Annotated in this window: 412 protein-coding genes, 16 tRNA genes, 6 rRNA genes, 4 pseudogenes and 2 riboswitches (2 of these 440 running past the window's edge); of the genes and pseudogenes, 280 read left to right on the top strand and 158 right to left on the bottom strand. The window is 53.1% G+C overall.

Annotation, left to right across the window (positions count from 1 at the left end; translation table 11 throughout):
- From C5523_RS26250 to C5523_RS26235, 4 genes are all read left to right on the top strand, one after another.
- On the top strand, nucleotides 1–202 hold the 3' portion of the coding sequence (locus C5523_RS26250) for a branched-chain amino acid transaminase (protein WP_039076998.1). Its footprint begins 728 nt before the window's first position; only the last 202 of its 930 coding nucleotides appear in the window; its start codon lies off the left edge, out of view; its stop codon occupies nucleotides 200–202.
- Between the two features lie 61 nt (nucleotides 203–263).
- A complete protein-coding gene (gene ilvD / locus C5523_RS26245) occupies nucleotides 264–2,114 on the top strand; it encodes a dihydroxy-acid dehydratase (protein WP_071195542.1) in 1,851 nt (616 codons plus the stop codon).
- A gap of 2 nt (nucleotides 2,115–2,116) precedes the next feature.
- The gene (ilvA, locus tag C5523_RS26240; RefSeq protein ID WP_039077000.1) at nucleotides 2,117–3,661 is read left to right on the top strand and encodes a threonine ammonia-lyase, biosynthetic; all 1,545 of its coding nucleotides are present in this window, start codon (nucleotides 2,117–2,119) and stop codon (nucleotides 3,659–3,661) included.
- A gap of 104 nt (nucleotides 3,662–3,765) precedes the next feature.
- Complete coding sequence (locus C5523_RS26235) at nucleotides 3,766–4,470, top strand: DUF2461 domain-containing protein (RefSeq protein ID WP_108702225.1); 705 nt, start codon at nucleotides 3,766–3,768, stop codon at nucleotides 4,468–4,470.
- A 34-nt stretch (nucleotides 4,471–4,504) separates the two neighbouring features.
- On the opposite strand, the gene C5523_RS26230 is transcribed toward C5523_RS26235, so the two are convergent.
- The gene (locus tag C5523_RS26230; protein WP_107223986.1) at nucleotides 4,505–4,894 is read right to left on the bottom strand and encodes a hypothetical protein; all 390 of its coding nucleotides are present in this window, start codon (nucleotides 4,892–4,894) and stop codon (nucleotides 4,505–4,507) included.
- A 10-nt stretch (nucleotides 4,895–4,904) separates the two neighbouring features.
- Nucleotides 4,905–5,795: an HTH-type transcriptional activator IlvY gene (ilvY, locus tag C5523_RS26225; RefSeq protein ID WP_071195544.1), complete on the bottom strand. Its 891-nt coding sequence runs from the start codon at nucleotides 5,793–5,795 to the stop codon at nucleotides 4,905–4,907.
- Nucleotides 5,796–5,947: 152 nt separating this feature from the next.
- Here ilvY and ilvC point away from each other — a divergent pair, with 152 nt between their 5' ends.
- From ilvC to C5523_RS26210, 3 genes are all read left to right on the top strand, one after another.
- Complete coding sequence (ilvC, locus tag C5523_RS26220) at nucleotides 5,948–7,423, top strand: ketol-acid reductoisomerase (RefSeq protein ID WP_071195545.1); 1,476 nt, start codon at nucleotides 5,948–5,950, stop codon at nucleotides 7,421–7,423.
- Between the two features lie 186 nt (nucleotides 7,424–7,609).
- Nucleotides 7,610–8,068 (top strand): Rrf2 family transcriptional regulator, encoded by a 459-nt coding sequence (locus C5523_RS26215; protein ID WP_108702224.1) that lies wholly within the window; start codon nucleotides 7,610–7,612, stop codon nucleotides 8,066–8,068.
- Nucleotides 8,046–8,423, top strand: a complete 378-nt coding sequence (locus C5523_RS26210; protein WP_223878749.1) for a DUF1360 domain-containing protein — start codon at nucleotides 8,046–8,048, stop codon at nucleotides 8,421–8,423. Before C5523_RS26215 ends, C5523_RS26210 begins: the two co-directional genes overlap by 23 nt.
- Before the next feature lie 113 nt (nucleotides 8,424–8,536).
- Here the strand turns inward: C5523_RS26210 and ppiC (C5523_RS26205) are convergent, their stop codons facing one another.
- Both ppiC (C5523_RS26205) and ppiC (C5523_RS26200) read right to left on the bottom strand, forming a co-directional pair.
- A complete protein-coding gene (ppiC, locus tag C5523_RS26205; RefSeq protein ID WP_039077006.1) occupies nucleotides 8,537–8,818 on the bottom strand; it encodes a peptidylprolyl isomerase PpiC in 282 nt (93 codons plus the stop codon).
- A gap of 51 nt (nucleotides 8,819–8,869) precedes the next feature.
- A complete protein-coding gene (gene ppiC / locus C5523_RS26200) occupies nucleotides 8,870–9,151 on the bottom strand; it encodes a peptidylprolyl isomerase PpiC (protein ID WP_039077007.1) in 282 nt (93 codons plus the stop codon).
- Nucleotides 9,152–9,262: 111 nt separating this feature from the next.
- On the opposite strand from ppiC (C5523_RS26200), the gene rep reads away from it, so the two are divergent.
- Nucleotides 9,263–11,284, top strand: a complete 2,022-nt coding sequence (gene rep / locus C5523_RS26195) for a DNA helicase Rep (protein ID WP_039077008.1) — start codon at nucleotides 9,263–9,265, stop codon at nucleotides 11,282–11,284.
- Between the two features lie 38 nt (nucleotides 11,285–11,322).
- On the opposite strand, the gene gppA is transcribed toward rep, so the two are convergent.
- Nucleotides 11,323–12,807, bottom strand: a complete 1,485-nt coding sequence (gene gppA / locus C5523_RS26190; protein WP_039077009.1) for a guanosine-5'-triphosphate,3'-diphosphate diphosphatase — start codon at nucleotides 12,805–12,807, stop codon at nucleotides 11,323–11,325.
- Between the two features lie 5 nt (nucleotides 12,808–12,812).
- Entirely contained in the window at nucleotides 12,813–14,078 is a 1,266-nt protein-coding gene (gene rhlB / locus C5523_RS26185) for an ATP-dependent RNA helicase RhlB (RefSeq protein WP_039077010.1), read from the bottom strand.
- Between the two features lie 150 nt (nucleotides 14,079–14,228).
- Between rhlB and trxA the strand changes: the two genes are divergently transcribed.
- The 17 genes from trxA to C5523_RS26100 all read left to right on the top strand — a co-directional run bounded on the left by trxA (nucleotide 14,229) and on the right by C5523_RS26100 (nucleotide 29,425).
- Nucleotides 14,229–14,558, top strand: coding sequence for a thioredoxin TrxA (gene trxA, locus C5523_RS26180; protein WP_039077011.1), 330 nt, complete (start codon nucleotides 14,229–14,231; stop codon nucleotides 14,556–14,558).
- Between the two features lie 340 nt (nucleotides 14,559–14,898).
- Nucleotides 14,899–16,158, top strand: coding sequence for a transcription termination factor Rho (gene rho / locus C5523_RS26175; RefSeq protein WP_023479599.1), 1,260 nt, complete (start codon nucleotides 14,899–14,901; stop codon nucleotides 16,156–16,158).
- Between the two features lie 244 nt (nucleotides 16,159–16,402).
- Nucleotides 16,403–17,506 (top strand): UDP-N-acetylglucosamine--undecaprenyl-phosphate N-acetylglucosaminephosphotransferase, encoded by a 1,104-nt coding sequence (gene wecA / locus C5523_RS26170; RefSeq protein WP_039077012.1) that lies wholly within the window; start codon nucleotides 16,403–16,405, stop codon nucleotides 17,504–17,506.
- Nucleotides 17,507–17,519: 13 nt separating this feature from the next.
- Nucleotides 17,520–18,566: an ECA polysaccharide chain length modulation protein gene (gene wzzE, locus C5523_RS26165; protein WP_071195547.1), complete on the top strand. Its 1,047-nt coding sequence runs from the start codon at nucleotides 17,520–17,522 to the stop codon at nucleotides 18,564–18,566.
- 56 nt (nucleotides 18,567–18,622) lie between these two features.
- Nucleotides 18,623–19,753, top strand: a complete 1,131-nt coding sequence (gene wecB, locus C5523_RS26160) for a non-hydrolyzing UDP-N-acetylglucosamine 2-epimerase (protein ID WP_039077014.1) — start codon at nucleotides 18,623–18,625, stop codon at nucleotides 19,751–19,753.
- Entirely contained in the window at nucleotides 19,750–21,012 is a 1,263-nt protein-coding gene (gene wecC, locus C5523_RS26155; protein ID WP_039077015.1) for a UDP-N-acetyl-D-mannosamine dehydrogenase, read from the top strand. Before wecB ends, wecC begins: the two co-directional genes overlap by 4 nt.
- An 11-nt stretch (nucleotides 21,013–21,023) precedes the next feature.
- The gene (gene rffC / locus C5523_RS26150; protein WP_108702223.1) at nucleotides 21,024–21,701 is read left to right on the top strand and encodes a dTDP-4-amino-4,6-dideoxy-D-galactose acyltransferase; all 678 of its coding nucleotides are present in this window, start codon (nucleotides 21,024–21,026) and stop codon (nucleotides 21,699–21,701) included.
- A 4-nt stretch (nucleotides 21,702–21,705) separates the two neighbouring features.
- Nucleotides 21,706–22,836 carry a dTDP-4-amino-4,6-dideoxygalactose transaminase gene (rffA, locus tag C5523_RS26145; protein WP_039077017.1) on the top strand — a complete coding sequence of 377 codons (1,131 nt, stop codon included), beginning with the start codon at nucleotides 21,706–21,708 and terminating at the stop codon, nucleotides 22,834–22,836.
- A gap of 1 nt (nucleotide 22,837) precedes the next feature.
- Nucleotides 22,838–24,088 (top strand): lipid III flippase WzxE, encoded by a 1,251-nt coding sequence (gene wzxE, locus C5523_RS26140; RefSeq protein ID WP_071195548.1) that lies wholly within the window; start codon nucleotides 22,838–22,840, stop codon nucleotides 24,086–24,088.
- The gene (locus C5523_RS26135) at nucleotides 24,085–25,161 is read left to right on the top strand and encodes a TDP-N-acetylfucosamine:lipid II N-acetylfucosaminyltransferase (protein WP_039077019.1); all 1,077 of its coding nucleotides are present in this window, start codon (nucleotides 24,085–24,087) and stop codon (nucleotides 25,159–25,161) included. Before wzxE ends, C5523_RS26135 begins: the two co-directional genes overlap by 4 nt.
- On the top strand, nucleotides 25,161–26,501 hold the full coding sequence (gene wzyE / locus C5523_RS26130; protein ID WP_108702222.1) for an ECA oligosaccharide polymerase: 1,341 nt from the start codon (nucleotides 25,161–25,163) through the stop codon (nucleotides 26,499–26,501). Before C5523_RS26135 ends, wzyE begins: the two co-directional genes overlap by 1 nt.
- Before the next feature lie 12 nt (nucleotides 26,502–26,513).
- Nucleotides 26,514–27,254, top strand: a complete 741-nt coding sequence (wecG, locus tag C5523_RS26125; protein WP_039077021.1) for a lipopolysaccharide N-acetylmannosaminouronosyltransferase — start codon at nucleotides 26,514–26,516, stop codon at nucleotides 27,252–27,254.
- Between the two features lie 233 nt (nucleotides 27,255–27,487).
- Nucleotides 27,488–28,873 (top strand): amino acid permease, encoded by a 1,386-nt coding sequence (locus C5523_RS26120; protein WP_039077022.1) that lies wholly within the window; start codon nucleotides 27,488–27,490, stop codon nucleotides 28,871–28,873.
- Nucleotides 28,874–28,975: 102 nt separating this feature from the next.
- A tRNA-Arg gene (locus C5523_RS26115) sits at nucleotides 28,976–29,052 on the top strand.
- 69 nt (nucleotides 29,053–29,121) lie between these two features.
- A tRNA-His gene (locus tag C5523_RS26110) sits at nucleotides 29,122–29,197 on the top strand.
- Nucleotides 29,198–29,225: 28 nt separating this feature from the next.
- Nucleotides 29,226–29,311 (top strand) — tRNA-Leu (locus tag C5523_RS26105).
- Nucleotides 29,312–29,348: 37 nt separating this feature from the next.
- Nucleotides 29,349–29,425: transfer RNA gene (locus C5523_RS26100), tRNA-Pro, on the top strand.
- 523 nt (nucleotides 29,426–29,948) lie between these two features.
- Here C5523_RS26100 and C5523_RS26095 read toward each other — a convergent pair.
- From C5523_RS26095 to hemC, 5 genes are all read right to left on the bottom strand, one after another.
- Complete coding sequence (locus C5523_RS26095; RefSeq protein ID WP_108702221.1) at nucleotides 29,949–31,160, bottom strand: MFS transporter; 1,212 nt, start codon at nucleotides 31,158–31,160, stop codon at nucleotides 29,949–29,951.
- A 185-nt stretch (nucleotides 31,161–31,345) separates the two neighbouring features.
- Nucleotides 31,346–32,542, bottom strand: coding sequence for a protoheme IX biogenesis protein HemY (gene hemY, locus C5523_RS26090; protein ID WP_039077024.1), 1,197 nt, complete (start codon nucleotides 32,540–32,542; stop codon nucleotides 31,346–31,348).
- 2 nt (nucleotides 32,543–32,544) lie between these two features.
- Entirely contained in the window at nucleotides 32,545–33,702 is a 1,158-nt protein-coding gene (gene hemX / locus C5523_RS26085; RefSeq protein ID WP_039077025.1) for a uroporphyrinogen-III C-methyltransferase, read from the bottom strand.
- Between the two features lie 21 nt (nucleotides 33,703–33,723).
- A complete protein-coding gene (gene hemD, locus C5523_RS26080; protein WP_103245109.1) occupies nucleotides 33,724–34,464 on the bottom strand; it encodes a uroporphyrinogen-III synthase in 741 nt (246 codons plus the stop codon).
- On the bottom strand, nucleotides 34,461–35,402 hold the full coding sequence (hemC, locus tag C5523_RS26075) for a hydroxymethylbilane synthase (protein WP_108702383.1): 942 nt from the start codon (nucleotides 35,400–35,402) through the stop codon (nucleotides 34,461–34,463). Before hemC ends, hemD begins: the two co-directional genes overlap by 4 nt.
- 311 nt (nucleotides 35,403–35,713) lie before the next feature.
- On the opposite strand from hemC, the gene cyaA reads away from it, so the two are divergent.
- Nucleotides 35,714–38,257 (top strand): class I adenylate cyclase, encoded by a 2,544-nt coding sequence (gene cyaA, locus C5523_RS26070; protein ID WP_039077028.1) that lies wholly within the window; start codon nucleotides 35,714–35,716, stop codon nucleotides 38,255–38,257.
- 80 nt (nucleotides 38,258–38,337) lie between these two features.
- Here cyaA and cyaY read toward each other — a convergent pair whose 3' ends face one another.
- Together cyaY and C5523_RS26060 are read right to left on the bottom strand one after the other, a co-directional pair.
- On the bottom strand, nucleotides 38,338–38,661 hold the full coding sequence (cyaY, locus tag C5523_RS26065) for an iron donor protein CyaY (RefSeq protein WP_039077029.1): 324 nt from the start codon (nucleotides 38,659–38,661) through the stop codon (nucleotides 38,338–38,340).
- A 74-nt stretch (nucleotides 38,662–38,735) separates the two neighbouring features.
- Entirely contained in the window at nucleotides 38,736–40,517 is a 1,782-nt protein-coding gene (locus C5523_RS26060) for a hypothetical protein (RefSeq protein WP_108702220.1), read from the bottom strand.
- Nucleotides 40,518–40,696: 179 nt separating this feature from the next.
- On the opposite strand from C5523_RS26060, the gene C5523_RS26055 reads away from it, so the two are divergent.
- The 8 genes from C5523_RS26055 to corA all read left to right on the top strand — a co-directional run bounded on the left by C5523_RS26055 (nucleotide 40,697) and on the right by corA (nucleotide 47,739).
- Nucleotides 40,697–40,900 (top strand): lipoprotein, encoded by a 204-nt coding sequence (locus C5523_RS26055; protein ID WP_039077030.1) that lies wholly within the window; start codon nucleotides 40,697–40,699, stop codon nucleotides 40,898–40,900.
- Between the two features lie 36 nt (nucleotides 40,901–40,936).
- Nucleotides 40,937–41,761 (top strand): diaminopimelate epimerase, encoded by an 825-nt coding sequence (gene dapF / locus C5523_RS26050; protein ID WP_071195557.1) that lies wholly within the window; start codon nucleotides 40,937–40,939, stop codon nucleotides 41,759–41,761.
- On the top strand, nucleotides 41,758–42,465 hold the full coding sequence (locus C5523_RS26045) for a DUF484 domain-containing protein (RefSeq protein ID WP_039077032.1): 708 nt from the start codon (nucleotides 41,758–41,760) through the stop codon (nucleotides 42,463–42,465). The genes dapF and C5523_RS26045 overlap by 4 nt, the downstream gene beginning before the upstream one ends.
- Complete coding sequence (xerC, locus tag C5523_RS26040; protein ID WP_071195558.1) at nucleotides 42,462–43,364, top strand: tyrosine recombinase XerC; 903 nt, start codon at nucleotides 42,462–42,464, stop codon at nucleotides 43,362–43,364. Before C5523_RS26045 ends, xerC begins: the two co-directional genes overlap by 4 nt.
- Nucleotides 43,364–44,080: a 5-amino-6-(5-phospho-D-ribitylamino)uracil phosphatase YigB gene (gene yigB, locus C5523_RS26035; RefSeq protein ID WP_039077034.1), complete on the top strand. Its 717-nt coding sequence runs from the start codon at nucleotides 43,364–43,366 to the stop codon at nucleotides 44,078–44,080. The genes xerC and yigB overlap by 1 nt, the downstream gene beginning before the upstream one ends.
- 187 nt (nucleotides 44,081–44,267) lie before the next feature.
- Entirely contained in the window at nucleotides 44,268–46,430 is a 2,163-nt protein-coding gene (uvrD, locus tag C5523_RS26030; RefSeq protein WP_039077035.1) for a DNA helicase II, read from the top strand.
- A gap of 148 nt (nucleotides 46,431–46,578) precedes the next feature.
- Nucleotides 46,579–46,635 carry a YsgD/CorL family protein gene (gene ysgD / locus C5523_RS27855; RefSeq protein WP_212743980.1) on the top strand — a complete coding sequence of 19 codons (57 nt, stop codon included), beginning with the start codon at nucleotides 46,579–46,581 and terminating at the stop codon, nucleotides 46,633–46,635.
- A gap of 153 nt (nucleotides 46,636–46,788) precedes the next feature.
- The gene (gene corA, locus C5523_RS26025; RefSeq protein ID WP_039077036.1) at nucleotides 46,789–47,739 is read left to right on the top strand and encodes a magnesium/cobalt transporter CorA; all 951 of its coding nucleotides are present in this window, start codon (nucleotides 46,789–46,791) and stop codon (nucleotides 47,737–47,739) included.
- Between the two features lie 131 nt (nucleotides 47,740–47,870).
- On the opposite strand, the gene rarD is transcribed toward corA, so the two are convergent.
- Both rarD and yigI read right to left on the bottom strand, forming a co-directional pair.
- On the bottom strand, nucleotides 47,871–48,758 hold the full coding sequence (gene rarD, locus C5523_RS26020) for an EamA family transporter RarD (RefSeq protein WP_039077037.1): 888 nt from the start codon (nucleotides 48,756–48,758) through the stop codon (nucleotides 47,871–47,873).
- A gap of 51 nt (nucleotides 48,759–48,809) precedes the next feature.
- A complete protein-coding gene (gene yigI / locus C5523_RS26015; protein WP_039077038.1) occupies nucleotides 48,810–49,277 on the bottom strand; it encodes an acyl-CoA thioesterase YigI in 468 nt (155 codons plus the stop codon).
- Nucleotides 49,278–49,436: 159 nt separating this feature from the next.
- On the opposite strand from yigI, the gene pldA reads away from it, so the two are divergent.
- From pldA to rhtC, 3 genes are all read left to right on the top strand, one after another.
- Nucleotides 49,437–50,312 carry a phospholipase A gene (gene pldA, locus C5523_RS26010; protein WP_039077039.1) on the top strand — a complete coding sequence of 292 codons (876 nt, stop codon included), beginning with the start codon at nucleotides 49,437–49,439 and terminating at the stop codon, nucleotides 50,310–50,312.
- 65 nt (nucleotides 50,313–50,377) lie between these two features.
- A complete protein-coding gene (recQ, locus tag C5523_RS26005) occupies nucleotides 50,378–52,207 on the top strand; it encodes an ATP-dependent DNA helicase RecQ (protein ID WP_039077040.1) in 1,830 nt (609 codons plus the stop codon).
- A 61-nt stretch (nucleotides 52,208–52,268) separates the two neighbouring features.
- On the top strand, nucleotides 52,269–52,892 hold the full coding sequence (gene rhtC / locus C5523_RS26000) for a threonine export protein RhtC (protein WP_071195559.1): 624 nt from the start codon (nucleotides 52,269–52,271) through the stop codon (nucleotides 52,890–52,892).
- An 86-nt stretch (nucleotides 52,893–52,978) separates the two neighbouring features.
- Here rhtC and rhtB read toward each other — a convergent pair whose 3' ends face one another.
- A complete protein-coding gene (rhtB, locus tag C5523_RS25995) occupies nucleotides 52,979–53,599 on the bottom strand; it encodes a homoserine/homoserine lactone efflux protein (RefSeq protein WP_039077042.1) in 621 nt (206 codons plus the stop codon).
- Between the two features lie 105 nt (nucleotides 53,600–53,704).
- Between rhtB and pldB the strand changes: the two genes are divergently transcribed.
- From pldB to C5523_RS25980, 3 genes are all read left to right on the top strand, one after another.
- Nucleotides 53,705–54,700: a lysophospholipase L2 gene (pldB, locus tag C5523_RS25990; protein ID WP_039077043.1), complete on the top strand. Its 996-nt coding sequence runs from the start codon at nucleotides 53,705–53,707 to the stop codon at nucleotides 54,698–54,700.
- A gap of 25 nt (nucleotides 54,701–54,725) precedes the next feature.
- Nucleotides 54,726–55,526, top strand: a complete 801-nt coding sequence (yigL, locus tag C5523_RS25985; protein ID WP_039077044.1) for a sugar/pyridoxal phosphate phosphatase YigL — start codon at nucleotides 54,726–54,728, stop codon at nucleotides 55,524–55,526.
- 79 nt (nucleotides 55,527–55,605) lie between these two features.
- Entirely contained in the window at nucleotides 55,606–56,505 is a 900-nt protein-coding gene (locus C5523_RS25980; RefSeq protein ID WP_039077045.1) for a carboxylate/amino acid/amine transporter, read from the top strand.
- Here the strand turns inward: C5523_RS25980 and metR are convergent.
- The gene (gene metR, locus C5523_RS25975; protein ID WP_039077046.1) at nucleotides 56,393–57,346 is read right to left on the bottom strand and encodes an HTH-type transcriptional regulator MetR; all 954 of its coding nucleotides are present in this window, start codon (nucleotides 57,344–57,346) and stop codon (nucleotides 56,393–56,395) included. The genes C5523_RS25980 and metR overlap by 113 nt on opposite strands.
- Nucleotides 57,347–57,577: 231 nt before the next feature.
- Here metR and metE point away from each other — a divergent pair, with 231 nt between their 5' ends.
- Nucleotides 57,578–59,839 carry a 5-methyltetrahydropteroyltriglutamate--homocysteine S-methyltransferase gene (metE, locus tag C5523_RS25970; RefSeq protein ID WP_108702219.1) on the top strand — a complete coding sequence of 754 codons (2,262 nt, stop codon included), beginning with the start codon at nucleotides 57,578–57,580 and terminating at the stop codon, nucleotides 59,837–59,839.
- Between the two features lie 31 nt (nucleotides 59,840–59,870).
- Here the strand turns inward: metE and C5523_RS25965 are convergent, their stop codons facing one another.
- On the bottom strand, nucleotides 59,871–60,635 hold the full coding sequence (locus C5523_RS25965) for a DeoR/GlpR family DNA-binding transcription regulator (protein WP_107223999.1): 765 nt from the start codon (nucleotides 60,633–60,635) through the stop codon (nucleotides 59,871–59,873).
- A gap of 135 nt (nucleotides 60,636–60,770) precedes the next feature.
- Here C5523_RS25965 and C5523_RS25960 point away from each other — a divergent pair, with 135 nt between their 5' ends.
- The 5 genes from C5523_RS25960 to C5523_RS25940 are packed head-to-tail and all read left to right on the top strand — an operon-like array spanning nucleotide 60,771 to nucleotide 66,083.
- On the top strand, nucleotides 60,771–61,748 hold the full coding sequence (locus C5523_RS25960; RefSeq protein WP_071195578.1) for an ABC transporter substrate-binding protein: 978 nt from the start codon (nucleotides 60,771–60,773) through the stop codon (nucleotides 61,746–61,748).
- 12 nt (nucleotides 61,749–61,760) lie between these two features.
- Nucleotides 61,761–63,464, top strand: a complete 1,704-nt coding sequence (locus C5523_RS25955; RefSeq protein ID WP_108702218.1) for an iron ABC transporter permease — start codon at nucleotides 61,761–61,763, stop codon at nucleotides 63,462–63,464.
- Nucleotides 63,452–64,480, top strand: a complete 1,029-nt coding sequence (locus C5523_RS25950; protein WP_108702217.1) for an ABC transporter ATP-binding protein — start codon at nucleotides 63,452–63,454, stop codon at nucleotides 64,478–64,480. The genes C5523_RS25955 and C5523_RS25950 overlap by 13 nt, the downstream gene beginning before the upstream one ends.
- Nucleotides 64,477–65,541 (top strand): MBL fold metallo-hydrolase, encoded by a 1,065-nt coding sequence (locus C5523_RS25945; protein ID WP_172960917.1) that lies wholly within the window; start codon nucleotides 64,477–64,479, stop codon nucleotides 65,539–65,541. Before C5523_RS25950 ends, C5523_RS25945 begins: the two co-directional genes overlap by 4 nt.
- Nucleotides 65,532–66,083: a histidine phosphatase family protein gene (locus tag C5523_RS25940; protein ID WP_071195569.1), complete on the top strand. Its 552-nt coding sequence runs from the start codon at nucleotides 65,532–65,534 to the stop codon at nucleotides 66,081–66,083. The genes C5523_RS25945 and C5523_RS25940 overlap by 10 nt, the downstream gene beginning before the upstream one ends.
- A 73-nt stretch (nucleotides 66,084–66,156) precedes the next feature.
- On the opposite strand, the gene C5523_RS25935 is transcribed toward C5523_RS25940, so the two are convergent.
- Nucleotides 66,157–66,969, bottom strand: coding sequence for a dienelactone hydrolase family protein (locus C5523_RS25935; protein WP_039077055.1), 813 nt, complete (start codon nucleotides 66,967–66,969; stop codon nucleotides 66,157–66,159).
- A gap of 255 nt (nucleotides 66,970–67,224) precedes the next feature.
- Here C5523_RS25935 and udp point away from each other — a divergent pair, with 255 nt between their 5' ends.
- From udp to tatD, 8 genes are all read left to right on the top strand, one after another.
- The gene (udp, locus tag C5523_RS25930) at nucleotides 67,225–67,986 is read left to right on the top strand and encodes a uridine phosphorylase (RefSeq protein WP_039077056.1); all 762 of its coding nucleotides are present in this window, start codon (nucleotides 67,225–67,227) and stop codon (nucleotides 67,984–67,986) included.
- Nucleotides 67,987–68,230: 244 nt separating this feature from the next.
- The gene (gene ubiE, locus C5523_RS25925; protein ID WP_039077057.1) at nucleotides 68,231–68,986 is read left to right on the top strand and encodes a bifunctional demethylmenaquinone methyltransferase/2-methoxy-6-polyprenyl-1,4-benzoquinol methylase UbiE; all 756 of its coding nucleotides are present in this window, start codon (nucleotides 68,231–68,233) and stop codon (nucleotides 68,984–68,986) included.
- 11 nt (nucleotides 68,987–68,997) lie between these two features.
- On the top strand, nucleotides 68,998–69,603 hold the full coding sequence (locus C5523_RS25920; protein ID WP_039077058.1) for an SCP2 domain-containing protein: 606 nt from the start codon (nucleotides 68,998–69,000) through the stop codon (nucleotides 69,601–69,603).
- Complete coding sequence (gene ubiB / locus C5523_RS25915) at nucleotides 69,600–71,240, top strand: ubiquinone biosynthesis regulatory protein kinase UbiB (RefSeq protein ID WP_071195571.1); 1,641 nt, start codon at nucleotides 69,600–69,602, stop codon at nucleotides 71,238–71,240. The genes C5523_RS25920 and ubiB overlap by 4 nt, the downstream gene beginning before the upstream one ends.
- Nucleotides 71,241–71,315: 75 nt before the next feature.
- Entirely contained in the window at nucleotides 71,316–71,570 is a 255-nt protein-coding gene (tatA, locus tag C5523_RS25910; protein ID WP_039077060.1) for a Sec-independent protein translocase subunit TatA, read from the top strand.
- Between the two features lie 3 nt (nucleotides 71,571–71,573).
- Nucleotides 71,574–72,098 carry a Sec-independent protein translocase protein TatB gene (gene tatB, locus C5523_RS25905; RefSeq protein ID WP_039077061.1) on the top strand — a complete coding sequence of 175 codons (525 nt, stop codon included), beginning with the start codon at nucleotides 71,574–71,576 and terminating at the stop codon, nucleotides 72,096–72,098.
- 2 nt (nucleotides 72,099–72,100) lie between these two features.
- On the top strand, nucleotides 72,101–72,865 hold the full coding sequence (gene tatC, locus C5523_RS25900; RefSeq protein ID WP_039077062.1) for a Sec-independent protein translocase subunit TatC: 765 nt from the start codon (nucleotides 72,101–72,103) through the stop codon (nucleotides 72,863–72,865).
- Between the two features lie 41 nt (nucleotides 72,866–72,906).
- On the top strand, nucleotides 72,907–73,689 hold the full coding sequence (gene tatD, locus C5523_RS25895) for a 3'-5' ssDNA/RNA exonuclease TatD (RefSeq protein WP_108702215.1): 783 nt from the start codon (nucleotides 72,907–72,909) through the stop codon (nucleotides 73,687–73,689).
- A 7-nt stretch (nucleotides 73,690–73,696) separates the two neighbouring features.
- Here the strand turns inward: tatD and rfaH are convergent, their stop codons facing one another.
- Nucleotides 73,697–74,185, bottom strand: coding sequence for a transcription/translation regulatory transformer protein RfaH (gene rfaH / locus C5523_RS25890; protein WP_039077064.1), 489 nt, complete (start codon nucleotides 74,183–74,185; stop codon nucleotides 73,697–73,699).
- Nucleotides 74,186–74,364: 179 nt separating this feature from the next.
- On the opposite strand from rfaH, the gene ubiD reads away from it, so the two are divergent.
- Nucleotides 74,365–75,849: a 4-hydroxy-3-polyprenylbenzoate decarboxylase gene (gene ubiD, locus C5523_RS25885; protein ID WP_064572394.1), complete on the top strand. Its 1,485-nt coding sequence runs from the start codon at nucleotides 74,365–74,367 to the stop codon at nucleotides 75,847–75,849.
- Nucleotides 75,850–75,909: 60 nt separating this feature from the next.
- Entirely contained in the window at nucleotides 75,910–76,611 is a 702-nt protein-coding gene (gene fre / locus C5523_RS25880) for an NAD(P)H-flavin reductase (RefSeq protein ID WP_039077066.1), read from the top strand.
- A gap of 46 nt (nucleotides 76,612–76,657) precedes the next feature.
- On the opposite strand, the gene C5523_RS25875 is transcribed toward fre, so the two are convergent.
- From C5523_RS25875 to fadB, 3 genes are all read right to left on the bottom strand, one after another.
- Entirely contained in the window at nucleotides 76,658–77,023 is a 366-nt protein-coding gene (locus tag C5523_RS25875) for a hypothetical protein (RefSeq protein ID WP_082027053.1), read from the bottom strand.
- Between the two features lie 274 nt (nucleotides 77,024–77,297).
- Nucleotides 77,298–78,461 (bottom strand): acetyl-CoA C-acyltransferase FadA, encoded by a 1,164-nt coding sequence (gene fadA, locus C5523_RS25870; RefSeq protein WP_039077067.1) that lies wholly within the window; start codon nucleotides 78,459–78,461, stop codon nucleotides 77,298–77,300.
- A gap of 9 nt (nucleotides 78,462–78,470) precedes the next feature.
- Nucleotides 78,471–80,660: a fatty acid oxidation complex subunit alpha FadB gene (gene fadB / locus C5523_RS25865; protein ID WP_108702214.1), complete on the bottom strand. Its 2,190-nt coding sequence runs from the start codon at nucleotides 80,658–80,660 to the stop codon at nucleotides 78,471–78,473.
- A gap of 188 nt (nucleotides 80,661–80,848) precedes the next feature.
- Here fadB and pepQ point away from each other — a divergent pair, with 188 nt between their 5' ends.
- From pepQ to birA, 11 genes are all read left to right on the top strand, one after another.
- Nucleotides 80,849–82,180, top strand: coding sequence for a Xaa-Pro dipeptidase (pepQ, locus tag C5523_RS25860; protein ID WP_079498544.1), 1,332 nt, complete (start codon nucleotides 80,849–80,851; stop codon nucleotides 82,178–82,180).
- Entirely contained in the window at nucleotides 82,180–82,794 is a 615-nt protein-coding gene (locus C5523_RS25855; protein ID WP_108702213.1) for an IMPACT family protein, read from the top strand. The genes pepQ and C5523_RS25855 overlap by 1 nt, the downstream gene beginning before the upstream one ends.
- 39 nt (nucleotides 82,795–82,833) lie before the next feature.
- On the top strand, nucleotides 82,834–84,285 hold the full coding sequence (trkH, locus tag C5523_RS25850; RefSeq protein WP_039077071.1) for a Trk system potassium transporter TrkH: 1,452 nt from the start codon (nucleotides 82,834–82,836) through the stop codon (nucleotides 84,283–84,285).
- An 11-nt stretch (nucleotides 84,286–84,296) separates the two neighbouring features.
- Complete coding sequence (gene hemG, locus C5523_RS25845; RefSeq protein WP_039077072.1) at nucleotides 84,297–84,839, top strand: menaquinone-dependent protoporphyrinogen IX dehydrogenase; 543 nt, start codon at nucleotides 84,297–84,299, stop codon at nucleotides 84,837–84,839.
- Between the two features lie 394 nt (nucleotides 84,840–85,233).
- Nucleotides 85,234–86,775 (top strand): 16S ribosomal RNA (locus tag C5523_RS25835).
- A gap of 70 nt (nucleotides 86,776–86,845) precedes the next feature.
- Nucleotides 86,846–86,922, top strand: a tRNA-Ile gene (locus C5523_RS25830).
- Between the two features lie 108 nt (nucleotides 86,923–87,030).
- A tRNA-Ala gene (locus tag C5523_RS25825) sits at nucleotides 87,031–87,106 on the top strand.
- Between the two features lie 333 nt (nucleotides 87,107–87,439).
- Nucleotides 87,440–90,341 (top strand): 23S ribosomal RNA (locus C5523_RS25820).
- A gap of 197 nt (nucleotides 90,342–90,538) precedes the next feature.
- A 5S ribosomal RNA gene (rrf, locus tag C5523_RS25815) occupies nucleotides 90,539–90,654 on the top strand.
- The 16S, 23S and 5S rRNA genes sit together here with 2 tRNA genes alongside, the layout of an rRNA operon.
- Before the next feature lie 264 nt (nucleotides 90,655–90,918).
- Nucleotides 90,919–91,947, top strand: coding sequence for a UDP-N-acetylmuramate dehydrogenase (gene murB / locus C5523_RS25810; protein ID WP_107224803.1), 1,029 nt, complete (start codon nucleotides 90,919–90,921; stop codon nucleotides 91,945–91,947).
- Nucleotides 91,944–92,906: a bifunctional biotin--[acetyl-CoA-carboxylase] ligase/biotin operon repressor BirA gene (birA, locus tag C5523_RS25805; RefSeq protein ID WP_108702211.1), complete on the top strand. Its 963-nt coding sequence runs from the start codon at nucleotides 91,944–91,946 to the stop codon at nucleotides 92,904–92,906. The genes murB and birA overlap by 4 nt, the downstream gene beginning before the upstream one ends.
- Before the next feature lie 30 nt (nucleotides 92,907–92,936).
- Here the strand turns inward: birA and coaA are convergent, their stop codons facing one another.
- Nucleotides 92,937–93,887 (bottom strand): type I pantothenate kinase, encoded by a 951-nt coding sequence (coaA, locus tag C5523_RS25800; RefSeq protein ID WP_079498887.1) that lies wholly within the window; start codon nucleotides 93,885–93,887, stop codon nucleotides 92,937–92,939.
- Nucleotides 93,888–94,776: 889 nt separating this feature from the next.
- On the opposite strand from coaA, the gene C5523_RS25795 reads away from it, so the two are divergent.
- From C5523_RS25795 to C5523_RS25715, 16 genes are all read left to right on the top strand, one after another.
- Nucleotides 94,777–94,852: transfer RNA gene (locus C5523_RS25795), tRNA-Thr, on the top strand.
- 8 nt (nucleotides 94,853–94,860) lie between these two features.
- A tRNA-Tyr gene (locus C5523_RS25790) sits at nucleotides 94,861–94,945 on the top strand.
- Between the two features lie 109 nt (nucleotides 94,946–95,054).
- A tRNA-Gly gene (locus C5523_RS25785) sits at nucleotides 95,055–95,129 on the top strand.
- A 5-nt stretch (nucleotides 95,130–95,134) separates the two neighbouring features.
- A tRNA-Thr gene (locus C5523_RS25780) sits at nucleotides 95,135–95,210 on the top strand.
- A gap of 115 nt (nucleotides 95,211–95,325) precedes the next feature.
- Nucleotides 95,326–96,510 carry an elongation factor Tu gene (gene tuf / locus C5523_RS25775; protein WP_047372260.1) on the top strand — a complete coding sequence of 395 codons (1,185 nt, stop codon included), beginning with the start codon at nucleotides 95,326–95,328 and terminating at the stop codon, nucleotides 96,508–96,510.
- Between the two features lie 228 nt (nucleotides 96,511–96,738).
- Nucleotides 96,739–97,122: a preprotein translocase subunit SecE gene (gene secE, locus C5523_RS25770; RefSeq protein WP_003033128.1), complete on the top strand. Its 384-nt coding sequence runs from the start codon at nucleotides 96,739–96,741 to the stop codon at nucleotides 97,120–97,122.
- A gap of 1 nt (nucleotide 97,123) precedes the next feature.
- A complete protein-coding gene (nusG, locus tag C5523_RS25765) occupies nucleotides 97,124–97,669 on the top strand; it encodes a transcription termination/antitermination protein NusG (RefSeq protein ID WP_001287521.1) in 546 nt (181 codons plus the stop codon).
- A 141-nt stretch (nucleotides 97,670–97,810) separates the two neighbouring features.
- The gene (gene rplK, locus C5523_RS25760) at nucleotides 97,811–98,239 is read left to right on the top strand and encodes a 50S ribosomal protein L11 (protein WP_006688357.1); all 429 of its coding nucleotides are present in this window, start codon (nucleotides 97,811–97,813) and stop codon (nucleotides 98,237–98,239) included.
- Between the two features lie 3 nt (nucleotides 98,240–98,242).
- Entirely contained in the window at nucleotides 98,243–98,947 is a 705-nt protein-coding gene (gene rplA / locus C5523_RS25755) for a 50S ribosomal protein L1 (protein ID WP_039076861.1), read from the top strand.
- 414 nt (nucleotides 98,948–99,361) lie between these two features.
- On the top strand, nucleotides 99,362–99,859 hold the full coding sequence (gene rplJ, locus C5523_RS25745; RefSeq protein WP_007704673.1) for a 50S ribosomal protein L10: 498 nt from the start codon (nucleotides 99,362–99,364) through the stop codon (nucleotides 99,857–99,859).
- Between the two features lie 66 nt (nucleotides 99,860–99,925).
- Entirely contained in the window at nucleotides 99,926–100,291 is a 366-nt protein-coding gene (gene rplL, locus C5523_RS25740; RefSeq protein ID WP_002884142.1) for a 50S ribosomal protein L7/L12, read from the top strand.
- Nucleotides 100,292–100,611: 320 nt separating this feature from the next.
- Nucleotides 100,612–104,640 (top strand): DNA-directed RNA polymerase subunit beta, encoded by a 4,029-nt coding sequence (gene rpoB / locus C5523_RS25735; protein WP_039076860.1) that lies wholly within the window; start codon nucleotides 100,612–100,614, stop codon nucleotides 104,638–104,640.
- A gap of 76 nt (nucleotides 104,641–104,716) precedes the next feature.
- On the top strand, nucleotides 104,717–108,940 hold the full coding sequence (gene rpoC, locus C5523_RS25730; protein ID WP_039076859.1) for a DNA-directed RNA polymerase subunit beta': 4,224 nt from the start codon (nucleotides 104,717–104,719) through the stop codon (nucleotides 108,938–108,940).
- Between the two features lie 519 nt (nucleotides 108,941–109,459).
- Nucleotides 109,460–110,713: a PTS ascorbate transporter subunit IIC gene (locus tag C5523_RS25725; RefSeq protein ID WP_052249179.1), complete on the top strand. Its 1,254-nt coding sequence runs from the start codon at nucleotides 109,460–109,462 to the stop codon at nucleotides 110,711–110,713.
- 56 nt (nucleotides 110,714–110,769) lie between these two features.
- Nucleotides 110,770–111,093, top strand: coding sequence for a cupin domain-containing protein (locus C5523_RS25720; protein WP_039076858.1), 324 nt, complete (start codon nucleotides 110,770–110,772; stop codon nucleotides 111,091–111,093).
- 151 nt (nucleotides 111,094–111,244) lie between these two features.
- A complete protein-coding gene (locus C5523_RS25715; protein ID WP_108702210.1) occupies nucleotides 111,245–112,309 on the top strand; it encodes an alpha/beta fold hydrolase in 1,065 nt (354 codons plus the stop codon).
- Here C5523_RS25715 and C5523_RS25710 read toward each other — a convergent pair.
- From C5523_RS25710 to C5523_RS25660, 11 genes are all read right to left on the bottom strand, one after another.
- Nucleotides 112,227–113,270, bottom strand: coding sequence for an AraC family transcriptional regulator (locus tag C5523_RS25710; RefSeq protein WP_079498753.1), 1,044 nt, complete (start codon nucleotides 113,268–113,270; stop codon nucleotides 112,227–112,229). The two genes, C5523_RS25715 and C5523_RS25710, sit on opposite strands and share 83 nt — an antisense overlap.
- Before the next feature lie 148 nt (nucleotides 113,271–113,418).
- Nucleotides 113,419–113,739 carry a PTS lactose/cellobiose transporter subunit IIA gene (locus C5523_RS25705; RefSeq protein WP_039076855.1) on the bottom strand — a complete coding sequence of 107 codons (321 nt, stop codon included), beginning with the start codon at nucleotides 113,737–113,739 and terminating at the stop codon, nucleotides 113,419–113,421.
- Nucleotides 113,740–113,743: 4 nt separating this feature from the next.
- On the bottom strand, nucleotides 113,744–114,049 hold the full coding sequence (locus C5523_RS25700; protein ID WP_039076854.1) for a PTS sugar transporter subunit IIB: 306 nt from the start codon (nucleotides 114,047–114,049) through the stop codon (nucleotides 113,744–113,746).
- Between the two features lie 119 nt (nucleotides 114,050–114,168).
- Nucleotides 114,169–115,731: a sensor domain-containing diguanylate cyclase gene (locus tag C5523_RS25695; RefSeq protein WP_039076853.1), complete on the bottom strand. Its 1,563-nt coding sequence runs from the start codon at nucleotides 115,729–115,731 to the stop codon at nucleotides 114,169–114,171.
- Between the two features lie 263 nt (nucleotides 115,732–115,994).
- Nucleotides 115,995–117,149: a 2-iminoacetate synthase ThiH gene (thiH, locus tag C5523_RS25690; protein ID WP_071193731.1), complete on the bottom strand. Its 1,155-nt coding sequence runs from the start codon at nucleotides 117,147–117,149 to the stop codon at nucleotides 115,995–115,997.
- Nucleotides 117,146–117,916: a thiazole synthase gene (gene thiG, locus C5523_RS25685; RefSeq protein WP_039076851.1), complete on the bottom strand. Its 771-nt coding sequence runs from the start codon at nucleotides 117,914–117,916 to the stop codon at nucleotides 117,146–117,148. Before thiG ends, thiH begins: the two co-directional genes overlap by 4 nt.
- A gap of 1 nt (nucleotide 117,917) precedes the next feature.
- Nucleotides 117,918–118,118, bottom strand: a complete 201-nt coding sequence (thiS, locus tag C5523_RS25680; RefSeq protein ID WP_039076850.1) for a sulfur carrier protein ThiS — start codon at nucleotides 118,116–118,118, stop codon at nucleotides 117,918–117,920.
- Nucleotides 118,099–118,857 (bottom strand): HesA/MoeB/ThiF family protein, encoded by a 759-nt coding sequence (locus tag C5523_RS25675; protein ID WP_079498751.1) that lies wholly within the window; start codon nucleotides 118,855–118,857, stop codon nucleotides 118,099–118,101. The genes thiS and C5523_RS25675 overlap by 20 nt, the downstream gene beginning before the upstream one ends.
- Nucleotides 118,850–119,485: a thiamine phosphate synthase gene (gene thiE, locus C5523_RS25670; RefSeq protein ID WP_107224571.1), complete on the bottom strand. Its 636-nt coding sequence runs from the start codon at nucleotides 119,483–119,485 to the stop codon at nucleotides 118,850–118,852. Before thiE ends, C5523_RS25675 begins: the two co-directional genes overlap by 8 nt.
- Nucleotides 119,485–121,380: a phosphomethylpyrimidine synthase ThiC gene (gene thiC, locus C5523_RS25665; protein ID WP_108702209.1), complete on the bottom strand. Its 1,896-nt coding sequence runs from the start codon at nucleotides 121,378–121,380 to the stop codon at nucleotides 119,485–119,487. The genes thiE and thiC overlap by 1 nt, the downstream gene beginning before the upstream one ends.
- Before the next feature lie 83 nt (nucleotides 121,381–121,463).
- Nucleotides 121,464–121,619, bottom strand: a riboswitch (TPP riboswitch).
- A 53-nt stretch (nucleotides 121,620–121,672) separates the two neighbouring features.
- Entirely contained in the window at nucleotides 121,673–122,176 is a 504-nt protein-coding gene (locus tag C5523_RS25660; protein WP_039076846.1) for an Rsd/AlgQ family anti-sigma factor, read from the bottom strand.
- An 89-nt stretch (nucleotides 122,177–122,265) separates the two neighbouring features.
- On the opposite strand from C5523_RS25660, the gene nudC reads away from it, so the two are divergent.
- From nudC to C5523_RS25630, 6 genes are all read left to right on the top strand, one after another.
- Nucleotides 122,266–123,039 carry an NAD(+) diphosphatase gene (gene nudC, locus C5523_RS25655; RefSeq protein ID WP_108702208.1) on the top strand — a complete coding sequence of 258 codons (774 nt, stop codon included), beginning with the start codon at nucleotides 122,266–122,268 and terminating at the stop codon, nucleotides 123,037–123,039.
- A gap of 50 nt (nucleotides 123,040–123,089) precedes the next feature.
- Nucleotides 123,090–124,154: a uroporphyrinogen decarboxylase gene (gene hemE, locus C5523_RS25650; RefSeq protein ID WP_071193734.1), complete on the top strand. Its 1,065-nt coding sequence runs from the start codon at nucleotides 123,090–123,092 to the stop codon at nucleotides 124,152–124,154.
- A 9-nt stretch (nucleotides 124,155–124,163) separates the two neighbouring features.
- Complete coding sequence (gene nfi, locus C5523_RS25645) at nucleotides 124,164–124,835, top strand: deoxyribonuclease V (RefSeq protein WP_039076843.1); 672 nt, start codon at nucleotides 124,164–124,166, stop codon at nucleotides 124,833–124,835.
- A gap of 42 nt (nucleotides 124,836–124,877) precedes the next feature.
- Complete coding sequence (locus C5523_RS25640) at nucleotides 124,878–125,468, top strand: YjaG family protein (RefSeq protein ID WP_108702207.1); 591 nt, start codon at nucleotides 124,878–124,880, stop codon at nucleotides 125,466–125,468.
- A gap of 186 nt (nucleotides 125,469–125,654) precedes the next feature.
- Nucleotides 125,655–125,927, top strand: coding sequence for a nucleoid-associated protein HU-alpha (hupA, locus tag C5523_RS25635; RefSeq protein WP_035890328.1), 273 nt, complete (start codon nucleotides 125,655–125,657; stop codon nucleotides 125,925–125,927).
- Between the two features lie 13 nt (nucleotides 125,928–125,940).
- Nucleotides 125,941–126,633, top strand: coding sequence for a DUF1481 domain-containing protein (locus tag C5523_RS25630; protein WP_039076841.1), 693 nt, complete (start codon nucleotides 125,941–125,943; stop codon nucleotides 126,631–126,633).
- Nucleotides 126,634–126,636: 3 nt separating this feature from the next.
- Here C5523_RS25630 and zraP read toward each other — a convergent pair whose 3' ends face one another.
- Entirely contained in the window at nucleotides 126,637–127,071 is a 435-nt protein-coding gene (gene zraP, locus C5523_RS25625; RefSeq protein ID WP_108702206.1) for a zinc resistance sensor/chaperone ZraP, read from the bottom strand.
- Nucleotides 127,072–127,321: 250 nt separating this feature from the next.
- Here zraP and zraS point away from each other — a divergent pair, with 250 nt between their 5' ends.
- Nucleotides 127,322–128,710 carry a two-component system sensor histidine kinase ZraS gene (gene zraS, locus C5523_RS25620; protein ID WP_172960916.1) on the top strand — a complete coding sequence of 463 codons (1,389 nt, stop codon included), beginning with the start codon at nucleotides 127,322–127,324 and terminating at the stop codon, nucleotides 128,708–128,710.
- The gene (gene zraR / locus C5523_RS25615; protein WP_039076838.1) at nucleotides 128,707–130,038 is read left to right on the top strand and encodes a sigma-54-dependent response regulator transcription factor ZraR; all 1,332 of its coding nucleotides are present in this window, start codon (nucleotides 128,707–128,709) and stop codon (nucleotides 130,036–130,038) included. The genes zraS and zraR overlap by 4 nt, the downstream gene beginning before the upstream one ends.
- Here the strand turns inward: zraR and purD are convergent.
- Both purD and purH read right to left on the bottom strand, forming a co-directional pair.
- Nucleotides 130,035–131,327, bottom strand: coding sequence for a phosphoribosylamine--glycine ligase (gene purD, locus C5523_RS25610; RefSeq protein ID WP_071193739.1), 1,293 nt, complete (start codon nucleotides 131,325–131,327; stop codon nucleotides 130,035–130,037). The genes zraR and purD overlap by 4 nt on opposite strands.
- Nucleotides 131,328–131,342: 15 nt before the next feature.
- On the bottom strand, nucleotides 131,343–132,932 hold the full coding sequence (gene purH / locus C5523_RS25605) for a bifunctional phosphoribosylaminoimidazolecarboxamide formyltransferase/IMP cyclohydrolase (RefSeq protein WP_108702205.1): 1,590 nt from the start codon (nucleotides 132,930–132,932) through the stop codon (nucleotides 131,343–131,345).
- 564 nt (nucleotides 132,933–133,496) lie between these two features.
- On the opposite strand from purH, the gene C5523_RS25595 reads away from it, so the two are divergent.
- The 5 genes from C5523_RS25595 (at nucleotide 133,497) to C5523_RS25575 (ending at nucleotide 139,056) form a co-directional block, all read left to right on the top strand.
- Nucleotides 133,497–135,038 (top strand): 16S ribosomal RNA (locus tag C5523_RS25595).
- Nucleotides 135,039–135,123: 85 nt separating this feature from the next.
- Nucleotides 135,124–135,199, top strand: a tRNA-Glu gene (locus C5523_RS25590).
- Nucleotides 135,200–135,515: 316 nt separating this feature from the next.
- Nucleotides 135,516–138,417, top strand: a 23S ribosomal RNA gene (locus C5523_RS25585).
- A 66-nt stretch (nucleotides 138,418–138,483) separates the two neighbouring features.
- A 5S ribosomal RNA gene (gene rrf / locus C5523_RS25580) occupies nucleotides 138,484–138,599 on the top strand.
- A gap of 73 nt (nucleotides 138,600–138,672) precedes the next feature.
- Complete coding sequence (locus tag C5523_RS25575) at nucleotides 138,673–139,056, top strand: YjaA family stress response protein (RefSeq protein ID WP_071194382.1); 384 nt, start codon at nucleotides 138,673–138,675, stop codon at nucleotides 139,054–139,056.
- Between the two features lie 3 nt (nucleotides 139,057–139,059).
- Here C5523_RS25575 and C5523_RS25570 read toward each other — a convergent pair whose 3' ends face one another.
- The gene (locus C5523_RS25570; protein ID WP_108702204.1) at nucleotides 139,060–139,500 is read right to left on the bottom strand and encodes an acetyltransferase; all 441 of its coding nucleotides are present in this window, start codon (nucleotides 139,498–139,500) and stop codon (nucleotides 139,060–139,062) included.
- A gap of 155 nt (nucleotides 139,501–139,655) precedes the next feature.
- Between C5523_RS25570 and metA the strand changes: the two genes are divergently transcribed.
- The 6 genes from metA to C5523_RS25540 all read left to right on the top strand — a co-directional run bounded on the left by metA (nucleotide 139,656) and on the right by C5523_RS25540 (nucleotide 146,552).
- On the top strand, nucleotides 139,656–140,585 hold the full coding sequence (gene metA, locus C5523_RS25565) for a homoserine O-succinyltransferase (RefSeq protein ID WP_039076763.1): 930 nt from the start codon (nucleotides 139,656–139,658) through the stop codon (nucleotides 140,583–140,585).
- Between the two features lie 268 nt (nucleotides 140,586–140,853).
- Nucleotides 140,854–142,455, top strand: a complete 1,602-nt coding sequence (aceB, locus tag C5523_RS25560; protein ID WP_039076764.1) for a malate synthase A — start codon at nucleotides 140,854–140,856, stop codon at nucleotides 142,453–142,455.
- A 156-nt stretch (nucleotides 142,456–142,611) separates the two neighbouring features.
- Entirely contained in the window at nucleotides 142,612–143,916 is a 1,305-nt protein-coding gene (aceA, locus tag C5523_RS25555) for an isocitrate lyase (protein WP_103245891.1), read from the top strand.
- A gap of 126 nt (nucleotides 143,917–144,042) precedes the next feature.
- Entirely contained in the window at nucleotides 144,043–145,806 is a 1,764-nt protein-coding gene (gene aceK / locus C5523_RS25550; RefSeq protein WP_108702203.1) for a bifunctional isocitrate dehydrogenase kinase/phosphatase, read from the top strand.
- Nucleotides 145,807–145,976: 170 nt separating this feature from the next.
- Entirely contained in the window at nucleotides 145,977–146,243 is a 267-nt protein-coding gene (locus C5523_RS25545) for a type II toxin-antitoxin system Phd/YefM family antitoxin (protein ID WP_079498817.1), read from the top strand.
- A 15-nt stretch (nucleotides 146,244–146,258) separates the two neighbouring features.
- Nucleotides 146,259–146,552, top strand: coding sequence for a type II toxin-antitoxin system RelE/ParE family toxin (locus C5523_RS25540; protein WP_108702202.1), 294 nt, complete (start codon nucleotides 146,259–146,261; stop codon nucleotides 146,550–146,552).
- A 33-nt stretch (nucleotides 146,553–146,585) separates the two neighbouring features.
- On the opposite strand, the gene C5523_RS25535 is transcribed toward C5523_RS25540, so the two are convergent.
- On the bottom strand, nucleotides 146,586–147,002 hold the full coding sequence (locus tag C5523_RS25535) for an ASCH domain-containing protein (RefSeq protein WP_079498813.1): 417 nt from the start codon (nucleotides 147,000–147,002) through the stop codon (nucleotides 146,586–146,588).
- Nucleotides 146,995–147,828, bottom strand: coding sequence for a glyoxylate bypass operon transcriptional repressor IclR (gene iclR, locus C5523_RS25530; RefSeq protein WP_039076768.1), 834 nt, complete (start codon nucleotides 147,826–147,828; stop codon nucleotides 146,995–146,997). The genes C5523_RS25535 and iclR overlap by 8 nt, the downstream gene beginning before the upstream one ends.
- 193 nt (nucleotides 147,829–148,021) lie before the next feature.
- On the opposite strand from iclR, the gene metH reads away from it, so the two are divergent.
- The 3 genes from metH (at nucleotide 148,022) to C5523_RS25510 (ending at nucleotide 154,943) form a co-directional block, all read left to right on the top strand.
- Nucleotides 148,022–151,705, top strand: a complete 3,684-nt coding sequence (metH, locus tag C5523_RS25520; RefSeq protein WP_039076769.1) for a methionine synthase — start codon at nucleotides 148,022–148,024, stop codon at nucleotides 151,703–151,705.
- A gap of 523 nt (nucleotides 151,706–152,228) precedes the next feature.
- On the top strand, nucleotides 152,229–153,512 hold the full coding sequence (locus C5523_RS25515) for an HAAAP family serine/threonine permease (RefSeq protein WP_108702201.1): 1,284 nt from the start codon (nucleotides 152,229–152,231) through the stop codon (nucleotides 153,510–153,512).
- A 63-nt stretch (nucleotides 153,513–153,575) separates the two neighbouring features.
- The gene (locus C5523_RS25510; RefSeq protein ID WP_039076771.1) at nucleotides 153,576–154,943 is read left to right on the top strand and encodes an L-serine ammonia-lyase; all 1,368 of its coding nucleotides are present in this window, start codon (nucleotides 153,576–153,578) and stop codon (nucleotides 154,941–154,943) included.
- Nucleotides 154,944–155,020: 77 nt separating this feature from the next.
- On the opposite strand, the gene C5523_RS25505 is transcribed toward C5523_RS25510, so the two are convergent.
- Nucleotides 155,021–155,461: a helix-turn-helix domain-containing protein gene (locus C5523_RS25505; protein WP_071194377.1), complete on the bottom strand. Its 441-nt coding sequence runs from the start codon at nucleotides 155,459–155,461 to the stop codon at nucleotides 155,021–155,023.
- 337 nt (nucleotides 155,462–155,798) lie between these two features.
- Here C5523_RS25505 and C5523_RS25500 point away from each other — a divergent pair, with 337 nt between their 5' ends.
- The 3 genes from C5523_RS25500 to rluF all read left to right on the top strand — a co-directional run bounded on the left by C5523_RS25500 (nucleotide 155,799) and on the right by rluF (nucleotide 159,052).
- The gene (locus C5523_RS25500; protein ID WP_146158956.1) at nucleotides 155,799–156,206 is read left to right on the top strand and encodes a hypothetical protein; all 408 of its coding nucleotides are present in this window, start codon (nucleotides 155,799–155,801) and stop codon (nucleotides 156,204–156,206) included.
- A gap of 161 nt (nucleotides 156,207–156,367) precedes the next feature.
- The gene (locus tag C5523_RS25495; RefSeq protein WP_039076774.1) at nucleotides 156,368–157,999 is read left to right on the top strand and encodes a Na/Pi cotransporter family protein; all 1,632 of its coding nucleotides are present in this window, start codon (nucleotides 156,368–156,370) and stop codon (nucleotides 157,997–157,999) included.
- A 174-nt stretch (nucleotides 158,000–158,173) separates the two neighbouring features.
- Nucleotides 158,174–159,052, top strand: a complete 879-nt coding sequence (gene rluF, locus C5523_RS25490) for a 23S rRNA pseudouridine(2604) synthase RluF (protein ID WP_039076775.1) — start codon at nucleotides 158,174–158,176, stop codon at nucleotides 159,050–159,052.
- Here rluF and C5523_RS25485 read toward each other — a convergent pair.
- The 3 genes from C5523_RS25485 to rtcR all read right to left on the bottom strand — a co-directional run bounded on the left by C5523_RS25485 (nucleotide 159,049) and on the right by rtcR (nucleotide 162,132).
- Nucleotides 159,049–159,321, bottom strand: a complete 273-nt coding sequence (locus C5523_RS25485; protein ID WP_071194375.1) for a DUF3811 domain-containing protein — start codon at nucleotides 159,319–159,321, stop codon at nucleotides 159,049–159,051. The genes rluF and C5523_RS25485 overlap by 4 nt on opposite strands.
- Nucleotides 159,322–159,488: 167 nt before the next feature.
- Nucleotides 159,489–160,430 carry a ketopantoate/pantoate/pantothenate transporter PanS gene (panS, locus tag C5523_RS25480; RefSeq protein ID WP_108702200.1) on the bottom strand — a complete coding sequence of 314 codons (942 nt, stop codon included), beginning with the start codon at nucleotides 160,428–160,430 and terminating at the stop codon, nucleotides 159,489–159,491.
- Between the two features lie 121 nt (nucleotides 160,431–160,551).
- Complete coding sequence (gene rtcR / locus C5523_RS25475) at nucleotides 160,552–162,132, bottom strand: RNA repair transcriptional activator RtcR (protein WP_079498801.1); 1,581 nt, start codon at nucleotides 162,130–162,132, stop codon at nucleotides 160,552–160,554.
- 459 nt (nucleotides 162,133–162,591) lie between these two features.
- Between rtcR and C5523_RS25470 the strand changes: the two genes are divergently transcribed.
- The 3 genes from C5523_RS25470 to C5523_RS25460 are packed head-to-tail and all read left to right on the top strand — an operon-like array spanning nucleotide 162,592 to nucleotide 165,744.
- Entirely contained in the window at nucleotides 162,592–163,716 is a 1,125-nt protein-coding gene (locus C5523_RS25470; RefSeq protein WP_039076779.1) for a slipin family protein, read from the top strand.
- A 4-nt stretch (nucleotides 163,717–163,720) separates the two neighbouring features.
- Complete coding sequence (locus tag C5523_RS25465) at nucleotides 163,721–164,947, top strand: RtcB family protein (RefSeq protein ID WP_071194371.1); 1,227 nt, start codon at nucleotides 163,721–163,723, stop codon at nucleotides 164,945–164,947.
- Between the two features lie 5 nt (nucleotides 164,948–164,952).
- Nucleotides 164,953–165,744, top strand: coding sequence for a nucleotidyltransferase domain-containing protein (locus tag C5523_RS25460; protein WP_079498797.1), 792 nt, complete (start codon nucleotides 164,953–164,955; stop codon nucleotides 165,742–165,744).
- A gap of 91 nt (nucleotides 165,745–165,835) precedes the next feature.
- Here C5523_RS25460 and lysC read toward each other — a convergent pair whose 3' ends face one another.
- Nucleotides 165,836–167,197 (bottom strand): lysine-sensitive aspartokinase 3, encoded by a 1,362-nt coding sequence (gene lysC / locus C5523_RS25455; RefSeq protein WP_071194369.1) that lies wholly within the window; start codon nucleotides 167,195–167,197, stop codon nucleotides 165,836–165,838.
- 114 nt (nucleotides 167,198–167,311) lie between these two features.
- A riboswitch (Lysine riboswitch) is annotated at nucleotides 167,312–167,507 on the bottom strand.
- A 243-nt stretch (nucleotides 167,508–167,750) separates the two neighbouring features.
- Here lysC and pgi point away from each other — a divergent pair.
- The 5 genes from pgi to C5523_RS25430 all read left to right on the top strand — a co-directional run bounded on the left by pgi (nucleotide 167,751) and on the right by C5523_RS25430 (nucleotide 173,565).
- Nucleotides 167,751–169,397 (top strand): glucose-6-phosphate isomerase, encoded by a 1,647-nt coding sequence (pgi, locus tag C5523_RS25450; protein ID WP_039077930.1) that lies wholly within the window; start codon nucleotides 167,751–167,753, stop codon nucleotides 169,395–169,397.
- Nucleotides 169,398–169,785: 388 nt separating this feature from the next.
- Nucleotides 169,786–170,028, top strand: coding sequence for an exopolysaccharide production protein YjbE (gene yjbE / locus C5523_RS25445; protein ID WP_039077929.1), 243 nt, complete (start codon nucleotides 169,786–169,788; stop codon nucleotides 170,026–170,028).
- Nucleotides 170,029–170,093: 65 nt separating this feature from the next.
- Entirely contained in the window at nucleotides 170,094–170,732 is a 639-nt protein-coding gene (locus tag C5523_RS25440) for a YjbF family lipoprotein (RefSeq protein WP_039077928.1), read from the top strand.
- Nucleotides 170,729–171,469 carry a capsule biosynthesis GfcC D2 domain-containing protein gene (locus tag C5523_RS25435; RefSeq protein WP_071194368.1) on the top strand — a complete coding sequence of 247 codons (741 nt, stop codon included), beginning with the start codon at nucleotides 170,729–170,731 and terminating at the stop codon, nucleotides 171,467–171,469. The genes C5523_RS25440 and C5523_RS25435 overlap by 4 nt, the downstream gene beginning before the upstream one ends.
- Nucleotides 171,469–173,565: a YjbH domain-containing protein gene (locus C5523_RS25430; RefSeq protein ID WP_071194367.1), complete on the top strand. Its 2,097-nt coding sequence runs from the start codon at nucleotides 171,469–171,471 to the stop codon at nucleotides 173,563–173,565. Before C5523_RS25435 ends, C5523_RS25430 begins: the two co-directional genes overlap by 1 nt.
- A gap of 584 nt (nucleotides 173,566–174,149) precedes the next feature.
- On the opposite strand, the gene C5523_RS25425 is transcribed toward C5523_RS25430, so the two are convergent.
- Together C5523_RS25425 and C5523_RS25420 are read right to left on the bottom strand one after the other, a co-directional pair.
- Complete coding sequence (locus tag C5523_RS25425) at nucleotides 174,150–174,596, bottom strand: acyltransferase (RefSeq protein WP_172960936.1); 447 nt, start codon at nucleotides 174,594–174,596, stop codon at nucleotides 174,150–174,152.
- Between the two features lie 21 nt (nucleotides 174,597–174,617).
- Nucleotides 174,618–175,130 carry a GNAT family N-acetyltransferase gene (locus tag C5523_RS25420; RefSeq protein WP_108702198.1) on the bottom strand — a complete coding sequence of 171 codons (513 nt, stop codon included), beginning with the start codon at nucleotides 175,128–175,130 and terminating at the stop codon, nucleotides 174,618–174,620.
- Between the two features lie 145 nt (nucleotides 175,131–175,275).
- On the opposite strand from C5523_RS25420, the gene psiE reads away from it, so the two are divergent.
- Nucleotides 175,276–175,689 carry a phosphate-starvation-inducible protein PsiE gene (psiE, locus tag C5523_RS25415; protein WP_039077938.1) on the top strand — a complete coding sequence of 138 codons (414 nt, stop codon included), beginning with the start codon at nucleotides 175,276–175,278 and terminating at the stop codon, nucleotides 175,687–175,689.
- Between the two features lie 337 nt (nucleotides 175,690–176,026).
- Here the strand turns inward: psiE and malG are convergent, their stop codons facing one another.
- The 3 genes from malG to malE form a co-directional block, all read right to left on the bottom strand.
- On the bottom strand, nucleotides 176,027–176,917 hold the full coding sequence (gene malG, locus C5523_RS25410; protein ID WP_039077937.1) for a maltose ABC transporter permease MalG: 891 nt from the start codon (nucleotides 176,915–176,917) through the stop codon (nucleotides 176,027–176,029).
- Nucleotides 176,918–176,931: 14 nt separating this feature from the next.
- Complete coding sequence (gene malF / locus C5523_RS25405) at nucleotides 176,932–178,476, bottom strand: maltose ABC transporter permease MalF (RefSeq protein ID WP_108702197.1); 1,545 nt, start codon at nucleotides 178,474–178,476, stop codon at nucleotides 176,932–176,934.
- 189 nt (nucleotides 178,477–178,665) lie between these two features.
- Nucleotides 178,666–179,856 (bottom strand): maltose/maltodextrin ABC transporter substrate-binding protein MalE, encoded by a 1,191-nt coding sequence (malE, locus tag C5523_RS25395; RefSeq protein WP_039077922.1) that lies wholly within the window; start codon nucleotides 179,854–179,856, stop codon nucleotides 178,666–178,668.
- Between the two features lie 369 nt (nucleotides 179,857–180,225).
- On the opposite strand from malE, the gene malK reads away from it, so the two are divergent.
- From malK to ubiA, 5 genes are all read left to right on the top strand, one after another.
- Nucleotides 180,226–181,335, top strand: coding sequence for a maltose/maltodextrin ABC transporter ATP-binding protein MalK (malK, locus tag C5523_RS25390; protein WP_039077921.1), 1,110 nt, complete (start codon nucleotides 180,226–180,228; stop codon nucleotides 181,333–181,335).
- A 109-nt stretch (nucleotides 181,336–181,444) separates the two neighbouring features.
- On the top strand, nucleotides 181,445–182,755 hold the full coding sequence (locus C5523_RS25385) for a maltoporin (protein ID WP_108702196.1): 1,311 nt from the start codon (nucleotides 181,445–181,447) through the stop codon (nucleotides 182,753–182,755).
- A 108-nt stretch (nucleotides 182,756–182,863) separates the two neighbouring features.
- On the top strand, nucleotides 182,864–183,829 hold the full coding sequence (gene malM / locus C5523_RS25380) for a maltose operon protein MalM (RefSeq protein WP_039077919.1): 966 nt from the start codon (nucleotides 182,864–182,866) through the stop codon (nucleotides 183,827–183,829).
- A 179-nt stretch (nucleotides 183,830–184,008) separates the two neighbouring features.
- On the top strand, nucleotides 184,009–184,506 hold the full coding sequence (gene ubiC, locus C5523_RS25375) for a chorismate lyase (protein WP_039077918.1): 498 nt from the start codon (nucleotides 184,009–184,011) through the stop codon (nucleotides 184,504–184,506).
- Between the two features lie 11 nt (nucleotides 184,507–184,517).
- Entirely contained in the window at nucleotides 184,518–185,387 is an 870-nt protein-coding gene (ubiA, locus tag C5523_RS25370) for a 4-hydroxybenzoate octaprenyltransferase (RefSeq protein WP_071194361.1), read from the top strand.
- Between the two features lie 116 nt (nucleotides 185,388–185,503).
- Here the strand turns inward: ubiA and plsB are convergent, their stop codons facing one another.
- Nucleotides 185,504–187,924, bottom strand: a complete 2,421-nt coding sequence (gene plsB, locus C5523_RS25365) for a glycerol-3-phosphate 1-O-acyltransferase PlsB (protein WP_039077916.1) — start codon at nucleotides 187,922–187,924, stop codon at nucleotides 185,504–185,506.
- A gap of 130 nt (nucleotides 187,925–188,054) precedes the next feature.
- Between plsB and C5523_RS25360 the strand changes: the two genes are divergently transcribed.
- Together C5523_RS25360 and lexA are read left to right on the top strand one after the other, a co-directional pair.
- Nucleotides 188,055–188,423, top strand: coding sequence for a diacylglycerol kinase (locus C5523_RS25360; protein WP_039077915.1), 369 nt, complete (start codon nucleotides 188,055–188,057; stop codon nucleotides 188,421–188,423).
- Between the two features lie 108 nt (nucleotides 188,424–188,531).
- On the top strand, nucleotides 188,532–189,146 hold the full coding sequence (gene lexA / locus C5523_RS25355) for a transcriptional repressor LexA (protein WP_039077914.1): 615 nt from the start codon (nucleotides 188,532–188,534) through the stop codon (nucleotides 189,144–189,146).
- Here lexA and C5523_RS25350 read toward each other — a convergent pair.
- Nucleotides 189,121–189,309 (bottom strand): hypothetical protein, encoded by a 189-nt coding sequence (locus C5523_RS25350; protein ID WP_071194358.1) that lies wholly within the window; start codon nucleotides 189,307–189,309, stop codon nucleotides 189,121–189,123. The two genes, lexA and C5523_RS25350, sit on opposite strands and share 26 nt — an antisense overlap.
- 97 nt (nucleotides 189,310–189,406) lie before the next feature.
- Between C5523_RS25350 and C5523_RS25345 the strand changes: the two genes are divergently transcribed.
- Complete coding sequence (locus C5523_RS25345; protein ID WP_039077936.1) at nucleotides 189,407–189,616, top strand: CsbD family protein; 210 nt, start codon at nucleotides 189,407–189,409, stop codon at nucleotides 189,614–189,616.
- A gap of 107 nt (nucleotides 189,617–189,723) precedes the next feature.
- Here C5523_RS25345 and zur read toward each other — a convergent pair whose 3' ends face one another.
- Complete coding sequence (gene zur / locus C5523_RS25340) at nucleotides 189,724–190,239, bottom strand: zinc uptake transcriptional repressor Zur (protein WP_039077912.1); 516 nt, start codon at nucleotides 190,237–190,239, stop codon at nucleotides 189,724–189,726.
- 272 nt (nucleotides 190,240–190,511) lie between these two features.
- On the opposite strand from zur, the gene C5523_RS25335 reads away from it, so the two are divergent.
- Nucleotides 190,512–191,828, top strand: a complete 1,317-nt coding sequence (locus C5523_RS25335) for a conjugal transfer protein TraF (protein ID WP_039077910.1) — start codon at nucleotides 190,512–190,514, stop codon at nucleotides 191,826–191,828.
- A gap of 41 nt (nucleotides 191,829–191,869) precedes the next feature.
- On the opposite strand, the gene C5523_RS25330 is transcribed toward C5523_RS25335, so the two are convergent.
- Entirely contained in the window at nucleotides 191,870–192,187 is a 318-nt protein-coding gene (locus C5523_RS25330) for a helix-turn-helix domain-containing protein (RefSeq protein WP_071194355.1), read from the bottom strand.
- A gap of 1 nt (nucleotide 192,188) precedes the next feature.
- Nucleotides 192,189–192,532 (bottom strand): annotated as a pseudogene (locus C5523_RS25325) (type II toxin-antitoxin system RelE/ParE family toxin).
- A gap of 192 nt (nucleotides 192,533–192,724) precedes the next feature.
- Here C5523_RS25325 and dusA point away from each other — a divergent pair.
- Together dusA and pspG are read left to right on the top strand one after the other, a co-directional pair.
- On the top strand, nucleotides 192,725–193,723 hold the full coding sequence (dusA, locus tag C5523_RS25320; protein ID WP_079497730.1) for a tRNA dihydrouridine(20/20a) synthase DusA: 999 nt from the start codon (nucleotides 192,725–192,727) through the stop codon (nucleotides 193,721–193,723).
- A 152-nt stretch (nucleotides 193,724–193,875) separates the two neighbouring features.
- Nucleotides 193,876–194,118, top strand: a complete 243-nt coding sequence (gene pspG / locus C5523_RS25315; RefSeq protein ID WP_039077907.1) for an envelope stress response protein PspG — start codon at nucleotides 193,876–193,878, stop codon at nucleotides 194,116–194,118.
- A gap of 290 nt (nucleotides 194,119–194,408) precedes the next feature.
- Here the strand turns inward: pspG and C5523_RS25310 are convergent, their stop codons facing one another.
- Nucleotides 194,409–195,392 (bottom strand): quinone oxidoreductase, encoded by a 984-nt coding sequence (locus C5523_RS25310; protein ID WP_039077906.1) that lies wholly within the window; start codon nucleotides 195,390–195,392, stop codon nucleotides 194,409–194,411.
- 58 nt (nucleotides 195,393–195,450) lie between these two features.
- Between C5523_RS25310 and dnaB the strand changes: the two genes are divergently transcribed.
- The 6 genes from dnaB (at nucleotide 195,451) to C5523_RS25280 (ending at nucleotide 201,236) form a co-directional block, all read left to right on the top strand.
- Complete coding sequence (gene dnaB / locus C5523_RS25305; protein ID WP_108702195.1) at nucleotides 195,451–196,857, top strand: replicative DNA helicase; 1,407 nt, start codon at nucleotides 195,451–195,453, stop codon at nucleotides 196,855–196,857.
- 124 nt (nucleotides 196,858–196,981) lie between these two features.
- Nucleotides 196,982–198,061 carry an alanine racemase gene (gene alr, locus C5523_RS25300; RefSeq protein WP_108702194.1) on the top strand — a complete coding sequence of 360 codons (1,080 nt, stop codon included), beginning with the start codon at nucleotides 196,982–196,984 and terminating at the stop codon, nucleotides 198,059–198,061.
- 202 nt (nucleotides 198,062–198,263) lie between these two features.
- A complete protein-coding gene (gene tyrB / locus C5523_RS25295; RefSeq protein WP_108702193.1) occupies nucleotides 198,264–199,457 on the top strand; it encodes an aromatic amino acid transaminase in 1,194 nt (397 codons plus the stop codon).
- Between the two features lie 183 nt (nucleotides 199,458–199,640).
- Entirely contained in the window at nucleotides 199,641–200,345 is a 705-nt protein-coding gene (gene aphA, locus C5523_RS25290; protein ID WP_108702192.1) for an acid phosphatase AphA, read from the top strand.
- Between the two features lie 103 nt (nucleotides 200,346–200,448).
- Nucleotides 200,449–200,865 carry a secondary thiamine-phosphate synthase enzyme YjbQ gene (locus C5523_RS25285; RefSeq protein WP_039077901.1) on the top strand — a complete coding sequence of 139 codons (417 nt, stop codon included), beginning with the start codon at nucleotides 200,449–200,451 and terminating at the stop codon, nucleotides 200,863–200,865.
- Between the two features lie 2 nt (nucleotides 200,866–200,867).
- Nucleotides 200,868–201,236: an MmcQ/YjbR family DNA-binding protein gene (locus C5523_RS25280; RefSeq protein ID WP_107223961.1), complete on the top strand. Its 369-nt coding sequence runs from the start codon at nucleotides 200,868–200,870 to the stop codon at nucleotides 201,234–201,236.
- Between the two features lie 13 nt (nucleotides 201,237–201,249).
- Here C5523_RS25280 and uvrA read toward each other — a convergent pair whose 3' ends face one another.
- Nucleotides 201,250–204,075: an excinuclease ABC subunit UvrA gene (gene uvrA / locus C5523_RS25275; RefSeq protein ID WP_108702191.1), complete on the bottom strand. Its 2,826-nt coding sequence runs from the start codon at nucleotides 204,073–204,075 to the stop codon at nucleotides 201,250–201,252.
- A 251-nt stretch (nucleotides 204,076–204,326) separates the two neighbouring features.
- Between uvrA and ssb1 the strand changes: the two genes are divergently transcribed.
- The gene (gene ssb1, locus C5523_RS25265; protein WP_039077898.1) at nucleotides 204,327–204,863 is read left to right on the top strand and encodes a single-stranded DNA-binding protein SSB1; all 537 of its coding nucleotides are present in this window, start codon (nucleotides 204,327–204,329) and stop codon (nucleotides 204,861–204,863) included.
- A gap of 174 nt (nucleotides 204,864–205,037) precedes the next feature.
- Here ssb1 and C5523_RS25260 read toward each other — a convergent pair whose 3' ends face one another.
- The gene (locus C5523_RS25260; RefSeq protein ID WP_039077897.1) at nucleotides 205,038–205,319 is read right to left on the bottom strand and encodes a YjcB family protein; all 282 of its coding nucleotides are present in this window, start codon (nucleotides 205,317–205,319) and stop codon (nucleotides 205,038–205,040) included.
- A gap of 553 nt (nucleotides 205,320–205,872) precedes the next feature.
- On the opposite strand from C5523_RS25260, the gene C5523_RS25255 reads away from it, so the two are divergent.
- Together C5523_RS25255 and C5523_RS25250 are read left to right on the top strand one after the other, a co-directional pair.
- On the top strand, nucleotides 205,873–207,276 hold the full coding sequence (locus tag C5523_RS25255; protein ID WP_108702190.1) for a sensor domain-containing diguanylate cyclase: 1,404 nt from the start codon (nucleotides 205,873–205,875) through the stop codon (nucleotides 207,274–207,276).
- A gap of 340 nt (nucleotides 207,277–207,616) precedes the next feature.
- A complete protein-coding gene (locus C5523_RS25250) occupies nucleotides 207,617–209,188 on the top strand; it encodes an EAL domain-containing protein (protein WP_039077895.1) in 1,572 nt (523 codons plus the stop codon).
- Between the two features lie 15 nt (nucleotides 209,189–209,203).
- Here C5523_RS25250 and soxS read toward each other — a convergent pair whose 3' ends face one another.
- The gene (soxS, locus tag C5523_RS25245) at nucleotides 209,204–209,527 is read right to left on the bottom strand and encodes a superoxide response transcriptional regulator SoxS (protein WP_039077894.1); all 324 of its coding nucleotides are present in this window, start codon (nucleotides 209,525–209,527) and stop codon (nucleotides 209,204–209,206) included.
- Nucleotides 209,528–209,607: 80 nt separating this feature from the next.
- On the opposite strand from soxS, the gene soxR reads away from it, so the two are divergent.
- The 4 genes from soxR to C5523_RS25225 all read left to right on the top strand — a co-directional run bounded on the left by soxR (nucleotide 209,608) and on the right by C5523_RS25225 (nucleotide 214,490).
- Nucleotides 209,608–210,066, top strand: coding sequence for a redox-sensitive transcriptional activator SoxR (gene soxR / locus C5523_RS25240; RefSeq protein ID WP_108702189.1), 459 nt, complete (start codon nucleotides 209,608–209,610; stop codon nucleotides 210,064–210,066).
- 311 nt (nucleotides 210,067–210,377) lie between these two features.
- Nucleotides 210,378–211,046: a glutathione S-transferase family protein gene (locus tag C5523_RS25235; protein ID WP_108702188.1), complete on the top strand. Its 669-nt coding sequence runs from the start codon at nucleotides 210,378–210,380 to the stop codon at nucleotides 211,044–211,046.
- 306 nt (nucleotides 211,047–211,352) lie between these two features.
- On the top strand, nucleotides 211,353–212,702 hold the full coding sequence (ghxP, locus tag C5523_RS25230) for a guanine/hypoxanthine transporter GhxP (protein WP_039077891.1): 1,350 nt from the start codon (nucleotides 211,353–211,355) through the stop codon (nucleotides 212,700–212,702).
- Between the two features lie 141 nt (nucleotides 212,703–212,843).
- A complete protein-coding gene (locus C5523_RS25225) occupies nucleotides 212,844–214,490 on the top strand; it encodes a Na+/H+ antiporter (RefSeq protein WP_108702187.1) in 1,647 nt (548 codons plus the stop codon).
- Between the two features lie 200 nt (nucleotides 214,491–214,690).
- Here the strand turns inward: C5523_RS25225 and C5523_RS25220 are convergent, their stop codons facing one another.
- Nucleotides 214,691–215,611 (bottom strand): LysR family transcriptional regulator, encoded by a 921-nt coding sequence (locus C5523_RS25220; RefSeq protein ID WP_039077889.1) that lies wholly within the window; start codon nucleotides 215,609–215,611, stop codon nucleotides 214,691–214,693.
- 103 nt (nucleotides 215,612–215,714) lie between these two features.
- Here C5523_RS25220 and C5523_RS25215 point away from each other — a divergent pair, with 103 nt between their 5' ends.
- On the top strand, nucleotides 215,715–216,125 hold the full coding sequence (locus C5523_RS25215) for a CidA/LrgA family protein (RefSeq protein WP_103245048.1): 411 nt from the start codon (nucleotides 215,715–215,717) through the stop codon (nucleotides 216,123–216,125).
- Complete coding sequence (locus C5523_RS25210) at nucleotides 216,118–216,807, top strand: LrgB family protein (protein WP_039077887.1); 690 nt, start codon at nucleotides 216,118–216,120, stop codon at nucleotides 216,805–216,807. Before C5523_RS25215 ends, C5523_RS25210 begins: the two co-directional genes overlap by 8 nt.
- On the opposite strand, the gene C5523_RS25205 is transcribed toward C5523_RS25210, so the two are convergent.
- Nucleotides 216,804–218,102: a Gfo/Idh/MocA family protein gene (locus C5523_RS25205; RefSeq protein ID WP_107223964.1), complete on the bottom strand. Its 1,299-nt coding sequence runs from the start codon at nucleotides 218,100–218,102 to the stop codon at nucleotides 216,804–216,806. The two genes, C5523_RS25210 and C5523_RS25205, sit on opposite strands and share 4 nt — an antisense overlap.
- Before the next feature lie 47 nt (nucleotides 218,103–218,149).
- Here C5523_RS25205 and C5523_RS25200 point away from each other — a divergent pair, with 47 nt between their 5' ends.
- Nucleotides 218,150–219,715 carry a hypothetical protein gene (locus tag C5523_RS25200; protein WP_039077885.1) on the top strand — a complete coding sequence of 522 codons (1,566 nt, stop codon included), beginning with the start codon at nucleotides 218,150–218,152 and terminating at the stop codon, nucleotides 219,713–219,715.
- Nucleotides 219,716–219,787: 72 nt separating this feature from the next.
- A complete protein-coding gene (locus C5523_RS27535; protein WP_165159383.1) occupies nucleotides 219,788–219,937 on the top strand; it encodes a hypothetical protein in 150 nt (49 codons plus the stop codon).
- On the opposite strand, the gene actP is transcribed toward C5523_RS27535, so the two are convergent.
- The 3 genes from actP to acs all read right to left on the bottom strand — a co-directional run bounded on the left by actP (nucleotide 219,934) and on the right by acs (nucleotide 223,985).
- Nucleotides 219,934–221,583 (bottom strand): cation/acetate symporter ActP, encoded by a 1,650-nt coding sequence (actP, locus tag C5523_RS25195; protein WP_039077884.1) that lies wholly within the window; start codon nucleotides 221,581–221,583, stop codon nucleotides 219,934–219,936. The genes C5523_RS27535 and actP overlap by 4 nt on opposite strands.
- Nucleotides 221,580–221,894, bottom strand: a complete 315-nt coding sequence (locus C5523_RS25190) for a DUF485 domain-containing protein (protein ID WP_039077883.1) — start codon at nucleotides 221,892–221,894, stop codon at nucleotides 221,580–221,582. Before C5523_RS25190 ends, actP begins: the two co-directional genes overlap by 4 nt.
- Nucleotides 221,895–222,026: 132 nt before the next feature.
- Nucleotides 222,027–223,985, bottom strand: a complete 1,959-nt coding sequence (gene acs / locus C5523_RS25185) for an acetate--CoA ligase (RefSeq protein ID WP_039077882.1) — start codon at nucleotides 223,983–223,985, stop codon at nucleotides 222,027–222,029.
- Between the two features lie 413 nt (nucleotides 223,986–224,398).
- Between acs and gltP the strand changes: the two genes are divergently transcribed.
- Nucleotides 224,399–225,712 carry a glutamate/aspartate:proton symporter GltP gene (gene gltP, locus C5523_RS25175; protein ID WP_039077881.1) on the top strand — a complete coding sequence of 438 codons (1,314 nt, stop codon included), beginning with the start codon at nucleotides 224,399–224,401 and terminating at the stop codon, nucleotides 225,710–225,712.
- Between the two features lie 41 nt (nucleotides 225,713–225,753).
- Here gltP and C5523_RS25170 read toward each other — a convergent pair whose 3' ends face one another.
- Nucleotides 225,754–226,524, bottom strand: coding sequence for a DeoR/GlpR family DNA-binding transcription regulator (locus C5523_RS25170; protein ID WP_108702186.1), 771 nt, complete (start codon nucleotides 226,522–226,524; stop codon nucleotides 225,754–225,756).
- 105 nt (nucleotides 226,525–226,629) lie between these two features.
- Here C5523_RS25170 and C5523_RS25165 point away from each other — a divergent pair, with 105 nt between their 5' ends.
- From C5523_RS25165 to C5523_RS25155, 3 genes are all read left to right on the top strand, one after another.
- Nucleotides 226,630–227,016, top strand: a complete 387-nt coding sequence (locus tag C5523_RS25165; RefSeq protein WP_108702185.1) for a VOC family protein — start codon at nucleotides 226,630–226,632, stop codon at nucleotides 227,014–227,016.
- Nucleotides 227,017–227,175: 159 nt separating this feature from the next.
- Entirely contained in the window at nucleotides 227,176–227,652 is a 477-nt protein-coding gene (locus C5523_RS25160) for a hypothetical protein (protein ID WP_039077878.1), read from the top strand.
- Complete coding sequence (locus C5523_RS25155; RefSeq protein ID WP_108702184.1) at nucleotides 227,652–228,149, top strand: hypothetical protein; 498 nt, start codon at nucleotides 227,652–227,654, stop codon at nucleotides 228,147–228,149. The genes C5523_RS25160 and C5523_RS25155 overlap by 1 nt, the downstream gene beginning before the upstream one ends.
- 75 nt (nucleotides 228,150–228,224) lie before the next feature.
- Here the strand turns inward: C5523_RS25155 and fdhF are convergent, their stop codons facing one another.
- Entirely contained in the window at nucleotides 228,225–230,372 is a 2,148-nt protein-coding gene (fdhF, locus tag C5523_RS25150) for a formate dehydrogenase subunit alpha (RefSeq protein ID WP_108702183.1), read from the bottom strand.
- A gap of 269 nt (nucleotides 230,373–230,641) precedes the next feature.
- Here fdhF and C5523_RS25145 point away from each other — a divergent pair, with 269 nt between their 5' ends.
- Entirely contained in the window at nucleotides 230,642–231,373 is a 732-nt protein-coding gene (locus C5523_RS25145) for a response regulator transcription factor (protein ID WP_108702182.1), read from the top strand.
- Nucleotides 231,374–231,378: 5 nt separating this feature from the next.
- On the opposite strand, the gene C5523_RS25140 is transcribed toward C5523_RS25145, so the two are convergent.
- From C5523_RS25140 to C5523_RS25115, 6 genes are all read right to left on the bottom strand, one after another.
- On the bottom strand, nucleotides 231,379–232,386 hold the full coding sequence (locus tag C5523_RS25140) for a carbohydrate kinase family protein (protein ID WP_107223969.1): 1,008 nt from the start codon (nucleotides 232,384–232,386) through the stop codon (nucleotides 231,379–231,381).
- Nucleotides 232,383–233,243 (bottom strand): ketose 1,6-bisphosphate aldolase, encoded by an 861-nt coding sequence (locus tag C5523_RS25135; RefSeq protein ID WP_039077872.1) that lies wholly within the window; start codon nucleotides 233,241–233,243, stop codon nucleotides 232,383–232,385. The genes C5523_RS25140 and C5523_RS25135 overlap by 4 nt, the downstream gene beginning before the upstream one ends.
- 10 nt (nucleotides 233,244–233,253) lie before the next feature.
- Entirely contained in the window at nucleotides 233,254–233,940 is a 687-nt protein-coding gene (locus C5523_RS25130; protein WP_039077871.1) for a D-lyxose/D-mannose family sugar isomerase, read from the bottom strand.
- 262 nt (nucleotides 233,941–234,202) lie between these two features.
- Nucleotides 234,203–235,144, bottom strand: a complete 942-nt coding sequence (locus C5523_RS25125; RefSeq protein ID WP_039077870.1) for an ABC transporter substrate-binding protein — start codon at nucleotides 235,142–235,144, stop codon at nucleotides 234,203–234,205.
- 39 nt (nucleotides 235,145–235,183) lie between these two features.
- A complete protein-coding gene (locus C5523_RS25120) occupies nucleotides 235,184–236,194 on the bottom strand; it encodes a ribose ABC transporter permease (protein WP_039077869.1) in 1,011 nt (336 codons plus the stop codon).
- On the bottom strand, nucleotides 236,187–237,710 hold the full coding sequence (locus C5523_RS25115) for a sugar ABC transporter ATP-binding protein (protein ID WP_039077868.1): 1,524 nt from the start codon (nucleotides 237,708–237,710) through the stop codon (nucleotides 236,187–236,189). Before C5523_RS25115 ends, C5523_RS25120 begins: the two co-directional genes overlap by 8 nt.
- 222 nt (nucleotides 237,711–237,932) lie before the next feature.
- Between C5523_RS25115 and C5523_RS25110 the strand changes: the two genes are divergently transcribed.
- On the top strand, nucleotides 237,933–240,497 hold the full coding sequence (locus tag C5523_RS25110) for an ATP-binding protein (RefSeq protein WP_071194334.1): 2,565 nt from the start codon (nucleotides 237,933–237,935) through the stop codon (nucleotides 240,495–240,497).
- Between the two features lie 30 nt (nucleotides 240,498–240,527).
- On the opposite strand, the gene C5523_RS25105 is transcribed toward C5523_RS25110, so the two are convergent.
- Both C5523_RS25105 and C5523_RS25100 read right to left on the bottom strand, forming a co-directional pair.
- A complete protein-coding gene (locus C5523_RS25105; protein ID WP_039077866.1) occupies nucleotides 240,528–240,857 on the bottom strand; it encodes a low molecular weight protein tyrosine phosphatase family protein in 330 nt (109 codons plus the stop codon).
- The gene (locus C5523_RS25100; protein WP_071194333.1) at nucleotides 240,835–241,080 is read right to left on the bottom strand and encodes a hypothetical protein; all 246 of its coding nucleotides are present in this window, start codon (nucleotides 241,078–241,080) and stop codon (nucleotides 240,835–240,837) included. The genes C5523_RS25105 and C5523_RS25100 overlap by 23 nt, the downstream gene beginning before the upstream one ends.
- 318 nt (nucleotides 241,081–241,398) lie before the next feature.
- Here C5523_RS25100 and C5523_RS25095 point away from each other — a divergent pair, with 318 nt between their 5' ends.
- From C5523_RS25095 to yjdP, 3 genes are all read left to right on the top strand, one after another.
- A complete protein-coding gene (locus tag C5523_RS25095; RefSeq protein ID WP_039077864.1) occupies nucleotides 241,399–243,243 on the top strand; it encodes an ATP-binding protein in 1,845 nt (614 codons plus the stop codon).
- Between the two features lies 1 nt (nucleotide 243,244).
- Complete coding sequence (locus tag C5523_RS25090; protein ID WP_108702181.1) at nucleotides 243,245–245,560, top strand: hypothetical protein; 2,316 nt, start codon at nucleotides 243,245–243,247, stop codon at nucleotides 245,558–245,560.
- Between the two features lie 91 nt (nucleotides 245,561–245,651).
- A complete protein-coding gene (yjdP, locus tag C5523_RS25085) occupies nucleotides 245,652–245,972 on the top strand; it encodes a DDRRRQL repeat protein YjdP (protein WP_039077862.1) in 321 nt (106 codons plus the stop codon).
- Nucleotides 245,973–245,995: 23 nt separating this feature from the next.
- Here the strand turns inward: yjdP and C5523_RS25080 are convergent, their stop codons facing one another.
- The gene (locus C5523_RS25080; protein ID WP_108702180.1) at nucleotides 245,996–246,331 is read right to left on the bottom strand and encodes a zinc ribbon domain-containing protein YjdM; all 336 of its coding nucleotides are present in this window, start codon (nucleotides 246,329–246,331) and stop codon (nucleotides 245,996–245,998) included.
- 611 nt (nucleotides 246,332–246,942) lie between these two features.
- Between C5523_RS25080 and crfC the strand changes: the two genes are divergently transcribed.
- Both crfC and C5523_RS25070 read left to right on the top strand, forming a co-directional pair.
- Nucleotides 246,943–249,288: a clamp-binding protein CrfC gene (crfC, locus tag C5523_RS25075; RefSeq protein ID WP_039077860.1), complete on the top strand. Its 2,346-nt coding sequence runs from the start codon at nucleotides 246,943–246,945 to the stop codon at nucleotides 249,286–249,288.
- A gap of 2 nt (nucleotides 249,289–249,290) precedes the next feature.
- Nucleotides 249,291–250,169 carry a diguanylate cyclase regulator RdcB family protein gene (locus tag C5523_RS25070; RefSeq protein WP_039077859.1) on the top strand — a complete coding sequence of 293 codons (879 nt, stop codon included), beginning with the start codon at nucleotides 249,291–249,293 and terminating at the stop codon, nucleotides 250,167–250,169.
- 101 nt (nucleotides 250,170–250,270) lie between these two features.
- Here the strand turns inward: C5523_RS25070 and kdgT are convergent, their stop codons facing one another.
- Nucleotides 250,271–251,269, bottom strand: coding sequence for a 2-keto-3-deoxygluconate transporter (gene kdgT / locus C5523_RS25065; RefSeq protein ID WP_079497669.1), 999 nt, complete (start codon nucleotides 251,267–251,269; stop codon nucleotides 250,271–250,273).
- Between the two features lie 684 nt (nucleotides 251,270–251,953).
- Between kdgT and proP the strand changes: the two genes are divergently transcribed.
- On the top strand, nucleotides 251,954–253,456 hold the full coding sequence (gene proP, locus C5523_RS25060) for a glycine betaine/L-proline transporter ProP (protein WP_039077934.1): 1,503 nt from the start codon (nucleotides 251,954–251,956) through the stop codon (nucleotides 253,454–253,456).
- Nucleotides 253,457–253,491: 35 nt separating this feature from the next.
- On the opposite strand, the gene C5523_RS25055 is transcribed toward proP, so the two are convergent.
- Both C5523_RS25055 and C5523_RS25045 read right to left on the bottom strand, forming a co-directional pair.
- Nucleotides 253,492–254,454 carry a nickel/cobalt transporter gene (locus C5523_RS25055; RefSeq protein WP_079497670.1) on the bottom strand — a complete coding sequence of 321 codons (963 nt, stop codon included), beginning with the start codon at nucleotides 254,452–254,454 and terminating at the stop codon, nucleotides 253,492–253,494.
- Nucleotides 254,455–255,082: 628 nt separating this feature from the next.
- A tRNA-Phe gene (locus C5523_RS25045) sits at nucleotides 255,083–255,158 on the bottom strand.
- 182 nt (nucleotides 255,159–255,340) lie between these two features.
- Between C5523_RS25045 and C5523_RS25040 the strand changes: the two genes are divergently transcribed.
- Nucleotides 255,341–256,186: an AraC family transcriptional regulator gene (locus C5523_RS25040; protein WP_108702179.1), complete on the top strand. Its 846-nt coding sequence runs from the start codon at nucleotides 255,341–255,343 to the stop codon at nucleotides 256,184–256,186.
- A 44-nt stretch (nucleotides 256,187–256,230) separates the two neighbouring features.
- Nucleotides 256,231–256,827: a LysE family translocator gene (locus C5523_RS25035; RefSeq protein ID WP_172960935.1), complete on the top strand. Its 597-nt coding sequence runs from the start codon at nucleotides 256,231–256,233 to the stop codon at nucleotides 256,825–256,827.
- Here the strand turns inward: C5523_RS25035 and C5523_RS25030 are convergent, their stop codons facing one another.
- The 5 genes from C5523_RS25030 to aspA form a co-directional block, all read right to left on the bottom strand.
- On the bottom strand, nucleotides 256,828–257,403 hold the full coding sequence (locus C5523_RS25030) for a transcriptional regulator (RefSeq protein WP_039077853.1): 576 nt from the start codon (nucleotides 257,401–257,403) through the stop codon (nucleotides 256,828–256,830).
- Between the two features lie 48 nt (nucleotides 257,404–257,451).
- Nucleotides 257,452–259,167 (bottom strand): protein-disulfide reductase DsbD, encoded by a 1,716-nt coding sequence (locus tag C5523_RS25025; RefSeq protein ID WP_108702178.1) that lies wholly within the window; start codon nucleotides 259,165–259,167, stop codon nucleotides 257,452–257,454.
- A complete protein-coding gene (gene cutA / locus C5523_RS25020) occupies nucleotides 259,143–259,466 on the bottom strand; it encodes a divalent cation tolerance protein CutA (protein ID WP_039077851.1) in 324 nt (107 codons plus the stop codon). Before cutA ends, C5523_RS25025 begins: the two co-directional genes overlap by 25 nt.
- Nucleotides 259,467–259,547: 81 nt before the next feature.
- Nucleotides 259,548–260,849 carry an anaerobic C4-dicarboxylate transporter gene (locus C5523_RS25015; protein WP_039077850.1) on the bottom strand — a complete coding sequence of 434 codons (1,302 nt, stop codon included), beginning with the start codon at nucleotides 260,847–260,849 and terminating at the stop codon, nucleotides 259,548–259,550.
- 101 nt (nucleotides 260,850–260,950) lie between these two features.
- Nucleotides 260,951–262,387, bottom strand: coding sequence for an aspartate ammonia-lyase (gene aspA / locus C5523_RS25010; protein ID WP_039077849.1), 1,437 nt, complete (start codon nucleotides 262,385–262,387; stop codon nucleotides 260,951–260,953).
- Nucleotides 262,388–262,724: 337 nt separating this feature from the next.
- Between aspA and C5523_RS25005 the strand changes: the two genes are divergently transcribed.
- Nucleotides 262,725–263,189 carry an FxsA family protein gene (locus tag C5523_RS25005; RefSeq protein ID WP_039077848.1) on the top strand — a complete coding sequence of 155 codons (465 nt, stop codon included), beginning with the start codon at nucleotides 262,725–262,727 and terminating at the stop codon, nucleotides 263,187–263,189.
- A 38-nt stretch (nucleotides 263,190–263,227) separates the two neighbouring features.
- On the opposite strand, the gene yjeH is transcribed toward C5523_RS25005, so the two are convergent.
- Nucleotides 263,228–264,475, bottom strand: coding sequence for an L-methionine/branched-chain amino acid transporter (yjeH, locus tag C5523_RS25000; RefSeq protein WP_108702177.1), 1,248 nt, complete (start codon nucleotides 264,473–264,475; stop codon nucleotides 263,228–263,230).
- A 266-nt stretch (nucleotides 264,476–264,741) separates the two neighbouring features.
- Between yjeH and C5523_RS24995 the strand changes: the two genes are divergently transcribed.
- The 4 genes from C5523_RS24995 (at nucleotide 264,742) to C5523_RS24980 (ending at nucleotide 269,355) form a co-directional block, all read left to right on the top strand.
- Nucleotides 264,742–265,035: a co-chaperone GroES gene (locus C5523_RS24995; protein ID WP_007372708.1), complete on the top strand. Its 294-nt coding sequence runs from the start codon at nucleotides 264,742–264,744 to the stop codon at nucleotides 265,033–265,035.
- 44 nt (nucleotides 265,036–265,079) lie between these two features.
- The gene (gene groL / locus C5523_RS24990) at nucleotides 265,080–266,726 is read left to right on the top strand and encodes a chaperonin GroEL (protein ID WP_071194324.1); all 1,647 of its coding nucleotides are present in this window, start codon (nucleotides 265,080–265,082) and stop codon (nucleotides 266,724–266,726) included.
- A 254-nt stretch (nucleotides 266,727–266,980) separates the two neighbouring features.
- Nucleotides 266,981–267,334 (top strand): DUF4156 domain-containing protein, encoded by a 354-nt coding sequence (locus C5523_RS24985; RefSeq protein ID WP_039077845.1) that lies wholly within the window; start codon nucleotides 266,981–266,983, stop codon nucleotides 267,332–267,334.
- A gap of 374 nt (nucleotides 267,335–267,708) precedes the next feature.
- Complete coding sequence (locus tag C5523_RS24980; RefSeq protein WP_304596173.1) at nucleotides 267,709–269,355, top strand: methyl-accepting chemotaxis protein; 1,647 nt, start codon at nucleotides 267,709–267,711, stop codon at nucleotides 269,353–269,355.
- 93 nt (nucleotides 269,356–269,448) lie between these two features.
- Here the strand turns inward: C5523_RS24980 and yjeJ are convergent, their stop codons facing one another.
- Both yjeJ and epmB read right to left on the bottom strand, forming a co-directional pair.
- On the bottom strand, nucleotides 269,449–270,324 hold the full coding sequence (gene yjeJ / locus C5523_RS24975) for a YjeJ family protein (protein WP_039077844.1): 876 nt from the start codon (nucleotides 270,322–270,324) through the stop codon (nucleotides 269,449–269,451).
- A gap of 228 nt (nucleotides 270,325–270,552) precedes the next feature.
- Nucleotides 270,553–271,581 (bottom strand): EF-P beta-lysylation protein EpmB, encoded by a 1,029-nt coding sequence (gene epmB, locus C5523_RS24970; protein ID WP_079497678.1) that lies wholly within the window; start codon nucleotides 271,579–271,581, stop codon nucleotides 270,553–270,555.
- A gap of 41 nt (nucleotides 271,582–271,622) precedes the next feature.
- Here epmB and efp point away from each other — a divergent pair, with 41 nt between their 5' ends.
- The 3 genes from efp (at nucleotide 271,623) to ecnB (ending at nucleotide 272,754) form a co-directional block, all read left to right on the top strand.
- Nucleotides 271,623–272,189: an elongation factor P gene (efp, locus tag C5523_RS24965; protein WP_039077842.1), complete on the top strand. Its 567-nt coding sequence runs from the start codon at nucleotides 271,623–271,625 to the stop codon at nucleotides 272,187–272,189.
- A gap of 176 nt (nucleotides 272,190–272,365) precedes the next feature.
- Nucleotides 272,366–272,500, top strand: a complete 135-nt coding sequence (gene ecnA, locus C5523_RS24960; protein ID WP_039077841.1) for a lipoprotein antitoxin entericidin A — start codon at nucleotides 272,366–272,368, stop codon at nucleotides 272,498–272,500.
- 107 nt (nucleotides 272,501–272,607) lie between these two features.
- Nucleotides 272,608–272,754: a lipoprotein toxin entericidin B gene (gene ecnB, locus C5523_RS24955; RefSeq protein WP_039077840.1), complete on the top strand. Its 147-nt coding sequence runs from the start codon at nucleotides 272,608–272,610 to the stop codon at nucleotides 272,752–272,754.
- A 36-nt stretch (nucleotides 272,755–272,790) separates the two neighbouring features.
- Here the strand turns inward: ecnB and C5523_RS24950 are convergent, their stop codons facing one another.
- Complete coding sequence (locus tag C5523_RS24950; RefSeq protein WP_039077839.1) at nucleotides 272,791–273,414, bottom strand: LuxR C-terminal-related transcriptional regulator; 624 nt, start codon at nucleotides 273,412–273,414, stop codon at nucleotides 272,791–272,793.
- Nucleotides 273,415–273,677: 263 nt separating this feature from the next.
- Between C5523_RS24950 and sugE the strand changes: the two genes are divergently transcribed.
- Nucleotides 273,678–273,995, top strand: a complete 318-nt coding sequence (gene sugE / locus C5523_RS24945; protein WP_039077838.1) for a quaternary ammonium compound efflux SMR transporter SugE — start codon at nucleotides 273,678–273,680, stop codon at nucleotides 273,993–273,995.
- Here the strand turns inward: sugE and C5523_RS24940 are convergent.
- From C5523_RS24940 to frdA, 5 genes are all read right to left on the bottom strand, one after another.
- Nucleotides 273,992–274,522, bottom strand: coding sequence for a lipocalin family protein (locus C5523_RS24940; protein WP_039077837.1), 531 nt, complete (start codon nucleotides 274,520–274,522; stop codon nucleotides 273,992–273,994). The genes sugE and C5523_RS24940 overlap by 4 nt on opposite strands.
- Before the next feature lie 83 nt (nucleotides 274,523–274,605).
- Nucleotides 274,606–274,965 carry a fumarate reductase subunit FrdD gene (gene frdD / locus C5523_RS24935; protein ID WP_039077836.1) on the bottom strand — a complete coding sequence of 120 codons (360 nt, stop codon included), beginning with the start codon at nucleotides 274,963–274,965 and terminating at the stop codon, nucleotides 274,606–274,608.
- Nucleotides 274,966–274,976: 11 nt separating this feature from the next.
- On the bottom strand, nucleotides 274,977–275,372 hold the full coding sequence (gene frdC, locus C5523_RS24930; protein ID WP_039077835.1) for a fumarate reductase subunit FrdC: 396 nt from the start codon (nucleotides 275,370–275,372) through the stop codon (nucleotides 274,977–274,979).
- 10 nt (nucleotides 275,373–275,382) lie between these two features.
- Complete coding sequence (locus tag C5523_RS24925; protein WP_039077834.1) at nucleotides 275,383–276,117, bottom strand: succinate dehydrogenase/fumarate reductase iron-sulfur subunit; 735 nt, start codon at nucleotides 276,115–276,117, stop codon at nucleotides 275,383–275,385.
- Nucleotides 276,110–277,900, bottom strand: a complete 1,791-nt coding sequence (frdA, locus tag C5523_RS24920; RefSeq protein WP_039077833.1) for a fumarate reductase (quinol) flavoprotein subunit — start codon at nucleotides 277,898–277,900, stop codon at nucleotides 276,110–276,112. Before frdA ends, C5523_RS24925 begins: the two co-directional genes overlap by 8 nt.
- Nucleotides 277,901–278,209: 309 nt before the next feature.
- Between frdA and epmA the strand changes: the two genes are divergently transcribed.
- Nucleotides 278,210–279,187, top strand: a complete 978-nt coding sequence (gene epmA, locus C5523_RS24915; protein WP_108702176.1) for an elongation factor P--(R)-beta-lysine ligase — start codon at nucleotides 278,210–278,212, stop codon at nucleotides 279,185–279,187.
- Between the two features lie 128 nt (nucleotides 279,188–279,315).
- On the opposite strand, the gene mscM is transcribed toward epmA, so the two are convergent.
- The 3 genes from mscM to rsgA all read right to left on the bottom strand — a co-directional run bounded on the left by mscM (nucleotide 279,316) and on the right by rsgA (nucleotide 284,790).
- A complete protein-coding gene (gene mscM / locus C5523_RS24910) occupies nucleotides 279,316–282,648 on the bottom strand; it encodes a miniconductance mechanosensitive channel MscM (protein ID WP_039077831.1) in 3,333 nt (1,110 codons plus the stop codon).
- Nucleotides 282,649–282,666: 18 nt separating this feature from the next.
- A complete protein-coding gene (asd, locus tag C5523_RS24905) occupies nucleotides 282,667–283,635 on the bottom strand; it encodes an archaetidylserine decarboxylase (protein WP_108702175.1) in 969 nt (322 codons plus the stop codon).
- Between the two features lie 99 nt (nucleotides 283,636–283,734).
- Nucleotides 283,735–284,790 (bottom strand): small ribosomal subunit biogenesis GTPase RsgA, encoded by a 1,056-nt coding sequence (gene rsgA, locus C5523_RS24900; RefSeq protein WP_172600689.1) that lies wholly within the window; start codon nucleotides 284,788–284,790, stop codon nucleotides 283,735–283,737.
- Between the two features lie 106 nt (nucleotides 284,791–284,896).
- Between rsgA and orn the strand changes: the two genes are divergently transcribed.
- From orn to C5523_RS24880, 4 genes are all read left to right on the top strand, one after another.
- Entirely contained in the window at nucleotides 284,897–285,442 is a 546-nt protein-coding gene (gene orn, locus C5523_RS24895) for an oligoribonuclease (RefSeq protein WP_039077828.1), read from the top strand.
- A gap of 203 nt (nucleotides 285,443–285,645) precedes the next feature.
- Nucleotides 285,646–285,721 (top strand) — tRNA-Gly (locus tag C5523_RS24890).
- 72 nt (nucleotides 285,722–285,793) lie between these two features.
- Nucleotides 285,794–285,869 (top strand) — tRNA-Gly (locus C5523_RS24885).
- A gap of 36 nt (nucleotides 285,870–285,905) precedes the next feature.
- Nucleotides 285,906–285,981, top strand: a tRNA-Gly gene (locus tag C5523_RS24880).
- A 268-nt stretch (nucleotides 285,982–286,249) separates the two neighbouring features.
- Here C5523_RS24880 and queG read toward each other — a convergent pair.
- A complete protein-coding gene (gene queG, locus C5523_RS24875) occupies nucleotides 286,250–287,389 on the bottom strand; it encodes a tRNA epoxyqueuosine(34) reductase QueG (protein WP_155525426.1) in 1,140 nt (379 codons plus the stop codon).
- Between queG and nnr the strand changes: the two genes are divergently transcribed.
- From nnr to rlmB, 19 genes are all read left to right on the top strand, one after another.
- On the top strand, nucleotides 287,388–288,935 hold the full coding sequence (nnr, locus tag C5523_RS24870; RefSeq protein ID WP_108702174.1) for a bifunctional ADP-dependent NAD(P)H-hydrate dehydratase/NAD(P)H-hydrate epimerase: 1,548 nt from the start codon (nucleotides 287,388–287,390) through the stop codon (nucleotides 288,933–288,935). The two genes, queG and nnr, sit on opposite strands and share 2 nt — an antisense overlap.
- On the top strand, nucleotides 288,907–289,368 hold the full coding sequence (gene tsaE / locus C5523_RS24865) for a tRNA (adenosine(37)-N6)-threonylcarbamoyltransferase complex ATPase subunit type 1 TsaE (RefSeq protein WP_039077819.1): 462 nt from the start codon (nucleotides 288,907–288,909) through the stop codon (nucleotides 289,366–289,368). The genes nnr and tsaE overlap by 29 nt, the downstream gene beginning before the upstream one ends.
- A gap of 16 nt (nucleotides 289,369–289,384) precedes the next feature.
- Nucleotides 289,385–290,725, top strand: coding sequence for an N-acetylmuramoyl-L-alanine amidase AmiB (gene amiB / locus C5523_RS24860; protein ID WP_108702173.1), 1,341 nt, complete (start codon nucleotides 289,385–289,387; stop codon nucleotides 290,723–290,725).
- Nucleotides 290,726–290,734: 9 nt separating this feature from the next.
- Entirely contained in the window at nucleotides 290,735–292,585 is a 1,851-nt protein-coding gene (mutL, locus tag C5523_RS24855; protein WP_108702172.1) for a DNA mismatch repair endonuclease MutL, read from the top strand.
- A complete protein-coding gene (gene miaA, locus C5523_RS24850; protein WP_107223546.1) occupies nucleotides 292,578–293,528 on the top strand; it encodes a tRNA (adenosine(37)-N6)-dimethylallyltransferase MiaA in 951 nt (316 codons plus the stop codon). The genes mutL and miaA overlap by 8 nt, the downstream gene beginning before the upstream one ends.
- 96 nt (nucleotides 293,529–293,624) lie before the next feature.
- Complete coding sequence (gene hfq / locus C5523_RS24845; protein WP_039077815.1) at nucleotides 293,625–293,930, top strand: RNA chaperone Hfq; 306 nt, start codon at nucleotides 293,625–293,627, stop codon at nucleotides 293,928–293,930.
- A 74-nt stretch (nucleotides 293,931–294,004) separates the two neighbouring features.
- Complete coding sequence (gene hflX / locus C5523_RS24840) at nucleotides 294,005–295,285, top strand: ribosome rescue GTPase HflX (protein ID WP_039077814.1); 1,281 nt, start codon at nucleotides 294,005–294,007, stop codon at nucleotides 295,283–295,285.
- Nucleotides 295,286–295,425: 140 nt separating this feature from the next.
- Complete coding sequence (gene hflK / locus C5523_RS24835) at nucleotides 295,426–296,691, top strand: FtsH protease activity modulator HflK (protein ID WP_039077813.1); 1,266 nt, start codon at nucleotides 295,426–295,428, stop codon at nucleotides 296,689–296,691.
- A 2-nt stretch (nucleotides 296,692–296,693) separates the two neighbouring features.
- Nucleotides 296,694–297,698 carry a protease modulator HflC gene (gene hflC, locus C5523_RS24830; RefSeq protein WP_039077812.1) on the top strand — a complete coding sequence of 335 codons (1,005 nt, stop codon included), beginning with the start codon at nucleotides 296,694–296,696 and terminating at the stop codon, nucleotides 297,696–297,698.
- A 74-nt stretch (nucleotides 297,699–297,772) separates the two neighbouring features.
- A complete protein-coding gene (locus C5523_RS24825) occupies nucleotides 297,773–297,970 on the top strand; it encodes a DUF2065 domain-containing protein (RefSeq protein WP_039077811.1) in 198 nt (65 codons plus the stop codon).
- Between the two features lie 103 nt (nucleotides 297,971–298,073).
- On the top strand, nucleotides 298,074–299,372 hold the full coding sequence (purA, locus tag C5523_RS24820) for an adenylosuccinate synthase (RefSeq protein ID WP_039077810.1): 1,299 nt from the start codon (nucleotides 298,074–298,076) through the stop codon (nucleotides 299,370–299,372).
- 151 nt (nucleotides 299,373–299,523) lie between these two features.
- Complete coding sequence (gene nsrR, locus C5523_RS24815) at nucleotides 299,524–299,952, top strand: nitric oxide-sensing transcriptional repressor NsrR (protein ID WP_039077809.1); 429 nt, start codon at nucleotides 299,524–299,526, stop codon at nucleotides 299,950–299,952.
- A 154-nt stretch (nucleotides 299,953–300,106) separates the two neighbouring features.
- Nucleotides 300,107–302,539: a ribonuclease R gene (rnr, locus tag C5523_RS24810; protein WP_039077808.1), complete on the top strand. Its 2,433-nt coding sequence runs from the start codon at nucleotides 300,107–300,109 to the stop codon at nucleotides 302,537–302,539.
- Nucleotides 302,540–302,760: 221 nt separating this feature from the next.
- Nucleotides 302,761–303,777, top strand: coding sequence for a D-cysteine desulfhydrase (locus C5523_RS24805; RefSeq protein ID WP_039077807.1), 1,017 nt, complete (start codon nucleotides 302,761–302,763; stop codon nucleotides 303,775–303,777).
- Nucleotides 303,770–304,495 carry an aspartate/glutamate racemase family protein gene (locus tag C5523_RS24800; RefSeq protein ID WP_039077827.1) on the top strand — a complete coding sequence of 242 codons (726 nt, stop codon included), beginning with the start codon at nucleotides 303,770–303,772 and terminating at the stop codon, nucleotides 304,493–304,495. Before C5523_RS24805 ends, C5523_RS24800 begins: the two co-directional genes overlap by 8 nt.
- A gap of 75 nt (nucleotides 304,496–304,570) precedes the next feature.
- Nucleotides 304,571–305,572: a glycine betaine ABC transporter substrate-binding protein gene (locus tag C5523_RS24795; protein WP_108702171.1), complete on the top strand. Its 1,002-nt coding sequence runs from the start codon at nucleotides 304,571–304,573 to the stop codon at nucleotides 305,570–305,572.
- Nucleotides 305,569–306,339 carry an ABC transporter permease gene (locus C5523_RS24790; protein ID WP_079497688.1) on the top strand — a complete coding sequence of 257 codons (771 nt, stop codon included), beginning with the start codon at nucleotides 305,569–305,571 and terminating at the stop codon, nucleotides 306,337–306,339. Before C5523_RS24795 ends, C5523_RS24790 begins: the two co-directional genes overlap by 4 nt.
- Nucleotides 306,339–307,115, top strand: coding sequence for an ABC transporter ATP-binding protein (locus C5523_RS24785; protein ID WP_108702170.1), 777 nt, complete (start codon nucleotides 306,339–306,341; stop codon nucleotides 307,113–307,115). The genes C5523_RS24790 and C5523_RS24785 overlap by 1 nt, the downstream gene beginning before the upstream one ends.
- Before the next feature lie 93 nt (nucleotides 307,116–307,208).
- A complete protein-coding gene (rlmB, locus tag C5523_RS24780; protein WP_039077803.1) occupies nucleotides 307,209–307,943 on the top strand; it encodes a 23S rRNA (guanosine(2251)-2'-O)-methyltransferase RlmB in 735 nt (244 codons plus the stop codon).
- A gap of 151 nt (nucleotides 307,944–308,094) precedes the next feature.
- Here rlmB and C5523_RS24775 read toward each other — a convergent pair whose 3' ends face one another.
- Entirely contained in the window at nucleotides 308,095–309,375 is a 1,281-nt protein-coding gene (locus C5523_RS24775) for an MFS transporter (RefSeq protein ID WP_108702169.1), read from the bottom strand.
- Nucleotides 309,376–309,537: 162 nt separating this feature from the next.
- Between C5523_RS24775 and C5523_RS24770 the strand changes: the two genes are divergently transcribed.
- Complete coding sequence (locus C5523_RS24770; protein WP_039077800.1) at nucleotides 309,538–311,157, top strand: isovaleryl-CoA dehydrogenase; 1,620 nt, start codon at nucleotides 309,538–309,540, stop codon at nucleotides 311,155–311,157.
- Here the strand turns inward: C5523_RS24770 and C5523_RS24765 are convergent.
- The 3 genes from C5523_RS24765 to bsmA all read right to left on the bottom strand — a co-directional run bounded on the left by C5523_RS24765 (nucleotide 311,154) and on the right by bsmA (nucleotide 314,002).
- On the bottom strand, nucleotides 311,154–313,088 hold the full coding sequence (locus C5523_RS24765) for a methyl-accepting chemotaxis protein (protein ID WP_108702168.1): 1,935 nt from the start codon (nucleotides 313,086–313,088) through the stop codon (nucleotides 311,154–311,156). The two genes, C5523_RS24770 and C5523_RS24765, sit on opposite strands and share 4 nt — an antisense overlap.
- 173 nt (nucleotides 313,089–313,261) lie before the next feature.
- The gene (yjfN, locus tag C5523_RS24760) at nucleotides 313,262–313,537 is read right to left on the bottom strand and encodes a DUF1471 family protease activator YjfN (RefSeq protein ID WP_039077798.1); all 276 of its coding nucleotides are present in this window, start codon (nucleotides 313,535–313,537) and stop codon (nucleotides 313,262–313,264) included.
- A gap of 135 nt (nucleotides 313,538–313,672) precedes the next feature.
- Entirely contained in the window at nucleotides 313,673–314,002 is a 330-nt protein-coding gene (gene bsmA, locus C5523_RS24755) for a biofilm peroxide resistance protein BsmA (protein ID WP_039077797.1), read from the bottom strand.
- Nucleotides 314,003–314,189: 187 nt separating this feature from the next.
- Between bsmA and yjfP the strand changes: the two genes are divergently transcribed.
- On the top strand, nucleotides 314,190–314,939 hold the full coding sequence (gene yjfP / locus C5523_RS24750) for an esterase (RefSeq protein WP_039077796.1): 750 nt from the start codon (nucleotides 314,190–314,192) through the stop codon (nucleotides 314,937–314,939).
- Here the strand turns inward: yjfP and ulaR are convergent, their stop codons facing one another.
- Nucleotides 314,940–315,695 (bottom strand): HTH-type transcriptional regulator UlaR, encoded by a 756-nt coding sequence (gene ulaR / locus C5523_RS24745; RefSeq protein WP_039077795.1) that lies wholly within the window; start codon nucleotides 315,693–315,695, stop codon nucleotides 314,940–314,942.
- A gap of 118 nt (nucleotides 315,696–315,813) precedes the next feature.
- On the bottom strand, nucleotides 315,814–316,878 hold the full coding sequence (gene ulaG, locus C5523_RS24740) for an L-ascorbate 6-phosphate lactonase (protein ID WP_071193478.1): 1,065 nt from the start codon (nucleotides 316,876–316,878) through the stop codon (nucleotides 315,814–315,816).
- Between the two features lie 361 nt (nucleotides 316,879–317,239).
- Here ulaG and ulaA point away from each other — a divergent pair, with 361 nt between their 5' ends.
- From ulaA to C5523_RS24710, 6 genes are read left to right on the top strand one after another with little or no spacing between them, the layout of a single operon-like run.
- Nucleotides 317,240–318,637 (top strand): PTS ascorbate transporter subunit IIC, encoded by a 1,398-nt coding sequence (gene ulaA / locus C5523_RS24735; protein ID WP_039077793.1) that lies wholly within the window; start codon nucleotides 317,240–317,242, stop codon nucleotides 318,635–318,637.
- Between the two features lie 14 nt (nucleotides 318,638–318,651).
- Nucleotides 318,652–318,957 carry a PTS ascorbate transporter subunit IIB gene (gene ulaB, locus C5523_RS24730; protein WP_039077792.1) on the top strand — a complete coding sequence of 102 codons (306 nt, stop codon included), beginning with the start codon at nucleotides 318,652–318,654 and terminating at the stop codon, nucleotides 318,955–318,957.
- A 9-nt stretch (nucleotides 318,958–318,966) separates the two neighbouring features.
- Entirely contained in the window at nucleotides 318,967–319,434 is a 468-nt protein-coding gene (gene ulaC / locus C5523_RS24725) for a PTS ascorbate transporter subunit IIA (RefSeq protein WP_079497699.1), read from the top strand.
- 13 nt (nucleotides 319,435–319,447) lie between these two features.
- Nucleotides 319,448–320,101, top strand: coding sequence for a 3-keto-L-gulonate-6-phosphate decarboxylase UlaD (gene ulaD / locus C5523_RS24720; protein ID WP_107223536.1), 654 nt, complete (start codon nucleotides 319,448–319,450; stop codon nucleotides 320,099–320,101).
- Nucleotides 320,102–320,110: 9 nt separating this feature from the next.
- Complete coding sequence (locus C5523_RS24715) at nucleotides 320,111–320,965, top strand: L-ribulose-5-phosphate 3-epimerase (RefSeq protein WP_079497700.1); 855 nt, start codon at nucleotides 320,111–320,113, stop codon at nucleotides 320,963–320,965.
- Complete coding sequence (locus C5523_RS24710) at nucleotides 320,965–321,648, top strand: L-ribulose-5-phosphate 4-epimerase (protein WP_108702167.1); 684 nt, start codon at nucleotides 320,965–320,967, stop codon at nucleotides 321,646–321,648. The genes C5523_RS24715 and C5523_RS24710 overlap by 1 nt, the downstream gene beginning before the upstream one ends.
- A 132-nt stretch (nucleotides 321,649–321,780) precedes the next feature.
- On the opposite strand, the gene C5523_RS24705 is transcribed toward C5523_RS24710, so the two are convergent.
- Nucleotides 321,781–322,974, bottom strand: a complete 1,194-nt coding sequence (locus tag C5523_RS24705) for an MFS transporter (RefSeq protein ID WP_108702166.1) — start codon at nucleotides 322,972–322,974, stop codon at nucleotides 321,781–321,783.
- A gap of 161 nt (nucleotides 322,975–323,135) precedes the next feature.
- Nucleotides 323,136–323,408, bottom strand: a complete 273-nt coding sequence (gene yjfY / locus C5523_RS24700) for a DUF1471 family protein YjfY (RefSeq protein WP_039077825.1) — start codon at nucleotides 323,406–323,408, stop codon at nucleotides 323,136–323,138.
- A gap of 344 nt (nucleotides 323,409–323,752) precedes the next feature.
- Between yjfY and rpsF the strand changes: the two genes are divergently transcribed.
- The 5 genes from rpsF to C5523_RS24675 all read left to right on the top strand — a co-directional run bounded on the left by rpsF (nucleotide 323,753) and on the right by C5523_RS24675 (nucleotide 326,314).
- The gene (gene rpsF, locus C5523_RS24695) at nucleotides 323,753–324,148 is read left to right on the top strand and encodes a 30S ribosomal protein S6 (protein WP_006686337.1); all 396 of its coding nucleotides are present in this window, start codon (nucleotides 323,753–323,755) and stop codon (nucleotides 324,146–324,148) included.
- Between the two features lie 6 nt (nucleotides 324,149–324,154).
- Nucleotides 324,155–324,469, top strand: a complete 315-nt coding sequence (gene priB / locus C5523_RS24690; protein ID WP_039077787.1) for a primosomal replication protein N — start codon at nucleotides 324,155–324,157, stop codon at nucleotides 324,467–324,469.
- Between the two features lie 4 nt (nucleotides 324,470–324,473).
- Nucleotides 324,474–324,701: a 30S ribosomal protein S18 gene (gene rpsR / locus C5523_RS24685; RefSeq protein WP_000135199.1), complete on the top strand. Its 228-nt coding sequence runs from the start codon at nucleotides 324,474–324,476 to the stop codon at nucleotides 324,699–324,701.
- A 41-nt stretch (nucleotides 324,702–324,742) separates the two neighbouring features.
- Nucleotides 324,743–325,192 (top strand): 50S ribosomal protein L9, encoded by a 450-nt coding sequence (gene rplI, locus C5523_RS24680; RefSeq protein WP_039077786.1) that lies wholly within the window; start codon nucleotides 324,743–324,745, stop codon nucleotides 325,190–325,192.
- A 183-nt stretch (nucleotides 325,193–325,375) separates the two neighbouring features.
- Entirely contained in the window at nucleotides 325,376–326,314 is a 939-nt protein-coding gene (locus C5523_RS24675) for a DMT family transporter (RefSeq protein ID WP_108702165.1), read from the top strand.
- Nucleotides 326,315–326,355: 41 nt separating this feature from the next.
- Here C5523_RS24675 and C5523_RS24670 read toward each other — a convergent pair whose 3' ends face one another.
- A complete protein-coding gene (locus tag C5523_RS24670) occupies nucleotides 326,356–327,015 on the bottom strand; it encodes a LysM-like peptidoglycan-binding domain-containing protein (protein WP_108702164.1) in 660 nt (219 codons plus the stop codon).
- A gap of 233 nt (nucleotides 327,016–327,248) precedes the next feature.
- Here C5523_RS24670 and fklB point away from each other — a divergent pair, with 233 nt between their 5' ends.
- Together fklB and cycA are read left to right on the top strand one after the other, a co-directional pair.
- Complete coding sequence (fklB, locus tag C5523_RS24665) at nucleotides 327,249–327,869, top strand: FKBP-type peptidyl-prolyl cis-trans isomerase (RefSeq protein ID WP_039077783.1); 621 nt, start codon at nucleotides 327,249–327,251, stop codon at nucleotides 327,867–327,869.
- A 297-nt stretch (nucleotides 327,870–328,166) separates the two neighbouring features.
- Nucleotides 328,167–329,576 carry a D-serine/D-alanine/glycine transporter gene (gene cycA / locus C5523_RS24660; protein ID WP_079497704.1) on the top strand — a complete coding sequence of 470 codons (1,410 nt, stop codon included), beginning with the start codon at nucleotides 328,167–328,169 and terminating at the stop codon, nucleotides 329,574–329,576.
- A gap of 94 nt (nucleotides 329,577–329,670) precedes the next feature.
- Here cycA and ytfE read toward each other — a convergent pair whose 3' ends face one another.
- The 4 genes from ytfE to C5523_RS24640 all read right to left on the bottom strand — a co-directional run bounded on the left by ytfE (nucleotide 329,671) and on the right by C5523_RS24640 (nucleotide 333,226).
- A complete protein-coding gene (gene ytfE / locus C5523_RS24655) occupies nucleotides 329,671–330,333 on the bottom strand; it encodes an iron-sulfur cluster repair protein YtfE (protein ID WP_071193486.1) in 663 nt (220 codons plus the stop codon).
- Nucleotides 330,334–330,427: 94 nt separating this feature from the next.
- On the bottom strand, nucleotides 330,428–331,396 hold the full coding sequence (locus C5523_RS24650; protein ID WP_108702163.1) for a DMT family transporter: 969 nt from the start codon (nucleotides 331,394–331,396) through the stop codon (nucleotides 330,428–330,430).
- A 75-nt stretch (nucleotides 331,397–331,471) separates the two neighbouring features.
- Nucleotides 331,472–332,296: an AraC family transcriptional regulator gene (locus tag C5523_RS24645; RefSeq protein WP_071193488.1), complete on the bottom strand. Its 825-nt coding sequence runs from the start codon at nucleotides 332,294–332,296 to the stop codon at nucleotides 331,472–331,474.
- An 81-nt stretch (nucleotides 332,297–332,377) separates the two neighbouring features.
- A complete protein-coding gene (locus tag C5523_RS24640; protein ID WP_108702162.1) occupies nucleotides 332,378–333,226 on the bottom strand; it encodes an SDR family oxidoreductase in 849 nt (282 codons plus the stop codon).
- 84 nt (nucleotides 333,227–333,310) lie between these two features.
- Here C5523_RS24640 and C5523_RS24635 point away from each other — a divergent pair, with 84 nt between their 5' ends.
- Nucleotides 333,311–333,697 carry a helix-turn-helix domain-containing protein gene (locus C5523_RS24635; RefSeq protein WP_039077777.1) on the top strand — a complete coding sequence of 129 codons (387 nt, stop codon included), beginning with the start codon at nucleotides 333,311–333,313 and terminating at the stop codon, nucleotides 333,695–333,697.
- Nucleotides 333,698–333,756: 59 nt separating this feature from the next.
- Here the strand turns inward: C5523_RS24635 and C5523_RS24630 are convergent, their stop codons facing one another.
- The gene (locus tag C5523_RS24630; protein WP_071193490.1) at nucleotides 333,757–335,700 is read right to left on the bottom strand and encodes a bifunctional 2',3'-cyclic-nucleotide 2'-phosphodiesterase/3'-nucleotidase; all 1,944 of its coding nucleotides are present in this window, start codon (nucleotides 335,698–335,700) and stop codon (nucleotides 333,757–333,759) included.
- A 315-nt stretch (nucleotides 335,701–336,015) separates the two neighbouring features.
- On the opposite strand from C5523_RS24630, the gene cysQ reads away from it, so the two are divergent.
- Entirely contained in the window at nucleotides 336,016–336,756 is a 741-nt protein-coding gene (gene cysQ, locus C5523_RS24625) for a 3'(2'),5'-bisphosphate nucleotidase CysQ (protein WP_108702161.1), read from the top strand.
- Here cysQ and C5523_RS24620 read toward each other — a convergent pair.
- The gene (locus C5523_RS24620; protein WP_039077774.1) at nucleotides 336,750–337,310 is read right to left on the bottom strand and encodes a YtfJ family protein; all 561 of its coding nucleotides are present in this window, start codon (nucleotides 337,308–337,310) and stop codon (nucleotides 336,750–336,752) included. The two genes, cysQ and C5523_RS24620, sit on opposite strands and share 7 nt — an antisense overlap.
- 326 nt (nucleotides 337,311–337,636) lie before the next feature.
- Here C5523_RS24620 and C5523_RS24615 point away from each other — a divergent pair, with 326 nt between their 5' ends.
- A complete protein-coding gene (locus C5523_RS24615) occupies nucleotides 337,637–337,843 on the top strand; it encodes a DUF1107 domain-containing protein (protein WP_039077773.1) in 207 nt (68 codons plus the stop codon).
- A 153-nt stretch (nucleotides 337,844–337,996) separates the two neighbouring features.
- Here C5523_RS24615 and C5523_RS24610 read toward each other — a convergent pair whose 3' ends face one another.
- The 4 genes from C5523_RS24610 to msrA all read right to left on the bottom strand — a co-directional run bounded on the left by C5523_RS24610 (nucleotide 337,997) and on the right by msrA (nucleotide 342,198).
- On the bottom strand, nucleotides 337,997–339,331 hold the full coding sequence (locus C5523_RS24610) for a hemolysin family protein (RefSeq protein WP_039077772.1): 1,335 nt from the start codon (nucleotides 339,329–339,331) through the stop codon (nucleotides 337,997–337,999).
- Nucleotides 339,332–339,746: 415 nt separating this feature from the next.
- Complete coding sequence (locus C5523_RS24605; RefSeq protein WP_039077771.1) at nucleotides 339,747–340,220, bottom strand: hypothetical protein; 474 nt, start codon at nucleotides 340,218–340,220, stop codon at nucleotides 339,747–339,749.
- Nucleotides 340,221–340,576: 356 nt separating this feature from the next.
- A complete protein-coding gene (locus tag C5523_RS24600) occupies nucleotides 340,577–341,167 on the bottom strand; it encodes a hypothetical protein (protein WP_071193491.1) in 591 nt (196 codons plus the stop codon).
- A gap of 389 nt (nucleotides 341,168–341,556) precedes the next feature.
- The gene (gene msrA / locus C5523_RS24595; RefSeq protein ID WP_039077769.1) at nucleotides 341,557–342,198 is read right to left on the bottom strand and encodes a peptide-methionine (S)-S-oxide reductase MsrA; all 642 of its coding nucleotides are present in this window, start codon (nucleotides 342,196–342,198) and stop codon (nucleotides 341,557–341,559) included.
- Between the two features lie 213 nt (nucleotides 342,199–342,411).
- Between msrA and tamA the strand changes: the two genes are divergently transcribed.
- The 4 genes from tamA to C5523_RS24575 all read left to right on the top strand — a co-directional run bounded on the left by tamA (nucleotide 342,412) and on the right by C5523_RS24575 (nucleotide 350,184).
- Entirely contained in the window at nucleotides 342,412–344,145 is a 1,734-nt protein-coding gene (gene tamA, locus C5523_RS24590) for an autotransporter assembly complex protein TamA (protein WP_039077768.1), read from the top strand.
- Nucleotides 344,142–347,918: an autotransporter assembly complex protein TamB gene (tamB, locus tag C5523_RS24585; RefSeq protein ID WP_079497709.1), complete on the top strand. Its 3,777-nt coding sequence runs from the start codon at nucleotides 344,142–344,144 to the stop codon at nucleotides 347,916–347,918. The genes tamA and tamB overlap by 4 nt, the downstream gene beginning before the upstream one ends.
- A gap of 2 nt (nucleotides 347,919–347,920) precedes the next feature.
- On the top strand, nucleotides 347,921–348,265 hold the full coding sequence (locus C5523_RS24580) for a gamma-glutamylcyclotransferase (protein WP_039077766.1): 345 nt from the start codon (nucleotides 347,921–347,923) through the stop codon (nucleotides 348,263–348,265).
- Between the two features lie 137 nt (nucleotides 348,266–348,402).
- Nucleotides 348,403–350,184 carry a tetratricopeptide repeat protein gene (locus C5523_RS24575; protein WP_108702160.1) on the top strand — a complete coding sequence of 594 codons (1,782 nt, stop codon included), beginning with the start codon at nucleotides 348,403–348,405 and terminating at the stop codon, nucleotides 350,182–350,184.
- Between the two features lie 66 nt (nucleotides 350,185–350,250).
- Here the strand turns inward: C5523_RS24575 and bla are convergent, their stop codons facing one another.
- From bla to ppa, 3 genes are all read right to left on the bottom strand, one after another.
- The gene (gene bla, locus C5523_RS24570) at nucleotides 350,251–351,105 is read right to left on the bottom strand and encodes a class A beta-lactamase (RefSeq protein WP_108702159.1); all 855 of its coding nucleotides are present in this window, start codon (nucleotides 351,103–351,105) and stop codon (nucleotides 350,251–350,253) included.
- A gap of 177 nt (nucleotides 351,106–351,282) precedes the next feature.
- On the bottom strand, nucleotides 351,283–352,866 hold the full coding sequence (locus tag C5523_RS24565; RefSeq protein WP_108702158.1) for a methyl-accepting chemotaxis protein: 1,584 nt from the start codon (nucleotides 352,864–352,866) through the stop codon (nucleotides 351,283–351,285).
- 263 nt (nucleotides 352,867–353,129) lie between these two features.
- A complete protein-coding gene (gene ppa / locus C5523_RS24560) occupies nucleotides 353,130–353,660 on the bottom strand; it encodes an inorganic diphosphatase (RefSeq protein WP_039077764.1) in 531 nt (176 codons plus the stop codon).
- Between the two features lie 401 nt (nucleotides 353,661–354,061).
- Here ppa and ytfQ point away from each other — a divergent pair, with 401 nt between their 5' ends.
- From ytfQ to C5523_RS24530, 6 genes are all read left to right on the top strand, one after another.
- A complete protein-coding gene (gene ytfQ / locus C5523_RS24555; protein WP_039077763.1) occupies nucleotides 354,062–355,018 on the top strand; it encodes a galactofuranose ABC transporter substrate-binding protein YtfQ in 957 nt (318 codons plus the stop codon).
- A 122-nt stretch (nucleotides 355,019–355,140) separates the two neighbouring features.
- Entirely contained in the window at nucleotides 355,141–356,643 is a 1,503-nt protein-coding gene (gene ytfR, locus C5523_RS24550) for a galactofuranose ABC transporter, ATP-binding protein YtfR (RefSeq protein WP_039077762.1), read from the top strand.
- A 10-nt stretch (nucleotides 356,644–356,653) separates the two neighbouring features.
- Nucleotides 356,654–357,679, top strand: coding sequence for a galactofuranose ABC transporter, ATP-binding protein YtfT (gene ytfT, locus C5523_RS24545; protein ID WP_107223524.1), 1,026 nt, complete (start codon nucleotides 356,654–356,656; stop codon nucleotides 357,677–357,679).
- Nucleotides 357,666–358,667 (top strand): galactofuranose ABC transporter, permease protein YjfF, encoded by a 1,002-nt coding sequence (gene yjfF, locus C5523_RS24540; protein ID WP_039077760.1) that lies wholly within the window; start codon nucleotides 357,666–357,668, stop codon nucleotides 358,665–358,667. Before ytfT ends, yjfF begins: the two co-directional genes overlap by 14 nt.
- 108 nt (nucleotides 358,668–358,775) lie before the next feature.
- Entirely contained in the window at nucleotides 358,776–360,341 is a 1,566-nt protein-coding gene (locus tag C5523_RS24535) for a methyl-accepting chemotaxis protein (RefSeq protein ID WP_108702157.1), read from the top strand.
- Nucleotides 360,342–360,393: 52 nt separating this feature from the next.
- Nucleotides 360,394–360,915, top strand: coding sequence for a DUF2569 domain-containing protein (locus tag C5523_RS24530; RefSeq protein WP_039077758.1), 522 nt, complete (start codon nucleotides 360,394–360,396; stop codon nucleotides 360,913–360,915).
- Between the two features lie 82 nt (nucleotides 360,916–360,997).
- Here C5523_RS24530 and fbp read toward each other — a convergent pair whose 3' ends face one another.
- Nucleotides 360,998–361,996, bottom strand: a complete 999-nt coding sequence (fbp, locus tag C5523_RS24525) for a class 1 fructose-bisphosphatase (RefSeq protein WP_039077757.1) — start codon at nucleotides 361,994–361,996, stop codon at nucleotides 360,998–361,000.
- Nucleotides 361,997–362,170: 174 nt separating this feature from the next.
- Here fbp and mpl point away from each other — a divergent pair, with 174 nt between their 5' ends.
- On the top strand, nucleotides 362,171–363,547 hold the full coding sequence (gene mpl / locus C5523_RS24520; RefSeq protein ID WP_039077756.1) for a UDP-N-acetylmuramate:L-alanyl-gamma-D-glutamyl-meso-diaminopimelate ligase: 1,377 nt from the start codon (nucleotides 362,171–362,173) through the stop codon (nucleotides 363,545–363,547).
- Between the two features lie 104 nt (nucleotides 363,548–363,651).
- Here the strand turns inward: mpl and C5523_RS24515 are convergent, their stop codons facing one another.
- Together C5523_RS24515 and yjgA are read right to left on the bottom strand one after the other, a co-directional pair.
- A complete protein-coding gene (locus C5523_RS24515) occupies nucleotides 363,652–364,860 on the bottom strand; it encodes an aldose 1-epimerase family protein (RefSeq protein ID WP_107223520.1) in 1,209 nt (402 codons plus the stop codon).
- Between the two features lie 317 nt (nucleotides 364,861–365,177).
- Nucleotides 365,178–365,729 carry a ribosome biogenesis factor YjgA gene (gene yjgA, locus C5523_RS24510; protein WP_108702156.1) on the bottom strand — a complete coding sequence of 184 codons (552 nt, stop codon included), beginning with the start codon at nucleotides 365,727–365,729 and terminating at the stop codon, nucleotides 365,178–365,180.
- Nucleotides 365,730–365,823: 94 nt separating this feature from the next.
- Between yjgA and pmbA the strand changes: the two genes are divergently transcribed.
- Together pmbA and cybC are read left to right on the top strand one after the other, a co-directional pair.
- Entirely contained in the window at nucleotides 365,824–367,176 is a 1,353-nt protein-coding gene (gene pmbA, locus C5523_RS24505; RefSeq protein WP_039077751.1) for a metalloprotease PmbA, read from the top strand.
- 156 nt (nucleotides 367,177–367,332) lie between these two features.
- On the top strand, nucleotides 367,333–367,722 hold the full coding sequence (cybC, locus tag C5523_RS24500) for a cytochrome b562 (RefSeq protein ID WP_039077750.1): 390 nt from the start codon (nucleotides 367,333–367,335) through the stop codon (nucleotides 367,720–367,722).
- 39 nt (nucleotides 367,723–367,761) lie between these two features.
- On the opposite strand, the gene C5523_RS24495 is transcribed toward cybC, so the two are convergent.
- Nucleotides 367,762–368,706 (bottom strand): quinone oxidoreductase, encoded by a 945-nt coding sequence (locus tag C5523_RS24495; protein ID WP_172960915.1) that lies wholly within the window; start codon nucleotides 368,704–368,706, stop codon nucleotides 367,762–367,764.
- Nucleotides 368,707–368,820: 114 nt separating this feature from the next.
- On the opposite strand from C5523_RS24495, the gene C5523_RS24490 reads away from it, so the two are divergent.
- From C5523_RS24490 to C5523_RS24445, 10 genes are all read left to right on the top strand, one after another.
- Nucleotides 368,821–369,711, top strand: a complete 891-nt coding sequence (locus C5523_RS24490) for a LysR family transcriptional regulator (RefSeq protein ID WP_039077748.1) — start codon at nucleotides 368,821–368,823, stop codon at nucleotides 369,709–369,711.
- 261 nt (nucleotides 369,712–369,972) lie between these two features.
- Nucleotides 369,973–370,311, top strand: coding sequence for a PRD domain-containing protein (locus C5523_RS24485; RefSeq protein WP_075203554.1), 339 nt, complete (start codon nucleotides 369,973–369,975; stop codon nucleotides 370,309–370,311).
- Between the two features lie 10 nt (nucleotides 370,312–370,321).
- Nucleotides 370,322–370,684 (top strand): SFCGS family glycine-rich protein, encoded by a 363-nt coding sequence (locus tag C5523_RS24480; RefSeq protein WP_020456288.1) that lies wholly within the window; start codon nucleotides 370,322–370,324, stop codon nucleotides 370,682–370,684.
- 2 nt (nucleotides 370,685–370,686) lie between these two features.
- Nucleotides 370,687–370,986: a DUF4312 family protein gene (locus C5523_RS24475; RefSeq protein WP_039077746.1), complete on the top strand. Its 300-nt coding sequence runs from the start codon at nucleotides 370,687–370,689 to the stop codon at nucleotides 370,984–370,986.
- Nucleotides 370,987–371,008: 22 nt separating this feature from the next.
- On the top strand, nucleotides 371,009–371,785 hold the full coding sequence (locus C5523_RS24470; protein WP_039077745.1) for a DUF4311 domain-containing protein: 777 nt from the start codon (nucleotides 371,009–371,011) through the stop codon (nucleotides 371,783–371,785).
- Nucleotides 371,786–371,794: 9 nt separating this feature from the next.
- Nucleotides 371,795–372,436: a DUF4310 family protein gene (locus C5523_RS24465; protein ID WP_039077744.1), complete on the top strand. Its 642-nt coding sequence runs from the start codon at nucleotides 371,795–371,797 to the stop codon at nucleotides 372,434–372,436.
- Nucleotides 372,437–372,478: 42 nt separating this feature from the next.
- Complete coding sequence (locus C5523_RS24460) at nucleotides 372,479–373,612, top strand: amidohydrolase/deacetylase family metallohydrolase (RefSeq protein ID WP_079497714.1); 1,134 nt, start codon at nucleotides 372,479–372,481, stop codon at nucleotides 373,610–373,612.
- A complete protein-coding gene (locus C5523_RS24455; RefSeq protein ID WP_108702154.1) occupies nucleotides 373,596–374,714 on the top strand; it encodes a DgaE family pyridoxal phosphate-dependent ammonia lyase in 1,119 nt (372 codons plus the stop codon). The genes C5523_RS24460 and C5523_RS24455 overlap by 17 nt, the downstream gene beginning before the upstream one ends.
- A complete protein-coding gene (locus C5523_RS24450; RefSeq protein ID WP_039077741.1) occupies nucleotides 374,711–375,451 on the top strand; it encodes a KDGP aldolase family protein in 741 nt (246 codons plus the stop codon). The genes C5523_RS24455 and C5523_RS24450 overlap by 4 nt, the downstream gene beginning before the upstream one ends.
- Nucleotides 375,452–375,516: 65 nt before the next feature.
- A complete protein-coding gene (locus tag C5523_RS24445) occupies nucleotides 375,517–377,427 on the top strand; it encodes a transcription antiterminator (protein WP_108702153.1) in 1,911 nt (636 codons plus the stop codon).
- 200 nt (nucleotides 377,428–377,627) lie between these two features.
- Here the strand turns inward: C5523_RS24445 and C5523_RS24440 are convergent, their stop codons facing one another.
- Nucleotides 377,628–378,107: a hypothetical protein gene (locus C5523_RS24440; protein WP_079497717.1), complete on the bottom strand. Its 480-nt coding sequence runs from the start codon at nucleotides 378,105–378,107 to the stop codon at nucleotides 377,628–377,630.
- Nucleotides 378,108–378,492: 385 nt separating this feature from the next.
- Between C5523_RS24440 and C5523_RS24435 the strand changes: the two genes are divergently transcribed.
- A complete protein-coding gene (locus C5523_RS24435) occupies nucleotides 378,493–379,092 on the top strand; it encodes a nitroreductase family protein (protein ID WP_039077739.1) in 600 nt (199 codons plus the stop codon).
- Nucleotides 379,093–379,222: 130 nt separating this feature from the next.
- On the opposite strand, the gene nrdG is transcribed toward C5523_RS24435, so the two are convergent.
- The 5 genes from nrdG to treR form a co-directional block, all read right to left on the bottom strand.
- Nucleotides 379,223–379,687, bottom strand: coding sequence for an anaerobic ribonucleoside-triphosphate reductase-activating protein (gene nrdG, locus C5523_RS24430; RefSeq protein ID WP_079497718.1), 465 nt, complete (start codon nucleotides 379,685–379,687; stop codon nucleotides 379,223–379,225).
- Nucleotides 379,688–379,913: 226 nt separating this feature from the next.
- Complete coding sequence (gene nrdD / locus C5523_RS24425) at nucleotides 379,914–382,049, bottom strand: anaerobic ribonucleoside-triphosphate reductase (protein WP_071193505.1); 2,136 nt, start codon at nucleotides 382,047–382,049, stop codon at nucleotides 379,914–379,916.
- 494 nt (nucleotides 382,050–382,543) lie between these two features.
- On the bottom strand, nucleotides 382,544–384,205 hold the full coding sequence (gene treC, locus C5523_RS24420) for an alpha,alpha-phosphotrehalase (RefSeq protein ID WP_108702152.1): 1,662 nt from the start codon (nucleotides 384,203–384,205) through the stop codon (nucleotides 382,544–382,546).
- Between the two features lie 48 nt (nucleotides 384,206–384,253).
- Complete coding sequence (gene treB, locus C5523_RS24415; RefSeq protein WP_108702151.1) at nucleotides 384,254–385,672, bottom strand: PTS trehalose transporter subunit IIBC; 1,419 nt, start codon at nucleotides 385,670–385,672, stop codon at nucleotides 384,254–384,256.
- Nucleotides 385,673–385,802: 130 nt separating this feature from the next.
- A complete protein-coding gene (gene treR, locus C5523_RS24410; protein ID WP_108702150.1) occupies nucleotides 385,803–386,750 on the bottom strand; it encodes a trehalose operon repressor TreR in 948 nt (315 codons plus the stop codon).
- A 166-nt stretch (nucleotides 386,751–386,916) separates the two neighbouring features.
- Here treR and mgtL point away from each other — a divergent pair, with 166 nt between their 5' ends.
- Nucleotides 386,917–386,967 (top strand): mgtA regulatory leader peptide MgtL, encoded by a 51-nt coding sequence (mgtL, locus tag C5523_RS28045; RefSeq protein WP_222557130.1) that lies wholly within the window; start codon nucleotides 386,917–386,919, stop codon nucleotides 386,965–386,967.
- Between the two features lie 199 nt (nucleotides 386,968–387,166).
- A complete protein-coding gene (mgtA, locus tag C5523_RS24405; protein ID WP_108702149.1) occupies nucleotides 387,167–389,872 on the top strand; it encodes a magnesium-translocating P-type ATPase in 2,706 nt (901 codons plus the stop codon).
- A gap of 42 nt (nucleotides 389,873–389,914) precedes the next feature.
- Here mgtA and C5523_RS24400 read toward each other — a convergent pair whose 3' ends face one another.
- The 5 genes from C5523_RS24400 to pyrL all read right to left on the bottom strand — a co-directional run bounded on the left by C5523_RS24400 (nucleotide 389,915) and on the right by pyrL (nucleotide 392,630).
- Entirely contained in the window at nucleotides 389,915–390,373 is a 459-nt protein-coding gene (locus tag C5523_RS24400) for a transposase (RefSeq protein ID WP_108702148.1), read from the bottom strand.
- A 197-nt stretch (nucleotides 390,374–390,570) separates the two neighbouring features.
- Nucleotides 390,571–390,957: a 2-iminobutanoate/2-iminopropanoate deaminase gene (ridA, locus tag C5523_RS24390; protein WP_012134342.1), complete on the bottom strand. Its 387-nt coding sequence runs from the start codon at nucleotides 390,955–390,957 to the stop codon at nucleotides 390,571–390,573.
- A 124-nt stretch (nucleotides 390,958–391,081) separates the two neighbouring features.
- Nucleotides 391,082–391,543 carry an aspartate carbamoyltransferase regulatory subunit gene (pyrI, locus tag C5523_RS24385; protein ID WP_039077731.1) on the bottom strand — a complete coding sequence of 154 codons (462 nt, stop codon included), beginning with the start codon at nucleotides 391,541–391,543 and terminating at the stop codon, nucleotides 391,082–391,084.
- A 12-nt stretch (nucleotides 391,544–391,555) separates the two neighbouring features.
- The gene (gene pyrB / locus C5523_RS24380) at nucleotides 391,556–392,491 is read right to left on the bottom strand and encodes an aspartate carbamoyltransferase (RefSeq protein ID WP_039077730.1); all 936 of its coding nucleotides are present in this window, start codon (nucleotides 392,489–392,491) and stop codon (nucleotides 391,556–391,558) included.
- Complete coding sequence (gene pyrL, locus C5523_RS27530) at nucleotides 392,484–392,630, bottom strand: pyr operon leader peptide (RefSeq protein ID WP_072039708.1); 147 nt, start codon at nucleotides 392,628–392,630, stop codon at nucleotides 392,484–392,486. The genes pyrB and pyrL overlap by 8 nt, the downstream gene beginning before the upstream one ends.
- Before the next feature lie 275 nt (nucleotides 392,631–392,905).
- Between pyrL and C5523_RS24370 the strand changes: the two genes are divergently transcribed.
- The 6 genes from C5523_RS24370 (at nucleotide 392,906) to C5523_RS24345 (ending at nucleotide 399,409) form a co-directional block, all read left to right on the top strand.
- Complete coding sequence (locus C5523_RS24370; protein WP_039077728.1) at nucleotides 392,906–393,358, top strand: YhcH/YjgK/YiaL family protein; 453 nt, start codon at nucleotides 392,906–392,908, stop codon at nucleotides 393,356–393,358.
- 278 nt (nucleotides 393,359–393,636) lie between these two features.
- Complete coding sequence (locus C5523_RS24365; RefSeq protein WP_039077727.1) at nucleotides 393,637–394,611, top strand: SIS domain-containing protein; 975 nt, start codon at nucleotides 393,637–393,639, stop codon at nucleotides 394,609–394,611.
- 10 nt (nucleotides 394,612–394,621) lie between these two features.
- Nucleotides 394,622–395,452 (top strand): PfkB family carbohydrate kinase, encoded by an 831-nt coding sequence (locus C5523_RS24360; protein WP_108702146.1) that lies wholly within the window; start codon nucleotides 394,622–394,624, stop codon nucleotides 395,450–395,452.
- Between the two features lie 89 nt (nucleotides 395,453–395,541).
- Nucleotides 395,542–397,110, top strand: coding sequence for an amidohydrolase (locus C5523_RS24355; RefSeq protein WP_108702145.1), 1,569 nt, complete (start codon nucleotides 395,542–395,544; stop codon nucleotides 397,108–397,110).
- A 68-nt stretch (nucleotides 397,111–397,178) separates the two neighbouring features.
- Nucleotides 397,179–398,597, top strand: a complete 1,419-nt coding sequence (locus C5523_RS24350; RefSeq protein ID WP_108702144.1) for a YfcC family protein — start codon at nucleotides 397,179–397,181, stop codon at nucleotides 398,595–398,597.
- An 86-nt stretch (nucleotides 398,598–398,683) separates the two neighbouring features.
- Complete coding sequence (locus tag C5523_RS24345) at nucleotides 398,684–399,409, top strand: GntR family transcriptional regulator (RefSeq protein WP_039077723.1); 726 nt, start codon at nucleotides 398,684–398,686, stop codon at nucleotides 399,407–399,409.
- Between the two features lie 87 nt (nucleotides 399,410–399,496).
- Here the strand turns inward: C5523_RS24345 and argF are convergent, their stop codons facing one another.
- Entirely contained in the window at nucleotides 399,497–400,501 is a 1,005-nt protein-coding gene (gene argF, locus C5523_RS24340) for an ornithine carbamoyltransferase (protein ID WP_108702143.1), read from the bottom strand.
- Nucleotides 400,502–400,663: 162 nt separating this feature from the next.
- Here argF and rraB point away from each other — a divergent pair, with 162 nt between their 5' ends.
- The 3 genes from rraB to C5523_RS24325 all read left to right on the top strand — a co-directional run bounded on the left by rraB (nucleotide 400,664) and on the right by C5523_RS24325 (nucleotide 402,811).
- On the top strand, nucleotides 400,664–401,086 hold the full coding sequence (gene rraB / locus C5523_RS24335; RefSeq protein WP_039077721.1) for a ribonuclease E inhibitor RraB: 423 nt from the start codon (nucleotides 400,664–400,666) through the stop codon (nucleotides 401,084–401,086).
- 47 nt (nucleotides 401,087–401,133) lie between these two features.
- Nucleotides 401,134–401,892 carry a tRNA isopentenyl-2-thiomethyl-A-37 hydroxylase MiaE gene (miaE, locus tag C5523_RS24330; protein ID WP_039077720.1) on the top strand — a complete coding sequence of 253 codons (759 nt, stop codon included), beginning with the start codon at nucleotides 401,134–401,136 and terminating at the stop codon, nucleotides 401,890–401,892.
- A gap of 91 nt (nucleotides 401,893–401,983) precedes the next feature.
- Nucleotides 401,984–402,811: a hypothetical protein gene (locus C5523_RS24325; RefSeq protein WP_039077719.1), complete on the top strand. Its 828-nt coding sequence runs from the start codon at nucleotides 401,984–401,986 to the stop codon at nucleotides 402,809–402,811.
- A 49-nt stretch (nucleotides 402,812–402,860) separates the two neighbouring features.
- Here C5523_RS24325 and C5523_RS24320 read toward each other — a convergent pair whose 3' ends face one another.
- On the bottom strand, nucleotides 402,861–403,364 hold the full coding sequence (locus C5523_RS24320) for a GNAT family N-acetyltransferase (RefSeq protein ID WP_039077718.1): 504 nt from the start codon (nucleotides 403,362–403,364) through the stop codon (nucleotides 402,861–402,863).
- Nucleotides 403,365–403,542: 178 nt separating this feature from the next.
- Here C5523_RS24320 and C5523_RS24315 point away from each other — a divergent pair, with 178 nt between their 5' ends.
- Both C5523_RS24315 and C5523_RS24310 read left to right on the top strand, forming a co-directional pair.
- Nucleotides 403,543–404,733, top strand: a complete 1,191-nt coding sequence (locus C5523_RS24315; RefSeq protein ID WP_172960914.1) for a YjgN family protein — start codon at nucleotides 403,543–403,545, stop codon at nucleotides 404,731–404,733.
- A 208-nt stretch (nucleotides 404,734–404,941) separates the two neighbouring features.
- The gene (locus tag C5523_RS24310) at nucleotides 404,942–406,144 is read left to right on the top strand and encodes a YjgN family protein (RefSeq protein WP_107223507.1); all 1,203 of its coding nucleotides are present in this window, start codon (nucleotides 404,942–404,944) and stop codon (nucleotides 406,142–406,144) included.
- A gap of 142 nt (nucleotides 406,145–406,286) precedes the next feature.
- Here the strand turns inward: C5523_RS24310 and C5523_RS24305 are convergent, their stop codons facing one another.
- The 3 genes from C5523_RS24305 to pepA all read right to left on the bottom strand — a co-directional run bounded on the left by C5523_RS24305 (nucleotide 406,287) and on the right by pepA (nucleotide 411,221).
- On the bottom strand, nucleotides 406,287–409,142 hold the full coding sequence (locus tag C5523_RS24305; protein ID WP_108702141.1) for a valine--tRNA ligase: 2,856 nt from the start codon (nucleotides 409,140–409,142) through the stop codon (nucleotides 406,287–406,289).
- Nucleotides 409,142–409,585 (bottom strand): DNA polymerase III subunit chi, encoded by a 444-nt coding sequence (gene holC / locus C5523_RS24300; RefSeq protein ID WP_108702140.1) that lies wholly within the window; start codon nucleotides 409,583–409,585, stop codon nucleotides 409,142–409,144. The genes C5523_RS24305 and holC overlap by 1 nt, the downstream gene beginning before the upstream one ends.
- A gap of 124 nt (nucleotides 409,586–409,709) precedes the next feature.
- Nucleotides 409,710–411,221, bottom strand: coding sequence for a leucyl aminopeptidase (gene pepA / locus C5523_RS24295; RefSeq protein WP_039076902.1), 1,512 nt, complete (start codon nucleotides 411,219–411,221; stop codon nucleotides 409,710–409,712).
- A gap of 279 nt (nucleotides 411,222–411,500) precedes the next feature.
- On the opposite strand from pepA, the gene C5523_RS27845 reads away from it, so the two are divergent.
- The 4 genes from C5523_RS27845 to C5523_RS24280 all read left to right on the top strand — a co-directional run bounded on the left by C5523_RS27845 (nucleotide 411,501) and on the right by C5523_RS24280 (nucleotide 415,604).
- On the top strand, nucleotides 411,501–411,551 hold the full coding sequence (locus C5523_RS27845) for a hypothetical protein (protein WP_216637209.1): 51 nt from the start codon (nucleotides 411,501–411,503) through the stop codon (nucleotides 411,549–411,551).
- Between the two features lie 64 nt (nucleotides 411,552–411,615).
- The gene (gene lptF, locus C5523_RS24290; protein WP_039076901.1) at nucleotides 411,616–412,716 is read left to right on the top strand and encodes an LPS export ABC transporter permease LptF; all 1,101 of its coding nucleotides are present in this window, start codon (nucleotides 411,616–411,618) and stop codon (nucleotides 412,714–412,716) included.
- A complete protein-coding gene (lptG, locus tag C5523_RS24285) occupies nucleotides 412,716–413,798 on the top strand; it encodes an LPS export ABC transporter permease LptG (RefSeq protein ID WP_071193522.1) in 1,083 nt (360 codons plus the stop codon). Before lptF ends, lptG begins: the two co-directional genes overlap by 1 nt.
- Before the next feature lie 165 nt (nucleotides 413,799–413,963).
- Nucleotides 413,964–415,604, top strand: a complete 1,641-nt coding sequence (locus C5523_RS24280) for a dihydroxyacetone kinase subunit DhaK (protein WP_108702139.1) — start codon at nucleotides 413,964–413,966, stop codon at nucleotides 415,602–415,604.
- Between the two features lie 218 nt (nucleotides 415,605–415,822).
- On the opposite strand, the gene C5523_RS24275 is transcribed toward C5523_RS24280, so the two are convergent.
- The 3 genes from C5523_RS24275 to C5523_RS24265 are packed head-to-tail and all read right to left on the bottom strand — an operon-like array spanning nucleotide 415,823 to nucleotide 418,491.
- Nucleotides 415,823–416,842 carry an NAD(P)-dependent alcohol dehydrogenase gene (locus tag C5523_RS24275; RefSeq protein WP_039076898.1) on the bottom strand — a complete coding sequence of 340 codons (1,020 nt, stop codon included), beginning with the start codon at nucleotides 416,840–416,842 and terminating at the stop codon, nucleotides 415,823–415,825.
- Between the two features lie 57 nt (nucleotides 416,843–416,899).
- Complete coding sequence (locus tag C5523_RS24270; RefSeq protein WP_108702138.1) at nucleotides 416,900–417,478, bottom strand: bifunctional 2-polyprenyl-6-hydroxyphenol methylase/3-demethylubiquinol 3-O-methyltransferase UbiG; 579 nt, start codon at nucleotides 417,476–417,478, stop codon at nucleotides 416,900–416,902.
- Nucleotides 417,478–418,491: an HNH endonuclease domain-containing protein gene (locus C5523_RS24265; protein ID WP_108702137.1), complete on the bottom strand. Its 1,014-nt coding sequence runs from the start codon at nucleotides 418,489–418,491 to the stop codon at nucleotides 417,478–417,480. Before C5523_RS24265 ends, C5523_RS24270 begins: the two co-directional genes overlap by 1 nt.
- A gap of 245 nt (nucleotides 418,492–418,736) precedes the next feature.
- Between C5523_RS24265 and C5523_RS24260 the strand changes: the two genes are divergently transcribed.
- The 6 genes from C5523_RS24260 (at nucleotide 418,737) to C5523_RS24235 (ending at nucleotide 427,510) form a co-directional block, all read left to right on the top strand.
- A tRNA-Leu gene (locus C5523_RS24260) sits at nucleotides 418,737–418,821 on the top strand.
- Nucleotides 418,822–419,007: 186 nt separating this feature from the next.
- Nucleotides 419,008–420,273 (top strand): integrase arm-type DNA-binding domain-containing protein, encoded by a 1,266-nt coding sequence (locus tag C5523_RS24255; RefSeq protein ID WP_108702136.1) that lies wholly within the window; start codon nucleotides 419,008–419,010, stop codon nucleotides 420,271–420,273.
- Nucleotides 420,274–420,625: 352 nt separating this feature from the next.
- Nucleotides 420,626–423,022: an AAA family ATPase gene (locus tag C5523_RS24250; protein ID WP_108702135.1), complete on the top strand. Its 2,397-nt coding sequence runs from the start codon at nucleotides 420,626–420,628 to the stop codon at nucleotides 423,020–423,022.
- 2 nt (nucleotides 423,023–423,024) lie between these two features.
- Nucleotides 423,025–424,893, top strand: coding sequence for a UvrD-helicase domain-containing protein (locus C5523_RS24245; protein ID WP_108702134.1), 1,869 nt, complete (start codon nucleotides 423,025–423,027; stop codon nucleotides 424,891–424,893).
- A 242-nt stretch (nucleotides 424,894–425,135) separates the two neighbouring features.
- Nucleotides 425,136–426,611, top strand: coding sequence for an AAA family ATPase (locus C5523_RS24240; protein WP_108702133.1), 1,476 nt, complete (start codon nucleotides 425,136–425,138; stop codon nucleotides 426,609–426,611).
- Nucleotides 426,608–427,510 carry a hypothetical protein gene (locus tag C5523_RS24235; RefSeq protein WP_108702132.1) on the top strand — a complete coding sequence of 301 codons (903 nt, stop codon included), beginning with the start codon at nucleotides 426,608–426,610 and terminating at the stop codon, nucleotides 427,508–427,510. The genes C5523_RS24240 and C5523_RS24235 overlap by 4 nt, the downstream gene beginning before the upstream one ends.
- 982 nt (nucleotides 427,511–428,492) lie before the next feature.
- Here the strand turns inward: C5523_RS24235 and C5523_RS24230 are convergent.
- The 5 genes from C5523_RS24230 to C5523_RS24210 all read right to left on the bottom strand — a co-directional run bounded on the left by C5523_RS24230 (nucleotide 428,493) and on the right by C5523_RS24210 (nucleotide 435,300).
- Nucleotides 428,493–431,066 (bottom strand): DEAD/DEAH box helicase, encoded by a 2,574-nt coding sequence (locus tag C5523_RS24230; RefSeq protein ID WP_108702131.1) that lies wholly within the window; start codon nucleotides 431,064–431,066, stop codon nucleotides 428,493–428,495.
- Nucleotides 431,063–433,195, bottom strand: a complete 2,133-nt coding sequence (locus C5523_RS24225; RefSeq protein WP_108702130.1) for a site-specific DNA-methyltransferase — start codon at nucleotides 433,193–433,195, stop codon at nucleotides 431,063–431,065. Before C5523_RS24225 ends, C5523_RS24230 begins: the two co-directional genes overlap by 4 nt.
- Before the next feature lie 462 nt (nucleotides 433,196–433,657).
- Complete coding sequence (locus C5523_RS24220; RefSeq protein WP_172960913.1) at nucleotides 433,658–434,104, bottom strand: putative zinc ribbon protein; 447 nt, start codon at nucleotides 434,102–434,104, stop codon at nucleotides 433,658–433,660.
- A 252-nt stretch (nucleotides 434,105–434,356) separates the two neighbouring features.
- Nucleotides 434,357–434,575 carry an AlpA family transcriptional regulator gene (locus tag C5523_RS24215; protein WP_108702129.1) on the bottom strand — a complete coding sequence of 73 codons (219 nt, stop codon included), beginning with the start codon at nucleotides 434,573–434,575 and terminating at the stop codon, nucleotides 434,357–434,359.
- Between the two features lie 155 nt (nucleotides 434,576–434,730).
- Entirely contained in the window at nucleotides 434,731–435,300 is a 570-nt protein-coding gene (locus tag C5523_RS24210; RefSeq protein ID WP_044704249.1) for an inovirus Gp2 family protein, read from the bottom strand.
- A 1,124-nt stretch (nucleotides 435,301–436,424) separates the two neighbouring features.
- Between C5523_RS24210 and C5523_RS24205 the strand changes: the two genes are divergently transcribed.
- The 13 genes from C5523_RS24205 to C5523_RS24145 all read left to right on the top strand — a co-directional run bounded on the left by C5523_RS24205 (nucleotide 436,425) and on the right by C5523_RS24145 (nucleotide 443,514).
- A complete protein-coding gene (locus C5523_RS24205; RefSeq protein WP_155525425.1) occupies nucleotides 436,425–437,384 on the top strand; it encodes a hypothetical protein in 960 nt (319 codons plus the stop codon).
- A gap of 189 nt (nucleotides 437,385–437,573) precedes the next feature.
- Entirely contained in the window at nucleotides 437,574–438,302 is a 729-nt protein-coding gene (locus tag C5523_RS24200; RefSeq protein WP_108702127.1) for a DUF3944 domain-containing protein, read from the top strand.
- Between the two features lie 61 nt (nucleotides 438,303–438,363).
- A complete protein-coding gene (locus tag C5523_RS24195; protein ID WP_038418587.1) occupies nucleotides 438,364–439,041 on the top strand; it encodes a YafY family protein in 678 nt (225 codons plus the stop codon).
- A 107-nt stretch (nucleotides 439,042–439,148) separates the two neighbouring features.
- Nucleotides 439,149–439,559, top strand: coding sequence for a hypothetical protein (locus tag C5523_RS24190; protein WP_108702377.1), 411 nt, complete (start codon nucleotides 439,149–439,151; stop codon nucleotides 439,557–439,559).
- A 55-nt stretch (nucleotides 439,560–439,614) separates the two neighbouring features.
- On the top strand, nucleotides 439,615–439,974 hold the full coding sequence (locus C5523_RS24185) for a hypothetical protein (protein ID WP_108702126.1): 360 nt from the start codon (nucleotides 439,615–439,617) through the stop codon (nucleotides 439,972–439,974).
- Nucleotides 439,975–440,055: 81 nt separating this feature from the next.
- On the top strand, nucleotides 440,056–440,268 hold the full coding sequence (locus C5523_RS24180) for a hypothetical protein (RefSeq protein ID WP_108702125.1): 213 nt from the start codon (nucleotides 440,056–440,058) through the stop codon (nucleotides 440,266–440,268).
- Nucleotides 440,269–440,378: 110 nt separating this feature from the next.
- The gene (locus C5523_RS24175) at nucleotides 440,379–441,200 is read left to right on the top strand and encodes a DUF932 domain-containing protein (protein WP_108702124.1); all 822 of its coding nucleotides are present in this window, start codon (nucleotides 440,379–440,381) and stop codon (nucleotides 441,198–441,200) included.
- A 70-nt stretch (nucleotides 441,201–441,270) separates the two neighbouring features.
- Nucleotides 441,271–441,750, top strand: a complete 480-nt coding sequence (locus C5523_RS24170; protein WP_108702123.1) for an antirestriction protein — start codon at nucleotides 441,271–441,273, stop codon at nucleotides 441,748–441,750.
- Entirely contained in the window at nucleotides 441,725–441,994 is a 270-nt protein-coding gene (locus C5523_RS24165; RefSeq protein WP_223878748.1) for a hypothetical protein, read from the top strand. The genes C5523_RS24170 and C5523_RS24165 overlap by 26 nt, the downstream gene beginning before the upstream one ends.
- Nucleotides 441,991–442,473 carry a DNA repair protein RadC gene (radC, locus tag C5523_RS24160; RefSeq protein WP_108702122.1) on the top strand — a complete coding sequence of 161 codons (483 nt, stop codon included), beginning with the start codon at nucleotides 441,991–441,993 and terminating at the stop codon, nucleotides 442,471–442,473. Before C5523_RS24165 ends, radC begins: the two co-directional genes overlap by 4 nt.
- Before the next feature lie 13 nt (nucleotides 442,474–442,486).
- A complete protein-coding gene (locus C5523_RS24155) occupies nucleotides 442,487–442,708 on the top strand; it encodes a DUF987 domain-containing protein (RefSeq protein WP_108702121.1) in 222 nt (73 codons plus the stop codon).
- 22 nt (nucleotides 442,709–442,730) lie between these two features.
- A complete protein-coding gene (locus tag C5523_RS24150; protein WP_108702120.1) occupies nucleotides 442,731–443,090 on the top strand; it encodes a type IV toxin-antitoxin system YeeU family antitoxin in 360 nt (119 codons plus the stop codon).
- Nucleotides 443,091–443,139: 49 nt separating this feature from the next.
- Complete coding sequence (locus C5523_RS24145) at nucleotides 443,140–443,514, top strand: TA system toxin CbtA family protein (protein WP_108702119.1); 375 nt, start codon at nucleotides 443,140–443,142, stop codon at nucleotides 443,512–443,514.
- Nucleotides 443,515–443,593: 79 nt separating this feature from the next.
- On the opposite strand, the gene C5523_RS24140 is transcribed toward C5523_RS24145, so the two are convergent.
- Complete coding sequence (locus C5523_RS24140) at nucleotides 443,594–444,049, bottom strand: hypothetical protein (protein ID WP_223878747.1); 456 nt, start codon at nucleotides 444,047–444,049, stop codon at nucleotides 443,594–443,596.
- Nucleotides 444,050–444,052: 3 nt separating this feature from the next.
- Nucleotides 444,053–445,042, bottom strand: coding sequence for a glycosyltransferase (locus C5523_RS24135; protein ID WP_108702118.1), 990 nt, complete (start codon nucleotides 445,040–445,042; stop codon nucleotides 444,053–444,055).
- Nucleotides 445,043–445,647: 605 nt separating this feature from the next.
- On the opposite strand from C5523_RS24135, the gene C5523_RS24130 reads away from it, so the two are divergent.
- A complete protein-coding gene (locus C5523_RS24130; RefSeq protein WP_108702117.1) occupies nucleotides 445,648–446,436 on the top strand; it encodes a helix-turn-helix transcriptional regulator in 789 nt (262 codons plus the stop codon).
- 376 nt (nucleotides 446,437–446,812) lie between these two features.
- On the opposite strand, the gene C5523_RS24125 is transcribed toward C5523_RS24130, so the two are convergent.
- On the bottom strand, nucleotides 446,813–447,679 hold the full coding sequence (locus tag C5523_RS24125; RefSeq protein WP_108702116.1) for a hypothetical protein: 867 nt from the start codon (nucleotides 447,677–447,679) through the stop codon (nucleotides 446,813–446,815).
- Nucleotides 447,680–448,010: 331 nt separating this feature from the next.
- Between C5523_RS24125 and C5523_RS24120 the strand changes: the two genes are divergently transcribed.
- Nucleotides 448,011–448,199 carry a hypothetical protein gene (locus tag C5523_RS24120; protein ID WP_223878746.1) on the top strand — a complete coding sequence of 63 codons (189 nt, stop codon included), beginning with the start codon at nucleotides 448,011–448,013 and terminating at the stop codon, nucleotides 448,197–448,199.
- Nucleotides 448,200–448,452: 253 nt separating this feature from the next.
- On the opposite strand, the gene C5523_RS24115 is transcribed toward C5523_RS24120, so the two are convergent.
- Together C5523_RS24115 and C5523_RS24110 are read right to left on the bottom strand one after the other, a co-directional pair.
- On the bottom strand, nucleotides 448,453–449,232 hold the full coding sequence (locus C5523_RS24115) for a hypothetical protein (protein WP_108702114.1): 780 nt from the start codon (nucleotides 449,230–449,232) through the stop codon (nucleotides 448,453–448,455).
- A 387-nt stretch (nucleotides 449,233–449,619) separates the two neighbouring features.
- Nucleotides 449,620–450,648, bottom strand: coding sequence for a YaaC family protein (locus tag C5523_RS24110; RefSeq protein WP_172960912.1), 1,029 nt, complete (start codon nucleotides 450,646–450,648; stop codon nucleotides 449,620–449,622).
- Between the two features lie 952 nt (nucleotides 450,649–451,600).
- Here C5523_RS24110 and C5523_RS27320 point away from each other — a divergent pair.
- From C5523_RS27320 to C5523_RS27840, 3 genes are all read left to right on the top strand, one after another.
- A complete protein-coding gene (locus tag C5523_RS27320) occupies nucleotides 451,601–451,915 on the top strand; it encodes a hypothetical protein (RefSeq protein ID WP_155525423.1) in 315 nt (104 codons plus the stop codon).
- Nucleotides 451,916–452,152: 237 nt separating this feature from the next.
- Entirely contained in the window at nucleotides 452,153–452,587 is a 435-nt protein-coding gene (gene tnpA, locus C5523_RS24100) for an IS200/IS605 family transposase (protein WP_107224832.1), read from the top strand.
- A gap of 274 nt (nucleotides 452,588–452,861) precedes the next feature.
- On the top strand, nucleotides 452,862–453,275 hold the full coding sequence (locus tag C5523_RS27840; protein WP_223878745.1) for a hypothetical protein: 414 nt from the start codon (nucleotides 452,862–452,864) through the stop codon (nucleotides 453,273–453,275).
- A gap of 52 nt (nucleotides 453,276–453,327) precedes the next feature.
- Here C5523_RS27840 and C5523_RS24090 read toward each other — a convergent pair whose 3' ends face one another.
- Nucleotides 453,328–453,639 (bottom strand): hypothetical protein, encoded by a 312-nt coding sequence (locus C5523_RS24090; protein ID WP_108702110.1) that lies wholly within the window; start codon nucleotides 453,637–453,639, stop codon nucleotides 453,328–453,330.
- Between the two features lie 9 nt (nucleotides 453,640–453,648).
- Nucleotides 453,649–454,784 (bottom strand): IS3 family transposase gene (locus tag C5523_RS24085; protein WP_223878744.1). Its coding sequence is split into 2 segments (ribosomal slippage): nucleotides 453,649–454,538 and nucleotides 454,538–454,784, totalling 1,137 coding nucleotides; the frame shifts between segments, so codons are not numbered across the junction.
- A gap of 80 nt (nucleotides 454,785–454,864) precedes the next feature.
- On the opposite strand from C5523_RS24085, the pseudogene C5523_RS24075 reads away from it, so the two are divergent.
- Nucleotides 454,865–455,032: pseudogene (locus tag C5523_RS24075) on the top strand (TA system toxin CbtA family protein); the annotation flags it as partial.
- Nucleotides 455,033–455,310: 278 nt separating this feature from the next.
- Here C5523_RS24075 and C5523_RS24070 read toward each other — a convergent pair.
- Nucleotides 455,311–456,171 (bottom strand): hypothetical protein, encoded by an 861-nt coding sequence (locus tag C5523_RS24070; RefSeq protein ID WP_108702107.1) that lies wholly within the window; start codon nucleotides 456,169–456,171, stop codon nucleotides 455,311–455,313.
- 1,153 nt (nucleotides 456,172–457,324) lie between these two features.
- On the opposite strand from C5523_RS24070, the pseudogene C5523_RS24060 reads away from it, so the two are divergent.
- A pseudogene (locus C5523_RS24060) lies at nucleotides 457,325–457,435 on the top strand (XRE family transcriptional regulator); the annotation flags it as partial.
- A gap of 184 nt (nucleotides 457,436–457,619) precedes the next feature.
- On the opposite strand, the gene C5523_RS24055 reads toward C5523_RS24060, so the two are convergent.
- The 3 genes and pseudogenes from C5523_RS24055 to C5523_RS27830 form a co-directional block, all read right to left on the bottom strand.
- Nucleotides 457,620–457,892, bottom strand: coding sequence for a MarR family transcriptional regulator (locus C5523_RS24055; protein WP_108702105.1), 273 nt, complete (start codon nucleotides 457,890–457,892; stop codon nucleotides 457,620–457,622).
- A pseudogene (locus C5523_RS27835) lies at nucleotides 457,889–458,509 on the bottom strand (hypothetical protein); the annotation flags it as partial. The gene C5523_RS24055 and the pseudogene C5523_RS27835, both read right to left, overlap by 4 nt.
- A 161-nt stretch (nucleotides 458,510–458,670) precedes the next feature.
- Nucleotides 458,671–458,934: a hypothetical protein gene (locus C5523_RS27830; protein WP_223878743.1), complete on the bottom strand. Its 264-nt coding sequence runs from the start codon at nucleotides 458,932–458,934 to the stop codon at nucleotides 458,671–458,673.
- 248 nt (nucleotides 458,935–459,182) lie between these two features.
- On the opposite strand from C5523_RS27830, the gene C5523_RS24045 reads away from it, so the two are divergent.
- The 3 genes from C5523_RS24045 to C5523_RS24035 all read left to right on the top strand — a co-directional run.
- Nucleotides 459,183–459,572 (top strand): polymorphic toxin type 44 domain-containing protein, encoded by a 390-nt coding sequence (locus tag C5523_RS24045; RefSeq protein WP_107224695.1) that lies wholly within the window; start codon nucleotides 459,183–459,185, stop codon nucleotides 459,570–459,572.
- Nucleotides 459,550–459,975: a hypothetical protein gene (locus C5523_RS24040; RefSeq protein ID WP_108702104.1), complete on the top strand. Its 426-nt coding sequence runs from the start codon at nucleotides 459,550–459,552 to the stop codon at nucleotides 459,973–459,975. The genes C5523_RS24045 and C5523_RS24040 overlap by 23 nt, the downstream gene beginning before the upstream one ends.
- Before the next feature lie 367 nt (nucleotides 459,976–460,342).
- Nucleotides 460,343–461,373 carry the 5' portion of a YjhG/YagF family D-xylonate dehydratase gene (locus tag C5523_RS24035; RefSeq protein WP_108702103.1) on the top strand. Its footprint extends 937 nt past the window's final position, so 1,031 of the gene's 1,968 nt are visible here — the first part of the coding sequence; its start codon is at nucleotides 460,343–460,345; its stop codon lies off the right edge, out of view.

Raw genomic sequence — 461,373 nt, 5'->3', positions numbered from 1 at the left:
CCGCGAATCTCTGTACCTGGCCGATGAAGTGTTCATGTCTGGCACCGCGGCAGAAATCACGCCGGTTCGTAGCGTGGATGGCATCCAGGTGGGCGAAGGTCGCTGTGGCCCGGTCACCAAACGTATTCAGCAAGCATTCTTTGGCCTCTTCACCGGTGAAACCGAAGATAAATGGGGCTGGTTGGATCAAGTTAATCAATAAACAAAACGACAGGGCGGCACGCACCGCCCTGTTTTGTAGACAGACTGGGAGTAAATAAAGCATGCCTAAATACCGTTCCGCCACCACCACTCATGGCCGCAATATGGCGGGCGCCCGCGCGCTGTGGCGCGCAACCGGGATGACAGACGCCGATTTCGGTAAGCCGATCATTGCTGTCGTGAACTCGTTTACCCAGTTCGTGCCGGGGCACGTGCACCTGCGCGATCTCGGTAAGCTGGTTGCTGAGCAGATTGAAGCCTCCGGCGGTGTGGCAAAAGAGTTCAACACCATTGCCGTGGATGACGGTATCGCCATGGGTCACGGCGGCATGCTTTATTCACTGCCATCACGCGAACTGATCGCGGACTCCGTTGAGTACATGGTGAATGCCCACTGTGCGGATGCCATGGTGTGCATCTCCAACTGTGACAAAATCACCCCAGGGATGCTGATGGCGTCACTGCGCCTCAATATTCCGGTGATCTTCGTCTCCGGTGGCCCAATGGAGGCTGGTAAAACCAAGCTTTCCGACAAAATCATCAAGCTCGATCTGGTTGATGCGATGATTCAGGGCGCGGATCCGAAAGTATCCGACTCGCAAAGCGAGCAGGTTGAACGCTCTGCCTGTCCGACCTGCGGCTCCTGTTCCGGTATGTTTACCGCTAACTCAATGAACTGCCTGACCGAAGCGTTGGGTCTTTCTCAGCCGGGCAATGGCTCGCTGCTGGCGACCCATGCCGATCGTAAAGAGCTGTTCCTTACCGCAGGCCAGCGCATCGTTGAACTGACCAAACGCTACTACGAGCAGGATGATGCTTCCGCGCTGCCACGCAATATCGCCAGCAAAGCGGCGTTTGAGAACGCCATGACACTGGATATCGCGATGGGTGGCTCTACCAATACCGTTCTGCACCTGCTGGCGGCAGCGCAAGAAGCCGAAATCGATTTCACCATGAGTGATATCGACAAGCTCTCCCGCAAAGTGCCGCAGCTGTGTAAGGTGGCGCCGAGCACGCAGAAATACCATATGGAAGATGTGCATCGTGCCGGTGGCGTACTGGGGATCCTCGGTGAGCTGGATCGCGCAGGTCTGTTGAACCGCGACGTGAAAAACGTACTCGGTTTGACCCTGCCGCAGACGCTGGAGCAGTACGACATCACGGTAACGCAGGACGAGGCGGTGAAAAAAATGTTCCGTGCCGGTCCTGCTGGTATCCGTACGACTCAGGCTTTCTCGCAGGATTGCCGCTGGGACTCGCTGGATGATGATCGCGCTGAGGGTTGTATCCGTTCTCTGGAGCATGCCTACAGCAAAGACGGTGGTCTGGCCGTACTGTACGGTAACTTCGCTGAAAACGGCTGCATCGTAAAAACCGCAGGCGTGGATGACAGCATCCTGAAATTCACCGGCCCGGCAAAAGTCTATGAAAGCCAGGATGATGCGGTAGAAGCGATCCTCGGTGGTAAGGTTGTGGCGGGTGATGTTGTTGTTATCCGTTACGAGGGGCCAAAAGGTGGGCCGGGCATGCAGGAGATGCTGTACCCGACGACGTTCCTTAAGTCGATGGGCCTGGGTAAAGCCTGTGCGCTGGTCACTGACGGCCGTTTCTCCGGCGGTACATCTGGCCTCTCCATTGGCCACGTTTCTCCGGAAGCGGCGAGCGGTGGCAATATTGCCATTATTGAAGATGGCGACATGATCGCCATCGACATCCCGAACCGGGGTATCCAACTGCAACTGAGCGATGCCGAAATTGCGGCACGTCGTGAAGCGCAGGAAGCCCGTGGCGCTCAGGCCTGGACGCCGAAATCTCGCGAACGTCAGGTTTCCTTCGCGTTGCGTGCATATGCCAGCCTCGCCACCAGCGCAGATAAAGGCGCGGTGCGCGATAAATCAAAACTGGGTGGCTAATTATGGCTGATTCACAACCCCTATCCGGCTCCCCTGAGGGGGCCGAGTATCTCAGGGCGGTGCTGCGTGCACCGGTCTATGAGGCGGTGCAGGTTACCCCCCTGCAGAAAATGGAAAAACTCTCTTCGCGCCTCGACAACATTGTGCTGGTGAAGCGTGAAGACCGTCAGCCGGTGCACAGCTTTAAGCTCCGTGGCGCTTACGCCATGATGGCGGGTTTAACCGCCGAGCAGAAAGCCCGTGGCGTGATTACCGCATCGGCAGGCAACCATGCGCAGGGCGTGGCCTACTCTTCTGCCCGACTTGGTGTCAAAGCGTTGATCGTGATGCCGACTGCAACTGCGGAAATCAAAGTGGATGCGGTGCGCGGTTTTGGCGGGGAAGTGCTGTTGCATGGTTCGAACTTCGATGAGGCAAAAGCCAAAGCACTTGAACTCTCTCAGCAACAGGGTTTTACCTGGGTGCCGCCATTTGATCATCCGATGGTGATTGCCGGTCAGGGCACGCTGGCGCTGGAACTGCTGCAACAGGATGCCCACATTGACCGCGTTTTCGTACCCGTCGGCGGCGGCGGTCTGGCGTCTGGGGTAGCCGTACTGATTAAGCAACTGATGCCGCAAATCAAAGTCATCGCTGTGGAAGCTGAAGATTCCGCCTGCCTGAAAGCGGCGCTGGATGCAGGGCATCCGGTCGACCTGCCACGAGTAGGTCTCTTTGCCGAAGGGGTTGCCGTTAAACGTATTGGCGATGAGACGTTCCGTCTGTGCCGTGAATATCTTGACGACATCATTACCGTCGACAGCGACGCCATCTGCGCGGCCATGAAAGACCTGTTCGAGGACGTGCGTGCGGTGGCTGAACCCTCTGGCGCCCTGGCGCTGGCAGGGATGAAGAAGTATGTCGCTCAGCACAAGATCCGTGGCGAGCGTCTGGCGCATGTCCTGTCGGGTGCCAACGTGAATTTCCACGGTCTGCGTTACGTTTCTGAACGCTGTGAGCTGGGTGAACAGCGCGAAGCGCTGCTGGCCGTCACCATTCCGGAAGAGAAAGGTAGCTTCCTGAAATTCTGTCAGCTATTGGGCGGCCGTTCCGTCACGGAATTTAACTACCGTTTTGCCGATGCGAAAGATGCCTGTATTTTCGTGGGCGTGCGCTTAAGCCGCGGGCTGGAAGAGCGCAAAGAGATCCTGCAACTGTTGAACGAAGGCGGTTACAGCGTGGTGGACCTTTCCGATGACGAAATGGCGAAGCTGCATGTGCGCTATATGGTCGGAGGTCGTCCCTCGAAACCGCTTACCGAGCGACTTTTCAGCTTCGAGTTCCCGGAATCACCCGGTGCGCTTCTGAAATTCTTGCACACGCTTGGTACTCACTGGAATATCTCGCTGTTCCACTACCGTAGCCACGGTACTGACTACGGTCGCGTGCTGGCGGCGTTCGAACTGGGCGACCATGAGCCGGATTTTGAAACCCGCCTCAATGAGCTTGGCTACGATTGCCATGATGAGACCAACAACCCGGCATTTCGCTTCTTCCTTGCGGGCTAGCGTCAGGTTCTTACAAAACAAGGCACGATATTTCGTGCCTTGTTTGTCTGGCGAGCGCGGCGGCATAATGCAGCAGAACATTTCCGCTAAAACAGGTGAAGCACATGGCAGGACGCTTTCAGGGCTTTGCTCAGGAAGGGCTCGACTTCCTCCAGCAAGTCCGCATCGAAAACGACAAGACCTGGTTTGAAGAGCATCGTTTTATCTATGACCGCAGTATCCTTACCCCTTTTCGTGCGCTGGTGGACGACCTGGCTCCCACGATGCTGGAAATTGATCCGCTGCTGGAAACACGCTCCGCGATTGGTAAGACCTTGTCGCGCATTCATCGCGATACCCGTTTCTCTCACGATAAATCCCTTTATCGCAGCCGGATGTGGCTGACCTTCAAACGCCCGGCAAAGAACTGGACGGACGCGCCGGCTTACTTTTTTGAGATCAGCCCGGACACCCTGCGCTATGGCCTGGGGTATTACAGCGCCAGCAAATCAACGATGGACCTTTTTCGCCATACGTTGAAGCAGCGTCCGGCACAGTTTCTGGAGATTGCCGATGAATGCTGCCAGCCGCCGTTTGCGCTGGAGGCTGAGCGTTACAAGCGGCCGCTTGTGAAAGATCTCGATCCGGCGATTGCCAACTGGTATCAGTGCAAAACATTCGCGGTGATGGCGATCGATAACGACGTGGAAAAGCTGTTCCACGCCGGGTTGGTGAATCTGCTGGCCGAAGGGTTTCGTCAACTGGAACCGCTGTATCAGTGGCTGATAACTGTGGAAACGATGAAACAGATCGATCCCGATGATTTATAACTACAAGGATAAGTGAGAAGGGGCACCCCTTGTGTCACTTCATCACTGTCCCTCGTACATACTTATCCAGCTTGTCCGATTCATAAAATTTCATGCATTGCGCCAGCACGTTATTGGCGGTCTGAGCATGGTCGGGGTGTAACGACATCGTTAGCTGATCAAAATTTTTCGTCTCTTTAGCGACGAATTTCTGAAATTCGTCCCAGACACCAGCATTGCTTAATGCGTAGCTCTCGACAAGGAATGATGCATCCTTCGAGGAGGCTGATTGCGTGCCTTCTGGCGTTCGGGCCTGGTAATTCGTCACCAGGCACTGTTTCAGCGCCAGATGTTTTACATCCTGTACGGTAACGCCCTTTGGTTTAGCCTGGGCAGTGCAACATGCCGCAATGGCTACGGTTAACAACAGGACCTGGATACGCATCATTTTCTCCTTATTTAGCCTGAACAATTTCCCAGAATGCATTAATCAGAGGCTCATGTAGCCGCTTTTTCGGTGCGCAAACGCCCAGTTCGAAGGGGGTTTTTTCATCGCTGCGCTCCAGAATCATGACTCGGTTGCGTACGGGTTCGGGGCTATTTTCCAGCACCACCTCAGGGATGAGCGCCACGCCACAGCCGAGTGCCACCATGGAGACCATCGCTTCATGGCCGCCTACTGTCGCATAAATCGAAGGGTTACTGATTTTATGGCGACGAAACCAGAGTTCAATGCGGCGGCGGACAGGACCTTGATCCGCCATGATAAACGGCACCGTAGCCCAGTCAGGGTTATCCACAGAGACCTGGCTGCGAACAGGGCAAGGCAGCGCCGGGGCAATCAACACCACCGCCAGATTCTCCAGCATCGAAAATGCCACTGCGCCAGGCAGTGTTTCCGGTTTACCGGCAATCGCCAGATCGGCTTCCCCTGTCACCACTTTTTCCATCGCATCGGCAGCGTCACCGGTGGTGAGCTTAATTTCTACCGAAGGATGCGCGGCGCGGAAGCGATCGAGAATCGGTGGCAGATGGCTGTAGGCTGCCGTGACCGAGCAGAAGATATGTAACTCGCCTGACAGCGACGGTCCTTTCTGATCGATGGCGTGGCGCAGTTGCTGATACTGCAATAAAGTTTGATGAGCAAATGCCCGCAACTCTTCACCCGCTTCGGTGAGCGTAACGGTGCGGTTATCGCGAACAAATAGCGCCTGGCCAAGATCTTCTTCCAGACGCTGGATCTGCCTTGAAAGCGTGGAGGGACTGACGTGCATGGCGCGCGCACTGCGGCCAAAATGGCGGCTCTCCGCCAGATGCAGGAAGGTTTTCAGGTCACGTAAATCCATGAGACAGACTCCACATTTTTACGTTGCATAAATTGCAATGTCACATTGTTAATATATCAATTTAAGCAACACATTTCCTGTTGTAATGTGGGTACATTCTCGCAATACAGCGAACCGAATAACAAAAGCACGACACACGACGAGGAATCACCATGGCTAACTACTTCAATACACTGAATCTGCGCCAGCAGCTGGCGCAACTGGGTAAATGTCGCTTTATGGCGCGCGACGAATTCGCCGATGGCGCAAGCTACCTGCAGGGTAAAAAAGTGGTCATCGTCGGGTGTGGCGCGCAGGGCCTCAACCAGGGGCTGAATATGCGTGACTCCGGTCTGGACATCTCCTATGCATTGCGTGCAGAAGCGATTGCCGAAAAACGCGCTTCCTGGCGTAAAGCGACCGAGAACGGTTTCAAAGTTGGGACTTACGAAGAGCTGATCCCGCAGGCTGACCTGGTGGTTAACCTGACGCCGGACAAACAGCACTCTGATGTTGTACGTTCTGTTCAGCCGCTGATGAAAGACGGCGCGGCGCTGGGCTACTCCCATGGTTTTAACATCGTGGAAGTGGGCGAGCAGATCCGTAAAGACATTACCGTTGTGATGGTAGCCCCGAAATGTCCGGGTACCGAAGTCCGTGAAGAGTACAAACGTGGTTTTGGTGTTCCGACCCTGATCGCGGTTCACCCGGAGAACGATCCGAAAGGCGAAGGTATGGCCATCGCCAAAGCCTGGGCTGCGGCGACCGGTGGTCACCGTGCCGGCGTGCTGGAGTCTTCCTTCGTTGCGGAAGTGAAATCTGACCTGATGGGCGAGCAGACGATTCTGTGCGGTATGCTGCAGGCAGGTTCTCTGCTGTGCTTCGACAAGCTGGTGGAAGAAGGTACTGACCCGGCATATGCCGAGAAACTGATTCAGTTCGGCTGGGAAACCATCACCGAAGCGCTGAAACAGGGCGGCATCACGCTGATGATGGATCGTCTGTCCAACCCGGCAAAATTGCGTGCTTACGCGCTGTCCGAACAACTGAAAGAGATTATGGCGCCGCTGTTCCAGAAACATATGGACGACATTATCTCCGGCGAATTCTCTTCCGGCATGATGGCGGACTGGGCGAACGACGATAAGAAACTGCTGACCTGGCGTGAAGAGACCGGTAAAACCGCGTTCGAAACCGCTGCCCAGTTCGACGGTAAAATTGGCGAGCAGGAGTACTTCGATAAAGGCGTTCTGATGATTGCGATGGTGAAAGCGGGCGTTGAGCTGGCCTTCGAAACCATGGTGGCATCGGGCATCATCGAAGAGTCAGCATACTACGAATCACTGCACGAGCTGCCGCTGATCGCGAACACCATCGCCCGTAAGCGTCTGTACGAAATGAACGTGGTTATCTCTGATACCGCAGAATACGGTAACTACCTGTTCTCTTATGCTTGCGTACCGCTGCTGAAAGAGTTCATGACCACCCTGCAGACCGGTGACCTGGGCCAGGCTATTGCCGAAGGTTCCGTAGACAATGCGCAACTGCGCGATGTTAACGAAGCTATTCAGGCTCACCCGATTGAAGCAGTTGGTAAGAAACTGCGTGGCTATATGACCGATATGAAACGTATCGCTGTCGCGGGCTAACCAGGCGTCGGGTCGCTTTTTGCTGACCTGACCTGTCACTTCCTGTTTAAAAACCTGATGAGCGGAAACGCCTTCAGGTTTTTTTACATCTAAAAAACATTCCATATCAATAAGATAAGCGTCTCCTGCCATGAGTTTTCACTGGCATGATTGTTATTTAAATTATTATGTAATATCGTAAGTTACATGAAAATAAATAACTCATTCTCAGCAACGCTACACATCCTGCTTCACATGGAGCAGGCAGATAAACCGATGACATCGGAACAGATGGCTGCTTTTATCGACGGAAACCCGGCGTTTATACGTAAGCTTCTTGCCGGGCTGCGGGAAAGTCAGATTGTGTGTGCGACAAAAGGGCATCACGGTGGCTGGCGGCTTTGTCGCCCCGCCAGCGAAGTTACTCTCCACGATATCTATATCGCTTTAGGTTCCCCGGCGCTGTTTGCTTTGGGAAATCGTAGCGAGAATCCCCAGTGCCTGGTTGAACAAGGAGTTAACCGGGTGATGTCATCCACGCTTGCGGATGCGCAGTCCCTGATCCTGGAGCGCTTTAAAAACCTGACGTTGCAGGATGTGGGGGAAGAATTTATCAGTTACTTCAATGAAAAGGGCCATAACCATGTTTTCCACAATAATGACTGAGTTGACGACCTGCCTGATGATCGCCCTTGCTGCCAGCAGCATCTCTATGACGGTCACGCAAACAGAATTGTTTGCCGCATTTCGTGAGTGGACCACTAAAAAGAACGCAATGATGGGGCACCTTTTCCAGTGCTTTTATTGCCTGAGTCATTGGGTGGTATTTGGCGGGATGCTGGTTTATCACCCGGCGTTACTGCAAAGTGGTTTTGCGCTGATTGATTGGGTGATGACGGCGTTTATCACCATTACCCTGACGACCTTGATTAATGGCCTGATGTTTAAAGTTTTTCAGGCGGCTGTCAGCACACACGTCATGAAATTCGAAGCGCAAAAGACGCTACAATCGCAGAAATAAAAAACCTGCGTCGCTGGCTAATTACGGAGCACGCTGGTGCCCTCACCCCGGCCCTCTCCCACTGGGAGAGGGTGCAAACACTAAACGCCTTCTCCAGGAGAAAGCGTTGTTGTTTATTTCCGGTACAGCACTTTGATGATGTGGTAACCGAACTGGGTGTGCAGCGGACCGGTGGGCTCCAGCTCAGGGCAGGAGAAGACCACTTTATCAAAAGCCGGCACCATCTGACCCTGCTTAAACTCGCCTAAGTGGCCGCCTTTCTTGCCAGAAGGGCAAGTTGAGTGTTTTTTTGCCAGCTTCTCGAAATCGCCGCCATTTTTAAGCTGTTCAAGAAGATCGAGTGCCAGTTTCTCTTCTTTCACCAGAATATGCATTGCTGCCGCTGTTTTTGCCATGATTGCGCCTTGATGAGGTTGGGATAAATCCGGGCGCAATAGTAGCACGCGTTAGCGGCGATACAGCACCTTGATGATGTGATAACCAAACCTGGTTTTAACCGGACCGAAAGGTTGTAACAAGGGGCAACTGAATACGGCCTTATCGAAAGGCCCAACCATTACACCTTGTTTGAATTCACCCAGATCGCCGCCGTTACGTGCCGAAGGGCAGGAGGAATAACGCTTTGCCAGATGGTCGAAACTTGAGCCTTTCTCCAGCTTAGCCATAATTTCCTGCGCCAGTTTTTCGGTTTTCACCAGAATATGCAGCGCTGCCGCTGTCTTCGCCATGTTCGCGTTCCGTAGTTGAGAGAAGTCTCCACACTTTATCATTGGCGGGTAAATCTCTGGCAGGCTTTCTGCTACAATCCTCCCCCCGTTCGAAGATTGAGCAATACCCCCATGCGTTTAAATCCTGGCCAACAACAAGCTGTCGAATTTGTTACCGGTCCCTGCCTGGTGCTGGCGGGTGCTGGCTCGGGTAAAACCCGTGTGATCACTAATAAAATTGCCCACTTAATTCGGGAGTGCGGCTATCAGGCGCGGCATATCGCGGCGGTCACCTTTACTAACAAAGCTGCGCGCGAAATGAAAGAACGTGTGGCGCAGACGCTTGGACGTAAAGAAGCACGTGGTCTGATGATTTCAACATTCCACACGTTGGGCCTGGATATTATCAAGCGGGAGTTTGCCGCACTGGGAATGAAATCCAATTTCTCCCTCTTTGACGATACCGATCAAGTGGCGCTGCTCAAAGAGCTGACCGAAGGGTTGATCGACGATGACAAAGTGGTGCTGCAGCAGCTGATCTCGACGATCTCCAACTGGAAAAACGATCTGCTGACGCCTTCCCAGGCAGCGGCAAAAGCGATGGGCGAACGGGATCGTATTTTTGCCCACTGCTACGGTCTTTATGATGCACATCTGAAAGCGTGCAACGTCCTCGACTTCGATGATCTGATTCTGTTACCGACACTGTTGCTACAGCGTAATGAAGAGGTGCGCGAGCGCTGGCAGAACAAAATCCGCTATCTGCTGGTGGATGAGTATCAGGACACCAACACCAGCCAATATGAGCTGGTCAGGCTGCTGGTCGGGCAGCGAGCGCGCTTTACCGTTGTGGGCGATGATGACCAGTCCATTTATTCCTGGCGTGGCGCGCGTCCCCAAAACCTTGTGCTGCTGAACGAAGATTTTCCGGCATTGCAGGTGATAAAGCTAGAGCAAAACTACCGCTCATCGGGACGCATTCTGAAAGCCGCAAACATCCTGATTGCGAACAATCCTCATGTGTTTGAAAAACGTCTTTTCTCTGAGCTGGGCTATGGCGCTGAGCTTAAGGTTCTGACGGCGAATAATGAGGAACATGAAGCGGAGCGTGTGACCGGGGAATTGATAGCTCATCACTTTATCAACAAGACGGAATACAAAGATTACGCCATCCTCTATCGCGGCAACCATCAGTCGCGTGTGTTCGAAAAATTCCTGATGCAAAACCGCATCCCGTATCGTATTTCTGGGGGAACATCGTTTTTCTCGCGCCCCGAGATCAAGGATCTGTTGGCTTACTTACGCATACTCACTAATCAGGATGATGACAGCGCATTCCTGCGGGTAGTGAATACGCCGAAGCGTGAAATTGGCCCTGCAACGCTGCAAAAGCTGGGAGAGTGGGCCACAACACGCAATAAGAGCTTATTTGCCGCCAGCTTTGATATGGGGCTAACGCAGACCCTGACCGGGCGTGGCTATGAATCGCTGACCCGTTTTACCCACTGGCTTGGCGAGATCCAGCGTCTGGCCGAGCGGGAGCCGATCGCCGCCGTGCGCGATCTGATTCATGGTATTGATTATGAATCCTGGCTGTTTGAGACCTCACCCAGCCCGAAAGCCGCTGAAATGCGGATGAAAAACGTCAACACGCTCTTTTCCTGGATGACAGAGATGCTCGAAGGCGATGAGCTTAACGAGCCGATGACGCTTGACCAGGTTGTTACCCGCTTTACTCTGCGTGACATGATGGAGCGCGGTGAAAGCGATGAAGAGTCGGATCAGGTGCAACTGATGACGTTACATGCCTCAAAAGGGCTGGAGTTTCCGTATGTATTTATGGTGGGGATGGAGGAAGGTTTCCTGCCGCACCAAAGCAGTATTGATGAAGATAATATTGATGAAGAGCGCCGCCTTGCCTACGTGGGCATTACTCGCGCGCAGAAAGAACTGATCTTCACCTTATGCAAAGAGCGCCGTCAGTATGGTGAACTGGTGCGCCCTGAACCGAGTCGCTTCTTGTTGGAATTGCCGCAAGATGATGTGATTTGGGAGCAAGAGCGTAAGGTCATTACGGCAGAAGAAAGGATGCAAAAGGGGCAGGCCAGTATCGCCAATATACGGGCGATGATGGCGAAAGCGAAAGAGAAATGATTTTCCCGCCTCTCCCGGTTTGGAGAGGCAGAAACGGTTTATTTCAACTCAAGCGGCCAGTGAACGTAACTTTGCCACTGACTTTCCTGTTCAATGACTTCTGCCCCTAACGGATGACTTTCCAGCCAGCCGTGCGGTAATACCAGGGTCAGTGCTTCCCCTTTGGCAGAAATATCAATGTCAGGTAGAAGATCGTCGCGGCGACGGCTGGCAAAAATAATCGCCAGACGCAGTAAGCGGCAAAGGTGTTCCGCCACCCTCGGTGGGACGGCATTTTGCTGATGCAAAGAAGAGAGATCAACCGGGTTAGTCTGGTTTAATAACAGCGTTGCGAGCAGCTTTTTCTGTGCCGGCGTAAACCCAGGTAAATCCAGATTGCGTACCAGCCAGGCGGCGTGCAGCGGCGCCTGTTTGAATTCAATGCTCAGGCCAATTTCATGCAATTCGCTGGCAACTTGCAGAATTTCGATGCTATACGCATCTAAATCCCACTCATGAGCGACCGCGCTGGCAAATTGTGTCGCCAGGGTGGATACGCGTTTCGCCTGGTCGGTGTCGATGATAAAACGGCGCTGGATATTACGCAGCGTGCGACGGCGGATATCTTGATCAACGGTCAGATGCAGCATGCCATAGACCAGCCCTTCGCGCAGCGCGCCGCCAGCCAGCGTCATACTCTGGATATTCATTTCGGTGAAAATGGCGATGAGAATAGCCAGCCCGCTCGGAAAAACCAGCGCACGCTCCAGCGTGAGGCCCTCAATTTCCAGCTCTTCCAGACGCCCGCACTGGATGGCCCGCTGTTTTAACTGCTGGAGTTTGGGCAGGGTGATACGTTCATCCATCCCCTGTGCCATCATGATTTCCTGCAATGCCTGTACGGTACCGGAAGCACCAACACAGACCTGCCAGCCGTGATGGCGAAGCTCATCAGCAACCGGGCGTAAAACATCGCGCGCGGCTTTTTCCGCAGCGTCGAAATTTTCCTGCCCAAGATTACGGTCGGTGAAAAAACGCTCAAGCCAGGTTACGCAGCCCATGGACAGGCTGAACAGTGATGTCGCCTGGGCACCAGTTCCGGTAACAAGCTCTGTACTGGCGCCACCAATATCGACAACGAGCCGCTGATCGGAACCGCCTGTTGTATGCGCAACGCCCTGATAAATAAGACGGGCTTCTTCCTCGCCGCTGATGACCTGCACCGGACAGCCGAGGATCTCCTGCGCTCTGCTGATGAACTCACCGGCATTGACTGCCAGACGAAGCGTCGCCGTGGCGACGACACGAATTTGTGCCGGAGGGATATCCTGAAGCCTTTCCGAAAAAAGGCGCAGACACTGCCAGCCGCGCTCCATCGCTTCCTGTGAAAGCACGTTTTCCTGGCTCAAACCTGCTGCCAGGCGAACTTTACGTTTGATGCGGGTAAGCGTCTGGATGCTTCCAGCCACCTCGCGCACAACCAGCATATGAAAACTGTTTGAGCCTAAATCAATAGCCGCATAGAGCGAGGCGGAAGCGAGCATATTTTTTAACCTGAACGACGACGATTACGTGGTGCACCGCTGCGGCGCGGACCATTGCCAGAACGCGTACGCGTCAGGCGTTTCGCGGGTGGCAGATCAGTTAACAGGGCATCCGGATTGTACTTGCTGACCGGAATAGAGTGCCCAATGTATGTTTCAATCGCCGGTAGGTTCAGTGCGTATTCTTCACACGCCAGGCTGATAGAGTGACCACTGGCGCCAGCACGACCGGTACGGCCAATACGGTGGACGTAGTCTTCACAGTCATCCGGCAGATCGTAGTTGAATACGTGTGTCACAGCAGGAATATGCAGACCGCGTGCGGCAACGTCAGTTGCGACCAGAATATCCAGATCGCCGCGAGTGAATTCATCGAGAATACGCAGGCGTTTTTTCTGTGCGACATCGCCAGTCAGCAAACCAACACGATGACCGTCTGCGGCAAGGCTGCCCCAGATATCTTCACAACGGTGTTTGGTGTTGGCAAAGACGATAGCGCGATCCGGCCATTCTTCTTCGATTAAGGTTTGTAGCAGACGCATCTTCTCTTCATTAGAAGGGTAGAAGAGCTCTTCTTTAATACGGTGGCCTGTTTTCTGCTCCGGTTCGACTTCCACGTACTCAGCGTTGTTCATCTGCTCGAAAGCCAGTTCGCGAACACGGTAAGAGAGTGTGGCGGAGAAAAGCATGTTCAGACGCGCAGTTGCCGGAGGCATGCGGCGGAACAACCAGCGGATATCTTTGATAAAGCCCAGATCGTACATACGATCGGCTTCGTCGAGAACCACGACCTGAATCGCGCCCAGGTTAATATGGTTCTGTTTTGCGTAATCGATAAGGCGACCGGTGGTGCCGATAAGAATATCGACGCCGCTCTCAAGCACTTTTAACTGCTTGTCATAACCGTCGCCGCCATAAGCCAGGCCCAGCTTCATGCCGGTAGACTGCGCCAGCGGTTCAGCATCAGCGTGGATTTGCACAGCCAATTCACGGGTTGGCGCCATAATAAGCGCGCGCGGCTGATTCACCTTGCGATCATCGATCGCCGGATGAGAAAGAAGATAATGAAACGTTGACGTTAAAAACGCCATCGTTTTGCCAGTACCGGTTTGCGCCTGCCCTGCAACATCACGACCTTCCAGCGTCAGCGGAAGAGCCAGTGCCTGTATGGGCGTACAATTATGAAACCCTTTAGTTTCAAGGGCTTCGATCACCTTAGGGTGCAGGGCGAAGTCGGAAAACTTCTGTTCAGTTAAATGTGTTTTGCTCATAGTGTGGTAGAATATCAGCTTACTATTGCTTTACGAAAGCGTATCCGGTGAAATAAAGTCAACCTTTAGTTGGTTAATGTGGCATCAACACGATGCTGTTTTATGCTACACCAACACCAACACACCAGGCTTATTCCTGTGGAGTTATATATGAGCGATAAAATTATTCACCTGACTGACGATAGTTTTGACACGGATGTACTCAAAGCGGACGGGCTGGTTCTCGTCGATTTCTGGGCAGAGTGGTGCGGTCCGTGTAAAATGATCGCCCCGATCCTGGATGAAGTCGCTAGCGAATACGAAGGTAAACTGACCGTCGCGAAGCTGAATATCGACCAGAATCCAGGTACTGCGCCGAAGTACGGTATCCGTGGTATCCCGACCCTGCTGCTGTTTAAAAACGGCGAAGTGGCTGCGACCAAAGTGGGCGCGCTGTCCAAAGGTCAACTGAAAGAGTTCCTGGACGCTAATCTGGCGTAACTCCTCGAATCTCAGCCGGTGCGCCAGCCTTCTAAATTATGTGGATCGCTGGACGCCCGGCTTCAGTCGTGCTAATTTAGTTTTGACTTCGTTGTAAACATACCTTGTAGTTTGAATCTTGTGTTACCCGACGCTTCCCGCTGAGCTTTGCCTCGCGAGAGAAGTGGATAGATTCCGGGCTTATCATTTTTCCGTCTTGTCGTTTCAGTTCTGCGTATTTACCTTTGACCAGGCAGCGATTGGACATAAGTGATGGCCGTTAACAGGCATGGATGACCCTGCCATACCATTCACAACATTAAGTTCGAGTTTTACCCCGAGTTTAAGAACCCACACCACTATGAATCTTACCGAATTAAAGAATACGCCGGTTTCTGAGCTGATCACTCTCGGCGAAAATATGGGGCTGGAAAACCTGGCCCGTATGCGCAAGCAGGACATAATTTTTGCCATCCTGAAGCAGCACGCAAAGAGTGGCGAAGATATCTTTGGCGACGGTGTGCTGGAGATTCTGCAGGATGGATTTGGTTTCCTCCGCTCCGCAGACAGCTCCTACCTCGCCGGTCCTGATGACATCTACGTATCCCCCAGCCAAATCCGCCGTTTCAACCTCCGCACTGGTGACACCATTTCTGGTAAGATTCGTCCTCCAAAAGAGGGTGAACGTTACTTTGCGTTGTTGAAAGTTAACGAGGTTAACTACGACAAGCCGGAGAACGCGCGTAACAAGATTCTGTTCGAGAACTTAACGCCGCTGCACGCGAACTCTCGCCTGCGTATGGAACGGGGTAACGGTTCTACCGAAGATTTGACGGCACGTGTCCTGGACCTGGCTTCGCCAATTGGCCGCGGTCAGCGTGGTCTGATTGTTGCACCGCCGAAAGCCGGTAAAACCATGCTGCTGCAGAATATTGCGCAGAGCATTGCCTACAACCACCCGGATTGCGTACTGATGGTTTTGCTCATCGACGAACGCCCGGAAGAGGTGACTGAGATGCAGCGTCTGGTTAAAGGTGAAGTTGTCGCTTCCACCTTCGACGAACCGGCATCTCGTCACGTTCAGGTTGCGGAAATGGTGATTGAGAAGGCGAAACGCCTGGTTGAGCACAAGAAAGACGTTATCATTCTGCTCGACTCCATCACCCGTCTGGCGCGTGCGTATAACACCGTGGTTCCCGCTTCCGGTAAAGTCTTGACCGGTGGTGTGGATGCCAACGCCCTGCACCGTCCGAAGCGTTTCTTCGGTGCTGCACGTAACGTGGAAGAGGGTGGTAGCCTGACCATTATCGCTACTGCGCTTATCGACACCGGCTCCAAAATGGATGAAGTTATCTACGAAGAGTTTAAAGGCACCGGTAACATGGAGCTGCATCTCTCCCGTAAGATCGCTGAAAAACGCGTCTTCCCGGCTATCGACTACAACCGTTCCGGTACCCGTAAAGAAGAGCTGCTCACCACGCAAGAAGAGCTGCAGAAAATGTGGATCCTGCGCAAGATCATTCATCCGATGGGTGAAATCGACGCGATGGAGTTCCTCATTAATAAACTGGCGATGACGAAGACGAACGATGAATTCTTCGACATGATGAAACGCTCTTAATAGAAATAAAGCCAGGAAACGCCACGTTTTTACGTGGCGTTTTTCATTTGTGGACTATACGCTATATGCATTGGGACAGGCACCGTCCGCTACAGGCCAGCTCAACACAAATACCTAAGCAATCACACTATTCTGCTTGCTTAAGAAACATACTAAAACGCCTGTGAATGACCTGCTTTCTTCTTTTTGGAGCGAGGCATCGTCGTTATACTGCCAGGATTAACATTCGCTGAGAGCATGCATTGTGAATTTACTCACTGCGTTTACTGAATTATTCAGTATTTTCTTATTCACGACCGCGTTTTTATTTTTCGCCCGAAAAATGGCGAAGCGCGTCGGTCTGGTGGATAAGCCCAACTTTCGTAAACGGCATCAGGGTTTGATTCCGCTGGTTGGGGGCATCTCAGTGTTCGCCGGTATCTGCTTCACCTTCGGCATTGCTGATTACTACATTCCCCATGCGGTGCTGTATCTGTGCTGCGCCGGGATTCTGGTGTTCGTGGGGGCGCTCGATGACCGCTACGACATCAGTGTCAAAATTCGCGCAATGATTCAGGCAATTATTGCGATCGTAATGATGTCGGTTGGTAAACTTTACCTCAGCAGTCTGGGCTACATCTTTGGTACCTGGGAAATGGTGCTGGGGCCCTTTGGTTATCTGCTGACGCTCTTTGCCGTTTGGGCTGCGATTAACGCTTTCAACATGGTTGATGGTATTGACGGTTTGCTGGGGGGATTGTCCTGCGTCTCCTTTGCCGCCATCGGCATCATCTTGTGGTTTGATGGTCAAATCAGCCTCGCGATGTGGTGCTTTGCCATGATTGCCGCAATCCTGCCGTACATCATGTTGAACCTCGGCGTACTGGGGCGGCGCTATAAAGTCTTTATGGGCGATGCCGGCAGCACCTTTATCGGTTTCACACTTATCTGGATTTTACTTGAGACTACGCAGGGTAAGACCCACCCTATAAGCCCGGTTACCGCGTTGTGGATTATCGCGATCCCATTAATGGATATGGTGGCGATCATGTATCGTCGCTTGCGTAAAGGGATGAGCCCGTTCTCAGCGGACCGCCAGCATATTCACCATCTTATTATGCGCGCCGGGTTTACCTCACGGCAGGCCTTTGTGTTGATTACACTTGCCGCGGCGCTGCTGGCGTCGGTTGGTGTATTAACCGAATACCTTCACTTCATTCCTGAATGGGTGATGTTGGCATTATTTTTGCTATCCTTTTTCTTATATGGCTACTGCATCAAACGCGCATGGAAAGTGGCGCGGTTGATAAAGCGTGTGAAGCGCAGAATGCGCCGTAATAGCGGTCACAAACCAACCTTAACCAAGTAAATCTGGGAAAGCGATGACTCAACCATTGTCGGGAACACCTTCAGCGGGTACGGAAAACGAGCTGGATATTCGTGGTCTTTTTCGTACTTTATGGGCCGGAAAATTATGGATTTGCGGGATTGCGCTACTGTTTGCGTTAATCGCCTTAACGTGGACATTCTTTGCTCGTCAGGAGTGGGGGGCAACAGCCATCACCGATCGTCCGACGGTAAACATGCTGGGTGGCTATTATTCACAGCAACAGTTCCTGCGTAACCTGGACGTTAAAGCGAGTCTCGCACCTGTAGACCAGATTTCTGTCATGGATGAAGCGTATAAAGAGTTTGTGATGCAACTGGCGTCATGGGATACGCGGCGTGACTTCTGGATGCAGACGGACTATTTCAAGCAGCGGAAAGTCGGTAACAGCAAAGCGGACGCCGCAATGCTGGATGATTTAATCAATTACATCCAGTACACGCCGGGCGATGTGACGCGTAACCTTAATGACAATGTCAAACTGACGGCTGAAACTGCGCCTGATGCTAACAATTTGTTGCGTCAGTATGTGGCTTTTGCCAGCCAGCGCGCTGCACGCCATCTGAACGATGAGCTTAAAGGAGCATGGGCGGCTCGTACTATCCAGATGAAAGCGCAGGTGAAGCGTCAGGAAGAGGTTGCCAATACCCTTTTTAATCGCCGCGTGAGTAGCGTCGAGCAGGCGCTGAAAGTGGCAGAAGAACACAATATCTCCCGCAGCGAAACAGAAGTCCCGGTGGATGAACTGCCGGATTCTGAGATGTTTTTGTTAGGCCGCCCAATGTTGCAGGCGCGCCTGGAAAATTTGCGTGCGGTAGGGCCTGAGTACGATTTGGACTACTTCCAAAACCGAGCCATGCTTAATACGCTGAATGTGGGCCCTACGCTTGATCCCCGCTTTCAGACTTATCGATATTTGCGCACACCTGAAGAACCGGTAAAACGCGACAGCCCGCGTCGTGCCTTCCTGATGATCATGTGGGGTGTGGTAGGGGCACTCATCGGAGCTGGTGTTGCATTAACGCGTCGTCGATCATTTTGACACGCAATCTAAGATGAAGGCTTCGTGCCTTCATTACCTAATCGAAGAGAATCGTTGTGAAAGTACTGACCGTATTTGGCACACGACCGGAAGCCATTAAGATGGCGCCTCTGGTACACGCGCTGGCAAGGGACCCTGATTTCGACGCGAAGGTATGCGTCACTGCGCAGCATCGGGAAATGCTCGATCAGGTATTGAAACTTTTTTCTATCGTTCCGGATTACGACCTGAATATTATGCAGCCCGGGCAGGGACTGACAGAGATTACTTGTCGTATTCTGGAAGGGCTTAAACCTATCCTGGAATCTTTCCGTCCTGATGTCGTATTGGTTCACGGCGACACGACAACCACTATCGCTGCAAGTCTGGCTGCGTTTTATCAGCGCATTCCGGTCGGGCATGTGGAAGCAGGGTTGCGTACAGGGGATCTGTCATCACCGTGGCCGGAGGAGGCCAATCGCACGTTAACTGGCCATCTGGCGCTGTATCATTTTGCGCCGACGGAAAACTCCCGCCATAACTTGCTGCGGGAAAACGTTGCGGACAAACATATTTTTGTTACCGGCAATACCGTTATTGATGCGCTGTTTTGGGTGCGGGATAGCGTCCTGAACAACCCTTCGCTTGAGGAAGAACTGGCATCACGTTATCCCTTCCTCGACAGCAATAAAAAACTGATTCTGGTTACCGGGCACCGTCGTGAGAGTTTTGGTCTCGGCTTTGAGCATATTTGTCATGCGCTGGCGGAAATTGCTTCACAGCATGATGATGTGCAGATTGTTTATCCGGTACACCTTAATCCCAATGTCAGCGAACCCGTGAACCGCATCCTCGGTCATGTGGAAAATGTCACTCTGATAGAGCCGCAAGACTATTTACCCTTCCTGTGGTTAATGAATCGCGCCTGGCTGATTCTCACCGATTCTGGTGGTATTCAGGAAGAAGCCCCTTCGCTGGGTAAACCCGTTCTGGTGATGCGTGACACCACCGAACGTCCGGAAGCCATTGAAGCCGGGACCGTCAGGTTAATTGGCACCGACAGCCAGCGTATCGTTGAGGAAGTATCACGCCTGCTTTATGACAATGATGCCTGGCAGGCCATGAGCCATGCGCACAATCCGTACGGAGACGGGCAGGCCTGTGGTCGAATTTTGCATGCACTAAAAAACAATCGGGTAACACTATGAGTTTCAAAACGATTTCCGTCATTGGCCTTGGCTATATTGGACTGCCAACTGCGGCGGCTTTCGCCTCACGGCAAAAAGAGGTAGTAGGGATTGATGTTAATCCCCATGCCGTGGAGACCATTAATCGCGGGAAGATTCATATTGTTGAGCCTGAACTGGACATGGTCGTCAAAACCGCCGTTGAAGGCGGCTGGCTGCGCGCCAGCACGACGCCGGTGGCAGCGGATGCCTATTTAATTGCCGTTCCCACCCCTTTTAAAGGCCAACACGAGCCGGATATGACTTTTGTCGAAGCGGCGGCAAAATCCATTGCGCCTGTGCTGAAAAAAGGCTCACTGGTTATTCTTGAATCGACATCGCCGGTAGGTGCGACGGAGCAAATGGCAGAGTGGCTGGCCGCTGCTCGTCCGGACTTAACTTTCCCACAGCAGGTGGGAGAGCAGGCAGATATCAACATTGCCTATTGCCCGGAGCGCGTTCTGCCCGGCCAGGTCATGGTTGAGCTTATCAAGAATGACCGGGTCATTGGCGGTATGACGCCCGTATGCTCGGCACGCGCCAGCGAGCTGTATAACATTTTCCTCGAAGGCGAGTGTGTGGTGACAAACTCCCGCACCGCTGAAATGTGCAAATTGACGGAAAACAGCTTCCGCGACGTGAACATCGCGTTTGCTAATGAATTGTCGCTTATTTGCGCCGACCAGGGCATCAATGTCTGGGAACTGATTCGCCTGGCTAATCGCCACCCACGCGTGAATATTCTGCAGCCTGGCCCCGGCGTAGGCGGTCACTGTATTGCCGTCGATCCGTGGTTTATTGTGGCGCAGAACCCACAGCAGGCCCGCTTGATTCGTACCGCGCGTGAAGTGAACGATAGCAAACCACACTGGGTATTGAACCAGGTTAAAGCAACCGTCGCCGATTGCCTGGCCGCAAGTGATAAGCGTGCCAGCGACATTAAAATTGCCTGTTTCGGTCTGGCATTTAAACCCAATATTGACGACCTGCGTGAAAGCCCGGCGATGGAAATTGCCCACAGTATTGCAGGGTGGCATAGCGGTGAAACGCTGGTGGTAGAGCCGAACATTCATCAGTTGCCGCCGCGTCTGGCAGGCCAAAGTACGCTGGTCAGTCTTGAGGACGCAATGGCGCAGGCTGATGTGCTGGTTATGCTGGTCGATCACAAAGAGTTCAAAGCCATCGCGGGTGACAATGTGCGTCAGCAATACATTGTTGATACCAAAGGCGTATGGCGCTGAGGTCACCTCCCATGACACTACACGGCAACATTAACGAACTGGCATGGGAGAGTGAATTCTTTGGCCTGCGCAGCGCCATCGTGCGTTTGCAGGAGGATGCGCCAGCGCTCGATGCTTCTGCGTTCGACGGCTGGCCGCGCCTACAGGCGAAAATTTCCGCATCTAATGCACAACAGCTTGATGCTCTGCAACATTTTGGCTTTCGGCTGGTCGAAGGCGAAGCGGATTTCGCATTATCGGTTCCGCTACAGGCTGTTAATCCGCAGGCGCAGACGGCGGGAGCCGGTGATATCGCACCGTTACGCCAGATGGCGGAAAATATGTTCAGTCAGAGCCGCTTTCGCGCGCCCTGGTACCCTGAGGAGGCCAGTGGGCGTTTTTACGCGCAGTGGATTGAAAACGCGGTGAAAGGCGTATTTGACCATGAATGTCTGCTGTTTCGCGGAGCAAATGGCGATATCGAGGCTTTTGTCTCCCTGCGTCAACTCAATGAACAGGAAGCCAGGATCGGTTTACTGGGCGGGCGTGGCGCGGGGGAAAAATTGATGCAGGCGGCCTGTTATTGGGCGCAACAGCGGCAACTTAAGACAATCCGTGTGGCGACGCAGATGGGCAATCTTGCGGCTATCAGACGCTACACTCGCAGCGGTGCGATAATGGAAAGCACCGCCTACTGGTTATACAGGTGACTCTATGATCCCTTTTAATGCACCTCCTGTGGTGGGAACGGAACTCGACTACATGCAGTCGGCGATGGGCAGCGGCAAACTTTGCGGTGACGGTGGTTTTACCCGTCGCTGCCAGCAGTGGATGGAACAGCGTTTCCATAGCCCGAAAGTGCTACTGACCCCCTCCTGTACGGCATCGCTGGAGATGGCGGCGCTGCTGCTGGATATTCAGCCTGGCGATGAAGTGATCATGCCAAGCTACACCTTTGTTTCTACTGCTAACGCTTTTGTACTGCGTGGCGCGAAAATCGTCTTTGTGGATATCCGCCCGGATACGCTGAATATCGACGAAACTCGTATTGAAGAGGCCATCACGGAAAATACCCGCGCCATTGTGCCGGTTCACTATGCCGGTGTGGCCTGTGAAATGGACACCATTATGGCGATTGCCAAACGGCATGATCTGTTTGTGGTGGAAGATGCCGCGCAGGGTGTGATGTCCACCTATAAAGGTCGGGCGTTGGGCACTATCGGGCACATTGGCTGCTTTAGTTTCCATGAAACCAAAAACTACACCGCGGGCGGTGAAGGCGGCGCGACGCTGATTAACGATCGCGCGCTGGTTGAACGCGCGGAAGTCATCCGCGAAAAAGGGACCAACCGCAGTCAGTTCTTCCGTGGGCAGGTGGATAAATACACCTGGCGCGATATTGGCTCGAGCTATCTGATGGCGGATTTGCAGGCGGCCTATCTATGGGCGCAGCTCGAAGCAGCAGATCGTATCAATCAGCAGCGTTTGTCCCTGTGGCAAACCTATTTCGATGCCTTGTCGCCGCTGGCACGCGCCGGGCGTATTACGCTGCCGTCGATTCCCGAAGAGTGCGGGCATAACGCCCATATGTTTTATATCAAACTGCGTGACGAAGAAGATCGCAGCAAGCTCATCGCCTTCCTCAAAGAGGCCGAGATTCTCTCTGTGTTCCATTATATTCCGCTGCACGCATCACCTGCCGGGGCGAAATTTGGTGAGTTCCACGGTGAGGATCGCTATACGACGCAGGAAAGTGAGCGTTTGCTTCGTCTGCCTCTGTTCTACAATCTCGCCCCTGTTAACCAGCGTACCGTGATTAACACGTTACTGAGCTATTTCCGCTAACATGTCGCTGGCAAAAGCTTCTGTCTGGACGGCGGCAAGTACTCTCGTCAAGATTGGCGCCGGGCTACTGGTGGTTAAGCTGCTGGCGCTGGCCTATGGCCCCTCCGGGGTTGGGCAGGCGGGTAATTTTCGCCAGTTGATCATTGTGCTCGGCGTGCTTGCAGGCGCAGGTATCTTTAATGGCGTGACGAAATTTGTCTCCCAACACCATGATGACCCCACGCGACTACGTGAGGTCGTCGGCACGTCTTCTGCCATGGTGCTGGGCTTCTCAATGCTGCTGGCGCTGATCTTTTTACTGGCGGCGGCGCCGATCAGTCGCGGCTTGTTTGGTCATGCCGATTACCAGGGGCTGGTGCGGTTGGTGGCGCTGGTGCAAATGGGAATTGCCTGGGCGAACCTGCTGCTGGCGGTGATGAAAGGCTTTCGCGATGCGGCGGGTAACGCGCTGTCATTGATTATTGGTAGCGTGGTGGGGGTGGCCGCCTGGTATCTTTGCTACAAGCTGGGTGAGTATCAGGGAGCATTACTTGGTATGGCGTTGGTGCCTGCGCTGGTGGTTTTCCCGGCGATGCTGTTGCTGGTGCGCCGCAGCCACGTTCCATTAAGCTATTTTCGCCCACGCTGGGATAACGGGCTGGCCGGGCAACTCAGCAAATTCACTCTGATGGCGCTTATCACGTCTGTCACGATCCCGCTGGCCTATGTGATGATGCGAAATTTGCTGGCTGCCCATTATAGCTGGGACGACGTGGGGATCTGGCAAGGGGTAAGCAGTATCTCCGATGCTTATCTACAATTTATTACCGCCTCGTTTAGCGTGTATCTGCTTCCTACTCTCTCGAGGCTCGCCACAAAACAGGACATCACCCGCGAGATCGTGAAATCGCTGCGCTTTGTGTTGCCTGCAGTGGCGGCCGTGAGTTTCTGTGTCTGGTTGCTGCGCGACGTGGCTATCTGGCTACTGTTTTCTGACAAATTTACGGCGATGCGTGACCTGTTTGCCTGGCAACTGGTTGGGGACGTATTGAAAGTGGGCGCTTACGTTTTTGGTTATCTGGTTATCGCGAAAGCCTCGCTGCGCTTTTATATTCTGGCGGAAGTGAGCCAGTTTGCATTGCTGACGCTTTTTTCCCGTCTCCTGATCCCGACCCACGGCGCAGCAGGAGCGGCGCAGGCCTATATGGCAACCTACATAATTTATTTCGCCCTCTGTTGTGGCGTGTTTTTACTCTGGCGTAGACGGGCATGACGGCACTCATACACGTACTGGGATCGGATATCCCTCATCATAATCACACGGTGCTGCGTTTCTTTAATGAACATCTCGCGGCAACGGGCATCCATGCCCGTGAATTTATGCTCGCCGGAAAGGACGACGGCATGAGTGACGCTTACCCGAACCTGCATTTGCATTTTTATGGCAGTAAGCAGGCGCTGGCGAAGGCCGTTATTGCCAAAGCGCAGGCCGACAGGCAGCAACGTTTCTTTTTTCACGGTCAATTCAATACCGGTATCTGGCTGGCACTGCTACGCGGGGCGATTAAGCGCTCGCAATTTCACTGGCATGCCTGGGGGGCCGATCTGTATGAGGTCTCCCGTAGCCTGAAATTCCGCCTGTTTTATCCGTTGCGGCGTCTGGCGCAGGCAAGGGTCGGCACTATCTTCGCGACCCGTGGCGATCTGGCCTGGTTTGCAGACCGGCACCCGGATGTACGCGGTGAGTTGCTGTACTTCCCAACGCGTATGGACCCGGCACTCAACACGCTGGGCTATGAAATGCAGCGCGAGGGCAAGCTGACGCTATTGGTGGGGAATTCCGGCGATCCCAGCAATGAACATATCGCCGCCTTAAAAGCGATTCATCGGCAGTTTGGCGATACGGTAAATATCATTGTGCCCATGGGCTACCCGGCAAATAACGAAGTCTACATTGAGCAGGTTCGTCAGGCCGGGCTGGCACTGTTTAGCCCGGACAATTTGCGTATCCTGAACGAGAAGATGGCGTTTGATGATTACCTGACACTATTAAGCCAGTGCGACCTGGGTTATTTCATCTTCGCGCGCCAGCAAGGTATCGGCACGCTATGTCTGTTGATTCAGGCGGGTGTGCCTTGTGTGCTCAACCGCAAGAACCCGTTCTGGCGCGATATGGTGGAAGAGGGCGTTCCAGTGCTGTTTACCGATGATCTGCTTAATGAAGCGATCATTCGTGAAGCGCAACGTCAGTTGCTGGCGGTCGACAAAGATACCATCACCTTCTTTAGTCCGAACTTTATTGCACCCTGGCATCAGGCATTGTGCATTGCCGCAGGGGAGGCGTGATGAGTCCGCTTGAATTCAGTGGGTTGCTGATCATCTGGCTGCTGGCGACGCTGTTTATCGCCACATTGACGTGGTTTGAGTTCCGCCGCGTGCGCTTTAATTTCAATGTCTTTTTTTCATTGCTGTTTTTGCTAACGTTTTTCTTCGGTTTTCCATTGACCAGCATCCTGGTGTTTCGCTTCGATGTTGGCGTGGCACCGCTTGGCGTTATGCTACAGTCGTTGCTGGCTGCGGCCTGTTTTTACGGTGTGTACTATGTGACGTATAAAACACGGTTACGTGCGTCATCCCGTGTGGATGAACGCCGTCCTCTGTTTACCGTCAATCGGGTGGAGACGCATTTAACCTGCGTGATGTTGATGATTCTTGCGCTGGTGAGTGTGGGAATCTTTTTCATGCATAACGGCTTTTTGCTGTTCCGTCTGCATTCCTACAGCCAGATTTTTTCCAGTGAAGTTTCTGGTGTCGCGCTCAAGCGGTTCTTCTATTTCTTTATCCCCGCTATGCTGGTGGTCTATTTTCTGCGTCAGGATGGGCGGGCGTGGCTGTTCTTCCTGGTCAGTACCGTGGCGTTTGGCCTGCTGACCTACATGATTGTCGGCGGGACGCGCGCTAACATCATCATCGCTTTCGCTATCTTCTTGTTTATCGGGATCATCCGTGGCTGGATTTCGCTGTGGATGCTGGCAGCGGCAGGGGTGATGGGCATTGTCGGCATGTTCTGGCTGGCGCTTAAACGCTACGGGCTCAATGTCAGCGGTGATGAGGCGTTTTACACCTTCTTATATCTCACCCGCGATACCTTCTCGCCTTGGGAAAATCTGTCGTTGTTGCTGCAAAATTACGACAAGATCGATTTCCAGGGATTAGCTCCGATCGTTCGTGATTTCTATGTCTTTATTCCCACCTGGCTGTGGCCTTCACGTCCTGGCATTGTGTTGAATTCGGCGAACTATTTTACGTGGGAAGTGTTGAATAACCACTCGGGCCTGGCGATTTCCCCCACCCTGATTGGCTCACTGGTGGTAATGGGCGGTGTCTGGTTTATTCCGCTGGGTGCGGTAGTGGTTGGGCTGATTATCAAGTGGTTTGACTGGTTGTATACCCTTGGCAATCGGGAGACCAACCGCTACAAGGCCGCCATTTTGCACAGTTTCTGTTTTGGTGCCATCTTCAACATGATCGTGCTGGCGCGTGAAGGGCTGGACGCATTTGCTTCTCGAGTGGTCTTTTTCCTCGTCATCTTTGGCGCCTGCCTGCTGACGGCGAAACTGTTGTACTGGCTGTTTGATAGTGCCGGGTTGATTAACAAGCGCGGCACCTCTTTGTCGCGGGTCTGACTAAGGATACGAATGACTGACAACACAGTGGCTCCGGTGTATGAGCTACGTGGGCTGAAATTGATTGGCTGGCGTGATATGCAACATGCACTGGACTATTTATATGCCGGTGGCGCACTTAAGGAAGGAACCCTGGTCGCCATCAACGCTGAGAAAATGCTCACTATTGAGGACAACCCGCAGGTGAGGTCGCTGATTGAGGCGGCTGAATTCAAATATGCCGATGGTATTAGCGTGGTGCGATCGATCCGGAAGAAATTTCCGCAGGCACGCGTTGAGCGTGTTGCGGGGGCCGATCTCTGGGAAGCGCTGATGGAAAGAGCGGGGCGCGAAGGGACGCCGGTATTTTTGTTGGGCGGAAAGCCAGAAGTGCTGGAGCAAACGGAAGATAAGCTGCGTAAACAGTGGCAGGTCAATATCGTTGGCAGCCAGGACGGTTATTTCCGTGCCGAAGACAGGCAGGCGCTGTTTGAGCGGATTCGTGCGAGCGGGGCGAAAATCGTGACCGTCGCGATGGGCTCACCGCGCCAGGAGATACTGATGCGTGACTGCCGCGAAGTCTACGCTCACGCCCTCTATATGGGCGTCGGCGGCACCTACGACGTCTTTACCGGTTATGTAAAACGAGCGCCGGGCATCTGGCAACGACTGGGGCTTGAGTGGCTGTATCGCCTACTTTCACAGCCGAGCCGCGTCACCCGACAGCTACGTCTGCTGCGTTACTTGTCCTGGCATTACCGCGGCAATCTGTAATTTTCTCCTGCCATGCCCCGTTGATATGGGGCATTCGCTTTTTTATTGTGCGATACCCAGATTTTTTTTACACAGCATTTGCCATTTTCATCATTTTAAGAAACCATTCGCTCACTCAATGCATCATCCCAGTATATTTTGCGCGGTTTTCGCCTCCGGGATGGCTTTGACGCACGTTATTCTCATAAAAACAACCCGCACAGCGGGAAAGTTGCAAACACGACAGAGGTTATATGGCTGAAAACAAACCCGAGCTCCAGCGCGGCCTGGAGTCTCGTCACATTGAATTGATTGCCCTGGGCGGCACGATAGGGGTGGGGCTCTTTATGGGGGCCGCAAGCACCCTGAAATGGGCTGGTCCTTCCGTGCTACTGGCGTACATTATCGCCGGGCTTTTTGTCTTTTTCATCATGCGCTCAATGGGCGAAATGCTCTTCCTGGAACCCGTTACCGGTTCATTCGCCGTTTATGCGCACCGCTATATGAGTCCCTTCTTTGGATATCTTACCGCCTGGTCCTACTGGTTTATGTGGATGGCGGTTGGTATCTCGGAAATTACGGCCATCGGCGTCTATGTGCAGTTTTGGTTCCCGGACCTGGCACAGTGGATACCCGCGCTGATTGCCGTTGGGCTGGTTGCAGTCGCGAACCTGGCGGCGGTGCGTCTGTACGGTGAAATCGAATTCTGGTTCGCAATGATCAAGGTCACCACTATCATCGTGATGATTATCGTGGGACTGGGCGTTATCTTCTTTGGTTTTGGTAATGGCGGTCACGCGATTGGTTTTAGCAATCTGACTGAGCACGGCGGCTTCTTTGCGGGCGGCTGGAAGGGGTTCCTGACGGCGCTGTGTATCGTTGTGGCGTCTTACCAGGGCGTAGAGCTTATCGGTATCACCGCCGGTGAAGCGAAAAACCCGCAAGTGACGCTGCGAAGCGCGGTAAGCAAAGTGCTGTGGCGTATCCTGATTTTTTATGTGGGCGCGATTTTCGTTATCGTGACTATCTTCCCGTGGAATGAGATCGGCACTAACGGTAGCCCGTTTGTTCTGACTTTCGCCAAAATCGGCATTACCGCAGCGGCAGGTATCATTAACTTTGTTGTGCTGACGGCTGCACTGTCTGGCTGTAACAGCGGTATGTACAGCTGTGGGCGCATGCTCTATGCACTGGCGAAAAACCGTCAGCTACCGGCGGGTGTGGCGAAAGTGTCGAAAAACGGCGTTCCCGTTGCCGGCGTGACCATTTCTATCATCATTCTGCTGATTGGCTCCTGCCTGAACTACATCATTCCTAATCCGCAGCGCGTGTTTGTCTATGTTTACAGCGCCAGCGTATTACCGGGTATGGTGCCGTGGTTTGTGATTTTGATTAGCCAACTGCGCTTCCGCCATGCGCATCGTCAGGCGATTGCCAGCCATCCATTCCGCTCCGTGCTGTTCCCGTGGGCGAACTACGCGACCATGGCTTTCCTGGTGTGCGTGCTGATTGGTATGGCCTTCAATGACGACACCCGTATGTCACTGTTTGTGGGTATCATCTTCATGGCAGCAGTGAGCGTTATTTATAAGGTGCTGGGTTTAAACCGCCACGCTGTGACGCAGCGAGTGGGGGAATAATCAGCAAAATGCGCAAAGCATAACCAAACGCGCATTTTATTTAAAAAGGCACTAGACAGAGGGGGGGGAAGTCCGTATTATCCACCCCCGCAACGGCGCTAAGCGCCCGTAGCTCAGCTGGATAGAGCGCTGCCCTCCGGAGGCAGAGGTCTCAGGTTCGAATCCTGTCGGGCGCACCATTTAACCCGGTGCTTGATGAGCTGCGGTGGACTGTGAAATCACAGGGCCGCGTGAAAAGATTTGTAGTGGTGGCTATAGCTCAGTTGGTAGAGCCCTGGATTGTGATTCCAGTTGTCGTGGGTTCGAGTCCCATTAGCCACCCCATTATTTAGTAGTAAAAGTTTCGTGGAATGCGAAGGTGGCGGAATTGGTAGACGCGCTAGCTTCAGGTGTTAGTGTCCTTAGGATGTGGGGGTTCGAGTCCCCCCCCTCGCACCACAACTTAGATTGAACAAAAATTCAAAAAGCAGTACATCGGCGAGTAGCGCAGCTTGGTAGCGCAACTGGTTTGGGACCAGTGGGTCGGAGGTTCGAATCCTCTCTCGCCGACCACTTTTGAACCCCGCTTGAATAAAGCGGGGTTTTTTGTTTTTTGCATTCTAAAAACCTCTCATTTTACGGTGTTGCGTATCAGCGACAACCCAACCTACCTTTGTCGTCAATTGGTGACATCTAATTTATTGATTTATAAGGGGTAGGCTGTCTGGCATTGTGGCTGTCTCCTGTAGGCGACAATAAAGCGTCTGGCACCGTAGCTAAATTGGGGCGATTGCCGCCGCAGAGCGCGATTTTCCTGTTATCTGAAAAGAACTTAAGCGTGCTGTTTTGCTAATGCGAACCTGGCACACTATGTGCAATAATATACGTGTAGATGCTCATTCCACCTCTTATGTTCGCCTTCTGGCCTCATAAACTCCGGAATGATGCAGAGCCGTTTACGGTGCTTATCGTCCACTGACAGATGTCGCTTCGGCCTCATCAAACACCATGGACACTACGTTGAGTGAAGCACCCATTTATGTTGTCAAACAGACCTGTTTTAACGCCTGCTTTCGAGCAGGCGTTTTTTTATGCCTTATTCCCGGTAGCGTGCCATCACAACACTCATCAAAAGCAATGCGCTCAGTGATACGCTGTAGAGCGCCTGCGCGGCGCCCCATTCGCTGGCAAGCCAGGCCGCAATGGTGGTCATCAGCGTGGCGGTTAATGTTTGCCAGCGCCACGCTTTTGCGCTGGCTGCCGGGATCTCATCTCCGCTAAACCCGGCAAGCAGACTAAACGTACCGACAGCAAACACCACATTCGAGGCCAGATGGGCGATAAAAATAAGCCCCAGTGCCGCGCTCTTCTCTTCTGAGAGCAGCGGCAGCAGGCCGTATGCCCCAAGGAAAATGGCCAGACACAGCACTAACAGGCGATTGCGGCGGGCATAGTGCGGCAACTTTTCACCATTCAGCAGCAGCGGACCACAAAGCTGCCCCAGGCTACGGGCGAACAGTAGCGGCAATGCCAGCCCGCTAGCGTCGTCCGGGTGTATCTGTTGCGCCAGTGCGGGCAAGAGCGCCATGGCTGGTGAACCAACCGCGGCAAGGGCGGGCAGGATCAGCAGGCTGCGCTTTTGTGCGGCGGTAAGTGAAGGCCATGCAATAGTCGATAACGGTTTGCCGTTATTGCGATTGCTCATGTCATGGGCACGATAATGTGCCCGTGTCAGCATGAGCAGAGCCACCGACGCCAGAAAACTCAGTGCATCAATGCTCAGCAATATTAGCGGGGCAACATGGTCGAACAACAGCACGCCCACCCCCGTTCCCAGCAATACCTGAGAGGCAAAAATAACGCTCTCCATCCCTGTGGCCGCAGGCAATTCATCATGCGTAAGGCCGCGCTTGAATACCAACGCCAGCGCAGGCCAGGACATCCCGCCCAGCAACGCCTCTGCCGACTGAACCATCAGCAAAGCGGGGATACTGTGATACATGAGCCCGAACAGAGGAAGGGCGAGGGCGACCATACCCAACAGCTCTGTGATAATTAAAAGAGACAGGGGCGACAAGCGTCGACAGAGCTTTTCTCCCGCCAGGCTGCCCACAAAGCCCGGTAGCGTTGCCAACAGGTAGGCGAGGGTGAGCGTTGAAGGTGAGGCATGCCAGCGTAAGAGCTGACCGAAGACCAGTACCTGGGTCAGGCCATTACCCAGTGAAGATAAGACAAATGCGCAGAGCAGCAGCCGCAGCCAGCGGTGCGTGCGTAGCGCGCGCACGAGCGCGAACAATAGGGTGTTCATGGTAACGATTTCCCAAAACGAGTTATTTCCTGCAGCAAGCGCTGCATCGATTGAAAGGGGTTAACTCGGGAAGATCGTTACATTGGCAGAGACGTTCCGTTAACTGAGACGGGAAAACTGTAGCACAGGATATTCAGAAATGTCAGCCAGGCAAAAAATCGGGGCCTTGCGGCCCCGACAGAGGATCACGAAGGGGGGTTATTCTGCAACGTGAGCAGCAGACCATCACGACGCATCTCTGCGGCTTCTTCCGGCTGGTGCAACCGGTCGAGGCAGTCAGCAAGCCAGGCGTAATCGAATGCATCCGGGCGTTGTTTCAGCGCGGCACGAAACGCCAGGCAGGCCTCTTTCCACTCGCCGTGTTTCATTAGTGATTGCCCCAGCGTACTCCAGAGCATCGGGCGGTCGCCCTGCGTTTTGATTTGCTGGCGCAGGACTTTTTCTACCTGCTCAGGATTATTGGTTTTCAGGCGCGGGATCACCAGAACCAGGCGGTCGTCATACTGTCGTTTCAGACCATCCAGGAGGATCGCCTGGGCAGTATCGTGATCGTCACATTCGATAAGGTGTTCTGCCATTGCCACCTGCAAGGGGATTTGATGACGGGTTTTGCGACTCTGGTTTTTCCACCAGCTTCGTAGACCCTCGCTTCCCAGATCGGCACGCGCCTGATCCATTAGCCCAATCCAGGCTTGTTGCTGGAGTGCTTCGCGATGCGCCTCATCTCCGACGTTCGCTTTTGCCATCGACGGAATGATGTCCAGCAGTGAACTCCATGCGCCGGTGCGGATGTAAGCCTGTTCTGCCAGGCGCAATACTTCTGGATGACGTGGGGTAATTTCCAGCAGTCGGTCAACGCCATGGCGCGCGGCATGATTTTCATTGCGTGCCAGTTGCAGACGTACACGGGTAATCTCGACCGGGATCGGATCGTTTTCCGACAGCTCTGCTGCACGCTCAAGGTGCTGATTCGCACGCACTTCATCGCCACGTTGCTGTGCCGCTTCGGCCGCCAGTAAGTAGTTCACCACGGGTTGTTGCGCATGATCGGCGTTTTTCGCCATCAACTTCTCAACCTGCTGATAATCGCCTTCTGCCAGCTTGATGAGCGCCAGTTCCGTCTGTTTACGGGCGCGGCGACGTTTACGGCCAACGAACCAGCCACGCGTATGCGCGCCGGTGCGGAAAATACGGCGTAACAGCCATTCGAGGGCAAAAAGCACTACCAGAGCCAGTACCAGAATGATGACCAGGCCAGTGACGCTGGTTTCAATGTTGTAAGTGTCAGTCTGGATCAGCACATAGCCCTGATGGCCGGCGATCATCGGACCTAACACGATCCCGGCGATCAGCAGCGCAAAGAGTAATAATACTTTCAGCATGATTATTCTCCCTGCGGCGCTTGAGCAGGCGCATTCGGATCCGGGGCAACGCCAGGCTGCGCCAGAAGATTACGCACACGGGTCTGCATCAGTTTCTCCAGAATCGGCTGGCTTTTCAGCGACTCAGGGACCGCCATGGCGATGGACTGCTGCTCGAGCTTGTCAATTTCCTCAAGAAACGCTTTGGTGGCGGAATCATCCGTATCGTAGTAGGCGCGAATCCAGGTAGAGACATTATCCAGCGCCTGCTTGTAGGTCTCTTCCTGATGGCGAGGCACGGCCTGTGCCGCAACTAACAGCCTTGAGCGGATATTTTCGCGCAAATAGATGTCCTGGTTCGGGGCCAGCAATGGCACGGCGGTTTCATCGCGACGGCGAATCGTGATGAAACTGTCCATAAAGTTCTGCCAGCTTTTTTGCAGATTCACGCGCCATTCGCTAAGGGAACTCGACAACTCACTGCTGTCTGAATCCATCGGGGCATCGTCGTCGTTGTTATCCGCCAGACGCAGATTATCAATCTGGTTCGAGAGTTGGTTCACTTTCAGGATGATGCCGTCATAATCCACCTGAGAAATCGCAGAGAGGCTGGCGACATCATCAGTAATGGCGCGGCGCGCAGTGATAAGGCTGGGATCGTTCATGTCCGCCAGGCTGGCATCTGCGCTTTTCAGCAGCGCCGCGGCGGTGGTGACATCCTGATCGCTCCACAGCTTACGCCCGGCCAGTTTGACCAGGAAATCAGCCTGCGCCAGCAGCCAGGTTTTCGCATCGGTGCCGGAAATGGTGGCGACTTTTTGCTGAACCTCATTTAACTGCCTGGCGAGCGCGTCTTGCTGACGTTTGGCCTCTTCAAGCTGCGTGGCCTGCTGTTTAATAACGCCTTCCAGCCCGGCTTTTTGTTTGTCCTGCGCTTGCTGCATCGCAATGACCTGGTTGGCCAGCTCATCATTCGTTGCGCGCAGTACGGTAGTTTGCTGCTTTACCCAGCCATAAAGACCGACGCCTGCTGCCAGCGCAATTGCAATAGCAATCACGCTAAGTGCAAGACTTGTCTTGCCCGCGCGGTTGTTCTTCTCGGCGTTTTTCGGCGGCGGCGTGTAGCCATCAGCCTGCTTGGTTTCTTCAACCACGGCAGAGGAGTGTTGTTGTTCCGTCATTATGGCTTCCCATTATGAGTGTTATTGTAATGCGCGAAGCAGCGCATCGTTGTCTGCGTTTTCAGCGACCTGAATATCTTGCCAGCCCAGTTCCCGGGCGAGGTTCGCCAGACGCTCGCTGACGACCAACAGCCGACAGCGTAGTAACCAATTTTCGCGATACCAGAGCGGAATAAGCGTAAAAAGCTGTTGCAGCATCTCACCGCTGGTGACCACTATCGTATCGACGCCGCGTGTATGCCAGCGCATGGCCTCTTGTGCCCCGTCATACAACTTTCCACAGCGTTGATAACATTCGCAAAACTCAACCTGAGCGCCACGAGCCACCAGCGTTTCACCTAATAACTCACGTCCGCCGTTTCCCCGTAAGATTAGCGCACGTTTGCCCTGAATGTTTTGTAATTCAGGCAATTGTAGTAGGACTTCGCTGATTTCCTGGTCCAGTGGATAGCGAACCTCAATACCGCTGGCAGTATGTAACGCCAGCGCGGTCGAGCGACCAATGGCAAAGTAGCGTGGCTGTAAAGGCCAGTAAGCGTGGGTTTGCTGTAAATGCGCGTGGGCAAATGTCACGGCATGCTGTGATAAGGCAAAAACCATATCGTCTTCGCCCAGCGCCGACAGACGCTCGGGCAGCGTGTTGAGTTCCCTGCCTGGGGTGAACTCAATCAACGGAAAGCTCCATGCCACCTGTCCCAGTGCGCGCAGTCGGCTCACTAACATTTCCCCTGCCGGGGAGGGGCGGGTGACAAGGATATTCATGCGGGCGCATCTCCGTTGTAGACGTCAGCCAGAATTTCACGTGCGCCGTTATCCAGCAGTTCCTCGGCAAGTGAGATACCTAACTGGACGGCTTCGTCCGGATGACCCCGGCGCTCACCCTGGACCATTTTCGAACCGTCCGGCGCGCCAACCAGCGCACGCAGCCACAGTTCACCATCATGTAATTCAGCATAGCTGCCAATTGGTACCTGGCAGCCGCCTTCGAGACGGGTATTCATGGCACGCTCTGCGGAAACCCGCACAGCGGTTTCGTGATGGTTAAGCGGGGCGAGAAGCAAACGGGTGCGTTCGTCTGCAAGACGGCACTCAATGCCCACCGCACCCTGACCCACTGCCGGGAGCGAAAGCTCTGCTGGCAGCGCGACGCGAATTCGCGATTCGAGCCCCAGACGTTTCAGGCCTGCCACCGCCAGGATGATGGCGTCATAATCGCCGCTATCGAGTTTCGACAGACGGGTACCGACATTGCCACGCAAAGAGCGGATCACCAGATCGGGGCGGCGTGCCGCCAACTGACACTGCCGGCGTAAACTTGATGTGCCAACTACGCTCCCCGCAGGCAGCGCGTCGATGTCGCTGTAGTGATTAGAGACAAAGGCATCGCGCGGATCTTCACGCTCACAAATCGTCACCAGACCCAACCCTTCCGGGAACTCGACGGGGACATCTTTCATAGAGTGCACGGCGATATCGGCACGGTTTTCAAGCAATGCCAGCTCAAGTTCCTTCACAAACAGACCCTTACCGCCGACTTTCGCCAGAGGGGTGTCCAGAATGACATCGCCACGCGTAACCATAGGCACCAGTTCGACCGTCAGGCCCGGGTGGAGTGCCTCAAGACGCTGCTTAACATATTGTGCCTGCCAAAGTGCAAGGGGACTTTGCCGTGTGGCAATTCTCAGAACATTGTCTAACATGCTTGTTACCGTCATTATCATCCATCGACCATCCTAACATTCTTGTCTTAGGGTGTCAGTGTTCGTGGTGATTGCATAGGTGAGGCGAGCACGGTCTCGTCAAAACGAGACACACCCTCGGCCGTAATTGGGAATTTACACATTGTAAATGGTGCTAAACTGGTATGTAGCGCATCTTTCTTTACGGTCAATCAGCAAGGTGTTAAATTGATCACGTTTTAGACCATTTTTTCGTCTGTACCACCACAAAGACAAGGGCGAAAAAAGGTGACGGCGATTTTGGACTTTCTGTAAACATCAGGCGATACGTCTTGTACCTCTATATTGAGACTCTGAAACAGAGGCTGGATGCCATCAATCAACTGCGTGTGGATCGCGCGCTAGCGGCCATGGGCCCTGCTTTCCAGCAGGTCTACAGTCTGCTGCCCACGCTTTTGCACTACCATCATCCGTTGATGCCGGGCTACCTCGAAGGTAGCGTTCCAAAAGGCATTTGCCTCTACACGCCTGATGAAACCCAACGCCACTACCTCAACGAGCTTGAGCTCTACCGTGGAATGCCCCCGCAGGAATCGCCAAAAGGCGAGTTGCCGATAACCGGCGTCTACTCCATGGGCAGTACTTCATCGGTAGGACAAAGCTGCTCTTCTGACCTGGATATCTGGGTTTGCCACCAGTCGTGGCTCGATAACGAAGAGCGCCAATTGTTGCAGCGTAAATGCAGCCTGCTTGAGAGCTGGGCCGCATCGCTGGGTGTGGAAGTCAGCTTCTTCTTAATTGATGAAAATCGCTTCCGCCATAATGAAAGCGGCAGTCTGGGTGGTGAAGACTGTGGCTCGACGCAGCATATTTTGTTGCTCGATGAATTCTATCGTACCGCTGTGCGTCTGGCCGGTAAGCGTATTCTGTGGAATATGGTGCCGGGCGATGAAGAAGAGCACTATGACGATTACGTCATGACGCTCTATGCACAGGGCGTACTGACGCCAAATGAATGGCTGGACCTCGGCGGGCTGAGCTCCCTTTCCGCCGAAGAGTACTTCGGTGCCAGCCTGTGGCAGCTCTATAAAAGTATCGACTCCCCCTATAAAGCAGTGCTGAAAACTCTGCTACTGGAAGCCTATTCCTGGGAGTATCCGAACACCCGCCTGTTGGCGAAAGACATTAAACAGCGTCTGCACGACGGTGAAATCGTTTCGTTCGGTCTGGATCATTACTGCATGATGCTGGAGCGCGTCACCCATTATCTGACCGCGATTGAAGATTTCACGCGTCTCGATCTTGTGCGTCGATGTTTCTATTTAAAAGTGTGCGAGAAACTGAGCCGTGAGCGTGCCTGTGTAGGCTGGCGGCGTGAAGTGGTCAGTCAGCTAGTGAAAGAGTGGGGTTGGGACGAAGCGCGTCTCACCATGCTCGATAACCGGGCAAACTGGAAAATCGACCAGGTGCGTGAAGCGCATAACGAGCTGCTCGATGCCATGATGCAGAGCTACCGTAACCTGATTCGCTTTGCGCGCCGCAACAATCTGAGCGTCTCCGCCAGTCCGCAGGACATCGGCGTGCTGACCCGTAAGTTATATGCCGCTTTCGAAGCGTTGCCGGGTAAAGTCACCCTGGTGAATCCGCAGATTTCTCCGGATCTCTCCGAGCCTAATTTAACCTTTATCCATGTGCCGCCGGGCCGTGCGAATCGTACGGGTTGGTATCTGTACAACCGTGCCCCAAACATGGACTCTATCGTTAGCCACCAGCCGCTGGAATATAACCGTTACCTGAACAAACTGGTGGCGTGGGCGTGGTTCAATGGTTTGCTGACGTCGCGTACTCGCCTGTTTATTAAAGGTAATGGCATTGTCGATTTGGCAAAACTGCAGGAGATGGTGGCGAATGTGTCCCATCACTTCCCGCTGCGTCTGCCTGCGCCAACGCCAAAAGCGCTGTACAGCCCTTGCGAAATCCGCCATCTGGCGATTATCGTGAACCTGGAATATGACCCGACTGCGGCATTCCGTAACCAGGTCGTGCATTTCGATTTCCGTAAGCTTGATGTGTTCAGCTTCGGTGAGCAGCAAAACTGCCTGGTTGGCAGCGTAGACCTGCTTTATCGCAACTCCTGGAATGAAGTGCGTACACTGCATTTCAACGGCGAGCAGGCGATGATTGAAGCGCTGAAAACCATTCTAGGCAAAATGCATCAGGATGCCGCGCCGCCCGATAGCGTTGAAGTGTTCTGTTATAGCCAGCATCTGCGCGGCTTGATCCGTACCCGCGTGCAGCAACTGGTTTCTGAATGCATTGAGCTGCGCCTGTCCAGTACCCGCCAGGAAACGGGGCGCTTCAAAGCGTTACGCGTGGCCGGACAGACCTGGGGGCTTTTCTTCGAGCGCCTGAATGTATCGGTGCAGAAACTGGAAAACGCGATTGAGTTTTATGGCGCGATTTCTCATAACAAACTGCACGGGCTGTCGGTTCAGGTCGAAACGAACCACGTCAAACTGCCGCAGGTGGTGGATGGGTTTGCCAGCGAAGGGATTATTCAGTTCTTTTTCGAAGAGACCGGCGATGACGGTTTCAATATCTATATTCTGGATGAAAGCAACCGCGCGGAAGTGTATCACCACTGCGAAGGCAGCAAAGAGGAGCTGGTGCGCGACGTTAGCCGCTTCTATTCGTCGTCGCACGACCGCTTTACCTACGGCTCAAGCTTTATCAACTTCAACCTGCCGCAGTTCTACCAAATCGTGAATGTGGATGGCCGGGCGCAGGTGATTCCGTTCCGCAATCAGGCTATCACGCCTGTTGCGTCTGCCAATCAGGATAACGACGCGCCGCTGTTGCAGCAGTACTTCTCCTGATGTTTTAGCGGGTAGCCCGGGGAAGCGCAGCGTACCCGGGACTCCCGGATGCGGCGCAATGCCTTATCCGGGGTTAGATGTTAGCCGCGAAAACTTACCTCTTCGCCCGCCTGTTGCGTCGCCGCCTGTTCCAGCAGATCCCAGAAGGTTTCGCCTGAACGGTCGCAAACCCACTCGTCACCTTTCAGATCGAAATGGTAACCGCCTTGTTTGGCCGCCAGCCACACCTGATGCAAGGGTTCCTGGCGGTTGATGATGATTTTGCTGCCGTTTTCAAAGGTGATGGTCAATATGCCGCCGTTAATTTCGCAGTCGATATCGCTGTCGCCGTCCCAGTCGTCCAGACGCTCTTCAATGGTCATCCACAGGGTGTCAGCAAGGCGATGAAATTCACTGTCGTTCATTGTCGTTTCCCGTTTTACGTGATGGCGGCAGTATAGCCGCAGGAGCGAATCGCATCAAAGCCGCGCCTGTGCTTTCATTTCTCGTCCTCTGTTCTGTTATGCGTCCACTTACTGACAAAGGGCGCGGATGAACTCACTTCAAATATTGCTAAGCTGTCTTCGCCTAAAGGGGATAACGTAGCGATATACACGCGGTTTTGATAATGCGCGATACGCCTGGTGATGAGGTGAAATTGCCGTGGATCGAGGCCTGGTAGTCTTTCCCATTTGCCCCAATGCCCTTGAGAAGAGAGCACTTTGCGCCAGTGCACCCCGGTATCGTCTATTTTAAAAGAGGGGTCGTCACGCCAATCAGCAGACGCGCCTGCAGGCTGCGCGCTAGTGGAATATTTCACCCCCGTCGGAACAAACACACCGTCATCCATCAGCTTGCCATCCAGATATCCCGTACGGTAGTGGACGCCATAGCCATAGCCGGAATGCTGCTCGAACCATGTCACCCGTACCGCTTTGCTATCAGGCGTCGGGTACCGCCAGAGTTGCGTACCATCGAAAACATAAACGTAGCGGTCGTCACGGGCGAACCAATTTCGGAGATAGGGGTTATCGTTCAGGTGTGCTTCCTTTTCATCAGGAACGCGGTAATCCATCAGAATCAACGTTCCTGTTGATTCGAATACCTGCAATCCGCCTGGTTGATAGCCGTGTCGGGTAAGCAGATAGCCATGATTCCTTCCGGCGTTAAAACGTTTATCAATGGTCAGATTCGGGTTGTCGAGGGTGACGATTTCCAGCTTCTTTTCATCAGAGTCCGTTTTGGTAATGACATACAGTTTGTCCTGATACTGCGCCACGGTCTCGCTGAGCGGATGGAACTGCTCCGGGTCAAGGCCTGGGATCTCTGCTTGTTGGCAATCGGGGCCTTTACGCCACAGGACGCGCTTTTCCAGGAGGTTGAAGGCGTTACAATGTTTGTGCGTATCTTCGTCCCATTCCAGGTTGCCCTGGTTGAGGACGTAGCGATGCAGGCCGTTTTTATCGCGAAAGGTCAGCAGCGATCCTGGCATCCAGCGCACAATCGAAAAGGTATCGGGATCGGCTTTAAGCGGTTCGCCGTTAATGATAAGCCGCGTACGTGTTCGCGCCAGAGTATCCCAGGGACCGAAAGGCATCGTGACGCAGGGGTTAAACGCCGCAGAAAATTTGCCGCGCTGATCCCAGGATTTTTGCGCCAACACGGTAAAACTATCCGGCTCATCAAGGCGATGCCCATTGACGTAGAGATACCGATCGTCGCGCAAAATTAGCCCCAACCAGTCAGGACGCCATCTGCTGTCGAAGTCAATTTTGCGCAGCATTGCCACATTCACTGGCCTTTCCGTGCTGTTATCGCCGGTACGTTTGCCTTCGTAATAAAGGCTGTTTTTATCAGCGGCAAAGCTGTCGAAGGCTTGAAAAGAGGGAATGTCCACAGGCGGCGTGCCGGGCGGGTTATACATGACTTTGCCTGCGTACACGATGTAGCGGCCATCACTGTGATACGCATACTGGGAATAAGTCGACTGCGCGCCTTGATAGACATAATCGGTAGTCAGATCCGTTAACGGTGGTTCTTCTTTCCACCCTTTAGGATGCGCATAATCAATCGCCAGGTTCGGCAGGCGACGCAGGCGACGCAGGCGTTTGAAGTTAAGTTCTGGTAACGCAATGACATTTTCTTCGCCCGCTTGCATATAAACCGCGCCTTTGCCCCACGGCTGATAAGCATTATGCTCAGGCGGATCTAACCGGCATGCCAGGGCGGGCTGTAACAACAGTGAAAGTGAAAGAAGATAAAAGAGCTTGTTAATTTTCATCACGCCATCCTGGCCTTGAGAAGAGAAGGCTTAGCAAAGCATATTTGGCGTTGAGGATGTGTCGTGAACAGTTAAACGGGCGGCTTTTCCGATTTTATAAAGACGTGCTAAACGCTTGCTTTTGTGTCTTCTCCTGCGATGATAGAAAGCAGAAAGAATGAACCAACAGGCAACCTACAATGAAAGACGTGTGTCGAACCCTGGCTGTATTATTAACCTTATTTAGCCTGACGGGCTGTGGTCTGAAAGGGCCGCTCTATTTCCCGCCGGCTGACAAAAATGCGCCGCCGCCAACCAAAAAAACCGAAAGCGCCATTCAGACAACGACCCCGGATCGTAACGATCGTGGTGATAATGGTGGCCCAACGCAGGTGAATTACTAACGTTCCCGTGCTGTATCCGCGTATATGGAGTAGATGATGCAGTTCTCTAAAATGCATGGCCTTGGCAACGATTTTATGGTCGTCGACGCGGTAACGCAGAATGTCTTTTTTTCCCCTGATCTGATCCGTCGTATGGCTGACAGGCATCTCGGGGTGGGGTTCGATCAACTGCTGGTGGTCGAACCCCCCTACGATCCCGAACTCGATTTCCACTATCGCATCTTTAATGCTGACGGCAGCGAAGTCTCCCAGTGCGGAAACGGCGCACGTTGTTTTGCCCGTTTTGTGCGCTTAAAAGGGTTGACCAATAAACGTGACATTCGCGTCAGCACCGCGAACGGCCGCATGGTATTAACCGTAACGGATGACGAGCTGGTGCGCGTGAACATGGGCGAACCCAACTTCGAGCCATCGCAGGTTCCGTTCCGGGCGAACAAAGCGGAAAAGACCTATATTATGCGTGCGGCGGAACAAACAATATTGTGCGGCGTTGTCTCAATGGGCAATCCGCACTGTGTTATCCAGGTCGATGATGTCGATAGCGCTCCGGTTGAAACGCTGGGGCCGGTAATGGAGAGCCACGAACGCTTCCCTGAGCGCGCCAATATTGGTTTCATGCAAGTGGTCAAACGCGATCACATCCGACTGCGCGTGTATGAACGCGGCGCGGGGGAAACGCAGGCCTGCGGAAGCGGCGCTTGCGCGGCGGTCGCGGTCGGTATCCAGCAAGGTTTGCTGGCAGAAGAAGTACGTGTGGAACTCCCAGGCGGTCGGCTGGATATCGCATGGAAAGGACCGGGCCAACCGTTGTTTATGACTGGCCCGGCGGCACATGTCTACGACGGATTTATTCATCTATGAAGCAACCAGGGGAAGAACTGCAGGAAACGTTTATGGAACTGGATGACCACGCTGTCGTCGATTATCTGTTGCGTAATCCTGAGTTTTTTATCCGTAATGCACACGCTGTTGAAGCTATTCGTGTTCCTCATCCCGTACGCGGTTCGATTTCGTTAGTCGAGTGGCACATGGTGCGGGCACGTAACCATATCAACGTGCTGGAAGAGAACATGACGTTGCTGATGGAGCAGGCCAGCGCCAATGAAGGTCTGTTCTACCGCCTGCTGCGTCTGCAGGGCAAACTGGCATCGGCCAAAAGCCTTGAGGAAATGTTGAATCGCTTCCAGCGGTGGGCCAGAGATTTGGGGCTGGCAGGCGCTACCGTCCGCCTGTTCCCGGACCGCTGGCGTCTTGGCGCGCCGTCCGGTTTTACCCATCTTGCGCTCTCTCGCCAGGCTTTTGAGCCACTGCGTATTCAGCGTCTGGGTCAACAGCAGCACTATCTCGGTTCACTGAACGGACCGGAGTTACTCTTACTTTTGCCGGAAGCGAAAGCGATCGGTTCTGTGGCGGTAACAATGATGGGGCCAGACGCCGATCTGGGCGTTGTGCTGTTCAGTAGTCGCGACCCGCATCACTATCAGCATGGCCAGGGCACGCAACTGCTGGAAGAGATCGCCATAATGTTACCGGACCTGCTGGAGCGCTGGATCGAGCGCGTATGACCGATTCACCTCTGCATCTGGCCGTCACGCGTTTTCTGCGCTATCTGGGCGTGGAGCGTCAGTTAAGCCCCATCACGCTTCTCAATTATCAGCGTCAGCTTGATGCCATCATTGCGCTTGCCGGGGAAATCGGCCTGCAGCGCTGGCAACAATGTGATGCCGCCGCGGTACGGGCGTTTGCCGTACGCAGTCGCCGCAAGGGGCTGGGAGCCGCCAGTCTGGCGCTACGCCTTTCGGCTTTACGCAGCTTCTTTGACTGGCTGGTGAGTCAGGGCGAGCTTCCGGCCAACCCCGCGAAGGGTATTTCCGCTCCGAAAACGCCGCGTCACTTGCCAAAAAATATCGACGTGGACGACGTAAACCGTCTGCTGGATATCGATCTTAACGATCCGCTGGCGGTACGCGACAGGGCGATGCTGGAGGTAATGTACGGCGCCGGGCTGCGTTTATCCGAACTGGTGGGGCTGGATATCAAACACCTTGATTTGGAAAGTGGTGAAGTCTGGGTGATGGGGAAAGGCAGCAAAGAGCGCCGTTTACCTGTCGGGCGGAACGCGGTCATCTGGATTGAACACTGGCTGGATTTACGCGGGTTATTTGGCAGCGAAGAAGAGGCACTGTTTCTCTCGAAATTGGGGAAACGTATTTCCGCGCGCAATGTGCAAAAACGCTTTGCTGAGTGGGGAATCAAACAGGGGCTGAACAGTCACGTGCACCCGCATAAACTGCGTCACTCCTTTGCTACTCATATGCTGGAGTCCAGCGGCGATCTGCGCGGCGTGCAGGAACTGTTGGGGCATGCTAACCTTTCCACCACACAAATCTATACCCATCTTGATTTTCAACACCTTGCCTCGGTGTATGACGCAGCGCATCCACGCGCCAAACGGGGGAAATAATGCGATTTTACCGGCCTGTGGGCCTCATCTCGGCCATCACTTTTGATCTCGACGATACCCTTTACGATAACCGCCCGGTTATTCTGCGCACGGAACAGGAATCCCTGCTGTTTGTGCAACAATATCACCCCTCGCTGAATGCGCTGGAAAATACGGATTTGAAACGCATTCGCCAGTCGTTGTTGCTCGCGGAACCGGAGATCTACCACGATGTGACCGAATGGCGTCGTCGTGCGGTCGAACGCGCCATGCTGGATGCCGGGTTAACCGTTGATGAAGCGGCAGAAGGGGCGCAAGCGGCAATGCAGCATTTCGCGAAATGGCGCAGCCGTGTTGATGTGCCGCAAGAGACCCACGAAACCCTGGCAAAGCTCGCTGAAAAATGGCCGCTGGTGGCGATCACCAACGGCAATGCGCAGCCAGCGTTATTCGGCCTGGCCGATTACTTTGAATTTGTGCTGCGCGCTGGCCCTGACGGGCGTGCGAAGCCGTTTAATGATATGTACCACCTTGCGGCTGAACGCCTGAACATTCCGTTAGGTGAAATTCTGCACGTCGGGGATGACCTGACGACAGATGTCGCCGGTGCCATTCGCTGTGGTATGCAGGCCTGCTGGATCAAACCGGAAGGGGCAGACCTGCTGACGGCTTCTGATAGCCGATTGCTGCCACATCTGGAGATTTCGCGGTTGGCATCCCTCACCACGCTGATATAATCACCACAAGTTCTGTATAAATTCCCAGGGGTTGTTGCGCTTTATCCTTCGGTCTACAGGTGCGTTGACGGCACTCACTCACCCCAGTCACATAGTTAATCTATGCTCCTGGGGATTCATGAGCTTGTCGCCTTCCTGTAAACCAAATGATATAGCGCAACGGCTTCATACTAACCCGGCGGTGCCAATGGACGTTTCTTACCTGCTCGACAGCCTTAATGACAAACAGCGTGATGCGGTCGCCGCGTCGCGTAGCAATATGCTGGTGCTGGCCGGGGCAGGCAGTGGCAAGACGCGCGTGCTGGTGCATCGCATCGCCTGGCTGATGACCGTGGAAAACTGCTCGCCGTACTCCATTATGGCGGTGACCTTCACCAACAAAGCGGCGGCGGAGATGCGCCACCGTATCGGCCAGCTTATGGGGACCAGCCAGGGCGGTATGTGGGTGGGTACTTTTCACGGGCTGGCGCATCGCCTGTTGCGTGCGCACCATATGGACGCCAACCTGCCGCAGGATTTCCAGATCCTCGACAGCGAAGACCAGTTACGTTTGCTTAAGCGTCTGATCAAGGCGATGAACCTTGATGAGAAGCAGTGGCCGCCGCGCCAGGCCATGTGGTATATCAACGGCCAAAAAGATGAAGGCATTCGCCCGCACCATATTCAAAGCTACGGTAACCCGGTCGAGCAGACCTGGCAGAAGGTTTATCAGGCCTATCAGGAAGCCTGCGATCGCGCCGGGCTGGTGGATTTCGCCGAGCTGCTGCTGCGTGCCCATGAACTGTGGCTCAATAAGCCGCATATCCTACAGCACTATCGCGAACGTTTTACCAATATCCTGGTGGATGAGTTCCAGGATACCAACAACATTCAGTATGCCTGGATCCGCCTGCTGGCAGGCGACACCGGCAAAGTCATGATTGTCGGCGACGATGATCAGTCGATTTACGGCTGGCGTGGGGCGCAGGTGGAAAATATCCAGCGCTTCCTCAACGACTTCCCCGGCGCGCAGACGATCCGCCTTGAGCAGAACTACCGCTCAACCAGCAATATTCTCAGCGCGGCGAACGCCCTTATCGAAAACAACAACGGGCGTTTGGGGAAAAACCTGTGGACCGACGGTGCCGATGGCGAGCCGATTTCACTCTATTGCGCTTTCAACGAGCTGGATGAGGCTCGTTTTGTTGTTAACCGTATTAAAACCTGGCAGGAGAGCGGCGGTGCGCTGGAGCATTGCGCCATTCTCTATCGCAGTAACGCCCAGTCCCGTGTGCTGGAAGAGGCGTTATTACAGGCAAGCATGCCGTATCGTATTTACGGTGGGATGCGCTTCTTTGAACGTCAGGAAATCAAAGACGCACTCTCTTATTTGCGCCTGATTGCAAACCGAAATGATGATGCCGCCTTTGAACGTGTGGTGAATACGCCGACGCGTGGGATCGGTGACAGAACGCTGGACGTGGTCCGCCAGACTTCGCGCGATCGTCAACTGACGCTGTGGCAGGCGACACGCGAACTGTTGCAGGAAAAAGTGCTGGCCGGTCGCGCGGCAAGTGCATTACAGCGCTTTATGGAGCTGATTGACGCGCTGGCTCAGGAGACGGCTGACATGCCATTGCACGTACAAACGGACCGCGTGGTGAAAGATTCCGGCCTGTGGATGATGTACGAGCAGGAGAAAGGCGAGAAAGGCCAGACGCGTATCGAGAACTTAGAGGAACTGGTCACGGCAACGCGCCAGTTCAGCTACAACGAAGAAGATGAAGATCTGATGCCGTTACAGGCATTCCTCTCCCATGCCGCGCTGGAAGCGGGCGAAGGGCAGGCGGATACCTGGCAGGACGCAGTACAACTGATGACACTGCACTCCGCCAAGGGGCTTGAGTTCCCGCAGGTGTTTATTGTCGGGATGGAAGAGGGGATGTTCCCGAGCCAGATGTCGCTGGATGAAGGCGGCCGTCTGGAAGAGGAACGTCGCCTGGCCTATGTCGGCGTGACCCGTGCGATGCAGAAGCTAACGCTGACTTATGCCGAAACCCGCCGTCTGTATGGCAAAGAGGCCTATCACCGCCCATCGCGCTTTATCGGCGAGTTGCCAGAAAACTGTGTCGAAGAGGTGCGCTTGCGCGCTACTGTCAGCCGTCCGGTCAGCCATCAACGCCTTGGCGCGCCGATTTCAGAGAACGACACGGGCTATAAACTGGGACAGCGTGTGCGTCATCCGAAGTTCGGTGAAGGGACAATTGTTAATCTGGAAGGCAGCGGCGAGCACAGCCGTTTGCAGGTGGCATTCCAGGGGCAGGGCATTAAATGGCTGGTGGCTGCTTATGCACGTCTTGAAACAGTGTAACTTTCAGAAAAATATCATTATTTTGTAATATTCTGCTAGCCTTATACGCTAAGGGGGAAATATTACCCTTTAGCGTTTCGTTGCGTGTTGACGCCTCATTTTTGCTGGCGTAACATGCGCGCACGATCACGCTAAGAGGACATTCGCCTTGGACACACCCAGTAGATACTGGCTCAATTCCCTGTCATCCAGGAACAACTCCTAAGGCTATCTCCTTATGCTGATGGCCTTAGTGGTTGTCAGCGACCTGCTGTATTCCCGTCGCGCTGAGTCAGGCTGTTTAATGGTCTGAAACGCCAAATGTTTCTTGTGTGCCCAACCGAACTGTCCAGTCATTTTTGCATTGGGAGTCCCGGCTATGCTGAGCGCATTTCAACTGGAAAATAATCGTTTAACCCGTCTCGAAGCTGACGAAATAAAGCACCTCGCCAGTTCCGTCTGGGTTGACCTGGTCGAGCCGGACGATGACGAGCGAACCCGCGTGCAGTCTGAATTGGGTCAGAACCTGGCGACACGCCCGGAACTGGAAGACATCGAAGCATCTGCGCGCTTTTTTGAAGATGAAGACGGCTTGCACATCCACTCCTTCTTCTTCTTTGAAGATGCGGAAGACCATGCTGGCAACTCCACCGTGGCATTTACTATCCGCGAAGGCCGCCTCTTCACCCTGCGTGAGCGCGAATTACCCGCTTTTCGTCTCTACCGTATGCGCGCCCGTAGCCAGGCTATGGTCGATGGCAACGCCTATGAGTTACTGCTCGATCTCTTCGAGACCAAAATCGAACAGCTCGCAGACGAAATCGAAAACATCTATAGCGATCTGGAAAAACTCAGCCGTGTGATCATGGAAGGTCATCAGGGTGATGAATATGATGAAGCGCTTTCCACGCTGGCGGAACTGGAAGATATCGGCTGGAAGGTACGTCTGTGTCTGATGGATACCCAGCGCGCGCTGAACTTCCTGGTGCGTAAAGCGCGTTTGCCGGGCGGTCAGTTGGAGCAGGCCCGCGAAATCCTGCGAGATATCGAATCTCTGCTGCCGCACAACGAATCCCTGTTCCAGAAAGTGAACTTCCTGATGCAGGCGGCAATGGGCTTTATCAATATTGAGCAGAACCGGATCATCAAGATCTTCTCGGTCGTTTCCGTTGTCTTCCTGCCGCCGACGCTGGTGGCATCCAGTTACGGGATGAACTTCGAGTTTATGCCTGAGCTGCACTGGAGCTTTGGTTACCCTGGCGCGATTGTCTTTATGATCCTCGCCGGGCTGGCGCCGTATCTCTACTTCAAACGTCGTAACTGGCTGTAAATCTAAAATAAAAGGTTCAGCAATTCTGCTGAACCTTCCTTTATGGATCTTATCGCGCGTGGCTTCCTTCACCTGCTCCGGCTGATTAAAGACGCGGCGATATCAGCGGTACGGAATCCTGACGCCGGCAATTACCGACCCCTGCGTTGGGTGTACAGTGCATCCATCACGAATATGGCGAGCGCTACCCAAATAAACCCGAATGTCACCATTTTGTCCGCCCCCGGATGCTCGTCATAAAACGTCACCGCCAGCAGGAACATCAGCGTTGGGCCAATGTACTGGAAGAAACCCAGTGTCGACAGGCGCAGACGCGTCGCCGCGCCGGTAAAGCACAGCAGGGGAACGGTAGTGACCACCCCGGCAGCCATCAACAGCAGATTAAGCGACCAGCTATTCTGTGTCATATGGCTGGTCGCGCTATCGGCAATCCCAAACAGCCAGATAGCCGCCACGGGCAGCAGCCACAGTGTTTCTACCAGCATGCCGGTTTGCGCGTCGACGGCGATTTTTTTACGCAGCAGGCCGTAGAAGGCGAAACTAAAGGCCAGGCCCAGCGAGATAATCGGCAAGGAGCCGAAGGCCCACAACTGTACCAGTACGCCACTGGCGGCCAATATTACCGCCAGCCACTGCATGCGGCGGAAACGTTCACCAAGGAAAACCATCCCCAGCAGGATATTAACCAGTGGGTTAATAAAATACCCCAGGCTTGCTTCCAGCAGGTGGTGGTTATTTACTGACCAGATAAAGAGCAGCCAGTTACCTCCAACGAGAACGGCAGATACCGCTAACAGCAAGATTTTCTTTGGCGTACGTAAAAGCTGTTTCACCTGCGACCACTGACGGCTGACGCTTATCAGGGCGATCATGAAGAAGAAGGACCAGATAATTCGGTGAGTCAGGATTTCATCGGCAGGAACGAACCAGATAACTTTGAAATAGGCCGGTGCGACGCCCCAAATAAAATAAGCGGCCAGAGCAAATATCACTCCCAACCGCGTCTGTTTTGCATCCATCAGGAAAACTCTTTGCTGAAAAGTAACGACATTTTACCCGATTTTCGCGGCTTAACCCACCATATAGGTTGCTGTGGCGCTGGCGATATAGAGCTGCTCTTCGTTATGTAACTCGACACGCGCGACCGCAACCTTGTTCCCGGCACGCAGTAGCGTACTGGTGGCGGTGAAGCGATTACCCCGGCCCGGACGTAAATAATCGACGCGCAAATCAATGGTGCCCATTCGCGACAGACGAGCACGTAATTCATCTTCGGTGAGGGTGTCATGGCGCGTCAGCGTGCTGCCAACGCACACCAGGCCTGCGGCGACATCCAGCGCGGAGGCAATAACCCCGCCGTGTAAAATGCTCTGCGCCCAGTTTCCCACCATCATGGGCTGATTGTTGAAGCTGAGTTGGGCAAAATCCTTCTCGTAGCGAGTAAGCTCCAGACCCAGCGCACGATTGAAGGGCATGTGGTAGACGAAAATCTCACCCACGAGTTTTAATGCGGCTTCTGCTGTGAGGACGGCAGACATAGTGGCTCTTCCGTTAGGTTAATGAAATGTTGATTTTATGCCTCTAAATTGTTGAATTCCAGTTTAAGAGAGGATACCTGCGCAGCGTCTCAATAAATATGTAGAATAGATGTTGTAAAAATATTCAGTTCATCAACATTGTTCAGGGGAAGAAAACCGATGCGGACGTTTCTGGGTTGGTTTGTGGCATTGTGTGCGCTGCCTTTTGCGGCTTTTGCGCAGGAAGCGACAGTAAAAGAAGTTCATGATGCGCCTGCTGTGCGCGGTAGTATTATCGCGAATATGCTGCAGGAGCATGATAATCCGTTCACGCTCTATCCGTATGAGTCGAACTACCTGCTTTATACCTACACCAGCGACATGAACAAAGAAGCCATTCGTTCATATAGCTGGTCTGATGAAGCGCGTAAAGATGAAGTAAAATTCCAGCTCAGCCTGGCGTTCCCGCTGTGGCGCGGGATTGTCGGTCCGAATTCCGTGCTGGGCGCTTCCTATACGCAAAAATCGTGGTGGCAGCTTTCTAACACGAAGGAGCCTGCTTCTTCGCCGTTCCGTGAAACCAACTATGAACCGCAGTTGTTCCTCGGTTTCGCTACTGATTACAGCTTTGCGGGCTGGACGTTGCGCGATATGGAGTTTGGCTTCAACCATGACTCCAATGGCCGTTCTGATCCCACATCGCGTAGCTGGAACCGCCTTTATACGCGTTTAATGGCGCAAAATGGCAACTGGCTGGTGGAAGTAAAACCCTGGTATGTGGTGGGTAACACCGACGATAACCCGGATATCACCAAATATCTTGGTCACTATCAACTGCGGGTCGGCTACCAGTATGGCGAGGCCATTTTCAGCGTCAAAGGGCAGTACAACTGGAACACGGGCTACGGTGGCGCAGAAGTTGGCGTCAGCTATCCGATCACCAAACATGTCCGTTTCTACACCCAGGTGTACAGCGGTTATGGCGAGTCGTTAATTGACTACAATTTCAATCAGACGCGTGTTGGTGTCGGCGTAATGCTCAACGATCTGTTTTAAGCATTGCAGTTTCATGAGCAGGCGCTGAAAATAGCGCCTGTTTTCTTTTGTCGAGTGGAGTAAATGTGGCGCAGGCGGAAGTATTGAATCTGGAATCGACAGCCCTGGAAGTTTTACGGGAAACCTTCGGCTACCAGCAGTTCCGTCCGGGTCAGCAACATATCATCGATACCGTGCTCGGCGGCCGCGACTGTCTGGTTGTCATGCCGACCGGTGGCGGCAAATCTCTCTGTTATCAAATTCCGGCGCTGATTCTGCCTGGCCTGACGGTGGTGGTATCGCCGCTGATCTCCCTGATGAAAGATCAGGTTGATCAGTTACTGGCGAACGGCGTTGCTGCGGCCTGTCTGAACTCAACACAAAGTCGTGAACAACAGCTTGAGGTGATGGCTGGCTGCCGCACCGGACAAATCCGTCTGCTGTATATCGCTCCTGAGCGGCTGATGCTTGATAACTTTCTTGAGCAACTGACGCACTGGAACCCGGTACTTCTGGCGGTGGATGAAGCGCACTGTATCTCCCAGTGGGGTCATGATTTCCGCCCGGAATATGCCGCACTGGGCCAGCTTCGTCAGTATCTGCCGTCTGTGCCTTTTATGGCATTGACCGCCACGGCGGATGACACCACCCGTCGCGATATTGAACGTCTTCTGGGGCTGAACGACCCGCTGATTCAGATCAGCAGTTTTGACCGGCCCAATATCCGCTACATGCTGATGGAGAAATTCAAACCGCTCGATCAGCTTTTACGCTATGTACATGACCAGCGCGGCAAGTCCGGAATTATTTACTGCAATAGCCGGGCGAAGGTGGAAGACACCGCCGCTCGCCTGCAAAGCCGGGGTTTTAGCGCCGCGGCGTATCATGCCGGGCTGGAAAACGCGGTGCGCGCCAGCGTGCAGGAGAAATTCCAGCGCGATGATCTGCAAATCGTGGTCGCGACCGTCGCATTTGGCATGGGGATTAACAAACCCAACGTGCGATTTGTGGTTCACTTCGACATTCCGCGTAATATCGAGTCTTACTATCAGGAAACCGGCCGTGCCGGGCGTGATGGCCTGCCCGCCGAGGCGATGCTGTTCTACGCGCCGGAAGACATGGCCTGGCTGCGCCGTTGCCTTGAAGAAAAACCGGCCGGGCAATTGCAGGATATTGAGCGTCATAAGCTCAATGCGATGGGGGCCTTTGCGGAAGCGCAAACCTGCCGCCGTCTGGTCTTGCTCAATTACTTTGGCGAAGGGCGTCAGGAAGCCTGCGGTAACTGCGATATCTGCCTTGATCCGCCGAAACAGTATGATGGCCTGAAGGATGCGCAAATTGCGCTCTCGACCATTGGTCGCGTCAATCAGCGTTTCGGGATGGGCTATGTGGTTGAGGTGATCCGTGGGGCGAATAACCAACGTATCCGTGAACTCGGCCACGATAAGCTTAAAGTCTACGGCATGGGCCGGGAAAAAAGCCATGAGCATTGGGTAAGCGTGATTCGCCAGCTTATTCATTTGGGGCTGGTTACGCAGAACATCGCCCAGCATTCATCGTTACAGATGACGGATGCTGCGCGTCCGGTGCTGCGTGGTGAGGTTCCATTGCAACTCGCTGTGCCGCGTGTGGTCGCGCTGAAATCCCGGGTGATGCAGAAGGCAGCGGTCGGCAACTATGACCGCAAGCTGTTCGCTAAGCTGCGCAAATTACGTAAAGCGATTGCCGATGAAAACAACGTGCCGCCGTATGTGGTCTTCAACGACGCAACGCTGATTGAAATGGCCGAACAGATGCCCATTACGCCAGGTGAAATGCTCGGGGTTAACGGCGTAGGCGTACGTAAGCTTGAGCGCTTTGGTCAGGAGTTTATGGCGCTGATTCGTGCCCATGTGGATGGCGATGATGACGAGTAGCCAGCACAGAGAAAAAGTGTCAGGATAGTAACCCACTTTATTATTTTTCCGCGAGTTAACCATGTTAATGCTGTTTCTCACCGTTGCCCTGGTGCACATTGTGGCGTTAATGAGCCCCGGCCCGGACTTCTTCTTTGTGTCGCAAACCGCCGTCAGCCGCTCCCGCAAAGAGGCGATGATGGGCGTGCTCGGCATTACCACAGGCGTGATGGTGTGGGCAGGCGTTGCACTGCTCGGTCTTAACCTGATCCTTGAAAAAATGGCCTGGCTGCACAGTATCATTATGGTCGGCGGCGGCCTGTACCTGTGCTGGATGGGTTACCAGATGCTGCGTGGTGCGCTGAAAAAAGAAGAGAACAAAGCCGATGCGCCGCAGATTGAACTGGCAACCAGCAGTGGTCGAAGCTTTATGAAGGGGCTGTTAACGAACCTCGCCAATCCGAAAGCGATTATCTACTTCGGTTCGGTGTTCTCACTGTTTGTCGGCGACAGCGTGGGTGCAGGGGCGCGCTGGGGGATCTTTATGCTGATCACGCTGGAAACTTTCGCCTGGTTCACCGTCGTGGCAAGCCTATTCGCCTTACCGGCGATGCGCCGTGGTTATCAGCGTCTGGCGAAGTGGATTGACGGTTTTGCCGGTGCGCTGTTCGCCGGTTTCGGTATCCATTTGATCATTTCGCGTTAATTTTTATCCCGGAGGCGCTGCCGCTGTCCGGGGCTACGTGTTAGCCCGGATAAGGCGTTCACGCCGCATCCGGGGCGACACCGAACTCAGGCATGCCTTGCCGATGCCAGCAGCGCTCCCACCAACATAAACAACGAACCAAACACCCTGTTTAGCGCCTTCAACTGACGCGGGCCCTTAATCCAGGCGGCAATACGTTGCGCCAGCGTCGCATAGCCAATCATCACGATAATATCCACGACGATAGTGGTCACGCCGAGCACCACGTACTGCATCACCTGTGGCTCATTGGGCGCAATAAATTGCGGGAACAGCGCGGCGAGAAAGACGATGCTTTTGGGGTTCGTCAGGTTGACGAAAACCGCGCGTTTAAACAGCCGTGTACGCGATTGCGTATGCGCCAGAGTATTAAGGTCGATCGCGCCCGCGGCGCGCCATTGCTGAATACCAAGCCAAATCAGATAGGCGGCCCCGGCCCATTTCAGCACTTCAAACGCCAGTACCGAGCGCGAGAAGAGGGTGCCCAGACCTACGCCAACCAGCACAATATGGATGCCTAAGCCGGTTTGTAGCCCGGCAATGGACGCCGCAGCGCCGCGATAACCGTGGCTTATCGAGGTGGTCATGGTATTAATCGCGCCGGAGCCGGGCGACAGGCTGAGAATGATCGATGTCAGCAGATAAGCGAACCACCACTCGAAGGTCATGAGAAACTCCCTGATTGTCTGTTTTTATGCCACAATACGCTATTGTTAGCGGAATTAGCTACAGGTCACAAAAACGTTTTTGTCGCGCAAGTGAGGGCGTAGCCAATGTACCGGCAAAACAAGGAGTGGGAAACCAGAGAAAGCGCGTTTGCCGCCTTTGCCACAGGCCCGTTAACCGACTTCTGGCGTCAACGAGAAGAGGCAGAATTTACCGGTGTGGATAATGTCCCGGTGCGTTTTGTCCGTTTCCATGCCGCCAGGCATGACAGGGTTATCGTGGTTTGCCCTGGTCGAATTGAAAGCTATGTGAAGTATGCTGAACTGGCATATGACCTCTTCCATCTCGGCTTTGATGTGCTCATCATCGACCACCGCGGTCAGGGGCGTTCCGGTCGTTTGCTGGAAGATTCTCATCGCGGCCATGTGGTCAATTTCAGTGATTATGTCGATGATCTTACGGCGTTCTGGGAGCAAGAAGTCGCTCCGGGTCCGTGGCGCAAGCGTTACATTCTGGCGCACTCAATGGGGGGTGCGATCGCTACGCTCTTCGTGCAACGTTACCCACAAGCTAACTGTGATGCTATTGCGCTGTGCGCGCCGATGTTCGGCATTATTATCCACCTGCCGGACTGGATGGTGCGCCCGCTGCTGGACTGGGCGGAAGGCTACCCGCGTATTCGCGAGAATTACGCCATTGGCACCGGTCGCTGGCATGCGCTGCCCTTTGCCATTAACACACTGACCCACAGCCGCGAGCGTTACCGGCGCAATCTGCGTTTCTACGCCGACGATCCTGAACTGCGCGTGGGAGGCCCAACCTGGCACTGGGTGCGGGAAGGCATCCTGGCCGGTGAGCAGGTGCTGGCCGGGGCCGCATCAGACACATCGCCCATGTTAATTATTCAGGCAGAAGAAGAACGTGTTGTAGATAACCGCATGCACGATCGCTTTTGTGAAATGCGCGCCGCGGCGGGCCACCCCTGTGAAGGGGGGAAGCCGCTTGTCATCAAGGGCGCGTACCATGAGATCCTCTTTGAAGAGGACGCCATGCGCTCAGTCGCGCTCAACGCCATCGTCGATTTTTTCGATCGGTATAACTAATGAATTATTGAGGTTAACGTTTCCTATGTATCAGGTTGTTGCGTCTGATTTAGACGGCACATTGCTCTCCCCCGACCATACACTCTCCCCTTACGCGAAAGAAACGTTGAAGCTGCTCACCGAGCGCGGAGTGAACTTCGTTTTTGCGACGGGCCGCCACCACGTGGATGTCGGGCAAATCCGCGATAACCTCGGGATCAAGGCGTACATGATCACCTCGAACGGTGCGCGGGTTCACGATACCGATGGCAATCTGGTGTTCACTCATAACCTGGATCGGGATATTGCCAGCGATCTGTTTGGCGTGGTGCATAACAACCCGGACATCGTCACCAATGTGTATCGCGATGATGAATGGTTTATGAACCGCCACCGCCCGGATGAAATGCGTTTCTTCAAAGAGGCGATTTTCCAGTATTCCCTGTATGAGCCAGGCTTGCTGGAGCCTGAAGGCATCAGCAAAGTTTTCTTCACCTGCGAAAAGCATGAGCAGTTGCTGCCGCTTGAGCAGGCGATTAATGCCCGTTGGGGCGATCGCGTGAACGTCAGTTTCTCGACGCTGACCTGTCTGGAGGTTATGGCTGGCGGTGTGTCGAAAGGACACGCGCTGGAAGCCGTTTCGAAGGCACTTGGTTACAGTCTCAAAGAGTGCATCGCGTTTGGTGATGGCATGAACGATGCGGAAATGCTCTCCATGGCCGGTAAAGGGTGCATTATGGGCAACGCGCATCAGCGTCTGAAGGATTTGCATCCGGAGCTGGAAGTCATTGGCACCAACGCCGACAACGCCGTGCCGAATTACCTGCGTAAATTGTATTTGAGCTGATGAATAGGTCATTTATTGACCAGTTGTCAACCTGATACTCCGCTACAATGAGTGTTCCTTATTTTGAGAGACATTCATTGTGGCGTTACTCATCATCACCACGATCCTGTGGGCTTTTTCCTTTAGTCTGATTGGCGAGTACCTTGCCGGGCACGTCGACAGCTATTTTTCAGTGCTGATGCGCGTGGGGCTGGCGGCTCTGGTCTTCCTACCGTTCCTGCGCACCCGTGGACAAACGCTTAAAACGATCCTGCTCTACATGCTGGTGGGGGCGATGCAGCTTGGCATCATGTACCTGTTCAGCTTCCGTGCGTATGTCTATTTGAGCGTATCGGAATTCCTGTTATTCACTGTTTTGACGCCGCTTTACATCACGCTGATTTATGATCTTCTCAGCAAGCGTCGTTTACGGTGGGGCTACGCCCTGAGCGCGCTACTGGCGGTGGTTGGCGCAGCGATTATCCGTTACGACAAAGTCAGCGATCACTTCTGGACGGGCCTGATGTTTGTGCAACTCGCCAATATCAGTTTTGCGATTGGTATGGTGGGTTATAAACGCCTGATGGAAACGCGCCCGATGCCACAGCACAACGCGTTTGCCTGGTTCTATCTTGGCGCCGCTATCGTTGCTGTTATCGCCTGGTTCCTGTTGGGTAACCCGCAAAAACTGCCGACCACCAACCTGCAATGGGGCATCCTGGTGTGGCTGGGTGTCGTGGCGTCCGGGCTGGGTTACTTTATGTGGAACTACGGGGCGACGCAGGTGGACGCCGGTACGCTTGGCATCATGAACAATGTGCATGTCCCGGCCGGGCTGCTGGTGAACCTTGCCATCTGGCAGGAGCAGCCGCACTGGCCGAGTTTTATCATTGGTGGGACGGTGATACTGGCCTCACTATGGGTGCATCGGCGCTGGGTCGCTCCGCGCTCCGCACAAACGGCAGATGGTCGCAGGCGTGGTTCCGCGCTGAGCGAATAAATGCCTCGGTGACCGGCTGGCGCTGCTCGCCATCGCGCACGGCAGCGTACAACCGGCTCCATAATCCCTCACCCAGGGTTTTGGTCACCACCAGACCCTGGCGTTCAAAACTTTCCACCACCCAGTGGGGCAGGGCGGCAATGCCCATCCGCGCCGCGACCATCTGAATCAACAGCAACGTATTGTCCACGCTTTTAAGCTGCGGGCTGATGCCTGCCGGTTGCAGGAAATGGCGCCAGATATCCAGGCGGCTACGCTGCACCGGATAAATAAGCAGTGTCTCGGTGGCGATATCTTCCGGGGTGATCCGTGTGCGTGAGGCCAGCGGACTCTCCGGTGAAAGCACCAGCCGGACTTCAAAATCGAACATCGGCGAATAGTGCAAGCCACTGCGCGGCAGAATGTCCGAGGTCATCACCAGATCCAGTTCGCCCTGCTGGAGCGCGGGCTGTGGGTCGAAGGTAACGCCCGATTTGAAATCCATCTCGACATGCGGCCATTGGGTGCGAAAACTTTCCAGCGCCGGCGTCAGCCACTGAATACAGCTATGGCATTCAATCGCGATACGCAGGTGGGTCTGCTGTGGTTCATTGCAGGCCTGCAGTGCGCTACTGATTTGCGGCAGCACCTGATTGGCCAGTTGCAGCAGGATTTCCCCCTGCGGCGTAAAGCGTAAAGGCTGGCTTTTGCGCACAAAGAGTCGAAAGCCAAGGCGCTGTTCCAGATCGCTGAACTGGTGGGAAAGTGCGGATTGCGTCTGATGCAATGCCGCCGCTGCCGCAGCCAGCGACCCGCAGTTCCGTAACGCTTGTAGCGTTTTCAGATGTTTAATTTCGATCATGAAAGTCCTTCACTTCGGCATGACAAATTTGCGCTTGAGGAATATACAGTAACCGCCAAATATGGATGTGTAAACATCTGGATGGCTAAATCCTTTATCTTTCGAATTTATGGTGCGTTGGCCGCACTTTCTCAACCCAGTCACTTACCTCAGTAAGCTCCTGGGGATGAGCAAGCTTGCCGCCTTCCCGAAATCCGAAATCTTTCGGATTGAAATTATGAGGCTCAAAAAATGACAATTATTAACCACACCCTCGGTTTTCCTCGCGTTGGCCTGCGTCGCGAGCTGAAAAAAGCGCAAGAAAGTTACTGGGCGGGTAACTCATCCCGTGACGCATTGCTGGCGACAGGGCGCGAACTGCGTGCGCGTCACTGGGAGCAGCAAAAAGCGGCGGGCATCGACCTGCTGCCGGTGGGGGATTTCGCCTGGTACGACCATGTTCTGACCACCAGCCTGATGCTCGGCAACGTCCCGGCTCGTCATCAGAACAGCGACGGCTCCGTTGATATCGACACCCTGTTCCGTATTGGCCGTGGCCGCGCACCAACCGGCGAACCCGCGGCAGCGGCAGAAATGACCAAATGGTTTAACACCAATTATCACTATATGGTGCCGGAGTTCACCAAAGGCCAGCCGTTCAAACTGACCTGGACGCAGTTGCTGGATGAAGTGGACGAAGCACTGGCGCTGGGCCACAAGGTGAAACCTGTCCTGCTGGGGCCGGTGACGTACCTGTGGCTGGGCAAAGTGAAAGGTGAGCAGTTTGACCGCCTGAGCCTGCTTAATGACATTCTGCCGGTCTACAAACAGGTACTGGCTGAACTGGCGAAACGCGGCATCGAGTGGGTACAAATCGACGAACCTGCGCTGGTACTGGATCTGCCCCAGGTTTGGCTGGATGCCTTCAAACCGGCTTACGAGGCACTCGCAGGCCAGGTGAAACTGCTGCTGACCACCTATTTTGAAGGCGTAACACCGAACCTCGACACCCTCACCGCGCTACCGGTACAGGGGCTGCACGTTGACCTGGTCCACGGTAAAGATGACGTTGCCGAATTGCACAAGCGCTTGCCCGCTGACTGGCTGCTCTCGGCAGGGCTGGTGAATGGACGTAACGTCTGGCGTGCCGATCTGAGCGCAAAATATGCACAGATTAAAGGAGTGGCAGGGAAGCGCCCGCTGTGGGTGGCCTCTTCATGTTCCCTGCTGCACAGCCCGATTGATTTGAGCGTGGAGACGCGTCTGGATGCGGAAGTGAAGAGCTGGTTTGCCTTCGCCCTGCAAAAATGTGAAGAACTGGCGCTGCTGCGCGATGCGCTGAACAGCGGTGATACCGCTGCAATTGAGGCCTGGAGCGCCCCGATTCAGGCGCGCCGCCACTCCACCCGTGTGCACAATACCGCCGTTTCGCAGCGTCTGGCGGCCATCACCGCAGAAGACAGCCAGCGCACCAGCACTTATGAAGTCCGCGCCAAAGCACAGCGTGCCCGCTTTAACCTGCCCGCATGGCCGACGACGACCATCGGTTCATTCCCGCAGACCACCGAGATCCGTGGTCTACGACTGGACTTCAAAAAAGGCAATCTGGATGCCAACAACTACCGTACCGGTATCGCTGAACACATCAGGCAGGCGATTGTGGAGCAGGAGCGTTTAGGGCTGGACGTGCTGGTCCACGGTGAAGCCGAGCGTAATGACATGGTGGAATACTTTGGCGAGCATCTCGACGGCTTTGTCTTTACCCAGAACGGCTGGGTGCAGAGTTACGGCTCCCGCTGCGTGAAGCCACCGGTGGTCATTGGCGATGTCAGCCGCCCGGAGGCGATTACCGTGGAGTGGGCGAAGTATGCCCAGTCCCTGACCAGTAAGCCGGTAAAAGGGATGCTGACGGGGCCAGTGACTATCCTGTGCTGGTCCTTCCCGCGTGAAGATGTGAGCCGTGAAACTATCGCCAAACAAATTGCGCTGGCGCTGCGTGACGAAGTCGCAGATCTGGAAGCCGCCGGTATCGGCATCATCCAGATTGACGAGCCGGCCCTGCGTGAAGGTCTGCCGCTGCGTCGCCGCGACTGGGATGCGTATCTGGAGTGGGGCGTGGAAGCTTTTCGCATCAGTGCGGCCGTGGCGAGGGATGAAACCCAGATTCACACCCACATGTGTTATTGCGAGTTTAACGACATCATGGACTCCATTGCTGCCCTGGACGCAGACGTGATCACCATTGAGACCTCGCGCTCGGATATGGAATTGCTGGAGTCGTTCGAAGAGTTTGAATACCCGAACGAAATCGGACCGGGCGTGTATGACATTCACTCGCCGAACGTACCGAGCGTGGAGTGGATTGAAGCGCTGCTGGCGAAAGCCGCCCGGCGTATCCCGGCAGAGCGCCTGTGGGTGAACCCGGACTGTGGCCTGAAAACCCGCGGCTGGCCGGAAACCCGAAGCGCCCTGGCAAATATGGTGAAAGCCGCGCAGAACTTGCGTCAGGCGTAATGATAAGCGCACCGTCCGTTAGGGCGGTGCGCTATCCCTCTTCCCGACACAGCCACTGCGTGCGGCGCTGTGCCAGCAGATCGCGCTGGGGGCCGGTGGGGGCTCTGTCGCTCACCACATAATGGAAATCGCCGATATCACCGTTGCGGCACATCGCCCGGCGGCCAAACTTGGTGCTATCGACCACCAGAACATTGACTTCCGCACTGGCGACCAGCGCCTGACGTGCCACCACCTCTTCATCGTTGAAATCGTATAGCTCGCCCTCTTCGCCAATTCCGCCAACGGACACCACCCCAATATCGACACGATAGCGGCGAAAGAAGGTCAGGGCGTCACTGCCGATCACATCCAGATCGCGCTTACGCACGCGACCACCCGCGACGGTCAGTTCGCAGCCAGGAAGCAGACTTAGCGGCGTGGCGGCGTGCAGATTATTTGTACACACCGCCAGACGGATATCGTCCGGCAGGGCGCGCGCTACCATTTCCACGGTGGTGCCAGTGCCGAGAAAGCAGCTTTGCGCTCCGCTGAGCAACTGTGCGACCCGTTCACCAATCCAGCGCTTACCGTTAACGTTGACGATCTCGCGCTGTTGATAGCCAATATTTTCGCGCGCGAAAGGGGCGACCATGCCATGACGGCGCAATAACAGCCCTTGCGCGGTGAGTTCGCGCAAATCGCTGCGTACTGTTTGCAGCGAGACGCCGAAATAGTGCGCCAGTTGTTCAATGCTGCTCTCACCGTGCTCTGTCACGATAGCGACAATCGCGCTGCGACGTGCTTCTGGAGTCATATTTGCGTCCGGCAGAGGGGATTTGCGCTCATGCTAGCCCGCGAATATGAAATTATTACTACGAAAAAAACGGGTCATATTTCTGTCAGATTCCCCTGTTTTAATCGTCACAACGAAAACCAGGGGGACGAAAACATGGGTAAGAAAATTGCGCTGGCAGCGGCATTGCTGGCTTTCATGAGTGGCACCGCTTTCGCGAAATCCACTCTGACGCTCTACACCAGCCAGCCAACCGAAGATGCGCAAATGACGGTGAGCGCGTTTGAGCAGGCGCACCCGGATGTCGAAGTAAAATGGATTCGCGATGGAACCGCAAAGCTGATTGCCCGCCTGCAGGCTGAAATTTCAGCCGGTGGCGCCAGCCCGGATGTCTTACTCATCGCCGACAGTGTGTCGATGGAGTCCCTGAAACAGCAAAATCTGCTGGCGGCCTACAAATCACCGCAGGCCAGCCGCTACGATGCTCAACTCTATGATAAAGACGGCTACTACTACGGTACGAAACTTATCACTACCGGCATTGCGTACCACAGCAAAGCCCCGGTAAAGCCGGAATCCTGGCAGGATCTGCTCAAGCCTGAACTGAAAAATATGACCACCTTGCCAAGCCCGCTCTATTCCGGCGCCGCGCAGATTCATATGGCGACGTTAATGAATGACCCGCAGCTCGGCTGGCAGTATTACGAGAAACTGAAAGAGAACGGCGCGATGCCGCAGAGTGGTAATGGCGGCGTGATGAGCGCCATCACCTCTGGCAGCAAAGCCTACGGCGTACTGGTGGATTACATGGCGATCCGTGAAAAAGCCAAAGGCGCGCCGATTGAGTTCGTTTTCCCGAAAGAGGGCGTCAGCATCGTGACCGAACCGGTCGCCATGATGAAAGGGGCGAAAAACCCTGAGGACGCGAAAGCTTTCATCGATTTTGTCCTCTCCGCAGACGGGCAGAAGCTGGTTCTCAAACAGGGCTACCTGACGGCAGACGCCAGCTTACCAGTACCTCAGGGCTTCCCGGCGCGTGACACCATTAAACTGATGCCATACGACCCGGCAAAAGCGCTGGCTGATACCGAAGCAAACAAAAAGCGTTTTGCCGATCTGTTCGGAAACCGCTAAGTCATGACGGACATGACACTGCACCAATCTACCGCCAGCAGCCCGCCGAAAGGGCTGCTGTGGCTTTTACTCGCGCTAATCGCCTTGCTGAGTCTGCTGCCCAGCCTGCGACTGCTTATTTCCGCCCTCTTTGACTGGCAGCAAGGTAGCAACAGTAGCCTGTGGCGCGTGTTGAGCAATGAATCCACCTGGGTTGCGCTCTACAATAGCCTGTATACCAGCGGGTTAGGTACGGTGCTGTCGCTGCTGTTGGGCAGTTTTTTCGCCTTTTGCCTGGCCCTGACCAATATTCGTAGCAAGCAGATTTGGGTCTTCCTGTTTATGCTGCCAATGATGATCCCCCCGCAGGTCACCGCCCTGAGTTGGTTACAATTGTTTGGCCCCAGCAGCATTTTGCTCAACAGTATTGGGCTCGCGCCGGGGTTTGGCAGTACCAATCCCCTTTACTCGCCGGAAGGCATCGCGCTATTGCTGGGGATCCAGCATGCGCCGCTGGTCTTTCTGGCTCTGCGCACGCAGCTACAGTGTCTGCCAAAAGAGCAAATTGAAGCCGCGCGGCTGAATGGCGCCTCGTTGTGGCGGGTGTTTATCGATATCGTATTGCCGCTGTGCCGTACCGCGCTGTGGGCCGGTGCGGCGATTGCATTTGTCTCCGCGCTGGGTAACTTCGGCATTCCCGCCATGCTCGGGATACCCATTTCCTATTTTGTACTGCCGATTCAGATTTACCAGACGCTCTCCAGCTTTGGTCCGTCGATGTTAAACGACGTCGCGGCGCTGTCTGTGCTGATGGGCGTGCTCGCCATTGGTATCGTGACCTTGCAGGGATATATGCAGCGTCGTCACGCGCTGCCGCTTATCGGGATGGCCGGGCGGGCGCTCAGTTTTGAGTTAGGTAAATGGCGACTGGCAACTGAGGTGCTGCTGGGAATGGTGTTGTGCGCCATCCTGCTGGCACCGCTGCTGGCGCTGATTGCAACGTCGCTGGTACCCACACTGGGCGTGCCGCTGAATGCCGATACCCTGACCTTTGCCGCCTGGCGAGCGATGTTTGATAACCAGAGCGCTACCTGGCGAGCACTCACTAACAGTATCTCGCTCTCCGTGAGCGCCTCGCTGGTTCTGATGTTGCTGTGTCTGCCACTGGCGTGGCTACTGGTTCGCTATCCCAGCCGTCCGCTGCGGTGGTTATATAGCGTCATCGATATTCCCTACACCCTGCCGGGCGTGGTGCTGGCGATTGCCTTTATTTTGCTGTTTGCCCGTCCGCTGCCGCTGGTGGGTATCAGCCTGAGTGGGACGCTGACCATCATTTTCCTCGCTTATCTTGCCCGTTTTCTGACGGTCTGCCTAAAGCCGGTGCATAACAGCATGTTGCAGCTTGACCCGGCGATGGAAGAGGCGGCCAGTCTGGCCGGGGCGAATTTTTCGCAGCGTCTGCGCCATATTATGTTGCCGCTGCTGGCCCCTGCCGCATTTGCCGGGGCGCTGCTGGTCTTTCTGACCGCTGTCAACGAGCTGACCGTTTCCGCGCTGTTGTGGAGTGCCGGTAAAGAGACGCTCGGGGTGGTGATTTTTAATCTCGACGAAAGCGGCAACAAGGTGCTGGCCTCGGCGATCTCCGTATTAGTCGTGGGGCTGGTGGCCTGCGTCATGTTATTGCTGAGCAGTCTCGGCAAGTATTTACCCAAAGGAGTTATCCCGTGGCAGAGCTAATACTGGAACGGCTGAACAAGGTGTTTGGAGAGCAGGCCGTGGTGCGGGATCTGAGTCTGACCATTCCCGAAGGGGCCTTCACCGCATTGCTGGGGCCGAGTGGCTGTGGCAAAACCACCACGCTGCGTATTCTTGCCGGGCTTGAGCACCTCTCTTCCGGGCGCTTGCTGCTGGGGGATCGCCTGCTGGCGGACTCGCGGGTGCATATGCCGCCGGAAACCCGCGATATGGGGATGGTATTTCAGTCTTATGCACTCTGGCCGCATATGACAGTGGCGGAAAACGTGGGTTATCCGCTGAAATTGCGCAAAGTGAATGGCGCTGCGCGCCAGAAGCGGGTGATGGAAGCGCTGGATGTGGTGGAGCTGGGCGCTTATGCCGGGCGCTCGCCGCAGGAGCTTAGCGGCGGTCAACGTCAACGCGTGGCGCTGGCCCGTTGCCTGGTATCGGAACCGGAAGTGGTGTTGCTCGATGAACCGCTGGCGAACCTCGACCGTCATCTGCGCGCCACCATGGAGCAGACGTTTCGCGAGTTTCACCGCCGTACCGGGGCGACTTTTGTCTATGTTACCCACGATCAGGCCGAGGCGATGGCGCTGGCCAGCCACATTGCGGTGATGCATCAGGGAGAATTAATGCAGTGGGGGGCGCCGCAGACGCTCTATCAGCATCCACAAAATGCCTGGGTGGCGGGGTTTATCGGTAAAGGCAGCATTCTGTCGCTGGCAACCCAGTATCCGCAAGCACAACTGGATAGCGTGCAACTGCATGACGGTCTTGCCCCCGACAATACACAACCGCGTCAGCAGGTGTTGGTTCGCCCGGAGCATGTCATGGTGAGTGATAGCGGGTTGCAGGCAACGGTGGAAAGCTGCATTTTCCAGGGAGAACGCTACCTGCTGGAACTGCGTCTGCCGGATGGGCAGCGGTTAAGCGCCTTCCACCATTTGCCATTGCGTGAAAAGCAGAGCGCCGGTGTGCGCCTGTTACAAGGATGGTGCCTGGAGGCGGCGTGACGGTACAAATTGAGATTATCAGTGGGGCGGGACATAAAGCCCCCGCAGCGATTCTGGTTTCCACGCCCCGGCAACGTATTTTGCTGGATGCAGGCGGTGCGCTGGATCCGCATACGGAACTCTGGCCAGTGCCGGAAAAGATCGATGCGATCCTGCTTAGCCATGATCATGTCGATCATATTGGCGGTTTGTATCGTCTTGCGCCGCACATCCCGGTCTATTGTACGCAGACCACCGCACAATCATTACCCGCAGGGCACAACGTTCACCCCATTGCGGTACGCGGACAATTCCAGTTGGACGACATTACGGTGACGACGGGCAGTTGCGGACACGCCTGGGGCGGGGTGTGGTTTCATCTTAATGTGGCCGGCGGCCTGTTTTACAGCGGCGATATCAGCATGGAATCGGCGCTGTTTCGCTTTGATGCACCGCCGCCTGCGCAGATTGCGCTGGTGGATGCGTCGTACGGGCTCTATAACGTTTCACAACGCCAGCAGTGGGATAAATTGCGCGCTCGTCTGACGCATCCGGTGCTGTGTCCGGTGCCGCCGTCGGGCAGGGCGGTGGAACTGGCGCTGCTACTGGCGCGTGAGGGGCATACCGATATCGCGCTTGATGCGCCCTGTCAGGAGGTGCTCAGGCAAATGGCCGCGCATAATGACGGCAGTTTGCGCGAGGATGTAGAGGCAGATTTACAGCAGCTTTTGCGTACTCTTCCGGCGTTTTCCGCCCAGTCATCGCTGATTCTGGCCGCAGATCCTGATGGGCAAAGTGGGGTGGCGGGCGAACTGCGTCGACGCAAAGATTTCCACCATCGTACCCTGTTTACGGGTCATATGAATCGCCTTAACCATCAACAGTGGCTGGCCGGGGAAGTGGATTTTTGCCGCTGGAATGTGCATCCAACTCTCAATACCTTAATGTTGTTGGTGTCGATGCTAAAGTGCAGCAAGCTGGTGCCGATGTTTACTCATGTAGAGGACATCCAGGACTGGCAACTCGCACCTGAATGCCACATCGTTACACAGAATATGTTGGGGGTGGATCTATGCCACTGATTTGCAAACCCTTTGTTTTTGTTCGTCACGGCGAGACGCCGCTTAACCGCGATAAAGTGATTGGCGGGAGTACGGATGTGCCGCTGACCGACGAAGGGGAGCAGCAGGCACGTTCCGCTGCCCCCATTCTGGGCCGTTATGACTGGAATGGTGTGGCGGTGAGTTCGCTCAAGCGGGCCCAACGCACCCTCGAACTGGCGCTGCCTGGTGCGGCCCATGTGGTTATGCCGGATTTATGTGAGCGCGACTGGGGCGATCTGGAAAACCGTCCGCTGGCGGAGTTAACGCCGTATGAAAGTACGCCGCCTGGCGGTGAAAGTTGGGAGACGTTTTGCACCCGGGTCACGGATGCGCTTAACAGCCTGCTGGAACAATACGATACGCCGTTAATTGTGGCGCATTCTGGCGTTTACCGAGTGATCCGCTACCACGCCTTCGGCACGCCTTATGGCGATCGCGTGGGGAACGCGGTGCCAATGTGGATCTCGCCTGGCGAAACGCCACAAGAGTGGCAGATAGTCCCACTGGCGGAACGTGATTAAGCGGCACGAGAGCCAGGCACGTGTCACGAGCGACACAGATCATACCGTTCTGCGTCGCTCTGCATAGGCAGTATTAGCGTGCTACGCCACCGTACTGGGCGAACCAGTCCAGCATCCGGCGCCAGCCATCTTTGGCTGATTCTTCATGATAGCTGGGACGATAATCGGCGTTGAAGGCGTGCCCGGCGTCAGGATAAACCACGATCTCGGCGTGTGCGTTGGCGGCGCGTAACGCCTGACGCATGGTCTCGACCGTCTCCAGCGGGATCCCCGTATCCTGCGCGCCATACAGACCGAGGACCGGCGCATTGAGGTCGGTGGCGATATCCACCGGATGCTTTGGTGAATTCAGTGATTTTTGTCCCACCAGTTTCCCATACCAGGCGACCGCGGCTTTCAATTGCGGGTTATGGGCCGCGTACAGCCAGGTAATCCTTCCTCCCCAGCAAAAACCGGTCGCCAACAGTCGATGAGCATCACCGCCATTACGTGCCGCCCAGTTGGCAACATGATCGAGGTCGGCCAGCACCTGCGCATCGGGCACCTTCATGACCAGCCCATCAAAAAGGGTCTGAATATCCGCGAAATCATTCGGGTCACCCTGACGAAAATAGAGTTCAGGGGCGACGGCCAGATACCCTTCGAGCGCAAGGCGGCGACACAGGTCGCGAATATGCTCATGTACGCCGAAGATTTCCTGAATCACCAGCACCACGGGCAGGGGATCGGAGGCATTTTTAGGCCGCGCATGGTACGCAGGCATGCTATCGCCCTGGCTTGGGATGGTGGTTTCGCCAGCGATGATGGCGTCTTCCGGGGTGTGCAGTGTGGTTGAAGCGTGAGGTGATGCCGCCGGTGCGAAGCCCGGTAATGTTTTGGTTGTCATGGCGTTCTCCATACCCTTTATTTAGCGCTCCACTAACTATAGTCCGACAGAGCGCAAATCATCCTGCGCGAAAAAGGCTATCTTTGGAGCAGGGCGAGACGGCTGAATGTGTTAATGTGATTGATATCACTATTTTATGGAAATGTTATGCAAACAAATTACATCATGGAGATCTCAATCACGAAATTGCGTGCATACCTTCTGTAAAGTACCGTTTTGCTTCTTCTGACTAACCCTGATCACAGAGGAGTTTTTATGTCCAAGTCTGATGTTTTTCATCTCGGCCTCACCAAGAACGATTTACAAGGGGCTACGCTTGCCATCGTCCCTGGCGATCCAGAGCGTGTGGAAAAGATCGCCGCGCTGATGGATAAGCCGGTTAAGCTGGCATCTCACCGCGAGTTCACCTCCTGGCGCGCTGAACTGGATGGCAAAGCTGTCATCGTCTGCTCCACCGGTATCGGCGGCCCGTCAACCTCTATCGCTGTAGAAGAGCTGGCCCAACTGGGTATCCGCACTTTCCTGCGCGTCGGTACGACAGGCGCTATTCAGCCCAATATTAATGTTGGTGATGTACTGGTCACCACCGCGTCCGTTCGTCTGGACGGTGCAAGCCTGCATTTTGCGCCGATGGAATATCCGGCTGTGGCTGACTTCGAGTGCACCACCGCGCTGGTGGCTGCGGCGAAAGAAGTGGGGGCAACCACCCATATCGGCGTGACCGCCTCTTCCGACACCTTCTACCCAGGCCAGGAGCGTTATGACACCTTCTCCGGCCGCGTGGTGAGCCGTTTCAAAGGTTCTATGGAAGAGTGGCAGTCCATGGGCGTAATGAACTACGAAATGGAATCCGCAACCTTGCTGACCATGTGCTCAAGCCAGGGGCTGCGTGCCGGGATGGTGGCGGGTGTTATCGTCAACCGTACCCAGCAGGAAATTCCAAACGCTGAGACCATGAAGCAAACGGAAAGCCATGCGGTGAAAATCGTGGTAGAAGCCGCGCGCCGTCTGCTGTAATTATTTCCTTCCGTATGAAGGCCGGCATGCCCGGCCTTTTGCTTATCTGCTGTTTCCCAGGGCGGGATTAATCCGTATTTTGCCCACCTGCCACGCTTGCGGTTCACAATAAAAACAACCGATTCGTATCCGCTGCTTATAGAACACACCCTTAATGAACTGTTCAGCGGAGGGTTGAAACGTAGGGCAATCTCGCCCAATCTGTTACACTTCACGAACATTTTCTTCAATAGCAGGCACTAAGATGGCGGAAGATTCAAAAGAGACGACGCACTTTGGTTTTCAGACCGTCGCCAAAGATCAGAAAGCCGAGATGGTGGCACACGTGTTCCACTCGGTTGCCGCAAAATACGATGTCATGAACGACTTAATGTCGATGGGCATCCACCGTTTGTGGAAACGTTTTACGATCGACTGTAGCGGCGTGCGTCGCGGGCAAAAAGTTCTCGATTTGGCCGGGGGAACCGGCGACCTGACGGCTAAATTCTCTCGTCTGGTCGGCGAAACAGGTCAGGTAGTGTTGGCAGATATTAACGAGTCCATGCTCAAAATGGGCCGCGAAAAACTGCGCAATATCGGCATTATCGGCAACGTTGAATATGTCCAGGCGAATGCCGAAGCGCTGCCGTTCCCGGATAACACGTTTGACTGCATCACCATCTCTTTTGGTCTGCGTAATGTCACCGAAAAAGAGAGCGCCCTGCGTTCTATGTACCGCGTGCTTAAACCCGGTGGACGCCTGCTGGTGCTGGAGTTTTCCAAACCGATTATTGAACCGCTGAGCAAGGTGTATGACGCCTACTCTTTCCATGTGCTGCCGCGCATTGGGCAACTGGTAGCCAGCGATGCGGAAAGCTACCGCTATCTGGCGGAATCCATCCGTATGCATCCGGATCAGGAAACCCTGAAAGCGATGATGCAGAGCGCAGGATTTGAAAACGTCGATTACTACAACATGACCGCAGGCATTGTTGCGCTGCATCGTGGCTACAAGTTCTGACAGGAGTTCACATGCCTTTTAAGCCACTGGTGACTGCGGGTGTTGAGCGTGTGCTGAATACCTTTTTCTATCGCGAGCGGGCGCTTAAACCTGCCCGGCAGCGGTTGCAGGGAAAAGTGTTGCGCATTGCGCTAAAAGAGTTTGCTTCGCCACTGGTGCTGGCCTTTAGTGAACGCCAGGTCGATGTGCTGGGCGAGTGGGAAGGCGAGGCTGATTGTACGGTGATTACCCAGCTTCGCGTTTTGCCTAAGCTGCGTGACAGACAGCAGTTGACTGCGCTAATTCGCTCGGGCGAACTGGAAGTTCAGGGCGATATTCAGGTGGTGCAAAATCTTGTTGCGCTGATGGATCTGGCCGAATTCGATGTCGCGGAACTGCTGGCCCCTTATACCGGCGATGTGGCTGCTGAGGGGATTGGCAAAGCACTGCGTAACGGTGCGTTTCTGGTGCGCCACGGCTTTGAGCGCCAGCAGAACTATGTGGCAGAAGTGCTTACCGAAGAGTGGCGTCTGGCGCCTGGGGCACTGGAAGTGGCCTGGTTTGCGGAAGAAACCGCCGCAGTAGAACGCGCAGTGGACGCATTCAGCAAACGCCTGGATAAACTGGAGGGCAAATGACGCCAGGAGAAATTCGGCGCCTCTATTTCATCATCCAGACCTTTTTGAGTTACGGCCTTGATGAGCTTATCCCCGTCATGCGTATTACGTTGCCGCTGCGACTCTGGCGACGCACGCTATTCTGGATGCCCAATCGGCATAAAGAGAAAGCGCTTGGGGTACGCTTACGCCTGGCGTTACAGGAGTTAGGTCCGGTATGGATTAAATTCGGGCAAATGCTCTCTACCCGACGCGATCTCTTCCCGCCGCATATCGCCGATCAACTGGCTATGTTGCAGGACAGAGTAGCCCCTTTCGATGGCGTACTGGCCAAACAGCAGATTGAAAAAGCGATGGGCGGTCTGCCCGTTGAGGCGTGGTTTGATGATTTCGAGATTGAGCCGCTGGCCTCCGCTTCCATTGCCCAGGTTCATACCGCGCGGTTGAAAGAGAACGGCAAAGAGGTGGTCATTAAAGTTATCCGCCCGGACATTCTGCCGATCATCAAAGCAGACTTAAAACTCATTTACCGTCTGGCTGGCTGGGTGCCGCGCTTGCTGCCGGACGGGCGTCGTCTGCGTCCGCAAGAAGTGGTGCGCGAGTACGAAAAAACGTTGATCGACGAACTCGATTTACTCCGTGAGTCGGCGAACGCTATCCAACTGCGACGTAACTTTGAAAACAGCCCGATGCTCTATATTCCCGAAGTGTATCCGGACTACTGTAGCCAGAACATGATGGTGATGGAGCGCATCTACGGCATTCCGGTCTCCGATGTGGCGACACTGGAGAAAAACGGAACCAACATGAAATTGTTGGCTGAGCGCGGTGTTCAGGTGTTCTTCACCCAGGTTTTCCGCGACAGTTTCTTCCATGCCGATATGCATCCTGGCAATATTTTCGTCAGCTTTGAACACCCGGAAAACCCCCAGTATATCGGTATCGACTGCGGTATCGTCGGGTCGCTGAACAAAGAAGATAAGCGTTATCTTGCGGAAAACTTTATCGCCTTCTTCAACCGCGATTACCGTAAGGTGGCTGAGCTGCATGTCGATTCCGGCTGGGTGCCGCCGGATACGAACGTTGAAGATTTCGAATTTGCCATTCGTACCGTGTGCGAACCGATTTTTGAAAAGCCGCTGGCGGAAATATCGTTTGGCCATGTGCTGCTGAACCTGTTTAACACCGCACGCCGTTTCAATATGGAAGTCCAGCCGCAACTGGTGCTGCTGCAGAAAACCCTGCTTTATATTGAGGGTGTGGGTCGTCAGCTTTATCCACAACTGGATCTCTGGAAAACGGCGAAGCCATTCCTGGAGTCGTGGATTAAAGATCAGGTGGGTATACCGGCGCTGTTGAAAGCGGTGAAAGAGAAAGGGCCCTTCTGGATCGAGAAAATGCCAGAGCTTCCTGAACTGGTGTACAACAGCTTGCGACAGGGTAAGCAATTGCAGCATAGCGTTGATAGGATCGCCAGCGAGTTGCAGACCAACCATGTGCGTCAGGGGCAATCCCGTTATCTGTTTGGCATCGGCGCGACGCTGATGTTGAGTGGAACCCTGTTGCTGATTAATCGCCCGGAATGGGGTTTCGCCCCCGGATGGTTAATGGCTATCGGTTTATTAACCTGGATTGTCGGTTGGCGCAAAACTCGCTGATTTTAACATCGCCCCTGGGAGGCACGGTAACGTATACTGTGGCTTGTTTTCATCATCTCCTACAGAGGACTATGTATGGGTGGTATCAGTATTTGGCAGTTGTTGATTGTTGCGGTTATCGTCGTGCTGCTGTTTGGAACGAAAAAACTCGGTTCTATCGGTTCCGATTTGGGTGCATCGATCAAAGGCTTTAAAAAGGCCATGAGCGATGATGACAAGCAAGACAAAGACAAATCTGCAGAGGATGCGGATTTCACTGCTAAATCTCTTGCTGATAAGCAAGAGGACGTGAAGAAAGACGAAAAGCGTCACGACAAAGAACAGGTGTAATTCGTGTTTGATATTGGTTTTAGCGAACTGCTATTAGTCTTCGTCATCGGCCTTGTGGTACTGGGGCCGCAGCGTTTACCCGTTGCGGTGCGTACGATTGTGGGCTGGATCCGCGCGCTGCGCTCGCTGGCGACGACGGTGCAAAATGAGCTGACTCAGGAGCTTAAGCTGCAAGAGTTTCAGGACAGCCTCAAAAAAGTTGAGAAAGCCAGCCTGGACAACCTGACGCCGGAATTAAAGGCATCAATGGATGAGTTGCGCCAGGCAGCCGAGTCGATGAAACGTTCCTATACCGTCAACGATCCGGAAAAGGCCAGCGATGAAGCGCACACTATCCATAACCCGGTGGTGAAAGGTAACGAAGCGCAGCACGAAGGCGTCACTCCGGCAACGGCAGAAGCGCAGGCCAGCGCACCGGAGCAGGCTCCTGACATTCAGGATGCGCCGGAGGCGAAAAAAACCGTAACTCAGGCCGCAGAAGCGAAAACGGCTTCTGAGGCGACCCCTTCTTCAAGTGATAAATCCTGAACATGGCTGTCGATGATACTCAACCGCTCATCACGCATTTGATTGAGCTACGTAAGCGCCTGTTAAACTGCATTATTGCCGTTATCGTGATCTTTCTGGCGCTGGTTTATTTTGCCAATGACATCTATCAGATAGTTTCAGCGCCCTTGATTAAACAGATGCCGCTGGGTGCGACGATGATCGCAACCGATGTGGCGTCACCCTTTTTCACGCCGATCAAATTGACCTTCATGGTGTCGCTGATTCTCTCGGCACCGGTCATTCTTTATCAGGTGTGGGCGTTTGTGGCCCCGGCGCTCTACAAACATGAGCGCCGTCTGATCATCCCGCTGCTGGTTTCCAGTTCGCTGTTGTTCTATATCGGTATGGCATTCGCCTACTTTGTGGTGTTCCCGCTGGCGTTTGGCTTCCTGACGCATACGGCACCGGAAGGTGTGCTTGTCTCGACCGATATTGCCAGCTATTTGAATTTCGTCATGGGGCTGTTTATGGCCTTTGGCGTCGCGTTTGAAGTGCCTGTCGCCATCGTGCTGCTGTGCTGGATGGGTATAACAACGCCGCAATCGTTGCGCCAGAAGCGACCCTATGTGCTGGTAGGGGCATTTGTGGTGGGCATGTTGCTGACGCCGCCGGATGTTTTCTCCCAGACGTTGCTGGCCATACCTATGTACTGTCTGTTTGAGGTGGGCGTCTTTTTCGCGCGCTTCTACACTGGGAAACGCCGTCAGGTTGACGAAGACGAAGAAGAAACCACGACAGAAGAGTAAATCCAGCCGCCCGTCAGGGCGGTTGTTGTCTGGAGCGCTGTATGTTTGATATCGGTGTGAATCTCACCAGTTCCCAGTTTGCCAAAGATCGTGATGATGTGGTGGCGCGCGCGCAGGCGGCGGGTGTCAGCGGCATGCTGCTGACTGGCACTAATCTGCATGAAAGTCAGCAGGCGCAACAACTGGCAAAACACTACCCACGCTGCTGGTCCACCGCCGGCGTTCACCCGCACGATAGCAGTAGCTGGACGCAGGACACGGCAGATGCCCTCCGCCAGCTTGCCGCCCAGCCAGAAGTGGTGGCAATTGGCGAGTGTGGGCTCGATTTCAACCGTAATTTCTCGACCCCCGAAGAGCAGGAGCGGGCTTTTTCCGCGCAACTGGCGCTGGCGGCAGAACGTGGTATGCCCGTTTTTTTACACTGTCGCGATGCCCATGACCGTTTTCTGGCGCTCCTGGATCCCTGGCTTCCCCGGTTGCCCGGTGCGGTGCTGCACTGTTTCACCGGCACATTAGACGAAGCGCAGGCGTGTCTGGCGCGGGGTATCTACCTGGGTATTACCGGCTGGGTGTGTGATGAACGGCGTGGACTGGAGCTGCGCGACGTGTTGCCGCATATTCCCGCAGACCGTCTGTTTGTAGAAACCGATGCGCCGTATTTGCTGCCGCGTGATTTGTCGCCGAAACCGGCATCAAGACGTAACGAACCCGCGCATCTGGGGCATATTCTGGCCTGTGTCGCTCAGTTGCGCGGTGAAGATGCCCAATGGCTTAGCGACGTGACGAATCAAAACGTGCAGACGCTATTTGGCATCAGGCTTTAACGCAGGATCAGACTTTACGGAAGTCGGTGTTTTTGATGCTCTGTAGCACCTGTTTATTCAGCAGGTTAAGCAGCAGCATGGAACGGGCTTCGCCGTCCGGCTCTTTAAAGATAGCCTGTAACCCTTCCAGCGCCCCTTCGGTAATGATCACGCTATCGCCGGGGTACGGCGTTTCAGGATCGGTAACGCCCTCGGGTTTATACAGGGAAAGCTGATGGATAACCGTTGAAGGAACCTGTGCCGGGCTCGCGCCAAAACGGACAAAGTGGCTAACGCCGCGAGTCGCATTAATCGTGGTGGTGTGAATCACCTCGGGATCGAACTCAACAAACAGATAATTTGGGAAGAGCGGTTCGCTCACCGTGGTACGTTTACCACGGACCATTTTTTCCAGTGAGATCATTGGCGTCAGGCAGTTGACCGCCTGGCGTTGAAGATGTTCCTGGGCGCGCTGGAGCTGGCCTCGTTTGCAGTAAAGTAAATACCAGGATTGCATAATGTTCTTTTCCGAAAGTTCGGTGAGCAAGCATACCAAAAGCCTAAGGCGATGGCGAAGTTGATTATAACTGGCGACAATACTTACCGTCCTCTTTCACCTTGATTTAACAAAATTACAGCAACGTGAAGATGAACACCGTATAATAGAGCGCTTAGCAAGAGGCCATTATAAACCCCATGAAATACCATGACCTACGTGATTTTCTGACGCTGCTTGAACAGCAGGGTGAATTAAAACGCATTACATTACCGGTTGATCCCCATCTGGAGATGACTGAAATTGCTGACCGCACCCTGCGCGCGGGAGGACCGGCGTTACTGTTCGAAAACCCGAAAGGGTACACGATGCCGGTGCTGTGCAATTTGTTCGGTACGCCACGTCGGGTTGCATTAGGTATGGGGCAGGAAGAGGTGAGCGCCCTGCGAGAAGTGGGGAAATTACTGGCCTTTCTGAAAGAGCCGGAGCCGCCAAAAGGCTTTCGCGACCTCTTCGATAAGCTCCCCCAGTTTAAACAAGTGTTGAACATGCCGACCAAACGGCTGCGCGGTGCGCCTTGCCAGCAAAAAGTGGTGCAGGGTGACGATGTTGATCTCACCAAAATCCCTATCATGCAGTGCTGGCCCGATGATGTCGCGCCGCTGATTACCTGGGGGTTGACGGTAACGCGCGGACCACAAAAAGAGCGCCAGAATTTAGGCATTTATCGCCAGCAACTGATTGGTAAAAATAAGCTGATCATGCGTTGGTTGTCCCATCGCGGCGGTGCACTCGATTTTCAGGAATGGTGTGCGGCGCATCCGGGCGAACGTTTCCCGGTCTCTGTAGCTCTCGGTGCGGACCCGGCGACGATTCTGGGGGCGGTGACGCCCGTTCCGGACACCCTGTCGGAATATGCCTTTGCCGGGTTACTGCGCGGCACCAAAACCGAAGTCGTCAAATGTCTCTCCAATGATTTAGAAGTCCCGGCCAGTGCGGAAATGGTGCTGGAAGGCTATATTGAGGCTGGAGAGATGGCACCCGAAGGGCCGTATGGCGACCATACCGGCTACTATAACGAGGTTGATAACTTCCCGGTCTTTACCGTCACGCACATTACGCAGCGTGAAGACGCGATTTACCATTCGACCTACACCGGCCGTCCGCCGGATGAACCTGCCGTGCTCGGTGTGGCGCTCAATGAAGTGTTCGTCCCGATTTTGCAAAAGCAGTTCCCGGAAATCGTCGATTTTTATCTGCCGCCGGAGGGCTGTTCTTATCGCCTTGCCGTCGTCACCATGAAGAAACAGTACGCAGGTCATGCAAAACGCGTCATGATGGGCGTCTGGTCGTTCTTGCGCCAGTTTATGTACACCAAGTTCGTGATTGTGTGTGACGACGATGTCAATGCGCGTGACTGGAACGATGTGATTTGGGCGATCACCACCCGTATGGACCCAGCGCGGGACACGGTACTGGTGGAGAATACGCCAATTGATTACCTGGACTTTGCCTCGCCGGTTTCCGGTCTTGGCTCAAAAATGGGCCTGGATGCCACCAATAAATGGCCTGGCGAAACCGAACGAGAGTGGGGTCGCCCCATCAGGAAAGATCCTGACGTGACGGCGCGTATCGACGCCATCTGGGATGAACTGGCCATTTTTAGTGACGGTAAAGGTGCCTGACGCGCCGCCGTTTTTCGCCAGACATTACGACAACGAGTATGAACCCGACAGAGGGAGCGCATGACAACCTTAAGCTGTAAAGTGACCTCGGTAGACGCCATCACCGATACCGTATATCGCGTCCGTTTAGTGCCGGAAGCGGCTTTTTCTTTTCGCGCTGGCCAGTACTTAATGGTAGTGATGGATGAACGAGACAAACGCCCCTTCTCTCTGGCTTCCACGCCGAGCCAGCACGACTTTATCGAGCTGCACATTGGCGCATCAGAATTAAATCTCTACGCCATGGCGGTGATGGATCGTATCCTGAAAGACCGGGAAATTGTGGTGGATCTTCCGCACGGTGACGCCTGGCTACGTGACGATGAAGAGCGTCCGCTGGTGCTGATTGCCGGGGGAACCGGTTTCTCCTACGCGCGTTCCATTTTGCTGACGGCGCTTGAGCAAAACCCGAACCGTGATATCACCATTTACTGGGGTGGGCGCGAAGAGAAGCACCTGTACGATCTGTCCGAGCTGGAAGCATTGTCCGTTGATCATCCGAACCTGCGCGTGGTGCCGGTGGTTGAGCAGCCGGAAGAGAACTGGCGTGGCCGCAGCGGAACTGTTTTGACCGCCGTATTGCAGGATTTCGGTACGCTGGCGGAGCATGATATCTATATCGCCGGACGTTTTGAGATGGCGAAAATCGCCCGTGACCTGTTCTGCAATGAGCGTGGTGCACGTGAAGACCGCCTGTTTGGCGACGCATTCGCGTTTATTTAAGCCTTCCCGAAAACCACCCCTTCGTGAAGGTGGTGGTTTTCAGCAATCACTCATCCAGGTTGTAGAAGTAAACAAACAACGGCTCATCGTTTTCTAGCAGACACATCATCTCGCCTGTCGCGCCTTGCTTCGTTTCGAGGTTTGCCGTCACCTGGGTCGCAATATGCTGGCTACCGATATTTTCATCGAAGCGCTCAATAACCGCGGTGCTGGCGTTCGGCCTGGCGGTTTGCAGTTTCGCATGTAATCCCGGATTGTCGGCTCTGAGCTTATTGAGCCCAAATGTCAGGCAGCGTTGTGCCATGATCTGTTCCTGGCGGGTCTCTTCATTTGCCAGTGCTGTCCGTGCTGCCAGTGCGAATGTGGGTAACAGAATAAACAGACAGGATAAAGCCAGAGTAGCGTTCTTCATTTCATTCCCTTGTCGATGTGGTGTCGCTCCCATAAGGAGTGTAAGGGATGGAGAGAAGAATAAGAAATAAAAAGCCCGCCCCTGACAGGCGGGAAAACGGCAACTAAATCTTTCTTTGCCATTGACACCATAACTGCGTTGGCTGCACTCATTTACCCGAATCACTTACTTCTGTAAGCGTATCGGGATGTAGTCGCTTGCCGTCTTGTTCTGGCGCCAATGTCTTAGAGATCAATTTTTGTAAGCCGGGCACGCGAAGCGCCCCGGCATCGTGTTATACCCGCTCGAACACCGTTGCGATGCCCTGACCCAGCCCGATACACATGGTCGCCAGACCAAACTGGGCATCTTTGCGCTCCATCAGGTTGAGCAGGGTAGTGCTGATACGCGTACCTGAACAACCCAGCGGATGGCCGAGCGCGATCGCACCGCCGTTGAGGTTGATCTTCTCGTCAATCTGCTCCATCAACCCCAGATCTTTTATGCACGGTAGGATCTGTGCGGCAAAGGCCTCGTTCATTTCAAACAGGTCAATGTCGCTGGTGGTCAGGCCCGCTTTTTTCAGCGCCAGCTTTGATGCCGGCACCGGGCCATAACCCATAATGGATGGGTCGCACCCGACGACAGCCATCGAGCGTACGCGCGCCCGTGGTTTCAGGCCTAACTCGCGGGCACGGCTCTCACTCATGACCAGCATTGCCGATGCGCCGTCGGACAAGGCGGAAGAGGTCCCCGCAGTGACCGTGCCGCTCACCGGATCGAACGCCGGTCTTAAGGCCGAGAGCGCCTCAACGGTGGTTTCCGGGCGAATGACTTCGTCATAATTAAATTGCTTTAACACGCCATCGGCATCGTGACCGCCGGTGGGGATGATTTCATTTTTAAATGCCCCGGACTGTGTGGCGGCCCAGGCGCGGGCATGAGAACGCGCGCCAAACGCGTCCTGCATTTCGCGGCTGATGCCGTGCATCCGGGAAAGCATCTCTGCGGTAAGCCCCATCATTCCTGCGGCTTTCGCCACATTGCGGCTCATACCCGGATGGAAATCCACGCCGTGGCTCATCGGAACATGACCCATATGCTCCACGCCGCCAACCAGACAGACCTGCGCATCGCCGGTCATGATCATCCGGGCGGCATCGTGCAGCGCCTGCATTGATGAACCGCACAGACGGTTAACGGTTACTGCAGGTACGGAATGGGGGATTTCCGCCAGCAATGACGCGTTGCGGGCAATGTTGAAACCCTGCTCCAGAGTCTGCTGAACGCAGCCCCAGTAGATATCGTCAATCGCAGAAGCGTCCAGCGCCGGGTTACGCGCCAGCAGGCTGCGCATCAGGTGCGCGGAGAGATCTTCCGCGCGCACGTTGCGAAATGCGCCGCCTTTTGAACGGCCCATCGGGGTGCGAATTGCATCGACAATGACAACCTGTTCCATTGTGACTCCTTAAGCCGTTTTCAGTTCGCCTGCCGGACGGGCAGGTTCAACCGGGGGATAATACGCTTCGTTGTGGCGCGCTTTCTCGCGCAGCCCGGCCGGGGCTTCATAGAGCGGGCCAAGGTGCTGGAACTGATGCGCCATATCGAGATATTTTGCGCTGCCAAGCGTGTCGAGCCAGCGGAATGCCCCGCCGTGGAACGGAGGGAAACCGAGACCGTAGACCAGCGCCATATCGGCTTCTGCCGGGCTGGCGATAATGCCTTCTTCCAGGCAGCGCACCACTTCGTTGACCATCGGGATCATCATACGGGCGATAATCTCATCGTCGCTAAAGTCACGCTTCGGCTGGCTAACTTCTGCCAGCAGGGCATTTACCTCGGCATCTTCTTCTTTCTTCGGTTTGCCTTTGCTGTCTTCTTTATAGCGCCAGAAGCCAAGGCCATTTTTCTGCCCGAAACGGTTAGCGTCGAACAGCGCGTCGATAGCATCGCGATAATCTTTCTGCATCCGCTGTGGGAAGCCCGCCGCCATGACGGCTTGCGCGTGATGCGCCGTGTCGATACCGACCACATCCAGCAAATATGCCGGGCCCATTGGCCAGCCAAAGACTTTCTCCATGACTTTATCGACTTTGCGGAAATCCGCACCGTCACGCAGCAACTGGCTAAAGCCGGCAAAATAAGGGAACAACACGCGATTGACGAAGAATCCCGGGCAGTCATTCACCACGATCGGTGTTTTGCCCATTTTGCTCGCCCATGCCACGACTTTAGCGATGGTTTTATCAGACGTTTTTTCACCGCGAATGACTTCAACCAGCGGCATACGGTGTACCGGGTTAAAGAAGTGCATCCCGCAGAAGTTTTCCGGGCGTTTAAGCACGCTTGCCAGTTCGGAAATCGGGATCGTGGAGGTGTTTGACGCCAGGACGGTATCCGGGCTTACCTTTTCTTCGGTTTCTGCGAGAACGGCTTTTTTCACTTTCGGGTTTTCAACAACCGCTTCGACTACGACATCCACGCGCTCAAAGCCGGCATAGTTGAGGGTCGGGTGAATAGTGGAAATGACCCCGGCCAGTTTTAGTCCATCGATTTTGCCGCGTTCAAGCTGTTTATTAAGCAGCTTACCCGCTTCACTCATACCCAGCGTCAGCGATTTGTCATTGATGTCTTTCATAATGACCGGCACGCCTTTCCAGGCAGACTGGTAAGCAATACCGCCGCCCATAATACCCGCACCCAGCACGGCGGCCTGTTTTGGTGTCTCGACATCTTTGGTCAGTTTTTTCGCTTTGCCTTTCACGTATTGATCGTTAAGGAAAATACCGACCAGTGCGCGGGCTTCTTTACTGTGCGCCAGAGGAACGAAACTTTGATTTTCAAGTTTCAGGGCTTCTTCACGGCCAAAGCGAGCGGCTGCTTCAATGGTTTTAACCGCTGTTATGGGTGCGGGGTAATGTTTACCTGCTGTCTGCGCGACCATACCTTTGGCAATCGTAAAGCTCATGGTGGCTTCGATTTTACTTAAGTGCAGCGGCTCCAGCTTCGGCTGGCGTTTGGCTCTCCAGTCGAGATCGCCGTTAATCGCCTGACGTAAAATCGCCACTGCGCCTGCTTTTAATTTTTCCGGCTGAACTACGCCATCGACCAGGCCAATTTTCAGCGCCTCTTCGGCGCCAACATCTTTCCCGGCGGCAATAATTTCCAGCGCACTGTCGGCGCCCAGCAGACGTGGCATACGGACGGAACCGCCAAAGCCAGGCATGATGCCCAGTTTCGTTTCCGGCAGACCGATGCGCAGATCCGGCGTCGCCAGACGGTAGTCGGTGGCGAGCACGCACTCGCAGCCGCCGCCCAGCGCATAGCCGTTTACGGCAGAAATGGTCGGTACCGGCAAATCTTCCAGACGATTGAACACGCTATTGGCAAAGTGCAGCCAGGTACTCAGTTGTTCTGCCGGAACCAGGAACAGAGAGAGGAATTCGGTAATATCGGCACCGACAATAAACGCTGCTTTTTCTGAGCGCAGCAGCAGGCCTTTTAAATCCGCCTGTTTTTCCAGCACGTCCAGCGCCTGGCCGAGGCTGGCTACGGTTGCCGTGTCTAACTTATTCACCGACCCGGGGGCATCGAACACCAGTTCGGCAATGCCATCTTCCAGCCATTTGATATATAGGGTATCGCCTTTGTAGAGCATGTCAGTCTCCTGAATCCAGCAAGGGATCTGGTCATACCAGATGAAGCGGAGTGTGGTTTTTATGTTAATAAATTGCAAATTTATCTTTAAAGAATTGCTAGTTTGATCACGCTCAGCCGAAATCACCCTACCGGGATCAGGTATGCTAAGATGCAAAAACTTGAGCTCAAAAAACAGAAGGAAGAATGATGGACTCACTGGCTGCGCTGTATAAAAATCATATCGTTACGCTCCAGGAACGTACCCGGGACGTGCTGGCCCGCTTTAAACTGGACGCGCTGTTGATTCACTCCGGTGAACTGTTCAATGTCTTTCTCGACGACCATCCGTACCCTTTCAAAGTCAATCCGCAGTTTAAAGCCTGGGTTCCGGTCACACAGGTTCCAAATTGCTGGTTGCTGGTCGATGGCGTTAACAAACCGAAACTGTGGTTCTACCTGCCGGTCGATTACTGGCACAACGTTGAGCCGTTACCGACCTCCTTCTGGACCGACGAAGTTGAGGTGATTGCCCTGCCGAAAGCCGACGGTATTGGCAGCCTGTTACCTGCTGCTCGCGGAAATATTGGGTATATCGGCCCGGTTCCCGAGCGCGCGCTTTCGCTGGATATTGCTGCCAGTAACATCAACCCGAAAGGGGTGATCGATTACTTGCACTATTACCGCGCCTATAAAACTGATTACGAACTGGCATGTATGCGTGAAGCGCAGAAAACGGCGGTAATGGGGCATCGTGCGGCGGAAGAGGCGTTCCGTTCCGGGATGAGTGAATTTGATATCAACCTGGCTTATTTGACCGCAACCGGGCATCGCGATACCGATGTGCCTTACAGCAATATTGTGGCGCTCAATGAGCATGCCGCCGTTCTTCATTACACCAAACTGGATCATCGTGCACCGGCAGAACTGCGTAGTTTCTTGCTGGATGCAGGGGCGGAATATAACGGTTATGCCGCAGACCTGACCCGCACCTGGTCGGCCAACAGCGATAACGATTATGCCCATCTGGTCAAAGATGTTAATGATGAACAACTGGCGTTGATCGCTACGATGAAGTCGGGTGTTAACTACACCGAGTACCACCTCCAGTTCCATCAACGTATTGCGAAGCTGCTGCGTAAACATCAGATAATCTCTGATATGAGCGAAGAGGCAATGGTCGAAAATGACCTGACCGGCCCATTCATGCCACACGGCATTGGTCACCCGCTTGGCCTGCAGGTGCACGATGTTGCAGGCTTTATGCAGGATGATACCGGTACGCACCTGGCGGCGCCGTCCAAATACCCTTACCTGCGTTGTACCCGTGTATTGCAACCACGTATGGTGCTGACGATTGAGCCGGGTATCTACTTTATTGAATCACTGCTGGCGCCATGGCGTGACGGCCCGTTCAGCAAGCACTTCAACTGGCAGAAAATTGAGGCGCTGAAACCATTTGGCGGCATTCGTATCGAAGACAACGTGGTGATTCACGAAAACAGTATCGAAAACATGACGCGTGATTTGAAACTGGCGTAATGGATAGCTGGCTGATACCGGCAGCGCCGGTCACCTTTGTCGAAGAGATCAAGAAAAGCCGTTTTATTACATACCTGGCCCATACTGATGGTGTGGAAGCGGCTAAGGCGTTTGTCGAGTCAGTACGTGCTGAACACCCGGATGCGCGACACCATTGTGTGGCCTGGGTAGCCGGGCCGCCGAATGATTCGCAGCAACTGGGCTTTTCTGATGATGGTGAACCTGCGGGTACAGCCGGAAAACCGATGCTTGCCCAGCTAATGGGAAGTGGGGTCGGGGAAATGACCGCCGTAGTGGTGCGCTACTACGGTGGCGTGTTGTTGGGGACCGGTGGACTGGTTAAAGCTTACGGCGGCGGTGTGAGCCAGGCGCTTACGCAGTTGACGACGCTGCGCAAGACGCCATTAACCGAATATACTTTGCAATGTGAATATGGGCAGTTGACCGGGGTTGAAACCCTGCTGGGGCAGTTTTCCGGCAAGATTGTTGCGAGTGAATACGAGGCGTTTGTTCGGCTTCGGGTGGCACTCCCGCAATCTGAACTGGCTGCTTTTTCAACAAAACTTGCTGATTTCAGTCGTGGTGCGTTGCAATTACACAAGATTGAAGAATAATCCCCACCTAATTTTTGCGTACCTAAGGAAGCGGCAGAGATGCATTTTCGTGCCATAACCCGAATTGTTGGACTTCTGATCATTCTCTTTTCCGGGACGATGATTCTGCCAGGGCTGGTTGCACTTATCTATCGTGATGGCGCAGGAAGGGCATTCACACAGACATTCTTTGTCGCGCTGGCGATTGGCTCTCTGCTGTGGTGGCCTAACCGCCGTGAAAAGAGTGAGTTGAAATCGCGCGAGGGTTTTCTGATCGTTGTGCTGTTCTGGACCGTGCTGGGTAGTGTGGGGGCGTTGCCCTTTATCTTCTCTGAAAGTCCAAACCTGACGGTGACGGATGCTTTTTTCGAATCGTTCTCTGGGTTAACGACGACGGGGGCCACCACGCTGGTGGGGCTGGACTCGTTGCCTCATGCCATTCTCTTTTATCGTCAGATGCTGCAGTGGTTTGGTGGTATGGGGATCATCGTGCTGGCGGTGGCGATTCTGCCTATTCTGGGCGTCGGGGGTATGCAGCTCTATCGCGCTGAAATGCCAGGGCCGCTGAAAGACAATAAAATGCGTCCGCGTATTGCCGAAACAGCGAAGACGCTGTGGCTCATCTATGTATTGCTGACTATCGCCTGTGCGCTGGCATTGTGGTTTGCCGGTATGCCCGCTTTCGATGCAATCGGGCACAGCTTCTCAACCATCGCGATTGGCGGCTTTTCGACGCATGATGCCAGCGTGGGCTACTTCGACAGCCCTACGATTAACACCATTATCGCCATTTTCCTGCTGATCTCCGGCTGTAACTATGGTCTGCACTTCTCTTTACTCAGTGGTCGCAGCCTGAAAGTGTACTGGCGCGATCCTGAATTTCGTATGTTCATCGGCGTACAGTTGACGCTGGTGGTGATCTGCACCGTGATGCTGTGGTTCCATAATGTCTACAGTTCGGCGATGACGACGCTCAACCAGGCTTTCTTCCAGGTGGTGTCGATGGCGACAACCGCAGGCTTCACGACCGACAGTATCTCTCGCTGGCCGTTATTCCTGCCGGTGCTGTTGCTCTGCTCAGCCTTTATCGGCGGCTGTGCGGGCTCGACGGGGGGCGGCCTGAAAGTTATTCGTATTCTGCTGCTGTTTAAACAGGGTAACCGTGAACTGAAACGTCTGGTGCATCCGAATGCGGTATATAGCATCAAACTGGGGAACCGTGCCCTGCCGGAGCGTATTCTTGAAGCGGTATGGGGGTTCTTCTCCGCCTATGCATTGGTATTTATCGTCAGCATGCTGGCTATCATTGCGACCGGCGTGGATGACTTCTCCGCATTCGCTTCTGTCGTGGCGACACTCAATAACCTGGGCCCGGGGCTTGGTGTAGTGGCGGATAACTTCGCCAGCATGAACCCGATTGCGAAATGGATCCTGATTGCCAATATGCTGTTTGGTCGTCTTGAGGTCTTTACCTTATTGGTACTGTTCACGCCGACCTTCTGGCGCGAATAAGGGAGCTATACGTGAAAACGCTAATTTTGTTTTCTACTCGTGATGGACAAACGCGTGAGATTGCCGCTTATCTGGCCTCGCAATTAAGCGAGCTGGGGGTGAGTACCGATGTGCTCAATCTCAATCGTGTCGGGACGATTGACTGGTCAGCCTATGAGCGCGTCGTCATCGGCGCTTCTATTCGTTATGGTCATTTCAACCCGGCGCTGGACAATTTCGTAAAGCAGCACCAGAAAAACCTGAATGCGCTGCCCGGCGCGTTCTTCTCTGTAAACCTTGTCGCGCGCAAGCCCGAGAAGCGCACCCCGCAGACTAACAACTACACCCGTAAGTTTTTGCTGCGTTCGCCATGGCGTCCTGATGAGTGCGTCGTGTTTGCAGGTGCGCTGCGTTACCCGCGTTATCGCTGGTTTGATCGTCTGATGATTCAACTCATTATGAAGATGACGGGTGGCGAAACGGATACCCGTAAAGAAGTGGTCTATACCGACTGGCAGCAGGTGACCGAATTTGCGCGCAAAATCGCTCAGTTAAACAGCAAAGCGCCGCTTTAACCGCCGCTATGAATGAAATATGAGCGAACGATAATTTTTTTGAATTTTATGCTTGTCACTTCACAAGAACTCCCTATAATGCGCCTCCACTGACACGGAACAACGGCAAGCAAGCCGCCGGGTCAGCGGGGTTCTCAGGCGAATGCCGGTGAGAATTCCGCAGAGAAAAGTGAAAATAAACACTTGACTCTGCAGCGGGAAAGCGTAATATGCACACCCCGCGCCGCAGCGAAAAACGAAGCGGCACTGCTCTTTAACAATTTATCAGACAATCTGTGTGGGCACTCAAAGTGACATGGATTCTTAATGTCTTCGGACACTAAATGAATACCAAGTCTCATAGAGTGAACACGTAATTCATTACGAAGTTTAATTCTACGAGCATCAAACTTTTAAATTGAAGAGTTTGATCATGGCTCAGATTGAACGCTGGCGGCAGGCCTAACACATGCAAGTCGAACGGTAGCACAGAGGAGCTTGCTCCTTGGGTGACGAGTGGCGGACGGGTGAGTAATGTCTGGGAAACTGCCCGATGGAGGGGGATAACTACTGGAAACGGTAGCTAATACCGCATAATGTCGCAAGACCAAAGAGGGGGACCTTCGGGCCTCTTGCCATCGGATGTGCCCAGATGGGATTAGCTAGTTGGTGGGGTAATGGCTCACCAAGGCGACGATCCCTAGCTGGTCTGAGAGGATGACCAGCCACACTGGAACTGAGACACGGTCCAGACTCCTACGGGAGGCAGCAGTGGGGAATATTGCACAATGGGCGCAAGCCTGATGCAGCCATGCCGCGTGTATGAAGAAGGCCTTCGGGTTGTAAAGTACTTTCAGCGGGGAGGAAGGCAATACGGTTAATAACCGTGTTGATTGACGTTACCCGCAGAAGAAGCACCGGCTAACTCCGTGCCAGCAGCCGCGGTAATACGGAGGGTGCAAGCGTTAATCGGAATTACTGGGCGTAAAGCGCACGCAGGCGGTCTGTCAAGTCGGATGTGAAATCCCCGGGCTCAACCTGGGAACTGCATTCGAAACTGGCAGGCTTGAGTCTTGTAGAGGGGGGTAGAATTCCAGGTGTAGCGGTGAAATGCGTAGAGATCTGGAGGAATACCGGTGGCGAAGGCGGCCCCCTGGACAAAGACTGACGCTCAGGTGCGAAAGCGTGGGGAGCAAACAGGATTAGATACCCTGGTAGTCCACGCCGTAAACGATGTCGACTTGGAGGTTGTGCCCTTGAGGCGTGGCTTCCGGAGCTAACGCGTTAAGTCGACCGCCTGGGGAGTACGGCCGCAAGGTTAAAACTCAAATGAATTGACGGGGGCCCGCACAAGCGGTGGAGCATGTGGTTTAATTCGATGCAACGCGAAGAACCTTACCTGGTCTTGACATCCACGGAATTCGGCAGAGATGCCTTAGTGCCTTCGGGAACCGTGAGACAGGTGCTGCATGGCTGTCGTCAGCTCGTGTTGTGAAATGTTGGGTTAAGTCCCGCAACGAGCGCAACCCTTATCCTTTGTTGCCAGCGGTCCGGCCGGGAACTCAAAGGAGACTGCCAGTGATAAACTGGAGGAAGGTGGGGATGACGTCAAGTCATCATGGCCCTTACGACCAGGGCTACACACGTGCTACAATGGCATATACAAAGAGAAGCGACCTCGCGAGAGCAAGCGGACCTCATAAAGTATGTCGTAGTCCGGATTGGAGTCTGCAACTCGACTCCATGAAGTCGGAATCGCTAGTAATCGTGGATCAGAATGCCACGGTGAATACGTTCCCGGGCCTTGTACACACCGCCCGTCACACCATGGGAGTGGGTTGCAAAAGAAGTAGGTAGCTTAACCTTCGGGAGGGCGCTTACCACTTTGTGATTCATGACTGGGGTGAAGTCGTAACAAGGTAACCGTAGGGGAACCTGCGGTTGGATCACCTCCTTACCTTAAAGAACCTGCCTTTGTAGTGCTCACACAGATTGTCTGATGAAATAGAGCAGTAAAAAATCTCTGCAGGCTTGTAGCTCAGGTGGTTAGAGCGCACCCCTGATAAGGGTGAGGTCGGTGGTTCAAGTCCACTCAGGCCTACCAAATTCCTGCTGATGCTGCGTTGCGGCGACACTCACATACATTAAGTATGCTTCGTGTCACCACGCCTTGCCTCAACAGTAATTAAGGTTGGTGAGATTTAACTACGATGGGGCTATAGCTCAGCTGGGAGAGCGCCTGCTTTGCACGCAGGAGGTCTGCGGTTCGATCCCGCATAGCTCCACCATCTTTTACTGCGAACACAAGAAAACTTCAGAGTGAACCTGAAAAGGTGCACTGCGAAGTTTTGCTCTTTAAAAATCTGGATCAAGCTGAAAATTGAAACGACACACAGTGTCTGTTCTCCGTAATAAGAACAGATGACGGTGTGTTCGAGTCTCTCAAATTATCGCAATCAGAAGATGACACTGTAAAAGGTGACGTGAGCGATGTGAAGGCAAGGCGTACCGCACGCAGCGAGCGCAGTGGACTTGATGTCCATGAGCATCGCGAGTACGGAACAACGTAGTATTCACAACGCGCAACAAACCGGACAGAACAAGACATCTTCGGGTTGTGAGGTTAAGCGACTAAGCGTACACGGTGGATGCCCTGGCAGTCAGAGGCGATGAAGGACGTGCTAATCTGCGAAAAGCGCCGGCGAGGTGATATGAACCTTTGACCCGGCGATGTCCGAATGGGGAAACCCAGTGCAATCCGTTGCACTATCGTTTGATGAATACATAGTCAAACGAGGCGAACCGGGGGAACTGAAACATCTAAGTACCCCGAGGAAAAGAAATCAACCGAGATTCCCCCAGTAGCGGCGAGCGAACGGGGAGCAGCCCAGAGCCTGAATCAGCTTGTGTGTTAGTGGAAGCGTCTGGAAAGTCGCGCGATACAGGGTGACAGCCCCGTACACGAAAGCACACAGGTTGTGAGCTCGATGAGTAGGGCGGGACACGTGGTATCCTGTCTGAATATGGGGGGACCATCCTCCAAGGCTAAATACTCCTGACTGACCGATAGTGAACCAGTACCGTGAGGGAAAGGCGAAAAGAACCCCGGCGAGGGGAGTGAAAAAGAACCTGAAACCGTGTACGTACAAGCAGTGGGAGCCTCTTAATGGGGTGACTGCGTACCTTTTGTATAATGGGTCAGCGACTTATATTCTGTAGCAAGGTTAACCGAATAGGGGAGCCGAAGGGAAACCGAGTCTTAACTGGGCGTTAAGTTGCAGGGTATAGACCCGAAACCCGGTGATCTAGCCATGGGCAGGTTGAAGGTTGGGTAACACTAACTGGAGGACCGAACCGACTAATGTTGAAAAATTAGCGGATGACTTGTGGCTGGGGGTGAAAGGCCAATCAAACCGGGAGATAGCTGGTTCTCCCCGAAAGCTATTTAGGTAGCGCCTCGTGAATTCATCTCCGGGGGTAGAGCACTGTTTCGGCTAGGGGGCCATCCCGGCTTACCAACCCGATGCAAACTACGAATACCGGAGAATGTTATCACGGGAGACACACGGCGGGTGCTAACGTCCGTCGTGAAGAGGGAAACAACCCAGACCGCCAGCTAAGGTCCCAAAGTCATGGTTAAGTGGGAAACGATGTGGGAAGGCACAGACAGCCAGGATGTTGGCTTAGAAGCAGCCATCATTTAAAGAAAGCGTAATAGCTCACTGGTCGAGTCGGCCTGCGCGGAAGATGTAACGGGGCTAAACCATGCACCGAAGCTGCGGCAGCGACACTAAGTGTTGTTGGGTAGGGGAGCGTTCTGTAAGCCTGTGAAGGTGTGCTGTGAGGCATGCTGGAGGTATCAGAAGTGCGAATGCTGACATAAGTAACGATAAAGCGGGTGAAAAGCCCGCTCGCCGGAAGACCAAGGGTTCCTGTCCAACGTTAATCGGGGCAGGGTGAGTCGACCCCTAAGGCGAGGCCGAAAGGCGTAGTCGATGGGAAACAGGTTAATATTCCTGTACTTGGTGTTACTGCGAAGGGGGGACGGAGAAGGCTATGTTAGCCGGGCGACGGTTGTCCCGGTTTAAGCATGTAGGCTGGTTATCCAGGCAAATCCGGATAATCAAGGCTGAGGTGTGATGACGAGTCACTACGGTGATGAAGTAACAAATGCCCTGCTTCCAGGAAAAGCCTCTAAGCATCAGGTAACACGAAATCGTACCCCAAACCGACACAGGTGGTCAGGTAGAGAATACCAAGGCGCTTGAGAGAACTCGGGTGAAGGAACTAGGCAAAATGGTGCCGTAACTTCGGGAGAAGGCACGCTGATATGTAGGTGAAGCCCCTGCGGGTGGAGCTGAAATCAGTCGAAGATACCAGCTGGCTGCAACTGTTTATTAAAAACACAGCACTGTGCAAACACGAAAGTGGACGTATACGGTGTGACGCCTGCCCGGTGCCGGAAGGTTAATTGATGGGGTTATCCGTAAGGAGAAGCTCTTGATCGAAGCCCCGGTAAACGGCGGCCGTAACTATAACGGTCCTAAGGTAGCGAAATTCCTTGTCGGGTAAGTTCCGACCTGCACGAATGGCGTAATGATGGCCAGGCTGTCTCCACCCGAGACTCAGTGAAATTGAACTCGCTGTGAAGATGCAGTGTACCCGCGGCAAGACGGAAAGACCCCGTGAACCTTTACTATAGCTTGACACTGAACATTGAGCCTTGATGTGTAGGATAGGTGGGAGGCTTTGAAGCGTGGACGCCAGTCTGCGTGGAGCCAACCTTGAAATACCACCCTTTAATGTTTGATGTTCTAACGTGGACCCGTAATCCGGGTTGCGGACAGTGTCTGGTGGGTAGTTTGACTGGGGCGGTCTCCTCCCAAAGAGTAACGGAGGAGCACGAAGGTTGGCTAATCCTGGTCGGACATCAGGAGGTTAGTGCAATGGCATAAGCCAGCTTGACTGCGAGCGTGACGGCGCGAGCAGGTGCGAAAGCAGGTCATAGTGATCCGGTGGTTCTGAATGGAAGGGCCATCGCTCAACGGATAAAAGGTACTCCGGGGATAACAGGCTGATACCGCCCAAGAGTTCATATCGACGGCGGTGTTTGGCACCTCGATGTCGGCTCATCACATCCTGGGGCTGAAGTAGGTCCCAAGGGTATGGCTGTTCGCCATTTAAAGTGGTACGCGAGCTGGGTTTAGAACGTCGTGAGACAGTTCGGTCCCTATCTGCCGTGGGCGCTGGAGAATTGAGGGGGGCTGCTCCTAGTACGAGAGGACCGGAGTGGACGCATCACTGGTGTTCGGGTTGTCATGCCAATGGCACTGCCCGGTAGCTACATGCGGAAGAGATAAGTGCTGAAAGCATCTAAGCACGAAACTTGCCCCGAGATGAGTTCTCCCTTGTCCTTTAAGGACACTAAAGGAACGTTGAAGACGACGACGTTGATAGGCCGGGTGTGTAAGCGCAGCGATGCGTTGAGCTAACCGGTACTAATGAACCGTGAGGCTTAACCTTACAACGCCGAAGATGTTTTGGCGGATTGAGAAGATTTTCAGCTTAGATTCAGAGTTGAGTACGCAATAATTTGCGCAGCAGCAAGGCGGCAAATGAAGCGACGGAAGGAGCATACAAAAAGTATGTGACTGACGTTCGCAAATGCAGCCAACGCGGCTGATGCGATAAAGAATTGCGTACTGAGCACAAAGAATTTGCCTGGCGGCTTTAGCGCGGTGGTCCCACCTGACCCCATGCCGAACTCAGAAGTGAAACGCCGTAGCGCCGATGGTAGTGTGGGGTCTCCCCATGTGAGAGTAGGGAACTGCCAGGCATCAAATTAAAAGACCTGCACCCGTCTTCGGGGCAGTTCGCTACCCGACAGAGAGTAGGACAAAAGCGAGCGCTTTTGAACGTTGCGCAGCAACGGCCCGAAGGGTGAATCACAACGTGATTCATAAACTGCCAGGCATCAAACAAGTAAAAAGCCCATCCTCACGGATGGGCTTTTTGCGTTTTTATCCCTCACCATATAACCACAAGCGCTCACTTTGCATATGCGGTAAACTAGCCGGGTTTTTGCATCAGGACAGCGTCTATGAACCACTCCCTTAAGCCCTGGAATACCTTCGGCATTGATCACAATGCAAATAAAATAATACGTGCTGAAAGCGTGCAGCAACTACTTGAAGCGTGGCAGGAATCCGTACGTAATGAACAGCCCGTATTGATGCTGGGTGAGGGCAGTAATGTTCTTTTCCTGGAAGATTTCACAGGTACGGTCATTATTAACCGCATCCTGGGTATTGAAACTGAGGAAAGCGCCGAGGCCTGGCATGTACATGTTGGTGCGGGAGAAAACTGGCATCAACTCGTGCAATTTACACTCTCACATGGAATGCCCGGTCTGGAAAACCTTGCGTTGATCCCCGGTTGTGTTGGTTCATCGCCTATCCAGAACATCGGCGCATACGGTGTTGAATTGCAGCGCGTTTGCGCCTATGTCGACTGTGTAGAGTTGAGTACGGGAAATACCCGCCGATTAACGGCAGAAGCTTGCCGCTTTGGCTACCGTGACAGTATCTTCAAACATGAGTATCAGGATCGCTACGCAATCGTCGCGGTTGGTTTGCGCTTATCTAAGCAGTGGCAGCCGGTTCTGACTTATGGCGATCTGACGCGTCTGGACCCGGCAACCGTAACGCCGCAGAACGTTTTTGAAGAAGTTTGCCGCATGCGCACCAGTAAGTTACCCGATCCGAAAGTAAACGGTAATGCCGGTAGCTTCTTTAAAAATCCGGTTGTGAGTGCCGAACAGGCCGCCGCGCTACTGGAAAAGTCCCCGAAAGCTCCCCATTACCCTCAACCTGACGGCACAGTAAAACTCGCTGCCGGATGGCTTATCGATCAATGCCAATTAAAGGGTGTATCTATTGGTGGGGCAGCCGTTCATCCGTTACAGGCACTGGTGCTAATCAATCAAAATCACGCGACCAGTAAAGATGTTGTCCGCCTGGCTCACCATGTACGTGAACAGGTTGGCGCGAAGTTTAATGTCTGGCTGGAACCGGAGGTGCGTTTTATCGGCCATCGTGGCGAAGTCAATGCCGTGGAGGTGATTGCATGAAAGACAACACCATTCCATTAACCCTGGTCTCTATCCTTGCTGATGGTGAATTCCACTCTGGTGAACAGCTCGGTGAGCGGCTGGGCATGAGTCGTGCAGCTATCAATAAACACATTCAAACCCTGCGTGACTGGGGGGTGGATGTATTCACCGTGCCCGGTAAAGGTTACAGTCTTCCTGAACCCATCCAATTGTTGAATGAAGAACTGATCGTAACGCAGGTTCAAACAGGTAAAGTGGCCGTATTGCCGGTTATTGATTCCACTAACCAATACCTGCTGGATCGTATCGGCGAGCTGCGATCCGGTGATGCCTGTGTCGCAGAATACCAGCAGGCGGGGCGTGGTCGGCGTGGGCGTAAGTGGTTCTCTCCCTTTGGTGCGAATCTCTATCTCTCCATATACTGGCGTCTTGAACAAGGTCCGGCTGCGGCCATCGGATTAAGTCTGGTCATTGGCATTATCATGGCAGAAGTTCTGCAAGAACTTGGCGCAGAAAATGTTCGGGTGAAATGGCCCAATGATCTGTATCTGGGTGACCGTAAACTTGCCGGTATCCTCGTTGAATTAACCGGTAAAACCGGCGATGCTGCGCAGATCGTGATAGGGGCTGGCATCAACCTTGCCATGCGCCATGCGGAAAGTGACGTGATCAATCAAGGCTGGGTTAACCTGCAAGAAGCGGGTGTAGTCATTGATCGCAATACGCTCGCTGTCCGTCTGATTAATGAATTACGTGCTGCGCTGCAGTCTTTTGAACAAGAAGGGTTAAGCCCCTGGCTCTCTCGCTGGAAGAAACTGGATAACTTTATCGATCGCCCGGTGAAATTGATCATCGGCGAAAGAGAAATATTTGGGATCTCGCGTGGCATTGATGCACAAGGTGCATTGTTGCTTGAACAGGATGGAGTAATTAAACCCTGGATGGGTGGTGAAATTTCCTTACGCAGTGCCGAATAATTAAAGGGGGAGCATTTCGCTCCCCTTGTTTTATTTTCGCAGGCGTACTTGCTCGACCGCGTGGTCAGCACTCTTGGTCATAACGAGGCTTGCACGCTCACGAGTTGGAAGGATATTTTCTTTCAAATTTAGCCAGTTAATTTCCTTCCAAAGGGATGTGGCTATATTGACGGCTTCTTCTTCGGTCAATTTCGCATAGTTATGGAAATAAGAATCCGGATCGGCGAAAGCCCCTTCACGGAATTTCAGGAAGCGATTGATATACCATTTCTGTAGTAACTCTTCCGGCGCATCGACATAAATGGAGAAGTCGACAAAGTCAGAAACAAATACATGATGAGGGTCATGAGGATAATCCATACCGCTTTGTAATACGTTGAGTCCTTCCAGGATCAGAATATCCGGTTGAGTTACCGTTTTATCTCCGTCCGGGATCACATCGTAAATTAAATGTGAATATACTGGTGCAGTAACGTTTGGCACGCCGGATTTAATATCGGAAACGAATTTCACCAGACGGTGCATATCATAAGATTGCGGAAACCCTTTCTTCTTCATCAGGCCACGATCTTTTAAAACCTGATTAGGATGCAAAAAGCCATCGGTGGTGATTAATTCAACGCGGCGATGCTCCGGCCAGCGACTTAATAAAGCCTGCAATACACGTGCAGTGGTGCTTTTGCCCACGGCAACGCTACCTGCAATGCTGATGATATAAGGTATTCTTTGTCCATTCGTGCCTAAGAATTGTTCAAGCACAGCCTGGCGACGTAAATTCGAACTGATATAAAAATTGAGCAAACGCGATAGCGGCAGATAAATCTCTGCAACCTCTTCCAAAGAGAGATCTTCATTAATGCCTTTTAACCGCGCGATTTCACCCTCAGTGAGCGTCATCGGCACTGAATCACGAAGCGCAGCCCACTGGCTACGATTGAACTGCAAGTACGGGGTCATTAACGTTTGCTCTTTTTTACTCATAAGCTTTTTCTGCCTGCCATGGTGGCTCGCCACGTATGCTTCCGACACGGAGCGAGAAGCCTTCTTTTAAGGTAATGTGATGGCGCGACGTTATTGATATAAGTTAGGACAATGGGCAGGAGGTTAACACCAGATGGCAGGGAATAATATGAAAAATCGCGTCTGCATGATGCTTTCCGGGGAAAGCATCACGTTTCAGAGACTGCCAGGCAATAGCGCGGGATAACGGAATTACCGCGAATAAGCGTTGGTATTAAATCGCGGTTGAATGTGTGTTTCCATCTGCTGAGTTCAGGAAATCCGCTATTTCGGCAGGCAGTGTCGTCCCTGCTACTGTAGAAACCTTCTATATGCAAACCGGCCTGTGCTTAGTGATAAAGAAGGCTGCGTTGCCAGGCATAACCCGCTTTCTCAAATGTATTAATAAGGTATTAGCCAGAACCGCTTCGCTGGAGCTGATGGTGTACCTTATTTATCTTGATGGATGATGTTACGAAGATGACCGTTCGTTTCGTCCCTCTGAACGACCTGCACAACAAATTGGCAAGTTCCTCGCAATAAACGGAAAGACCCTTTTTACAGTGCTACTCCCGCGTACAGGTGATACGAATCACGCTCTCCTCAATAAGGGATTTCTTCTTGATTGGTTAAAAAACGGCATCAGGGTGAAGCAAAAGCACTTTATACAGACAGATGGGAGGTGCGCTCGCCTTAAACGGCGAGGAGGTATGGCCTCCAATAGCTGCCACGATGCTGGTTTTTTCCACTGATTTGCTTGAAATAGCAGCATTTAACGGCCTTGTCGTGCAAAATGTGAGCGATAGAACAATTTGTGCAATTTTTTAGTTGCATCAAGCGCTCTGTCTCCCTAGAATGCGCGCTACTTGATGCCGACTTAGCTCAGTAGGTAGAGCAACTGACTTGTAATCAGTAGGTCACCAGTTCGATTCCGGTAGTCGGCACCATCAAGTCCGGTGGGGTTCCCGAGCGGCCAAAGGGAGCAGACTGTAAATCTGCCGTCACAGACTTCGAAGGTTCGAATCCTTCCCCCACCACCATTTTCGGTCACCTCGTGTGACCAGAGTTGGTGTCAAAACTGAATCAACTCAAAGGGAGAGTTTTCTTCTCCTGAAACACAGAAAGAATAGGGTAGCCGAGTTTTAGGATGCGGGCATCGTATAATGGCTATTACCTCAGCCTTCCAAGCTGATGATGCGGGTTCGATTCCCGCTGCCCGCTCCAGACGTGCTGATATGGCTCAGTTGGTAGAGCGCACCCTTGGTAAGGGTGAGGTCCCCAGTTCGACTCTGGGTATCAGCACCACTTCTTTATCTCTCCTCCCCTGTTTCTCTCTGTTTATTGCATTCAACAAGTCGGGCATGTTGCCTGGTTGATGTGGTGATATCACCGATTTATCCGTGTCTTAGAGGGACAATCGATGTCTAAAGAAAAGTTTGAACGTACAAAACCGCACGTTAACGTCGGTACTATCGGCCACGTTGACCATGGTAAAACAACGCTGACCGCTGCAATCACTACCGTTCTGTCCAAAACTTACGGTGGCCAGGCTCGCGCATTCGACCAGATCGATAACGCGCCGGAAGAAAAAGCACGTGGTATCACCATCAACACCTCTCACGTTGAGTACGATACTGCGATCCGTCACTACGCACACGTAGACTGCCCGGGCCACGCCGACTATGTTAAAAACATGATCACCGGTGCTGCGCAGATGGACGGCGCGATCCTGGTTGTTGCTGCGACTGACGGCCCGATGCCGCAGACTCGTGAGCACATCCTGCTGGGTCGTCAGGTAGGCGTTCCGTACATCATCGTGTTCCTGAACAAATGCGACATGGTTGATGACGAAGAGCTGCTGGAACTGGTTGAAATGGAAGTTCGTGAACTTCTGTCTCAGTACGATTTCCCGGGCGACGACACCCCGATCGTTCGTGGTTCTGCTCTGAAAGCGCTGGAAGGCGACGCAGAGTGGGAAGCGAAAATCATCGAACTGGCTGGCCACCTGGATACCTATATCCCGGAACCAGAGCGTGCGATTGACAAGCCGTTCCTGCTGCCGATCGAAGACGTATTCTCCATCTCCGGTCGTGGTACCGTTGTTACCGGTCGTGTAGAGCGCGGTATCATCAAAGTTGGAGAAGAAGTTGAAATCGTTGGTATCAAAGATACTGCGAAATCTACCTGTACCGGCGTTGAAATGTTCCGCAAACTGCTGGACGAAGGCCGTGCTGGTGAGAACGTTGGTGTTCTGCTGCGTGGTATCAAACGTGAAGAAATCGAACGTGGTCAGGTACTGGCTAAGCCGGGCACCATCAAGCCGCACACCAAGTTCGAATCCGAAGTGTACATTCTGTCCAAAGACGAAGGCGGCCGTCATACACCGTTCTTCAAAGGCTACCGTCCGCAGTTCTACTTCCGTACAACTGACGTGACTGGCACCATCGAACTGCCGGAAGGCGTAGAGATGGTAATGCCGGGCGACAACATCAAAATGGTTGTTACCCTGATCCACCCGATCGCGATGGACGACGGTCTGCGTTTCGCAATCCGTGAAGGCGGCCGTACTGTAGGCGCGGGCGTTGTAGCAAAAGTTCTCGGCTAATCGCTGATAACATTTGACGCTAAGCGTAAGAAAAGGGCATCATTTGATGCCCTTTTTGCACGCTCTCGAATCAGAACCTGGCTCATCAGTGATTTTTTTTGTCATAATCATTGCTGAGACAGGCTCTGTAGATGGCGTTAAATCCGAAACGCGCCAGAGCATTTCGGTTTGGTTGCCTCGCCTATGCGGGGCAAAAATGTTTGTCTGATTCTTGTAACAGGTTGGTTTATGAGTGCGAATACCGAAGCTCAAGGGAGCGGGCGCGGCCTGGAAGCGATGAAGTGGGTTGTTGTTGCTGTTCTGTTGCTCGTAGCGATCGTTGGCAACTACCTTTATCGTGACATGATGCTGCCGCTGCGTGCGCTGGCCGTTGTGATTCTGATTGCTGCAGCAGGTGGTGTCGCGCTGTTGACGACGAAGGGTAAAGCGACCGTTGCGTTTGCCCGCGAAGCGAGAACTGAAGTCCGTAAGGTAATTTGGCCTACTCGCCAGGAAACATTGCACACCACATTGATCGTAGCTGCGGTAACTGCGGTTATGTCACTTATTCTGTGGGGACTGGATGGTATTCTGGTTCGCCTCGTTTCCTTTATCACTGGCCTGAGGTTCTGAGATGTCTGAAGCTCCTAAAAAGCGCTGGTACGTCGTTCAGGCGTTTTCCGGTTTTGAAGGCCGCGTAGCGACTTCGCTGCGTGAGCACATCAAATTACACAATATGGAAGAGTTGTTTGGCGAAGTTATGGTGCCGACCGAAGAAGTGGTCGAAATCCGTGGCGGCCAGCGTCGTAAAAGCGAGCGTAAATTCTTCCCGGGTTACGTACTGGTCCAGATGGTCATGAACGACGCAAGCTGGCACCTGGTGCGCAGCGTTCCGCGCGTAATGGGCTTCATCGGCGGTACTTCCGATCGTCCGGCACCGATCAGCGATAAAGAAGTTGATGCGATTATGAACCGCCTGCAGCAGGTGGGTGATAAGCCGCGTCCGAAAACGCTGTTCGAACCAGGTGAAATGGTCCGCGTTAACGATGGTCCGTTTGCTGACTTCAATGGTGTGGTCGAAGAAGTTGACTACGAGAAGTCCCGCCTGAAAGTTTCTGTTTCCATTTTCGGTCGTGCGACCCCGGTGGAGCTGGACTTTAGCCAGGTAGAGAAAGCCTAAAAAAAGGCGATCAAATGTTGCACAAGGCGCGAAGTTGGCATACAATTTCGCGCCTTTTGATTTTATGGGTCCCGTACCCGTAAAACGAATTTAAACACGGGGAGCCCTTCCGGGCGCTATAACCCAAACGAGGAATTTAGAATGGCTAAGAAAGTCCAGGCCTACGTCAAGCTGCAGGTTGCAGCTGGCATGGCAAACCCGAGCCCACCGGTTGGTCCGGCTCTGGGTCAGCAGGGTGTTAACATCATGGAATTCTGTAAAGCGTTCAACGCGAAAACTGATTCCATGGAAAAAGGTCTGCCGATTCCGGTTGTTATTACCGTTTACGCTGACCGTTCTTTCACTTTCGTTACCAAAACGCCTCCGGCAGCAGTTCTGCTGAAGAAAGCGGCTGGTATCAAGTCTGGTTCCGGCAAGCCGAACAAAGACAAAGTAGGTAAAATTTCCCGCGCTCAGCTGCAGGAAATCGCGCAGACCAAAGCTGCCGACATGACTGGTGCCGACATTGAAGCGATGACTCGCTCCATTGAAGGTACTGCACGTTCCATGGGCCTGGTAGTGGAGGACTAAGAAATGGCTAAACTGACCAAGCGCATGCGCGTGATCCGTGACAAAGTTGATGCGACTAAACAGTACGACATCAACGAAGCTATCTCTCTGCTGAAAGAGCTGGCCACTGCTAAATTCGTAGAAAGCGTTGACGTTGCTGTTAACCTCGGCATCGATGCGCGTAAATCTGATCAGAACGTACGTGGTGCTACTGTACTGCCGCACGGTACTGGCCGTTCCGTTCGCGTAGCCGTATTTACTCAGGGCGCAAATGCTGAAGCTGCTAAAGCTGCAGGCGCTGAGCTGGTAGGTATGGAAGATCTGGCAGACCAGATCAAAAAAGGCGAAATGAACTTTGACGTTGTTATTGCTTCCCCGGATGCAATGCGCGTTGTTGGCCAGTTGGGCCAGGTTCTGGGTCCGCGTGGCCTGATGCCAAACCCGAAAGTGGGTACTGTAACGCCGAACGTTGCTGAAGCGGTTAAAAACGCGAAAGCAGGTCAGGTTCGTTACCGTAACGACAAAAACGGCATCATTCACACCACCATCGGTAAAGTGGATTTTGACGCTGACAAATTGAAAGAAAACCTGGAAGCTCTGCTGGTTGCGCTGAAAAAAGCAAAACCGACTCAGGCGAAAGGCGTGTACATCAAGAAAATCAGCATCTCCACCACCATGGGTGCCGGTGTTGCAGTTGATCAGGCTGGCCTGAGCGCTTCTGCAAACTAATACCTTTACGTGGGCGGTGAATTTGTCTACAATTTTACCCCCACGATTCTGTTGAAAGATACAGACGCTATGCGAGTCATTTGAATTGCGGCAAGGCGGCAAGCGAGTGAATCGCCAGGAGCATAGTTAACTATGTGACTGGTGTGAGCGAGAGCAGGCAACGCAGCAGCAGTTCGAAGGACGAAGTCATAGACAAGATTTGTTCGTTGGAGCCTGGCCTATCCAGGCCTCCGTCGAAGACCGCAGGTGTTTCGTAAGAGACTTAATCCCCTGCGTAGACGGTGACAGAACGCTAAGATTATTTTTTATACTCTGGCTTGTTTCTGCTCACCGTATTAAGACGCTCTTCTCGTTGGGAAGAGTGAAGTGAGTTCCAGAACATTTTGTTCTGGCAAACATCCAGGAGCAAAGCTAATGGCTTTAAATCTTCAAGACAAACAAGCGATTGTTGCTGAAGTCAGCGAAGTAGCCAAAGGCGCGCTGTCTGCGGTTGTTGCGGATTCCCGTGGCGTTACCGTAGATAAAATGACCGAACTGCGTAAAGCAGGTCGCGAAGCCGGCGTATACATGCGTGTTGTTCGTAACACCCTGCTGCGCCGTGTTGTTGAAGGTACTCAGTTCGAGTGCCTGAAAGACGCGTTCGTTGGTCCGACCCTGATTGCATACTCTATGGAACACCCGGGCGCTGCTGCTCGTCTGTTCAAAGATTTCGCGAAAGCGAATGCAAAATTTGAGGTCAAAGCCGCTGCCTTTGAAGGTGAGTTAATCCCGGCATCCCAGATCGATCGCCTGGCAACTCTGCCGACCTACGAAGAAGCAATTGCACGCCTGATGGCAACCATGAAAGAAGCTTCGGCTGGCAAACTGGTTCGTACTCTGGCTGCTGTACGCGATGCGAAAGAAGCTGCTTAATCGCAGTTGTCTTTGTAACGCATTCGCTTACGTATAAACTTATTCTGATATTCAGGAACAATTTAAATGTCTATCACTAAAGATCAAATCATTGAAGCAGTATCCGCTATGTCCGTAATGGACGTTGTTGAGCTGATCTCTGCAATGGAAGAAAAATTCGGTGTTTCCGCTGCTGCTGCTGTAGCTGTAGCTGCTGGCCCGGTTGAAGCTGCTGAAGAAAAAACTGAATTCGACGTAATTCTGAAAGCTGCTGGCGCTAACAAAGTTGCTGTTATCAAAGCAGTACGTGGCGCAACTGGCCTGGGTCTGAAAGAAGCTAAAGACCTGGTTGAATCTGCACCTGCTGCCCTGAAAGAAGGCATCAGCAAAGACGACGCCGAAGCACTGAAAAAATCTCTGGAAGAAGCTGGCGCTGAAGTTGAAGTTAAATAAGCCAACTTTTCTGGTTGAAGCCTGAGAAATCAGGCCGATGGCTGGTGACTTTTTAGTCACCAGCCATTTTGCGCTGTAAGGCGCCAGCAGCATTTCACACTGTTTGACTGCTGGTAGTCCTGACAATGTTTGTTTCTATCGACGACTTAATATACTGCGACAGGCGCCTCGCTCTGTGTAAATCGCAATGAAATGATTTAAGCGTGATAGCAACAGATATTGCGGAAAGTATTCGATTTTCCGGTCAACAAAATGGTGTTGCATAAACTGTCCCTCCGATGGACAGAGTGGGTCGACTTGTCAGCGAGCTGAGGAACCCTATGGTTTACTCCTATACCGAGAAAAAACGTATTCGTAAGGATTTTGGTAAACGTCCACAAGTTCTGGACATTCCATATCTCCTTTCTATCCAGCTTGACTCGTTCCAGAAGTTTATCGAGCAAGATCCTGAAGGGCAGTACGGCCTGGAAGCGGCTTTCCGCTCCGTGTTCCCAATTGCCAGCTATAGCGGCAATTCTGAACTGCAGTACGTCAGCTACCGTCTTGGCGAACCTGTATTTGACGTTAAAGAATGTCAAATTCGTGGCGTAACCTATTCCGCACCGCTGCGCGTAAAACTGCGTCTGGTGATCTACGAGCGCGAAGCGCCGGAAGGCACCGTTAAAGACATTAAAGAACAAGAAGTGTACATGGGCGAAATTCCGCTCATGACCGACAACGGTACTTTTGTCATCAACGGTACTGAGCGCGTTATCGTTTCTCAGTTGCACCGTAGTCCTGGCGTTTTCTTCGACAGCGACAAAGGCAAAACCCACTCTTCTGGTAAGGTGCTTTATAACGCGCGCATCATCCCTTACCGTGGTTCCTGGCTGGACTTCGAGTTCGATCCGAAAGACAACCTGTTTGTTCGTATTGACCGTCGTCGTAAATTGCCTGCGACCATTATTCTGCGCGCACTGGATTACACCACTGAGCAGATTCTTGATCTGTTCTTTGAAAAAGTTGTCTTCGAAATTCGCGACAACAAGCTGCAGATGGAACTGGTGCCGGAACGCCTGCGTGGCGAGACTGCATCTTTCGACATCGAAGCTAACGGTAAAGTCTATGTAGAAAAAGGCCGCCGCATTACTGCGCGCCATATTCGTCAGCTGGAAAAAGACGAGATTCAGCACATCGAAGTACCGGTTGAGTACATCGCTGGTAAAGTCGCGTCCAAAGATTACGTGGATGAGTCTACCGGTGAGCTGATCTGCCCGGCGAACATGGAGCTGAGCCTGGATCTGCTGGCTAAACTGAGCCAGTCTGGTCACAAGCGTATCGAAACGCTGTTCACCAACGATCTGGACCACGGTCCGTACATCTCTGAGACTGTACGCGTCGACCCAACCAACGATCGTCTGAGCGCGCTGGTAGAAATCTACCGCATGATGCGTCCTGGTGAGCCGCCGACTCGTGAAGCTGCTGAAAGCCTGTTCGAGAACCTATTCTTCTCCGAAGACCGCTACGATCTGTCCGCGGTTGGTCGTATGAAGTTCAACCGTTCTCTGCTGCGCGACGAGATCGAAGGTTCCGGTATCCTGAGCAAAGAAGACATCATCGAAGTGATGAAGAAGCTCATCGATATCCGTAACGGTAAAGGCGAAGTCGATGATATCGACCACCTCGGCAACCGTCGTATCCGTTCCGTTGGCGAAATGGCGGAAAACCAGTTCCGCGTTGGCCTGGTACGTGTAGAGCGTGCGGTGAAAGAGCGTCTGTCTCTGGGCGATCTGGATACCCTGATGCCTCAGGACATGATCAACGCCAAGCCGATTTCTGCGGCAGTGAAAGAGTTCTTCGGTTCCAGTCAGCTGTCTCAGTTTATGGACCAGAACAACCCGCTGTCTGAGATCACGCACAAACGTCGTATCTCCGCACTCGGCCCAGGCGGTCTGACCCGTGAACGTGCAGGCTTTGAAGTTCGAGACGTACACCCGACTCACTACGGTCGCGTATGTCCTATCGAAACGCCTGAAGGTCCAAACATCGGTCTGATCAACTCCCTGTCCGTGTACGCACAGACAAACGAATACGGTTTCCTCGAGACCCCGTATCGTAAAGTGACTGACGGTGTTGTAACCGACGAAATTCACTACCTGTCTGCTATCGAAGAAGGTAACTACGTTATCGCTCAGGCGAACTCCAACCTGGATGACGAAGGCCACTTTGTAGAAGATCTGGTTACCTGCCGTAGCAAAGGCGAATCCAGCTTGTTCAGCCGCGATCAGGTTGACTACATGGACGTATCCACCCAGCAGGTGGTTTCCGTCGGTGCGTCCCTGATCCCGTTCCTGGAACACGATGACGCCAACCGTGCATTGATGGGTGCGAACATGCAACGTCAGGCGGTTCCGACTCTGCGCGCTGATAAGCCGCTGGTTGGTACCGGTATGGAACGTGCTGTTGCCGTTGACTCCGGTGTTACTGCGGTTGCTAAACGTGGTGGTATGGTTCAGTACGTTGATGCGTCCCGTATCGTTATCAAAGTTAACGAAGACGAGATGTACCCAGGCGAAGCCGGTATCGACATCTACAACCTGACCAAGTACACCCGTTCTAACCAGAACACCTGTATCAACCAGATGCCGTGTGTCTCTCTGGGTGAGCCAATCGAGCGCGGCGACGTGCTGGCAGATGGCCCGTCCACTGACCTTGGTGAACTGGCGCTCGGTCAGAACATGCGCGTAGCGTTCATGCCGTGGAACGGTTACAACTTCGAAGACTCCATCCTCGTATCTGAGCGTGTTGTCCAGGAAGACCGTTTCACCACCATCCACATTCAGGAACTGGCGTGTGTGTCCCGTGACACCAAGCTGGGGCCGGAAGAGATCACCGCTGACATCCCGAACGTGGGTGAAGCTGCGCTCTCCAAACTGGATGAATCCGGTATCGTTTACATCGGTGCGGAAGTGACCGGCGGTGACATTCTGGTTGGTAAGGTAACGCCGAAAGGTGAAACCCAACTGACCCCAGAAGAAAAACTGCTGCGTGCGATCTTCGGTGAGAAAGCGTCTGACGTTAAAGACTCTTCTCTGCGCGTGCCAAACGGTGTCTCTGGTACCGTTATCGACGTTCAGGTCTTTACCCGCGATGGCGTAGAAAAAGACAAACGTGCACTGGAAATCGAAGAGATGCAGCTCAAACAGGCCAAGAAAGACCTGTCTGAAGAACTGCAGATCCTCGAAGCCGGTCTGTTCAGTCGTATCTACGCGGTGCTGGTTTCCGGTGGCATCGAAGCTGAGAAGCTCGACAAACTGCCACGTGACCGCTGGCTGGAACTCGGTCTGACCGACGAAGAGAAACAAAATCAGCTGGAACAACTGGCTGAGCAGTATGACGAACTGAAACACGAGTTCGAGAAAAAACTCGAAGCGAAACGCCGCAAAATCACCCAGGGCGATGATCTGGCACCAGGCGTGCTGAAAATCGTTAAGGTTTATCTGGCCGTTAAACGTCAGATCCAACCGGGTGACAAAATGGCAGGTCGTCACGGTAACAAGGGTGTTATCTCGAAGATCAACCCGATCGAAGATATGCCGCACGATGCTAACGGTACGCCGGTAGATATCGTACTGAACCCGCTGGGCGTACCGTCTCGTATGAACATCGGTCAGATTCTGGAAACCCACCTGGGTATGGCTGCGAAAGGTATCGGCGATAAGATCAATGCCATGCTGAAACAGCAGCAAGAAGTCGCGAAACTGCGCGAATTCATCCAGAAAGCGTATGACCTCGGTGCCGATGTTCGTCAGAAAGTTGACCTGAACACCTTCAGCGATGAAGAAGTACTGCGTCTGGCTGAGAACCTGAAAAAAGGTATGCCAATCGCAACGCCGGTATTCGACGGTGCGAAAGAAGCTGAGATTAAAGAGCTGCTGCAACTGGGTGACCTGCCGACTTCCGGTCAGATCACACTGTATGACGGCCGCACCGGTGAACAGTTCGAGCGTCCGGTAACCGTAGGTTACATGTACATGCTGAAACTGAACCACCTGGTCGACGACAAAATGCACGCTCGTTCTACCGGTTCTTACAGCCTGGTGACTCAGCAGCCGCTGGGTGGTAAGGCGCAGTTCGGTGGTCAGCGCTTCGGGGAGATGGAAGTGTGGGCGCTGGAAGCTTACGGCGCCGCCTACACCCTGCAGGAAATGCTCACCGTTAAGTCTGATGACGTGAACGGTCGTACCAAGATGTATAAAAACATCGTGGACGGCAACCATCAGATGGAACCGGGCATGCCGGAATCCTTCAACGTACTGTTGAAAGAGATTCGTTCGCTGGGTATCAACATCGAACTGGAAGACGAGTAATTCTCGCTCAAACAGGTCACTGCTGTCGGGGTAAAACCCGACAGCAGAGTGTGCTAACTCCGACGGGAGCAAATCCGTGAAAGACTTATTAAAGTTTCTGAAAGCGCAAACTAAAACCGAAGAGTTTGATGCGATCAAAATTGCTCTGGCTTCGCCAGACATGATCCGTTCATGGTCTTTCGGTGAAGTTAAAAAGCCGGAAACCATTAACTACCGTACGTTCAAACCTGAGCGTGACGGCCTTTTCTGCGCCCGTATTTTCGGACCAGTAAAAGACTACGAGTGCCTGTGCGGTAAGTACAAGCGCCTGAAACACCGCGGTGTGATCTGTGAGAAGTGCGGCGTTGAAGTGACCCAGACTAAAGTGCGCCGTGAGCGTATGGGCCACATCGAGCTGGCGTCTCCGACTGCTCACATCTGGTTCCTGAAATCTCTGCCGTCCCGTATCGGTTTGCTGCTGGATATGCCGCTGCGTGATATCGAACGTGTTCTGTACTTCGAATCCTATGTGGTTATCGAAGGCGGTATGACGAACCTGGAACGTAACCAGATTCTGACCGAAGAACAGTATCTGGACGCGCTGGAAGAGTTCGGTGACGAATTCGACGCGAAGATGGGTGCGGAAGCTATCCAGGCCCTGCTTAAGAGCATGGATCTGGAGCAAGAGTGCGAGCAGCTTCGTGAAGAGCTGAACGAAACTAACTCCGAGACCAAGCGTAAGAAGCTGACCAAGCGTATCAAATTGCTGGAAGCGTTCGTACAGTCTGGCAACAAGCCGGAGTGGATGATCCTGACCGTTCTGCCGGTTCTGCCGCCAGATCTGCGTCCGCTGGTTCCGCTGGATGGTGGTCGTTTCGCAACGTCAGATCTGAACGATCTGTATCGTCGCGTTATTAACCGTAACAACCGTCTGAAACGTCTGCTGGATCTGGCTGCGCCGGACATCATCGTACGCAACGAAAAACGTATGCTGCAGGAAGCGGTTGACGCCCTGCTGGATAACGGTCGTCGCGGTCGTGCGATCACCGGTTCTAACAAACGTCCTCTGAAATCTTTGGCCGACATGATCAAAGGTAAACAGGGTCGTTTCCGTCAGAACCTGCTCGGTAAGCGTGTTGACTACTCCGGTCGTTCTGTAATCACCGTAGGTCCATACCTGCGTCTGCATCAGTGCGGTCTGCCGAAGAAAATGGCGCTGGAGCTGTTCAAACCGTTCATTTACGGCAAGCTGGAACTGCGTGGCCTCGCCACTACCATCAAAGCCGCGAAGAAAATGGTTGAACGCGAAGAAGCTGTAGTCTGGGATATCCTGGACGAAGTGATCCGCGAACACCCGGTACTGTTGAACCGTGCGCCAACTCTGCACCGTCTGGGTATCCAGGCCTTTGAACCGGTACTGATCGAAGGTAAAGCTATCCAGCTGCACCCGCTGGTTTGTGCGGCATACAACGCCGACTTCGATGGTGACCAGATGGCTGTTCACGTACCGCTGACGCTGGAAGCCCAGCTTGAAGCGCGTGCGCTGATGATGTCTACCAACAACATTCTGTCTCCGGCGAACGGCGAACCAATCATCGTTCCGTCTCAGGACGTTGTACTGGGTCTGTACTACATGACCCGTGACTGTGTTAACGCCAAAGGCGAAGGCATGGTGCTGACTGGCCCGAAAGAAGCTGAGCGTATTTATCGCGCTGGCCTGGCCTCTCTGCATGCGCGCGTTAAAGTGCGTATCACTGAGTATGAAAAAAATGCACAGGGCGAATTTACGTCTAAAACCAGCCTGATCGATACGACCGTTGGTCGTGCGATCCTGTGGATGATCGTGCCGAAAGGTCTGCCGTTCTCTATCGTGAACCAGCCTCTGGGTAAAAAAGCGATCTCCAAAATGCTGAACACCTGTTACCGCATTTTGGGTCTGAAACCGACCGTTATCTTTGCTGACCAGACGATGTACACCGGCTTTGCTTATGCAGCGCGTTCAGGTGCATCTGTTGGTATCGATGACATGGTTATCCCGGAGAAGAAACACGAGATCATCTCCGAGGCGGAAGCCGAAGTGGCTGAGATCCAGGAGCAGTTCCAGTCTGGTCTGGTTACCGCAGGCGAACGCTATAACAAAGTTATCGATATCTGGGCTGCGGCGAACGATCGTGTATCCAAGGCGATGATGGACAACCTGCAGACCGAAACGGTTATCAACCGTGAAGGTAAAGAAGAGCAGCAGGTTTCCTTCAACAGCATCTATATGATGGCCGACTCCGGTGCGCGTGGTTCTGCGGCACAGATTCGTCAACTTGCTGGTATGCGTGGCCTGATGGCGAAGCCGGATGGCTCCATCATCGAAACGCCAATCACCGCGAACTTCCGTGAAGGTCTGAACGTACTCCAGTACTTCATCTCCACGCACGGTGCGCGTAAAGGTCTGGCGGATACCGCACTGAAAACAGCGAACTCCGGTTATCTGACGCGTCGTCTGGTTGACGTTGCGCAGGATCTGGTTGTGACCGAAGACGATTGTGGCACCCTCGAAGGTATCACCATGACCCCGGTTATCGAGGGTGGTGATGTTAAAGAGCCACTGCGCGATCGCGTACTGGGTCGTGTAACGGCAGAAGATATTCTGAAGCCGGGTACAGCAGACATTCTGGTTCCACGCAACACGCTGCTGCACGAGCACTGGTGTGACCTGCTGGAAGCGAACTCTGTTGACTCCGTCAAAGTGCGTTCCGTTGTATCCTGTGACACCGACTTTGGTGTATGTGCGCACTGCTACGGTCGTGACCTGGCGCGTGGCCACATCATCAACAAAGGTGAGGCCATCGGCGTTATCGCGGCGCAGTCCATCGGTGAGCCGGGTACACAGCTGACGATGCGTACGTTCCACATCGGTGGTGCGGCATCTCGTGCGGCTGCTGAATCCAGCATCCAGGTGAAAAACAAAGGTAGCATCAAGCTCAGCAATGCGAAGTCTGTTGTTAACTCATCAGGCAAGCTGGTTGTGACCTCTCGTAACACCGAGCTGAAACTGATCGACGAATTCGGTCGTACCAAAGAGAGCTATAAAGTGCCTTACGGTGCTGTTATGGCGAAAGGTGATGGTGAGCAGGTTGCTGGCGGTGAAACCGTAGCAAACTGGGATCCGCACACCATGCCGGTAATCACCGAAGTAAGTGGTTTCATCCGCTTTACTGACATGATCGACGGCCAGACCATTACTCGTCAGACTGACGAGCTGACCGGTCTGTCTTCTCTGGTGGTTCTGGATTCTGCTGAACGTACTACCGGTGGTAAAGATCTGCGTCCGGCACTGAAAATCGTTGATGGTCAGGGTAACGACGTTCTGATCCCTGGCACCGATATGCCTGCGCAGTACTTCCTGCCAGGTAAAGCGATTGTTCAGCTGGAAGATGGCGTACAGATCAGTTCTGGTGACACCCTGGCGCGTATTCCGCAGGAATCCGGCGGTACCAAGGACATCACCGGTGGTCTGCCGCGCGTTGCGGACCTGTTTGAAGCACGTCGTCCGAAAGAGCCGGCAATCCTGGCTGAAATCAGCGGTATCATTTCCTTCGGTAAAGAAACCAAAGGGAAACGTCGTCTGGTTATCACCCCGGTAGACGGTAGCGATCCGTACGAAGAGATGATTCCGAAATGGCGTCAGCTCAACGTGTTTGAAGGTGAACGTGTAGAACGTGGTGACGTGGTTTCCGACGGTCCGGAAGCGCCGCACGACATTCTGCGTCTTCGTGGTGTTCACGCGGTTACGCGTTACATCACCAACGAAGTACAGGACGTTTACCGTCTGCAAGGCGTTAAGATTAACGATAAACACATCGAAGTTATCGTTCGTCAGATGCTGCGTAAAGCGACCATCGAAAATGCAGGTAGCTCCGACTTCCTGGAAGGCGAGCAGGTTGAATACTCCCGCGTCAAGATTGCGAACCGCGATCTGGAAGCGAACGGCAAAATCGGTGCGACCTTCTCGCGCGATCTGCTGGGTATCACCAAAGCGTCTCTGGCAACCGAGTCCTTCATCTCTGCGGCATCGTTCCAGGAGACCACGCGTGTCCTGACCGAAGCAGCCGTTGCGGGCAAACGCGACGAACTGCGTGGCCTGAAAGAGAACGTTATCGTGGGTCGTCTGATCCCGGCAGGTACCGGTTACGCGTACCACCAGGATCGTATGCGCCGTCGCGCAGCGGGTGAACTCCCGGCTGCACCGCAGGTAACTGCTGAAGATGCGTCTGCCAGCCTGGCAGAACTGCTGAACGCAGGTCTGGGCGGTTCTGACAACGAGTAATCGTTGCTGACACGTTAATATAAGTTAAGCTGCACCCCAAAGGTTGGATCCCAACTGACTAAGGTGCAGTTTTTTTTGCTTTTTTGTGCCCGCTTTTTATTGCCCCTCTCTGAATCACTCCTCTGGCGTTCTGCCAGTACCAATAAGTAAAATCCTGGATTAATTAAAATGAAATGGTGTTTTAGTTGTGTTCGTCACAATTTCTTTTCCCCTGTTTGTTAAAATACGCACCGTTAGCAGATGTTTTATCCAGGCCATTTTCATGACCAGAAATAAGGGGCTCTATTTTCATATCCTGATAGTAAGTCTTAAGCTCAAATTTATAACGACTGGTTAATTTTAATCAGCGCGTCTCTATATCATTAAATAATGCAATCTTTCTATGGATTGCCAAATTATAAAAATAATTCTGGGATTTATTTCTCAGGAACCGGCTCGTTTCAATATTACTGAAATGCTAAATAAAAGATACAAATCATTATCAGTTAATAATCAATGCTTACGGTGAAAGGGTTTATTATGGATTACGTAATTAAAATATTAGGTACCCCTGCAATAATAATTGCTTTTATTGCTTTTCTGGGTCTGGCGTTACAAAAAAGTAGCATTACGAATATTATCAAAGGAACACTCCTTGCTTTTATCGGCTTTGTATTAATTAAAACGGGTGGGAGCATACTTGGTGGTGTTCTGACCATGTTCAGCGACCTGTTCACTAATGCGTTTGGCTTGCGGGGCGTGGTCCCAAGCAATGAAGCTATCATGGCGTTGACTATTGACAAGCTTGGTCGGCCTGCCGCATTTATTCTGTTTTTCGCGATGATTATTAACGTTCTGCTGGCACGCTATACCCGTTTTAAAGCGATATATCTGTCACTGCACCTGATTGTCTTTATGTCCTTTTCCGTGACAGCCGCCCTCGTTGGCCTTGGCTACGGTGAGCAATTTGCTATTATTTTTGGCTCTGTGGTTATTGGTACCTACATGGCCGTTTTTCCTACTATATTGTCACGTTTTAGCCGAAAAATTATCGGCCACAATGAGTATTGTATAGCCCATGCTGCATCCAGTTCCTATATTATTGGTTCTTACTTAGGTAAATGGTTTGGCAATACCGCGACGAACGTTGAAGAAGTTAAAGTTAGCGATAAATTTAGTTTCCTCAAGAATGCTGATGTTGCCACTTTTCTGACCATGTTCTGTTTGCTGGGCATTTCTTCTATATTCGCTGAACATGCTTTTCTCGATAAAATGTTAGCGGGCAAACCTTATCTGGTTTGGTTATTAGAAAAATCAGCGACGTTTGCGGGTGGTTTGTACATTGCCAAGAAAGGCGTGGTCATGTTCACTGAGGAAATCGTACCTGCTTTTAAAGGCTTTTCTCAAATTGTTGCGCCCGGCTCCATTCCGGCAGTGGATCCGATGGTGTTGTTTGATAAATCTCCGAACGCGGTTCTCATCGGTTTTCTGGTGAGCTTTATGGCGGAGCTGTGTTGCGTTGCGCTGTTCCCGTTCATTGGCCTGCCGGTGATTATCCCTGGCATCATGGCGAGTTTTATTACTGGTGGCAGTGCTGCTATTTTTGGTAATGCGACCGGTGGCTTGCGAGGCGCATTGATCGCAAGTTTCGTAAACGGTCTGCTGCTGTGTGTTCTTCCAGCGTTGGTACTACCGTTGTTCAGCCATCTGGGTGTTGACAGTGTGACCTTTGCTGACCCTGATTTCACATTCCTGTCAGCCATCATTAAATACACGTTTGGTTTGGCGCATTAATCGTGCTGCAGGCCTGAATACCAGGCCTGCAACTTCTGTTTTAGCGAGGTGTAAAAATGTTTATTTATAAAAAAGAGACGGTGCTGGAAGATCTGGGTAATGGCGTCAATCGCAGAATCCTGGCCCATGGCGGCACGATGATGGCGGTGGAGGTTAACTTTACCGAGGGGGCTGTAGGGCCGATGCATAGCCATCCGCATGAACAGCTCACTTATGTTTTGTCAGGGCGCTTTAGCTTTACGATTGATGGCGTAACGAAAGAGGTTAGTGCCGGCGATACCCTCTACAAAAAGCCAAATGTTGTGCACGGTTGTGTTTGCCTGGAAGCCGGAACGCTGCTGGATACATTCACGCCGCAACGTGAAGACTTTTTGTCTTAAGCGCTTCTGCTCAGAATATAAGCAAAGACCCACTTCGGTGGGTTTTTTCATGTACAAAAACCATTAAAAAAGACCTCGATCGTGTTTCAGGACGCAAGCACAAGCTGCGGATGCTAGAAAAGCCGGGTGTTAACTCATCAGGAAAATCATTATGTATCGTCGTCTTACTTTGCTACTGCTTACTCTTCTTATCAGCTATTCCGCGTATGCGAATGTCGGTTTCAGACAACTGCAGATAAATGAAAACAGCAACCGTCCTCTTGATATCGCCCTGTGGTACCCAACGACAGACGCCGGGAAAATCGAACGCATAGGAGAGAATGCCGTGTTTCACGGTACTCCTGCACTTCGCAATGCGAAACCAACAGCACGGCAGCACCCCCTTTTGTTGCTTTCGCACGGTTACGGTGGCAACTGGCGCAATTTAAACTGGCTGGCTCAGGGAATGGCCTCTCAGGGTTATATTGTGGCGGCAGTTGACCATCCTGGCACCACCACTCGCAATAAAGAAGAAGTGGCAGCGCAGCAGTTGTGGGAACGTCCACGGGATTTGATTGCGATGCTGGACTACCTGTCTGATACACCCGCCATTGCCGGTGCTGTTGACCCCGAACGCATTGCGGCAGTAGGTCACTCTCTGGGAGGCTGGACAGTCATGGAGCTGGCGGGCGCGCAGTTTTCTGCGCCTCGCTTTTTGAAAGATTGTGAAACTCATCCGGCGCTGGGAGCCTGTAAACTCAAACACGTTCTGGGTATTGATAAGCCTGAATCACTGGCACCGTTGGCGGCAAGCCAACGTGACGTACGCATCAAAGCCGTTATTTCTCTGGATTTGGGACTGGCAAGGGGCTTTACCCCTGAGAGCCTTGCACAGGTTTCCGTGCCAGTGCTGGTTATGGGCGCGCAGGCCGACAGCGATGATGTTCCTGCACGTCTGGAATCAGGCTACCTCTTTACTGCACTTGCGCAGGGGGATCGCCATCTGGTCAGCGTGACGGGAGCGACGCACTTTAGTTTTATGCAAGAATGTAAGCCAGGCGCCGTGGCAATGATTGAAGCCGCAGAACCCGGTGAGGGTATTGTTTGCCGGGATGGCGGACAGCTAAGCCGTCAGGCTATCCACCAGCAATTGTTTACGCAGATAAGTCAGTTTTTAAATCAGTCCCTGAACGACTCGCCTCAGCACGGCGAAAATCGCCAGGACTCATCCCGCTGACGCGCATAAATTCACGGTTAAAATTGGATTTTGTGGAGAAACCTGCCTCCAGCATGATCTGCGTGACAGGAGCATCTGACTGCACTAACAAGCGCTGTGCATACTGAATGCGAAAGCCATTAATCCACTGGGAGACATTACAGCCCCGAGTGCGGTTGATGGCACGGGATATTTGTCGTGCAGGTGTCCCGGTTTTTCGTGCCAGCCCCTGTAATGAAAGATCCGGGTCAAGGAAAAGCTCGCGTGCCGTAAGCGCGTTTTCCAGATGCAGGCAGAGAGCATTGTCTTCTGGATCCACCACCTCTGGCCCGGTAACCTCCGCTGTCACGCAGAGGGGAGGTGGCGTGACTTTTCGTCCGGTGAACAAAATCGCCAGGCAAATAAATGGCAACAAGATACCTTGTGAAATAGCAACCAGCAGAGGCGCATGCTGCCCATGGTACTGGTTAAAATCATAGGCTATCGCTGCATCCGTCAGGCTCGAAAAACACAGGAAACATCCGGCGGCAAATGCCATCACCGAGGTTGTTGGCGAATCGCTAAGCCGCGTTAAGACAAAGGCATCGGCGCCCAACAGAGCAGTTCTGAGCAGCGCAATGCCGTACCCCAGATAAAGCAGCACCAGCACGGCATCCGTTGCCTCAGGCCAGGCAAGATTCGCCAGCAGGGCGAGGGTGGGCGGTATGATGGATGTTGAAATATGCCAGACGCGTTTTCGCCCGGTGAGATCGGTAAAGCAACGCCACACCAACGGCGGGAAAAGTATCGCCAGCAATGACTGAGCCTGGCGAAACACCATGGCGTCAAACGCCCAACGCAGGGCCGACATAATAACCAGTAGTGTGCAACCTGCGATGAAGTACATTACCCCTCGCGATTTCTCACCCGGTTGCAGGCAAACTTTGGCCAGTAAGATAAGCAGGAGAAAAAGAGTAAAGACGGGAAAAGGGAGCGAAGGCATCCTGGATCCTGATGTCGTTCAGCAGAAGAATGCTCATGTTGTGCCATAAATGGCAGAAAAAAACACGCCACCAGATAGCGCGTTGACAGGGGCTAAACAGCAAAATGCCCGACTCATCGGGCATCATGCATAACTGAGCAAGAGTTAATTATTGATTAACGGGCGGCAGGCGGCGGTACAGTTCAATCATGTCTCCCGCCAAATCCTGGATGACCATTGCATTCATCAAGTGATCCTGAGAATGCACGGTAATCAGGTTAACCGGCAATTTCCCGGCACCTTCATCAAGGCCAATAAGTTGTGTCTGGATTTTATGTGCGTGTTTGACGAATTCGCGGGACTCTTCCATCGCCTGTTCCGCACCGGCAAAATCGCCTTTACGCGCCAGTTGCAATGCCGTCAGCGCCTGGCTGCGCGCTGCACCTGCATTCACCAGCAGCTCCATAATGATGGTTTCTAAATCTTCCACGCGCTTACTCCATCAGCTTGAGGGCTTTTTCCAGAACGACATCGCCTTTCATCATGCCGTAATCCATCATGTCGATAACCGCGACTTTTTTGCCCAGCGGTTCGGCCTGCGCCTGCAACTTGGCCTGTTCATACTTCACCTGCGGCCCGAGCAGGACAATATCTGCGGTAGCGATGTTGTCTTTAAACTCAGCGACGGGAACGGCCTTAATGGAAACTTCTACCCCTTTTTTCTGCGCTGCGTCTTTCATGCGTTGAACCAGCATGCTGGTGGACATCCCCGCAGCACAGCATAAAACGATGTTTTTCATAGTCAGCCTCGATGTGGATGGGATAACTGATAATTATCCCGTGCTGGCCCCTTCAACAACCGCCTTTCCATGAATGTGTGTATAGCATCACAAACATTCACTGCGCTGTCTGAAACCGGTTACAAGGAGGTTGACGAATCGGCGGGAAGCGACTTATTACGCAATACGATTTGGTTTTTGCCTTGCTGTTTCGCCTGGTAGAGCGCCTCATCAACGCTATTCACCAGTTGCTCCAGCGGCTCCATTTGCCACTCACCCAATCCGGCGCTGAATGTCACGGTCATTCCCTCTTCACGCCACTCACGGCTTGCCACGTTAATACGCCACTGCTCCAGTATCTGATGCGCGTTGGCGATGTGCTCTTCGGGGAAAATAACCGCAAACTCTTCGCCGCCGTAACGGTAGAGCGAGATATGTTGTGACTGCAGCACTTGCAACCCTTCCCGGGCAACATTACGCAGCACAATGTCGCCGCTCAGGTGTCCCCAGGTATCGTTTATCGATTTGAAGTTATCAATATCGACCATCGCCAGCGCGAAGGGTTGGTGATCGTTCATCAGGGCGGCGATGTCGCTATCGAATGCCCGGCGATTCTTACAGTTTGTCAGGGCATCCATCGTGGCCTGCCTGACCCAGACCTGCTCCCGTTCTTTGCTACTGACTATCGCTTTGCTCAGCATCGCCTCCAGCTTCGGTGTCTGCTGTACATCCCCGGTTTTAATCGCATTAATAATATTGAGCAGGACTGTGCGGGAAGCGTAGCGCAGATACAGACCGAACAGGATAATAGTCATGGCCGCAACGCCAAACCCCCAACCGACCACCAGCGTTTCATCGCGCAGGAGATTTTCCAGCGTATCGCCCGGTACGATATAGATGGCAAACCAGTCCGGATTGGTCAGCGAGCTGTAATAAAGCCAGGTGTTACGTCGTTCGTCATGAAACATGCCCTCGCCGCTGTTCATCTCTTTCATTCGCGACTGCTGGGAAAACGCCTCGAAAAGGACGCCCGTATCCGGGTGCAGCATGACATGACCGCTACGGTCCACCACAAAAAACTCCCCTTGCATGGGGGATTGCATGGTTCGTAATCCATGGCTGATAGAGGCCAGATCCAGGTGAAAAGCCAGCGTGCCTTTGAGATTGCCCTCCGGGGAGACGACGGGCTTATATACCGTCACTGTCGGATGATGGGTAAAGTAATCTTCGTAAATATCCGTGTATTTGCTGTACGACGTCGCCTCGGCCTGACGAACGAACCAGGGGCGGGTTTTGGCGTCATAACGCTGACCCTCCTCGCTATCAAACACCACCGGGGCACGCAGGTAACGACCCTGAGGATCGGCCAGTGAAATAGAGGAGACAGAGGGCATTAGCCGCAGTAACTGCATCAGGGATTGTAATCCCTCAGGCGAGGTGAAATTTACCGCGCTATCGAGGCGGTTATAACGGGAAAAGTAGGCTGCGGCCTGGTTGAGAATATAGTCATTCTCCTGAAAAACGGCTTCGGCATAGTTGACCGCGATGTTATGCGTAAACGTCTGATTAACCTTGTGATAGTTATCAGTAATGTCTTTCCTTTGGCTTAAAATGACCAGCGTGGCAATGACGGCCAGGCAAAGAAAGATGCCGGTAAAACTCACCAGAATGGGTGTAGTGAACGAAAGTTTTCGGCTATACATGTTCGTTATCTTCGAGAGCGTTAGACAGTGACCTGGAAAGTATAGGCAAGCGTGGCGCGGTAAATAAAAAAGACGTTCAGTGCTGTTAATCTATTCAATTGGTTAATGTTACACCATGAGGCATAAATGAAGGGAAGTTTGCGCCGGGAAACGCGGGGTTGGCTGATTTATATCAAGCGACGGGAAAACAAGGTTAACCAAAGAGAGGCGGGGCGTAAGCGACAACGCCCCGATGAGTGTGATGCGCAGTGTCCCGAAAGATATCAGCGCGTAACGGCAACGTTGCCATTTTCTTGCGGCGTTCTTCCCAGCCAACTGTCCCAGTCTTTCCACACGGGCTGTAAACCACGCGCTGCCAGCGCGCTGGCCACCTCTTCTGGCCGCCGGTCATCATGCGGTGAAAACTGTTCCAGTTCCGGATGATTATCGGCATAACCGCCGGGCTGCGTTTTGGAAAACGCGCTGACGTTATTAATGGCCAGCGGTACCACATGATCACGAAACCAGGGTGATTCACGTGTTGAGAGTGACAGTTCGATTTCCGGCGAAAAGAGGCGGAAAGCGCAAATGGTCTGCACCAGTTGACGTTCGTCCATAAGAGAAGCCGGCTCGATCCCGCCAGCGCAGGGGCGTAAACGGGGGAAGGAAACAGAAAAACGGCTTTGCCAGTAGTGCTGCTGTAACCACAACAAATGCTCGGCCATCATGTAGCAGTCCACCCGCCAGCTATCGGAAAGGCCAATCAGCGCGCCAAGACCGATTTTATCGATACCCGCCTGGCCGAGCCTGTCCGGCGTCTCCAGTCGCCAGAAAAAATCCTGTTTCTTGCCGCGCAGATGATGCCGGGCATACTGTGCTTCATGCCAGGTTTCCTGATACACCATGACGCCATCCAGCCCCAGCGTTTTCAGTTCAGCGTATTCCTCCATGGAGAGTGGTTGTACTTCCATTTGCAAAGAGGCGAACTGGCGACGAATGGTTGGCAGGTGACGGCGGAAATAGTCCATTCCCACTTTTCCCTGATGCTCGCCGGTGACCAGCAGCAAATGTTCAAAGCCCATTTCGCGGATGGCTGCACATTCGCGTGCGATCTCTGATTCATCGAGCGTCTTGCGCTTGATATGGTTACTCATCGAAAAACCGCAGTAGGTACAGTCGTTGGCGCATAAATTAGAAAGGTACAACGGGACGTAAAAGCTCACCGTGTTGCCAAAGCGCTGGCGCGTGAGGCGCTGCGCTTTTTGTGCCAGAGGTTCCAGATATGCGCTGGCAGCAGGAGAGAGCAGGGCCATGAGGTCATCGCGGGTCAGGCGCGTGGCATTCAGGGCTCGCTCCACATCGGCTGCCGTCTTACTGTTAATGCGTAGCCGAAGATCATCCCAGTTCAGCGTGCGCCAGTAATCGGTAAACGTCTTCATGCGCTGGCCTCCAGAAAACCGGTCAGCGGGCTGGTGGCCACGGCATGGGAGTGGCGCGCGCCGGGGACCGCCTGGCGTGCCAGCATGCCGGCCTCAACTGCCAGACGGAACGCATGCGCCATTGTTACCGGATCGTCGGCCACGGCAATCGCCGTATTCACCAGTACGGCATCAGCACCCATTTCCAGTGCCTGTGTCGCATGGCTGGGTACGCCGATACCGGCATCAACCACCACCGGCACGGTTGCCTGCTCGATGATGATCTCCAGCATCGCCCGCGTTTCCAGTCCCTGGTTGGAGCCAATGGGAGCACCCAGCGGCATGACGGCGGCACAACCGACCTCTTCAAGACGCTTGCATAACACCGGGTCTGCGCCACAGTAAGGCAGCACGACAAACCCCTGTTTCACCAGTGCTTCCGCCGCCTTTAGCGTCTCGATAGGATCCGGTAAAAGCCAGCGTGCATCGGGGTGGATCTCCAGTTTCAGCCAGTGGGTACCCAGCGCTTCACGTGCCAGTTGGGCGGCAAAAATAGCTTCTTGCGCCGTTTTCGCCCCTGATGTGTTAGGCAGTAGCGTGACGCCTGCTGCCAGCAGTGGCGCGAGGATGGCATCGTTATGTTGACGCAAATCGACACGCTTCATCGCCAGTGTGACTAGCTGGCTGCCGGACGCGCGGATGGCATCGACCATCAGCGCTGCGTTGGCAAATTTCCCGGTACCGGTAAACAGGTGTGAATCAAATTGTTTATCTGCAATGCGTAACATCTCAGCCCCCTGCGATAACCTGAAAAAGCAGGATCTGGTCGCCGTCCTGCACGATATGCGCTTCCCACCGCTCGCGCGGAAGAATTTGCTGATTAAGCGCCAGCGCGGCGCCGGGTTTTAGCTGATCGAGTTGCTGCAACAGGGCCGAGACGGTCAGCGCGTCGTCGAGCTGCATGGGCGTGTCATTGAACTGAATGTGCATGCAGCCCTCCGCAAACCGGGCAGCCGCTGGCCCGGCGTAACGCCAGACTGCGCCAGTTGTTGGCGCGGGCATCAAACAGACGTAACTCGCTGGTGTTGGTATTCATACCGCTCAGAAGCTTGATCGCTTCGAGTGCCTGAAGGGTGCCCATCACGCCAACCACTGGGCCAATCACACCGGCGGTACGGCAGTTGCGTTCGGGCTCCAGTTCATCTGGCCACAAACAGCGATAGCAACCATGGGTCCACGGCGGTGTGAGCACCATCAACTGCCCCCCGAAACCCACGGCGCTGGCGGTAATCAACGGTGTACCGGTGCTGACGCAGGCGGCATTAATCGCCTGACGAGTCGCCATATTATCGGTGCAATCGAGTACCAGATCGGCATTGTCCACCGCGTGGCGCAATGCCTCGCCGGAAAGGCGCTGCTCAAGGGCGACCAGCGAAATTTCCGGGTTCAGCCGCCCCAGGCGCTGTTTGGTGACCTGCGATTTCGACCGGGCGATGTCGTCAGTGGTAAACACGATTTGCCGCTGCAGGTTACTCAGATGCACATCGTCGTCGTCGGCCAGCACCAGCGTACCCACGCCAGCGCCCGCCAGGTAGAGCGCGGCGGGGGAGCCTAACCCGCCCAACCCGATAATCAGCACCCGGCTGGCGAGCAGCTTTTGTTGCCCGTCGATGGCAATATCTTCCAGCAACATCTGCCGGCTATAGCGCATAAAGTCACGATCATTCATCGCCAACCCCCGCCAGAGCCAGTAATTGCGCCGTTGCCTCACGCCAGTCAGCCGCCTGGGTAATCGCGCTGACGACCGCTATGCTGCCAACGCCAGTTCCCAGCACTTCGGGCGCACGGGCAAGGCTTATCCCGCCGATGGCGACGGTCGGATAATCGGCAAGCCTTTCGATATGCCGCGCCAGTTGCTCCAGCCCCTGCGGCGCGGAGGGCATCTGTTTCGTCTGCGTCGGGAAGATATGCCCCAGGGCGATATAGGACGGGCGTGCGGCGAGCGCCACGTCAATTTCCATATCGTCGTGAGTCGATACGCCGAGGCGTAATTCCGCAGCCTGGATCGCCTTCAAATCGGTGGTTTCCAGGTCTTCCTGACCCAGATGTACACCGTAAGCGTTATGTTTTATCGCCAGCCGCCAGTAGTCGTTGATAAACAGGCGGGCATCGTAACGACGCCCCAGTGCAATGGCCGCTACAACGTCGGCTTCAACCTCTTCATCGCGTTTATCTTTGATACGCAACTGGATGGTGCGCACGCCGGCGTCGAGCAGGCGTTCAATCCACGCCACGCTGTCCACCACCGGGTAAAGGCCTAAGCGAAGGGGCACTCTCGGGAAATCGGGTTGATACATCAGACCTCCTCCTTTTTGAGATAGATCTCACCGCCTTTGGCGCGGAAGTTTTCTGACATATCCGCCATCCCCACTTCGATGGTCTGGGCTGCGGCGTAATCGCGTACTTCCTGGCTGATTTTCATTGAGCAGAATTTCGGCCCGCACATGGAGCAGAAGTGAGCGACTTTGCCCGACTCCTGCGGCAGGGTTTCATCGTGATATGCACGGGCGGTGAACGGGTCGAGCGCCAGGTTGAACTGGTCTTCCCAGCGGAATTCGAAACGTGCTTTGGACATGGCGTTATCGCGGATCTGCGCGCCGGGATGGCCTTTGGCGAGATCCGCGGCATGCGCGGCGATCTTGTAGGTAATCAGCCCTTGCTTCACATCCTCTTTGTTTGGCAAACCGAGGTGCTCTTTTGGCGTGACATAGCAGAGCATGGCGCAGCCAAACCAGCCGATCATCGCCGCGCCAATCCCGGAGGTAAAGTGGTCGTAACCCGGCGCGATATCGGTGGTCAGCGGCCCCAGCGTGTAGAACGGCGCCTCATGGCAGTGCTCCAGCTCTTCGGTCATATTGCGGCGGATCATCTGCATCGGTACGTGGCCAGGGCCTTCAATCATCACCTGTACATCGTATTCCCAGGCAATTTTGGTCAGCTCGCCCAGCGTGTGCAGCTCGGCGAATTGCGCTTCGTCATTGGCATCCTGAATTGAGCCGGGTCGCAGGCCGTCGCCCAGCGACAGTGAGACATCATAGGCGGCGCAGATTTCGCAGATTTCGCGGAAGTGCTCGTAGAGGAAGTTTTCTTTGTGATGGGATAAGCACCATTTCGCCATAATCGAACCGCCGCGTGACACGATGCCGGTCAGGCGTTTGGCGGTTATCGGCACGTAGCGCAGCAACACGCCCGCGTGGATGGTGAAGTAGTCCACGCCTTGCTCAGCCTGCTCCAGCAGGGTGTCGCGGAACGCTTCCCATGTCAGGTTTTCGGCGATGCCGTTCACCTTCTCCAGCGCCTGGTAGATCGGTACAGTACCAATTGGCACCGGGCTGTTACGCAGGATCCACTCGCGGGTTTCATGAATATAGCGGCCCGTCGACAGGTCCATTACCGTATCGGCACCCCAGCGGGTTGACCACACCAGTTTTTCTACCTCTTCCTCGATGGAGGAGGTGATCGCGGAGTTGCCGATGTTGGCATTCACTTTCACCAGGAAATTGCGGCCGATGATCATCGGTTCCGACTCCGGGTGGTTGATGTTGGCGGGGATGATGGCGCGTCCGGCAGCCACTTCGTCGCGCACAAATTCCGGGGTGATATTTTCTGGCAGGTTAGCGCCAAAGCCGTGGCCAAGATGCTGCTGGCGCAACACCTCACCGCGGATACGCTCGCGGCCCATATTTTCACGGATGGCGATAAACTCCATCTCCGGGGTCACCATCCCCTGACGCGCATAATGCAACTGGGTGACACGCTGGCCCGCTTTGGCCCGTTTCGGTGTCAGTAAGCCGCTAAAACGCAGGTCGTTCAGGCCGTCATCCGCAAGCCGCTCTTTGGTGTATACCGAACTGCGATCGCGCAGTTTTTCGGTATCGTCGCGGGCATCGATCCACGGCTGACGCAGTTTCGCCAGCCCCTGCTGTACATCGATAGCCACATTCGGGTCGCCATAGGGACCGGACGTGTCATAGACCGGAATCGCCTCGTTTTCTTCGTATTGAGGGTTGTCCTTAGAGCCGCCGATAAGCGTCGGGCTAAGCTGGATTTCGCGCATCGGAACACGAATATCAGGTTGTGAGCCGGTGATATAGATACGTTTTGAGTTCGGGAAAGCGGTGCCTTCCAGCGTGTCGATAAAATGCTGCGCCTGGGCGCGTTGTTCACGGCGTGTAAGTTGATTTGCAGACATAGCTCATTCCAAATGTTAAGGACATGGCTTGTCAGACGACGGATGGAGTAATAACAACAGATCACCGCAAGGGTGATTGATGTGAATGGATTACTCTTGTTCCCTTCGCAGGTTCTAACCTGATCAGGTTCCGCGGATCCCGAATTAACGGTCTCAGCCTTTTCCACTTCATCCTTCGCGCCGCCTCTTAGGGCATCGCGAATGCTTTTGTGGAAATATAGGCACTCCGACAAGAAAAACCCCGTCCGAAGACGGGGACTGTTTTTTAAACTACGCGTTAATCAGAAAGAACTCAAGCAGGACGCGCCATTCCACTTTCGTCGTTGGCGCCGTCTTTAAGATTGTTGTCGTATGCCAGTATGATCAACTTGTCTTCAAGCGAAAAGCGGGCTGCAAGCGCTTCGCCGATATCAGACAGCGCCTGCTGAAATTCAGCGTAATTGTCATCATCGATAGCATTTTCCAGGCTGGAGTCGTAGTACTCCATAATTTCCAGGGTATTGGCTTCGAGGAGAGGGTAAATCTGCGTGGAGGCTAAAAGTGGGCTGGTCCCTTCCATTTCCCCGATAATCCGTTCATAAATATTAAAATGACCGGCGGAAAGGTATTCAACCAGGTTATGACAGAATTCGTCCAGCGCTTTTTCATTCAGCTGCATGTACGAGCCTTTTCCAGGTGTTATGCCAACCAGGTTGTAGTAATGAACCAGTAGCTGTTTTCGGTTATACAGCCAGTTGTCGACCAGTTCGTTACTTCCTCCAATTCGTTCCGCCAGGGTTGCTAACTGGTTTAGCATAATTGACTCCGCAATATTAAGATTAAAAAACGCTCGAATGTAATAATAATGTTAACAACATGCCAGTAAAGCTAAGGTAGTGCAAACAAATGCATCGTATTATCGAGTCATCAGATCATGGCTGGTGGATCGTAAGCCATGAACAAAAATTATGGTTGCCCGGGGGAGAATTACCACTCGGTAATGCAGGAAATTTCGATCTTGTGGGGCAAAGCGCACTCCAGATAGGCGAATGGGAAGGCGAACCTGTGTGGATGATCCGCCAGAATCGTCGGCAGGAGATGGGAACTGTCCGCCAGGTGATTGAACAGGATGCTGGATTGTTTCAACTGGCCGGGCGCGGTGTTCAACTGGCTGAGTTTTACCGCTCACATAAGTTTTGTGGGTATTGCGGACATACTATGCACCCCAGCAAGACAGAGTGGGCCATGTTATGTGACCACTGCCGCGAACGTTATTACCCGCAGATTGCGCCCTGCATTATCGTTGCCATTCGCCGCGATGATAAAATCCTGTTGGCTCAGCACACCCGTCATCGCAATGGCGTTTACACCGTTCTGGCCGGTTTCGTCGAAGTGGGCGAAACGCTGGAACAGGCCGTCGCACGTGAAGTGATGGAAGAGAGCGGCATCAAAGTGAAAAACCTGCGTTATATCACCTCGCAGCCCTGGCCTTTCCCGCAATCGCTAATGACGGCTTTTATGGCGGAATATGACAGCGGGGAGATTGTTATCGATCCTAAAGAGCTGCTGGATGCGGGCTGGTACCGCTACGACGACCTGCCGCTGCTGCCTCCGCCTGGTACTGTTGCCCGTCGTTTGATTGAAGATACGGTGGCGCAGTGCCGGGCAGAATACGAGTAAAGAACGAGTAGTGTTACACTGGCGGGCTGACGCAATAAGGAACTGTAAACATGACCGAATTAAAAAACGATCGCTACCTTCGCGCACTTCTGCGCCAGCCCGTGGATGTGACGCCAGTATGGATGATGCGTCAGGCTGGTCGCTATCTCCCGGAGTACAAAGCGACGCGCGCGCAGGCGGGTGATTTTATGTCGCTGTGCAAAAATGCCGAACTGGCGTGCGAAGTCACCCTTCAGCCTTTGCGTCGCTACAAACTGGATGCGGCCATTCTTTTTTCCGACATCCTGACCATCCCGGACGCGATGGGATTAGGGCTCTATTTCGAGGCGGGCGAAGGCCCACGTTTTACCTCTCCCATTACCTGTCGTGCGGATGTTGAAAAACTGCCCGTGCCGGACCCGGAGCAGGAACTGGGTTACGTCATGAACGCCGTGCGTACCATTCGCCGTGAACTGAAAGGTGAAGTGCCGCTGATTGGTTTCTCCGGTAGCCCGTGGACGCTGGCGACCTATATGGTGGAAGGCGGCAGCAGTAAAGCCTTTACCGTCATTAAAAAGATGATGTACGCCGAACCGCAAACGCTGCATTTGTTGCTTGATAAGCTGGCCAGCAGCGTCACCCTGTACCTCAACGCGCAGATCAAAGCCGGTGCCCAATCGGTGATGATTTTCGACACCTGGGGCGGTGTGCTGACCGGGCGCGATTACAAGCAGTTCTCGCTCTATTACATGCATAAAATTGTCGACGGCCTGCTGCGTGAAAACGAGGGCAAACGCGTACCGGTGACGCTGTTTACCAAAGGCGGTGGGCAGTGGCTGGAAGCGATGGCGGAGACGGGCTGTGATGCTCTGGGTCTCGACTGGACTACAGATATCAGCGATGCACGCCGCCGTGTCGGCCACAAAGTGGCACTGCAGGGCAACATGGATCCTTCGATGCTTTATGCCGCACCTGCCCGCATCGAAGACGAAGTGGCGTCTATACTTGCTGGTTTCGGTCAGGGTGAAGGGCATGTGTTCAACCTCGGTCACGGCATCCATCAGGATGTGCCGCCAGAACATGCTGGCGTATTTGTGGAGGCGGTGCACAGACTCTCAGCCCAGTATCACAAGTAAGGAGTCGTTATGGATCTCGCGTCGCTACGCGCTCAACAAATTGAACTGGCCTCTTCTGTTTCCCGTGAGGATCGTCTGGAAAAAGATCCTCCCGCTCTGATCGGCGGTGCGGATGTAGGGTTTGAGCAAGGCGGCGAAGTGACGCGTGCCGCGATGGTGCTGTTGACCTGGCCTGAACTGGAACTGGTTGAGTATAAAGTGGCGCGTATTGCGACCACGATGCCTTATATCCCCGGCTTTCTCTCTTTTCGTGAATATCCCGCGCTGCTTGCGGCGTGGGAGCAACTCTCACAAAAACCGGATCTGCTATTTGTCGATGGCCATGGAATATCACATCCCCGTCGTCTGGGGGTTGCCAGCCACTTTGGTCTGCTGGTGGATGTGCCAACCATTGGCGTGGCGAAAAAACGGCTGTGCGGTAAGTTTGAGCCACTCTCTGACGAACCGGGCGCCCTGGCGCCGCTGATGGACAAAGGCGAGCAACTGGCATGGGTCTGGCGCAGTAAGGCGCGCTGTAACCCTCTTTTCGTGGCGACAGGGCATCGGGTGAGCACGGATACCGCGCTGGCCTGGGTGCAGCGTTGCATGAAAGGCTATCGGCTGCCTGAACCGACCCGTTGGGCCGACGCTGTCGCATCGGGCCGCCCTGCATTCGCGCGTTGGCAGGAAATTCAGCGTTGATTCAGGTACACTGCCGCTAATTTCTGCATCAGAGAACCTATCATGTTACAAAACCCGATTCACCTGCGTCTGGAGAAGCTGGCAACGTGGCAGCACGTCACTTTTATGGCCTCTCTTTGCGAGCGCATGTATCCCAATTACGCCATGTTCTGCCAGGAAACGGAGTTTGGCAACCCGCAGCTTTATCGCCGCATTCTCGATTTGGTGTGGGAAACGCTGACGGTAAAAGATGCAAAGGTGAATTTCGATAACCAGCTTGAGAAGCTGGAAGAGGCAATTCCTTCGGCTGACGACTACGATATGTACGGTGTCTACCCGGCGATTGATGCTTGTGTGGCGCTAAGCGATCTTATTCATGCTCTCCTGAGCGGTGAATCGACAGAGTACGCGATTGAGGTTAGCAAGACGTCTATTACCACCGTTGCGATGCTGGAAATGACTCACGCAGGTCGCGAAATGACCGACGAAGAGCTCAAAGAAAACCCAGCGGTGGAGCAGGAATGGGACATTCAGTGGGAGATTTTCCGCCTTTTGGCTGCTTGTGAAGAACGCGATATTGAACTGATCAAAGGCCTGCGCGCAGACCTGCGTGAGGCCGGGGACAGTAATATCGGTATAAATTTGCAGCAATGAGACAACAAAACGTGATTTAACGCCTGTTTTGTCGTCCTGGGAGGCTTCCCTTCGCACCCCCGTCTGGTCTACATTTGGGGGGCGAAAAAAAGTGGCTATCGGTGCGTGTATGCAGGAGAGTGCTTTTCTGGCATTTCCGTCGCACTCGATGCTTAGCAAGCGATAAACACATTGAAAGGATAACTTATGAACAAGACTCAACTGATTGATGTAATTGCAGACAAGGCTGATCTGTCTAAAGCGCAAGCGAAAGCTGCTCTGGAATCCACCCTGGCTGCGATTACTGAGTCTCTGAAAGAAGGCGATGCTGTACAACTGGTTGGTTTCGGTACCTTCAAAGTGAACCACCGCGCTGAGCGTACTGGCCGCAACCCGCAGACCGGTAAAGAAATCAAAATCGCCGCAGCTAACGTACCGGCGTTTGTTTCTGGTAAAGCACTGAAAGACTCTGTTAAGTAAGACAGGCGTGGCAGTGAACAGTTTTATCGAAGGGGCTTTGCGGCCCCTTTTGTCTTTCTGGCGCCGGTCACGGGTGCTGGCGGGCGTGCTGTTATTAACTGCCTGTAGCCACAACTCCTCACTCCCCCCCTTCACCGCCAGCGGCTATGCCGGGGACCAGGGAGCAGAGCGCCTTTGGCGCAAAGATTCAGACAGCGAGACCCATCTTCTCGCCGCTTTTAGCCCGTGGCACAACGGGAATACCTCTTTAAGTGAATACCGCTGGCAGGGCGATGAGCTTCGGCTGATTGAACTCAATATCTACGGTAAAACACCGGAACACATCCGTGTGCGCTTTGATGACCACGGCGAGCTGAGTTTCATGCAGCGTGAAGTCAATGGTCAGAAAGAGCAGCTTTCCAGCGATCAGGTCGCGCTCTACCGTTATCGTGCGAACCAGCTCCGGCAGACCAGCGACGCATTGCGTCTGGGGCGTGTAGTGCTGCGCCAGGGCCGTTGGCATGCCAATGGTTCCGTTACAACATGCGAAGGTCAAACCATCAAACCCGACCTCGATTCTCTGGCTATCAGCCATATAGAGCGTCGGCAGAATCATTCATCGGCGGAAGTGAGCGTAGCGTGGCTGGAAGGTCCCGAAGGATCTCAGTTGCTGCTGGTGGCCAATGAGGATTTTTGTACCTGGCAGCCAACTGAGAAAAGTTTCTAAGTCTTACCCGTGATTCATTCCCATATGGTCGCGACCTCCGCCACAACTTCCGTGTCCCATGCCTTCACCGCGAGGAATTCCTGCCTGTGCTAAGGTGATATCAAACTTGACTCGCTGTTGGTCCAGTTTTTGGCTTAGCGTCTCTATCTGCTGAGCTGTGGATTCTATTTTTGCGCTGTCCGGTTTATCTGCGGTTAATAACGCATTGTATTCATAACGTTTTGAGGTGAGTTGCTGACGTAACGCACGGGTTTGCTCATAAAAATCGTTATGCAGCTTCCGGGCAGTAGCCTGTTGTTCGGTGGTCAGTTGGCTATAGCCCTGCGGGCCCATCCCGTTGCCGTTGTTCCAGTGGTGCCTTGCCCATGCCGAGCTGCTACCTAAAGTCAGCGCGGCGAGGGTGATGAGTGTCAGCGTCAGTTTTTGGTTCCGTTTCATGGTTCATTCTCCTGGTTGTTGTTATTTAGTGATTTGCATCTTCCATGCCAGGATGAGAGACCAGCAGAATATAGGGGTATCGTCGTGCTACAGGCCGGTGGGGCGAGTAAAAATGACTCACGATGAGGGCGAGACGGGTCATTTTTACTCGTTTTCCTTGCGGGTTTATGGCAGGAGGCAGGTTTGCCGTGGCAGAAAAATGGCATGATTTCTGCTGCGTGAACGGGAGCAGCAAATAAAGGGAGTAGTAATGAACATGATGCGGTTGTCGAAGGATTCTGTCGCCGTGGGCCTGAGCTGGCTATTGACCGGCTTTATTCTGCTACTGGTGTGCCTGTTCTCCGCGCTTATCGTGCGTGATTATGGCCGGGAAAATGAGGCCGCGCGGCAGACTATCCAGGAGAAAGGCAGCGTGTTGATTCGCGCCCTGGAGTCCGGAACCCGCGTGGGCTTGGGTATGCGTATGCATCATACGCAACTCCAGGCACTGCTGGAGGAGATGGCCTGGCAGCCTGGCGTGCTGTGGTTTGCGGTGACGGATGAGAACGGCAAAATCCTTGCCCATAGTGATCCGAACCAGGTTGGCGGGACACTGTACTCCGCCGATACGATGCATGAACTGAAGATTGACCAGGAGGAACGCTGGCGGCGGCTCGAACAGCCGGAACCGGCTCTGGAGATTTATCGTCAATTCCGCCCGCTAAACAGCGGTGGTGGGCATCATATGCGTATGATGCCCCGCGAATCTGCCGAACAGCGTGCCGGGCTACCGCAGGTGATTTTCATTGCCTTTGATACGCGCGAACTGGACACGGCTAATGCCCGTGGCCTGCGCAATATGGTCATTATGCTTTGCGCGGCAGGGGGGGTAATGATTGCAACGGTGTTGAGCCAGTTCTGGTTTCGCCGCTATCAGCATTCGCGTAAACAATTGCAGGAGGCGATGGCGCGTAAAGAAAAGCTGGTGGCGCTTGGGCATCTGGCCGCAGGGGTCGCGCATGAGATCCGCAACCCGCTGTCTTCCATCAAGGGGCTGGCAAAGTATTTTGCCGAACGCACTCCGCCTGATGGAGAAGCGCATCAACTGGCCCAGGTGATGGCGAAGGAGGCCGATCGTCTGAACCGGGTCGTTAGCGAGCTGCTGGAACTGGTGCGTCCGGCCCATTTAACCTACCAGTCCGTTAACCTGAATGAAGTGATTAGACATTCGCTTCGGTTGGTTAGCCAGGATGCCGCCAGTCGGGCGATTATGCTCAATTTCACCCCGCAGCCAGAGCTATGCCGCATCCAGGCCGATCCGGATCGTTTGAAGCAGGTGCTGCTGAACCTCTACCTTAATGCTATCCACGCCATTGATCACGATGGCGTAATTACGGTCGCAGCGAGCGAATGTGGCGACGGGCGAGTTAAGGTAAGCGTTGCGGACAGTGGTAAGGGTATGACGGCGGAACAGTTACAGTCCATCTTCACGCCGTATTACACCACCAGAGCCGACGGAACCGGGCTTGGCCTGGCCGTCGTGCAGAATATTATTGAGCAGCACGGCGGAATAATTCATGCCGGGAGTGCTCCCGGCAAGGGCGCGGTATTTACTCTCTTTTTGCCGGTCAACGGGCAACAGAAGGATGAACAAGGATGAGTGGCGGGCAGGTCGATATTCTGGTGGTGGATGATGACATCAGCCACTGCACTATTTTACAGGCGCTGTTGCGGGGCTGGGGATACCGGGTTGCGCTGGCTCATAACGGCGTACAGGCGCTGGAACAGGTACGTCAGCAGGTGTTTGATCTGGTGCTTTGCGATATCCGTATGGCGGAGATGGACGGTATCGAAACGCTGAAAGAGATCAAAACCTTGAATCCGTCGATTCCCGTTCTGATCATGACCGCGTACTCCAGCGTCGATACCGCAGTGGAGGCGCTGAAATCCGGTGCGCTGGACTACCTCATCAAGCCGCTGGACTTTGACAAGTTGCAGCAGACGCTGTCCGGGGCGCTGGCGCATACGCGGCTGAGTGAGTCCCCTGTCACAGGCACCCCCGCTGCTCAGTTTGGCATGGTGGGGGATAGCCCGGCGATGCGGGCGCTGCTGAATAATATCGCCCTGGTGGCCCCCTCCGATGCGACGGTATTGATTCACGGCGAGTCGGGAACCGGGAAAGAGCTGGTCGCACGGGCGCTGCACGCCAGCAGTGGTCGCAGCCACGGGCCGTTGGTTACCCTCAACTGTGCGGCGCTCAACGAGTCGTTGCTGGAGTCGGAGCTGTTTGGCCATGAGAAAGGCGCGTTCACCGGCGCGGACAAACGTCGGGACGGGCGCTTTGTTGAAGCAGACGGCGGCACGCTCTTCCTTGATGAGATCGGCGATATCTCCCCGTTAATGCAGGTGCGTCTGTTGCGGGCGATTCAGGAGCGCGAAGTGCAGCGCGTGGGCAGCAACCAGACCCTTTCGGTTGACGTACGGCTGATTGCCGCCACCCACCGGGATTTAGCCGGGGAGGTTAGCGCCGGGCGTTTTCGTCAGGATCTCTACTACCGCCTGAACGTCGTGACTATCGACATGCCGCCGCTGCGTCAACGCAGGGAAGATATCCCTCCGCTGGCGCGTTATTTCCTGCAACGTTACGCCGAGCGTAACCGTAAAGCGGTACAGGGATTTACGCCGCAGGCGATGGACTTGCTGATTCACTACACATGGCCGGGCAATATTCGTGAGCTGGAGAATGCGATTGAACGGGCGGTGGTCTTGCTGACCGGAGAGTTTATTTCTGAGCGCGAGTTGCCACTGGCGATTGTCGGTACGCCGATTGCGAACGCGCCACACGGCGATGATGTTATTCAGCCGCTGGTCGATGTAGAGAAAGAAGCGATCCTGGCGGCGCTCGAAAAAACGGGCGGCAACAAAACAGAAGCCGCCCGTCAGTTGGGCATTACGCGCAAAACGCTGCTGGCAAAGCTCAGCCGTTAGCTGTTTTGCTCGCGGGCAATTGCGCGATAACCGATATCTTTACGGCTAAAGCTACCTTCCCACTGGATATTTTCCATTAAGGCGTATGCACGCTTCTGTGCTTCGGCAACGGTGTGGCCCAGCGCAGTCGCGCACAGCACGCGACCGCCGTTGGTAAGAACGCGGTCATCGTCGGAAAGCTTTGTGCCGGCGTGGAAGACTTTGCCATCCGCCACTTCTTCCAGCGGCAGTCCGTGGATCTCGTCACCGGTGTTGTAATTACCCGGATAACCACCCGCAGCAACAACGACACCAAGAGACGCGCGCTCATCCCAATCGGAGGTTTTCTCATCCAGCTTGCCATCGCAGGCTGCGAGACACAGATCCACCAGATCGGATTTCATGCGCAGCATGATCGGCTGGGTTTCCGGATCGCCGAAGCGGCAGTTGAACTCGATAACCTTCGGGTTGCCCTGTTTGTCGATCATCAGACCGGCATACAGGAAGCCGGTATAGGTATTCCCTTCGGCGGCCATACCTTTAACGGTTGGCCAAATGATACGTTCCATGGTGCGCTGGTGGACTTCATCCGTCACCACCGGAGCGGGGGAATAAGCGCCCATACCGCCCGTATTCGGACCGGTATCGCCATCACCGACGCGTTTATGATCCTGGCTGGTCGCCATAGGCAGCACATGCTCACCGTCAACCATCACGATAAAGCTGGCTTCTTCACCGTCGAGGAACTCTTCGATAACGATACGGTGGCCTGCGTCGCCAAAGGCGTTGCCAGCCAGCATGTCGTTGACGGCCGCTTCGGCTTCCTCGAGCGTCATTGCCACGATCACGCCTTTACCGGCAGCCAGACCGTCTGCTTTGATAACGATCGGAGCGCCTTTTTCGCGCAGCCAGGCCAGCGCAGGTTCCACTTCGGTGAAGTTCTGGTATTCCGCTGTCGGAATGTTATGACGCGCGAGGAAATCTTTGGTGAAGGCTTTAGAGCCTTCCAGTTGAGCAGCGCCTTCGGTTGGGCCGAAGATTTTCAGCCCTGCGGCACGGAACGCATCCACAACGCCAATCACCAGTGGCGCTTCCGGGCCAACGATGGTCAGATCAATCTTCTCGCTCTGAGCAAAGCTCAGCAGCGCCGGAATATCGGTTACGCCAATGGCGACGTTTTGCAGCGTGGGTTCCAGCGCTGTGCCTGCGTTGCCCGGTGCGACGAAAACGGTGTCGACCAGCGGTGACTGTGCCGCTTTCCATGCCAGCGCGTGCTCGCGCCCGCCGTTACCAATCACTAATACTTTCATTGTCTGCTCCGAAAATTAATGGCGGAAGTGACGCATGTCGGTGAAGATCATCGCAATACCGTGTTCGTCGGCGGCGGCAATCACTTCGTCATCACGGATAGAACCGCCTGGCTGAATCACACAGCTCACGCCAACGGCGGCAGCGGCATCAATACCATCACGGAACGGGAAGAACGCATCAGAGGCCATCGCGGAACCTTTCACTTCCAGACCTTCATCGCCTGCTTTGATCCCGGCGATTTTCGCGGAGTAGACGCGGCTCATCTGGCCTGCGCCTATGCCAATGGTCATGTTCTCTTTGGCATACACGATAGCGTTGGATTTCACGAACTTCGCCACTTTCCAGCAGAACAGCGCATCACGCAGTTCCTGTTCGGTCGGCTGGCGTTTGGAAACAACACGCAGTTCGCCTTCGGTCACCATACCCAGATCGCGGTCCTGAACCAGCAGGCCGCCGTTAACGCGTTTGAAATCAAGACCCGGGACGCGTGCGGTCCACTCACCACAGGTCAGCACGCGGACGTTCTGTTTCGCGGCAGTGATCTTCAGGGCTTCTTCAGTCGCAGACGGTGCAATGATCACTTCAACAAACTGGCGGGAGATGATGGCCTGCGCGGTTTCGGCATCCAGTTCGCGGTTAAAGGCGATGATACCGCCGAACGCGGAGGTCGGGTCGGTTTTGTACGCGCGATCGTAAGCATCCAGAATAGAGGAACTGACCGCTACGCCGCATGGGTTAGCATGTTTAACGATAACGCAGGCCGGCTCGCTGAACTCTTTCACACATTCCAGTGCAGCATCGGTATCGGCAATATTGTTATAGGAAAGCGCTTTGCCCTGAACTTGCTGCGCGGTCGCAACAGAGGCTTCTTTGATCTCTTCTTCTATATAGAAGGCTGCCTGCTGGTGGCTGTTTTCGCCGTAGCGCATATCCTGCTTCTTAATGAAGTTCAGGTTCAGGGTGCGCGGGAAGCGGCCGGCGGCTTCTTTTGTCTCGCCGTGATAGGCCGGCACCATGCTGCCAAAATAGTTGGCGATCATGCTGTCGTAGGCGGCGGTGTGTTCAAAGGCTTTAATGGCGAGGTCGAAGCGGGTGTCGAGGGTCAGGGAGCCTTCGTTGGCATCCATCTCTTCAATAATAGCGTTGTAGTCGCTGCTCTTTACAACGATGGCGACATCTTTATGGTTCTTCGCCGCCGAGCGCACCATAGTCGGGCCGCCGATATCGATATTCTCTACCGCATCTTCCAGAGAACAGCCTTCGCGGGCAACGGTCTGGGCAAACGGATAAAGGTTAACAACGACCATATCAATAGGAGAGATGCTGTGCTCAGCCATGATGGCATCATCCTGGCCGCGGCGGCCAAGGATCCCACCATGCACTTTCGGATGCAGGGTCTTAACGCGTCCATTCATCATTTCCGGGAAACCGGTGTAATCGGAAACTTCGGTCACCGGCAGGCCTTTATCAGCTAACAGACGGGCAGTGCCCCCTGTAGATAGCAGTTCCACACCGCGTGCAGAAAGTGCCTGGGCGAATTCGACGATACCGGCTTTGTCAGAAACACTGAGCAGCGCGCGGCGGATTGGACGACGTTGTTGCATGGTAAATCCCCTGGATTTGACGATTACAGAGAGCGTTAGCTGAATTTTCATCTAAAAACTCAGCTAACGCCCCTTACGGGGCATCCTTGTTTTAGCGGGGGCATTTTAACGAAAACGTTTGCGCAACGCTCGCGAATTTTCACTTTTTCGCAGCATTGTGGATAAGTCTGTGTGCAAAAGGGTATAAGGCGGGCTTTTGCTGTGGAATGCAGCAGTCAGTCATTTTTCTGCAATTTTTCTATTGCGGCCTGCGGAGAACTCCCTATAATGCGCCTCCATCGACACGGCGGATGTGAATCACTTCACACAAACAGCCGGGTCGGTTGAAGAGAAAAATCCTGAAATAACGGGTTGACTCTGAAAGAGGAAAGCGTAATATACGCCACCTCGCAACGGTGAGCGAAAGCCGCGTTGCACTGCTCTTTAACAATTTATCAGACAATCTGTGTGGGCACTCAAAGTGACATGGATTCTTAATGTCTTCGGACACTAAATGAATACCAAGTCTCATAGAGTGAACACGTAATTCATTACGAAGTTTAATTCTACGAGCATCAAACTTTTAAATTGAAGAGTTTGATCATGGCTCAGATTGAACGCTGGCGGCAGGCCTAACACATGCAAGTCGAACGGTAGCACAGAGGAGCTTGCTCCTTGGGTGACGAGTGGCGGACGGGTGAGTAATGTCTGGGAAACTGCCCGATGGAGGGGGATAACTACTGGAAACGGTAGCTAATACCGCATAATGTCGCAAGACCAAAGAGGGGGACCTTCGGGCCTCTTGCCATCGGATGTGCCCAGATGGGATTAGCTTGTTGGTGAGGTAATGGCTCACCAAGGCGACGATCCCTAGCTGGTCTGAGAGGATGACCAGCCACACTGGAACTGAGACACGGTCCAGACTCCTACGGGAGGCAGCAGTGGGGAATATTGCACAATGGGCGCAAGCCTGATGCAGCCATGCCGCGTGTGTGAAGAAGGCCTTCGGGTTGTAAAGCACTTTCAGCGGGGAGGAAGGCAATACGGTTAATAACCGTGTTGATTGACGTTACCCGCAGAAGAAGCACCGGCTAACTCCGTGCCAGCAGCCGCGGTAATACGGAGGGTGCAAGCGTTAATCGGAATTACTGGGCGTAAAGCGCACGCAGGCGGTCTGTCAAGTCGGATGTGAAATCCCCGGGCTCAACCTGGGAACTGCATTCGAAACTGGCAGGCTTGAGTCTTGTAGAGGGGGGTAGAATTCCAGGTGTAGCGGTGAAATGCGTAGAGATCTGGAGGAATACCGGTGGCGAAGGCGGCCCCCTGGACAAAGACTGACGCTCAGGTGCGAAAGCGTGGGGAGCAAACAGGATTAGATACCCTGGTAGTCCACGCCGTAAACGATGTCGACTTGGAGGTTGTGCCCTTGAGGCGTGGCTTCCGGAGCTAACGCGTTAAGTCGACCGCCTGGGGAGTACGGCCGCAAGGTTAAAACTCAAATGAATTGACGGGGGCCCGCACAAGCGGTGGAGCATGTGGTTTAATTCGATGCAACGCGAAGAACCTTACCTGGTCTTGACATCCACGGAATTTGGCAGAGATGCCTTAGTGCCTTCGGGAACCGTGAGACAGGTGCTGCATGGCTGTCGTCAGCTCGTGTTGTGAAATGTTGGGTTAAGTCCCGCAACGAGCGCAACCCTTATCCTTTGTTGCCAGCGGTCCGGCCGGGAACTCAAAGGAGACTGCCAGTGATAAACTGGAGGAAGGTGGGGATGACGTCAAGTCATCATGGCCCTTACGACCAGGGCTACACACGTGCTACAATGGCATATACAAAGAGAAGCGACCTCGCGAGAGCAAGCGGACCTCATAAAGTATGTCGTAGTCCGGATTGGAGTCTGCAACTCGACTCCATGAAGTCGGAATCGCTAGTAATCGTGGATCAGAATGCCACGGTGAATACGTTCCCGGGCCTTGTACACACCGCCCGTCACACCATGGGAGTGGGTTGCAAAAGAAGTAGGTAGCTTAACCTTCGGGAGGGCGCTTACCACTTTGTGATTCATGACTGGGGTGAAGTCGTAACAAGGTAACCGTAGGGGAACCTGCGGTTGGATCACCTCCTTACCTTAAAGAACCTGCCTTTGTAGTGCTCACACAGATTGTCTGATGAAAAGTAAAAAGCAAGGCGTCTTGCGAGTGAGACTTAAGTGTCCCCTTCGTCTAGAGGCCCAGGACACCGCCCTTTCACGGCGGTAACAGGGGTTCGAATCCCCTAGGGGACGCCACTTGCGCGGTAATGTGTGAAAGGCGTTGCCACCGATATCTCAAAACTGACTTTCGAGTCATGTTTGAGATATTTGCTCTTTAAAAATCTGGATCAAGCTGAAAATTGAAACGACACACGAAAGTGTGTTCGAGTCTCTCAAATTATCGCAATCAGAAGATGACACTGTAAAAGGTGACGTGAGCGATGTGAAGGCAAGGCGTACCGCACGCAGCGAGCGCAGTGGACTTGATGTCCATGAGCATCGCGAGTACGGAACAACGTAGTATTCACAACGCGCAACAAACCGGACAGAACAAGACATCTTCGGGTTGTGAGGTTAAGCGACTAAGCGTACACGGTGGATGCCCTGGCAGTCAGAGGCGATGAAGGACGTGCTAATCTGCGAAAAGCGCCGGCGAGGTGATATGAACCTTTGACCCGGCGATGTCCGAATGGGGAAACCCAGTGCAATCCGTTGCACTATCGTTTGATGAATACATAGTCAAACGAGGCGAACCGGGGGAACTGAAACATCTAAGTACCCCGAGGAAAAGAAATCAACCGAGATTCCCCCAGTAGCGGCGAGCGAACGGGGAGCAGCCCAGAGCCTGAATCAGCTTGTGTGTTAGTGGAAGCGTCTGGAAAGTCGCGCGATACAGGGTGACAGCCCCGTACACGAAAGCACACAGGTTGTGAGCTCGATGAGTAGGGCGGGACACGTGGTATCCTGTCTGAATATGGGGGGACCATCCTCCAAGGCTAAATACTCCTGACTGACCGATAGTGAACCAGTACCGTGAGGGAAAGGCGAAAAGAACCCCGGCGAGGGGAGTGAAAAAGAACCTGAAACCGTGTACGTACAAGCAGTGGGAGCCTCTTAATGGGGTGACTGCGTACCTTTTGTATAATGGGTCAGCGACTTATATTCTGTAGCAAGGTTAACCGAATAGGGGAGCCGAAGGGAAACCGAGTCTTAACTGGGCGTTAAGTTGCAGGGTATAGACCCGAAACCCGGTGATCTAGCCATGGGCAGGTTGAAGGTTGGGTAACACTAACTGGAGGACCGAACCGACTAATGTTGAAAAATTAGCGGATGACTTGTGGCTGGGGGTGAAAGGCCAATCAAACCGGGAGATAGCTGGTTCTCCCCGAAAGCTATTTAGGTAGCGCCTCGTGAATTCATCTCCGGGGGTAGAGCACTGTTTCGGCTAGGGGGCCATCCCGGCTTACCAACCCGATGCAAACTACGAATACCGGAGAATGTTATCACGGGAGACACACGGCGGGTGCTAACGTCCGTCGTGAAGAGGGAAACAACCCAGACCGCCAGCTAAGGTCCCAAAGTCATGGTTAAGTGGGAAACGATGTGGGAAGGCACAGACAGCCAGGATGTTGGCTTAGAAGCAGCCATCATTTAAAGAAAGCGTAATAGCTCACTGGTCGAGTCGGCCTGCGCGGAAGATGTAACGGGGCTAAACCATGCACCGAAGCTGCGGCAGCGACACTAAGTGTTGTTGGGTAGGGGAGCGTTCTGTAAGCCTGTGAAGGTGTGCTGTGAGGCATGCTGGAGGTATCAGAAGTGCGAATGCTGACATAAGTAACGATAAAGCGGGTGAAAAGCCCGCTCGCCGGAAGACCAAGGGTTCCTGTCCAACGTTAATCGGGGCAGGGTGAGTCGACCCCTAAGGCGAGGCCGAAAGGCGTAGTCGATGGGAAACAGGTTAATATTCCTGTACTTGGTGTTACTGCGAAGGGGGGACGGAGAAGGCTATGTTAGCCGGGCGACGGTTGTCCCGGTTTAAGCATGTAGGCTGGTTATCCAGGCAAATCCGGATAATCAAGGCTGAGGTGTGATGACGAGTCACTACGGTGATGAAGTAACAAATGCCCTGCTTCCAGGAAAAGCCTCTAAGCATCAGGTAACACGAAATCGTACCCCAAACCGACACAGGTGGTCAGGTAGAGAATACCAAGGCGCTTGAGAGAACTCGGGTGAAGGAACTAGGCAAAATGGTGCCGTAACTTCGGGAGAAGGCACGCTGATATGTAGGTGAAGCCCCTGCGGGTGGAGCTGAAATCAGTCGAAGATACCAGCTGGCTGCAACTGTTTATTAAAAACACAGCACTGTGCAAACACGAAAGTGGACGTATACGGTGTGACGCCTGCCCGGTGCCGGAAGGTTAATTGATGGGGTTATCCGTAAGGAGAAGCTCTTGATCGAAGCCCCGGTAAACGGCGGCCGTAACTATAACGGTCCTAAGGTAGCGAAATTCCTTGTCGGGTAAGTTCCGACCTGCACGAATGGCGTAATGATGGCCAGGCTGTCTCCACCCGAGACTCAGTGAAATTGAACTCGCTGTGAAGATGCAGTGTACCCGCGGCAAGACGGAAAGACCCCGTGAACCTTTACTATAGCTTGACACTGAACATTGAGCCTTGATGTGTAGGATAGGTGGGAGGCTTTGAAGCGTGGACGCCAGTCTGCGTGGAGCCAACCTTGAAATACCACCCTTTAATGTTTGATGTTCTAACGTGGACCCGTAATCCGGGTTGCGGACAGTGTCTGGTGGGTAGTTTGACTGGGGCGGTCTCCTCCCAAAGAGTAACGGAGGAGCACGAAGGTTGGCTAATCCTGGTCGGACATCAGGAGGTTAGTGCAATGGCATAAGCCAGCTTGACTGCGAGCGTGACGGCGCGAGCAGGTGCGAAAGCAGGTCATAGTGATCCGGTGGTTCTGAATGGAAGGGCCATCGCTCAACGGATAAAAGGTACTCCGGGGATAACAGGCTGATACCGCCCAAGAGTTCATATCGACGGCGGTGTTTGGCACCTCGATGTCGGCTCATCACATCCTGGGGCTGAAGTAGGTCCCAAGGGTATGGCTGTTCGCCATTTAAAGTGGTACGCGAGCTGGGTTTAGAACGTCGTGAGACAGTTCGGTCCCTATCTGCCGTGGGCGCTGGAGAATTGAGGGGGGCTGCTCCTAGTACGAGAGGACCGGAGTGGACGCATCACTGGTGTTCGGGTTGTCATGCCAATGGCACTGCCCGGTAGCTACATGCGGAAGAGATAAGTGCTGAAAGCATCTAAGCACGAAACTTGCCCCGAGATGAGTTCTCCCTTGTCCTTTAAGGACACTAAAGGAACGTTGAAGACGACGACGTTGATAGGCCGGGTGTGTAAGCGCAGCGATGCGTTGAGCTAACCGGTACTAATGAACCGTGAGGCTTAACCTTACAACGCCGAAGATGTTTTGGCGGATTGAGAAGATTTTCAGCTTAGATACAGATTAACAGAATTTGCCTGGCGGCTTTAGCGCGGTGGTCCCACCTGACCCCATGCCGAACTCAGAAGTGAAACGCCGTAGCGCCGATGGTAGTGTGGGGTCTCCCCATGTGAGAGTAGGGAACTGCCAGGCATCAAACAAGTAAGAAGCCCATCCTCACGGATGGGCTTTTTGCGTTTTCTTCGCATGATAAAAGGAATTTTTCATGTCTGTTCTTTATATCCAGGTTCGCAAAAATCATATCACCGTTCGCAACATTGAGCGTAAGCAGGATGTATCAGGAAGCGGTGCCTTTAGTAATCAACGCCTGCTTATCGCTGATTTTTTCAAGGCCGAAAAAGTTCTGTGGGACCTTATCGAACAGATCCGACCCCGTTCATGGCTCAGGAAACTGCTGCGCACAGACCGCTTTGACATTGTTATCAGCGCGCTGGAAATGAACGAGGGCGGATTATCGCAGGTCGAAGATCGTATCCTGCAGGAAGTCGTCGCAGGTGCGACGCGAATGCGTTATCGCCGCTTGATAACGCACGCGCAATCAACACCCCTGAGCGATGACGCGGTGATGGCGCTGATCGCGAAGCGGTAAACATTACTGTTGATAGCGTAAATGCAGCAGTGGATATGGCCTGCCGGAATCATCCTTTTCGCTTCGTCCGGTTACCATAAATCCCAGCTTAAGGTAGAACCCAATGGCCTGCTCGTTTTGCTCATTAACGTTGGTCGTTAAGTTGGGGGCCAACAGCAAGGCGTGTTCAACCAGTCGTTTCCCTACGCCGCTGCTGCGAACGTCAGGATCAATAAACAGTGCATCCATATGCTTATCGGTGAGTAGCATAAACCCAACGGGTTCATCCTGTTTATTGACGGCAACCCAAAGCGGCGCTGTCGGTAAAAATGCACTCACCTGCTCCTCCAACTCAGCCCGATAATCTCTGGACAAAAAATCATGTGTCGCATCGACCGAGCGGCACCAGATAGCGATCAGCCTCTCTCCTTCCTCAGGTCGCGAACGACGAATACTAATAACCATATTGTCTCCTGTTATGCGCGCTTATATTCTAACGCAAACACTTTCGTGAAACTTTCTCACCTTCTACATGCAGACTCGACAACGCGCCTATTCCTGGGTATTGTCAGCTATCTGGATGTCTAAACGTTTAAACGTATGCAGTGAGGATATAAGTTATGCCGATTCGGGTGCAGGACGAGCTACCAGCCGTCAATTTCTTGCGTGATGAAAACGTCTTTGTGATGACGACATCGCGTGCTACAGGTCAGGAAATTCGTCCGCTCAAGGTACTTATCCTCAACCTGATGCCAAAGAAGATCGAGACAGAGAACCAATTTCTGCGGTTACTCTCCAACTCGCCACTGCAGGTGGATATCAAGCTACTGCGCATTGACGCGCGTGAATCACGCAACACGCCAGTGGAACACCTCAACAACTTCTACTGTAACTTTGATGAAATCAGCGAAGAGAACTTCGATGGCTTGATTGTAACCGGTGCGCCATTGGGTCTGGTTGAATTTAACGATGTTGCCTACTGGCCGCAGATCAAACAGGTACTGGAGTGGGCAAAAGACCATGTCACCTCCACGTTGTTTGTCTGTTGGGCGGTACAAGCCGCACTGAACATCCTTTACGGTATTCCTAAGCAAACCCGCAGTGAAAAGCTGTCCGGCGTCTATGAGCACCACATTTTGCATCCACACGCTCTGCTGACTCGTGGTTTTGATGATACGTTCCTCGCGCCGCACTCACGCTATGCCGATTTCCCGGCGGCACTGATTCGTGACTATACCGACCTGGAAATCCTGGCTGAAAGCGATCAGGGCGATGCCTATCTGTTCGCCAGCAAAGATAAGCGTATCGCCTTTGTTACCGGCCATCCTGAGTACGACGCTAATACTCTTGCAGGTGAGTATTTCCGTGATGTTGAGGCCGGGCTGTCACCGGAAATCCCGTATAACTATTTCCCGAACGACGATCCCCGGAACAAGCCACATGCAACATGGCGTAGCCATGGAAATCTATTGTTTACCAACTGGCTGAACTACTACGTGTACCAGATTACGCCGTTCGACCTGAGCCATATGAACCCAACGCTTGATTAACGTTTCAGCACGATCCTAAAGCGTTTCAGCTCCCCATTTCAGGCACCTTCGGGTGCCTTTTTCATGCCTGAAATTCTCTCCAGCAAGTAATTAAATTTTAAATTCATTGTTATCAAATAGTTAAGCTGTTTTTTAAATTAAAATGGAAATTGTTTTTGATTTTGAAAATTAAATGAGTAGTCTTAATTGTGCTGAACGAAAACCATACAACGATCTTTCGTTCGCGTTGGGGAGTGTACGTGGATCAACGATGATGAGGAGCAGCGCAATGACACAACAGGCAACGACGACAGGTGAATTGGCTTTTAACAAGCCTTATGGCGAAATGGAAAAGCAAATTCTGACCCCGGAAGCGGTCGAATTCCTTACGGAGCTGGTGACACGCTTTACGCCACAACGCAATAAGCTACTGGCTGCGCGTATGCAACAGCAGCAGGATATCGACAACGGCAAGCTGCCTGATTTTATTTCGGAAACTAATTCCATTCGCGAGGGCGACTGGACTATTCGCGGTATCCCGGAAGATTTGCAGGATCGCCGTGTTGAGATCACCGGGCCGGTTGAACGCAAAATGGTGATCAATGCGCTCAATGCCAACGTGAAAGTCTTCATGGCGGATTTCGAAGACTCCCTTTCACCGGACTGGGATAAAGTGATCGATGGGCAAATTAACCTGCGTGATGCGGTGAATGGCACCATCAGCTATACCAATGAGGCCGGAAAAATCTACCAGCTCAAACCCGATCCGGCGGTACTGATTTGTCGCGTCCGTGGCTTGCATCTGCCAGAAAAACACGTGACCTGGCGCGGCGAAGCTATCCCTGGCAGCCTCTTCGACTTTGCGCTCTATTTCTTCCACAACCATAAAGCGTTGCTGGCAAAAGGCAGCGGTCCTTACTTTTATCTGCCGAAGACCCAGGCATGGCAGGAGGCGGCATGGTGGAGTGAAGTCTTCTGTTATGCCGAAGATCGCTTCGACCTGCCGCGCGGCACCATCAAGGCCACCTTGCTGATCGAGACGCTGCCTGCCGTCTTCCAGATGGATGAAATCCTGTATGCGCTGCGTGATCACATTGTTGGTCTGAACTGTGGCCGTTGGGATTACATCTTTAGCTATATCAAGACATTGAAAAACCACCCGGACCGTGTGCTACCCGATCGTCAGGTGGTAACGATGGATAAACCATTCCTGAGCGCCTATTCGCGGCTGCTGATTAAAACCTGCCATCGCCGTGGCGCGTTCGCCATGGGTGGCATGGCGGCCTTTATTCCCAGTAAAGATGCTGAACGCAATAACCAGGTACTCAATAAAGTAAAAGCGGACAAGTTGCTGGAAGCCAACAACGGCCATGACGGTACGTGGATTGCGCATCCGGGCCTGGCGGATACGGCCATGGCTGTCTTTAACGAGGTACTGGGTGAAAACAAAAACCAACTGGCGGTTACGCGTGAGAGCGATGCCCCCACCACGGCAGATCAGCTACTGGCGGCCTGCGATGGCGAACGCACAGAAGAGGGGATGCGCGCCAATATCCGCGTGGCCGTTCAGTACATCGAAGCGTGGATCTCCGGCAACGGCTGTGTACCGATTTACGGTCTGATGGAAGATGCGGCAACGGCTGAAATCTCGCGCACCTCAATCTGGCAGTGGATCCATCACGAGAAAACGCTCAGCAACGGCAAACCGGTCACGAAGGCCCTGTTCCGTCAAATGCTGGCCGAAGAGATGCTGGTGATTCAGGAAGAGTTGGGCGAACACCGCTTTAGTAGCGGACGTTTCGATGATGCTGCCCGCCTGATGGAGCAGATCACCACCTCTGATGAGTTAATCGACTTCCTGACGTTGCCAGGCTATCGCCTGCTGGCTTAGCGCCCAGGCTATTTTGTTCGCCATTTTGGCCCCGGACAGCGCTCAAAACCCTCACGTACGCTAAGTACGCTCCGGTTTTTGTGCGGCTTCTCGTGACCAAACTGCCTTCACCAATAACGCCTGGAAAGCCAGGACGAGAATATGGAGCATCTGCACATGAAAACCCGTACCCAACAAATAGAAGAACTGAAAAAAGAATGGACTAACCCTCGCTGGGAAGGCATCACGCGTCCTTATAGCGCGGAAGAGGTGGTGAAATTACGTGGCTCGGTGAACCCGGAATGCACGCTGGCGCAGATGGGCGCAGCGAAAATGTGGCGTCTGCTGCATGGTGAGGCGAAAAAAGGCTATATCAACAGCCTTGGCGCACTGACTGGCGGGCAGGCATTGCAACAGGCAAAAGCAGGCATCGAAGCGATTTATCTGTCGGGCTGGCAGGTGGCGGCAGATGCGAACCTGGCCTCCAGTATGTATCCGGATCAATCGCTCTACCCGGCCAACTCCGTTCCGGCTGTGGTCGATCGGATCAACAACACCTTCCGCCGCGCGGATCAGATCCAATGGTCGGCGGGTATTGAACCGAACGATCCGCGTTATACCGATTATTTCCTGCCGATCGTGGCGGATGCCGAAGCCGGTTTTGGCGGCGTACTGAATGCCTTTGAACTGATGAAATCGATGATTGAAGCCGGTGCAGCGGCCGTTCACTTCGAAGATCAGCTGGCTTCGGTGAAAAAATGCGGCCATATGGGCGGAAAAGTGCTGGTACCGACGCAAGAGGCGATTCAGAAACTGGTGGCTGCGCGTCTGGCGGCAGATGTCATGGGCGTACCGACGCTGGTGATTGCCCGTACCGATGCGGATGCTGCGGACCTGATTACCTCGGATTGCGACCCTTATGACAGCGAGTTCATCACCGGCGAGCGTACCAGCGAAGGGTTCTACCGTACCCGCGCCGGGATCGAACAGGCTATTAGCCGTGGCCTGGCGTATGCGCCGTATGCCGACCTGGTGTGGTGTGAAACCTCAACACCCGATCTGGCGCTGGCGAAACGCTTTGCGGATGCCATTCATGCGAAATTCCCTGGCAAGCTGCTGGCGTATAACTGCTCGCCGTCATTCAACTGGCAGAAAAATCTGGACGACAAAACCATTGCCAGTTTCCAGCAGCAACTGTCGGAGATGGGCTACAAATACCAGTTTATTACCCTGGCGGGCATTCACAGCATGTGGTTCAACATGTTCGACCTGGCACACGCCTATGCGCAGGGTGAAGGGATGCGGCACTATGTGGAAAAAGTGCAGCAGCCAGAGTTTGCCGCCGCCAAAGAGGGCTACACCTTCGTGTCTCACCAACAGGAGGTGGGCACGGGCTACTTCGATAAAGTGACCACCATCATCCAGGGCGGGGCGTCCTCTGTTACCGCGTTAACGGGCTCGACGGAAGAAGCTCAGTTCTGACACCTCTCACCGTAACTCTCTCCCCTCAGGGGAGAGAGGATCGATCCGTGCAGTTTTCGGGGTTGGCTGGATAATGTTTTCTCCCCTCTCCCTGGAGGGAGAGGCCGGGGTGAGGGGAAAGATGTGATGTCACGTGGCCTGGAATTACTGATTGCACAAACCATTCTGCAAGGTTTTGATGCGCAATACGGGCGCTTTCTGGAAGTGACTGCCGGCGCGCAACAGCGTTTCGAACTGGCGGACTGGCACGCCGTTCAGCAGGCGATGAAGCAGCGCATCCATCTTTACGATCACCACGTTGGGCTGGTTGTGGAGCAGCTACGCTGCATCACCGACAGTCAGCAGCCTGATGCCGAATTTCTGCTACGGGTGAAAGAGCATTACACCCACCTGTTACCGGACTACCCGCGCTTCGAAATTGCTGAGAGTTTTTTTAACTCCGTCTACTGCCGCCTGTTCGATCACCGCTCGCTTAGCCCCGAGCGTCTGTTTATTTTCAGTTCTCAGCCGGAACGGCGCTTTCGCACCATTCCGCGCCCGCTGGCGAAGGACTTTTGGCCTGAGCGTGGCTGGGAATCCCTGTTAACCAAGGTATTAACCGATCTGCCGCTGCGTCTGCCCTGGCAGGATAAAGCGCGCGATGTCGGTTATATCATTACTCACCTGACAGAGACGTTTGGCGCCGATACATTGCGTCAGTCCCATTTGCAGGTCGCAAACGAGCTGTTTTACCGTAATAAAGCGGCGTGGTTAGTGGGCAAATTGATCACCCCTGCGGGCACGCTTCCCTTCCTGCTACCGATTCATCGTACAGAAGAAGGCGAGCTGTTTGTCGATACCTGTCTGACCTCGCACTCGGAGGCCAGTATCGTGTTCGGCTTCGCCCGCTCCTATTTTATGGTATATGCCCCGTTACCCGCAGCCACCATCGAGTGGTTAAGGGAGATTCTGCCGGGTAAAACCACCGCTGAACTCTACATGGCTATTGGCTGCCAGAAGCACGGTAAAACGGAAAGCTATCGCGAATACCTGAATTATATTTATGCTTCGGACGAGCAGTTTGTTGAGGCGCCGGGCATTCGCGGCATGGTGATGCTGGTCTTCACGCTGCCGGGCTTCGACAGGGTCTTTAAGGTCATCAAAGATAAATTCCCGCCGCAAAAAGAGATGAGCGCGGCGCATGTGCGCGCCTGCTATCAACTGGTGAAGGAACATGATCGCGTCGGACGTATGGCGGATACACAAGAGTTTGAACACTTCGTTCTGGAAAAGCGCCAGATTGACCCGGCGTTAATGGCGCTATTGCTCCAGGAGGCGCCGCAGAAAATCACCGACCTTGGGGATCGCATCTCCATCAGTCATCTCTATATTGAGCGCCGCATGGTGCCGCTTAATCTCTGGTTCGAGCGGGTACATAGTTCGCAGTTGCGCGATGCGGTGGAAGAGTACGGGAATGCCATCCGCCAGCTTGCTGCGGCGAATATTTTTCCCGGCGATATGCTGTTTAAAAACTTTGGCGTCACCCGTCACGGGCGCGTAGTGTTCTACGATTATGACGAGATCTGTTATATGACGGAGGTCAACTTCCGTGATATTCCGCCGCCGCGTTACCCGGAAGATGAACTGAGTGCCGAGCCCTGGTATAGCGTCTCGCCGGGCGATGTTTTCCCGGAGGAGTTTCGCCACTGGTTGTGCGCCGACCCGCGCATTGGACCGCTATTTGAAGAGATGCACGCCGATCTGCTGCGCGCCGACTACTGGCGAGGCCTGCAAGCACGCATCAAAAACGGTCATGTGGAAGACGTTTACGCCTACCGTCGCCGCCAGCGCTTTTGCGTGCGCTACGGCACATCTGAAAGCGCTTTATTGCGAGCGGCTTTCCAGTCATGACGCTGTCTGTTTGTATGACTTTTATTGCCGCAGTACTCTTGCATCATATTGCGGGCGTACAGATAGCATTGCGCTAAGTCTGGCGGAGGAATTCTCTGGTGATATGCGTCTCTTCTTTCTAATATGTCCATACTGGCCATTCAAGCCATTTTGGCTAAAAAGGAGGATGTATGTACGTCATGCCTGCGCAACAAGCAAAGAATCAATTTGGGGATTTGCTGATGAAGGCCCAGAGTGAACCTGTGGAAATCAGTAAGCACGGTAAACGAGTGGCAGTGGTCATTTCTCCTGAGGAATATGATCAATATACGCAATTGAAGTTACAAAGACTGAAAGCTGTTCTTGCTGAATCAATGGCTCAGGCGGATGCCGGTGAATTGCATAGCGTTGAGGAGGTGTTCGGCCCGTTGGAAACAGATAAAACCAAAGATATTTAAGGGCATAGCGAAGGGATGAGCGTCAGGTTTACGACAAAGGCGAAAGAGCATATTCACGCGATTGGTGTTTATTCTACACATCGGTGGGGTAGGAAAGTCGCGCAGGCATATGCTTCTGTATTGCGCGTTACGATGACGGATATTCTGAATAAACATCCTTCCCCTGGTCGTGACCGCAGCAACGATCTCTTTCCGGGAGTGCGTAGCTTCCCTGTCGAAAGTCACATTATTTATTACCGTGAAGTCTCAACAGGGATTATCGTTTTGGCAGTGCTGCATGAAAAGCAGGATCCGCAGAACTCTCTCTAAATCTCAGGTCGTTAAACAGGTTACGGGCCGCTTTCAATTCGCCCTTTCAACGACGGCAAACTCCTCAAAAATTAGCTCCATATCAGGTGTCCAGGTGCCTTCACGTTCAAAGAACGCCTGATGCGCCGATTGCCAGTAAGCCAGGCTCAAATCACCTTCGCCTTCCAGCGCGGCGAGTTCCGGACTCATTTCATTAAACCGGATCAGCCTGAGCGTCAGAGTGCGTATCACGCATACGGCTTTGCCCCGGCCGTCCAGTACAATGTGATAGGCCCCTGGCGTGACGGGGGGTTGTTCTTGCCTGTAGCTGGCAAGTGAGCAGCAGGTACCGCGCTTTTTCCCCGCGATGACCAGGGCTGCCAGCTCGTCGGCCAGTTCCGGTGAATCGCCGAACGACCAGCAGAAAGCCGAAGGGTATTTATCCTGCCAATATGATTTGAGGTCAGCCATTTTGACGCATCCCGCCCCAGGCGACCGTCACCTCTTTGGCCCCTTTGATCGCCAGCGCACCCAGCTCAGTCACCCGGTCATCGGTGATACGGGAAATGGGGCCGGAAATAGAGATCGCGGCAAACGGCACACCGTGTTCATCATAAATGCAGGCAGCGACGCAGCGCAGGCCAAGCGCATGTTCTTCGTCATCAAAGGAGTAACCGCGCTTACGCGTCTGGGCCAGATCCTCTTTCAGGTGCACTGGTGATACCAGCGTGGCATGGGTATAGGCATGCAGCCCTTTGCGATGCAGCAGGCCGGAGACCTGGTCATCATTCAAATAGGCGAGGAACGCCTTACCCGCGCCGGAAGCGTGCATCGGCAGCTTCCCGCCAATCGGCGCGGACATGCGCATCAGTTGGGTACACTGTACCTGGTCTATAATTATGGCCTGATGGTCGCTCTGGTCGAGTACCGCAAGGTTGACCGTCTCGCCGGAATCTTCCATCAGCTTGCGCAGGATCGGATGGACAATCGCCATCAGGTTGCGGCTTTGCAAAAAACTGCTGCCGACGATAAACGCGTGGGCGCCAACGGACCAGTGGCCTAATTCACCGACCTGGCGCACAAAGCCAAGCTGTTGCATGGTGGTGAGCAGACGGTGGGTTGTGGAATTGGGCAGGCCGGCCTGTTGCGCCAGCTCGGTGAGCGCAACGCTACCATGGGATTCGGCAATTGACTCAAGCAGTTTGAGTCCACGCGTCAGAGACTGGACTTGCCCGGTAGCCTGAGCGGCGGGGGCGGCGGGTTTTCTGCCGCGTTTAGCGGGAACAGTGGCGACCATGGCTGACTCCTTTTCTGTATCGTGGAAATCATTTTCGTTTTATTTAATTATAATGCAACTCTGACGCGGACTGATCGGATGAGTTCAAATGAACATCTCTCATGTTCCCCCTGTGCGCCTTTTCCGCTCTGTCAGTTTGTGCCAGTATGTCCTGCTGGCCTTTTGGCCTGGTTGAGCGTTGTCGGGAGCACGTGTGAGCAGCAAAGTTGAGCAACTGCAGCAGCAGTTAAAAGAACGAATTTTGGTTCTGGACGGGGGCATGGGCACCATGATCCAGAATCAGCGTCTCAGTGAGCAGGATTTCCGCGGCGAGCGATTCGCCGACTGGCCCTGCGACCTCAAGGGTAACAATGATCTGCTGGTGATTACAAAGCCAGAGGTGATTGCCGCTATCCATTCCGCCTATTTTGAAGCGGGTGCGGATATCATTGAGACCAACACCTTTAACTCCACCACTATCGCGATGGCGGATTACCAGATGGAATCCCTGTCGGCGGAGATCAACTTTGCGGCGGCCAAACTCGCCCGCGCGTGTGCCGATGAATGGACTGCCCGCACGCCGGACAAACCGCGTTATGTTGCCGGTGTTCTTGGCCCAACCAACCGGACAGCCTCTATCTCGCCGGACGTTAACGATCCCGCGTTTCGTAATATCACTTTCGACCAACTGGTGACCGCCTATCGCGAGTCGACCAAAGCGCTGGTGGAAGGGGGTAGCGACCTGATCCTGATCGAAACGGTGTTCGACACCCTGAACGCCAAAGCCGCCATTTTCGCGGTGAAAGAAGAGCTGGAGGCGCTGGGCGTCGACCTGCCGATCATGATTTCTGGCACCATTACCGATGCTTCCGGGCGTACGCTTTCCGGGCAAACCACTGAAGCCTTCTATAACTCATTGCGCCACGCCGATGCGCTCACCTTCGGCCTGAACTGCGCACTGGGGCCAGATGAATTGCGCCAGTATGTGCAGGAACTCTCGCGCATTGCCGAATGCTACGTGACCGCGCACCCGAACGCCGGGTTGCCAAACGCCTTTGGCGAATACGATCTCGACGCCGACACCATGGCGGCACAAATTCGCGAATGGGCAGAGTCCGGCTTCCTGAACGTGGTCGGCGGGTGTTGCGGCACCACGCCGGAACACATTAAAGCGATGAGCGATGCCGTCGCCGGTCTGCCACCGCGCAAACTGCCGGACATTCCCGTCGCCTGCCGTCTGGCGGGCCTGGAGCCGCTGAATATTGGCGATGACAGCCTGTTTGTGAACGTGGGTGAACGCACCAACGTCACCGGTTCGGCGAAATTTAAACGCCTGATCAAAGAAGAGAAGTACAACGAAGCGCTGGACGTGGCGCGTCAGCAGGTGGAAAGCGGCGCGCAAATCATCGATATCAATATGGATGAGGGGATGCTCGACGCCGAAGCGGCGATGGTGCGTTTCCTCAACCTGATTGCCGGTGAACCGGACATCGCCCGCGTACCGATTATGATCGACTCCTCAAAATGGGAGGTGATCGAGAAAGGGCTGAAATGCATTCAGGGTAAAGGCATCGTTAACTCCATCTCAATGAAAGAGGGCGTTGACGCGTTTATCCATCATGCGAAAAAGGTACGCCGTTACGGTGCCGCCGTGGTGGTGATGGCCTTTGATGAAGTAGGGCAGGCGGATACCCGCGAGCGCAAAATCGAAATTTGCCGCCGGGCGTACAACATCCTGACCAACGAAGTGGGCTTCCCGCCGGAAGACATTATTTTCGACCCGAATATCTTTGCGGTCGCCACCGGGATCGAAGAGCACAACAACTATGCGCAGGACTTTATCGGCGCCTGCGAAGACATCAAACGCGAACTACCCCATGCGCTGATCTCCGGCGGCGTCTCCAACGTCTCGTTCTCGTTTCGCGGTAATGACCCGGTACGTGAGGCGATCCACGCGGTCTTCCTCTATTACGCTATCCGTAATGGCATGGATATGGGGATCGTCAACGCCGGGCAACTGGCGATTTACGACGACCTGCCGGCAGAACTGCGTGATGCGGTGGAAGATGTGATTCTGAACCGCCGCGATGACAGCACAGAACGCTTGCTGGATCTGGCAGAAAAATACCGTGGCAGCAAAACCGACGATACCGCCAACGCCCAGCAGGCGGAATGGCGGAGCTGGGACGTGAAAAAGCGTCTGGAATATTCGCTGGTTAAAGGTATTACTGAGTTTATCGAACAGGACACCGAAGAGGCCCGCCAGCAGGCTGCTCGCCCGATTGAGGTGATTGAAGGGCCGCTGATGGATGGCATGAACGTGGTCGGCGACCTGTTCGGCGAAGGCAAAATGTTCCTGCCGCAGGTGGTGAAATCCGCCCGTGTGATGAAACAGGCGGTGGCCTACCTTGAGCCGTTTATCGAAGCCAGCAAAGAGAAGGGCTCCAGCAACGGCAAAATGGTCATCGCCACCGTGAAAGGCGACGTCCACGACATCGGCAAAAATATTGTCGGCGTGGTATTGCAGTGTAACAACTACGAAATCGTCGATCTTGGCGTGATGGTGCCGACGGACAAAATTCTCAAAACTGCCCGTGAAGTGAACGCCGACCTGATTGGCCTGTCTGGCCTTATCACCCCGTCGCTGGATGAAATGGTCAACGTAGCGAAAGAAATGGAGCGCCAGGGCTTTACCATCCCGCTGCTGATTGGCGGCGCAACCACCTCAAAAGCGCATACGGCGGTGAAAATCGAGCAGAACTACAGCGGCCCGACGGTCTATGTGCAAAACGCCTCGCGCACCGTAGGTGTGGTGGCCTCGCTGCTGTCTGATAGCCAGCGCGATGAGTTTGTGGCCCGCACCCGTAAAGAGTACGAAACCGTGCGTATTCAGCATGGCCGTAAGAAGCCACGTACACCACCCGTGACGCTGGAGGCCGCCCGTGAAAACGATCTGGCCTTCGACTGGGAGAGCTACACCCCGCCGGTGGCCCATCGCCTGGGCGTACAGGAAGTGGAAGCCAGCATCGAAACCCTGCGTAACTACATCGACTGGACGCCGTTCTTTATGACCTGGTCGTTGGCCGGCAAGTATCCGCGCATTCTCGAAGATGAAATCGTCGGGGAAGAGGCTAAGCGCCTGTTCCAGGACGCCAACGATATGCTGGATATGTTAAGCCGTGAGAAGAGCCTGAACCCACGTGGTGTGGTGGGTTTGTTCCCGGCGAACCGCGTAGGCGACGATGTTGAGATCTATCGCGATGAAACCCGCACCCAGGTGCTCGCGGTAAGCCGTCATCTGCGTCAGCAAACCGAGAAAGTGGGTTTCGCTAACTACTGTCTGGCCGATTTTGTCGCGCCGAAGTTGAGCGGCAAAGAAGATTACATCGGCGCGTTTGCCGTTACCGGTGGTCTTGAGGAAGACGCGCTGGCAGAGGCGTACGACGCGCAGCATGATGATTACAACAAAATCATGATAAAAGCCGTGGCAGACCGTCTGGCGGAAGCCTTCGCCGAATATCTGCATGAGCGCGTACGTAAGGTCTATTGGGGCTATGCGGCCAACGAGAACCTCAGTAACGAAGAGCTGATCCGCGAAAATTACCAGGGGATCCGCCCGGCACCGGGATACCCGGCCTGCCCGGAGCATACGGAAAAAGGCACGATCTGGCAGCTACTGGATGTGGAAACCCACACCGGTATGAAACTGACGGAGTCCTTCGCCATGTGGCCGGGCGCCTCGGTCTCCGGCTGGTACTTTAGCCACCCTGACAGCAAGTATTTCGCCGTGGCGCAGATTCAGCGCGACCAGGTGGCGGACTACGCATTGCGTAAGGGAATGAGCGTGGCGGAAGTGGAACGCTGGCTGGCGCCGAATCTGGGCTATGACGCGGACTAAACATCAGGCGAATGAGGCTATCTTGCTTGCCTGTTTGAACCTGGGCAGTGCTCAAAACCTTCACGTACTCCGTGTACGTTCCGGTTTTTGCGCGCTGTCCGCGTTCAACGCTCTGCGCCGATGACGCCAACCGGGCCTGGTTCTGAACGTTCTTTCATTCCCGGAACTATCCTGCAGGCCCGTTTTTCATTACTCAGTATCTTTAGATAACAGTAGGGTAAATATTTTTATTAATCGTATGACAATTATAATTGTCATTAGCAGCCTTAGTATATATAACTATATAAAGTGTTAATCCGCGCCGTAATTAATAACGTATTAAAAATGATACCTTAAAAATATATTAAAACCCCGGTGTTATTTTTGATACTTTAAAAGTCCCTCAATAAATCAGGTTATGTGATCGCTGTTAGTAACTCAGCATAGTTGCATTTAATAAAATAGCCAAATAAACACAGCGCTTTTATTACCTGAATCAGAGCCAAATAAAAATGGCTCTAATCTATATTACTGAGGCCATATTATGGAAACCGTTCAAAATACCCTCGTCGCTCGCGAAAGCAGCGGCTGGAGAAAAAGTGATACCGTCTGGATGCTGGGCCTGTACGGTACTGCGATTGGCGCAGGGGTCCTTTTCCTGCCGATTAACGCCGGGGTTGGTGGTTTAATTCCGTTAATCATCATGGCAATTCTCGCATTCCCGATGACCTTTTTCGCCCACAGTGGTTTAACCCGTTTCGTTCTGTCGGGTAAAAATCCGGGTGAAGATATTACCGAAGTGGTTGAAGAACATTTTGGTATCGGCGCCGGTAAACTCATTACGCTGCTTTATTTCTTCGCTATTTATCCAATTCTGCTGGTTTATAGTGTTGCAATTACTAACACGGTCGACAGCTTTATTACTCACCAGCTTGGTCTGGTGTCTCCGCCGCGCGCCATTTTGTCGCTGATTCTGATTATCGGCATGATGGGTATTGTCCGTTTTGGCGAAAAAATGATTGTTAAAGCGATGAGCGTGCTGGTGTTCCCGTTCGTTGCCGCGCTGATGATGCTGGCGCTGTATTTGATCCCACAATGGAACGGTGCGGTCCTCGATACACTTTCCCTGAGCAGCGCTGCGCCAGGTGGTCACGGTCTGTGGATGACGCTGTGGCTGGCTATTCCGGTAATGGTTTTCTCATTCAACCACTCGCCGATTATCTCCTCTTTCGCGGTCGCTAAACGTGAAGAGTACGGCCAGGATGCCGAGCGCAAATGTTCCCGTATTCTGGGCTTTGCACATATCATGATGGTGCTGACCGTGATGTTCTTTGTGTTCAGTTGTGTACTGAGCCTCTCCCCGGAAAACCTGGCGGAAGCGAAAGCACAAAACATCTCTATTCTCTCCTATCTGGCGAACCACTTTAACGCGCCGGTGATTGCCTGGATGGCGCCGATTATCGCCATGATCGCCATTACCAAATCTTTCCTCGGCCACTACCTCGGTGCGCGTGAAGGTTTCAACGGCATGGTGATTAAGTCTCTGCGCGGCAAAGGTAAATCCATCGAAATCAACAAACTGAACAAAATCACCGCGCTGTTTATGCTGGTGACGACCTGGATTGTTGCGACCCTGAACCCGAGCATCCTGGGCATGATTGAAACGCTGGGTGGCCCGGTTATCGCGATGATTCTGTTCCTGATGCCGATGTATGCCATCAACAAAGTACCGGCTATGCGCAAGTACAGCGGTCACATCAGCAATGCGTTTGTGGTGCTGATGGGTCTGATTGCTATCTCCGCCATCTTCTTCTCTCTGTTCAGCTAAGTTTTCAGCGCCGCCTGTTACAGGCGGCGCATCCGTTTTGCTTTGTAACCGCATGGGTGCCACATGATTAGCGTTTTCGATATTTTCAAAATCAGCATCGGGCCGTCCAGCTCACACACTGTTGGGCCGATGAAAGCAGGAAAACATTTTGTTGATACCCTGCAGGAAAAAGGCCTGCTGCATAAAGTGACTCGTCTGGTGGTGGATGTGTACGGTTCCCTGTCATTAACAGGTAAAGGCCACCACACCGATATCGCGATCATTCTTGGGTTGTCCGGCTATTTACCGGATACCGTCGATATCGATGCCATTCCCGGAATTATTCGCGATGTAAACACCATGCATCGTCTGTTTATTGAAGAAGGTCAGCGGGAAATTGAGTTCCCGGTGGCGGAATGCATGCGTTTTCACAATGAGTTTCTGCCGCTGCATGAAAACGGCATGAGCATTACGGCGTTTTGCGATGGCAAAATTGTCCACTTTCAGACCTATTATTCGATCGGTGGCGGTTTTATCGTCACGGAAGAAAACTTTGGTAAGAATCAGGACGCGGATGTCGATATTCCGTTCCCGTTCTATTCTGCTCGCAACCTGCTGGCACATTGCCATGACAACTGCCTGTCGATCTCTGCGGTGATGATGAAAAATGAGATCGCTCGCCACGGCAGGGAGAACGTTGAGCAAAATATGGCGAAAATCTGGGAGACCATGAGAAACGCCATCAACCGTGGTATGAACACGGAAGGCATTTTGCCTGGCCCGCTGAAAGTACCGCGTCGGGCCTCTGCGCTGCATCGCGTACTGGCGCCGCAAAGCCAGTCCATTACGCCGTTAAGCGCAATGGACTGGGTCAATATGTTCGCCATGGCCGTCGGCGAAGAGAACGCGGCGGGCGGGCGAGTGGTTACCGCGCCGACCAACGGTGCCTGCGGTATCATCCCGGCAGTACTGGCCTATTATGATCGCTTTATCAAAGCGGTGACGCCGGAAATCTATATGCGCTACTACCTGACGGCGGGCGCGATTGGCATTCTGTATAAGATGAATGCGTCGATTTCCGGAGCGGAAGTCGGCTGCCAGGGTGAAGTGGGGGTCGCCTGCTCTATGGCTTCTGCCGGGCTGGCGGAACTGCTGGGCGGTAGCCCGGAGAAAGTGTGCATCGCGGCGGAAATCGGTATGGAGCATAACCTTGGGCTGACCTGCGATCCGGTGGCCGGTCAGGTTCAGGTGCCGTGTATTGAGCGCAACGCGATTGCGGCCGTGAAGGCGATTAACTCGGCCAGCATGGCGATGTACCGCACCAGCGATCCGAAGGTCTCACTGGATAAAGTCATCGAAACGATGTTTGAGACGGGCAAAGACATGAACGCCAAATACCGTGAAACCGCACGAGGCGGTCTGGCGATTAAAGTCGCGGTATGTGAATCCTGAGTCCTTTCTCTCCCCGGTGGCGCTGTGCTAACCGGGGCTATAGTTGATAGCCCGGATAAGCGTCAGCGCTATCCGGGCTAACCTTTTTTCTCTGTGTCAGGCGGCAGGAAAGACCACACCACACTGTGAGATGCCGATGAGGTATACCATTCGTTAATGGTGGCGTTCGCTTCATTGGTCTGCGCTGCGGCGGCAAATTTTTCTTTTGGCTGATGCGCTTTTTTCCGGATACGGATACGGGAAGGGGTCGCGGCATTGATTTGCGCGTTAAAGGTGCGAATGTGCGAATCGAATAACACCGACTCCAGTTGATGCAGACGATCCAGACCGCGCAGAATACCAATCAGCGTACTCAGGGTAACGGACTCGCCTAATTCAACGCGTTTAATGGTTGCAGCGCCGACTTGTGCACGCTCGGCCAGCTCAATCTGCGATAGCCCGAGCTGCATACGCGTTTCTTTAATTCTGCGGCACAGTTCAGAAATAATTTCACTGTCGGACATAGTACTGAAACGCATCTTAATTCCCCTACTGCGTAATAAATCATGGCAGATTATTTAGCATATTAAATTATAAATAAAGCGGATAATTTCTCTTTTGCGAGAGTAACAACATTGTTTTTTCTTTAACAAAGTTTCTACAGAAGAAACGATAATTAAAGACAAGCCGCTGAATAAGAAAGTTACCGCAGTTGTCCATTTTATTATTCCATCCTGGATGGATAATGCAGTTTACTCCGTTTTCTTTATCTCTTTATTACGCCTTTGCCTTTATACTGATAAAAAGCGTTATGCATAACAGGGAAGCGGTAATGGCATGAGTTACAAAGATAAAATATTTACATTCTGGGGCGCGATGGATCTGCTGGCTATCGGGAGCTACCTTTTCTATTCCCTAAAGATGGGTCACGTACCGGTCTGGTCCGATATCCAGCTTTTTTACGCTCAGCTAGCGTTAATGGAAGTCCGGGGTGCTGACCGTATTTTTCTGCAATCCCTCTTTTTTATCCATTCAGGGTTATTGTTATCGTTCTGTTTTTCGGCATACGCCTTTCTCGTGAAAAAGAAAATACGTTTCCTGCTCATTGGGTTGCAGGAGGTGATGCGTATTTTATCGCTCACCTGCTCGGTCGCACTTTTTCCGTTGCTCCTTCAGGTTATGCGAATCGATAACGTCTTCGTTGGTCTTTTTTTATTTGTCCTTTCCGAAACGCTCAAGGTCGGTTCGCTGCTGTGGCTGAGAAGGCGGGGATTGTTAACGTAATGTTGAGTTCGTCTGTCTCTTTATGGCGCGTAAGACTTTATACTTAGATTCAATGAGGCTTGCTCTGACCTGTTTGACAGAGTTTTCCCCCGACATACAGGGTAAAACCGGGTCGAGGATAAACCGAAAGGAATCGACAACGATAAGGAGAACCAGAATACGTGTTAATTTTGCTTCACTTACTCTCTTCTGTTGCCCTGTTAGTGTGGGGCACGCATATCGTACGTACCGGTGTGATGCGCGTTTTCGGCGCGCGACTGCGCACGGTACTGAGTCGCAGTATTGAAAAGAAGTCCCTCGCTTTTAGCGCAGGGATTGGCGTGACCGCACTGGTGCAAAGCAGTAACGCCACCACCATGCTGGTGACGTCGTTTGTTGCCCAGGACCTCGTAGCGCTCGCGCCAGCGCTGGTGATCGTGCTGGGGGCCGACGTGGGGACCGCGCTGATGGCGCGTGTTCTCACCTTCGATCTCTCTTGGTTATCACCGTTGCTGATCTTCATTGGCGTGATTTTCTTCCTGGGGCGTAAACAAACGCGCGAAGGCCAACTGGGGCGTGTCAGTATTGGCCTTGGGCTGATTTTACTGGCGCTTGAGCTGATTGTTCAGGCGGTAACCCCTATTACCCAGGCCGATGGCGTGCAGGTGATCTTCGCGTCGCTGACGGGCGATATCATGCTGGATGCGCTGATTGGCGCGGTGTTCGCTATCATCAGCTATTCCAGTCTGGCGGCTGTGTTACTGACCGCCACGCTGACCACGGCGGGGATCATCTCCTTTCCGGTGGCGCTCTGCCTGGTGATTGGCGCCAACCTCGGTTCCGGCCTGCTGGCGATGCTTAACAACAGTGCCGCCAACGCCGCAGCACGCCGCGTGGCGCTGGGCAGCTTGCTGTTTAAGCTGGTGGGGAGCCTGGTGATCCTGCCCTTTGTGCACTTACTGGCCGATGTGATGGGCAAGCTGCCGCTGCCGAAAGCGGAGCTGGTCATCTACTTCCACGTCTTCTACAACCTGATTCGCTGCCTGGCAATGGTACCTTTTGTGGGCGTGATGGCGACCTTCTGTGAACGTTTGATTCGCGATGAGCCGGAGCTGGATGCGCGTCTCAAACCAAAACATCTCGACAGTTCAGCGCTGGATACGCCAACGCTTGCTCTGGCGAACGCGGCCCGCGAAACATTACGGATGGGCGACGCGATGGAGCTGATGCTCGAAGGGTTGCATAAAGTGATGCACGGTGCGCCGAGGGAAGAAAAAGACCTGCGTAAGCTCGCCGATGACATTAATGTGCTGTATACCGCCATCAAACTCTACCTCGCACGTATGCCAAAAGAAGAACTGGCGGAAGAGGAGTCACGGCGCTGGGCTGAGATTATCGAGATGTCTCTTAACCTTGAGCAGGCCTCTGACATTGTGGAGCGCATGGGCAGTGAAATCGCCGATAAATCACTGGCGGCGCGGCGGGCTTTTTCCGGTGAAGGGCTGAAAGAGCTTGATACGTTACACGAACAGTTGGTCAGCAATTTGAAACTGGCGATGTCGGTCTTTTTCTCTGCCGATGTCACCAGTGCGCGCCGCCTGCGTCGCAGCAAACATCGCTTTCGTATCCTCAACCGTCGCTACTCCCATGCCCATGTTGACAGGTTGCATCAGCAGAACGTGCAGAGTATAGAGACCAGCTCGCTACACCTGGGGCTGTTGGGCGATATGAAACGCCTTAACTCGCTGTTCTGTTCGGTGGCTTACAGCGTGCTGGAGCAGCCGGATGAAGATGATGAAAGGGATGAGTATTAACGTCAGCGGTTGCGTGGTTGCCCACAAGACAATGAATTTATCCGCGCCACGCTTCGCTGGCATAAAACGCCTGACCGTATGGATAGATTCGTTATCCAGCAGCACCGGGATGCGAGAAAGCGCAGATTTCCTTAACCTTCTGATAAGATATATTGCGCTTTTACAGGAGAATTTATGCTGCCAGACTCATCAACCCGATTAAATAAATACATCAGCGAAAGCGGAATTTGCTCGCGCCGCGAAGCCGATCGCTATATAGAACAAGGCAATGTTTTCCTCAACGGTAAACGTGCCACCATTGGCGATCAGGTTAAGCCTGGCGACGTCGTAAAGGTAAACGGTCAGTTGATTGAGCCGCGAGAGGCCGAAGATCTGGTCTTTATCGCGTTAAACAAACCCGTGGGCATTGTCAGTACCACGGAAGACAGTGAAAAAGACAACATTGTTGATTTTGTTAACCACAGCAAACGCGTTTTCCCCATTGGTCGTCTCGACAAAGATTCCCAGGGGCTGATTTTCCTCACCAACCACGGCGACCTGGTGAACAAGATTTTGCGTGCCGGCAATGACCACGAAAAAGAGTATCTGGTGACGGTGGACAAACCCGTGACCGATGAGTTTATTCGTGGCATGGGAGCAGGCGTACCGATTCTGGGAACCGTGACGAAAAAATGCAAAGTCAAAAAAGAGGCGCCGTTTGTTTTTCGTATCACCCTGATTCAGGGGCTGAATCGCCAGATTCGCCGCATGTGTGAACATTTTGGCTATGAAGTCACGAAGCTTGAGCGTACCCGGATTATGAATGTGGGGCTGGCTGGCCTGCCGCTCGGGGAGTGGCGCGATCTGACCGATGATGAACTGATTGCCCTGTTTAAGCTTATCGAGAATTCATCGTCCGAAGCGAAGCCAAAGGCAAAGAGTAAACCGAAAACGGCGACGACCACCGCGAAGAAACCCGCCGCCAGTGGGGCGAAAAATATGGCGAAAACCCCGGCGGAACTGGCTTCGCGTAAACGCTTTACCCAGCCGGGGCGCAAGAAGAAGGGGCGTTAACGCCTGCCGCGCGTCGACGTACTGGCCGACCAGGAAAAGGTGGCCGCTTCATCTGGTTTGTAAGCCTGCTTTTTCTTTATCTGGCGGGCTTTTTTTGCCTCTGCTTCACGCTCAACCATCAATTTATCGATGTACTCTTTTTTGATGCTGTTGGTTTCGGCGTTGGTCAATACACGCCCGTGCGCAATGCGCGCGCGGTCGAGCAAGGTTTTCAGTTCACGCTGCTCGCGCTCGGTCATCTCTTTTTGGGTAATGCGGGGGAGTGCCATGTGGGTGCCCTCGGTCAGGAAGTTGAACCAGTGTACGGCATAGGCGTGGGGTGCTCACAGTAAATTGTCATTTGTTACAACATCTATCGCACTGACGCGTAGCCCCGGCAGGCGAAGCGCCGCCGGGGAAACCCGGATCTGACGCATGCCGACCGGGCTACGGCTTATCAGCTCTCTTTTGCTGTTTCGCGTGGTTTATCTGAAATAGGCTTACCGGACCAGTAACCTGCCAGCAGCGAACCGGAGAGGTTGTGCCAGACTGAGAACAGCGCGCCTGGCAGGGCAGCCAGCGGCGAGAAGTAGATTTTACCGAGTGCGGCAGCCAGGCCAGAGTTCTGCATTCCCACTTCGATGGCCAGTGTGCGACAGGTGGATTCGTCAAAACCGAACAGACGCCCACCCCAGTAGCCACCCAGCAGACCGATACTGTTGTGCAAAATCACCGCGACGATAACCACCATGCCCACGGAAGCAATATACGAGGCGGAACCCGCCACCACGGCGCTGATGATCGCCAGAATACAGACCATCGAAAACGCGGGAAGATACGGCTCCACGGCTTTCACCACGCGTGGGAAGAGATGGTGCACCACTAAACCGAGGCCAATGGGAATCACCACAATCTGCAGAATGCTCAGCAGCATGCCCATGACGTCTACCTGAATATGGGCATCAACATACAGACGCGTCAGCAGCGGTGTCGCCACCACGCCAACCAGCGTTGAGACGGACGATATCGTCACCGAGAGCGCTACGTCGCCCTTCGCCAGATAGATCATGACGTTGGATGCCGTACCGCTGGCTACGCTACCCACCAGTACCATCCCGGCAGAGAGATCCGGCGGCATCTTGAATAGCATCGCCAGCAGCCAGGCGGCCAGCGGCATCACCAGATAGTGTAGAAAAATACCTGCCGCCACCGGCGCCGGGCGGGAAAGCACGCGTTTGAAATCGTCAATTTTCAGGTGCACGCCCATGCCGAACATAATCAGCATCAGCAGCGTAGTGACCCACGGGCCTACAGGGGTAAAGGTTGAGGGGGTGTACCAGGCAATAACAGAGAGCAGCAGCGCCCATAACGGGAACAGCCGGGTGAGTACAGCGAGCATAGTGTTTTCCTTTAACGCGTTGTGTTGTGTTTCGTTATAAAAAGGCCGGGTTCGAGCCCGGCCATAGGTATTGTTTATCGCGTGAGGAAATTTTATTCAAACAAATTAAGGTGAAGAGGATTCATGTCGCCGGGCGGACGTTTTCCCAGTTCAGACCGAAGCGGGCGAGGTATTTACGCAGACGGTCAGCATCATTCGGCCTGGCTTTTTTCAGGCGCGAAACGGCAAACAATTCGCGTCCGGCATCGGAAAGAGAGTGGTGACGACGACAAACCTCCAGTACGGTTTCTAACTGGCGTTGATCAAACAGATCGACCTCCTCTGCTAAAGGGGGAAGCGCGGAAGGCGTCTGCCAGGCGTGCTGCAAACGGCTGATTTCTTCGTCGGCGATAGAAAGGGTAATGCGCCCCTGTTCGGCCAGCGTCGCCATACGGGCAATCGAGGAACTCAGCTCACGAAAGTTGCCGCGCCACTGCGCCTGCCCGGAACAGGCAAATGCCAGATAACGTTCGCGTGCGTCTTTGTCGAAACGGATGTGCGTCTGGGCTTCGCTGCTAAAGCGCTGGAGTTCGAATTCAATATTCGGCGCGATATCTTCCCGCCGTTCTGCAAGCCCCGGCAGAGCAAAAGTCCACATATTGATACGCGCGTAAAGATCTTCACGGAATTTTCCTTCCATCACCCACTGGCGCATATCGCGGTGCGTTCCGGCGATAAGCTGGAAATCACTGTGAACCTCTTTATCTGAGCCAAAAGGGAAGAACGTTTTTTCTTCAATGGCTTTCAGTAGCATGGCCTGCTCATCCAGACCCAGTTCAGCGATTTCATCCAGAAACAGCACACCACCATCGGCTTCGCGCAGCAGCCCCATTCGCGGCGTTAGCGCGCCGGTAAAAGCCCCTTTGACATGACCAAACAAGGTCGACATGGCGTTATCGCCGCGCAGTGTGGCGCAGTTAACGGCGACAAGTTTGCCCGCGACGCGGTGGCGCGACTGGCGCAACTGATAAATACGTTTTGCCAGAAAGGATTTACCGGCGCCGGTAGGCCCGGTGAGAAGAATGGGGGCCGTTGAGCGCAAGGCTACCCGTTCAATTTGATCGATGAGCTTATTAAACGTTGTATTGCGTGTATCGATACCGGCTTTCAGCAGCGAGACCGACTGTTGTTGTTCGCGTTGAAAGCGGCTGGTTAAGGTCGCATAGCGGCTTAAATCGAGATCGATAACCGAGTAAACGCCGGAGGCAACATCCTCCTCAGAAGCCCCTTTCGGTGCCGGGCTGGTTTGCAGCAGGCTGGCGGGCAGGTAGCGGGCCTCCGTCAGCAAAAACCAGCAGATCTGCGCCACGTGCGTGCCGGTGGTGATATGCACCAGATACTCTTCATTTTCCGTATCGAAATCGTAGTGGCTGGCGAAATCCAGAAACGCGGCGTACACCTCTTCAAAATCCCAGGGATCGCGAATATTCACCGTATGAGGGCGCACAGTGGTTTGCGGTGAAAGGAGCGCGATATCTTCCGCCAGTTGTTGAGCCATGCCTTCGTCGCGCGGCTGGTGGAGCAGCTCCAGTCGATCAACCGGAAAATCCGGCTGCTGGCATAACCCAACGGTTGGTCGCCATTTGCGAAAACGATGTGATCGCTTGCCGCGTTTATCCAACACCGTTCCCAGTACGCCAATTACCACTCTGCGCTTTTGCATTTTTATCCTTAAAGATAAACAACGATAACTAAATATAAAAAACGCGTGGTGTTACCAGCAAGCGATCAAAGTGCGTAAAAATTAAAATGATTAAATATCAATGAATTAAATTTTTTATTTTTCATTTCTTAGCACCTGGCACACTTCTGGCAATACCTGATACGTCACGACGCTGAACACGCAGGGGATTATGCCCCGCCAGCGCACCCGGAACGGTAAGACGTTATCCGCGGGGCGTTCTGTCAGCAGAGAGACACCATGAGGGTTCGATTCCCAACTCACCTTTCCGGTGAACACTGGTTGTGTTCGTAAACGCGCCATCGGGTGGTAAACGATGGCAATGAACCGGCGCCGATAAGGGCTCCGGGTCGCAGGCAAAACAGGCTGGCAGTGAGGGTCTGTTTCCCTCCGGCTCCGATCCTGCATTCGCGCCGGTACGTGAAAATGTAAGGATGACAAATGAATAAGAAAATCACGATCCGTAAGGGACAATTGGGCCTGCTGGTGAAAGCGGGCGATTACACACATATCCTTGAGGCAGGCGAGCACCGTCTTTCCTGGTTTGGTAAGCAAGAGGTCACGATCGTTGAGCTCAATGGCAGCGATGTAGCGGAAGATCTGGCGAATTATTTGCGCCGCTTCAGACCTGAATGGGTCGACGCGTACTGCCTGGCCGTCGATACCGCCGGGCATGATGTAGCCGCGCTCTACCGTAACGGTATCCTGGTGGAAATTATCCCTCCAGCGTCACGCCGCCTGTTCTGGCAGGACGGCAGCCTGAGCGTGGAGTTGCTGGATACCCGGGATGTGCGCGTACCTGAGAGCATCATGAATGCCGTGTTGCAGCCGCGAAGCGGCGCAGCAGTAAAAGGCCGGGATGCCATACTGACGGTGAATGTCGCGGCATGGCACGTCGGTGTCTTAAAAATCGATGGCGTAACACAACCTCTGTTGCCGCCGGGATTAAGCGCTTACTGGAAAGTGAACCATCTGGTTGATGCCGACGTTGTCGATACGCGCTTGCAACTGATGGAAGTGTCCGGCCAGGAAATTCTGACCAAAGACAAAGTGAACCTGCGCATCAACCTGGGCGCGAACTGGCAATACAGCGATGTGTTACAGGCGTTCAGCCAGTTAACCAAACCGCTGGACCACCTGTATCGTGAATTGCAGTTTGCCCTGCGTGAAGCGGTAGGGACCCGTACGCTGGACGAACTGCTGGAAGATAAGCAGATCATCGATGAGGTGGTCAGTGCGCAGGTGAAAACCCGCATGGCTTCCTTTGGTATGGATGTCGCCTCGCTGGGCGTGCGTGACATCGTGCTACCGGGCGATATGAAAACAATTCTGTCGAAACTGATAGAAGCAGAAAAATCGGCGCAGGCGAATGTGATTCGTCGGCGTGAGGAGACGGCGGCGACCCGTTCACTGCTGAACACCGCGAAGGTGATGGAGAATAACCCGGTAGCCCTGCGCTTAAAAGAGCTGGAAACGCTGGAAAGAGTGGCTGAACGTATCGATAAAATCTCGGTATTCGGTGGCCTCGATAACGTCCTGAATGGACTGGTGAGTATTAAAGGATAATCAAATGCAGCATAACGAATTTCAACTGCTGACGGCGCAGAACAGTGCGCCGATAAAAATGTGGACGCACGGGGTCCCGGTCGAGCCAGAGGCGCGCGAACAGTTGCAGAACACCGCGAAGATGCCGTTTATTTTTCAGCATCTGGCGGTGATGCCGGATGTTCATCTCGGTAAAGGTTCTACCATCGGCAGCGTGATCCCAACCAAAGGAGCCATTATTCCGGCGGCGGTCGGCGTGGATATTGGTTGTGGGATGATCGCTGTACGCACCTCGCTGGTGGCAAGCGATCTGCCCGATAACCTGAGCGGGCTTCGCAGCGCAATCGAACAGGCGGTACCGCACGGACGCACCAGTACCCGTTCCGGGCGTGATAAAGGCGCATGGGAAACGCCGCCGCAAGAAGTGGATAACCACTGGTCAATGCTGGCGGCACGGTTTAAACGTCTGACGGATAACTATCCGCAGTTGCTGAAAACCAATAATTATCAGCACCTGGGAACACTGGGGACGGGTAACCATTTTATTGAAATCTGCCTGGATGAGCAGCAGCGCGTGTGGGTGATGTTACATAGCGGTTCGCGCGGCGTGGGTAACGCCATTGGTACGCTGTTTATCACGCTGGCCCAACAGGATATGCAGCAGCATATTGCGAATCTGCCGGATAAAAACCTGGCCTATTTCAAAGAGGGAAGTAAACACTATGACGACTATATGGAAGCCGTGTCGTGGGCGCAGGATTTTGCCCGTCATAACCGGGAAGTGATGATGTCGCGCGTACTGGCGGCGCTGTCGCGCATCGTGACAAAACCGTTTATGACCCAGCAGGAAGCGGTGAATTGCCACCATAACTACGTGCAAAAAGAGACCCATTTTGGCGAAGAGGTGCTAGTGACGCGCAAAGGCGCTGTCTCGGCGCAAAAGGGCCAGATGGGGATTATTCCCGGTTCGATGGGGGCGAAAAGCTTTATCGTGCGTGGGTTGGGAAATGAAGAGAGTTTCTGCTCCTGTAGCCACGGCGCAGGGCGCACGATGAGCCGTACGGCTGCGAAAAAGCGCTTTACCGTTGATGACCAGATTCGGGCGACTGCGCACGTTGAGTGTCGTAAAGATAGCGACGTGATTGATGAAATCCCGATGGCTTATAAAGATATCGACGCGGTAATGGCGGCGCAGGCGTCGCTGGTGGAGATTGTCCACACTTTGCGTCAGGTGGTCTGTGTAAAAGGATAAATGAGATGTCTTATAGCGGAGTGGATGCCGCAATGCGTGAACGCGTGCGGCAGCAATTAAAAGAGGTGGAGCAGCGTTACGGCGTCAGAGTGCTGTACGCCTGCGAATCCGGCAGCCGTGGCTGGGGCTTTGCCTCGCCGGACAGCGACTACGATGTGCGTTTTTTATATGTGCATCCGCCGGAGTGGTATCTGCGCGTAGAGGCGCCGCGTGACGTGATCGAACTGCCCATCGATGATGAACTGGACGTGAGCGGTTGGGAGTGGCGTAAAGCCTTAGGCTTACTGAAAAGCGCAAACCCAACCCTGATCGAGTGGCTGGATTCGCCGGTGGTCTATCAGCAAGACGATGCTACCGTCTGTGCGCTTAAGGCGGAGATGCCGAAATGGTTTTCCGCCGTGCGGGCGCGCTGGCATTACTACTCGATGGCCCGCCGAAACTTTCACAGCTATTTGCAGGGCGATGAGGTGCGGTTAAAGAAATACTTTTATGTGCTGCGCCCATTGCTGGCGGTGCGTTGGGTAGAGGCGGGAAAAGGTGTGCCGCCAATGCGCTTTGCCGAACTGCTGGCCGGAAGCGAGCTGGATGCGCCATTGCGTCAGGAGATCGCTGAATTGCTGGCACGTAAGCAACGTGCAGGAGAAGCGGAATACGGCCAGCGTCTGCCACGTTTACATGCGTTTATCGCAGCCGAGATCGAAAGGGGAACCATTCCCCCCGCGTTACCGGAGAGCCGGGAAGGCGACGTCAGGACGTTGGACGCAATGTTGTACCGGACGGTCATGGGGCAGATGTAGGCCCGGTAAATTACGGTTGCCCCGGATGGCGGCGTAGATGCAGTCCGTAGCCCCGGTAAGCGCAGCGCCACCGGGGAAACAACGCCTGCGATTACTCGAACAAATTATGATGCAGCTTCTGCACCACCTGCTCAGCTTCGGCGCCCGGCACCAGGAAACAGAGGTTGTGGCTGGACGCGCCGTAGCAAATCATACGGATATTGAACGGGTCCAGCACGCCGAAGACCTCTTTGCCAACACCGCAGGCTTTCGACAGGTCATTACCAATTATCGCTATCAGCGCGAGGTTCTCTTCCACTTCCACACGACAGAGTGACGAAAGCTCGGTCAGCAGACCCTGCGTGAGCAACGTATCGCCGGTTGACGTGGACCCGGTGGTATCCAGCGTCAGCGCCACGCTCACCTCCGAGGTGGTGATCAGGTCAACCGAAATGCTGTGGCGCGCCAGAATGCCGAACACCTCCGCCAGGAAGCCACGGGAGTGCAGCATATTCAGGCTATGTAGCGTCAACAATGTCTGCCTGCGACGTAACGCCAGCGCGCGGAACAGCGGCGGGTTACTGGTTTTGTTGCACACCAGTGTACCGCCGGCTTTGGGATCTTTGCTGGAGCCGACAAACACCGGGATATCGCTACGAACGGCAGGCAGCAAGGTTGCCGGGTGCAGAACTTTCGCGCCGAATGTCGCCATCTCAGCCGCTTCTTCAAAGGCAATTTCGTCAATGCGTTTGGCGGCAGGCACTACGCGCGGGTCGGTGGTGTAAATGCCGGGAACATCGGTCCAGATATCAACGCGGGTCGCATGCAGCGCTTCGCCGAGCAGCGCGGCGGTGTAGTCACTACCGCCACGTCCCAGCGTGGTCGTACGGCCTTTCGCTTCACTGCCAATAAAGCCCTGCGTAATAACGATGGTATCGGCCAGGCGCGGCGCAAGCTGCTGGGTCGCCAGTTCTGACAGGGCTGCCACATCGGGCTCGGCGCGGCCAAAGCGATCGTTCGTACGCATCACTTTACGCACGTCAAACCACTGCGCCTGCACATTGCGTTCACGCAGAATTTCAACAAACAACAGGGTGGACATCAGTTCGCCGTGGCTGACCAGCTCATCGGTCAATGCATTAGAGGTCGCCAGCGAAGCGGCTTCTGCCAGAGTGGTGATATTTTCCAGCAGACGTTCGATCTCTTCGCGAATAACGTTTGGATTCGCCAGACGCTCCAGAATATCGAACTGAATTTTGCGAATCGCATCGAGCTTAACGAAACGCTCACTAGCCTCAAGCCCTTCGGCAAGCGCGACCAGCAAATTGGTAATACCGGCAGAGGCGGAAAGCACGACCAGACGTACGCTCGCATCGGAAAGGACCACGTCCGCACTGTGGTTCATTGCATCAAAATTTGCCACGCTGGTACCGCCGAATTTGGCGACGACGAGCGGGGAAACGGAGTGACTCATTGTTATAACCTCGTGTCAGGGAAGCCTGGCGTGTGACGTCAGACAAAATTATTCAGCCATGGCACAAGGGAAGAGCGAAAAGGGGTAGGCGCAGAGCAAAAGACAACTACGATTACACCCAGAAGTGCTCCACCACTTGTGAAACGCCCGACTGCGAACGTTTCTGGTGACAACTCAAGGGATTCAGCCCCTGTAGCCGATGATGAATGCCGCCATGCACTTCACCACCTCGGCGTTACTCCCCCTCAGGTGTTTTCTTTAGATTGGCTCTTCCAACACCGTACCTGGGTAACGCGCCTCTTCTGGCCCGCGCACGCGCGGGTAGCGCCCTAATAAATAAAGGCTAGCGGCACCGCTGTCAATGCTACGATTATGCGGATTTTTCATGCAGACGAATCGATTAGAAAAACGTCTTATGTTAGACATATTTATCGCGTAAAAAAGGCTGTTTTAGCAGCGCTGCTGGACAGCGACACAAAAACCATCACAATTTTCATTCGCAGGCGCTACAATCGACCGCAGTCACAATTCTCAAATCAGAAGAGTATTGCTAATGAAAAACATCAACCCAAAGCAGACCGCTGCCTGGCAGGCATTACAGAAACACTTCGATGAAATGAAAGACGTTACTATCGCGGATCTGTTCGCGAAAGATGCCGATCGTTTCTCTAAATTCTCCGCGACCTTCGATGACTTAATGCTGGTGGATTTCTCCAAAAACCGCATCACCGAAGAGACCCTGAGCAAACTGCAGGATCTGGCCAAAGAGACCGCTCTGGCAGATGCTATCAAGTCCATGTTCTCCGGTGAGAAAATCAACCGTACCGAAGATCGCGCCGTGCTGCATGTGGCGTTGCGTAACCGTAGCAATACCCCAATTATTGTTGACGGCAAAGATGTGATGCCGGAAGTCAACGCGGTGCTGGAAAAAATGAAAGCGTTCTCAGAAGCGATCATTTCAGGTAGCTGGAAAGGCTACACCGGCAAAGCGATTACTGACGTGGTGAACATCGGTATCGGCGGTTCCGACCTCGGCCCGTTCATGGTGACCGAAGCGCTGCGCCCGTACAAAAACCATCTGAATATGCACTTCGTTTCTAACGTCGATGGTACCCACATCGCCGAAGTGCTCAAGAAAGTAAACCCGGAAACCACACTGTTCCTGGTAGCGTCTAAAACCTTCACCACTCAGGAAACCATGACCAACGCCCACAGCGCGCGCGACTGGTTCCTGAAAACCGCGGGTGATAACAAACACGTGGCAAAACATTTTGCCGCGCTCTCCACCAACGGCAAAGCGGTTGGCGAGTTTGGTATCGACACGGCGAACATGTTCGAGTTCTGGGACTGGGTTGGCGGCCGTTACTCTCTGTGGTCGGCGATTGGCCTGTCCATCATTCTGTCCGTTGGTTTCGACAACTTTGTTGAGCTGCTCTCCGGCGCGCACGCAATGGACAAACACTTCTCCACCACGCCGGCTGAGAAAAACCTGCCGGTGCTGCTGGCGCTGATCGGTATCTGGTACAACAACTTCTTTGGTGCGGAAACCGAAGCGATTCTGCCGTACGACCAGTACATGCATCGCTTTGCCGCTTACTTCCAGCAGGGCAATATGGAATCCAACGGTAAATACGTTGACCGTAACGGCAACGCGGTGGATTACCAGACGGGCCCCATCATCTGGGGTGAGCCGGGTACTAACGGCCAGCACGCGTTCTATCAACTGATTCACCAGGGCACCAAAATGGTTCCTTGCGACTTTATCGCTCCGGCGATTACCCACAACCCGCTGTCGGATCACCATCCGAAACTGCTGTCTAACTTCTTCGCCCAGACCGAAGCACTGGCCTTCGGGAAATCCCGCGACGTGGTTGAGCAGGAATATGCGGACCAGGGTAAAGATCCGAAGTCGCTGGAACACGTGGTGCCGTTCAAAGTGTTCGAAGGCAACCGTCCGACCAACTCCATCCTGCTGCGCGAAATTACCCCGTTCAGCCTGGGCGCGTTGATCGCACTGTACGAGCACAAAATCTTTACTCAGGGCGCGATCCTCAACATCTTCACCTTCGACCAATGGGGCGTTGAGCTTGGCAAACAGCTTGCTAACCGTATCCTGCCTGAACTCGGTGATGATAAAGAAGTCAGCAGCCATGACAGTTCCACGAATGGCCTGATTAATCTTTATAAAGCCTGGCGTTAATATCGTTCATCGGTAAGGATGAGCGAAATACGCAAATTAAAATGCCGACATAACGTCGGCATTTTATTATCGGATAATTCTTGTTGTTCCGGCGTCGACATAATTCTTCATTATGAGGTTATTCTGAAAAAACAGAATATCCGGTTAATTCCTCAGTGTTATTTTCAGATGTTACGTATACTTCCAGGTTGTTTCTGTAATTGTAAATAAATGAAATATAATGATTTTATATTAAATTAATATCGGCAGTTTATCGTTTTTATCCAATTTTCTTAAAACTTCCCGCTGCGTTTCCCATTCGACAAATAGCCTGCTTTAGTTGTGTATACTCGTTCTCGCCTGTTTATTTTCAGGCAAATCTCCATTCATTCAATGAAGGGAAATTGATATGAAAAAAGCACTGTATGGCATTTTTGCCATTACCGCGCTTGCGGCGAGTTCTGCTTTTGCGGCACCGATTGAAGTCGGTGATGCGGCAGGGTCGGCAGCGACGACAGTTTCTGCGGGTAGCTCCTCAGCAACCAGCGTCAGCACCGTAAGTTCCGCGGTAGGTGTTGCCCTTGCGGCAACCGGTGGCGGTGATGGTTCCAATACCGGAACCACGACCACCACGACCACCAGTACTCAATAACGGCGAGTACTTTAATCATAACCACACTTCGGTGTGGTTATTTCGTCCCCCTCTGGAGAAGAGTCGTGAAGCGACCCGCGATCATCCTGATTTGCCTGCTGATTCAGGCCTGTTCATCCACCACGAAAGGGCTGGGCTATTCGCTCTGGAATAGCGTGTTCGGCACGCCGGGCGTCCAGTTAACCGATGACGAAATCCAAAATATGCCCTACGCCAGCCAGTATGTGCGGCTCAATGGCGGGCCGCAGCTCTTCGTTGTGCTCGCCTTCTCAGAAGACGGGCTGCAGAAATGGGCAACGCAGGATCAGGCCATTTTCGTTACACAGCATTATCGCATTGTGAAAACTCTGACCAACGGCGACAACCTGCTGGAGGTGAATAACCTGGCGGCAGACCCGTTAGCCAACCCGAATCAAATTATCGACGGCGCGAGCTGGACCCGCACGATGGGCTGGACGGAGCACAAACAGGTGCGTTACGCGACGGCGCGCTCGGTCTTCCACTGGAATGGCTCTGACTCGGTCACGCTGGGCAGCGAATCCACGCATGTGCGCATTCTTGATGAAGAGATTACGACGGACCAGACCCACTGGCGCAACCGTTACTGGGTGGATGAAGACGGATTAATTCGTCAGTCGGAACAGTACTTGGGGGCGAACTGGTTCCCGGTCAGAACCATGCTTATCAAGGCGGCGAAATCATGAGGCTCTTATCCGCGACCGCGCTGTTACTCTGTTTCGCCTCTTCACTGGCGCAGGCCGCTGGCAACGTCAATGTCTACATGGCAGGCGACAGTAAACCCAAGGTACTCACCAACGCGGCACGTCTGATTGATGTCGTGGGGCAGCCTCGTCTGGCACAAAGCTGGTGGCCGGGGGCGGTCATCAGCGAGCGGCAGGCCACGGCTCTTGAAGAGCAGCGCCAGCAGGCATTACTTGGCCGCCTTAGCGCGTTGGCCGCCGAGGAAGAGGGCGACGATGCGGCAGCGATAAACAGCATGCGTCGCCAGGTTCAGGCGCTGCGTGTGACGGGGCGGCAATTGATCAATCTCGACCCGGATTATGTGCGAATTAAAACGCGTGCTAACCCTCCGCTGGAGGGCGAATACAGCTTATGGGTCGGACCCCAGCCTGCGACTGTCACCGTGCTGGGGCTGGTAAGCCAGCCGGGTAAAAAGCCCTTTACGCCAGGACGTGACGTGGTGAGTTACCTCGATGAGATGAGTTTGCTGAGCGGGGCGGAAAAAAGCGACGCCTGGTTGATTTATCCCAATGGCCGCACAGAGAAAGTGCCGGTGGCGTACTGGAACCGACGCCATGTTGAACCTATGCCGGGCAGCGTGATTTTTGTCGGCTTCGCTCCGGCGTTATGGGGCGATCGCTACGAAGTGCTGAACGCTGACATTCTTCGCTTACTGACGCATCGGATACCGGAAGAATAATGAAAAAATCGTTTGTCATCAGTGTCCTGGCGCTAAGTGTGAGTGCCGCCTGCCAGGCTGAAACGTATCCGGCACCTGTTGGGCCCTCGCAATCGGATTTTGGTGGCGTAGGTCTGCTGCAAACTCCCACGGCCCGTATGGCGCCTGCGGGGGAGATCAGCCTTAACTATCGCGACAACGACCAGTACCGCTACTATTCTGGTTCGATGCAGCTTTTCCCGTGGCTGGAAACCACACTGCGTTATACCGATGTGCGTACCCGGAAATACAGCAGCGTGGAGGCCTTCTCCGGTGAGCAGACGTATAAAGATAAAGCCTTCGACCTGAAAGTGCGTTTATGGGAAGAGGGATACTGGCTGCCGCAGGTGGCGGTTGGCGCGCGCGATATCGGTGGTACTGGCCTGTTTGACGGCGAGTATGTTGTGGCGAACAAAGCCTGGGGACCCTTTGATTTCTCGCTTGGGCTTGGCTGGGGATATCTGGGTACCTCTGGCAATATCAAAAACCCGCTGTGTACCTATAAGCAAAAATTCTGCTATCGCGATAACAGCTATAACCAGGCGGGCTCTGTGGATGCCAGCCAGATGTTTCACGGCCCGACCGCGCTTTTCGGCGGGGTGGAATACCAGACGCCGTGGCAGCCGCTGCGTCTGAAACTGGAATATGAAGGCAACAACTATCAGCAGGACTTTGCCGGTAAGCTACCGCAAAAGAGCAAGTTTAACGTCGGCGCGATTTATCGGGTGACGGACTGGGCCGACGTGAACCTGAGCTATGAGCGTGGGAATACTGTGATGTTCGGTTTTACCCTGCGTAATAACTTCAATGAGTTGCGTCCGAATTACAACGATAACTCACGTCCGAAGTATCAGCCACAGCCCCAGGATGCCATTCTGCAGCACTCTGTCGTGGCCAATCAATTGACCTTGTTGAAGTACAACGCCGGGTTTGCCAATCCACAAATTCAGGTGAAGGGCGACACGCTCTACGTGACCGGGGAACAGGTGAAATACCGTGACTCCCAGGAAGGCGTGGTGCGCGCAAATCGTATCATCATGAACGATTTACCGGAGGGTATCCGCACGATCCGCGTGACGGAAAACCGTCTGAATATGCCGCAGGTGACCACCGAAACCGACGTTGCCAGTCTGCAACGTCATCTTGAAGGTGAGCCACTGGGCCAGGAAACGCAGCTCGTGCAACAGCGTGTTGAACCGATTGTGCCGGATAAGCCGGAGCAGGGCTGGTATATCGAGAAATCGAGCTTTGATTTCCACATCGACCCGGTATTAAACCAGTCTGTTGGGGGGCCGGAAAGTTTCTACATGTACCAGCTTGGGGCGATGGCGACCGCCGACTGGTGGCTGAGCGATCACCTGCTGACAACCGGCAGCCTGTTCGCCAACATTGCCAACAACTACGACAAATTTAACTACACCGATCCGCCGCGAGACTCGAAACTGCCGCGTGTGCGCACCCGCGTGCGTGAGTATGTGCAAAACGATATCTACGTGAACAACCTGCAGGCCAACTACTTCCAGTATATGGGTAACAATTTCTATGGCCAGGTGTACGCCGGTTATCTGGAGACGATGTACGGTGGTGCGGGGGCAGAGGTGCTGTGGCGTCCGGTTGACAGCAACTGGGCCTTTGGTATTGACGCCAACTACGTGAAACAGCGTGACTGGCGTAGCGCGCAGGATATGATGAAGTTTACGGATTATAGCGTTAAAACCGGGCACTTAACGGCCTACTGGACACCCCCGTTCGCCCAGGATGTGCTGATCAAAGCGAGCGTCGGGCAATATCTGGCGGGTGATAAAGGCGGCACTCTGGAAGTGGCTAAACATTTCGACAGCGGGGTGGTTGTTGGGACCTATGCCACCATCACCAACGTGTCGCCGAAAGAGTACGGGGAGGGGGATTTCACCAAAGGGGTGTATGTGTCTATTCCAATGGATCTCTTCACTTCTGGCGCTACCCGCAGCCGCGCGGCCGTGGGCTGGACGCCACTGACGCGTGATGGCGGACAGATGCTGGGACGTAAGTTCGATCTTTACAGTATGACCAGCGATAAGAGTTTGAATTTCCGCTAATTCCCGGATGCGGCGCAAACGCCTTATGCGGGCTACGACCGGTTTTCTCCCTCTTCCCCGGGGACAGAGAGGGGGGGTGAGGGGAATATGCGGCTCAGGAGGAGGGTTCCGTTCCCCTTATGTTCATGGCGAAATGTCACCACCGGACACGTGAACGGGTAAAGGGGAACACCGCGTTCCCCTTTACAATCCCCGCGGCCCCGCAAAGAAATCGGTGCTTCGCACTGCGTTCGCCTCCCGCCCCGCTGCCTGCGGTCGGTTTGACTCGAGTTACTCGCCCCATCCCTGGGGCTCGCCCTTCGGGCCAACGCGTTGCGTTGTTCAAAATCGTTCCGGACGATTTTGTCGTGTCTCGACAAACCTCAGTCCGCCATCCCTGGCGGCCTGACCTTGTCATCGGGTCTTCGTCTCACCGATTTCAGCGGGGACTCAACCCCCTCGCTGCATGCTCTGCGCCAGGGGGCACAAAGTTGTCGCTGTGGTTGTCATGCGGGAAAATGAGTCAGCCGTGACTAACAAGGTTGAAGACGCTCACTATCTACGACTGAGTGTGTAGCCCCGGCAAGCGCAGCGCCGCCGGGGGGCTACAAGCGCCGCAACAGTTTCGCCGGATTACCCGCGTAAACCCCTTTCTCAGTAATCGATTTGGTGACCACGCTGCCCGCACCAATCACCACGCCATCGCAAATGGTCACTGCCAGAATGGTGGCGCCGCTGCCAATCGACACATCATTACCCACCACGATCTTTCCCCAGCTATCCCTGTCCGGGTTGGGTTTGCCTTCACGAAACATATCGTTGGCGAACATCACGCCATGACCAATAAAACAGCGCTCGCCAATGGTCACATATTCGCAGATAAAACTGTGAGACTGGACTTTGCTGCCCGCACCGATTTTCGTATGCCCCTGAATTTCGACAAAAGGTCCGATGAAAACGTCTTCTGCCAGTTCGCAGTCATACAGATTCACCGGGTCATAGATCACCACATTTTCACCGCAAACCACGTTACGGATAGCGGCCTGCCGCATCTTCGCACCCATCCCATCTCCTTAAATGACTTTGCCCAGAATATGCAGCGTGCTCTGCTGCGAGGCGGTACTGAACACGGTATCGCGCACATGTTCAAAGCCCTGGCGTTCATAGAATCGACGGGCCTGCGGGTTGGCATCCAACACTTCCAGCCACAGGAAGCGTTCGCCATGTTCCCGCGCGCGACGGGTTACCTCCTGGATAACACCTTCCCCATAACCTTTACCGGTCGCCTGCGGCAGAAAATAGAGTTTATGCAGTAGCGTTCCTGACGGGCCCTGGGGGCTGGCGGCAGCATGCCAACTGAATTTGGCAAAGCCGACCGGGATACCATCGCTGGCCGCAATCAGCCAGCAGCACCCCTCGTCCTGCAGACTGTGCTGTAAAACGGGCAGTGCGTATTCTTGCGCGAGAAAATTCGCCAGTTCATCTTTGTTCTGCCACAAATGGGCGAAATGATGGGTGTAGCTGGCATATGCCATATCGTGGAGCAGTTCAGCATCGTTAACCTGTGCCTGACAGATTGTAAGCATTATGTTTTTTACTCCCTGTTGCTGTGCTTGCAGGGCGATATGTCACCACGATAGAGCACAAAATATAAGCAAAAAATCTAGATCTGGATCACATTTTTGCGTTATACAGAAAGCTCGCCACTGAGAATGAGGTGCCGGTATGACAATGCCATCGCTAACTGTTCGTCCACGCGTTGAGTTTATCTCCACCGTTCTCCAGACCGTGTTGAATCTGGGTTTGCTGAGTCTTGGCCTGATTCTGGTTGTCTTTCTGGGTAAGGAGACGCTGCATCTGGCGGATGTCCTTTTCGCGCCTGAACAAACCAGCAAGTATGCGCTGGTGGAAGGACTGGTGGTCTACTTTCTTTACTTTGAATTTATCGCGCTGATTGTGAAGTACTTTCAGTCCGGTTTTCACTTCCCGCTTCGTTATTTTATCTACATTGGGATCACCGCGATTGTGCGGCTGATCATCGTCGATCATAAATCGCCAATGGACGTGCTGATCTACTCTGGCGCGATCCTGCTTCTCGTGATCACCTTGTGGTTGTGTAACTCTAAACGTCTGAAACGCGAATAAAAAAATGGCGCTCCGGGGAGCGCCTAACAACAGTCACAAGTTAACTCGCCATATATCGGTTTGCAGGGGGGGTGGCGGCCTCGTTTACCCCCGTCACCTACGTTTGGTAAGTTTCCGGGGATGCTCTCTCTTGCCGCCTTCCTGCAACCCGAATTATTTAGAGTTCGGGTCAATATTCCAATGAGGACTACAGTGGCATATATACTCGTCATACTTCACGTTGCAGATGCGTTGGCTACACTCGTTCACCCCGGTCACTTACTCCAGTAAGCTACCGGTGACTCTCTCATTTGCCGCCTTCCTGCCACGCGAATTATTTAGAGTATGACGATGAAAATTAACCTTTTACACCGCCTGCGGTGAGGCCGTTAACCAGCCAACGCTGCGCAAGCAGGAAGACAACCGTAATCGGGATTGCTGACAGCACCGCAGCGGCTGCAAAGTCGCCCCACAGATAGTTTTGCGGGTTGAGGTATTGCTGCATGCCAACGGCCAGGGTGTAGCTGTTGACATCGCGCAGTAGCAACGAGGCTACTGGCACTTCGGTGATCGCGGCGATAAACGACAGAATGAACACGACCGCCAGAATCGGTACTGACAACGGCAACAGCACAAGACGGAATGCCTGCCACGGCGTTGCGCCATCCAGCGCTGCCGCTTCCTCCAGCGAGTTGTCGATCGTTTCGAAATAACCTTTAATCGTCCAGACGTGCAGGGCGATGCCGCCCATATAGGCGAAAATAACCCCGCCGTGCGTGTTCAGGCCGATAAACGGAATGTACTGGCCCAGACGGTCAAACAAGGCATACAGAGCCACCAGCGACAGCACCGCCGGGAACATCTGGAAAATCAGCATCCCTTTCAACAGCGTCGCTTTGCCAGGAAAGCGCATACGGGCAAAGGCATACGCACAGGTAGTTGAGAGCGCCACTACACCGATGGCGGTAATCGCTGCGATCTTGATGGAGTTCCACAACCACAGCAGCACCGGGAAGGGGGGCGGCGTCACACGGCCATCGGCGTGCTCCACGCTAAAGCCCAGCGCCAGTTTCCAGTGTTCCCACGAAATGCTTTCCGGAATCAGGCTCCCGGTGGCGAAGTTGCCTTCACGCAGAGAGATGGTGATCACCATCAGCAGCGGGAACATAATTGCGGCGATAAATACCAGCAATAACAAATGGGTAACGAATAACCTTAATTTTTGCGATTTCGCCTGGACCATTGCCATAATCATCGCCCTCCTTAATCAAATTTCATGCGTGTGGCTTTCAGGTTGATGATGGCAAGCGCGCCAACCAGCAAGAAAATCAGCGTGGCGATAGCGGCCGCGAGGCCAAAATCTTGCCCACCGCCACCCTCAAAGGCAATGCGGTAGGTGTAGCTGACCAGCAGGTCGGTATAGCCCGCAGGCGTGGTGGTGCCGATACGGTCCGGGCCACCGTTGGTCAACAACTGAATCAACACGAAGTTATTAAAGTTAAAGGCGAAACTGGCGATCATCAGCGGCGTGAGCGGCTTGATCAGCAGCGGGAAGGTGATGCGGAAGAAATTCTGGAACGGCCCGGCGCCATCCATTGCCGAGGCTTCATACAAATCGTCCGGAATCGCTTTCAGCAGCCCCATGCACAGAATCATCATGTACGGATAACCGAGCCAGGTGTTGACGATGATGATCATCGAACGTGCTGTGGTCGGGTCGCTAAACCACGCCGGTTTGATACCAAACAGCGCGCTCAGCATCATGTTGATCTCACCGAAGCTCTGGTTAAACAGCCCCTTGAAGATCAGAATGGAAATAAAGGACGGCACGGCGTAAGGCAGAATCAGCAGGACGCGGTAGATGGCCTTGCCTTTCAGCGATTCCCACTGCACCAGACAGGCCAGTACCATGCCGACGGCGACGGTCAACACGACGGTTAACAGCGAGAAGACCACCGTCCAGACGAAAATCTCAATAAACGGTTTCTGGATACCTTCATCGGTAAAGACGCGCATGAAGTTATCCCAGCCAATGGTCACGGTGTAGCCTGGGCTGAGCTTTTCATCGCCCCAACTGTTATCAGCGTTAATAGCCTGATAGAAACCGAGAGTGTTATTAGGACGGTATTTCACACCGCTCTGCTTGTTGGTGAGCGTGCCATCTTCCGCCATGCTGTACAGCGGCGTGGTACCAGAGAACTGACGCAGTGAGCTCATCACAACATTGCTGTTATCTGGCAATACGGCGGTAAGCTGGTTAAGCGCGGTGCGGTTTTGCGTGACGTCACGCAGGGTGCCACGTTCGCCCGCAGGCAGGGTATCCGTCTCTTTTAAGACGATTTTTTGCTCGCCACCGAGTTTAAAGGCGTCCGAAAGATAGTTTTTGCCGCTTTCACCGTCGGTCAGCGCCAGTCGCCAGCTTCCCTCAGCCGGGAAAAGCACAAAGTTATAGGTTTTTCCCGCCTGATAAGAGCGGTCCATCAGCACCTGCTGCGCGCGTTCTTGCGTGAGCTGGTGGGTGCTGCTGTAGTTCGTGAACGCAATGGCGATGGTACAAATCAAGGGAAACAGGACAAACAGCCCCATCCCGGCAAGGCCTGGATAGACATAGCGCCAGGCGTAGGTTTTACGGTTCGCAAAAATGTACAGGCCAGCCGAGCTTAAAATCAGCGTCGTGATGGCGAAAAGATATTCCCCTTGTGCATACATTAAAACTACAAGGTACCCCACCAGTAAGCCCAGCAGACCTATCACTGACCATTTCAGCGCGTCACTTTGCCACCAGTGCTTCTTTTTAATGACATCCATGGGGGAGTTTCCTCTTTACACTTCATCCTTCGCGTTGCCTCTTTGTTGGCTGCGGATGCGCACCCCAGTCACTTACTTTTGTAAGCTCCTGGGGATTTGCATCCTTGCCGCCTCGATGCAACACGAATGATTTCGTGTAAACAACGTATTTAACAATCCTTACTTCCTGAGAAATAAGGGACTACAGTCTTACTTAGTAATACGACCCTGTGCGTCTTTCAGCGCGGCATCGACGGTCTGACGACCACTCACTGCGTTGATCACGGCGGTGCGGGTGGCGTACCAGAAGGCGGCCATCTGCGGAATGTTCGGCATGATTTCGCCTTTCTGGGCGTTATCCATTGTTGCCGCGATACGTGGATCTTTCGCTAACTGGTCCTGGAAGGATTTCAGTGCTACCGCGCCGAGTGGTTTGTCTTTATTCACTTCATCCAGACCCTGATCGGTCAGCAGGTAGTTTTCCAGAAACTCTTTTGCCAGTTCTTTATTCGGGCTGGCGGCGTTAATACCGGCACTCAGCACACCAACGAACGGTTTGGACGCTTTGCCTTTAAAGGTGGGCAAAGAGGTCACGCCGTAGTTGATTTTGCTCTTATCAATGTTGCCCCACGCCCACGGACCGTTAATGGTCAGCGCAGTTTCGCCTTTGTTAAACGCGGCTTCGGCGATGGAGTAATCCGTATCCGCATTCATATGTTTGTCTTTGATGAGCTTAACCAGGAAGCTCAGACCCGCTTTCGCGCCAGCGCTGTCCACGCCAACGTCTTTCACGTCATATTTGCCGTTTTCAAACTTGAAGGCGTAACCGCCGTCAGCGGCAATCAGCGGCCAGGTGAAGTACGGCTCTTGCAGGTTGAACATCAGCGCGCTCTTACCTTTCGCTTTCAGCTCTTTATCCAGCGCCGGGATCTCTTCCCAGGTTTTTGGCGGGTTCGGCACGAGATCTTTGTTGTAAATCAGTGAGAGGGACTCCACGGCGACCGGGTAGGCGATCAGCTTGCCGTTATAACGCACTGCATCCCAGGTGAACGGGAATAGCTTGTCCTGGAAGGCTTTATCCGGGGTCACTTCCGCCAGCAGGCCAGACTGTGCGTAGCCGCCGAAACGGTCATGAGCCCAGAAAATAATGTCCGGGCCATCGCCGGTCGCTGCAACTTGCGGGAATTTCTCTTCCAGCTTGTCCGGGTGCTCAACGGTGACCTTAATACCGGTATCTTTCTCGAATTTTTTACCCACTTCGGCCAGGCCGTTATAGCCTTTGTCGCCGTTGATCCAGATAACCAGCTTACCTTCTTCAATCTTTGCGAGGGCAGAAGCGGAGAACATCATCGTCGTCAGTGCGGACAATGCGAGGATGCGTGCGCCTGTTTTGAATTTCATATATCCCGTCCTTTAGGTGATGTGCTCGTGGATATGTTTGGTGGTCTAACGGGGTGTAGTCTCCTTTGTTGGCAAGCGCTTCTCATCCTCCTTACCCCTACGCCCCTGGGTCGATTTGTGTGATCTCTGTTACATAAAGTTTCTTTATGTGTGTCAGCGCACATAAAAACACACCGATTTTTGCCGTCTGCGTCACGAAAATCGCCTCAGCCCCCGGCAACGCGGGGCAGACTCGTCCCTCTCATCCTCCCGTCTCCTCCCCCATAAAAAAGCGAGGGGGTGGAGGATTCGCCAGCGTTATCAATAGCCCATAGTCAGCCCATCTTGAATGTTTCTGTAAGTGACAGGTTGTAACGAAGGGAGAGGGGCATGGCGAGCGTACAGCTGCGGAATGTAACGAAAGCCTGGGGCGATGTGGTGGTGTCAAAAGACATCAATCTCGACATCCACGAAGGAGAATTCGTGGTGTTTGTCGGTCCGTCAGGCTGTGGGAAGTCGACGCTGCTGCGCATGATTGCGGGTCTGGAAACCATTACCAGCGGCGATTTGTTTATTGGCGATGCTCGTATGAACGATATCCCACCCGCCGAGCGCGGCGTAGGCATGGTGTTTCAGTCTTATGCACTTTATCCGCACCTTTCTGTGGCGGAGAACATGTCATTCGGCTTAAAGCTGGCCGGGGCGAAAAAAGAGGTCATCAACCAGCGGGTCACCCAGGTCGCAGAAGTCCTGCAACTGGCGCATTTGCTGGAGCGTAAACCGAAAGCCTTGTCTGGCGGTCAGCGTCAGCGCGTGGCAATTGGTCGTACGCTGGTGGCAGAACCGCGCGTTTTCCTGCTGGATGAACCGCTTTCCAACCTCGATGCCGCGCTGCGTGTGCAGATGCGTATTGAGATTTCGCGTCTGCATAAGCGCCTCGGCCGCACGATGATTTACGTCACCCACGATCAGGTAGAAGCGATGACGCTCGCTGACAAAATCGTGGTGCTGGACGCCGGTCGCGTCGCGCAGGTGGGTAAACCACTTGAGCTTTACCACTATCCGTCAGACCGCTTTGTCGCCGGGTTTATTGGTTCGCCAAAAATGAATTTCCTGCCGGTGAAGGTAACGGCCACCGCCATTGAACAAGTCCAGGTCGAGCTGCCTAACCGCCAGCGGGTCTGGCTGCCTGTCGACAGCGCCAATGTGCAGGTCGGCAGCAATATGTCACTCGGTATTCGCCCTGAACACCTGCTGCCAAGCGACATCGCTGATGTCACCCTGGAAGGCGAAGTTCAGGTCGTCGAACAGCTAGGCCACGAAACGCAAATTCACATCCAGATCCCCGCCATCCGTCAAAACCTGGTCTACCGCCAGAATGACGTGGTGTTGGTAGAAGAGGGGGCCACATTCGCTATCGGCTTGCCGCCAGAGCGCTGCCATCTGTTCCGCGAGGATGGTACGGCCTGTCGTCGGTTGCATAAAGAGCCGGGCGTTTAAGGTCTCCCATTAAAAAAGCAAAACGCCAAACCGTTCGCGGTTGCAGCCAACGAAGAGGCAGCCCGAGAGGTGAGGTGTTTAAAGAAAAGCAATGATCTCAGGAGATAGAATGATGACTACTCTGCGCAAAGTTCCACTGGCAATCGCCATCGCCGCGGGCATTTTGTCTGCCCAGGCGGGCGCTGTCGATTTTAAAGGCTATGCCCGTTCGGGTATTGGCTGGACCGGCAGCGGCGGCGAGCAGCAGTGCTTCCAGGCCACCGGTGCTCAAAGTAAGTATCGTCTTGGTAACGAATGCGAAACCTACGCCGAACTGAAACTGGGCCAGGAAGTATGGAAAGAAGGCGACAAGAGCTTCTACTTCGATACCAACGTAGCCTACTCCGTTGCCCAACGTAATGACTGGGAAGCGACCAGCCCTGCGTTCCGTGAAGCCAACGTTCAGGGTAAAAACCTGATCGACGCGCTGCCGGGCTCCACCATCTGGGCAGGTAAACGCTTCTATCAACGTCATGATGTTCACATGATCGACTTCTACTACTGGGATATCTCTGGTCCTGGTGCCGGTCTTGAAAACGTTGATGTTGGCTTCGGTAAACTCTCATTAGCGGCAACCCGTTCGTCTGAAGCGGGTGGTTCCGGTACTTTCGCTGACCGTGACTCGCTTGGCAATCGCGTTTACGACAACCTGGTGCCAAACGACGTCTTCGACGTGCGTTTAGCGCAAATGGCTGTCAACCCTGGCGGTACGCTGGAGTTCGGTGTGGATTACGGTCACACTAACCTGCCGGACAAATATGACCTGGCGCCGGGCGCATCGAAAGATGGCTGGATGTTCACCGCTGAACATACCCAGAGCATGATGAAGGGTTACAACAAGTTTGTTCTGCAGTACGCAACAGACTCCATGACCTCTAACGGTAAAGGTATTCCGCAGGGCGGCAGCATCAACAACAACGGTTCACTGTGGCGCGTGCTGGATCACGGGGCAATCAACCTCGCTGACAACTGGGACCTGATGTATGTCGGTATGTACCAGGACATCAACCGTGACGACAACAACGGTACCAAGTGGTGGACCGTGGGCGTACGTCCTATGTACAAATGGACACCGATCATGAGCACCCTGCTGGAACTGGGTTATGACAACGTCAAATCCCAGCGCACCAGCGACACCAACAACCAGTACAAAATCACCCTGGCCCAACAGTGGCAGGCTGGCGACAGCATCTGGTCTCGTCCGGCAATTCGTCTTTTCGCAACCTACGCGAAGTGGGATGAGAAATGGGGCTATGCCAACAGCGATTCCGGTAATGGTTACACCTCTGGCGTAGCGTATCGCGATACTTCCGCGAAAACCTTCAGCCGTGGTGATAACGACGAGTGGAGCTTCGGCGCCCAGATGGAAATCTGGTGGTAATCCTCGCCACCTGACGTACCGAAACAAGAGGGGCGCAAGCCCCTCAATTCTTCGAGACAGTGCGCTATTGCCGGGCGTTAGTTGTCTCTCGTAAAGAAGGTGATAACAATGAAAATGAAAAAAAGTTTCGTCGCCCTGTGCCTGACTGCGGGTTTACTCGCCGCAGCGCCTGGGGTTAGCTTCGCAGATGTTAACATCGTCCCGCAAAATACCACGGCGGCGCCGGCCATTCCGGCTTCCGCACTCCAGCAACTGAGCTGGACACCTGTCGATCAAAGCAAAACACAAACAACCGAACTGGCCACCATGGGCCAGCGCCTGAATGTAGCGGGTATCAGTGGCCCGGTGGCCGCATACAGTGTCCCGGCGAACATCGGTGAACTGACGCTCACGCTCAGTAGTGAAGTGAATAAACAAACCAGCGTTTTTGCGCCCAATGTGTTGGTTCTTGACCAGAACATGTCACCTGCCGCGTACTTCCCCAGCAGCTTCTTTACCTATCAGGAGCCGGGAGTGATGAGTGCCGACAGGCTGGAAGGGGTGATGCGCCTGACGCCTGCGCTGGGCCAGCAAAAAATCTATCTGCTGGTCTTCACAACCGAAAACGATCTGCGCCAGACCACCAAACTGATGGACCCGGCCAAATCCTACGCCAAAGGAACGGGTAATGCGGTACCGGATATCCCCGATCCGATAGCCCGTCACGTTACTGAGGGCGTGGTGAAACTGAAAGTGAAAACCAACAGCGGTTCCAGCGTGCTGGTTGGCCCATTGTTTGGTTCATCCGGACCAGGGCCGGTGACGGTGGGCAACACCGCCGCGCCTGCCACCGCTTATAGCGCACCGGCGGCCGCACCTGCTGCGGTGGCTACCGCGCCGACCTCTGCGCCTGCGCCTGCCGCGAAAAGTGAGCCGATGCTGAATGACACTGAAAGCTATTTCAACCAGGCCATTAAACAGGCCGCCGCAAAAGGTGATATCGATAAGGCCCTGAAATTACTGAATGAAGCTGAGCGTCTCGGGTCTACATCCGCCCGGAAAACCTTTATCAGCAGTGTAAAAGGCAAGGGGTAACCGTCTCCCCGCAATGCTGATGTTTGCAACAACTGGTGCGTCGCCTGACGCACCCTTTTTTCTGGCGCAACGACGCTGTTGCATATCTGTTGCGCTTATGAAAACTGAATGAAGTTCCCCGCACGAGGCAGCCTGTTCTGCGATACAATAATGTGACGTTATGTATTGGAGAGTAAGGCATGTCACACCCCGCGCTTACGCAACTGCGTGCGCTACGCTATTTTGACGCACTTCCCGCGCTCGACCCGCAGCAACTGGACTGGCTGTTGCTGGAAGATTCCATGACGAAACGTTTTGAGCAACAGGGTAAACAGGTGTCTGTGACGCTTATCCAGGAAGGGTTTGTGACGTCCGATATGCTTGATGGCGAGCGCCATTTGCTGCCTGACGATACGCGGTACTGGCTGCGGGAGATCCTGCTGTGCGCTGACGGCGAACCCTGGCTTGCCGGGCGAACCGTGGTGCCGGAGTCTACGCTGACCGGGCCGGAACTTGCGCTGCAGAAGCTGGGTACTACGCCGCTTGGGCGTTATCTCTTTACATCATCTACGCTGACACGAGATTTTATTGAGGTTGGTCGCTATGACACGCTGTGGGGAAGACGCTCCCGCTTGCGCCTGGGGGGAAAACCTCTCCTGCTGACTGAACTGTTTTTGCCTGCGTCACCGCTGTACTAAGAGGAAAAAAAATGGAGTGGAGTCTCTCGCAGAATAAGCTGCTGGCCTTTCATCGACTCATGCGCACGGACAAGCCCATTGGTGCGTTGCTGCTGCTCTGGCCAACGCTGTGGGCACTGTGGGTTGCAACGCCGGGCGTTCCTCCCCTGTGGATCCTGCTGGTGTTTGTGGCGGGGGTCTGGTTGATGCGTGCGGCAGGCTGTGTGGTAAATGACTATGCAGATCGTAAATTTGACGGGCATGTGAAACGTACGGCTAATCGTCCGCTGCCCAGCGGGGCGGTCACGGAAAACGAAGCGCGCGTACTGTTTGTGGTATTGGTGGTGCTGGCGTTTGCACTGGTGTTGACGCTTAACACGATGACCATTCTGCTCTCCGTTGCGGCGCTTCTGCTTGCCTGGGTTTATCCGTTTATGAAGCGTTATACCCATTTGCCGCAGGTGGTGCTGGGGGCGGCGTTTGGCTGGTCGATTCCGATGGCGTTTGCCGCGGTGAGTGAGTCGGTGCCGCTGAGTTGCTGGGTTATGTTTCTTGCCAATATCTTGTGGGCGGTGGCCTACGATACGCAGTACGCCATGGTGGATCGCGACGATGATCTGAAAATCGGTATCAAGTCGACCGCTATTCTCTTTGGACGCCACGATAAGTTAATCATCGGCATATTGCAGGTGGCGGTGCTGGCGCTGATGGTGGCGATCGGTGCGCTCAATGGCTTAGGCTGGCAATTCTACGGGGCGGTTATTATTGCGGGTGCGCTGTTTGTTTATCAGCAGAAGCTGATTGTGAATCGCGATCGCGACGCCTGTTTTAAGGCGTTTATGAATAATAACTATGTGGGGCTGGTACTGTTTATCGGTCTCGCGGCAAGTTATCTGGCGTAATTCACCTCTTCCCGGATGCGGCGTTGCCTTATCCGGGCCACCTCAAGCGCCAGGCTCAGAGTAGCCCCGATAAGCGAAGCGCATCGGGGACATTACTCCCCGATGCGGCCCTTTATTCACTCAGCCTGGGTTGCGCTCTCAATCGTCAAGCGCACATCAGAGGTAATCAGCTCGGCTAATAGCTGATACACCGCCAGCGTCTGCTCAGGCTCGGCATCTCCGGTATCGCTGATATACCCTTCGTCACGCAGCGTCAGCACCAGGGTGCTGAATACCGCCTTATCGAAGAATTCCGGCGCATTGATGCCGTGCAGAACAGACAGACGCTGTGCCAGCGTGCGGCTCTCTTTCTCCAGCGTACTGCGGTTCATTGCCGGATTGGCGCTCAGCAGCCAGAAGGTGATGGCATAGCGTTGCAGCGTTTCGCGCGCACCCGCCGCCAGCAGTTGCAGAGTTCGGGAATGTGCCGGGTTGATATAAAGCTGGCCATCTTTCATGGTAATCAGCCCCTGGCGCAGCAATTCCTGAGCAAGACTTTCCAGCACGCCTGCCAGCTCTTCTTTTTCCCAACGTAAGAAAAGCTCGGCTTTCAGCATCGGATAAAGCAGCTCAACATGGCGCAGCATCTCGTCCTGAGAGATATGACGATGCTGGGTAATAATGGCCGCCATAAGCGAGGGCAACATCAGCATATGCGCAATGTTGTTGCGGTAGTACGTCATCAGAACCGCCTGCTCGCGCGGCAGAATGATGATATCGCCAATCGTGTCTTTCTCTACTTCGAACTTATTCATCTGCAACGCATGCTCAATAAGCGCGTCCGCACTTACGGTGGGTACCGTTGTGTCGGCGGCATAGGGCACATTGCGCATCAGGTTGAGGTAGCAATTCAACTGCTCGGTGAGCTGTTCACGGGTCAGAGAACGCTGGCGAGAGGCCAGAAGCGCGGTACAGCAGAGGTTCATGGCGTTTGCCGCGCCGGCATTGTTAATGCGTACCATCAAATCGGCAGCAATAGCGTTCACCGTCGGCGTCAGCCAGGCAGGACGCACCGCTTCGATAGGATCGATAGACTCGCGCCACTCCGGCACCCGGTGGTTCAGGTAGTTCATCAGCGGGATAGGCTCGCCGAAGTTCACATAACCCTGACCGAGATTACGCAGCTTACTTAAACCGCGTATCATCTGGGCAAAACCTTCTTTCTCTTTCGTCGCGCCACGCAGCTCTTTGGCGTAAGTCCCCACCTCCATGACATGCTCATAACCAATGTAGATTGGCACCAGCGTGATTGGACGGGTGCCTCCGCGCAGCATGGCCTGAATCGTCATAGAAAGCGTGCCGGTCTTCGGATCCAACAGACGGCCCGTACGGGAGCGCCCGCCTTCAACAAAGTATTCCACTGAGTAGCCACGGTTAAACAGTTCACCCAGATACTCGCGGAAAACGGTGGAATAGAGCTTATTACCCTTAAAGGTACGGCGAATAAAGAACGCGCCCAGACGACGGAAAATGGGGCCCGCCGGCCAGAAGTTCAGGTTGATCCCGGCGGCAATATGCGGCGGTACCAGCCCCTGGTGATAGAGCACGTAGGAGAGCAGCAAATAGTCCATATGGCTGCGATGGCAGGGCACATAGACAATTTCATGGCCATCATGGGCGAGCTGACGAACACGCTCCGCGTTATGCACATTAATGCCCTGATACAGACGGTTCCAGGTAAAGCCGAGGATACGGTCTGACAGACGGATCATCTCGTAGGAGAAGTTCGCCGCAATCTCTTCCATCAGCGCAATTGCGTTTTGCTGCGCTTTATCATGGGAGATTTTTTTGCTGCGCGCTTCGTCTTCTACGGCGCGAGCGATGGCTTTGGAGGAGAGCAGCTTATTAAACAGGTCCTGACGGGCAGGTAAACGCGGCCCCACGGCGGCCAGGCGCTGACGGGCAAAGTGCATACGCGCTACGCGCGCCAGTTTTTGCGCAATGGTTTTGTCCGTTCCGTGCTCGGTTGCCATACGACGCAGCGAAACCGGCGGGGAGAAACGCACAAAGCTGTCGCGGCCAAGCCACGAGATCGCGAAAAATTTCTGAATACCGTTTAGCATACGCAGCGGCGGGTTGACCTCGCCCTTTTCGCGACCTGGAGAACGACCAAACATCATCGACACAGGCACCATCTGAACATCCAAATCGGGATGGCTGCGGTGCAGATCGAGATAGTCATGGAATAGCTTGATCGACTCTTCTTTCGGCGTGTACCAGGTAAAGACACGCGGCCCGCCGTGAATAAAGATATAACGCGGCAGCTCTGCTCCGTCGATTTCAAGCGGTTCGAGGGGATCGGGCAGATCGTGTGCCAGACACTGAGCGCGCAAGGTCAGCAAATCTGCCTTCGAGTTATAAGGCAAAACGTACATAATAGGGCGCGACGTATCGAGCCCTAATTCCTGGGCGGGTTCCGCCGGGATAGACTTGCTTTTTACCAGCACGCTTAATGGTAAATTAAGTAATTTGTAGTAAATTCGTGGCCAGCCGGACATAAACGATGTAAAGCCTCTGGTTAATAATGCCATTGCGCGGCAAGAATATCAGAAAGTCCGCAGAATTTCTTTTCTACCTCTATAAGCTTACATAGACATTGACGTTCATTACATAAAAAGGTTGTTTTTGATGGCCAACAATACCACTGGAATTACCCGCATCATTAAAGCGGCAGGCTATTCATGGAAAGGGGTGCGCGCAGCGTGGATTAACGAAGCTGCTTTTCGTCAGGAAGGTGTTGCGGTCGTTATTGCCATCATCATTGCGGCTTTTCTGGATGTAGATGCGATTACGCGCGTTCTGCTGATTGGCTCTGTCGTACTGGTGATGATTGTGGAAATCCTTAATAGTGCGATTGAAGCCGTGGTTGATCGTATTGGGTCTGAATTTCACGAACTCTCGGGGCGTGCGAAAGACATGGGGTCTGCTGCGGTATTGATGGCCATTCTCCTGGCTGTGTTTACCTGGGTTTCTCTGCTGTGGGGCTATTTTCGATAGCGCTTCCAGAAATGCGTTAAGTCCGCGTTTTTTGCTTAATTTTGGTTTCAAAATCGCCTTTAACTGTATATACTCACAGCATAACTGTATATACACCCAGGGGGCGGAATGAAAGCTTTAACGGCCAGGCAGCAAGAGGTGTTCGATCTTATTCGCGATCGAATCAACCAGACAGGTATGCCGCCGACGCGTGCGGAGATCGCGCAACAGTTGGGGTTCCGTTCCCCAAACGCGGCCGAGGAACACTTGAAAGCGCTTGCGCGTAAGGGTGTTATCGAGATTGTATCCGGCGCGTCTCGCGGTATTCGTCTGTTGCTTGAAGAGGAAGAGGATATTGGGCTGCCGCTTATCGGGCGCGTCGCTGCAGGCGAACCTTTGCTGGCGCAACAGCACATTGAAGGGCACTATCAGGTCGATCCTTCTCTCTTCAAGCCTAACGCTGATTTTCTGCTGCGCGTAAGCGGTATGTCGATGAAAGATATCGGCATCATGGATGGCGATCTGCTGGCGGTGCATAAAACCCAGGATGTTCGCAACGGGCAGGTTGTTGTAGCGCGTATTGACGATGAAGTGACGGTCAAGCGGCTGAAAAAGCAGGGCAATACCGTGCAGCTATTGCCTGAAAACAGTGAGTTTTCCCCTATTGTAGTGGACCTGCGCGATCACAACTTCACCATTGAAGGTCTGGCGGTTGGCGTTATCCGCAATGGTGAATGGCTGTAATACCCTTCTGAGCCGTGGCGGCATGCCTGCTGTCACGGTTGCTTGCTTTTACTGACAAAGCTTTAACCTCTTTTTTATCCCTCTGATCCCGCTCGGTTTTGCTCCGCATATCTATTCCGGTAATTTGCTTTCCGATGGTTAAAAATTCCGAATAAAGAATCATGGCCGCTATCCTTAACTACAATAATTATCACGTTCAGGATATTAAGAGCGTAACGAAAGGAATAACGCTGTTCATGACCAATGATGAGGAGACGACGATGAATAAAGACGAAGTCAGCGGCAACTGGAAACAGTTCAAAGGTAAAGCGAAAGAACAGTGGGGTAAATTGACCGACGATGATATGACCATCATCGAAGGTAAACGCGACCAGTTGGTCGGTAAAATTCAGGAACGCTACGGCTACGCCAAAGATCAGGCAGAAAAAGAAGTCGTGGATTGGGAAACGCGGAACGATTACCGCTGGTAGCCTTCACATCCCCCCAATGTGTAAACCCTCAATGGCTACCCTGCCCGAACGGTACATGGATGTACCACCCTCGATTGCCTCACCTGCTTAAAAGAGAAAAATCGCGACTAGCGCGATTTTTTTTTCAACTGAATCGTGTGGTCATGATGACATTTGCCGGGGTGTCGGCACGCTTCAACTTCCGCGCAATCAGCGCATAATCCATGTGCTTCTATGACATTATGGCGCAGCGCAAAACCGCGTTTTGCCGCCAGGGCATGCATGATGTCTTCCACGCCCTCCGCTTGCTCCTCTTTTACCACACCACAACGGTCACAGATAAACATTGCGGACGTGTGCGTTGGCTGATCGAAAAGATGACAAAGTACGTAGCTGTTAGTGGACTCCACTTTATGCACAAACCCTTGCTCTAAAAGGAAATCCAGCGCGCGATAGACAGTGGGAGGTTTGGCCTGCGGCTCTGCCTCACGCAGAAGATCGAGCAGGTCATAAGCGCTGATTGCCCCCTGCTGCAGACTCATCAGGCGTAACACTTCGAGGCGCTGAGGAGTCAGGCGCACATTGCGTTGCACACACAGTTTTTCGGCCTGCGCGAGCATCTCTTGCGAAGTGGACTTATCCATAGGCGTTCTCTCATGAAATGGCAATATGAAGCCCCACTTTACCATGTTCTGTACTAAACGCCGAGATCACGACCGCGCCTTCACCTTTCGCAATCGCTATGCGTCTTCTATAAATATTGTTGGTCACTTCATATAACAACATCTTCTGTAACGCTTTATTACATTCAGTAGAAATAGGATATTTTTTGGATGTTATTCGCAGCAATAGAGCCTCCCTGTCCATGTCACAACTAACAGGGTCATAAAACTCATTTGATTACGAGACGCATACTGTGAAAAACAATCTTAAACTTTCGGTGGTCGCTATCGCTGTCTCCTTTTTCGTGGCAAAGCAAGCCGGAGCGGCAAATACCTGGGCAGAGGCACGTAATGATGCGATGGGGGGAACAGGTGTTGCCTCCGCAAATTACGGCAGTGGTGCATTCATTAACCCGGCGTTGCTGGCAAAAGCAAAACCGGAAGACAATGTTACGGTCATCTTACCGACCGTGGGGGCGCGGATAACTGATGAGGACAACCTGCGTGATGAAATTGATGATATCAGTAATAAGATCGATTATTACAAGGACATAGTTAATAACCTCACCCTGCGGGAAGTGCTGCTTAACCCTGTTAGTACTGTTGATCAGTTCCAGTCAGCGGCAAAAGATCTGGCGGATTCGCTTGATTATCTGGATGGTAAAACCGCGAGTGCGAATGCCGGGGCCGGTATCGCCGTCACGATTCCTAACGATGTGTTGTCTGTTGCCTTTGTGACTAAAGGTTACGCGCACGCCCGCGTTAATTCGAATATTGATCAGGACGATATCACCTATCTTCGCAATATCCAGAACAGTGATACGGTAGCCACGGGCGTTGCCCTGGGGGCCGTACTCTCACCTAATGGCTCAGGCGAAATCACAAAAAATCTTAACTCCACGGCATCAGGCCGTGCGGCCATCATTACGGATTTTGGTATCGCCATGGCGCACCAGTTTGACGTGGGCGGTGTTCCGCTTTCCGTGGGCGTTACGCCAAAACTGCAAAAGTCGTGGATCTATAACTACACCACCTCGATTTATGATTACGACAAAAACCAATGGAACAACAGTAAGTACCGCAAGGACGACACGGGCTTTAACATTGATGTTGGCCTGGCGGCAGATTTAACAGATAACGTCACCGTCGGTCTGAGTGGACAAAACCTGGTCTCGCGTAACATCGACACCAAAGATGTATTTATCACCAATGGCAGAACCGGTGAGGTTAAAAACTATAAAGATACCTACCAAATCAGCCCATTAGTCACCGCGGGTGCGGCGTGGCATAACGATCTGCTGACGCTAAGCGCTGATGGTGATCTGACGGAAACCAAAGGCTTTAAGAGCGAGAAAAACTCGCAGTTTGTTGGCGTCGGTGCGGAGGTTCGTCCTCTGAGTTGGCTGGCGGTTCGTGCCGGTTATCGCGCTGATGTCAAAGGCGATGAAAGCAACGTCTTCACCGGCGGTGTTGGTTTTGCGCCATTTAACCGCGTGCACGTTGATTTAATGGGGTTAGTGGGTGAGAACAAAACCTGGGGTGCCGGTGCGCAGTTGAGCATGACATTCTGATGCACAACCGGAGGCCTTGCGCCTCCGGTTTTTCTTTGTGCTCAGGCAAAAACCACCTTCATACGTCCCGGGGTACGGCGCGGGCGCCCAACCACAATTTGAACATCGCGCCCTAAGCGTGTCAGACATTCAAGCATTTTTACTTCACTTATGCCGCGAAATTGGCCGCGCAGCATATTTGATAGCCTGGGCTGTGTCATCCCCAATAACTTTGCCGCCTCCACCTGAGTAAGACGACGACTTTTAATGATATTGCCAATGGTGGTAGCAAGCTGCGCTTTAACCTGCATTTCATCCGCATTGTCCAGTCCAATGTCGGCATAAACATTGCCGCTGCTGATATCGATATTCTGGCTCATATTATGCTCCTCTGGCATGGGCTTCTGCTGCCTTAAGACGTTCTCGAATTTTTTCTATATCAGATTTGGGGGTTTGCATACCGGATGACGACTTCTTCTGAAATGCATGTAGCACATAGACCGCCTGTCTGAATTTCAGGGTATAAACCGCGCGATAAGTATCGGTGCAATAGTCTTCGACCACCTCCAGCACACCTGCGCCCCAAATCCTTTTAACGGTTTTGCCTGGGGATGCTTACCTCCGTCTTGTGCGAGATGCAACGCATAACCAAAAACATCCTGAACATCCTCCGGCAGAGACTGAAGATCTTTTTTGCTGCTCCCCACCCAATACAGTGGCTTCATTCGCGTTATCCTTGCGATTTTTTATATCCATATGGGTATATTTTAGCTAAAGGGATGAGCAAATAACAGTCAGAAAACAGAATGTGTGCCATTATGTGCAGTACAATAATTACACTAATGTCCTCGCTGCCCGACGGCGATTCTCTGTGCTATAGTAGCGCCCCTTTTTTACCTAAAGCCTATTTATTCGCCATGTCGCCAGAAAATCAGCCTGCTGCTTATCCTGCTCACCGTTTCTCCATTGCGCCGATGCTCGACTGGACGGATCGCCATTGCCGCTATTTCCTGCGCCTGCTTTCACGCCATACGTTGCTCTATACCGAGATGGTGACGACGGGAGCTATTATTCATGGCAAGGGCGACTATCTGGCATACAGCGAAGAAGAACACCCGGTAGCATTGCAGTTGGGGGGGAGTGACCCGGCGCAACTCGCATATTGCGCGAAACTGGCAGAACAGCGCGGTTATGATGAGATCAACCTGAACGTAGGTTGCCCGTCCGATCGCGTGCAGAACGGCATGTTCGGCGCGTGCCTGATGGGCAATGCGCAACTGGTAGCCGATTGCGTCAAAGCGATGCGCGACGTGGTATCCATTCCGGTGACGGTGAAAACCCGCATCGGCATTGACGATCAGGACAGCTACGAATTTCTCTGCGATTTTATCAGCACGGTTTCCGGCAGGGGCGAATGTGAGATGTTTATCATCCATGCGCGTAAAGCCTGGCTTTCTGGCTTAAGCCCGAAAGAAAACCGTGAAATCCCCCCGCTGGACTACCCACGTGTCTACCAGCTTAAACGCGATTTCCCGCATCTCACCATGTCGATTAATGGCGGTATCACTTCGCTGGAGGCGGCCAAAACCCACCTGGAGCATATGGATGGTGTGATGGTTGGACGCGAGGCGTATCAGAATCCGGGCATTCTGGCGCGTGTTGATCGGGAAATATTCGGCGCGGATGCGGTGGATGCGGATCCTGTAGCGGTGGTTCGGGCAATGTATCCCTATATTGAGCGTGAACTGCAGCAGGGGACCTACCTCGGGCATATTACCCGCCATATGCTGGGCCTGTTCCAGGGGATCCCAGGGGCGCGCCAGTGGCGTCGCTATCTGAGCGAAAACGCACATAAAGCCGGGGCCGACGTCGCAGTGCTGGAACACGCGCTGAGTCTTGTGGCAAACCGCGAATAATTTCGCTAAAAAATGGTCAAATTCACCAGGCTCTGCATCACCATGCGGAGCCTTTTCTTTTAGAAATCAATAAACTAAATGTGGCACGCTTCTTGTAATGAATTTGGTAAGTCATCGTCCCGATGCCATTATCTGTTTACCAGGAGCGCGCCATGTTGGAATTACTGTTTGTTATCGGCTTTTTTGTTGTGCTACTCGCCACCGGTGTTTCATTGCTGGGTATTCTGGCGGCACTGCTGGTGGCAACCGCAGTGATGTTTTTGGGCGGCCTTTTTGCCTTGATGATCAAGCTGTTGCCCTGGTTATTACTGGCGGTTGCGGTGGTGTGGATTATCCGGGCAGTCAAAACGCCAAAAATTCCTCAATATCAGCGCAATAACCGTTGGCGTTACTAAAGTATTGAGTACTTGATCACAACCTCGACACTTTTCCGGGCGCTTTGCTAAGAACCGAATAGGATTTACTTATCAAATCTGTCACTATCGCCGCGTTAACGAATTCATCGAGCTGTACCCTACATACAGCCGAACTAAAAAAAGAATGGGCTTCCTTCGGGAAGCCCTAATTCTTTTTACCGCCGTCATCCTCAGGCCGCAGATGCATTACCTGCGCTCATTCATCCCGGTCACTGCCTTGAATAAGCGCCCAGGCATTCACGCTCTCGCCGCCTGCCTGCAACGTGAATTTACGGAATCAACAGGCTCGACCCTTGCGTTGCGCGGCTTTCCAGAACCTCGTGTGCGCGTCGTGCGTCGGTGAGGGCAAATTTCTGCGATTGCGCCACTTCCACTTTGATCACGCCGCTGGCAATCAGCGAGAACAGCTCATTGCTGGCCTCTTCAAGCTCCTCGCGATTTGTTACGTAGCCGTTGAGGGAAGGGCGGGTCGCATACAGCGAACCTTTCTGATTGAGAATACCCAGGTTGACGCCTGATACCGGCCCGGAGGCGTTACCAAAGCTCACCATCAGGCCACGGCGCTGCAGGCAATCGAGGGAGTCTTCCCAGGTGTCTTTACCCACCGAGTCATACACGACGCGGACTTTTTTCCCGTTGGTTATCTCTTTTACGCGCTCAACAATGTTTTCTTCGCGATAGTTAATCACCTGCCATGCGCCAGCCTGTAAGGCCCGCTGTGCTTTCTGCGCGGAGCCGACAGTACCGATCAATTTCGCCCCCAACGCCTTCGCCCACTGGCAGGCAATCAGCCCTACGCCACCCGCCGCCGCATGGAACAGGAATGCTTCATCAGGTTTAATTTCGTACGTTTTGCGCAGCAGATAAAAGACAGTGAGCCCTTTCAGGAAGGAGGCCGCCGCCTGCTCGAACGAGATGGCATTGGGCAGAATAGCGACTTTGTCTGCCAGAACATTGTGCACGGAGCTGTAGGCACCAAGCCCGGATTGGGCGTACACCACGCGATCGCCCGCTTTGACATGTTTGACGCCAGAACCCACTTTGCTGACCACGCCCGCCGCCTCGGTCCCCAGGCCACTCGGTAATGACGGGGGTGGGTACAGCCCACTGCGAATGTAGGTGTCGATATAATTAATCCCTATAGCTTTGTTTTCGACCTGGACTTCATTTTCCGCCGGATCGGTGGGATTAAACTCGACAGCTTGCAATACCTCAGGGCCACCATGCTTGTGAAATTCAATTCTTGTCGCCATGCTTCCTCCCGAATGATAATCTTTCGAACCATTCATTACGTTGGTAACTCCATTCACTATGGCAGGAAATAAACCCTTCAACAAACAGACTGAACCCCGCGATTTTCAGGTCGAGGAGATGAAAGTGCCGCCCCATTCCATTGAAGCGGAACAGTCGGTGTTGGGCGGTTTAATGCTGGATAACGAGCGCTGGGACGATGTTGCCGAGCGCGTTGTGGCGGATGACTTCTACACCCGCCCGCATCGCCATATCTTTACTGAGATGCACCGTCTACAGGAGATGGGTAAACCCATTGACCTGATTACGCTGGCAGAATCGCTGGAACTGCAAGGGCAGTTGGATATTGTCGGCGGCTTTGCTTATCTGGCTGAACTGTCCAAAAACACGCCAAGTGCGGCGAACATCAGCGCTTACGCTGACATCGTGCGTGAACGTGCAGTTGTACGCGAGATGATCTCCGTTGCCAATGAGATCGCCAATGCGGGTTTCGACCCTCAGGGGCGCACCAGTGAAGACCTGCTCGATCTTGCTGAGTCACGGGTTTTCAAAATTGCGGAAAGCCGCGCCAATAAAGACGAAGGCCCGAAAAACATCGCGGATGTGCTTGAGGCGACCGTTGCGCGTATTGAGCTGCTGTTCCAGCAGCCTCACGACGGCGTTACTGGCGTGAATACGGGCTACGATGACCTGAACAAGAAAACGGCGGGTCTACAGCCATCGGACCTGATCATTGTCGCCGCGCGTCCATCCATGGGGAAAACCACCTTTGCGATGAACCTCGTTGAAAACGCGGCGATGTTGCAGGATAAACCGGTTCTCGTCTTCAGTCTTGAGATGCCCTCAGAGCAGATTATGATGCGTTCTCTGGCCTCCCTGTCACGTGTGGACCAGACGCGCATTCGTACCGGTCAGCTTGATGACGAGGACTGGGCCCGTATTTCCGGCACCATGGGCATCCTGCTGGAAAAACGCAATATCTATATTGATGACTCGTCCGGCCTGACGCCGACCGAGGTGCGTTCCCGTGCCCGACGTGTTGCCCGTGAGCATGGCGGCATTGGGCTTATCATGATCGACTACCTGCAACTGATGCGCGTGCCGTCGCTGTCCGACAACCGTACCCTGGAGATCGCGGAGATTTCCCGCTCTCTGAAAGCACTGGCGAAAGAGCTGCAGGTGCCGGTTGTTGCGCTGTCGCAGCTTAACCGCTCACTGGAACAGCGTGCGGATAAACGCCCGGTCAACTCCGACCTGCGTGAATCCGGCTCCATCGAGCAGGACGCCGACTTGATCATGTTTATTTATCGTGATGAGGTTTATCACGAAAACAGCGACTTAAAAGGGATCGCTGAAATCATTATTGGTAAGCAACGTAACGGCCCGATCGGTACGGTACGTTTGACCTTTAACGGACAGTGGTCGCGTTTTGATAATTATGCGGGTCCACAATACGACGACGAATAATCCTCGTCATCCTTTGAGCTACAGCGGTGTTGGCTACGTCCCCGGAGATGCATGGCCTTGCCGCCTTGCTGCAACTCAAATGATTTAGAGGATGGTTTATTTTTCTTAAAGGCAAGGAATTCAAATGCAAGCGGCAACTGTTGTAGTCAACCGCCGCGCTCTGCGACACAACCTTCAACGTCTGCGCGAACTGGCTCCCGCCAGCCGCCTGGTTGCGATTGTGAAAGCGAACGCCTACGGACACGGTCTTCTTGAGACCGCGCGAACGCTCCCCGATGCCGACGCTTTCGGCGTCGCCCGTCTCGAAGAGGCCCTTCGCCTGCGTGAGGGGGGCATTACCCATCGCATCCTCTTGCTCGAAGGGTTTTTTACCGCTGACGAGCTCCCTCTGGTGTCTGCTCACCATCTTGATACGGTGGTGCATAGCGTGGAACAACTCACGGCGCTGGAAGCGGCGCATCTGGATGAGCCTGTTACCGTGTGGATGAAGCTTGATACCGGTATGCACCGCCTGGGCTTTCATCCGTCTGAGGCCGAGGCGTTTTACCAGCGTCTGAGCCAGTGCAAAAATGTGCGCCAGTCGGTGAATATTGTCAGCCACTTTGCCCGTGCCGATGAGCCGGACTGTGGTGTGACAGAACGTCAGCTCGATATCTTCACCACCTTTAGCGACGGCAAACCGGGGCAACGTTCTCTTGCTGCATCCGGTGGCACGCTGCTGTGGCCGCAGGCCCATTTTGACTGGGTGCGCCCCGGCATCATTCTGTATGGTGTTTCGCCGCTTGATCGCCATCCATGGGGGGAAGATTTTGGCTTCCAGCCCGCGATGACGTTGACCTCCAGCCTGATTGCCGTGCGCGAGCATAAAGCGGGTGATGCGGTCGGTTATGGCGGAACCTGGGTGAGTGAGCGCGACACGCGCCTTGGGGTGGTGGCGATGGGCTATGGCGATGGTTATCCGCGTTCGGTGCCGTCTGGTACGCCTGTGCTGGTTAACGGTCGCGAAGTCCCGATTGTTGGTCGGGTGGCGATGGATATGATTTGCGTCGATTTGGGCCCGGATGCGCAAGATACCGCCGGAGACCCGGTAGTGTTTTGGGGGGAAGGTTTACCCGTCGAGCGCATTGCGGAAGCCACAGGGATCAGTGCCTATGAATTAATTACGCGCCTGACATCGCGCGCTGCCCTGAAATACGTCGATTAACGCAGCGTCGACTCTCCCCGGATGCGGCGCAAGCGCCCTGTCCGGGCTATGACCGGTTTTCTCCCTCTCCCTGTGGGAGAGGGCCGGGGTGAGGGCATCAGACGACACTGCCCAAACGCAGTACACACATCCCGCTCGATCTTCTCTCGCTTCCGGTTTATTGTGTCTTATCCTTCCTACTGTAAACCTGGAGAACCACCTCGTGTTTCAAAAAGTTGACGCCTACGCTGGCGACCCCATCCTTAGCCTGATGGAGCGTTTTAAAGAAGACCCGCGCAGCGACAAAGTTAACCTCAGCATCGGGTTGTATTACAACGAAGATGGCATCATCCCGCAGCTACAGGCTGTTGCCGAAGCGGAAGCCCGCCTCAATGCCCAGCCGCAGGGTGCGTCTCTCTATCTGCCGATGGAAGGTCTGACTACTTATCGCCACACCATTGTGCCGCTATTGTTTGGTGCGGAACATCCGGTGGTGGCGCAAAAACGCGTTGCAACGATCCAGACACTGGGCGGCTCCGGTGCGCTCAAAGTGGGTGCTGATTTCCTGAAACGCTACTTCCCGGAGTCCGGTGTGTGGGTCAGCGATCCCACCTGGGAAAACCATGTCGCCATTTTTGAAGGCGCGGGCTTTAAGGTCAGCACCTATCCCTGGTTCGACAGTGAAACCAATGGCGTGCGCTTTACCGCGCTGCTGGAAAAACTCGCTACCCTGCCGGAGAAGAGCATCGTTCTGCTGCATCCGTGCTGCCACAACCCAACCGGTTCAGATTTAACGAATGCGCAGTGGGATGAGGTGGTAAACGTGCTGAAAGCCCGCAACCTGATTCCTTTCCTCGACATTGCCTACCAGGGCTTTGGCGGCGGTATGGAAGAAGACGCCTATGCGATCCGGGCGATTGCTGATGCGGGTTTACCGGCGCTGGTCAGCAACTCGTTCTCCAAAATTTTCTCACTCTATGGCGAGCGCGTAGGCGGTCTCTCCATTGTCTGTGAGGATGCGGAAACAGCCTCTCGCGTCCTGGGGCAGTTGAAAGCGACGGTGCGTCGTAACTACTCCAGTCCGCCGAACTTCGGTGCGCAGGTTGTTGCGACGGTGCTCGGCGATACGGCGCTGAAAGCCTCATGGCTGGCGGAAGTCGAGACAATGCGTACGCGCATACTGGCTATGCGTCAGGAACTGGTGAACGTGCTGAAAGAGGCCGTTCCGGGGCGAAACTTTGACTATCTGCTTAAACAGCGCGGCATGTTCAGCTACACCGGTCTGAGTGCTGCACAAGTTGATCGTCTGCGTGAAGAGTTTGGTGTCTACCTCATTGCCAGCGGGCGTATGTGCGTTGCCGGGCTTAATAGCCGCAATGTGCATCGCGTTGCTCAGGCATTTGCTGCTGTAATGTAAACGACGCATATTTTCCTCCCGTCAGGGAGGAAAATGGCGCGATCCTGCTACAAATATTCCGGTTTATGATGATGAAACCGCAGAAACGCCTTCCTTTCACCCGTCCCTGAGGGTATGGTCAGAGAGCTTTTTGATGCTTAGCACGCTATCTGACAATAACGGACTGAAAATTTAGGGATAAACATGCGAAAGTTCACATTAGCCCTCTGCTTATCGTTTTCGCTTACCGGTGCTTTCTTTGCTCAGGCTTCTACGCCGACTCCGGATAGCACAGGCACCAACGTTGCCAAACTGGCCGAACAAGCGCCCATTCACTGGGTCTCCGTCGCACAGATCGAACACAGCCTGGTGGACCGCCCACCGATGGCCGTCGGGTTTGATATCGACGATACGGTCCTGTTTTCCAGCCCCGGCTTCTGGCGCGGTAAAAAAATGTACTCCCCGGATAGTGAAGCCTATCTTCAGAACCCGGAGTTCTGGGAGAAAATGAACAACGGCTGGGATGAGTTCAGTATTCCAAAAGAGATCGCGCGGGCACTGATCGCTCTGCATGTGAAACGCGGCGACAGCATTTACTTCATTACCGGACGCACGCAGACGGCGACGGAAAGCGTGACCAAAACCTTGCAGGATGATTTTTTGATTCCGGCGGCGAATATGAATCCGGTCATTTTTGCCGGGGTGAAAGACGGGCAAAACAGCAAGACGCAGTGGCTGGCCGACAAGCAAATCAAAATCTTTTACGGCGATTCGGATGAAGACATTACGGCGGCGAAAGCGAGTGAAGCCCGCCCGATACGTATCCTGCGCGCTTCGAATTCAACCTACCGCCCGCTGCCACAAGCCGGGGCGTTTGGTGAAGAGGTGATCGTAAATTCCGAATATTAAGATTGAATAGTTGTTTTTTTAAGCAAATCTGTTCTGTCGGGTTTTACCTTTCGCCGACTTGCTGCACACTTAAAAAGATTCGTCTTTTAAAAGGAAGCAGCAGATGTGGTATCAACAGACTCTTGTTCTCGGGGCAAAACCCCGGGGTTTTCATCTGATCACTGATGAGGTGCTGGGGCAGATCCGCGATCTGTCCCGCATCAGAACAGGCTTGTTGCATCTGCTCCTCCAGCATACTTCCGCTTCTCTCACCCTCAATGAAAACTGTGACCCCACCGTGCGTCACGATATGGAGCAGCATTTTCTGCGAGCGGTGCCGGATAACGCCCACTACGAGCATGACTACGAAGGCGCGGACGATATGCCTTCGCATATCAAGTCTTCCATGCTGGGTGTGTCGTTATTACTTCCTGTCGCCAGCGGGCGCGTTCAGCTTGGGACGTGGCAGGGGATTTGGCTGGGAGAGCATCGTATCCACGGCGGTTCGCGAAAAATCATCGCGACGCTACAAGGGGAATAAAGATGACAATTTCGGAGTTATTGCAGTATTGCATGGCGAAGCCGGGTGCAGAGCAGAGCGTACACAGCGACTGGAAGGCCACGCAGATAAAAGTGTCTGACGTGCTGTTTGCGATGGTGAAAGAGGTGGAAGGCCGCCCGGCAGCGTCCTTGAAAACCAGCCCGGAACTGGCTGAACTACTGCGTCAGCAGCATAATGACGTGCGCCCAAGCAAACACCTGAACAAAGCGCACTGGAGCACCGTCTATCTCGACGGCTCGCTCCCGGATTCACAGATTTACTACCTTGTGGACGCCTCATACAAACAGGCGATAGAACTGTTGCCTGAACAGATCAGGCAACAGCTTTACTCCGCATCATCCAGGGCGTAATCAGCCCGGAAGATTATTTCAGCATCGGTTTCAGGAATCGCGCCGTGTGTGAGGCTTCACACTCGGCGACGGTTTCTGGTGTGCCGGACACGAGAATTTCCCCGCCTCCGCTGCCGCCTTCCGGACCGAGATCGACAATCCAGTCTGCGGTTTTGATGACGTCCAGGTTATGCTCAATGACCACGATGGTATTGCCCTGGTCACGCAACTGGTGCAGAACGTCCAGCAGTTGCTGAATATCGGCAAAGTGCAGGCCGGTGGTCGGTTCATCCAGAATATAGAGCGTTTGGCCGGTGCCACGTTTCGACAGCTCGCGCGCCAGCTTCACGCGCTGCGCCTCACCGCCGGAAAGCGTGGTGGCTGACTGACCCAGACGGATGTACGTCAGGCCCACGTCCATCAATGTTTGCAGCTTGCGCGCCAGCGCCGGGACGGCATCAAAGAATTCACGGGCTTCTTCGATGGTCATATCCAGCACTTCATGGATGGTTTTGCCTTTGTATTTAATCTCCAGCGTTTCGCGGTTATAGCGCTTGCCTTTGCACTGGTCGCACGGCACGTAGATATCCGGCAGGAAGTGCATCTCAACTTTGATTACGCCATCACCCTGACAGGCTTCGCAGCGTCCACCACGGACGTTAAAACTGAAACGCCCTGGGGTGTAGCCGCGCGAACGGGATTCCGGCACGCCGGCAAACAGTTCACGAACCGGGGTGAAAACGCCGGTATAGGTCGCCGGGTTGGAACGTGGCGTACGGCCAATCGGGCTCTGGTCGATATCGATCACTTTGTCGAAATGTTCCAGCCCCTGAATATCACGATAAGGCGCGGCTTCGGCGATGGTGGCACCGTTTAACTGGCGCTGAGCGATCGGGAACAGCGTATCGTTAATCAGGGTAGATTTACCCGAACCGGAAACACCGGTAATACAGGTGAACAGCCCTACCGGTAGCGTCAGCGTCACGTCTTTCAGGTTATTGCCGCGTGCCCCGGTCAGTTTAAGCACTTTTTCCGGATCGGCTTTAACGCGATTTTTCGGAACGGCGATCTGGCGTTTGCCGCTCATATACTGCCCGGTGAGGGATTCAGGCACTGCCATAATCGCCTTCAGCGGGCCTTCGGCGACGACCTGACCACCATGCACCCCTGCGCCGGGGCCAATATCGATCACGTGATCTGCGGCGCGAATGGCATCTTCATCATGTTCGACCACGATGACCGTGTTGCCGAGATTACGCAGGTGGATCAGCGTACCGAGCAGACGTTCGTTATCGCGCTGATGCAGGCCGATTGACGGTTCATCCAGCACATACATGACGCCCACCAGACCTGCGCCAATCTGGCTTGCCAGACGGATACGCTGAGCCTCGCCGCCGGAAAGGGTTTCCGCGGAACGGGAAAGCGTCAGGTAATTCAGACCGACGTTCACCAGGAATTTCAGGCGATCGCCAATCTCTTTGAGTACTTTTTCAGCGATTTTCGCGCGCTGGCCGGACAGCTTCAGGTTATTGAAGAAGTCCATAGCGTGACCGATGCTCATGTCCGAGATGGTCGGCAGCGGCGTATTTTCAACGAAAACATGGCGGGCCTCGCGGCGCAGGCGCGTACCGTCGCAAGTGGCGCAGGGACGGTTGCTGATAAATTTCGCCAGCTCTTCGCGTACCGCGCTGGATTCCGTCTCTTTATAGCGACGTTCCATATTGTGCAGCACGCCTTCGAACGGATGGCGGCGCACGGAGGTATCGCCACGATCGTTCATATACTTGAATTCAATACTCTCTTTGCCGGATCCGAACAGCACCACTTTATGCACGGTTGGGCTGAGGCTGTCCCACGGCGCTTCCACATCAAATTTGTAGTGGTCCGCCAGCGATTTCAGCATCTGGAAATAGTAGAAGTTACGGCGATCCCAGCCGCGAATTGCGCCACCCGCCAGCGATAGCTCGGGGTTCTGAATCACGCGGTCAGGGTCGAAATACTGCTGCACGCCGAGCCCGTCACAGGTCGGGCAGGCGCCTGCCGGGTTGTTGAACGAGAACAGGCGCGGTTCCAGCTCGCGCATACTGTAGCCGCAAATCGGGCAGGCGAAGTTGGCCGAGAAAAGCAGCTCTTCGGCTTTGGGATCGTCCATGTCGGCGACCACTGCCGTGCCACCGGAAAGCTCCAGCGCCGTTTCGAAGGACTCTGCCAGACGCTGCGCCAGATCCTCGCGCACTTTAAAGCGGTCAATCACGACTTCAATGGTGTGTTTCTTTTGCAGCTCCAGCTTCGGCGGATCGGAAAGGTCGCAGACTTCACCGTCAATACGCGCGCGGATATAACCCTGGCTTGCCAGGTTTTCCAGCGTTTTGGTGTGTTCACCTTTACGTTCTTTTATTACCGGCGCCAGCAGCATCAGACGTTTGCCTTCCGGCTGCGCCAGCACATTGTCGACCATCTGGCTCACGGTCTGTGCCGCCAGCGGAACGTCATGGTCCGGGCAGCGGGGTTCACCTACGCGGGCAAACAACAGACGCAGATAGTCATGAATTTCGGTAATGGTCCCGACGGTGGAACGCGGGTTATGCGAGGTCGACTTCTGCTCGATAGAAATAGCAGGAGAGAGCCCTTCAATGTGGTCAACGTCAGGCTTTTCCATCAGCGAAAGAAACTGACGGGCATAAGCGGAAAGAGACTCAACGTAGCGACGCTGCCCTTCGGCATACAGAGTGTCGAAAGCCAGTGACGATTTACCCGAACCCGACAGACCGGTAACGACAATCAATTTGTCGCGTGGAATGACGAGGTTGATGTTTTTGAGATTATGGGTGCGCGCGCCCCGTACTTCGATCTTATCCATTCACCTTTCCCGGTAATAACTCGGCATGCCTGGTCGATTGGAAGGACAACCAGCGGTCAGAAACGGCTAATTATGACACAATTTAAACTGGCTGGATATACAGTATTGGAATGCAAATTCAGAGGGGATGTGCAACAATGTTGAGTCCGCGCGACAACTCTGGAAGATCCTTCGCAGCTATGAACATGTCGCATGGAAATGGTACACTCCCGCGCTTACACTATTTAGAAATGTTTTCAGGAGACACGATCATGGCCAGCAGAGGCGTAAACAAGGTGATTCTCGTCGGTAATCTGGGCCAGGACCCGGAAGTACGCTATATGCCGAGTGGTGGTGCAGTGGCCAACATTACGCTGGCGACTTCCGAATCCTGGCGTGATAAAGCGACCGGTGAAATGAAAGAGCAGACTGAATGGCACCGCGTTGTGCTGTTCGGCAAACTGGCAGAAGTGGCCGGTGAGTACCTGCGTAAAGGTTCTCAGGTCTACATCGAAGGTCAACTGCGTACCCGCAAATGGACCGATCAGTCCGGCGCCGAGAAATACACCACCGAAGTCGTGGTTAACGTGGGCGGCACCATGCAGATGCTCGGTGGCCGTCAGGGTGGCGGTGCTCCGGCTGGCGGCAATATGGGCGGCGGCCAGGGCCAGCAGGGCGGTTGGGGCCAACCTCAGCAGCCGCAGGGCGGTAACCAGTTCAGCGGCGGCGCGCAGTCTCGCCCACAGCAGTCTGCGCCGGCACCGTCTAACGAACCGCCGATGGACTTCGACGACGATATTCCGTTCTGAGTGCAGGCCATCGGCCTTATCAGCGCGACCCGTATGGGAAACGTATCGACAAAAACCCCGCACTGCGGGGTTTTTTGTTACCTGCTGGCGTTATTTGTCTCTTTTCGTGTCAGCGGATTTTTGACAATAAAAAAGCTCCACGCGGGAGCTTTTTCACTAAAGAAGGGCTTGCTGTCAGGTAATCACCATCGGCCATTCGGGGGAGGATTTCTCTGACATCTCCGTCATGATATTGATGACGTTGTGCCAGACGGCATGGACATCGACCATCGTAATGCCCAACAGGCCCGTTGCAAACCAGCAGGCTGCTACCAGACCAAGGCCGCTGCTTATCACAGCCAGACCAATATAATCTGCTTTACGAAAGCGAATGTTCAATGTGCTGGCCATAAACATCAGCACTGCACTCAGTATCTGCCAACGAAGAAGAACGACACTGGTGGTTAATGTAGCCATGAAAACGATCCTCGAAAGAAAACTTTCAGGCACAGGTGGGTGACGCCATGAGCCTGAGCGATGTGTGCAGGCGCAGAAAATCTGCAGAAGTAACGTTCTACATTGAAACAGTGTTCCCTGTCTCAAGAATGTGTGAACTATATCACATTTGTTCTTTTATTCGCCAGTGTGCAAATGAGCAAAATTTTCTGTGCAAAGGGGCATTTTGTTAGAGGGCGTAGGGGTTAACCGGGCGTGATGATAGCGTTTTGCTATGAAGAATAAGAATGCTAATAAATTCAAAAAGATAGTCACTTTATGATTTTTTGCCTATTTTGCCTGGGTTGGCACTTTTCGGAACATCGATTATTCTTGATCGAATAGCTATATATATCTGAATGTCACTTTTCAGATTTCTGATCTGCATGGATATATCCTCAACTGGCGTCTTTTAAACGCATTTCGCTGCATTTTTTGTAAATCAGCGTTGGTCATCGGAATTTAGCTTTTCGTTTTTCCTGTACAGCTCATTGTGGGTATGGTCCGGTGTTTAATCATCTGTGACTGAAAAAAAATGAAAAAAGAAAATACCGCCATTCCTGTGGATGATGGCGCGGTGGCGCTTACTATCCTGGCGAAGTTGATGCCATGCTTCAGTGCACAACGCACGCTAAAAGAAATTTTACAGGCAATTAATAGTGCCGTAGGTTCAACGCTCTCCTGGGTTGTGGTAGAGCAGGATGGAGATTTCCAGCATGAGAGCGCGGGGCAGATTCCATGCACCCTGGGCGATGCGCAAACCTTTCTGGAACAGTCGCAATTGCGGCGCAATCAACATGCGTGGCGTGTTATCTGTTGGCGACGGCAGGTTGGTACAATATTATTTTCTCCTACTCACCATGCTGCTGATAAATTCCATGGCGGTATTCTCTGTAAATTAATTTCAAGCGCTCATGGGGTAGAGGGATATTTCTTCCTGGCGTTTCCGCAGCCGTTATTTTCAATGAGTATCATTAAAAGTGTGGTGATCATTCTTGTCGAGAAATTAAAAGATTATCTCGCCGGTATTATTGCTAAAGAGCGCATGACCAGAGAAATGCATCGCATTGTCGCGCAATATAAAGTCTTATTTGATCGCGCCCCCGTATTAATGAATTCATTTGATAAAAACAACCGCTGTATATTATGGAATGGGGAGTGCGAACGGCTGTTTGGTTGGTCAATTGAGGAGTTAAACTGTCAACCTGATCCATTAGCATTATTTTTCCCTGATGATGAGGTCCGTCATAAGGTCCGGGCTTCTGTCAGCGCTTCGCCTGCTGTCGATATGTATGAATGGCATCCGGTAAGGCGCACGGGCGAAGTATTAACCGTATTGTGGTCAAATATTTTGCTCCCGGATAAATCCATTCTCAGTATCGGGCTGGACATTACCGAACGTAAGAAGGCCGAGCAGCAACTGGCGGTGAAAGCGACGACTGATGACCTGACGGGGTGCTTTAATAGGTTCTCTATATTACGGCAGTTCAGAGAGGCGCTTGCCGCCTGTGAACCGGGAGATCCCGATAGTCATTTCAGTATCCTCATGTTGGACCTGGACCATTTTAAAAACATCAACGATCGCTGGGGCCACCTAACAGGCGATGCGGCACTGCGCCATTTCTGCGAGAAAATCCGTGAGCTCAGCACGCCGGACTGCGCGTTAGGTCGTCTGGGAGGAGAGGAATTTCTGATTTTATTACCGCAAACTGACAGTCAGACTGCGCTGTGTTTTAGCCAAAAAATTCGCGCTGCGCTGGTCGATAAACCGCTTTTTAACGGGGATGAAAAGATAACCTTATCCTTTAGCGCAGGTGTTGTGTTTGTCACCGGAGGGGTGTCCGATACTTCAGTTTTGCTTACGCTTGCGGACGATGCGCTGTACGATGCGAAGCGTACCGGGCGTAGCCGAACTGTGATTGCAGAAGCAATTTTATAAATATTCCCGGCTTCCTTCCGGAAGGCTACGCAATAGATGAAAAAATACCCGATCGGCCTGTCTTTTTTTTATCCTGCGGAGAGTTTGACTTAATCAACTATTGTCTGTTGCGTAAACTAAAAACCCTAGCTGGCGACTGGATAAATATTTTCCTTAATATAAACACAACGCATACTTTTAGTTTGCCTTACGGGCAAATATTATCGTCATAACCAAATATTAGGTTTTTAATGAAAAAAGTAAGTTGCTAATGTCGTATGATTCATGCAACGTAATCACCTGTTTATCAAAGCATCCTGCCTTCATTACAGGCACACTAAATGCAGGGATATAGGCGGAAATGAATCATAGCGCGCAGCGTAAGATGCTGAGAGTCGTCGGGATCATCATGGTAGTGCTCCTACCGGTGATGCTGTCGCTATGGTTTGCTCACATCCGTGCAGTAAAAGAAACAGGTATCCATCTTCGTTCTTTTGCGCAACTTGCTTTAGATAAAACTGAACGGGTTATCGGACAAGTCGACCTGGCCCGAAGCGCCGCTGAGAAATATCACGGTCAAGTTTGTTCCCCTGAGCATCGTAGCTACATGCTCAATATCATTCGCGGTAGCCTGTATGTTGCCGATTTAATATACGCGCGCGGCGAACAGTTTTTATGCTCGACAGCTTTTTATCCTACGCAATCGTATGCTATTTCGCCTCCCGAGTATAAAAAAAAGCCGGCCATCTCTATTTATTACTATCGTGATACGCCATTTTATCCCGGATATAAAATGGTCTATATGCAGAAAGGAAATTATGTCGCGGTAGTCAATCCGCTTTCCTACAGCGAGGTGATGTCAGACGACAGCACGCTGGCTTATGGTATTTACGATACGGTAACGGGTCTCTTTTTTTCCGTCAGTGATCAGGCCGATCTACAAACACTGGATAAGCTCGTCCGAAAAAATGACCTTACTTTTCAAGAGAATGGTCGTTTTTACACAATAGACCATTCTGATAAACGTCCCATTGCAATCATTGTTTCGACCTCCAGCGACACTTATTTTCAGTATCTTTATCATCAGGCGACATTAACACTGCCGTTAGGCATGATTTGTAGCATTATTATTTTATTGATGTGGTCGCGAACACGGCAGGAGTTTAACTCTCCACGACGAATGCTGCACAGAGCATTAACCAAACACCAGCTTGAACTTCATTACCAGCCCATTATTGATATCAAAAACGGCCAATGCGTAGGCGCTGAAGCATTATTGCGCTGGCCGGGTTTTAATGGTCCGGTAATGAGCCCGGCGGAATTTATTCCGCTGGCAGAGAAAGAAGGAATGATTGAGCGGGTTACCGATTATGTCGTTGATGAAGTCTTTAATGATCTAGGAGAATTCTTAGCAGCATGGCCGCATCTTTATATTTCGATTAATCTGTCAGCCGTCGATTTCCATTCTTCCCGCCTGATTGCACTTATTACCAATAAAACCAGGGAACATTCTGTACGCGCAGAACAAATTAAAATTGAAGTAACCGAACGTGGGTTTATTGATGTTCCTAAAACCACGCCGGTCATTCAGGCGTTTCGCCATGCGGGTTACGAGGTGGCGATAGATGACTTCGGCACCGGTTACTCGAACTTGCACAACCTGTACTCCCTCAACGTCGATATTTTAAAAATTGATAAATCCTTTATCGATACGTTGACGACCAATAGTACCAGCCACCTGATCGCTGAACACATCATTGAGATGGCACACAGTTTGCGCCTGAAAATTATCGCGGAAGGGGTGGAAACAGCAGAACAGGTAACCTGGTTACTTAAGCGTGGCGTGCAGTACTGTCAGGGTTGGCATTTTGCGAAGGCTCTGCCGCCGCAGGAGTTTAAAGCCTGGGTTGCGCAGCCACCTTCGCTAAAGTAATCATCCCGGCGACACTTACGCCTGGTGGCGATAGTCGCTGGGAGTCCGATCAAATTCCCGACGAAACACGCGTGAAAACGTTTGTTGCGAAACGTAGCCCAGATCCATCGCAATATCAAAAATGGGACGCCGCGTAGTACGCAGTGCTTCCGCAGCCAGTAACAGACGGCGCTGACGAATGTAATCTCCCAGCGTCTGATGCATCACGGTACGAAACATTCTCTGCAAATACCATTTTGAATAACCTGACTTTCTGGCGACTACATCAATGTTTAACGGTTGGTCGATATGTTCATCAATCCATTCCGTAAGGGTCTGAATAATTTGCTGATGGGACATAGAGCTGCCTCTTTCTCGATTCGTCGTTTTGTCTGCGGTGGAGTATAATTCCTCAAGTTAACTTGAGGTAAAGAGGTTTTATGGAAAAGAGAACACTGCGTCTCAAGGCGCTGCTCACGCCGGGTGAAGTGGCGAAACGCAGCGGGGTGGCCGTTTCCGCGCTGCATTTTTATGAAAGCAAAGGGCTTATAAAAAGTACCCGTAATGCCGGTAACCAGCGGCGCTATACACGCGATGTGCTGCGCTATGTGGCGATCATTAAAATCGCCCAGCGTATTGGTATTCCTCTGTCGACCATCGGCGATGCGTTTGGCGTATTGCCGGAAGGACATACGCTGAGCGCAAAAGAGTGGAAGCACCTTTCGTCCCAGTGGCGCGAGGAACTGGACAGGCGTATTCACACGTTGGTTGCGTTACGTGATGATTTGGATGGGTGTATTGGCTGTGGTTGTCTGTCGCATAGTGATTGCCCGCTGCGAAACCCAGGAGACCAGTTAGGCGCTCAGGGGACGGGGGCAAGGCTGCTGGAAGGCGATTAGCCAAAGAAACATATTCCCCCCGGTGGCGCTGTCGCTTACCGGGGCTACAGCAATACAAAAAACTAAAGCGCCCAACTGGGGCGCTTTAGTCGGTCCGGTCTTTGTCTTTCTCTCTATCCCATTCTGTTATGGGAGGGTTTCCCCCGACATCAGCACCCCTCATCATGTTGGAGGTTCCGGATTGTGCTGACACTTTTAGTCTAGGAAATGGCGAAAAATTCGCCACATCATGACGCTTTTTTTTAGGAAATTTTTCATCCAAAGAGCAAGCTTTTCTATAGTTAATTCGAATAACTCAGCGGGAGCCTGTCATGCTTAAAGTTCACCACTTGAACCAGTCTCGTTCTCAGCGCATTCTGTGGGCGCTGGAAGAACTGGGTTTACCGTATCAACTCATTCATTATCAACGTGAAAAAACCATGCTGGCTCCTGCGTCACTTAAGAAAGTGCACCCGCTGGGCAAATCACCGGTACTGGAAGACGACGGTCTGATCCTCGCTGAATCCGGCGCAATTCTGGAATACCTGCAGGAGACCTACGATACAAACAGCCTGCTTAAGCCTGAAGATAGAGAGATGCGTCAGCAGTATCGCTTTTGGCTGCATTACGCCGAAGGATCGCTGATGCCTTTATTATTGATGAAGCTGGTTTTTGCCAGCCTCGGTAAACCACCCGTACCGTTTGGTGTGCGAACGATAGGAAAAATGCTTGGTCAGGGCATCCAGAAAGCCTGGCTAAACAAGCAAATTGAAACCCACGCGCGTTATATCGAGTCGCAACTGGCCGTGAAGCCCTGGTTTGCCGGAGAGCAGTTAAGCATGGCCGACATTCAGATGAGTTTTCCGATTTTCGCATTGCTGTCACGCGGCGGCATTGCCGATCTTCCGCATACCCAGTCATGGAAAAAGAGAGTTGAAATGCGCCCGGCCTGGCAACGGGCGATTGAGCAGGGCGGCCCTTTGGATCTCCCCGGTACGTAATATTGATCGCGAAATGTTGCAAAGTTGCGCAGGGACGATAACGTTTGCGCATCGGTCGGTCAATTCTTCGTCGTCATAAGCGAAAATTAGCAAAAAGCGGCAAAGTTCAGTTGAAAAGCGGTATCTAAACGCTGGATAATCGTTTGCCTTTTTTGACCAACCGTTTTGTATGCGCGGAGTTAATCGTTTGCTTTTTGTGACACCCCTTCGTCACATCGCAGCTCAGGGAGACGACGTTTAACAGGCAGTGGACACTGTCCGCCTCGCATATCAACGAAAGATAAAAACTCTCAGGGGATGTTTCCTATGTCTACGCCTTCTGCGCGTACCGGCGGTTCGCTTGACGCCTTATTTAAAATTTCTGCTCGCGGCAGTACTGTTCGTCAGGAAATCGTTGCTGGGTTAACCACGTTTCTGGCGATGGTCTATTCCGTTATCGTTGTGCCTGGCATGCTCGGTAAAGCGGGCTTCCCGCCAGCGGCGGTGTTTGTCGCTACCTGTCTGGTTGCCGGTGTCGGTTCGATCGTCATGGGCCTGTGGGCAAACCTGCCACTGGCTATCGGTTGCGCTATCTCTCTGACCGCGTTCACCGCGTTTAGCCTGGTGCTGGGCCAACATATCAGCGTTCCGGTCGCTCTGGGTGCCGTGTTCCTGATGGGTGTGCTGTTTACCGTTATTTCCGCAACGGGTATTCGTAGCTGGATCCTGCGCAACCTGCCGCAAGGTGTTGCGCATGGCACCGGTATCGGTATCGGTCTGTTCCTGCTGCTGATCGCGGCGAACGGCGTGGGTCTGGTTATCAAGAATCCGCTGGACGGCCTGCCCGTCACGCTGGGTCATTTCGCCAGCTTCCCGGTGATCATGTCGCTGATTGGCCTGGCGGTTATCATCGGTCTGGAAAAACTGAAAGTACCGGGCGGCATCCTGCTGACCATCATCGGTGTTTCTATTGTCGGACTCATCTTCGACCCGAGCGTGCACTTCTCCGGTATTTTCGCTATGCCATCGCTGAGCGATGACAAAGGCAACTCCCTGATCGGCAGCCTGGATATCGTTGGCGCGCTGAACCCTGTCGTGCTGCCAAGCGTACTGGCGCTGGTGATGACGGCGGTGTTTGATGCGACCGGTACTATCCGTGCGGTAGCCGGTCAGGCGAACCTGCTGGATAAAGACGGCCAGATTATCGATGGCGGCAAAGCGCTGACCACCGACTCTCTGAGCAGCGTGTTCTCCGGTCTGGTGGGCGCGGCGCCTGCGGCGGTATACATCGAGTCTGCGGCAGGTACGGCGGCAGGCGGTAAAACCGGTCTGACAGCGATCACCGTTGGCGTGCTGTTCCTGCTGATTCTGTTCCTCTCTCCGCTCTCCTACCTGGTTCCGGCGTATGCGACTGCGCCAGCGCTGATGTACGTAGGTCTGCTGATGCTGAGCAACGTGGCGAAAATCGACTTTGCCGACTTTGTTGATGCGATGTCCGGTCTTATCACCGCAGTATTCATCGTGCTGACCTGTAACATCGTTACCGGCATCATGATCGGCTTTGCCTCTCTGGTCATTGGCCGCGTGGTCTCAGGTGATTTCCGTAAACTGAATATCGGTACTGTGGTTATCGCCGTGGCGCTGGTTATCTTCTACGCAGGCGGCTGGGCAATCTAATTCCCTTGTCTCTTGTGTACAACGGGTGGCTCAGGCCGCCCGTTTTCATTTTTTGCGCACATCCTGTTTCCTTTGCGTTAAGCTGAATGTTCTATCATCAAGGCATGACGCCTTAATAAAAACATCGCAAACAGGGAACGCATGGAAATCTTTTTTACCATTCTCATCATGACCTTAGTGGTTTCGCTTTCGGGCGTGGTCACGCGAGTAATACCATTTCAGATCCCACTTCCTCTTATGCAAATCGCCATTGGCGCGCTACTGGCTTTCCCCACGTTCGGGTTGCATGTGGAGTTCGATCCGGAGCTGTTCCTCGTCCTGTTTATTCCGCCATTGCTGTTTGCCGATGGCTGGAAAACGCCCACGCGCGAATTTCTTGAACATGGCCGGGAGATCTTTGGCCTGGCGCTGGCGCTGGTGGTAGTCACCGTCGTCGGGATCGGTTTTCTGATTTACTGGCTGGTTCCGGGCATTCCTCTGGTGCCGGCTTTTGCCCTGGCGGCAGTGCTGTCGCCCACCGATGCGGTGGCGCTGTCTGGCATTGTGGGTGAAGGGCGTATTCCGAAGAAAATCATGGGGATTTTACAGGGCGAAGCGTTGATGAACGACGCATCCGGTCTGGTCTCGCTCAAATTCGCCGTGTCGGTAGCGATGGGTACGATGGTGTTTACCATTGGCGGCGCGACGGTTGAATTTTTGAAGGTGGCGATTGGCGGCATTTTCGCCGGGTTTGTGGTGAGCTGGCTGTACGGTCGTTCACTGCGTTTTCTGAGTCGCTGGGGGGGTGATGAGCCCGCTACACAAATCGTGCTGCTGTTCCTGTTGCCGTTCGCTTCTTATCTGATTGCGGAACACATTGGCTTTTCCGGTATCCTCGCCGCGGTGGCCGCCGGTATGACGATTACCCGCTCCGGCGTGATGCGCACCGCGCCGCTCGCTATGCGTCTGCGTGCCAACAGCACCTGGGCGATGCTGGAGTTTGTCTTTAACGGCATGGTGTTCCTGCTGTTAGGCCTGCAACTGCCGGGCATTCTCGAATCGTCGCTGGCAGCAGCAGCAGCCGATCCGAATGTGGAAACCTGGATGCTGTTTACCGATATCGTGCTGATTTACTGCGCGCTGATGCTGGTACGTTTTGGCTGGCTGTGGACGATGAAAAGATTCAGCGTGCGCTTTTTGCACAAAAAACCGATGGAGTTCGGTTCCTGGAGTACGCGTGAGCTGCTGATTGCCACCTTCGCAGGTGTGCGTGGTGCGATTACGCTGGCCGGTGTGCTGTCTATTCCGCTGTTTTTACCTGATGGCATCGGTTTCCCGGCACGTTATGAGCTGGTGTTCCTTGCCGCCGGGGTGATTCTGTTCTCGCTGTTTGTTGGCGTTGTGGCGCTGCCGTCTCTGTTGCAGCATATTGAAGTGCGTGACCATTCCCAGCAGTACAATGAAGAACGACAGGCGCGGGCGACGATTGCCGAGGTAGCGATTGTCGCGATTCAGAAAATGGAAGAGCGTATGGCGGCCGATGCGGAAGAGAATATCGACAACCAACTGCTCACCGAAGTGAGTTCCAGGGTGATTGGTAATCTGCGTCGTCGTGCGGATGGGCGTAATAACGCAGAAAGCTCGCTGCTGGAAGAGAACCTTGAACGCCGTTTCCGCCTGGCAGCCCTGCGTGCGGAACGCGCCGAGCTTTACCATCTGCGCGCGACACGGCAAATCAGCAATGAGACGTTACAGAAGATGCTGCACGATCTTGATTTGATGGAAGCGCTGTTAATCGAGAAAAAGTAAGTTTCCTCTCCCTTATCCCCACAAAAATGCGAGCACGAACGGTCCCCTCTCCTCTTTGAGGAGAGGGCCAGGGTGAGGGGGAAAATGCGGCTCTGATGGTCATTCCGTTCACCTTATTCTCCTCGCCCCAAAGGGGAGAAGACAATGGATTATGCTCGCTGTGGCTATAGCATTCACTTATCGGGGCATTCCCGGTCTGATTACTTCTTTCCTTCGCCCAGCGGCACATCCGCAATATCCATATTCACCCAGAACCCTTCACAGCATTGCAGCCAGGCTTGTGCACTGCGGGAAAGATAGCTTCCTTCACGCCAAATCATCCCCAGATGCCAGCGTAAATCACTCTCCAGCGGAACCCAGCGCAGCGTCTGTTTATCCAGGCGCTGGCAAATGGGCTCCGGTAAAATCGCGATCCCTACGCCGGCCTGTACCATCGCAGCCAGGAAATCCCACTGCCCGCTACGCACGGCAATCCGCGGCTTCACGCCATGGTCGTTAAAGAGCTGCATAAGCTGGCGGCTGAGGGCGAAATCTTCGTTATAGATGAGCAGCGGGTGCCCGGCCAACTGTTCAGGTGTTATGGACTGAATATTGAGCCAGTCGCCGGAGCGCGGCACCAGCACACAGAGCGGATGGCTGAATAGCGGCAGGGTAGAAAGGCCGCTATCCTCCTCGACGGGCAGGGCGGTCATCGCCAGATCCAGTTCGCCATTGGTGACCGCCTGCTGGACCGTCAGGCCGCCAAACTCGGAAATTTTCAGCTCAACGCCGGGATAGCGCTGGCGAAACAGGCCTATCGGCCCGGCCATCAGCATTCCGACCATCGGGGGGATGCCGAGGCGCAGCAGCCCTTTATTTAAGTGGTTGATATCACCAAGTTCTGCCTCAAGCTGGCGAAACTCAGCAAGGATAGCCAGCCCGCGCTCGAACACCACGCGCCCGGTATCGGTGAGAAGTAATTTGCGCCCATCACGAATGAGTAGCGTGCAGTTCAGCTCATCTTCAAGATTTTTCAACATCTTACTGATTGTTGGCTGGGTGACGAACAACCGTTCCGCTGCGCGAGTGAAACTTTGCTGACGCACCACTTCCACAAAATAGCGCAGCGTTCTGATGTCCATAATTATTCCTTTAAACTATGCCTGCGATGAGTTTAATTCATTTCAGTATGGAGTAGCGGCTCCCTATACTGTGCTCTCTGTCTCATTTCCGCGAGAATTATCTATGGATATGGCGTTAGGTCGTATTACGCCTGCCATTGTGCGTCGACTGCAGGTGCCGGTTCAGGTTGTTATCTATGCCGGGCTGTTTATCGTGGCGCAATATCTGGTGCAGTGGCTGCATCTTCCCCTTCCCGCTAACCTGGTTGGCATGATCCTGATGCTGGCGCTGATTGTCTGTCGCGTGGTTCCCCTGAGTTGGGTGAGGGCCGGCGCGCGCTGGCTACTGGCCGAAATGTTACTGTTCTTTGTGCCTGCCGTTGTCGCCGTGGTGAATTACACTCAGCTTTTGATGGTGGACGGCTGGCGTATTTTTGCCGTGATTGCCCTGAGTACCCTGATGGTGCTGGGGGCCACAGCCTGGGTGGTTGATAAGGTTTATCGCTTCGAAATCAGCAGGCTGAATCATGAATGATTTTGCCCTGAGCGTGCTCTGCCTGGTCATGACGCTGGTTATCTATTTTCTCAATAAGCGCCTGTACCGCCGGTTCCATAAACTCCCGTTAATGCCGCTAGTCTTCACCCCGATATTACTGGTGCTGATCCTGGTGTTCGGGCATATCTCCTGGCAGCGTTATATCGGTGAATCTCACTGGCTGCTTTGGCTGTTAGGGCCAGCGACCATCGCCTTTGCCGTACCGGTGTATGACAACCTCGCGGTGATTCGTCGCCACTGGATGTCGCTTTCCGCGGGCGTTATCACCGCAACGGTGGTCGCCGTAACCAGCTCGGTCTGGCTGGCGCGTCTCTTTACCCTGCCGGATGACATTCAGCGCAGCCTGGCGGTGCGTTCGGTGACGACGCCGTTTGCGCTGGCGGCGGCAGGGCCATTGGGCGGACAGCCGGATCTGGTCGCTTTGTTTGTGGTGATTACCGGGGTATTCGGCATGGCGGTGGGGGATGTGCTCTTTTTGCGCCTCTCCATTCGCGAAGGAATGGCAAAAGGCGCTGGGTTTGGTGCGGCGTCTCACGGCGCGGGAACCGCCCGCTCCTACGAGCTGGGCCAGCAGGAAGGCGTCGTTGCCAGCCTGGTGATGATGCTCTCTGGCGTGGTGACGGTATTGGCCGCGCCGCTGGTGGCGCGGCTACTGTTTTAGCCCTGTTTTTTCAAACGCGATACCAGTTCGAACTCACGGAAATTGACCGGGCGCTGTTGCTGCATGGAAATATTGCCCGCGATGCCCGTCAGGATCGACATTGCCCCGGCACGGTGATCGGCGGCACGCCTGAGCGGATCGTTACCCGGCGTGCCGAACAGATCGGCAAGCATCGCGTTATCACCGCCGCCGTGGCCGCCTTCGCCGAGGGTAAAACTGGCCTCCCAGGGGGCGGCAAACATCGGAAAGACAGTAATATTGCAGGACTCCAGACTTCCCTCGTTTGCGCGCTCGCCCCCGGCGTTCACATACGATTTTTCGACGATTTTCATCTCCAGTCGGCCTTCGCTGCCGTTAAATACCACATTCAGCCCTTCCCAGGGCAAATACGTATTCAGCGAATAGCTAAGCTGGCACTGGTTCTGGTATTTCACCAGCACCGAAAGGGTATCTTCGATGGTGATACCATCGCTGAATACGCTCTGATCGCGCCAGTAGTTATCTTCATGCTCCGCGTCCAGATAGAGCGCCTTAAGCTGCGGATTGTCCGCCATGTGCAGCGCAAACGGGTCTTCTGTGGCCGTCGCATAGCCGTGGGCGCGTGGATAGAACCCGGTCACGCCCCGTTTTTCCGCGTTCTCTTTGCCGTAAAAACGCAGACTGCCTTCGGCGTAGACGCGCTCCGGGTAGCTATCGAGCCAGAAGTTCATTAAGTCGAAGTGGTGGGTGGATTTGTGGACCAGCAAACCGCCGCTGTTGCGTTTTTCCCGGTGCCAGCGGCGAAAATAATCGGCGCCGTGCTCGGTGTTGAGCAGCCATTCGAAGTGGACGGAGTAAACCTCGCCAATGGTGCCGTTCATCAGCAGTTCGCGCACTTTGCTGTGGTGCGGCGCATAGCGGTAATTAAACGCCACGCGAACGGTGTGCCCGGTCTCTTCAATGGCATCGAGAATACGGAGCGCCCGTTTTTCATCAATGGTCATCGGCTTTTCAGTGATCACATCGCAGCCCGCTTTCAGCGCCCGTACGATATAGTCGTCATGGGTGCGGTCCATGGTGGTGACGATAATAATGTCCGGACGCGTCTCGCGGATCATCGCCTCGAATTGCGCGGCTTTCCAGGTGGATACCGGAGCCGCGCCTTCGTTTTTTAATAATGTATTGGCGTAATTCATTCGCGTCTGGTTGGTATCGCAAAACGCCACCAGTTGCGCATTGTCTTTCCACTGACCGCCGATCGCAGAAATATATAATCCGGCGCGCCCACCTGTGCCGACCAGGGCATATTTTTTCATACTATCCTCAATTATTATCTGTGAGAGTAAATGACCTGGATGAAGTCATGAAACGTATTGCCCATCAATTAATGGAACTCAACAGCACCTTTATCTGGCACTGGCCATGGTTGATGCAAGGTGTTGAAAGCGCTAAGCAACACGGCTTTACAGGCATCATTCTTCATCAGCAGGAGTTATTTTCACTGCTGGCAACGCCCTCGCCATTGAGTCAGAAATTGAATGTGGAAAATCTCATTCATCAACAGCACTACGCGTTGCACTATTTAAAACGGGTGAACCAGTATCTGGCGGCGAATAATTTGTCTTTTTGGTTGCAGGGGGAGGCCGCGCCCGCTGACGATATTATTAAGCGTAAATTCCCGGAGTTTGCTTTCGACGATAAAAGCACGCCGGATTTCTGGAACCACTTTTATTCCACAACGCTGGCGCCGTTATTAAACGAATTGCCCCATCTGAGCGGTATCATTCTTAGCCTGACGACCCCGTCTTTTCAGACGGTAGAGTGGCAAAAAAGTCTGCGTCAGGTCTGGCGGCAATTGCGCGGCGCCGGAAAAAAACTGATCCTGCGCGACTTTATTGATGACTCCTGGCCGCGCCAGCAGTTGTCGGGCGTACTGGCAACGCTGCCTCATGACGTTCGCGCCTCGATCAAAGCCACGGAACTCGATTACCACCCCGGTTTTGCCAATCACCCGCATATCGTCACCCTGCCGGATCATAAAAAATGGATCGAATACGATCTCTTTGGCATCGGTTACGGCTGGACAGCGCTGCCGTGCTGGCTTGCCGATGAAATCAGCGGACGGCTGAGCTGGGCCATCGGCGCGACGGACAACAGCGTGGAAGCCATTACCTGCCGGGTAAGCTGGCAGTGGCTACCGGACAGCCGCGTCATGGATTCGGTCAATGCCATCAATCTGCTGGGCCTGGCGGCGGCCAATCAGACGCAGGGCCACGTTTTTGACGACTGGGTCGAACAGCATGGGCTGCGCTTTCGTCAGCCGCAGGATAAAACCCGCCTTGCCGCATTATTCCATTCCAGCTACGACTGGCTGTGTAAAACCCCTAATCTGCTGGGGCGACGCCTGCATTACCAAAGCCAGATCCCGGAAAGCCTGGCGCAGGCGCAACAACTGCTGCATATGGACACGCGCAGCGCCAACTGGCTGCAGGCATATCAGCCGCTGATGCCACCGGACGATCGTGACCTGGGCGGCGAACAGCGCCAGCTTATTGCGTTGGAAAAGCAAAACGCCTGTTTCCTGGCGGCCAATGCCGTACAAACCCTGCGCGAGCTGCTGCCGCGAATCACCTGCCCGGATGATTCGATGGAGACGTTACTGGCCGCCTGGCGCAATGCGGATATCTATAGCCAGATGTTCAGCCGGGTCACAGAGGTCGTTACCGATGTGCTGTGGCGCGATCATTATGGCGACGATGCCCTGCCTGCCAGAGCACTCGAAAAGCATCAGCAATCTCTGCTGCGCTACGCCGATACGCTCGCCGCCTGGGTGAACAACCCGCCACCCGGTAGCCCGCTCTTTCTGCCGTTGCTACTGAGCCCCCAGCGTCTGGCGGCCTTTGCCGATAGTCTGGAGACGTCGCTGTGAAATAAGCATAAAGGGGCGCCGTCGGGCTGTCGTGTACCCGTCGACGACCTGCGTGTCGGGAAAGGGCAGGAGATGCAAAAGCGTGATGTTGCTTACAAAGCAGGGGAAATGTTTGTGACAGGGATCGGCTTTTTGGCGGCAAAGAAGGTGATGTCTGTCACCTGTGGCGGGAAAAACTGTGATATTGCCCCGGTCATGGCTGACCGGGGCAGAGGGGCTTAGTGGGCGCGGCCCTGTGCGATGCCGACACCCGTTTGTGAACGGATGAACTGCGCACGGAACTGCTCACGCTCGCGAATACCTTCTTGCGTATTGTCGGTAATCGAGAAAATCCAGATACCGATAAAGGCTACGGCGATAGAGAACAGCGCCGGGTATTCATACGGGAAAATCGCCTGCGCGTGGCCGAGGATTTGTACCCAAATGGTCGGGCCGAGGACCATCAGAATCACCGCCGTCAGCAGGCCCAGCCAGCCGCCAATCATTGCGCCACGGGTGGTCAGTTTTGACCAGTACATGGAGAGCAGAATGATGGGGAAGTTGCAGCTCGCCGCGATGGAGAACGCCAGCCCCACCATAAAGGCAATATTCTGCTTCTCAAACAGAATACCCAGCAGAATAGCGACCACACCGAGCACCAGTACGGTGATTTTCGAGACTTTCAGCTCCTGACGTTCGGTGGCGTCTTTACGAATGACGTTAGCGTACAGGTCATGAGAGACCGCCGATGCGCCGGCAAGCGTCAGCCCGGCAACCACCGCCAGGATGGTGGCGAAAGCCACAGCGGAGATAAAGCCGAGGAACAGGTTGCCGCCGACCGCATCCGCCAGGTGCACCGCCGCCATGTTATTGCCGCCAATCAGCGCGCCCGCCGCATCTTTAAAGGCCGGGTTTGCCCCAACCAGCATGATGGCGCCGAAGCCAATGATAAAGGTCAGAATGTAGAAATAACCCATAAAACCCGTGGCGTAGAACACGCTCTTACGGGCTTCACGCGCATCTGACACCGTGAAGAAACGCATCAGAATATGCGGCAAACCTGCCGTACCAAACATCAGCCCCAGGCCCAAAGACAGTGCGGAGATCGGATCTTTAACCAGACCACCCGGACGCATAATGGCTTCCCCTTTCGGGTGGACCGCCATCGCTTCGCTAAACAGGCTATTGAAGCTAAAGCCGACATGCTTCATCACCATAAAGGCCATAAAGCTTGCGCCGAACAGTAGCAACACGGCTTTGATGATCTGCACCCAGGTGGTGGCGAGCATACCGCCGAAGAGAACATAGAGCACCATCAGCACGCCGACCAGCACGACCGCAACGTGGTAGTTGAGGCCGAACAGTAACTGAATAAGCTTACCTGCACCGACCATCTGGGCTATCAGATAGAGCGCCACCACCACCAGCGAACCGCAGGCGGAGAGGGTGCGAATCGGCCCCTGTTTGAGGCGATACGAGGCGACGTCGGCAAAGGTGTAACGCCCCAGATTGCGCAGACGTTCGGCAATCAGGAACAGAATAATTGGCCAGCCGACGAGGAAGCCCAGCGAGTAAATCAGCCCGTCGTAGCCGGAGGTGTAAACCAGCGCAGAGATCCCGAGGAACGATGCGGCTGACATAAAGTCACCGGCAATCGCCAGGCCATTCTGGAAGCCCGTAATATTACCGCCTGCCGTGTAGTAATCGTTACGCGAACGCACCCGTTTTGACGCCCAGTAAGTGATATAGAGCGTCAGCGCCACGAAGATCAGGAACATGATGATCGCCTGCCAGTTGGTTGGCTGGCGTTGGACCGCGCCGGTAATGGCATCGGCGGCGTTGGCCGTAAAAGGCAGTGTGGCGGCGAGCGCCGTCAGAACACGCTTCATGATGCTTTTACCTCTTGCAGAACGGTTTTTGTCAGACGATCAAACTCGCCATTTGCCCGCCAGACGTACACGCCGGTCAGCAAAAACGAAATCACAATCACACCAATGCCAATCGGAATACCCCGCGTGACGCTGCTGCCCGCCGAGATCGGCGTACCGAGCCAGCCTGGCGCAAAGGCGATCAGCAGAATAAAACCGACATAGATAATCAGCATGATGATGGAAAGAATGAAGGCAAACCGTTGCCGCTTTTCGACGAGCTCCCTGTAATGCGCATTGTTTTCTATCCGTTGATAAATGGTGTCATTCATCACAGAACTCTCCAGAGGTAAGGTAGGGTTTGTTGTTATTCCCTCTCCCTTGAGGGAGAGGGTTAGGGTGAGGGGGTGGTTTGCGATGCCCTCACCCCGACCCTCTCCCACGGGGAGAGGGGGAATGCGAGGTTACGATGGCATGGTGATGGCCTGCTTCTCTTCGAGCAGTTTCTCCACGACACCCGGATCCGCGAGGGTTGAGGTATCGCCGAAATTGCTGGTATCCCCGGCGGCAATTTTGCGCAGAATACGGCGCATGATTTTGCCGGAACGGGTTTTGGGCAGAGAGTCGGTCCAGTGCAGGACATCCGGCGTTGCCAGCGGGCCAATCTCTTTACGTACCCAGTTGCGCACCTCGGTATAGAGCGCGGGGGTCGGCTCTTCACCGTGGTTCAGGGTGACGTAAGCGTAGATGGCCTGGCCTTTAATATTGTGTGGAATGCCCACCACCGCGGCTTCGGCGATTTTTGGGTGGGAGACCAGCGCCGATTCAATCTCCGCGGTCCCCAGTCGGTGGCCGGAAACGTTCAGCACGTCGTCCACGCGGCCGGTTATCCAGTAATAGCCATCTTCATCGCGGCGCGCGCCATCGCCACTAAAGTACATGTTCTTGAAGGTTGAGAAGTAGGTCTGCTCAAAACGCTCGTGGTCGCCAAACAGGGTACGCGCCTGGCCCGGCCAGGAGTCGGTAATCACCAGGTTGCCCTCGGTGGCTCCTTCCAGTGGATGACCTTCGTTATCCACCAGCGCAGGCTGCACGCCAAAGAACGGACGGGTCGCGGAACCCGCTTTGAGCTGTATCGCACCCGGTAGCGGGGTGATCATAAAGCCCCCGGTTTCGGTCTGCCACCAGGTGTCCATGACCGGGCATTTTTCGTTGCCGATTTTCTTCCAGTACCACTCCCAGGCTTCCGGGTTTATGGGCTCACCGACGGAACCGAGAATACGCAGCGAAGAGCGGTCCGTACCGTCAATCGCTTTGTCACCTTCCGCCATCAGCGCACGGATAGCCGTGGGCGCGGTATAGAGAATATTGACCTTGTGTTTGTCCACAACCTGGCTCATACGCGCTGGCGTCGGCCAGTTCGGCACCCCTTCGAACATCAGGGTAATCGCGCCGCAGGCCAGTGGTCCGTACAGCAGGTAGCTGTGGCCGGTGACCCAGCCGACATCGGCGGTGCACCAGTAGACGTCGCCGTCGTGATAATCGAAGACATACTTAAAGGTGGTGGCTGCATAAACCAGATAGCCGCCGGTGGTGTGCAGTACGCCTTTAGGCTTGCCTGTAGAACCGGAGGTATAGAGGATAAACAGCGGGTCTTCGGCATTGACTTCAACCGGCTGGTGTTGCGGGCTGGCATTGGCGGTGAGGGCGTCCCACCACAGGTCGCGCCCTTCGTGCCAGTCGATGTTGCCGCCGGTACGTTTAAGTACCACGACGTGCTCAACGGTTTTTACATTCGGGTTTTTCAGCGCGTCATCGACGTTCTTTTTCAACGGGATATTACGCCCGGCACGTACGCCTTCATCGGCGGTGATCACCAGCCTGGAGCTGGAGTCCACAATACGTCCGGCAACGGCTTCCGGCGAGAAGCCACCGAAAATGACCGAGTGGACGGCACCGATACGCGCACAGGCCAGCATCGCGACTGCGGCTTCCGGAACCATGGGCATATAGATAGCCACCACGTCGCCTTTTTTAATGCCCAGGTCTGTCAGTACATTGGCAAAACGGCAGACATCTGTATGCAACTGGCGATAGGTAATATGTTTACTTTGGCTGGCGTCGTCGCCTTCCCAAATGATGGCGGTTTGGTCGCCACGTTCGGCAAGATGGCGGTCAAGACAGTTGGCCGCAAGGTTCAGCGTGCCGTCTTCGTACCATTTAATGGAGACATTACCCGGGGCGAAGGAAGTGTTTTTCACTTTCTGATAGGGTTTAATCCAGTCAAGGATTTTGCCTTGCTCGCCCCAGAAGGTGTCAGGGTCGGTGATGGATTGCTGATATTTAGCCTCGTACTGCTCCGGATTGATCAGGCAACGTTCCGCAATATTTGCGGGAATATCGTGTTTATGGATTTGGCTCATGGCTTTTGCTCTCCTTGTAGGATGTTAATAATATGTCAAATAAACGTTAATTATAGGGGCTTTGCCTGGTTTGTTTATTATTTGCGCTATAGATCACGCATTGACTGAACAGTATGAAAACTGAACAAATGAATCTTTGAAGGAAAATAATTGCCGGAATTAATTATCTAAAAATGGCTGAAAAAAAGTTTTTTCATAACAAATGGTTATGTATGATAAATGGCATAAAAAAGCGTTTTTATGCATAAATTCAGTCAATACCCCTTCTGGTAAAGGGTTGCGCCCTACACCCTGCAAATGGTACTGATAATGCGCGTTAAAAAACCCCGCAAGAGCGTGTGACGCTAACCATACCCTTTCCGTATGAGTCGTTCCCCACCGGGAAGGTCGCTTCATTGAGGATGTCTCGAGTTATGAAAAATTTGAAAGTCAGCCTGGCCTGGCAGATTCTGCTGGCCCTGGTGCTGGGTATTCTTCTGGGCAGTTACTTGCATTATCACAGCGACAGCCGCGAATGGCTGATTGCGAATCTCCTGTCTCCGGCAGGCGATATCTTTATTCATTTGATCAAAATGATTGTTGTGCCGATTGTTATCTCCACGCTGGTGGTGGGTATTGCCGGTGTGGGTGATGCGAAACAATTGGGGCGTATTGGCGCCAAGACCATTATTTATTTCGAAGTGATCACCACGGTGGCCATTGTGCTGGGTATTACGCTGGCGAATGTCTTCCAGCCGGGGTCGGGCATTGATATGTCACAACTCGCGGCGGTGGATATTTCGAAATATCAGAGCACCACGGCAGAAGTGCAAAGCCACGCGCATGGCTTGATGAACACGATTTTGTCTCTGGTGCCGACCAACATCGTGTCTTCGATGGCGAAGGGCGAAATGCTGCCGATTATTTTCTTCTCGGTACTGTTTGGCCTGGGGCTCTCTTCACTGCCTGCCACGCACCGCGAACCGCTGGTTACGGTGTTCCGTTCTATCTCTGAAACCATGTTCAAAGTGACCCATATGGTGATGCGTTACGCGCCGGTCGGCGTATTTGCGCTGATCTCCGTAACGGTCGCGAACTTCGGTTTTGCGTCCCTGTGGCCGCTGGCGAAACTGGTGGTGCTGGTTTACTTTGCGGTGCTGTTCTTTGCGCTGGTGGTGCTGGGACTGGTGGCGCGGATGTGCAAACTCAGTATCTGGACGCTCATCCGCATTCTGAAAGATGAGCTGATCCTGGCCTACTCCACTGCAAGCTCTGAAAGTGTGCTGCCGCGTATCATTGAGAAGATGGAAGCCTATGGCGCGCCAGCATCCATCACCAGCTTCGTGGTACCGACCGGTTACTCCTTTAACCTCGACGGCTCTACGCTGTACCAGAGTATTGCTGCCATCTTTATTGCACAGCTTTACGGTATCGACCTGTCGCTGGGCCAGGAGATCATTCTGGTGCTGACGCTGATGGTTACCTCTAAAGGTATTGCCGGTGTGCCGGGCGTTTCGTTCGTGGTGTTGCTGGCAACGCTGGGCAGTGTGGGCATTCCGCTGGAAGGTCTGGCCTTTATTGCCGGTGTTGACCGTATCCTTGATATGGCGCGTACCGCCCTGAACGTTGTGGGTAATGCGCTGGCGGTACTGGTTATCGCCAAGTGGGAACACAAGTTTGACCGTAAAAAAGCCGCGGCTTACGAGCGTGAAATGCTCGGCAAGTTCGACAAGACGGCCGATCTGTAATCGTCACGCCGCCTTCCGTCCGGGAGGCGGCGCTTCTTGTTTCAGGCCGTAATAACGGTAATCTGTTGTTCCTTTAATACGGTACGCAGTGCATCGCTGATATTTGCTTCAATGATTATCACATCAAGCGCCTGAGGCCGTGCCACAACATAGCGTGCCACGCCGGGCAGTTTATCTGCCGTCAGGGCAACAACCGTCTGGTTACTCTGTTTCAGCACCGCTTTTTTAAATTCGCAGTCGGCAAAATCAAACCCTGTTAGCCCAACATCCGGGTCCATAGCGCAACCGCCAATAAACACCTGATCGAATAACATCTCCTGAATCTGCGCAACGGCACCACTGCCAACGCAGCCTCCCGTGGCCTGATGAATCTGCCCGCCCAGAAGGATCACTTCGCTGTGCGAGCGTTTCATGAGGTCGACGGCGATTTCGGGTGAGTTCGTCACCGCTGTGATGCGGATATCCGCAGGCAGGGCTCTGGCGATGGCCAGATTCGTCGTACCGGCATCAATGAAAATACAGGTGTCTGGCTTCACCAGCGCTGCGCATTGCTGCGCGATCTTGTCCTTTTCTGCACTGTTTTTCACTTTGCGACTGTGAAAATTCCCGGCTTCCGGCAACTGCAGTACCGCGCCACCATAGACCTTTTTGCACACGCCTGAATGACTAAGCTCTTGTAAATCCCTGCGAATAGTATGTTCAGATACCTGCATCTGGCTGGCCAGTTCTGCACAGACAACGCGTCCGTTTTCCTGCAAAAGCTGGCGAATACGTGCTTGTCGCTGTTGCGGAAAAGCTGCATAATCGAGCATAAAGCCTCTTTATTGAAATGTCATCGAGCAATAATGAGCATGATCCAGCATTATGAACCGCCTTGTCAATGCGGCTACCGGGTATAACCACTGTGGAGATAAAAGATGAAAATTGCACACGTCGCGCTCTGGACGCGCAACCTGGATGCGCAGGTCGCTTTCTGGCAGGAAGTGTTCGGCGGGCAGAGCAACGAACGCTATCTCAGTAAAAACCGTCCTGGCTTCGCCTCGCACTTCATTTCCCTGAGCGAGGGGCCGACCATTGAACTGATGGCCTTGCCTGAGCTTGATGATGCGCCGGCTAACCCGGAGTTTGTCGGCTGGGCGCATATCGCGATTACCGTTGGCGGTACCCATGAGGTGGACGCGATGGCGCAAAAAGCACAGGCAAACGGGTGTTTGCTAAGCCCGGCGAGATGGACCGGCGATGGGTTTTATGAAGCGGTGATTGCCGACCCGGACGGTAATCGCATTGAGCTGGTTGCGGCGTAATCTCCCTTACCGGGCCATATAATATATGTACGTCGACTGTCGCCTCCTAAATTGCGGGGCGATTTTTTTATAGCAGATTAAGTAATTGTAGCCATAATACGTCTGTCGCGGATATTAGTACGCGTTTAACGTTACCCTGATGATACGGAGAGTTCAGGAATGTCAGACTTTTATCTACATGAAGGCAATCGCTATATTGTTAAAAATCAAAAGGGATTGAAAATAGCCCTGGCGATCGCGTTTGCTGCGATGGGCGTTTATGCCTATTTCAAACATGAATCATCACTGCGCGGTATTATTGTCGCGCTCGTTTTATTTGCCATTGCCGGCGTGATGCTGGCGACGCTGCGCATCAAGATGGTATTTGATTTAGATAAACGCATTTTTTATATCCAGAACGGCGGCGGCAAAACGACATACAACCAGTCGTTGGATAATTTCGCCGGGCTTGAGTTGATTCGCCAGTACCGCTTTTTTGGCCTTATTCGTAACAGTATTGTCAATGTGGTCTTTAACGTTGACGGTAAAACCTCGAAAATGCCGATAAGGCAGTTTGGCCCCGGCCAGAAAGCGCCGCAGGCTATGATGGAAGAGACGGAAGCCTTTCTGGGTATCAGCCCGCGAGGAGATGCCTGATGCCAGCCCCTTTGCTGGTAGAGTTGACCGACCGGCGGCTGGTCTATCGTCCGTGGAAGGTCGGTAGCGCACTGGTATTTGTCGCGGCCGGTATTGCCCTGCTGGTCGGCACGTTTATTTGGACGCAAATGAACGACAGGACACTGCAATCCGTCATCGTGTTTCTGCTTTTCGGCGCCGTTCTGACGGGGTACGGGCTTATCTACACCTTAAAGAATGCGGAAGTGCTTATTTTTGATGTCGCCACCGGGCGGATAACGAAGAAAGCTCCCTTTCTGCCGGAAAAAGATCTCAGCCGTTTTAATGAGATCTACTCCATTTCGCGCGTCGGCGAAATGCGGACATTTCATTATGCCCTGAGCCGTAAGAGCGAGCACGGCGGCGGTAATATTGCCATTTCTGACGATTTTTTAAGTGAAAAACGCGAGCCTGAACGCACTGCGTTTGAAGAGAATATTTTGCCTGTTATTTCAAGGCTGCTTAATTTAAAACCATAATCATTTAATGGTTATGTCATAAATAACAAAATAAAACGGGGTGCGATAATCACACCCCGTTTTTTTACGCCGCTATTAGCCCAGTGCGCTTTCGCGCAGACGCGATTTCAGTTTGTTGTACTCGTCGATCACATACTGCTCGGCAGCACGCTGGTCGGGAATACGTTCCACATTCACCGCGCAGTACTTGTACTCTGGCGTTTTGGTAATCGGACTCAGGTTCTCCGTCACCAGCTCGTTACAGGCACCAATCCACCACTGGTAGGTCATGTACACCGCGCCTTTATTCGGGCGTTCACTGACCTGCGCACGAGTGATAATCCGGCCTTTACGCGAGTTCACCCACACCAGCGCTTCATCTTCAATACCGAGGCGCGCGGCATCGGCGGTGTTGATTTGCGCGTAGCCGGGTTCATCTGCCAGTGCCGACAGCGCCGCACAGTTGCCGGTCATCGAACGGCAAGAGTAGTGGCCCACTTCACGCACGGTAGAGAGCACCATCGGGAACTCGTCGTTGAGTTTGTCGATTGGCGCGACCCAGTCGCAGGTGAAGAACTTCGCCAGCCCGGTATCGGTGTCGAACTTCTCTTTGAAGAGATACGACGTCCCCTGGTCGGCATCCGATGTATCGCGACACGGCCACTGAATGTAGCCCAGCTCACCCATTTTCTCGTAGGTGGCGCCGTAGAAATCCGGGCAGAGATGACGCAATTCGTCCCAGATTTCCTGCGTGTTGTTGTAATGCATCGGGTAGCCCATACGGGTGGCAATCTCACTGATAATCTGCCAGTCCGTTTTCAGATCCCACTTCGGTTCTACCGCTTTAAAGAAGCGCTGGAAGCCACGGTCAGCCGCCGTGAACACACCTTCGTGCTCACCCCAGGAGGTGGATGGCAATATGACGTCCGCCGCCGACGCGGTTTTGGTCATAAAGATATCCTGCACGATGACCAGTTCCAGATCCTCAAACGCTTTACGCACGGCGGAGAGTTCTGCGTCGGTCTGCAGCGGATCTTCCCCCATGATGTACGCGGCGCGCACTTCGCCATGTGCCGCGCGGTGCGGCAGTTCGCTGATGCGATAACCGGTATGCGCGGGCAGCTCGGCCACACCCCAGGCTTTCGCGAATTTATCGCGGTGAGCCTGTTCTTTGACGAACTGGTAGCCCGGGAAGGTATCCGGCAGCGCACCCATATCGCAGGCGCCCTGGACGTTGTTCTGCCCACGTACCGGGTTCACCCCAACATGCGGTTTACCCAGGTTGCCCGTCAGCATGGCGAGACTGGTCAGTGAACGTACCGTCTCTACGCCCTGATAGAACTGGGTTACGCCCATGCCCCACAGGATGGTGGCGTTTTTCGCACCGGCATACATGCGGGCGGCTTTACGGATATCCGCAGCGCACACGCCTGTGATTTCTTCCACCGACTCCGGCGTATAGCCTTCGACGATTTTTTTGTACCCTTCAAAACCCTGTGTACGCGAGGCCACGAACGCCTGGTCGTACAGGTTTTCTTCAATAATCACATGCCCGAGTGCGTTTAACAGCGCGATGTTCGAGCCGTTTTTCAACGCAACGTGCATATCAGCAATGCGCGCGGTTTCGATTTTGCGCGGATCGCAGACGATGATTTTTGCCCCGTTCTGTTTCGCCCGAATCACGTGGTTAGCGACGATAGGATGCGAATCCGCCGGGTTATAGCCAAAGATAAACACGAGATCCGTGTTATCGATTTCGTTAATGGCATTACTCATTGCGCCATTGCCGACCGACTGGTGCAGACCTGCAACCGATGGGCCGTGTCAGACGCGTGCGCAGCAGTCCACGTTATTGGTACCAATAACGGCGCGCGCAAATTTTTGCATTATGTAGTTGGTTTCGTTCCCCGTACCGCGGGACGAGCCGGTTGTCTGAATCGCATCCGGGCCATACTTCTCTTTAATGGCGCTCAGGCGAGTGGCAACGTAATCCAGGGCTTCATCCCAGGAGACGGCTTCCAGTTTGCCGCCACGCTGGCGACGGATCATTGGGGTTTTCAGACGAGGCGTAAGGATCTGTGTATCATTAATAAAATCCCAGCCATAGTAGCCTTTCAGACACAGGGTACCCTGGTTGGTCTTTCCTTGCGCAGCCTCCGCCCGAACGATTTTTCCGTTATCCACCACCAGGTTAATCTTGCAACCTGAGGCGCAATACGGACAAACCGTGACGACTTTTTTCATCGCTATCGCTCCAGTTAAGAAAGATCGCGCTTTGCGCGCTCACTCGACCCATTATGCATCTTCTATGCCATGCTTCTTTTGTGGGTATTGCCTGATTTTACGTCCGAATTTTGGTCAAAATACTGACGAAGGGCAGGCCATCGTCAAATTTGACGTGACGAAGGCGAGGGGATGTGACCGCGATTATAAAAACAGCATTAATTCACCGCCTTTATGGTTCCGCCAAATAAAATAAAGCAACGAATCACTTTTCCTGACGGATGCGGACAATGAAACCTGCGATTCTGGTAGTGGATGACGATGTGGCGGTCTGCGAACTGCTCAGGGATGTGTTGAGCGAACACGTCTTTACGGTACACGTGTGTCATAACGGGCTGGATGCGATTGCCGCGGCAGCACGGCATCCTGAAATTGCGCTGGTGTTGCTCGATATGGTCCTGCCGGACATCAACGGCCTGAAGGTGCTTACCCAACTGCAGAAACAACGCCCTGAGCTGCCGGTGATTATGCTCACGGGGCTGGGCAGTGAATCGGATGTGGTAGTGGGGCTGGAAATGGGGGCTGATGACTATATTGGCAAACCCTTTACCCCACGGGTGCTGGTGGCGCGGGTGAAGGCGGTGATGCGCCGCACGGGCGCGTTGGCGGCGGATGTGCAGACGATGAAAATGGCCGGGTATGCCTTTAATGGCTGGCATCTTGATCCCGCACGCTGCCAGCTTAGCGACCCCCGTCGGCAAACCGTTGATTTAACCCAGGGGGAATACAGCCTGCTGCTGGCGCTGGTACAAAACGCGCGTCGTGTACTTAGCCGTGAGCAACTGCTGGAATTGACCCACAGTGAAAGCATTGAAGTATTTGACCGCACTATCGATGTATTGATCATGCGCCTGCGCCGCAAAATTGAGATCAACCCGCATCAACCCGCGTTAATCAAAACAATACGCGGGCTGGGCTATGTTTTTGCGGCGGATGTCGTACACAGCGAACAGGCGGCGTAGCGGCGCTACGGCGCGCCGTCGATCTCTTGTTTTAATTCTTCCAGCGATTTCGCCCCGTCGATGGCGTTCGCGCAAAGCAGGCTTGCCCGGGCGCAGGCGTGGGCCAGTTGAATGCTTTGCGCCAGCGGCCAGTGTTCGTGGCAGCCGTAGAGCAGCCCGGCGCAAAACGCATCTCCCGCACCGACGCTACCGATGATCTCCTCCTGCGTGAGCATCTGGGTGGCTATCCACTGACCCTCGCGGCCTGGTTCCTCGCCCCATGCCCCCTCCGGGCAGTGGATCACCACGCGCTGGCGTACCCCGGCGGCGAGCAACTGCGAGGCGGCCGTGGCGATGTTGGCGATATGCGGCGAATCGTCAGGCAGGCGCATCTCCAGCCCGCTAAATTCTCCCGCTTCCATCTCGTTGATGACCAGATAATCCAGATACGGCAGGCAGGGCATCACCAGCGGCTGATAACGCGGATCGCCCTTGCGGGAGACCAGATCGAGCGACGTTTCGTAACCCTGCTCGCGCATCTGTGCCAGCAGGCGGGCGCTGCGGGTACCAAACTCCTCATCCGGCAGGTCAAGGCTGTCGAGCAGCAACAAATAGCCGAGATGGAAGATTTTCATGGTCTGGTCCAGGCTGTTGAATGCCGGGAGATCCAGAAGACGGTTGGCGCCGGGGGAGTGGAAGAAGGTGCGTTGGCCAGTTGGATCGGTCATGACCTGCGACATGGAAGTCGGGGCAGAATTGGTGCGCTGCACATGCTGGCGATTGACATGATACTGGTCGAGCATCGCCATAATGTAATCCCCGTCGCTGTCTTCACCGACCAGCCCCACCGCCTGAAGCGGCATGCCCGTGCGCATTTTGGCCAGCGTCAGCAGGACATTGAGCGGCGCTCCACCGGTAGAACGCTCGCTTTGCGTGATCTCCGCTAACCAGCCACGCTCCGGCCATTGCACAATCTGGTGCACATGATCGACCAGCATATTTCCGGCGGCGATAACTCCTTTTCTTTCCATCAGAGTTGCCCCGCGCTGCCAAAGACGCGCATCTGCCCGGCAACGGTGTCGGTGATGGCCTCTTCCACGCTCAGCAAGAGCTGGGCGAATTCGTCGTAGAGAGGTTGGCGGTTGGCCATGCGTGCTTCAATGGTGTCCAGCGCCGCTTGCGACATCCCGGTATAGAAATTGATTTTATGGATGCCAAGTCCGATAGCGCGCCGGAAATCCGCGTCACTGATGCCGGAACCGCCGTGGAGCACCAGCGGCAGGCCGGTTTGCTGGCGAATCGCCTCCAGGCGAGCAAAGTCGAGCTTCGGTTCCCCTTTGTATTTACCATGGGCGTTACCAATGGCGACGGCGAGGGTGTCGATACCGGTACGGTCGACAAAATCACGCGCTTTGGCGGGGTCGGTAAACCAGGCTTCATCCGCATGACCATACAATGCGCCACCTTCATCGCCGCCAACGGCCCCGAGTTCAGCCTCCACCGAGACGCCCACCGCATGGCACATCTTTACCACTTCCCGCGTCTGGCGAATATTCTCTTCATATTCCAGCGTAGAGCCATCAAACATCACCGAAGTAAAGCCCAGCCTTAAGGCGCGCACCACGGATTCAAAATGCAGGCCGTGATCGAGGTTAAGCACCACCGGAATGTCATGGTGGGCGGCTTCGTATTTTACCGCTTCCACCAGAGATTCGAGGGAGACATATTTGAAGTGCACCTCGGCGATATTGATGATGAAAGGCGAACGCTCCTGTCTCGCCGCAGCATACAGCGCGCGTAAAAAGTGGGAGTCGAGCACGTTGAACGCGCCCAGCGCGTAGTGATGTTCACGGGCGTGCGCCAAACCCTGGGCAAGCGAAATCAAAGCCATCGTATTCTCCTTAGCTCAGAAACAGACCATATTCGTTACACAGCACTAGCTGCGCGGGTTCGTCTTCCAGAATGTCGTTAAAGCGATCTACCGGGTGCAGGAAGTGGTTGTCATGTTCGTCATCGTTGACCGACGACACTTCGCCGACCAGCACATCGCCGAAACCGGATTCGCCCCAAAAGCTGTGGTACAGACCGGGCGGCAGGCAAATGCTTTCCCCTGGTGAGAGGCGTAACTGGCTGCCCGCTGAATGTGTCTGGAGACAACCGTCGATAACCACGCTCACGTCGGTATACGTCGTCTCTTCATGCGCGCCGGCGTTCCACAGCTCGATAATCAGATTGCCGCCGCCACGGTTAATAATGTCTTCGCGTTTGCGCCAGTGAAAATGCATGGGTGTGACCTGCCCGTCGCGCACGTGCATGATTTTTTCCGCATAGCATTTGGCGTAAGGGGTGCCATTTGGCGAACCATTGCGCAGGGTGAAAAGGGTGAGCCCCTGGGTGTAAAAATTATCACCGCCGAAAGCGGTGACATCCCAACCCAGCTTTAAGTCGAAGACTTCGCGCCAGCTATCGTGATCAAGTTGATGCCATTTGGTTGGGGGAAAACTGGCGAAGGGCGGCAAGTGGACGTCGTGCATGGAAAAGAATTGCCGGGTATGGCCGAGGATTTCATTGATTTCGGAGCGTTTCATGACTATCTCCTGATGGCATTTGAGCGCGTTGTGCCCCTCACCCTAACCCTCTCCCCACAGGGGCGAGGGGATGGTTTGCTCCCTCTCCCCACAGGGTGAGGGGATGGTTTGCTCCCTCTCCCCACAGGGTGAGGGGATGGTTTGCTCCCTCTCCCCACAGGGGTGAGGGGATGGTTTGCTCCCTCTCCCCACAGGGGCGAGGGGATGGTTTACTCCCTCTCCCCTATGGGGAGAGGGCAGGGGTGAGGGGAAAAATCCGCACTTACTTAACCGTCCAGCCCTTATAGGTACTGACGTTTTTCTTGTCGATCATCGTCACCGGGATCAGCACAGGCTCTTTCGGCGCGGGTTTCCCCTGCAGAATGTCATAGCCGATTTCCACCGCTTTGGCCGCCATTACCTGGGGATCTTGCGCCGGGGTCGCGACAAACAGCGAGTTCTCGCGTTTCAGCGCCTCTTCACCGTCCGGGCTGCCGTCAACGCCAACGATAAAGAACTCGTTACGTTGTGCCTGTTTAGCAGCCAGATCGGCGCCGATCGCCGTTGGGTCGTTAATCGCAAACACACCGTCGATCTTCGGATTCGCGGCCAGCAGCGAGGTCATCACTTCCAGACCCCCTTCGCGGCTGCCTTTGGCGTTCTGGTTAGACGACAGCACTTTGATATCCGGGTGGCGCTTGAATTCGGTCTGGCAGCCTTCCACACGGTTCTGTACCGCAGAGACCGGCGGTCCGTTGATGATGACCACATTGCCTTTGCCTTTCAGACGGTCGGTAATGTACTTACAGGCCATCTCTCCGGCCTGGGTGTTATCCGAGGTAATGGTGGCATCTGCCCCTTCCGCCGCAACGTCAACGGCGACCACGACGATACCGGCATCTTTCGCGCGTTTGACCGCAGGCCCAATGCCTTTCGAGTCCGCGGCGTTGAGGATAATCATGTCCACTTTGGCGGCGATAAAGTTATCGATTTGCGCCACCTGTTGGCCAAGGTCGTAGCCGCTGGAAACCAGCGTTACTTTCACCTTATCGCCCGCCAGTTTACGCGCTTCCAGCTCCGCCCCTTTGGTGATTTGCACGAAGAACGGGTTGGCAAGGTCGCCTACCGTTACCCCGATCGATTTCAGTTCTTTGGCCTGCGCAAATGGCGCTGCGGCAAGCAGTGCGCCAGCACAGAGCGCGGTGACTAACGGCTTCAAACGCATATTCTTTCCTCACGTAGGGTTTTCAGGGAAATCTTGTTGTTATGCACTTTGATGATGTCGGGTACGGTATTTGTCTATCAGCACTGCAATGATGATCACCGCCCCTTTGATCACCAGTTGCCAGAAGTAAGAAACGCCCATCAATGTCATGCCATTGTTCAGGGTGGCGATAATCAGCGCCCCGACCAGCGTACCGGTGATGGTGCCGATGCCGCCGACGAAACTGGTGCCGCCGAGGATGACCGCCGCGATGGCGTCAAGCTCGTAGCCCATACCAAGGTTACCGTTGGCGCTGTACAGACGAGACGCGCTCATCACCCCGCCAAGGCCAGACAGAAGGCCGCTCATGCCGTAGACAAACAGCAGTACCAGCCACACTTTGATACCGGTAAGACGCGCCGCCTGCATGTTGCCGCCGACGGCATAAATGTGCACGCCCAGGGTGGTACGACGCAGGATGAACCAGCAGACCACAATCACCGCCAGCGCAATCACCACCAGCCAGGGGATCGGCCCGAGATAGTTATTGCCGATCCACTCAAACCCGATACTGGAGTTGATGACCGTGGTGCCGTCCGCCAGCAGGTAAGCCGCGCCGCGCAGCGCCGTATAGGTGCCAAGCGTAACGATAAAGGGGGGAAGCCCGGCGAACGCGACCAGTACGCCGTTAAACAACCCCAGCACCAGACCGAGCATCAGCGCGGCGGGTACGGAAAGGAAAGCCAGTTCCGGGATCAGCGACACCACCATCGCCGCCACCGCCGTGGTGCCGAGGATGGATCCGACTGACAGGTCAATACCGCCGGTCAAAATGATAAAGGTCATCCCCGCCGCCAGCACGATGTTGATCGATGCCTGGCGAGTGATATTCAGCAGGTTGCTTTCCGTAAAAAAGTTCGGTGCGATAAAGCCAAATACTGCGACGATCAGGATCAAGATTGGCAAGATGCCGACCGTTTGCATCAGATCGCCCATCAGCATTTTTTTCGCCGAGGCCGATTTCGCCACCTGTTGTGGCGTGGTGGCAGAGGTCTCTTTCGATTCAGTCATGGTGCACCGCCTGATGATGGGATTCGTTCACGCCGGTCGCCAGCGTCATAATGTTTTCCTGGGTAATACGTTCGCCTTCCAGTTCACCGGCGATACTGCCTTCATGCATCACATATACGCGGTCGCTCATACCGACCACCTCCGGTAACTCGCTGGAAATCATCAGAATGGCCACCCCTTTGCGCGCCATCTGGCTCATGATGCGATAGATTTCGCTCTTGGCCCCGACATCGACGCCGCGTGTGGGCTCATCGAGAATCAGGATGCGAGGCCCGATGGCGACCCAGCGGGAGATCAGCAGTTTTTGCTGATTGCCGCCGGAAAGACCACCCGCCCGCACCTGAGAGTGGGGCACGCGGATATTGAGTAACTTGATGGCGTCATCGGAGATGGATTGCGCTTTCTTGCGGTCGAGCAGGCCGTAACTGGCATCGCGCTCAATGGTCGCCATCGTGATGTTTTCCTGCGCGGCCAACTCCAGAAACAACCCTTGTTCTTTGCGGTTTTCGGTGAGGAAGCCGATGCCTAAATCAATGGCGGCTCGCGGGGAGTGGATAACCACCGGTTCGCCATCGATTTCAATCACCCCGCCGGTAGCTTTACGCACGCCAAAAATCAGTTGTGCGAGCTCTGAACGACCTGCACCCACCAGTCCGGCAAGGCCGACGATCTCTCCGGCGCGAACCTGCAGGCTGACCGGCTGGATTTTTTTGCCGTCGGTGAGGTGATGAATGTTCAGACGGACATCGCCCCGTGGAATATCGCGTTCTTTATTGAAGAGATCGCTGAGCGGGCGGCCCACCATCATACGTACCAGTTCTGAGGCGTTGAGTTTGTCGCGGGTCAGGCTGCCCACATACTGACCATCACGCAGGACGCTAACCCGGTCGGAAAGCTCATACACTTCTGCCATGCGGTGGCTGATATAGATGATTGCCATCCCTTCGTCGCGCAGACGCATGATCAGTTCAAACAGGCGGTGTGTTTCACGAGAGGAGAGGGCGGCGGTGGGTTCATCCATCACCAGAATACGGCTGTTACGATGCAGGGCGCGGGCGATTTCGACCTGTTGCTGTTCGGCGATGGTCAGTTTCATCACCAGGTCACTGGCTTTGAACTGAGCGCCGAGGCGGTCAATCACGCTTTGCGCCTGAGCGACCATGTCCCGGCGCTGAATTAGCCCACCGCGGGAAATCTCACTGCCCAGAAAGATATTTTCGGCGACGGTCAGATTGGGGGCTAACTGCATCTCCTGATAGATCAGCGTGATGCCAGCCGCCAGCGCGTCTTTTGGCCCTTTGATATTAAATGACTGCCCGTCAATTAATATCTCGCCGCTGGTGGCGGTGTATGCCCCCGCGAGGATCTTCATCAGGGTGCTTTTACCCGCGCCGTTTTCCCCCATCAGTGCGTGGATTTCGCCAGGATACACCGTCAGATCCACGCCTTTGAGCGCGTAAAACTTGCCAAACACTTTGGCAATATTGCGCATCTCCAGAACCGGCGTCTTGCTCATGGCTTACTCCTGCAAGGGTTATCAATACTTGCAGTCCACCACGATGAAATAAATGCAGAATGACATTGGGCGTTCATATTTGTCATATTGCTGAATAGTTAACGAAGATCACAGTTACGCAACATAACTTCCTTCACCCTCACCCCAGCCCGCACCGAACAGTCCCCTCGCCCCTCCGGGGAGAGGGTTAGGGTGAGGGGAACACAGACAACGGAGCCCGCTATGCCCTATCGGCACAACTCGTTTTTCGCCAGCGCGCGCGGGCGGTTACTGTTCTTCAACTTGCTGGTGATGGCCGTGACCCTGATGGTTTGCGGCGTTGCGGTATTGGGATTTCGCCATGCCAGCCAAATCCAGGAGCAGGTGCAGCAGCAGACGCTGGATGACATGACCGGCAGCATGAACCTTGCGCGTGATACGGCAAATGTCGCCACGGCGGCGGTGCGCCTTTCGCAGGTGGTGGGGGCGCTGGAATATAAGAGCGAAGCGGAACGGCTTAAGGCGACCCAAATGGCGCTGCAAAAATCGCTGGAACAACTCGCCCGTGCCCCGCTGGCCCAACTGGAACCGCAACTGGTGGAGCGCATTACCTGGCGCAGCAATGAACTGGAACAGAGTGTGACGCAGATGCTGGAGCGTGGTCAGCGCCGCCATCTTGAACGTAATGCGCTACTCAGTTCGCTGTATCAGAACCAAAGTTATCTGCGCCATTTGCAGGCATTTAACCAGCGCGATGGCATTGCCATTGGCGATCCCCGTTTACTCGGCGAAATGGACAGGCTGCTGGCCGCTGCCATCCGTACCCCCTCGCCACGCCCGACGATCCAGCAACTGACGGAGATCCGCACACAGTTGCCAGAGCGCACCGACAACCCGGTGGTAAATGGCATTTTGCAGGATTTCAACGATGAGCTGGCAAAGCTCGGCCCGCTGGCGGCGCAACTGGATGAGAGCGATCTGGCGATAAGCTGGTTTATGTTTCATATCAAAGCGCTGGTCGCTATTCTCAATACCGATATCAATCAGTACGTTGCCCAGGTGGCGCAGGCTTCTGAGCAACGGACCGCGCAAAGTCACAGTGAAATGCGCTCGATCATTATCTTTATCAGCGCCTTTGCCCTGCTGGCGCTGGTGATTACCGGGTTTGCTGGCTGGTATATCTACCGCAATCTGGGGTCGAATTTAACGGCGATTTCCCGTGCGATGTCCCGTCTGGCGCGCGGTGAGCCGGATGTTCCTGTACCAGCGCTGCAACGACGTGATGAACTGGGCGAACTGGCGCGCGCCTTTAACGTCTTCGCCCGCAATACCGCCTCGCTTGAGCACACCTCTAAGTTGCTCAAAGAGAAAAGCACCCAACTGGAGACCACCTTCCATGCCATGCGTGACGGCTTTGCGCTGTTCGACAGCCAGGGCTGCCTGGTGGTGTGGAACCCGCAGTATCCGTTGCTGCTTGGCCTCTCTGCCGAGGCGCTGCAACGCGGGCAGCACTATCAGAGCCTGTTGCGTCAGGTGAGTGAGCTGCCGGACCATGTGCAGGAGAACCTCGCGCGCCCCATGCCAAAACCGCAGGAGCTTCGTCTGGCGGATAACCGCACTATTGAGCTGCGATTTAGCCCGGTGCCGGGGCGCGGAATGGTCAACGTCGTACTGGACAGAACGGAACGTAAGGGGCTGGAAGAGGCGCTGTTGCACAGCCAGAAAATGAAAGCCGTCGGTCAGCTTACCGGTGGGCTGGCACACGATTTCAATAATTTACTGGCGGTCATCATCGGTAGCCTGGAACTGGTGAACCCGCAATCGCCGGATGCCCCGCGTATCTCCCGTGCGCTAAAAGCGGCTGAGCGTGGGGCGATGCTGACCCAGCGTTTGCTGGCCTTCTCGCGTAAGCAATCTCTGCACCCCCATGCAGTAGAGATGCAGCCGCTGCTGGAGAACTTAAGCGAGCTGATGCGTCATTCTCTTCCTGCCACGTTGACGCTGGAGATTGAGGCTCAACAACCTGCCTGGCCTGCATGGATTGACGTTGGGCAACTGGAAAACGCCATCATCAATCTGGTAATGAACGCGCGGGATGCGATGGAAGGGCAGAAAGGGACGATCAAGATCCGTACCTGGAACCAGCGTGTGACGCGCAGCGACGGACGCAGGCAGGATATGGTGGTACTGGAAGTGATCGACAGAGGTTGCGGCATGTCCGGGGAGGTGAAGGCCCGCGTCTTCGAGCCGTTCTTCACTACCAAGCAGACCGGCAGCGGCAGCGGCCTGGGGCTGTCGATGGTATACGGCTTTGTGCGCCAGTCCGGTGGACGGGTGGCTATTGATAGCGCGCCAGGCCAGGGAACCACGGTACGTTTACAGCTTCCACGCGCGTCGGTACAGGTCGTCAGCCCGGTCGAGCAGGCGCCCGCACAGGAAGCGGACCGTACTGATAAGTTAATCCTGGTGCTGGAAGATGAAGCGGATGTACGACAAACCCTCTGCGAACAGTTACATGGGTTGGGGTATTTAACGCTGGAGGCGGAGTGCGGTGAACAGGCGCTGGCGCTGCTGGCGGCATCGGAGGATATCGGCATGCTGATTAGCGACCTGATGCTTCCGGGGCAGATGAGTGGCGCGGAAGTGATTAATTTCGCCCGTCAGCACTACCCGCATTTGCCGCTGTTACTGATTAGCGGCCAGGATTTACGCCCGGCGCATAACCCTGCGCTACCGGATGTTGAACTGTTGCGAAAACCCTTTACCCGCGTGCAACTGGCACAGGCGCTGCGACGGATTGCGGCATAGCGGCCATTGACGCGCCCCTGAACACAGGGACTATGTGGCGAGGCCAAGTACCGGGGGAACGATCTCTTCGAGCAGCGCGATCAACGCAGGGTCCATGTAGCGGTAGTCATCGGGGATATCGAGAACGTGAAGCGGTTTATTGTCGATGATACGACGATAGTCGGCCATTAAGCGGTTTTTATGTTTCTGCTCCATCACGCAGATAACATCTGCCCACTGCAACCCTTCGGCACAGACCGTTTTTTTGGCATTGCGACTGGTCCCGGCAGAACGGACGTTAAGCCCGGGATAACGGCGGAACACCTGTTCCGCCGTGGGGCTGCGCCATTGATTACGACTACATATGAAAAGGACGTTCATTGGCAAACAGATACTCTTCCAGGCCGCGCCTCGTCCTTTGTTGACGGGTTACGCGTGGATACTCAATCCCCAGTTGTGCGGCCCGCGTTACTTTTTCAGAACGCAGATACAGCATCTTCCAGTTTTTTTCGCCACGAAAACGTAAAAGCGCGGTGTGAACATCTCGGGATTTATTGCGCCGTTTTTGGGCACGGCGCCAGTCCCGGCTACGGGGTGTTTCCATTGCTTTTTCTCTCTTCGATTGATCGGGTTCAGCAGCCGCGATAATACGGAGAGAGCAAACAGCGAAATTCTATTCCATTTCGTTATGGCGTGCGACAGCAATTAATGAACTTGTCATTTTACTCAGATATGTTGCGTCACATAACAGGGAAAAGTATCAGCCGAAATAATTCATATTCTATTAATCAATATCCTTTAAGATTTTATCGACTTATTCTTCCTGGCTGAAAATAATAATATGTAGCCGCGATTTTTTTGTAGCTGCACCTATACTTACCTGTTTGCAATGTAATTGAAAAACCAGAGATCTGAAAAAATTATGGATAATAAGATCGTCGCTATTGAGCAGCATGATACAGCGGTAAATCTGCATGGCCTTATGCAGGTGTTAAGTAAACATCTTTACTCCACGCCCATGGTTGCGTTGCGTGAGCTTGTACAGAATGCGCATGATGCGATAGTCCGGCGCAGGCTGGAGGAGGTTGATTCTTCCTTCACGCCTGAAATTCGGGTTACCGGCAACCCGCAGAATAAAACGATTACCATTTATGACTCGGGTGCGGGCCTGACAAAACAAGAAATCCATGAATTCCTGGCAACGGTCGGCATCGGCTATACGCGGCAATTGCGCCAGGAGGATGATGATACCGGCCTCATCGGTATGTTCGGTCTGGGTTTCTTATCTTCTTTCGTGCTGGCACAACAGGTTGTTGTCCATACCACGTCCTGGAAAACGCCGCAGGAAGGTTGGGTTTATCGTTCCGATAACGGCGAGACGTATCGCATCGAATCTGCCCTGCCCAGGGAGCCTGGCTTTACGGTCACTCTCAACCTTAAAGATGAGTTCAGCTACCTGGCGGATAATCCGCTGCTGGAAACGCTGCTTGGCCGCTACTGCGTGTTGATGCGTGAACCGCTGTTTGTGGGGCAATCGGAGACGGCGGTCAACCATCTTTCGCCACCCTGGCGCCGTGACTCAGACTCGGCGGTCGTACTCCATCCGGGGCTTCGGCAGAAGCAGAATATTGAGTTCGCCAGCCGTTTTGAACGTACTTTTACCCCTATTTGCACCATCGATATCACCCCTTCTGGCAAAAGCGATGTGGTCGGCATTCTCTGGATCCAGGATGGCGCGACTTATGGCACCAGCGATAACCGTAATTTGTCGCTCTTTTTGCGTGGCATGCTGCTCGACGATCAGGCACATGACCTGCTGCCGCTGTGGGCAGGTTTTGTTGGTGGCGTCGTGGAGTCCAACGTCCTGACACCCACGGCGAATCGGGAAGATTTACAACGTGATGACGCCTATTTCGCAACCCAGCATGCATTAGCCGAAGGGTTAATTAAAGGGCTGGGTGAGCTGGCGAAAAACCAGCCGGCTATCTGGCGGCGTGTGCTGCTTCGTCATAATGAAGCGCTGTTAGGTGCGGCGATCTGCGATGAAAGGCTGTTTGATCTGCTCAAAGATGATTTGCTCATCCCGACCTCGAAAGGCGAAATTCCGGTTCGCAGTCTGCGCCAGCAAAATACGCTACTGGTGATGCCGGGAGAAGAGAGTTCTTTCGAAGAGATGTTATTTCGCCTCTCCGGGCGCCCCGTCGCGCTGGGGCATCGTTATGCCGTTATACCGTTTCTTCGCCGTTGGGCCACGCTCTATTCAGCGCGGTTAATTGAAATTGGCACCACGGGCGGCAACCAGTCTTTGTTCTCCTGCCATGAAATTAGCCAACAGGAAGAGCAGTGGTGGCGTGAACAACTGGCCGATGATGAAGAGTGCGTTATTTCACGATTTGAGCCCGCGGTGCTCCCCTTTGTGGTGGTACCGAATCGCGAAGTGGAATTAAAACAGCGGCTGGAACAGGATGACGCCGACCGACGCATGAGTACTGCGGCGCTGATGCTGGCACGGCAGTTTACTCAACGGATCAGCGAACAGTCCGATAAACAGCTCTATATTAATTTTAATAATCCGGCCATCAAGGCGCTTTCTGCTTCCTGGCAAAACGGGAAAAACACTGACGTTGCCTGTCAGTTATTGAAAAGCATGAAGGTCATCTTATCTTTTCAATTACAACGTTCGGGACCCAATGATTTTCATCAGGCGCTGGATAATATTAACCAGATAATAATGACGCAATTTCTTGCAAATAAAGGGGAGCAATAAAATGGATATATGGCAATGGTATAACCAATATGAAAGGGATCTTCACGCTGCAGGCCAACCCTATATTACCGATCATTTGAATAAATTGATTAACGCCATTTGTGACGTTAAGCCCGATGTGAGCGAAGCGTTACTGCCGGAAGCGCGATCATTTAAGAAAACGGCCGGCAATCCCTGGCTTGAGGTCTTTATCGGCCACTGGGAGATGCGCCACCGGCTGGGGATGGGCGAAGGCGAGACAGCGCTGGGAGATGCGGTGACCTTCTTTGAGCGTGCCCATCAGCCGGATGCGATTGATTGCCCGCAATCCGTTTGCGTGACTCAGGATCTCAGCGATTGCTACGGCAATATCGACGGTCCGGGCTGGGCGGATGAACGTATTGCCGTGTGTCAGGAAACGATGGAGCGGATTACGCCGTTATGGAGCTGCTTCCAGTGCTTATCGGACGAGCAATTCTGTGCCATGGTCGATAAAGGCGAGAAGCAGCAGGCGCTGGATTACATTCGGGGGCAGATAAAGAAAGTGCGTGATGCAGGGGAGCCTGATGTCACTGGCCTGCTGGAAAACGAAGCCGAAGCATTGATCTATTTGGGGCGCTATGAAGAAGCGCTGGCGGTGATTGAACCCCTCTGCGAACCGGACGAACTGGAAGGTAGCGCCGAACAGATACGGCTTACCCGAATGATGATCCGCGCTGAGGCCTATGCCTGTATGGGGCGGCTGGATGACGCCTGCAATAGCCTTATCCACTGGAAGCAACTGCAAACGCGCGGCGTCGTCCGCTGGGTGAGGATCATTGACCAGCTTTGCCGCCACGATGCCTCTTACAACAACTGGCAGACGGGCGTCTCATTACAGCAAATCCTTGAACAGCGTATCGCCCGGCAGGCCTGGCGGGCTGCAATAGATACCGCAATTGTACATATTCGTCTGGCGCTGGCTCGCAATGCGACCTGGATTGCCCGCCGGGCGTTAGGGCAGGCAAAAGCCTGTTTGCCACGTTTACGTAAACAGATGGGGGCCGACAGCGTTCTGGCCGATCTTGAACGTGAGATTGCTGGCATGGAAAAAGAGGTGCTGCTCCCGGTTCCTGCCCATGAGCTGTATGACTGGCTTGACGAACGCAGCAAACAAAATGAGGCGCGTGACCCTGAACAGGAAGCGGAGTGGCTGAAACTGGCGGCCATGCAGTTGCCTGATAATGAACAACTGGTTGCGCTGGCGTCATCCGCCCTGGAGGCGTGCCATGCTGCTGATGAAGCCATCGCGCTGCTGCAAACCTGGCGGTCACGCCATCCACACACTGAATCTCCTCTTCTGTTCGAGTTGCTGGGCGTGCTGTTGCGTACGCGGCGGTTCGATGAGGTTTTAACCCTCGCTAAGGACTATCACGAGACGCTCCCCCATGTCGCGTACTGGTTCGAAATGCAGGTAGCCTTTGGCAATGAGGATTGGGCGGCGCTGGAATCTCTGAGTGAATCAATGCTTGCGACGCCAGAAGGCAGCACTAAGATCGCACCGCTGTTAATGGCGAGCCGCGCGGCAATGAAACTACGCGCCAGCGAGCGGGCTATCCCTCGTCTTCAGCGCGCTATTGCGATGCTTGAGGAACAAGAACAAGAGACAAACAATGTTCTGTGGGATCTGATCACCGCGGCGAGTATTCAGCAGGAGTGGGCGCTGGTGCGCGAGGCCGGAACGAAGCTGGGGATGAAATTCGACAGCGAAGATGGCCCCATTGAAGAAAACTGGGGAGCGGTACGGCTACGTTTCCGGGAAGAGCACGACTACGTTTACTACCTTGCTCAGCGTACCGGGCCTGCGACGGCCAGAGTCTTCCAGCCAGCCTGGCCGAAAGCGCAGCAGCATTTAGGCGACAGCGTAGTATTTGATGTCGAACTGCTCAATACCCCTCCGGAAGATGAAGCCGAGCGGGAGTATTTTATCGGTCTTTATGACGCTGTCGAAATCATTGAAGAGGGTGAATATGCCCCATCATGGTTTGTTGATGGCGTTTATCCGGGCGAGGAACTGTTTGGTCAGTTTGAGAATAAAGTGCGCGAGTTGGGTGGGCAAGTATGGGTGAGTAGCGAAGGCGATTATGAAATAACCGACCGCGAAAATCCTCAAGAGCCATTGCCTGGCGTGTACTTTAATCTGGCTACGCCGCTATCGATGCTGCCGCAGGAAGTGGACAGTATATTGCTCACGCTCACACGGGACTGGCCGCATCCGGTGCACTGGCTTGGCGTTGCCATTAAAGGCGGGCTGGATGAACAGCGTCACCGGCAGATTATTGACCGCTACGGTTTGTAAACTGTTACCCGGCGTAGTTTGAGATTCCTCCGCTACTCGTGAGAACAGCGCTTGATTAACGTAAAGCCAGCCCACTGTTGAGACTGGCTTTATGAAACGTTACGCAACCCTGCTGTTTATCAGCGCACTCTCTCTTACCAGCCAAATTGCCCGTGCTGATATTGTCGATGACGCCATCGGCAATATTCAGCGGGCAATTAATGATGCGTATCACCCCAGCGATAGCCGTGATGACGATGATCGGCAGTATGATGACGATCGCCGTCGAAGTGACGAGCAGAGCAGACGCTATGAAGACCGACGCAGACAGCTTGAAGACCGGCGCCGCCAGTTAGATGACCGGCAGCGCCAGCTCGATCAGGAGCGTCGCCAACTGGACGACGAAGAACGTCGACTGGAAGACGAGTTCTAATCCGCAGGCACGAAAGAGGGCAATCAGTTCTTTTTAACGAACTCGGATTTCAACTTCATTGGGCCAAATCCGTCGATTTTGCAGTCAATGTTATGATCGCCTTCGACCAGACGGATATTCTTCACTTTCGTGCCGATTTTCAGCATGGAAGAACTCCCTTTTACTTTCAGATCTTTAATGACAGTGACGCTGTCGCCATCGGCCAGTAAATTGCCGTTGGCATCTTTGACAATCAGTTCATCGCTTTCGACAGCGGCTTCGTTGTCATTCCATTCATGGGCGCATTCCGGGCAGATGAACATGCCATTATCTTCATAAGCGTATTCGGAATTGCATTTCGGGCAGTTTGGCAGTTGCATGGGGGTATCCTCAAAAAGTACGTATGATGCTGGAAACAGGCCAGCGAAAAAGGCGGTTTATGCCAGAAAAGTCCGCGATTATACAGCATGTCCGTATAATTACTGTTGCTATTCTTTTTTTCAGAAAAAGATAAAAAAGGTGATAGAAGTGACATACCCTGTCATTAGCTTAAGCGATGCTAGGCCCATCTGATTAGGGGTAAACCCTTATGTATGATATTTAGAATATTTTCGACGGGAAATTGCTACCCATTGCCAATTCAGATAAGGTGAGGTGACGCAACCGGTGTTAATAATTAGCATACTGTCATATCAGCAGGGTCTTCTACCGAAGACAGTTAATTACCTCGCAAATTGGGGGGGTAAATAAATGACGATATATCCTGGTCGTTCTTGAAAATGAGCTACGCTCTCTATCTCCCAGCCATTTTATGTCCGGGACGGCGTGCTCTGTCAGTCTCTACCGAGAAAATGCATTTTTCCTGATTCCCATCAGGCATTTATCTTCTATAAGATATTTTCCACACGTAATTATAAAAGCCGAAACTTCACAAATAAAACATCACGGCTTAATAAAAGTAAGAAATTTGCGTTAAGGAAAGACTTTTATCATGCACACACAGACAATTTTCGAATTAAGCCAGGAAGCAGAGAGATTGTTACAGCTCTCCTTGCAGAATCTGCAGGCGCTCAAAGCCCTGCCGATTGCAACGCTTGATGAGGCGGCTTCCGGCAAAGCAGATAACGCAAATGTACTGCCATTACATTTTAGTGCTCGCGGCATCGAGACGCAGCAAGCCACTCTGCACAACGAATTACGGAAAATCACCCGCCTGGAGATGGTGTTAGCAATTGTCGGGACGATGAAAGCGGGTAAATCGACCACGATCAACGCGATTGTGGGCACTGAGGTTTTGCCTAATCGCAACCGTCCGATGACGGCGCTGCCGACATTAATCCGCCACACGCCGGGCCAGAAAGAGCCTGTACTGCATTTCGCCCATGTTGGGCCAATCGATACGCTGACCCAGCAACTCCAGATGCGGCTTTATACCTATGACCGTGAAAAGCTGGCGCAAAAACTCGAAATCGATAAAGACATGAGTGCCCTGCTCGAACGCATCGCACAAGGGGATGCGTTCGACAAACATTATCTCGGCGCGCAGCCCATTTTCCATTGTTTAAAGAGCCTTAACGATCTGGTGCGCCTGTCGAAAGCGCTGGATGTTGATTTTCCTTTCTCCGCTTACGCCTCCATAGAGAATATCCCGGTTATTGAAGTTGAGTTTGTTCACCTGGCGGGCCTTGAAAATGATTTGGGCCAGTTGACGCTGCTCGATACCCCCGGGCCAAACGAAGCGGGACAGCCGCATCTGCACAAGATGCTCAATGAACAACTGGCGCGAGCGTCTGCGGTGCTGGCGGTGATGGATTACACCCAGCTTAAGTCGATCTCTGATGAAGAGGTGCGCCACGCGATTTCCGCCGTTGGGCGCTCCGTTCCGCTGTATGCGCTGGTTAATAAATTCGATCAGAAAGACCGTAACAGCGATGACGAAGAACAGGTGCGGGCGCTGATCGCCGGAACATTAATGAAAGGCTACATTAATCCGACGCAGATTTTTCCCGTCTCCTCGATGTGGGGCTATCTGGCGAACCGCGCCCGCCATGAAATCAAACAACAGGGGAAATTACCCGACCCGCAAGAGCAGCGTTGGGTGCAGGACTTTGCCGAAGCGGCGCTGGGCCGACGCTGGAGAATGGCTGACCTGGATGATGTTGAACATATCCATCACGCCGCCGATCTGTTGTGGGAAGATTCGCTGTTTGAGCAACCTATTCGCAAGCTGCTGCATGCTGCGCACGCCAACGCGTCGCTGTATGCCCTGCGTTCGGCGTCGCATAAGTTGCTTAACTACGCACAGAGCGCCCGGGAATACCTTGATTTCCGCTATCAAGGGCTGACGGTCGCGTTTGAGAACCTTGAGCACAATATCAGCCGCCTTGAAGAAGATATGACGCTACTGAAAAGCTGTCAGGAGCGCGTCAGCGATGAGATTGATCATGAGGTGGATGAAGCGCTGGCGGCGGCGGACCTCTTCATTAATAGCCAGCAAGTGGAAATCGTTGGAGCCATTAACGCCTGGTTTAGTGATGGCAGGATCATGGAAATGGCCAACGAAAGTCAGGCCGACCTGCGTCTTGAGGCGGGAGTTTCGCCAGGCCAACTGGTGCTGGAAGATGAAGGGCAGGCGCAGATTGTGCTGAGCAAAATGCGCTCCTCCTGCGAAGCGATTTTTGTCACCGCACAGGAGAAGATCGGCCGCGAACTGGCGATGCGTTTTGACCAACTGGAAAATACCCTGACCCGCTCTCTCAATGATGCGATGCGCCCGATCGAGATGCGCATTAAAGAAGAGCTCAGCCACGCGGGTTTCCGGGCTCGTATCAGTTTCCCCGCATTCCAGGCAAGCGCACTCAATTTTAATACCCGCCAGCTTTTTACCAACGCGATCGCGCCGGAAGACACTCCGGCAGGGCAGGCGCCGCGTAGCGGAAGCGTACGGGAAACGGTTTCTCGTTGGTTAAATAATCCGAGCTGGGGATGGGATGATTACGTGGTGACCCGCACACGCTACGTCATTGATGTGGCGTCATTACATACCAAGCTCGTCCAGCATGTTGCTCATTTTTGTGAACAAATTCGTAAAGCTTTGGCTGCGCAGGTCGATGTTTCTGTTACGGCGGGAATGGCGACGTTCTTTGCTGAGTTCTCGCTGAGCCTGGCGGGGCTACAAGATAGTTTGCGTGACAGTTTGGCGATTCGTCAGCAAAACGAATCGTCAGTGTTAGCATTGCGGCAGCACCTGCGACACTGCATCAAAACAGCTAACTGGATTCAGGAAGATGCACGTCTTTTACGCGATGATATCCAAACACTATTCGCAGCAGAGTAATTATGAAAAATCGACTACTGGAAGGGCCTGGGCGAACGCTTGAGTGCATTCATCCGAAGTTCATTGTGGATTTAGTGCAGGGTGCCGATGCGCCTCGCCAGAGTCAGATTGTGCCCCAACAGCAGTTGTTTCGTGAAAGACTGACCCAGGAAGTGATGGCGCAGACCCAACTGCGCCCGTGGGCCATGTCCGGTGTCTTAAATGAGAATGACTCGTTACGTCTGGGACTGGCGGAAAAGCTCGCCAGTATGCTCGACCCCGGTCATCTTGCGCTGACGCGTATCACCCAGCGTCTGGTCTCATTACAGCAGGCTGAGCAGCGCCGCCCCGCCAACACACCGGGCAACCAGCAGCAATATGATGAGTTAATTGAGCACTTTAGCCAGCGAGCGAGCTGGAAAGAGAAAGCGCTCGGCCAGCGTGGCTTAACGGTACAGGCGGGAAATCACAGCGAACAAATTTTTACCCGCTGGCGGGCCGGGAATTATAACGGCTGGTCGATGGCGGGGCGCTGCTATGTTGCGCTGGAAGAGTTACGCTGGGGCGCTTTTGGCGACGCCTGCCGCCTGGCGAGTAGCGAGGTGGCTTCCATGCTGAAAGATAACCTGCGTGCGATGGCCTCTGATTTTCTGGCGCAGGGTATTAATGCTGCGCCTGCTACTCGCCATTTTTATCACCAGTGGCTGACAACGCCTGCGACACCGGGCCTGATGGATTATAAAGATCTGCTGGGCTGGCTTGGTGACTGGTGCGATGCGGATCGTCACCCTATTTGCTGGTCGGTGACCCAAAGCTGGCAGACAGTCGCGTTAGGTATGCCAAGGCTCTGTTCGGCATCGCGCTTAGCCACTGCCATGGTGGACGAGATTTTCGGTGAGTAAAAAGGTGTGTCCTGCAATTAACCAATGTTGATGGCTAATTGCAGGGCATAGCGATAAACAGGCAAAGAGAAGCCCCCGGCGTTTCACGTCGGGGGCTTTTTTTAATGATTGAGCGATGCGGCGGGGTTGTCTGCCGCTTTTGTCGTCTCAGGCACTTCGCCAAACCGTCTGGCGTACAGTGCGGTGATGATAGGTACCAGAATCGCCGTTACAATCACGCTTGCTGCCACCAGCGCCGTTGCGGAGGCGGCTACCGGTTCAAACGCCGGGTTGATTTGGGCAATGATCACCGGGTTTGCTACCGCAGCCCCGGCTGCCGATGAGGCAGCGACACCTGCCGTACCGTTACCGCCACCAATGACTTTATCGGCAATAATCAGTGGAATACCGGTGATGATGATAACCGCGATACCCAGGACGATACCCAGCAGACCGGTATCGAGGATCACTTTCAGGTTGATGGTATTACCCAGCGCGAAGCCGAAGAACGGGATCAGTACCGGTGTGGCTTTACTAAAGAACGCGCGCAGATCGTGGTCGAGGTTGCCCAGCGTAAAGCCAATCAGGAACGGCAGTACAGCTCCGATAAAATGGTGCGGTTCGAAGGATGCCAGGCCCGCAGATCCCAGAATGACCATGGTCATCAGTGGGCCGGATTCCAGTGACATCAGCACGAATGCGCCCGATTCTTCTTTGGTGCCGTACTGGTTCATCAGGCTGGCATACAGGCCGCCGTTGGTCATGTCCATCGCGGAAACAATAGCCAATACGGAGATACCGGCGAAGAAACCGGTCTGAATACCGCCTTCCGGGATAAAGGTGGCGGCGATCATTGCCACTACCCAGGCAACGGCGATTTTTGTCAGTACCAGCGTGCCGGATTTGCGTAAGACGGTCCCGGTGGCGCGTAAATCAATTGACGCGCCGATACAGAAAAACCAAACGGCAAGAATAGGTACCGTACCTGTGATCATACCCTTGGTGAAAGAACCGAAATAAGCGCCTGTGTTAGGTGCCAGCGTATTTAAAATTGCCCCAAGCAGCAAAGGTATTAACATCATCCCACCGGGGATGCGTTCAATGGTGGCTTTGATTTTCATTATGAATCCTCATATCTCATCATGTGCAATGACCGAGAAAATAAAAACATGCTATTCAATGAGTTAAACCTTCCTGGTTTGAATTTGTTCAATGTCCGGAGCTGTTATTCCTTTCCGGAGAGCACCGTCGCTATCCTTGTCTGTTTTGTGTCTGGACGTATGATGCGATCATTGGAATATTGATTCAATGAAAATAAAACGCTGTTTTAGTTATCTTCATCACATATTCCGTGTAAAGATTTATATGTGAACAATTAAATAACTTTGCGTTACATAGTTTCTGTAAAAAGGTGAATGGATACAGCTAGCAGAATAATAATCACGGGGGGTATGGCATATCAGTGTAAATAGCAACCGGGAGTATTCTATAAGTTAAAAACGTTTTTTCTCGTTAAGTAAAACGCAGTTCCGACAGAAAGAGGAGGGGATTGCCAGAATTGTGGGTGTTATCACAGGGATATTTTGTGTGAAGTTGATCACGTTTTTAAACCCTGTTAGGGTAAAAGGCGGTTAAACAACGCTCTGCCAGGCGTCAACAGGTTCGGTTGTACAGGCTGTAACCAGCCAGTGTAAGTAAACCTGCTACGCTTGAACAAGGTAAGTCGGCATGTACGGCTTAATACGCGCAATGTCGGTATGGCATATCAAATGCGCGGTTCAGGGCGAAAGTCAAAAGAGGACATCATGTTAAAAAGGAAGAAAGTTAAACCTATTACGCTGCGCGATGTAACCATCATTGATGACGGTAAGTTGCGAAAAGCAATAACTGCCGCTTCACTCGGTAACGCGATGGAATGGTTTGATTTTGGCGTATACGGGTTCGTAGCTTACGCACTGGGTAAAGTGTTTTTTCCTGATGCCAACCCCAGTGTGCAAATGATTGCCGCGCTGGCGACCTTCTCCGTTCCGTTCCTGATTCGCCCGCTGGGTGGTTTGTTTTTCGGGATGCTTGGCGATAAATATGGGCGGCAGAAAATCCTCGCTATCACCATTGTGATTATGTCCGTCAGTACATTCTGTATTGGGCTTATTCCCTCGTATGCCTCTATTGGTATTTGGGCGCCTATCCTGCTCTTGCTGTGCAAAATGGCACAGGGGTTTTCAGTGGGCGGGGAATACACCGGTGCATCAATTTTCGTAGCGGAATACTCCCCGGACCGTCGACGCGGTTTTCTGGGCAGTTGGCTTGATTTTGGTTCGATAGCGGGCTTCGTTATCGGTGCGGGCGTCGTTGTGCTTATCTCCACCGTCGTTGGTGAAGAAAACTTCCTCAGTTGGGGCTGGCGTATTCCCTTCTTCCTGGCGTTGCCACTGGGGATAATCGGTCTCTATTTGCGCCATGCGCTGGAAGAGACTCCGGCGTTCCAGCAGCACGTGGATAAACTGGAGCAGGGCGATCGCGAAGGGCTGCAAAACGGCCCGAAAGTCTCCTTCAAAGAGATTGCGACAAAGCACTGGCGTAGTTTGCTGATCTGTATCGGTATGGTGATTGCGACCAACGTTACCTATTACATGTTGTTGACGTACATGCCGAGCTATCTGTCGCATAACCTGAACTATTCAGAAGACCACGGCGTGCTGATTATTATCGCGATTATGGTCGGTATGCTGTTTGTTCAGCCTGTGATGGGCTTACTCAGCGACCGTTTTGGCCGTCGTCCGTTTATTATTCTGGGGAGTGTGGCGCTGTTTGCGCTGTCCATTCCGGCATTTATCTTGATCAACAGCAACGTGACGGGGCTGATTTTCGCGGGATTGCTGATGCTGGCCGTGATTCTCAACTGTTTCATTGGCGTGATGGCATCGACATTGCCGGCAATGTTCCCGACGCACATTCGTTATAGCGCACTGGCGAGTGCCTTTAACATTTCGGTGCTGGTGGCTGGTCTGACCCCGACACTGGCCGCCTGGCTGGTTGAAAGTACTCAGAACCTGATGATGCCAGCTTATTATCTGATGGTTGTTGCGGTGATTGGTCTGATCACTGGCCTTACGATGAAGGAGACGGCGAACCGCCCATTAAAAGGTGCGACGCCTGCGGCTTCCGATATCCAGGAGGCAAAAGAGATCCTGCGCGAGCATCACGATAATATTGAACAGAAAATCGAAGACATCGATGCGGAAATTGCTGAGCTACAGGCGAAACGCTCACGCCTTGTCGACCAGCACCCAAGGATTAACGAGTAGCAGACAAAGCCCGGTTCATGTACCGGGCTTTTTTATCAGCAGCCCGCCGCAATATAATCACCGCCAGGACTGACCGGAACGACGGTTAAGAACAACACCACGGCGAACAAAATCAGCGCCAGCCCGCCGACGATATTCAGTGCCGGTACCAGCCAGGGCATGCTGCCGCTCTCCTCACCAAAAAAGGCAGCCGTCCGGTTGCGGGCATAACGCACTGCCAGTGACAGACCCATAATCGACAATGCGGTACCGAATGCCATTGTCATTACGGCTGCGATCCCCCAGCTCACAATGCCCAGCGCGTTAGAAAAGAGCAAAATCATGATTGCGCCGCTACAGGGGCGTGCGCCAATGGCGAGTATGACGCCCAGACGTGTTTTCCAGTCGCCCTGCGTACTGATTCCCACACCGTGGTTTCCGCAGCCGCAGCCGCAGTCGTCAGAATGCCGGTGAGGCAGAGGCCTCATGGCAGTGATGTTCATTTTTTGCGGTTTGATGGTTTTTATCGCTTTGACAATGAGCCAGACGCCAAACCCACCCACCATAAACGCGCTGATTTTCTCAACGTACCAGCGGCTCTCACTGAGATCGCCAGAGGCGAGGTTAAAACCTACCGCGAGGATAAAGACAAAAAGAATGGCGCTCACACCTTGCATCAGGCTGCCAAGAAACGGGATGACGCGGGCGGCGGTTTGGCTCTCCTGGTTGGTGCTGAGATAGGTTGTGACGATAAATTTTCCGTGACCCGGCCCAACCGCATGTAACACGCCATAAAAGAATGAACCGGTCAGTAGCCACAGTCCCCCGGCATACTGATGGTTATTCAATTGCAGCAGGTACATCACCAGATAACGATGCAGCGTAATCTGGGTTGCCAGGCACCACTGGATAAAGGCATTCCAGTGCGCATGCAGCGCGAAGGCGGCACCCAGCAATAACATCACTGCTACGATAGCGCCAGGCAGACGCCATTGACGGGTAAGCGTTTGGGTTGTCATAAGCTTTAGGGGAATGGTTAAAGCATGACCGCAGTATAGGTGCTGCTTGTGGGGAGCTCCAGCAAGGGGAGGGGAATATGCAGCTCGGGAGGTGGGTTCCGTTCACCTTACGTTCATGGCGAAATGGACGCTCTGTGCCAGCGGGTTATAAAGTTGTCGCTGTGGTTTTCATGCGGGAAAACGAGTTGGCCGTGGCTAAAAAAGGTGGAAGACATTCACCGTATCTCAAAACGAACGGAGTTCGATGGAGAGTCCGGTCGTAGAAAAGCAAAAACCCAGCCATAGGCTGGGTTCTCTGAATAAGTGGTGCCCGGACTCGGACTAACGCCGGAGGCGTTGAACAGCGCGCTTGTCGCGCTGGCCCCGTAGGGGTGAGTCGCTTGCGGCGAATAATCGAACGGAGTTCGATGAAAAGCCCGGTCGTAGAAAAGCAAAAGCCCAGCCTATGGCTGGGTTCTCTAAATAGTGGTGCCCGGACTCGGACTAACGCCGGAGGCGTTGAACAGCGCGCGTGTCGCGCTGGCCCCGTAGGGGTGAGCCGCTAGCGGCGAATAATCGAACGGAGTTCGATGGAGAGTCCGGTCGTAGAAAAGCAAAAACCCAGCCATAGGCTGGGTTCTCTGAATAGTGGTGCCCGGACTCGGAATCGAACCAAGGACACGGGGATTTTCAATCCCCTGCTCTACCGACTGAGCTATCCGGGCAACGGGGCGCATTAAACCCTAATCAATGTAATGCGTCAACTCTATTTCAAAAAATGCTGTTCAGTTGCTCAAGTTTGCGGCAGTCTGAGTGATTCTGCGCCACAAAACGGCGTATTGCACAAATCTTCCAGATTTTTTCCGCACGGGAGAGTAATGCTGTTCCCGGGGATTTCGGAGGCAATATGGCTAATGACTGGCTGGAACTGCGGCAACATGCGGACACCGGCATCGAAACAATTCGCGCCCACTTTGAAGGCCATGCGTACGATCCGCACTGGCACGACAGCTATCTGGTGGGTATCACTCTCAGCGGAACGCAGGAATTTCATTGCCGCCGTGAGCGTCATCGCAGTACGCCGGGAGATGCCTTCTTGCTCGAGCCCGGTGAAATTCACGATGGTGACGCGCCGGTTGAAGGCGGTTTCACCTACCTGACATTCTACCTCGATGAAGCGTGGCTCAGTTCCACCCTCCGGGGTTTGTACGAGTCCGTCCCTTCCAGTTATTCGCTGCATTTTTCCCGCACGATGGCGCGCGAGCCACAGCTTGCTGGCGCGATCGCCCGGACCTTTCATTCACTGCACAGCGAAGAGATGCGCATTGTGCAGCAAAGCACCATGGATGATCTGCTCGGGCAGCTTACCCGGCACAGCCAGTGGCGCAAGCGCCTGCCGTCGCATCTGCAAAGCGCAGCGGTGGCTCATCGCGCACGGGACTATTTGCATGCCCATATAGGGGAAAACATCGGCCTGTCCGATCTGGCCCGCGAAACGGGTACCGACCGGTTTACCCTGACCCGTTGTTTTAAGCGCGAATTTCATCTCTCCCCCCATGCCTGGCTTATTCAACTGCGGCTGGCCAATGCCCGAAGCATGCTGGCGCGCGGCGAACAACCGGCGGACGTGGCGGCTGCGCTGGGCTTTGCCGATCAAAGCCATCTGGGACGCTGGTTCCAGCGAGCATATCGGCTATCGCCAGCCCACTACCGGAAACTTTGCACAAATCTTCCAGACGACATCCGTAAATAACGCCAAAGTCACAGGACGGAGAATAAGGAGTCCCGACTGTGAACATGCTCTACAGCTACCTGCCATTTATGTTGTTTGCCTTTGTGGCGTCGATAACGCCCGGCCCGACCAATATTCTGATCCTTGCCAGCAGTCAACGCTATGGCATCAGGGCCACGCTACCTGCGGTATTCGGGGCATGTGTGGCAGCAAGCCTTATTGTGTTTATCTCCGGGGCGGGGGCAGGAGAGATACTGCGAGGGTATCCGTTGCTACGTGAGGGGATGAGTTGGGCCGGTGCATTGTGGCTAAGCTGGATGAGCTGGCAGCTCTTTACCGCCCCGGCAGCGGATCTGAACGAGAAGAGTGGTGAACCCTTTAGCGGCAAAGCGGCGGCCATGTTGCAGCTAATCAACCCCAAAACCTGGATGATGGCGCTGGCCGTGGTCAGTCTGTTTGCCCCGAACGGCGCGCATCCCGTGCGCGAAGTGTCATTTTTGTCACTGAGCTTCCTGCTCATTTCGGTGCTCTGCCTGGGCGCGTGGACACTACTGGGCAAAGCGGTAAACCGGCTCTTTCGCAGCGCGGCATCGCTGATTTGGTTTCAACGGGCGATGGCGCTCTGCCTGCTGATTTCCGCCTGGACCGGGTTTATGCACTGATCAGGTTAATGCACCGCCCGTGCGACAACATGCAAAACGAAGAATATCTTCTGCGAGCTGTCGGGCGGTATCGACGTCAGTCTGGCTGCGATTGACCAGCATCCTGCTTAGACAACCCTCCAGCACCAGCTCCATCTGTTTCGCGACCATTGTCGGGTCGTCCACTTCCAGTTGGGTTAACAGGTCATGGGTGAAGTCGAAGGCCGCCTGCTTTTGCTGATCCGCCAGTTGGTGTATCGGATGGTCCGGGTCGGGGTAAAAGGTGCAGGCGGCGATAAACAGGCAGCCCGGATAGCGATTGTTACTAACGCAATCCGTCAACGCCCCATAACGCGCCAGCAATTTTTGCTCTTTTGTCAGCTCTTCATCGAGTAATAACTGCCTGCGCCAGATATCAACCTGCTGGCTGAGATAGCGTAGCGCATCATAAAACAGCGCTTCTTTATCCGGCCAGAAACGCAAAAACTCCTCTAACGGGTAGTCAATACGTTCCGCGACCATTTCCGGCGTGGTGTCAGCAATCCCTCTTAATTCAAATAATTGAAGTGTCTGGCTTAAAACATCTTCACGTTGCACGGTAAGTTCCTCCGTTGTCAGAAGCCTGCGTCCCCAACCAAGTGTTGTTTACGGTGTGTGATTGCGCAAATGTGTCGTAAAGGCAGGCGCATCCATAAACCCCGTGACCCGCTGTGCCGGTTGCTCGTGGCCTTGCGCATCAAAAAACACAATGGTGGGTAAGCCCAGAACCTGTAAATGGTGCAGTAGCGCTTGATCCTGTGCGTTATTGGCGGTGACATCCGCCTGTAATAACACGGAATTTTTTAATGCTGCCTGAACCCGCGTATCGCTAAAGGTGTACTTCTCAAACTCTTTGCATGCCACGCACCAGTCGGCGTAAAGATCCAGCATCACCGGGCGACCTTTGGCCTGTGCCAGCGCCTGATTAAGGTCATCCACGGTTTTGATGGTAGTAAATGGCAGGTGTGCCTGGTTTTGCGCCGCTGGCTGACCAAAGGCCCAGTCCTGCAAGGGACGAGCGCAAACCAGCGCCGCACCTAACAGGACGATTTGCACAATGCGCATCACCGGGCGGGTTGCGCCGAGGCTGGCAATAAAGGCCCAGGCGAAAAAGGCGACGCCGAGCAGCGACCATAAGCGTAAACCCCAGTTATCGCCCAATACTCGCTCGAGCAGGAAAACGGGTAACGCCAGGATCACAAAGCCAAAGGCGATTTTGACCTGCGCCATCCACGGGCCGCTTTTCGGCAGCAGGCGGTTGCCAAAGACGGTAACCAGAATCAGCGGCAATCCCATCCCCAGGGCATACAGATACAGCGTGCCGCCGCCAAGCCACAGATTACCGCTTTGGGCGATATAGAGCAGGATGGCGCTCAGCGGCGCCGTGGTGCAAGGGGAACAAATCAGCCCGGCAATCGCCCCCATAGCGAACACACCGCCTGCGGAACCACCTTGTTGGCGGTTGCTCATCAGCGTTAAGCGGGTTTGCAGCGAGGAGGGCAATTGCAGGGTGAACAGGCCAAACATCGACAGCGCCAGTACAAGAAAAACCACCGACAGGCCAATCAGCACATACGGATGCTGGAGTGCAGCCTGGAACTGGAGACCGGCGGCCGCCACGACCAGGCCCAGCGCGGTATAGTTCAGCGCCATGCCCTGCACATAGATAAATGCCAGCAGCAGCGCGCGGGGCGTTGAAAGGCGTTGTTTGCCCCCCAGCACGATGCCTGAGATCAGCGGGTACATCGGTAAGACGCAGGGGGTGAAGGCCACGCCAATGCCAATCAGCAGCGCCCAGAGGGCGGAGAAGGGCAGCGCGGCTGGAGCCGTATCGTCATTGCCCCTCACCACGGCCCTCTCCCCGGAGGGGCGAGGGGGGATGGATTGGGCAGTGGCTTTCACCTCACTCAACGGAATCACTTTGGTTTCCGGCGGGTAACAGAACCCGGCGTCCGCACAGCCCTGGTAGATCACCGTCAGGGTCGCGCCTTTGGCCGCCTCGGTGATGGTCACCGGCAGGTGCAACTGTTGGCGATAAATCTCGCTCTTGCCATAAAACTCATCGTTATGCGGCTCGCCGAAAGGCAGTTGTGGCGGGGTGATCGCCGCTTGCTGCGCAGTGAGTTTGATTTGCTGGCGATAGAGGTAATAGCCCTCTTTCACCTGCCAGTTCAGCTTGAGTTCATTTTCCTGTTGCTGGAAATCAAACATAAAGGCCTGATCGGCCGGAACAAAACTGGACCGTCCGGGGGCGTCAAATAACCCGGCAAGGGCCGGTGTGCTGCATAACAGCAGAATCAGCGTAAGGATGCGTTGAGCCATGAGAGGTAATCAAAATCTCCGTGAGTAACCGGTATAGCGAGTAATTCTGGGGTCTGATAAGGGTGATGCGATTTTATGCAGGCGAAGAGATCTTCAAGGTGTGCAACGTCAGTTTTGAGCAACAACTGTACTTCATATTCCTGTTCCAGCTTCCCCTCCCAGTAGTACATAGAGGTGGCGCCGGGGAGGAGGGTCACGCAGGCAGCCAGCTTATCGGCCAGCGCTTTGGCGGCCAGCTCCTGGGCCGTCGCTTCATCCGGGGCGGTACAGAGCACAACAACAGTATCAGGCGTGTTCATCGTTAACCTCTTCGCAGCGAAAAGGGGACTATATCACGCACACGAAAAACGGGCCGCAGTACGGCCCGTTTTTAACCACTTTTACAACAGAATACCGCCAATTACGAAACCGAGTATCACGCACAGGGTGATGGCGATAACGCCCGGAACTAAAAAGGCATGGTTAAACACATATTTGCCGATACGCGTTGAACCCGTATCGTCCATTTCCACAGCCGCAAGCAGCGTTGGGTAGGTTGGCAGGACAAACAATGCGGATACCGCAGCAAACGATGCCACGGCGGTCAGCGGGCTGACACCCAGCATCAGTGCCGCAGGCATCAGCGCTTTCGCGGTTGCTGCCTGAGAGTAAAGCAGCGTAGAGGCGAAAAACAGCACCACTGCCAGCAGCCACGGGTAGCTGTTGAGCAGGTTGCCGGCCACAGTCTGGATATCCTGAATGTGGTTTTTCACAAAGGTATCGCCCAGCCAGGCCACGCCCAGGACGCAAATACAGGCGCTCATACCCGATTTAAAGGTGCTGGCGTTGAGAATGTCGCCCGTGTTGATTTTACAGGTCAGGCAAATCAGCGTGGCGATGGTTAACATGAACACCACAATCGCTTCGTTACGTGGCAATACCGGGTTCGTGATAAGACCTACGTTCGGACTGATTGCCGTGGCGTACAGCATGACGGCGATAATCCCAACCAGGAACAGCAGCACGGAACGTTTGGCATGCGGCTTCATCTCGAAAACTTTACTGCCGCGCAGTTTGATTTCCCCTCTTGCCAGACGCTCCTGGTAAACCGGATCATCTTTCAACTCAGCGCCGAGGAAGTTACACACAATAGCCGTCAGCATAACGGCAATCAGCGTAACAGGAATACAGACCGCCAGCAGCGTCAGATAACTCACACCGAGCGGTTCCAGAATGCCGGCAAAAAAGACGACAGCCGCAGAGATGGGGGAGGCGGTAATAGCGATTTGCGAAGCCACGACGGCAATGGAAAGTGGTCGGGAAGGACGAATCCCTTGCTCTTTCGCCACTTCGGTAATGACCGGCAGCGTAGAAAACGCCGTATGACCGGTACCCGCCAGGATGGTCATAAACCAGGTGACCAGCGGGGCGAGAAAAGTAATGTATTTCGGATGACGGCGCAGCATACGCTCCGCAATACTCACCAGGTAATCCATGCCCCCTGCCACCTGCATCGCGGCAATAGAGGCGATGACCGCCATGATGATTTCAATCACATCGAAGGGTATAGCGCCGGGTTTGATTTGAAAAAAGAGTGTCAGTACAAGCACCCCGAAACCACCGGCAAAACCGATGCCGATACCGCCGAGTCTGGCCCCCAGGTAAATAGCAAGCAGGACGAGTACAAGTTCTGCAGCAAACATAATTGCCTTCCTTGTTGATGAAATGAGAATGATTTTTTTTACTGCAGGCTAAAAAAAAGGCACGTCAGAGCTGACGTGCCTTGTGGCTTTAGCCGTCAGTGTTACTGTTCGCTTTCATCGGTATAACGCTTCGCCTTATAGGCCGGATGCATCAGGTTCTGTGCGGAGAAAATATCATCCAGCTCCGCTTCCGTCAGCAGACCGCGCTCCAGCACGACCTCGCGCACACTCTTGCCCGTTTCGGCACAGATTTTGCCGACGATGTCACCGTTATGGTGGCCAATAAACGGGTTGAGGTAGGTCACAATACCAATCGAGTTATAGACATAGCCTTCGCACACAGACTTGTTAGCCGTGATACCGCTGACGCATTTTTCCAGCAGGTTGTAGCAGGCGTTGGTCAGAATGTGGATGGACTCAAACATGGCCTGGCCAATCACCGGCTCCATCACGTTCAACTGTAACTGGCCCGCTTCGGACGCCATGGTTACGGTGGTGTCGTTACCGATGACTTTGAAGCACACCTGGTTCACCACTTCCGGCACGACCGGGTTCACTTTAGCCGGCATGATGGACGAGCCTGCCTGCAGTTCCGGCAGGTTGATTTCGTTCAGACCCGCACGTGGACCCGAAGAGAGCAGTCGCAGGTCATTACAGATTTTGGACATTTTGACGGCCAGGCGTTTCAGCGCGCTGTGTACCATCACGTAAGCACCGCAGTCGGAGGTTGCTTCAATCAGGTCTTCTGCCGGTACTACAGGCAGGTTGCTCACTTCCGCCAGTTTTTGCACCGCCAGTTGCTGGTAGCCATCCGGGGTGTTCAGACGTGTGCCGATAGCCGTTGCGCCGAGGTTCACTTCCAGCAGCAGCTCAGAGGTGCGCAGCAGGTTTTTCGTCTCTTCATTCAGCAGTACGTTGAAGGCGTGGAACTCTTGTCCCAGCGTCATCGGAACGGCGTCCTGCAACTGTGTACGGCCCATTTTCAGGATGTCACGGAACTCATCCGCTTTGTGTTCAAAACCTTCACCTAACTGAGTGATGGCATCGACCAGCTTGAGGATGGAGGTATACACCGCGATACGAAAACCGGTCGGGTAGGCGTCGTTGGTGGACTGGCATTTATTGACGTGGTCGTTCGGGTTGAGGTACTGGTATTCGCCTTTCTGGTGGCCCATGAGCTCCAGACCGATGTTGGCCAGTACTTCGTTGGTGTTCATGTTTACTGATGTCCCTGCGCCGCCCTGATAGACGTCGACCGGGAACTGGTCCATGCATTTGCCGTTATTCAGGACTTCATCACATGCCGCCACGATGGTGTTCGCAATGCTCTTAGGAATGGTTTGCAGCTCCTTGTTGGCCAGAGCAGCCGCTTTTTTCACCATTACCATTCCCCGGACAAACTCCGGGATGTCGCTGATTTTGCTGTTACTAATGTAGAAGTTCTCAATCGCTCTAAGAGTATGCACACCATAATAGGCATCCGCTGGAACTTCCCTTGTGCCCAACAAATCTTCTTCGATACGAATGTTGTTTAACATGTGAACCTTCTTTATCAAGCTACGAATGAATACACCAAACACACAGTATATATGTGGTTATGTGTGATTTCGGGCCGACGATTATCCCCTTAATCGGCCAGATATCTGCGATCATATGCTGATCCGAGCGAAAAGCCGTAATCTGGATCACTTATTATCTTAGCCGCTTTATCAGAATCATTAATCTGTGAAATGAATCACCGCTATCGCAGCGCTGGAAAAAATAGTTTCCGCGGAAAATTGAATTTTCCGGCAGTTGTCACCATCTCAGTAAGTATGCGAATCGCAAAAATTTACCGACAGGCGCCAGTGGCGTCTGTCCACTGAGGAGAAACCAGTGCGCTGGATACCGCTGATTGCTGTTTTTTTATACGTCTACATCGAGATATCGATTTTCATTCAGGTGGCGCACGTGTTTGGCGTGCTGATGACGCTTATCCTGGTCATTTTTACTTCGGTTATCGGGATGTCTCTGGTGCGTAATCAGGGCTTCAAAAACTTTCTGTTGATGCAGCAAAAGCTGGCGACAGGGGAAAGCCCGGCGGCCGAGATGATTAAAAGCGTGTCGCTGATTATTGCAGGTTTACTGCTGGTGCTGCCGGGGTTCTTTACCGATTTCCTCGGCTTACTGCTGCTGTTGCCGCCGGTACAAAAACATCTGACGCTTAAGCTGATGCCGCATTTACGTTTTTCCCGTATGCCGGGCGGCGGCTTTAGCACCGGGCCTGGTAATACGTTTGAAGGGGAGTACCAGCGCAAAGATGATCAGCGCGACCGCCTGGATAACAAAGACGATCGCTAAACATTTTGTAGCCCGGAAGGCGAAGCCGTCTTCCGGGTTTACGACCGCTGAACCGCCACGCCGCGCCTGGGTAAAAATGCCCACAGACCTGCCAGCATCACAATCGCATACAGACTCTTCCAGCCAGGAATGGCCAGCAGCAGTAAGCACAGAATGCTGCCCACCCAGGCCAGCACTTTATAACGCCCTTTCAACAGGCGGCACCCTGCCAGCATGCACAGCAAATAAATCAGAATGAAAATGCCGTTGGCATAAATGATGAGCGTGTCGAGATTAATGGCAAATGCGTAGATACCCAGCGTACAGATAACGCAGCAAATCAGGACGGCATTCAGCGCGTTAAGCGGGATTTGTCGGGAGGACAAACGCGCCAGCGGGCTTTGCGGCTTGTATTGTGCCTGCGACCACACCAGCCGGGCGAAGCTCTGAATATAGATATTGAGACTGGCAAAACAGGCCAGATAACCGATGATGCAGGCAATCCACTGCGCCTGCTTGCCGAACAGCTCAACGACGATGATCGGTAAAGACGCCGCGGCTCCTGCGCTATGCCAGAGCGGGAAATGCAGCACCACCACGGTACAGGCCCAGTAGACTGAGCCAGCCAGAATCAGGCCAATCATCAGTGCGTGGGGGAAGTCGCGTTCAGGATGCTTAAACTCCGAGGCCAGATGGGCAAAGGCTTCCAGGCCGACGAAGCACCAGAACATCACCGCCAGCGAGGCGGTCATGCCGGAGAGGGGAACCTCGGCCGGTGCCGGAAAAGACAGGGCGCTAAAGGAGAGCCCACCACGCCACCAGATGGCGATGATCAATGCAACGATAAGCCCGGCAATGATGGATTGCAGGTTAGCGCTGGAACCCGCACCGCGCGTCCCGATGAGCCAGATAAATGCCAGGGTGGCAAGCTCGGCTATCAGCAGTTGCGCGCCCTGCCAGCCAAACATACCCTGCCAGAAACCGGCGGCGATATGCAGTGCCGCGGGCAACCCTACCGGGATCACTGACAGAAATAACCAGCCGGTGACGCGCTCCAGTCGTGAGCCAAACGCCATGCCGACAAAGTGGGCAACGCCGCCCGCGCTGGGAAACTGACGACCAAGAACGGCGAAGACGATAGCGACCGGAAAGACCAGCAGAATGAGCACGGGCCAGGCCCACAGGCTGCTGTCACCTGCCGCCAGCGCAGCCAGCGCCGGAACGGCAAAAACCCCTGTGCCCAGTAACGATGTTGAAAGTAACCCAATTCCCTGAGCCAGCCCCAGCTCCTGTTTCAGTCCACTCATGGCCCGTATCCCGCACGTCATCGCAAAGTAAAGTGGGATAATGCTATCACAATCAATTTTACTTATGGCTGTTGGTGCGCCTGCCTCTTCTCACGGATTGCGTTTTCCCTTTTCTTGCCGGCCTGGGGCTTTGTGCGAATTTTTTTTAAAGTCCCCCCTTGAAGGGGGAAAAACCCATCCCCATCTCTCTGGTCACCAGCCGGAGAACCGATTGCGGGCCGGCGTCACCCATAACTGATAATGACTTTCTCAAAGGAGAGCTATCAATGAGTATTCGTCCGTTACATGATCGTGTGATCGTCAAACGTAAAGAAGTTGAATCTAAATCCGCTGGCGGCATCGTTCTGACCGGTTCTGCAGCAGGCAAATCAACTCGTGGCGAAATCATCGCTGTCGGTAAGGGCCGCATCCTGGAAAACGGTACAGTGCAGCCACTGGACGTGAAAGTGGGCGACATCGTGATTTTCAATGATGGTTACGGTGTTAAAGCTGAGAAGATCGACAATGAAGAAGTGTTGATCATGTCCGAAAGCGACATTCTGGCAATTGTTGAAGCGTAATCCGCGAACGACACTGAACATACGAATTTAAGGGAAAGATTAAAATGGCAGCTAAAGACGTAAAATTCGGTAACGACGCTCGTGTGAAAATGCTGCGCGGCGTAAACGTACTGGCAGACGCAGTTAAAGTGACCCTGGGCCCGAAAGGCCGTAACGTAGTGCTGGATAAATCCTTCGGCGCGCCGACCATCACTAAAGATGGTGTTTCTGTAGCACGTGAAATCGAACTGGAAGACAAGTTCGAAAACATGGGTGCTCAGATGGTGAAAGAAGTTGCCTCTAAAGCGAACGACGCTGCAGGCGACGGTACCACCACCGCTACCGTACTGGCGCAGGCTATCATCACCGAAGGCCTGAAAGCTGTGGCTGCGGGCATGAACCCGATGGACCTGAAACGCGGTATCGACAAAGCCGTTCTGGCCGCTGTTGAAGAGCTGAAAGCACTGTCCGTACCGTGCTCTGACTCTAAAGCGATTGCTCAGGTTGGTACTATCTCCGCTAACTCCGACGAAACCGTAGGTAAACTGATCGCAGAAGCGATGGACAAAGTCGGTAAAGAAGGCGTGATCACCGTTGAAGACGGTACCGGTCTGCAGGACGAACTGGACGTGGTTGAAGGTATGCAGTTTGACCGCGGTTACCTGTCTCCTTACTTCATCAACAAGCCGGAAACTGGCGCAGTAGAACTGGAAAGCCCGTTCATCCTGCTGGCTGACAAGAAAATCTCCAACATCCGCGAAATGCTGCCGGTTCTGGAAGCCGTTGCGAAAGCAGGCAAACCGCTGGTTATCATCGCAGAAGACGTTGAAGGCGAAGCGCTGGCGACTCTGGTGGTCAACACCATGCGTGGCATCGTGAAAGTGGCTGCGGTTAAAGCACCGGGCTTCGGTGACCGCCGTAAAGCTATGCTGCAGGACATCGCTACCCTGACTGGCGGTACCGTGATCTCCGAAGAGATCGGTATGGAGCTGGAAAAAGCGACGCTGGAAGACCTGGGCCAGGCGAAACGCGTTGTGATCAACAAAGACACCACTACCATCATTGATGGCGTGGGCGACGAAGCGGCAATTCAGGGCCGTGTTGGTCAGATTCGTCAGCAGATCGAAGAAGCGACTTCCGATTACGACCGTGAAAAACTGCAAGAGCGCGTAGCCAAACTGGCTGGCGGCGTTGCGGTTATCAAAGTCGGTGCTGCTACCGAAGTTGAAATGAAAGAGAAAAAAGCACGTGTTGAAGATGCCCTGCACGCGACCCGTGCTGCGGTAGAAGAAGGCGTGGTTGCGGGTGGTGGTGTTGCGCTGATCCGCGTAGCAAGCAAAATCGCTGGCCTGAAAGGTCAGAACGAAGACCAGAACGTGGGTATCAAAGTTGCGCTGCGCGCAATGGAAGCTCCGCTGCGTCAGATCGTGCTGAACTGCGGTGAAGAGCCGTCTGTTGTGGCTAACACCGTGAAAGCGGGCGACGGTAACTACGGTTACAACGCATCTACCGAAGAATACGGCAACATGATCGAGATGGGTATCCTGGATCCGACTAAAGTGACCCGTTCTGCGCTGCAGTACGCGGCATCTGTAGCCGGCCTGATGATCACCACCGAGTGCATGGTGACCGACCTGCCGAAAGGCGACGCGCCTGACTTAGGTGCTGCTGGTGGTATGGGTGGCATGGGCGGTATGGGCGGCATGATGTAATTTAATCTTCATACTTCAAGCCGCAGGTGCGTTGGCTGCGCTCATTCACCCCAGTCACTTACTTATGTAAGCTCCCGGGGATGAATGGACTTGCCGCCTGCCTGCAACCTGAACTATTCGATTAAATAAGCATCTCGCTAAAAATGAGAAACCCCCGGGCAGAAATGGCCGGGGGTTTTTCTTTTGGTCATCTTTTTAGTATAAGATTCAGACACGGACGCAAGACGTCCAGCTCATTGATTGTGGGGAATAACATGCACGTTAAATATTTAGCAGGGATTGTCGGCGCAACGTTGTTACTGGCAGGCTGTAGCGCCGGTAATGAGCTTTCTTCGGGCGGGCAGAATGTTCGCTTCGTAGAAGATAAACCTGCAGCAAACTGTCAGTATCTGGGTACCGCAACGGGTAAACAAAGCAACTGGCTTTCTGGCCAGCATGGCGAAGAGGGTGGTTCAATGCGCGGTGCGGCTAACGACCTGCGTAACCAGGCTGCGCAAATGGGCGGCAACGTGCTGTTCAGCGTCTCCAGCCCGACACAAGGCTTTATGTCCAGCTTCGTGCCGACAGCCAGCGAAATGACCGGTCAGGTTTATAAATGCCCGCAGTAACGTAAACTGCATTGCTCCCATTTATAAATGGGAGCAGTGATCCTGATGTTGTTTGTATGTTTTATTATTCATATTATTTTTCTAAACTCACGTTTTAATCGTAACTGTTTAATTCTTAATCATATTTTTTATTGGTTTATAAATTAAAATCGAACGTCTTTTATTTTTATCCCCCACGTATATTAAGATTTCTTAAGCTTTCACTTGTGTGAGAGTTTTCACATCTTTTTTTCAATTCGTAAAGTAAAAGTTAACTTAACGCTAAAGTTTTAATAAAGCGTTCCGATAAATAAAACCGAAGTGTGAAAGGACTCTCCCTCATGGTGGTTATTCATCATGATATATCAAAGATACTAAAGTTAAATTGGAGAGGTATGATGAACATCACCAAACGGTTATTACTCGCTTTTTCTCTACTTATCATTAGCTTGATTGGCACGAATATCATTGCAATGATTTCTTTATCAAAAATTAGTGAGGACACTAATTATTTCCAGGAAAATATTCTTCCCAGCCTGACGACAATGAATAAGGAAATGATTCAGGCTACAGGTGTTCGTTCGCAACTTTATTTGCATGGTTTAACCGAAGACCAGGCGCAAATGGATGTCATTAAACAAAATGCCAACAAAATTTATGATGAGCTCCTTGCAAAACATCAATACTATCTTAAAGAATTAGCTTCTGACCCGCGTGACGTAGAACTGAGCAATAAAACACTGGCGGATTTACAGGCGTTCCGCGGAGCAATGGACCAATATTTTAAAATATCAGAATCGAATGACCGCAAGGCGATTATCCAAAGCATGCAAAAAGGCGGATTAATCGCAGAAAAAATTGCTGCATTACTTGCTGATTTTAATGATCAGATTGACTACAACACCTCTTTAGTTGTACAGGCGAATGCGGCCAGTAAATCGCTTATTAGCAAAGCTCTGATTTTATCAGTGAGCGCAACGCTGGCTGCCACCATTCTTCTTGGGCTGTTTGGTCTGCTTACGGTTTTAAATATTCGTCGCCGTTTAAATGCCATGAGAGATGGCATGGTGCAGATCAGTGAAGACCTTGATCTGAGCAAAAATCTGCCGGCCGGCCGCCAGGATGAAATTGGCCATGCCATCACGGCATTTAACCATCTCGTTGAGCGGGTGGCGGAATCCCTCAGTATGGTGAGAAATGCTTCTGCTTCGGTAAATACTGCGGCAAATGAAATTTCTTTAGGCAATGATGAGCTGTCAGCGCGTACTGAACAACAATCTGCCGCCGTTGTTGAAACTGCGGCCAGTATGGAAGAGCTGAGCTCGACGGTAAAACAGAACGCGCAAAACGCCCAACAGGCGAGTTTGCTGGCTGTTACCGCGTCCGATACGGCGAGTCAGGGTGGTATTGTTGTGGGTAATGCCGTGAGCCGGATGAAAGATATTATCGAAAGCTCACGCCGCATCTCTGAAATTACCACCGTTATTAACGGTATCGCGTTCCAGACCAATATTCTGGCGCTCAATGCCGCCGTTGAGGCTGCGCGTGCGGGCGACCAGGGGCGCGGGTTTGCCGTTGTTGCCGGAGAGGTTCGTTCACTAGCTCAGCGCAGCTCACAGGCTGCAAAAGAGATTGAAGCGCTCATCGGCGAGTCAGTTCATTTTGTAGAAGAAGGCGCAAAACAGGTCGATCTGGCGGGTGAAAGTATGAGTGGGATTGTTCACTCCGTTACCCAGGTTAAAGATTTGATGCAGGAAATTGCCGCAGCGTCTGACGAGCAAAATCGGGGTATTGCGCAGATTGCTCAGGCCATGTCTGAAATGGACACGACAACACAGCAGAACGCCGCTCTGGTTCAGGAATCGTCTGCTGCTGCGGGAAGTCTGGAAGATCAGGCGGTCAAGCTGCAACAACTGGTTGATGTATTCCGTTTACCTGGGGTACAAACAGCGGCGGCTGCGGCCAAAGCCCCTAAACGTCCTCTTAAAATGTCCCCTGTGTCTGCGGCTGCAGGCCATGATGCGGGTTGGGAGACGTTCTAAAGCAGGGCCTTACTGTAATAGCGTCGCACCTTTTGTTCAGGTGCCGGTAATTCCAACGCTGCCACGGAATATCGTGGCAGCGTTTTCGCTATATTATTTTTTGGCTTTTTTTACCGATGGTTTCACCGTGACCTGATGGCGTATCTGGTTCAGCGTATGCATGCATCTATCCAGATTAAGCGGTTCACCCTCTTGCACGTTAATAGCCTGAATGTGTACCTGACAGGCTTTACTGGCGAGTTTCCCCAGCCGTGGGCTGAAAGCCAACAGTCTTTTGGCGATCGCCTGGGTTTCAGGAGTATCGGGAAGGCTTCTGGTTTTGATAACCGTACCGCAGAAAGTGGATTTTTTCTTTGTCTCGGCATAGTGGTAAAGAAGAATTAAATAGTGATCAAACAATGCCGTTTTCCACTCTGGCTGGGTATAGGTATCGTAGATCATCTTACCGTCAGGCTGGCAATCAACATCATATAGTGGAAGAAAATCCAGTAACGAAGAGATACGCAATGCCAGGTCGCGCATACCAGCGTTATTAATGGCATGAATTAAAACATGGGTAAGTAACTCTATTTGCAGCTCATGAACTTCGAAGGTGAACTTTTCATTATTATGTAACTGCAACGTGAAAATGAGTTTCCCTTCATCGTAGGTGAAATTATCAATGGCATTTACGCGATAATTTATATCTGCATTTTCCAGTTCTTCTCTTTTTAACTCAGGAATATGGGCGTGCATTGCTTTGGTTACCGCAGTTTGCGCTGCGATGAAATCATCCCGTTGAGTACCGTCCAGTTCTTTTTGCTTAGAGAGATGATATTCCATGGCGACAAAAAGATCGCGTAAAGTCAAAGCCGGAAAGAAAAGCAGCTTCGTGTCACTCTTTTTAATGTTTAGTTTTAGCGCGACGGCAAGAAACTCGTCATTGTTACGTATTACGCCTGCGTTGACACCCGTAATATTCATTTCCATTATGGTTCTCCATAACCATTGTTAAAAACTATATATCCAACTGAACAATAGAATTGGTGAATATATTCTCTGCTATACACTTAAAAAGAGGATTAAAATACCATAATAAATGCAGTGGACAATCAGATATGCTAAAAAATCGAGCCTGGATGAGAAAACACTATCGTTTTCGTAGATACAGAAAAGCAATGCATTCCTGCACCGCTTTTCTGTTTGAACGGTTAGCTTCTATTGTTGCCGTAACTGCAAATCCAGTGGCGTTTTGCTGGGCTCACCGCCAATTTCCCGGGCCAGTTTTGGCACCATATAGCCTGAGATCAGCGTCAACAGCTCTCGCATAATTTCCCGCGCTTCATCATCGCTAACCATGAAATGGGCCGCGCCCTGAACTTTATCCAGCACATGCAGGTAGTAGGGCATCACGCCAGCATCAAACAACGCGTTACTGAGGTCTGCAAGCGTGCGGGCATTATCATTAACGCCGCGCAATAACACGCTCTGATTAAGCAGTGTTACACCAGCCCGACGCAGTTTAACCATGGACGCGCGAAAGTCGTCATCGATTTCCTGGGCATGATTGATATGGTTCACCAGCAGAATCTGCAGAGAAGAACCTGCAAGGCGGGCGACGAGTGTGTCGGTGATCCGCGCCGGAATGACAATCGGCAGCCGGCTGTGAATACGCAAGCGCTTGATATGTGGAATGGCTTCAAGCTGCGCGATCAGCCAGTCCAGTTCATGATCTTTCGCCATCAGCGGATCGCCACCGGAGAAAATGATCTCATCAAGTTCCGGTTGCCGGGCAATATAATCCAGCGCAACCTGCCAGTTGCGTTTATTGCCCTGATTTTCTGCATACGGGAAGTGGCGGCGGAAGCAGTAGCGGCAGTTTACCGCACAGCCACCTTTAACCAGCAGCAGTGCACGGTTACGGTACTTATGCAGCAAGCCAGGCACCACACTTTCCTGCTCTTCCAGCGGATCGGTGCTGTATCCTGGGGCGGCAACAAACTCTTCTCTCGCCGTCAGGACCTGACGTAAAAGCGGATCGTTGGGGTCGCCTTTTTTCATTCTCGCGGCAAAAGCGCGGGGCACGCGCAACGGGAACAGGCGTTTTGCTTCGCGTCCGGCGGTTAAATTTTCGTCAGTGTCTATATTTAAAACACGCAAGAGTTCATCTGGATCGGTTATTACATCGGCAAGTTGCACTAACCAATCTTCTCTGGATGGGGTATTTAGGGTTACAATATGCGCCATTTTGTGGCTTAGCTACCAGTTAACATTTTTAGAGGGCCTTTATGGCGACTTACTATAGCAACGATTTTCGTGCCGGTCTTAAAATCATGCTCGACGGCGAACCTTATGCAGTTGAAGCCAGCGAATTCGTTAAACCAGGCAAAGGTCAGGCATTTGCACGCGTTAAACTGCGCCGCCTGCTGACTGGCACCCGTGTAGAAAAAACCTTCAAATCTACTGACTCTGCCGAAGGCGCAGATGTTATCGATATGAACCTGACTTACCTCTACAACGACGGTGAGTTCTACCATTTCATGAACAACGAAACCTTCGAGCAGTTGGCTGCCGATGCGAAAACCGTTGGTGACAGCGCGAAATGGCTGCTGGATCAGGCTGAGTGCATCGTGACGCTGTGGGATGGCCGTCCGATCGCTGTGACTCCGCCGAACTTTGTTGAACTGGAAATCATTGAAACCGATCCAGGTCTGAAAGGTGATACCGCGGGTACCGGTGGTAAGCCGGCTACGCTGAGCACTGGCGCAGTGGTTAAAGTTCCGTTGTTCGTACAGATCGGTGAAGTGATTAAAGTGGATACGCGTTCCGGCGAATATGTATCCCGCGTGAAGTAATTCACTTTATCTTTTAGGCTGCCTCTTTGTTGGCTGTGCTTAGAGAAACCCCAGTTAACCCGTTAAATAGTTTGCTGGGATTTCTTGCTTGTCGCCACAATGCAGCCTGAATGATTTGTCTATTGTGAAATGTTGGTGCGCTCACCTTATTGCACCTTTGCTTTTCCAGGGCAGGAATGATGAAACGTCTTCTCAGTCTTGTAGCACTCTTTCTTCTCACCACCACTTTGCTGGCGGGCTGTAATACCGCGCGTGGCTTTGGTGAAGACATCAAACATCTTGGCAACTCAATCTCGCACGCTGCCAGCTAATTTCTTCCTGTCGTCCTAAAAATCGCCGATATTCCGCCAGGTTGCGCAATCTTGTCTATTCTTAAGTGGCTATGCACAAACAATATTGGCTACATAAGGAAGATATTATGGTTAAGAAGACATTTGCTGCGATCTTTACTGTACTGGTTCTTTCCTCAGCGCTGACTGCTTGTAACACCACGCGTGGTGTCGGTCAGGATATCTCTGAGGGTGGTAGCGCTATTTCTGGCGCAGCGACAAAAGCGCAGCAGTAATTCCTGCCAGTACGCGGTACGGCCAGTGCCGTACCGTTAATTCAGGTTGTCTTGCACGGTGTCTGGTGCTTCGGGGAGCGAAAGGAACGGTGTAAAACGGTTACCCATCCCCAGCTTCATCCGAATATTGCGCTTGTAGGTATACACCGTCTTACCATTGATGCTCATTTTGGACGCAATAGATTGATTACTGCGGCCTTCCATCCACAATGACAGTACTTTTTCTTCCTGGCGTGTGAGCAACGGGGTGGCTATCTGTGGCCCGGTTCGCACGGGGCGGGACAGAACGGCATGATCAATGACTTTAGCCAGCGTTTCCATCGGCTCACTTTTTTGCAGCGTTGCCTGTACCTGATACTGGGCACAATACGCCATGAGTTGGGCATCTTCCCCTGACTGCAAAAGGATAAGATGGTTATCTTTACCGCAGGCGGTGAACAGTGAGGAAAGTTGCTGAATATGGTGGAGATCATTCTTAAAGCCGTAAAGATCGGCAATGATCAAGTCCGGCTGCCATTGCACAATATGCTCTTTTGCCAGCATCAGGTTATTCAGCGAAGTCACAAGGAATGAAGCCGGGAAAAAATCAGTCTGATTGAGCCAGCTTTCCAGCCCCGTACGGGTGAAGTAACAACGGTCAATCAAGAGAATTTTGAACATATTTTTCTTCGCAGTAAGAATATTGACGCACGGCTTCCCGTTGCTGGCAGCACTTCATCATAGGGGGTACTTATGGGGAATAAATGCGCGAACTGCGTTGCTATCTGTAGCTATTTCTTGCTTTAAGTCACTTAAATCTGCGCAATTACGCAAAAATTGCATTCCGTTTGTAACCAGGTCAAAATTTATCTCTCTCAACCAGCCTGTCGGGACGACCCGATTGCGCAACACTCAATGGGGACGGCCCCGCACTGGAGCCACCTATGTCATGGATAATTCTTTTTATCGCTGGTCTTCTTGAAGTCGTTTGGGCTATTGGCCTGAAATACACGCACGGTTTTACCCGCCTTGTACCCAGCGTGATTACCGTAACGGCGATGATCGTTAGCATCGTGATGTTGTCATGGGCGATGAAAAGCCTGCCCACAGGAACGGCGTATGCCGTCTGGACAGGCATTGGCGCCGTGGGGGCTGCTATCACGGGGATTGTGTTATTCGGTGAATCGGCCAATCCCGCGCGCCTGCTAAGCCTGGCACTGATTGTCGCGGGGATTATCGGCCTTAAGCTCAGTACGCCTTAAAGGGTCTGATTTATCCACAGAAGTTTTTCAACCGCAAAACCTTCGCGGGCTGCGATATCAACGAGCTGTTTTTTCACCGCATCCGGAAGCGTCGGTGTGCGTGACAAAATCCACAGATAGTCCCGATCCGGCCCGCATACCAGCGCATATCGGTAATCTTTGTCCAGCGCAATGACGTTATAGCCGCCATAGAAAGGACCGAAGAACGAGACCTTAAGTGCGGCCTTACGCGTATCACCGGTAAAGTACGCCTTCCCGACCGATTGTTGCCACATACCGCGTTCCGGATTGTAGCCTTTATTGATGACCTGAATGCCGCCGTCATCCATTGTGCTGTAGGTCGCGGTCACCTTTTCCAGGCCACGCTCGAAGCGGTGGTCAAAGCGGGCAATTTCATACCAGCGGCCAAGGTAACGTTGCGCATCGAAGTTATCCACCACGGTGACGCCAGAAGGGGGAGTAGGAGAGCTACAGGCTACAACCAAAAATGCAGCAGCAGCCGTTGCGATAATCGGCAACAAACGCATGATTTTTTCCTTCCAGTTTTTTACTTAAGTGTAGAAGCTGGCGGGAAAAATGCTCTCCCGCCAGAGCGGGAGAGCGAGGTGAATTAAAGGAAGATGACCCCGATCAGGGTGACCACTGTCAGAATAGCGGCGAGGCCATAGAAGACCCATTTCCCGCTGGGGATATGGACTTTAATATCATGCATGGCATGATGCAGACGGTGCAGCCCGCACCATAGCGGCAGAACAATCATCAGGAATAAAAACGCACGGCCGATAAAGCTTTGGGCAAATGCCAGTACACGTTCGTAGCCGAGCGCTTCACCGGGGTAGAGACCCAGCGGTAGCAGCACGCCAACCAGCAGAATCATCACCGGCGCGATAATCGCACTCCACATGCCGCCTGCGCCGAACAGCCCCCAGAAGACGGGTTCATCGGAACGTTTTGGGTTTGGATTGATCACCTTTGGCCTCCTTACCAGAACAGTGCAACGAAAAGAATGACCACCGTCGCCAGCACGGTCACGACCCACAGCCCTCTGATAACCGGCTCGGGTTTAAGCTTTTCGCTTTTGATGATGATATTCGACGCTTTTGGCGCCAGTTCAAACCAGGTTTTGGTGTGCAGCAACGCTGCCGCCAGGGCAATCAGGTTCAGGATCACCACTATTGGGTTTCGCAGGAAGGTAACAAATCCTTCCCAGGATTCCGGGCCATGTTTTAAGGAAAAAAGTCCGCAGATCAAAATGATGCTGAACCATACCGCCGGTAACGCTGTTCCTTCACGCAGCATATAGAAGCGATAAAACGGCAGCGATTTCCACCAGGTCGACGGCATTGGCCGGACATAGGGTTTGCGTTTAGTCGTCATGATGCGCTCCTTAGCGTGGTTTCAGAGTGGCGATAAGAAAGTCTTTCGAGCTTTCCACTTTGCCCTGCTGGATAGCGGCCGCCGGGTCGACATGTTTCGGGCACACTTCCGAGCAGTAGCCCACAAAGGTACAGCTCCAGACGCCATTTGGACTGTTCAACTGCGGCATACGCTGCTGTTTCCCGTGGTCGCGGTTATCCAGGTTGTAGCGGTGCGCCAGCGTGATGGCCGCCGGGCCAATAAACTCCGGATTGAGGCCAAACTGCGGACATGCCGCATAGCACAGGCCACAGTTGATACAGCCGGAGAACTGATGGTATTTCGCCATCTGCGCCGGGGTTTGCTTGTTCGGCCCCTGATCCGGTGTCCGCGAATTGCCAATGATGTACGGCTTAATGGCCTCCAGGCTTTCGATAAAGTGAGTCATGTCGACCACTAAATCGCGCTCGATAGGGAAGTTCGCCAGCGCCTCGATTTTTAGCCCTTTCGTGTAGTCACGTAAAAACGTTTTACAGGCCAGCTTCGGCACTTTGTTGACCATCATGCCGCAGGAACCGCAAATCGCCATACGGCAGGACCAGCGATAACTGAGGTCCGGCGCCAGGTTATCCTTTATATAACCCAGCGCGTCCAGCAGCGACGTTTGCTCATCGTAAGGCACATCATAAAAGGCGCTGTGCGGAGCGGTATCCACTTCCGGGTTATATCGCACCACCTCAACTTTCAGGGTTTGCATCTCAGCCATGGGTCGACTCCTTCTTCTCAGCGGCTTCCGCTTCGCCACCGTAAACACGTTTCGCAGGCGGCAGCGTCGTTATCTTCACGTCGCTGTAATCGAGACGGGTAGTACCGTCTGCGTCCCGGTACGCCAGGGTGTGCTTGAGGAAGTTGACGTCATCGCGCTCCGTGCAGCCCTCATCCAGACGTTGATGCGCCCCGCGCGACTCTTTACGTGCCAGCGCGGAATGAGCCATACATTCGGCGACGTTAAGGCCGTGCCCCAGTTCGATGGTATAAAGGATGTCGGTATTGAACACGCTGGAAGTATCGGTGATGCGCACGCGTTTGAAACGCTCTTGCAGCTCCGCCAGTTTATCAACGGTTTTTTGCATCAGCTCTGGCGTACGGTAGATACCGCAGCCTTCTTCCATTGACTCACCCATTTCGTCGCGAATTTTCGCCCAGTTTTCCGTGCCTTCCTGATTAACCAGATTTTTCAGGCGTTGCTCAACGTCGGCGGCCTGTGCGTTCAGCGCAGCGTCGCTGGCTGCTGTCGCGGAGGCGGCGCGCGCCATTGCTTGTTCACCTGCCAGACGACCAAACACCACCAGCTCTGCCAGCGAGTTTGAGCCAAGACGGTTTGCGCCATGCAGACCAACAGATGAACACTCACCCACAGCAAACAGCCCTTTGATACGGGTTTCGCACTGCTGATCGGTTTCGATACCGCCCATGGTGTAGTGCGCGGTGGGGCGTACAGGAATCGGTTCTTTTACTGGATCCACGCCAACGTAGGCTTTTGCCAGTTCGCAAATAAACGGCAGACGCTCCAGCAGTTTTTTCTCACCCAGATGGCGCAAGTCGAGATGGACGACATCGCCGCGCGGGGTCGAAATGGTGTTGCCTTTACGCCATTCATGCCAGAACGCCTGCGACACTTTATCGCGCGGCCCCAGCTCCATATATTTGTTCTTCGGTTCGCCCAGCGGGGTTTCTGGCCCCATGCCGTAATCCTGCAGATAACGGTAGCCGTTTTTGTTGACCAGGATACCGCCTTCGCCACGGCAGCCTTCCGTCATCAAAATACCGGAACCCGGCAGCCCGGTGGGGTGATACTGGACAAACTCCATATCACGCAGCGGTACGCCATGAGCAAGCGCCATGCCCATTCCGTCGCCGGTGACGATACCGCCATTGGTGTTGTAACGGTAAACGCGACCCGCACCGCCTGTCGCCATAACGACCGCGTTGGCACGAATCTGCACCAGCGTGCCTTCCATCATGTTCATCGCGACTAACCCACGCACCTGGCCATCGTCGACCAGAATATCCAGCACGAAGTGCTCGTCGAAACGCTGAATTTGCGGGAACTGAAGTGATGCCTGGAAGAGGGTATGTAGCATATGGAAGCCGGTTTTATCTGCGGCAAACCAGGTGCGTTCGATCTTCATGCCGCCAAAGCGGCGAACGTTGACAGAACCATCGGGGCGGCGGCTCCACGGGCAGCCCCAGAGTTCAAGCTGCGTCATTTCGGTGGGGCAATGACGGACAAAGTAGTCAACGACATCCTGCTCGCACAGCCAGTCGCCACCGGCTACAGTGTCGTGAAAATGGTACTCGAAGCTATCATGATCCTGTGCAACGGCTGCGGAACCGCCTTCTGCGGCCACGGTGTGGCTGCGCATGGGATAAACTTTTGAAATAAGGGCGATTTTAGCATTTGGATTTGCCTGGGCGGCTGCTATGGCGGCACGTAAACCCGCGCCACCCGCGCCAATTACAGCAAGATCGGCTTGAAAAGTTTGCACGACATTCCTCCTGATTATTGTTATTTCGCAACCCTTTCTGATCTGACCAGCCAGGGCCTCGAATACGATTCCACTGCTCCTTTATTGGTATGCATTATAATCTTAGGATGGTGAGGGAAATTTGACCTGTTCGATTTTTTTAACGTATGAATAGCCTAAAACATCATTGATTTTGATTAATTTAATTACAAAACCCCCAACCTTTAGTGATTTTACCTCCCGTCGCTGAACCTTATTCCGCTCAAAATTTGTCTCTCTGAGCTGATACGGGTAGACTTCGTGCCCTTGTTTGAATTCGGAGAACGTACCATGAGCGAGACGGCAACCTGGCAGCCGAGCGCATCCATCCCTAACTTATTAAAACGCGCAGCAATTATGGCGGAAATTCGGCGTTTCTTCGCCGATCGCGGCGTGTTAGAGGTGGAAACGCCTTGTATGAGCCAGGCCACGGTAACCGATATTCATCTGTTCCCGTTTGAGACCCGTTTCGTTGGTCCCGGCCATTCGCAAGGGATGAATCTTTATCTGATGACCAGCCCGGAATACCACATGAAGCGTCTTCTGGCGGCAGGATGTGGCCCGGTTTTCCAACTGTGCCGCAGCTTCCGTAATGAGGAAATGGGGCGTCATCATAATCCTGAGTTCACCATGCTGGAGTGGTACCGTCCGCACTACGATATGTATCGTTTGATGAATGAAGTGGATGACCTTCTGCAACAGGTGCTGGAGTGCCCGGCAGCGGAATCACTCTCTTATCAGCAGGCTTTCCAGCGCTACCTGGAAATCGATCCGCTTTCTGCGGATAAAGCTCAACTGCGTGAAGTGGCGGCGAAGCTTGATTTAAGCAATATCGCAGACACTGAAGAAGACCGCGATACCTTGCTGCAACTGCTGTTCACCATGGGCGTTGAGCCGCATATCGGCAAAGACCGTCCGGCGTTTGTCTACCACTTCCCGGCAAGTCAGGCCGCGCTGGCGCAAATCAGCACCGAAGATCACCGCGTGGCGGAACGCTTTGAGGTCTACTTCAAAGGTATTGAACTGGCGAATGGTTTTCATGAACTGACCGATGCCCGCGAACAGCAGCAGCGTTTTGAGCAGGATAATCGCAAGCGTGCCGCACGTGGTCTGCCGCAGCAACCGGTGGATACAAATCTGCTGGAGGCGCTGAAGGCCGGTATGCCGGATTGCTCCGGTGTGGCGCTGGGCGTTGATCGCCTGGTGATGCTGGCGCTGGGGGCGGAAAGCCTCGCCGAGGTAATGGCGTTTACCGTCGATCGCTCCTGATTTTTCGGCTTCACCATCCCGGATGCGGCTACGCCTTATCCGGGCACGGTCTGATGGCGTTGATCATCGAAGCCTCTCCCAGTGGGAGAGGCTGTCAGAGTAGCCCCGATAAGCGCATCGGGGAAAGATTACACACTTCCCGCCGGACGATTCCCTTTCCCTGCCGATGTCAGCGTGCGCGCCGTGCGCTTGCCGTCCAGACTTTCAAGCCGCATCTGGAACGGTGGGAACGGCAGATCGATGCCATGTTCGCGGAAGCCCGCCAGAATCAACTGATGAATCTCGTGGCGCAGCGGCATACGGTGCCCCATCTCGGCGGCGTAGATACGCAGTTCAAATAGCTGAATCCCTTGCTGGAGGTCCACCAGAAACACTTCCGGGGCAGGGTTATCAATCACAAACGTACAACGTTCTGCGGCGGTATAAAGGATCTGCGTTACCTCTTCGCTGTTGGCATCGGCGGGTGCCGGAACCGTCAGCACCACACGCGTCACCGAATCCGACAGTGACCAGTTGATAAACTGCTCGGTAATAAAGGCCTTATTGGGCACGATGATCTCTTTGCGATCCCAGTCGCTGATCGTCGTGGCGCGGGTATTGATCTTCGTGACGCTACCGGTCAGATCGCGGATCGTCACGGTATCACCGATGCGGATCGGCTTTTCAAACAGAATGATCAGGCCGGAAATAAAGTTAGCGAAGATCTCCTGCAGGCCAAAGCCCAGACCGACGCCAAGCGCGGCAACCAGCCACTGCAATTTCGCCCATTCGATCCCGATCATTGAGAATCCAACCAGCCCGCCAAACAGCATTAGCAGATATTTGGTGATGGTGGTGATGGCATAACCGGTGCCGGGGGTGAGATCCAGATGCTGCAACAGGGCAAGCTCAAGCAGCGCCGGAAAGTTACGCACCAGTTGCGTGGTGATGATAAACACCAGAATGGCAATCAACACCGCGCCGAGAGTGATGGGCTCAAGGCTTTCCACCCCCTGCACCGTGGAGGTGACATCCCACAGGGAAATGTTCTCCAGGAAGCCAAAAGCTGAGTGGATTTCTGACCACAGCACAATGACGGAGAGCAGCGCGATAAGCATCAGGATCGAGCGCACCAGGCGCAGCGATTGCACGCTGATGGCATCCAGATCGAGCTCTTTCTCATCTATCTCGACCGATCCTTCGGTACTGGTGGAGTGCGGCGTCTCATCTTCGCCTTTCGCGCGTTGGGCGAGGATCTCTGCGCGACGATGGCGGGCACGATCGAACGCCAGACGGCGACGCTGGATCAGCATCCAGCGGCGGATAATGTGATAGACCACTAACAGCAGGAACCAGATGGCGACGGAGGTTTCCAGACGCGCCAGCAGAGCCTGCGAGGTGGCCAGATAGCCCACCGCAGCAGCGAGAATCGCAATCAGCGGGGCGCTTAACAGAAGGTTCCATAGCAGGCGGTTCGGCATGTTATCACCCGAACCGGTCTTATCGACATAGAGCGGGATCCCGGCGCGTTTAAGGCTGAGTGTGACGACCGCCAGCGCACCACAAATCAGAATAAAACAGAGCCTGCCCAGCGACCCGGAAAACTCCCGGTCATTGAGGTTATCGAACATGATCAGCGCCATAATCAATGGCACGATAAAACCAATGCTCATCAGATAGTTGCGCATTCCACGCGCCACGCGATGACGCGGCCAGCCGAAATGGGCGACAAATAATCCGGTAGGGCGGGCGAAAGTGGCGCAAATCATCACCACCCACAGTAGCGGAACGGTCGCGGTGACGCCGTCGCCAATCGCTACTGCCAGCGGATACGGCCAGGCTTCCTGTAAGCCGTATCCCAGCGTTGCCCACAATACGGGAAGCGGAAGGGCGACCAGAATCGACCAGAACACCGTACGCATTGTCAGCCAGAAATGGTCCTGAGTGACTTTGCCGACTTTGGCGCTGGAACGCTCCAGGAAACGGGTGAAATGTTTACGCGAGTAGAGGCTGAAACCTACGAGGATGAGCGCGCCAAAAAGCGGGAACAGCGTCTCTTTGCTGGTTAGCATCATTGCGCTGGCTTTGCCGAGTTGGCTAAAGGTATCCAGCGAGATCAGGCGTCGCAGATCCTGCACGATTTCAACCGGCCAGCTCAGGCTCATTGGACTGACGTCCGCCGTCCAGAAAAGGTAGCGGTGCGTGGCTTCATTCACCTCGCGCAGCGCATCCTCAAGCTGGCTATTGGAAACTTTGAGCTTTGTCAGTTCCAGAATCAGGGTATCGCCACCCTGTAGTAGCGACGAGAGCAACTCACGCTGCGTGCGCAACTGGGCATCGAGTATACGGCTCTGCTCCGCCGTCAGTTGCTGGCCATCAGCCTGACGAATCTGTCGCAACTGAGGCTGCTTGTTCACCAGGTCTTCATAGCGCATGCGGTGCACGCGAAGCTGCGCCATTTCTGTATCAAGCTGCTGGGGCTTAGGCATTTCCGGCAGGCGGGCCACCTGAGCGCGCAACGCTTCACCCAACATATTGGACGCGCCCAGCCACTGTGACTGCTCGCGCAGGGTGTTCAGTGCCTGGCGGACCTGCAACATCTGATTCGTCGCCTGACGCTGTTGCGAGGCGACCAGATCCATGCGCTGCGCCTGCTGGTTCAGCGCCTGCGACAGCTCACGGTTGATCTTAAACTGTTCGATGATACCGGGCGGTAGGTTATCGCTGTTTTCCGCCAGTTGTTCGGTACTCTCCAGCGCCTGCTCGGCTTCACGCTGACGCTGGCTGTTGAGCTGATTACGTAGCGCCTGCAGGTAAGCATCCAGTTGCTGTGCCTGTTTTTGGGCCAGCTCTGAGCGCATCCGAGACAGCTCCTGGCGGTTATTTGCCGATAGCTGTGCCAGTTCCAGTTCATCGACCAGCGCCCTCAGCTTTGCAGACTCTGCCTGGGCACTCAGATTTTGTGCCTGCGCGAGCGGCGTATTGCTGGTTTGCGCGCCGATGCGGCGTTCAACTTCATTAACCTGGCGGCGGGCATCCGTTTGCTGCTGCGGAAGCTGGCTCAGGGAATCGTTAATTTCCCGGGCGCGCTCCTGCTCTTGCTGCGCCTGGCGAGTTTTTTCCAGCAACTGACTGCTGACTTGCAGAATTTCCTGGTTTAGCGCATCGGTGCTTATATTGGCAGGCACCGATTTTGGCTCATCGCGCAGGTTATCTAGCTGCGAGCGTAGCGTGCGGGAAAGTTTGGGGAAATTATCGATAACATCTTGATATTGCTGGGCGCGCTCAAGCGAGCCTTTACGCTCTTCAAGCGCGTTCAGCGCGCCCTGGAGCACTTCGACGGTTTCAGCCTGATCGGGCGTGGCTTTTGCCGCTTTGGCCTGCTCCAGTTCTTGCGAGATTTGTTTGGCATCGGGGGCCGTTGCTGCATTGGCCCCCAGGCTGAGGCACCAGGCCATCAGAAAAATGATAATCAGGCGCACTACAGCTTACCTTCTTCGTTAGACTTCGTCTTTCTTGTCGTCTACCAGCGGGCTGGCATCCAGCTCGGCGGCAATTTCTTCTGCGGGCAGAGGCGTCGGTTCAGCTTCCGGTGTCACCAGCGTTTCGGTGGAGACGGCCAGCGGCTCGCCGATTTTGGTCACAGAAAGGCTTTGCAGGTGTTCTGCCAGGTTCACTTTACCCGGCGCGAACAGGTTAATCACCGTTGAACCCAGTTTGAAGCGGCCCATCTCCTGGCCTTTCAGCAGCGCAACTGCACCATCGCTCTCGCCTGCAGGATAGGTCCAGCGTTTGATGATGCCTTCGCGCGGCGGGGTGATCGTACCGGCCCAGACTGTCTCAATACTGCCGACAATCGTGGCTCCGACCAGAATTTGCGCCATCGGGCCGAATTCAGTATCGAACAAGCAAATGACGCGCTCGTTACGGGCAAACAGGTTCGGCACGTTCTGCGCCGTCAGGTGGTTAACCGAAAACAGGTCGCCCGGTACATAAATCATTTCCCGCAGGATACCGTTGCACGGCATATGCACGCGGTGATAATCACGCGGTGACAGGTACGTGGTAGCAAAAGAGCCATTACGGAACAGGTCTGCCATCAGGTAGTTGCCTGCCAGCAGGGCCTCCAGGCTGTAATCGTGGCCTTTCGCCTGCAGGATTTTGTCGTTTTCGATTTTACCGAGCTGGCTTATCACGCCGTCTGCGGGCATGACCAGGATGTTCGGATCGGTGTTCAGCGGGCGAACATCGTCACGCAACGGGCGCACGAAGAAGTCGTTGAAGGTGCGATAGCTGGCAGTGTCCGGCTTTTGCGCCTCCTGCATATTGACCTTGTAGTATTTGACGAACAGATCAATAACCAGTTTGGTCAGCCAACCCGCGCGTTTGCTTGCGCCCCAGCCCGCCAGGCGAGTGAGCCACAGTTTCGGCAGAATGTATTGAAGCGAAAGTTTAAATGAGTTTAACAAGGTAGCCTCCAGGCCATTGTTTTTGTCGTTCCTGACCCGGCGCTATCGCCAGGTCTTTGCAAAAAAGGGGGACGATTCTAACGACGCTAAGCTTAGTTGTCAGTCATCGGATTCAGAAAAGCTTTTACGCGTTTTTACTTGTGCCATGCTCTCAAGAATACGGTGATAATTTTCGAACCGCGTCCCGGCGATTTCGCCCTTGTCGACGGCTTCGCGGATGGCGCAGCCTGGGTCGCTGGCGTGTTTACAGTCACGGTATTTGCAGTGGCCGATATAGTCATGGAATTCGACAAAGCCGTTAGTAATTTGTTCCGGCTCCAGATGCCAGAGTCCAAATTCACGCACCCCAGGAGAATCAATCACATCGCCGCCGTGCGGGAAGTGATAAAGACGGGCGGCTGTCGTAGTGTGCTGGCCCAGACCGGAGTTATCAGAGACATCATTTGTCAGGATTTGGTCTTCATGCAGACCGAGCAGGGCGTTCAACAGGCTGGATTTGCCCACGCCAGACTGCCCGGCAAAAATACTGATACGGTCAGTTAATGCGTCCTCAAGTGGCTGCAGCCCGTTCTGGGTATGGCTGGATACCATCAATACGCGATAACCGATTTTGCGGTAGATATCCATCTGCTCATTGACGAAGGCCATGCCTTCATCGTCCAGCAGATCGATCTTGTTCAGCACGATCAGCGGTTCAACCTCCAACGCTTCGCAGGCCACCAGATAACGATCGATAATATTGAGCGAGAGTTCCGGCAAAATGGCTGAAACGATCACGATCTGATCGATATTTGCCGCGATCGGTTTTACGCCATCGTAAAAGTCAGGACGGGTCAGTACGGAAGTGCGATCGTGTACAGCTTCGACAATGCCTTTTACCGTCACCCCTTCCGCCGCCTCTTTGCCCGGACGCCAGACGACGCGGTCGCCGGTGACCAGTGAACGAATGGTACGACGAATATTGCAACGGTGTACGGTGCCATCCGCGGCTTCAACGTCCGCGTGCATGCCGAAGCGGCTGATCACTATGCCCTCAGACGGCTCGCCAAACAGGTTGTCATCGTAGTCGGCTTTCTCCACAGACGTTTTTAACCGGCGCTGATGATTCGCGTTGACGCGGCGTTGCTGTCCTTTGGAGAGTTTATTTTTACTCAATCGTACTGGCTCCTGGTCGCCCCGGATGGGCAAAACCTTTATGATACACGCTATTTTAGATGAATATAGTCACGCTGAATATGACGCGAGAAGGGTGGAAAATAGCATGAGTGCAAATGAAAACAACCTGATTTGGATCGATCTGGAGATGACCGGGCTGAATCCGGAACGCGATCGTATTATTGAAATCGCGACCCTGGTTACCGACGCGAATCTGAATATCCTGGCGGAGGGGCCGACAATTGCGGTTCATCAGTCTGACGCTCAGCTGGCGTTGATGGATGACTGGAACGTACGTACCCACACTGGCAGCGGTCTGGTGGAGCGCGTCAAGGCAAGTCAGTTTGATGATCGCGCGGCAGAGCTGGCGACCATCGAATTTCTGAAAGAGTGGGTGCCAGCGGGCAAGTCGCCAATTTGTGGCAACAGTATCGGTCAGGACCGTCGTTTTCTGTTTAAGTACATGCCGGAGCTGGAAGCTTACTTCCACTATCGTTATCTGGACGTCAGCACCTTAAAAGAGTTAGCGCGTCGCTGGAAACCGGAAATTCTCGACGGTTTCAAAAAACAGGGCACGCATCAGGCAATGGATGATATCCGCGAGTCTGTGGCCGAGCTTTCTTACTATCGCGAACATTTTATTAAGCTGTAAAAAGAGTGCCCGGATGGATGAAAAAGAGAGTAAGGTAGTCCGTCCGGTGCAAAAACAGGCAAGATGACGAATAATCGAGCACTTGAACGAAAAATTTAAAAAATCGTTTTCGGGGGGCTTGCAGGAGAAAGGAATTCTCGTATAATGCGCCTCCCGTGACGACACAGAAATGTGAAATTACGACAGCAAGAAAAATGATGTTTGCGGGAATAGCTCAGTTGGTAGAGCACGACCTTGCCAAGGTCGGGGTCGCGAGTTCGAGTCTCGTTTCCCGCTCCAAAATTTGAATGCACCATCAATCGCCGGTATGCACGTGTAGCCAAGCTGTTGCAACGTGAAACCAGAGATTATGCGGGAATAGCTCAGTTGGTAGAGCACGACCTTGCCAAGGTCGGGGTCGCGAGTTCGAGTCTCGTTTCCCGCTCCAAAATGTGAAAAGTATCGAAAGATACGCACCACCCAAGCGGGAATAGCTCAGTTGGTAGAGCACGACCTTGCCAAGGTCGGGGTCGCGAGTTCGAGTCTCGTTTCCCGCTCCAAATTTTTACTCCATTAAATTATCCACAGCGGAAAGCACATGCTGCGGACGATTTTTTTCGTCCTTACATATTCTTGTAAACAGACTTATCCACAGAACGCCTGCCTTCATTTGAAATCCCAATCGCTTCGCCTGGTGAATAGTATCAATTTAACTTACTGAATTTTTTAATAAAAAATTCATCTTAAATTGTTAATGGGATCACTTGACGATTTTGTGGGCATTGAAACGCAATGCGTTTTTAATTTTATTCACAAGCTGTGGATGTCTCAGGCGTCACGTATCAACCCCTTTTCGATGACCCTCACAAGGCGTTGTTTCTTCGGCGTCTGTACTTCCACCACGCAGGCATTTCGTTTTTCCACCTGTTGCGCAATGGCCCATTCTATATGTTCATCAAGAAGTGGGTGCTCACCCCGGCGTTGTTCCAGCGCACGTATATTGGCTTCATCCCAGGGGGCGTTACCCAGCGCGACGGCAATATTACGCAGCCAGCGTAGATGACCGATACGGCGAATTGCCGAGCCTTCCGTTACTTTCAAAAACCAGCTCTCGCTCCATGCAAACAATTCAATCAGTTCCGGCGAATGCAGCGCCTTGCGCGGGCTGAAATCTGCTTCATCTGTTAATTGCGAGAAACGGTTCCACGGGCAAATAAGCTGACAGTCGTCGCAGCCATAGATGCGGTTACCGATTAACGGGCGGAATTCCTCCGGAATCGCCCCTTCCAGCTCAATGGTGAGATAAGAGATGCAGCGGCGTGCATCGACCGTATAGGGCTCGACAATCGCCCCGGTCGGGCAAATGGTGAGGCAGGCCACGCAGCGACCACAATCCTCTTCAACGGGCTGATCGACAGGCAGGGGCAAATCAATGAGTAACTCGCCGAGGAAGAAGAATGACCCGGCCTGGCGATTAAGGATTAGTGAGTGCTTACCTACCCAGCCAAGCCCGGCTTTTTCAGCTAATGGGCGTTCAAGGATGGGCGCAGAATCCACAAACGGTCTAAAATTCAGCGAGGCACAATGCTGCTGGATCTTTTCACCGAGTTGCTTTAATCGGTTACGTAGCAGTTTATGATAATCGCGGCCCAGCGCGTAGCGGCTGACATAGCCCCGCGCCGGGTTTTTAAGTGTGCTGGCGAAGGCGGCATTTGCGGGGAGATAGTTCATTCTTACGCTGATAACCCGCAAGGTGCCGGGCAGAAGCTCGTGTGGACGGGCGCGCATCATGCCGTGTCGCGCCATCCACTCCATTTCGCCATGATATTGTTTGTCCAGCCATGCCTGCAGCTTAGGTTCGCTGGCGGAAAGGTCGGTGTCAGCGATACCGACCTGCTGAAAACCCAGTTCAGAGCCCCACTGTTTGATGCTGTGCGCTAATTGATTGAGATCGAGGGGCTCTGACATGACGGACCATACAATGAAGAAATACGCAGCAAGTATACCACACTCCATCTGGCCTGCGGATGAACTGCGGCGGGCGGAAAAGGAGGCGGCAGATAGCCTTGGGATTACGCTGTTTGAACTGATGCAGCGTGCGGGTGAAGCCGCGTTCAACGTCGCACGGGCATACTACCCCACAACGCGACACTGGCTCGTGCTGTGCGGCCATGGCAACAACGGCGGCGATGGTTATGTTGTCGCACGTCTGGCCGCGGCCGCAGGCATTGAGGTGACCCTGTTGGCTGTTGAGGGGAGCAAGCCGCTGCCGGAAGAGGCGCAGGCGGCGCGAGAAGCCTGGCTGAACGCGGGAGGTGTCATCCATGCCGCTGATATCATCTGGCCGGAAGGCGTCGATCTGATTATTGATGGTTTGCTGGGCACAGGGCTTAACAGCGCACCAAGAGAACCTGGCGCCTCCCTGATAGCCCAGGCCAATGCACATCCGGCTCCGATCCTGGCGCTGGATATTCCTTCTGGTTTAGTGGCACAGACCGGTACAACGCCTGGTGCGGTCATTGAGGCCGCGCATACCGTGACTTTTATCGCCCTGAAACCGGGGTTGCTGACCGGGAAGGCCCGTGATGTCGTCGGTGTGCTCCATCATCATGCTCTGGGGCTGGAAAACTGGCTGGCCGGGCAGCAAACTTTACTGACCCGCGTTGATGTGACGTTCCTTCCCCACTGGTTTAGGCCGCGCCGTCCCACTTCACATAAAGGCTCCCATGGCCGGTTGGTCATCATTGGCGGCGATCATGGCACCGCTGGCGCTATCCGCATGGCGGGCGAAGCGGCGCTGCGGGCGGGGGCGGGGCTGGTGCGTGTGCTCACGCGTAGCGAAAATATTGCGCCTGTCATTACGGCCCGCCCGGAACTGATGGTACATCAACTCACACCACAGAGCCTTGAAGAGAGTCTGGAGTGGGCCGATGTGGTGGTCATTGGGCCGGGGCTTGGTCAGCAAGAGTGGGGCAAAAAAGCCCTGCAGAAAGTTGAGAATTTCCGCAAACCGATGCTCTGGGACGCGGATGCGCTGAACCTTCTGGCAATCAATCCCGATAAACGTCACAATCGCATCCTGACGCCGCACCCTGGCGAGGCTGCGCGCCTGCTTGGCTGTTCCGTTGCAGAAATTGAAAGTGATCGCTTACTTTCTGCGCAACGTCTGCTACAACGATACGCAGGCGTTGTCGTTCTGAAAGGGGCGGGTACGGTGGTGGCGGGCGCTGACGGCAAGGTCAGTATTATTGATGCCGGCAATGCGGGGATGGCCAGCGGCGGCATGGGAGATGTGCTGTCTGGCATTATCGGCGCAATGCTGGGGCAGAAGCTTGAACTGTATGACGCGGCCTGCGCAGGCTGTCTCGCCCATGGTGTCGCGGCAGATTTGCTGGCGTCGCGACAAGGGATGCGGGGCATGCTGGCAACCGATCTTTTTTCCACGCTGGTGCGTGTAGTTAACCCGGACGTTATTGAAACAGAAGATGATGAATCGAGTAATTCCTTTACCTGATGAGCAAGCGACCCTTACGTTGGGGCAACGCATGGCGCAGGCTTGCAATGGCGCGACAGTGATTTACCTGTACGGCGACCTGGGTGCGGGTAAAACCACTTTCAGCCGGGGCTTTCTGCAGGCGCTTGGTCACAACGGGAATGTTAAAAGCCCGACCTATACGCTGGTTGAACCCTACACACTCGATAAGCTGAATGTGTACCACTTCGACCTGTATCGCCTTGCGGATCCTGAGGAGCTGGAATTTATGGGGATCCGCGATTATTTTGCCAACGACGCTATTTGCCTGGTCGAGTGGCCGCAACAAGGTGCGGGTGTGCTGCCTGACCCGGATGTCGAAATTCATATTGATTACCAGGCGCAGGGGCGTGAGGCGCGCATTACTGCTGTATCCTCATCTGGCGATGCATTGCTGGCTCGTTTGGCCGGTTAATCTAAGGGATGACGGGATGATTTATCGCGTTAAAAGTTGGCTAATGACCGCACTGATTTTATTCAGCATGCAGGTCGGTGCGGCGAGTTTGTCAGATATTCAGGTTTCCAATGGGGATAACCAGGCCCGTATCACGTTCAGTTTTATGGGCGACCCGGAATATGCCTTTTCTCAGGAAGGGAAGCGAAGCGTTGCGCTGGATATCAAACAAACCGGTGTAATTCAGGGGTTGCCGCTCCAGTTCAGCGGTAACAATTTGGTCAGGAGCATTCGTTCGGGCACGCCGAAGGATAACCAGTCGCTGCGATTGGTGGTCGATTTAACGCAAAACGGTAAAACGCGCGCGGTGAAACAGCAAAGCGGCTCAGGTTATACCGTGGTGTTTACCATTGATGCCGATGTGCCGCCACCGCCTCCACTGCCAAAAGTGGTAGCGAAACGCGTTGAGACGCCTGCCGTCACGCCGCAACCGGTGCAGACCCAACCCGGTCGTAATCCTTTTAGTGGCAGCAACGATCGCATCACTAGCGTCACCAGCAGCAATACGGCGGTTCGTCCTGCGGCACAGGCGCGTCCGGCTTCCGGGGACAGTAAAGTCATTATTGCTATCGATGCCGGGCACGGCGGGCAGGATCCTGGTGCGATTGGCCCTGGCGGCACTCAGGAGAAAAACGTCACTATCTCCGTGGCGCGTAAACTGCGTACTTTGCTGAATGACGACCCCATGTTCAAAGCCGTAATGACCCGCGATGGCGATTACTTTATCTCGGTGATGGGGCGTTCGGACGTGGCGCGTAAACAAAACGCAAACTTCCTGGTGTCGATTCATGCGGATGCCGCACCGAATCGCGATGCTACCGGCGCGTCCGTCTGGGTGCTTTCTAACCGTCGCGCCAACAGTGAAATGGCGGGCTGGCTTGAGCAGCATGAGAAACAGTCCGAGCTGTTGGGCGGCGCGGGCGATGTACTGGCGAACAGTCAGTCTGACCCCTACCTGAGCCAGGCGGTGCTGGATTTACAATTCGGCCATTCTCAGCGTGTCGGTTATGATGTCGCCAGCAGTATGATCACTCAGCTTGCGCGTATTGGCGCGCTACATAAGCGACATCCGGAACACGCAAGCCTTGGTGTACTTCGTTCGCCGGATATCCCGTCAGTGCTGGTTGAAACCGGGTTTATCAGTAACAACAGCGAAGAGCGTATGCTGGGCAGCGATGAATACCAGCAGCAGCTTGCGGAAGCAATCTACACGGGGCTGCGCAACTATTTCCTTGCACACCCTCTGCAATCTGCGCCGCAGGGGGGCAGTGGACAAATGGCTAACGCCGCAGCGCCTGCCAGCGGATTGCTTAATTAAGGAGACTTCATGCCGATTCAGGTTTTGCCGCCACAGCTTGCGAACCAAATCGCCGCAGGCGAAGTGGTGGAACGCCCTGCGTCGGTGGTGAAGGAACTGGTGGAAAACAGTCTGGATGCGGGCGCGACCCGCATCGATATCGATATCGAACGCGGCGGGGCGAAGCTTATCCGCATTCGCGATAATGGCGGCGGTATTAAAAAAGATGAGCTGGCGCTGGCGCTGGCACGTCATGCCACCAGTAAAATTGCCTCGCTTGACGATCTTGAAGCCATCATCAGTCTGGGTTTTCGCGGTGAAGCGCTGGCCAGTATCAGCTCTGTCTCGCGTTTGACGCTCACCTCGCGCACCGCCGAACAGCAGGAGGCCTGGCAGGCTTATGCGGAAGGCCGCGATATGGACGTGACCGTTAAGCCTGCTGCCCATCCTGTTGGCACCACCCTGGAAGTGCTGGACCTCTTCTATAACACCCCGGCGCGGCGCAAATTCATGCGCACCGAAAAAACCGAATTCGGCCATATCGATGAAGTCGTAAGACGCATCGCGCTGGCGCGTTTTGATGTCACCATCAACCTGAGCCATAACGGTAAGATGATGCGCCAGTACCGTGCGGTGACTCAGAACGGGCAAAAAGAGCGTCGGCTGGGGGCTATTTGCGGTACTGCATTTCTGGAACAGGCGCTGGAAATCGAATGGCAGCATGGCGACCTGGCGCTACGTGGCTGGGTGGCTGAGCCCACGGCGACCACCTCCGCGTTTGCTGAAATCCAGTATTGCTACGTCAATGGCCGCATGATGCGCGATCGCCTGATTAACCACGCGATTCGCCAGGCCTGTGAAGACAAGCTTGGGGCCGATCAGCAGCCTGCCTTTGTCCTCTATTTAGAGATAGACCCGCACCAGGTTGATGTGAACGTGCACCCGGCAAAACATGAGGTGCGTTTTCACCAGTCAAGACTGGTGCATGATTTTATCTACCAGGGTGTGCTGAGCGTGCTGCAACAGCAGACAGCAACCTCCTTGCCGCTGGAAGACGAACCTGCGCCGCGCCCGATACCGGAAAACCGCATCGCCGCCGGGCGCAATCACTTCGCAGAACCCTCTGTGATGCGCGAACCCACGCCGCGAGCGTCTGCTTCATCAGGGGCTGCTTCGGCAGGTTCCGCGCGTGCGCCTTCATGGCCAAACGCACAGCCGGGTTATCAGAAGCAGCAAGGCGCGCTGTACCGCCAGTTGCTGGAAACCCCGGCGGCGGAGCGTAAAGCGGATGTCGTAAAAGAAGCCGCTCCCGTTCTGGACGCGCACAGCCAGAGTTTTGGTCGGGTGCTGACGGTTGTCGCGCCTGCCTTTGCTTTGCTTGAGCGCGGCGGTCAGGTCGCATTACTGGCGTTGCCCGTGGCAGAACGCTGGCTGAGGCAGGCGCAATTGTCGCCGACCGGCGGGCCGGTGTGCGGACAGCCGTTGCTCATTCCCGTGCGTCTGAAAGTGTCCTCACAAGAAAATGCCGCGTTAAAACGCGCGCAACCGGTACTGGCCGAAATGGGTATCGAATTTGTGCCGGATGGTCAACACGTTACGATTCGCGCCGTGCCTTTACCCTTACGCCAACAAAATTTACAAATCTTGATTCCTGAACTGATAGGCTACCTGGCGCAGCAGACAGAGATTGATGCGGTGAATGTTTCCCACTGGCTGGCCCGCCATCTGGCGAGCGAGCATACCCAGTGGAATATGGCGCAAGCCATTAGCCTGCTTACCGACGTCGAGCGTCTTTGTCCGCATCTGGTTAAGACCCCGCCAGATGGTTTGTTACAACCTGTTGATTTATCTATGGCGATGAATGCCCTGAAACATGAGTGATGTAAGCAAGGCTGGCCTGCCTAAGGCTATTTTTTTGATGGGGCCGACGGCCTCTGGCAAAACGGCATTAGCCATTGAGTTACGTAAAGTTTTGCCAGTTGAGTTGATAAGCGTGGATTCAGCCCTTATCTATCAGGGGATGGATATCGGTACGGCGAAGCCGACTGCCGCTGAATTACGCGCCGCTCCGCACCGGTTGTTGGATATTCTCGACCCGGCGCAGGCGTATTCCGCGGCCGATTTTCGCCGCGATGCGCTGGCAGCCATGGCGGAGATTACCGCAGAAGGGCGCATCCCGTTGCTGGTTGGCGGTACGATGCTTTATTTTAAAGCACTGCTGGAAGGGTTGTCCCCTTTGCCATCAGCGGATCCAGCGGTACGAGCAGAGATTGAAAGACAAGCAGCAGAGCGTGGATGGGATGCGTTGCATCAGCAGCTACAGACTATTGATCCTGTAGCCGCAGCGCGAATCCATCCAAATGATCCGCAAAGGCTTTCCCGGGCACTGGAAGTTTTTTTCATTTCGGGTAAAACTTTAACAGATCTGACGCAAACGTCTGGAGATACTCTGCCGTATCAGGTGCATCAGTTCGCCATCGCCCCGGCGAGCCGTGAACTGCTCCATCAGCGAATTGAGCAGCGTTTTCATCAGATGTTAGCTTCGGGTTTTGAAGCAGAAGTGCGGGCGCTTTTTGCTCGCGGAGATTTGCATACGGATATGCCTTCCGTTCGTTGTGTGGGTTATCGCCAGATGTGGTCTTATCTTGAAGGCGAAATATCCTACGACGAAATGGTTTACAGAGGTGTTTGCGCCACGAGGCAGTTAGCAAAGCGGCAAATAACCTGGTTGCGTGGCTGGGATGGCGTTCACTGGTTAGACAGTGAAAAGCCGCAAGAGTCATACAACGAAGTGTTACAGGTTATTGGTGCGATCGCGAATTGAATGTGTACAATCAAGTTGTATCGTGCGCAAAATTTTACGCAGTTTTCAGAACTCCCGGGTTCTAAGTACAAAACAAGCATATAAGGAAAAGATAGAATGGCTAAGGGGCAATCTTTACAAGATCCGTTCCTGAACGCACTGCGTCGGGAACGTGTTCCAGTTTCAATTTATTTGGTGAATGGTATTAAGCTGCAAGGGCAAATTGAGTCTTTCGATCAGTTCGTGATCCTGTTGAAAAACACGGTCAGCCAGATGGTCTACAAGCATGCTATTTCTACTGTTGTTCCGTCTCGCCCGGTTTCTCATCATAGCAATAACGCGGGCGGCGGCACTGGCAGTAACTACCATCACGGTAGCAATGCTCAGTCCTCTGCGCAGCAGGACAGCGAAGAAACCGAATAAGGTTGATGGCTGTTTTTCCATGTCGGGGAGCCAGGATTCTGAGTTCCCCGCTGGTATTTTAGGAGAGTTTACGCTTGTTTGACCGTTATGAAGCCGGTGAGCAGGCGGTGCTGGTACACATCTATTTTTCGCAAGACAAAGATATGGAAGATCTCCAGGAGTTTGAATCTCTGGTCTCTTCCGCCGGTGTCGAAGCAATGCAGGTGATTACTGGTAGCCGTAAAGCACCGCACCCTAAGTATTTTGTAGGTGAAGGTAAGGCTGTCGAAATTGCGGAAGCCGTAAAAGCGACAGGGGCTTCTGTTGTTTTATTTGATCACGCATTGAGTCCGGCCCAGGAACGTAATCTTGAAGCGTTATGTGAATGCCGGGTTATCGACCGTACAGGTCTGATATTAGATATTTTCGCCCAGCGCGCGCGTACCCATGAAGGTAAGCTGCAGGTTGAGCTGGCGCAGTTGCGCCATTTAGCGACGCGTTTAGTGCGTGGCTGGACCCACCTTGAAAGACAGAAGGGCGGGATTGGTTTGCGTGGCCCGGGTGAAACCCAGCTCGAAACCGACCGTCGTTTACTGCGTAATCGTATTATGCAAATCCTCTCGCGGCTTGAGAAAGTGGAAAAGCAGCGTGAACAGGGACGCCGCTCGCGCATGAAAGCGGATATTCCAACGGTGTCGCTGGTGGGTTATACCAACGCCGGCAAATCCTCCCTGTTTAATCAGATAACCGAGGCCCAGGTGTACGCGGCGGATCAACTGTTCGCCACACTGGACCCGACCCTGCGTCGTATTGATGTTGCTGACGTAGGTGAAACCGTACTGGCGGATACCGTTGGGTTTATTCGCCATTTGCCACATGACCTGGTGGCGGCGTTTAAAGCGACGTTGCAGGAAACCCGGCAGGCGACGCTGCTATTGCATGTCATAGACGCGGCTGATGTGCGTGTCGCTGACAACATCGAGGCGGTGAACATTGTGCTTGAGGAGATCGACGCACATGAAATCCCGACGCTGCTGGTGATGAACAAGATCGATATGCTGGATGATTTTGAGCCGCGTATCGACCGTGATGATGAAAATAAACCGATTCGGGTGTGGCTTTCCGCTCAGACCGGAGTCGGCGTACCACTGTTATTCCAGGCTTTAACAGAGCGGCTGTCTGGCGAGGTTGCGCAGCATACGTTGCGTTTGCCGGCAAAAGAAGGTCGTCTGAGAAGTCGTTTTTATCAGCTTCAGGCCATCGAAAAAGAGTGGATGGAGGAAGACGGGAGTCTGGGCATACAGGTGCGTATGCCGATTGTGGACTGGCGTCGCCTCTGTAAACAAGAACCGGCACTGGAAGACTACGTCGTCTGACCGGTTGGCCAGAAGGATTTTCCCCTTTGGGGGTACCTAAAATAATTTGGGTTGCATCGTGGCGGCAAATCAAGGCCGCCAACAAAGAGGCAGCCCGAAGCATGAAGGGTAAAACCGCATAACAAATATGGAGCACATACATGGCGTGGAATCAGCCCGGTAACAACGGACAAGACCGCGACCCGTGGGGAAGCAGCAAACCAGGCGGCAACTCTGAGGGAAATGGAAACAAAGGCGGTCGCGATCAGGGGCCACCTGATCTGGATGATATCTTCCGTAAGCTGAGCAAAAAACTCGGCGGCCTGGGCGGTGGCAAAGGCACCGGTTCAGGTGGCGCAAGCCAACAACCTTCCGGCCCGCGTGGCCACGTTGGCGGCCGCATCGTCAGCATCGTCGCGGCTGCTGCCGTGATTATCTGGGCTGCCAGTGGGTTCTACACCATTAAAGAAGCGGAACGTGGCGTTGTGACCCGTTTCGGCAAATTCAGTCATCTGGTAGAGCCAGGTCTGAACTGGAAACCGACCTTTATCGATAACGTGACGGCGGTAAACGTCGAATCCGTTCGCGAGCTGGCGGCGTCCGGCGTGATGTTAACGTCTGATGAAAACGTCGTGCGCGTCGAAATGAACGTGCAGTACCGCGTGACCGATCCTGAACGTTACCTCTATAGCGTAACCAGCGCGGATGACAGCCTGCGCCAGGCGACAGACAGCGCGCTGCGTGGCGTTATTGGTAAATACGGCATGGACCGCATTCTGACGGAAGGCCGTACCGTTATCCGTAGCGATACCCAGCGTGAGCTGGAAGAGACCATCAGACCGTACAACATGGGTATCACCCTGCTGGACGTCAACTTCCAGGCGGCGCGTCCGCCAGAAGAGGTCAAAGCCGCCTTTGATGATGCGATTGCCGCACGTGAAAACGAGCAGCAATTCATCCGTGAAGCGGAAGCGTACACCAACGAAGTGCAGCCTCGTGCAAACGGTCAGGCGCAGCGTATCCTGGAAGAAGCGCGCGCGTACAAGACCCAAACCATTCTGGAAGCCCAGGGTGAAGTGGCTCGCTTTGCGAAGATTCTGCCTGAGTATAAAGCCGCACCGGAAATTACCCGTGAGCGTCTCTATATCGAGACCATGGAAAAAGTGCTGAGCCACACCCGTAAAGTGCTGGTCAACGATAAAGGTGGCAACCTGATGGTTCTGCCGCTTGATCAGATGCTGAAAGGCGGGAATGCACCTGCGGCAAAGAGCGATAGCAGTGGCGCGAACAACCTTCTGCGCCTGCCGCCTGCGTCCTCTTCCGGTAACAGCGGTGCCAGCAATTCATCGTCTATCAGTCAGGGCGACATTATGGACCAACGCCGCGCTAACGCGCAGCGTAACGACTATCAGCGTCAGGGGGAATAACGATGCGTAAGTCAGTTATCGCGATTATCATCATCGCGCTGGTAGTGCTCTACACCTCTATTTTTGTCGTAAAAGAGGGTGAACGCGGGATCAAATTCCAGTTCAGCAGCGTGGTGCGTGACGGCGATAAAAAGCCGGTAATTTATGAGCCTGGTCTGCATTTTAAAGTGCCTTTTATTCAGTCAGTTAAAATGATGGACGCGCGCATCCAGACGATGGATAACCAGGCCGATCGTTTCGTGACCAAAGAGAAGAAAGACCTGATTGTCGACTCGTACATCAAGTGGCGGATCAGCGATTTCAGCCGTTACTTCCTGGCGACGGGCGGCGGTGACGTCTCTCAGGCGGAAGTACTGTTGAAACGTAAGTTCTCGGACCGTCTGCGTTCTGAAATTGGTCGCCTGGATGTCAAAGATATCGTGACCGACTCTCGTGGCCGCCTGACGCTGGAAGTGCGTGACGCGCTGAACTCCGGTTCTGCGGGTACGGTAGACGAAGTGACAACGCCAGCGGCGGATAACGAAATCGCTAAAGCGGCGGAGCGCGTTCAGGCTGAAACCAACGGTAAAGTGCCGGTGGTGAACCCGAACAGTATGGCGGCGCTGGGTATTGAAGTTGTTGACGTGCGTATCAAGCAGATCAACCTGCCAACCGAAGTGTCGGAAGCGATCTTCAACCGTATGCGCGCTGAGCGTGAAGCGGTTGCCCGTCGCCACCGTTCTCAGGGTCAGGAAGAGGCTGAAAAACTGCGCGCAGCGGCCGATTATGAAGTCACGAAGACACTGGCAGAATCTGAGCGTCAGGGCCGTATCCTGCGTGGTGAAGGCGATGCCGAAGCGGCGAAACTGTTTGCTGACGCCTTTAGTCAGGATCCTGACTTCTACGCCTTTATCCGTAGCCTGCGTGCTTACGAAAGCAGTTTCCAGAGCAACCAGGATGTGATGGTGCTCAGCCCGGATAGCGATTTCTTCCGTTACATGAAGACACCGACTTCCGCGACACGTTAAACTGACGTCTCGATTTTATAAGTAAAAACCACCGGCCCATCAGGGCGGTGGTTTTCTTTTTATAAGGATAAAAAATGAACGCAACAATCTGGCTGGCACTGGCGCTCGTGTTGGTGTTTGAAGGGCTCGGTCCGATGCTTTATCCCCGAGCCTGGCGTCGCATGATTGCCACGATGAGTACATTGCCAGACAACCTGCTGCGTCGCTTCGGAGGGGGTCTTGTGGTCGCCGGTATCGTTATCTACTACATGTTGAGGAAAACGATTGGCTGATCAAAAAACGGTCGGATTTGCCTCATTTTGGGTACAAAAAGTGCTGTATATCTGAAAAAGCGATGGTAGAATCCATTTTTAAGCAAACGGTGATTTTGAAAAAATGGGTAACAACGTCGTCGTACTGGGCACCCAATGGGGTGACGAAGGTAAAGGGAAGATTGTTGATCTTCTGACTGAACGGGCTAAATATGTTGTTCGCTACCAGGGCGGTCACAACGCAGGCCATACTCTCGTAATCAACGGTGAAAAAACCGTCCTCCATCTTATTCCATCAGGCATTCTTCGTGACAATGTGACCAGCATCATCGGTAACGGTGTTGTGCTGTCTCCTGCTGCTCTGATGAAAGAGATGAAAGAACTGGAAGACCGTGGTATCCCGGTTCGTGAACGTCTGCTGCTCTCCGAAGCATGCCCGCTGATCCTTGATTATCACGTTGCGCTCGATGTGGCACGTGAGAAAGCGCGCGGTGCGAAAGCTATCGGCACCACCGGTCGTGGTATCGGGCCAGCTTATGAAGATAAAGTTGCTCGCCGCGGTCTGCGTGTTGGCGACCTGTTCGATAAAGCGACCTTTGCTGACAAACTGAAAGAAGTGATGGAATATCACAACTTCCAGTTGGTGAATTTCTATAAAGTTGAAGCGGTTGACTACCAGAAAGTGCTGGACGATGTCATGGCGATTGCCGACATCCTCACCGCGATGGTGGTTGATGTTTCCGATCTGCTGGATCAGGCGCGTAAGCGCGGCGACTTCGTGATGTTCGAAGGCGCGCAGGGGACGCTGCTGGATATCGACCACGGTACCTATCCGTACGTCACCTCCTCTAACACCACCGCAGGTGGCGTGGCAACCGGTTCAGGCCTGGGTCCGCGTTATGTGGATTACGTACTGGGTATCATCAAAGCCTACTCCACCCGCGTGGGTGCGGGTCCGTTCCCGACAGAACTGTTCGATGATATCGGCGAGTTCCTGTGCAAACAGGGTAACGAATACGGCGCTACCACCGGTCGTCGTCGTCGTACCGGCTGGCTGGACTCCGTTGCTGTTCGTCGTGCTGTGCAGATCAACTCCCTGTCTGGCTTCTGCCTGACCAAGCTGGACGTCCTGGACGGCCTGAAAGAAGTGAAGATCTGTGTTGCTTACCGTATGCCGGATGGTCGTGAAGTGACGACGACTCCGCTGGCGGCAGACAACTGGGAAGGTATTGAGCCGATTTATGAAACCATGCCAGGCTGGTCTGAATCGACCTTTGGCGTGAAAGAGCGTAGCGGGTTACCGCAGGCGGCGTTGAATTACATCAAACGCATTGAAGAACTGACTGGCGTGCCGATCGATATTATCTCTACCGGTCCGGACCGCACAGAAACCATGATCCTGCGCGACCCATTCGACGCGTAATGATCCAGGGGGCTTGCCTTGCAGGCCCCTCTCTTCCTGCTTTTTTCCCCTTCAGTTCAAATAAATTAGCGGCATCACTGTTGGCTGGTTTATCATCAATAGAGTCAATACCTGTAGGTATCTCACCTTTCTCCCTTTTACTGAGGTAGATGTGCAGTTAACAAGTTTTACGGATTACGGATTACGCGCACTGATTTACATGGCTTCCTTGCCGGAAGGAAAGATGACCAGCATTACCGAGGTCACTGAAATCTATGGTGTGTCCCGTAATCATATGGTCAAAATAATCAATCAACTTAGTCGTGAAGGTTACGTTGCTGCCGTCAGAGGAAAAAACGGCGGGATACGCCTTGGTCGGGCGGCGAAAGATATCTGCATTGGCGATGTCGTGCGTGACCTGGAACCGCTGGCGCTGGTTAACTGTAGCAGTGAGTTTTGCCATATTACTTCCGCCTGCCGCCTTAAGCGGGCGCTTTCTAAGGCTGTGCAAAGTTTCCTCAAGGAGTTGGATAACTACACGCTGGCCGATTTGGTTGAAGAGAATCAACCGCTTTACAAATTACTGCTGGTGGAAGGATAAAAGCCCTGAGTATTTCGCGTTACATCGCGGCGGCAACTGAACGAATGCCCCCGGCGCTTATATCGATAAGTGACGGGGTGAGTGAAAGAAGCCAACAAGAGGTAGCGTGGAAGATAACGGGACTTTCACCAGAGATGACAACGGAGGAACCGCTATGTCACACGATCCTTTCCAGGAACGCGAAGCTGAAAAATACACAAACCCCATCCCCAGCCGCGAATTTATCCTCGAACATTTAACAAAACGCGAAAAACCGGCCAGCCGTGAAGAGCTGGCAATTGAACTCAATATCGAAGGCGAAGAGCAAAACGAAGCACTGCGCCGCCGCCTGCGCGCCATGGAGCGCGACGGACAACTGGTCTTTACCCGCCGTCAGTGTTATGCCCTGCCAGAACGCCTTGATTTGCTGAAAGGAACGGTTATCGGTCACCGCGATGGCTACGGCTTCTTGCGCGTAGAAGGCCGCAAAGACGATCTGTACCTCTCCAGCGAACAGATGAAAATGTGTATTCACGGCGATCAGATTCTGGCCCAGCCGCTGGGTGCCGACCGTAAAGGTCGTCGTGAAGCGCGTGTTGTGCGCATCCTGGTACCGAAAACCGGTCAGATTGTTGGCCGTTACTTTACCGACGCGGGCGTCGGCTTTGTGGTGCCGGATGACAGCCGTCTGAGTTTCGACATCCTGATCCCGCCAGAAGAGATCATGGGCGCGCGCATGGGCTTTGTGGTGGTGGTTGAACTGACCCAGCGCCCGACCCGTCGCACTAAAGCCATCGGTAAAATTGTCGAAGTACTGGGCGACAATATGGGCACCGGCATGGCTGTCGATATGGCACTGCGTACCCATGAAATTCCGTATGTCTGGCCGCCTGCGGTTGAAAAACAGGTTTCAGGGCTGAAAGAGCAGGTGCCGGAAGAGGCCAAAGTGGGCCGCATAGACTTGCGTTCCTTGCCACTGGTCACCATCGATGGTGAAGATGCCCGCGACTTCGACGACGCCGTTTATTGTGAGAAAAAACGCGGCGGCGGCTGGCGCCTGTGGGTTGCTATTGCCGATGTCAGCTATTACGTCCGTCCGGGCACGCCGCTGGATGATGAGGCGCGAGCTCGTGGAACCTCGGTCTATTTCCCATCCCAGGTTGTGCCGATGCTGCCGGAGGTGCTCTCCAACGGCCTGTGTTCACTCAACCCGCAGGTTGACCGCCTGTGCATGGTCTGCGAAATGACCATTTCGGCAAAGGGTCGTCTGACGAGTTATACATTCTACGAAGCGGTAATGAGCTCCCATGCCCGTCTGACCTATAACAAGGTCTGGCATATACTGCAGGGCGATCAGGATCTGCGCGAGCAGTATGCGCCGCTGGTTAAGCACATCGAAGAGCTGCACAACCTCTATAAAGTTCTTGATGCCTCCCGTGCCGAACGTGGCGGTATCTCTTTTGAGAGCGAAGAGGCGAAGTTTATCTTCAACGCCGAGCGTCGTATTGAGCGCATTGAGCAAACTCAGCGTAATGATGCCCATAAATTGATTGAAGAGTGCATGATCCTCGCGAATATCTCGGCGGCGCGTTTCGTTGAGAAAGAGGATGAACCCGCGCTGTTCCGTATCCACGACAAGCCAACGACTGAAGCGATCACTTCTTTCCGTACCGTCCTGGCGGAGTTGGGCCTGGAGCTACCGGGCGGTAACAAGCCTGAGCCTGCAGATTATGCAGCACTGCTTGAGTCCATCGCCGATCGTCCCGATCATGAGATGCTGCAAACCATGCTGCTGCGATCCATGAAGCAGGCGGTCTACGATCCGGAAAACCGCGGCCACTTCGGTCTGGCGCTGCAATCCTACGCACACTTTACCTCGCCGATCCGCCGTTATCCTGACCTGTCGCTGCACCGTGCCATCAAATATCTGCTGGCGAAAGATGAGGGCCATACCGGCAACAGCACCGAAACCGGCGGCTGGCACTATTCTATGGAAGAGATGCTGCAACTGGGCCAGCACTGCTCGATGACTGAACGTCGCGCGGATGAAGCGACCCGTGAAGTCTCTGACTGGCTGAAATGCGACTTTATGCAGGACCAGGTGGGCAATACCTTCCCTGGCGTGATTGCCAGCGTCACCGGCTTTGGCTTCTTTGTACGCCTGACCGATCTGTTTATCGATGGTCTGGTGCACGTCTCCACGCTCGATAACGACTACTATCGCTTCGACCAGGTGGGCCAGCGTCTGATTGGCGAATCGGGCGGCCAGACTTACCGTCTGGGCGACAAAGTGGAAGTGCGTGTGGAAGCGGTCAATATGGACGAGCGTAAAATCGACTTCTCGTTGATTTCCAGCGAACGCGGCCCGCGTAATGTGGGTAAAACCGCACGTGAAAACGCGAAGAAAGGTAACGGCGCTAAGCCATCAGGTAAACGTCGTCAGACCGGTAAGAAAGTCAATTTCGAACCCGACAGCGCATTCCGTAAAGCGAAAAGCCCCGCGAAACCGAAGAAAGAAAAAAGCGTGAAAAAGCCGTCTGCGAAGACGCAAAAAATTGCCGCAGCGACTAAAGCGAAGCGTGCGTCAAAAAAGAAAGACGCTGAATAAATAGCGCTGAAATACCGCCTGATAACCCCTCTCTATGCAGAGGGGTTATTCTTTTTTAACGTAATATATTCCCGCGTGTAATAGAAATAGCCCTCCGGACGGTTATTTCTCTGACTTAGCTAAATTGTGAGAATCGATATTTATTATTGGTGATTAGCGCTCAGAATCTGATGTGTATAGTGACTCCCATCTGTTATTCGCTTATTTAGCAAGGAGTCGTTATGCATCTGGCGCGCTTTCCCCGACTTTCGCTCGGCCATTTTCCCACTCCCCTGGAGCCTCTGAATAATCTCTCTGCATTACTCGGCGGTCCGAAAATATGGATCAAACGCGATGATGCGACAGGGCTTGCCAGTGGCGGCAATAAAACCCGTAAGCTGGAATTTCTGCTGGCCGATGCGCTGGAGAAAAAAGCCGATGTGATCATTACCCAGGGGGCGACCCAGTCTAACCATGTGCGCCAGACCATTGCCGGTGCGGCGAAACTTGGGCTGGCCGCAAAAGTGCTGCTGGAAAAACGCGTTACCGACTTTGGCGAAGACTATCAACGCTCAGGGAATGTCCTGCTGGATGATTTGCTGGGCGGCGAAATCGTTGCCCATCTGCCGGGCGGCACCGATATGCAGCAGGCAATGGAAGAGTATGCCGCGACGCTGCGTGAGCAGGGCCATAACCCCTACATCATCCCTGGCGGTGGCTCTAACCCTATTGGTGCGCTGGGTTATGTCGCCTGTGCCGAAGAGTTGCTGTACCAGTCTTCACAGTTACGTTTGCGTATTGATCATGTCGTGCACGCCACCGGCAGCACCGGCACCCAGGCCGGGCTGGTCGCCGGGTTTACCGCCACCAACAGCCAGGTGCCTGTGCTGGGGATTAGCGTTCGCGCACCGAAGGCGAAGCAGGAAGAGAACGTCTGGAATCTGGCCTCGCGCACCCTGGCGTTGCTGGGTGTGCCGGGTGAGTTGCCGCGTGAGGCGGTGGTGGCGAACAGCGATTACGTTGGTGACGGTTATGGCCTGCCAACCGAGAGCATGCTGGAGGCACTGACCCTCTTTGCCCGCCATGAAGGCATTCTTCTCGACCCGGTCTATTCCGGGAAAGGGGCGGCCGGGCTTATCGACCTGATTCGCAAGGGCCATTTCCGCAAGGATGAGAACGTGGTGTTTATCCACACCGGTGGTTCCGTTGGCCTGTTTGGCTATCGCCAGGTGCTGGAGGCGCATGCCCGTCATGGCTAAGCCCTTTTTGCTTGGCGTGCTGGGCGGCATGGGGCCGCTCGCCACGCTCGACTTTCAGCACAAATTGCTCGACGCCACACCAGCGCAGAGCGATCAACACCACCTGCCGTCGGTAGTGTGGAATGTGCCGCAAATCGCCGACCGGCAAAAGGCGCTGGCCGGGGCTGGTCCGTCGCCGTTGCCTCAACTGCTTGAGGGCATTGAAAAACTGAATCAGGCGGGGGCGAGCCATATCGCTATTCCTTGCAACACCGCGCACCACTGGTATCCGCAACTGAGCGCCGCCAGCGATGCGCCCATTCTGCATATCGTGGATGCTACCCTGGATGCGCTGCTAACGGTGGCGAAAAAGCCCGAACGTGTCGGCATCATTGCCACCAAAGGGACGCTGGACGCCGGCTGGTTTCAGCAGCGTCTGGCAGCGCAGGGCATTGAATCCATTACGCCCACCGAAGACGAGCTGGCGGAGTGGTTTGTGCCCGGCTGCTATGCCGTGAAGCGCGGCAAACTGGCTGAAGGCGGCGAACTGCTCTCATTGCAGGCGCTGGCGCTGATGGCGCGCGGCGCGCAGCAACTGGTGCTGGCTTGCACGGAAGTCCCGGTGGCTCTGCGCGCGGTGGAAGCGCCGTTTCTGTCACTTACGCACGACCCCGCACAATCGCTGGCCGAACGATGTTCCCGCCTCTGGCAGGACTATCGCCTCACGCAACTGGCATAAAACAACACGCTTTAATTGACTATTTTCCCCTGCTTCGCGGGAAAGATGACTCGCATTTACCTCAAGGAAAAAGAAATGAAAAAAACGCTCGGCATATTACTCGCAGCAGGCAGCCTGTGGGCCAATATCGGTATGGCCGCCAATCCTCCAGAAGTCCGTGTGGCTTATAGCGGCGGCTCGCAGGTATTAATGCTCGCCAAAGCCGACGGCTCTTTAGATAAAGCCTTACACAGCCAGGTGAAATGGGTGCAATTTGCCTCCGGTGCCGATGCCCTTAATTATTTCGCCAGCAATGCGATTGATATTGCCAATTTTGGCTCCAGTCCGGCAACCGCAGGTATTGTCCGTAAATTGCCTGTGGAAATTATTGGCGTCTCAGGCGTCATTGCCAGCTATGAACGTTTAATTGGCAAAGACGGCATCAACACGATTAAAGATATTGAAGGGAAACGCGTGGCCTATCCGCCAAATTCTACGGCGGCTTATGCGCTGGAAGCGGCGATTAGCGTCAATAAACTGGATCGCAGCAAAATAACGCTGTTGCCTTTACGCCCGGCAGAGATGGTGGCAGCGTGGAAACGCGGCGATATTGACGCAGGTTACGTCTGGGCTCCCTTCGCGCAGGAGCTGGAATCCTCCGGCGGTCACCAGGTCTTTGCCACCAAAGATCTGCAGAAAGAGGGCTACCTGATTTACAACAACTACGTGGTACGTAAGGCCTTTGCCGAACAGTACCCGGAAGCAGTGAGCGCCTTCCTGCGCGTGCATCAGCAGAAAGTCGACGAGTTTAAGAAAGACCCGGAAAGCGCTGCCGCCATCGTTGCGAAAGAAGTGGGCGCACCGGTCACCACCGCTGCCAATACGCTGGGCGGGCTGGAGTACCCAACGCTTGCTGAGCAGGGCACTGCGGCCTGGTTGAGTAACGGTACGGACACCACCCATAGCGGCATTGGCAAGGCGCTGACCAAAACCTCTAACTTCCTCGCAGGCATTGGCGAAATTCGTAAGCAGGATATCCCGGAAAACTGGGACACGGCGATTGATTCCCGTTACATCCGGGAAGCGGCGGCAAAATGAAAGTAGGTCAGCATATCGCCATCAGCGTGTTTTCGGTGGCGGTTTTTTTCGCGCTCTGGCAACTGGCGGCCACCCGGCAATGGGTGGACCCGCTGTTACTGCCGTCACTCACCGATATTGGCCTGACGGCTGAAGAGCTGCTGGCGGACGGTTACCGCCAGGTCCCGCTCTGGCAGCACGTGGCGGTGAGCCTGGCCCGTGCGCTGAGCGCCTTTGCGGTCGCGATTGTGCTGGGTATCCCGCTCGGACTGCTGATGGGGCTGTCACCCGGTTTGTCCGCGGTACTTAACCCGTTTGTGCAGTTCCTGCGTCCGTTACCGAAAATCGCGCTGATCCCGCTGGCCGTGGTCTGGCTGGGGATAGGGGAAGCGTCGAAATTCTTCCTGATCTTTATCGCCACCTTCCTGAGTGTGGTGGTGGGGGCGTCGGCGGCGGTGGAGCGGATTGGTCGGGCACGCATACGGGTGGCACAAACGTTGGGGGCAACCAAAGGGCAGATTTTCCTGCGTGTGGTACTGCCAGATGCCCTGCCGGATCTCTTTACCACCGTCAGGCTCTCTATTGGTATTGGCTGGACCTCGTTGATTGCCGCTGAGATGGTCGCCGCCAGTTCCGGCCTTGGCTGGATGGTCATCAACGCCAGCTCTTATTTACGTACCGATATCGTCATGCTCGGCATCCTGCTCTTGGGCGGGACGGGGTATCTGTTGGATTTATTACTGCTGGGACTGCAACGCCTGTTTGTCCCGTGGGCGGGGAAAGAATAATGAGTGCCATCGCGCTTGAAAATGTCTCCCTCTCTTTTGCGGCTAAACCGCAGCCGTTTACGGTGCTGGAGGGGATAGATCTCACCCTCGATAAAGGGGAGTTTGTCGTGCTGTTAGGGCCGTCGGGCTGCGGCAAATCCACCATTCTCAACCTGGTCGCCGGGTTTACCAAACCGGACAGCGGCCGCGTACTGGCGAGCGGAAAACCGGTGCGGCAGCCGGGGCCGGAGCGCGGCATGATCTTCCAGCAGCCGAATCTGTTCCCGTGGCTGTCGGTGCTGGATAACGTCACCTTCGGCCCGCGCCTGGGCCGTTATCAAAAAGAAGAGATCAATGCGCGGGCGCAGGACTGGCTGAACCGCGTTGGCCTGAAAGGCTTTGAACAGCATGCGCCGTGGCAGCTTTCCGGGGGCATGAAGCAGCGTGTGGCGCTGGCCCGCGCCTGGCTGCCGGGGCCAGAAGTGCTGCTGCTGGATGAACCCTTCGGCGCACTGGATGCACAAACCCGCCTGATGATGCAGGAGCTGCTGCGGGAGGCCTGGGTGACGACCGGCACCACGCTGCTGTTCGTCACCCACGATGTAGAAGAGGCGCTGTTTCTGGCTGACCGCATTCTGGTGATGTCGGCGAAACCGGGAAAAATCGTCGAAGAGATTGTTCTGCCTTTTGGCCGTGAGCGCGATATCGAAACGCTCGCGGAGCACCCGCGTTACGGCGAAATCAAGCAGCACGTTTTACACCGCGTCCGCCAGGAGGCGAAACGTCATCTTAGTTGATTCGATCTGGGGCGTCTGTCGGTTATAATGTGGCGATGTGAATGTCTCACAGCCTATTCAACCCGGCGATATCGCCTCAAATGAGTACCATTGATGAGTGAAATGATTTACGGCATCCATGCGGTGCAGGCCCTGCTGGAACGCGCTCCGGAGCGTTTTCAGGAAGTGTTTATTCTCAAGGGGCGCGAAGACAAACGTCTGATGCCCCTGATTCACGCGCTGGAAGCGCAGGGTGTCGTGATTCAGGTCGCTAACCGTCAATATCTGGATGAGAAAAGCGAAGGGGCGGTGCATCAGGGCATTATCGCTCGCGTGAAACCGGGGCGTCAGTATCAGGAAAACGATCTGCCGGATCTGATCGCCAGTCTCGACCAGCCTTTCTTCCTGATCCTCGATGGCGTTACCGATCCCCATAACCTCGGCGCCTGTCTGCGTAGCGCCGATGCCGCTGGTGTGCATGCCATCATCGTACCGAAAGACAAATCTGCCCAGTTGAACGCGACCGCCAAAAAAGTGGCCTGTGGTGCGGCGGAAAACGTCCCGCTGATCCGCGTGACCAATCTGGCGCGTACCATGCGTCTGCTACAGGAAGAGAATATCTGGATTGTCGGTACTGCGGGTGAAGCGGATCACACCCTGTTCCAGAGCAAAATGACCGGCCCGATGGCGCTGGTGATGGGTGCGGAAGGTGAGGGGATGCGTCGTCTGACGCGCGAGCATTGCGACGAGCTCATCAGCATTCCGATGGCGGGCAGCGTGTCGTCGCTGAACGTGTCGGTCGCCACCGGTATCTGCCTGTTTGAAGCTGTACGTCAGCGCACAAAATAAACCGCAAAAGGCAACGTAAGTTGCCTTTTTAGTGTTTGCTCCCTCTCCCTGTGGGAGAGGGCCGGGGTGAGGGCACCAGACCGCACGACTCCCAGCAAGGTGAGGGCACCAGACCGCACGATTGCCAGCAAGGTGAGGGCATCAGACCGCACTACTCCTCCAGTGAACGCTGGTGATCATCCTTCCTGAGCGTCATCAGCGCAATCACGCTGACTACCGCCGTTGCCATCACGTAATACGCCGGAATATCCAGATTCCCCGTCTGCTTAATCAGTCCGGTAATGATCAACCCCGCACAGCCTGAGAAAATCGCATTCGACAGCGAATAGGCCAGCCCCAGGCCGGTATAACGAACCCTGGTCGGGAACATCTCAGCCAGCATGGCGGGCCCTGGCCCTGCCAGCATCCCCACCAGTCCACCAGCGATAAACACCACCATCGCTTTGATAAATAGCGTGCTTGATTCCGCCTGTAACACTTTCAGCAGCGGCAGCGCCAGGATGAGCAACAGCACTGCGGCGGTGACCATCACGGTGCGTCGACCAATCCTATCGCTCAGCATGCCGGAGGGGATAATCGTCAGGGCGAACCCGGCATTAGAAATCACCGCAATCAACAATGCCTGGTTAAAGCCGGTGTGCAGCGCCGACTGAAGGTAGGTCGGCATAATCACCAGATAGGTATAACCCGCCGCTGACCAGACCATCAGGCGACCAATCCCGGTGATAATCGCTTTTAGTGTACTGGCGAAACTGGCCGCCTGAGGCGGAGCGGCCTGCGCTTGCTGATGTACAAAACTGGGTGTCTCTTCCATATGAACGCGTAGCCAGAGCGCAACGGCGCCCATTGGAATAGCGATGAAAAAGGGAATACGCCAGCCCCAGTCATGAAGGGCCTCCGGACTAAGTACTGCTGACAACAATGCTACGACCCCGGCCCCTGCCAGCAGACCGAGGGCGACGGTCAATGACTGCCACGCACCGTACAAACCGCGCTTACCTCGGGGGGCAAACTCGGTCATCAGCGAGACGGCCCCGCCATATTCCCCACCGGCAAACAGCCCCTGCAAAATGCGCAGGCCGGTAATAAGCAGCGGTGCGGCGACGCCGATACTGGCATAAACCGGCACCACGCCAATGGCCGCCGTGGCTAGCGTCATCAGTACGAGGACAATAATCAGCGTTGGCTTACGGCCTATCCGGTCACCCATGCGGCCAAACACCACCGCACCCAACGGACGGAAGAAAAAGGCGACGGCAAAGGCGGCATAGGTCAGGATCAGACTGGTGATAGCAGATTCACCTGCGAGGGTAAAAAAGTTCTTCGCAATCACCGTGGCAAGAAAGCCATAGACCGCAAACTCGTACCATTCGATAAAATTACCGATAGAGCCTGCGACCAGCGCTTTTTTTTGTGCATGTGTTGTTGTCATGGGCGTCACCGTTCCTGGTTTCATATCGTTAAGCCTCGCCGTTAAGTACGGGTAACGCAAACAGAAAGCGCCCATACGCACCGTTTTGTGACCGCTATCGCGGGCGGAACGCCTGCCATCTGCCCATACTTATTGCCGATGCCATTGATGGAGGGCAAACAGATGCACTGGCAAACGCATACCGTTTTTAATCAACCCATCCCCCTGAATAACAGCAATCTTTTCCTTTCTGACCGAGCCCTGTATGACGCTGTCATCCGTGAAGGCGCAGCCTGGGATACTGATTTACTGGCCAGTATCGGCCAGCAATTGGGTACGGCAGAATCGCTGGAGCTCGGCAGGTTGGCTAACGTTAATCCCCCGGAACTGCTGCGTTATGACCCGACGGGGGCACGACTCGATGATGTACGGTTTCACCCGGCATGGCACTTACTGATGCAAGGCCTGTGCGCCAACCGTGTTCATAACCTGGCATGGGAAGAGGACGCGCGCAGCGGCTCGTTTGTTGCCCGCGCCGCGCGGTTTGTGCTCCATGCACAGGTGGAAGCCGGTTCGTTATGCCCGGTTACCATGACCTTTGCCGCCACGCCGCTATTGCAGCATTCCCTTCCTGCGCCTTTTCAGGATTGGCTAAAACCGCTGATGAGCGACCGTTACGACCCGCATCTCGCGCCAGGCAACCAAAAGCGCGGTTTGCTGATTGGCATGGGGATGACGGAAAAACAGGGCGGCTCGGACGTGCTCAGTAATACTACGCGGGCGCAACGCAGCGGCGACAGCTACCGGCTGGTGGGGCATAAATGGTTTTTCTCGGTGCCGCAGAGCGATGCGCATCTGGTCCTGGCGCAGGCGGAAGGCGGACTCTCCTGCTTTTTTGTGCCGCGTTTTTTACCTGACGGACAGCGCAACGGTGTGCGGCTCGAACGTCTGAAAGACAAGCTGGGTAACCGCTCAAATGCCAGCAGCGAAGCAGAATTTTGCGAGGCCAGCGGCTGGCTGGTAGGAGAAGAGGGCGACGGCGTGCGTCAAATCCTCAAAATGGGTGGTCTGACCCGTTTTGACTGTGCGCTGGGGAGCCATGGTCTGATGCGCCGGGCATTTTCCGTAGCCCTGTACCATGCTCATCAGCGTCAGGCATTCGGAAAAAATCTCGTCGACCAGCCAATGATGCGGGAAGTCCTTAGCCGGATGGCGTTGCAACTGGAAGGGCAGACGGCGTTTTTATTTCGCCTTGCCCGTGCCTGGGATGGTCGCACTAAGCCGGAAGAGACGCTTTGGGCACGGCTGTTTACCCCCGTTGCGAAATTCGCGGTCTGCAAAGCGGGTATGCCCTTTGTTGCGGAAGCCATGGAAGTGCTGGGCGGCATTGGCTATTGCGAGGAGAGCGAGCTTCCACGGCTTTACCGGGAAATGCCGGTGAACAGTATCTGGGAGGGCTCCGGCAATATTATGTGTCTTGATGTCTTACGCGTGCTGGCTAAACAGCAAGGCATCAGTGAGTTGTTGCACGATGCGTTTGGTGCGGTCAAAGGTCAGGACAGGCATTTTGATCGTGCATGGCGTCAGTTACAGCAACAGTTGCGTAAACCTCTTGAGGCGCAAGGGCGGGAGATTACCCGGCAACTGTATCTGCTAGCGACGGGGGCGCAATTGTTGCAGTTCGCTCCCCCGTCAATAGCACAAGCCTGGTGCCGGATGATGTTGGATATACGCGGCGCGTCTGTTGTGGCTGAGCAGGTCCAAAGTGACCTGCTGCTGCGTGCCACGGGCGGTGCCGGTTAGTCCGTTTTCAGGCTGAACAGGCGGACCACCTCCGTCAGATGTGCCCCTTTTTCGCGCAGCGTGCCAGCGGTTTGCTCACTGCGCGAAACCCGTCCTGCGTTAATATGCGTGGCTTCACCAATATGCGTCATGGCGATATTGACCTGATTAATCCCTGCCGACTGCTCATGAGAGGCGTTGTTAATCTCGTTAACCAACTGGTTAATGTGGTTCATATGCGCGGTGATAGAGCCCATCGCCTGCCGGGTATTGTTAGATAACGTATGCCCCTCATGGACTTTTTTGAGCGTATCGCTGGTCAGTTCATCGATCTCTTTTACTGCATTGGCGCTGCGGGCTGCCAGCGCCCGTACTTCCTGGGCTACGACGGCAAATCCTTTACCATGTTCCCCGGCGCGAGCGGCTTCAACCGCAGCATTAAGCGCCAGGATATTGGTCTGGAAGGCGATAGATTCAATCACATGGGTGATGTCGGCAATTCGCTGAGAGGCGGTACGAATCGCGTCCATGGTGGCAACCGCTTCTTCGACGGTTATGCCACCCTTTTGTACTTCCCGGGCGGTTTCATTCACCAGCGACTGCATCTCTTCCATATTGGCGGCATTCTGCTGTAGGGTCGCGGCAAGTTGCTCCATGCTGGCTGAGGTCTCCTCGACGCTACTGGCCTGCTTGTTAATTTGCTCGCTGATTTCACTGCTGTCGGCGGCAAGCGCATTGGTGCCGTGGTGAATATCACTGGCCGATTCACGCACTTGTAAAACAATGGTATGCAAGCCATTGCCGATCCCGTTGATGGCATCAATGAGTTGCCCCACTTCGTCCTGACGTTTGACTTCCAGACTGGCCCGCAGATCGCCCGACGCATAGCGGCTGGCCAGGCCAATGGCATCACGAAGAGGGCGGGTCAGCCAACGGCGAACAATTACCACAAACAGTGCGGCAAACAGCAGAGAGAGCACCAGCCCGGCTATCAGGAACTGGTTGCGTAGCGTGTTGACATCATTGAGTAATGCCGCCTTGTCGACTTCGCCCACCACCGTCCAGTTCCAGCCGGGCACAGTTATCCATGAGAGCATTTGTCGATGGCCATCGGGGCGCTGCTGTTCCAGCGTACCGGTAGTCTGTTGCAGAACGGTATTCAGATCGCGCTCATCCCACTGCGGGCGTTTACCCTCCTCGCTGGGGTGGAACAGGTAATTACCGTAGTTCTTACCATTATTACGATCCAGTACGTAGAAATGGCCGCTATCGCCAAGCTGGCGTCCGAGGATCTTACTGCGCATGCCCTCCCATGAGTGGGTGATGTCCACGCCGACAAATAAGATGGCTATGGTATTGCCGTTGTTATCTTTTACCGGCTGGTATTGCGTGATGTAGCGCTTACCGAATAATAAGGCCAGTCCACGGTAGGTTTCGCCTTTCAACGCCGGAGCAAAAGCCGGGCTGGCTTTGTCCAGTTTCGTGCCTATCGCACGATCGCCATTCTCTTTACGTAACGAGGTAGCAACGCGCACAAAGTCATCGCCACTGCGCACAAACAGCGTGGCGATAGCCCCGGTGCGGGTAAGAAAATCATCAACAATGGCATTGTTTTCATGAAGGTCACTGTCGCCCCCTTTCAGCAAGGGAACGCTAATGCCGTTAATTTCACGGCGTTGCGCCTGATCGATGGTCACAGGTTGAGGCAAAAAACTGCTGAACAGACGGGTATAGCTTTCAACCTCTTCGCTCAGGCTGCTGTTAAACATTTCTACCATATCCTGAACGCCCGTGGACTGGTTATGGAGATCTTCCACCGCCAGCGTTTCCAGTTGTTGGCTGGCTTTATTGCTTAACAGAAAGGTGAAAACCAGGAAAAGCACGGCTACGCTTGTGCCCGTCAAAAGAGAAAGTTTGGTGCCGAGTCCAATGCGACTAAAAAAGGTGCTCATAAAATATCCGCTGAAAAGAATGTCAGCACCTTCAACGGCAATAATTCGATAACATTTAACGCGTCAATGTAACCAAATGTTACTAAAATGTATTGTCTTCGTAACCCTTTGTTAACGATGAAGTAAACAAAAAAGCCACTCTTTAAAAGTGGCTTTTTCGGGTATATGGCATGTCAGGCATAAAGTATGGCCTGCACCCGCCAGTTATCTGCCCGTTGTTCTTCCTGCATCTGAATAATACGGTACCAGGATGCACCCTGTTCGTCTGCCTTCAGCGCGATGACACGCTCCACATCCTGTGGGCTTCCGGAAACGTTGTTGACAGAAATCAGGCCAATTTCATTCAGCCCGGTGACGCAGTCAGCGCTCGCGAACTCTGCTGGCTGCGCTGTTATGCTGGCTAAACCTGTAGAAAGCAACAGTGAGTTTAAGGCAAGAGATCGTTTCATATCAGCTCCATTCCACGTTACCCCGATTTTTTCCAGGGCACTCCATCGCGCGAAAATTCCATACATTCCATTGTGCACAGGCAAACATAAAAGGACGCAAAGCAGTGTAAATCTTCCTTAAACCCAGACGTTTACTTAATGACGATACAACATAGCCCTTGCATACCAGCGGCCTGGAATGACCGTGTCATCCATCATCAGAATGACGTAGTAATCCGCTTTTTCAGCGGTAGCTCTGGCTTTTATTTCATCTTCAACGTCCATAGGCGAACCCAGCACCGATACGCTAAATGCACCCATTTCATGCAGGTTTTGCGTCTGATTACGACTTATCTCCTGCGGATGATCGCTGACGGGCGGGGCGGGCTGTGGTTTACCTTCCAGCACGCTACATCCACTCAAAAACAGCGCCATAACAAGGGGGAGAAACCAGCGCATCATGTTTTCATGTTTCCTGATAGCCATAGTGTAGTTCCATAATAAACAGGCAAGAGGGGAATGTTCCCAATTTTGCTATTGCCAACATAAGTTTCGAATGAAAATGCGATCGGCGCAGCATCTTTATCATAATGCTAACACTTGATATGCGAACGTTGACTTGCACCTTCGAAGGCGTGATGGCATACCAGCACTATAGATCAAGGAGAGGCCAATGATTGAACTCGATGTACGGCATTTTGCCGGGATTGAAGCATTACACGCGTTCCCGGCGGGAAAAGAGGCACAGCCATTACCCTGTATTGTTTTTTACCACGGATTTACCTCCTCCAAGCTGGTATATAGCTATTTTGCCGTGGCGCTGGCTCAGGCCGGGTTTCGGGTCGTTATGCCTGACGCGCCGGAGCATGGTGCCCGGTTTGACGGTGATGAAACGCGGCGGCTACAGCGTTTCTGGCAAATTTTGCAGGGTAATTTTACGGAGTTTGCGGCGCTGAAAGCGGCACTGTATCAGCAGGGATTGATCGACAATCAGCGGCTGGGCGTAGGGGGCGCATCGATGGGCGGCATGACGGCGCTCGGTATTATGACGCAGTTTCCGGAGGTCCGAAGCGTTGCCTGCCTGATGGGTTCTGGCTATTTCTCCACCCTGGCGAATTCCCTTTTTCCGCCGCTGGAGGTGACAACACCGGAAGAGCAGGCGGCGTTCGATGCGATTGTCGCGCCGTTAGCAAAATGGGATATCAGCGGGCAATTAGCACAGCTTGCCAACCGTCCGCTTTTTCTCTGGCATGGGGAGGAGGACGACGTTGTACCCGCAGCCGAAACATTACGTCTGCAGCAGGCGCTGGCGGCTGCACGTCTGGACGAGCAGTTAACCTGCCTGTGGGAAGCAGGCGTAAAACATCGCATAACACCCACCGCCCTGACGGCCACCGTCCGCTTTTTCACCGAGCATCTTTAACTACACGCGCATCACTTTAACTCCCTGATCCTCAAGTTTTTTGAGGATTTCGGGGTTGGCCTGTTTTCCGGTGATCACCAAATCGATTTGATCGGCGTTACTGAACAGCATACCCGCACGCTCACCGACTTTGCTGCTATCCACCAGAACGACCAGTTTTCCCACCATGTTCAGCATTTTCTGTTCGGCCATGGCCGTCAGCATGTCGGTTTTATAAAGACCTTCTGCCGTCAGCCCTTTGCCGCTGGTAAACATCCAGTGACCGGCATAGAGGCTATTTTCACTGCTTTGCGGGCTCAGGGTGATGGACTGCGTCTTGTTGTACTGTCCGCCCATGATGACCACGCTTTCGTGTTCTTGTTCGATGAGGTAATTGGCGAGTGGTAGGTAGTTAGTGATGATTTGTACCGGTTTACCGCAGATTTCACGGCCTAACAGGAAGGCAGTTGATCCGCAGTTGATCACTACGCTTTCACCAGCGCTAACGAGCTGTGATGCGGCTCTGGCGATACGTACTTTTTCATCGTGGTGTAGTGCCTCATGGATATTCATCGGCGACCAGCGCGGACGCTGCTGGCTGATGGCTTCGGCGCCGTTACGCACTTTCTTAAGTTTGCCACTTTCATCCAGCTTGTTGATATCGCGACGTGCGGTTGCAGGAGAAACGCCCAGGCTGGCGATCACTTCTTCAACCGTAATAAAGCCCGTCTGCGACAGTTGATCCAGCAGTATTTGATGTCGTTGCGCTTCCGTCATGAGCTATTCCGATGATTAATGATGTGAAAAGATGATATTTGAAATAGCCTGAAATTACTAAAGATAAGTGCACGATACTGATGATAAAAGCGGGTGCACACGGCACCCGCTCCGGCTTTTAGAGGAAGGACTTAAACGGTAAATCGGGCTCGATAGTAAAGCAATCATCAAAACCACGTGGGTAGTGATACTCGAAATTATCTTTATCCACAGGCCAGGTAAATTTCCCGCCCACCTGCCAGATATAAGGCTTAAAGCCATACTGTAAGCGGTCTTTTTTCATGTTCCACAGAACACGAATCTCTTGTGGATCGGCCTGAAAATTAGACCAGATATCGTGGTGGAATGGGATCACGACTTTTGTATTTAGCGCTTCCGCCATACGCAGTATGTCGGCGCTGGTCATTTTGTCGGTAATGCCGCGCGGGTTCTCGCCGTAGGAACCCAATGCCACATCAATTTGGTACTCGTTGCCATGTTTCGCATAGTAGTTGGAATAGTGCGAGTCACCGCTGTGGTATAGCGTACCGCCGGGGGTTTTAAAGAGGTAGTTAACTGCACGCTGATCCATGCCGTCAGGCAGTACGCCGGCCGCTTTTTGCTCTGCAGGCAGGGTAATTAACGCGGTGCGATCGAACGCATCAAGGGCATGAATTTCAATATCTTTTACGCGAACGACATCACCCGGTTTGACGACGATACAGCGTGACTTTGGTACACCCCAGCCAATCCATAAATCGACGCAGGTTTGTGGGCCGATGAAGGGGACATCATCGGCACAGTTCTTCATGACGGCAGCGGCGACGTTTACATCAATATGATCGTTGTGATCGTGAGTGGCGAGGATGGCATCGACATGACGAATAGCGAACGGATCCAGCACGAACGGTGTGGTGCGCAGGTTTGGCTGCAGTTTTTCAACACCTGCCATGCGCTGCATCTGATGCCCTTTTTTCATCAATGGATTACCGTGGCTCTGCTTGCCCGTACCGCACCAGAAATCGACGCACACATTGGTACCTCCTTCTGATTTCAGCCAGATACCGGTACAGCCCAGCCACCACATAGCAAAAGTGCCGGGAGCGACACGTTCCTGCTCAATTTCCTCATTAAGCCAGCTTCCCCACTCGGGAAAAGTGCTCAGAATCCATGATTCCCGGGTAATGGTTTCAATCTTACTCATGGTGTCGCTCCTTACCTGTTTAATCAAAACAAATCATATTATGATAACTTGTGATTTATATTTTCACAGTTTCATCATGATCGCAACAGGGTTTGGCGTGTTAAATCGCATTGTGATTGTGTTGCTACGATACGCTTTGCATGCTGATTTCTTTGCTATTTTTATTAACTATATGAATTTAATAAATTGTTTTGCGGCTTCTTGTACTGGATATGTATGTCTAATGAGAATGGGGAAATAAATTGCGTGATGCATCACAATTAATCAAAAACAATCTTTTTGTGATTATTTATGATTGGTAGAGTGTTTTCACCTTGTGCTGCATTGCACAAATGCAGCCACTTTCTTACTGGAGCGAGTTATGGAGATTCTCTACAACGTCTTCACTGTCTTTTTTAATCAGGTGATGACCAATGCCCCGTTGCTGCTGGGGATCGTGACCTGTATTGGCTATATCCTGTTGAGAAAAAGTGTCAGCGTTATCGTTAAAGGCACGATCAAAACGATCATCGGCTTTATGTTGCTGCAGGCGGGGTCGGGGATCCTGACCAGCACGTTTAAACCGGTGGTTGCCAAAATGTCTGACGTATACGGCATCAACGGTGCGATTTCTGACACCTACGCGTCAATGATGGCGACCATCGAACGTATGGGTGACGCGTACAGTTGGGTGGGTTATGCGGTACTGCTGGCCCTGGCGCTAAACATTATTTACGTACTGCTGCGGCGTATTACTGGCATTCGCACCATCATGCTGACCGGGCACATCATGTTCCAGCAGGCCGGTCTGATTGCGGTGTTCTTCTTTATTCTCGGTTACTCCATGTGGACCACCATTATCTGTGCTGCCGTGCTGGTTTCACTCTATTGGGGCATTACCTCCAATATGATGTACAAACCAACACAGGAAGTGACAGATAATTGCGGTTTCTCTATCGGTCACCAGCAGCAGTTCGCCTCCTGGATCGCTTACAAAATCGCGCCGTACCTTGGGAAAAAAGAGGAAAGCGTTGAAGATCTGAAACTGCCGGGCTGGCTGAATATCTTCCATGACAACATCGTCTCTACCGCCATTGTCATGACGGTCTTTTTTGGCGCGATTCTGCTCTCTTTTGGCCTTGATACCGTTCAGGCGATGGCGGGGAAAACTCACTGGACGGTCTATATCCTGCAAACCGGCTTCCAGTTTGCAGTGGCGATTTTCATTATCGTCCAGGGCGTGCGTATGTTTGTCGCCGAGCTTTCCGAAGCCTTCAACGGTATTTCTCAGCGCTTGATTCCGGGGGCTGTGCTGGCAATTGACTGTGCGGCGATTTATAGCTTCGCGCCGAACGCGGTGGTCTGGGGCTTTATGTGGGGGACTATCGGGCAGTTGATTGCAGTCGGCATCCTGATTGCCTGCGGCTCCTCCATTCTCATCATTCCTGGCTTTATCCCGATGTTTTTCTCCAACGCCACCATTGGCGTCTTTGCCAACCACTTCGGCGGCTGGCGCGCCGCCATCAAGATTTGCCTGGTGATGGGCATGATCGAAATTTTTGGCTGTGTCTGGGCGGTAAAACTGACGGGAATGAGCGCATGGATGGGAATGGCTGACTGGTCCATCCTGGCACCGCCGATGATGCAAGGCTTTGCCTCCGTGGGGATCGCGTTTATGGCTGTGATGATTTTGATTGCGCTGGCTTACATGTTCTTTGCCGGTCGCGCCCTGCGTGCTGAGGAAGACGCGGAAAAACAACTGACAGAACACTCTGTTTAAAAAGGAGTTTGATTATGACCGTACGTATTCTGGCTGTGTGTGGTTGTGGGCAAGGTAGTTCCATGATCATGAAAATGAAAGTTGACCAGTTTTTGACGCAACAAAAGGTCGACCATACGGTGAACAGCTGCGCGGTGGGGGAATACAAAAGTGAACTGAGCGGGGCGGACATCATCATTGCTTCTACCCATGTCGCCAGTGAAATCGAAGTCTCCGGTAATAAATACGTGGTCGGGGTACGCAATATGCTCTCTGCCGCTGATTTTGGTCCGAAGCTAATGGAAGTCATCAACGCCCATTTTGCACAGGATGTGAAATAAGGACTCACTATGAAATTACGTGACTCGCTGGCGGAGAACAATGCGATTCGCTTGCAGGCAGAGGCCAGTACGTGGCAGGAGGCGGTGAAGCTTGGCGTGGATCTGCTGGTAGGGGCTGAGGTTGTTGAACCGCGTTACTACCAGGCCATTCTGGACGGTGTGGAACGGTTTGGACCGTACTTCGTGATTGCCCCAGGGCTTGCCATGCCCCATGGCCGCCCGGAAGAAGGGGTGAAGAAAAATGGCTTTGCGCTGGTGACCCTCAAAACACCGCTGGTTTTTAATCACGAGGACAACGACCCGGTCGACATCCTTATCACTCTGGCGGCAGTGGATGCGCGTACGCATCAGGAAGACGGCATCATGCAAATCGTCAACCTGTTTGAAGATGAAGCGAATTTTGACCGTTTACGCGCCTGTCGCACGGCGCAGCAGGTACTGGATTTAATTGATAGCGCCACGGCGGCGTCTGTATAAGGAGCAAAAAAACATGTCTGATTTACCGATGTTGCAGGTAGCCCTGGATAACCAGACGCTGTCACACGCTTATGCAACCACCCGCTTAATTGCCGAAGAGGTGGACATTATTGAGGTTGGGACCATTTTATGTGTTGGCGAGGGCGTTCGGGCTGTTCGCGATCTTAAGGCGCTGTATCCTCACAAAATCGTACTGGCCGACGCCAAAATTGCCGATGCCGGGAAAATCCTTTCAAGAATGTGCTTTGAAGCCAATGCCGACTGGGTGACCGTGATCTGTTGCGCCGATATTAACACCGCGAAAGGTGCGCTGGATGTGGCGAAAGAGTTTAACGGCGACGTGCAGATTGAACTGACCGGCTACTGGACGTGGCAACAGGCGCAGCAGTGGCGCGATGCAGGCATTCAACAAGTCGTTTATCACCGCAGCCGTGATGCGCAGGCGGCAGGGGTCGCATGGGGTGAGGCGGATATCAGCGCGGTGAAAAAACTGGCCGAAATGGGCTTTAAGGTGACGGTTACCGGCGGACTGGCGCTGGAAGATTTGCCGCTGTTCAAGGGCATTCCCATTCACGTCTTTATTGCCGGGCGCAGTATCCGCGACGCCGCAGATCCGGTTGAAGCGGCGCGCCAGTTCAAGCGCTCAATTGCTCAGTTGTGGGGCTAAGGAGCGGGTATGTTGTCAAAACAGATCCCGCTGGGTATCTACGAAAAAGCACTCCCTGCCGGGGAGTGCTGGCTGGAACGGTTGCGACTGGCGAAAACGCTGGGTTTCGATTTTGTCGAAATGTCGGTAGATGAAACCGATGCCCGTCTGGCCCGTCTCGACTGGAACCCTGAGCAGCGTCTGGCACTGGTAGCTGCGATAGCGGAAACAGGCGTTCGCGTTCCTTCAATGTGTCTGAGCGCGCACCGGCGTTTTCCGCTGGGCAGCGAAGATGACGCGGTACGTAACCAGGGGCTGGAGATCATGCGCAAGGCTATCCGGTTTGCGCAGGATACCGGTATCCGGGTGATTCAACTCGCTGGTTATGACGTTTACTACCAGCAGGCGAATGATGAGACGCGCCGCCGCTTTCGCGACGGACTCAAAGAGAGCGTGGAAATGGCCAGCCGCGCACAGGTAACCCTGGCGATGGAAATTATGGATTACCCGCTGATGAATTCGATCAGCAAAGCGCTGGGGTACGCGCACTACCTTAATAACCCATGGTTTCAGCTCTACCCGGATATCGGCAATCTTTCAGCCTGGGATAACGACGTGCAGATGGAACTGCTGGCGGGCGTCGGCCATATCGTGGCGGTTCATGTCAAAGATACGCGCCCCGGCGTTTTTAAAAACGTCCCCTTTGGCACCGGCGTAGTGGATTTTGAACGCTGTTTCGCCACGCTCAAAGAGAGCGGCTACTGTGGTCCGTACTTGATCGAGATGTGGAGCGAGACGGCAGAAGATCCGGCGGCAGAGGTGCTAAAAGCGCGCGACTGGGTGAAAGCGCGTATGGCAAACGCGGGTTTGGTGGAGGCGGCATAATGCAAGAGCTTAAACAGCAAGTGTTTGACGCCAATATGGATTTGCCGCGCTATGGATTAGTGACCTTTACCTGGGGAAATGTCAGCGCTATTGATCGTGAACGCGGGCTGGTGGTGATTAAACCCAGCGGTATTGCCTACGAGAACATGAAACCAGATGACATGGTCGTGGTGGATTTACAGGGCACCGGGGTGGAAGGGCAGTGGCGCCCGTCTTCCGATACCGCAACACACCTTGAGTTGTACCGACGCTACCCTCAGCTTGGCGGTGTTGTGCATACCCATTCCACGCATGCCACAGCCTGGGCTCAGGCGGGGCTGGCCATTCCTGCGCTTGGCACCACCCATGCAGATTATTTCTTTGGCGATATTCCCTGTACCCGGGCGCTCTCTGAAGAGGAGGTACGGGAAGAGTATGAACTCAACACTGGTAAGGTGATTGTCGAGACGCTGGGCAACAATAACCCATTGCATACGCCGGGAATGGTGGTCTACCAACACGGTCCGTTTGCATGGGGGAAAAATGCCGCTGACGCCGTTCATAATGCGGTAGTCATGGAAGAGGTTGCCCGGATGGCGTGGATTGCCCGAGGTATCAATCCGTCGTTAAAACCGATTGATGATTATCTGATGAATAAACACTTTATGCGTAAGCACGGCCCAAATGCCTATTACGGGCAGTGACCGGTAGCCCGGCCAGGCGCAGCGCCGCAGGAGTTTCCCCGGCATCTGCTATGCTTCGTCCGGACTACCAGAAAATTATGCTCCGGAATGTGTACGCCTTCGGGATGTTACTGGTCTGATTCCGGAGCCTTTTTATGCCTGTCGATAGGCTGATGGTATGCAGCGCATCCCTGCTAGCGTAATCAGGCAGATCATGGCACCGGCATAAAATGTTGATGCTGCACCCAGGCTTTCCCACAAGACACCGGCCCCGGCGCTGGCCAACAGCAGGGCGATACCGCTCATGAGGTTAAACATGCCAAACGCGGTGCCGCGCAGTTCTGCTGGCGCGGTATGGGCGATCATCGCCGCCAGCAGGCCCTGGGTCATTCCCATATGGATACCCCACAGGGCAACGCCAAGCAGCAACGTGCTCCAGTGGTGGCTTAACGCCAGTACCAGATCGGCGGCAATCAGCACCAGCAGGCCTGCCTGCAGCATTTTGCTGTGGCTCATGCCGTCAGACAGTTTACCAAAGGGGTAGGCCGTCAGGCCGTACACCAGGTTCATTGCGACCATTACCAGCGGAATGGCGAACAGTGGAATCTCCATCTGCTGTGCGCGTAGTACCAGAAAGGCTTCACTAAAACGGGCGAGGGTAAAGACGCTGCCCAGTCCAACGACCCACCAGTAAGCGCTACTGAGTTTTTTCAGGTTCTCACGGGTGAGCGGGTTGGTGCGCTTGTTGGTAATGGGCGTTTTGGGTTCATCAAGCCCGAAATAGAGCAGAGCGATAGCCAGTGTGCCTGGGATCACAGCCACCCAGAAGATGGACTGGAAATCATTGTCCCACAGAAACATCAGCGCCACGGCCAGCAGCGGACCAAGGAAAGCACCGATTGTGTCCAGCGACTGGCGCAGGCCAAATGCGGCACCGCGAATGTCGGGGGGCGTCACATCGGCAACCAGCGCGTCGCGAGGTGCCCCACGGATCCCCTTGCCAACGCGGTCAATCATTCGCGCACCGAATACCAGGCCGGAGGAGGAAGCCAGGGCAAACAGCGGTTTGCTAAGCGCACCCATGCCATATCCCAGCAGGGCCAGTCCTTTGCGTTTACCCAGATAGTCGCTGAGTACGCCGGAAAACACTTTAATGATAAGCGCAGTTGCCTCTGCCATCCCTTCAATCAGGCCAATGACAATGACGCTGGCACCTAATGTGGTCGCCATAAAGAGAGGTAACAGGCTGTGGATCATCTCGGACGAGACATCCATTAACAGACTTACGCCGCCGAGCACCCAAACGCCTCGCGGGATACGACCCAGGGTTGCAAAACGCACAAACACGATATTGCTCCGGATAATCAGGTTATTAAGATGCTATTACATTAGCGGCCTGCGCTTTTGATAAGCATACTGTACAAATAATTATCATTTAATGATGTGCAAAAAAAAGCCCTCATGGAAGAGGGCGATTAATAATGGCAAGGGTAACTGGTCTGTGTGTACTAGCGATAAATGTCAGCGCTGGCGTGAATAAGGCCATTGCTGCCCGGCTCCCGAAGTAAGACCGGGTGATAATATTTCGCACCCTTCGCGTCAGTTTCGACTTTGAGTGCTTGATCCGCTTCGCTTTCAGTGGCGATGTTATGATTAATGTAAATAACGCCTAAGCTCTGCACATCATCCATGTTTTTGGCTTGCCGCCCGTCAATTTTGATGGCTGCTGCCGCATTGGCGCTAAGGAGTAGCGCTGTGAGTAAGATTGCGATGTTTTTCATAATATTGTGCTCCATTACTGCTTATGTTGTGACCTTCAGAACATCTTTCCTCCCGTGTCATTGGGGTGTATTTAAAGTCTACGCTTTCCCGCCAAAACGTATCGCGACCATTTCTGATGCTGTCGTTCAAAAAATTGCCGTATCCGTTTTGTCTAATTTTAATCCCACTCTGTGAAGCGGCTTTGCGCTTAGTGCGAATTATTTGTGCAATCAGCTTGAGTTTGGGGGGCGAGATAAGTATTATGACGCGTCAATTTTTCAGCCGCCCTTTAATCACGTTCCTTGCCTCCATGGGCCGCGGCTGACCCAGACAGGAGGCTGAATAATCCGTAAGGAGCAATTCGATGCGTCATTACGAAATCGTTTTTATGGTCCATCCTGACCAGAGCGAACAGGTTCCGGGCATGATCGAACGTTACACTGGTGCAATCACTGCAGCAGAAGGTACGATCCACCGTCTGGAAGACTGGGGCCGCCGTCAGCTGGCTTACCCGATCAACAAACTGCACAAAGCACACTACGTTCTGCTGAACGTTGAAGCTCCGCAGGAAGTTATCGATGAGCTGGAAACAAACTTCCGCTTCAACGATGCCGTTATCCGTAGCATGGTAATGCGTACTAAACACGCTGTTACCGAAGCATCTCCGATGGTTAAAGCGAAAGACGAGCGCCGTGAGCGTCGCGATGATTTCGCAAACGAAACCGCAGATGATGCAGATGCTGGGGATTCTGAAGAGTAATTTCTGATGACCAACCGTCTGGTGTTGTCCGGCACCGTGTGCAGGACCCCCCTTCGAAAGGTCAGCCCATCAGGAATTCCTCACTGCCAGTTCGTGCTTGAGCACCGTTCTGTGCAGGAGGAAGCCGGGTTTCACCGGCAGGCGTGGTGCCAAATGCCCGTTATCATTAGCGGACACGAAAACCAGGCCATTACTCACAGTATAACGGTCGGTAGCGCAGTAACCGTTCAGGGGTTCATCTCTTGCCACAAGGCAAAGAACGGTCTGACTAAAATGGTTCTGCATGCCGAGCAGATTGAATTGATAGATTCTGGAGACTAGCCATATGGCACGTTATTTCCGTCGTCGCAAGTTCTGCCGTTTCACCGCGGAAGGCGTTCAAGAGATCGACTATAAAGATATCGCTACGCTGAAAAACTACATCACCGAAAGCGGTAAGATTGTCCCAAGCCGTATCACCGGTACTCGTGCAAAATACCAGCGTCAGCTGGCTCGCGCTATCAAACGCGCTCGCTACCTGTCTCTGCTGCCGTACACTGATCGTCATCAGTAATCGGGCACGGTCCATTAATACGACTTTAAGAGGATAAGGTAATGCAAGTTATTCTGCTTGATAAAGTAGCAAACCTGGGCAGCCTGGGTGATCAGGTAAACGTTAAAGCGGGCTACGCTCGTAACTTCCTGGTTCCACAGGGTAAAGCTGTTCCGGCTACCAAGAAAAACGTTGAGTTTTTCGAAGCTCGTCGCGCTGAACTGGAAGCCAAACTGGCTGACGTTCTGGCGGCTGCTAACGCTCGCGCTGAAGCAATCAACGCACTGGGCACTGTAACCATCGCTTCCAAATCTGGCGACGAAGGTAAACTGTTCGGTTCCATCGGTACCCGCGACATCGCTGACGCTGTAACTGCAGCTGGCGTTGAAGTGGCTAAGAGCGAAGTTCGTCTGCCGAACGGCGTTCTGCGTACCACTGGTGAGCACGAAGTGGACTTCCAGGTTCACAGCGAAGTATTCGCTAAACTGATCGTTAACGTTGTTGCTGAGTAATTAGCTTCTGACGTTGCGTAAAAACGCCGGCCTTGTGCCGGCGTTTTGCTTTTTATCCCTCTGGTTTTTCCTTTTTATCCCTTCGAGCTCACAACCTGATCTCTGTTTTCGCATATCTGTTTCCATTTCCTGGCTATTCCGCAATAATTAAAAAATAAAACGTTATTTTAAATTGGTGAATGTATGGAAACGATACACCAGCCGCCGCTCTTTGCCCGTAAAAATGCGGCGTATGCAGGAGCAGCATTCTGTTGTTTATTATGGGGAAGTGCCTACCCGGCGATTAAAAGCGGTTATGAGATTTTCCAGATTGATGTGGATGATATCCCTTCGAAAATCGTCTTTGCTGGTTATCGCTTCTTCTTCGCAGGGCTACTGTTATTACTGCTTGCGCTGGCGCAGCGCCGCCCGCTGGCTCGCCTCTCTTTCCATCAGTGTGGCCAACTGGCACTGCTCGGGGTTACGCAAACCTCACTCCAGTACGTCTTCTTCTATATTGGTCTGGCCTTCACCACTGGGGTAAAAGGTTCAATTATGAATGCGACGGGCACCTTCTTTAGTGTGCTGCTGGCCCACTTTATCTACCAGAATGACAAACTGAGCTATAACAAAACCCTTGGCTGCGTACTGGGGTTTGCTGGCGTCATGGTGGTTAACCTCAACAATGGCCTGATGGAGTTCAGCTTTAGCCTGATGGGGGATGGTTTTGTAGTCCTGGCGGCGTTTATCCTCTCGGCATCGACGCTATACGGTAAGCGGATCTCGCAAACGGTCGATCCGTTGGTAATGACGGGTTATCAACTGGGGTTTGGTGGCGTCGTGCTCGCGGTCGGCGGGTATGTTTTTGGCGGCGAGCTTACCGTGCATGGCCCTTCCTCGGTGGCGATTCTTGGCTACCTGACGCTACTCTCCTCGGTTGCGTTTGCGCTGTGGAGCATTCTGCTCAAGTACAATCGGGTGGGGATGATTGCGCCGTTTAACTTCTTAATCCCGGTCTCAGGTGCGTTACTGTCGGCTATTTTTCTGGGCGAGAATATTCTCAAACTCAAATACGCGATTGCGTTGATGCTGGTGTGCTCCGGCATCTGGTGGGTGAACAAGGTCTCCCGAAAAGCCGATTAACTTCTGGCCGGGTAGCGTTATTGCTCACCCGGCCAGGAGGCTTATCGTGCCCGGATAAAACTACCGTCCTGCTGGCGAGTGAACAAGACAGACTGGCCGCTGCCATTTTCAATCGTCAACCCGGTTACTACGCCATTCGCGTTCTGACGAATTTTCACCATCTGGCCGCTTTGCAGGGTGCTGAGCGGTTTGCCTTCGCCTTCTACTTTTGCCATGGCATAGACATCGGTTGGCGGCAAATTGTGGTCACGGAAAACCTGGGCCAGCGTTTTGCCCTGTTCGACACGGTAGGTGCGCCACTGCTGCTCAATACCGCCAGCGGAAGAGGCAGCAGGGGCCGAGTGTTCGGCGACCGGACGCTCCTGCTGTATCGGCTCCTGCACGGCCTGCGGTTCCTCGTTAAAGACAGGAGCAGGTTGCTGGTTTTGCACCGGCTGTGACGTCACCAGCGGTTGTGAAGGCTGCGATTGTGTCTGCGGCTGGGATTGTGACTGAATATTCAGTTGTGCTTCGCGCCCGACAGAGGCGGGAGGCGTCACCGTCTCTTTCGGGGTGGGCAGCAGGAAACCGATAATAACCAACAACGCCGCAAGGATCAGCCCACGACGGTGCATCGGCGGAAGCGGGTCCAGAATGCGAAAATGATCCGGGGCGTGCCAGATTTTCGCCAGGGTAGGTTTCAGTTCAAATCGCCCGGGCATGGCTTTCCTCCTGCTCCGCGTCATTATTTATCCTGTCTCGTTGAGTATAGATGGCTAACTACCTGATTGGCTGTGTGATGCATTGTCTCGTGACATCATAATGAGAATTATCTTACCGGGAGTATTGTTTCTGTTTCTCTGCGATTTGTCATCTTTACTACGACAAAGTTTTACCCGCTGCGGCGTGGCTGTTATGCTGCGCGCTACCTTAAAAAGTGATGAAAGGAAAACCCATGACAACCCCAACGTTTGACACGATCGAAGCGCAGGCCAGCTATGGCATTGGTTTGCAGGTAGGGCAGCAGCTTAGCGACTCCGGCTTACAGGGGCTGTTGCCGGAAGCGCTGGTCGCCGGTATTGCTGACGCGCTGGCAGGTAAACAACCGGCTGTGCCGGTGGACGTTGTTCATCGTGCGCTGCGTGAAATCCACGAACGTGCGGACGCAGTGCGTCGTGCGCGCTTTGAAGAGATGGCGGCAGAAGGCGTGAAATATCTGGACGAAAACCGCGAGAAAGAAGGTGTGAACAGCACGGAGTCTGGTCTGCAGTTCCGCGTTATCACTCAGGGCGAAGGCGCTATCCCGGCGCGTACTGACCGTGTTCGCGTTCACTACACCGGTAAACTGATCGACGGTACCGTGTTCGACAGCTCCGTCGCGCGTGGCGAACCGGCTGAATTCCCGGTAAACGGCGTGATTGGCGGCTGGATCGAAGCGCTGACGCTGATGCCGGTTGGCTCCAAATGGGAACTGACGATTCCGCACGAACTGGCCTACGGCGAGCGTGGCGCGGGCGCGTCCATCCCGCCATTCAGCACCCTGGTATTCGAAGTGGAATTACTGGAAATCCTGTAATCTTCCCGATGTTTTCCTCTCCTCGTCAGGGGAGAGGAAGACGATGTTGCGTGAATCATTCATTAAATGAATTAGTTTCGATACTTTATCTTGCTATGCGCGCATTGCGGTGTATTTTTGTGAACTCCATCCCCTAATTTGAGTGATATGCTGCTCACTTTAAACAAATATTTAACATCTCTTTTAATTCAGAGTATTCATCCTACCAATTCTTACCTAATATCGTTGCGTCCGCGAATGGGCGAAGTATGCAATTAAAGGCCAGAAGAGCCTCAACAACACAGACAGGATATAAACATGGTAGATCAGGCAAAAGTCGCGGCTGACGAAGAGGCTTCGACTGAACAATCGCTACGGCGCAATCTTACAAACCGTCATATTCAGCTAATCGCTATTGGTGGTGCCATCGGTACCGGGCTGTTTATGGGCTCCGGGAAAACCATCAGCCTTGCAGGACCGTCGATCATTTTTGTCTATATGATCATCGGGTTCATGCTGTTTTTCGTCATGCGTGCGATGGGTGAGTTGCTGCTGTCGAACCTTGAGTACAAATCTTTTAGCGACTTCGCCGCCGACCTGCTCGGACCGTGGGCGGGGTATTTTACCGGCTGGACATACTGGTTCTGCTGGGTAGTCACCGGGATGGCCGATGTGGTGGCGATCACCGCTTACGCACAATTCTGGTTCCCTGGATTATCCGACTGGATAGTGGCGTTGACCATTGTCCTGGTGCTGCTGAGCCTGAACCTTGCCACCGTAAAAATGTTCGGCGAGATGGAGTTCTGGTTCGCGATGATCAAAATCGTCGCCATTGTGGCGCTGATTGTTGTTGGTCTGGTGATGGTGCTGACCAGTTTCAAATCGCCGACCGGGGTAGAAGCCTCTGTTGCGCATCTGTGGAATGACGGCGGCTGGTTCCCGAAAGGCATCAGCGGCTTCTTTGCCGGTTTCCAGATCGCGGTCTTTGCCTTTGTGGGGATTGAGCTGGTCGGAACGACAGCGGCAGAAACCAAAGACCCGGAAAAGTCGCTGCCGCGCGCGATTAACTCCATTCCGATCCGCATCATCATGTTCTATGTGTTTGCGTTGATTGTGATTATGTCCGTGACCCCATGGAGTTCCGTGGTGCCGGATAAGAGTCCGTTTGTTGAACTGTTTGTTCTGGTGGGCCTGCCTGCCGCAGCGAGCATTATCAACTTTGTGGTGCTGACGTCTGCTGCGTCTTCCGCGAACAGCGGCGTGTTCTCCACCAGCCGTATGCTGTTCGGCCTGGCACAAGATGGCGTGGCGCCAAAAGCGTTCGGTAAGCTCTCTAAACGTGCGGTACCGGCGAAAGGGTTGACCTTCTCTTGTATCTGCCTGCTGGGCGGTGTAGTGATGCTGTACGTGAACCCAAGTGCGATTGCGGCGTTCACCATGATTACCACCGTTTCGGCCATCCTGTTTATGTTCGTCTGGACGATTATCCTCTGCTCTTACCTCGTCTACCGTAAACAGCGTCCGCAACTGCATGAAGCGTCCATCTACAAAATGCCGCTTGGCAAAGTGATGTGCTGGGTATGCATGGCGTTCTTTGTGTTCGTACTGGTGTTGCTGACGCTCGAAGAGGACACTCGTCAGGCGCTGATCGTCACCCCAATCTGGTTTATTGTGCTGGGCGCGGGCTGGCTGATTGTGGGTAAAAAACGCCTGGCAGGTATGCGCTAGTATTCGTAGACCTGGCATCCGGGAAAATAAAAAAGAGCCGCGCAGGCGGCTCTAAAGACTTCCATGAATCAGGCGCTCTCAGGGGCGCCTTTGCTTATTCTCCAGCGAGGGCACGCGGAAACAGAACGTTGTTTTCCAGACTGATGTGTTCCATCAGGTCGTCGATCAATTCATTGATACCGTTATACATTGCTTTCCAGGTGGTGCAGGCTTCCGGCGGCGGCGTCACGCCATTGGTAATGTGCTTGATCACTTCCAGCAGTTCGCCTGCATCATCATGCTCGCTTTCCATCACACTGATTGGCCCCATCGCCTGGCTGCCCATCCCCTCTTTAATCATCGGGAACAGGATGCGCTCTTCTTTCATCATGTGGCTGGAAAGCTCGTCGTGCAGCATGGTCAGGTATTTGGTTAACCCTTTTGGCACGTTGGGTTTATCGGCATGCACGCGTTCTACTTTGGTCGCCTGCAGGATAAGCTCTGGCAGTTGTTCGCGATGGCGGTCGTGGTAACGCACGATAATGTGATCGATGATTTCGCTCAGGGCGGCGACGCGCCAGTCTTTCTCGATGGGCTGCTCTGCCAGCTTTGCCAGTTCGGTTTCAATGATGCCAACATCCAGTTCTTTGCGGGACGCGGCGCGCTCCAGCGTCTGCTTACCGCCGCAGCAGTAATCCATATCGTATTTACGAAACAGCGCTGACGCACGTGGAATGGATAGCGCCAGTTCACCCAGGGGTTGGTCACGGAAAGCCATAGCAGTTACCTCATCAGAAATTATAACATGCATTTTAAATGCATCTTTTGTTCGATGATATACCCCTTTCGGGGCAGGGTAAACAAGACCACGATTAACCGTGGTCTGAAACTGACTGAACCAGAGGCTTTTCTGGCTTCGCGCGTACGGCCATGACCACGCCGCAAACCAACAGGGCGATACCACAGAGGGTGAGCAACGGCGGCATTTGCTGACGTAGCATGAAGGTATAAAGCAGGCCTGCAAGGGTTTCAAAAACAATCAGTGGCCCGACAATAACCGTGGGTAAACGCTGACTGGCAACATTCCAGCACATAGCGCCGACCCAGGAGCAGAGCACAGCAATCGCGAACATCAAACCGAGAAACACCGCGGGGCGCGGGCCAAAGGGTTGGGCAAAATCAGGCTGTTGCGCACTCAGCCACAGACAGGCAGCAGCATAGCCGAGTAAAGAGACGGGGAGTGTCACCAGTGCTTGCGCGGTTGCCCACATCATCGGGTTCTTGTCCGGGTTTTCCCGCAGCCAGCGGGCGTTACGCAGCGCATACCACGCCCAGCAGGCGACGGAAACCAGCGCAAGGGCAATGCCGGAGCCATAGCGCCACCAGGAGAACGCCGGCAGGCCGCCGTGCAGTTCGGCTATGTTGACGCAGGCCAGTCCCGCCGCAATACAGAGCAGTGCCGGGGCGAGGCTGGTCCAGGCGCGTTTACCGTCACGCTGGCTGTAGAGCAGATTTGCACATATCGGGATAACAACCGGCAGGGTGCCAATGATCATCGTCGAAACCGGTGCCCCGGTGCGCTGAATGGCGCTGGCAAGACAGACGTAATAGATGAGATTGCCCATCATGGTCAGCGCCAGTGCGGTGAGCCAGTCTTTCTGCGTTAACTGCCGTAAACGCTGGCGGCCCAGCCAGGCCAGCGGCAGGGCAATTATCCCCAACGCCAGATAACGACCGGTTGACTGCAATGCCGCCGGGTAATCCGGCACAATTAACGGCCCAACAAAAATAAGCCCCCACAACATCCCCGCGAGCAGGGCATACAACACACCACTAATCATACTTCCACCTGACGTTTCTGTTTGCCGTCACAGTGTAGGAAAGGAGGGGAACGGAATATTGTATGAGATTGCGCATTAGCGCCGGGCGACCTGCTTCTGGTAGCGCACGGGGGTGATGCCGTAACGACGCGTAAAGGCGCGGGTGAGGTGTGACTGGTCAGTCAGCCCGGTGGCTGCGGCGACTTCGGCGGCGGGCATCCCGTGGGTCAGGAAATCTTTCGCCCGCCACAGACGAATCGCCATCAGCATTTGATGGGGTGTCACATGAAAATGGGCTTTGAACTGACGCTGAAAATGGTACGGGCTCAACGAGACCACCTGCGCCAGCTCATCCAGCGTCAGGGGGTGCATAAAATTATCATGCAGATAGTCACGGACCCGCTCAAAACGATGAGCGCCTTCCTGACTGACCGGCGCGTGACGTGCAAGCGGTGTGAAGGTGTCGATCAGGTCCAGCAGCATCCCTTTTTGCGCCAGCGAATCCTCGGTGTGCCACAGGCCATGAATCAGGCGGCAAATCTTGACTGTGCGCAGGGGATCGTGGCGAGTAGCATCGCTAAACCACCAGTGGCGGATACCGGTCACCTCTTCCAGCAACGCGGGGTCAAGGTAGATCATGCGATAGCGCCAGCCATCCGCGGTCTCAGCCTCACCGGTATGCAGTTCGTCGGGGTTCATGGTGACAACGGAATTGGCAGGCGCAACGTACTGCGTACCGCGATAACGAAAGCGTTCGGCACCCGCTTCGATTGCGCCAATACCAAAGGCTTCGTGGGTGTGGGGTTCGAAGGCATAACGCGAGATATGCGCATGATACAACTCCACCCCTGGCAATTGCGCCAGGTGGCGAAAACGCGCGCTGTCTCTCTCGTCAAAGAATTGTTCCGGTACGCCTTCCACTTTTCGCCTCCGCTCAGGTCATCTTCTCATTATTAAGGATGACCCGGCGGCGTGCTACAAAAATTAACCAGCCTGTAACAGTTACAGGATGCCTTTGACGCTTTCCGCGAGCGGGGTGGTCGGGCGACCAATCAGCTTGCTCAGGGTATGGCTGTCATCGAACAGACCTCCTTTCGAGGCACCGATATCCGAGTCAGCCAGCAGGTTAGCGAACACGTCTGGCAGACCAACACCCTTTAACGCACCCGCAAAATCGGCTTCGCTCAGGTTCTGATACACCACCGGTTTACCGCTCTGTTTGCTCAGTTCAGCCGCCAGTTCGCTGAGTGTCCAGGCGCTGTCACCGGCCAGTTCGTAGACTTTCCCGGCATGGCCCTCTGTGCTGATAACGCGTGCGGCGGCAGCGGCGTAATCTGCGCGGGTGGCCGAGGCGATTTTGCCGTCTCCCGCAGCGCCGATGAAGACGCCATGAGCCAGAGCCGCCGGGGCGCTGGCCAGGTAATTTTCGGTATACCAGCCATTACGCAGCAGGGCGTAAGGGATGCCGGAATCGGTCAACATTTTTTCGGTTTCAACGTGCTCAACATGCAGACCGAGCGGAGATTTATCCGCATGCAACAGGCTGGTATAGGCGATAAATTTCACGCCCGCCGCTTTGGCTGCATTGATCACGTTACGATGCTGAGCGGCGCGCTGGCCCACTTCGCTGGAGGAGACCAGCAACAGTTTTTCCACGCCCGACAGTGCCGCCGTTAGCGCTGCCTGGTCGCCGTAGTCGGCCTGGCGAATGACGACACCTTTCTGAGCCAGTGCGTCAGCTTTTGCCGGGTTACGTACAATCGCGACGAGCTCACTCGCTTTGACGGTTTTCAGTAATTCTTCAACAGCCAGTGCGCCCAGTTGGCCTGTAGCGCCGGTAATTGCGATCATGATGATTCCTCTTCGTGTTTGTCTTGTGTTGTGGCACACTATCACCTTAACTAACTTTTAGTAAGTACGTACAAAAAGGTAAGTATGGAAGGCATAAATCCCACCCTGAGCGAGCGGATGCGCGACGGTAATCTGTTTGCTGAGGAGTGCCCCTCCCGTGAGGTGCTTAAACACGTGACCAGCCGCTGGGGCGTATTGATTCTGGTGGCGCTGCGCCACGGCACCCACCGTTTCAGCGATTTACGCCGCAAAATGGGCGGTGTCAGCGAAAAGATGCTGGCGCAATCGCTGCAGGCGCTGGAAATGGACGGTTTTATTAACCGCATTTCGTATCCGGTGGTGCCGCCGCATGTGGAGTATAGCCTGACGCCGCTGGGTGAGCAGGTGAGCGAGAAAGTGGCCGCGCTGGCCGACTGGATTGAGCTAAATTTGCCTCAGGTGCTGGCGACGCGAGACGACCGCGCCGCCTGAGTGAACCCGGATGGCGGCGTGAACGCCTTGTCCGGGCTACAGTTGCGGGATAAACGAGCTTACTTACTTAAATCCACCTGATAGAGCGCAAAGCCAATCTCGTCCGTACCGACCTTCTTCATCGGGTACTGCGCTTTCTCTTTGATAAACGCAGCCGCCTTCTCAGAAGGTGAGGTTTCGAAACGGATATCCAGCGCCGTATTACTGTGAATCGGCGCCAGGCGCCAGTTGTTATCCGCTGCCGGGTGGATTTCTCCCGCTTTTGCCGATTCGTCGGTTATCCATTTTGCCAGCACCGCGCGGTTTTCATCCGGCGAGGCAAAGGCGATATGGCTGTCACCCGTTCCCGCAAACTTACCGCCATAGGCGCGGTAGTTATTGGTTGCCACCAGGAACACCTGGTTGGGATCGATCGGTTTGCCGTTAAAGGTCAGATCTTTAATACGCTCAGCTTGCGGGTTGATGCTCTGGCACTCGCCGTCATAACGCGCAGGCTGCGTCACATCAATCTGGTATTTCACCCCATCAATCACATCGAAGTTATAGGTACGGAAGGTCTCCCAGTTGATGAGTGACTGAGGCTTCGTGCTGTTGATATCGATCTGATTAAACTGCCCGGCGGAGCACTCCAGCCACTCTTTCACCTCTTTGCCCGTCGCTTTCACGACCACCAGTGTGTTGGGGTAAAGATACAGATCGGCGGCGTTACGGAAGGTGAGCTGCCCTTTTTCGACCTCGACAAAACTGGCCGGATCGTTTTTACGTCCGCCTGCTTTGAACGGGGCGGCGGCAGATAAGACCGGCAGGTTCGCCAGATCCGGATCGCCCTGAATAAAGTGCTTCACATAAGCGGTCTGGGCGTTGTTGACGACCTGGACGGTTGGGTCATCCTGTACAAGGGAGAGGAAGCTGTACATGTTGTCGGCGGATTTACCGATAGGCTTGCCGACGAACTGACGGGTGGCATCGTGGTCGTGTTTCAGGATTTCCACCAGTTTGCTGTCTTCTGCGGCCAACGATTTTTTGGCGGCGGCATCATAAATCGGGCGCGCTTCGGCTTTTGACGAAGCGACCTGCCACTTCCCGGCATCGTTATTCAATACCAGATCCACCACGCCGAGGTGGTCGCCCCACATTCCTGGCATCACTGACGGCACGCCATTTAAGGTTCCTTTGGCGATATCCGCTCCTTTAATGGCGGCGAAATCTTTTGACGGGAAGACCGCATGGGCATGGCCAAACAGAATAGCGTCAACGCCGGGGACTTCGCTTAAGTAGTAGACGGAGTTTTCCGCCATCGCCTGATAAGGTTCAGAAGAGAGGCCGGAGTGGGCAACCAGTACCACCAGGTCGGCCCCTTTTTCGCGCATCTCTGGCACATATTTCTTCGCCGTTTCGGTGATGTCATTAACCGTGACTTTGCCGCTCAGGTTGGCTTTATCCCACACCATGATTTGTGGTGGGACAAAGCCGATATAGCCAATCTTCAGAGTATGCGTTTTACCATCGGTATCGGTAACGGCGGTCTCTTTAATGAGATACGGGGTAAACAGCGGCTTTTGGGTTTTGACATCGATAATATTGGCATTCACGTAGGGGAATTTTGCCCCTTCCAGCGCCCGGTGCAGATAATCCAGGCCATAGTTGAATTCGTGATTGCCGAGGTTGCCCACGGCGTAGTCCAACGTATTCAGCGCCTTATAGACAGGGTGGATGTCGCCCTTTTTCAGCCCTTTGGCTGCCATATAATCACCGAGCGGGCTGCCCTGAATTAAGTCGCCGTTGTCCACCAGCACGCTATTTTTGACTTCTTTTCTGGCGGCATTGATCAGGCTGGCGGTACGCACCAGGCCAAATTTTTCTGTCGCCGAATCTTTATAGTAATCAAAGTCCATCATGTTGCTATGCAAATCAGTGGTTTCCATAATCCGGAGATCCACCGTCGCCGCTTGTACGCTGGCTGCTATCAACGTGGCAAGGAGCGTTGCGCTAAACTTAATCATCAGAGGTGTCCTTTTTAGATCTGAGCCACAAAAGAAATGATATGTACATTTTGTTGCTTACAGAATTGTGAATTCTGCCATGAAATTTGCCACATAAATGCAACAACTATCACACCTGGCAGATTCGACCTGAATGCGATATAAGTAAAACAATGAGTTATACCCGTCATACTTCATGTTGCATGAGCGTTGGCAGCGTTCACTCACCCGAATCACTTGCTGAGGTAAGTGCATTGGGATTCACTCACTTGCCGCCTTCCCGCAATGTGAATTATTGAGGGTAAAAACCCCACTGCCATAGATAAGAGGTGGATGATGTTAGAAGCCATTTGTCAGCTCGCGCGAGAAGCGGGCGATGCCATTATGCAGGTCTACGACGGCCATAAGCCGATGGATGTAACCAGCAAATCCGACGATTCCCCCGTAACGGCCGCCGATATTGCCGCGCATGCGGTGATTGCTGGCGGGCTACAGGCACTGACGCCGAATATTCCGGTTCTGTCGGAAGAAGATCCCCCCTCCTGGAGCGTTCGTCAGCACTGGCAGCGTTACTGGCTGGTCGATCCGCTGGACGGCACCAAAGAGTTTATAAAGCGTAACGGTGAGTTCACGGTGAATATCGCCCTGATTGAAAACGGGAAACCGGTACTTGGCGTCGTTTATGCCCCGGTGCTTAAAGTGATGTATTGCGCGGCGGAAGGTAAAGCGTGGAAAGAGGAAAACGGCACGCGGACGCAGATTAAAGTGCGTGACGCGCGTCCGCCGCTGGTGGTGGTAAGCCGTTCCCACGCGGATGACGAACTGAAAGAGTATTTAACTCAGTTGGGCGAACATCAGACGACCGCGATTGGTTCATCGCTGAAATTCTGCCTGGTGGCAGAGGGACAGGCTCAACTGTATCCGCGTTTCGGGCCGACCAGCGTCTGGGATACGGCGGCAGGCCATGCGGTAGCCGTGGCAGCCGGGGCACATGTTCACGACTGGCAGGGAAAAACCCTGGATTACACGCCGCGTGAATCTTTCCTGAACCCCGGCTTTCGGGTGTCGATTTACTGACCGTCGAGTAACTTATGCAGCAGGGCGATGACCTGCTGCACTTCCGCCTGTGTCAGCCCGCCGTCTTTGACATATTGCACCCGTCCGTCTTTATCCAGCACAACGATGGCTGAACTGCCTTCATCCAGTTGCCAGGCCTTTCGCGCTACGCCATCACTGTCGACAATAAACTGTGACCAGGGATAGAGCTTTTTGTTGCTCTCAATACTGCTGCGCACAAACATTGCTGAGCCGGGGATAGCATCATCTGTATTGATGATGGTCGTCGTCTGGTAACGATCGTGAGGTAAATTTGCGGCCTTGATCGCTTCAATCAGCGCGGCATTTTTCTCTTTGGCAGAGGTCCGACCGGCAATATGTTGCACCACTCGCACTTTGCCAGGAAGCTGCGCGCTGTTCCAGTTTTTGTAGCTAAACTTATCGTTATTGAGAATCAATTCCCCTCTGTCAGCGATGCCCACAGGCGGTACTCGTTGGCTGGTTTCAAAATTGTGGGCTTGCGCCAGGAGCGGCAGTAGCAGGCAGGTGGCTGCCAGGATGTTACGTAAGGTCATGGTGTTTCCTTTTATTGTTTGCAGGTGATCCGACCACTTAACTCAACCTTTTAATCATAAGTGCGATCAATGTGCTTTTCCCGCAAACGGGATGCCAGTTTGCGGGTTAACGCACATAACGGCGAAAAAACGACGACTTATACTGCCTGTTCGTAAGCGCTGAAAAGAAAATTCTGAATAACTGTAATCAAAAGGTAAATAAACTTATACATACTAGGTCTCATGTTGTTTCTGAACTATGCTCATTGAGCACCAAAATTTGCGCTCATCACTGTTGGGCCAAGCGTGGCACCGCAAGGGCGTATTACTTAGCAGGAGATACAAAAATGAAAATTTTCCAACGTTACAACCCACTTCAGGTGGCAAAGTACGTGAAAATCCTGTTCCGTGGACGGTTGTACATCAAGGACGTTGGCGCTTTCGAGTTTGATAAAGGCAAGATCCTTATCCCGAAAGTGAAGGACAAACAGCACTTTACTGTGATGTCCGAAGTCAACCGTCAGGTTATGCGTCTGCAAACTGAGATGGCTTAACCAACCCACTACGCTATGCAGTAATCGCAGTACAACAAAAACGGCTCCGTCAGGGAGCCGTTGATGTTTTCAGGGGAGAATCTCCGCTGAATGGCAGGCAAGAAAAAAGGCGGAAATTACGCCGCCTTTTATGCAGGTGATTTGCCGTCGCGATTACTCGCTTTTCTCTTCAGCATCCGGCAACTTTGGCGTTAACACCGTGGCCTTGTTATCAATCCGCGTGACCAGCAACTGGTCGATACGGTAGTTATCAATGTCCACGACTTCGAACTTATAGCCGGAGTACTTCACCGAGTCGGTACGTTTCGGGATCTTGCGCAGCATGAACATCATAAAGCCGCCAATGGTCTCGTAATTGCCGGACTGAGGGAACTCGTCGATATCCAGCACCCGCATCACGTCATCAATCGGCGTGCCGCCGTCAATCAGCCATGAGTTTTCATCACGCGCGACGATTTGTTCTTCCAGCCCCTGACCGACCAGGTCGCCCATCAGCGTGGTCATTACGTCGTTGAGGGTGATAATCCCCACCACCAACGCATACTCGTTCATGATGACCGCAAAGTCTTCGCCTGCCGTTTTAAAGCTTTCCAGCGCTTCGGAGAGCGTTAACGTATCCGGCACAATAAGCGTGTTGCGGATTTGCACACCGCTGCTCAGCACCAGGCTTTGGTTGGCCAGTACGCGAATAAGCAGGTCTTTTGAGTCGACGTAACCAACGATATGGTCAATGTCTTCATTACATACGAGGAACTTGGAGTGCGGGTTTTCAGCGACTTTTCGTTTTAAGCTTTGCTCATCTTCATGCAGATCAAACCACACCACGTTTTCGCGCGATGTCATTGACGATGGTACCGTGCGCGATTCCAGCTCAAACACATTCTCAATCAGCTCATGCTCTTGCTTACGCAGCACCCCGGCCAGCGCGCCAGCCTCGAAGATGGCATAGACATCATCAGACGTGATGTCATCTTTACGCACCATTGGCAGCTTGAAGATGCGGAAAATAATGTTAGCCATGCCGTTAAAAAACCACACCAGCGGGCGGAAGAGAAACAGGCAGAAGCGCATCGGGTTGATAATGCGCAAAGCCACAACTTCAGGCGCGATCATACCGATGCGTTTCGGGGTCAGGTCGGCGAACAGGATAAACATCCCCGTTACCAGCGAGAACGAAATAATAAAGCTCAGACGGTCTGCCAGCTCTGGCGACACCACTGTGACTAAGATGCTGTAGAACGCGGGGGAGAAAGCGGCATCACCCACGATACCACCCAGGATGGCAACGGCATTCAGGCCAATTTGCACCACGGTAAAAAAGGTGCCGGGGTTTTCCTGCATTTTTAAAATGCGTTGCGCATTGACGTTGCCATCATCGGCAAGCAGTTTCAGTTTTATTTTTCTGGAAGCGGCAAGCGAAATCTCAGATAGCGAGAAGAATGCACTTACGACTATCAGACAGAGTATGACTAAGATGCTGTTTAACATAATTTATCCAGCTATAAGCGGGATCCTCGGAGGGAAGTTGAAAAATCCTTGTGGTAAACACATTGAAAGCGAGTCCGAAGCGGTGGACCTACAATTTCGACGGCTAGTATAGCGTAAGCGTGTTACAGCCTGCCAGCAGTGTAAGCAGTTTGTTACATGTAGATGGGAGCTTTTCTCATTTGTGAGTTCGTTTCTTGCTCGAATGGCGCAATGCGTAGTCGTTTTTCAGGTGTAGCCTTTATCCACAGGGGTGAGCAATGCGTCAATGAAAGAGCAAAAGGAGTAATAAGAGGGTTTTTATATATTCCCGTGGCACGTTATTACTTCCTTTTACTCGCGCTAAGGTTTTGCCTTTAATTTCTATTTTGTGGATGTGACCTTTTCGTTATTACGCTCGTGTTCTCTTTCGTAACGATTAAAGCAACCACTCCAGTTTCTTTAAGGGTACTGAGCGATACATGTAGCCCTGAACCGCCCAGATGCCGCAATCCTGTAGTACTGAAAATTCCCACGTACTTTGTACGCCGTCGATAATGACGCGATCCGAATATGATTTTCGGATGTTCTTAATCAGTTCAGGGAAAGTGGGTTTCTGCACCTGTTTATGGTAGAAGTCTCGATTAATCACCACGGCCTGGCGGACGTTTTCCCGCCATAGCCCAAATAACGCAGGATCTTCCTGTTTCATTAATGTCAGGTGTGGAAACTGTGCTGCAGTATCTGTAAGATTCCTGGGGTTGTTAACATAAAACAAAAGCCCATTTTCGACAGAGAAGTCAGAACAATACTTCAGGTGATGGCTGTGCGGGGGATGATCGCTACAGTCCATTGAAAATCCAACAATTGTGCCATTCAGGCTGTGAATGGGTATTACGCTAACCCGGTCCATATCCTTTCCTTGTTAATGCCTAGATATATCTAATATTGATCGCTAAAAGTTATTAATCAATCATTTATTGATCGATAATTAATATCAATATATATACCTATCAAAGGGTATTTCTTTGATAGTTAGCGCATTTGTACATTGCCACTTGTGCAAAGAACGTTGTTAAGCAGTGATGCTTCTGGCACTGACTTCACTATGAAGGCGGTTTTTTTATGGCCGTAAGACGTCCTTCCTTACCTGAGGATATGCTGGAGTTTTTCACTGTTTATGTGTGAAAAAATAAATCAAAATATCAATTCATATTCATTTCGTAATAAATGACACTGTAAATGGGCAGGGCGTTTCGCAACAAAGGGTTACATTAACTGATGCACCTTACTGAACGGTATTGGCGCATAAAGTCCGCAACAGGCCCAAATGCCCGCCTCTTCAAGTGCCCGACGGTTAATATTATTGTCTGTTTTTATAATAACTTTTTCGCAATAACGCTTTAAATTTTGGATAAGATACGGAAACGTATTTTTGTTTAACTCGTTGTTCGTAAAGGTTTCATCCAAAACGATTGCCTCACAGTACTGCGTAAAGGGTGCGTTTTCATTCCCCACATGACTCAGCCAGATACCATTTTTACTTTTTGCTAAATCCTGTATGGCTGTTTCAAATGTTTGGTTGATTTGTAATTTTACAAAAGGGAGTCGAGCCAGTGTTGCCTGTAATACTAAGTCGAACGTTAATAGCATTGCGATCTCTTCATCGGTGATGGAGACCAGACAGAACAAATCACGCTTTTTAAAAAAATCGGCTTTATTGCCGATGGCATTCATTAAATCAAAAAGATAAGTTCTTTTTTTTTCCAGGCTGTTCAGAACAAGCGTTTTTCTTGGGTAGATCTTAACGCCCAGTAGTTGACCGTGTGGAGTGGTTATCCTTTCTGCTAAGTAAGGCATATAAACTCTCCCTCCAGGTGGTATTCACATCGCTTTCTCAAAAACACGCTTACAACGCGTGTAACACATACTAAGAGCATATTGCGACAGGTGATGTCACTCTTAAATGGAAATTTATCTGAAATACGCTTATGAAAAAGAACGTTATATATGACAGATTTTACTTAAGTTAAAAAATGAAGACGTTAAAAAAACTTCTCAATAAAATGAACAGGATACACATATCTCGTAATACAGTTCAGGCATGCGAAATTAAACCAGTAATGACGAGAAAATAGCGTGGTCGGTGGAGAAAGAATAGCGAAAAGTTAAAGCGAGAATTTCCAGGGTGAGCGGGTCAGGTGCAACGTGAAAACCGGTTCAGGAAGCTGAACCGGTAATAAGAAATATCAGGCCAGTTGCGGCGGCAGGCAAACGCCAATGCCACCAATGCCGCAATATCCATAGGGGTTTTTATGCAGATACTGCTGATGATCGTCTTCGGCATAGTAAAACGGCGGTGCGTTAACAATTTCCGTCGTAATAGTTCGATCATCATTCGCGGCCCGCATTGCCGCCTGAAAGCGTTCGAGGCTGGCGTGGGCGGCGGCGCTCTGCTCGGGCGTCAGCGGATAAATGGCGGAGCGGTATTGTGTGCCGTGGTCATTGCCCTGACGCATCCCCTGGGCCGGATCGTGGTTTTCCCAGAACACGTGCAGAAGCTGCTCATAACTGATCACCGACGGGTCATACACTACGCGAACCGCTTCGGCATGGCCCGTCTGTCCGGTACACACTTCGCGGTAGGTTGGGTTCGGCGTATAACCGCCCATGTAACCTGCCGCCGTGCTGTAGACACCGGGCAGTTGCCAGAACAGACGTTCGACACCCCAGAAGCAACCCATTGCGAAATAAGCGGTCTCCATCCCTTCCGGTACGTTTGTCATGGAGTGCTCGTTAACAGCATGTAGCGTGGCAACGGGCATTGGCGTGTTACGTCCGGGTAACGCATCCGATTGAGTAACAAGGTTTTTCTTATCAAACAGACTCATGGTGAGGCCTCCCATAAGCGCAAATTGCGGTTAAGGTTGTAACGAAGCGTCTCTTTTAACACAATAAACGCGGTAAATCAGACTAGATTTAAACATAAGAAATATTTGGGGTGTCGTCCGTTTTTCAATCCACATATTGGATTTTTTACAAGCCGCGGAGCGGTATTGACGTTTCCTTCCAGGGGTGGGAACAAGGGATATTCAGGAGAGAACGTGCCAAAAATCCGTACTTTATGTTTTGCCGGTTTGTTGCTGGCAAGCCATAGCGCCATGTCGGCAAACGTCCGATTGCAACTGGAAGGGTTGACCGGAGCGCTGCAGAAAAATGTCCGCGCTCAGCTTTCCACCATCGAGAGCGATGAAGTGACGCCGGACAAGCGATTTCAGGCGCGTGTCGATGACGCCATCCGTGAAGGTTTGAAAGCGCTGGGATATTACGAACCCACTATCGAGTTCGAGCTTCGCCCACCGCCGGCGAAAGGGCGTCAGGTATTGATTGCGCGTGTCTCGGCAGGGGAACCGGTACGCATCGGCGGTACGGATGTGATCCTGCGCGGCGGTGCGCGTACCGATGAAGATTATATTGCATTGCTAAAAAAGCGCCCGGAAAAAGGCACTGTGCTCAACCACGGTGATTACGACGGTTTTAAGAAATCACTCACCCGTGTGGCCTTGCGCAAAGGCTATTTTGATAGCCACTACAACCACAGCCAGTTGGGCATCGCGCTTGACCGGCATCAGGCATTCTGGGACATCGACTATGACAGCGGACAGCGCTACCGTTTCGGAGATGTGACCTTCGAAGGTTCGCAAATCCGCGAAGAGTATCTGCAAAATCTGGTGCCGTTTAAAAAAGGTGATTATTACCAGACCAAAGATCTGGCGGAACTTAACCGTCGCCTGTCGGCTACCGGCTGGTTTAACTCCGTGGTGGTGGCACCGGAGTTTGATAAAGCCAGAGAAAGCAAAGTACTACCTTTAAAAGGTGTCGTCGCACCGCGTATAGAAAACACCATTGAGACCGGCATCGGCTATTCCACCGACGTAGGTCCGCGCGTTAAAGCCACATGGAAAAAGCCATGGATAAACTCCTATGGCCACAGCTTTACCACCACAGCCAGCGTCTCGGCGCCGGAACAACAGCTTGATTTCAGCTACAAAGTTCCGCTGCTCAAAAACCCGCTTGAGCAATATTATCTGGTACAGGGCGGTTTTAAGCGCACCGATTTAAATGATACCGAAGCGGACTCCACCACGCTTGCGGTCTCCCGTTACTGGGATCTCTCCAGCGGCTGGCAGCGCGCTATTAATCTGCGCTGGAGCCTCGACCACTTTACGCAGGCGAGCGTAACCAACACCACCATGCTGCTTTATCCGGGGGTGATGATCAGCCGTACCCGTTCGCGCGGCGGTCTGATGCCGACCTGGGGGGATTCCCAGCGTTATTCCATCGATTACTCCAGCACCGCCTGGGGCTCGGATGTGGAGTTTATCGTGATGCAGGCGCAAAACGCCTGGATCCGCACGTTATATGACCGCCACCGTTTTGTGGCCCGTGGCAACCTGGGGTGGATTGAAACAGACGATTTTAACCGCGTACCGCCGGATTTGCGCTTCTTTGCCGGGGGGGATCGCAGCATCCGCGGCTATAAATACAAATCTATCGCGCCGAAGGATGATGACGGCAAGCTGATCGGGGCCTCGAAAATGGCCACCGGATCGCTGGAATATCAGTACAACGTGACGGGTAAATGGTGGGGCGCGGTCTTTGTCGACAGCGGTGAGGCCGTGAGCGATATCCGCCGCAGTGATTTCAAAACCGGTACCGGCGTCGGGGTACGCTGGCAATCACCGGTTGGCCCGATCAAATTCGATCTGGCCGTTCCGGTCGGCGATAAAGACGAGCACGGATTACAGTTTTACATCGGTTTGGGGCCTGAATTATGAGTTTATGGAAGAAGATAAGCCTCGGCGTACTGGTGTTTATCCTGTTAGTGCTGGGGACGGTTATTTTTCTCGTCGGGACGACGAGCGGGTTACACCTGCTGTTTAAGGCCGCCAACCGTTGGGTTCCGGGGCTGGAAATCGGCCAGGTGACCGGCGGCTGGCGTGATTTATCGCTGAAAAACATTCGTTACGATCAGCCGGGTATCGCGGTGAATGCCGGAGAGTTCCATCTGGCGGTGAAACTGGGCTGCCTGCGTGACAGTAGCCTGTGCGTGAACGATATCTCGCTAAAAGATATCAATGTGGTCATCGATACCAAAAAGATGCCACCTGCCGCGCCAGTGAAAGAAGAGGATAACGGGCCGTTAAACCTTTCCACGCCGTATCCCATTACGTTAAGCCGCGTGGCCCTCAATAACGTCAATATCAATATTGATGACACGACCGTCTCCGTCATGAACTTCTCCTCTGCCCTGAACTGGGAAGAGAAAAACCTGACCCTGAAACCCACCTCGCTGAGCGGCCTGCTAATTGCCCTGCCGAAAGTGGCGAAGGTGGCGCAGGAACAAGTGGTGGAGCCGAAGGTTGAGAATCCGAAACCGGATGAACTGCCGTTGGGCGAATCCCTTAAGCAACTCTTCGCCAAACCGCTGCTGCCGCAGATGACGGATGTGCATCTGCCGCTCAATCTCAATATTGAAGAATTTCGCGGTGAGCAGCTTCGCTTAACCGGTGACACCGATATCACGGTCAGCAATATGCTGCTCAAAGTGAGCAGCATTGACGGCAATATGAAGCTTGATGCGTTCGATATCGATTCAAATCAGGGCACGCTTAATGCCACGGGCACGGCGACATTGCGGGATAACTGGCCGGTGGATATCACCCTCAACAGCACCCTGAATGTCGATCCGATGAAAGGCGAGAAAGTGAAACTCAAAGTCGGCGGCGAGGTGCGCAAACAACTGGAGTTTGGCGTCAACCTGTCCGGCCCGGTGGATATTGTTCTGCGTGGGCAAACGCAGCTTGCCGAGGCGGGGCTGCCGCTCAATCTGGACATCACCAGCGAGCAGCTCTACTGGCCGTTTACCGGTGAAAAACAGTATCAGGCCGACGACCTTAAGCTCAAGCTGACCGGTAAAATGACTGACTACACGCTGTCGTTCCGCACGGCGGTAAAGGGCCAGGACGTACCACCAGCCACCATCACTCTGGACGGTAAAGGTAACGAGCAGCAAATCAGCATCGACAAGCTGAGCGTAGCCGCGCTGGAAGGAAAAACCGAACTCAAAGCCTTGCTCGACTGGCAGCAGGCGATTAGCTGGCGCGGTGAGTTAACGCTGGACGGTATCAACACCGCAAAAACCTTCCCGGACTGGCCTGCAAAACTGAACGGGCTGGCGAAAATGCGCGGCAGTCTCTACGGCGGAACCTGGCAGCTTGATATCCCGGAGCTGAAACTCGCCGGGAACGTGAAACAAAATAAAGTCAGCGTTGACGGGCAGCTTAAAGGCAACAGCTATATGCAGTGGACCATTCCGGGGCTGCATCTGGAACTGGGACGCAACAAAGCCGATGTCAAAGGCGAACTGGGGGTAAAAGATCTTAACCTGGATGCCAACATCGACGCGCCAGGTCTGGATAACGCACTGCCAGGGCTGGGCGGGACGGCTAAAGGGCTGGTGAATATTCGCGGTACGGTGGATGCGCCACAGGTAATGGCGGATATCACCGCCAGCAATCTGCGCTGGCAAGCGCTGCGTGTGGCCCGTGTCCTGGTGAAAGGGGATGTGAAATCGACCGATCAACTTGCCGGTACGATGAATGTGCGGGTTGAACGCCTCTCTCAGCCTGGGGTGAATATCAGCCTGGCAACGCTTGCTGCCAAAGGTAGTGAAAAGCAGCACGAGCTTGAGTTGCGGGTGCAGGGTGAGCCGGTCGCCGGGCAGTTAAAACTGGCCGGGAGTTTTGATCGCAACGAACAGCGCTGGAAGGGCACTCTTAGCGATACACGCTTCACCACCCCCGTCGGGCCAGTTGCCCTGAACCGTGAAATCGCGCTGGATTACCGTAATCAGGAACAGAAGATCAGTATTGGACCACACTGCTGGACCAACCCGAATGCGGAGCTTTGCGTGCCGCAGACGATTGATGCCGGGGCGCAGGGACGTGCGGTAGTCAATCTGAACCGCTTCGACCTGGCGATGCTGAAACCCTTTATGCCGGATACCACCCAGGCCAGCGGCACATTCAGCGGTAAGGCTGATGTCTCGTGGGATGCCACCAAAGAAGGCTTGCCGCAGGGTGAAGTTACGCTGTCCGGGCGTAATGTCAAAGTGACCCAGGTAGTGAACGATGCACCGCTGCCGGTCGCCTTCGAAACACTGAACCTTAACGCGAAGTTGCAGAATAACCGTGCGGATTTAGGCTGGCTGATCCGTCTGACCAATAACGGACAGTTTGACGGGCAGGTGCAGGTCACCGATCCGCAGGGGCGGCGTAACCTTGGCGGTAACGTCAATATCCGCAATTTCTCGCTGGCAATGGCTAACGCCATCTTTACGCGCGGCGAGAAAGCGGCGGGTACGCTGAACGCTAACCTACGGCTCGGCGGAAATCTGCAAAGCCCGCAATTGTTCGGGCAGATGCAGCTCAACGGTGTGGATGTGGAAGGTAACTTCATGCCGTTCGATATGCAGCCCAGCCAACTGGCAATGAACTTCAATGGCACCACCTCGACCCTGCAAGGGGTGGTGCGGACCCAACGTGGACAGATTAACCTGAGCGGTGATGCGGACTGGAGCCAGATTAACAACTGGCGTGCCCGCGTGGCGGCACAGGGGAACAAGGTGCGCATTACCGTGCCGCCTATGGTGCGTCTGGACGTCTCCCCTGACCTGGTGTTCGAGGCTACGCCGACGCTGTTTACGCTTGATGGCCGGGTCGATGTGCCCTGGGCGCGGATCGTCGTGCATGATTTGCCGGAAAGCGCGGTTGGCACCTCCAGTGATGAGGTGATGCTCAATGCGGATCTGAAACCGGAAAAACCGAAAAGCGCGGCGATTCCGATTAACAGTAATTTGATTGTGCATGTCGGCAATAATGTGCGGATGGATGCTTTCGGACTGAAAGCGCGGCTGACCGGCGATCTGAAAGTGACTCAGGATCAACAAGGGCTTGGCCTTAACGGGCAAATCAATATTCCGGAAGGGCGCTACCACGCTTATGGTCAGGATTTGATTGTGCGTAAGGGGGAGCTGATTTTCTCCGGCCCTGTCGATCAGCCGCTGCTGAATATCGAGGCGATTCGTAACCCGGATGCCACCGAGAACGACGTGACCGCCGGGGTGCGTATTACCGGCACGGCAGATGAACCGAAGGCGGAGATCTTCTCCGACCCGGCGATGTCGCAGCAAGAGGCGCTCTCTTACCTGCTTCGCGGGCAGGGTCTGGAGAGCGGACAAAGCGATAGTGCAGCAATGACTTCAGCCTTAGTGGGCCTGGGGGTTGCACAAAGTGGTCAGGTTGTGGGTAAAATCGGCGAGACGTTTGGCGTAAGCAATCTGGCGCTGGACACCGAAGGGGTGGGCGACTCCTCCCAGGTGGTGGTCAGCGGCTATGTACTGCCGGGTCTACAGGTAAAATATGGTGTGGGTATTTTTGACTCACTGGCGACTCTCACGTTACGTTATCGCCTGATGCCTAAGCTGTATCTGGAAGCGGTGTCTGGCTTAGATCAGGCACTTGATCTGCTCTATCAGTTTGAGTTTTAGCAATGCGAATATTTGTCTACGGCAGTTTACGACGCAAGCAAGGCAACAGCCACTGGATGACCAATGCTCAGTGGCTGGGCGATTATTGCGTTGAAGATTATCAACTCTACAGTCTGGGGCACTACCCTGGCGCTGTACCGGGTGATGGCAGTGTGCTGGGTGAAGTTTACCGCATTGATGCGACAACGCTTGGCGAACTGGACGCGCTACGTACCGCTGGGGGCGAATATAAACGGCAGCTTATCCAGACGCCTTATGGCAGCGCCTGGATGTATGTGTACCAACGGCCGGTGGAGGGGAAAACGTTTATCCCTACCGGCAACTGGTTAGACAGAGACCAGTATTAATACAAACACGCCACCTTCGGGTGGCGTTGTTTTTCCTGAATACCTTCCTAAATAACCGTTTCCTTCCGCGATTTTTCTATATTGCCTGGTTGAGCCGTGCCATAAAACGCACTCACGCTTAACAAGGACGATATGGCATGAACAAATCTATTTTTGCATTGCTGCTGGTTGGCATGTTGACCATTTCCTCGCCGACCTGGAGCGCATCTTCATTTAACGATGTGCAGCAACGGGCGGAAAGCGGGGACGCGAAAGCGCAACTGGAGTTGGGATATCGTTACTTTCAGGGTAATGAAACGGCGAGGGATGTAGAAAAGGCCTTACGCTGGTTCCAGCGTGCGGCGCAGCAGGGGTACACTCCCGCAGAATATGTGATGGGCCTGCGTTATGCGAATGGCGAAGGCGTCGCGCAGGATTATGCACAGGCGGCACAGTGGTATCGGAAAGCGGCGGTGAAGGGATTGCCGCAGGCACAACAAAATCTTGCGGTGCTCTACCGGAAAGGGCATGGCGTTGCGGCGGATAGCCATGAGGCGGTGATGTGGCACCGTAAAGCCGCTGAACAGGGGTTGGCTAACGCACAATGCAGTATGGGATACGCGTATTTAGAGGGGGATGGTGTCGCTCAGGATTATGCTCTGGCGCTGGCGTGGTATCGCAAATCCGCTGAACAAGGGAATGCCGAAGCCTACAATCAGTTGGGCGTGATGTACGTTCAGGGATTGGGTGTTGAAAAGGATCCCGCTGTGGCGGCACAGTTGTACCGCAAAGCAGCAGAAAAAGGTTATGACGTCGCACAATCGAATTTGGGCAGTCTTTATTACAAGGGGAGTGGTGTCGAAAAGGACTACGGGCTGGCCAAACACTGGTATTTGAAATCGGCCGAACAAGGATTCGCAGCCGCACAAACTTCACTTGCCTCGCTTTATTATCATGGTGAAGGCGTTGAACAAGACTATGTGCAAGCCCGCGAATGGTATCGGAAAGCGGCGGAGCAAGGCGATGCAACTGCGCAGGAGAGTTTGGGGATTCTGTATGAACGTGGCCTGGGCGTCGAAAAAAATCTTCAACAAGCGGTAGCCTGGTATCGGCTGGCTGCGGCGCAGGGGGATGCCAGGGGGCAAATGAACCTGGGCACCATGTACCTTGACGGGAGCGGTGTGGAACAGAACTACGTCCTGGCGCGCAAGTGGTTTGGCAAAGCCGCAGAACAGGGAAATAGCGTCGCACAGCATCGCCTGGGTTATCTGTACGAGAAAGGCCTGGGGGGTGAAAAAGATGGGCCGCAGGCGCTGGCGTGGTATCAAAAATCGGCTGAACAAGGAAACGCCATCGGGCAGTTCCGCCTGGCCGAGCTGTATAGCAGCGGCACTGAGGGCGTCAAATACAATCGCGAGCAGGCCATTATCTGGTACAACAAAGCCGCAGAACAGGGCGATCTTCATGCGCAGGTGAATCTCGGTGCGCTGTACGGACATGGTACGAAAGAAGAGCAGCGTAAAGCCGTGGCGTTATACCGCAAGGCAGCCGAAAAGGGCTTTCGCATTGGTCAGTACAACCTCGGTTATGTCTACCTGCACGGAAAAGGGGTAGAGAAGGACGAAGCTCAGGCAGCGAACTGGGTGCGTAAGGCCGCTGAACAGGGGCTCAGCGAGGCACAGCTCCTGTTAGGGGAAATGTACCGGGATGGGCAGGGCGTTAAGCGCGATCGTGTGCAGGCGTGGGCCTGGTTTGATACGTCCTCAGCCAATGATATGAATCCCTTTGCGGCGCAAAACAGTATTTTTCTCGAGAAGAAAATGACCGCTGAGGAACGTGCGCAGGCGAAGGTACTTTCGAAACAGTACGTTGAGAAATACGCGCCGGAGGCCTGGGCGCGAATACAGAAGCTTAAGACTCAGTCTGCACCCATACAGTAATGAACTGGATGTGTGCCAACGCCACCTTCGGGTGGCGTTGTTTTTTGTCCTGCAGGCGTTGTCCGGTTACCAGTGCTTAATCAGCGATGCGCCGATGTCGGCGATTTTTTTGTTTCGTTCGTCCATGGTCGCCTGCGTTTCGGTGATGTAGATAACGACGATGCGGGCCGGTTTGCCATTAGGCCCCAGCGCGGCAACAATACCGCGAGAACCCCGTTCCCCCGCTCCCGTTTTATCGGCGATAAACCAGCCCGCAGGCATGACCGAGCGAATCAGCGGCCCACCGACTTTATCTGCTTCCATCCAGGCCATTAATTGCTGCTGTGATGCTGGTGTCAGTATCTTGCCGTTGAGAAGCTGGCGCAGCATCTGCGCCATGGCCTCAGGCGTTGTCGTATCACGCTCATCGCCAGGCAACGCTTCATTCAACGCGGTTTCCCATCGGTCGAGACGGGTGACCCGATCGCCCGCTTTACGCAGGAACGCCGTAAGTTCTGACGGTCCACCGATCGCAGACAGCAGCAGGTTGCCCGCCGTGTTATCACTCATTGTGATGGCGGCGCTGCACAGTTCGGCCACGGTCATCCCGTCGGTAAGGTGTTTTTCCGTTACCGGCGAATACGCGACCAGGTCCTGCTTACGATACTGTATACGACGGGCAAGCTGCTCCTGCCCGGCATCCACCCGCGATAAGACCGCGCCGCACAGTAGCACTTTAAAAGTACTCATCATGGGAAAACGTTCTTGTGGACGATAGCTGCCCAGCATCTGACCGTTGGCGAGGCTCAATTCAGCATAGCCCACTCGTGCGTTAAGCTGGTCCTCAGCTTTTTTTACGGTCTCCAGCGTGAGCGGGTGAGCAAAAGCGGGCAGGCAAAAGGCGGTCAGCAGGGAGATAAAGTGCAAACGAAACCGTGGCATAGAGATACGTTTCCTTGTGGTTATTTCGGGGCAGGGGGGCAATCACACAACGGTATGCATTGTAGAGGCATATGTTTACCAAAGCGTGATGAATTCGGGGATAAAGAATCGCACAGTCAATGAAAGCGGGGGAGATGCAGCGCCCTCCGACCCAAAGGCGAATGGCGCTGCTGCTGATTACGCGGCGTTTTGCCGCAATTTGAACTGGCTTACGGCTTCTAACAACTCTTCTGCCTGGCGCTGCATTTGATGCGCGGCAGCCGACGATTCCTGCGACAGCGTGGCGTTCTGCTGGGTTGCGGTATCCATATGCGTCACCGCCACGTTCACCTGATCGATACCGGTGCTCTGCTCTTTGCTGGCGGCGGAAATGGACTCCACCAGCTCGCTCACCTGCTGCACGCTACGCAAAATTTCGGCCATTGCGGAACCGGCGCTTTGTACCTGCGCGTTCCCTTCGGCGATACGGTTAACGGAATTGTCGATCAGGTTACGAATATCCCGCGCCGCAGAGGCAGAACGTTGCGCCAGGGCGCGGACTTCGGAGGCAACGACAGCGAAACCACGGCCTTCGGCACCCGCGCGTGCGGCCTCGACGGCGGCATTCAGCGCCAGGATATTGGTCTGGAAGGCAATACTGTCAATCACACCGATGATGTTATTAATCTGGCTGGAGAGCTGGTGGATGTCGCTCATGGTTTGCACCACGCGCTCCATGGCTTGCCCGCCCTGACCTGCGATAGTGAATGCGTCGCGGGCGATAGTGCTGGCAAAACGCGAGTTCTCGGCGTTGCTTTTCACCACAGAGGTGAGCTCCTCCATGGAGGCGGCCGTTTCTTCCAGCGCGCTCGCCTGCGCCTCGTTACGTGAAGAGAGTTCCCGGCTACCGGTGGCAATTTGCACCGATGCCGAGGCTATGGATTCCGTGCTGTGGCGAACACCGTGGACGATGCGGGTCAGGTTGCCGTTCATCTCCTGCAAGGCGTGCATCAGTTCGGCTGTCTCGTCGCGCCCGGTGATACTAAAGGTTGTCTGCAAATCACCAGAGGCCACCGTGCGGGCAACGGTAACGGCTTGTGCCAGCGGATGGGTAATGCTGCGCACCAGCCACCAGGTGATAATCCCACCGGCCAGCATGGTCAGCGCCATGGCGATCAGCAACATCAGGCGGGTTTGCTGATATTGCGCCAGGTTGCGCGCGTCCGTCTCCACGTGAATGGCATTGGCGTGTTTCAGCGTCCGCTCTACTACCTCGTCAATCATCCGTGTCGGCTCCCGGTCAATGCCGGTCACCAGTTTGTCGACGCGTTGGGCGCTGGTAGGGTCGCTCAGATCGTATTGCTGTAGTGCGCTCAGGTAGTGTGCTTCAAGCTCAGCATGGAGCTTGCGAGTCTGTTCAACCTGCGCGTTATCCATGCCAAGTTGTGGCAACATCGCGCTCAGTTTTTCCAGCAGTTGCTGCGTTTTTTGGCTCTGGGAAACAAAGGCGGCTTTGTATTTATCAAAAGTCTCTTGTCCCTGAGCGCCGCGTAGTAGCGTGTTCTTCCATTCCTGAACCTGGATTTTGAACTGCACCTGGGCGTTACGCGCGGTATCAATGCTCTCAACAAGCACCTTCTCCGTTGCCATCATTTTCTGATTTTGCCCAAAGCTGTCACTGTTTATCGCCAGCCCCCGCAAGCCGATAAACAGCGTTGCCAGCAGTAACAGTGTTGCCATCAGGCCGAGTCGTTGCCCAATTGTGAAGTGATTAAGTTTCATGTTGTTCCCCGGTGGAATGAAAGAGCACGGTCACAAAAGGGGTATCGACCCGCGTGGGACGGACTTTACAGAGGTCGGAAGGCGGTTGTGGGGCGGGTTTGGGTTATATCGTTCAAACGCATGGGAAAAGAATTTTGTGACATTTTTATGACAAATTAAGAAACGGGCGCTGAAAGGGCAGGAACAGAGAAGGACAGAGGAATAAGACATAAAAAAACCCTGTCCGCCGTTATTCGCGTTCAGGGTTTTTCAGATAAAACGGATTACTTCTTCGCAGCGCGCTCGAAGGAAGCAACGATTTCAGCTTTAGCCGCTTCAGCGTTGTCCCAACCGTCTACTTTCACCCATTTGCCTTTTTCGAGGTCTTTGTAGTGCTCGAAGAAGTGAGTGATCTGTGCTTTCAGCAGTTCTGGCAGGTCGTTCACATCTTTAATGTGATCGTACTCTTTGCTCAGTTTGGTGTGCGGTACAGCAACCAGTTTGGCATCTTCACCAGATTCGTCGGTCATTTTCAGCACGCCAACCGGACGGCAGCGAATGACAGAGCCGGGTTCCAGCGGGTACGGCGTTGGGACCAGCACGTCTACCGGGTCACCGTCCAGAGACAAGGTGTGGTTGATGTAGCCGTAGTTGCACGGATAGAACATCGCAGTGGACATGAAACGGTCAACGAACAGCGCGCCGCTGTCTTTATCGACTTCGTATTTGATCGGATCTGCGTTAGCCGGGATTTCGATAATAACGTAGATATCTTCTGGCAGATCTTTGCCCGCCGGGACGTTGAGTAAGCTCATGTTTGTTTCCTTTAAAATGTGTGGCAAACAAGTGCCGGGTATTATAGCCAACTCATCGGGAATGTCTTTGCTTGTTTTACATTGCGACACGCCTGACGCCTCCTTTTTTTTCTAAAAATGTAGCCGGATTATCCATAAAGATAGCTGCATCCTGAATAAAATTGTGAAAGCGATTACACTGCATGAATTAGACGTGGCTTTGAATGAAAATTTGTGTGTTTTCAAAGCATGATGCAGAGGCGATCGACCTTGCTCTTTTCGCGCGCCAGATCTCAACTGGCAACTAACAATTCATTCACTTTTCTGATTTGTGATGTAACGCATTCTGTTACATCTCCAATTGTCTATAGTTTTCCCGCAGGCGAAGTTGTAGCCAACAATAACCCTACGAGGATACACCTATGTGGAAGCGCTTACTTCTTGTCACAGCAGTTTCAGCAGCCATGTCGTCTATGGCGATGGCCGCCCCGTTAACCGTGGGATTTTCGCAGGTCGGATCAGAATCCGGCTGGCGAGCCGCCGAAACCAACGTCGCTAAAAGCGAAGCTCAAAAACGCGGTATTACCCTGAAAATTGCTGACGGTCAGCAAAAACAGGAAAACCAGATCAAAGCGGTGCGTTCGTTCATTGCCCAGGGCGTGGACGCCATCTTTATTGCACCTGTTGTGGCAACAGGCTGGGAGCCGGTACTGAAAGAAGCGAAAGATGCAAAAATCCCGGTATTCCTGCTCGACCGCTCAATTGATGTGAAAGATAAATCCCTCTATATGACCACCGTGACCGCCAATAACGTGCTGGAAGGGCAACTCATTGGTGACTGGCTGGTGAAAACCGTCGCCGGCAAACCGTGTAACGTGGTTGAACTGCAGGGCACCGTAGGCGCGAGCGTGGCGATTGACCGTAAGAAAGGCTTTGCCGATGCCATTTCTAAAGCGTCCAACATCAAAATCATTCGTTCTCAATCCGGCGACTTCACCCGCAGTAAAGGGAAAGAGGTCATGGAAAGCTTTATCAAAGCGGAGAACAACGGCAAAAACATCTGCATGGTTTATGCCCATAACGATGACATGGTGATCGGTGCCATTCAGGCCATCAAAGAAGCAGGTCTGAAACCGGGCAAAGACATCCTGACGGGCTCTATTGACGGCGTGCCGGATATCTACAAAGCGATGATCGACGGTGAAGCCAATGCCAGCGTCGAACTGACGCCGAACATGGCCGGGCCGGCGTTTGATGCGCTGGAAAAATACAAAAAAGACGGCACCCTGCCTGAGAAGCTGACCATCACCAAATCCACGCTCTACCTGCCGGATACGGCGAAAGAAGAGTTAGAGAAAAAGAAAAACATGGGCTACTAATGCCTTTATCGCTCTGCCCCTCACCCCAGCCCTCTCCCCGGAGGGGAGAGGGTGTCGACGGGCTGGCACTATCTATCCCCTCTCCCCTCCGGGGAGAGGGTCAGGGTGAGGGGGAGAAAACAATGACCACCGAACAACACCAGGAGATCCTCCGTACAGAGGGGCTTTGCCAGTACTTCCCGGGCGTTAAAGCGCTGGATAACGTCAATTTCAGTCTGCGTCGGGGCGAAATCATGGCGTTACTCGGTGAAAACGGTGCGGGAAAATCCACGCTGATTAAAGCCTTAACGGGCGTCTACCATGCAAACAGCGGCACCATCTGGCTGGAAGGCAATGAAATCCGGCCTAAAAACACCGCCCATGCGCAGCAACTGGGCATTGGTACGGTGTATCAGGAAGTCAACCTGCTGCCGAACATGTCGGTAGCGGATAACCTGTTTATTGGACGCGAACCGCGTCGTTTCGGCTTTATATGTCGCAAAGAGATGGAAAGACGCGCCACCGAGTTAATGGCGTCTTATGGCTTTTCCCTCGATGTGCGCGAGCCGCTCAACCGTTATTCCGTCGCCATGCAGCAGATTGTGGCGATCTGCCGTGCCATCGATCTTTCTGCCAAAGTGCTGATCCTGGATGAACCCACCGCCAGCCTGGATACCCAGGAAGTAGAAATGCTCTTCACCCTGATGCGCCAGCTCCGCGCGCAAGGGGTTGCGCTGATTTTCGTGACCCACTTCCTGGACCAGGTTTACGAGGTGAGCGACCGCATCACGGTTCTGCGTAATGGCAGCTTTGTTGGCTGCCGCGACACGCGAGAACTGCCGCAAATTGAGCTGGTAAAAATGATGCTGGGACGCGAACTGGACAATAACGCCCTGCAACGTGCGGGACGTACCCTGTTGAGCGAAAAACCCGTCGCGGCATTTAAAGGCTTCGGTAAGAAAGGGCTGATAGCACCGTTCGATCTGGAGGTTCGTCCCGGTGAGATCGTAGGCCTGGCCGGGCTATTGGGTTCCGGGCGCACCGAAACCGCCGAGGTTATCTTCGGGATTAAGCCCGCCGACAGCGGCAATGCGATGATCAAGGGTAAGCCCCAGACGCTGCGCTCACCGCATCAGGCCTCCTGCCTCGGTATCGGTTTTTGCCCTGAAGACCGTAAAACGGACGGCATTATTGCCGCCGCCTCCGTGCGGGAAAATATCGTTCTCGCGTTGCAGGCGCAGCGCGGCTGGCTACGGCCAATTCCCCGGCGCGATCAAAACGCCATTGCGGAGCGCTTTATCCGCCAGTTAGGGATCCGTACGCCGAGTGCGGAACAGCCGATTGAGTTTCTCTCCGGCGGCAACCAACAGAAGGTGCTCCTTTCCCGCTGGCTGCTGACCAAACCGCAGTTCCTGATCCTCGATGAGCCAACGCGTGGCATCGACGTCGGGGCGCATGCGGAAATCATCCGCCTGATTGAAACGTTGTGCGCGGACGGCCTGGCGCTACTGGTTATCTCTTCGGAACTGGAAGAGCTGGTGGGCTACGCTGACCGGGTAATTATCATGCGCGATCGCAAGCAAATAGCGGAAATCCCGCTTGCTGAGCTGTCGGTCCCGGCGATCATGAATGCCATTGCGGCATAAGGAGTACAGTGTGATGCCTCAATCACTCCCGCAAACCGGGCAGCCGAAGCGCCGCTTTAAGTGGCCTACAGGGACGCCACAAATACTGGCGCTGATTCTGGTGCTCGTGGTGGATAGCCTGGTGGCGCCCCATTTCTTCCAGATTGTGTTACAAGACGGCCGCCTGTTCGGCAGCCCGATTGATATTCTCAACCGCGCCGCGCCCGTGGCGTTACTGGCCATTGGCATGACGCTGGTGATCGCGACCGGGGGGATCGACCTTTCCGTTGGTGCGGTTATGGCCATCGCCGGGGCGACCGCCGCGTCAATGACCGTGGCCGGATACGGCTTGCCGATAGTGCTGCTTGCCGCGCTGGGGACGGGGATCCTCGCCGGTCTGTGGAACGGCGTTCTGGTGGCGGTTTTAAAGATCCAGCCATTCGTCGCCACGCTGATTTTGATGGTGGCCGGACGCGGGGTGGCGCAACTGATTACCTCCGGGCAAATCGTCACTTTCAACGCGCCCAATCTGGCCTGGATTGGTAGCGGTAAGCTCTTGCTGTTCCCGACACCGGTCATCATCGCACTGGCCACACTGGTTATCTTCTGGCTGTTTACCCGTAAAACGGCGCTCGGCATGTTTATTGAAGCGGTGGGGATTAATATCCGCGCGGCGAAAAATGCCGGGGTGAATACCCGCACCGTGGTGATGCTGGCCTATGTACTAAGCGGCGTATGTGCGGCTATCGCCGGGGTGATTGTGGCGGCGGATATCCGCGGGGCTGATGCCAACAACGCCGGTCTGTGGCTTGAGCTGGATGCCATCCTCGCCGTGGTGATTGGTGGCGCATCGCTCATGGGCGGGCGCTTTAACCTTGTGCTGTCGGTGGTAGGGGCACTGATTATTCAGGGCATGAATACAGGAATTTTGCTCTCCGGCTTCCAGCCAGAGCTTAACCAGGTGGTGAAAGCGGTGGTGGTGCTGTGCGTACTGATTGTTCAGTCGCCGCGCTTTATCGCACTGATTAAAGGAGCGCGCGGTCATGATAAAACGTAATTTACCGCTGATGATCACTCTGGGCGTGTTTATCCTGGGTTATCTCTATTGCCTGACGCAGTTTCCCGGTTTTGCGTCCACACGCGTCATTTGTAATATCCTGACCGATAACGCCTTTTTGGGCATTATCGCTGTCGGTATGACCTTTGTGATTCTGTCCGGCGGGATAGACCTCTCCGTGGGCTCGGTGATTGCTTTTACCGGGGTATTTTTGGCGAAAGCCATTGGCTTCTGGGGGATATCGCCGCTGGTTGCCTTCCCGCTGGTGCTGGTGATGGGCTGTGCGTTTGGCGCGTTTATGGGGCTTTTGATCGACGCGCTGAAAATCCCTGCATTCATCATTACCCTGGCCGGGATGTTCTTTTTACGCGGTGTCAGTTATCTGGTCTCCGAAGAGTCGATCCCGATTAACCACCCTGTCTATGACACTCTGTCCGGCCTGTCGTGGCTGATTCCCGGCGGTGGGCGCCTGAGCGCCATGGGGCTGCTGATGTTAGGGGTCGTGGTCATCGGGATTTTCCTTGCCCACCGTACCCGTTTTGGCAATGAAGTGTATGCCATTGGCGGCAGTGCAACGTCGGCGAACCTGATGGGGATCTCAACGCGCAGCACTACCATTCGTATTTATATGCTCTCGACCGGGCTGGCGACGCTGGCAGGCATTGTCTTTTCTATCTACACCCAGGCGGGATACGCGCTGGCCGGTGTGGGGGTTGAACTGGATGCGATTGCCTCGGTGGTCATTGGCGGTACGCTGCTGAGCGGTGGTGTGGGCACGGTACTGGGTACGCTGTTCGGTGTAGCGATTCAGGGGCTGATCCAAACCTACATCAATTTTGACGGAACATTGAGTTCCTGGTGGACCAAAATCGCGATCGGCATTTTATTGTTTATTTTTATCGCGTTACAACGTGGTCTTACGGTGCTGTGGGAGAATCGGCAGAGCTCGCCTGTTACACGCGTTAGCACAGCGGCAACAAGGCAGTAACACATTGAAATAATTAAAAAGAAGTAAAGTTTTTCCGGTGGCGGTCGATAACCTGCCAATGAGGCTTATTTTACGCCTGAAAGAATCTCTGCTACCGGAAAAACTATCATGCTCAGAACGCTCTCGCTTCGTACTGGTTTGCTTTCCCTTCTCGCTATTATGACTTTCCTGCTGCTGGTGGTGAGCGGCATGGGAATTTATGCCCTCAGCAAAAGCTCCTCCTCCCTGGAACGAATTAGCGTTCTGCAAGGTGAGAAGATGGCGCGCCTCAATGAAGGCTATACGCAAATTCTGCGTGCGCGTAATGAGTCGGGCCAGGCTGTACGCATGATGGAAGTTGGTCTGCTCGCCGATGCAGGCAGTGCAGTCAAAATCATTAATAGCGAAATTGAGCAGGGGCGTAAATCGCTCGATAGCGTCATTAAAGCGGGCGTGGATGACGAGCAGGGCGCAGCGTTGCTGGCTCAGGTTGCGAAAAGCTACAGCGTATATCTGGACCAGGGCATTAAGCCGATGCAGGCAGCGTTAAACCAACAAAGCGCGGATGCCTATTATGATCTGCTGGAGAACAAATTAGTTCCGGTTTCCCGGCAGTTTGATAACGATATTCAAGCGTTTCTTAGCTGGGGCGAAAACCGTGGTAAAGCTGAGGTCAGCGCGGTCCAGACCAGCAAAAATTTTGTGATGATGCTGATTGTCGTCGTTGCACTGGCCGCAGCGGGCATTATCGTGCTGGCCTGGCTGGCAATGCGCCATATGCTGCTTAAACCGCTGAATGCGTCGATTGTCCAACTGGAGCATGTTGCCGCCGGAGACCTGGCATCCGTTAGCGTCAGTACCGCCAGTAAAGAGTTCAACCGCCTGAATGCGGCGATTGAGAATATGCGTCATTCGCTCATTAACTCCGTTACCCGCGTGCGTGATGCCAGCTCGCAAATCGATACGGGCAGCCGTGAATTGTCGCTGGGTAACGTCGACCTGGCGCAACGTACCGAATCAACGGCAACGTCGCTGGAGCAGACCGCCGCCAGCATGGAACAGATCACCGCCACGGTGAAACAGAATGCGGATAACGCCGACCAGGCGCATCAACTGGCGAAATCGGTGTCTGATACTGCCGATCGCGGCAGTGAAATGGTCTGCTATGTGATTGAGAAAATGCGCGATATTTCAGACAGTTCCAGCCGCATCGCCGATATCCTCAGCATGATTGACAGCATCGCCTTCCAGACCAACATCCTGGCGCTGAACGCCGCCGTTGAAGCGGCTCGTGCAGGCGAGCAAGGGCGCGGCTTTGCCGTGGTGGCAGGCGAAGTGCGTAACCTGGCAAGCCGCAGCGGTGATGCGGCCAAAGAGATCCGCCAGCTCATCAGTAGCTCTCAGGCCCATGTGTCCGAAGGCAGCGACCTGGCGATGCAGGCAGGCGAAACGATGGATGAGATCGCGTCCGAAGTTATGCGTATGACCAAATTGATGCGTGAAATTGCCAGTGCGTCGCAGGAACAGAGTCGTGGTATTGAGCAGGTAAATATCGCAGTCAGCCAGATGGACGAAACGGCACAGCAAAACGCCTCGCTGGTGCAGCAATCTTCCGCCGCGACCCGCTCGCTGGAAGAGCAGTCCCGCGAACTGCTGGAGGCGATGGCCTCTTTCCGTTTGCAGCCAACTGCATAATAATTAACCCCGCGCAGGTTCGCGCGGGATTTTTTATACAGGGTAAGGATTGATGGACACACAGGAAGAGATCAGAAAACACATTTGTATTCAGTGTGATAACGAAGCGCTTAAGGGCAGCGATTACTGCGAAGCGTGTGAGGCCAAAGAATTTAAGAAAATTGGTGGCTGGTTGTATCTCCCCGCGCTGGGGCTGCTTGTGGCGTTAGTGTTGAGTATTTTTGCCATTAACAATACCGCGCGTGCCTTGCTTGAATTCAGCAGTAGCTTTACCACCAGTGGGCTTGCGGTCATTTACTTTGAGCTTTTTGGGTTTATCGGGCAATTCCTGCTCGTTATTTATGTGGGCAGTCTCTTTCTGCGCAAAAAGCGCCAGTTACCGGTTACTTACATCATTTTTCTTCTTTACGGCGTGGTGTTTGTGGGCGTGGATTTGTGGCTGGCGAACGCGCTGATGAACCTTCCATTTGGCTATGACGATGCACGCTCCCTCATTCGCGCGATCGTGGCTTGCTGTATCTGGATACCCTATTTCCGCATGTCTGAACGTGTAAAACGGACTTTTGTGCATTAATCAAAAAAACCGGATGCGGCATCAATGCCTTATCCGGTTATAGCCCGGGTACGCGAAGCGCACCCGGGACCAGATGCCGAACTTACGCGTCCGGGAACTCACGCATAAGACGTTCTACATCATCCACCATGTGCTCATTGCCAACGAAGAACGGGCGGCGCTGGTGCAGACTTTGCGGCACGATATCCAGAATACGGTTTTTACCGTCACTCGCTTTACCGCCAGCTTGTTCCGCCAGGAACGCCATCGGGTTGCACTCATACAGCAGACGCAGTTTCCCTTCCGGGTGGCTCGCGGTGCTCGGGTAGAGGTAGATCCCGCCTTTGAGCAGGTTACGATGGAAGTCCGCCACCAGTGAGCCGATATAGCGCGTGGTGTACGGGCGCTGAGTGGACTTATCTTCTTCCTGACAGAACTTGAGATACTTCTTCACGCCCAGCGGGAATTTGATGTAGTTGCCTTCGTTGATGGAGTACGTGGTTCCTTTTTCCGGGAAGCGCATACGCTCCTGGCACAGGCAGAACACACCCAGGGACGGGTCATAGGTGAAGGCATGTACGCCACAGCCGGTGGTGTAGACCAGCATGGTGGACGAGCCGTAAACCACATAACCCGCGGCAACCTGCTTATTGCCAGGCTGCAGGAAATCTTCTTCGGTGACAGGTGTGCCTACCGGCGTAACACGACGGTAGATAGAGAAGATGGTACCGACAGAAACGTTAACATCGATGTTGCTGGAGCCGTCCAGTGGATCCATGAGCACAACATATTTCGCGTGTTCGCAGCCTTCGAAAACGACGATTTCGTCCTCTTCCTCAGAGGCAATACCCGCGACAATATCGCGCGCACGCAGCGCGGCTTTCAGTTTTTCATTGGCAAACAGGTCGAGTTTTTGTTGCACCTCACCCTGGACGTTCTCGGCGCCACTGGCACCCAGGATATCAACCAGACCCGCTTTGTTGATATCTCGATGGATGATTTTGGCACCCAGTTTTATTGCCGAGAGCAGTGCAGTCAGCTCACCGGTAGCATGGGAAAATTCATGCTGCTTTTCGACAATAAATTCACCTAACGTTTTCATACCCTGTCCCTACATTTTATATGGAGTAATGTGACTGCAACAATATTAACAAAGATTCAAATGTTAGCGCACAGGTGAATCGCGCCAGCACAATACGGATTATCCTTAAATGCATTTCCGTCGTGTGAGACAAGAGGGTAAAATGTGCGCCGTAGATAAGAAGGATAGAGACGAATGCGCATTCATATTTTGGGGATTTGTGGCACCTTCATGGGTGGGCTGGCGCTGCTGGCGCGCTCACTGGGTCATGAGGTAACGGGTTCGGACGCCAATGTGTATCCGCCGATGAGCACCCTGCTCGAGAAGCAAGGCATTGAACTTATTCAGGGTTACGACGCCAGTCAGCTTGATAACGCGCCGGACCTGGTCATCATTGGCAACGCCATGACGCGCGGGAATCCGTGTGTTGAGGCGGTGCTGGAAAAAAACATTCCGTATGTTTCAGGCCCGCAATGGCTGCATGACTTTGTGTTGCGTGACCGTTGGGTGCTGGCAGTGGCGGGCACACACGGCAAAACGACCACGGCAGGCATGGCGACCTGGATTCTGGAAGCCTGCGGTTATAAACCCGGATTTGTCATTGGCGGCGTGCCGGGCAACTTCGAGGTGTCTGCTCGCTTAGGGGAAAGCCCGTTTTTTGTCATCGAAGCCGATGAATATGACTGCGCGTTTTTCGATAAGCGTTCGAAATTCGTCCATTACTGCCCGCGTACGCTGATCCTCAATAACCTTGAGTTCGATCATGCGGACATTTTCGACGATCTGAAAGCGATCCAGAAACAGTTCCACCACCTGGTGCGTATCGTACCGGGGCAGGGCAAGATCATCTGGCCTGAAAGCGACATCAACCTGAAACAGACTATGGCGATGGGTTGCTGGAGCGAGCAGGAGCTGGTGGGCGAACAGGGACACTGGCAGGCAAAAAAACTGACCACCGATGCCTCTGAATGGGAAGTGCTGCTGGACGGTGAATCTGTTGGTCAGGTGAAGTGGGGTCTGGTCGGCGAACACAATATGCATAACGGTCTGATGGCGATTGCCGCTGCCCGTCATGTGGGGGTTGCGCCAGCCGATGCTGCCGATGCGTTGGGCTCGTTCGTGAACGCCCGTCGCCGCCTTGAACTGCGCGGTGAAGCCTATGGTGTCAAGGTTTATGACGATTTCGCGCATCACCCGACGGCGATTCTGGCGACGCTGGCTGCCCTGCGCAGCAAAGTGGGGGGAACGGCGCGCATTATTGCGGTGCTGGAGCCGCGCTCAAACACCATGAAAATGGGCATCTGCAAGGACGATCTGGCGCCTTCTCTGGGGCGTGCCGATGAAGTCTTCCTGTTGCAGCCTCAGCATATTCCGTGGCAAGTGGCGGAAGTGGCTGACGCGTGCGTGGTCCCTGCGCACTGGAGTGGCGATGTCGACGCGCTGGCAGAGATGATCCTCAAAACCGCCCTGCCTGGCGATCACATTCTGGTGATGAGTAATGGCGGGTTCGGCGGCATCCATCAAAAACTGCTGGACGGGCTGGCGAAAAAAGCCGAAGCGGTCGCAGAGTAATTGAGCGGCCTCGCTTTCGACCAAAGAGCGGGATTGCTTAGACATTGAGATGAGATGTTCAGGAAACCGCGCCATCTGATGGGAATGGCGCGGTTTTTTTATGCTTACTCTTTGGCGATTGGCGTGTCGATGATCTGCGGTGCTTTAGCTCCCTGAATATCAGCGACGCGTTTTTCCACATCCTTCACCTGGCTTGCGTTGTGCAGCAGGGTGTAGGTCAGGTCGAAACGGGTGCTCTGGCCCGGTTCCAGTTTCTTCACGCGTTTCTGTTCGCGTTCAATGGTCACCGGATAGGCGTAGCTGGTACCCGGTTCAATCCCCGTCACATAGCCCTGTTTCAGGGTGTCGGTATTTTTCCACAGCGTCAGCACCGGCAACTGCTGGGTGTTAAAGCTGATGGCCGCCCCTTTATCACCGGCTTTGTTAATTACCGCCGCCACGGTCTCTTTACGTGCGTCAGACAGCGGCTTGAAGTTAAAGACCATTTCATCGAAGCCTTTGGTCGGCCCGCTATAGGTTTGCCAGTTTTTCAGCCCGGCTTTGGCGTAATCGTTGAACGGGCTGACGCTCTCAACAGGGGCGATAAAGCGCGCGCCCTCTTCCAGAATCGGCGTGCCGAAGTTGCTGTGGTAGATGATTTGGTAATCGTGCGCGTAATCAGCATGGTTGGTCAGCACGTCATGCAGGGTAAAGCTGTTGCTGCCCGGAATATAGCTCAGCTCCATTTCGGTTTGCAGATCGGCTTTTTTGAAGGTGCTCTCTTTTACCAGCCCACGAATGCGAATTTCATACGGCGCTTTCTCGCTGACATCCACGGAAACCTGTGAGGCCGGGGTGTTGCCCACTTTGCCGTGCAGGGTATAAATCTGCCCGTCAGCGGTGACCGGATGGCCGGTCCATTCATAGCCGCAGCGCACCAGCATTTCGTTGAATCCTTCCAGCCACCCCAGACCATTGCGGCTTTCCAGGTTCATATACGCCGGGTTAACCACCTCTTTTACCGGTGAATCCCAGCCCATCCGCACGCCAAAACCTTCTACACGAAGCAAATTCATGCCGCGAGTCGGACTCAGGGTGATTGTCAGGCCATTCTGGCTGCTGATGGTGATGATTTTACTGCCTTCCTGCTTGCCGCCGTGCAGGACTTTTTGCTCAATGCTGAAAGTCTGATCTTTAATTTTCAGCTGCTGGCTGGTGACCTGCCAGTTTCCTTGTTCTACGCCGCTTTCAGCGCTTGTCAGCAACCATGTTTTTGCACAGACGTTGCCAGAAATAAGCAGAGCGAGGGTTGATAACACCAGGGCTTTCTTCATTTTTATTCCTTTTTTGCTGAATCGATTATTTTCATGACCCCTGAAATCTAATAATTGCTGACGCTAAAAAATGTGATCCGTTTCATCTGGTGTAATTAAGCGCAATTGAGTGATCAAAAGTCTGCTATTGATCGCTTTTAACTATGTAATCATGAAAGCTCATGCATAAAATCTGTGAACCAGGATGATTTTAGCTTTAACGATTCAGCTTAAATAAGCTGTGATTATCAAACAGATAGCTGTTAAGGAAGCGTTGCCAAAAAGGCAGGGAGAAGAGGAAAAGCGATGTGCGGGGCGAGCCGCACATCCGGGTGAGATTACTCTGCGGCTTCGGACAGCTCGCGCAGGTACTGGAAAATCAAACGCGCAGATTTTGGCGGTTTGTTTCCTTCTTTCTCTTTCTTCGCGTTGCGGATAAGCGTACGTAATTGCTGACGGTCCGCGTCCGGCCACAGGCCTAACACTTCCGCAATGGCGTCATCACCTTCCTCAATCAGGCGGTCGCGAAGCTGTTCCAGTTTGTGGAAAAACGCCACCTGTTGGTTATGGCGGTTTTTCAGCTTATCCAGCGCCTGGCGAATTGGCTCAACGTCACGTTGACGCAGCAATTTACCAATCAGCTGTAACTGGCGGCGGCGGCCTTCCATCTTGATGCGCTGTGCCAGTTCAATGGCGTCGCGCAGGTCCTGGTCGAGCGGGATTTTCTCCAGCGCATTTTTACCCAGGTCTACCAGTTCTGCGCCCAGGCGTTTTAATTCCTCGGCGTCGCGTTTAATTTCACTCTTACTGACCCAGATGATCTCATCATCTTCGTCCTCGATGTCGTCACCGGGAACGTCGTCGAGCCAGTCGTCGGGCTGCTTTGTCATCTCAGGTTCCTCAAAAAAGAGGCTAATGTTACCAGTTAAGGGGCGCACTGAAAAACGGTTCTCTGTTAGACTTCAAAGATTCTCTCCTCTAATTATGGCATTGGCGATGAAAGTAATCACACAAGTTGCACAACAACGCAAAGCACTGGAAGAAGCGGTTTCTACCGCGCTGGAGTTGGCCTCCGGAAAAGCGGATGGTGCGGAAGTGTCTGTCAGCAAGACCACCGGGATCAGCGTTAGCACGCGCTACGGTGAAGTGGAGAACGTAGAATTTAACAGCGACGGTGCGTTAGGCATTACGGTTTATCATCAAAATCGCAAAGGCAGCGCGTCGTCCACCGATTTAAGCCCGGATGCGATTGCCCGCACCGTGCAGGCCGCGCTGGATATCGCCCGCTACACGTCGCCGGATCCCTTTGCCGGGGTGGCGGATAAAGAGCTACTGGCCTTCGAAGCACCGGATCTGGATCTCTTCCATCCGGCGGAGGTGACGCCAGACGAAGCCATTGATCTGGCTTCACGCGCAGAGCAGGCGGCGCTGAAAGCCGACAAGCGCATTAACAATACCGAAGGCGGCAGTTTTAACAGCCACTACGGCGTCAAAGTCTTCGGCAACAGCCACGGTATGCTGCAGGGCTATGCCTCCACGCGTCACTCGCTCTCAAGCTGCGTTATCGCCGAAGAGAACGGGGATATGGAGCGCGATTACGCTTACACCATTAGCCGTGATATTCGCGATTTGCAAAGCCCTGAATGGGTGGGGGAAGAGTGCGCGCGCCGTACGCTCTCTCGCCTTGCTCCGCGTAAACTCTCCACCATGAAAGCGCCGGTCATTTTTGGCCATGAAGTGGCGACTGGCCTGTTCGGGCATCTGGTCGGGGCAATTGCGGGTGGTTCGGTGTACCGCAAATCCACCTTCCTGCTTGACTCGCTGGGTAAGCAAATTCTGCCGGAATGGCTGACCATTGAAGAACATCCGCATTTGCTGAAAGGGCTGGCCTCTACGCCGTTCGACAGCGAGGGGGTGCGCACAGAGCGTCGCGACATCATCAAAGATGGCGTATTAACGCAGTGGCTGCTGACTAATTACTCCGCACGCAAACTGGGGCTGAAAAGCACCGGGCACGCGGGCGGGATCCACAACTGGCGGATCGCCGGGCGCGGCCTGAGCTTTGAGCAATTGCTTAAGCAGATGGGTACCGGTCTGGTGGTTACCGAACTGATGGGGCAGGGCGTTAGCGGTATTACTGGCGACTACTCCCGCGGTGCGGCGGGGTTCTGGGTGGAAAACGGTGAAATTCAGTACCCGGTAAGTGAGATCACCATTGCAGGAAATCTGAAAGATATGTGGCGTAATATCGTTACGATTGCTGACGATATCGAAACACGTAGTAATATTCAGTGTGGTTCAGTGTTGTTACCGGAGATGAAAATCGCCGGTCAGTAATGCCCGCCATATTTCAGGTTACAGGCGCGTTGGTTGTACGTGCGCACTCCGGTCGTTTACTCCTGTAAGCGGCTGGAATTCACACGTTTTCCGGCGGCCTGAATCTCGAATTATTGAGGGTATGGCTTTTTTTAATAATAAAAAAGGAAGTGAGCAATGCGGAAAAAACTGCTGGCGATGTTAGCTGTCTCTACCCTTGTCCTGGGCTCGGCACATGTCTTTGCTGCCGACCTTGAAGATGACATGGACACCCTCAACAAAAATCTCCAGGTTGTCGAAAAATCGGATGATGCCGCCACCATTAAAGATGCGTTAACCAAAATGCGCACGGCTGCCGAAGATGCGCAAAAAGCGACACCGCCGAAGCTGGAAGGTAAAGCGCCGGACAGCCCTGAAATGAAAGACTACCACCAGGGGATGCAAACGCTGATTGGTCAGATCGACGGCGCGCTGAAACTGGCGAACGAAGGCAAAGTCAAAGAAGCAAAAGCGGCGGCTGAAGATTTTAAAGCCACCCGCAACAGCAACCACAAGAAGTTCCGCTAACTATCCCGAAGCGGGGCAAATGCCCCGCTTCTCTCCCCGCTACGGGACAAGTACGATCTTCCCGCTAAATTCCCGGTTCTCCAGCAAACGATGCGCTTTTGCCCCTTCCCTCAGTGAAAACGCGGTGATATCGGGCAGCGAAACGTGACCCTCTTTGATAAGCCCGAACAGGCGATCCGCCCGCCGTTGACGTTGCTCCCGCGAGGTCAAGTATGTCCACAGATCGGCCCCCAGCACCCCAGAAGATTTCAGTAAAAACTCAGCCGGATCCACGGCCGGAATTTTTCCTCCTGACATACCAAACAGCACCACGCGACCGCCTTCTTTCACGGCTTCGAGGCTTTGCAACAGGGTGCTGCCGACGGAGTCAAAAACGATATCGCAGCCTGCGGCCTGTTTCTGCCAGGTGTCATAACCCACCGCAATTTCCGCCCCGTGGGCAAGGCAGATGGCCTGCTTCTCCTGGCTTGATGCTACGGCAAGCACCTGAACACCCCGGTGGACGAGCATCCGCGTCAGTAGCCGCCCAACACCACCGGCAGCGGCCAGTACGGCAACGCGCATCCCCGGCAACACCGGCAATACATCGTGGATCAGGTAATCAGCGGTTAATCCTTGCAACAGCACGGCGGCGGCCTGCGCCTCGCTAAGCCAGTCGGGAAGGTGAATAGCATGGGTTTGCGGCACGATAACGTGGCTGGCATGTGCCAGCGGCACATCGGTAAAGCCAATACGATCCCCCGGCTGCCAGCCGCTGACCCCCGCACCGACCTGCACCACGCGCCCGGCTCCTTCATAACCCGCTGTCCAGGGGGCGTCTCCGGCAAGAGGATAGCGTCCCTGTCGCCGATAGACATCGGCAAAGTTAAGCCCGGCCGCGGAAATTTCAACGAGAATATCGCCCGGCCCTGGCTGCGGCGTGGCGCTCTCTCGCAAGTACAACACGTCGGCAGATCCAAACTCATCGAAAACCAGTGATTGCATAATAAAATGACCTAATAGAGGGTAATGTGACGATTATTCCTCCCTGTTATGGGCGGATAAAGTGGACTCTGTTATTTTGATTTGATAGCCAGAGTTTAGAATTGGGGGTGGTGAATGGATTACTTAAAATGCGTTGAGTCCTTTGTCCGCACGGTAACCTGCGGCAGCTTCACCGCGGCGGCGGAAGAGCTGGGCATCACCCCGGCGATGGTGGGTAAACATGTGCGCGAACTGGAAGCCAGAACGGGATGCCAGTTGATTCACCGGACGACCCGGCGACAAGGGCTGACGGATGCCGGCCAGCGTTTTTACCAGTATGGCCTGCAGATCCTTGCCACCATTCGTGAGGCGGACGGGCTGGCAAACCACCTGTATGACAATGTCGCGGGCATGCTGCGTATCAGCGCGCCGGTGACCTTTGGCCAGCGCGTTCTCACCCCCATCCTGTCGCGTTTTCTGCAGCAATATCCTGGGGTCGATGCTGAAATGGTGCTGACCGATCGGAAAGTGGATCTGATTGAAGAGCGCTTCCAGTTGGCGATACGCATTGGCAATATCAACGATGACGGGATCGTCGCCATTCCGCTTCCGCCGTATCGTATGATCCTCGCCGCCTCCCCCGAATACCTGCAACGCCACGGCGCGCCGCTCACGCCACAAGATCTGAGGCAGCATCATTGCATCAGTTTCAGCCAGTGGCGCTCGGATCATAGCTGGCAACTGGAAGGCCCGTCCGGGAAGCTGGAGATTGCGATTACACCGCGTCTGATGGTCGATTCTGGCGAAGCGATACGCCAGGCGGCGCTCGCCGGGTTGGGGATAGTGCAGCACTCTGTTCTGACGTTACAACAGGATATCGACGAAGGCCGGCTCTGCCCGGTGCTGCCAGACTACCTGCCACCACCGCGCCCCATGCATTTGCTGCGCTTACCGATCAGGCCGCTGCTGCCGATTGTTTCCTCGTTTACCGACTATTTTTTGCAGGCGCTAAAAACGACCCTTTGATCCTTTTTCATAAGGAACCCTTATCTCGTCACACTTTTCTCTTCATGTTGACCGTTTTTTTATTCTCCGATAGCCCCGTTTTTCCGCATTTTTCCATCAAAGCTGTGAGCGCTGCACAGTGAAAAGCCCCGGAGGGGCGCATTAATATGGCGCAGATCACTAAAGTCTCCCGGCTTTCCACTTCAAAGTGGAAAACTCCTCGCTACAAACTCTTAACCTGCAACGTTAGTTTTATTCCAGGCCATTAACGGGGTAAGACGAGTGAAAAACGGAGCGGTAATGAACGACGCTGGAGACGGGGCGGAACAAACGGCAAGCCTGGCCGGGCATATGCTCACGCAGGTATACACTTTGCTGAGCCAGCACAACATCACGCCTAACGCGGTGCAGCAGCAGATGTTGACCTCGCATGTCCGTGCGATGGCGCACCGGTCGGTGACTGGCGAGCCGCTACCGGAGGTGGATGCCAGCCTGTTTGACGAAATCTCGCCTGAATCAATGCAACTTGCCCGCGACGTCGTGGCGCAATTTGGCAACCTCCCGGAAGAAGAAGCCTGGCTACTGTCGGTGCACTTCGAAGTGGCAAAAGACAACCTGTAAGGAGCGAACAATGGAACAGATTACCGTAGTGATTGGCGACCGTCTGGGTAAAGGCCAGAAAGTGGCGGCAGGTGTTGAGAAAGCCGGTGGGCGCGCCGTGGTGGTGCCGGGTGTGGCGGCGGATATGAAGCTGGGCGATGTGATGAAAGCGGAAAACGCGACGTTCGGCATCTCGTTTTGCGGCAGCGGCGGCGCGGGGGCTATCACCGCGCAAAACAAACACGGCTATAAAGCCAAATACGGCATGCGTTCGGTTGAAGAGGGCGTTACCGCCATCAACGAAGGCTGCAATGTACTGGGTTTCGGCTTTATGGATAAAGAAGAGTTAGGCGAGCGCCTGGTGCAGGCGTGGCAGAAAAAATACGGCGCGTAACCATGAAAGAACAGTTCACCACCACGGTCAGGGTTAAAGGGAAAGGCGAGGCGAAAGCGCGCGCGTTTTCCGATGCGCTGAACCATGTTCAGGCCGCGGTGATGAAAGCGTCGCCGCACATTTTACTGCGTATAGAGCCACAGGACGTGCAGGTTGTTCATGCGCATGAAACGACGCGGAAAGAGGCTTTTTTGTTCTTCTTTCTGCGCCGCGAAAGACGGACATACAGTGTGGAGCTGGATGTCACCGTCAACGTGACCGCCATCAATCTCGACAAAGTGGATTTCGTCACGCAACGCTGATTTTGACTAAAAGGGCAGACTGATGTTCCTGATAATTTTAATAAAATCGCTCATCATCGGCGGCCTTGTGGGCGTCGGGGTAGGCGCTGGGGCTGCACGCATGTTTCATGCGCCAACCACGCAAGGGATGGGCGCATTTCGTACACTCGGCGAGCTGAATTCCTGTGAAGGGGATCCGGCTTCTCACTTCTCCTTTGGGTTAGGTTTCTTCTTCAATGCCTGGGCCTCGTCCGTAGCGGCGGGTTCCTTCACTCAGGACGTTGATCATCGCATCATTCCGAACTGGGGCGCGGCGGCGTTGATGGTGAAAAACCGCAACGTCGGCGAAACCCTCCACGATCCGAAAAAGATGGCTATCGCCTGCGGTCTGATCGGCATGATCGTGGTGACCTTCCTTAACCTGACGGCCTCCTCCGTTCCGGCGGCACTACAGGTGACGGCGGTGAAAGTTCTGGTGCCTGCGGCGAACCTGCTGGTTAACACCGTCATGCCGGTGATCTTCTGGCTGGCGGCGATCGATGCGGGGAAAAAATCCGGCTTCTGGGCCACCGTTTTTGGCGGTGCCGCGCAGCTCATCATGGGTAACGCCGTGCCGGGCCTGGTGCTGGGTATTCTGATTGGTAAAGGTGTGGAAGAGAGCGGCTGGCATCGCGTCACCAAAGTGATGATGAGCGCCATTGTGGCCCTGTTTGTCCTGAGCGCCTTCTTCCGTGGCTTCGATCTGAAAATGATCCAATCCTTCCACCTGAGCGCGCCGAACTGGCTGGAGCTCATCCATAACTCGCTCAGCGGCAAGTAAGGAACGATGATGGAACAGAATAAAGGTTTTTGGTACGCCGACTGGTCATTCCCGATTTTTGTCGGTCTGCTCTCTTCCGGCGTCTTCGCCGGGACCCATATGTACTACCTCTACGGCATCGGTGCTTTTAACGAAGTGGCGTTCGTGGCGATGCTGAAATCGGGAATTGATACCGGCGCCTACGGCGCGGTGGCGGCCTTTGGCGCGAGCTTCCTGTTCGCCCGCATTATCGAAGGTTCACTGGTGGGGATTCTGGACATCGGTGGGGCGATTCAAACCGGCGTTGGTCTCGGCGTTCCCGCGCTACTGCTGGGCGCGGGGATTATGTTCCCGGTGACCAACTTTATCGCTTCGCTGGCGACCGGCCTGGTGATTGGCCTGGCGATTGGTTACATCATCATTCTGGCGCGTAAGTTCACCATCAACCAGAGCGATTCCACCTACGGGGCGGACGTCATGATGGGGGCGGGCAATGCTTCCGGCCGTTTCCTGGGCCCGTTGATTATCCTCAGCGCGATGACCGCGTCGATTCCTATCGGCATCGGCTCTCTGATTGGCGCGCTGCTGTTTTACCTCTGGCAAAAACCGATTACCGGGGGCGCTATCCTCGGGGCGATGCTGCTGGGCTCCATTTTCCCGATTGCACTTTGATCTGACCGGGCGCGTAAGCGCCCGTTATCACTGGAGATTCGCATGTTTGATTTACTCCTGCGCCGGGCGCGTCTGGTGGATGACACGGTGACGGATATCGCCATCGAAAACGGTAACATCGCGGCGCTGGGCGACATCAGCGGCCCGGCGATGAAAACCGTTGATTTAGGTGGTGAGCATTATGTGAGTGCGGGCTGGATTGACTCCCACGTCCATTGCTACTCCAAATCGCCGATTTACAATGACCAGCCGGACAGCGTCGGTATCGCGACGGGTGTGACCACGGTCATTGATGCGGGGAGTACGGGGGCAGACGACATTGATGACTTTTATGCCATTACCCGTAAGGCGGTGACCGAGGTCTATGCGCTACTGAATATCTCCCGCGTTGGGCTGATCGCGCAAAACGAACTGGCAAACATGGCGAATATTGACGCCGATGCCGCGCGCGACGCGGTGAAACGCCATCCGGATTTTATCGTCGGCCTGAAAGCGCGTATGAGCAGTAGCGTCGTCGGCGAGAACGGCATTAAGCCACTAGAGCGCGCCAAAGCTATCCAGCAAGAGAACGGCGATCTGCCGTTGATGGTTCATATCGGTAACAACCCACCGGACCTGGATGAGATTGCCGATCTGCTGACTTCCGGCGACATCATCACCCACTGCTATAACGGCAAACCCAACCGCATTCTGACGCCATCCGGCGAACTGCGTGCCTCTATCACGCGTGCCATTGCGCGCGGCGTGCGTCTGGATATCGGCCACGGTAGCGCCAGTTTTAGCTTTGCCGTCGCAAAACAGGCTATTGCCCTTGGCATTCTGCCGCAGACTATCAGTTCTGATATCTACTGCCGCAACCGGATCAACGGCCCGGTCTTCTCGCTGGCGAAAGTGATGTCCAAATTCCTGGCTATTGGCATGTCGCTGCCACAGGTGATTGCCTGTGTGACCGACCATGCCGCCGACGGACTGCGTTTGCGTCGCAAAGGCCGGCTTGCCGTAGGCTATGACGCCGACCTGACCATTTTCGACCTGCGCCGTCAGCCCGCGCTCTTTCGTGACGCGGAAAACGACACCCTGCAGGCCGACCTGTTACTCACGCCGCTTGCCGCTATTCGCGCAGGCAAAGGCTATATGACCGAACAAGGGAGTGCGGAACATGTCTTCGATTTATGAAAAATATCAGTTAAAGCAAGTGATTAACGCCTCCGGGCGCATGACGATGCTGGGGGTTTCCACACCACGCCCGGAAGTCGCTGAGGCCGTGTTGAACGGCATGAATCACTACTTCGAAATGAAAGATCTGGTGAACAAAACCGGCGACTACATTGCGAAGCTGCTGGAAGTGGAAGGGGCGACGGTTGTCTCCTGCGCCTCGGCGGGGATCGCCCAGTCGGTGGCGGCGGTACTGGTGAAAGATAGCGACTGGTTGCTGGAAAACCTGCACAGCACGACGATTGAGAACAACGAAATCGTCCTGCCACGCGGCCATAACGTCAACTTCGGCGCCCCGGTGGGCACCATGGTGGCGCTGGGCGGTGGAAAGGTGATTGAAGCAGGCTATGCCAACGAGTGCTCTGCCGACCAACTGGCGGCGGCCATCTCCCCGCGCACGGCGGCAATCCTCTACATCAAATCGCACCACTGTGTACAAAAAAGCATGCTGAGTGTGGAACAGGCGGCGGTAGTGGCACGTAAACACAACCTGCCGCTGATTGTGGATGCGGCGGCGGAAGAAGATTTGCAGTGCTATTACCGTGCCGGGGCAGATCTGGTGATTTACAGCGGTGCGAAGGCGATCGAAGGGCCAACCAGCGGGCTGGTCATCGGCAAAACACAGTACGTGGAGTGGGTCAAACGCCAGACGGCGGGGATCGGGCGCGCCATGAAAGTGGGCAAAGAGGGTATCCTCGGGCTGACATGTGCCATTGAGCACTACCTGAGCGCCACCAAAGAGAGCGGCGCAGAGATGGTCGCCAAAATGACGCCGTTTATCGACAGGCTGAACACCCTCAACGGCGTCAGCGCCCGCGTGGTGTGGGACAGCGCCGGTCGTGATATCGCCCGTAGCGAAATCAAGTTTGATGAAGCGATCACCGGCATTGCCACCGGCGAGCTGGTCAGTGCCCTGAAACAGGGGGAATACGCCATTTATTTCCGTGGCTACAAAGCCAATGAAGGGATCATCGAAGCCGATGTACGCAGCGTGAGCGCTGAACAACTGGACATTGTGGCGAACCGTATCGCCGAAGAACTGAATAAGGAGCCCCGCGCATGAAACTGACGCCCAATTTTTACCATGACCGTGTCTGCCTGAATGTGCTGGCGGGGAGCAAAGAGAACGCCAGCGCTATTTATGAGGCCGCAGAAGGTCATGTGCTGGTGGGGGTACTCTCCAAAAACTACCCGGATGTGGCAAGCGCGGTGGCAGATATGCGGGAGTATGCGGCGCGTATCGACAATGCCCTCTCCGTGGGCCTGGGGGCAGGGGATCCGAACCAGTCGGCGATGGTGAGCGCCATCTCCCGTGAAGTACAGCCACAGCATGTTAACCAGGTCTTTACCGGGGTGGCGACCAGCCGTGCGCTGCTCGGCCAGAACGCGACCGTAGTGAACGGTCTGGTGTCGCCAACGGGCACGCCGGGTCTGGTCAAAATCTCTACCGGGCCGCTCAGCAGCCAGGCGGCGGACGGCATCGTCCCGGTGGAGACGGCGATTGCTCTGCTCAAAGACATGGGCGGCAGTTCGATTAAATATTTCCCGATGGGCGGCCTGAAATGTCGCGAAGAGTACCAGGCGGTGGCGGAAGCGTGCGCGCGTTATGACTTCTGGCTGGAGCCGACGGGCGGTATCGATCTGGAGAACTTTGGTGAGATTTTGCAGATCGCACTGGACGCAGGGGTGAGTAAAATCATTCCTCATATTTATAGTTCTATTATTGATAAGGTAAGCGGCGATACCCGCCCTGCGGATGTCCGCCAGTTGCTGGCGATAACCCAACAGCGCGTGGGTTAACACACCCTCACCCCAACCCTCTCCCTCAGGGAGGGGGAGAAAAGCCATGTTAAGAGGACAACGACGTGCGATTCCCCAACCAACGTTTAGCGCAACTGTTTATGATGTTGCAGAACGAGACGCTGCCGCAGGATGAACTGGCGCAGCGGCTGTCGGTTTCCACGCGTACCGTCCGGGCTGATATCACTGCGCTGAACGCTTTGCTGGAAAGCCACGGGGCGCAGTTTATCCTCAACCGTGGCAGCGGTTATCAGCTAAAAATTGACGACGCCAGCCGTTATCAGACCCTGCAGGCAGAGCGTCCGCGCACGCTGCGTATCCCCCGCAGCGGAGCGGAACGGGTACAGCATCTTCTGCTGCGTTTTCTGACGTCGGCCTTTTCCATCAAACTGGAGGATCTGGCGGACGAGTGGTTTGTCAGTCGCGCTACGTTGCAAAATGACATGGCGGAAGTGAGGGAGTGGTTTTCCCGCTATCGCCTGACGCTGGAAACCCGGCCGCGTCACGGTATGAAGTTGTTCGGCAGCGAAATGGCGCTGCGTGCCTGCCTGACGGATTTACTCTGGGAACTGACGCAGCAGAATGCCCGCAACCCGCTTGTCACCGAAGAGGCGCTCAATAAAGGGATACCGGAGCAACTGGCGGTGATTCTGCGCGATGTTTTTACCCGGCATCATATTCGGCTGACCGATGAGGGCGAGCGCTTCATCCGCCTGTATTGTGCGGTAGCGGTACGCCGTATCAGCGAAGGGTTTCCGCTGTCAGAGTTCACCGCCGAAGACGGTGACGAGAATGTGCGGGATGCTGCGCGCGAGATTGCCGCCGCGCTGCAACAGCTTGCCGAAAAACCGCTGGCGGCTTCGGAAGTCCACTGGCTGCGGGTGCATATCGCCGGGCGTCAGTTGCAGGACATTACCCCCAGCGCCATCAGTGCGGACGATGACGAAGCGCTGGTCAATTACATCCTCAATTACATCAACACCCACTATAACTACAACCTGCAAAACGATGCGCAGTTACATGCGGATCTGCTTACCCATATCAAGACCATGATCACCCGGGTGCGCTATCAAATCATGATCCCTAATCCGTTGCTGGATAACATCAAGCAGCACTACCCGATGGCGTGGGACATGACGCTGGCCGCGGTCTCCAGTTGGGGGAAATATACGCCGTATGTGATCAGCGAAAACGAAGTCGGCTTTCTGGTGCTGCACATCGGCGTTGGGCTGGAGCGGCATTACAACATTGGCTATCAGCGCCAGCCGCGGGTGATGCTGGTGTGCGATGCGGGTAACGCGATGGCGCGAATGATTGAGGCAGTGCTGCAACGCAAATATCCACAGATTGAGGTCACCCGTACGCTGACGCTGCGCGACTATGAGCAGTGCGAGGCCATTAGCGAAGACTTTGTTATCTCCACGGCAAGGATCAGCGATAAAGAGAAGCCGATTGTGACCATCGCGCCGTTCCCGACGGACTACCAGCTTGAACAGATCGGCAAACTGGTGCTGGTGGACAGAACGCGGCCGTGGATTCTGGAAAAGTATTTCGATGCTTCGCATTTCACGATTATCGACCAGCCGTTAGACAGACAAACGTTGTTCACTACGCTTTGTGCCCAGCTTCAGCGGGAAGGGTTTGTGGATGCGGATTTCCTCGACTCGGTCGTGGAACGTGAAGCGATTGTCAGCACCATGCTGGGTGAGGGGATCGCGCTGCCGCACTCGCTGGGCCTGCTGGCGCAAAAGACGGTGGTCTATACGGTGCTGGCGCCCCAAGGTATTCAGTGGGGAGAGGAGACGGCTCACGTTATTTTCCTGCTGGCCATTAGCAAAAGTGAATATGAGGAGGCGATGGCGATATACGATATTTTCGTCACGTTCTTACGCGAGCGGGCAGCATCCCGATTGAGTGCCTGTAAGGATTTCATGTCATTTAAAGCCGTAGCCATGGAATGCGTTAGCCGCTTTTAATGGGGATTGCGCGTTGAAACAACGCGCCCCACCTGACCAGACGTTACTGCTTAATATTCCGAAAGAGTAAAACGAATATTCTATTTAAAGCTTGCGCTTATTTTTCCTTGGCGGAAATAAGGTTTTCTTATTTTATATATCTGTGTGCGTAGTAAATGATTTACTATTCCGCAAGCAAGATTGATTATATTTTTTAATATTTATTCTGCGTTACCGGCGTGAGATTTAATAGTCTCTCCCGGAGTCCCTGCAATGTTTGCCATCTCTATATTTAACGATTCCTGAACGTTTTCTGTAGAACGACTAAACTGTTGCTGCAGGTCTTGCGCCGTTAATTTGACGCCAGAGAGGGCATCAACCATCTCTTCACTCCCGTCAGGATATTTCACCACCGAGACCAGCCGACCATGAAATAGCGGGATGCCCGTCATCTCCAGGGTGTAGTCAGTCTTTTTTATTTCTTCCTGTTTTAATTGATGTTGTTTCTTAATTTCCTCCGCTGTTTTGGACGATAGCGAAAGTTTGGTACTGCTATCATCGCTGCCAGAGCTATTAGTGTCAGAATTAGCATCTGCTGATTTAGGTTTATTTCGCAGACCAAACGTACTTTCATTATTTGATAAATGAGGATCACCAAGTGTGCCTGCGCTTACGGCGGTAACTTTATCAATACCGTTCATTGTCATCTCCGAAAAATGCAATCCAGGACCTGACGCAAGGAGCCTTTTGCCTCGTTGGATGATGAATCTACGCGGGAAAGAACGAGACTACGTCATTATCGGCAGTAATAAAAATATGTTTAGTAAATAATCACACTAAGAGTTCTTTCACTTTTTTTGAATGATAGATACAAATAGTTCTGCTTTCCCTAACTGGCTGGCAGGGCTACTCTTTTCACAGTCAGAGCAAACAGCCTGCGGGGTGTTTGCTCTCTTTTAAGGGACCGACAGGAAGCAGCGAACCATGAACTCGTTTCAGCGAATTTTGAACGCATTACTTTCCCGGGAGCAGCCTGTCACGCACACCCCAACTCCGTTGGAATTCACCACGCTTTCAGGAGGCGTTATGCCAGAGAACTACCTTGCCTTAGCGAAACAACGCAGAACCATTTATGCACTGGGCAAAGACCTGCCGTTGCCGGAAGATGATGTTGTTCAGACGATTCAGGACGCCATCAAGCAAGCGCCATCTGCGTTCAACTCGCAGAGTTCTCGCGCGCTGATCCTGCTGGGTAATGAGCACAATAAATTCTGGGAGCTGGTCCGTGAGCAATTGAGAAAAATTGTTCCGGCAGAGAGCTTCCACGCCACCTCCGATAAACTCGATGGTTTTGCCGCTGCCGCAGGTTCCGTGCTGTTCTTTGAAGATCAGGACGTCGTGACCGGGCTGCAGGAGCAGTTTGCCGCCTACGCCGACAACTTCCCGATTTGGTCAGAGCATAGTTCAGGTATCGCACAATATGCGGTATGGCTGGCACTGGCTGAGAAAGGCATTGGCGCCAACCTCCAGCACTATAACCCGCTGGTGGATGCGGATGTTCAGCGTACCTGGAATATCCCGGCGAGCTGGAAACTGCGTGCGCACATGAACTTTGGTTCGATTATTGCGCCTGCAGGCGACAAAGCCTATATGGATGACGCCAAACGCTTTATCGTGGCGAAATAATCCGCCCAGGCTGGATGTATCACGTGTTTTCGTCGCCCCGGCAGCATCGCGCCGCCGGGGAAAACCCGGATGGCGGCGCAAGCGCCCGATCCGGGTTACTGATAACCCTGGCACCTGTGCCGGGGTTTTACTATCGCAGGTGATGCACCACCTGGTTGCTGCTGCCCCGCCAGATAAGCGCCGGGTCTTTTAAATCCTGCACAAACTTCCCGTCGATCAATACGTTAATTAAATCGACAACGGCCATTTGCGCGTCGTTCAGCTCGTTTAACTTATACCCCGTCCAGACCCAGATATCTTTGTCCGGACATTCGGTGCGGATGCGCTGCACCAGCTTGAGGATATCCGGGACATTCTGCGGATGGAGCGGATCGCCGCCGGACAACGAGATCCCCTGGCGCTTGACGCGGGTGTCGTTGAGATCGTCAATGATCTGGTCTTCCATCTCTTTGGTAAACGGCTTGCCGGAGTTTAACCGCCAGGTGCTTTTGTTGTAGCAGCCGGGACATTCGTGTACGCACCCGGAGACAAACAGAGTGCAGCGCGTGCCGGGACCGTTGACGATGTCGACAGGGTAGTATTGATGAAACCTCATTTTCGCTTCTCAATTGACGCCATTACTGCGTTGGCTGCTCTCACTCACCCGGGTCACTTACTTATGTAAGCTCCCCGGGATTCGCTCGTTTGCCGCCTTGTCCTGACGCCAATTGCTTTGCGAAAAGCGCGGATCAGGTAAGCTACAGTAATTAAAGTTGTTTTCGATCGGTCCCCTCTCCCTTGAGGGAGAGGGTTAGGGTGAGGGGGAGAGGTTGGTAAAAAACTTAACCTATCTGCCCATTCCCCAGATGCTTAACCCGGCGCTTCACTTCTTCCTGCTTCCCGGCGTTAAACGGACGGGCGTCCGGACTACCCAGATAACCGCACACGCGGCGGGTCACCGATACTCGTGCTGCATCGTGGTTGCCGCATTTCGGGCAGGTGAAGCCTTTGCTGGTACACTCGAACTCGCCGGTAAAACCACACTCGTAGCACTCATCAATCGGCGTATTGGTCCCGTAATAGGGCACATGCTGATAGCTGTAATCCCAGACATCTTCCAGCGCACGCAGGTTGTGCTGAATATTCGGGTACTCGCCGTAGCAAATGAACCCCCCGCTGGCGAGCGGTGGATATGGCGCTTCGAAATCAATCTTGTCGTACGGGTTTACCTTCTTCTCGACATCGAGATGGAAGCTGTTGGTGTAATAACCTTTATCCGTCACCCCATCCACCACACCAAACTCAGCGGTATCCAGACGGCAGAAACGGTCACACAGGTTTTCACTCGGGGTGCTGTAGAGGCTAAAACCGTAGCCGGTCTCTTCTTTCCATTGATCCACCGCCTGGCGCAGACGCTCTACAATCGCAACGCCTTTGGCACGCAGCGTTTCACTGTCGAACATATGCTCTTTGCCGAACAGCGCGTTAATGGTTTCGTGGATGCCGATAAAGCCAAGCGAGATAGACGCACGGCCGTTTTTGAAAATTTCAGAGACGTCGTCGTCCGCTTTCAGACGCACGCCGCAGGCCCCTTCCATATAGAGGATCGGTGCCACACGCGCTTTCACCCCTTCCAGACGGGCGATACGGGTCATCAGCGCCTTACGCGCCAGCACCAGACGTTCATCCAGCAGTTTCCAGAACGCGGCTTCGTTGCCTTTGGCTTCCAGCGCGATGCGCGGCAGGTTCAGGCTGATGACGCCCAGGTTGTTACGCCCGTCGTGGATCTGTTCGCCGTTCTCTTCGTACACGCCGAGGAAGCTGCGGCAGCCCATTGGGGTTTTAAACGAGCCGGTCACTTTCACGACCTGATCGTAGTTGAGGATATCCGGGTACATGCGTTTGCTTGCGCACTCCAGCGCCAGTTGTTTGATGTCGTAATTCGGGTCATCAAACTTATGGTTCAGGCCATCTTTAATGGCGAACACCAGTTTCGGGAACACGGCGGTTTTACGGTTTTTACCAAGCCCCGCGATGCGGTTACGCAGAATCGACTGCTGAATCAGACGCGATTCCCAACTGGTGCCAAGACCAAAGCCGAAGGTGACGAACGGGGTCTGGCCGTTGGCGGTGTGCAGCGTATTAACTTCATATTCCAGTGACTGGAAGGCGTCGTAACACTCTTTTTCCGTGCGGCTGTGTGCGTAGCCGTCGGCATCCGGAATTTGCCATTCGTCGGCGACTTTACGGTGTTTGGCAAAGCTTGCGGTGACAAACGGCGCCAGCACTTCGTCGATACGGTTGATGGTGGTACCGCCGTAAATGTGGCTGGCGACCTGCGCGATAATTTGCGCGGTCACTGCGGTTGCGGTAGAGATGGATTTCGGCGGCTCAATTTCCGCGTTGCCCATTTTAAAGCCGTGGGTCAGCATGCCTTTCAGGTCGATCAGCATGCAGTTGAACATCGGGAAGAACGGCGAATAGTCGAGATCGTGGTAATGGATTTCACCACGCTCATGCGCCAGTACCACATCGCGCGGCAACAGGTGCTGACGGGCATAGTGTTTGGCAACGATACCGGCCAGCAGGTCGCGCTGGGTCGGAATGACTTTACTGTCTTTGTTTGCGTTTTCGTTCAGCAGTGCGGAGTTGGTCTGTTCCACCAGCCCGCGAATTTCCTGGTTCAGGCGGCCCCGTTTTTCACGCGCGATATCACGATCGTGGCGATATTCAATATAGGCACGCGCGAGCTGCTTGTGGGAACCGGACATGAGCTGGTTTTCGACAGCGGTCTGGATTTCGTTGATGTCGACCTGTGAACGGTTTTGCATCTGCTGACTGACAATTTCTGCGACGGTGGCGCAATAGTCCGCGTCATCGACTCCCGCTGCTTTAGCTGCACGCAGAATGGCTTCTTTGATGCGCTCTGATTTGAACGGCACTTTCTTGCCGTCTCGTTTCATCACATGCGGTGTCATGATCACTCCATATTAAAAACAGGTTATCCACAGAGGTGAGGAATTATTCACTGGAGGTAAGTGTTGTTGCGACAGTGAGTTCCCCGAATCCTGACCCTTGTTATCCACAATTCCGGCCAGCGTCGATGCCGTTGCTTTGTTGGAATAATAGACGATTAATACAATATGTTGGGTCGGCGTGCATTCTAAGTTCTATATATAGTGATTTGCATCAAACAAGTTTGCGATTTTTTTGATTCAGAACAAAGTAAAAAAGGGAGAGTACAAACGGCGGGCACTGGCGGCTTTGTAAATTCTACCAAGAAAAATCTGATTAATTATTCAACAAAAACAGTAAGGTAATAGGACACGCGGATATAACGCACTCCCCGGTGTCGCTATGCTTGCCAGGGCTACGAATTTCTTTTCCCCCTCTCCCTCAGGGAGAGGGCCGGGGAGAGGGAGAAAACCGGTCGTTGCCCGGATAAGGCGCCTGCGCCGCATCCGGGGCCAGGTCAGTCGTCGGATTGCAGCCACCATACCGCTTCAAACGGACGCAGTGTCATCTCACCGGGCGCCGGGGAAATTTCGGCGTAATTGCTCATGATCGGCTGCCACTGCCCTGGCATCTCTTTAGGTTGCCACTGCTGGCATTCACGGCTCAGGTTTGCCGCCACCACCAGCGTCTGCCCCAGCCACTGACGGCGATAACACCACAACCATGGGTGCGCGGGCAGCAAATCCTCATAATCGCCCCAGGTCAGGATCGGCTGCTCTTTACGCAAGGCGATCAGACGCAGATAGGTATAAAACACTGAATCCGGATCGTTCATCGCCGCCTGCGCGTTAACTTCGTCGCGGTTTTCACACAGGCCAATCCAGGGTTCACCGGTTGTGAACCCGGCATGCTTCTCGCCCGACCATTGCATTGGCGTGCGGCTGTTATCGCGGGATTTACTGGCCAGAATCGCCAACAGCTCATCGGCATCGCGTCCGCTGGCCCGTAATTCGGCAAACATATTGTGGCTTTCCACGTCCCGATAATCGGTGATTCGCGTAAAATGCGGATTGGTCATCCCAATCTCTTCGCCCTGGTAGATATAGGGCGTCCCTTGCATACCGTGCAGCACCATCGCCAGCATTTTGGCGGATGGCACGCGCAGTTCGCCTTCATCACCAAAGCGCGACACAATGCGCGGCTGGTCGTGGTTACACCAGAACAACGCATTCCACGCCACTTTATGCATGCCCTGCTGCCAGTGGTTGAATAGCGATTTCAACGCCACGAAATCCGGTCGCGCCAGCTCCCACTTTTTACCGCCGGGATAATCCACTTTCAGATGGTGGAAGTTGAAGGTCATCGACAGTTCGCGTCCATCCAGCGCGGCATATTGCTGGCAATGTTCCAGCGAGGTCGATGACATTTCGCCTACCGTCATCAGGTTACGCGGCTGGAAAACATCCCGGCTCATCTCCTGCAAGAATTCATGGGCACGCGGCCCGTCCGTATAAAAACGACGGCCATCACCGTCATGATCGTCCGGGAAATCCTGATCTTTGGAGATCAGATTGACCACATCCAGGCGTAAACCGTCGACACCGCGATCGGCCCAGAATTCGCAGACCTTTTTAAGCTCCGTGCGCACCGCCGGGTTTTCCCAGTTCAGATCCGCCTGCTCCGGCGCAAAGAGATGCAGATAGTACTGCTCGCTTGCCGCGTGCCAGCGCCAGGCGTTGCCGCCAAACTTCGAGCGCCAGTTATTGGGAAGTTCATCCGGTGTGCCATCGCGCCAGATATAAAAACTGCGGTACGGGCTGGCGGGATCCTGAGACTCACGAAACCAGGCGTGCTGCGTGGAGGTGTGGTTAAACACCATATCCAGCACCAGGCGAATGCCGCGCGCTTTGGCCTGAGCGACCAGCTCATCAAAATCTTCCAGCGTACCGTAGAGCGGGTCGATTGCGGTGTAATTGGCTACGTCGTAGCCGTTATCCACCTGCGGTGAGATATAAAACGGTGTCAGCCAGATGGCGTCTACGCCGAGGGTTTTCAGGTAATCGAGGCGCATAATCACGCCGCGTAAATCGCCCGTGCCGCTGCCGGTCGTGTCCTGGAAGCTCTTCGGATAGATCTGGTAGATAACACCGTTCTGCCACCAGTGAGGAAGGGTATTCATAATGATTTCCTGGTAAAAGCGAAGGGGCGCAATCGCGCCCCAAAAAAGTTACACAATCTGCAGCGTGCCCTGGCGGAACTTACGCTGGTAAACCACCGAGGTCAGCGCCATCGGCACGATAATCGCGACGGCCATCGCCAGTGCGAATACCTGCCAGAAAGAGGGCTGAATGGAGAGGATGCCCGGCAGGCCGCCGACACCAATGCCATTTGCCAGCACGCCGTTCAGGCCACACAGCAGCCCGGCAAGACCGGAGCCGACCATCGCGCAGAGCATCGGGAAGCGGTATTTCAGGTTGATGCCGTACATTGCCGGTTCGGTCACGCCGAGATAAGCCGCAATGGCCGCCGGGACGGAGATTTCACGTTCGTTCTGTTTACGGCTGACAATAATGATCCCGGTTACCGCTGATGCCTGAGCAATGTTAGAGAGCGCAATCAGTGGCCACACCGGGGTGCCGCCCATGCTCTGAATCATCTGCATGTCGATAGCCAGCGTCGTCTGGTGCACACCGGTAATGACCAGCGGCGCATAGAGGAAGCCAAACAGCGCCGCGCCAATGGGCGCAAAGCTGCCGGTCATCAGGTGGCGTACCGCGAAGGCCACGCCATCGCCGATCATGCGGCCGAACGGGCCAATAAAGGCATGAGCGAGGAACACCGCCAGCAGCAGGGAACAGACCGGCACGACCACCAGATAGAGGTAATCTGGCACCCATTTTTTAAGGCGCGTTTCAATGAGCCCCAGCGCCAGACCGGCCAGCAGGGCAGGAATAACCTGTGCCTGATAACCCACTTTGGCGATGCTAAACAGCCCGAAATTCCAGACTTCCGGCACCTGGGAGCCGAGCAGGTAAGCATTCATCAGTTGTGGGGAGACGAGGGTCACGCCCAGCACGATCCCGAGGATCGGCGTGCCGCCCATTTTACGTACCGCCGACCAGCAGATGCCCACCGGCAGATAGAAGAAAATCGCCTCGCCAATCAGCCACAGGAAGTCGTAGACGGTTTTGAGGCCGGGGTACATTTGCGCCAGCGTCTGGCCGTTACTCATCGGCAGATCGCCAATGACGTTACGGAAGCCCAGGATCAAACCGCCGCTGATCAACGCAGGCAAGAGGGGGAAGAAGATCTCGGCAAAGTGTGAGATCAACTGTTCGTGCCATTTCATGTTCTGGCGCGCCGCACGTTTGATCTGTTCTTTATCGGCAGAGGCCTGGCCGATGGCACTGATGAGTGCCTGATACCAGTCGCCCACGTCGGTACCAATAACAACCTGAAACTGCCCGGCGTTGGTAAAGCAGCCTTTGACCATCGGCAGCGTTTCGATGGTTTTTGGGGCGGCTTTGTCCGGTGCGTTCAGGACAAAACGCAGGCGGGTGATGCAATGACTCACCGTAGCGATGTTTTCACGTCCGCCGACCAGTTCAATAAGCCTGGCGAGATCCTCTTGTCTGACTTTGCTCATCGTGATGCCCCACTGAGAGAAATAATGACTGCTGATGAATGTGCGCAAGCATATCCATTGGCTCAATAACTGAAAATGGGAACGTTCCCGAAACCAAGCGAAGATCACAATAAACCGTGCGGGAGGGGACTCAGGCGAGGTGGGCGGGGATCACAATTTGACGTGGATCGGTGCGGCCATTGACCTGATCGATCAGTTGCGCCGCGGCCTGGCGGCCTGCTTCGGCATAGCCGGGATCAACGGTGACGATCTCCGGGTGGAGAAATTTCATCAACGGTGTATTCCCCACGCTCGCCAGTTGCAGGTTATCAATGCGCTGTTCCTGCAAATATTTGCTGGCTCCCAGGGCAAGGGTGTCCGTTGCACAGAGCAGGGCGCTGGTGTCGGGCGTCAACACGCTGGCGACGTTATCGTAGCCATGTTTCATCGCGAGACCCGGCAAAATGAAATCGGGGGTGAGTTGATGGCGCTCGCAAAACGCCAGATAGGCCTCGTGGCGACGCTTGCCCGTGGTGATATCGCTGTGCGGTACGCCAATAAAACTAATGTGGCGATGGCCCTGATCGTAGAGATTCTGCATCAGCAGGTTTATGGCCCCTTCGTCGTCATAGCAGACGGAGGCGAACCCTTTGGCATCCCGCGCCAGCAGGACCAGCGAGGCGCGCCACGAGGATAACAGCTTCTCCGTGACGCCGGTAAAGCCAAACAGCACGACGCCATCAATATTGCGGCGGCGTAGCATATGCAGATGTTCTTCGACCAAATCCGGCGAGAACTGGCTTTCCATCATGATCGGGTCATAACCCTGTTCATAGAAGGTTGGGAGCATGGTCTGGACGGCCAGGTTTTCCGAAAGAGAATCAAGACGGGAGACAATGATGGCCACCACTTTATCGCTCTGACCGCGCATGGCGCGTGCGGAACGGGAAGGTGAAAAACCGTGTTGATTGACCACCGCTTCCACGCGTTCGCGGGTACGTTCACTTACACCGCTTTCATTATTCAGCACGCGAGACACCGTTGATTTCCCAACGCCACTTAAACGCGCAATGTCTTTGATCGTCAGCCGGTTTTGCATGCGTCCTGTCCTGTTCCTCTTCTGGGCGGATAGCAGAATAAAGAAAGTTTGGTGAGTACTCAACCAAACGACAATGGGTAAAGTCTGGTTTACGTTCGGTTTAATTCACCGGAGTTATAATAACGACGCTTGAAATCGTCCCCTTTTCACCCTTACCGGAGGTTTTATGGACCCTGATCCCGCACCTCTCCCGCGACGGAGACACTCTTTCCGGTAAGCCCGCCTTTGCTGCCTTACCGGAAACGTAAGGCAGCGACGCAAAACGTCCCTGCATAACTGAAAACGCCTGCTGGCGCGGATGGCCCGTGCCTGCGGCAATGCACAACATCTTTCGTGATATGTCGAGCCAACAAAGCGACATCGCGAAGGATGACGTGTAGTGGCACCCGCGTGATGCGGGGGCAAGGATGACTACTATGTTCAAAAATATCACCCGACTCCTGGCCCGGCTTAACCGCCACTTACCTCGCCGTCTCGTTCAGCGTGACCCGCTGCCTGACGCCGCTAATATTCAACACGTCGAGGTTCCGGCTTCGCTAAGCGATCGTTGCCTGGCGCTGTCGACGATGGAACTCGCCGAACTGTGGCAACAGCTCAACAGCCATCCGGAAGGGCTGAATGAAAAAGAGGTGCAGGACGCGCGGGAAAAACACGGCGTTAACCAGATCCCCGGTCAGCGCCCGGTGCCCTGGTGGGCGCATCTGTGGTCCTGCTATCGCAACCCGTTTAACCTGCTGCTGACCTGCCTGGGTATTTTCTCCTACGCGTCGGAAGATCTATTTGCCGCCGGGGTGATTGCGCTGATGGTCGCTATATCGACCTTCCTGAACTTTATTCAGGAAGCGCGTTCCACCAAAGCGGCGGATGCATTGAAAGCGATGGTGAGCAATACCGCAACGGTGCTGCGTGTAGCCAATGAGCAGGGGGAAACCCGTTGGATGGAGATCCCGCTCGACCAACTGGTACCGGGGGACATCGTGAAGCTGGCGGCGGGAGATATGATCCCGGCTGACCTGCGTGTGGTGCAGGCGCGCGACCTGTTCGTGGCGCAGGCGTCGCTGACTGGTGAATCCCTGCCGGTAGAAAAAGTGGCAAAAACCCGTGCGGCGGATCAGACCAACCCGCTGGAAAGCGACACCCTCTGTTTTATGGGGACCAACGTGGTGAGCGGCACGGCGCAGGCGGTAGTTATCGCCACGGGCGGCAACACCTGGTTTGGACAACTGGCCGGGCGGGTGAGTGAACAAGAGAGCGAGCCGAATGCGTTCCAGAAAGGCATTGGCCGCGTCAGCATGCTGCTTATCCGCTTTATGATGGTGATGACGCCGGTGGTGCTGCTGATCAACGGCTTCACCAAAGGTGACTGGTGGGAAGCGGCGCTGTTTTCGCTCTCGGTTGCCGTGGGGCTGACGCCGGAAATGCTGCCGATGATCGTCACCTCTACGCTGGCACGCGGCGCGGTGAAACTGTCAAAACAGAAAGTGATCGTCAAGCATCTGGATGCGATTCAAAACTTTGGCGCTATGGACATCCTGTGTACCGACAAAACCGGTACGTTAACGCAGGATAAAATCGTGCTGGAAAACCACACGGATATCGCCGGTAAAGTCAGCGAGCGGGTGCTGCACTGTGCCTGGCTGAACAGCCACTACCAGACCGGGTTGAAAAACCTGCTCGATACGGCGGTGCTGGAAGGGGTGGAAGCAGAAGCGGCCCGGACGCTCTCGACCCGCTGGCAGAAAATTGACGAGATCCCGTTTGATTTCGAGCGTCGTCGCATGTCGGTGGTGGTCGCCGAAAACACGGATGCACACCAGTTGATTTGCAAAGGGGCGTTGCAGGAGATCCTCAACGTCTGCAGCCAGGTGCGTTACAACGGCGATATCGTGCCACTGGATGAAACCATGCTGCGCCGTATTCAGCGCGTCACCGAAACGCAGAACCGCCAGGGGCTGCGGGTGGTGGCGGTGGCAACCAAATATCTCCCGGCACGCAGCGGCGATTACCATCGTGTGGACGAATCAGACCTGATTCTGGAAGGCTACATTGCGTTCCTCGATCCGCCGAAAGAGACCACGGCACCAGCGTTGAAAGCGCTGAAAGCCAACGGTGTGACGGTAAAAATTTTGACCGGCGACAGCGAGCTGGTGGCGGCGAAAGTCTGCCTGGAGGTGGGGCTGGATGTCGGCGAGGTGGTGACGGGCAACCAGATTGAGCATTTGGGTGATGACGAACTGGCGGTGCTGGCAAAACGTACCACGTTGTTTGCCCGTCTGACGCCGATGCACAAAGAACGGATTGTGACCGTGCTGCGTCGTGAAGGGCACGTGGTGGGCTTTATGGGTGATGGCATCAACGACGCGCCGGCGCTGCGCGCGGCAGACATTGGCATTTCCGTGGATGGCGCGGTGGACATTGCCCGTGAAGCGGCCGATATCATCCTGCTGGAAAAAAGCCTGATGGTGCTGGAAGAGGGGGTTATTGAAGGGCGTAAAACCTTCGCTAACATGCTGAAATACATCAAAATGACTGCCAGCTCTAACTTTGGTAACGTGTTCAGCGTGTTGGTGGCGAGCGCCTTCCTGCCATTCCTGCCCATGTTGCCGTTGCACTTGCTGATTCAGAACCTGCTTTATGATGTATCCCAGGTGGCGATTCCGTTTGATAACGTTGATGACGAGCAGATTCGTCAACCGCAGCGCTGGAATCCTGCCGATCTCGGTCGTTTTATGATCTTCTTCGGCCCGATCAGCTCCATTTTCGACATTCTGACCTTCTGCGTCATGTGGTGGGTATTTAAGGCGAATGTGCCGGAAGCGCAGACCCTGTTCCAGTCGGGCTGGTTTGTGGAAGGGCTGCTGTCACAGACGTTGATTGTGCATATGATCCGTACTCGCCGCGTGCCCTTTATTCAAAGCCGCGCCGCCTGGCCGCTGATCATGATGACGCTGATGGTGATTCTGGTGGGTATCGCGCTGCCGTTCTCGCCGTTGGCAAGCTATCTGCAACTGCAGGCATTGCCGCTCTCTTACTTCCCGTGGCTGATTGCGATCCTGGCCGGATACATGACGCTGACGCAGATGGTGAAAGGATTCTACAGCCGCCGGTATGGCTGGCAGTAACTTGCTGTAATAATCGACCTGAAGCCGTTTTGTTCAGGTCGATTATCTCAAGATCAGGTGCACGAACAGATACCCCAGTGAGCAGAGGAAAAGAATAATCAGGCACCAGCTTAACTGATAAAAGACATTATCCGCTCCTAAGCCTGAACGTGCGAGGGAGGTATCTCCTTCCTTGATATGTTCTGCAGACAGCGCACGATAGCGGCGGATGTAACGCAGGCAGTAAAGTAAGACAAAGGGAATGACCCAACTGGCAACGGGTTTTGAGAAAATAAAAGCGAGCAGTAAAGTCGAAATCAAGAAGCCCAGAAAGACGTAGGACGCGGTTTTTTCTGCTTGTTTTAACTCATCGCGTATCCGTTGGGCGTGTAATTCTTGCCAGCGTCGAAGCGTGCTCGGGCTGAATCCAAATTTCTCGCACAATACGTTGTTGGGAACCCCATTTTTGGATTGTTGAAGAAAATCAGCAATCTGCTCCTCAGTGAAACGTACTTTTGCCATGATCACCCCTCCATGGCGGCTATTAATATGTTTTCAGCGAGATTAGCGGCGTACCACGATGGCTTCAATCGCGATTTTTACCGCCTTTGGCAGATGAGTCACTTTAAGGCATGTGTGGGGGAGATCCCCGGTGGCGCTGCGCTAACCGGGGCTACGTGGTGCCCGGATAAGGCGCTTGCGCCGCATCCGGGAAAGCCTTAGCGGCGTACTGCGATGGCTTCAATCTCGATTTTCACATCTTTCGGCAGACGCGCCACTTCTACGCACGAACGCGCCGGGAAGGTGGCGTTGTGCTCGGTAAAGAATGCTTCGTAGGTCGCGTTAACGGTAGCGAAGTCGTTCAGATCTTTCACAAACACCGTCGTTTTCACGATATCGCCCACTTTAAGGCCTGCGGCTTCCACGATAGCTTTCACATTTTCCAGCGACTGACGCGCCTGGGCAGAAACGTCGTCCGGCACGCTACCGGTTTTCGGATCCACCGGGATCTGACCGGAGGTGATGATCATGCTGCCGAGATCAACACCCTGAACATAAGGGCCGATTGCTGCTGGTGCATTTTCCGTCGCGATAGTTTTGCTCATGATTTCTCCTGAATTACAGCGGTAATAAGGTCGGGGCTCATTATACCCGTCATACTTCAAGTTGCATGCTTGTTGGCCAGGTTTGTTCGCCCCAGTCACTGACTTGAGTACACCTTTGCATCAATTACCCTGCCAGTACCACAGAATGCGAAAACTCTTTTTCACAGTATTTGCATTTCAGGGCGATATCGTGTGGGCGTTTCTTCACCGCGAAGCTGGAGGCGACCGGTTCAGCGTGGCTGATACAGTTGCTGTTCGGGCAGACCAGCACGCTGTCGATGCGATCCGGCAGATTCGGATGAGACTTGCTCACCACTTCATAGTTGTCGATGCGGTTTACCGTCGCCTGCGGGGCATACAGCGCCAGTTGGTTAACCTGCTCATCCGTCAGGAAGGTATTTTCGATTTTGATCAGGTCCTTGCGGCCCATTTCGCCTGACGGCAGGTTCAGACCGATAGTGATACGCTGCTCCGTTTCCGTCAGCTTGAATAGCGTCAGCAGCTTAAAACCTACCTGTGCCGGAATGTGGTCAATCACCGTACCGCGATTGATCGCTTCAACCTGGAGTTTATTGTCGTGTGTCATTGTCGCTTCCTCCTACAGAGCCAAATCACTATTCAGAACCAGTGCCAGCAGTGCCTGGCGCGCAAAGATGCCATTACCGGCCTGTTGGAAATACCAGGCGTGCGGCGTTTTATCCACGTCGGTAGTGATCTCATCAACGCGTGGCAGCGGGTGCAGTACTTTCATGTTGCCGCGTGCGCCGATAAGGTCGCTGGCGCGCAGGATGAACTGGGCTTTGACGTTGGCATATTCTGATGGATCCAGACGCTCTTTCTGCACGCGGGTCATATACAGAATATCGACCTCAGCCATCACCTCTTCGATGCTGGCGTGAATGCTCCACGCCAGCCCTTTCTCATCGAGCATGTCGAGAATGTACTGCGGCATGGCCAGCGCATCCGGGGCGATAAAGTAGAAACGGTTGCCGTTGAACTTCGCCAGCGCCTGCGCCAGCGAGTGCACGGTACGGCCATATTTCAGGTCACCGACCATCGCGATGTTGAGGTTCTCCAGGCGGCCCTGGGTTTCCTGAATGGTGAACAGATCCAGTAGGGTCTGAGTCGGATGCTGGTTAGCACCGTCGCCCGCGTTCAGAACAGGAATGCCGCCGGAAAATTCGGTCGCCAGACGGGCGGCGCCTTCCTGTGGGTGGCGCATCACAATCGCGTCCACATAGGTGCTGATAACTGAAATCGTATCCGCCAGCGTTTCGCCCTTCTTGCCGAGCGAGGTGTTGCTGCTGTCAGAAAAACCCACCACGCTCGCCCCCAGGCGATGCATGGAGGTCTCAAACGACAGGCGGGTACGCGTTGAGGCTTCAAAGAAGCAACTGGCGATCACTTTGTGCTTGAGTAACTCCGGCTGCGGGTTGGCTTTCAACCGGGCGGCAGTATTCAGCACCAGTTCAAGTTCTTCGCGGCTGAGATCGTTTATGGAAATGATATGTTTTTGATATAGCGGGTTAGCCATGTTTATCTCCTGACGACTGCGCAAAAAAAAGCCCCTCAATAGAGGGGCTATGGAATGGGGTGGGCAACGGGAAGAAAAACGGCAGGCCTGCGTCCTTTTTCAGACGCCCAGGGACATTATGTCGAACACACTGGACCATGCTTCCTCCCGGCAAATTGTCCGCGATTATACTCAGCTACTTTTCGGTTTCAAGCGATTAATGCAACATTTGCGTCAGGCAATCGGTTTATTTGCATATAAATGCATATTTAATAAATAAATAATTACTTTACGGGCGTGTGAATAGTCGTACTGACAATCCGGTGGAATAAACATGCGCAAGCGCAACTCTTCGCTAAAAAGGGGTGGTGAGCATCGCCATTTTTCCGTATAAAAGCTAAAAATGAAACGATGTTTTATCTTGAGGAGATAGCTATGATCGTTGGCAACATTCACCACTTACAAAGCTGGTTGCCGGAAGAACTGCGCCAGGCCATTGAACATGTCAAAGCCCACGTGACGGATGCCACCCCGACCGGGAAGCACGATATTGACGGTAACAACCTGTTTTATCTCGTTTCTGAAGACATGACTCAGCCGTTTGCCGAGCGCCGCGCGGAATATCACGCCCGTTATCTGGATATCCAGATTGTGCTCAAAGGTCAGGAAGGGATGACATTCAGTACGCTGCCCGCAGGCGCGCCGGACACCGACTGGCTGGCAGATAAAGATATCGCATTCCTGCCGGAAGGCGGCCAGGAAAAAACGGTGGTGCTGAGCGAAGGGGATTTTGTGGTGTTCTACCCAGGCGAAGTCCATAAACCGCTGTGTGCCGTGGGCGCGCCCGCACAGGTGCGTAAAGTGGTTGTGAAGGTTTTAGTAGCCTGACTCGCGTTACCCGTTTCCCCTCATCCCACCGGGGTGAGGGGAGCGATCGCGCGTGGTAGCCCGGGAAAACATCCAACTACCCCTCCACCCTTATCAGAGCTACCCGAACAGCGCACCCAACGAATCTGACTTTCCACTCTCTCTCCCTGCCTGGCTTCCCCTTACCACATCGCATAACGAAAACATGATGGCGATCTCATTAATACGTATTATAACGTATTAATGTTATCCCGAATTCAATATCCCTGCGTCTAACTTATGTGGAGATTTTCAACGTTATGAATATCAAAGAAATTATTGAAAAACTGGCGGGCAATGTTAAAGACAATGGCGGGATTCGCCAGGTGTTTCTGGTGGCATGCGGCGGTTCGCTGGTGGATATGTATCCGGCAAAATACTTCTTCGACAGCGAAGCCACCACGCTACATGTGGGCATGTACACCGCGAATGAGTTTGTTTATGCCACCCCGAAAACCCTCAGTGAAAACTCACTGGTCATTGTCTGTTCGCACGGCGGCAATACGCCGGAATCGGTCGCGGCGGCAAAACTGGCGCGTGCGCATCAGGCGCAAACCGTGACCCTGACCCACAACGAACAGGCGAAGCTTATTCAGCACGCCAGCCATAATATTCTGTATGCCTGGGGCAACGATACCAATGTCGTTGATAACCCGATGGCGATTATCCTCAGCCTGTGCGTCGAGGTACTCAATCAGGTGGAAGGCTATGCGGCTTATGCGGATTTTCAGCAGGGCATGGAACAAATCAACGGCGTTATTGCAAAGGCGCGTCAACAGGTGGCTGACCGCTGCCAGCGCTTTGCCCGTCGTTATCAGGACGAAAAATTGTTTTATATCCTTTCCAGCGGTGCGTCCTATGGCCATGCTTACGGCTTCGCCATCTGTTCGTTAATGGAGATGCAGTGGCTGCACGCCGCGCCCATTCACTCCGGCGAATATTTCCACGGGCCGTTTGAAGTGACCGATAAAGAGACGCCGTTTATCTTACTGATGAACGAAGGTCGCACCCGCGTGATGGATGAGCGGGCTAACGCTTTCCTTTCCACCTACGCAGAAAAAGTGGAAGTGGTTGATGCAAAAGAGCTGGGTATTGGCGTGCTCCCTCCGCGCGTCGTGGAGTTCTTTAACCCGGTGCTGTTCTACAGCATTATGTGTGAATATCGTTCGGCGCTGGCGGATATTCGTCAACACCCGCTGGAAACACGTCGCTATATGGGACAAGTCGCGTATTAAGGAGAGCATGATGAAAGTCATAGGCGTTGGCGATAATGTCGTCGATCAATATGCCCATATTCGTACGATGTACCCAGGCGGCAATGCGCTTAATTTTGCAGCTTATGCCTCTATGCTGGGCCATGAAGCGGCGTATCTGGGTATTTTTGGCAATGACAGCGCGGCAAAACATGTTATTTCCGTACTGGACGAACTGGGTGTCAGACATCCGCACTGTTTATATGTCTCCGGGGAGAATGGTTGTGCGCAGCTTAAAATAGAAGATGGCGAGCGAATATTTCTCGGATCAAATGCCGGAGGTATTCGTAAAACAACCTCAATGGATTTTATTTTCCATCATACGGACTATCTGCGGGAATATTCTCTCATTCACAGCGGTTGTTATAGCTATATGGAAGAACAGTTTCCGGCATTACAGCAACTGGGTGTGCCCGTCTCGTATGACTTCTCGGATGATTTTGTGCTCGAAGAGGCGTTGCCGCTTTGCCAGTATGTCGACTTTGCCTTTTTCTCCTGCGCTGATTACAGCCTTGAGCAGACGCGAGACATTATTCAGCAGGCGCACAATAGTGGCAGTCGAATTGTCTGTGCCACGCGTGGCAGCGAAGGGGCAATTCTGTTTGATGGCAAACAGTGGTATCAACAGGCCCCGGAATATGTCACCCCTGTTGATACGATGGGGGCAGGCGACGCGTTTATTACCGCCTTCCTGTGCCATTATCTTGCACAGACAAATATCCCGGATGAAGAAGCGATTCCTGCAAGCCTTAAGCAAGCCGCATTATTTTCGGCGAAAATCTGCCTCAAAGAGGGGGCTTTCGGCTACGGTGTTCGCTATTAAATAACGCTATCTAAATAGGTTTTTATTTCGCTCATTTTATGAGGGGAAGGGGCGCGGTTTTGCGCTTTTTCCCCAATAAGGAAAGAGTTATGCCTGAATATCATACTGCTGATCTTATTCTGCGGTCGGATAATATATTTACTGCCGACAGCGATGAATTATTTTCTGGATATATTGTTATAAACCACGGCGTTATTTCAGCGATACTTGCAAACGATGAAGATATTAGCCCGTGGCGCGGCCCCACTACCCATTTTCGCGATCTCGGCGAGCGGCTAATTTGTCCTGGTTTTTGTGATAATCACACCTTTTTCACGGGGTATATGAGCATGCATCGCGGCGTGGATCTTAGCGCCACGAACACTAGCGCGGCGGCACTATTGCTGCTCAAAAAAGCGGAGCAGGATCTGCCTGCCGGAAAAAGCCTGTACGCGTGGGGCTGGTCTGTGGCGCAGTGGGGAGCGTTACCTGCCAGTACAGAACTTGACGACGCTTTTCCCCATCGCCCGGTGGTCGCGATTAATAGTGAGAAGAGCTATTGCTGGATGAATCAGGCAGCGATCGCTCGCTACGGGTTCACGCCTGACGACTGTAGCGCGGAGTCACGTGTGCACCTGCTTACAGAAATGCTTAACGACGCGGGGCAGGTAAAAGAAGAGTTGCGCGCCTTTATGGCGATGCTGGCGACGCGCGGTATAACGGCAATTAAAGATGTCTGTTTTGATGATGCTCCCGCGCTGCTGGACGCCTGGGCCGGGCTTGAGGCGAATGATGAACTGTCACTGCGCGTCAGCCTGGTCAGTGAGCCAGTGGCCAGCGCCGCTAATTTTACTTTTGCCCGCCAGGCGCGTGACCGTTTTCACTCTGACTGGCTGCGTTTTCATGGCTTTAAATTTATGGTGGATGGCGTAATTGCCGATTACACCGGCGACATGTTGCAGCCTTATACCGACCGGCCGCACACGCATAACGAAAAACCGGTGGATTACGCGCTGTTGCGCCAACAGGTGCTGGAGGCCGACCGGCTTGGGTTTAATTGCTGCCTGAACGCCGAAGGGGATGCCGCCATACGTCATTGCATCGATATTTTCGCGGAATGTCATCGTGCCAATCTTCCCCGAGTGCGCCATCACGCCTTAAGCGATCTCGAGTGCCCGCATCCGGACGATATCCCACGTCTTGCGGCACTGGGCCTTTCTGCTGAGGTCTACGCGCAGATACTGCTGCTTAATCAGAGCGCGTCTGACGCATATATGCGTGAGCGCGGAGGCGAAGCCAGAGAGAGGCAGTTCTTTAACTATGCCGCGCTGTTTAATGCCGGGGTTCTGGTGACCATCGGCACTGATTTGCCGCTGTTTATCCCCAATATTCCCGATGCGATCTATGCGGCCTGCTGTCGCCATTTTGCCGATGGTTCGCCACCAGAAGGGTGGTATCGCGAACACGGAATGACGCGAACACAGCTTCTGAAAGCCTGGACCATCAACGCCGCCGTTCAGCATGGCATGGGGGCACAGACCGGAAGTCTGGCCGTGGGCAAGCGCGCGGATATTGCCGTGTTCGACCGCAACCTGCTCACCTGTGCCGATGATGAAGTGCGTAACGCGCGCGTGGTGCTGACCCTGATGGATGGCCGTACAACACACGATGTTTTATAGACGCCCGCCTTCACGCGCACAGACGACGTGATGACAGGCGATAAAGCGAATTCTTACCGAGGCAGATTATGCGTATTCCAACAATAAAATGGGCCGTACCCCACTGCTACGCTCTGATCTTTTTTATCATTGTTGTGGTTGCCGTTTTAACGTGGTGCATCCCCAGCGGCAGCTTTGACTATCACGCGGTCACTTTACCGGGTGGCGAGACCAAAAGCCTGGTGGTGCCCGGCTCTTATCATGTACTTGAAAAAGTCACCGCTGATGGTGACTTACGACAGGGGCTTTCGGCCATTCTTGCCGCTCCCTTAGAAGGCATCATTAAAGCAGCCGATGTGATCGCCTTTGTGCTGATAGTCGGTGGCGCGTTTGGCATTATTATGCGGACCGGCGCCATTGAGCGCGGCCTGCTTGCGCTGGCGCAGCGGCTGGCAGGCAAAGGGATTCTGGTGATTCCACTGTCGATGACGCTGTTTAGCCTGGGCGGTGCGACTTTCGGCATGAGCGAAGAGGTCATTCCGCTCTATGCCATCTTCATTTCACTGATGTTCGCACTGGGCTATGACTCCCTCACCGCCATTTTGATCTTATTTCTGGGGACGCAGATTGGCTACGTCGGCGCGATGACCAACCCCTTTTCCGTGCTTATCGCCCAGGGCGTTGCCGGTATTCAGGGCAACCCACAGCTCTGGCTGCGCGCCATTGCCTGGGTGGTCTTTACCGCGATGTCGATTATCTTCACCATGTGGTACGCCCATCGCGTGAAGCGTGACCCGAGCAAATCACCGTCGTATGAAAGCGACTCCCAGAACCGCTCGCTGTTTATGGGAGAGCAGACAGGAACGGTACACTTTTCGCTGAGTGACCGGTTGATCATCATCGCCTTTGTACTCGCGCTGGCGGTCATCTCCTGGGGGCTCATCACCCGTGGCTGGTATATGGTGGAGATTGGTACCGTCTTTTTAGCGCTGGGGCTGTTTGCCGGTATCGTCAACAGAATGTCTGTGAGCGATGTGGCGGAAAGCTTTGTCGATGGCTGCAAAGAATTTGTCTATGCTGCGGTCGTTATTGGCCTGGCGCGCGGCATTCTGGTTGTGGCGGATAACGGCAAAATCATCGACACCCTGCTCTATGGCCTGTCGGAAATGCTGGATGGTTTGCCGCAGTATGCTTTTACGACGCTGATGCTGGTGAGCCATAACATCATCACCTTCTTCGTGCCGTCCTCTTCGGGGGAAGCGGCGTTAACCATGCCGGTGCTCGCACCGCTGGGCGATCTGGTTAACATCAATAAAGAGGCGATGGTGATGGCCTATCAATTTGGTAACGGGCTGACCAATCTTATTTCGCCCACCGGCGGTGTGCTGCTGGCCGGGTTGTCGATTGCGCGCGTAGGGTTTGGTCAGTGGCTGCGGGTGATTATGCGCCTGTTTCCGCTGCTGTGGATCACCAGCGCCATTTTTGCGGCCATCTCCGCCTGGGTTTAAGCCCGCTATGCGCGCCGGCATAGTTTGCCGTGCGCGCATCGACTATAATCCGGGTTCAAATCATTGGCCCTGTTGGTGAAAACGCGATGTTGAGTAATGGACTGCAACAGCATACCGCTGTCCCGCTATACAGACAGTTGAAGGACAAAATCCTCAGCGATATCTCCTCCGGTAAACTTGCGGAAGGGGCGAAAATACCCACCGAAGTTGAGCTGAGTGAGCTGTATGACATTAGCCGTGTGACGGTGCGTAACGCTATTAAAGAGCTGGTGGACGAAGGCTATCTGGTCAAGAAACAGGGAAAGGGCACCTTTGTTTGTCTGCCGAAGATTGAACGTAAAGTGGTGCATCTGCTGAGCTTTACCGATGCCTGTGACAGCAGCCATCTGACTACCGCCAGCAAGGTGCTGCGTACCGCTATCCTCGACGATTATCACCATGTTCGCGAAGCGCTGCGCTTAGCTGACGACGACTCGCTGCTCTATATTCAACGCCTGCGTCGCGCGGGGGACCATCCTTTGATGCTGGAGAATAACTACTACTCGCTCAAGCGATTTGGTTTTTTACAACAGGAAGATCTGAGCGGTTCGTTGTATCAGCTTTTACGCGAAAAGTACGCGATTCGCCCGACCCATGCCGGGGAGACTACCGTGGAGATGGTGCGCGCCCACGGCGAGACGGCAACGCTGCTGGAACAGCCGCTCGGAGAGCCGCTGTTTTTAATGAAGACGCTGATTCTGGATGCCGACTACCAGCCTATTCACTACGGCGAGCAGCTTATCGTTGCCGAGCGGTATAAATTCAATTTTTGAGATGCGGGTGATTTTCCCGGTTGCGCTGCGCTCATCCGGGCTACGCCTGAGTGTAGCCACGGTAGGCGTAGCGCGCTGTGGAAATGATTACTGAGCCAGGGTCGCGACCATCACCGCTTTGATGGTGTGCATGCGGTTTTCCGCCTGATCAAACACAATACTGGCCGATGATTCAAACACCTCGTCGGTCACTTCCATTCCGCCGTGCAGACCGAACTCTTCAGCCATCTTCTTGCCAAGCGTCGTCTGGTCGTCGTGGAATGCAGGCAGGCAGTGCAGGAACTTCACATCCGGGTTACCGGTCAGCGTCAGCATCTGGCTATTCACCTGATATGGACGCAGCAGGTTAATGCGCTCGGCCCACTTCTCTTTCGCCTCGCCCATCGATACCCACACGTCGGTGTAGATAAAGTCTGCCCCTTTCACCCCTGCGGCGATATCTTCGGTCAGTGTAATATTGCCACCGTTTTTCTCCGCCAGCGCTTTACACTTCGCTACCAGACTGGCTTCCGGCCAGCAGGCTGTCGGGGCGACGAGGCGTAAATCCAGCCCGGTCATCGCCGCTGCTTCCAGCATGGAGTTGCCCATATTGTTACGCGCGTCGCCTGCATAAACCAGCATCATTTCATTAAACGCTTTGCCCGGCAGGTGCTCTTGCATGGTCAACAGGTCAGCCAGCAGTTGCGTCGGGTGAAACTCATTGGTCAGGCCGTTCCACACCGGAACACCGGCAAACTGCGCCAGGGTTTCGACGATCTCCTGGCCATAACCGCGATACTGAATACCGTCGTACATTCTGCCGAGTACGCGTGCGGTATCCTTAATTGATTCTTTATGCCCAATCTGACTGCCGCTTGGGCCGATCCAGGTGACGCGAGCGCCCTGGTCAAATGCGGCAACTTCGAAAGAGCACCGGGTGCGAGTTGAGTCCTTTTCGAAGATGAGCGCGATGTTTTTGCCGGTAAGTTTTTGTTCTTCTTTGCCGTTTTTCTTATCGGCTTTCAGTTTGGCGGCGAGTTGCAGCAGAGCGTTGATTTCAGCAGGGGTAAAATCGAGCAATTTCAAAAAATGTTTCTGGTAAAACGACGACATGGTTCCCTCACCTGGCTAAAGCCACTTATTGAATTAAAATTCAATTTATATGTATGAATATTCATTTGCAAGCCAAATGAATAAATCTTTTCCGCCAGGAGTGGAGGCATTGCCAACGGTATGTGACAATATCTCTATCTGCCACATTATGAGGAATGAGCCATGGCGAACCCGGAACACCTGGAAGAACAGCGCGAAGAGACGCGTCTGATTATTGAAGAATTGCTGGAAGATGGCAGCGATCCTGATGCGCTCTACACCATTGAGCATCACCTGTCGGCAGATGACTTCGAGACGCTGGAAAAAGTGGCCGTCGAAGCGTTTAAACTGGGTTACGAAGTGACCGAGCCGGAAGAGCTGGAGCTGGAAGAGGGCGAAGTCGTGATTTGCTGCGACATTCTGAGCGAATCCGCCCTGAAAGCCGAGCTGATTGACGCGCAGGTGGAACAACTGATTAACCTGGCCGAGAAATTTGATGTCGAATATGACGGTTGGGGCACCTACTACGAAGACCCGAACGGTGAAGACGAAGACGGCGACGAAGATGAATACGAGGATGAAGACGACGACGGCGTACGTCACTAAGTCTTCCCTGTGCGGCAGCTACGGCTGCCGCAGTGCAAGGAACAGCCATGGATTACCCGCAAATACTCTCCCCGGTTTTACACTTTCTGCATTGCCCAACACCTCAGGCCTGGATAGATAAAGCCCGCGACCCGCAAAACCTTCCGCTGTTGCTCACCGATCATATGGTCTGCGAATTGAAAGCCGCGCAAACCGCCATGCTGCTGGTGCGTAAATATGTGGCGGATAAAAGTGGGGCCGATGCGCTACTTGAATGGCTGAAACCCTATGAAGCTTTTACCTTTCGTGAAGGGCCGGAACCGGACTTTGTGGCGTTGCACAAGCAGATCGCCAAAGGCGCGATGCCGAAAGCGGATGATCCGTGGGGCAGGGCGCTGATCGACAGCATGGTGCTGCTTATCAAAGAAGAGTTGCACCATTTCTGGCAGGTACGCGAAGCTATGCTTGCCCGCAATATTCCTTATGTGAAAATCACTGCCAGCCGCTATGCGAAAGGGATGCTCAAAGGTGTGCGTACCCATGAGCCGCTTACGCTTATCGACAAGCTGATTTGCGGTGCCTATATCGAGGCGCGCTCCTGCGAACGTTTTGCCGCGCTGGCCCCGTATCTGGAAGAGGAATTACAGAAATTCTATCTGTCATTGCTGCGTTCCGAAGCCCGCCACTATCAGGATTATCTTGCGCTGGCACAACAGGTCTCGGAAACGGATATCGCGCCACGGGTTCGCTATTTCGGTGAGATTGAAGCCGAACTGATCACCTCGCCGGATCCCGAGTTTCGTTTTCACAGCGGCGTGCCGGGCTGACCTGCCAGAATCCGTAGTTATTTCGCTCGCCAGGTGACAATCCTCGCCGGGCTGGTACAACAATCAGCAAAATGGTTACAAGGAACCTGAAATGAACTGGACGTCTATTCTACTCTCCGCCCTCGTCGCTGGCCTGGCGACAGCACTGACGCAGTATCTGCGCCGGAAAGGGAAAATCGGCGGCATCACCTCGGCGGTGATTGTTGCGGTTGCTATTGTGGTCTGGAACGTGGGCTATCGGCAGTATATTGCACCCTTACTGCAAAATAGCGGTGAGTCGCAAATGGACGTGGCGTTCCGTGCGATAAGCAGCATGCCGACATACCAGGTGTTGCGTGAACAAGAACCGCAGTTGCTGGAAACTATTCGCAGCACGGCGAAAAAAATGGAAAAAGAGGGGAAAACTCCTCAGCAGATTATTGATTATATTCAACCGCAGATCGTCGGCGTACAGATGGTGCGTTTACAAAACGCCCCGGATGAGAACGTGATTGCTTATATGCAGATCAATATGGAGCAAACCGTGGCCATTCAGAAAGTCAGCGATGATAATTGCTTTCGTTTCCTGTTCCCGGCGGTGAAAGGGGGGATCAATCCCGCGAAAATGTTGTCGAGCGATTTCCTGATGAAACGCATGAATATTGATGCCGCGATGATGCGCGCTGCCTACGGCGTCAACCGACACACGGTGACAGATAAAGAGCGCCAGGACGCTCAGCAGCATCTGCAGCCAATTATTGCGGCGCTGGTCAAGAAATACGGTCAGGATATTGAGATCATGCCGGACCCGCGCAAAGGCGTCGGCAAAGAGAAAGTCGCCTGCGACATTGTGCAGGATTTGTGGCGTAACGTGCTGACGTTGCCCCAGGATCAGGCTGCGGGAATGATTCGTCTGATTATGGCGCCGGAGAATCAGTAAAGAAGAGGTTCCGGTCCTTTCCGGTAGAAAAGGAAAGGGCCGGGAACAATTACAGTGTTTTCAGCATTCGCACTTCGCAATCCACATGCCCGGTACAGCCCAGCGGCCCGCTGATATGGCTAAATCCGAGATGCTCATACAGGCCAATCGCCTCTTTTAAGAACGCGGTAGTTTCCAGATAACAACGGGTGAAGCCCTGCGTACGGGCGTGTTCAAGCGCCAGCAGCGCCAGTTTCTTCGCCAGCCCCTGACCGCGCGCGGCAGGCAGGAAATACATTTTTTGCAGTTCGCAAATATCCGGCTCGCTACATTTCAGCGGGGCGACACCGCCGCCGCCCACCACCTGGCCATCCTGTTCCACTACCCAATAGGCGTGCCCCGGCTGGCTGTAGAGTTGGTACAGCTCGTCCAGATTGGGGTCCGCCACGGTATAGCCTTTATCAGCGGTAAGACCGTATTCGGCAGAAACCCGACGAATAACGGAGGCAATCGCGGCATTATCGTCGGCAGTCATCCGGCGTAATGTCACGCTCTGCTTGGCCACAACATTCATACATTCACTCAATAAAATACATTCATTTATACGCGTATTTAATAGCACTCTCTGAAAGTGGCTGCAAGTCGTTTAATTGTGATGTGATTTACAGGGGGATACGTTATCGTAGCGCGCTTCACGGAAGTGATAATCATTATTTATCAAATCAATGTTTATATTTAAGGATGATGTAGTTATGAACGGTGATATCCGTTATACGAATAATTCCCGACAAACATTTATATTTCATGGCAAGGGTCTGGATTATTTTTTAATTTCTCTGGTTAATGTTCTGCTGAGTATCATTACGTTAGGGGGGTATATCCCCTGGGCAGTGGTGCGCTCCCGGCGCTACGTGTACGAAAACATGGAGTTAAACGGTGCACGCTTTGGCTATCATGCAAAGGGTGGCGCACTGTTTATAAGTTTCTGGTTAATGTCAATAATCCTTTTTGTCGTTATCTATACCGCAGAGATGCTTCATTCATTATTAGGTTATATTGCGATATTTCTTCTAATGTTGATCATGCCTTTTTTTATGGTGAAAAGCCTGCAATATAATGCGCTGATGACCACATTAAATAATATCCGCTTCGCCTTTCATTGTTCAATGAAAAAAGCCTGGTGGGTAATGATGGGCCTGCCGACATTACTGGCTATTTTATTATGCGTGGTTCTCTATGGTATTGGGAGTATGATGTTCAGCGGTTACAATTTTGACAGCTTACTGGCGAAGATTATTACGCTGGCACTGCTCGGAATCGTGGGCATGGGCGTGAGCAATGGCTATGTGTATGCCAAATGGCTATCTCTGATCGGGAAAGGTGGTCAGTTCGGCGTCCATAAATTCGATATTCGTGTCAGCACGAAGTACTGTATTAAAGCCTGCCTCTTCTCATTAGGTATTCTGGTTCCGTTTATGGGGCTAATGTTTTACTTACTTTCGATCTCCAATAGCAGTATGGCGATGCTGCATACGATTAACGGCTCGGAGGATTTCGAGCCCTCAGGGTTTCCAGGGCAAATTCTGCTGTGCTATCTGCTCTATATTGGCGGCATTCTTATCTCATCGGCTTATCTCTGGCAGGCCTTCCGCAACCATTTAATGAATGGTTTGACGCTGGCGGAAGGACGTATTCGTTTTACTTCCACCCTGACGTTCTATGGCGTTGTGATACAACTGGTTTTGCTGGTCTTCGTCTCCGGGATCACGCTCGGCCTTGCCTATCCGTGGATGAAAATACGTTTTATCCGTTACCAGGCCCTTCATACCCATGTTGAAGGAGATTTGGACGACGTAGTGTTGACGGATCATGACGAGCAGGTTGAAAAAGGTTTTATCGCCCTGCTTTCCCGCGGCGTGATGCCGATAGCTCCTTTCATATAAAACCAAAAGGCCGGACTCTGCTTCGGCCTTTATTTGCTTTTATCGTCGTTTTCCTGCCATACCATCACTTTTCTGTGCTGACAAGACCAGTAATATTGGGCGCTACATTTTTAGTACAAAGTTTACTAAACTTAATAACGGAAATAAAAATACCGCAATATTTCTATGGCTTAATTAGCGTTGTTTCTGATTTACGATAAGGATTGTTATGACTTTTGAAAATGGTGGTGCTGCGGCGACGCCTTCCCGGAATTTTGTGTTCCAGGGCAGTGGCGCGGGATATTTCTGGATCTGGCTGGTAAACGTTTTACTCACCATCGTTACCCTCGGGTTGTTTCTGCCCTGGGCGCTGGTGCGTGCCCGCCGTTATTTTTATGAGAATACCGATCTGGAAGGGGCGCGTTTTTCTTACCACGCCACCGGACGTTCAGTATTTGTAGGCTGGCTGTGCCTCATGGTGCTGTATATCATATTTCTGATTAACATGGCGCATAATAACGTGGTGTTATCCCTATGTATGATAGGGTTGTTTTTACTTTTCTTCCCATGGCTGGTGACGCAGGGCCTGCGTTATCAATTCCTGATGACGGAAATTAATAATGTGCGCTTTAGCTTTTACGCCAGCCCGCTGCGCGCCTGGTGGGTTATGCTGGGCTGCCCGTTGTTAATTATGACGGTCTCTGTGGTGGTGTTTTCGCTGTTTATGTCGAGCACTCTCAGCATGGGTTCCTATACCGCGATTATTGTGGGTATTGGCATTGGTACACTGGCGTTGCTGCTGGGTTCCGCCATTATGCAGGGGGTCTACACCGCCCAGTGGTATGGCATGCTGGTGAATAATCTGCAGTACGGTACGCAGAAATTTGCCGCAACCTACTCCATCAAGAAGTGCATCTGGATAGCGCTGTTTTCCATGCTGCTGCTCTTCCCGTTCCTGGCACTGGCGTTGTTTATCATCGTGCCGGCCTTCTTTACGCTGATGCAATATTCTCAGGCTGTGGGCGATAGCCCGGAACAACTGGCGATGTTAGCCGGGCCATTCTACGGCAAAATCGCGCTGGCCTATCTGGTTTACCTGTTCGGTATTATTGTCTGCTTTATCTATGCCTTCGTGAAAATGCGTAATTATATTTACGGGCAGGTCACGCTGGCCGGGCATATTCGCTTCTCATCGACTGTGACTATTGGGCGCGTGCTGTGGTTGTCTATCAGCAATACGCTGGTGTGCATGATTACGCTTTTCCTGGCATATCCATGGGCGAAAGTCCGCTTTACCCGCTATGTGCTGGAAAATACGCATGTTCACGGTGAGTTGCAGAATCTGACGCTGGAAAACCACGGTCAGCAACCGGCAAAAGATCCGGCGAACCTGCTGGCGCGCGGGTTGTCATTCTTCCCGGCGGTGTTTTAAGTCAGACGTTCCCGGATGCGTGATGCTGTTTGTAGCCCCGGTAAGCGCAGCGCCACCGGGGATTACCTGAGAGTTTGCCCCCTGAATTGTGGGACAAAAAAAGCCGGGCTATCGAAGCCCGGCTTTTTCATGTGCAGCCTGATTACAGCGCGCTAATAACGGCCTGCTGTTCAATCAGCTTGGTTTTGGCCTCTGCATAGCCGTCCAGCTTCTCACGCTCTTTGGCAATCACCGCTTCCGGTGCGCGCGCCACAAAACCTTCGTTGGACAGTTTGCTTTCGATACGGCCAATTTCCGCGTCGATCTTCGCCACTTCTTTCGCCAGACGCGCCAGCTCGTCTTCTTTGTTAATCAGACCTGCCATGGGGATCAGCAGCTCCGCGCCATCGATAATCTTGGTCACGGAAACCGGACCTTTATCATCGGCTGGCAGAACCGTGATGCTTTCCAGACGCGCCAGATTCAGCAGGAAGCTGCGGTTGTCATTTACGCGACGCTCCGCATCTTTACTGCAACCACGCAGCAGCAGCTCCAGTGGTTTGCCCGGGGAGATGTTCATTTCGGCACGGATATTACGTACCGCCACGATCGCCTGTTTCAGCCATTCGGTATCTGCCAGCGCCGCTTCATCAACCTGAGACGCATCGTACTGCGGGATAGGCTGCAGCATGATGGTATTGGCGGTAATGCCTTTCAGCACTTTCACGCGCTGCCAGATGGTTTCCGTAATAAACGGAATGATCGGGTGCGCCAGACGCAGCAGCGCTTCCAGCACGTTCACCAGCGTGTTACGCGTGCCGCGCAACTCTGCCTCAGAACCGCCGCTCATCACTGGCTTGGTCAGCTCCAGATACCAGTCACAGAACTGGTTCCAGGTGAATTCATACAGGATGCCCGCGGCGATATCGAAGCGGAAGTTATCCAGCGCTTCACGGTATGCTTTCACGGTCTGGTTGAATTCCGCCAGGATCCAACGGTCCGCCAGCGACAGTACCATCTCGCCGCCGTTGAAGCCGCAATCCTGGTCTTCGGTATTCATCAGCACGAAACGGCTGGCGTTCCACAGCTTGTTACAGAAGTTGCGGTAACCTTCCAGACGCTTCATATCCCAGTTGATGTCGCGACCGGTCGAGGCCAGCGCGGCCAGGGTGAAGCGCAGGGCGTCGGTGCCGTGCGGCTCAATGCCGTTCGGGAACTGCTTCTCGGTGCGCTTGCGGATTTTTTCCGCCAGTTGCGGCTGCATCATGTTGCCGGTACGTTTCTCCAGCAGATCCGCCAGAGAGATACCGTCCACCATATCCAGCGGGTCAATAACGTTACCCTTGGATTTGGACATCTTCTGGCCTTCGTCATCACGAATCAGACCGGTCATGTAGACGGTATGGAACGGCACCTGCGGCTTGCCGTTTTCATCTTTGATGAAGTGCATGGTCATCATGATCATGCGGGCAATCCAGAAGAAGATGATGTCGAAGCCAGAGACCATCACGGTGCTCGGGTGGAACTGACGCAGGGCATCGGTGTTTTCCGGCCAGCCGAGGGTAGAGAAGGTCCACAGGGCAGAGGAGAACCAGGTGTCCAGCACGTCTTCGTCCTGGCGCAGGGCAACATCGGCGCCCAGGTTATTTTCCTGGCGCACTTCGGCTTCGTTACGACCCACATAGACATTGCCGTTGTTGTCGTACCACGCCGGGATGCGGTGGCCCCACCATAACTGACGGGAGATACACCAGTCCTGAATATCGCGCATCCAGGAGAAGTACATGTTTTCGTACTGCTTCGGCACAAACTGGATCTCGCCATTCTCAACCGCTTCAACCGCCGGTTTCGCCAGCACATCGGCACGTACATACCACTGGTCGGTCAGCATCGGTTCGATAACCACGCCGCCACGGTCGCCGTAAGGTACGGTCAGGTCGTGTGGTTTGATCTCTTCCAGCAGGCCCAGCGTGTCAACGGCAGCAACGATGGCTTTACGCGCCGCAAAGCGTTCCAGTTTCTGGAACTCCGCCGGGATTTCATTTGAGTAGACGTCGGATTCGTTGCCTTTGGTGTCGTACACTTCCGCCGTTTCGCGGATATCGCCATCAAAGGTCAGAATGTTGATCATCGGAAGCTGATGACGACGGCCCACTTCGTAGTCATTAAAGTCGTGCGCCGGGGTGATTTTCACGCAGCCGGTGCCTTTTTCCATGTCGGCGTGTTCGTCGCCCACGATAGGAATACGGCGGTTCACCAGCGGCAGAACCACATATTTACCGATCAGGTCTTTGTAACGCGGGTCTTCCGGGTTCACCGCCACGCCGGTATCGCCCAGCAGGGTTTCCGGACGGGTGGTGGCGACGACCAGATAATCTTTGCCGTCGGCGGTTTTCGCGCCGTCAGCCAGCGGGTAGCGAATGTGCCACATGGACCCTTTGGACTCGCGGTTTTCCACTTCGAGGTCGGAAATCGCGGTGCGCAGTTTCGGGTCCCAGTTCACCAGGCGCTTACCACGGTAAATCAGGTCTTCTTTGTAGAGGCGGACAAAGACTTCTTTCACGGCGTTGGAGAGGCCTTCGTCCATGGTGAAGCGCTCGCGCTCCCAGTCCACGGAGTTGCCCAGACGGCGCATCTGGCGGGTAATGGTGCCGCCGGATTCTGCCTTCCACTGCCAGATTTTTTCGATAAAGGCGTCGCGGCCATAATCGTGGCGGGTTTTACCTTCTTCGGCGGCAATCTTACGCTCAACCACCATCTGGGTTGCGATACCCGCGTGGTCGGTTCCGGCCTGCCACAGGGTGTTTTTGCCCTGCATGCGCTGGTAGCGAATCATGGTATCCATGATGGTCTGCTGGAAGGCGTGACCCATGTGCAAACTGCCGGTGACGTTCGGCGGAGGGATCATGATGCAGAAGCTTTCCTGGCTTTCATCGCCATTCGGTTTGAAGTAGCCCTGCTTTTCCCAATGCTCGTAAAGCGGCTGTTCGATCTCTTGGGGGTTGTATGTCTTTTCCATTATTTCCAGGTTGCCGTGTTCAGGTTGAAACCAGCCATGCGATAGGCTTTATAGCGTTCGCGAGCCAGTTGTTTCAAAGAATCTTCGTAAGGAACGAAGTCTATCACTTCTGTGAAAGCGGTGGCAAAATCTGCAAAGTTTGACCGCAAACTGATGAGAATATCGCGCGGGCTGCCGTTGCGCTTTTGCGGCCAGGCTATCTCAACAGGCGCACCGCCTCTGGGGCCTTCTCCGGCGAGGTTATGCGGTACAAAACTCTCCGGCGGCCTTGCCCACAGCGCTTCATCCAGTCGCAGCGCCTGCTGCTCGTCTTCACAGGCAATCAGCACGCGTTTGCCATTGCGCCAACGTTCTGCGGCAACCTCACACACCAGTTGTTCCACGGCGCTCAGGCCGTCGACGGTGGTCTCATTGTCCAGAAGATAAAACGTGGCGTTCTTCATGATATGGGGCTTCTTGTGGTGAATTTAAATCGTACACCCTCACCCGGTCATTCGCCCTCAAGAGAGAGGGCGAATGCCATCCCCACGCCCCTTAGGGGAGAGGGGAAGGGTGAGGGGATTTCGCTTACTCTTCGCCAGTAAACCCGGCGCGGTTCAGCAGGAACTGCGACAGCATGGCCACCGGACGACCGGTTGCGCCTTTGGCTTTACCGGAACGCCACGCGGTACCGGCGATGTCCAGATGCGCCCAGTTGTACTTACGGGCAAAGCGGGAAAGGAAGCACCCAGCGGTAATCGCGCCGCCCGGACGACCGCCAATGTTCGCCATATCGGCAAAATTGGAATCCAGTTGCTCGTAGTACTCATCACCCAACGGCAGACGCCATGCGCGGTCGCCCGCCTGCTCGGACGCGCCAATCAGCTCGTGCGCCAGCGGGTTATGGTTCGACATCAGCCCGGTGATGTGATGGCCCAGGGCAATCACGCATGCGCCGGTCAGGGTCGCCACGTCGATAACCGCTTCCGGCTCGAAGCGCTCAACATAGGTGAGCACGTCGCACAGCACCAGGCGGCCTTCAGCATCGGTGTTCAGCACTTCAACGGTCTGGCCGGACATGGTGGTCAGCACGTCGCCCGGACGATAAGCGCGCCCGCCCGGCATGTTTTCACAGCCCGCCAGCACGCCGATGACGTTAATCGGCAGTTGCAGTTCGGCCACCATGCGCATCACGCCGTACACTGCCGCCGCGCCGCACATGTCGTACTTCATCTCGTCCATCCCTTCGGACGGCTTAATAGAGATACCGCCGGAGTCGAAGGTCAGGCCTTTGCCGACCAGGACAATCGGACGCACGTCTTCCGACGGGTTACCTTTATATTCGATAACCGACATCAGCGATTCGTTTTGTGAGCCTGCGCCAACCGCGAGGTAAGAGTGCATCCCCAGTTCGCGCATCTGCTGCTCACCGATTACGCGGGTGATGACATTTTTGCTGTATGAGTCCGCCAGTTGACGCGCCTGAGAAGCCAGATAGGCCGCATTACAGATGTTCGGCGGCATGTTGCCGAGATCTTTCGCCGCTTTGATGCCCGCAGCAATCGCCAGACCGTGCTGGATTGCGCGCTCGCCGCTGGTCAGTTCCCGACGGGTCGGCACGTTGAAGACCATTTTACGCAGCGGGCGACGCGGCTCGCTCTTGTTGGTTTTCAACTGATCAAAGCTGTACAGAGATTCTTTTGCTGTTTCGACCGCCTGGCGAACTTTCCAGTAGGTATTGCGGCCTTTAACGTGTAGCTCGGTCAGGAAGCAAACGGCTTCCATTGAACCAGTATCATTCAGGGTATTAATGGTTTTCTGAATGACCTGCTTATACTGGCGTTCATCCAGTTCGCGTTCTTTGCCGCAACCAATCAACAGAATACGTTCGGAGAGGACATTTGGAACGTGGTGCAGCAGCAGGGTCTGGCCCGGTTTGCCTTCCAGTTCGCCACGGCGCAGCAGTGCGCTGATATAGCCGTCACTGATCTTGTCGAGTTGCTCGGCAATCGGAGAGAGACGGCGCGGCTCAAAAACACCCACAACGATGCAGGCACTCCGCTGTTTCTCCGGGCTACCGCTTTTTACACTGAACTCCATGCACTATACTCCTGAATCTTAAAGACAACAGCAGGGGCTACAGATATACTCGACCTCTTTCAAACCGCAGATGCGTTGGCTTGCGCCTGCTTACCCCAGCCACTTACTGAACGTAAGTTCCGGGGCTTCATAGTCTCGCCGCCTTTCTGCAACTCGAAATCCATTGAGTATATAATTGCAAGCTTTCGTAACTCATGTCCGCTGTTGCGGTGACTTCGTGTTAATCTTAACGATACTTAGGTTTCGGCACGTCAGATACGGGTCGGATACGTTTTACCGCTGAGTATATTAATCTTAGCGATGATTTCGACGACTCAAGAGAATAAATGACGTTTAAGCCACGAAACAAGCGATTTTCCAGTAAAAAGACTGGTTTTTACGGGCGTAATATAAAGTGATAATCATAAGATATCTTGCGCGGGAGACGCTAAAAAGCCAGTTTGCGATCCTCTTCATCCTGCTTCTGATCTTTTTCTGTCAGAAACTGGTAAGGATCCTCGGCGCAGCGGTCGACGGCGAAATCCCCACGAACCTGGTACTCTCGCTACTGGGCCTCGGTGTGCCAGAGATGGCGCAACTTATCCTGCCGCTCAGTCTGTTCCTCGGTCTGCTCATGACGCTGGGCAAACTTTATACCGAGAGTGAAATTACGGTCATGCACGCCTGCGGCCTGAGCCGGGCGGTGCTGGTCAAAGCGGCGATGATTCTGGCGCTGTTCACCGGTGCGCTGGCGGCGGCAAACGTCATGTGGCTTAGCCCCTGGTCATCGCGCCATCAGGAATCGGTGCTGGCTGATGCCAAAGCTAACCCTGGCATGGCCGCACTGGCGCAAGGGCAGTTCCAGCCAGCCTCTGACGGTAACTCGGTGCTGTTTATCGAAAGCGTGGAAGGCAGCAAATTCCACGATGTCTTCCTGGCGCAGATTCGCACGAAAGGCAATTCCCGCCCCTCTGTGGTGGTAGCGGACTCCGGCCATCTTGCACAATTGAAAGATGGTTCTCAGGTCGTGACCCTGAACACCGGCACCCGCTTTGAAGGGACGGCGCTGTTGCGTGATTTCCGCGTTACTGATTTCAAAGATTATCAGGCGATTATCGGCCACCAGGCGGTAACGCTGGACCCGGACGATACCGAGCAGATGGGCCTTGATACGCTGTGGCGCACGGATACCCCACGCGCTAAGGCCGAGTTACACTGGCGTCTGACTCTGATATTCACCGTATTTATGATGGCGCTGATGGTCGTGCCGCTGAGCGTGGTGAACCCGCGCCAGGGACGCGTGCTGTCGATGCTGCCCGCCATGCTGTTGTATCTGGTGTTCTTCCTGCTACAGACTTCCCTGCGATCCAATGCCGCAAAAGGCAAAATCGATCCGATGATTTGGATGTGGGCGGTTAACCTGGCGTACCTGGCGTTGGCGATGGGTCTGAACTTGTGGGACACGGTACCGATGCGTCGGATTCGCGCCCGTGTGATGGGCAGAGGAGCGGTATAATGCAGGCGTTTGGCGTACTTGACCGCTATATCGGCAAAACCATTTTTTCCACCATCATGATGACGCTGTTCATGCTGGTGTCGCTCTCCGGCATCATTAAATTTGTCGACCAGTTGAAAAAGGCCGGGCAGGGCAGCTATGACGCGATGGGGGCGGGGCTTTATACCATCCTCAGCGTGCCGAAAGATATTCAGATTTTCTTCCCGATGGCGGCGCTGCTTGGCGCGCTCCTGGGGCTGGGGATGTTGGCCCAGCGCAGTGAACTGGTGGTGATGCAGGCTTCGGGTTACACCCGTATGCAGGTGGCGCTGTCAGTGATGAAAACGGCCATCCCGCTGGTGCTGTTAACCATGGCGATTGGCGAATGGGTGGCGCCGCAGGGCGAACAAATGGCGCGTAACCAGCGCGCACAGTCAATGTATGGCGGTTCGCTGCTCTCCACCCAGCAAGGGTTGTGGGCGAAAGATGGCGAGACCTTTGTCTATATTGAGCGGGTGAAGAGCGATGATGAGTTGGGTGGGGTGAGTATTTACTCCTTCAACGATCAGCGTCGTTTGCAGTCCGTTCGCTATGCCGCTTTAGCGAAGTTCGATAAAGACACTAAGCTGTGGCGGCTGTCACAGGTGGATGAATCCAACCTGACCGACCCGAAACAAGTGACCGGTACACAGACGCTGACCGGTACCTGGAAGACCAACCTCACGCCGGACAAACTGGGCGTGGTGGCGCTGGACCCTGATGCGCTGTCGATTAGCGGTCTGCACAACTATGTGAAGTACCTGAAATCAAGCGGCCAGGATGCCGGGCGTTATCAGCTTCAGATGTGGAGCAAAATTTTCCAGCCGCTTTCCGTGGCGGTGATGATGCTGATGGCGCTGTCGTTTATCTTTGGCCCGCTGCGTAGCGTGCCGATGGGCGTGCGCGTGGTGACGGGTATCAGCTTCGGCTTTGTATTCTACCTGCTGGACCAGATTTTCGGCCCGCTGACGTTGGTATACGGCATTCCGCCGATTATTGGCGCGTTGCTGCCAAGTACTTCGTTCTTCCTGATTAGCCTCTGGCTGCTGATGCGTAAGAACTAGGTTTCTGTTCTGTTCCCGGATGCGGCTTCGCCTTATCCGGGCTGCTTTCTCCCTCTCCCTGTGGGAGAGAGCGCCTGGCCGCACTAAACTCATCCTATTTCATCGACACACTTTCCCTTATCCTGGCTACGCTTTCCTTACGGTTCTCAAAAAATTCAGGAAGCTATGTCCAGATTCTTCTTTAATGACCGAAAACAATTGGTCAATGACGCCATTGAAGGAATGGTGATTTCCGCTCCCCACGGCAATTTAGTTCGCCTCGACATCGACCCCGCTATTCGTATTGTTGCCCGCGCCGACTGGGATAAATCCCGCGTTGCAGTGATCTCCGGCGGCGGTTCCGGCCATGAACCTGCCCACGCTGGCTTCGTAGGTAAGGGGATGCTCACCGCCGCCGTCTGTGGCGACGTGTTTGCCTCGCCGAGCGTTGATGCTGTGCTCAACGCTATCGTTGCCGTCACTGGTGACCGGGGCTGCCTGCTGATCGTTAAAAACTACACCGGCGACCGCCTTAACTTCGGCCTCGCGGCAGAAAAAGCCAAACGCTACGGGCTGAAAGTAGAGATGGTGATCGTCGCCGATGACATCGCCCTGCCGGACAATAAACAGCCGCGCGGCATCGCCGGAACGGCGCTGGTGCATAAAATCGCAGGCTACGCCGCCGAGCAGGGTAAATCCTTAAGCGAAGTGCGCGACATCGCCCGACAGGCCAGTGAAAGTGTCTGGAGCCTGGGGCTGGCGATGGAGACCTGCAACCTGCCGGGAAGCAGCGATGAAGACGACCGTATCCAGCGTGGGCAGGTCGAACTGGGGCTCGGCATTCACGGCGAGCCGGGCGCGAGCACTGTGGACTCGCATAACAGCCAGAAGTTGATTGAGACGCTGGTTGCACCGCTGAAAGCACAGGCCGGGGATGACCGCGTTGCGGTGTTAATCAACAACCTGGGCGGTGTGTCAGCGCTCGAAATGGCCCTGCTCACCAAAGAGCTGGCACACTCGGCGCTGAAAGATCAGATTGCGTATCTGATTGGCCCCGCGCCGCTGGTCAGTTCCCTGGATATGAAAGGCTTTTCCCTCTCTCTGTTACGCCTGAACGAGACATTTGAGAAAGCCATTAATGCCGATGTACAGACCGTCGGCTGGCAAAAACCGGTGCCTTTTGCGCCGATGAAAACCCAGCGCCACAACCCGGTTTACAACCAACTGGAAATCGAACCGTCGGAAAACCCACAGGTAAAAACGCTGGTCTCGACGGCGGCGCGGACACTTGTCGATCTCGAAAATCGCCTGAATGCGCTGGATGCCAAAGTGGGCGATGGCGATACCGGCTCGACGTTCGCCGAAGGGGCGCGGGAAATTATCCATTTGCTGGAGCAGGGCGAATTGCCGCTGAATAACACCGCGCAGTTGCTGCAATTGGTGGGCGAGCGGCTGGCAACAGTAATGGGCGGCTCCAGCGGCGTGCTGATGTCCATCTTCTTTACCGCCGCAGGTCAGGCTGTGCATGACGGCAAGCCGCTGCCGGAGGCGTTACTCCGTGGGCTACATCAGATGAAACATTATGGCGGTGCGGACTTAGGCGACCGGACGCTTATCGACGCGTTGCAACCGGCGCTGGAAGCCTTGCGCGATAGCGGGCTGGATGCTGCCGCGTCTGCCGCAAAAGCGGGTGCCGCCAAAACCGCGACCATGCAGACCGCTGGCGCGGGCCGTTCGTCCTATGTGAACAGTGAGAGTCTGGAAGGCGTCACCGACCCCGGCGCAGTGGCGATTGCAGAGGTGTTCGCGGCGCTGGCGAAGGGGTAAGCCATTTCCCGGATGCGCTGCGCTTATCCGGGCCACGCCTGGTTCCCGATACAAATGTGAGTGCGGGTTTTCGCCCTCTCTCTGTGAGAGAGGGCAGGAGTGAGGGCAGCAGTCCGCAAAGCGCCATTAGCCGGATGTGCTGTCGCCTGGCTTCTGATGCAAATATGAGTGCGGATTTTCTCCCTCTCCCCGTGGGAGAGGGCAGGGGTGAGGGGATATCAGAAATCCGCTTTCAACACCACGCGGTAACGCGCCTTCCCGTCACGCACATGCTGCAACGCCTCGTTAATCTGCGACATCGGGAACATCTCGGTAGTCGGTGCCACCTTCGCCCGCCCGGCAAACTTCATCAGCTTACGCAGCTCGAACGGCGTACCGGTCGCGGAACCGGACACACTTCTGTCGCCGCCAATCAGCGTAAAGGCCGGGACTTCCAGCGGTTTCAGTACTGCGCCAACGGTATGGAACGCGCCGCCGTGGGCCAGCGCTTCAAAATACGGCTGCCACTGCAAATCAACGTTTACGGTGTTGATAATCAAATCGAACTGGCCCGCCAGCGCTTTTAAGGCCTCCGGATCGCGGCTGTTCACCACATAATCCGCGCCCATCAGGCGGACTTCGGCCTCTTTCGCCGGGTTCGAACTGAACGCCGTCACCTCACAGCCCATCGCCCGTAGCAGTTTGATGGCGATATGGCCCAGCCCTCCAATCCCGATTACCCCGACACGGCTGGTAGCGGTGATATGGTGCATCAGCAGCGGTTTAAACACAGTAATGCCGCCGCAGAGCAGCGGCCCGGCGGTCTCGACATCGATGGTATCCGGCAGCGGGATCACCCATTGCCAGCCCGCGCGGATTTTGTCGGCAAAGCCGCCGCGGTTAAGGATAGTTGGCACGGCGCCTTCCTGGCAGTTGATATTGTCGCCGTTGATACAGGCGTCGCAGTGACCGCAGCTTTTCGCCGTCCAGCCAATGCCCACGCGCTGACCGACTTTAAGTCCTTTGTTTTGCGCGGCACTACCCAGCGCCACCACGCGACCAATCACTTCATGCCCGGCGACCAGCGGATATTGAGAGAAGCCCCACTCGTTGTCGATCATCGACAAATCCGAGTGGCAGATCCCGCAATAATCCACTTGTACTTCCACATCTTCCTGACCCAATTCCCCCGCGTCGTACTCAAACAGCTCCAGGTCTGCCCCGGCTTCTTTAGCGGCATAGCTTTTGATAATCGACATCGCCTTTCCTCATGATGGTGTGAGATTTGAGTGTAGAGGATAGTCAGAGTAGTGGAGTTAATCTTTGCGTAACAAGGCGTTAAGCCAGGTTTCCGCACGATCCGGGCGTTTGTCCTGCGTCGTCCACATCGACACCACCTGAACATCCGGTAATGGGCTGACCAGCGCGGTCAGGCCTGATTCGGTTAAGTCACTGAAATGACGACCTTCTTTCTCTCTTTCCTGTTCGCCATATTTGAACGAGACGTACCAGATTCCGCCGGGTTTCAGCGCCTGCGCCAGCGTAGACATCACCTGCGGTAAAGCGTGTGCTTCCACGTGTAGCAGGGACGCGCAACACCAGATGCCGTCGTAACGGTCAGTGGCATCGACATCGCTGAATGTCATTTGCTTAACCGCCAGCCCGCTATGCTGCGATGCCATGCGAACCATCTCGGACGACGCATCAAAGGCCTCGACCTGATAACCCATCTCCAGAAATGCACGGCTGTCGCGCCCGGAACCGCATCCGGCGTCCAGAACGCGCGCGCCAGGGGCAAGGTGCGCGATAAAAGGGGCGTAGAGCGACGACATATCGACGCCGATGGTGTCGGCAAAGAATGCCTGTGCATGGTTTTGATAGTAGTTAATGGTCATCAGAAAGTATCCGGCCCGGCGGCCTTTGGCTCCCATTCGTGGAATAAGTTTACGCGAGCAGTGTTCCAGACATTTGACAGGAAATCATGCCGTTTTACGGTGCTCGCCCCGGTCTGGCGCATCAGGGTTTCGCGCAGCGGGAGGTGGCTGGTAATGAAGTACTCGTTGCGATCGTGCAGGCGCTGCAGCAATTTCAATGAGGGGACGTGGGCAAATTTCCCCTGTTTACCCCGGTTACAACATTTACAGGCCAGCACCAGGTTCCAGACGCCATTCACATTCCTCACCTGGTCTTTGAGCATCCACGGAATAAAGTGATCGACATCGGCCAGGTTTGCGTCGCCGGTTTCTACGCTTATAGGTGCGAAGCAGTAAAAGCAGCGGCCTTTCTGGTAGCCGTTGAGGCTGTCGCGACAACTGGTGATATCGACACGGCGGTTATTCTGGATGCTGAACAGCATGTTGTCCTGTTCGTCATGCTCCACGGCAATAAGGTTGCGCGACACGCCCATCGCCCAACCCTGCTCGACCAGGTTCCAGCGGGCGTCCGTCTCCAGCTTAAGGTTCTGATACTGCATACCTTCCGTGAGCTGATGAAAATTTGTCGTCAGGCGTATGCCTTTGTGGGTTTTACGCTCGTCGATAAAAAAGCGTTTTTCGATTTCGCCCTGATTGACGTTGTGAAACGCATTGAGCACAACATTAAAGCCGTTTCGCAGCGTCGCTTCTGTCAGCGCATTCTGGTCGATCTCTCCGGCATTAAACTGGCGACAGGCATCCAGATACTGACTTCTGGAGGAGGTGATTTGCTTTGGTGCCTGTGCCAGATGGCGACACAGATGCTGGCTGAACGGGACAGCGAGATCTTCGAGCAGGATGAGGTCGCTGCCGTCGCGTTTCACGTCGTACAGCGCATGGGCCAGCGCGAATTTGTAGGAAGCGACATTTTTGCCAAAGAGGATTATGCCGCGCCAGTAGTTCTCCAGCGTGGGCTCAACCTGATAGAAACGCATGCCTTGTCCTGATCTATGGATGTGGGGAATGGGTAAAACCCGTAACAGGATCAGATAACAAGACGCGATAAATGTAAACCGCCGCCGTCACGTTGCAGCGTTTTGCGAGAAGCGTTCCAGATAGTGGGGGAGTGCGGTGGAGATGTGTCGATTTTTTCGGCATTTAGACGCGACAAGGCGGGGGAATGCTTGCACCGGGATCTGCAACAGGTATAATGCAACCCGCTATCAGCATCCCCTTCAGTGCCGAAGTGGCGAAATCGGTAGACGCAGTTGATTCAAAATCAACCGTAGAAATACGTGCCGGTTCGAGTCCGGCCTTCGGCACCATCGGAACATCAATAGACGTCAACGGACGTCTTTTTTTGTGCCTGAAATCCAGTATTTACCTATATTTCCCGCTATAGTAACTCTCTCAAGGTCAACCGACTTCAACGTACATCTACCAACAGATGTTGGTACAGATGATGGTATTTCCGGTTCGATAATGCTTGTACCAACAGGGAGGGGATAAGCATGGCTCTAACAGATATCAAAGTTAGAACAGCCAAGCCAACGGATAAGCAATATAAGCTGACCGATGGCAGCGGCATGCACCTTCTTGTCCATCCTAATGGTTCTAAGTACTGGCGTTTGCAGTACCGTTTTGACGGCAAGCAAAAGATGCTGGCACTGGGGGTTTATCCTGAAATCACACTGGCGGATGCCAGAGCACGTCGTGACGAAGCGCGTAAGCTGCTAGCGAATGGCATCGATCCGGGAGACAAAAAGAAAAACGATAAGGTTGAACAGAGTAAAGCACGAACCTTCAAAGAGGTGGCGATTGAGTGGCATGGCACCAATAAAAAGTGGTCTGAAGATCACGCCCATCGTGTGCTAAAAAGCCTGGAAGATAATCTCTTCGCAGCGATTGGTGAACGTAATATTACTGAGTTAAAAACTCGCGATTTATTAGCACCAATTAAGGCCGTGGAGATGTCTGGACGTCTTGAGGTTGCAGCCCGCCTCCAACAGCGTGCCACAGCTATCATGCGTTACGCAGTGCAGAGCGGGCTAATTGATTATAACCCCGCGCAGGAGATGGCAGGGGCGGTTGCTTCTGGTAATAGGCAACATCGTCCAGCACTGGAGTTAAAGCGAATCCCAGAGTTACTACAGAAAATCGATGGCTATACTGGCAGACCACTCACCCGTTGGGCCACGGAGCTCACTCTGCTTATCTTTATTCGTTCCAGTGAGCTGCGTTTTGCTCGCTGGGCAGAGATCGATTTTGAAGCATCAATGTGGGCGATCCCGCCTGAACGAGAACCTATTCCCGGCGTGAAACATTCTCACCGAGGCTCAAAAATGCGCACGCCGCATCTGGTACCGCTTTCAAAGCAGGCGCTGGCGATCCTGAAACAGATAAAACAGTTCTGTGGCGAACATGAGCTGATTTTTATTGGCGATCATGATCCGCGTAAGCCAATGAGTGAGAACACAGTAAACAGTGCGCTACGTGTGATGGGCTATGACACGAAAGTTGAGGTTTGCGGTCACGGTTTCCGTACTATGGCCTGTAGTTCGTTAATTGAGTCGGGGCTATGGTCGAAGGATGCGGTGGAGCGCCAGATGAGTCATATGGAACGTAATTCGGTAAGGGCCGCGTATATCCATAAAGCGGAATTTATCGACGAACGTAAACTGATGTTGCAATGGTGGGCTGATTTTCTGGATGCAAATCGGGAGAGAGTGATTACGCCGTTTGACTATGCGAAGATCAATCGGGGTAGGCGCAATTGATGCGCTGGCGGTAAAACAGCTGTCGCTATTAAACCCAAGCCGTAAGGCCCGAAACGCGTCAGTTCGGCAGGGCTTACCTGCTTGCCGGTTAACGGAGTTGAGTTGACAACACTGCTTGCCAGAGAGCTGAAGGGACATGGTCTAACATTGCCTTGACGCCAAGAATACTGATCTGGATAAAACTATGCTAGGAAGAGCCGATAATTCGCTAGACAGCAACATTTAAAATAAATACAACATTAAAGTAATCGCTGCTGATGTTCTCTGCGCAGCCCTAAAATCATCACCTTATTAAATATGCCGATCATGACATTTAGGATGCATCTCGGCATTACTTAGGAAAGGAAGCCTGATGAAAATTGAATATATTGATATCCAGAACTACAGAAAGCTTAAAACTTGCAGAATTCGTCTGACTGAGGAAGAAACACTGCTCGTCGGGGCAAATAACAGCGGCAAGACGTCAGCAATGGATGCGCTTATTTTCTTTCTGGATCAAAGAGGAAGAACGGCTGCGAGCATCGCATCGGGTAAATCTCCATCTTCACGAAAATTAGGCGCAGCCGATTTCACCCTATCAAATTGGCATCAGCTTAATCAATTTGGTCAAGCATGGGTGAACGCCGAAGAGGTTGGCGAAAAAATCAGTGACTGGCAGCCCTTATGCCCAACGCTGGATGTCTGGTTAAAAGTCGAGAAAAATGAAGTCCATCGGGTACGGCACCTAATACCGACATTAAAATGGGATGGCGGACTGTTAGGCATCCGGATGATTTATCAACCCAAAGATCTTGATGCCCTAAAAGCAGACTTTATTGCCCACTTCAAGGCCGCTGAGCAGCTTAAAATCACGGCAGAAAAAAACGCCGAAAAAGCTCTAGGTGGTTCAGCATCTGAGCTCAGTGATTTCAAATTTTCAGTCTGGCCGGGATCGTTGCGCGAATACCTTGAAAGAGAGGTGTCTAAAGCTTTTGAGATAAAATCTTACATCCTAGATCCCGCAAAACTTATCACGGACCAAGGAAGTAAATTCCTACCCCAGGTTCTTGTCGAGGGGCAAATTCCACTGGATTTTTATCCTTTCAATGGACTGTTCAAAGTCGATATCATTGATGCTACCCGTGGATTTTCAGATCCCTATGTGGCAACCGGCTCTCAGCATGGTGCCTCTAATCTGGCTAGCCAGATTAACCAGTACTACAACCGGCATTTAAACCCTACCGACTTTCCTTGTGACGAAGATTTGGATGCTCTCGAAGCCATCGCCTATGCTCAACACTCCTTTGATGGAAGACTCAACAAGGTGTTTAACAAACCCTTGAAAGAGATAGAGACGCTGGGGTATCCGGGGTTCAACGATCCCCATATCAGATTATCGAGCAGGGTTAATCCGATCGATAATCTGGACCACGAAGCGGCCATTCTCTTTGAGATCCAGAAAACCAGTCACGCCGCAGGGGTGCCGCTGATGAGTCTGTCAGAGAAATATAACGGGCTTGGTTACAAGAATCTGATATCCATGGTCTTTACAATGATGAGCTTCAGGGATCAATGGATGCGCGTCGGTAAAGCCGGCCTAAGAAAGCCAGAGGAGGATGTCTTTGTTGAGCCTCTTCACCTCATTCTGATTGAAGAGCCGGAAGCTCACCTGCATGCCCAGGTTCAGCAGGTGTTTATCAAAAAAGCTTATTCGGTGCTACGCAATCATGATGATTTGCGGACATCCAAGAGGTTCTCGAGCCAACTGGTGGTCAGCACACATTCAAGCTACCTTGCGCATGAAGTGGGCTTTGAAAAGCTCAGGTACTTCAAACGTAAACCCGCTACAGGTTCGCATGACGTGCCGACTGCGGACGTTATTGATCTGTCCTGTACTTTTGGCAGCGGTAAAATCCGCTCGGATGATGTCTTACAAACGGCTCAGTTCGTGGCTCGCTATCTCAAAACCACACACTGCGATCTCTTTTTTGCGAACGGGATTATTCTAGTCGAGGGGGCGGCAGAACGTATCCTGATGCCGCATTTTATCCGTAATAATCCCAACGCTAATACAAGCCTGGACAACAGCTACATTTCGATTCTGGAGGTAGGAGGAGCCCATGCTCACCGGCTGAGGGCATTGATTGACATACTCGGGATTCCCACCCTTGTCGTTACTGATACGGATGCCCAAAAGCCTCCTCTCAAACTACCGGCAGATGATCAAAAAGTTATCTCAGGAAATAAACCCAAAGCCATCAGGCCTGAATTTGGCAAGGGATACATTACTGGCAGCCATACCATCAAAATTTGGCTCGATGTTGAGGGAGGGCTGGATACGGTCCTTAGAATGCCGGAGCATGAGAAAATTCGTGGTAAGGTCAGGATTGCATTTCAATATGGTATTCCCATTAAATTTGGAAAAGAGGAGGAGGCCGAGGCTTTCCCGTACACATTTGAAGACGCTATTGCATTGACGAATCCTGAGTTGTTCAAAAAAGTAGAAAAACCTACTGGGATGATGAAAAAAATGCAGGATGCTCTTAACCTCGATACGCTTGAACAGTGCTGTGAAAAACTCTATTTGGCACTCAAAGATGACAAAGCCGAGATGGCACTCGATTTATTGTACTGTGCTGACCCCGTCGAACTCGCCGCGCCTAAATATATTCAAGAGGGACTGGACTGGCTTAAAAAAGAGCTGGAAGTGGCGAGTAGAGACCTTACGCCGGAAGTTCCGGAAGTCACTGACGTTTGGGAGGGGGAATAATCATGGAGGCACCACCCACGAACGAACCTGTGGTAGAAGAGCTTTTCAGTTATCTTGATCTGGAGAATCCCAGAAGTTTTCTGCTTTTTGCCGGTGCGGGATCTGGAAAAACCCGTACGTTGGTCAGTGTGCTGGAGAAAATGAAACAAAGGTATTCTTCGGAACTGTCTAGATGCGGAAAAAGAATTGGCATTATTACGTATACAAATGCAGCCTGCGAGGAAGTACAAAGACGGTTATTTTTTGATGCCAATTTCATGGTTTCAACCATACACAGTTTTTGCTGGGACTTGATCAACCCATTTACATCAGACATAAAGCTATGGCTTAAAAATGAACTCGAGAAGAGTATTGATCAACTCACCCGCGACATTGAAAAAAGCAGAAAACCTGATGGTATTACGGCGCAAAGAAACAGGCGGAGTTTAGCCAGCAAAACGAAACGGCTGCAATATCTCGATAAAATTCAAAAATTCAGCTATTCCCCTACAAGCAACAGGCCTGAAAAAGGGGCGTTAAATCATAGTGAAGTGATAAATGTCACCGCTTATCTCCTCCAAAATGAAGCTCTGCTCAGAGAGATTTTATTTAGCAGATTCCCAGTGCTTTTGATTGATGAAAGCCAAGACACGAATAAATATCTTATCGAATCGTTAATTATGACGCAGCAGGAGCATCCCACCAAATTCTGCATTGGGTTGTTCGGCGATATGATGCAGCAGATATTCAGCGGGGGAAAATCCGACTTAGCCTCTCCTCTACCCCCTGGATGGGCGTCACCAGAGATAACAATTAATCACCGTTCACCAGTGAGAATTGTCACTTTGATCAACTCCATCAGGCAATTCAATGATACACATATTCAGGAGCCGCGCCCTGACGCCCAGCCTGGAACCGCACGCTTGTTTGTGGTTGACATGAACACCCACAAGGAAAGAGCCGATATTGAGCGTCAGGTCGCTGAATATATGGCTGAACAGGCGGCTGATACTGAATGGAATAACAAAAAATCAGTCATGGTACTGACGCTTGAGCACCATATGGCTGCCAGACGCGGTGAGTTCGAAAACTTCTTTCTGCCCCTTCTAGAGGTTGAAAAATTGGGTGATGCAGCAATCAATGGGGATAGTCAAGAGATAACATTCTTATCCTCACAGCTATGGCCACTTATTGACGCAATTCGCAGTGATGATGATTTTAAAATTGCTACTATCATGCGTAAGTACTCGCCTGTTTTTTCGAGTTCGCGCCTCGAATATGCTGACGATCCACTATTGCTCTTCCGGGAAGCACAATGCCAAATAGACAAGATAAAAGTGCTTCTTGGCGAGAACTTGGCTTTCCCCATTCTAGAAGTGTGCAAACTGATTCATGAAGGGGAATTGCTGATCCTACCTGAGGCTTTCCTGCTTCACTTGGCGCTGGTGCCACATAAGGATGATGAATCCACGGAGGAAGTGGATATCAACAAAGAGCATGAAGCCTGGAGCCGATCTCTGAGCGCATCCACCCGTGAACTGGAAAATTACATTAGCTATATTTCATCCACATCTTCCTACGACACTCATCAGGGAGTGAAGGGACTGCAGTTTCCTCGAGTCATGGCTATTCTGGATGATGAAGAGGCCCGTGGATTCATGTTCAGTTACGATAAGCTACTGGGCGTCACACCGCACTCTAAAACGGATCAGGAAAACGAAAGTGCGGGGGGGGACTCTTCGCCTAAAAGATCGCGCCGCCTTTTTTATGTTATCTGCAGCAGGGCACAGGAGAGCCTCGCTGTCGTCGCGTATACTAAAGCGCCCGATTTAGTTGAACGGACCGTAATTGCGTCAGGTTGGTTCGTAAAGGAAGAAATTATGCATATGTGAACGGGACCATGTTAGGTGAAGGACAATGAGGATGGCCTCAGATGTATTAGCTCAAACTTGATCTGATCGTTTTCACCTATAACACACAATTAAATCTGTTAGTCTGCTTCGAGCGATGAACGAGCCTATCAAACAGTCTTGAATAAGGTAGTTGCTAACAAGTGACTTTTTTGAATAATAAAAAATAATCTGTGTGTAACCATTCAAAACAAACTACAGAAACTTTAACATAACTAGGGTAGATGATGATTTTAGATATAGATTATGAATCTCAAATAATACCGTTACGGTCAACATTTAATGGTGATGAAAATATATTTGATGTGGATTCACTAACGTTGATTATTGGCAAAAATGGCTCAGGAAAAACTGAGTTATTACGTAGTGTTGCGAGAGAACTAACTAACTCTGATTTCAATGAGTTTGGTAATGAATGTAAGTTACGATTTGCATCTGGCGATGAACAAGAAAAACTTGAGTGGGGGTGTGTCTATTACACCCCAGTCCCTTTCCAGCAGAAATTTAGTTACAGAGATAGATTTGAAAATGCTTCCTTAATAGATGGTAGTAAAAATAAATTTGAGAACTTGCATAAACACAATAATATCTTTAAAGAATTTGGTATTGATTATAATCTTACTGCAATATCACGAGTTGGTACAAGGCCAATTATAAATAACTTAATTACAACCGCAATTGAATACATGTCATCAAAGAAAAAAATAAATCTTACTTTTTTTTCTAAGTTTAAATACTTCGAAGAAATATTATGGCTTAGAGGAAATAGATCGAATGTATCAGATGATATTAGAAAATATATAGATTCACTCAATAAGTGTAAAACTGAACTTCAGAATGAAATAATACACTGGTTATCGTCCAACTTTAGCATTTGTCAAATACTTTCATTTTTCATATCCATTAATAGCATGGAAAAAAGCACAAACCAAACTAATAACAGGCGAGCACTCTGGTTATTTATTTTAATTTTCGGTGAAGGCGAAGAAACTATAAGAATAAGAAAACCTTCCAATTACGGAAAATTTGTCGTTGACTACAATAACATTCTCAAATTCCTAAAAAAAAATGAGGGCGGTTTTTCATATGACTGGGGGAACAACTTTGTCATTTATCTAAAAAATCACTCAATTATTAAGCAAATAGAAAGAAATGAACTAAAGGGGCATTTTAAAATAAACTATGCCAGCATGAGCTCAGGTGAACTAGCAGTGATGAATCAGTTCACTTCAATAACCACGAGGTTGAACGCTTTATCCAAAAAGGGTATAAAGAAAATTCTCGTTCTCATTGATGAGGGAGATGCATTTTTGCATTTAGAGTGGCAAAGGATGTATATATTTCATGTAAACAAATTTTTAAATGAGATTAAAGAAGAGAATGAAATTGAAGTAATTCAAGTTATCATGACTAGCCATTCCCCATTACTAGCAACAGATGTTCCAAGGCAATTTGTATTTTCTCTGGATAAAGAAATATCTCCGAAATTTACATTTGCGTCTCCTATGCATATGCTTTTTAGTGAATCGTTTGGTACTGCTACCATTGGCGAATTTGCAACGACAAAAATAAATGAAATATATAACAATTTTGCCAGTGGTAATGTTTCTGAAAAGGATTATAAAATCCTAGAGTATATAGACAGTGATATGCTAAGAAGAGAATTTAAAAGAAAATTTAACATTGGAGATGAAAAATGATTATTTCCTTACCAAGGAATTGGGAGTGCGGTGAAGCAGAACATAAAAAATACCTCAGAACTATACTTAGAAAGTATTATAATCAGGTTGACAACATGGTCGGTCCACCAAGTTATACATATTATTTTTTAAAGCGCGTTCACAGGCTTATTCTTTCACGTTCATTACCTCATTACAGAAAAAGCATCTCTCTTCTAGAAAATGCAATAAACCAGCGAAAAGATAATGAGTTTAGAGATTATTTTTTTAGAGAAATAAAAAAAATTATTGATTATGATTCATTTTCTGATAAATCCAAAAAATATAATGCATACATATTATGTTCGAAATCAAAGTTACGAACATGTCCGTATTGCAATCATTCATACTCCATAACAACATATGAGACAGGCCGTGGATTCCGGCCATCACTAGATCATTTTTACGACAGGGCCCGTTATCCGCATTTAGGTTTATCTCTTTATAATTTAGTTCCTTCTTGTACAAGTTGTAATTCTAGTTTAAAAAATACCATAGATTTTTTCAAAGATGATCATCTTCACCCTTTTTTCGATGATGAAGAAATCCAGTTTAAAATTAAGTCTGAAAACATAATTAACCCCATAGATATCATCAGAACTCCCATTACATCTCTAAAGATAGAAACTTTATACAAAAGTACAAAAGCGCATAATTCTAATTCTGTATTCTTAATTAATGAACGTTATCAATACTTCATTTACGAGGCGTATAATTTCGCCTTGGCAAAATTGGATTTCGATGAACAAGTAACAAAAAACAATCTATTAATCACAAGAGAAATGAAAGAGGAAACATCTTTGCGGTTCGATATTAATAATTATAAAAATGAAATTCTAGGAAAATTGCTTAAGGATATTTACATACAGTTTACGTATTAAGCTTTGGAAACGAAAGTGACTTAATCGTCAAATATTATGCCTCTCCTTGCCTCAATATCACCCGATTTGAGGCTTGACTATAATTACTGATTTATTTTTCAAAAAATGATTAATTTCTTTTAGGCGAAATGTGTTATTTGTATTACAAGGTTAATGCTATTGTAGTATTGCTTATGATTATAAAATAACGGCGCGTAACTTATGCTATAATTATAAATCACATCCTCCTTTATTTTAAACTGGTGAATTTAAAGTTTAACCTATCATAGATTGGTAAATATTTATTCGCAAGGGGTGATATTGTTTTTATACAAACGTGCAGAATTCGTCGTTGACTTGTTTTTATTCTGTACTAAAACTAAACCAAACAACCAATTATATTCTGGTATTGTTAAGTATTAAATCATAGTTGATTTTTTAAGGCAGCGTTTAAAATAAGCACTTACTGCATGATAATAAAATGAGATAGACTAACACAATTAAATGGCAGATAATTTACTAGATTCATAATCTGTGTACAACTGTTCCTTTATGTAGCTTTCTTTTGAGTATTTTGTCCTAATATATGCAATTTCCGCTGTTGGCACAGAGCGGACAGCCAATTAGGTCCGGCTCTGCACCATAGTTGTGTCGGGTAAATCTGAGCTAATACATCTCAAAATCATTCTTATACACCTTATCATATGGTTAATCCGCTCACATCACTTTATCTTAACTCGTATTGTTACTGTGGTACCGACCCATTTCAGTTCTGTATTTTCCTCGACAGCGATCATATTAGTGAGCGGAGAGTCCTTTCATGTGGGGTATAGATACAGGCTGAATGGTATCCTTCCATAACCGTAATTAATTGGATTATGTGACTGAATTTTATACCAAATTATTTGATGGGGGCGTCATTTTGGTTGTGACCGAGGATAATTTTTTATAAAAATGGCCTTTTATGAGTAAAAGGCCATTTCGTTTCCTGATAATCAATAGCTTACTGATAATAATCAGCAAGGCTGCTGTTGAATAATGATTCTGCATTTTCAGCCGCAGCCACAGCATCCTGAACATCCCGCCGTTTCAAATCCAAAACCCGCAATTTCCCCTTCACTTCAGCGACGGATTCGATTCGTCTGTAAGCACCGGAATGATGTTTGGCATACAACGCCAGCCCTTTCAGTTTGGGCAAAGCATCTGCCAGATGTAGGCCATGTGGATCTACTAAGTCCACAACCACTTCGCTATTCTGTTCGGCAAAGAACAGGAAATCGGGACGAACAATTTTGTATTGTTCGGTTTCAATATAGGCGATGCCTAGTGACGACTGCCCTGTGTATTGTGGGTTACGATACCAGAAAGCAAATCCTTCACGTTTGGTTTCGGTCTCGAAAACCGTGGTTTCCCAATGGTTCAACTGAGCCGGATAGTTCCCACTTTCATCAGACAACAGATGGTGTTTCCAGGCTGGAAGATCAATTTCCTTCTCTCCTTCACGAGCCCGGGTCATTTCAAACTTGTTCTCTGGTCTAACTAAATCTACGTCCTGCGGTTCGGTACTCATTTCGACGATTTGACGATAGGCCTCTTTACGCTCATCTTTCAAAGACTTGATCCGCGGTGTGTACTCGGTCAGCCACGCCTTCGCCAGTTTATCGGCCTCTGCATCGAAGTAATCCTGCACCTCTATCACCAGCCCCATGCCAGCAACGGTCACACGAGCTTCCATTATTGCTTCCAGATATTCCTCTGCATCCTCTTCTCGATCCGCGACCTTATCGGCCAGATATTCGACATAGGTACGTGAAACATCCGGGCTGAAGATTCGGGTTGCACGCCGGTAGGCGTCATCGATCACCGCTACGTCTGCCTCCTCCCAGAATTCGTTGAAAGTCATTGCTTTGTTCTTCAGGCTGGCAACCACAGCCTTACCATCCACAACGAGCACTGCATTGCGCTTGTTTTGGATTTTTTCAGCATTTTCTGTCTGGAACTTGTCCAAGACAGCGTGCAAAGCAGCGTGGGCTTTGCTGACTGCCCCATCAAGAATGCCGTCATCAACCAGTTCCTGTGCCAGCGCGGTCAGACGTCTGGCTGGTCTGGCTCCTTTCTGCGGGCGGGTTTGCGAAGGTAGCGCTTCAAATACTTCCCATATGGCAGTTGAAGCCGCCGGGTTGGGTTTCATCTCCACAGGGTTAATCAGGATGCGTCCGCTTGGAGGAGATGTATCATCGCCCTTAAACAAGGTATTGACGACATCTCTCACGGTATTGGTATTAAACTTGGGCAACAGGCATTCGACAGAGTTTAAGCGCTCATTACCCGGAATACGTCTCGCCAGTGGAGTACGTACCATACGCCCCAGCAATTGCGTAATATGCGTCCTGTCGCTGGCAGCGCGGAAGGAGACCATCACTTCGGCACGAGGGCAATCCCAGCCAGTGCTGATGGCATCTTTAGCAATCAGTACACGCACCCAAGTTGATTCTTGCACCCGCTGCGGTTCAATATAAGGTACTTGGTGTTGGCCGAACCGTTGTGTCGTGTGTTCACCGAAGACATGAGCAACACTGTCAATGGGCAATTCAGGATAACGAGAGAATAGCGTATCCAGCCAACGCCCCACTTCGTTCGGGTCAGGCGTATTGGGTACCTGGAATACCATTAGCGGTACTACTTCGCGCACAGTTGCCTGCTGTGTTGCATACTCTGCCCAGGCATCGGTCACTTCCCTGAGTCTGTCGGCAGCACGGCGTACCCATACAGTATCGAAGTCACCGGCTTCATCAGGTACACCAAGAATGATATCGTCCTTGATAAGTCCCGATTCCTGCACTTTAGCCGAGTCAACCACCACGTTCGGCAATTTGACATGATGACCGGCATTGGCAACAGCATTATCGAAACGTTCAACTGTGGCGGAAATCCCCCACACTACTGGAATACCCTTCACTCCAGCCGAACCATTGATGAGCCGTTGCACAATAGTACTCTTAGCAGCTTCACTGGAAGCCGTTGACGAACCCATACCTCTGTGCGCTTCGTCCAGTACCAGATAGAGGGTCAGATCCGGGTCTTCGATGGTGTTCTGGATGGTATCCCACAGCGTATAAGCCTGTGCATCAGGTGCTGCTTCGAAAAGCCCGCCTTTATCATCGAACCCTCGCACCAGCAGGCTTTTTTTGCCAAACTTCTGCGTGTTAAGGAAATAGATTTTTCCAGCCTGAAACTTACGCCGACTGAAGGGATGTTCCACTACCACCATATCGTTGTAGTTGATACGGTCACTGGCCTCCATCAGGCGAAAACGGGTTTGCTCGTTCAGTGCAGGATCGTCACTGAACCAGATCACAACCGCGCCGGGATCGGCATCGAAATTAAATTCGTCGTCGCCATGAAATAATGCTTCAAATGCAGCGGCAGCCATGACGGTCTTACCCGCACCGGTCACCGCCGTTAAAGAGAAGGCGCTCTTATCATTTTCGTTATGCCAGTAACGGCGAGCTTTTCTAAGGTTCACCAGAGAATCACGCACCGCATCACGCTGGTAGTCCTTGAGAGTGAACTTCATTCTGTTAATTCCCCACTGGTGAAGCTGAAATTGGTCAGGTACGATTCGTATAAACGTACCGGCTCAACGCCTTTTGGCAGACGCCTGGTGACAGACTGGAAATGACGATCATCGTCGGTGACGATGAAGACCACCCGCACGTCACTGGCATGGCTAATGGCTTCAATGAAAGGTGTGGCCTGATCCACAGCCGATAGAAGGCCATAAGCATCAGCTACTGCCCATCCTTCAGCAGGCAGTTTTTCAATACGTTTGCCGCGTGCGCCCGCGCGTAGCCACAGCAATGGTGCAATCCGTGCATAGGCTAGGTTATGGCTAACCGACTTCTCAGCTTCGTAGGTCAGAGTGAAGAATTCGGCGTTTTCCTCGAACCCTTCAGACATTGGGAATTCGTCGGTAAACTTGTAGTCGCCTTTAATCGGTTCGCCCTCAGGAGTCTTGCCTGTGATGGCAGCCTGTACTCGCGGTTTGGTGATGTAGTCACAGATACCCCATTTTTCCCATTCGGGATCTCCGGGGCGTAAGCCCTGTTCACGTAGTTTTTTCTGTTCGCTGGCTGCGACTTCGTTGTTAGTGACGGAGATACACTGTCTGCGGCCTCCATCCTGACGATTTAAACGTATTACGGCATGAGCGGTAGTTCCTGAGCCGCTAAAGAAATCGAGAATGATTGCTTTAGGTCTGTTAACAACAAAGAAACGTAGCGCATCTTCAACTGCATAAAGTGACTTAGGAAATGGAAATTTTCTGTCAGGCATCATTAATTTTTGCAAGTTAGTTCCTCCCTGCTCTGCATTGTGGGAACTAATCCGCCACTGAGTTCCGGGAATGAAAACAGGATCGTACTCAGACTCATCAACGATGATCGAATTATCTGCTCTTCTGCCAATGATAGGAAAAATACCGGATTCAACCTTACTCTGCTCGCCTTTTTTTAAATAGGTGATAGCAGTTTTTTCTGCGCGCCACCTGCCTAGTCGCGCGAATCCCTTGTTAATTAAATCACGTAAGCTTGATGCACTATTCTGCCAATTCCCTTCGGTTCCGTTTGCTCTAATGGGCCAAATTGCTACACAACCATCTGGCGGTGTTATTTCGCTTCGATCATTACCGAAATAGGCTTCTCCAACAGAGTCGAAACATGGGCCATCTTCTCCATTGCGAATGAAGACGGGATAAAATTGATTTGGGCTATCTTCGCGCTGGGTATTCGAGCCAGCACGCAAAAGCTCCGCCCACCTTAACCCCTCAGCTCGACGATCCCTGACAATTTTCCACTCGGTACTTAGAGAAACAGGAAATGGAGCAGCTTCGCCAAACATGACGAAAAATATGTACTCATCTGTACGCCCAAATGCCGATCTCCTTGTTGCACCTTTTGGATTTATGACACTGCTGATCATCTGAATACGCGCCTCTGGGAAGGTCTGTTCCAACAACAAGCCGAGACGCAAATATTCTTTTTCATCAATAGTGGCAATGAGTACTGAGTCTAAAGGATTTAGTAATTCCTTAGCCACCAGCAAGCGACGTTCCATCATTGCCAGCCATTTGCTATGTCTATAGATGTCGTCACCTTCGACGTAGTCGTTGTTGTACTTCCAGTCCTTTGCCCCTGTGTTATACGGCGGGTCAATATAGATGACGTCCACCTTTCCCCTGTGTGTATAGGTCAACGCCTTCAACACATGGTAGTTCTCGCCATTGATGACTGAATGGAAAGGCTTGTCTCCACTGCGTTGCACTTTTCCCGTACTAACCAGACCCGGCCAGATCGTGTCACGAAATTCAGCTATAACTACAAGGTCGTTCAGCGCTACAGTCTGAGTCTCAATATCAGCCGCGCCCAGCAACTCGACATCAGCGACCTTCTTCGCCTTATGGATGTTTTTAACTTGCCACAACCGTTGATCACCTTGCTTAGTGGACCCACGTTCTGGCAAAACGCGAACCTTGTCTCCCTTGCGAATAGGCCGCAATGGCAACTCAACAACTTCAGGGCTATGTCGTTCGAAATTAAGACCAAAGGGAAGACGTGATGACAGGATTTTGATTTCTCGATCCAAGTCAGCACCCAATTGAGGGTCTTTGGCCTTCGCTTTGGCAATTAAATCAGTCAGCCTGGACATATTTTCCTTTCTTCTTATCAATTCTGAACATTGTAGGTTCTGAACGTTCGGCTCTCAGGAAAGCCCAATACGGTGATTCACAGAAGGAGTCAGAACACTGAAAAATTGGCGGTAATATTAACATTATGCAAGGAGTTCGGCGATCCTAAAACCGCGAGCTGCAGGTTATTACCAGCATGTCTGTAGCCCGGTACTACTATCAAGTGAGATCAGATAATCCCAAATAATTTCAGATAGGCATCATTCCCCTAAACACCACCACCAATAAGGTGATCTTACAGGTTTGCCGCCGTTTTTTATTTTCTGTTTGGGTAAAATTATTTAATAAACAATAAAATAGATAACACTATCAGCAGGTGCGCGGCCGAGTAGTCTTCACTATCCGCATGTTAAAATCATGGTCGCTAATGTGGCGGGCCATGTAGTGTTGCAGTTTGGTATCTCCCTAACAAACAGGGCAACTCAGGTGTAATTTATCTGCCAGCAGGCCTCCTCAATGCTGTAAATACCTGTTCCACAGGTAGTGCAGATTTTTTCCCCACTATAATGGTCGCCGCACCAGACGCAGTACCAGTCCAAAGACATCATCGGAACATTCAACATGTTGACAAGACTGCGTAATATTCTGCTGCGCTCCTCCGCTTTCACTGCCGGGTCAACATGCGCACAGTTCATTAGCGTACTGGCAGCTACTGTCGCTTGGTCATGTTCGAACCAGGGTGAGTCAGCATGTGTGCCGGTATGTAAGATGAGTCGGCAGCCACAGGATACGCAGCCCCATACCTGTCCTGGCATGTTCTCCGCTTCACTGGTTGTCACAAAATGCCCACGGTGGTCGCTGGCGAGGTAGCATTTCAACATACGAATTCCGGCGTTCTGTTCCTTACTGGTAACGGTCTTAAAATTCATCGGACTGACTCCTTACCGCCATACGACATGCAGGCAGGTACCGTCCCGGAACGAGATGGCTGTCTGTTTGGCGAAAGGCGGGTTACAGGTTGATTATGGATGACTGGAACTAGTGGTTCAGGGGGCGGCTGCAAATGGGGCTGGGTTTCGCGTCACAGTAACGCCGCTTATCGTGTTCCCACTGCTAGCGGAGTGGTATGCAGCTAGCCGCTTTACGGGAATGACATTTCCCTGTGGCTGAGGTTTGCATATTCAGGTTCCCCGCGAGTCTGCAATACGCTGTTGCATCCAGGTTTCGACTTCGCTTTTAGACCAGCGTGAGCTACGTCCCAGTTTGATGGGTTTAGGGAACTCGCCATCTTTAATTAATTTGTAGAACCACTTGTCCGTCATACCAGTGTATGTGGTGATAAATGCCATATCGATAAGCGGGTCGTCAGCGCAAAGAATGGGGTTATTGGCCATGGTCATGGAAACTCTCCCTCTGAAAATTGATAGTGGGAGGAGTCCGGTGTGGTTGAGTAACATTGCACCCCGGTACTCCTTCAGAGGATTAGGATTGCCTGTAAAAAAATACCCGAACGACTGGCTAACCCCTGTCTTACGGGTTAAAAGCGAAGGATAAGTCAGCCCTGGCTGCAGCCAAAGTTACGCCCGCCATCACCGGTGACTTTTGTGTGGTCTTTAGCGAGGTAATCAGCCCGAGCTAGGGCCTGTTGAAGTTGGGCGCTGTTCCCCCTGTCAATCCATAGCGCTGGATTCTCAGGGAAATTCGCCAGTGTGGCATGCTGCTGCACGTCCACCTGCAACGCGCTACACCAGGCCTGTTTAATCATCCCGGCCAGCGTGTGCGGTGAATTGTAATCACCAGCTCCACACCAACTCTCTCGGTTCAGCAGTAAAACAGCGTGATAGTGCTTTTTACCGCTGCGTTCCCCGAACTCTCTGGCCCAGACATACCGCAACGTTGTGGGGTGTACCCGCTTGCCCTCCTGCTTTTTACGCAATTGACAGGCGGTAATTTTGGCTTTAAGGGATTCTGTAAAACGGGATATTACAGCGGCGTCAGTGGCGGCAGGGGTATCAGGTAGGCGTAGATCAACCCTCAGCATTAATACTCGTGGATAGGCATCCAAGGCATTCTGAAAGGTTGCGGCAATACGTTGCTGCCAGAAATCGTTAAAGATGTAATTCATGATGAAAGTCTCCGGTTGAATGTGATTCATATCCATTGCCGGTGACATAAAAAATGACAGTTGTGTTAAAACAAAATCGATGACAGCTGCGTATTTAAAACTGCGAATGATACAGCCATCACTTTGCTGACGGTATTTTTTCTTAATATTCATCTATGTACCGAATACAGTCTCAGAGTGTCTGTGATGCGCCAGTAAACGTTAAGTTCATTTATCTTACTTATGCTCGTGAATAATGAAAAACGACCTGGGTGATCACAGTAAAGCAGTAAGTACTGAAATTTTTTATGGTCTTAAGACAAGCAGGGTTGAGACTAAAAATAATCAAAATAACGAATGGGTTGAACGAAACTCCGATCTGTTCACATGCGTTTCTAATCAGTCGCAGACAAAGAGTACCTTCGGGAAAAATATTGCCGCATAAGCCCTGGGTTAGTGTTAATAACTTAATTTAGTCAATTTGTAACGTGTAGATGATTAACGGCTATGTCTGCTGATTATCCATTATGATATGTGCTTATACAGTTACAGTGATGATAACACTTACTTCATTTTTATTAGTCATAATAATGACCTTGTAGTCATTATTATGTCGTTACTGACACTTGTTGGAGGCTAATATAATCAAGATGGTTAACCTGCTTTACGATTAAGGTAAATCATGATGCACACTCTTCATTGTTTATATTACCAACCCGACAAACAGGGCGGTATGATTTTGGTACATATGGGCTGTACAGACCGGTAGTTTTACTTCACGGTGACATGTTGCCACTCTGGAGTTATGGAAGCTATGGCGGACAAGCATCGGTCAACACGGTAAAAATAGCTGCTGGAGTTTACAGGTCTGTAGCTGGCCGACTTGGTTTTTTCGTTTATTGTGAGCTAAAAAACCTCTGTAGCGATCCCTACTGCTTTGAGGTGAAGCCTGATGGAGGTAATCAGCGTGAGAGTCCCAGTATGGAAGGTTTTTTTACGTTATATGTGTTGTTTAATTACATAATTTGTGTGGTGTGATGGCATCCTGATCGGCTATCTTCAGAGTACAGAGAAAACAAAATGGTTGTTCTGATGTCTGGCGGATAGCCAGAGTCATGACGACGGACAGGAAAGGAGTCTGACCAGTGACAGCGTTCAGCATGTTTAATGATTTTCGTTTTATATTCCCGAAAAAGGCAGATATGTATAAGAATGTGATGGTCAAATCTGTTGATTTTCGTCGGCTGGAAAAAGAATATTGCATTTGTTTTTATCAAAAAGCTAATGATGCACAAACTGAGGAGGTTTTCAATCTTATTACAGTTTTAAGGTCCGAGTACGCAGGACTTCAGCATGGAAAACTGATTTTTAATTCAGAAGGTAAGGAGGATTGTGAACGAAATAAATGGCTTTTACTGAGTGCGATAAAAAAAGATATAGGTAAAAAGATGAGAGTGTTCAGTACTGCCAGAGAGTTTCATAACGAGATGAAACGCAAGCATAAAAATTTGGGTACACTCTGTTTTTCTTTATTCGCTGAAGGTGTCTCTGGAGATCCCATTCCGGATCACATGAAAACACTAAAAACGCTAAGCTCCCGATTTTTTAATAATATCCGATCCAGAACCACATTTAAGCACCATGTTCTGGGCTATTTCTGGGTTGTGTTAAAGAACAACTATGATAATCGGCCTTACTTACATGTTAACTTTTATATTGATACTCGGGGTTTTAATAATGTTATTGGTGAAGAAATAAATGCTTGCTGGTTTAATGCACTTAAAGCCATGGAGGAAAGAGAAGGGGGAGTATTGCATCTTACTGTGACAAAAGAATTTCAGAATGGGTTTCTCTTAAGAAGTACCAGTGGTTACAGTGAGCAGTCTGGAGAGAATCACGCTATTTTTACTCGTTTCAATTCTGATGCAAGTGTAATTACTCAAGATTTGAATTCTGCGAATTCAGAAATATATAAGCAGTTTACCAATAATAAAGATAAACAGTATTTCATTCATTATCTTTATGCACTCGCTAAAGAGTCTTACTTTATTGCTGAAAACACTCATTTCTTTGGTTCTTCCTCAGTGGTAAAACGGTTGAAATAAATTTCAGATATATATCATCTTGGTGAACTGCAACAAACCATTTGTGCTGGTCCTTTGATTATTTCTCCCAGAGGCATAACCTGTCGCTTATAGTTTTCTTTGCGCAAAAATCCACCATTTCTGATGACACATCCGTGCAACAGTCCCTTTTACAGTGTGACCTCACATCACACTGACTGAGGACGGATAATGGCTGTCTACCGTAATGACCCTGATTTGAATCTGCTGGGCCAGTGCAGCAATGAAGAGCTGCAATTGCTGGTTTCCATCCTGATCACTGACCCACGTGATGGCGACACTCGCTGGACAGAGAGTCTGACCAGTACCCCGGAGTACCGCCTGTTAGCACCAGACCACCGCCGCTACTGGCAACTGATAGCCGCTGAGTTTCAGCTTTACGGCGCGAATACCCTGGCGAGTCTGGTCCGACTGGGGCAAGGCGTGACCTATCGGGAAATCCTCGTCGATGTCTGTGACAAGCTTGATGTGAATTACAACCAGAAAAGCACTACCGAAACCATTGAGCTTGCTCTGTTAATGAGGGTACTGGAAAAAAGCCTGGATCAGATGTCACCGGAAGAGCTGGCTGCTTTCTCCCACAATATGCATCTGGATCTGACAAACCCCACTCCGCAACTCATTCTTATCGCCGTTCAGGCTGCCATCCGGACTTCCTCGCTGGCTGCGCTCGAGCTGGCAACGATGTTGTCTGCCAGTGTCATCACCTCCCTGGGCGGTATTGCCACCTGGGGAACTGTTGTGGTCGCTTCACGTGCTCTTTCCGTTCTGGCTGGTCCTCTTGCCATCGCACTGAGTTCAGCGTGGATGATTTCCGGCATCACTGGTCCGGCTTATCGGGTCACGATACCCGGCTGCATCATTGTGTCCTGGCTGAGACAGCAGCACCTTTCCCGCTAACAACTTTTTCACTTTAATCTTCAGCCCCGACAGGCTGCTATTTGCGCAGGAAGCATCCCTCATGTCTGAACAGGAACAACGCTATGACCGCCTGGCAAGCCGTCTCGCCATACTGGTCAGCCGCCTCTTTATGGGAGAAACGCTCAGTGTCAGGCAACTTGCTCAGGAGTTTGGCGTCTCTGAGCGTACCGTTCAGCGTGACCTGCGTGAACGACTGCGCTATATCGACACGGAATATATCGATGGTCACGTCAGTCTCCGGGATGCTCGGGGCCCCTTTCGTACCAACAGCGACATTATTCGTTTTGCCCAAATAACCAGGGTGGCACATTACTTTCCGGCACTTGACCCTAAGTTGTTGTCTGTCCTGCTCGACAACGGTCAGGACTCCCCCTGCATTATCTGGAATGCGCCACCCCGTCAGGCTCCGGCGTTGTTTGGCGGTTTTCAGGTCATTATCCAGGCCATCATCAGCAATCGCCGCATTCATTTTCTGCACCACGGACACCATCAGTCCGCCGTTGCCCCTTACCGGCTTATCTGTCTGGAAGGCGAGTGGTACCTGACGGCAGTAACTGGCGAGCGGATTCAGGTATTTACCCTTTCAGCCATCACCGATGTGGTTATGACCATTGGGGGCTTCACCAGAAGCAGTCATATCCGGCGGATTTTTGAAGACCCTCGATTTATTCAGGCCCTGCCGCATTTTCAGTACATCAGCAGGCTCATCCGGGAATGAACCCGCATGTTCATTCGTCAGCACCGCAGTTTTACTAACAGAAGGAGTTCATCTTGAAAAATGTATCACTCAGCATCCTGGTACTGGTTGGCAGTCTGCTGCCGGTTATGGCGCAGGCATCTGGCAGTCAGGATACCTGGACCCGGGGTTGGGGACAGGGAGTATCAGAGTTTGTCATCAAAGGGAAAGGTCAGTCACAACTGTCTCTGAGCTGTGAGGATTATGGCTCGCAACCGGCCACGGTCATATTTACTGACGCCAGCGGGCATCAGGTCAGTATGGATGAAGATAAAAGCCTTCAGGTCAGTATCGACGGTGGAGCACTTATTGATATCAGCGAATCTGGCAGTCGAGTGGGCGGTAATAACCTGGCGCTGGCCTGGGCTCAGTTACGTAATGGCAAACAGGTCTCAGTAACCGGAGATCGTGTTAAGAATGCCACATTCACACTGGCCGGGGCGGCTAAGGTTCTGCCGGTATTCGGGACGCACGGTTGTGTGAGTAAAGATACGCTTTAGCCTGCATCTGAGTTTGCCGCCTGCTGATTACGTTATTTTTAAAAAGGAACAGATTATGAAATATAAACACATGCTGCTACCCGCACTGTTTGTACTCTCAGCCCAGGCGCTTGCAGAGCCAACGCCGACTATCAAAGTGGAGACCAGTAATCAGGTTCACCCTGCCGGAACACGTTACGTCACTGTCGTGGTCACCTCCCTGGATGACAGTATCAAAGTTGAAAACATAGACGTGAACCGGGGTAACTGTCGTATTGATAACCAGAAGTACCTGTATTCAAAAAATAAGGAAACCATTCTGCCTGTCACTCTGCGCTACGGGCAGTCTGTCAAAGTGAATTTTTATAATAACTGCGTGGCTTCGGAAGTCGTCGTCACAACTGACAAGGGGGGATGGCGTTACACCTACCACTGAGCCGCCTTTTGTGTATCAACTTCCTCAAATAAATCCTCACTCCACCAGCGGGCTGCCGTCAGGCAGTCCGGAGCAAATACTATGACCTTTCTGAAAATGCTGGTGACGGCCCTGGCCCAGGCCCTGACCTGGTGCGGCGGCCATCAGGCCCGGCAATTTATTGAAATTCGCTTGCGTCAGGCAGGCTACGATGACAGCAGTATTGATACAGCCAGAGAAGCGGTCACATTGCTGGTCACTGCACTCATCACCGCCCTGATGGCGCAGATACTGAAGATTCTGGAGACGCTGTAGTCCCGCCCGCCATATCCCTCCCACCGTGAACATCATATCTGCCCCTGCCTCCTTGCGGAGCAGGGGCTTTTGCTTTTATGCCGTCAGAGTAATCAGATGAGGAATCAACTATGCGATTAGCCAGCCGTTTTGGCCGGGTGAACCAGATTCGCCGCGACCGTCCCTTAACCCACGAAGAACTGATGCAGCATGTCCCCAGCGTCTTCGGGGAAGACAAGCATGACTCCAGAAGCGAAAAGTACACCTACATACCCACGATCACCCTGCTGGAGAACCTTAGACGCGAAGGGTTCCAGCCGTTCTTTGCCTGTCAGTCACGTGTGCGCGACCAGAGCAGACGTGAACATACAAAGCATATGCTGCGTTTGCGCCGTGCCGGTCAGATTAACGGTCAGCAGGTGCCGGAAATCATCATTCTGAATTCGCACGATGGCGCGTCGAGTTTTCAGTTACTGCCGGGGATATTCCGAAGTGTCTGCACTAATTCACTCGTCTGCGGACAGTCGTTTGGCGAGATCCGCGTGCCGCACAGGGGGGATGTCGTCGGGAAGGTAATTGAGGGTGCCTATGAGGTGCTCAGCGTCTTTGACCGGGTGGAAGAGAAACGTGACGCCATGCAGTCCCTGCAACTCCCTCCACCAGCACAGCATACCCTGGCGAACGCCGCACTGACATACCGTTTTGGGGAAGAGTACCAGCCAGTGAGTGAATCGCAAATCCTTGCACCTCGCCGCTGGCAGGACGAGAGCGATGACCTGTGGACTACCTACCAGCGCATTCAGGAAAACCTGCTGAAAGGCGGGCTAAGCGGCCGTACCGCGCAGGGTAAGCGTACCCACACCCGCGCAGTAAACGGGATAGATGGCGACGTTAAGTTAAACCGTGCGCTCTGGGTGATGGCGGAGAACATGATGGACCTGTTGGGCAGGTAGCCCCGCCACCGAAATCAATCCCCGGCCCGACAGCTCCATTCAACATACTCATGCATAAGGAAAAATTAACATGACCGACATTATTAATATTAACGACAACCATCAGCGACCTCTGCAGGCTGGCGATAACGGTTCTGCACCGGCACTGATAGCCACGCCCGTACCGGACGAACAGCGTGTGGGATTCTGGCCGCAGCACTTTGGCAACATCCCGCAGTGGATAACCCTTGAACCGCAGGTCTTTGCGTGGATGGACCGGTTCTGCGCTGACTACAGCGGCGGTATCTGGAATTTTTATACTCTCAACAACGGAGGAGCCTTCATGGCTCCGGAAACGGACAACGATGCCTTCTGGTCGCTGTTCAACGCCATGAATGGCAACGCAGCAGATATGAGCGCCGAAGCTGCAGGGATTGCGGTCTGTCTTATCGCTTACAGTCATCACGCGTGCCGCACAGAATGCGACGCCATGACGGAACATTACTGGCGTCTGCGTGACTTTGCGCTGCATCACCCGGAATGTAATGCCATCATGCGCATTATCGACTGAGCGTCCCGCCATGCCGTATGAACTGTCTCACCTGAATGCCCTGTGGGATGCGCTGGGGAAAACAACGGTCAGGGATGAGGACGGTGACGTTGTGACCGACGAACCCTTCCTGCATTTCCCGACGGGTACTCCTCTCTTCCATATATGGGCATGGTTCGAATCCCTGCATGACGAGTTCGTCGTTGCCGTGAAACTGTACAACACATCCCCTCCCGACGCGTCAACAGACAGGAAAAGCAAATGAATACCACCATTTGTCCTCCCGGCAGCGGGGAAATATCTCCCACTACACAGCGCACCATCAGACGTGCACTGACCTTACTGGAACGCCAGTTACGCGAGCCCGGCGTTGCATTTACCTCCAGCCAGGCGGCCCGCGACTGGCTCCGTCTGCAGCTCGCCACGCTGGAGCGCGAAGTATTCATGGCGCTCTTCCTCGATAACCAGTATCGTCTTATTGCTCATGAAACGCTCTTTACCGGCACCATCAACCATATACAAGTACATCCCCGTGAAGTGATAAAGGCAGCACTGAAATACAACGCGGCTGCCATCGTGCTTTCACACAATCACCCGTCAGGTTATGCGGAACCCGGCCATGCTGACCGACTTATCACTGACCATCTGAAACAGGCACTTAGACTCGTGGATATCTGCCTGCTGGACCACCTGGTCGTGGGAGGCATGGACATCGTCTCGTTTGCCGAGCGTGGCTGGCTTTAGGGAGAGAATAACGATGAAAATCATCAGTAAACGTCAGGCAATGGCGATATACCGCCAGCATTCTGAGTCCCGGCTGTTTCGCTTCTGTACCGGGAAATATAAATGGTCCGGCAGTATCTGCCATTACCACGGCAGGGAAGTGCAGGATATCCGGGGTGTGCTGGCCATGTTTGCTGAACGCCGACAGGACCGCAACGGTCCGTATGTGATCCTGCGCAGCGTCACCCTGAACTGACTCACCGTTAAGGAGTACTTACATGCAGAAAGCAACCCGTGTAATCAACCATAACATCGCGGAATCCTGGTGGGGCCTCAGACGCAACATCACGCCGTGTTTTGGTGCCCGGCTGGTACAGGAGGGTAACCACCTGCATTACCTTGCTGACCGTGCCAGCATTGCCGGGACATTTAATGACGCAGATTTACGCCATCTGGACCAGGCATTTCCGGTACTGATGAAGCAGATGGAGCTTATGCTGACCAGCAACGAACTCACGCCCCACATTCAGCGCTGCATCACGCTCCACGCAAAAGGGCTGATATGTGAGGCCGATACGCTCGGCTCCTGTGGCTATCTGTACATCGTAATTTATCCGACATCTGCAACAACCGCATAAACCCCGGACGCTTTTCCTTCGTCAAACCAGCCAACAAAGAGCGCAAACCATGCACATACAATCCATGCCCCCTCAAAGGGCGGCATCGTCACGTCTGTCATCAGTCGAAATCTGGCAAAAATTACTGGAGTATCTGCCGGAGCAACACTACGGCCTTACCCTCAACGACACACCGTTTGGCAACGACAGTGTGATCCAGAAACACATTGATGCGGGAATCTCACTGTGTGACGCGGTGAATTTTATCGTGGAAAAGTACGACCTGGTGCGTACTGACCGTCACGGCTTCAGCGTGAAAGAGCAGTCTCCGTTTATCGGCAGCATCGATATGCTCCGCGCCCGGAAGGCTACCGGGCTGATGACACTCAATGGCTATCAAACCGTTACTGACATCACCAGTGGTAGATCCAGCGGAGGGAAATAATGACGTTAGCTCTGATCGTTGACGCCGACACCGTCAGCGATCAGCCCCTCAGGTGCCAGCACAACGACTGGTGCTTTTATCAGATCTCTATCAGTTGATACAGATGTTCGCTCAGACAGCGGGTATGGCGGTAACACCTTAGCGGAGATATCTGTCTGCAGTAGAAGAGGGTGCGGCAGGACGCCACCAGAACATCAGGGGCCGTATCGTCTGCCAGGAGGGAGCTTAATTCCGGGGCGTTCAGTAAAATGAAACACTTCTCCGGGAGCATGCCACCGGCATTTCCTTTCGGAAAATAACCGCCCAGATACAGTAAGACGGCCAGCAGGCGAAACTGCCGGGTGAGTACCGCTTCGGTGTCCCGGTAATGTGCGGCTATCCACAGGCATTCCCGCAGCATAAACCGTCGGGTCCGTCGGGTGAGGTCACCGCCTTTATCATACCAGTGTTCGACGATATCCCTTGCGGAGCGAACTGAATCGTCACCCGTTGTCGCAGTTTGCCATGACCGTGCCAGAAGCGTTGCGATATCCATGGATTAACGCCGCCCCTGCGAAACGGCTGCGGGAGTATTGCGGACACCAGGCAGATAAATATTGCGGACCAGCTTCAGGAGGAAAAAGACATCACTCAGGTTGCTCACGCCGGGTACCAGATGGCGAAAGGCTATCCGTGCACGAAAACGCGCCCGGACCGCCTGCCGGTCATTCACCCTGCGCCGGTACAGGCCCAGAAAATGACGGCTTTCCACCAGCGCATGCCTGACCAGCGCTCGTCTGACTGCCCGGTACTGCGTCTGTGTACTGAGTGTCAGAATATCTGCAATCACGTCGCTATAGCTGAACGCGCGGATATCGTAATAATCCGGGCGGTGGGTAATTGACGCCGGGTTATTCACCCACAGGTAATCCTGTCTGTCAGAGAAATAAAACCGGCCATCTGCGGCGGCAAGCTGTATCGTCCAGAGAATGTCCTTATGGCTTTTCCCTTCCTGGAATCGCAGGTGATGCTCGCGGATATACGCTGAACGGATTATCTGCAGCCACAGATAATGCGGCCATTCCCTTTGACTGACGCAATGGCGTATCCACTGCTGCCCCGTCAGCGTCTGACCGTAAGGCTGTCTGCGGTGAACAGGATGTCGCGGATGCCCCGAGCTGTCTGTATGCCGGGCATTGAAAAGGACGACATCGGCCTGTGCTTCGCGGGCTGTGCGCAGTCGCTCCTGCAGAAAATCTGCCGCAACCCGGTCATCCGCGTCCAGGAACACCACCCATTCACCACGGTGAATCGCCAGTGCAGTATTACGGGCAGCATACACACCCTGATTTTCCTGACGAATGAGAATAAGCCGTTCATGTGTAATGGCGCTGAGTAGCGTCCATGTTTCGTCGGTGGAGCCATCATCCACAACAATGATTTCAGTACTGAGCGTTGTTTCGCCAAGCAGTGTATGGACCAGAACCCCGATGCTGTCAGCCGCATTGAAGGCGGGAATAATGACGCTGATATCGATGTTGATTTTCATTGAACAAAGGGAATGTAAGCAGAGGGAAACTTCAGAGCTGTCACCCCATCAGGGGCAATAACCTGCCGGGTAAGAAATATTATCAGGAAGAACGTTCCGGTGATTTTTGTACAGGTGTGGTTATCACTCGTTTTTCTCTGATTTCCTGGTTAACCACCATCAGACAGTCATCGCAGAATTCTTTATCCAGCCCGAAAATCCGGTCCAGAACGCCTCTTTTCTTGTTACATCTGGCACATCTTTTCATTCCATCACCTGCTGTCGCATTCCGGTGCCGTGCTCGCAGGACAAAAGAAGGTCGCCCGCCAGAAGACAGGAAATAAATTAATAAACAATACGTTAAATGAGTTTTTGGGAATTTAGCACAGGCACTACCGGGCTGGATAATTCATTTTGCAGATCAATTTTTACCAATCGATCGGTTTAATCGATCATCTTTTTTACTCTGCTTTACATGCCAACTGTGTTCCCGCACACCCTCTCCGGTAAGGACGTGCTTTTACATTAACGAATATTGCGCTCCGATATTAAACTCGTATTTGTGTTTTTTACTCATAAATGTGTTTTAATGGCATCCATTACTTCTTAGTAGTAGGGATGTCATCTTGCAAAACAAAATCAAAGAACTCCGTACACAACTATCAATCACTCAACGTGAGTTGGCAGATATGGTTGGTACCAGCCAACAGCAGATCCAGCGTATCGAAACAGGGAAAGTTGCGGCCAAGTTGGGGCTGGCGCAAGCGATCAGCGCGGTCTTAAAGAAGCCATTGAGCGCTGTTTTTCCAGATAGCGATAAATTGCTGAAGAAACTACGCAATCAAGGTAGCCGTAGTGACGATGAGCTGGAAAATATCGCGGCTAATGGCATTGAAATGGATGGCTGCATTTGGACGGTGAAACTCTGGCTACGAGGGCAACAAGATTATTTGCTATTACCTATTTCCCCGGCTGATAAGCGTCGTTTTTACTCACACTTTCAGGAAAGTGTAGTGCCAGACCGTGAGTTTTTTTTTGTTTTTGACTCTGAGCAGCATCGTTACGCTTTAAATGCCCGAGAGGTGATTTTTCACCAATTCTTGTTTGATGGTTTTGCACCTGTTCCTGATGATGAGGACAGTGAAGGAAGCTATGAGAATGTTCATATCACCATGGTGAACGGTGGACCAGTTATTGGGCTGTACTGTGAGCCTGAGGTTTCGGACGACGACGAAATCGATGATATTGGTCAATTGAATGCATTTTTTGACATTCTTGAATCGGAGCCGGAATCAACAGAGCGATATCAATTAACCGACATAGATGGAGAAGATGCTTTCATCCGTATTGGCTCTATTGCGATGGTCCGAATAGATCTTGATGCTTTGGAGTCTGTCGAGGAAGATGATGTGTAACAGATTTCGGTATCTTAACTCAGTTGTATTAGCTCAGACTTGATCTGACGGTTCTCACTGGCAGCACACAATCAAATCTGACAGTCTGCCGTGAGCGATCAGCGGACATTACTAACAGCATTCTGTATGAATAACGGGGAGCAGATCATTCCTGTCCTCACGACGACGCCTATCTATCATGCAGTCGTTCTTTGGATCAAGACGCGTTCTGAAATGGTGTTTTTATGTATGTGCTGAATTCTGGGGCATAGAGTAAAACTTTCAAATTGCCAGAAACAGAAATGAGCGATTAAGTTGTCAAGTAATACCGGATATTTCAGCGATTCATCAGGAAATCATCGACCAGGCTGCTGTACATTCTCATCGGACGATTTTACTATTCCTCAGGATCGCAGTTACTGCAATGACCTTCCATCCGGAATGCACCACATTCACAAGGCTCCATAGGAACAAAACCATCCATCTTGCTGTATTCACATTTATACCAGAGACAGACACCGGCCCTTTGTTCCGGTAAATAAATTACGGATGGGGCACTACATTCCGGACATTCCTGAAAATCCCAAGTTTGCAGATTATTCAGGCTGAAACCACAACAGATACAGTGAGTCCGTGTCGGAAAGCTTTCACCTTGGTAAAGGATAAAATGTGAAAAACTCTCACAAACGGGACAAAGTGCAAGGGTGTATTCCTGGTTAACAGTTATATCAAGGAATTGTTGCTCAAGAGCGATGATGTCTTGACGTAAATCAGAGTTCCATGAATTTTCGGTCTCATCTGACTGAATTATGACGAATGCGGGACGAAAAATTTGTTGGTACAGTTCACTCAGTTGCATTGCCAGTTCTTGCGGACGAACCTCAAGGGCAAAATGCTGAAGGTTATTACGCAACTGACCCACCGTTTTCATCATTTGTAACGCAGATTCAGAAAATTCGGCTGGGTAATATGTCTTTAACAGCTTACAAAGCTGGCTGACGTTGACAGATTTACACTGGTGTAATTCTGACTCAGTTGGATGCGCCGGATCCACACATTTTTCCTGAAGCGATGCTGGATTAAAAATCGCTCCAGACCCATTGCGCGAAACTACGGCCTTCAACAATAGCTCAGCGGCCTGAAAGAGGTTAAGCAGGCACTGTTTGTAGTCACGTCGATCATGACCTTCTAGCGCTTTGTTAAAGTAGTCCAGCCCGGTTTCCACTGAATCCAACGCATTTTCTAGTAAGTTAAAACGGACCATATCAAAGCCCCCCGAATAGGCATCGTCGTTATGCCAGCGCTTCCGCCAGTTACACAGATAGTGATTGTACCCACGAATATTGGGAGCCTATTTTAGCATGTTTAACTTTAGTAGTACTGACACAACATTCATGGAGCGTACTGATTGACTTTTGGGGGCGTGTATTTACAAGCTCACTCCAATGCTGTATAGTTCGTAAAGAGTGAATTTAGCTAGTGCATCCATAGGTTCAATTCCTATGCCTACAATTCTCATCACAGCTCTCCCAATAGTCGCATTTACCCGTTACCTCAACGTGTTACTTAACGATTACGTCAGTAAGGAGAAGCCTATGAGTAAATTATTCCGCCATGTAGTACTATATATATCTTGTTTCATTGAAACTTTTTGGGCTGGGGTGATAAGTGTAGTAGCGGGTTTGATGACAGGCGGTGTCCAAATTATTTTGGCACTAGCTAAATCTTCTCAATTTTTTTTTATTCAAAGCACTTACACCCATAAATATTATTTAAATCAATAAACTAAGTCACTCCACGCATATTTTCCTTATCATGGTCTTTCGTATTTTTTGTACTCAACATGATCGTTTCCCCTTTCTTTAATACACAGTGTGATTAGCGACGTCTTCTGCTGGAACGAAGTGGATGGGTTAATTGAGCTTAATGTCAGCTATACACGAGGAACGGACATTGAAGCCGCTAATATGTGCGGCTTCGTTCTAACTACAAAGCAGTAATAAAAAGAGCTGCTATCGCAAATACGGTTGCTACGTTTTAGTCAAATTGAACATACTCAGATTGATTTATACTAAGGCCTTGATCTACAGCCTCCGTATCATTTTCAAATATGTCAATCTTTACAACAAATTTAGGAAGGCCAAAACTTTTCAGAAAACCAGTCGCAATATTTTTTGAAGTTTCATCAAACTCTAAATCTAATCCTTGGAAATATCGGCTTGATAACATCATAGATAGAGGTAACCCATGGCGATAGAGAAGCGTGTCTTTATTACCAGTTGCCACAGCTAAGTTAAGAGGAACACAGACTGCTTTTGTTACTCCAGTAAAAGGAATGCAATAACCTCTTAGGTAACGGTAGTGTTCCATATCCTCTGAATATAATGACCCATTAAGAAAGCTTGTTATTTCTTCATAATCATAAAGTAGATATTGTGAGCGTGGTGCATTTTTAAGTATTTTCTTCGCTTGAGAAGTTTTTATTGCACTGAAAGTTGTTTTTCGCCAGTCTCTTTTTTTTGCTTCTAAGAAAGCGGCCCCATGAATTGATGTTCCATCTTTATAGCTAATATTGACTACTAATGCTACGTCTCCGAAATTATTTTCATAAGTACCTTTAAGCTTGTATGCTTGCCAGTTAATATTTCTTTTTTGGTCTTTACCTACTAGACTGATACCACGTAATTCATTTCTAAGATCGATAAGCAATTTTCGTGTAATGAAATCCTCGTCCCATTCGTGGCCAGAATGATTGCTAACAGATGTTCTTATTATTTCTTCAATTCTACCAGTGAATTCAGTCAATCTATATTCCATCCGAGAACTCCTTTGCAAAATATATTGAATAAATAAAATTTATTGAATACCAAACTTAACACTTTTGGTTACATCTATCATGTTGTTTAATCACGCAATTTGTATAAACAACATGATAACGATAATATTTTTATCAAAAATTTGCCTATAAATTTAGTTAGTGGTTTCCTAACGGCTCCTTTGACCCAAACGGAAAAAGAAAGGTCGTCTAGATATCTGCCAGCCTCTGTTCCTGGCACTAAGTGGTCTGGCCCAATGAACATGACGTCTGCTAAGAGCGAAGAACGGATGCTAAAGAAATCCGTTCATGCCCGTAATAAGAAGATCGCGGTCAGTCTTACTATAGGGCGGTTCCATCTACAAGCTTAGAAAACCTTCAGTTAGTACCTAGAAGCTTGCATACGCTTTTAAGACACTTTGACCGAGAATTCTAGCGGTTGCCAAATATAAAAATTGTTTAGGCTGAGTGTTTAAGAATTCACTCATAAGCCACTGCTCTTTGTCAGAGAATATTTCGTCAAACATGTACGGATGATAACGCGTTATCGAACCCAAGTAGAACATTACCATATATATTATGGACTCTTGGCTGTAACGGCCAATTGATGAATTTGATAAATACATTGTATATCCGCTATTGCCAATAAAGTACCAAATGCCTTTTCTCTGTATTTCCTTGCTTAATTCAGCATAGTCTTTTCTTGTTGGCGTATAAGTGGGCATTGTTATTTTGCAAGTGTAATAGAACACCCCATCTTCATCTTCTACTATCGAGTACCCTTTTGCTGAGAGACTTGTCATGTCGGTATCAGAACATTGGACTTCTGCCTTAAAAATTAGCTCTTTTCCTTTTTTGTATAATTTGTAGTTCGCTATCTTGTAAAAGACCTCGGTCTGATTATAGATTTCAGAATAGGCTCTATGGACTCCCACGCAATGATTTAGAATTTCTTTAACATTTATGGTTATATCAGTGGTGGCTATATTAGGATCAAATATCGATACGATTTCATGCGCAACTTGTACGATATTAATTTTTTGTTTTTGTTTTGTGATTGTTGACTGCGAAAACTTATTATTATGATCCTCCTTCATTCCGTGCATGTACATTTTCCTAGGCCCATGCGCACCCGAAAGATTTATTATTATTTTAGATAAATTTAGAAATGAATAGTAATAAAGGAGAGGTTGGCTTTTCACTGGACTAGCTTCTGCTGTTATATAAAAGTGTTTTGCTTGTTCGAGAAGAGACCTTAAAAAATCCTCTCCTTTACGTTCATTGCTCGCCTTCTTTATAACATAGTCCCAGAATGCCCAGATATCTGATATTACGATCTTCTCATTTTTCCCCAGAGTTACCAATGAGGAAGGTTTTGAGAAAAGCGGAAAGCCATATTTTATTTCTACTTCAGTCAATTTCATTCTCCAGGTAAAGATATATAATTTTTATTCGAGAGTGAAACCTGTGGTTCAGGCCAATGCAGTAAATTATCTGTACATTACACTTCTTTCGCTAATTTTCAATCAACTATGTGCTAGCAAGCCACTTAATTTAGTAGTGCCTTGTATCCAGCGACTTGTAACATGCATCTATAGATTAACACTCTGCATTGCTTGTTACTTCCGTTTTTGGCACATAGCTGCCTGTCAGATTAGGTTTAGATCTGTGCCCTAGCTGTGTCAGGTCAAATCTGAGTTAATACAACTCAGTCATGTTTGTCCGGGTTCAATGCCGAAGAACAATGAATTTTCTTGTTGGTATCTGTGTTGGTATAAAATGAAAATGTTTTTTATTAACTATTTTAAATCATGAGGTTGAATGTTATGTGCGAGTCCGGCCTTCGCACCAAGTCACTAAACTCCTTACAATACAGCTAGTTAGACAAAAAATCTGTCTCTTTTGCCTGTAAGAAATGCCCTGTTATGTCCCTTGAAAAAGCCGCTGTGGTTGATAGTGGTAATTGGGATGTTAACTCATAGCGGCGTGTAGTTCCAAGCGTCAAACACGTACTGACTCAACTTGAAAGCTATGACGTAGCCACCGTCTCTAAACAATCCCAAAAACTTTTAGTGAAGCGCATTTTAGCCCGATGCCCCCGTTCTGTCGCCGTCGCGAGACGCCGCAGGGGATAAACAGGTTTATGGTGGTCACGGTACTTGCAGACCATATGCAAGCTCTGCCAGCGGTTCGGCCTCGCTCCCTTTGGGTACATGGTCATCCTGATAAGCTTCATTAACTGACATAACTGTGATGTAGTCGCCATAGGCTCCGTTTGTTGTCTTACCACCAACGGGGCTAATCGACTTCTTTTATTTAAAAAAAATTGCGGTATCATCTGATTGACAAACCAAATATCTGGGGGGCTATATGACTTGCGTAGAAGTTGCTGTATGGAGCGATGACGCTTGTTCAAAGCAAATTGTAGAGTTCGATTTGCCTATTTCTGTCTGCGATAGACATGATTTTTTTCTGAAAGCTGTTAATGATTATCTGGTTGATAAGGAATATATAGAAGATCAACATGATAATTTTTTGACTAACCTTGAATTATCCGAAGTTAAATCAATCACAACATCAAGAGATGTTATGTATGATTGTTATATGATTGATAAACACACTAATGAATGCACACATGTTTATTCTGGTCATAAGAAGATGCAAATTTCTTCTCGATCTATTTAACCTTGTTGTTAATCTATAATTTTGTAGTTTGAGTTGTCGTTTTTATTTGAATGAAAATATTTTCGATAAGGATAGAATTATGAAATCACGTGACCTTAAAACAATTCATGATTTGATTGTCACCCCTAAACCACCTCCTGGGGAGGTGGTGATTGATCCTGTAAGGCTATAGCCTGAAGAATGCCCATGCCGGAATATCTCTGCTTACTCACCACAAGTAAAAGGAGACAAACCGACATGGGGCTTTACAGGAGTTCATCACATGTATATTGGCGTTGCAAATACCACATAGTATGGACGCCAAAGTACCGTTTCAGGATCCTGAAAGATAATCTGGGCAAGGAACTTTACAGGACAATCTACATCCTATGCGGAATAAAAGATTGTGAGGTTCTGGAGTTAAATGTTCAGCCAGATCATGTACATCTGGTTGTAATAGTCCCGCCGAAAATCTCGATATCAACCCTGATGGGGCATCTGAAAGGCCGCAGTGCAATCAGGCTCTACAATCGTTTTCCACATATAAGAAAGAAACTATGGGGTAACCATTTTTGGTCCCGTGGCTACTTTGTCGATACGGTGGGAGTGAATGAAGAAATTATCAGGAGATATGTGAGGCATCAGGAGAAAAAGGAACAAATGCATGAACAGCAGATGGAATTGCTAGAGTAGTAACAGGAATGAGACAGTAGCCCCCCTTATAGGGGGCATTCTAAAAAGCCACCTTCTAAGAAGGTGGTCTTTTACTGCAACTAATTATCAGAAACTTGACCTTGGCAATGGCCGCTTTTTACATACTTTTCAACCTGCAACAACTGATACAACATATCAGTTTGAAGCTAATTTCGAAGATGTCATCGTTGAGGGAGAACGATATAACATTGGTTTCACCGAGGAAAATGGCTGTAAGGTAGTTGACCTATCCTGTCTATCCAAGTCGTCCATTTTGGATAAAGATTTTAGCTATCTATATGCTCGTAATATGTCAAAACAAAAACATGATGAAAATAAAGGAAAGAATGACTCGCGGGTAAAATATAAATCCGAAGATGGTTATTACTGGGGTAGGAAATATGCGTGGCGGGAATTTGGTTTGGTTTTGCCTCGCGATGCCTTCGAAAGCTATTTAATTGATTGTGTTAAGCACCCTACAATTGAATGCGTAGTCGAAACCGAGGGGTATCCTAAAGGTGAGGATTCTATTGCCTTTAAAGAAGATGGCCTTGAAAAAGCCATAGATGAGTTAATAGAAACTGCTGTTATGGTTAACAAAGGGCCTTATTTTAAATCTCCATTATACTTTAACAATGAAAAAAGATTTACTATTAAGGGTGTTCCTGCGATAACAGATAAAAAATAAAATAAACTATAAATAAGGTTGGTATGTTGTTTGAGTTTTTATCAGCCTTATTTTATTTTCTTGTCTGCTTTTTAATACATTCTTTATACCATTTTGAAGCTGTACGGTATGATACCCTCATTATATAGGAGGCAGCGAGCGGAGTTGCTTTTGCATCATAGAGCATGAGTATTCCTTTCGCACCTTCCGCGCTGAATGTGCCATTACTTTTTGTGTTTTTCGGATGGCCGGGTTGTATAGTATGCATAATTTCCCGCGGAATGTTGCGGATTATTTTATTTGTGGTTTCTATAGTAATATTCAGCTTATCAATCCCAGCGTTAACCTTTTTCTTTAACTGGACTGATCCCACGCCTGTAGACAAATTCTGTCCTCACGACGAGGCCTGTTCAAAGGCCTCCGGACTGACGCCGCCGAGGTGGCTGTGGCGCCGGGCCCGGTTGTAGAACACTTCAATGTAATCGAAGATATCCGCCCGGGCCAGATCCCGGGTTTTGTATATTCTCTTCCTGATGCGTTCTTTTTTCAGTGAACTGAAGAACGATTCGGCCACCGCATTATCCCAGCAGTTGCCACGCCGGCTCATGCTCGGTGCCAGGTGATTGGCCCGGCAGAAGCGCTGCCAGTCGTCACTGCCGTACTGACTACCTTGATCGCTATGTACGATGACCTCGCCGTCCGGTTTTCGGCGCCAGACCGCCATCATCAGCGCGTCGAGCGCCAGTTCGCGCGAGAGAGTGGGTTTCATCGACCAGCCGACCACATTACGGGCAAAGAGATCGATAACCACCGCCAGATACAGCCAGCCCTGCCAGGTGCGGATATAAGTAATATCGGTGACCCAGACCTGGTTGGCCCGGACAACGGTGAACTGCCGCTGCACGCGATTAGGAGCAACGATTGAAGGCCTGCCAGCGATACGACGTGGCGCTTTATAGCCGCGCACGGCTTTAATCCGGTTCAGTTGCATGATCCGACCCACCCGGTTTTTACCGCAGGTTTCCCCGATTTCGTTCAGATCGCCATGAACCCGCCGGTAACCATATACGCCTCCGCTCAGGGAATATGAGTCGCGGATAAGTATCAGCAGGCGCTGGTTATCTTTATCACGCGCCGAGACAGGGTTATGCAACCACGCATAGAACCCGGCCCGGGCGATATTCAGTACCCGACACATCGTCATCACACCCCATACAGTGCGGTGCTCATTGATAAAGCGGTACTTCAGTCGGGCTCCCTTGCAAAGTACCGCGCGGCCTTTTTCAGGATATCCCGTTCTTCTTCGGTGCGTTTTAGCTGCGCCCGGAGTTTCAGGATCTCGCTTTTAGCTTCCAGTAAATCCCGGGCATGCTGCTCGCTGTTATCAGGTTTGATAGCCCGTAGCCACTTGTAGAGGCTGTGTGCAGAGACGCCCAGACGGTCAGATACTTCGGCGACGGAATAACCGCGTTCCGTTATCTGACGGACGGCTTCTTCCTTAAATTCAGGTGTAAATCGTGGTGTGCCCATACGCTCCTCCTATGCTCAAACTATAGGGCAGGATCGTCTACCGGGGCGGGGTCAGTCCAAACTATAGGGCAGGATCGTCTACCGGGGCGGGGTCAGTCCACTTCTTGGTGGAAAAATACGAGCTGGTTCGTATCGACCGCAGGGCGTTTGGCTGGCAGGAACCATCTCCATACTTGCGCTCTGTAGACATTCTGCAAGCGCATCGGGCGACTGGGTTGCCCCAACGAGCTCATGATGCCTTTGGTTGATGGCTGTCAGGTGGCTCACATTAATTAAAAGTCCCCATAAAATAGCTGCGTAATATGGCTACGATAACTTTAGTTATGTTATAAAGTCGACTTCATGGTTCCATTAGTGAGGATTTATTTCAGGAGTTTGTTTCTTGTGGTTGTGTTCCTGCCAGAGCTTGTAAAAATAATTTTGTAGTGAATTGGCTTGTGATTGGTTATATTAACATCAAGGCTCACATGGTGTTAATGAAAGTCAAAGTTGTTCTTTGATTAGTTGGGTTTTGATTTTATTTTCGCTAAATTTCTGGTGTTATAATAAGATGTGATGTTATATTGCTCTGTATCTTATTTATGTCATTTTGCAATCCAACAGGGTTTTTGATAAAGTGATCAGGATCATATATGAAAAATATGATATGTTGACAAACTGGGTGGGATTGGTAACGATGTATGTCTGAAATTATTTGATCTGCAAGCATTCTATCTCTTAAATATTTATTAGGCTTTTTAGCTTCGATAGCAATACCTTTGTCTCGAATTAGAAAGTCAATTCTAGAGCTTGAGCCTAGATAATACGGGACTGCACTTTCTTTATGTAAATCATTGAAATGTAGTACAAGGATGGCATGAAGTAAATCTTGCACATCATATTCATCATTAATTTTAATACCGCAGCGTCCATTATATCTATTATTGATTGCTAATTGGAATGCATTAAATTTTTTAAGTGTTATTTTTAGTTTTTCAACTTCACTTAAGTTAGTTGAGTCTAGTGGACTAGAAAGCATCTCATAGTAAGTGTTGATTACCTTATCTTCAAAATCAACCTCATGTTTTGATCTTGTGTGAAAATGGAAGTAAATAAGACCGTAACAAAGTATGAGTTCTATTAACAGGAATAGAATAAGGCAAGGTTTAGATATGCTAATGCGATAAGTGAGTTCATAACGATACTTAATCAGGGGCGCGTTCTCAGTTATATCATTCTGTTCTATTGGTTTTAATTTTCCGTGGATATGTACTGTCATCGCGAAAAAACGAGAAGGGATGAAAGAGTAAAGGTCGCTTGTAGGTTTTATCTTGGATTCTCCATTATTATAGTTTTCGAGAATACTAATTGTTGTGTTGTTAATGGATTTGTAATCATCATCCATCATGGCACTGATAATTGATAAATTGGTAGGGTCATAGGGTTGAAAATAATCAGATATTAAGGAGTAATAACCAGCTCCGGTTAATAATATCGATGTGATAATGCTTAGCTTAGAGCAAAATATAATTTTCGAGTTTTTAGTATTATATTAGAGTATGTTTTAACTTGAGAAAATAAACTGCTCATTTTGACCTGTGTTTAGTGATTATGTTCGTCATGACTTTCTACCATGATTATCTACTTGTGTCACGCATAAAAATAGATGTGATGATTAAATTTATACGATTGACTCACATTATATTAAAAAAGAAATATAATGTATTTATATATTTTTCTGTTGTGTTGCTTTGGTAACGCGTTTTGTAACTATCTCTACAAAATGTACCATTCATTTTTAGAGTGCTTCCTTAAACGGCTTTGAAGCTAATCCCGCCCTCGCTCATGCTTCATGCTAGGAGTAGTTGATGTTAGATTATTAAGTATTGATCACGGGGGAAGGTTAGGGGATATGACGGTCACCAGGGAAAGCATGAAACAATGGATCATCGAGTGTCTTCAGGAACGAGAGGGTAGCGCTTGGCCACGTGAAGTTTCAAAGTACGTATGGGACAGCTACGAGGCTGAGCTTAGAGATTCGGGCGATATGTTGTATACGTGGCAATATGACATTCGTTGGGCCGCTCAACAATTGAGAAACGAGGGTACTCTGAAACCAGTAAATAGACGCAGAGATTTGCCATGGGAACTGGCATAGCAAAGTAAGGTTAATGTTAACGTTCATATCTGGGCTACATCTGACTTTGTTCTGAGTGGATACGAATTAAAGCGTTCCTGCCTGCTTGAATCTTGCTTTGATAGCCATATCGGTGTTCTACTGGTATGGCTTTATACCCACTCGCAATATCTATTTTTTGTACGGATTTTAAATTGTGGGTACAAGTGCGGGTATAACTATTTATTCCTGTTTCTAAACAGCAATGATATCAGTCTATTAGGTATGTAGGTATGAAATTCGAGTCCGGCCTTCTTCCAAAACCATCCGAGAAAGTCCACCAAACCCTTTAAAATTAATACTTACAGTGATTTTTGTGTCCAGCATCGCCCGTGACAGTCCGTTGAAATCCGGGGGGAATTGGGGGCATAGTTGGGGGCAGGTCAAAGCCATTGAGTACCTCCGTAGCATTGGGACCGTAAAATTGCGTAGACCCAATTCCAGGGGCAATTGGGGCATTGTATCAGCGGTGCGTTGGGACAAACTCGAGAAGTAGCGCAGGTATAAGTTTATAAATTCTGGCTGCTGTATTCATGAACAGTACATATAGACGATTAACTATCCCCTGTTGAACATTCTTCTTACTTCTAAGAAGAGGAAAAACATCTAAATACAGGTGTATTACATAGGCGTTACGATGGCGTTTTACCTTAGTCATGGAGCCGCGTGTCGCAAAAAAATCATGAGATATCGTTATGCCTTGTAACCTCATTGATTTGCCCCAACAACTGATGACCTTGCTCTGATACGCGATAACGTGGTCTCGATGAGTTTTCGTTATAAACAGCATCGACCATCCCTTCATTCACCAAGTTGGTTACTATGTTCGCAACGTTGCTAAATCCGGGAATATCCCTTGTAGCAAGAGTGCGATCCAGTATTATCCATGTCCAGTCGATGTCTTTTTCTGCCATGACTTTCAATACATTAAATTCGGTATTCGTTATCTTCATTTCAGTGCATCCGGGTGGAATAAATCACCGTCTTTGAGTTTAAAATCTTCCAGCGTTGCCGTATGGGCATTGTTCCACATATCATAACCTGCAACACCGTCTGGTTCACCAGCTTCCCATCCCAGGTTACAGTAACGCTGATATTCCCGACATTCATGAGTGTAGTAGTTTAAATCTACTTGCTCAGGGGGCATTTCCCCTTTTGCGATGTTTTTCAGCCTGCCTATCATTACGTCATTTGCCGGGTCGTGGTCGAAACGAGATATATGTTTCTCAACGATTGCGATCCCTTCATGAGTTATATTAACGCCATCCGTTGTCAGGTTTTCAATCGGCCCTCCAGCTTTTTCCGGATCAAACTGTCTTCCTGAGGCAGCCCCTCTGGCCCCAAAATGCTTAAGTTCCTCTATTTCAGGAACACGCATTCTTCCCATTGTTAGCCCGGCAGCAAGAGATGCACCTGCAATCAGCAGACCTTTGTTATCCATTACCTGGTTGTAACCTGCTGGCGCATCCCCGCCGAGTTGCTCTGCTGTCTTCTTGAATCCATCTATGTTGCCGTTATAAACGCCTCCCGCAGCCAGAAGCCTGCCCGCTGATTTGCTGTTGATGGTTTTTGCTGCTTGAGCATGTTGCACGGGCGCTGAGGGGCGAACGTAGTATACCGGGCGTTTTAGTTGCTTTGATATGAGATAGCTCAGGCGGGAGTGAAGGAACAAGGGCAGATCATTTCGGAGGTTGCCGGAGGACGTCAGCACGCCCGTTAAAGCATGGCCGGTCATGTTTTTTTCAGCAGAACGACCTTTCCGGACCTGATGTCGTCCAGTGTGTCACGGTATGCCATCCAGGGGCGTTGCCAGTGAAACGGGTGATACTGGCTGACAAAATGGCTGTAGTCCTGAGGCAAATTCCACTCCTGGATGTTCCGGTTTGGCAGCGTGGTATCCGCTAGATCTCGCGCCGCATAGTCCGGGTGGATTATGTGGGGAATGTCCTCAAGGTAGATATTGTCCAGTGAATTTGCATGATAGTGATGAAGCATAATGTTCCTTTAGCGCCACCGTCGCACATCGATTTTAAACTGACCGATATTGAACAAAATTTAAGACTACCCTTTAGCTTAAGAAGAGGGGAGTGATCTGCCCCCATTTTGAAATCTTGACATACTCATTCTAAAAATGAAGGGGATCGCTATGTGGAAAGCCTGTTAGCATTCCAGAGTTTTACCTATTCGTGATGCTGTTGCGCACTTTTAAAATTTATGTGCGGTTATGCTCTAAGGGATGACGTATGTCTGCAATACCTATTGCCGGCCCGGGGATCGGGATCGTGCGCAACAATATGAAAGATGCCCATAATCACGGTGAACCGCGAGATATGGCGCTTCCTTTAACTTATTACTGGTTTTATCAGAAAGTCCGCAACAAGGGACCCTGGGACTATAAGCAATTTGATCCCTACTGGGCAGCATTTGGGAATTTTAATTTTGGCGCTACGGGATATGCGGCTGGTATTCCCGCAGAGATTCTTTTAATGGGGGCTGGTTGGGCACAGAGCCGAGCGAGAACTTCAAGGCCAGAATGGGGTACATGGTATAAAGACGCACCTTATGGCGATGATCCACAGGATCAGTACTGGATAAAGGAAGGGATCAAATATGCCATTGAAAACGGTTATTAAGTGGTTTCATTATGCGCTAACTCTCATCTTGCTGATCATTGTCATTGGTTTTGTCATGCTCAATGCCGGTGGCGATAACAGGGCAGATGACAAACTGGTTAGCTCGCAGAAAATTAACGATAGCACCTGGCTTTATGTCACGGAATATTCAGGTGGTGGAGCGACGGTGGCTGACTCTTATCGGTATTATTTATCCGGGAAGCTGGAAGGCAATATAACAGCAAGCCTCGCAAAGCAGGTGCCATTCCTGGTTGCCGCCGGTAGCGCAGCGAACGTGAGTGCTGAGGGTAACACCATTAATATCAGGTACAGTGGCCGGGTATTTTCGTTCAGCAATTCCATTGTCTATGAAGCGAATGGTGACGCGACGTTGCCGCACATTAATTTTCAGGCAACTAACTAACTCCAGACAATAGCAGTCGTATCATGATGAGGTACGCCCCTGTAAAACACGGTGATCCCCTAACCGTGCCAGCCTTAACGCTGGCACGTCGTTAAACAAGGCCACAAATTTAGCCCTCTTAACCTAAGTTACATCGTCCTTCTGACCCGATTGACTCTCCCACATCCCCCCATTACATTCCGTTGCCGCCCATTTTGTGATCAAGCCTCAAAAAAGCGCAGTCTCCCCGTCTCTCTGATTTACCTCTGTGCAACACCTGGATTACAGTGAATCAAATTATAAGAACGTTGTTCTATAATGTAGAACAACTTCCAAAAAAGATGTCGCCAGCCGTTCTTCGAACGCGGTTGACCGGGAGAATACGACAATGTCCATCGACACCATTTTTACGCCGCAGGATGAACAATTCTATGCGGTGAAAACCCACGCTGCCGGGCCGCAGGGCGCGCTGCCGCTCACCCCGCAAATGCTGCTCGAATCCCCCAGCGGCAACCTGTTCGGCATGACGCAAAATGCCGGTATGGGCTGGGATGCCAACAAACTCACCGGCAGAGAAGTCCTGCTGATCGGCACCCAGGGCGGCATCCGTCACTCGGACGGTCGCCCCATTGCGCTGGGTTATCACACCGGGCACTGGGAGATCGGCCTGCAAATGTCGGCGGCGGCAAAAGAGATCACCCGCCTGAGCGGCATCCCGTTCGCCGCCTTTGTCAGCGACCCGTGCGATGGCCGCTCCCAGGGCACCCATGGCATGTTCGACTCCCTGCCGTACCGTAACGATGCGGCCATTGTTTTTCGCCGCTTGATCCGCTCGCTGCCGACGCGCCGGGCGGTAATCGGCGTCGCCACCTGCGATAAAGGCCTGCCTGCCACAATGATCGCGCTGGCGTCAATGCACGATCTGCCGGTGATCCTCGTGCCGGGCGGGGCGACCCTGCCGCCCACCTTCGGCGAAGACGCCGGAAAGGTACAGACCATCGGCGCGCGTTACGCCAACAACGAACTGAGCCTCAAAGAGGCCTCCGAGCTGGGCTGTCGCGCCTGCGCGTCCCCCGGCGGCGGCTGCCAGTTCCTCGGCACCGCGGGCACCTCGCAGGTGGTGGCCGAAGCGTTAGGGCTGGCGCTGCCGCACTCGGCGCTCGCGCCATCGGGCCAGGACGTCTGGCTGGAAATTGCCCGCCAGTCGGCGCGCGCGGTCATGGCGCTGGATGAGAAGGGCATTACCGCCCGCGACATCCTCACCGACAAAGCCATCGAAAACGCGATGGTGGTGCACGCGGCCTTTGGCGGCTCCACCAACCTGTTGCTGCATATCCCCGCCATCGCCCATGCGGCCAAATGCCGTATGCCGGACGTGGCACAGTGGATCGCCATCAACCGCAAAGTGCCGCGCCTGGT

The sequence above is a fragment of the Phytobacter sp. SCO41 genome, assembly GCF_003073275.1.
In the GTDB taxonomy this organism is placed as follows: Bacteria; Pseudomonadota; Gammaproteobacteria; order Enterobacterales; family Enterobacteriaceae; genus Phytobacter; species Phytobacter diazotrophicus.
This window is presented reverse-complemented; position numbering and strand designations above follow the sequence as displayed.

Bases quoted from the DNA above. Each gene is read 5' to 3' on its own strand.
- C5523_RS24245 (WP_108702134.1), top strand. From the start codon at position 423,025: ATGGAGGCACCACCCACGAACGAACCTGTGGTAGAAGAGCTTTTCAGT.
- C5523_RS25695 (WP_039076853.1), bottom strand. From the start codon at position 115,731: ATGTATAGCCGAAAACTTTCGTTCACTACACCCATTCTGGTGAGTTTT.
- C5523_RS24200 (WP_108702127.1), top strand. From the start codon at position 437,574: ATGGCTGTCTACCGTAATGACCCTGATTTGAATCTGCTGGGCCAGTGC.
- malK (WP_039077921.1), top strand. From the start codon at position 180,226: ATGGCGAGCGTACAGCTGCGGAATGTAACGAAAGCCTGGGGCGATGTG.
- C5523_RS25095 (WP_039077864.1), top strand. From the start codon at position 241,399: ATGGATAATAAGATCGTCGCTATTGAGCAGCATGATACAGCGGTAAAT.
- C5523_RS25955 (WP_108702218.1), top strand. From the start codon at position 61,761: ATGACACTGCACCAATCTACCGCCAGCAGCCCGCCGAAAGGGCTGCTG.
- C5523_RS24450 (WP_039077741.1), top strand. From the start codon at position 374,711: ATGAAACTGACGCCCAATTTTTACCATGACCGTGTCTGCCTGAATGTG.
- C5523_RS25500 (WP_146158956.1), top strand. From the start codon at position 155,799: ATGGATCTGCTGGCTATCGGGAGCTACCTTTTCTATTCCCTAAAGATG.
- C5523_RS25115 (WP_039077868.1), bottom strand. From the start codon at position 237,710: ATGAGCAAGACGCCGGTTCTGGAGATGCGCAATATTGCCAAAGTGTTT.
- C5523_RS24605 (WP_039077771.1), bottom strand. From the start codon at position 340,220: ATGGACCGGGTTAGCGTAATACCCATTCACAGCCTGAATGGCACAATT.
- amiB (WP_108702173.1), top strand. From the start codon at position 289,385: ATGATTTATCGCGTTAAAAGTTGGCTAATGACCGCACTGATTTTATTC.
- C5523_RS24575 (WP_108702160.1), top strand. From the start codon at position 348,403: ATGAACAAATCTATTTTTGCATTGCTGCTGGTTGGCATGTTGACCATT.
- C5523_RS25505 (WP_071194377.1), bottom strand. From the start codon at position 155,461: ATGCGTTTCAGTACTATGTCCGACAGTGAAATTATTTCTGAACTGTGC.
- rho (WP_023479599.1), top strand. From the start codon at position 14,899: ATGAATCTTACCGAATTAAAGAATACGCCGGTTTCTGAGCTGATCACT.
- soxR (WP_108702189.1), top strand. From the start codon at position 209,608: ATGGAAAAGAGAACACTGCGTCTCAAGGCGCTGCTCACGCCGGGTGAA.
- C5523_RS25135 (WP_039077872.1), bottom strand. From the start codon at position 233,243: ATGGCTTTGATTTCGCTTGCCCAGGGTTTGGCGCACGCCCGTGAACAT.
- pyrL (WP_072039708.1), bottom strand. From the start codon at position 392,630: ATGGTCCAGTGTGTTCGACATAATGTCCCTGGGCGTCTGAAAAAGGAC.
- purH (WP_108702205.1), bottom strand. From the start codon at position 132,932: ATGCAACAACGTCGTCCAATCCGCCGCGCGCTGCTCAGTGTTTCTGAC.
- crfC (WP_039077860.1), top strand. From the start codon at position 246,943: ATGCACACACAGACAATTTTCGAATTAAGCCAGGAAGCAGAGAGATTG.
- C5523_RS26215 (WP_108702224.1), top strand. From the start codon at position 7,610: ATGAAAATAAATAACTCATTCTCAGCAACGCTACACATCCTGCTTCAC.
- treB (WP_108702151.1), bottom strand. From the start codon at position 385,672: ATGAGCAAAGTCAGACAAGAGGATCTCGCCAGGCTTATTGAACTGGTC.
- pldB (WP_039077043.1), top strand. From the start codon at position 53,705: ATGTACCGGCAAAACAAGGAGTGGGAAACCAGAGAAAGCGCGTTTGCC.
- C5523_RS24490 (WP_039077748.1), top strand. From the start codon at position 368,821: ATGGATTACTTAAAATGCGTTGAGTCCTTTGTCCGCACGGTAACCTGC.
- lysC (WP_071194369.1), bottom strand. From the start codon at position 167,197: ATGAGTCACTCCGTTTCCCCGCTCGTCGTCGCCAAATTCGGCGGTACC.
- ilvA (WP_039077000.1), top strand. From the start codon at position 2,117: ATGGCTGATTCACAACCCCTATCCGGCTCCCCTGAGGGGGCCGAGTAT.
- C5523_RS24265 (WP_108702137.1), bottom strand. From the start codon at position 418,491: ATGCGTTTCTATCAGGTTGAGCCCACGCTGGAGAACTACTGGCGCGGC.
- ubiA (WP_071194361.1), top strand. From the start codon at position 184,518: ATGGAGTGGAGTCTCTCGCAGAATAAGCTGCTGGCCTTTCATCGACTC.
- hemD (WP_103245109.1), bottom strand. From the start codon at position 34,464: ATGAATATCCTTGTCACCCGCCCCTCCCCGGCAGGGGAAATGTTAGTG.
- C5523_RS24135 (WP_108702118.1), bottom strand. From the start codon at position 445,042: ATGAAAATCAACATCGATATCAGCGTCATTATTCCCGCCTTCAATGCG.
- C5523_RS25430 (WP_071194367.1), top strand. From the start codon at position 171,469: ATGAAAAAATCGTTTGTCATCAGTGTCCTGGCGCTAAGTGTGAGTGCC.
- epmA (WP_108702176.1), top strand. From the start codon at position 278,210: ATGAGCGAGACGGCAACCTGGCAGCCGAGCGCATCCATCCCTAACTTA.
- C5523_RS24210 (WP_044704249.1), bottom strand. From the start codon at position 435,300: ATGAATTACATCTTTAACGATTTCTGGCAGCAACGTATTGCCGCAACC.
- C5523_RS24045 (WP_107224695.1), top strand. From the start codon at position 459,183: ATGTCTGCAATACCTATTGCCGGCCCGGGGATCGGGATCGTGCGCAAC.
- C5523_RS24580 (WP_039077766.1), top strand. From the start codon at position 347,921: ATGCGAATATTTGTCTACGGCAGTTTACGACGCAAGCAAGGCAACAGC.
- C5523_RS24455 (WP_108702154.1), top strand. From the start codon at position 373,596: ATGTCTTCGATTTATGAAAAATATCAGTTAAAGCAAGTGATTAACGCC.
- dnaB (WP_108702195.1), top strand. From the start codon at position 195,451: ATGGCAGGAAATAAACCCTTCAACAAACAGACTGAACCCCGCGATTTT.
- uvrD (WP_039077035.1), top strand. From the start codon at position 44,268: ATGGACGTTTCTTACCTGCTCGACAGCCTTAATGACAAACAGCGTGAT.
- wecG (WP_039077021.1), top strand. From the start codon at position 26,514: ATGACTGACAACACAGTGGCTCCGGTGTATGAGCTACGTGGGCTGAAA.
- soxS (WP_039077894.1), bottom strand. From the start codon at position 209,527: ATGTCCCATCAGCAAATTATTCAGACCCTTACGGAATGGATTGATGAA.
- ppiC (WP_039077007.1), bottom strand. From the start codon at position 9,151: ATGGCGAAGACAGCGGCAGCGCTGCATATTCTGGTGAAAACCGAAAAA.
- ulaD (WP_107223536.1), top strand. From the start codon at position 319,448: ATGTCTGATTTACCGATGTTGCAGGTAGCCCTGGATAACCAGACGCTG.
- holC (WP_108702140.1), bottom strand. From the start codon at position 409,585: ATGAAGAACGCCACGTTTTATCTTCTGGACAATGAGACCACCGTCGAC.
- C5523_RS25510 (WP_039076771.1), top strand. From the start codon at position 153,576: ATGATTAGCGTTTTCGATATTTTCAAAATCAGCATCGGGCCGTCCAGC.
- C5523_RS24250 (WP_108702135.1), top strand. From the start codon at position 420,626: ATGAAAATTGAATATATTGATATCCAGAACTACAGAAAGCTTAAAACT.
- ecnB (WP_039077840.1), top strand. From the start codon at position 272,608: ATGGTTAAGAAGACATTTGCTGCGATCTTTACTGTACTGGTTCTTTCC.
- ubiE (WP_039077057.1), top strand. From the start codon at position 68,231: ATGGCGGAAGATTCAAAAGAGACGACGCACTTTGGTTTTCAGACCGTC.
- C5523_RS24155 (WP_108702121.1), top strand. From the start codon at position 442,487: ATGAAAATCATCAGTAAACGTCAGGCAATGGCGATATACCGCCAGCAT.
- C5523_RS25330 (WP_071194355.1), bottom strand. From the start codon at position 192,187: ATGAGCCAGAATATCGATATCAGCAGCGGCAATGTTTATGCCGACATT.
- efp (WP_039077842.1), top strand. From the start codon at position 271,623: ATGGCGACTTACTATAGCAACGATTTTCGTGCCGGTCTTAAAATCATG.
- C5523_RS24195 (WP_038418587.1), top strand. From the start codon at position 438,364: ATGTCTGAACAGGAACAACGCTATGACCGCCTGGCAAGCCGTCTCGCC.
- C5523_RS24495 (WP_172960915.1), bottom strand. From the start codon at position 368,706: ATGCAATCACTGGTTTTCGATGAGTTTGGATCTGCCGACGTGTTGTAC.
- ulaC (WP_079497699.1), top strand. From the start codon at position 318,967: ATGAAATTACGTGACTCGCTGGCGGAGAACAATGCGATTCGCTTGCAG.
- ulaR (WP_039077795.1), bottom strand. From the start codon at position 315,695: ATGACGGAAGCGCAACGACATCAAATACTGCTGGATCAACTGTCGCAG.
- zraS (WP_172960916.1), top strand. From the start codon at position 127,322: ATGAACATGATGCGGTTGTCGAAGGATTCTGTCGCCGTGGGCCTGAGC.
- C5523_RS24170 (WP_108702123.1), top strand. From the start codon at position 441,271: ATGACCGACATTATTAATATTAACGACAACCATCAGCGACCTCTGCAG.
- C5523_RS26060 (WP_108702220.1), bottom strand. From the start codon at position 40,517: ATGAAAATTAACAAGCTCTTTTATCTTCTTTCACTTTCACTGTTGTTA.
- C5523_RS25055 (WP_079497670.1), bottom strand. From the start codon at position 254,454: ATGACAACCCAAACGCTTACCCGTCAATGGCGTCTGCCTGGCGCTATC.
- C5523_RS24825 (WP_039077811.1), top strand. From the start codon at position 297,773: ATGAACGCAACAATCTGGCTGGCACTGGCGCTCGTGTTGGTGTTTGAA.
- C5523_RS24475 (WP_039077746.1), top strand. From the start codon at position 370,687: ATGAAAGAACAGTTCACCACCACGGTCAGGGTTAAAGGGAAAGGCGAG.
- yjfN (WP_039077798.1), bottom strand. From the start codon at position 313,537: ATGAAACGATCTCTTGCCTTAAACTCACTGTTGCTTTCTACAGGTTTA.
- bsmA (WP_039077797.1), bottom strand. From the start codon at position 314,002: ATGGCTATCAGGAAACATGAAAACATGATGCGCTGGTTTCTCCCCCTT.
- C5523_RS25205 (WP_107223964.1), bottom strand. From the start codon at position 218,102: ATGAAAAAATATGCCCTGGTCGGCACAGGTGGGCGCGCCGGATTATAT.
- dusA (WP_079497730.1), top strand. From the start codon at position 192,725: ATGTCGCCAGAAAATCAGCCTGCTGCTTATCCTGCTCACCGTTTCTCC.
- pyrI (WP_039077731.1), bottom strand. From the start codon at position 391,543: ATGACACACGACAATAAACTCCAGGTTGAAGCGATCAATCGCGGTACG.
- fklB (WP_039077783.1), top strand. From the start codon at position 327,249: ATGACAACCCCAACGTTTGACACGATCGAAGCGCAGGCCAGCTATGGC.
- malM (WP_039077919.1), top strand. From the start codon at position 182,864: ATGAAAATGAAAAAAAGTTTCGTCGCCCTGTGCCTGACTGCGGGTTTA.
- rlmB (WP_039077803.1), top strand. From the start codon at position 307,209: ATGAGTGAAATGATTTACGGCATCCATGCGGTGCAGGCCCTGCTGGAA.
- tsaE (WP_039077819.1), top strand. From the start codon at position 288,907: ATGATGAATCGAGTAATTCCTTTACCTGATGAGCAAGCGACCCTTACG.
- hfq (WP_039077815.1), top strand. From the start codon at position 293,625: ATGGCTAAGGGGCAATCTTTACAAGATCCGTTCCTGAACGCACTGCGT.
- panS (WP_108702200.1), bottom strand. From the start codon at position 160,430: ATGCTCGCTGTACTCACCCGGCTGTTCCCGTTATGGGCGCTGCTGCTC.
- rplK (WP_006688357.1), top strand. From the start codon at position 97,811: ATGGCTAAGAAAGTCCAGGCCTACGTCAAGCTGCAGGTTGCAGCTGGC.
- hemE (WP_071193734.1), top strand. From the start codon at position 123,090: ATGACCGAATTAAAAAACGATCGCTACCTTCGCGCACTTCTGCGCCAG.
- C5523_RS24675 (WP_108702165.1), top strand. From the start codon at position 325,376: ATGGAAACGATACACCAGCCGCCGCTCTTTGCCCGTAAAAATGCGGCG.
- thiG (WP_039076851.1), bottom strand. From the start codon at position 117,916: ATGTTACGCATTGCAGATAAACAATTTGATTCACACCTGTTTACCGGT.
- ubiD (WP_064572394.1), top strand. From the start codon at position 74,365: ATGAAATACCATGACCTACGTGATTTTCTGACGCTGCTTGAACAGCAG.
- actP (WP_039077884.1), bottom strand. From the start codon at position 221,583: ATGAAGCGTGTTCTGACGGCGCTCGCCGCCACACTGCCTTTTACGGCC.
- zraR (WP_039076838.1), top strand. From the start codon at position 128,707: ATGAGTGGCGGGCAGGTCGATATTCTGGTGGTGGATGATGACATCAGC.
- acs (WP_039077882.1), bottom strand. From the start codon at position 223,985: ATGAGCCAAATCCATAAACACGATATTCCCGCAAATATTGCGGAACGT.
- C5523_RS24370 (WP_039077728.1), top strand. From the start codon at position 392,906: ATGATCGTTGGCAACATTCACCACTTACAAAGCTGGTTGCCGGAAGAA.
- wzxE (WP_071195548.1), top strand. From the start codon at position 22,838: ATGTCGCTGGCAAAAGCTTCTGTCTGGACGGCGGCAAGTACTCTCGTC.
- C5523_RS24355 (WP_108702145.1), top strand. From the start codon at position 395,542: ATGCCTGAATATCATACTGCTGATCTTATTCTGCGGTCGGATAATATA.
- C5523_RS27535 (WP_165159383.1), top strand. From the start codon at position 219,788: ATGCAAAAGCGTGATGTTGCTTACAAAGCAGGGGAAATGTTTGTGACA.
- pepQ (WP_079498544.1), top strand. From the start codon at position 80,849: ATGGACTCACTGGCTGCGCTGTATAAAAATCATATCGTTACGCTCCAG.
- C5523_RS24240 (WP_108702133.1), top strand. From the start codon at position 425,136: ATGATGATTTTAGATATAGATTATGAATCTCAAATAATACCGTTACGG.
- C5523_RS24270 (WP_108702138.1), bottom strand. From the start codon at position 417,478: ATGACCATTAACTACTATCAAAACCATGCACAGGCATTCTTTGCCGAC.
- C5523_RS25920 (WP_039077058.1), top strand. From the start codon at position 68,998: ATGCCTTTTAAGCCACTGGTGACTGCGGGTGTTGAGCGTGTGCTGAAT.
- C5523_RS25570 (WP_108702204.1), bottom strand. From the start codon at position 139,500: ATGGTTATTAGTATTCGTCGTTCGCGACCTGAGGAAGGAGAGAGGCTG.
- C5523_RS24940 (WP_039077837.1), bottom strand. From the start codon at position 274,522: ATGCGTTTGTTGCCGATTATCGCAACGGCTGCTGCTGCATTTTTGGTT.
- rep (WP_039077008.1), top strand. From the start codon at position 9,263: ATGCGTTTAAATCCTGGCCAACAACAAGCTGTCGAATTTGTTACCGGT.
- C5523_RS27830 (WP_223878743.1), bottom strand. From the start codon at position 458,934: ATGCTTCATCACTATCATGCAAATTCACTGGACAATATCTACCTTGAG.
- C5523_RS24530 (WP_039077758.1), top strand. From the start codon at position 360,394: ATGGACACACAGGAAGAGATCAGAAAACACATTTGTATTCAGTGTGAT.
- C5523_RS26235 (WP_108702225.1), top strand. From the start codon at position 3,766: ATGGCAGGACGCTTTCAGGGCTTTGCTCAGGAAGGGCTCGACTTCCTC.
- C5523_RS25080 (WP_108702180.1), bottom strand. From the start codon at position 246,331: ATGCAACTGCCAAACTGCCCGAAATGCAATTCCGAATACGCTTATGAA.
- msrA (WP_039077769.1), bottom strand. From the start codon at position 342,198: ATGAGTCTGTTTGATAAGAAAAACCTTGTTACTCAATCGGATGCGTTA.
- rluF (WP_039076775.1), top strand. From the start codon at position 158,174: ATGCTGCCAGACTCATCAACCCGATTAAATAAATACATCAGCGAAAGC.
- C5523_RS25575 (WP_071194382.1), top strand. From the start codon at position 138,673: ATGTCTGTTCTTTATATCCAGGTTCGCAAAAATCATATCACCGTTCGC.
- C5523_RS25540 (WP_108702202.1), top strand. From the start codon at position 146,259: ATGAGCGTCAGGTTTACGACAAAGGCGAAAGAGCATATTCACGCGATT.
- rffA (WP_039077017.1), top strand. From the start codon at position 21,706: ATGATCCCTTTTAATGCACCTCCTGTGGTGGGAACGGAACTCGACTAC.
- psiE (WP_039077938.1), top strand. From the start codon at position 175,276: ATGCCATCGCTAACTGTTCGTCCACGCGTTGAGTTTATCTCCACCGTT.
- alr (WP_108702194.1), top strand. From the start codon at position 196,982: ATGCAAGCGGCAACTGTTGTAGTCAACCGCCGCGCTCTGCGACACAAC.
- radC (WP_108702122.1), top strand. From the start codon at position 441,991: ATGAATACCACCATTTGTCCTCCCGGCAGCGGGGAAATATCTCCCACT.
- trkH (WP_039077071.1), top strand. From the start codon at position 82,834: ATGCATTTTCGTGCCATAACCCGAATTGTTGGACTTCTGATCATTCTC.
- cyaY (WP_039077029.1), bottom strand. From the start codon at position 38,661: ATGAACGACAGTGAATTTCATCGCCTTGCTGACACCCTGTGGATGACC.
- yjfF (WP_039077760.1), top strand. From the start codon at position 357,666: ATGATAAAACGTAATTTACCGCTGATGATCACTCTGGGCGTGTTTATC.
- ilvY (WP_071195544.1), bottom strand. From the start codon at position 5,795: ATGGATTTACGTGACCTGAAAACCTTCCTGCATCTGGCGGAGAGCCGC.
- groL (WP_071194324.1), top strand. From the start codon at position 265,080: ATGGCAGCTAAAGACGTAAAATTCGGTAACGACGCTCGTGTGAAAATG.
- C5523_RS25485 (WP_071194375.1), bottom strand. From the start codon at position 159,321: ATGGCACTCCCCCGCATTACCCAAAAAGAGATGACCGAGCGCGAGCAG.
- C5523_RS24325 (WP_039077719.1), top strand. From the start codon at position 401,984: ATGAACTGGACGTCTATTCTACTCTCCGCCCTCGTCGCTGGCCTGGCG.
- C5523_RS24400 (WP_108702148.1), bottom strand. From the start codon at position 390,373: ATGGCAAAAGTACGTTTCACTGAGGAGCAGATTGCTGATTTTCTTCAA.
- C5523_RS25435 (WP_071194368.1), top strand. From the start codon at position 170,729: ATGAGGCTCTTATCCGCGACCGCGCTGTTACTCTGTTTCGCCTCTTCA.
- C5523_RS25855 (WP_108702213.1), top strand. From the start codon at position 82,180: ATGGATAGCTGGCTGATACCGGCAGCGCCGGTCACCTTTGTCGAAGAG.
- C5523_RS24535 (WP_108702157.1), top strand. From the start codon at position 358,776: ATGCTCAGAACGCTCTCGCTTCGTACTGGTTTGCTTTCCCTTCTCGCT.
- C5523_RS25225 (WP_108702187.1), top strand. From the start codon at position 212,844: ATGGAAATCTTTTTTACCATTCTCATCATGACCTTAGTGGTTTCGCTT.
- C5523_RS24470 (WP_039077745.1), top strand. From the start codon at position 371,009: ATGTTCCTGATAATTTTAATAAAATCGCTCATCATCGGCGGCCTTGTG.
- rhtC (WP_071195559.1), top strand. From the start codon at position 52,269: ATGTTAATGCTGTTTCTCACCGTTGCCCTGGTGCACATTGTGGCGTTA.
- C5523_RS25940 (WP_071195569.1), top strand. From the start codon at position 65,532: ATGCCACTGATTTGCAAACCCTTTGTTTTTGTTCGTCACGGCGAGACG.
- ridA (WP_012134342.1), bottom strand. From the start codon at position 390,957: ATGAGCAAAACTATCGCGACGGAAAATGCACCAGCAGCAATCGGCCCT.
- rpsF (WP_006686337.1), top strand. From the start codon at position 323,753: ATGCGTCATTACGAAATCGTTTTTATGGTCCATCCTGACCAGAGCGAA.
- C5523_RS24040 (WP_108702104.1), top strand. From the start codon at position 459,550: ATGCCATTGAAAACGGTTATTAAGTGGTTTCATTATGCGCTAACTCTC.
- C5523_RS24480 (WP_020456288.1), top strand. From the start codon at position 370,322: ATGGAACAGATTACCGTAGTGATTGGCGACCGTCTGGGTAAAGGCCAG.
- rffC (WP_108702223.1), top strand. From the start codon at position 21,024: ATGACACTACACGGCAACATTAACGAACTGGCATGGGAGAGTGAATTC.
- C5523_RS25100 (WP_071194333.1), bottom strand. From the start codon at position 241,080: ATGGAAACACCCCGTAGCCGGGACTGGCGCCGTGCCCAAAAACGGCGC.
- hflK (WP_039077813.1), top strand. From the start codon at position 295,426: ATGGCGTGGAATCAGCCCGGTAACAACGGACAAGACCGCGACCCGTGG.
- pgi (WP_039077930.1), top strand. From the start codon at position 167,751: ATGAAAAACATCAACCCAAAGCAGACCGCTGCCTGGCAGGCATTACAG.
- purA (WP_039077810.1), top strand. From the start codon at position 298,074: ATGGGTAACAACGTCGTCGTACTGGGCACCCAATGGGGTGACGAAGGT.
- malE (WP_039077922.1), bottom strand. From the start codon at position 179,856: ATGAAATTCAAAACAGGCGCACGCATCCTCGCATTGTCCGCACTGACG.
- dapF (WP_071195557.1), top strand. From the start codon at position 40,937: ATGCAGTTCTCTAAAATGCATGGCCTTGGCAACGATTTTATGGTCGTC.
- C5523_RS25675 (WP_079498751.1), bottom strand. From the start codon at position 118,857: ATGAATGATCGTGACTTTATGCGCTATAGCCGGCAGATGTTGCTGGAA.
- yigB (WP_039077034.1), top strand. From the start codon at position 43,364: ATGCGATTTTACCGGCCTGTGGGCCTCATCTCGGCCATCACTTTTGAT.
- C5523_RS24180 (WP_108702125.1), top strand. From the start codon at position 440,056: ATGACCTTTCTGAAAATGCTGGTGACGGCCCTGGCCCAGGCCCTGACC.
- C5523_RS24120 (WP_223878746.1), top strand. From the start codon at position 448,011: ATGAGTAAATTATTCCGCCATGTAGTACTATATATATCTTGTTTCATT.
- C5523_RS25220 (WP_039077889.1), bottom strand. From the start codon at position 215,611: ATGGACATCAGAACGCTGCGCTATTTTGTGGAAGTGGTGCGTCAGCAA.
- queG (WP_155525426.1), bottom strand. From the start codon at position 287,389: ATGTCAGAGCCCCTCGATCTCAATCAATTAGCGCACAGCATCAAACAG.
- ilvC (WP_071195545.1), top strand. From the start codon at position 5,948: ATGGCTAACTACTTCAATACACTGAATCTGCGCCAGCAGCTGGCGCAA.
- C5523_RS24635 (WP_039077777.1), top strand. From the start codon at position 333,311: ATGGAAGGCATAAATCCCACCCTGAGCGAGCGGATGCGCGACGGTAAT.
- rpoB (WP_039076860.1), top strand. From the start codon at position 100,612: ATGGTTTACTCCTATACCGAGAAAAAACGTATTCGTAAGGATTTTGGT.
- rplA (WP_039076861.1), top strand. From the start codon at position 98,243: ATGGCTAAACTGACCAAGCGCATGCGCGTGATCCGTGACAAAGTTGAT.
- yjgA (WP_108702156.1), bottom strand. From the start codon at position 365,729: ATGACAAAGCAGCCCGACGACTGGCTCGACGACGTTCCCGGTGACGAC.
- wzyE (WP_108702222.1), top strand. From the start codon at position 25,161: ATGAGTCCGCTTGAATTCAGTGGGTTGCTGATCATCTGGCTGCTGGCG.
- C5523_RS25460 (WP_079498797.1), top strand. From the start codon at position 164,953: ATGTCTTATAGCGGAGTGGATGCCGCAATGCGTGAACGCGTGCGGCAG.
- treR (WP_108702150.1), bottom strand. From the start codon at position 386,750: ATGCAAAACCGGCTGACGATCAAAGACATTGCGCGTTTAAGTGGCGTT.
- C5523_RS25070 (WP_039077859.1), top strand. From the start codon at position 249,291: ATGAAAAATCGACTACTGGAAGGGCCTGGGCGAACGCTTGAGTGCATT.
- cutA (WP_039077851.1), bottom strand. From the start codon at position 259,466: ATGAACACGCCTGATACTGTTGTTGTGCTCTGTACCGCCCCGGATGAA.
- C5523_RS24365 (WP_039077727.1), top strand. From the start codon at position 393,637: ATGAATATCAAAGAAATTATTGAAAAACTGGCGGGCAATGTTAAAGAC.
- tamB (WP_079497709.1), top strand. From the start codon at position 344,142: ATGAGTTTATGGAAGAAGATAAGCCTCGGCGTACTGGTGTTTATCCTG.
- thiC (WP_108702209.1), bottom strand. From the start codon at position 121,380: ATGTCTGCAAATCAACTTACACGCCGTGAACAACGCGCCCAGGCGCAG.
- ytfQ (WP_039077763.1), top strand. From the start codon at position 354,062: ATGTGGAAGCGCTTACTTCTTGTCACAGCAGTTTCAGCAGCCATGTCG.
- coaA (WP_079498887.1), bottom strand. From the start codon at position 93,887: ATGAGTAAAAAAGAGCAAACGTTAATGACCCCGTACTTGCAGTTCAAT.
- mpl (WP_039077756.1), top strand. From the start codon at position 362,171: ATGCGCATTCATATTTTGGGGATTTGTGGCACCTTCATGGGTGGGCTG.
- trxA (WP_039077011.1), top strand. From the start codon at position 14,229: ATGAGCGATAAAATTATTCACCTGACTGACGATAGTTTTGACACGGAT.
- C5523_RS24600 (WP_071193491.1), bottom strand. From the start codon at position 341,167: ATGCCTTACTTAGCAGAAAGGATAACCACTCCACACGGTCAACTACTG.
- tuf (WP_047372260.1), top strand. From the start codon at position 95,326: ATGTCTAAAGAAAAGTTTGAACGTACAAAACCGCACGTTAACGTCGGT.
- aspA (WP_039077849.1), bottom strand. From the start codon at position 262,387: ATGTTAAACAACATTCGTATCGAAGAAGATTTGTTGGGCACAAGGGAA.
- C5523_RS25725 (WP_052249179.1), top strand. From the start codon at position 109,460: ATGGATTACGTAATTAAAATATTAGGTACCCCTGCAATAATAATTGCT.
- C5523_RS25035 (WP_172960935.1), top strand. From the start codon at position 256,231: ATGCTCTACAGCTACCTGCCATTTATGTTGTTTGCCTTTGTGGCGTCG.
- malG (WP_039077937.1), bottom strand. From the start codon at position 176,917: ATGGCAATGGTCCAGGCGAAATCGCAAAAATTAAGGTTATTCGTTACC.
- malF (WP_108702197.1), bottom strand. From the start codon at position 178,476: ATGGATGTCATTAAAAAGAAGCACTGGTGGCAAAGTGACGCGCTGAAA.
- metA (WP_039076763.1), top strand. From the start codon at position 139,656: ATGCCGATTCGGGTGCAGGACGAGCTACCAGCCGTCAATTTCTTGCGT.
- C5523_RS25875 (WP_082027053.1), bottom strand. From the start codon at position 77,023: ATGAAGAACGCTACTCTGGCTTTATCCTGTCTGTTTATTCTGTTACCC.
- C5523_RS25120 (WP_039077869.1), bottom strand. From the start codon at position 236,194: ATGACTGAATCGAAAGAGACCTCTGCCACCACGCCACAACAGGTGGCG.
- ytfR (WP_039077762.1), top strand. From the start codon at position 355,141: ATGACCACCGAACAACACCAGGAGATCCTCCGTACAGAGGGGCTTTGC.
- C5523_RS25280 (WP_107223961.1), top strand. From the start codon at position 200,868: ATGACAATTTCGGAGTTATTGCAGTATTGCATGGCGAAGCCGGGTGCA.
- tatC (WP_039077062.1), top strand. From the start codon at position 72,101: ATGGCTGTCGATGATACTCAACCGCTCATCACGCATTTGATTGAGCTA.
- C5523_RS25130 (WP_039077871.1), bottom strand. From the start codon at position 233,940: ATGAAACGCTCCGAAATCAATGAAATCCTCGGCCATACCCGGCAATTC.
- corA (WP_039077036.1), top strand. From the start codon at position 46,789: ATGCTGAGCGCATTTCAACTGGAAAATAATCGTTTAACCCGTCTCGAA.
- mutL (WP_108702172.1), top strand. From the start codon at position 290,735: ATGCCGATTCAGGTTTTGCCGCCACAGCTTGCGAACCAAATCGCCGCA.
- C5523_RS25965 (WP_107223999.1), bottom strand. From the start codon at position 60,635: ATGACTCCAGAAGCACGTCGCAGCGCGATTGTCGCTATCGTGACAGAG.
- C5523_RS25160 (WP_039077878.1), top strand. From the start codon at position 227,176: ATGTCAGACTTTTATCTACATGAAGGCAATCGCTATATTGTTAAAAAT.
- nfi (WP_039076843.1), top strand. From the start codon at position 124,164: ATGGATCTCGCGTCGCTACGCGCTCAACAAATTGAACTGGCCTCTTCT.
- secE (WP_003033128.1), top strand. From the start codon at position 96,739: ATGAGTGCGAATACCGAAGCTCAAGGGAGCGGGCGCGGCCTGGAAGCG.
- C5523_RS24950 (WP_039077839.1), bottom strand. From the start codon at position 273,414: ATGTTCAAAATTCTCTTGATTGACCGTTGTTACTTCACCCGTACGGGG.
- yjeH (WP_108702177.1), bottom strand. From the start codon at position 264,475: ATGAGTGGACTGAAACAGGAGCTGGGGCTGGCTCAGGGAATTGGGTTA.
- yjeJ (WP_039077844.1), bottom strand. From the start codon at position 270,324: ATGGAAATGAATATTACGGGTGTCAACGCAGGCGTAATACGTAACAAT.
- argF (WP_108702143.1), bottom strand. From the start codon at position 400,501: ATGTCGTCGTTTTACCAGAAACATTTTTTGAAATTGCTCGATTTTACC.
- lptG (WP_071193522.1), top strand. From the start codon at position 412,716: ATGCAGGCGTTTGGCGTACTTGACCGCTATATCGGCAAAACCATTTTT.
- tnpA (WP_107224832.1), top strand. From the start codon at position 452,153: ATGGGGCTTTACAGGAGTTCATCACATGTATATTGGCGTTGCAAATAC.
- C5523_RS24175 (WP_108702124.1), top strand. From the start codon at position 440,379: ATGCGATTAGCCAGCCGTTTTGGCCGGGTGAACCAGATTCGCCGCGAC.
- nrdG (WP_079497718.1), bottom strand. From the start codon at position 379,687: ATGAGGTTTCATCAATACTACCCTGTCGACATCGTCAACGGTCCCGGC.
- ulaA (WP_039077793.1), top strand. From the start codon at position 317,240: ATGGAGATTCTCTACAACGTCTTCACTGTCTTTTTTAATCAGGTGATG.
- ssb1 (WP_039077898.1), top strand. From the start codon at position 204,327: ATGGCCAGCAGAGGCGTAAACAAGGTGATTCTCGTCGGTAATCTGGGC.
- gltP (WP_039077881.1), top strand. From the start codon at position 224,399: ATGAAAAATTTGAAAGTCAGCCTGGCCTGGCAGATTCTGCTGGCCCTG.
- murB (WP_107224803.1), top strand. From the start codon at position 90,919: ATGAACCACTCCCTTAAGCCCTGGAATACCTTCGGCATTGATCACAAT.
- yigL (WP_039077044.1), top strand. From the start codon at position 54,726: ATGTATCAGGTTGTTGCGTCTGATTTAGACGGCACATTGCTCTCCCCC.
- pspG (WP_039077907.1), top strand. From the start codon at position 193,876: ATGTTGGAATTACTGTTTGTTATCGGCTTTTTTGTTGTGCTACTCGCC.
- thiH (WP_071193731.1), bottom strand. From the start codon at position 117,149: ATGAAGACGTTTACCGATTACTGGCGCACGCTGAACTGGGATGATCTT.
- C5523_RS24190 (WP_108702377.1), top strand. From the start codon at position 439,149: ATGGCGCAGGCATCTGGCAGTCAGGATACCTGGACCCGGGGTTGGGGA.
- yjbE (WP_039077929.1), top strand. From the start codon at position 169,786: ATGAAAAAAGCACTGTATGGCATTTTTGCCATTACCGCGCTTGCGGCG.
- tatA (WP_039077060.1), top strand. From the start codon at position 71,316: ATGGGTGGTATCAGTATTTGGCAGTTGTTGATTGTTGCGGTTATCGTC.
- C5523_RS24150 (WP_108702120.1), top strand. From the start codon at position 442,731: ATGCAGAAAGCAACCCGTGTAATCAACCATAACATCGCGGAATCCTGG.
- C5523_RS25110 (WP_071194334.1), top strand. From the start codon at position 237,933: ATGCCCTATCGGCACAACTCGTTTTTCGCCAGCGCGCGCGGGCGGTTA.
- uvrA (WP_108702191.1), bottom strand. From the start codon at position 204,075: ATGGATAAGATCGAAGTACGGGGCGCGCGCACCCATAATCTCAAAAAC.
- fbp (WP_039077757.1), bottom strand. From the start codon at position 361,996: ATGAAAACGTTAGGTGAATTTATTGTCGAAAAGCAGCATGAATTTTCC.
- zur (WP_039077912.1), bottom strand. From the start codon at position 190,239: ATGGATAAGTCCACTTCGCAAGAGATGCTCGCGCAGGCCGAAAAACTG.
- hemX (WP_039077025.1), bottom strand. From the start codon at position 33,702: ATGACGGAACAACAACACTCCTCTGCCGTGGTTGAAGAAACCAAGCAG.
- pepA (WP_039076902.1), bottom strand. From the start codon at position 411,221: ATGGAGTTCAGTGTAAAAAGCGGTAGCCCGGAGAAACAGCGGAGTGCC.
- C5523_RS24350 (WP_108702144.1), top strand. From the start codon at position 397,179: ATGCGTATTCCAACAATAAAATGGGCCGTACCCCACTGCTACGCTCTG.
- metE (WP_108702219.1), top strand. From the start codon at position 57,578: ATGACAATTATTAACCACACCCTCGGTTTTCCTCGCGTTGGCCTGCGT.
- C5523_RS25935 (WP_039077055.1), bottom strand. From the start codon at position 66,969: ATGACAACCAAAACATTACCGGGCTTCGCACCGGCGGCATCACCTCAC.
- C5523_RS26230 (WP_107223986.1), bottom strand. From the start codon at position 4,894: ATGCGTATCCAGGTCCTGTTGTTAACCGTAGCCATTGCGGCATGTTGC.
- treC (WP_108702152.1), bottom strand. From the start codon at position 384,205: ATGAATACCCTTCCTCACTGGTGGCAGAACGGTGTTATCTACCAGATC.
- C5523_RS25710 (WP_079498753.1), bottom strand. From the start codon at position 113,270: ATGCCTTCGCTCCCTTTTCCCGTCTTTACTCTTTTTCTCCTGCTTATC.
- rraB (WP_039077721.1), top strand. From the start codon at position 400,664: ATGGCGAACCCGGAACACCTGGAAGAACAGCGCGAAGAGACGCGTCTG.
- rpsR (WP_000135199.1), top strand. From the start codon at position 324,474: ATGGCACGTTATTTCCGTCGTCGCAAGTTCTGCCGTTTCACCGCGGAA.
- C5523_RS25720 (WP_039076858.1), top strand. From the start codon at position 110,770: ATGTTTATTTATAAAAAAGAGACGGTGCTGGAAGATCTGGGTAATGGC.
- C5523_RS24460 (WP_079497714.1), top strand. From the start codon at position 372,479: ATGTTTGATTTACTCCTGCGCCGGGCGCGTCTGGTGGATGACACGGTG.
- fadB (WP_108702214.1), bottom strand. From the start codon at position 80,660: ATGCTCTACAAAGGCGATACCCTATATATCAAATGGCTGGAAGATGGC.
- C5523_RS24215 (WP_108702129.1), bottom strand. From the start codon at position 434,575: ATGACCATGGCCAATAACCCCATTCTTTGCGCTGACGACCCGCTTATC.
- C5523_RS25025 (WP_108702178.1), bottom strand. From the start codon at position 259,167: ATGGCTCAACGCATCCTTACGCTGATTCTGCTGTTATGCAGCACACCG.
- rplJ (WP_007704673.1), top strand. From the start codon at position 99,362: ATGGCTTTAAATCTTCAAGACAAACAAGCGATTGTTGCTGAAGTCAGC.
- pyrB (WP_039077730.1), bottom strand. From the start codon at position 392,491: ATGGCTAACCCGCTATATCAAAAACATATCATTTCCATAAACGATCTC.
- C5523_RS25310 (WP_039077906.1), bottom strand. From the start codon at position 195,392: ATGGCGACAAGAATTGAATTTCACAAGCATGGTGGCCCTGAGGTATTG.
- C5523_RS25210 (WP_039077887.1), top strand. From the start codon at position 216,118: ATGAATGATTTTGCCCTGAGCGTGCTCTGCCTGGTCATGACGCTGGTT.
- C5523_RS24670 (WP_108702164.1), bottom strand. From the start codon at position 327,015: ATGCCCGGGCGATTTGAACTGAAACCTACCCTGGCGAAAATCTGGCAC.
- ubiB (WP_071195571.1), top strand. From the start codon at position 69,600: ATGACGCCAGGAGAAATTCGGCGCCTCTATTTCATCATCCAGACCTTT.
- C5523_RS24185 (WP_108702126.1), top strand. From the start codon at position 439,615: ATGAAATATAAACACATGCTGCTACCCGCACTGTTTGTACTCTCAGCC.
- C5523_RS25200 (WP_039077885.1), top strand. From the start codon at position 218,150: ATGAAACGTATTGCCCATCAATTAATGGAACTCAACAGCACCTTTATC.
- C5523_RS25465 (WP_071194371.1), top strand. From the start codon at position 163,721: ATGCAGCATAACGAATTTCAACTGCTGACGGCGCAGAACAGTGCGCCG.
- proP (WP_039077934.1), top strand. From the start codon at position 251,954: ATGTTAAAAAGGAAGAAAGTTAAACCTATTACGCTGCGCGATGTAACC.
- C5523_RS24140 (WP_223878747.1), bottom strand. From the start codon at position 444,049: ATGGATATCGCAACGCTTCTGGCACGGTCATGGCAAACTGCGACAACG.
- C5523_RS24630 (WP_071193490.1), bottom strand. From the start codon at position 335,700: ATGATTAAGTTTAGCGCAACGCTCCTTGCCACGTTGATAGCAGCCAGC.
- purD (WP_071193739.1), bottom strand. From the start codon at position 131,327: ATGAAAGTATTAGTGATTGGTAACGGCGGGCGCGAGCACGCGCTGGCA.
- priB (WP_039077787.1), top strand. From the start codon at position 324,155: ATGACCAACCGTCTGGTGTTGTCCGGCACCGTGTGCAGGACCCCCCTT.
- yigI (WP_039077038.1), bottom strand. From the start codon at position 49,277: ATGTCTGCCGTCCTCACAGCAGAAGCCGCATTAAAACTCGTGGGTGAG.
- C5523_RS27320 (WP_155525423.1), top strand. From the start codon at position 451,601: ATGACTTGCGTAGAAGTTGCTGTATGGAGCGATGACGCTTGTTCAAAG.
- pldA (WP_039077039.1), top strand. From the start codon at position 49,437: ATGCGGACGTTTCTGGGTTGGTTTGTGGCATTGTGTGCGCTGCCTTTT.
- C5523_RS25215 (WP_103245048.1), top strand. From the start codon at position 215,715: ATGGATATGGCGTTAGGTCGTATTACGCCTGCCATTGTGCGTCGACTG.
- C5523_RS25660 (WP_039076846.1), bottom strand. From the start codon at position 122,176: ATGCTAAACCAGTTAGCAACCCTGGCGGAACGAATTGGAGGAAGTAAC.
- ilvD (WP_071195542.1), top strand. From the start codon at position 264: ATGCCTAAATACCGTTCCGCCACCACCACTCATGGCCGCAATATGGCG.
- C5523_RS24715 (WP_079497700.1), top strand. From the start codon at position 320,111: ATGTTGTCAAAACAGATCCCGCTGGGTATCTACGAAAAAGCACTCCCT.
- rfaH (WP_039077064.1), bottom strand. From the start codon at position 74,185: ATGCAATCCTGGTATTTACTTTACTGCAAACGAGGCCAGCTCCAGCGC.
- C5523_RS25250 (WP_039077895.1), top strand. From the start codon at position 207,617: ATGAATCATAGCGCGCAGCGTAAGATGCTGAGAGTCGTCGGGATCATC.
- pmbA (WP_039077751.1), top strand. From the start codon at position 365,824: ATGGCATTGGCGATGAAAGTAATCACACAAGTTGCACAACAACGCAAA.
- hflC (WP_039077812.1), top strand. From the start codon at position 296,694: ATGCGTAAGTCAGTTATCGCGATTATCATCATCGCGCTGGTAGTGCTC.
- bla (WP_108702159.1), bottom strand. From the start codon at position 351,105: ATGCCACGGTTTCGTTTGCACTTTATCTCCCTGCTGACCGCCTTTTGC.
- epmB (WP_079497678.1), bottom strand. From the start codon at position 271,581: ATGGCGCATATTGTAACCCTAAATACCCCATCCAGAGAAGATTGGTTA.
- C5523_RS24360 (WP_108702146.1), top strand. From the start codon at position 394,622: ATGAAAGTCATAGGCGTTGGCGATAATGTCGTCGATCAATATGCCCAT.
- C5523_RS25350 (WP_071194358.1), bottom strand. From the start codon at position 189,309: ATGATTCTTTATTCGGAATTTTTAACCATCGGAAAGCAAATTACCGGA.
- kdgT (WP_079497669.1), bottom strand. From the start codon at position 251,269: ATGAAAATCAAAGCCACCATTGAACGCATCCCCGGTGGGATGATGTTA.
- tatD (WP_108702215.1), top strand. From the start codon at position 72,907: ATGTTTGATATCGGTGTGAATCTCACCAGTTCCCAGTTTGCCAAAGAT.
- rhtB (WP_039077042.1), bottom strand. From the start codon at position 53,599: ATGACCTTCGAGTGGTGGTTCGCTTATCTGCTGACATCGATCATTCTC.
- thiE (WP_107224571.1), bottom strand. From the start codon at position 119,485: ATGTATCAACCCGATTTCCCGAGAGTGCCCCTTCGCTTAGGCCTTTAC.
- nusG (WP_001287521.1), top strand. From the start codon at position 97,124: ATGTCTGAAGCTCCTAAAAAGCGCTGGTACGTCGTTCAGGCGTTTTCC.
- C5523_RS24770 (WP_039077800.1), top strand. From the start codon at position 309,538: ATGCACTGGCAAACGCATACCGTTTTTAATCAACCCATCCCCCTGAAT.
- C5523_RS25125 (WP_039077870.1), bottom strand. From the start codon at position 235,144: ATGCGTTTGAAGCCGTTAGTCACCGCGCTCTGTGCTGGCGCACTGCTT.
- wzzE (WP_071195547.1), top strand. From the start codon at position 17,520: ATGACTCAACCATTGTCGGGAACACCTTCAGCGGGTACGGAAAACGAG.
- C5523_RS24995 (WP_007372708.1), top strand. From the start codon at position 264,742: ATGAGTATTCGTCCGTTACATGATCGTGTGATCGTCAAACGTAAAGAA.
- thiS (WP_039076850.1), bottom strand. From the start codon at position 118,118: ATGCACATTCAGTTCAATGACACGCCCATGCAGCTCGACGACGCGCTG.
- C5523_RS24310 (WP_107223507.1), top strand. From the start codon at position 404,942: ATGACTTTTGAAAATGGTGGTGCTGCGGCGACGCCTTCCCGGAATTTT.
- C5523_RS24280 (WP_108702139.1), top strand. From the start codon at position 413,964: ATGTCCAGATTCTTCTTTAATGACCGAAAACAATTGGTCAATGACGCC.
- ytfE (WP_071193486.1), bottom strand. From the start codon at position 330,333: ATGGCTTTCCGTGACCAACCCCTGGGTGAACTGGCGCTATCCATTCCA.
- C5523_RS25715 (WP_108702210.1), top strand. From the start codon at position 111,245: ATGTATCGTCGTCTTACTTTGCTACTGCTTACTCTTCTTATCAGCTAT.
- C5523_RS25145 (WP_108702182.1), top strand. From the start codon at position 230,642: ATGAAACCTGCGATTCTGGTAGTGGATGACGATGTGGCGGTCTGCGAA.
- C5523_RS24115 (WP_108702114.1), bottom strand. From the start codon at position 449,232: ATGGAATATAGATTGACTGAATTCACTGGTAGAATTGAAGAAATAATA.
- C5523_RS24925 (WP_039077834.1), bottom strand. From the start codon at position 276,117: ATGGCTGAGATGCAAACCCTGAAAGTTGAGGTGGTGCGATATAACCCG.
- fadA (WP_039077067.1), bottom strand. From the start codon at position 78,461: ATGGAACAGGTTGTCATTGTCGATGCAATTCGCACCCCGATGGGCCGT.
- C5523_RS25235 (WP_108702188.1), top strand. From the start codon at position 210,378: ATGCTTAAAGTTCACCACTTGAACCAGTCTCGTTCTCAGCGCATTCTG.
- orn (WP_039077828.1), top strand. From the start codon at position 284,897: ATGAGTGCAAATGAAAACAACCTGATTTGGATCGATCTGGAGATGACC.
- C5523_RS24775 (WP_108702169.1), bottom strand. From the start codon at position 309,375: ATGACAACAACACATGCACAAAAAAAAGCGCTGGTCGCAGGCTCTATC.
- wecC (WP_039077015.1), top strand. From the start codon at position 19,750: ATGAGTTTCAAAACGATTTCCGTCATTGGCCTTGGCTATATTGGACTG.
- cysQ (WP_108702161.1), top strand. From the start codon at position 336,016: ATGTTAGAAGCCATTTGTCAGCTCGCGCGAGAAGCGGGCGATGCCATT.
- plsB (WP_039077916.1), bottom strand. From the start codon at position 187,924: ATGTCCGGCTGGCCACGAATTTACTACAAATTACTTAATTTACCATTA.
- C5523_RS24220 (WP_172960913.1), bottom strand. From the start codon at position 434,104: ATGAATTTTAAGACCGTTACCAGTAAGGAACAGAACGCCGGAATTCGT.
- C5523_RS26135 (WP_039077019.1), top strand. From the start codon at position 24,085: ATGACGGCACTCATACACGTACTGGGATCGGATATCCCTCATCATAAT.
- yjdP (WP_039077862.1), top strand. From the start codon at position 245,652: ATGAAACGTTACGCAACCCTGCTGTTTATCAGCGCACTCTCTCTTACC.
- miaE (WP_039077720.1), top strand. From the start codon at position 401,134: ATGGATTACCCGCAAATACTCTCCCCGGTTTTACACTTTCTGCATTGC.
- C5523_RS25425 (WP_172960936.1), bottom strand. From the start codon at position 174,596: ATGCGGCAGGCCGCTATCCGTAACGTGGTTTGCGGTGAAAATGTGGTG.
- C5523_RS24230 (WP_108702131.1), bottom strand. From the start codon at position 431,066: ATGAAGTTCACTCTCAAGGACTACCAGCGTGATGCGGTGCGTGATTCT.
- C5523_RS24255 (WP_108702136.1), top strand. From the start codon at position 419,008: ATGGCTCTAACAGATATCAAAGTTAGAACAGCCAAGCCAACGGATAAG.
- aceA (WP_103245891.1), top strand. From the start codon at position 142,612: ATGAAAACCCGTACCCAACAAATAGAAGAACTGAAAAAAGAATGGACT.
- C5523_RS24440 (WP_079497717.1), bottom strand. From the start codon at position 378,107: ATGAACGGTATTGATAAAGTTACCGCCGTAAGCGCAGGCACACTTGGT.
- fre (WP_039077066.1), top strand. From the start codon at position 75,910: ATGACAACCTTAAGCTGTAAAGTGACCTCGGTAGACGCCATCACCGAT.
- gppA (WP_039077009.1), bottom strand. From the start codon at position 12,807: ATGCTCGCTTCCGCCTCGCTCTATGCGGCTATTGATTTAGGCTCAAAC.
- C5523_RS25255 (WP_108702190.1), top strand. From the start codon at position 205,873: ATGAAAAAAGAAAATACCGCCATTCCTGTGGATGATGGCGCGGTGGCG.
- nudC (WP_108702208.1), top strand. From the start codon at position 122,266: ATGCATCGTATTATCGAGTCATCAGATCATGGCTGGTGGATCGTAAGC.
- hemC (WP_108702383.1), bottom strand. From the start codon at position 35,402: ATGTTAGACAATGTTCTGAGAATTGCCACACGGCAAAGTCCCCTTGCA.
- C5523_RS26055 (WP_039077030.1), top strand. From the start codon at position 40,697: ATGAAAGACGTGTGTCGAACCCTGGCTGTATTATTAACCTTATTTAGC.
- C5523_RS24620 (WP_039077774.1), bottom strand. From the start codon at position 337,310: ATGACCTTACGTAACATCCTGGCAGCCACCTGCCTGCTACTGCCGCTC.
- C5523_RS26120 (WP_039077022.1), top strand. From the start codon at position 27,488: ATGGCTGAAAACAAACCCGAGCTCCAGCGCGGCCTGGAGTCTCGTCAC.
- C5523_RS24465 (WP_039077744.1), top strand. From the start codon at position 371,795: ATGGAACAGAATAAAGGTTTTTGGTACGCCGACTGGTCATTCCCGATT.
- C5523_RS24320 (WP_039077718.1), bottom strand. From the start codon at position 403,364: ATGAATGTTGTGGCCAAGCAGAGCGTGACATTACGCCGGATGACTGCC.
- yjfY (WP_039077825.1), bottom strand. From the start codon at position 323,408: ATGAAAAACATCGCAATCTTACTCACAGCGCTACTCCTTAGCGCCAAT.
- C5523_RS24055 (WP_108702105.1), bottom strand. From the start codon at position 457,892: ATGAAGATAACGAATACCGAATTTAATGTATTGAAAGTCATGGCAGAA.
- frdC (WP_039077835.1), bottom strand. From the start codon at position 275,372: ATGACGACTAAACGCAAACCCTATGTCCGGCCAATGCCGTCGACCTGG.
- C5523_RS24070 (WP_108702107.1), bottom strand. From the start codon at position 456,171: ATGATGGATGATGATTACAAATCCATTAACAACACAACAATTAGTATT.
- C5523_RS24315 (WP_172960914.1), top strand. From the start codon at position 403,543: ATGAACGGTGATATCCGTTATACGAATAATTCCCGACAAACATTTATA.
- C5523_RS25345 (WP_039077936.1), top strand. From the start codon at position 189,407: ATGAATAAAGACGAAGTCAGCGGCAACTGGAAACAGTTCAAAGGTAAA.
- C5523_RS24980 (WP_304596173.1), top strand. From the start codon at position 267,709: ATGATGAACATCACCAAACGGTTATTACTCGCTTTTTCTCTACTTATC.
- rplI (WP_039077786.1), top strand. From the start codon at position 324,743: ATGCAAGTTATTCTGCTTGATAAAGTAGCAAACCTGGGCAGCCTGGGT.
- hemY (WP_039077024.1), bottom strand. From the start codon at position 32,542: ATGCTGAAAGTATTATTACTCTTTGCGCTGCTGATCGCCGGGATCGTG.
- C5523_RS25640 (WP_108702207.1), top strand. From the start codon at position 124,878: ATGTTACAAAACCCGATTCACCTGCGTCTGGAGAAGCTGGCAACGTGG.
- C5523_RS25190 (WP_039077883.1), bottom strand. From the start codon at position 221,894: ATGAATGACACCATTTATCAACGGATAGAAAACAATGCGCATTACAGG.
- C5523_RS25170 (WP_108702186.1), bottom strand. From the start codon at position 226,524: ATGCTCGATTATGCAGCTTTTCCGCAACAGCGACAAGCACGTATTCGC.
- yjfP (WP_039077796.1), top strand. From the start codon at position 314,190: ATGATTGAACTCGATGTACGGCATTTTGCCGGGATTGAAGCATTACAC.
- aceB (WP_039076764.1), top strand. From the start codon at position 140,854: ATGACACAACAGGCAACGACGACAGGTGAATTGGCTTTTAACAAGCCT.
- C5523_RS24650 (WP_108702163.1), bottom strand. From the start codon at position 331,396: ATGATTAGTGGTGTGTTGTATGCCCTGCTCGCGGGGATGTTGTGGGGG.
- C5523_RS26210 (WP_223878749.1), top strand. From the start codon at position 8,046: ATGTTTTCCACAATAATGACTGAGTTGACGACCTGCCTGATGATCGCC.
- C5523_RS24435 (WP_039077739.1), top strand. From the start codon at position 378,493: ATGCCAGAGAACTACCTTGCCTTAGCGAAACAACGCAGAACCATTTAT.
- C5523_RS24145 (WP_108702119.1), top strand. From the start codon at position 443,140: ATGCACATACAATCCATGCCCCCTCAAAGGGCGGCATCGTCACGTCTG.
- lexA (WP_039077914.1), top strand. From the start codon at position 188,532: ATGAAAGCTTTAACGGCCAGGCAGCAAGAGGTGTTCGATCTTATTCGC.
- C5523_RS25260 (WP_039077897.1), bottom strand. From the start codon at position 205,319: ATGGCTACATTAACCACCAGTGTCGTTCTTCTTCGTTGGCAGATACTG.
- mgtA (WP_108702149.1), top strand. From the start codon at position 387,167: ATGTTCAAAAATATCACCCGACTCCTGGCCCGGCTTAACCGCCACTTA.
- iclR (WP_039076768.1), bottom strand. From the start codon at position 147,828: ATGGTCGCCACTGTTCCCGCTAAACGCGGCAGAAAACCCGCCGCCCCC.
- C5523_RS24710 (WP_108702167.1), top strand. From the start codon at position 320,965: ATGCAAGAGCTTAAACAGCAAGTGTTTGACGCCAATATGGATTTGCCG.
- xerC (WP_071195558.1), top strand. From the start codon at position 42,462: ATGACCGATTCACCTCTGCATCTGGCCGTCACGCGTTTTCTGCGCTAT.
- C5523_RS25960 (WP_071195578.1), top strand. From the start codon at position 60,771: ATGGGTAAGAAAATTGCGCTGGCAGCGGCATTGCTGGCTTTCATGAGT.
- C5523_RS25420 (WP_108702198.1), bottom strand. From the start codon at position 175,130: ATGCTTACAATCTGTCAGGCACAGGTTAACGATGCTGAACTGCTCCAC.
- birA (WP_108702211.1), top strand. From the start codon at position 91,944: ATGAAAGACAACACCATTCCATTAACCCTGGTCTCTATCCTTGCTGAT.
- sugE (WP_039077838.1), top strand. From the start codon at position 273,678: ATGTCATGGATAATTCTTTTTATCGCTGGTCTTCTTGAAGTCGTTTGG.
- C5523_RS24800 (WP_039077827.1), top strand. From the start codon at position 303,770: ATGGCTAAGCCCTTTTTGCTTGGCGTGCTGGGCGGCATGGGGCCGCTC.
- ecnA (WP_039077841.1), top strand. From the start codon at position 272,366: ATGATGAAACGTCTTCTCAGTCTTGTAGCACTCTTTCTTCTCACCACC.
- rhlB (WP_039077010.1), bottom strand. From the start codon at position 14,078: ATGAGCAAAACACATTTAACTGAACAGAAGTTTTCCGACTTCGCCCTG.
- C5523_RS25385 (WP_108702196.1), top strand. From the start codon at position 181,445: ATGATGACTACTCTGCGCAAAGTTCCACTGGCAATCGCCATCGCCGCG.
- aceK (WP_108702203.1), top strand. From the start codon at position 144,043: ATGTCACGTGGCCTGGAATTACTGATTGCACAAACCATTCTGCAAGGT.
- C5523_RS24165 (WP_223878748.1), top strand. From the start codon at position 441,725: ATGCCATCATGCGCATTATCGACTGAGCGTCCCGCCATGCCGTATGAA.
- cybC (WP_039077750.1), top strand. From the start codon at position 367,333: ATGCGGAAAAAACTGCTGGCGATGTTAGCTGTCTCTACCCTTGTCCTG.
- C5523_RS25105 (WP_039077866.1), bottom strand. From the start codon at position 240,857: ATGAACGTCCTTTTCATATGTAGTCGTAATCAATGGCGCAGCCCCACG.
- ppa (WP_039077764.1), bottom strand. From the start codon at position 353,660: ATGAGCTTACTCAACGTCCCGGCGGGCAAAGATCTGCCAGAAGATATC.
- udp (WP_039077056.1), top strand. From the start codon at position 67,225: ATGTCCAAGTCTGATGTTTTTCATCTCGGCCTCACCAAGAACGATTTA.
- nrdD (WP_071193505.1), bottom strand. From the start codon at position 382,049: ATGACACCGCATGTGATGAAACGAGACGGCAAGAAAGTGCCGTTCAAA.
- ulaB (WP_039077792.1), top strand. From the start codon at position 318,652: ATGACCGTACGTATTCTGGCTGTGTGTGGTTGTGGGCAAGGTAGTTCC.
- cycA (WP_079497704.1), top strand. From the start codon at position 328,167: ATGGTAGATCAGGCAAAAGTCGCGGCTGACGAAGAGGCTTCGACTGAA.
- C5523_RS25545 (WP_079498817.1), top strand. From the start codon at position 145,977: ATGTACGTCATGCCTGCGCAACAAGCAAAGAATCAATTTGGGGATTTG.
- rnr (WP_039077808.1), top strand. From the start codon at position 300,107: ATGTCACACGATCCTTTCCAGGAACGCGAAGCTGAAAAATACACAAAC.
- ghxP (WP_039077891.1), top strand. From the start codon at position 211,353: ATGTCTACGCCTTCTGCGCGTACCGGCGGTTCGCTTGACGCCTTATTT.
- rplL (WP_002884142.1), top strand. From the start codon at position 99,926: ATGTCTATCACTAAAGATCAAATCATTGAAGCAGTATCCGCTATGTCC.
- C5523_RS24610 (WP_039077772.1), bottom strand. From the start codon at position 339,331: ATGTTAAACAGCATCTTAGTCATACTCTGTCTGATAGTCGTAAGTGCA.
- C5523_RS25285 (WP_039077901.1), top strand. From the start codon at position 200,449: ATGTGGTATCAACAGACTCTTGTTCTCGGGGCAAAACCCCGGGGTTTT.
- C5523_RS25515 (WP_108702201.1), top strand. From the start codon at position 152,229: ATGGAAACCGTTCAAAATACCCTCGTCGCTCGCGAAAGCAGCGGCTGG.
- C5523_RS25155 (WP_108702184.1), top strand. From the start codon at position 227,652: ATGCCAGCCCCTTTGCTGGTAGAGTTGACCGACCGGCGGCTGGTCTAT.
- C5523_RS24125 (WP_108702116.1), bottom strand. From the start codon at position 447,679: ATGGTCCGTTTTAACTTACTAGAAAATGCGTTGGATTCAGTGGAAACC.
- C5523_RS24985 (WP_039077845.1), top strand. From the start codon at position 266,981: ATGCACGTTAAATATTTAGCAGGGATTGTCGGCGCAACGTTGTTACTG.
- zraP (WP_108702206.1), bottom strand. From the start codon at position 127,071: ATGAAACGGAACCAAAAACTGACGCTGACACTCATCACCCTCGCCGCG.
- C5523_RS25700 (WP_039076854.1), bottom strand. From the start codon at position 114,049: ATGAAAAACATCGTTTTATGCTGTGCTGCGGGGATGTCCACCAGCATG.
- C5523_RS24275 (WP_039076898.1), bottom strand. From the start codon at position 416,842: ATGTCGATTATCAAAAGCTATGCCGCTAAAGAAGCCGGGGCAGACCTG.
- ppiC (WP_039077006.1), bottom strand. From the start codon at position 8,818: ATGGCAAAAACAGCGGCAGCAATGCATATTCTGGTGAAAGAAGAGAAA.
- C5523_RS25165 (WP_108702185.1), top strand. From the start codon at position 226,630: ATGAAAATTGCACACGTCGCGCTCTGGACGCGCAACCTGGATGCGCAG.
- C5523_RS24640 (WP_108702162.1), bottom strand. From the start codon at position 333,226: ATGATCGCAATTACCGGCGCTACAGGCCAACTGGGCGCACTGGCTGTT.
- C5523_RS24225 (WP_108702130.1), bottom strand. From the start codon at position 433,195: ATGTCCAGGCTGACTGATTTAATTGCCAAAGCGAAGGCCAAAGACCCT.
- C5523_RS25090 (WP_108702181.1), top strand. From the start codon at position 243,245: ATGGATATATGGCAATGGTATAACCAATATGAAAGGGATCTTCACGCT.
- metR (WP_039077046.1), bottom strand. From the start codon at position 57,346: ATGATCGAAATTAAACATCTGAAAACGCTACAAGCGTTACGGAACTGC.
- ubiC (WP_039077918.1), top strand. From the start codon at position 184,009: ATGTCACACCCCGCGCTTACGCAACTGCGTGCGCTACGCTATTTTGAC.
- ulaG (WP_071193478.1), bottom strand. From the start codon at position 316,878: ATGAGTAAGATTGAAACCATTACCCGGGAATCATGGATTCTGAGCACT.
- C5523_RS25015 (WP_039077850.1), bottom strand. From the start codon at position 260,849: ATGTTTGCTGCAGAACTTGTACTCGTCCTGCTTGCTATTTACCTGGGG.
- C5523_RS24805 (WP_039077807.1), top strand. From the start codon at position 302,761: ATGCATCTGGCGCGCTTTCCCCGACTTTCGCTCGGCCATTTTCCCACT.
- hupA (WP_035890328.1), top strand. From the start codon at position 125,655: ATGAACAAGACTCAACTGATTGATGTAATTGCAGACAAGGCTGATCTG.
- rtcR (WP_079498801.1), bottom strand. From the start codon at position 162,132: ATGCAAAAGCGCAGAGTGGTAATTGGCGTACTGGGAACGGTGTTGGAT.
- C5523_RS24515 (WP_107223520.1), bottom strand. From the start codon at position 364,860: ATGAAGAAAGCCCTGGTGTTATCAACCCTCGCTCTGCTTATTTCTGGC.
- C5523_RS24345 (WP_039077723.1), top strand. From the start codon at position 398,684: ATGTTGAGTAATGGACTGCAACAGCATACCGCTGTCCCGCTATACAGA.
- C5523_RS26045 (WP_039077032.1), top strand. From the start codon at position 41,758: ATGAAGCAACCAGGGGAAGAACTGCAGGAAACGTTTATGGAACTGGAT.
- C5523_RS24565 (WP_108702158.1), bottom strand. From the start codon at position 352,866: ATGAAACTTAATCACTTCACAATTGGGCAACGACTCGGCCTGATGGCA.
- C5523_RS24765 (WP_108702168.1), bottom strand. From the start codon at position 313,088: ATGAGCACCTTTTTTAGTCGCATTGGACTCGGCACCAAACTTTCTCTT.
- C5523_RS25360 (WP_039077915.1), top strand. From the start codon at position 188,055: ATGGCCAACAATACCACTGGAATTACCCGCATCATTAAAGCGGCAGGC.
- C5523_RS24305 (WP_108702141.1), bottom strand. From the start codon at position 409,142: ATGGAAAAGACATACAACCCCCAAGAGATCGAACAGCCGCTTTACGAG.
- C5523_RS25470 (WP_039076779.1), top strand. From the start codon at position 162,592: ATGAATAAGAAAATCACGATCCGTAAGGGACAATTGGGCCTGCTGGTG.
- aphA (WP_108702192.1), top strand. From the start codon at position 199,641: ATGCGAAAGTTCACATTAGCCCTCTGCTTATCGTTTTCGCTTACCGGT.
- C5523_RS24615 (WP_039077773.1), top strand. From the start codon at position 337,637: ATGAAAATTTTCCAACGTTACAACCCACTTCAGGTGGCAAAGTACGTG.
- C5523_RS24790 (WP_079497688.1), top strand. From the start codon at position 305,569: ATGAAAGTAGGTCAGCATATCGCCATCAGCGTGTTTTCGGTGGCGGTT.
- C5523_RS24785 (WP_108702170.1), top strand. From the start codon at position 306,339: ATGAGTGCCATCGCGCTTGAAAATGTCTCCCTCTCTTTTGCGGCTAAA.
- C5523_RS24235 (WP_108702132.1), top strand. From the start codon at position 426,608: ATGATTATTTCCTTACCAAGGAATTGGGAGTGCGGTGAAGCAGAACAT.
- miaA (WP_107223546.1), top strand. From the start codon at position 292,578: ATGAGTGATGTAAGCAAGGCTGGCCTGCCTAAGGCTATTTTTTTGATG.
- nnr (WP_108702174.1), top strand. From the start codon at position 287,388: ATGACGGACCATACAATGAAGAAATACGCAGCAAGTATACCACACTCC.
- C5523_RS25535 (WP_079498813.1), bottom strand. From the start codon at position 147,002: ATGGCTGACCTCAAATCATATTGGCAGGATAAATACCCTTCGGCTTTC.
- C5523_RS24795 (WP_108702171.1), top strand. From the start codon at position 304,571: ATGAAAAAAACGCTCGGCATATTACTCGCAGCAGGCAGCCTGTGGGCC.
- C5523_RS25040 (WP_108702179.1), top strand. From the start codon at position 255,341: ATGGCTAATGACTGGCTGGAACTGCGGCAACATGCGGACACCGGCATC.
- rarD (WP_039077037.1), bottom strand. From the start codon at position 48,758: ATGGATGCAAAACAGACGCGGTTGGGAGTGATATTTGCTCTGGCCGCT.
- C5523_RS26095 (WP_108702221.1), bottom strand. From the start codon at position 31,160: ATGAACACCCTATTGTTCGCGCTCGTGCGCGCGCTACGCACGCACCGC.